Genomic DNA, 446355 nt, shown 5'->3' with positions numbered 1-446355 from the left:
GACGCCGAGGAGGCCGTCGCGCTCGTCGCGGCCTACGCCGAGGCGAACCCCGAGGAGCCCTGGATCCTCGGCGGCGGCTGGTCGATGGACCACTATCCGGGCGGCGCGCCCACCCGCGGTCTCCTCGACGCCGCGGTCGGCGACCGGCCCGTGCTGCTGATGAGCCGCGACCACCACAGCGCCTGGGCGAGCACCGCAGCCATCCGCGCTGCCGGGCTCGACGCCGCGACCCCCGACCCCGTCGACGGGCGCATCGAGCGCGAGGCCGACGGATCGCCGGCCGGCACCTTCCACGAGGGCGCCATGGAGCTCTTCGCCGAGGTGCGGCCCGCGACGAGCGAGGACCTCGCCTATCGAGGCCTGCTCCGCGCCCAGGAGGAGCTGCTCGCCCTCGGCATCACCGGCTGGCAGGACGCCATGGTCGGTCAAGGAGGCGGCGTGCACGACCCGCTCGCCGCCTACCGCCGCGCCCTCGACGCCGGCGAGCTGAAGGTGCACGTCGTCGGCTCGCAGTGGTGGCGGCGCGACGTCGGCCTCGAGCAGATCGGCGGGCTCCTCGCGCTCCGTGACGAGATCGCGGCGCTCGGCCGTGAGGAGCGGCTCTCGCTCGCCACCGTGAAGATGATGGTCGACGGCGTCGCCGAGAACCAGACCGCCGCGATGCTCGCCCCCTACCGCGACCACCACGGGCACGACACCGACAACCGCGGGCTCTCGTTCATCGACCCCGAGCTGCTCCGCGAGGCCGTCGAGCGGCTCGACGCCGAGGGGGTGCAGGTGCACTTCCACGCCCTCGGCGATCGCGCCGTGCGCGAGGCGCTCGACGCCGTCGCCGCGGCCCGGGCGGCGAACGGCCCGAGCGACGGCCGCCACCACCTCGCCCACCTGCAGATCGTCGACGAGGCCGACACCGCGCGCTTCGCCGAGCTCGACGCCGTCGCGAACCTGCAGATGCTCTGGGCCACGCACGAGGACCAGATCGACGAGCTCACCCTGCCGTTCCTGCAGGACGGCGCCGAGGCCAGGCAGTACCCCTTCGGCGACCTCGTCCGCGACGGCGCCCGGCTCGCGGCCGGCAGCGACTGGCCCGTCTCCACCGCCGATCCGCTCGCCGCGATCCACATCGCGGTCACCCGGGTGGCTCCGGGGCTCGACGCCGAACCGCTCGGCGGTGCCCACCAGCGCCTCGCGCTCGAGACCGCGTTCGCCGCGTACACCTCGGGCAGCGCGTACGTGAACCACCGCGATCACGACACCGGCCACGTGCGCGAGGGATACCTCGCGAACCTCGTGGTCGTCGCGCCCGATCCCTTCGGGCTAGCGCCGGAGGAGCTCCAGCGCGCCGCCGTCCGCTCGACCTGGATCGAGGGCGAGCGCGTCTACGCCGCCCCCGACGCGGGCTGACCGGCACCGCACGCACCGGCCCCGCACCCACCAGCACCGCCGCATCCGTCCACCCACAGCACCCAGAGGAGCCCCCCATGCCAGTCCTCCGACCCCGCACCGGCCGGCGCATCGTCGCGCTGACCGCCGGCGCCGCGGCCGCCGCGCTCGCGCTCAGCGCCTGCGCACCGGCATCCGACGCCCCCACCGCAGCCCCCGACTGGGAGCTGACCACCGAGACGCCGGCGCCGTCCGGCGACATCGACTCGTTCACCTGGGCGAACTACGCCGAGCCCTACTCGCTCGACTACGCCTACGCGTTCGACTACGCCGACAACATGGTGCTCTCGAACGTCTGCGAGTCGCTGCTGCGGCTGAACCCCGACTACACGCTGAGCCCCGGGCTCGCCGAGGCGTACGAGCAGACGAGCCCGACCACCTGGGTCTACACGATCCGCGACGGCGTCAGCTTCCACGACGGCACGCCGCTCACCGCGGCCGACGTCGTGGCCTCGATGAGCCGGCACCTCGACCCGGCCGTCGGCTCCTCCTGGTACTCCGTCTACCAGAACGTCGCGAGCATTGAGCAGATCGGCGACCGCCAGGTGACGGTCACCACGACGATCCCCGACTCCCAGTTCAACCTCGGCCTCGGCGGCTCGGCCGGCGTCGTCGAGTCGGCGGCCACGCTCGCCGCCGACGGCACCGACTACGGCAACTCCACCGGACTCGTGAACTGCACCGGGCCGTTCGAGCTCAGCGAGTGGAAGTCGGGGGAGTCGATCACGCTCACCCGCTTCGACGGCTACTGGGACGAGTCGCTCCGCGCGAAGTCGGGCGAGGTGCGCTTCGTCTTCATGAACGACGCGACCGCCCGCATCAACGCGCTGAAGTCGGGCGACGTCGACGGCAGCTGGATGCTCCCCGTCGACGGCATCCCGCAGCTGCAGGCTTCGGGCGCCGGCGACGTCTACTTCGGGCTCAGCACCGCGACGTCGAACCTCATCGTCTCGAACCTCGACGGGCCGCTCGGCGACCTGCGGGTGCGCAAGGCGCTCATGTTCGCGCTCGACCGGCAGGGCATCCTGGATGCCGCGGCGAAGGGCTACGGCGAGGTGTCGAACGCCCTGACGCAGGAGTCGGTCTGGGGCGAGGCGTCCGAAGCCACCCGCGACGAGGCCTTCTCGGGCCTCGAGGGGTACCCGAACGACCTCGAGCAGGCCAAGGCCCTCGTCGAGGAGGCGGGCGCCGCCGGGCAGAAGATCGTCTTCGCCACCGCCCCGATCGGCAACGACTTCAACGTCGTCTCGCAGGCGACGGCCGCCGCGGCGCAGTCGATCGGCCTCGAGGCGGAGATCAAGACGGTCACGCCGAACGCGTACACGGCGCTCTTCTCCGACCCGAGCGCGCGCGAGGGCGTCGACCTCTTCTACACGGTCTGGTACCTGTCGAGCCCCGACCCGCTGGAGATGTACGCCGTGCTCCGCACCGGCGAGTTCAGCAATTACGGCAACTGGTCGAACCCCGAGTTCGACGAGCTCGCGACGCAAGCGGTCGGCACCATGGACCCGGAGGAGCGGGCGAAGCTCACGAGCCGTCTGCAGCACATCGCGAACGAGGAGCTGCCCTGGCTGCCGCTCTTCGCCGGGCCGATGCCGGTTTTCGTCGGCGAGCGGATCACCGGGGTCGCGCCCTCGATCGCGTTCCTCTACTTCCCCTGGGCGGCCACCATTGGCGCTCGATAGCCGCACCGTCTCGGTCGCCGCCCGCGAGGCGGCGGCCGAGGCGCCCCGCCGCGGGCGGTGGTCGGCCGCCGGGGTGCGTCGGGTCGCCGGCAAGCTCGGCGGGCTCGCGCTCACCCTCTTCCTCGCCTCGCTGCTGGTGTTCTTCTCGCGCTTCCTCGTGCCGGGCGACCCGGTGAGCTTCCTCCTCCGCGGCCGCAAGCCGAGCCCCGAGGCGATCGCGCAGGTGACCGCGCAGTACGGCCTCGACCTGCCGCCCTGGCAGCAGTACCTGAACTGGCTGGGCGGCGCGCTCACGGGCGACTTCGGCCGTTCCCTGCAGTACCGTCAGGACGTCTCGACCGTGATCGGCGAGCGCCTGCCCGTCACGCTCATGCTCGTCGTCATGTCCGGCATCCTGATCGCGATCGTCGGGCTCTCCGCCGGCGTCGTCGCGGCGCTGAACCGGGGCCGTCCGCTCGATCGGCTGACCCTCGTCGGGCTGACGGTGCTGAGCGCCATCCCCTCCTTCGTCGGATCGATCGTGCTCATCGCGATCTTCGCCGTGCAGCTCGGCTGGTTCCCGACCTTCGGCTCCGGCCAGGGCTTCGGCGACATGGTGTACCACCTCGTGCTGCCGTCGATCGCGCTCGCGATCGTCTTCGTCGTGCTCGTCGGCAAGGTCACCCGCTCCTCGATGGTCGAGCAGCTCGGCCGCGAGCACGTCGAGGTGGCCACCAGCCGCGGGCTGAAGCGCGCCACGGTGATCCGCCGGCACGTGTTCCGCAACGCGCTCGGCCCGATCCTCACGGTCAGCGGCGTGCTCGTCGCGGGCCTCCTCGTCGCCTCCACGATCGTCGAGGCCGCCTTCGGCCTCGCCGGCATCGGCTCGCTGCTCGTGCAGTCGGTCGACCGCCTCGACTTCCCGGTCGTGCAGGCGATCGTGATGCTCGTCGTCACCGCCTTCGTCGTCGTGAACGCGATCGTCGACCTCACCGAACCCTGGATCGACCCCCGATCCGCCGCAGGAGCCAGTGCCAGATGACGACCCCGACCCCCACCCTCGCCGTGAAGGTGCTGCGCGCGCCCCGCGCCCACCGCACGAGCCTCGTCTTCGCGATCGCCTGCGGCGTCGTCGCGGTGATGACGCTCGCCGCCGTCTTCGCCCCCTTCGTCGCGCCCTACCCGCCCGACGCGGTCGACTTCACCGCCGTGAACGCCGGGCCGAGCGCGGCGCACTGGCTCGGCACGGACGGCCTCGGCCGCGATCTGCTGAGCCGGCTCGTCTTCGGCGCGAGGACCGCCCTGCTCGGGCCGCTCCTCGTCGTCATCGGCTCGACGATCATCGGCATGCTGCTCGGGCTCCTCGCGGGCTGGCGCGGCGGGTGGATCGACGCCGTGCTCGGCCGCGTCTTCGACGTGCTGTTCGCCTTCCCCTCGCTGCTGCTCGCGATCATGGCGGTCGCGCTGTTCGGCAAGGGCCTCGTGGCGCCGGTGATCGCGATGAGCATCGCGTACGCGCCCTTCGTGGCCCGGCTCACCCGAGCCCTGGTGAAGGCCGAGCGCACCCGGCCGTACGTCGCGGCGTACCGGGTGCAGGGCTTCGGCGGCGCGTGGATCGCGTTCCGGCGGGTCCTCCCGAACGTCACGCCGATCGTCGGCGCGCAGTCGACGCTGAACTTCGGCTACGTGCTCGCGGAGCTCGCCGGGCTCTCGTTCCTCGGCCTCGGCGTGCAACCGCCGACGCCCGACTGGGGCGCGATGATCAACGAGGCGCAGTCCGGCGTCGCCGGCGGCTACTTCCTGCCCGCGATCGTGCCGGCCGTCGCCGTGGTGCTCGTCGTCGTGGCCGTGAACATCATCGGGGAAGAGCTCTCCGACCGCATCGGAGGAGGGGTGCCCGCATGAGCCGGCTGCTCGACATCGACGGGCTCACGCTCGAACTGCACGACGGCACGCGCCTGCTCGAAGGCATCTCGCTGTCGGTCGCGCCCGGCGAGACCGTCGGCCTCGTCGGCGAGTCCGGCTCGGGCAAGTCGCTGACCGCGCGCACCGTGCTCGGCCTCGTGCCCGAGCGATCTCGCCTCGGCGGCCGCGTGCGGCTCGACGGGCGCGAGGTGATCGGCGCGCCGGCCCGCGACATCCTGGACCTCCGCCGCCACGCGGCCGCCATGATCTTCCAGGACCCGCGTGCCGGCATCAACCCGATGCGCACCATCGGCGACCACCTGACCGAGACGCTGCGCCGCTGCGAGGGCAAGTCCGCCGCCGAGGCGCGAGCCAGGGCGATCGAGCTCCTCGCCGACGTGCAGCTGCCGCGCCCCGAGGAGCACTTCGGCCAGTACCCGCACGAGTTCTCGGGCGGCATGCTGCAGCGCGTCATGATCGCCGGCGCGCTCACGAGCTCGCCGAAGCTGCTGATCTGCGACGAGCCGACGACGGCGCTCGATGTCACGACGCAGGCGGAGATCGTGCGCGTGCTCGTGGAGCTCCGCGAACGGCGCGGCATGGGCATGCTCTTCATCACTCACGACCTGAACCTCGCGGCCTCGCTCTGCGACCGGGTCGTCGTGATGAGCCGCGGCCGCGTCGAGGAGTCGGGCGACGCCCGCCGCGTCTTCACGGCGCCCGAGGCGGACTACACGCGCCGGCTCATCGAGGCGACGCCGAGCATCGCAGTGCGCAGCCTGGACGGCGAGGCCGAAGCGGATGCCTCGGCCCCCGCCGGGCCGATGCTCGAGGTGCGCGGGCTCGACAAGCAGTACCAGCTGCGCGGGCGGCCCCCGGTGCACGCCGTCGTCGAGGCGGAGCTCGAGATCCCGCGCGGCGGATCGCTCGGCGTGGTCGGCGAGTCCGGCTCGGGCAAGTCGACGCTCGCCCGCATGATCGTCGGGCTCGAGCAGCCCGATCGCGGCGAGGTGCGCATCGCCGGCCGCGAACGCAGCACCGCCCCGCGCAGCCGCGCCGAGCGGATCGCGCACGCGAAGAGCGTGCAGATGGTGTTCCAGGATCCCTACCTCTCGCTCGATCCGCGCATCCCGGCGGGGCGCGCCATCCAGGACGTGCTGCGGCTGCACGGCGGCCTCGACCGCGTCGCCGCCGAGGCGCGGGCCCTCGAGCTGCTCGAGGCGGTGGGGCTCGGCGAGCGCCACCTCGCCGCGCGGCCGAAGACGCTCTCGGGCGGGCAGCGCCAGCGCGTCGCCATCGCCCGGGCGCTCGCGATCGAGCCCGAGCTGCTCGTCATGGACGAGGCGACGAGCGCGCTCGACGTCTCGGTGCAGGCGCAGGTGCTCGACCTCGTCGCCCAGCTCCGCGCGCAGCGGGGCCTCACGGTGCTCTTCATCAGCCACGACCTCGGCGTCGTGCGCCGGGTGTGCGAGCGCGCCGTCGTGATGCGTCGCGGCGAGATCGTCGAGCAGGGGCCGAGCGAGCGGCTGCTCCGAGAACCGGAGCACCCCTACACGCGCCTGCTCGTGGACTCGGTGCCCCGGCCCAGTTGGGAGGCCGCGGCGTAGGGCGGGCCTGCGGCGCTCGGAGGCGATGCGGTCGGTGTGGTGCCCGTGGACTTGGGAACGCGTGCTGCGTGAACGTGAGCGCATCAGTCAGGGCTGCTGGCGTTGATGCCAGACACACTTTGGATGATCGCCAACCTCTGCTCCGTTGTGAGCGTGTCGTCGCGAAAGCCAATCACGAGCGGGTCAATTTGCACGCCATCTCCGCCGAGAGCCGCCGCATATTCGTACGCGTCGTCAACGCTCGCAAACTTGAGTACCGTCACGTAGTCGCTCTGAACCGCCTGCTGACAGGTGACATTGCCCGTGCAGGTTGATGCGGTGACATCAACCGCATCAAGGTAGGGCCAGTCAGGATCTGCCGGCCGATCGACGAACGCTTCGACCAAATCGATCTGTGCCCTGCTCTGAGCATCAGAGAAGCATCCCGCCAGTCCGAGAACGACGGCGACGCTCAACGCGGCGGCAGTGGGGAGCTTCATGTCCAGTTGCATCGGTGCTCCGCCTCTTCTCAGCCGCTCAAGTCCCGAGCTTCGGAGTCCACGTGTGGCACGTCTCACTTGTGATCGATCGTGCTCTCTAGCCTTCTTGGGGATCCGAGGCGGAGCAAGTCATCCGTTCGCCCGACATCTGGACGTTCTGTTCAATAGTGAACGTTCTGGTCGCAGGATTCCGGGACTTCGGCGAGGGCTGTTGGGGTGAGAAGACCGACGTACGTGTGGTGGCAGCGGTGCTGGTGAGACCGCGTCCACGCCGTCACGGGTAGTCCGCTTAGGAGGCCGCCTTCTTCTTGGCGGGAGCCTTCGCGGCGGCCTTCTTCGTGGCGGGCTTCTTCGCCGTCCCCTTCTTCGGCGCGGCATCCCCTTCGGCCTCGCCATCCGCGTCGTCCGAGGCATCCGCCTCGCCGCCGCCCCGCTTGGCGGAGATCGAGCGGCGCAGCGCCTCCATCAGGTCGATGACCTCGGCGCCCTCCTCCTCGGGCTCCTCGCCGAAGGTGGCCGCCGTGTCGAGGGCGTCGCCCTGCTCGAGCTTCGCCTCGATGAGGGTGCGCAGCTCCTGCTGGTACTCGTCGACGTACTGCGTCGGATCGAAGTCGGCGACGAGGCTCTCGACGAGCTGCTTCGAGAGCGCGAGCTCCTTGTCGTTGATCCTCACCTTCTCGTCGAGCGCGGGGAACGCGGCCTCGCGCACCTCGTCCGCCCAGAGCAGGGTCTGCACGACGAGCACGTCGTCGTGCACGCGGAGCGCCGCGAGCCGCGTCTTCTGCCGCAGCGCGAGGCGCACGATCGCGGTGCGGTCGGTGGACTCCAGGGTCTCGCGCAGCAGCACGTACGCCTTGCTCGACGCCGAGTCGGGCTCGAGGTAGTACGAGCGGTCGAACATGATCGGATCGATCTGCTCGCTCGGCACGAACTCGACGACCTCGATCTCGCGGCTGCGCTCGGCGGGCAGCGCCTTGAGGTCGGCGTCGGTGATCACGACGGTGCGCTCGCCGTCGTCGTACGCCTTGTCGATGTCCTGGTAGGCGACGACCTTGCCGCAGACCTCGCACTTGCGCTGGTACCTGATGCGGCCGCCGTCCTCGTCGTGCACCTGGTGCAGGCTCACGTCGTGGTCCTCGGTCGCGCTGTACAGCTTCACGGGCACGTTCACGAGGCCGAACGTGACCGCCCCTTTCCAGACGGCTCGCATACCCCCAGTGAACACCCCGGGATGCCGCACCGGAACCCCCTTGCGCGCAAGCCCTCGCCTCCCCGGTGCGCGAACGGGCAGGATGGGGGCATGGCGGATGCGGAGCGCCAGCTCGTCGAGGTCGACGGTCGACGGCTGCGGCTGACGAACCTCGACAAGGTCATGTACCCCGAGACGGGCACGACGAAGGGCGAGGTGATCTCGTACTACGCCGAGATCGCCGCCGTCATGGTGCCGCACGTCGCCGGGCGGCCGGTCACCCGCAAGCGCTGGGTGCACGGCGTCGGCACCGCCGAGCACCCGGAAACGCCGTTCTTCGAGAAGAACCTCGCCGAGCACGCGCCGGAGTGGCTGCGCCGCGGGGTCATCCAGCACTCCGACGGACCCAAGACGTACCCGATCGCGGGCGACCGGGCGAGCCTCGTCTGGATGGCGCAGCAGGCCGCGCTCGAGCTGCACGTGCCGCAGTGGCGCTTCGCGCCGGACGGCTCCGCCGCGAACCCCGACCGGATGGTCTTCGACTTCGACCCGGGGGAGGGCGTCGGCCTCGCCGAGTGCGCGGAGGTGGCCCGGCTCGTGCGCGACGTCATCGGCGGCATGGGCCTCGAGGCGGTGCCCGTCACGAGCGGCAGCAAGGGTCTGCACCTCTACGCGGGGCTCGACGGCTCGCAGAGCTCCGAGCAGGTGTCGGACGTCGCCCACGAGCTGGCGCGCGCCCTCGAGGCCGACCACCCCGAGCTCATCGTGTCGAGCATGCGCAAGGCGCTGCGCACGGGCAAGGTGCTCATCGACTGGAGCCAGAACAACGGCAAGAAGACGACGATCGCGCCGTACTCCCTGCGCGGGCGGCTGCGCCCCTCCGTCGCGGCACCGCGGGAGTGGGCCGAGCTCGACGAGCCGGGCTTCGCCCAGCTGGAGTTCCACGAGGTGCTCGCCCGGGTCGCCGCGGGCGGCGATCCGATGGCGCGCCTGGGGCGCGCGGCGTCGCCCGGCGTCGACGCGCTCGACGCGTACCGCGCCAAGCGCACGGTCGGCGCGACGCCCGAGCCGATCCCGGCGGCGCACGAGCGCATCGAGACGGCGGGTGCGGATGCCTCGGGCGCGACGGATGCCTCGGGCCGCCGATTCACGATCCAGGAGCACCACGCCCGGCGGCTGCACTTCGACCTGCGGCTCGAGCGCGATGGGGTGCTGCGGAGCTGGGCGGTGCCGAAGGGCGTGCCGGAGACGACCGGCGTGAACCACCTCGCCGTGCAGACCGAGGACCATCCGCTCGAGTACCTCGACTTCGAGGGCACCATCCCCGCCGGCGAGTACGGCGCGGGCACCATGACGGTGTGGGACACCGGCGAGTACGAGGTCGAGAAGTGGCGCGACGACGAGCTCATCTTCACCCTCGAGGGGCGCGTCGGCGGTCCGCTCGGGCGGGTGCGGCTCGCCCTCATCCGAACCGACGGGGACGGCGAGAAGAGCAGCTGGCTGCTGCACCGCATGAAGGAGCAGCGCGCCGGGCAGCGGCACGCGGCGCCGGCCGCCGCGCCGGAGGCATCCGCCATCCCCGCTCCGGCCGAGGCATCCGCGTCCCCGCTCGCCCCGGCGCAGCCGGCCGCCGCGCCCGCACCGCGCACGGCCGCGGCCCGGCCGCCGCGCATCCCGTACGCGCCCATGCTCGCCGTCGCGGGGGCGCCCGGCCTCGCGGGCGAGGACCGTGCGCTCGAGTGGAAGTGGGACGGCATCCGCGTGCTCGCCCGCGTCGAGGACGGCGCGACCCGCCTCGCGAGCCGCACGGGGCGGGACGTCACCGACGTCTACCCCGAGCTCGGCGGGCTCGCCTCAGCGCTGCGGGCCGACGCCGTCGTCGACGGCGAGATCGTCGCGCTCGACGAGGACGGCCGCCCCGACTTCGGTCTGCTGCAGCACCGGATGAACCTCGCCGACCCGCGCGAGATCGCGAAGACGGCACCGCGCATCCCGGTGCGGCTGCTGCTCTTCGACGTGCTCGAGCTCGCCGGTTCGCCGACGGTCGACGAGCCGTATCTGCGCCGGCGCGAACGGCTGGAGCGGCTGCTGCGGCCGGGCACCGGCGTGCCGGTCGAGGTGCCGGCCCCCGCGGAGGGCTCGGTCGAGACCGCGCTCGCCGAGGCCGAACGGCTCGGCCTCGAAGGGATCATGGCGAAGCGGCGGGACTCGCCGTACCGGGCCGGGGAGCGCAGCGACGACTGGCTGAAGCTGAAGCTCGCGCGCACGCAGGAGGTGGTGATCGGCGGCTACCGGCGCGGCGTCGGCACGCGCACCGGGCGGATCCGCTCACTGCTGCTCGGGCTGCCCGGCGAACGGGGGCTCGAGTACGTCGGCCGGGTCGGCAGCGGCTTCCGCGAGCGCGAGCTCGACCGGCTGCTCGCCCGCTTCCGCGAGCTGGAGCGCGAGACCTCGCCCTTCGTCGAAGTGCCGGCCGCGGACGCCGCCGACGCGGTGTGGCTCGCGCCCGAACTCGTCGGCGAGATCGAATTCGGCTCGTGGACCCGCACGGGGGTCGTGCGGCACGCGCGCTGGCGCGGCCTCCGGCCCGACCTCGACCCGGCCGGCGTGCGTCGGGAGGGCGGGTGAGCCGCGGCCTGCGGCGGTGGCTGCGCGCTCGGCCTCAGTGGTTCCGCAGCGCCGAGATGAGCTCGGACTTGCGCTTGCCGCTGTAGCCCGAGAGGCCCAGTTCCTTCGCGCGCTTCTTCAGCTCGGGAACCGTCCAGTCCTCGTAGTCGCCGTGCGATCCGCCCTTGCGGCCGATGGCGCTGCGACCCTGCTTCGCCGCCGCGTTCGAGACGCGCGCGGCCTTCTCCTTGGAGGCGCCGTCGTCGCGGAGCTTCTCGTACAGCTCGGGGTCCTTCAGTGAGGCGTTCCGTCGTCCGGGCATGGCGTGCTCCTTTCCTCGGTCCGTTCGACGCTAGGCCGCGCTGCGGCGGCGCGGCAGGGGGTTGACAGTCCAGGCGTCTCGCGGCTGCGCCCCGGTGGGCGTAGCATCGGCCGCATGGGCACGCTGTACTACGGCGACTCCGGTACCCCGATCGGCATCGAGGATCGCGCACTCACCCACCTGAAGGTGGCGATCACGACGAAGCTGCGTCGCAACGAGAGCTTCACCTTCTCCTGGCGGCACACCGACGAGCAGCCGCGCGGGCGCAGCACCCTGTGGATGCATCCGTCCATCCCGCTGCGCTTCGTCTTCGACGAGCCCGAGCGTCCCGATCTCAGCATGCGCTGGATCGAAGAGCTGATGCGCTCGGCCAACAGCACCGGCGGGATCGAACTCGTACCCGAGTACCTCGACACCGGGCCGATCCCGACCGACCCCGACCAGCCGGTGCGGGTCGGCGTCGACGTGCAGGAGATCGAGCACAGCGACGACGAGGAGGAGGCGCCGAAATGAGCGAGCGCGACGAGGAGCTCCGGCAGGCCGACGAGACCGTGGCGCGGATCGAGATCGAACGCTGGTGGCCGCACCTCTCGATCGAGGCGAAGCACCGGGTGCTCCGCGACCTCGAGGCCGAGCTCGACGAGGAGGCGATCGCCGAGATCGTCGTCATCGCGGCGCGCAGCGGGCGTCCCGATGCGGAACCTCCCGTGCGGCTCGAGGCGCACGAGCGCGACTACGTGCGCACCCAGATCGAAGCCGTCGACTGAGCGGAGTCCCCGCGATTCGGCGGGGGAGCGGCTCGGACGCGGCCGGCCCGGAGGCTATTCGGCGTCGAACGGCTCGGTCTCGTCGGGTTCCAGCACGTGCTGCAGGCCGCCCGCGCTGTTCGCCGAGAGCAGCAGCTGCTCGACCCAGAGCCGGTTGAGCTTCGGCGGACGGTTGCCGCTGAACACGAACTGCACCGGGATGGATTCGTTCAGCCAGACCGTCGTGCGCCCCGATCCGCGGTCGACGCCGTGCTCCCAGGTGAACGCGAACGACTCGGAGCGTCGCAGCTTGTTCAGGATGGCGACCCGCAGGTGGGCGAGCGTCCGGTCGTCGATGTCGAACTCGCGCAGCGAGGCGCCGTAGACCAGTTTGCCCATGCGCCAAGCCTACGCGGGCCGGTGGTTCCCGCCCAGGCGCGGTTCGTCGAGTTCTTGCGCGGTCTTCGCATACCATTGCTCGCATGTCGAGACGACTGGCGGATGTCGCACGCAAGGTCGGCGTGAGCGAGGCCACGGTGAGCCGGGTGCTGAACGGCAAGCCCGGGGTGTCCGCTTCCACCCGGGACGCCGTCCTCACCGCGCTCGACGTGCTGGGCTACGAACGGCCGACGAAGCTCCGCGGCGAACGGGCCCGCCTTGTCGGGCTGGTCATGCCCGAGCTGCAGAACCCGATCTTCCCCGCGCTCGCCGAGTCGATCGGCGGCGGCCTCGCGCAGAACGGCTTCACCCCCGTGCTCTGCATCCAGAGCGCGGGCGGCGTGTCCGAGTCGGACTACGTCGAGCTGCTGCTGCACCAGCAGGTCTCGGGGGTCGTCTTCGCCGGCGGCGCGTACTCGCAGGGCGACGCCTCGCACGAGCACTACGAGCGACTCGTCGAGCTGAAGCTGCCCACGGTGCTGCTGAACGCCCCGGTCGACGGCCTCGGCTTCGCGACCGTGTCGTGCGACGACGCCATGTCGATCGAGCAGGGCTACGGGCACCTCGTGCAGCTCGGGCACCGCCGCATCGGCATCCTGCTCGGGCCGCGCGACCACGTGCCGTCCAGGCGCAAGCTGGCCGCGGCCAGGCGGATGGCGGAGCGGCACGGCCTCGCCCTCGACGACGAACTCGTGGTGCATTCGCTGTACTCGCTCGAGTCGGGGCAGGCGGCCGCTGCGAAGCTGCTGCGGGCGGGGGTCACGGCGATCGTCTGCGCGAGCGACCCGATGGCGCTCGGCGCGGTGCGCGCCGTGCGGCGGGCGGGCTTGCGCGTGCCGGAGGACGTGTCGGTGATCGGCTACGACGACTCCGCCCTGATGAACTGCACCGAGCCGCCGCTCACGACCGTGCGCCAGCCGATCGAGGCGATGGGCAAGATGGTCATCGAGCTGCTGCTGCGGCAGATGACGAGCGAGCGCGCCATCGGCGACGAGGTGCTGTTCGCGCCCGAGCTCGTCGTCCGCGGCTCGACGGGCCCCGCCCCCGCCTGATTCAGGGTTGCCCGACTTTCATGAAAGTCGGGCAACCCTGCGCGACCCCCCTCTCGACTTGCCCGACTTTCATGAAAGTCGGGCAAGTCGGGTGCTGGGTCGGGTGGCAGCCGCTTGCGCGGGTGGCGCAAGCGGCTGACGCAATTTCACGCAAGTCGTCGGAACATTTTGTCGATTTGTTGAATAGTTGCATCATCCTGTTGCTCTCATTACGTTGACCGGCAAGACGCCGTCGTCAGACGCGACGGCGCGCCGAACGACGAGGAGCACCACCGCGTGACCATGCCACTCACCGCCGCCACCACCGGCTCGGCCGCCCCCGCCGCCGACGCCGACTGGTGGCGCAGCGCCGTCATCTACCAGGTGTACGTGCGCAGCTTCGCCGACTCGAACGGCGACGGTGTCGGCGACCTGCAGGGGGTGCGCAGCCGGCTCGACTACCTCGCCGAGCTCGGCGTCGACGCGCTCTGGTTCACCCCCTGGTACCCCTCGCCCCTCGCCGACGGCGGCTACGACGTCGCCGACTACCGCGACATCCACCCCGCCTTCGGCACGCTCGCCGACGCCGAGCAGCTCATCGAGGACGCGGCGGCGCGAGGCATCCGCACCATCATCGACATCGTCCCGAACCACGTCTCGCACGAGCACCCCTGGTTCCAGGAGGCCATCGCCGCCGGGCCGGGCAGCCCCGAGCGCGAGCGGTTCTGGTTCCGTCCCGGCCGCGGGCCGGCCGGTGCGGAGAAGCCCAACGACTGGGTATCGGAGTTCACCGGCGAGCCGTGGACGCGCACCACCAACCCCGACGGCACCCCGGGCGACTGGTACCTGCACCTCTTCACCCCCGAGCAGCCCGACCTCAACTGGAACCACCCCGACGTGCGGCGCGAGCACGAGGAGATCCTGCGGTTCTGGTTCGACCGCGGCGTCGCCGGCGTGCGCATCGATTCCGCCGCGCAGCTCATGAAGCACCCGGAGCTGCCCGACTACCCCGCCGAACCCGGGCCGGGCGAGCACCCCCACATCGACCGCGACGAGCTGCACGAGCTCTACCGCTCCTGGCGGCGGATCGCCGAGAGCTACGACGACCCCCGCGTGCTCGTCGGCGAGATCTGGCTGCCCGACGCGCAGCGCTTCTCGGCGTACCTCCGCCCCGACGAGATGCACACGGCGTTCAACTTCGACTTCATGACCCGCCCGTGGGACGCGGCCGAATTGCGCGCGTCGATCGAGCTGATGCTGCGCGTGCACGCCCCGGTCGGCGCCCCGAGCACCTGGGTGCTGTCGAACCACGACGTGACGAGGCCCGTCACGCGCTACGGCCGTGAGGACTCCAGCTTCGCGTTCCGCAAGAAGCGCTTCGGCACTCCGAGCGACCGCGAGCTCGGCACCCGCCGCGCCCGCGCCGCCGCCCTGCTCACGGCCGCCCTGCCCGGCTCCCTCTACCTGTACCAGGGCGACGAGCTCGGCCTGCCCGAGGCGGACCTGCCCGTCGCCGTGCTGCAGGACCCCATGCACTTCCGCTCCGGCGGTATCGACCCCGGCCGCGACGGCTGCCGGGTGCCGCTGCCCTGGCGCGGGCTCGCCGAGCCGTTCGGCTTCAGCCCGGCGAGCGCCACGGCGGGCCCCTGGCTGCCCCAGCCGGCCGACTGGTCCGGCCTCACCGTCGAAGCGCAGGAGGCGGACCCGGCCTCCATGCTCGCGCTGTACCGGCGGGCCCTCGGCATCCGTCGCGCGGAGCCCGCGCTGCACCGCAGCGCGCTCGAGTGGGCCGACGCAGGTCCCGAAGCGATCGCCTTCCGCCGCGGCGACGGATTCCTCAGCATCACGAACCTCGGCCCGGCTCCCATCGAGCTGCCGCCGCACGAGTCGATCCTCCTCGCGAGCGCCCCGCTCGACGGGGGCCGGCTCGCCGCCGACGCCACCGCCTGGCTGCGCACCGCGCCGCCGGCCGGGGCGACGGCGCCCTGACCCGCACCATCCGCCTGCACCACCACGCACCATCCGCACCACGCACCATCCGCACCCCTCCGCATCACAGCACCGAAAGGACCGACAATGAAGTCATCACGCACCGTCGCAGCCGGCATCGCCGCGCTCGCCATGGTCGGCGCGCTCGCCGCCTGCTCCTCCGGGGGCAGCGACGGCGACGGCAAGCTCGAGCTCCGCGTCGCCACCTTCCCGCCCGGCGCCGACCAGGCGGCCTACGACGCCTTCGCCGAGCAGGAGAAGCAGTTCGAGAAGGAGCACCCCGACATCGACATCGTCGGCGTCGAGTACGAGTGGACCGCTCCGACCTTCGCGGCCCAGCTGGCGGGCGGCAGCCTGCCGGACGTGTTCACCGTGCCCTTCACCGACTCCAAGACGCTGCTCGAGAACGGCCAGCTCATGGACCTCACGAAGGAGATCGACGAGCTCGGTTACACCGACAAGTTCAACCCGATCCTCCTCGAGGAGGTCACCGGCAGCGACGGCAAGATCTACGGCTTCCCGCGCCAGGCCTACGCCAACGGCCTGCAGTACAACCGGGACCTGTTCGAGCAGGCCGGCCTCGACCCCGACCAGCCGCCGACCACCTGGGACGAGGTGCGCGCCGCGGCGAAGACGATCGCCGAGAAGACCGGCAAGGCCGGCTACGCGACGATGACGAGCAACGGCACCGGCGGCTGGCAGCTGTCGGCGCAGGCCGACTCGCGCGGCGCCCAGCTGCAGACCGCGAACGACGACGGCACCTTCACCTCGACGATCAACAACCCGGCCACGAAGGCGACGCTGCAGTACCTGCACGACCTGCGCTGGGAAGACAACTCGATGGGTGCGAACTTCGACCTCGACTGGGGCAGCATCAACCAGGAGTTCGCGGCCGGCAACATCGGCATGTACACGAGCGGCTCCGACGTCTACACGGCCCTCGTGCGCGACTACGGCATGGACTCCGGCAAGTACGGCCTCACCGTCATCCCGGTCGAGGACGGCGGCGGCGTGCTCGGCGGCGGCGACATCGCGGTCGTGGCGCCCACGATCGACGACGACACCAAGAAGGCCGCGGTCACCTGGATCGACTGGTACTACATGCAGAAGCTGATGAACCAGGATGCCGCGGTCGCCGACGCGAAGGCGCTGGCCGCGAGCGACCAGGCCGTCGGCACCCCCGTACTGCCGGTGCTCGACCAGGACACGTACCTCGAGTCGCGCGAGTGGATCAAGGACTACATCAACGTTCCGCTCGACCAGATGACCGGCTTCACCGAGGGCATCTTCGACCAGAGCCCGGTCGGCGAGTTCAAGGGCCAGACCCAGCCGATCTACGCCCTGATGGACAACGTCGTGCAGGCGGTCCTCACGGACCGGAACGCCGACATCGACGCGCTGCTCGTGCAGCTCGACACCGACGCGCAGGCGCTGCTCGACCAGTGAGCACCACCGCGATCGATCAGACGGATGCCCCGGCCGAGGCCGGCGCGGGGCATCCGTCGCCCGAGGCGGCGGCGCGCACCCCATCGCGCCGCCGCCGTCGCACCCCGCTCACCTGGCTGCGCGGGGGAGGCCTGTGGAACCTCGCCTTCCTCGCGCCCATGCTCATCGTGTTCGGGGTCTTCAGCTGGTGGCCGATCGCCCGTTCGGTGATCATGAGCTTCCAGAAGACGAACCTGATCAGCGACCCGGTCTGGGTCGGCCTCGACAACTTCGCCCGCGTGCTCGCCGACCCGAACCTCGGCACCGCGGTCGCGAACACCCTGTACTTCGCGGGCCTCGCCCTGCTCTTCGGCTTCCCGCTGCCGATCATCATGGCCGTGCTGATGAGCGAGGTGCGCCGCGGCAAGGGCCTCTACAGCGCACTCGCCTACCTCCCGGTCGTCGTGCCGCCCGTCGTCGCCGTGCTGCTGTGGAAGGTCTTCTACAACGCGAGCCCCGACGGCGTGTTCAACACGATCCTCGGCTGGGCCGGCATCCCGCCGCAGCCCTGGCTGCAATCGCCGGCGACCGCGATGCCCTCGCTCGTCATCGAGGCGACCTGGGCGGCGGCCGGCGGCTCGATCATCATCTACCTCGCCGCGCTCATCGCGGTGCCGCCGGAGCTCTACGACGCGGCCGAGGTCGACGGCGCCGGCATCTGGCGCAAGATCTGGCACGTCACGCTGCCGCAGCTGCGCGGCATCCTCTTCATCATGCTGATCCTGCAGGTGATCGGCACCGCGCAGGTGTTCCTCGAGCCGTACCTGTTCACGGGCGGCGGACCGAACAACGCGACCCTGACGGTGCTGCTGCTCATCTACCGCTACGCCTTCCAGAACAGTCTCGGCGGCGCCTACGGCGAGGCCACGGCGCTCAGCCTGATGCTCGCCGTGTTCCTCGGACTGCTCAGTTGGCTGTACTTCAAGCTCACCGACCGCTGGAGCACGAATTGACCGCGCCCGCCCCCTCCTCGGCCCAGCCCTCCACGGCCCTGCGGCAGAAGCTCGCCGGACTCGGCACGCGGCGTCGCGACGCATCGGACGCCGGCGGCGACCGCGGCATCCTGAGCGGGCACGACCGGCGCAAGCGGGGCGTGCGCGTCTCGATGGCCGGCGTGCACGTCGTGCTCTTCGTCGGGCTCGTCGTCGCCGGCCTCGGCCCGCTGCTCTGGCTCGCCAAGGCGGCGGTCACGCCGACGCAGGACACCCTGAGCCATCCCTTCGAGCTCTGGCCGAACGGGATCGACTGGGCGAACCTCGAGACCGCGTGGAACGACATCCACATCGACCAGTACTTCCTGAACACGATCTGGGTCGCCGCCGGCTCCTGGTTCTTCCAGCTGCTGATCGCGACGACCGCGGGCTACGCGCTCTCGGTGCTGCGGCCGAAGTACGCGCCGATCCTGAACGGGCTCGTGCTGGCGACCCTGTTCGTGCCCGCCGTGGTGCTGCTCGTGCCGCTGTACCTCACGGTGCTGCATCCGCCGCTCATCGACACCTCGCTGCTGAACACCTACTGGGCGGTCTGGCTGCCGGCCGCGGCGAACGCGTTCAACATCCTGCTCGTCAAGCGCTTCTTCGACGGGCTGCCGCGCGAGGTGTTCGAGGCGGCGCGCACCGACGGAGCGGGGCCGTTCCGGGTGTTCTGGTCGATCGTGCTGCCCATGTCGAAGCCGATCCTCGGCGTCGTCTCGGTGTTCGCCGTGATCGCCGCGTGGAAGGACTTCCTCTGGCCGCTGCTCGTGCTGCCGGACCCCGCCGTGCAGCCGCTGTCGGTGCGCCTGCCCGCGGTGCAGTCGCAGACGGAGCTCGACGTGTTCCTCGCGGCGCTCGCGATCTCGACGCTCATCCCGATCGTGCTGTTCCTCGTGTTCCAGCGGCTCTTCCTGAGCGGCGCTGGGCTCGGCGGCGCGGTCAAGGGCTAGGCCCAGCCCTCGAGTTGCCCGACTTTCATGAAAGTCGGGCAACCCGGGTGGATGGGTTGCTCGGGAGCGGCGGATGGGCAGGGCGCGGCGCTCGATTCGCAATCGCGTCGGCCGTGGGATAGAGTGACGTGGTTGCCTGATCGCAGAGCCTGCGCCAGGCGGCATCTGATGCGCCCGTAGCTCAATGGATAGAGCATCTGACTACGGATCAGAAGGTTGGGGGTTCGAGTCCCTCCGGGCGCACCACGGAAGCGGCCCCGTCGGAAGACGGGGCCGCTTCGTCGTTCTACGCCTCCGGGTCGACCCAGGCCGCCTCGGCCGCCCGACGGTTCCGCGCACGCGTCCACCCGGCCATCGCCAGGCTGACGACGGTCACCAGGACGAATCCGCCGAGCAGCCACGGGGCGGCGGCGTCGAGCCCCTTCCCGACGGGCGAGGCGTACCAGCCGAGCGGCAGGGGCAGGTTCGTGCGGCCCTGCTCGTGCGCGGCGGCGAGGTCGAACTGCACGTCCCAGGCCGGGGCCTCCGCCTCGGCGCCGGATTCGTCGCGGACGGTCCAGTTGTAGGCGGGGAACAGGCGCGAGGCGGCGGAGTCGTCGACCTCGAGCACGACCCCGGAGGTGCCCATGGCCGCACTGCGGTCGCCGAACGCGCCGGGCTCCTCGGGGAGCACCGCGCCCTCGCCGTCGTCGATCAGCACGTACGAGCCGATGGGATCGAAGAAGTCGCGGAGCTCACCGGTCTCGTCGAGGCCCTGACCGCGAAGCTGCCGCGACTCGGGCGGCGCCTCGCCCGCCATGAGCATGCCGGTGTCGGGGTCGACGGGCAGCTCCGCGGGGACGTGGGGGGTCCCGTCGATCACGTCGATCTCGAACATCTGCGGGTCGACGCGCGGCTGGACGTCGTTGATCAGCCGGAGCTCCGCGGAGGCCCCGGACGCGTCGGTGACGTGGAGGACCTCCGGGGCGTCGACCCGGATGTTCGCCGGGAGGCGCGGCATGCCCACGCCCGCGGTCATCAGGCCGGCGACGACGGCCAGCAGCGCGCTGGCGCCGGCGGCCGCCAGCCACCATCGGACGGGGGATGTGCTCGCGTGCTGGGTCATGGCTTCTGCGTCGCGCCTCTCGTTCTTCGTCCTCCCATCCTCGCGCCTTGGAGCCCGATCCGGGGCTCGTCGTCCGCAAATCGGGTACGCCGCCCGACGGTCCGCGCCTCGGAGTCGCCTTCGTCCCGGTACTGCTCCGGTGTCCGAGGCCACGCAAACGACGCCCGAGCGTCCGAGACGTCGTCGCCCCCGAACTAGCGTGGTGCTGCGCGGAACCGGTCGGGCCGGTTCCCCGCCGTCGCGCATCGTCGCGGCGCGAGACGGCCTCGGGTCCGTCGTCCGCCGATCGGGTCCACCGGGCGGGCTGCGCGTCGGCTTCGGCGGCGCGCTCCGCGTCCGCCGCGGACCGATCGGGTCGGTCTGCGGCGGACGCGGCTCTCATCTGCGCCTGGGCAGGGGCACGATCCGGTCGGGCTGAGTACCCGGCCTCGGGGCGGGGCCCACGCGGCGAGCGGTCGGGCGCTACGCCCCGTGGACGCCTTCAGCGGAGCAGATCCGCTCGCTCGAGGTAGTCGCGGAGGTGGCTGCGCCGTTCGGCACCGGTCTTGCGCATGACTCGGTGCAGATGGCTCTCCACCGTGCGCACGGACAGCACGAGCTCGTCCGCGATCTGCTGATTGCTCAGCCCGGACGCCGCCAGCCGGGCGATCTCGCGCTCACGTTCGGTGAGCTCGACGAAGAGGGCGCGGAACCGGGTCGCGTCGTAGCTGCCGGGGACGAGCGACTTGCGGAGCTGTTCGTGGCGCGCCGTCAGCTCTGCGGCGGCCTCCGCCTCGCCGTTCGCGCGGTGCAGCGTCGCCGCCCGGGCCATGGCTGCGAGCGCGAGCCCGAACCGTCCCTCTCGCTCGAACACGGCGCCCGCCTCCGCGAGCTTCACCGGGTCCTGCGCGACGAGCGCCGTGAGATAGCGGAGCTGATCGCCGACGAGCCCGCCCTCGACTGCGCTGATCCGCTCGCGAACCTCGGCCAGTCGCTCGACGCTCGGCTCGAGCTCGACGACGGTGGTCAGCGCCATCGCGGCGGCCAGACGCGCCCCGCGCGCCCAGAGCTGGTTCGCGCTCTCGAGCGTGAGCTCGGCAGCGCGCGCCTGGTCGCCGCTGCTGGCGGCGGTCTGCATCCGCGCCCAGCCGCGCGCCTGGCTGGGGAGGGGGCCGTCGGCCAGCGGGATGCGCTCGAACTCCGCGTTGCGCGCCTCGGCCAGCTTCCGCTGACCGCGCCGCGAGGCGACGACGCTCGACATGATCGTGAGCGAGAGATGGGCGAAGGGCGGCCGGCCGAGCGGCTCGCCGAGGATCGAGACGACCTCCAGCAGGTCCTCCGCATCCCCGTAGCGGCCGTCGATCACCGCGCAGAATACGGCGACCGCGCCGAAGCCGCGCATCCCGAGCGGGTCGAACCGCGCGCGCGACTCGTCGAGGGAGCGGATGGCGTGCCGCGCTGCCGTGGAGGTGTCGCCGCGGGCGATGAGGTTGCTGAGCGCGACCACTGAGGTGCGCAGGTCCAGGACCGGGCCGTTCAGTACCCTGATGGCGGCGAGGTGCCGGTCCGAGTCGTCGAGCCGCCCGTGACAGGTCGCGACGTAGGCGAGTGCGCGATGCACGGCGACCGCGACCTCGCCGGGCAGCTCGGGGTGGAACGGGTCGGGCAGCACCGAGAGGTCGGGGTCGCCGAGCTGGTCGATCTCGAGTTCGACGGCGCGCGCGAGGAGGAACGGCCCGTACTCGGGCAGCTCGCCCGCGGTCGCGCGGAGCCGTTCCAGCGCCCGCTCGGGCTGATGCCGGGTGTACGCCAGATCGTCGGCTTCGGCCGCGCACCAGCGCGCGTGCGCCTCCTCCGACCCGGCGAACGATGGCCGAGCCTGCAGCAGCGCGTCGATCTCGGCGGGCATACTCGGTGCCTCGAGCAGCGTCTCCAGATAGTTGACCGCCGCTTCGGGCGTCTGCGCCTGCGCCCACTCGTTGCGCGCCACGAGCGTGCGGGTGCGCTGCTGCTCGTGCACGAGCCGGATGAACTGCGCGCTGTGGTCGTCGTCGAACGCCGTGATCGGCGCGTCGCCGAAGCGCAGGGTGTTCTCGGGGTCGAGGGTCTCCTCGATCGCGCGGGAGAGGCGCAACCGGCGGGCCGGCCGGGGAGTGTGCCGGAAGTACTCGACGAGGAGCGGCGGTTGCACGTTGATGAGCAGCCGGGAGCCGGAAGAGAGCAGCTCGACGAGCCCGAGCTGCTCGAGCGCCTCGAGGTGCGCGGCCGAGGAGAGGTGCGCGATGCTGGCCGCATCCACGACGCCGAGCATCGACAGCATTTCGAGCAGATCGAGCTGCGCCGGCTCCAACCCTTCCAGCTGCACCTCGACGAGGGTCGAGAGCGACGGCGACCAGAGGTCGTGCGTCGCGACCCAGACGCCGTCGCGGGCTTCGAGCGCGCCCTCGCGGGACGCCGCGTCGACGAGCGCGAACGCGAGTCCGACGTTGCCCCCCGACTTCGCGTAGACGCGGGACAGGGTCGCTGCATCGACGGGCGCGCCTAGGCGCTCGGAGATCGCCAGCTCGAGCTCGTCGTAGCGCAGCTGGGGGAGTTCGAGGGTGAAGCTCGTCTCGATCGTGGAGGAGCGGATGCCGGTGGGTGAGTGCCGGGCGTCCCGTCCCTGCAGCCGGATGATGACCACAGGGAGGCGTCGTCGTCGTTGCACGGCGCAGATGATGCCCCAGCTCACCTCGTCGAGGTCGTCCCAGTCGTCGACGATGAGCAGCGAGTCGTTCGCCTGCAGCCGCTCGGACAGTTCTTGCACGACCGCTGGGATGGCGGACGGGCGGCTGTCCTTCGCCGCCTCGACGCCCGCGAGAGCGAGCGCCATCATCGGGAAGCCGCGAAGGGAGGCGACCGCGCGCACGTCGATGACGCGCCAGGAGCGATTCGCGAAGTGGTTCCGCAGCCGCTCCGCGAACCTCGTCCGACCGCTGCCGCGCGCGCCGACGATGTCGACGCACGCCCCCTGCGTGATCATCTCGACGGCTTGCGCGAACAGCTGATCGCGGGTGCTCACCATCGACTCCCCTCCGTCCGGGAAGCGTCCCCCCGGAGCGCCGTGCCTGCATCGTACGGCGGGGGCAGCTCGGCGGGGAAGAGGCGTCGGCAAGTCATCGGGTGCGGCTTCGGGCGAGCGCGCGGCGGCGATCGCGGGCACGGCACCACTCCGCGTAGTCGTGGTCGCGGCCGATCGGGCAGTCGCAGCGCAGCAGGATCGCCTCACCGGTCTTCGGGTCGACGAAGGTCTCTACGTGGGGGAGCACGAAGGGGGGTCGGGGCATGCCGCACAGTCTCCGTCGTGCGGACGCGGGGAACCCGCCGTTCGGCCGAGGCTCCGGACGGCTCGCGGGGAAATACGGTGGTGGGCCGCGCCGGCTCAGTAGTCAGGTCTCACGGAGGCTCGCGAGCTCCCACACGACGCCGAAGCGGTCCTCGATGATCGCGTAGCTGCTGCCCGGCCCGGTCGGGGTCACCTCGGTGAGCAGGGTGCCTCCCTCGCCGAGCACGGCGGCGGCCTGGTGGAGCTGCGCGTCACCGAGCTCGACCCGGATGATGAGCCGGGTGCCGGTGGCGATCGGCAGGTCGGTGAGGGCGTCCGACATTCGGATCCGGTGCCCGGCGACGGTGAGTTCGGCGAGCATCACCCGCCGGCCGAATCGCGGGCGCGTCCAGTCGGGGGCGTCCCGGAAGCGCACGAGGCGGTCGATCTCCGCGTCGAACGCGGCGACGTACGTCTCGATCGCCTGGGTGCATTCATCGGTGAAGGTGAGCAGCGGAACGACGGCCAAGGTGATCTCCCAGTGCGGGCCGCCCGCCCATGGCGGGCCGGCGGGGACGGCAGGCGGGACCGACGCTAGGCCGCGACGGCCGCGCCCACCGCGGCCGGGGGGTCGTTGCGTACTTCCGGCGTCCGCCTTTCAGTAGCCGGCGCGATGCGAGCGGTGGTCGTCGCGAGTCCGTTGCGGGGCGGAGCAGGGATGCCGCGACCCGCGCGCACCTCGGAGCGCGATCGACGGACTACTGAGAATCGCCGTGCGCGGGCACTGAAGCGTCGGCGATCCCGCTGTGCGCGGGGGCTCCCTCCCGTAGCTTCGCTCCCGGCGCGGTCGGCGGCCCCGATGTCCGACCGTGAGCGGAGGGCCCGGTGTCCTGATCGGGTCCTCCGCACCCCCGACTCCGCCCGGCTCCAGCCACCCGAAGGATCGACATGCCCACCCGTCTCGCGTCCGCTCGTCGCGTCGCCGCCCAGTCGAACTCGCGGCTCCCTCGCCGCCCAACCCGATGGCGATCGGCCGTCGCCCTGGCGTTCGCGCTCGGTGCGGCCGGCGGTGCTGCCGGTGCCGCTCCGGCGAACGCCGCCGTCGGCGACCCGTTCCCCTCGGGGCCGTCGCTCGTCTTCGTCGCGCAGGGCGCGACCGCGACGACGCTCTCCGAGGCCAAGCCGGATGCCTCGGGGACCGTCGCGTTCGCCCCTGAGGGGCCGGCGTCGAGCAAGCGCTACAACGCGATGGGATTCAACGAGAACGACCACTACCTGTACGCCATGGCGCAGCCCGACAGTCGTCGACTGTTTCGCATCGGGCAGGGCGGGGTCCCGGTCGACCTCGGCCCGGTGGCCGGGCTGCCGATCGGGGACTACAACCAGGGCGCGTTCGGTGCTGGGGCGTGGTCGAGCACCCTGTTCGTCCGCGACTCGGCACCCGGCACGCGGCTCTGGCGGGTGGACGTCGCGGCGCGGACGGCGACGAGTCTGACGCTCTCGAGGTCGGTGCCGAACGTGGCGGACTTCACCTGGGCGGACGGGTTCCTCTGGGCGTACCACGGTGAGGGGCAGCGGATGTATCGCATCGACCCGGCCACCGGTGCGACCGCGTCCTGGTCGCTCGCCTCGCTGAAGATCCCGGCCGACCAGCACGGGGCACAGTGGACGTACGGGAACGGGAACCTCGGCCTCTCGGACAACGTCACCGGTCGGATCACGCAGCTGCACATCGAGGACCCGGGCTCGGACGCTCCCGTCTTCACGGTGGTCTCGCGCGTCGCCGGACCGAAGAGCGTGAACAACGACGGCGCGGCGTACCGCGGGGAGGCGGTGGACCTCGGCATCGCGAAGTCGGTGTCCGCGGACCCCTTCCTGCCCGGTGCCGAGCTGAGCTGGACCCTCCTCGTCACGAACCACAGCGCGATCGCCGCCTCCGGCTTCACCGTCGTCGATCGGCTGCCGGCGAGCGAGGTCCAGCCGGGCACCGTGCGCGTCTCGGAGATCGCCGCGGTGGATGCGCACGGCGATCCGCTGGCGCAGCAGCCGACCCCGGATCAATGCGCCGTCGACGCCACGAGCCTGTTGAGCTGCACGGCGGGCGTCCTCCCGCCCGGCGCGCAGTTCCGGATCGACGTCACCGGCATGGTCACCGCCGACGCCACCGTTCCGCGCACGATCACGAACACGGCGGCCGTCATCCCGAACGACGCCGATCTCGATCCGAGCAACAACGAGGCCACCGTCGACAGCTCCTTCACGCCGACCGCCCCGCCGGTGGCGGTGGCGGCCTTCAGCGTGACGAAGTCGGTGGATGCCTCGGCCGCGGTCGAGCCGGGGGCCGTCGTGACGTACACCGTGCGGGTCGTGAACACCGGCGGCGTCGCCTACACGGCTGACGCGCCCGCGTCCTTCACCGACGAGCTGTCCGGCGTGCTCGACGACGCGAGCTACAACGGGGATGCGAGCGCCGGTGCGTCCGTCGACGGCGGGGTCCTGAGCTGGTCCGGACCGCTGCCCATCGGGGGCAGCGTGGATGTCGTCTACTCCGTCACGGTCGCCGGCGCGCCCGAGCTCGGGGACGGCGCGCTGCGGAACACCGTCGCCGCCGGCCCCGGCGGGGCGTGCGAGAGCGATGGCGCGTGCGGTACGACCACTCCGGTGGTCGTACCGGCCACCCCTCCTGCGACGCCTCCGGCCACCCCTCCCGCGACGACGACGACGCCGTCGACGACGCCGCCCGCTGACGCGCCGAGCCCCTCGGCCGAGCCCGATGGACCCCTCTCGGCCCGAGACATCCTGGCGCACACCGGCGTCGAACTGGGCCTCGCCGCCGGGATCTCCGGGGCGCTCATCCTGGCTGGCGTCCTGCTCGTCCGCCGCCGCAGGCGCCGCGCCCAGGGCTGACGGTCACGGCTCGGGGGAGTCGGGGCCGGGGCTCCCCGCCGCCCGGCCCCGTCCCCCGAGTCGTCAGCGGTGCCGGCCGGTCGGCTGACGCCGCGCGAGCAGCAGCGCCGCGGCCCCCGCCGCCGTCAGCAGCAGCGCGATCAGGATCGCCCCGACGGGCGGCTCCCAGCCGGTGCCCGCGAGCGGCGGTCCCGGCTTCGGCGGCACCGGCGTGGGCGTGGGCGTCGGCGTCACGGTGTCGACGGACGCCGAGGAGGGCGGCGACTCGACGGGCGACTCGTCGGGCGCGTTGCCCGTCGCGACGGCGGTGTTCTCGATCGCGGCCCCGGTGAGGTCGGCGGCCACGGCGGTGTAGCTCGCCTCGCAGTCGACGAACGCCCCGGGCAGCAGCTCGGCGGCGGTGCTCGGGCAGGTGACGAGCGGTGCCGTGCCGGCTCCGGAGAAGTCCGTCTCGACGACCTCGACCGTCCGCAGGGTGACGTTGCCGATGTTGGTCACGCGGAATGTGTACGAGATGACCTGGCCCACCGCGGTCACGCGCTCGACGTCGGCCGACTTCACGAGCGAGAGCGCCGGGCTCTGCAGCGCCGGGATCACCGTCGAGGAGGGGTTCGACTCGACGGGTTCTCCGCCGGCCTCACCGGTCGCGCGCGCCGTGTTCGCGAGCTGACCGGCGTCGACATCGGCCTGGGTCAGCGTGTACGTCGTCGTGCACGTCGCCTGCCGGCCGGGCGGCAGCGGCGCGCTCGGGCAGGTGATCGGGTTCTCCGGGCCGCTGCCCGAGAACGCGTCCTCGACGATCGCGAGCCCGGTGACGGTCACGTTGCCGGTGTTCGTCACGACGAAGGAGTAGGTGATGACCTGGCCGACGGTGAAGCTCGCCGCGTCGCTCGGGCTCGCCGACTTCACGAGCGTGATCCGCGCAGCCTCGTCGAGCGGGGTCGTGGTCGTCGCGGGCGGCGACTCGACCTCCTCCTCGTCGGGACCGGTGCCCGTCGCGGTCGCCCGGTTCGTCACCTCGCCGGCGTCGAGGTCCGCCTGCGCGACCGGGTAGCTCGCGCTCGCCACGGCGAACTGGCCGGGGCGCAGCACCCCGTCGGCGCCGGGCCAGGTGTAGCTCAGCGCGCTCACCCCCGGCAGCTCCTCGGCGATGCTCACCCCGGTCAGGGTGGTGTTGCCCGTGTTCGTGACCACGAAGTGGTAGACGATCGGGTCGCCCGGCTCCGCCGGCGAGCCGAGGCCCGAGGCATCCGCCGTCTTCGTCAGGGCGATCGCGTCGCTGCGATCGATCGGCGTCTCCGTCTCGACCTCGTTCGACGGCGTGTTCGCCCCGCTCGTGGTCGTGCCGTTCGCGACGGCCTGGTTGATCACGCCGCCCGCGTCGATGTCGGCCTGCGTGATCGCGTAGCTCGCGGTTCCCGTGGCGACGTCGCCGGGTTCGAGCACGCCGGGGTCGCCCGGCCAGGTGTACGAGATCGCGGTGATCCCGCTCAGCCGGTCGGTGATGGAGACGTTCTCGAGCCGAAGGTTGCCCGTGTTCTCGATCGTGAAGTCGTAGGCGATGAGGTCGCCGACCCTCGGCGGCGAAGCGAAGTCGGGCGTCGCCTCCTTGCCGAGCAGCAGGCTCGGCGCCTGCGTGAGCGGCGTCGTCGTCGTCGCGGGACCGGCCTCGACGGGTGTGCCGCCCTGCGTCTGCCCGGTCGTCGTCGCCGTGTTCGTGACGAACCCCGCCTCGAGATCGGCCTGCGTCACGGCGTGGCTGCCCGTCACGGTCACGAACTCCCCGGGTGCGAGGACCCCGTCGTCGCCGGGCCAGGTGTAGCTCAAGCCGTCGCCGAGGAGCGTGTCGACCACCTCGACGTCGACGAGGGTGACGTTGCCCGTGTTCGTGACGGTGACCGTGTACGCGATCGGATCGCCGACCGCGCTCGGCTGCTGCACGCCCGAGGCATCCGCGGCCTTCACGATGGCGATCGAGGGAGTCTCGTCGCCGGAGACGACGGCGGTCGAGTCGGCGGTGACGGGCGGCCCGCTCGGCGGCGTACCGCTCGCCTGCGCGGTGTTCGTGACGCTGCCCTGGTCGATGTCCTCCTGCGTCAGCACGTAGGTGGCGGTGCAGCTCATCCCGGCTCCGACGGCGAGCGTGGTCTGCGGACAGGAGATCGCCGACGGCGTGCCGCTGCCGTCGAAGGCGGTCTCCGCCACGGCGACGGCGGTCAGCGGCACGTTGCCGGAGTTCGTCACCTGGAAGGTGTACGTGACCGTGCGATCGACGACGAACTCCGAGGGATCGGCGAGGTCGGCCGACTTCACGAGCGAGATCGCGGGAGTCTCGGGGACGGTGAACACGACGGTGGAGTCGCCGGGCTCGAGCAGCCCGTCGAGCGGTCCGATGTTGTCCGGGCCGTTGGTGTAGGTGCCCGGCGTCGCGCTCGTGACCAGCACCGTGAACGTGCAGGACGCCATGCCGGCGGCGAGGTTGCCCGAGCCGGAGATCGCGGTGCCGTCGATCGTGGCGACGCCGGCGGGGCAGTCCGTCGAGGGCGTGCCCGCGAAGGCGAGCCCGGCGGGCAGCGTATCGGTGAACGACCAGCCGTTCTTCGCGGCGAGCTCGTCGGTGTTCGTGATCGTGAAGGTCAGCGTCGTCGTGCCGCCGGCCACGGCCGTCGTGGGCGAGAACACCTTGTCGAGCTGCGGCGTGGCGTCGACGATCTGCGGGTCGTCGAAGCCGGAGTCGTTGCCGCGGAAGCCGCCGGCGGCGTTGTACAGCTGGATGCCGATCGTCGACACCCCGGCGGGCGCGCGGAATCCCTGGGAGTTCAGCCTCGCGACGTGGTAGTTCTGCCCGGCGGTCGTGATGATGCGCGCGGCGGGGTCGGTGCACGGGTTCAGCCCGCTCGCGAGGGTCGTGATGGTGCCGGTCCCGGTGCCGGGCGCGGGACCGGAGCCGGTCTGGTTCTGGATGAGGTTGAAGGTGAGGCTCGGGTCCTGACGCCCGAGGCCCGGCCCCTCGGAGACGCAGTTCACGGCGCCGTAGATGGCGCTGATCTGGTAGAAATGCCCGGCCGTGATGCTCGTGGTGATCGGCTTCGCGGTCTGGAACTGCACGCCCGGGCCGGGGTTCGACCCGCCGTTCGTGTACGCGGAGAGGATCTGGTTCTGCTGGGCGACCGGCAGCGTCTCGCCGCGGAAGAGCCCGATCGCCGTCGCCATGCCCTGGAGCCTGGCCCAGGCGGTGGCGTCGCAACCGGAGTCGACGCCGGTGACCACGGCGTTGCGCGGCGTCGAGGAGCGCAGGATCCAGCCGTTGCACTGGTCCCCGGCGGGCAGCCAGGCGGGGCTCGCGACGTACGTCGAGGTGTTCGCCGCCGGGCCGCCGGTGTACTGCGGGAGGCGGATCCCGTTCGTGGCGACCTGGTTCTGGAAGTCCTCGGCGAAGACCGGGACGGACGCCGCGTGGGGGATCCCGGGACTGCCCGGGGCGCCGATCGCCGAACTCGCGGCGGTGACCGCGCTCCCGCCGGCGAGGAGCGCCGCGATCGCGACGATCGTCGCGAGCCAGCGCGGTCTCCGGGCTCGAGTTCGGATGCCGAGGCTGTTCGTCTGCGGATCGTGCGCACGCGTCATGATGGATCCCCCCGAGACCGCAGACTAAACCCGAAGAAACCTCATTGCAATGGGTCGGTGCGGGATTGGCGCCGCCGCCGGGAGAGCGCGCACACGCGGCCTCCGACCCGGCTCCAGGCGATCGACTGCGTCCACGAGGAATCATCACGATGCGGTAGACTTCGCGGGCAGTTCTTCCGGTGCGTGCGCCGGCCGTCGGGATCGTCGTTTCGAGCCCCGCCCGCCGCTCCGGTCCCCGTCCGTTCGTCGAGGCGAATGGGCGGGATTCTCGCCGCTCGGTGGCCGTTCTGCCCCGGATTCTCGGACTTTGCCCCCCGTTTTGGGTGGATTCTCGACGATTCGGGCGTGGGGTCGCCGATAGGCTCGTTTTGTCTGATTCCCGTGAACGAGAGTCCGGATATGAGGGGTGCGTTTGTCGGGGCCACCCCGGCACCAACACTCCGGGTACACTCCCTGCGGCGTCGCATGGCGGCCCCGGATTGCGCCGGTCGTGAAAACCACGTCCGGCTGAACGGCGAGCGTTCGAACGCCTCGCTCCCCGCGGTGCGCACGGAGTCCGTGCGGGTCGCGGAAGCGGCATCCGATCCGCTGGCCGCCATCGCCCTGCGCTCCTCCCGCACCCTCCGCCGCGTCTTCGTGCTCGGCATCGCCCTCGCCTTCGGGATCGTCTTCGCCCGGCTGCTCAGCGTCGAGGGGCGCGGGCTCGGCTTCGACGCCCAGGCCCACGCCCTCGGCGGCTGGGGCGCCGCCGACGCGGCCGTCATGCCGGTCGCCGCGCTCGGCGCGATCGCCGTCGCGATGCTGCTCCTCGTCGTGTCCGCCTCGGAGGAGCGGCTCGCCGCCGCGATGCGCTTCGGCCTGCCGGGCTTCGACGACCGGGCCAGGGCCATCGCGAACGGCATGGTCTGGGCCGGCATCGCGCTGCTCGCCGTGCACTTCGCGGCACCGGCGTTCGCGTGGATGCCGGGCGGTCACGAGGCGGCCGGCGTGCTGCTCGGCACGGTGCTCGGCGTCGGCACCGCCCGGCTCCACCACCAGGCGATCAGCCACGAGGCGTACCGCACCTTCAACCTCGTCTCCATGCTGCTGGCCGCCGGCAGCCTCGGCGCCATGTCGATCACGCCGACCGGCGAGTGGTGGACGCTGAACTTCAGCACCCTCGGCACGAGCGACGACCTCGCCGCCGCGAGCTTCAACGTCGGCATCGTGATCGCCGGACTCGGCATGGCCGTGCTCGGCCCGGCGCTCACCCGGGCCCTCGGCGAGGCGCGATTCGCCGCCCGCCGTGGCGGGCTCGGCGCCGCGCGGGTCCTCATCGCCGTGATCGGGGCGAGCCTCGCGGGCGTCGGCCTCGTGCCGATCGACACCGACACGCTGCTGCACAACGTCTTCGCCTGCGCCGCGGCGGCCGGGTTCGCCGGACTCGCCGGCTGCGTCCGGGCCTTCGCCAGGCGGATGCCGCGCACCCTCGTCGTGCTCTCCTTCGTCTTCCTCGGCATCGAGGTCGCGGCGATGTTCGCCTACCAGGTGCTGGGCCTGTTCAATCTGACCGTGTTCGAGATCGTCGCGTTCACCCTCGTCTTCGCCTGGCTCATCGCCCTCGTCGCGACGACGCACGCGCACCCTTCGGCCGAGCCGAACGAGCACGAGCTCGGGATCGCCACGGCCGCCGTCGCCGCCCACACCCACGCCCACGCGGTGCCGCGCCGTCGCCTCGCCCCGGCCGGATCGGCCGCGCACGCCCGGCCCGCCGGCCGCGACGACGAGGCCCGCCTCCGCGGCCCGAGGCGAACCGGTGCGGACCGACTCCGCCCCCTCGGCATGCCCGGCACGGATGCCTCAGCCGACGACCCCCCGGACCACGCGGCCCTCGTCTGAGGCATCCTGGAGCCGGATGCTTCGGCAGCCATCGGGCGCGCGACGGGAATCCCTGCCGGCGCCCGGCGTTGCACGAAGTGACGGCGCCGCGCGACTTCGCGCGGCCGAGCGGAAGCGGAGGAACGCATGAGCGAGGACATCGAGCTCGCCGAGGTGGCCGAGCGGTCGCGGTACGAGATCCGATCCGGCCGGGTCGTCGCCGGATTCGCGATGTACCGCCGCCAAGCAGGCCGGACGACCTTCACCCACACGATCGTGAAGCCCGAGTTCGAGGGGCAGGGCATCGGCAGCCGGCTCGCCCGCTTCGCCCTCGACGACACCGTCGCGCGCGGCGAGCGCATCGTGCCCGAGTGCCCGTTCATCCGCGCCTACCTCGAGCGGCACCCGGAGTACGCGGGCTCCGTCGATCCGGTGGAGGCCCCCGAAGCGCGCTGAGCGCCTCGCCGCGACGCGGACATCCGCGCCGTGGCGGGCGTTCCCACCGGCCCGCGCCACTGGCTTGTGCCCCGTTCCGGGGGCGGCACATGGCGCGCGGCAGGGATACGATTCACCCAAACCCGAGTCGGGAACCCGAACCCGACATGCCCGCCAGCCATGGTGGCCGCGGTGCGCCCTCGCGCGCCCCGCTCGGGAGGTTGCTCGTCGAGCTCAGTTCGGGTCGCTCGGCGGGGAGGGCCTCCCCGGAGGCCGCGGTGGGGCGGGAGGTAGGGTTCCCGCCCCACCGTCATTCGCCCGCCGTTCGGCCGGGGTTCCCGGCGTGCCGCGGTTCGGCCGTCATTCGCCCGCGCGCGGATCAGTCCTCGTCCTCGGGCCTGATCACGGGTGCGCCGGCCTCGGCTGCGCCCAGGCGCAGCCGGCTGGTCAGCCGGATCAGGGTGCGCAGCTCCTCCTCGTCGAGCGAGGCGCCCATGTGCTCGGTGATGGCCTGCATGTGCTCCACCGCGACGCGGCGGAACAGGTCGAAGCCCTCCGCGGTGAGGGAGACGATGGTTCCCCGGCCGTCGTCCGGGTCCTCGCTCTTCACGAGCAGCCCGCGGGCGGCGAGCCGATCGACGAGGCGGCTGACGCTCGGCTGCGTGATGAGCACGGAGCGGTTGAGCTCCTTCAAGCGCAGCCGTCGGCCGGGCGCGCGAGAGATGTTGAACAGCACGTCGTACTCGTTCATCGAGACGACCGAGGACGGAAAGTCCCGCTGCAGGGCCCGCATGACGGTCACCTGGGCGCGGAACAGCGACTCCCAGGCCGCGACGGTGAGCTGCCGATCGACCACGTGGTGCTCCCTTCGTCAGCGCGAAAGCGCGCTTCCCAGAATAGGGGGCCCGGACACGGTTGAGGGCCGGTCGTAGAGGCTGACGACCGGCCCTCGCCCTTGCACCAAGAGTGTCCTGCAATCACATTCCACACCGCCCGCCACAGCAAACGAGCGGTGCGAAATCGAATATATAACAGATAGGTAACGGGCGCCAGACCCACTCGGAAATCTCTGCGGGCTCCCAGCCTGACCGTCGAGCGCGGAGGAGATCCGCTCCGCGGGAGGATGCCGCGGCCAGAATCATCCTCCCGGGAGGCGCAGCTCCTCCGGCGCGAGCCGGATGAGAGGCGGCGGGCTCAGAAGACGTCGGGGCTCGGCGTGGAGGCCTGGCGGATCGAGACGTCGGCGTGCCGGTCGAAGCGGTAGCCGAGGCCGCGCACGGTGCGCACGATGTCCTGGTAGTGGGCGAGCTTCGAGCGCAGGCGGCGCACGTGCACGTCGATGGTGCGCTCGCTCGGGGCCTCGTCGTCGGCGTTCCAGAGGCTGTCGATGAGCTCGTGCCGGTCGATCGTGCGGCCCTCGCGCAGCACCAGGTACTGCAGCAGCTCGAACTCCTTGTAGGTGAGCCCGGCGGGCTCGCCGTCGAGCAGCACGCGCTTGCGCGAGATGTCGATGATGACGCCGTTGGGGTGCCGGTCGCTGTCGTCGCGCACGTCGCCCTGGGCCTCGCGCTGCTTGGCGAGCGCGGCCGGGTCCTGGAGGGCGAGGCGCACGACGTCGACGTCGCGGCCGCCGGCGCCCTCGGGGGCGAGGGCCACGGCCGCGTAGGTCTCGGCGGACGGGGCGACCTCGGCGGTCAGACGGCGGAGCGCCTCGACGATGCGGTGCAGCGTCGTGCCGTCCTCGGTGGCCTTGCCCTCGTCGATGCCGACGTAGAGCACGAAGCCGCGGGCCTCGGTGCCCTCGGGCACGGCGCGGACGCGGGGAGCGGGGGAGGCGAGTTCGGCGGCCGGCGCGGCGAGGCGGGCGATGGGGGCGCCGTCGGCGATGGCCCGGACCGGGGCGGCCGAGATGCTGGGGGCGGTGCGAGCGGTGGGAGCGGAAGCGAGTGCGAGCGACATGACGGATTCCTTGCGTTGCGGGTGCAGCGATCGACCCCGTCGGCGGGGTCTGCGAACTGGCCGGAGTGGGCCGGGCGAGCGCCTGGGCGGCGACTCAGAGGAGTCCGGGCGATCTGGATGCGGATCGGCGGCGGGACTCGGCGAAGAGGTCGCGGGTCAGCGGCACATTCGACAACACATGCCTGCACGCGCCGACATCATCATGTCGGCAGTCCTGTTCACCTCGCGGGTGGTCAGGGTGCGTGCGGTGTCGGTCATGGTGGAGAGTCAATCGGAGCCGCGAGCATGTGTCAATTCGTGACCGGTGGATGACGGGGTGTGACGTCGCACGCGGTGCATCGGCATCCGGCCGCCACGAAACCCTCTCGCCCGCCGCGGTCAACGGTCGAAGAATCGGCGATCAAGCGCGCCGAGAAAAAATCTTCTGCAAGCCGGTCGCGAAGCGACGGGCCCCTGCTCGAAGATCCTTCGCGTATAGCACGACGGGCGCCTCGATCGAGGCGCCCGTCGTCGAACAGGGGAAGGGGATGACTCAGACGGTGCCGTAGAGCCGGTCGCCGGCGTCGCCGAGGCCGGGCACGATGAAGCCCTGCTCATTCAGGCGCTCGTCGACGGCGCCGAGCACCACGGTGACCTCGCGGCCGTGCAGCGCCTCCTCGACGGCCTTCAGGCCTTCGGGGGCGGCGAGGATGCAGATGGCGGTCACGTCGGTCGCGCCGCGCGCGAGCAGGAAGTCGATCGCCGCGATGAGCGATCCGCCCGTCGCGAGCATCGGGTCGAGCACGAAGCACTGCCGGTTGCTGAGGTCGTCGGGCAGGCGCTCGGCGTAGGTCGTCGGCTGCAGCGTCTCCTCGTCGCGGGCCATGCCGAGGAAGCCCACCTCGGCGCTCGGCAGCAGCTTGACCATGCCCTCGAGCATGCCGAGCCCGGCGCGCAGGATCGGCACGATGAGCGGCTTCGGCTCGGCGATGCGCACGCCGGTCGTCACGGCGACGGGCGTCTCGATCTCGACCTCGGTGACGCGGACGCCACGGGTGCCCTCGTAGGCGAGGAGCGTCATGAGCTCTTCGACGAGGGAGCGGAACACCGGCGAGGGGGTCTCGCGGTCGCGGAGCACCGTCAGCTTGTGGGTGATGAGCGGGTGATCCGCCACGTGGACTCGCATGGCCCCGATTCTACGGCGCGGTAGCGTGGCAGCCGAGAGCGGATCGAGCGGAGGGCGCGGATGGAGCGGGCGGAGCACCGGGAGTGGATGCGTCGCGCGCTCGCCGTCGCCGAGGAGGCCCTGAGCTCGGGCGACGTGCCGGTGGGGGCCGTCGTGCTCGACGCCGAGGGCCGCGTCATCGCCGAGCGGCGCAACGAGCGTGAGCTGACCGGCGATCCGACGGCGCACGCCGAGGTGCTCGCGCTCCGCGACGCGGCGGCCGCGCGCGGCGAGTGGCGGCTCGAGGGCTGCACCCTCGTCGTCACGCTCGAGCCCTGCGTGATGTGCGCCGGCGCGATCCTCGCCGCGCGCGTGCCGACCGTCGTGTTCGGCGCCTGGGACGAGAAGGCGGGGGCCGCTGGCTCCCTCTACGACGTGCTGCGCGATCGCCGGCTGAACCACCGGGTCGAGGTCTACGGCGGGGTGGAGGCCGACGCCGCGGCGGCGCAACTGCTCGGCTTCTTCGGCGGCGCCGAGCACCGCCCGGCCGGGCCCGACTCGGCCGACGGCCGCCCGGCTCAGCCGCCGAGCGAGATGCCGCTCGACAGCTGAGCGAAGGCCCGCCCGGCGAGCGCGGCGGGCACGCCCCCGGAACCGTCGGGATCCTCGTCGCCCGCGGCCCACTCCTCGAGCCCGAGGCGGATCGCGTCGGTCGCGGCCGCGGCGAGCAGCCGCACCTCGAACGGGTCCGCCCCGGCGCCGGCGAGCTCGGCGATGATCGCGCGCAGGCGCGTCTCGGAGTCGTGGTTCACCCGGTGCCAGACGGTCTGCAGCGCCGGGTCGTCGGCCGCGGTGCGGAGCAGGCCGTGCGTCCAGCGCAGCGCCTCGCGCTCGGCCTCGTCGACCGGGGTCAGCACGTGCGCGATGAGCTCGGGGAAGACCGCGGTCGGGTCGCCGGGGTCGGAGGCCGCGAGCGCCGCCTGCCAGGTGACCGCGCCGACCGCGAGCAGCGGGCCGACGGCGTCCTCCTTCGTGCGGAAGTAGCGGTAGAAGGTGCGCAACGACACCCCGGCCGCCGCCGCGATCGACTCGGCCGTGACCTGATCGGCGCCGTGCTCGGCGAAGCGCACGGCGGCGGCCTTCGCGATCTCGAGCTGGGTCGCCGCCTTGCGGCGCTCGGTCAGGGTCGGCGTGCGTTCCACGTCTGGCAGCGTACGGGAAATACTGCGAGCCATGGCGGTGTTTGACAAGATGACACGTCATGCCAAGTAGGCGTAACGTGTAGCGAAACACCTGGGACTCGAAAGGTCGAACATCATGAACCGCTACGAAGGTCGCCGCGCACTCGTCACCGGCGGCGGATCCGGCATCGGACAGGCCACCGTGCTGCGCATGCTCGCCGAGGGCGGCCGCGTCGTCGCCGCCGACGTCAGCGACGCCGGGCTCGCCGACACGGTCGCCAAGGCCGGCGACGCCGCCGAGCGCCTGCACACCGTCACCATGAACATCGCCGAGGAGGCATCCGTCCGCGCCGGTGTCGCCGCTGCCGTGGAGTGGCTCGGCGGGCTCGACGCGCTCGTCAACGCCGCCGGCATCCTGCGCTCCTCGCACACGCACGAGACGAGCCTCGACTCCTTCGAACAGGTCATCCGCGTCAACCTCGTCGGCACCTTCCTCGTCATCCGCGAGGCGATCCCCGCGCTGCTGCAGGGCGAGGGCGCCGCCGTGGTCAACTTCAGCTCGACCTCCGCCGCGTTCGCGCACCCCTACATGGCGGCGTACGCGGCCAGCAAGGGCGGCGTGCAGTCGATGACCCACGCGCTCGCGGCGGAGTACGCGAAGCAGGGCATCCGCTTCACCGCGGTGCAGCCCGGCTCGATCTCCTCCGGCATGACCGACGGCTCCGGCCAGAGCAAGCAGAGCCAGGGCCCCGGCCTCCCCGAGGACGCCGACATGATGCTGTTCATGAAGCTGCAGCCCGCGCTCGGCCAGGGCTTCGCCGGCCCCGAGACCGTCGCGAGCGTCGTCGCGATGCTCGCGAGCGACGACGGCCGCTTCATCACCGGCACCGAGGTGCGCATCGACGGCGGCACCCACTTCTGAGTCGCGTTCGCCCGCACCCCCTCGAGTTGCCCGACTTCCATGGAAGTCGGGCAACTCGTGGTGGTGCTACTCCAAGCCCTTGATGACGATCGCGTCGGTCGGCGGCGCCGTGTGGTGCGGATCGACGTAGACGTCAGGCTCGATGTAGATCACCCGGGCCGCCGGCACCGCCTGGCGGATGCGCTGCTCGATCACGTTCGTCGCCGCCGCGACCTCGAGCAGCCGCTGATCGGCCGCGAAGCCGAGCTTCGCCGCGACGAGCAGCTCGTCCGGGCCGAGGTACAGGGTCTTCATGTGGATGATCCGCTCGATCTCCGGGCCCGCCGTGATCGCCTGCTCGATCTTCTCGACGTCGGCGTCGTTCGCGCCCTCGCCCACGAGCAGGCTCTTCGTCTCGATGCCGAGCACGATCGCGACGATGATCAGCAGCGTGCCGATCATGAGCGTGCCGATCGCGTCGAACAGCGGATTGCCCGTGAGGATCGTGAGCCCCACGCCGAACAGGGCGAAGACGAGGCCGAGCAGCGCCGCGACATCCTCCAGCAGCACGACCGGCAGCTCCGGCGCCTTCGCCCGGCGCACGAACTGCACCCAGCTCTGCCGGCCGCGCAGCGGGTTCGACTCCTTGATCGCCGTGCGCAGCGAGAACGACTCGAGCACGATCGCGATGACGAGCACCAGGATCGGCAGCCACGGCACCTCGAGCGGGTGCGGGTTCTGGATCTTCTCGATGCCCTCGTAGATCGAGAACAGGCCGCCGACCGAGAACAGGATGATCGCGACGACGAAGGCGTAGACGTAGCGCTCGCGGCCGTATCCGAAGGGATGCTCCTTGTCGGCCGAGCGCCGGGCCTTGCGGCCGCCGAAGATCAGCAGCAGCTGGTTGCCCGAGTCGGCGAAGGAGTGCACCGCCTCCGCGAGCATCGAGCTCGAACCCGAGAACGCCCACGCGATGAGCTTCGTGATCGCGATGCCGAGATTGGCGAGGAAGGCCGCGATGATGGCTTTGGTTCCGCCCGATGCGCTCATGGATCGATTCTAGGAGTCGCGGATGCCGCGAGCGTGATGGGCTCTGCCGATTGCGCCCGATGCGCTCATGGATCGATTCTAGGAGTCGCGGATGCCGCGAGCGTGATGGGCTCTGCCGATTGCGCCCGATGCGCTCATGGATCGATTCTCGGAGTCGCGGATGCCGCGAGCGTGATGGGCTCTGCCGATTGCGCCCGATGCGCTGATGGCCCCGCTCCTAGGATGGGCGCATGACTGCCGACGCGCCTTCCCTTCCCGTCATCGCGTTCCTCGGCGCCGGCTCCATGGCGCGCGCCGTGCTGCACGGCCTGCTGCAGCCGGGCGTCGCCGTCGACGGCATCCGTGCCACCAACCGCAGCGCCGAGAAGGCCGCCGAGCTCGCCGAGCTGCCCGGCGTCACCGCCTTCGCGACGGAGCAGGATGCCGAGGCCAACCGCCGCGCGGTCGCCGGCGCCGGCCTCGTCGTCGTCGCCGTGAAGCCCGCGATGGTGCCGGATCTGCTGCGCGAGATCGCCGACGCGCTCGAGCCGGGCACCGTCGTCGTCTCCGTCGCCGCCGGCGTCACCGTCGCGACGTTCGAGTCGATCCTGCCCGAGCACGTCGCCGTCGTCCGCACCATGCCGAACACGCCCGCCGTCGTCGGCCGGGCCGTGACGGGCGTCTCCGCCGGCACGCGCTCGAGCGAGGCCGAACTCGAGCTCGTCGTGCGGTTGTTCGAGACCGTCGGCGAGGTGCTCGTCGTGCCCGAGGCGCAGCTCGACGCGCTCTCCACGATCTCGGGATCGGGCCCGGCGTACGTCTTCTACCTCATCGAGCAGCTCACCGCGGCGGCCGTCGCGAAGGGCTTCACCGCCGAGCAGGCCGCGACGATGGTGCAGGGCACCTTCCGCGGCGCGAGCGAGCTGCTCGCCGCCTCGGGGGAGGAGCCCGCCGAGCTGCGCCGCCGGGTGACGAGCCCGAAGGGCACCACCGAACGCGCCGTCGCCGTGCTCGAATCGGCCGGGCTCGAGGAGATCTTCGCCCGCGCGACCGACGCCGCGCTCGCCCGGGCGCGCGAGCTCGCCGCCGGCGCATGAGCGCCGTCGTGCCGCCCGCAGCCGGGCTGCGCTTCGCGGGCGAACCGCGCTTCGCCTGGCGCGGGGTCATGCTCGACGTCGCCCGGCGCTTCCGGCCGCTGCCCGAGCTCATGCGCTTCGTCGACCTCCTCGCCGCGCATCGGATCACGGTGCTGCAGCTGCACCTCTCCGACGATCAGGGCTGGCGCTTCGAGGTGCGCGCGTATCCGAGGCTCACGGAACTCGGCGGACGCCGTTCCGAGACGCAGCTCGGCCACGGGCCCGCATCGACCCTCGACGGCGTACCGCACGAGGGCTGGTACCGGCAGTCCGAGCTTCGCGAGCTCGTCGCCTACGCGGCGGAGCGGGGCATCCGCGTCGTGCCCGAGCTCGACGTCCCCGGGCACGCGAGCGCGATCCTCGCCGCGTACCCGGAGTTCGGGGTCGGCGGCGCCGAGGAGGTGGCGCGGCGCGTGCGCGAGCCGTGGACGCGCTTCGGCATCAGCGACGAGGTGCTGAACGTCGAAGCGGAGACCCTCGCCTTCGTCGGCACCGTCTTCGACGAGCTCTGCGAGGTCTTCGACGACGAGATCGTCGGCATCGGCGGCGACGAGGTGCGCAAGGACCGCTGGCGCGCCGACCCGCGCACGCAGCAGCTCATGGCCGAGCGGGGCATCGCCGACGAGGAGGAGCTGCAGGCCTGGTTCCTCGGCCGCGTCGCCGACGGGCTCCGCGCCCGCGGACGTCGTGCCGTCGGCTGGGACGAGATGCTGGAGGGGCGCGACCCGGCTCCCGATGCGATCGTCGCGTCCTGGCGCGGCCCGGTCGGCGCCCGGCTCGGGGCGCGCCTCGGCCACGAGGTCGTGCTCTGCCCCGACCTCTGGACCTACTTCGACTACCGCCAGTCGGACGACCCGGCCGAGCCGATTCCCGTCGGCACCGTGCTCGCCCTGGAGGATGTGGCCGGGTTCGACCCGGTGCCGGCCACCGAACCCGAGTGGTTCGCCGAGCGGGTCGTCGGCGTGCAGGCGAACGTCTGGGCCGAGCACCTCGACGGGCCGGCGCGGCTCGACTACGCGGTGTTCCCGCGGCTCGGCGCGTTCGCCGAGGTCGCCTGGACGGGGCATCCGCTCGATCAGGCCGACTTCGCCGCCCGGCTGCCCGCGTACCTCGCCTGGCTCGACGAGCGCGGCGTCGGGTACCGCCCGCCGGGCGGGCCTCGGCTCGAGCAGCAGCGCCCCGGAGTTCCCGGCGTGCCGCGCGATCGGGCGTCGCGCATCGCCGAGCTCGAACGGCTCACCGCGGGGCTCGCGAGCGCCTGAACGCGCGCCGAACAGGGCGCCGAGACGTGGAACGCGGGGTCGGCCATCGATGGCCGACCCCGCGTCCGGGTCTCCCGGGACGGTCCCGGGTCTCGGGGCTAGCCCGCGTGCTTCGCGTCGCGCGACCGGGCCGCGCGAGCGGCGGTGCGCACGAGCCGGAACGCGATGAGCATCGCGCCGGCGATGGCGACGGCGGCAGCGCCGGAGAGGAGTCCGGCGAGCGCGGCGCCGTCCGTCGCGGGCGCCGTGCCCGAGTCGAGACGGCCGAGATAGCCGAACGTGAAACCGATGATGAACACCCAGGTCGCGATGATGATGGTCGCGGGGATGATTCCGATCCTTCGCATGTCACCTCCTTTGCATGACCCGCCAGTATAGCTGATCGATCTGAGGAAACGCCTGAACAGGGCGAGTTTCGTTCCGGGTGTCGATTTCCGGGGCCCGAGTTCGTCACCATGGTGTGACGATCGTCGTCACGGCCCGCGAGCGGGCTGACAGCTGGGAGACACCATGACCGACACGTACGTCTACCTCATCCACGAACCCGACTGGGACTCCGACGCCTACCTCTCGGGCACGGGGGTGCCGGGCGGCGACCCGGAGGCGAACTTCCCCGCGCACAAGGCGTTCCAGGAGGCCGTCGCCCGGCTCGGCGCGCGGCTCGTCGGCGGCTCCGCCCTGCAGAACGCGAAGTACGGCGGCCGCGTGACGCCCGGGTCCGGCGATCGCCTCGAGGCCGACGCGGTCTACTCCGACGGGCCGTACCCGGACACGAGCGAGGTCGTCTCCGGCTTCTACCTCGTCGAGACCGACGACGAGGCGCTCGCCCGGCGCATCGCCGCGCTCGTGCCGACCGGCGGCCACATCGAGTGGCGCAAGGTCTTCCCCACCTCGTGACCGCATCCGCCGCCGGCCTCGGCGAGGACTTCGCCGACGCCTGGCCGCGCGTCGTCCGCGCGCTCGCCGCGTACACCGGCAGCCTCGACGACGCCCAGGAGTACGCCGCCGAGGCGATGGCGCGGGCCGTCGCCGAGGCCGGCGGCGGACGGTCCATCGGCTCGCTCGCCGCCTGGTGCACCGCGGTCGGCAAGCGGGCCTTCCTCGACGACCGCCGGCGGCTCGCCACTGAGCAGCGGCACGCCGAGCGCGAGGCCGCCGAGCTCTCGGCCCGCCCGCGCACGGCGGAGTGGGCGGAGCCCGAGGCATCCACCGGCGCCCTGCCGGGCGATGCGCTCGACGACCGCCTCGCCCTGCTCTTCGTCGCCTGCGACCCGGCGCTCACCGAGCAGGCGAGGCTCGTGCTCGCCCTCCGCGTCGTCTGCGGGCTCGACGTGCCGCGCATCGCGGCGCACCTCGGTGTGCAGTCCTCTGCCGCCGCGGCACGGCTGACCCGCGCGAAGCGGGCCCTCGCCGAGGCCCGGGGGAGCTTCCGCGTGCCGGAGGGGCCGGAGCGCCGCGCCCGCCTGCCCGTCGTGCTCGCGAGCGTCGCCGGCATGTTCACCGTCGCCCACCGCGACGTGCTCGACCCCGGCTCGCCGCTCGACGACCTCGGCCGGCAGGCGCTGTCGATCGCCGACGCGCTCGTCGCCGAGTTCCCGGACGACGCCGAGGTGCGCGGGCTGCGCGCGGTCGTGCGGCTCGGCCTCGCGCGGCGCCCGGGTCGGGTGGATGCCGAGGGCGCGGCGGTGCCGCTCGACGAGGCCGACCGGCGGCGCTGGGACGCCCGGCTCATCGAGGCCGGCCTCTCGGACGCCGCGGCCGCCGCCGACCGGGGCGATGGCCGCTTCGTGCTCGAGGCCGCCATCGCCGGGCTGCACACCGCGGCGCCCAGCTTCGCCGAGACCGACTGGAGCCGGGTGGTCGCGTTCTACCGCGCGCTCGAACGGGTCTGGGGCGCCCCCTCGGTGACGGTCGCCCGGCTCGTCGCCGAGCAGCAACTGGCGCTGTTCAGCCCTCCCTCGGGGGAGCGCACCGCGGCGCTCCGCGCCGTCGAGCGCGAGCTGCGGGTGCTCGCCGCGGGCGCCGCGCCCTACGCCGCGCTCGACGCCCGGCTCGCGCTCGCCGACCTCGCCCGGCGCACCGGACGCCGCGAGGAGGCCGCCGAACGCTACGCCGCGCTCGCCGCGGAGGTGCCGACCGAGGCGGTGCGGCGGCTCTGCGAGCGACGCGCGGCGGGCTGAGGCGTCAGCGTTCGAACACCGGCACGCCGTCGACGAAGGTCTGGTCGACGCGCGCCGCGCCGATCTCCTCGGCGGGGATCGTGAGCAGGTCCCGGTCGAGCACGGCGAGGTCGGCGGCGAAGCCGACCGCGATGCGGCCCGTGTCGTCGAATCCGTTCACGTAGGCGGAGCCGGCCGTGTACGCCGCGAGGGCGGTCGCGACGTCGAGGGCCTGGCCCGGCAGGAACGGCTCCGCGCCGGAGCCGGGATGCCCCGCCGGCAGCGCGCGGTTCACGGCGACGTGGATGCCGGCGATCGGGTCCGGCGTGGAGACCGGCCAGTCGCTGCCCGCCGCGAGCCGCACCCCGGCCGCGTGCAGCGAGCCGAAGGGGTACTGCCGCCCGGCACGCTCGTCGCCGAGCACGGGCACGGTGTGCTCGACCATCAGCGGGTCGTTGCAGGCCCAGTAGGGCTGGATGTTCGCGGTGACGCCGAGTTCGGCGAAGCGGGGCACGTCGGCCGGGTCGACGAGCTGCACGTGGGCGAGGTGGTGGCGCGGGTCCGGACCGCGGCGGGTCGCCCGTGCGGCGGCGACGGCGTCGAGGCTCTCGCGCACGGCTCGGTCGCCGATGCCGTGGAAGTGCAGCTGGAAGCCCTCGGCCTCGAGGCGGATCGCGATCTCGCGGAGGAGGACGGGGTCGACGAAGGACAGCCCGGACTCGGCGTGCACGGCGCGGTACGGGGCGAGCAGCGCCGCCGTGCCGGACTCGATGATCCCGTCCTGCATGATCTTCACCGCGGGCGTGCCGAAGCGGCGCCCGCGGAAGCGCTCGCGGCGTGCGACCAGCTCGGGGATCTGTTCGGGGCCCCGGGTGCGGTCCCACCAGAGCGCCCCCGCCACTTTCGCGGTGAGCCGCCCGGCGCGATCCGCGCGGAGGTACGCCTCGGCGGGGTCCTCGCCGTCTTCGGCGCGGGAGAGGATGGCGTCCTGCCAGGCCGTGATGCCGACGGCGTGCAGGTGCTGCTGCGCGCGCAGCACGGCGGCGTCGAGCTGTTCGGGGGTGGCGTCGGGGAGGATCGCGAGCACCGGGGCCACGGCGCCTTCGAGCAGGAAGCCGGTCGGTCGGCCCGAGGCATCCCGCTCGATGCGCCCGTCGGCCGGGTCGGGGGTGCTCGCATCGATGCTGGCGGCCGCGAGCGCGGCCGAGTTCACCCAGGCGCGGTGGCCGTCGTTGCCCCAGAGCAGGAGCGGGCGGTCGGGCACGACACGGTCGAGCAGCGCGGCGGTCGGCGGGCCGTCGGGGAAGGCGGACTGCATCCAGCCGGCGCCCTGCAGGGTCGCATCGTGCGGATGGCTCGCCGCGTACGCCGCGACCGCGGCGAGGTACTCCTCGACGGTGGTGAGGCCGCCGAGGTGGCAGCTGGAGAGCTCGAGGGCGCCGAAGACCGGGTGCGCGTGCGCGTCCTGGAAGCCGGGCACGAGGAGACGCCCGGCGAGGTCGACGGTGCGGGTGTGGGGGCCGGCTGTTTCGAGCAGGCCGTCGTCGCCGACCGCGACGATGCGTCCGTCGCGCACGGCCACGGCGGTCGCCGGGGGTGCGCCCGTCGGGGGCGAGTGGAGGCCGGCTCCCGTGAAGACGCGGCCGCCGTGGAAGACGAGTTCGGGGGTCATCTGGACGTCGTGGTTCCTCTCCCGGCCCGCCCGCGAGCGCACTCCGAAGCGCCGAGTCGCATCGGGTCGAGAATCTGAGCATCGCTCTTGACCGCGCTCGGCGAGGGCACTACCGTCGGACCGTGCCGGATCGTTCCGGCACTAGTCATAGTAGGGATCTCTGGAGAGGAACACAATGACGTACCCGCCCCGCCGGCCGGCGGAACTGCCGCGCTTCCGCGGACTCGACGGCAACCCGCAGCTCGCGCCGAGCCCCGTGCCCGGGACCCCGCGGGAACTGGTGGACCACGGTTTCGCCGAGCTCACGGTCGGCACGGCCGAGTACGCCGAAGGACCCACCGGCGTGACGGTGATGCGGCTGCCCGATCACGCCCGGGTCGCGACCGACTTCCGCGGCGGCTCGAAGGGGCTGAGCGGCGGCTACCAGGTCGTCGAGGCGATCTGCTTCGCCGGCGGCTCCGTCTACGGCTTCGGCGCCGCGACGGGCGTCGCCGAGGCCCTGCTCGCCGAGCGCGACAACGACGTGTCCTTCCCACGGCTCTCGCTCGTGAACGGCGCGATCATCTACGACTTCTCGGCGCGCAACAACGCCGTCATCCCCGACGCCGCCCTCGGCAAGGCGGCGTTGGCGAACGCCGTCGCCGGCGCGGTGCCCGTCGGCCGCGTGGGCGCGGGCGTCTCGGCCACCGTGGGCAAGATCGACTGGTCCCGCGCGGAGTTCGCCGGCCAGGGCGCGGCCTATCGCGAGATCTCGGGGATCAAGCTCCTCGTCGTCACGGTCGTGAACGCCGTCGGGGCGATCCTCGACCGCGAGCAGCGCGTCGTCCGCGGCAACTACGACCCGGAGACGGGCGAACGGCGCCACCCCGCCGAGGACTACGCGGCGGCGTTCGCGGGCGCGGCGATGCCGGCGACCGAGCTCGGCAACACGACCATCACCGCGGTGTTCACGAACGTGCGGCTCGACGACCGCCAGCTCGACCAGTTCGCGAAGCAGGTGCACAGCTCGATGCACCGGGCCATCCAGCCGTTCCACACCAGCCAGGACGGCGACGTGCTGTTCGCCGTCACCACCGACGAGCTCGACTTCCCCACCGAGACGAGCGCCGAGCTGGGCGTGCACCAGCTCGCGCCGAGCGCGCTGGGCGCGGTCGCGTCGGAGCTCGCCTGGGATGCCGTGCTGAGCGCCGCCGCATGATCATCCGACGGCACGAATCCGAGACCCGCGACCCCGCGATCCGCGGGGCCGAGATCGGGGAGCGCTTCGCCGCCCCGATCGCCGAATCGCTCGACGGCTACTGGCGGCTGTTCCGGGCGAAGGGGATCGACGAGGGCGCGGCCCGCGACGCCGCCCGCCGCATCCTCGACGACGTCGCCGACTGGTCGCCGAGCCTCGCGAACGAGCTCGCCGGCCTCGCCGCCGGCGCCGGCCTGGAGGCGTGGGAGGCCGCGCTCATGAGCGGCCGCACCGAGATCATCGCCCTCGCCGAGCCGAGCGGGCAGGGGGAGTGCTCGACCGGGGTGCACCTGCCGGCTGACGGGGGAGCCCCGCGCACGCTGCAGATCTGGGACTGGTACACGCACCTCGCGAGCGAGTCGCTCGCCTGGTCGTACGTCACCGACGCGGGTCGCCGGGTGCACGGCTTCACGGAGCTCGGCATCCTCGGCAAGATCGGGATCAACGACGCGGGCGTCGGCAGCCACATGAACATGCTGAACCACCGGGCGGACGGCTCGGTGCCGGGCATTCCGCTGCACCTCGTCGCCCGCCGCATCCACGACGAGGCCGCGTCGCTCGACGAGGCGATCGAGCTCGTCCGCGGCACCCGGCTCGGGGCGTCGACCACGATCACCGTGGTGAGCTACGACGGCGAGCGGCCGCGGGCCGCGTTCCTCGAGGCGACTCCGGTCGGCGTCGCCGTGATCGAGGGGGAGCCGGGCGAGACGATGCGGCACACGAACCACTTCCTCGACGCCGGGCTCGCGCGCGGGGAACGCAACCCCGACATGAGCGACACGCACGCGCGGCTCGCGATGCTCGACGAGCGGGCGACCGCGTTCGAGGCGATCGACCCGGTGGCGAGGGCCGCGCAGCTCGTCGAGGGATTGCCCGACGGCGGCCCGGTGTGCATCTTCTACCGGGACGAGGAGCACCCGGAGTTCAGCTGTGAGACGAAGGCCACGCTGTCGCTCGACTTCGACGAGCGCGTGCTGCGCTACCGCGCCGGCACACCGGCGGCGGTCCGCGACGACGGCTGGGAGGTGATCTGAGCCGGCCTCAGCGCCGCTCGAGCAGCACCATCACCTCGAAGTGACTCGTCTGGGGGAACATGTCGAACACCCGCGCCCGCACGGGCCGGTACGACGGCATCGCCCGCAGGTCCTTCGCGAGCGAGGCCGCGTTGCAGCTCGAGTAGAGCACGTGCGAGACGCCCGTGCGCTGCTCGAGCCAGCCGGCGAGCTCGGCGCCGATGCCCCGGCGCGGCGGGTTCACCACGACGAGGTCGGGTGCGGACGGTGCGGCGAGCGCGAACTCGGTGGCGTCGCCGGCGGCGAAGCGCAGCCGGCTGAGTGCGGCATCCGTCCGGCTGAGCTCCGCCGAGGCGACCGCCTCGACACTCGTCTCGATGCCGGTGATCTCGGGGCCTGCGCCCTCGGCGCCGTCGCCGGCGAGATGCAGCGCGAAGCCGCCGACGCCCGAGTAGAGGTCCCACGCGGAGTCGGGGGCGAGCTCTCGGATCCAGTCCCGCGCCTCCGCGTAGAGCGCTGCCGCGATCGCCGTGTTCGTCTGGAAGAAGCTCTGCGGCCGCAGGTGCATCGTGACGTCGTTGAGCCGCATCGGCAGCGTCTGCTGCTCGGTGAGCACGAGCTCGGACTCGCCCTCGAGCACGGCCTTGTGCTCCGGCAGCAGATTGACGGTCACGACGCGGGCCTGCGGCAGCTCGGCGAGGAGGGCGGGTAGGTGCTTGCGGATGCGGGCGACCGGCTCCGTCGAGCGCAGCACGAAGCGCACCATCAGCTCGCCGTCGGGCGACTCGGTGACGATGAGGTGCTTCAGCTCGCCGCGCCGGGCGGCGAGGTCGTAGGGGGCGATGCGCGCGAGCGTGATGAACCTGGCCAGCACCGGGAACGCCGCCCGGTGACCGGGCGAGCAGATGCCGCACGCCTGCAGGTCGACGCCGTGCCCATCGGCGTCGAGGATGCCGATCGTGGGCGCGTCGACCGTGCCGCCGACGACCATCTTCGCCTTGTTGCGGTAGTCGCGCTCGCCGGAGGCGACGGGCGGATGCCACGCGCCGACGCCGAACGGCGCGAGCAGCTGCTCGGCGTGCGCCTGCTTCGCGGCGAGCTGGTCCGGGTACGGCTGCCCCATGAGGGCGCACGAGGTGCAGCGCCCGGCGTCGAAGTAGCCGCAGTCCACCCGTCAAGCGTAGGCCGCGCGCGGCCCGTCGCCAGCGCTAGGGCTCGAAGCGGTAGCCCATGCCGGGCTCGTTCAGGAAGTGCCGGGGTTCCGCCGGCACCGGTTCGAGCTTCCGGCGCAGCTGGGCGACGTACAGCCGCAGGTAGCCGGCGTCGTTCGCGTGGTACGGCCCCCATACCTCGGACAGCAGCATCTCGCGCGTCAGCAGACGGCCGGGATGCTTCAGGAAGAGCTCCAGCAGGTGCCACTCCGTCGGCGTCAACCGCACCGAGCCGGCCGTACCGGCCGCCGTGCCGCCCGAGGTGCCCGACCCGTCCGCGCGGCGGATCGTCTTCGCCGCGAGGTCCACCTCGAGCTCGCCGATGCGGTGCACCGCGCCGGCGTCGTCCTCGCCCGCCGGGCGGCGGGAACGGGCGCGGATCCGCGCGAGCAGCTCGTCCATCGCGAACGGCTTCGTCACATAGTCGTCGGCGCCCGCGTCGAGCGCCTCGACCTTTTCGCCCGAGTCGGTGCGCCCCGAAAGCACGAGGATCGGCACGCTCGACCAGGCCCGCACTGCACGGATCACGTCGAGGCCGTCGACGCGCGGCATACCGAGGTCGAGCAGGATGAGGTCCGGATGCCCCGAGGCCGCCTGTTCGATCGCCTCCGCACCGTCGCGAGCGTGCAGCACCTCGTAGCCCCGTGCCGCAAGCGTGATGCGGAGCGCGCGCTGCAGCTGCTCGTCGTCGTCCGCGAGGAGGATCCTCATCGCACCGGCCCTCCCTCGTCCGCAGGCCTCGTCTGCGAGGCATCCGCCGTGCCCGCGGCCTCAGCCGCCGGCAGCGTCACCACCATCGTGAGCCCGCCGCCCGGGGTGTCCTCCACCTCGAGCGTGCCGTCCATCCCCTCGACGAAGCCCTTCGACAGGGCGAGGCCGAGGCCGAGGCCCGTCTCATTGTCGGTGTCGCCGAGCCGTTGGAAGGGGGTGAACACGCCGTCGCGGCGCTCGGCGGGGATGCCGGGGCCGCGATCGACGACGCGCAGCTGCACGCGCCCGCGGAACCCGGACGCCGCGATCCGCACCCGCTCCCCGCTCGGTGAGTGGCGCACCGCGTTCGCGAGCAGGTTCACCATCACCCGCTGCAGCAGTCCCGCATCGGCGAGCAGCGGCGGCACGCCGTCGGCGAGGTCCAGCTCGACCTCGCCCGGCCCCAGGCCGAGTTCGTCGAGCGCGGGGAGCACCACGTCGGCCGTCTCGACCGGTGCGAGCCGCACCGCGAGGGCCCCCGCCTGCACCCGGCTCACGTCGAGCAGGTTCGTGACGAGCGCGGCGAGCGAGTCGAGGCTCTCCGCCGCGGTGTCGAGCAGCTCCGCGCGCTCGCCGGCCGGCAACCGCAGATCGGGGGAGCGCAGCGCGCTGATCGCCGCCGACGCCGAGGTCAGCGGGCGGCGCAGGTCGTGGCCCACCGCGGCGAGCAGCGCCGAGCGCACCTTGTCGGTCTCGGCCAGCTCCGAGGCCTCTTCCGCCGCGGACGCGAGGGCGCCGTGCTCGATCGCGGCGTCGAGTTGGGTCGCGATCACCTGCAGCAGGCGGCGCTCCGAGGCATCCAGGTCCGGTCCGTGCAGCTCGAGGGTGCCGCGCGCGCCGATCGGCACGAGCGAGACCCGGTCGTCGCGCGTCGGCTCGCCGTCCGCGACCCGCGGCTCCCCGTCGACGAGCAGGCGGACCCCCGTGAGCCCGAACGCCTCGCGCGTACGGGTCACCATCGCCTGCAGGGCGTCCTCGCCGCGCAGCACGCTGCCGGCCATCGTCGCGAGCAGCTGCGACTCCGCGGCCGCCCGCTTCGCCTCGCGGGTGCGCCGCGCCGCCTGATCGACGACGTAGCTCACGAGCAGGGCGTTCGCGACGTAGAAGACGAGCGCGAGGAACTGCCGCGGATCGGCGATCGTCAACGTGTGCACCGGCGCCACGAAGAGGAAGTTCAGCGTGATGCCCGAGAGCACCGCCGCGAAGAGGCCCGGCCAGATGCCGCCGATGAGCGCGACGACGATCACGAGCAGCTGATAGGCGAGCACGTCGCTCGTGATCGAGGTCTCGGTGTGGAACTGCAGCAGCACCCAGCTGAGCAGCGGGCCCGTCACGAGCGCGACCGCGAAGCCGATGAGCAGCCGGGTGCGGCTGAGCGCCCCGCCGATCCGCGGCAGCGACAGGGCGGCGCCCGCCGCCGCGTGCGTCACGATGTGCACGTCGATGTCGCCGGACTCGCGGATCACGGTCGCCCCGATGCCCGGCCCCGAGAACGCGGCGGCCAGCCTCGAGCGGCGGCTCACGCCGATGACGAGCTGCGTCGCGTCGACCGAGCGGGCGAACTCGACGAGGGCGCGGGGCACGTCCTCGCCGACGACCTGGTGGAACGTGCCGCCGAGCTGCTCGACGAGCGTGCGCTGGGCGTCGAGGGCGCCCGGATGCCGCGCCCGCATGCCGTCCGGCCGGGTCACGTGCACGGCGATCAGCTCTCCGCCCGAGGAGCGCGACGCGATCCGCGCCCCCCGGCGGAGCAGGGTCTCGCCCTCCGGGCCGCCCGTGAGCGCCACGACCACGCGCTCGCGCGCCTCCCACTTGTGACTGATGCCGTGCTCGGCGCGGTACGCCTTCAGCGCCTGGTCCACCTCGTCGGCGAGCCAGAGCAGGGCGAGCTCGCGGAGGGCCGTGAGGTTGCCGAGCCGGAAGTAGTTCGACAGGGCGGCGTCGATCCGCTCGGCCGGGTAGACGAGCCCGCCCGAGAGCCGGTCGCGGAGCGCCTGCGGCGCCAGGTCGACGACCTCGATCTGATCGGCCGCCCGCAGCACTCGGTCCGGGATCGTCTCCCGCTGCGGAACCCCGGTGATCTGCAGCACGACGTCGCCGAGCGACTCGATGTGCTGCGTGTTCACCGTCGAGATGACGTCGATGCCGGCGTCGAGCAGCTCCTCGACGTCCTGCCAGCGCTTCTCGTGCCGCGAGCCCGGCGCGTTCGTGTGCGCGAGCTCGTCGACGAGGGCGACCTCGGGCCGGCGGGCGAGGAGGGCGTCGAGGTCGAGCTCCTCCAACGGCATCCCGCGGTGCAGCTCGACCCGGCGGGGCACGAGTTCGAGCCCCGCCGTCATGGCGGCGGTCGCCGTCCGCCCGTGCGTCTCGACGAAGCCGACGACGACGTCGCGGCCCTCACCGAGGAGCCGTTTGCCCTCCTCGAGCATCGTGTACGTCTTGCCGACGCCGGGCGCGGCGCCCAGCAGCACCCGCAGCCGACCCCGTCGCATACCGGTCAGTCTCCCACCAACTCGGCGAGCGCGAGGTTCAGCTGCAGCACGTTCACCGTCGGGTCGCCGAGATACCCGGCGTCGCGGCCCTGCACGAAGCGCTCGACGAGCGCCGACACCTCGGTCTCGGGCAGCCCCCGCGCCTCGGCGACCCGGGCCACCTGCAGCCTGGCGTACGCGGGGCTGATGTGCGGGTCGAGGCCGGATCCCGACGCCGTCACCGCGTCGACCGGGATCTCGCCCGGCGCCACGCCGTCGGCCTCGCCGATCGCGGCCTGCCGCTCGGTGATCGCCGCGACGAGGTCCGCGTTCTCCGGGCCGAAGTTGCTGCCGCTCGAGGCGCCGCCGTCGTAGCCGTCGCCCGCCGCCGAGGGGCGCGGCTGGAACCACTCGGGCAGCGGCGCGCCCTCGGCATCCGCGAACGACTGCCCGACGAGGGCCGAGCCGACGACCGCGCCGTCGGCGTCGCGCACGAGCGAGCCGTTCGCCTGCGCCGGCAGGGCGAACTGGCCGATGCCCGTGACGACGGCGGTGTAGCCGACGCCGAGCAGGAGGGTCAGCACGAGCATCGCGCGGAGCGCGACCCAGTGGGTGCGGAGGGTGGAGCGGGTGGTGCTCATGGGACGGTCCTTTCGTTCCGGGCGGGTCAGAACCCGGGGATGAGGCTGACGACGAGGTCGATCAGCTTGATGCCGATGAATGGCGCGATGATGCCGCCGAGGCCGTACACGAGCAGGTTGCGGCTGAGCACGGCGCTCGCCCCGCCCGCCCGGTACTTCACACCGCGCAGCGCGAGCGGGATGAGGAAGACGATCACGATCGCGTTGAAGATGATCGCCGAGAGCACCGCCGAGGCCGGCGAGTGCAGCTGCATCACGTTCAGCACCGCGAGCCCGGGGAACACGCCCGCGAACATCGCCGGGATGATCGCGAAGTACTTCGCCAGGTCGTTCGCGATCGAGAAGGTCGTGAGCGCCCCGCGGGTGATGAGCAGCTGCTTGCCGATCCGCACGATGTCGATGAGCTTCGTCGGGTCGGAGTCGAGGTCGACCATGTTGCCGGCCTCCTTCGCCGCGGAGGTGCCCGTGTTCATCGCCACGCCGACGTCGGCCTGTGCGAGCGCGGGCGCGTCGTTCGTGCCGTCGCCGGTCATCGCGACGAGGTTGCCCCCCTCCTGTTCGCGGCGGATGAGGGCGAGCTTGTCCTCCGGCGTCGCCTCGGCGAGGAAGTCGTCGACGCCCGCCTCCTTCGCGATCGCGGCGGCCGTGAGCGGGTTGTCGCCCGTGATCATCACGGTGCGGATGCCCATGGAGCGCAGCTCGGCGAAGCGCTCGGCGAGGCCGTCCTTCACGACGTCCTTCAGGTGCACGACGCCGAGCACACGGGTCGCGCCGTCCGGCGCGCGCTCCGCGACCACGAGCGGGGTGCCGCCGGAGCTCGAGATCGCCTCCACGCGATCCTCGAGCTCGGCGAGCAGGGAGGAGGGCTGGCGCCCGGATGCCTCGGCCCACGCGAGCACCGCGGAGCCCGCACCCTTCCGCACGATCCGCCCGTCGGCGAGGTCGAGCCCCGACATCCGCGTCTGCGCCGTGAACGGCACGACCTCGCCGGCCGGCTGCGACTCGCCTGAGGCGGGGAAGGCGACGCCGCGCTCCGCCGCCAGCTCTACGATCGAGGCGCCCTCGGGCGTCGGGTCGGCGAGGGAGGCGAGGGCCGCCGCGCGGACGAGCTCGGACTCTGCGACGCGGGGCAGCGGCACGAAGGCGCTCGCCCGGCGGTTGCCGTAGGTGATGGTGCCGGTCTTGTCGAGCAGCAGCGTGGTGACGTCGCCGGCGGCCTCGACCGCGCGGCCCGACATGGCGAGCACGTTGCGCTGCACGAGCCGGTCCATGCCGGCGATGCCGATCGCTGAGAGCAGGGCGCCGATCGTCGTCGGGATGAGGCAGACGAGCAGGGCGACGAGCACGGGGATCGAGACGGGGGATGCCGCGTACGAGGCGATCGGGTTGAGCGTCAGCACGACGACGACGAAGACGATCGACAGGCTCGCGAGCAGGATGTTCAGCGCGATCTCGTTCGGCGTCTTCTGCCGGGCGGCCCCCTCGACGAGGGCGATCATCCGGTCGACGAAGGTCTCGCCCGGCTTCGAGGTGATGCGCACGACGATCCGGTCGGAGAGCACTCGGGTGCCGCCCGTCACCGCGCTGCGGTCGCCGCCCGACTCGCGCACGACGGGGGCGGACTCGCCCGTGATCGCCGACTCGTCGACCGAGGCGATGCCGTGCACGATGTCGCCGTCGCCGGGGATGAGCTCGCCCGCCGTGACGACGACGAGGTCGCCGAGCTGCAGGGCGGCCGAGGAGACCTCGACCGTGCGGCTGCGCTCCGCGCCGGGGTCCGCGACCTCGTCGTACCGCTCGACGCGGTGCGCGACGGTGTCGCTGCGGGTGCGGCGGAGGGACTCGGCCTGCGCCTTGCCCCGGCCCTCGGCGACGGACTCGGCGAGGTTCGCGAAGAGCACGGTCAGCCAGAGCCAGGCCGCGATCGCCCAGGTGAACGACCAGGGCACGGCGCTGCCGCCGGAAGCCTGCGGCCCGCCGAGGAAGGGCTCGGCGATCGCGAGCGCCGTGGTGAGCACGGCGCCGACCTCCACGATGAGCATGACGGGGTTGCGCCACATCCGGCGCGGGTCGAGCTTGCGGAGCGCGCCGGGCAGCGCCTGCCCGAGCTGGGCGGTGGTGATGAGGGACATGGGTCAGTTGAGCCCTTCTGCGAGGGGTCCGAGGGTGAGCACGGGGAAGTACGTGAGCGCCGTGACGATCACGGTGACGCCGAGCAGCAGGCCGACGAACTGCGGCCGGTGCGTCGGCAGAGTGCCGGCGGTGGCCGGGACCTTCCGCTGCGCCGCGAGCGAGCCGGCGAGGGCGAGCACGAGCACGATCGGCACGAAGCGGCCGAGCAGCATCGCCACGCCGAGCGCGACGTTGAACCACGGGGTGTTCGCCGTGAGCCCGGCGAAGGCCGAGCCGTTGTTGTTCGACGCGCTCGTGAAGGCGTAGAGCACCTCGCTCATGCCGTGGATGCCGGGGTTCCAGATCGAGGTGGACTCGACGTCCTCCCGGACGCCCGGGAGGGCGAAGCTCAGGGCGGTGCCCGCGAGCACGAGCGTCGGCGTCACGAGGATGTAGAGGCTCGCGAGCTTGATCTCGCGCGGCCCGATCTTCTTGCCGAGGTACTCGGGCGTGCGGCCGACGAGCAGTCCCGCGATGAACACTGCGATCACGGCGAGCACGAGCATGCCGTAGAGGCCGGAGCCGACGCCGCCGGGGGCGACCTCGCCGAGCATCATGTTCAGCATCGGCAGCATGCCGCCGAGGGCGGTGTACGAGTCGTGCATCGAGTTCACGGCGCCCGTGGAGGTGAGCGTCGAGGTCGTGCCGAACAGGGCCGAGCCGAAGATGCCGAAGCGGGTCTCCTTGCCCTCCATCGCGCCGCCCGCGAGCTCGGGCGCCGTGCCCCGGCCGGCGGCCTCGAGGGCGCTCAGCGCGACGAGCGAGAGCACGAACAGCGTCGCCATCACCGCGAGGATCGCGGAGCCCTGCTTGTTGGAGCCGACCATGCGACCGAAGGCGCGCGGCAGCGCGAACGGGATGGCGAGCATCAGCACGACCTCGAAGAGGTTCGTCCACGCGGTGGGGTTCTCGAAGGGATGCGCCGAGTTCGCGTTGAAGAATCCGCCGCCGTTGGTGCCGAGGAGCTTGATGACCTCCTGGCTCGCGACCGGTCCGCCGGGCAGCTGCTGGCTGCCGCCGGAGAGGGTCTGCACCTCGGTGAAACCGGCGAAGTTCTGCACGACCCCGCCCGCGAGGAGCACGATCGCGCCGACGATTGCGAGCGGCAGCAGCACGCGCAGGCAGCCGCGCACGAGGTCGACCCAGAAGTTGCCGATCGTTGGCGAGCCGTGCCGGGCGAAGCCGCGCACGAGCGCGATCGCAACGGCGATGCCGACGGCCGCGGACACGAAGTTCTGCACGGCGAGCCCGGCGAGCTGCACGGTGTAGCCCACCGTCAGCTCGGGGGAGTACGACTGCCAGTTCGTGTTGGCGACGAAGGAGGCCGCGGTGTTGAACGCGAGCCCCTCCGGCACGGCCGGCAGGCCGAGCGAGTACGGGAGCACCGCCTGCGCGCGCTGCAGGGCGTAGACCAGCAGCAGGCCCACGAGCGAGAAGGCGAGCACGCCGCGGAGGTAGGCCGGCCACGACTGCTCGGCGCGCGGGTCGACGCCGATGAGGCGGTAGAAGCCGCGCTCCACGCGCCAGTCGCGGTCGCTCGTGTAGGTGCGGGCCAGGTAGTCGCCGAGGGGGCGGTAGAGGAGGGCGAGGATCAGCGCGAGGGTGGCCGCCTGCAGGGCGGCGAAGAGCACCTCCATCAGAACCGCTCGGGTTTCACGAGGGCGATGACGAGGGTGATGATGGCGGCGATGCCCAGCGCGGCGGCGAGGAGCTCGAAGACGATCACAGCTTCTCGACCCCCTTGGCGATGAGGGCGACGACCGCGAACACGGCGAGGATGCCGAGGATGGCGACGACGTCGAGCACGGGGACTCCAGGTTCGGGCGCCGCCTGCCGCGGTCGCGGCGGGCGGGCAGCGGTTCGGCTGCACCTGCGATGCAACACCCGCGGGGGGCCCGTCGGCCCGGTCCTCACGGTTCCCTAACGCCCCGTCCGCGGCTTCCCTACGCGCCCCTCATGCCCGCGGCGCAGCGCCTCGCGCTCGCGCTCCCACTCCTCGAGCAGCTCCGGCATCCGCGCCGCCATGAAGCGGAAGAAGCCGGCCATGTCCCGGCCGCGCGCGGCAGCGGCGTCGTCGTGCGCGGCGTCGGCGATCTCGTCGATGAGCTCCGCGAGCCGCGAGTAGATCGGCAGTCCGCTCGTGAGCACGGCGTGCCAGGTGTCGTCGAACAGGCGGTAGCGGTCGCGGCGGCTGTCCGGGCTCGAGATGCGCTGCGCCATCCGCGCCGTCTGCAGGTACCGCACCGCGCCCGACACCGCGGCCGCGCTCACGCCGAGCCGCTCGGCGAGCTCGGCGGCCGTGGAGCCCTCGGCGGGCGAGGCCACGAGGGCCATCAGCACGCGCGAGGGCATCCGCGGCATCCCGGCGGCGGTGAGCATCGCCGCCCCCTCTTCGGCGGCGGCGATCGCGCGGTGCCGGCCGCGATCCTCGGATGCCGTCACGCGTCCCTCCTCACGTCGATCCGTCGCTCAATCGCCCGCCGCGAGCTCGCGCCGCCGCATCAGGCCGAGGGCGAGCGCACCGCCCGCGGCGACGATGGCGAGCAGCCACCACAGCCCCTTGACGTCGACCCCGTCGGCGGTGGCGACCGGAGTCACGGCGACCGGCGACAGGTTCGTCACCCAGTCGGGCAGCTGGAACAGCGGCCCGAACATGCCGAGCAGCAGCGCGACGAGCACGAGCACCCAGCCGAGCGCGATGGTCAGCCGAGGGGTGAGCACGAACACGAGCGCCGTCAGTACCAGGAACACCGCCGCCGCCGCGAGCTGCCCCGCTCCGGCCACGAGCGCGTCCCAGGCGAGCGAGGCGTCGGCGCCCTTCGCCTGCACCCCGAGCCAGGCCCCCAGCACCGCTGCGGCGCACACCACGGCCGCCGCGACCAGTCCGACGAGGAGGAACGCGAGGAGCCAGCGCACCCGGCCGACGGGCGCGGCGAGCACCTGCTCGGCGGTGCCGTGCGTTTCCTCCTGGCGTGCGCGCGTGACGGTCTGCACAGCGGCGCACGCGGCGAGCACTCCGACGATCGTGAAGAAGATCACGACCATGCCCTGTTCGAGGCTGCCGTCCTTCGAGAGCGCGGCGAAGAGCTCCTCGACCGCGGGGATCTTCGTGCCGATCTGGTCGATCACGGCGCCGAGGCTCGTGGCGAGCGCGCCGGTGAGGAGGCCGCCGATCGCCCAGCCGACCACCGATCCGCGGGCGAGCCGCCACACCAGCCCGAGCGGCGAGCCGAGGCTCGCGGGCGCCTGCAGCCTGCCGGCCCGCTCGGCGATGAAGCTGCCGTCGAGGTCCCGCAGCCGTTGCAGTGCGAACGCGAGCGCGGTGAGCACCGCGGCGACGACCGCGCAGAGCGCCAGCGGCCCCCAGGCGTCATCCGCGAAGGGCCGGGCGTTCTCGGCCCAGCCGAACGGCGAGAGCCAGGTGAGCCAGGAGCTCTCGATGCGCTGCAGATCGCTCGCTGGCGTGCCGAGGGCATTGCCGAGCCCGCTGGCGAGGAACGTCCCGAGCAGCACCCAGACGCCGAGCGAGTTCGCCCCGCGCGAGGTGCGCATGAGCTGCGCCGCGACGAGGCCGACGCCGAGGAACACGATGCCCACGGCGGCCGCGGCGATCCCGGACACGATCGAGCCGAGCGGCGCGTAGCCCGCCCCGGCGAAGCAGGCAGCGACGAGCACGGCGAGCGCGAGGTTCGCGCCGACGCCGTGCAGCACCGTCGCGACGAGGGGTGCGGTGCGGCCGGCCGGGGTCGCGGCGACGAGCTCCGCCCGGCCCAGTTCCTCGTCCATGCGGGTGTGCCGCACGGCGAGGAAGCTCGACATGAACGCCGCCATCATCGCGAGGAACGGCAGGATCAGGAACAGGGTGAAGGCGTCGAGCTCCGCGCCCGACGGCAGCCCGCGGAAGAGCATGATCACGGGGTTCGCGGCGACGGCGGCGAGCACCTCCTGCCGGTCGGCCTCGGTGCCGTAGGACTGCTGCACGCCGCCGACGGCCGCGATCGCGAGCAGCGCGGTGCCGCCGACCCAGAGCACCAGCTGCCAGCGGTCGCGGCGCAGGCGCTGGCCGAGCAGCGCGCCGAGGGTGCTCATCGCCGGGCCCCCTCCCGGGTGTGCGCTGAAGCGGCGGCGGATGCCTCGCCGGCACCGTCGCCGATCTCGTCGCCGTAGTGCCGCAGGAACAGCTCCTCGAGCGAGGGCGGCTCGATGCGCAGGCCGCGCACGTTCCGGCTCGCGAGGGCGGGCAGGATGCCGGCGACGCGGTCGCTGTCGACGGTGAACCGGGCCCGTCCGTCGGCGACGGCGGCGTCGTGGATGCCGGTGAGGCCGGCGAACGCGGCGTCGGCCGAGGCATCCGCCCCGTCCGAGGCATCCGCTCCGTCCGCCGCACCCGCACCGTTCCCCGCGTCGAACGACACCTCGGTGCGGGTGAGGTGGCGGAGCTCGGCGAGGGTGCCGCTCTCGACGACGCGGCCCGCCCGGATGATCGACACCCGGTCGCACAGCTGCTCGACCTCGGACAGGATGTGGCTCGACAGCAGCACCGTCGCGCCGGCGGCGCGCACGCGCGCGATCTCCCGCCGGAACACGAGCTCCATCAGCGGGTCGAGGCCGCTCGTCGGCTCGTCGAGGATGTACAGCTCGGCGGGCACCGCGAACGCCGCGATGAGCGCGACCTTCTGCCGGTTGCCCTTCGAGTACGCGCGGCCCTTCTTGCGCGGGTCGAACTGGAAGGCCTCGACGAGGCGAGCCTTCTCGGCCCGGTAGCCGGCGTCGCGGTGCGCGGCCCCGCGCAGCCGGGCGAGGAAGTCGATCGCCTCCCCGCCGGAGAGGTTCGGCCAGACGCTCACGTCGCCGGGCACGTAGGCGATCCGCCGGTGCAGGGCGACGGCGTCGCGCCAGGGGTGCGCGTCGAAGACGCTCGCCACCCCGGAGCTCGCGCGGGCGAGGCCGAGCAGGATGCGGATGGTCGTGGACTTCCCCGCGCCGTTCGGGCCGAGGAATCCGTGCACCTGGCCGGCGTCGACCTGGAGGTCGAGCCCGTCGAGGGCGCGGGTGCGGCCGTAGCGCTTCACGAGGTCGCTGGTGCGGATGACGGTGGTCATGCGCGCGACGCTACGCCGATTTCACGAATTCGTGAATCTTCCTAACGGAATCCTTACGGGCCGCCGGGCCCGCCGTGCCGGCAGGCCGCGCCCGCCTACTCGAGCGCCGCGAACTTCTCGATGTCGCTTTCCGTGCCGGTGACGATGATGAGGTCGTGGTTCGACACCACGGTCTTCTCCGTCGCGTAGGTGAACGGCTTGCCCGGGCTCTTCACGCCGACGACTGTGACGTTGTGCTTGGTGCGCACGCCGGACTCGGTCAGGTTCTTGCCGCGGATCGGCTTCGGCGGGTACATCTTCACGAGCGCGAAGTCGTCGTCGAACTCGATGAAGTCGAGCATCCGCCCGCTGACGAGGTGCGCGGTGCGCTCGCCGGCCTCCCGCTCCGGGTAGATGACGTGGTTCGCGCCGATGCGCTGCAGGATCTTGCCGTGCGAGGCGGAGATCGCCTTCGCCCAGATCTGCGGCACGCCGAGGTCGACGAGGTTCGCCGTGATGAGCACGGACGCCTCGATCGAGGAGCCGACCGCGCAGACCGCCGTCGAGAAGTCCTGGGCGCCGATCTGCTTCAGCGCGTCGATGTTCTTCGCGTCGGCGACGACGGCATGCGTGACCCGCTCGGCCCACTTCTGCACGAGCGACTCGTCGGTGTCGACGGCGAGCACCTCGCGGCCGAGCCGGTCGAGCTGCCCCGCGGTCGCGGCGCCGAAGCGGCCGAGCCCGATCACGAGGACGGGGGCGTTGTGCTTGATGCGATCAACCAACGATGGGCCTCTCTTCCGGTCGTTTGAACAGCTGCCGGCGGGTGCTCGCGGCGAGCGCCGCGGCGAGCGTGACGGTGCCGACGCGTCCCATGAACATCGTGCCCGCCATGACGTACACGCCCTCCGGCGGCAGGTCGGCGGTGAGCCCGGTCGACAGCCCGCAGGTGGCGAAGGCCGAGATGACGTCGAAGAGCACGTTCTCGAACGGCGCCTTCGTGATCTGCAGGATCGCGATGGACGCCGCGGCGACGATCGTCGCGCCCCAGAGCACGACCGAGACCGACAGGCGCAGCATGTCGCGCGGGATGCGCCGGCCGAACGCCTCCATCGAAGGGGCGCCGCGCGCCTCGGCGACCGCCGCGAGGAACAGCACCGCGAGCGTCGTCACCTTGATGCCGCCCGCGGTGGACGCGGAGCCGCCGCCGATGAACATCAGCATGCTGCTGACGAGCTGGCTGGAGCCGTACAGGTCGTGCATGTCGACGGTCGCGAAGCCGCCGGATCGCGTCATCGCCGACATGAAGAACGACTGGAAGATCGTCGGGCCGGCGTCGAGGTGGCCGTAGGTCTTCGGGTTGGCGTGCTCGAGCAGGATGAACATCGCCGCGCCCGCGATGAACAGGATCACGGTGGTCGTGAGCGTGAGCTTCACGTGCACGCTCCACTTGCGCGGGGTGCGCCAGGCCTTCGCGAGCGCGAAGATCACCGGGAAGCCGAGGCTGCCGAGGAACACGCCGGCCATGAGCAGCGACTGCATCCAGTAGTCGTGCTCGAAGGGCGAGAGCCCTCCCGGGTTCGGCGAGAAGCCGGTGTTCGTGAACGCCATCGCCGAGTAGTACAGGCTGTACCAGATCGAGTGGCCGACGTCGTATCCCGCGGCGAGCATGCTCGGCATGAGACCGATCGCGAGCGCCGCCTCGATGACGAGGGCGCTGACGGCGACGGTGAAGAGCAGCCCGCCGACCTCGCCGAGGCGGATCGCCTGGCGCTCGGCCACGGGGCCGACGTGCAGGCGCGAGGGGTTGGTGTCGCTCGCGGCCATGAGCTTCGCACGCAGGCCCAGGCGACGCGAGATCACGAAGCCGAGGGTCGTCGCGAGGGTCAGCACGCCGATGCCGCCGATGTTCACGCCGAGGTAGACGAGCCCGTGCCCGAACGGCGACCAGTAGGTCGCCATGTCGACGGTCGAGAGGCCGGTCACGCAGATGACGGAGACGGCGGTGAACAGCGCGTCGTGCAGCGGGGCCGAGGATGCCTCGCCGGCCCGCGCGATCGGCAGCGAGAACAGCAGCGTGAAGACGAGGATCAGGGCCGCGAAGACGAGGATGGCGAAGCGCGACGGCGAGTGCTTGACGAGGCCGTCGACGGCGTCGCGGACGACCCCGAGCCAGCTGCGGCTCCCGCGACCGGGGTTCCCGATCGTCGGCCGTGCGTGCATCGAGCCCCCTCCAGCCTTGCGTGACGCGTGTGTCATGGTACTCCCCGGCGGGAGTGGCTACCCTTGCACCATGGCGGACATCTTCGACGTGGTGGCGGATTCGACCCGGCGAGACATCCTCGCCGTGCTCCTCGAGCGCGAGCAGAGCGACCCGTCGTCCGGTGGCGAGATCAGCGTCTCGGAGATCGTCGCGGCCCTCGGCGTCAGCCAGCCGACCGTGTCGAAGCACCTCAAGGTGCTCCGCGAGGCGGGGCTCGTCGCCGTCCGCGAAGAGGGCCAGCATCGCTACTACCGGCTCGACCGGGAGCCGCTCGAGACGATCGAGGACTGGCTCATTCCGTTCACGGCATCGGATGCCGCCGCCGATGCCGCGACCCTCGCGAGCGCCGCCATCGCCCTGAACGACGACCAGCGCGCCTTCGCCTCGCGCCTCGGTGCCGCCTTCGCCGAGACCGCCCAGCGCGTCACGCAGGCGGTCAAGCGCAAGTAGCCGGTTCCGCGAGCCCGTCGAGGGGCGCTCTGGTTCCCCGAGCTCAGCGAACCAGTCAGCGCAGCGGCTTGATCATCTCCAGCTCGAGGCCGCCGGGCGCGAGCTCGTACTCTCGGCTGCGGCCGGTGAGCGTGAAGCCGAGCTTCTCGTAGAAGCGCCGCGCCCGTGCGTTCGTCTCGTGCACCTCGAGGCGCAGGGTGTCGCCGAGGCCGAGCGCCCAGCGCTCGACGCCGTCGAGGAGCTCGCGGGCCACGCCGTGCCCGTCGCCGCGGCGGTCCGGGGCCACGAAGACGCCGACGAGCATCGGGCCCGTCGCGGCATCCGGCACGTACCCGCCCATCGTGCCGATCCAGCGCTGGCCCTCGATCGCGACAAGCGCGGTCTGCCCGGCCGTCTCGCCGCGCCGCGCACGCAGCCGCCAGCCCGACTCGTCGACGTCGAGCGCGTGCTCGAGGGTCTCGGCGTAGGCGATCGGCTCGTCGCGGAGCATCTCGAGGCGGAGGGCGCGCACCTCGTGCCAATCCTCTTCACGGGTGGAGCGGACGGTGAACGGCGCGGCTGGCATCCTCCGACGCTACCCGAGGCCCCGCGGTCGGGGCTCGCGAATGGATCAGGTAGACTACCCCGAGGCTCTTTGGGCCCTCGGCTGCGGCACGCGCGGCCGACACGATCTTCAGTGAGGTTTCGATGGGTTCCGTCATCAAGAAGCGTCGCAAGCGCATGGCGAAGAAGAAGCACCGCAAGCTTCTTCGCAAGACGCGCCACCAGCGTCGCAACAAGAAGTAGTCGTTCCGGCTACGGCTGAGCGTCAGGTCTGCGGACCTGGCGCTTTTCGCTGTCTCCGTATGATTCGCTGAGCCTGTCGAAGCGGCCCCTCGACGAGCTCCGGGGACCAGGGCGGCGCGTAGGCTGAGGGGATGGCCCGAGACCTCCGCCTCACCCTCGTCGGCAAGCCCGGCTGCCACCTCTGCGACGACGCGCGCGAGGTCGTGCGGGCCGTGCGCGAGGAGCTGGCCACCCTCCCCGAGGGTCCGACGATCGCCTTCGACGAGCAGTCGATCCTCGACGACGAGGCCCTGGCGCAGCGGTTCGCCGAGGAGATCCCGGTGGTGCTGATCGACGGCGAGGTGCACACCTACTGGCGGGTCGATCCGGTGCGGTTGAAGGCCGCGCTGCTCGGCTGACCGCGCGTTCCCCTCTAGCCAAAGGCCGGTTCGGCTGGCTAGGTTGACCGGGAGAGGGCGGCCGACAACGTCCGCCCATGGTGATCTGGGGGGAGCATCGTGGCACGAGAATTCCGTGGACGCATCGAGCTGGACGTTCGGGACTCGCAGGCGGACTGGGACGCCTTCCTGCCGAACCGCGCACCGGAGGGCTCGCCGAACGTCCTCGTCGTCCTCTACGACGACACCGGCATGGCCGCGTGGTCGCCGTACGGCGGGCGGATCCAGATGCCGACGATGGAACGGCTCGCGAAGAACGGCCTGACGTACTCGCAGTGGCATACGACGGCGCTCTGCTCGCCGACGCGCTCGACGTTCCTCACCGGTCGCAACCACCACCTCAATGGCTTCGCGACGATCTCCGAGTCCTCGACCGGGTTCCCCGGCTACAACTCCCACATCCCGCCGTCGAACGCGACGATGGCGAACGTGCTGCGGGATGCCGGCTGGTCGACGTTCTGGGTCGGCAAGAACCACAACGTGCCGATCGACGAATGGACCGCGGGCGCCTCGAAGAAGAACTGGCCGCTCGCCCAGGGCTACGACCGCTTCTACGGCTTCATCGGCGGCGAGACGAACAACTGGTACCCCTCGCTCGCCGAGGACAACCGCTACATCGACCAGCCCTACCTCCCCGAGGACGGCTACCACCTCTCGAAGGACCTCGCAGATCAGGCGCTGAGGATGATCCGCGACGTGAAGCAGACCGAGCCGGACAAGCCCTGGTACCTCTGGTTCTGCCCCGGCGCGAACCACGCTCCGCACCATGCGCCCGAGGAGTACATCGCCAAGTACCAGGGCAAGTTCGACGACGGCTACGAGGCGTACCGCGAGTGGGTCCTGCCGCGCATGATCGAGCGCGGCATCCTGCCGGAGGGCACCGCCCTCACCGAGCTCAACCCCATGCCCGACGGCACCTTCTCGCAGAGCGACGAGGTGCGCCCCTGGGCCTCGCTGAACGACGAGGAGAAGGCCATGTTCTCGCGCATGGCCGAGGTCTACGCCGGCTTCAGCGAGTACACCGACGCGCAGGTCGGCCGCATCATCGACTACCTCGAGGAGTCGGGTCAGCTCGACAACACGATCGTCATCTACTGTGCCGACAACGGCGCGTCGGGCGAGGGCAGCCCGAACGGCTCGGTGAACGAGGGCAAGATCTTCGGCGGCTACCCGGACGACGAGGCCGAGAACCTGCGCATGGTCGACAAGCTCGGCTCGCCCGAGACGTACAACCACTACCCGACCGGGTGGGCGGCGGCGTTCTCGAGCCCGTACAAGATGTTCAAGCGCTACACCTACCAGGGCGGTGTCGCCGACCCGCTGGTGATCTCGTGGCCGAAGGGCATCGCCGCCCGCGGCGAGGTGCGCCACCAGTATCACCACTCGACCGACATCGTGCCGACCATCCTGGAGGCCTGCGGCGTCGCCTTCCCCGACACGTACAACGGGGTCGAGCAGACGCCGCTGTCGGGGGTCTCGATGGTGCCCTCCTTCGACGCGGCGCCCGACGCCCCCTCGAACAAGCAGACGCAGTACTACGAGATGTTCGGCCAGCGCGGCATCTGGCACGAGGGTTGGAAGGCCGTCACCGTGCACGGCCCGGTGAGCGGCAAGGGCCACTTCGACGACGACGTCTGGGAGCTGTACCACACCGAGGTCGACCGCTCGGAGTCGCACGACCTCGCCGCGGAGCACCCCGAGAAGCTCGAGGAGCTGAAGGCGCTCTGGCTCGAGGAGGCGAAGAAGAACCTCGTCCTCCCGCTGAACGACCTGCAGATCATCGGCAACCCCAAGGACTTCGAGACCTTCGTCGCGATGGAGTTCCACCAGCCGGCGCCGCCGTCCGGGCGCTTCGTCTACTACCCGGGCACGAGCGAGGTGCCCGAGCGCAGTGCGGCGAACGTGCACGGCGGCTCCTACAAAATCGCCGCCGAGATCGAGTTCACTCCTGACACCGAGGGCGTCATCTTCGCGCACGGCTCCCGCTTCGGCGGCCACGCCCTCGTCGTGAAGGACGGCCAGGTGCACTACGTGTACAACTTCCTCGGCATCCCGCCCGAGGACCGCGTCTCCGCACCCGTGCCGACCTCCGGCAAGCACATCATCGGCGTCGAGTTCGTGAAGGAGGGCGTCGGCGACTACCGCGAGCCGAAGGGGCCGGTGAAGCTCTACATCGACGAGCAGCAGGTGGGCGAGAAGCAGATCCGCACCGTGCTCGGCCACTTCTCGCTCTGCGGCGAGGGGCTCACGATCGGGCGCGACAGCGCCGATCCGGTCTCGTCGCTGTACGGCTACGGCTTCGACTTCACCGGCGGCGAGATCGCCCGCGTCGTCTTCGACATCGCGGACGACACGTACGTGGATCTGGAGGCGCACCTCGCCGCGGCGTTCGCGCGGGACTGAGCGGATGGCGGAGCGCCTGCCCTCCTGGGCCGACACCCCGACCCGGGAGGCCATCCTGTCGTTCATCGACCGCGTCGCGCACGGCCCCGACGCCGTGCCCGAGGCCGAGCGCGTCGCGGTCTTCGACAACGACGGCACGCTGTGGACCGAGAAGCCCATGCCGACGCAGCTGCACTACATCGTCGAGCAGTGGAAGCGGCAGGCCGCCGCCGACCCGTCGCTCGCCGAGCAGCAGCCCTACCGGGCGGCCGTCACCGGCGACTTCGCCTGGCTCGGCGGCGCCCTCGACCGGCACTACCAGGGCGACGACACCGATCTGAAGCTCCTGATCGGCGCCGTCGTCGGGGTCACCGACGGCATGAGCGTCGAGGACTACGCCGCCTCGGTGTCGCGCTTCTACGAGGAGGCGAAGCACCTCACCCTCGGCACCCCGTACGCCGACGCCGTCTACGCGCCGATGATCGAGCTGCTCCGGGAGCTCGAGGCGAACGGCTTCACCGTGTACCTGGTGTCGGGCGGCGAACGCGACTTCATGCGGCCGATGACGGAGCAGTACTACGGCATCCCGCCGGAGCGCGTCATCGGCTCGGCGCTCGGCCTGCGCTTCGACGAGGACTCGGGGGAGGTGCGCTACACCGCCGGGCTCGACTTCTTCGACGACGGGCCCGAGAAGCCGGTGCGCATCTGGAGCCGGATCGGCCGTCGCCCGCTACTGGCCGGCGGCAACTCGAACGGCGACCTGTCGATGCTCGGCTACGCGCGCGCCGGCGGCGGCCTCGCGCTGCTCGTGCACCACGACGACGACACCGGCCGCGGCGACGCCCCGTACGACGCGGGGGCGGAGCGGGCGCTCGCCGAGGCATCCGACCGCGGGATCACCGTGGTGAGCGTGAAGCGCGACTGGTCGCGCATCTTCCCGGAGGGCTGAGCGGATGGGCCGTGCCGCCGTCGCCCGCCGCGGGCGCCTGCTGCTGCCGACCCTGGCGGGGTACCGGCCCGCCTCGATCCCGCGGGACCTGCTGGCCGGCCTGACCGCCGGCGCGGTCGTCGTGCCGCAGGCGATGGCGTACGCGACCATCGCGAACCTGCCCGTGCAGCTCGGGCTCTACACCTGCATGGTGCCGATGTTCGTGTACGCGATGCTCGGCGGATCTCGGGCGATGAGCGTGTCGACGACGTCGACGATCGCGACGCTCACGGCGACGACGCTCGTGAGCGCGGGCGTCGCCGCGGGCTCCGACGACCCCGTGCCCGATCTCATGGCGCTGACGCTGCTGGTCGGCGTGCTCCTGCTGCTCGCCCGGCTGCTGAAGGCCGGCTCGGCCGTCGAGTACATCTCGAAGGCCACCATCATCGGCGTGCAGGTCGGCGTCGGCGCGACGGTCGCCGTCGGCCAGCTGCCGAAGCTGCTCGGCGAGGACGCCGAGTTCAGCGGGCACGGCTTCCTCCGCTCGATCGTCGCCGCCGTCGAGGCGCTGCCGGGGGCGAACCTGCCGACCGTGCTGCTGTCGGCGGGGTCGATCCTCGTGCTCTTCCTGCTCAAGCGCTTCGCGAAGCGGGTGCCCGGGCCGCTCGTGGTCGTGGTGGCCGGCATCCTGCTCGTCTGGCTGGCCGGCATCGACCGGCTCGGGGTCGAGCTCATCGCGGCGGTGCCGCAGGGCTTTCCGCCGTTCGAACTGCCCTCGTTCGCGCACCTCGGCGGCATGCTGCCCGGTGCGCTCGCGATCGCCGTCATGGCGTTCCTCGAGTCCGCGGCGGTGGCGCGCGGCATCCGCAAGCCCGGCGAGCCGCAGATCGACAGCAACCGGGAGCTGTTCGCGACCGGCGCGGCGAACACCCTCGGCGCCTTCTTCCAGACGCTGCCGGCCGCGGGCGGCTTCTCGCAGAGCGCCGTGAACCAGGGGGCGGGCGCGCGCTCGCAGCTCGCCTCGCTCACCACGGTCGTGCTCGCGGTGCTCGTGGCCCTGTTCCTCGGGCCGGTGCTGAGCCTGCTGCCGCAGGCGACGCTCGCCTCGCTCGTCTTCGTCGCCGTGATCGGGCTCATCGAGATCGGCGCGATCGTCGCGCTCTGGCGCACGAGCCGGAACGACTTCTGGATCGCGACGCTCACCGCGGTCGTCGGGCTCACCACCGGGCTGCTCTACGCCGTGCTCGTCGGCCTCGTGGCGACGTTCGTCGTGATCCTCCGGGAGCTCAGCCGGGTGCGGGTCGAGGCGGGGGATCCTCTGGGCGGGGTGCTGCCGGTGCGGCTCCTCGGCGGCATGTTCACCGCGAACGCGCTGGCCTACGAGCAGGCGGTGCTCGCCCGGGCGGCCGAATCCGTGTCGGGGGAGCATCCGATCCGCGCGGTGGCGCTCGAGCTCACGCGGCTCGAGACCACCTCGATCACCGTGCTCGACATGCTCGCCGACCTCGACCGCGAGCTCGGCGGCATGGGCGTCGAGCTGCGGCTCGCCTCGGTGCCCGAGTCCGGGGCGGCGATGGCCCGGCGAGGCGCGTGGTTCGCCGGCATGGAGCGCGCGGGCCGGGTGTATCCGACGCTCGAGGCCGCGACGGCCGAACCGCCCGCCGCGGGGTAGCCGCCGTGCTGCGCGCGCCGGAGGCTCAGCGCGCGACGGACGCTCAGCGCGCGCAGCGGAAGCCGATGTGCGTCGTCGCGGAGTCATCGGCCTGCGGCGAGCGGGCCGAGGGGCGGTAGCGCAGGCAGTAGTCCGGCGAGCAGAGGTGCGAGCCGCCCTTGAGCACCCGCCGCGGGATGCGCGAGCCGGGTTCGGCGGACGCCGTGGCGAGCAGGTTCGGCCGGGCGCCCGCGTCGACGGCGGCATCGGCCGCGCCGGGCACGACGTGCCGCTCGGTGTAGTAGTCGCTCGTCCACTCCCAGACGTTGCCGGTCACGTCGAAGAGCCCGTAGCCGTTCGCCGGGAACGTCATCACCGGGCTCGTGCCCACCCAGCCCTCGGCGCCCGTGTTGCGGTAGGGGAAGGAGCCCTGCCAGCGGTTCACCATCAGCCGGCCGTCGGGGTGCTCCGCGTCGCGCGGGAACTCCTCGTCGCCCCAGGCGAAACGGGCGCCGTCGAGGCCGCCGCGCGCGGCGAACTCGAACTCGGCCTCGGTGGGCAGGCGCTTGCCGGCCCAGGCCGCGTAGGCCGAGGCATCCTCGAAGGACACCTGCACGACCGGATGCGTCGGCCGCTCGGCGAGGGCGTCGAAGCCCGGTTCGCCCTCGGGGGCCGCGCCGAAGGGATGCCGCCAGCTCGCGCCCGGGCCCCAGCGCCACCACTGCCGCCAGTCGCGGAGGTCGACCGGGCCGGGCGTGGGCGTGAAGACGAGGCCGCCCGGCACGAGCTCGGCCGGGTCGGCGCCCGGGAAGTCGGCCGGGTCGAGCGGGCGCTCGGCGACCGTCACGTAGCCGGTGTCCTCGACGAAGGCGGCGAACTGCTCGGTCGTGACCGGGTGCAGGTCGAGCTCGAAGCCGGCGACGGTGCGCTCGTGCACGGGCGACTCGTCGGCGTAGAACTCGTTCGAGCCCATGCGGAACGTGCCGCCCTCGATCCGGAGCATGGGCGTGGTCGAGACGGTCATGCTCCGAGCCTACGGCCGGCGCGGGCCATCCGCCCCGCCCGTCCCCGACGCCCCGTCACGCATGCGGTCGGTAGTTGCGGGTGCGCGGCGATCGGCACCCGCAAATACTGACCGCATGCGGGGCGTGAGGGGATGAGCGGGGACGACGCCGAGCCGCCCGGCCCGCTCAGGGGAGCAGGCGGGTGGGCCCGCGGAACAGGTACGTGGTCTCGCGGATCGACGACTCGCCCAGCATCAGCATCAGCACGCGCGCGAGGCCCATGCCGAAGCCGCCGTGCGGCGGCACGCCGTAGCGGAAGAAGTCGAGGTAGAACGAGAGCTCCTCGGGCTCGAGCCCCTTCTCACGGGCCTGCGCCTCGAGCACCTCGACGCGGTGCTCGCGCTGCGCGCCGGTCGAGATCTCGACACCGTTGAAGATCAGGTCGTACGAGTTCGTGAGCGACGGGTCGCCCTCGTGACGCATGTGGTAGAACGGCCGGATGCTCGACGCGTAGTCGGTGAGGAACACGAACTCGTGGCCGTAGGTCTCGCGCACGTACTGCGAGATGCGGCGCTCGCCCTCGGGGTCCATGTCGTCGTCGGCGCGCGGGATGACGTAGCCCTGCTCGGCGACGATGCGCTTCGCCTCGGCGAGCGGGATGCGCGGGAACGGGCGCTGCGGCACCGTCACCTCGACGTCGAAGAGCTCGCGGATCTCGTCGCCGTGCTTGTCGGCGACCGCCTGGAAGCCCGCGACGAGGAGCTCCTCGTGGAGCGCCATGACGTCTTCGTGCGAGTCGATCCAGCTGAACTCGGTGTCGATCGAGGTGAACTCGGTCGCGTGCCGGGAGGTGAAGGAGGGGTCGGCGCGGAACGCCGGGCCGACCTCGAAGATGCCGCCGAAGCCGGCCGACTGCGCCATCTGCTTGAAGAACTGGGGGCTCTGCGCGAGGTACGCGACGGTCTCGAAGTACTCGAGCTGGAACAGCTCGGCGCGCGACTCGGAGGCGCTCGCCATGAGCTTCGGGGTCTGGATCTCGATGAAGCCCTTCTCGACCCAGACGTTGCGCAGCGCGTGCAGGAAGGTGGTCTGCACGCGGAAGATGAGGCTCTGCTTCGGCTGGCGCAGGTCGAGGAAGCGCCAGTCGAGGCGCTTGTCGAGCGAGGAGTCGGCGGCGATCGGCGTCTCGAGCGCCTCGCTCACGACCTCGAGCGAGCCGATCTTCACCTCGAGCCCGCCGAGCTTCACGCGCTCGTCGTGCTTCAGCTCGCCCGTGACGCGCACGAAGGTGCCGTGCGAGAGGGCCGAGATCGACTCGGTCAGCGCGAGCGCGGCGGCGGAGCCGGGGCCCGACTCGGGCGCCTCGCCCTCGGCGAGCTCGCGCGTCGCCGGGTTCACGAGCTGGGCGGCGCCGGACTCATCGCGCAGGATGATGAACTGCACCTTCTTCTGATCGCGGACGGTCTCCACCCATCCGGCGACGGTCACGGGGCCGTCGGGAAGCGCGGCCAGGTCCTGGATGAGGGTGCGGTGAGTCACCGCACTATCCTACCGGCGTGCCGCCGAAGGCGGAGTCTCGGCGGATTCAAAGGGAGCGCCAACCTAGACTTGGACCCGTGCCGGCCGAGCAGATCCATCTCGTGCGCCATGGCGAGGTGTCGAACCCCCAGGGCGTGCTCTACGGTCGGCTGCCCGGCTACGGGCTCTCCGAGCTCGGCCACCGCATGGCCGAGGCCGCCGCGGCCGACCTCGTCGCCCGAGGCCGACCGGTCAGCGCGCTCGTCGTCTCGCCGCTCCAGCGCACCCGCGAGTCGGCCGCGCCCATCGCCGCGGCCTTCGAACTCGAGCCGATCATCGACGAGCGGGTCATCGAGCCGACCAACCGCTTCGAGGGCACGCGCATGCGCGGCCGCGGCGGGTCGCTCCGCAACCCCGCGAACTGGCCGTCGCTGATGAATCCGTGGCGCCCCGGCTGGGGTGAGCCCTACCGGGTCGTCGTCGCACGGATGGTGGCGGCGATCGTGGATGCCTCGGCCTCCGTCGACGGCGGCGACGTCGTCGTGGTGAGCCACCAGATGCCGATCTGGATGACCCACCTGCATCTCGCCGGGCAGCCGCTCGCGCACGACCCGAGGCGGCGCCGCTGCGCGCTGTCGAGCATCACGACGCTCGAACCCTCCTCGTCGGCGGCGCGCGGCCTCGTCGAGATCGGGTACCGGGACCCGGCCGCCGCCCTCGCGGCCGGCGCGAGCGACGTAGGAGCAGTCTGATGAAGAAGCTGGTGGCCGCCGCAGCCCTCGCGGCGGCCTCGATCGTGGTGCTGGCCGGCTGCACGAGCGACCCCCTCGCCGAGCAGTACCGCGAGGGCAGCGGCAAGAACTACATCGCCGGCGACGGCACCATCTCCGAGTTCGACGAGGCCTCGCGCGGCGAGCCGGTGTCGTTCTCCGGCCCCACGGTCGAGGGCGGCAGCTTCGACTCCGCCGACACCGAGGGGGACGTGACGGTCGTGAACTTCTGGTACGCGGGCTGCGCCCCCTGCCGGGCCGAGGCGCCCATCCTGCAGGACGTCTTCGAGGAGTACGACTCCGGCGAGGGCGAGGTCAGCTTCGTCGGCGTCAACGTGCGCGACCAGGCGGGCACCGCGAGCTCCTTCGAGCGCGACTACGACGTGCACTACCCCTCCATCCTCGACGTCGACTCCGGCGACGCCCAGCTCGCCTTCGCGGGCGACGTGCCGCCGGCCGCCGTGCCCACGACGCTCGTGCTCGACCGCGAGGGCCGCGTCGCGGCGCGCGTGCTCGGCCAGCTGCAGGACGCCTCGATCCTGCGCGGCCTCGTCGACAAGCTCCTCGAGGAGCAGTGACGCCCGTGAGCGACTCCGGAGGCCGGCGATGACGCCCGGCGAGCTCGTCTTCAGCGGGCAGCTGCTCGTGGCGATCCCGATCGCGATGGCGGCCGGCATCATCTCCTTCCTCTCCCCGTGCGTGCTGCCGCTCGTGCCCGGCTACCTCGGCTACCTCGGCGGCTTCACCGACGCCTCCGCCGACGCCGTCGCAGAACGGCGCAACCGGCGGCGGCTGCTGCTCGGCGTGCTGCTCTTCATCGCCGGATTCACCGTGGTCTTCCTCGTCTACACCTCGCTCGCCGGCGCGGCGGGCGCATGGCTGCGCGCCTGGCAGGACCCGATCACCCGGGTGCTCGGCGTCGTCATGATCGTGATGGGCCTCGTCTTCGTCGGCCAGTTCACCTTCCTGCAGCGGCAGCTCAAGCCGAGCTGGCGGCCCGCGACCGGCCTCGCCGGGGCGCCGCTGCTCGGCGTCGTGTTCGGCATCGGCTGGACCCCGTGCATCGGCCCGGCGCTCGCCGCCGTGCTGAGCCTCAGCCTGACCGCCGAGTCGGCGTGGCGCGGCGCCCTGCTCGGGCTCGCGTACTGCATCGGCCTCGGCATCCCGTTCCTCCTCGTCGCGTTCGGCTTCGGCTGGGCGACCGGGGCGCTGGCGTTCCTCCGCCGGCACATCCGCACCATCAACCTCATCGGCGGCGGCCTGCTCATCGTGATCGGCGTGATCATGGTGTCGGGGCTCTGGACCGCGTGGATGAGCGATCTGCAAGGGGTGATGAGTGGTATCGACCTCGTCCTCTGACCGCGACGGCGGCGTCGACCCGCTGCGGCCGGCCGACCACGTCGACTCGCCGGAGCCGCCCCCGGGTGACGGCCCGGGCGTCGCCCAGCCGAAGCTCGGCTTCGCCGGCTGGCTGCGCTTCGGCTGGCGCCAGCTCACGAGCATGCGCACGGCCATTCTGCTGCTCCTGCTGCTCGCGATCGCGGCGGTGCCCGGCTCGCTCGTGCCGCAGCGCTCGAGCGACCCGAACGGCGTCACGCAGTACTTCACCGACCACCCGGACACCGCGCCCGTGCTGGACTCGTTCCAGATGTTCGACGTCTACACCTCGGCGTGGTTCTCCGCGGTGTACCTGCTGCTGTTCGTCTCGCTGATCGGCTGCATCATCCCGCGCACGAAGCACCACTTCGAGGCGATGCGGGCGCGCCCGCCGCGCACGCCGGTGCGGCTCGGTCGGCTCGCCGGCTACACGACGCGCCCGCTTCCGGACGGGGTGGATGCCGAGACCGCCGTCGCCGAGGCGACGAAGCTCCTGAAGCAGGGACGGTACCGGGTCGAGCGCTACGAACTGCGCGGCGAGCCGAGCGTCTCGGCCGAGCGCGGCTACCTGCGCGAGACCGGCAACCTCGTCTTCCACACGGCGATGCTCGGCATCCTGGTCGCGGTGGGCGTCGGCGGCGGTTTCGGCTTCGCGGGCCAGCGCGTCATCGTCGAGGGCCAGTCCTTCGTGAACACCTTGGCCGCGTTCGACTCCTTCAACCCGGGTCGCTTCTTCGACCCGAGCTCGCTCGCGCCGTACAAGCTCTCGCTCCGCGAGCTCGACGCGGTCTACGAGACGCAGAACCAGGACGCCCTCGGCCAGCCCATCGACTTCACCGCGCACGTGACGATCACCGATCAGTCCGGCCCGGCGGAGGACGGGCAGGTCAAGGTCAACGAGCCGCTGCGCACCCACGGCACCGACGTGTTCCTGCTCGGCAACGGCTACGCGCCGCACATCGTGGTGCGCGACCCCGAGGGCGAGATCGTCTTCGACGACGCGGTGCCGTTCCTGCCGCAGGACGCGAACCTCACCTCCATCGGCGTCGTGAAGGTGCCCGACGGTCTCGACGAGCAGCTCGGCATGGTCGGCTTCTTCTACCCGACGCAGGACGTGCTCGGCTCGGGCGCCTACGCCTCGACCTACCCCGACCTCGTGCTGCCCGTGCTCACGCTGAACGTCTACGAGGGCGATCTCGGCATCGACAGCGGCACCCCGACCTCGGTGTACACGCTCGACCCCTCGGGTATGGACCAGCTCACCGGCGGCGAGACGGGCGTCGACTCGATCGAGCTGAAGCCCGGCGAGCTGACCGAGCTGCCCGGCGGCCGCGGCACCGTCGAGTTCGTCGACGACAGCCCGGACGCGCCCGCCGCGGTGCCCGCCGGGAGCGCCGCCGACCGCGACTACGCGCAGTCGGTGAAGCGCTTCGCCTCCTTCGACATCCACCACGACCCGACGCAGATCTGGGTGCTGGTGTTCGCCATCCTGATCCTCGCGGGCCTGCTCTCCTCGCTCTTCGTGCCGCGCCGCCGCATGTGGGTGAAGGTGGCGACCCGCCGCGACGGCAGCCGGGTGCTCGAGTTCGCGGGCCTCGCCCGCGGCGAGGATCCCGGGCTCGAGCAGGCGGTCTCCGCCCTCGCCGACAAGCTCGCCGGACCGGCGGCCGAGTCCGAACCCACCCACGACACCGCGAAGCCCACGACGTAAGGTAGATCCGTGCCCAGCCTCGATGAAATCTCAGTGCTCAGCGTGTACTCGGCCATGGCCGTGTACGCCATCGCCTTCATCGCCTTCTCGATCGACCTCGCGAAGCGCGGGGCCGCCGCGGCCAAGGCCGCCGACGAGCTCCGGCTGGCGCACGACGGCGACGAGCTGCCGGCCGCCGAGCGCGAGCGCGTCGGGGTACTGCAGGCCGCTGCGACGGCGAAGACCGCGGCGAGCGCCGCGGGCACCGGCGGCACCGGTGCCGGCGAGGCATCCGGTCGCGCCTCGCGCTGGCGCAGCGCGACCGCCGACGGCGCGAGCGTCGCCTACGGTCGCTCGCCCGCGCTGCGGGTGGGCGTCGCGATGACCGTGCTCGCGTGGCTGCTGCACCTCACGGCGACCCTGCTGCGCGGCTTCGCCGCCGGCCGCGTGCCGTGGGCCAACATGTACGAGTTCGCCCTGACCGGCACGCTCATCATCACGACGGTGTTCCTCGTCGTGCTCGTCGTCGCCAAGCACGACCTCCGCTTCCTCGGCACGTTCGTCACCGGGCTCGTGCTCGTGCTGCTCGGCGTCGCGACGGTGAACTTCTACGTCTCGGTCGTGCCGCTGCCGCCGGCGCTGCAGTCGGCCTGGCTCGTCATCCACGTGTTCGTGGCGACCACCTCGGTCGGCTTCTTCGCGCTCAGTTTCGCGCTCTCGGTGGTGCAGCTCATGCAGTCCCGCCGGGAGTCGCTCGTCGCCTCGGCGAAGGCCGTGAAGAAGTCGTTCCTCGCGACGCTGCCCGACTCGACGACTCTCGAGAACCTGGCGTACCGGGTGACCATCGTCGGCTTCATCCTCTGGACGTTCACCCTCATGGCCGGGTCGATCTGGGCCGAGGCCGCCTGGGGCCGCTACTGGGGCTGGGACACCAAGGAGGTGTGGACCTTCATCATCTGGGTGGTCTACGCCGGCTACATCCACGCCCGGGCGACGCGCGGCTGGCGCGGCTCCCGCTCGGCGTGGCTCGCGATCATCGGCTTCTCCACGGTGCTGTTCAACTTCACCGTCGTGAACCTCTTCTTCAAGGGCCTGCACGCCTACTCCGGCCTCTGAGCCGCCCGCGCGCCCGCATCCTCCCGCCCTCCCGCGGCCGCCGGCGCCCGCTCGCCCTCCCGGGGAGCGGTGCTCGCCGGGGCTCAGCGGTGATCAGGCGCGGGGGAGGCGGGCGAAGGCGGCCCGCACGGTCCCGGCGATGAGCGCGGCGAGCGCGACGAGCCCGAGCGCGAGCCAGGGCAGCGAGCCGATGCCGAGCGTGTCGAGCGCGAGCCCGCCGAGCAGGGCGCCGATGGCGATGGAACCGTTCCAGGACGCGACCACCATCGACTGGGCGACGTCGGCGGCCCCGCCGGCGATGCGGGCGGGCGCGGCCTGCAGCAGGGTGGGCGCGCCGCCGTAGGCGAGGCCCCAGAGCGCGATCGCGACGAGCACGATCACGGGCTGCGCCGCCGCGAGCCCGATCGCGACCATCGCGACGCCGAGCACCGCCGAGGAGATCAGCACCATCGCGCGCAGGTGCCGGTCGACGAGGGCGCCCGCGGTGAGCACGCCGGCGACGGCGAAGCCGCCGAAGAGCAGCAGGGCGAGATCGAGGTGCGCGGCGACGCCGGAGGCGACGGTGAGCGGGGCGATGTACGTGTACGCCACATTGTGCGCGAGCACGAAGGCGGCGGTCGTCGCGAGCACGGCGGCGAGGCCGGGCAGGCGCAGCACCTGCCGGAGCCCGGGCCGCTCGGCGGCGCGCTCGCCGCGGAAGGCGGGCAGCGCGAGCACGGCCCAGATCGCGAGCCCGGCGGCGAGGGCCGCCATCAGCGCGAACGCCGCCCGCCAGCCGAGCGCGGTGCCGAGGCTCGTCGCGATCGGCAGTCCGAAGGCGAAGGCGAGCGGGGTGCCGACCATCGCGACGGACAGCGCCCGCCCCGAGTGGGCGGGCGGCACCATGCGCATCGCGTAGCCCGCGGCCATCGCCCAGAGCAGGCCGGCGAGCATGCCGCCGACGACGCGGGCGACGAGGATCGTGAGGTAGTCGCCGGCGATCGCGGTCACCGCGTTCACGAGGACGAAGCCGGCGACGAGGGCGAGCAGCAGCGGCTTGCGGGGGATGCCCCGGGTCAGCGCCGTGAGCGGGATGGCCGTCACCGCGGTCGTCAGCGCGTACACGGCCACGAGAGAGCCGATCTGCGATTCGGAGACGCCGAGCTCGGCGCTCATGAGCGGCAGCAGGCCGGCGGGCATGATCTCGGTCACGACGCCGGTGAAGACGATCGCGGCGAGGGCGAGCAGCGCGTTGTAGGGCAGACGGCGCCCGGGGCGGGCGGATGCCTCGGCCGCCCGCCTCGGCTCGACGGCGGGGGTGGAATCAGTGATCGGAGCGGTCATGTCGCAAGTCTGAAACCTTCACACTAATGTGAAGGTCAAGCCGGATGATCGGAGGGCGTCATGCGCATCGGCGAACTCGCGGACCGCACCGGGGTGTCGACCCGGCTGCTCCGCTACTACGAGGAGCAGGGGCTCGTCTCCTCGAGCCGCGAGTCGAACGGGTACCGCGACTACCCGGAGCCCGCCGTCGAGCGGGTGAACCAGGTGCGCGGGCTGATCGAGGCGGGCATCCCGACCGCCGTCATCCTCGACATGCTGCCCTGCCTCGCGAGCACCTCGGTGGTCGAGGCGCCGGTCATCGCGCAGGCGCTCGCCGAGACGCTCGCCGAGCGACGCGCGCAGCTCGAGCAGCGCATCGGCTGCCTCGCGCGGAACCGCGACGCGATCAGCGCCTACCTCGACCGCGCGACGATCACCCGCTGAGCAGCGCGGCGCAGCGTTCGAGCCGCGCGAGCCACCAGCTCGTGCGCTCCTCGTCGGCCGAGTAGCGGTCGAGCAGCACGGGATCCGGCACGACCCGCCGCACCGGCACCGCGCCGTGCTCGGGCACCAACGGCTGCGCCGTGACGTCCGCCGCCAGGAGCGAGGCGGTGCCGAGCCCGCAGTCGAACGGGAGCTCGGGGACCGCTGCGGCGAGGTGCGCGCCCATCGCGAGCCCGACGCTCGTGTCGAGCGCGCTCGACACGTTCACCGGCAGCCCGGCGCGCTCGACGATCTCGAGCGCCCGACGGATGCCGCCGAGCGGCGCCGCCTTCACGACGAGGAGGTCGGCCGCGCCCGCCTCGGCGACGGCGAGCGGATCGGCCGCCCGGCGCACGCTCTCATCGGCGGCGACCGGGATGTCGAGGTAGGCGGTGCGCTCGCGGATCTCGGCGAGCTCCTCGACGGTCGCGCACGGCTGCTCGAGGTACTCGAGGTCGTACTCGGCGAGGGCGTGCACGGCCCGCTCGGCCTCGTCGACCGTCCAGCCGCCGTTCGCGTCGAGCCGCACCCGCCCCTCGGGGCCCAGCGCCCGGCGCACGGCCGCGACGCGCGCGATGTCCTGCGCGAGGGTCTGATCGGCCGCTGCGACCTTCACCTTCGCCGTGCGGCAGCCCGGGAACCGCCCGAGCACGGCGGGCACGCTGTCCGGGTCGACGGCGGGCACCGTCGCGTTCACCGGGATCCGGTCGCGCAGCGGGGCGGGCGGCGCGCTCCAGCCGAAGTCGATCGCGGCGGCGAGCCAGACCGCGGCCTCCTCGTCGGCGTACTCGGCGAAGGGGCTGAACTCGGTCCAACCCTCCGGGCCCTCGAGGAGCAGCGCCTCGCGCACGTCGATGCCGCGGAAGCGGGTCACGAGCGGCAGGGCGACGACGCGGGCGGTGGCGAGGAGCTCATGCAGCGGCGGCTGGACCATGCGCCCAGTCTCCCGCACCCCGGCGGGCGCCGCAGCGGGAATAGGCTGGGAGGCATGAGCGCCGAGGTGTCCGAGCTGTTCGATCCGAGCGAATGGGTGGATGCCGCACCCGCCCTCGCGGGCCCCGACGGCTTCACCGACCTGACGTACCACCACTCGAAGGACGGCCGCATCGCGCGGGTCGCCTTCGACCGCCCCGAGGTGCGCAACGCCTTCCGGCCGCACACGGTCGACGAGCTCTACCGCGCCCTCGAGGACGCGCGCACGAACCCGCGCATCGGCGTCGTGCTGCTCACCGGCAACGGGCCGAGCGCGAAGGACGGCGGCTGGGCGTTCTGCTCCGGCGGCGACCAGCGCATCCGCGGGCGCGACGGCTACAAGTACTCCGACGCCGAGACCGCGATCGTCGACGGCGCGGGCGGCACCGCCGACCCGCACGGGCACGCGGCCGTCGGGCGCCTGCACATCCTCGAGGTGCAGCGGCTCATCCGCTTCATGCCGAAGGTCGTCATCGCCGTCGTCCCGGGCTGGGCGGCGGGCGGCGGGCACTCCCTGCACGTCGTCTGCGACCTCACGATCGCGAGCCGCGAGCACGGCCGCTTCAAGCAGACGGATGCCGACGTCGGCTCCTTCGACGCGGGCTACGGCTCCGCCTACTTCGCCCGCCAGATCGGGCAGAAGTTCGCCCGCGAGGTGTTCTTCCTCGCCGAGGAGTACTCGGCCGAGCGGGCGTACGAGATGGGCGCCGTCAACCGGGTGGTTCCGCACGCCGAGCTCGAGCGCGAGGCGATCGCCATGGCGCGCACGATCCTCACCAAGTCCCCGACGGCGGTGCGCATGCTGAAGTTCGCGTTCAACGCCGTCGACGACGGCATGGTCGGCCAGCAGGTCTTCGCGGGCGAGGCGACCCGCCTCGCCTACGGCACCGACGAAGCCGTCGAGGGTCGTGACGCCTTCCTCGAGAAGCGCGCGCCCGACTGGGGGCCGTACCCGTGGCACTTCTGAGCCGCCGCGCACACGCGCGCCGTGCCGTCCGCCCGGCGGGGCCGGCGCAGTGAAACCGCTGCATCGGGTTCGGTCGGGCGAGCTCTCGCGGCTGCGTGCGGCGCTCGCCGCGGCGCTCGACGGCGGACCGGCGGTCTGGCCCGTGCCGGATGCCGGCGCCGCAGGTCAGCTCGACGAGGCATCCGCCGTCGCCCCCGCCCTCCGGGAGGTCGCCGACGACCTCGCGCTCGTCGTCGAGACGAGCGGCTCGACCGCCGCGCCGAAGCGGGTGGCCCTCAGCGCCGACGCGCTCGTGGCCAGCGCCGAGGCGACGCACGACGCCCTCGGCGGCCAGGGGCAGTGGCTGCTCGCGCTGCCGGGGCACTACATCGCGGGCGCGCAGGTGCTCGTCCGATCCCAGCTCGCGGGGCTCGACCCGGTGCCGACGCCCGACGGCCCGTTCACAGCGGCCGGGTTCGCGGCCGCCGCCTCGACGATGCTGCCCGAGGTGCCGCACTACGCCTCGCTCGTGCCCGTGCAGCTGGCCCGCCTCGTCGAGGGCGCCGACCGCGACCCCTTCGTCGCCGCCGCGCTGCGCTCCTTCGACGCCGTCCTCGTCGGCGGTCAGGCGCTCGGCGCCGAGCTCGCCGAACGGGCCGAGGCGCTCGGCGTGCGGATCGTGCGCACCTACGGCTCCAGCGAGACGGCCGGCGGATGCGTCTACGACGGCCGGCCGCTCGACGGCGTCCGTCTGCGCGTCGTCGACGGCGAGGTGCAGCTCGGCGGGCCCACGCTCGCGAGCGGCTACCTCGGCGACCCCGAGCGCACCGCGCGGGCGTTCCTCGCCGAGCGGGGCGAGCGCTGGTACCGCACGGGCGACCTCGGAGAGCTGACGGCAGAGGGGCGGCTTCGCATCCGCGGCCGCGCCGACGACGTCATCGTGTCCGGCGGGGTGAAGGTCGCGCTCGGCGAGGTCGAGCGCGCGGTGCGGGGGCTGCCCGGCTTCGCGGAGGCCGTCGTCGTCGCGGTGGCCGACGCCGAGTGGGGCGAGCGACCTGGCGTCGCGGTCGAGACCACCGCCTTCGCGGGGCTCGGCGACGACGCCGTGCAGCGGCAGCTCGCGGCGCTCGCGGCCGCGGTGGACGCCGCTGGCCTGCCGCCGGCCGGCCGACCGGTGCGGCTCGCGGCCCTGCAGGCGATGCCCCGGCTCGACTCCGGCAAGCCCGACCGCCGGGTGGTCGCCGCCCTCCTCGCGGCCCGCGCATAGCTCGCGGAACTAGGCTGAGGGCCGTGGTACGCCAGAAGCCCGCTCGCCCCGAGTCCGCCGCCCGTCGCCCCAAGCGCCCGGGACCGAGCGGCAACCCCGCCCGCGCCGCCCGGGGGCCGGTCGTCTCGCGCGGCCCGGCCACCGTCGGCGACTGGATCTCGGGCGCCCGACTGCGCACCCTGCCCCTCGCGATCGCACCGGTCGCGCTCGGCACGGGCGCGGGTGTCGTCGCCATCGCGGACGGCCCGTGGCATCCGACCCGCGCCGTGCTCGCGCTCATCGTCGCGCTCGCGCTGCAGATCGGCGTGAACTACGCGAACGACTACTCCGACGGCATCCGCGGCACCGACGACCACCGCGTCGGACCGGCGCGACTCACCGGCTCCGGGCTCGCCAAGCCGAAGCACGTGCTCGCCGTCGCGCTCGCCTTCCTCGGCCTCGCCGCGCTCGCCGGCCTCGCCCTCGTCGTCATCACGCAGCAGTGGTGGCTGCTCGCCGTCGGCGCCGCCGCGATCGTGGCCGCCTGGTTCTACACCGGCGGCAAGCGTCCCTACGGCTACGCGGGGCTCGGGGAGCTGTTCGTCTTCGTGTTCTTCGGCCTCGTCGCGACCGCCGGCTCGGCGTTCGTGCAGGCGCTCGACGTGAACCTCGAGGCGTGGTCGGGCGGCGTCGGCGTGGGCCTGCTCGCCTGCGCCGTGCTCATGGCGAACAACCTTCGCGACGTCGAGCAGGACCGCGCCTCCGGCAAGCGCACGCTCGCGGTGCTCGTCGGCGCACCCGTCGGGCGGGCGCTGTTCTGCGTCTTCATGCTCGTGCCGTTCGGCATCGCCGCGTTCTGGGCGCTGCTCTATCCGACGGCGTGGCTCGTGCTGTTCGCCCTGCTCGCGGCGCTGCCCGCCTGCGTCATCGTCGTCTCGGCGCGCACGGCGAAGGAGCTGCTCATCGCGCTGCAGCTCGCGAGCCTCACGGCGCTCGTCTACGGCGTCGGACTGGGGCTCGTCTTCGCGCTCTGAGCGGTCACGCTGAGCTGGAGTCGGGGTCGCCCGCTACTCGGCGCGCTTCGGCGCCGCGTCGGCCGGGTGGGCGGATGCCTCGTGCTCGACGGCCTCGACGGCCGCGTCCTCCTCGGCGTCGTCGTCGCGGACGAGCGGCTGCTCACGATGGCGGGCGGCGTAGAGGTCGCCCGAGAGGGCCTCGCGGGGCTTGCGCAGGAACAGGAGCGAGGCGCTCAGCCCGAACACCGCCGCGACGAGGGTCGACACCCAGACGTTCACGTTCGCGATGAGCAGCACGGCGAGCGGCACCGCGAAGAGCAGGATGCGCAGCGCGGTGTACCAGATCCAGACGGGCACCGATTTCACCCTGCCAGTGTAGGCGCGGCGGCTGAGCGCGGGCTGCGGGCCCACGTGCACCGGGCTCTCCCAGCCTGCCGTGATCTGGCGCGCCTAGACTGGGGGCATGCCGAGGCTCGCTGTCATCGTCGTGGCAGCCGCGATCGTCTTCTGGATCTACACGATCGTCGATTGCGCGCTGTTCGATCGGCTGCGCGTGCGCGGCCTCCGCAAGGGCTGGTGGGTCGCCCTCGTGATCCTCGTGCCGGTCATCGGCGGCGTGCTCTGGTTCATGATCGGCCGGGGCCGCCGCAACCGCAGCGGCCGCTCGCTCGCGCCCGACGACGACGCGGAGTTCCTGCGCCGGCTCGGCTCCGACGCCGTGCAGGAGGAGCGCATCCGCCGCCTCGAGCAGGAGCTCGCCGACCTCGACGACGACCCGGGCACGGGCGACGACGGGCACGACTCCGGGGCGGGGCATCCGAGCCGCGGCGATCGTGGCCCGCACGACCCCGAGGGGCCGGGCGAGCCCGGCCAGCCCGGTCGACCGCATGACTGACCCGGGTGCCGCGGGCGCTGCGCCCGAGGCATCCGAGCACCGCCGGAGCCCCGCGAGCCAGTTCGCCGTGGCCCTCCTCGCCGAGCTCGAACGGCTCGGCGTGCGCGACGTGGTCGTCGCCCCCGGTTCCCGCTCGCAGGCCCTGGCGCTCGCGGCCGCCGAGTTCGAGCGCGCCGGGCGGCTGCGGCTGCACGTGCGCATCGACGAGCGCAGCGCGGGCTTCCTCGCGCTCGGCCTCGGCGTGGAGTCGGGGCACCCGGCCGCGGTCGTCGCGACCTCGGGCACGGCCGTCGCGAACCTGCACCCCTCAGTGCTCGAAGCGCATCACGCCGGGGTGCCGCTGCTCGTGCTCGCCGCCGACCGGCCCGCGGAGCTCCGCGGCATCCGCTCGAACCAGACGACCATGCAACCCGGCATCTTCGCCGGTGCGGTGCGCCTCGAGCGCGACGTCTCCGCGCCCGAGGGCGCGCCCGGCGAGGTCGAGACGGCCGCCGAGCTCGCGCGCCTCGCGGTCGCCGCGGCGGAGGGACGGGATGGCACGGGCGAGCCGGTGCCGCACCCCGGCCCCGGCCCGGTGCTGCTGAACCTGCAGCTGCGCGAGCCGCTCTCCGCGGTGGCCGAGCTGCCTCCGCCGGCCGCTGACGGGCCGGAGCCGTCGCTCTCGCCCGTCGGCGACGCCGGTGCCGGGGGCGTCAGCGGGCAGGCCGGGGCGCTCGCCCGCGGGCCGCGCACCGTCGTCGTCGCGGGAGCCGGCGCCGGCCCCGCCGCCGAGGCGCTCGCCCGCGCGGGCGGTTGGCCGCTCATCGCCGAGATCACGAGCGGGGCGCGGTTCGGGCCGAACCTCGTGCCCGCGTACCGCGAGGTGCTCGCCGAGCGCGGCCTCGGCGACGCCGTCGAGCGGCTCGTCGTGTTCGGGCACCCGACGCTGTCCCGCGAGCTGCCCGCCCTCGTGCAGCGCGAGGGCGTCGAGACCGTCGTCGTCGCCCCGAGCGGCGTCGAATGGTTCAACCCCGGCCACCGGGCCCGCCGCTTCGAGCGCGCCGTGCACGTCGAACCCGGCGCGCCCGCCGAGGGGGAGCGCGCCTGGCTCGGCCGCTGGCTGCAGGCCGGCCGGGCGCTGGCCGCCGCGAGCGCGCCCGCCGAACCCGAGGCCGTCCGCACCGGCGTCGACGAGACCGGCCACGTCACCGACTTCGCCGCGCAGCGCGCCTTCCTCGACGCGCAGCTCGGCCGCATGCGCGAGCCCGTCGGCCGCCGCCTGCTCGCCGAGTCGGTGTGGTCGGCGAGCTGGCCGCACGACCGGCTCGTGCTCGGGGCCTCCCGGCTCATCCGCGACGCCGACCGCGTCGTGCCCGGGCGCCGCATCCACGCGCACGCGAACCGCGGGCTCTCCGGCATCGACGGCACCGTCGCGACGGCGCTCGGCATCGCCATCGCCAGCCAGCAGCCGGCGGCGGCGGAGGCAGGTGAACCGGCGCAGGCTGCGGCCGAGGCATCCGCTGCCGGGCCGGCGCCCGCCGCGCACGAGGGCTTCGATCCCGCGGCCGGCGACGACCTCGCCGCCATGCTCGCCCGCGCCGCCGAGGTCGAGCAGCAGCTCGCCGAGGCGAAGGCCGGCCGCGCCGCCCAGGAGGCCCGTGCCCGGGCCGAGTCGAGTGTGACCCGGGTGCTGCTCGGCGACCTCACCCTGCTGCACGACGTCGGCTCGCTGCTGCTCGGCGCGGGGGAGACCCGCCCGCGGATTCTCGTCGTCGTGGGCAACGACGGCGGCGGCACGATCTTCGACTCGCTCGAGGTCGCCGCCTCCGCGCCCGCCGAGGCGTTCGACCGCGTGCAGTACACCCCGCAGTCGGTCGACCTCGAAGCCCTCGCCCGCGCCTACGGATGGCGGTACCGGCGCGCCGCCGTCCGCTCGGAGCTCGAGGCCGCGCTCGGCGAGGCCGTGACCGAGCCCACCATCCTCGAGGTCCCGCTCAGCCGCTGAGCCGCCGGCCGTTGCCCTGGCCGCCCCCGCCCCCGCCCCCGCCCCCGCCCCCGCCCCCGCTCACGGTCACACTCCCGCGTCCGGCGGAGGAGATTGGCGCGTCGGGAGGACGGAATCGGGCCTCGACACCTCCTGCGGTGCGAATCTCCTCCCCTCAGGGGCGCCGGGCGCGAGGCTGGCCGAACCGGCAATGGTCACTGTTTGCACAGTCAAGATTGAATATGCTAATTTCATCGAGCCATCAACGACGAACGGCCGAAGGGAACGACATGGACGTGTTTTCTCGGAGCGGTTCCCGGCGGGCCCTCCCCGCCGCAATCGCCGCCATCGCCCTCATCACCGTGCTGGGCGGCTGCGCCCAACAGGGCGCGGGCGCTCAGCCCGCATCCGGTGACACCGACGTGCTCATCGACGACGCGGCGTGCCAGCGCAACCGCGACGCGGGCACGATCACCTACATCTCCGGCTACGGCTACTCCGCGAGCGCCGGGCAGCTCGACGTCTTCCTCGCGAAGGAGCGGGGCTACTTCGATGCGCTCTGCCTCGACGTCGACATCAACGCCTCCGGAGCGAACGGCCAGCAGCTCGTGGCATCCGGCCAGGCGCAGTTCACGGCCCTCGGCTCGGCGTCCGACGTCATGCTCGCCGCGGCGAACAGCAAGAACCTCACGGCGATCGCCACCTACGGCGACACCTCGCCGTTCTCGATCTTCGCGAACGAGCAGATCACGAGCCTGAAGGACCTTGAAGGCAAGAAGCTCGGCTACTTCATCAACCTCACGCCCGTGGCCTCGGCGATGCTCGACGCCGCCGGCGTCGACGTCTCGAAGGTCGAGCTCATCAAGATGACCAACTACGACCCGACGGTCGTCACCCGCGGTCAGGTCGATGCGATCGTCGGGTACGCCTCGAACCAGCCCGAGAAGCTCCGCTCCCTCGAGCTGCCGTTCACCGAGTTCCTCCCGGCCGACTCCGGCGTCGGCGGCACCTACAACGTCATGGAGGTGAACTCGGCCTTCCTCGCGGAGCACCGCGAGGTGTCCGCCGACTTCATGCGGGCGAGCCTCAAAGCGCTGCAGGAGTGCCTCGACGACGAGGCCGCCTGCGTCGAGGAGATCAGCGCTCTCGCCGAGGCGAACAATCAGGGATCCGCATTCCCGGTCGACCAGCAGGAGCGCACTTGGCGCGTCGAGTCGAGCTGGGTCCGCGACAGCGCGAGCGGCATGCCCGGCGTGCTCAGCGAAGCGGCCTGGGAGTCCGAGTACGCCCTCGTGCAGGAGTACGGCGGGCTGAAGGACCTGCCGCCGCTCGCCGACATGATGGACACCGAGCTCGTCGCCTCGCTGTACCAGGACGGCGCACTCGTCTGGCCGGGCGAATGAGCGCCGCGGTGATCGACGCCGGGGTCCGGGTCAGCAACGTCTCGAAGTCCTTCGGCGCCGACGGCTCCCGTGTGACGGTGCTCGATGACGTCAGCCTGACCATCGGGATGGGCGAGTTCGTCTCCGTCATCGGGCCGTCGGGGTGCGGCAAGTCGACGCTCCTGAAGGTCGTCGCCGGGCTCATCGACGCCGACGGCGGCACGGTCCAGATCGATGGATCGACCGTGCGCGCCGCCGCCGCCGACAAGCGCATCGGGCTCGTGCCGCAGTCGCCGGCGCTGCTGCCGTGGCGCACGGTGCTCGACAACGTGCGGCTGCCGCTCACCGTGAACCGGCGGGCCGACGCCGGCCGCGCCATCCGTGATCCGAAGGAGCTGCTCGCCTCGTTCGGACTCGGCCACGCGATGCAGAAGTATCCGGGTCAGCTCTCCGGCGGTATGCAGCAGCGCGCCGCCATCGCCAGGGCGTTCGTCTTCGACCCGGCGATCATGCTGATGGACGAGCCGTTCTCCGCGCTCGATGAGATGAACCGCGATCAGCAGCGGCTCGGTCTGCTGGACTTCTGGCAGTCGAACCGCAAGGCCGTGCTCTTCGTGACGCACTCCGTGCCGGAGGCGATCATGCTCTCCGACCGGATCGTCGTGATGGCCGCCCACCCCGGTCGCATCGATCGGATCATCGACGTCGATCTTCCGCGTCCCCGCACCGAGGAGGCGTACGCGAGCGACGAGTTCCGCGAACTGGAGCGGGTGGTGCGCACCGCCCTGCACGAAGTGATGGGTGGAGCCCATGTCTGAGACCAGCACGATCGATGCGACCGCCTCGATGGCGGCCGCCGAGCTCGCCGACCGTCGGAGCCGGCGCGACGCGCCGAGCGCGCGCCGAGCGCCCGCCTGGCTCCGGCCGAGGGTGTGGCTGCCGACGGCGATCACCTTCGCCGTCGCGGCCTTCCTCTGGCAGTTCGTGGCGATCACGAATCCGTACGTCATCCCAACGCTCGACGCGATCGGCGCGAGCCTCGCCGGCGACCCGGCGATGTACTGGGCGAACTTCCTGGTGACGCTGCAGGAGGTCGTGATCGGCGCGGCGAGCGGCATCGTCGCGGGCTTCCTGCTCGCCGTCGTGATGGCCGAGTTCCGCCTGATCGAGCGTGCCGTGATGCCGCTCGTGGTGGTCGTCATGGTCACCCCGATCGTCGCGATCGCTCCCGCTCTCGTCGTGGCCTTCGGCTTCGGGATGATGCCGAAGTACATCGTGACGGCCCTCGTCGTGTTCTTCCCGATGCTGGTGAACTCGCTCGCCGGGCTCCGCGACGTCGACGTGAAGGCGCTCGACGTCTTCCGGACGCTGCATGCGAGCAAGTGGGAGATCTTCCGCGATCTCCGCTTCCCGGGCTGCATGCCGTACGTCTTCGCCGGCCTGCGCATCGCCCTGCCCCTCGCGGTCGTCGGCGCGGCCGTCGCGGAGTTCGTCGCGGCCGGACAGCAGGCCGGGCTCGGCTCGCTCGTGACGACGTCCGCTGCACAAGCGAACCTCCCCGTGACCTGGGCGAGCATCGCGCTGCTGTGCGTGATGGGCGTGCTGCTCGTCTCGCTCCTCGCCGTCGTGCGCAAGCGCGTGCTGTGGTGGAGCGACGGCGAGGTCGTCGCCCGCTGAGACCGATCGGCGCCGTGAGCGCCGGGATCCGCCGGCCGTGGTGGCCGGACCCATCGAGAAGGAGGAACTGATGAGACGACTTCGCTTCGGACTCTTCGAGAACGCCCAGGCGAACGACTCGGGCACGGCGACCTGGCGGCATCCCGACAACCAGCGGGTGCGCTTCGACGAGCTCGCGTACTGGCGCGATCTCGCGCGGCTCTGCGAAGACGCGCGGCTCGACTTCCTCTTCCTGGCGGATGCCTGGGGCTGGGCCGACGTGAACGGCGAGCGCCCCGAGATCTGCTCGGTCGAGGGGCTCGACCTCCCGCGCCTGGACCCGGCGGTGGTCGCGTCCGCGCTCATGGCGCAGACCGAGCAGCTCGGTCTCGTCATGACGGGCTCGGTGCTGACGGAGCAGCCGTACGCCTTCGCCAGGCGGATGGCGAGCCTCGATCAGCTCTCGGGCGGACGGATCGGCTGGAACGTCGTGACGACCGGGACGGCCGAGACCGCGGTGCAGGCGTTCGGCATCCCCATGGTCCCGCACGATGAGCGCTACCGGATGGCCGACGACTTCATGGAGCTCGTTTACAAGCTCTGGGAGGGCGCGTGGGAACCGGACGCGCTCGTGAAGGACAAAGGCGGCGTGTTCGCCGATCCCTCGAAGGTGCACCGCATCGCCCACGAGGGGCCGTACTTCCGCTCGCACGGCTACGGCAACACCGCGTATTCGCCCCAGGGCACCCCGGTGCTGTTCCAGGCCGGCGCCTCGCCCGCGGGACGGGCGTTCGGCGGCAAGCACGGCGAGTGCATGTTCATCGGCGCCGGCTCGGTCGCGCAGCTGGCCGAGCACACCCGGGCCATCCGCGCCGAGGCGGTCGCCTCGGGACGCTCGGCCGATGCGGTGAAGATCATGTCGGCGTTCGCCTGCGTCGTGGGCAAGACGACCGCCGACGCCGAACGCAAGTACCAGCGGGTGCTCGACGCGCAGAGCCCGGAGGTGGCAGTCGCCTCCTACGCGTGGTTCACCGGGCTCGATCTCTCCTCGTACGAGCCGGACACGCCCATGACGGAGCTGCACACGGAGCTCTCGCAGACGCAGGTGGCGCGGTTCGCGGGCCTCACGGTGGGTGACGTGCTGAAGGACTGGCATGCGCACGGCGTCGGCGCGAAGCCGGTCGTCGGGACGCCCGAGGAGATCGCCGATCGCCTGTGCGAGCTCGCCGAGGGCGCCGATCTCGACGGGTTCCTGCTCTCGCCGGTGATCCAGCCCGGCTCCACGCAGGACTTCGTGGAGCACGTGCTGCCGATCCTCCGCGAGCGTGGCGTCGCCGGGAAGGAGTACGAGGGGGCGACGCTCCGCGAGCGGCTCCTCGGCACCGGGTCCGCGATGCTGCCGGCGGAGCATCCCGCCGCAGCGCACCGCGCGGGCGGGCTGCGGCGCGCGGCCTGATCGGGTCGGGCTGCGCGGGCGCGGGCCGGTCGGGTCGGGTGGCGCCGATCGCCCGCCTTCGTCCGAAGGCGGGCGGTCCGCCCGTGCGGCTGGGTGCCGCGCCGCGGTCGATGCCGCGGTCGGCGTCAGCGCCGGGGCCGCTCCTCGCGGGGGTCGTCGGCGAAGGAGTACTCGCCCTGCCGCAGCCGCTCGGCGAGCGAGCGCGCCCACTCCTGCTCGGCCTTGAGCCTGGCGGTGGACAGTTCGAAGATCTCGCGCACGTACTTCGGCGTCGTCTCCGAGCGTGCCGTGTCCTCGATGTGGAAGCCGTTGGTGAGCACGATCGCGTCGATCTTGCTGATGCGGTGCTCGAGGCCGGCGATGACCTCCTGCCGGCTGAGGATGAACATGAACGAGGCGATCACCATGACCGCCTGCGTGTCGAACGGCTCGACGTTCCAGAGCGTGTCGCGCAGCATCCGCATGAGCTCGACCTCGCCGGCCGGCGTGATCGTGTAACTGGTGCGCGCGGGGCGTTTGCCGTCGGACTCCGTGCCGCTCTCGCGCACGTAGCCGTCCTGCTCCAGCGAGCGGAGCGCGTTGTAGATCGAGCCTGGCTGGATGTTGGCCCACTCGTCGACGAGCCAGGTCATCAGCTCGCGGCGGAGGAAGTAGCCGTGCACGGGTTGGAACTGGTGCACCGCGCCGAGCACGACGAGACGTGTTGGTGACGACATGCCTCCCATCGTAGACAGCCGGACTCGATGTTCCGCTTGTTTTGCATGATCAAATCTGCATAAGCTTTCCCATGATAGACAAACTTGACTACTTGGGCGGCTCGACCGGCCCAGGAGAGCGGAGTCGACGATGACCACCCAGCAGTCCCTGAGCGAGTCCCCGCAGCTGGCGCTGCGCCGGGCGTTCTCAGCCTTTCCCACCGGCGTCGTCGCCCTGGCCGCGGTCGTCGACGGCGCGCCGGCCGGAATGGCGGTGAACTCCTTCACCTCGATCTCCCTTGATCCGCCGCTCGTCGCGGTGAGCGTCGCCCGCACCTCCACCACCTGGCCGCTGCTGGCCGACCGGCCGGGGCTCGGGCTCAGCGTGCTCGGCTCCGAGCAGGAGGCGCTCTGCCGGCGGCTCTCCGCGCGCACCGGCGACCGATTCGCCGACGCCGACTGGCGGACCGGCGAGAACGGCTCGGTGCTCGTCGAGGGTGCGGCGCTCTGGCTCGAGTGCGGTATCCACGCCGTGTACGACGGCGGCGACCACGAGATCGTGCTGCTCGAGGTGCTCGGCTCCGAGATGTTCCCGGAGGTCGCGCCGCTCGTGTTTCACCAGAGCCGCTTCCATGCCCTCGGCAACGCCGGCTGAGCCGAGCTTCGCCGGAATCGTCGTCGGCGGGCACGGCCGCGGTCGCGTGCTCGGCTTCCCGACCGCGAACGTCGCCGTCGCCGAGGGGGCCGTGCCGCCCGTCGACGGGGTCTACGCCTGCTGGATCCGCTTCCCGCCCGCCGAGGCCCGTCATGGCGCCACCGTGAGCGTCGGCGACAACCCCACGTTCGACGACGTGTTCGAGCGGCGGGTCGAGGCTTACGTGCACGACCTCGACGAGGACCTCTACGGCCGGGCGATCTCCGTCGAGCCCGTGGCCATGCTCCGCGAGATGCGGCGCTTCGACACCCTCGACGAGCTCATCGCGCGCACCGAGCACGACGTGCGACGCTCGCGCGAGCTTCTCGCCCGGCTCGATCCGTGAGCGCCGCGGGAGGAGATCCGTGTCGAGGGAGGACGGTTTCGGGGATCTGATCCTCCCGCGGTGCGAATCTCCTCCCGCGCGCGCCATGATGGAGCCCACGCGGCATCCGCCGCCGAAGCGCCGAGGGGGAACCGAATGGACCGCGAATCGTTCTGGACGGCGGATCCCGCCGAGCTGCTCCGCGTCGGCCCCGGCTTCCGCCTCGCCGACGTCGACACGAACGCGCACCCGGGCTTCGACGGGGACAAGGCCGCGGGGCAGGCCGCGCTCGCCGAGGGCGCCGCCGTGCTGAACCGCCTGCAGGAGCAGCTCTTCGCGAACAACGTGGTGAACGGCGACGAGCGGCGCGTGCTGCTCGTGCTGCAGGCGATGGACTCCGCCGGCAAGGGCGGCATCGTGAACCACGTCATGGGCGCCGTGGACCCGCAGGGCGTGCACCTCGCCGCGTTCAAGAAGCCGACGGCCGAGGAGCTGCAGCACGACTTCCTCTGGCGCATCCACAAGCAGGTGCCCGCGGCGGGCCAGATCGGCGTGTTCGACCGCTCGCACTACGAGGACGTGCTCATCGGACGGGTGCGCGAGCTCGCCCCGCCCGAGGAGATCGAGCGGCGCTACGGCGCGATCAACGACTTCGAGGAGGAGCTCGCCCGCACCGGCACCGCCATCGTGAAGGTCATGCTGCACCTCTCGAAGGACGAGCAGCGCGAGCGGCTCGCCGACCGACTGGCCAGGCCCGACAAGCACTGGAAGTTCAATCCGGGCGACATCGACGAGCGCGCCAGGTGGGACGACTACCAGGAGGCGTACCAGCTCGTCTTCGAGCGCACGGCGACGGCGGATGCCCCGTGGTTCGTCGTGCCCGCCGACCGCAAGTGGTACGCCCGGCTCGCGGTGCAGCACCTCGTCATCGACGCCCTCGAGCGGATGGACCTCGACTGGCCGAAGGCCGACTACGACGTCGCGGAGCAGCAGCGCCGGCTCGCGGCGTCCTGACCGCCGGTCCGCACCAACCCTCGACTTGCCCGACTTTCATGAAAGTCGGGCGAGTCGAGAAGATGCGCAGGGTCAGCCGCCGAAGGCTTCGACGATCGGGCGGAACTTCATCTCGGTCTCGGCGAGCTCCTCGGCCGGCACCGAGTCGTGCACGATGCCGCAGCCCGCGTAGGCCGTGACCGTGCCGTCGCCGTCGACCTGCGCGCAGCGCAGCGCGATCGCCCACTCGCCGTCGCCCGCACCGTCGACCCAGCCCACGGGTCCGGCGTAGCGCCCGCGGTCGAAGCCCTCCAGCTCGGCGAGGGTGTCGAGCGCGACGCTCCTGGGAGTGCCGGCGACGGCGGCCGTGGGGTGCACCGCCCGCACGAGGTCGAGCGAGTTCGAGCCGTCGCCGAGGGTGCCCTTGAGGTCGGTGGCGAGGTGCCAGAGGTTCGGCAGCTGCAGGGTGAACGGTTCGGGGCTCGTGTCGAGGCGGCGGGTGTGCGGCGCGAGCCGCTGCACGGCGCTCGCGACGGCCAGCGCGTGCTCGGCGAGGTTCTTCTCGCTCGCGGCGAGCTGCGCGGCGTGGTCGCGGTCGGATGCCTCGCCGGCGCCCCGCGGCGCCGTGCCCGCGAGGACGCGGGCCGAGACGGTGCCGTGGTCGACGCGGACGAGCGTCTCGGGGCTCGCCCCGATGAGTCCGTCGACGGCGAACACCCAGGTGTCGGGGTAGTCCTCGGCGAGCCGGTTGATGGTGGCGCGCAGGCCCGCGTCCTCGTCGAGCTCGCCGACGAGCTGGCGGGCGAGCACGACCTTCTCGAGCTCGCCGGCGTCGATGCGGCGCACGGCCTCGGCGACGGCCGCCTCGTAGCCGCCGGGAGTCATGCTGCCGGGGGCGAACGCGACCCGCGGCACCTGGCGCTTCGGCGCGGGCGTCGGCAGCAGTGCGGCGGTCTCCTCGCCGGCGGTCGTCTCGGCGAGCGCTTGCCCTTCGGCGGAGTCGGCGAGGGCGATGCGGGTGATCCAGGAGCGGCCGTCGCGGCGGCCGAGGACGAGCTCGGGGACGATGAGCACGCTCGTCGCGGCGGAGTGCGCGGCGAACGCGAAGGCGCCGAAGGCGACGAGGCCGGTGCCGGGCAGGCCGACCCGGTCGTCGAGGTCGGCGGCGGCGGCGATCGAGGTCCAGGCGGCCGCGGCATCCTCGATCCGGTGCTCGCCGGAGGTCTCGATGCGGAGCACCTCGCCGAGGCCGACGACGCCCTCGCCGCGCCGTAACCAGACGAGCGGGTTGCGCGGGTCGGTGCGGGGGATCAGCGGCTCGGTCTCGTCGACCGCGGTCGTGCGAACGATGAGCCGCGAGCCCTCGGGGGCGGGGGAAGCGGCGGCATGCTGGCTCACCGCCCCAGCCTACGCCCGCCCCGACCGAGGGCGGCCGCCGGGCACCCAGGGTCCGGCCGTACACTCGGAGGATGACCCGCGCAGACCTCGGCAAGCACCCGGAGCAGGTCTCGGCCATGTTCGACCGGGTGGCGGCCAACTACGACCGCACCAACACCCTGCTGTCGATGGGCAACGCCCCGCTCTGGCGCGTCGCCACGACCCGGGCGGTCGACCCGAAGCCGGGAGAGCGCATCCTCGACATCGCCGCGGGCACCGGCACCTCGAGCGCGAGCCTCGCCCGCAGCGGCGCCTCCGTCGTCGCGGCCGACTTCTCGCCCGGCATGATCGAGGTCGGCCGCCGCCGGCAGGCGCACGTGCAGAACCTCGTCTTCGTCGAGGCCGACGCCATGCACCTGCCGTTCGACGACGACGAGTTCGACGCCGTCACCATCTCCTTCGGACTGCGCAACGTCAGCGATCCGAAGCAGGCGATCCGCGAGTTCCTGCGGGTCGCGAAGCCGGGCGGCCGGCTCGTCATCTGCGAGTTCTCGCACCCGCAGGCCTCGCTCGTGCGGGCCGGCTACGGCGCCTACCAGCGCTGGGTGATGCCGCCGCTCGTGAAGCTGTCCAGCTCGAACGACACGGCCTACGAGTACCTGAACGAGTCGATCAACGCGTGGCCCGTGCAGTCCGAGCTCGCAGCGTGGCTGCGCGAGGCGGGCTGGCGCGACGTCGCCTGGCGCAACCTGACGCTCGGCGTGGTGGCCCTGCACCGCGGGCGCAAGCCGCTCGCCCCGGCGACCGACTCGCCCGAGTAGGCAAGCGGCGTGCGTCGACGGCTCGCCCGCCCGGCGATGTCTCCGGCCCGCCTTCGACACGGCCGATAGCCGAGCGGGCTCCGACGCACAGGTAGGCTGGACAGCGTGAAATCGAGCCTCCAGGGCGCGCGTCGCGGGTCCTCCCTCGCCGCCAACCTCGGTCTGAGCGAGCGCGTCTTCGCGTCCGCAGCCGATCGGGCGATGGCTCGGGCCATCGACGACGGACTCGACCGGGTCGAGGCGGGCCTCGTCGAGGAGGTGCGCTTCACCGCACCGGTGGCGGATGCCTCGACGCGCTACCTGCTCGAGGCCGGCGGCAAGCGGGTGCGCCCGATGCTGACGCTGCTCGCGGCGCAGCTCGGCGACGGGGTGACCGACGAGGTCGTCATCGCGGCCGAGGCGATCGAGATCACCCACCTCGCGAGCCTGTACCACGACGACGTGATGGACGAGTCCGACCGCCGTCGCGGGGTGCCCAGCGCGCACGCCGTGTGGGGCAACTCGATCGCGATCCTCACCGGCGACCTGCTCTTCGCCCGGGCGAGCCAGCTCATGGCCCGGCTCGGCGAGCGTGCCATCCGCATGCAGGCCGACACCTTCGAGCGGCTCGTGCTCGGGCAGCTGCACGAGACCGTGGGCCCGCAGCCGGGCGACGACCCGGTGGCGCACTACATCCAGGTGCTCGCCGACAAGACCGGCTCGCTCATCGCCGCGGCCGCGCAGTCCGGGGTCATCTTCTCCAACGCCGATCCGGCGTTCGAGGCGTCGCTCGTCGAGTTCGGCGAGAAGATCGGCGTCGCCTTCCAGCTCATCGACGACGTCATCGACCTGTCGCCGCGTCCCGCCGAGACGGGCAAGGTGCCGGGCACCGATCTGCGCGCCGGGGTCGTGACCCTGCCCCTGCTGCGCCTGCGCGAGCTCGCGAAGCAGGACGCCGACGCGGCATCCCTGCTCGCGCGCATCGAGCGCGACGTGCTTCCCGTTCCGGCCGACGCCGTGGGCGACCCGCTCGACACCAACACGCAGGCCGCGAGGATCGTGCCGTCGAAGGAGACGGTCGATGCCATCGTGGCGGAGCTGCGTGAGCACGAAGCCACCAGGGTGACGCTCGCCGAGGCGCACCGCTGGGCGGACGAGGCGGTCGCCGCGCTCGCACCGCTGCCCGAGGGCAGCGTGAAGAAGGCGCTGACGCGATTCGCCGAGACCATCGTGGAGCGCTCGAGCTGAGCTCGGGCGAGAGGAGAACGAGCACGTGACGAGGAACAAGCTGCGCCTGGCGATCGTCGGAGCCGGCCCCGCCGGCATCTACGCCGCGGACATCATGCTGAAAGCGGAGCGCAACTTCGACGTCTCGATCGACCTCTTCGATCACCTGCCGGCGCCCTACGGGCTGGTCCGCTACGGCGTCGCGCCCGACCACCCCCGTATCAAGGGCATCATCACGGCCCTGCGCGAGGTGCTCGACCGCGGCGACATCCGCATCTTCGGCAACGTCCGCTTCGGCCGGGACCTCACTCTCGACGATCTGAAGCAGCACTACCACGCCGTCATCTTCGCGACGGGCGCGGTGCGCGACGCCCCGCTGCACATCCCCGGCGTCGACCTCGAGGGCTCGTACGGCGCCGCCGACTTCGTGAGCTGGTTCGACGGGCACCCCGACGTGCCGCGCACCTGGCCGCTCGACGCGAAGCAGGTCGCCGTGATCGGCAACGGCAACGTCGCCCTCGACAGCGCCCGCATCCTCGCGAAGCACGTGGAAGACCTCATGGTGACCGAGATCCCGGCGAACGTCGCCGAGGGCCTCGCGGCGTCGCCCGTGACCGACGTGCACGTCTTCGGCCGCCGCGGTCCGACCTCGGTGAAGTTCACGCCGCTCGAGCTGCGCGAGCTTGGCGAGCTGCGCGACGTCGACATGATCGTCTACGACGAGGACTTCGACTACGACGACGCCGCGAAGGCGGCGGTCGCGGGCAACAAGCAGGTCTTCGTCATCGACAAGGTGCTGCAGCAGTGGCGCCAGCGGGAGACCGGGCAGGCGTCGCGACGGCTGCACCTGCACTTCTTCGCGAAGCCGCTGGAGCTCGTCGACGACGGCACCGGCCGGGTCGGCGCGATCCGCTACGAGCGCACGAAGTCCGACGGGGCCGGCGGCGTCGTCGGCACGGGCGAGATCCGGGAGCTGCCGGTGCAGGCCGTGTACCGGGCGGTCGGCTACTTCGGTTCGCCGCTGCCGGGCGTCCCGTTCGACGAGAAGTTCGGCGTGATCCCGAACCACGAGGGCCAGGTCATGATCCGCGACGAGGAGACCGGCGAGCCGCGCCAGCTCTACGGCGTGTACGCCACGGGCTGGATCAAGCGCGGACCGGTCGGCCTCATCGGGCACACGAAGTCCGACGCCATGGAGACGGTGAAGCACGTCATCAACGACCTCGGCAACTGGTGGCAGCCGGAGCACCCCGAGGAAGGCGCCATCGTCGAGCTGCTCGAGTCCCGCGGCATCCGGTGGACCGACCTCGACGGCTGGCACCGCCTCGACGAGCACGAGCTCGCCCTCGGCGAGGCCGAGGGGCGCGTGCGCATCAAGGTCGTGCCCCGCGACGAGATGGTCGACCTCTCCCGCGGCGAGGCCTGAGCCGCCGCAGCCCCTGTGGACGGCGGGCGCCTCGGCGCCGCGTCCGCGGCTAGCCTCGGCCGGTGCCCCTCGCCCCGCAGCTGCTCGCCACGGTCGGCCTCGCCGTGCTCGGCGCACTGCTCGGCTGGTGGCCCCTGGCCGCCTGGGCGACGCAGAACCTCACCGCGCCGCCGCCGCGCGGCATCCGCGCCGTCGTCGCGACGAGCGCATCGCTCACGGCGGTCGCGTTCGGCGCGCTCGGCTGGCGCTTCGGTCGGCAGCTGATGGATGCCCCGAGTCTCGCCGTGCTCGGCGCGCTGCTCGTGTTCGCGGCCGCCGGAACGGTGCTCGCCGTCGTCGACGCGCTCGAGCACCGGCTGCCGAACGCGGTGCTCGGTCCGGCCGGGCTCGCCGTGGCCACCCTCCTCGGTGTCGCGGCCGCGCTCGACGCGACAGGCGCCGGCCCGCGGAACGCGCTGTCGGCCGCCGTCGGCGCCGCCGTGCTCTTCGCCCTGTTCCTCGCCGTCGCGCTCGTCTCGCCGCGGGCGATGGGCATGGGCGACGTGAAGCTCGCGGCGCTCGTCGGCGGCGTGCTCGGCTGGGGCGGGCTCACGAGCTGGGCCACCGGGGTCTTCGCGATGTTCCTGCTCGGCGGCCTCGTGGCCGTCGTCGGCCTGCTCCTGCGGAGGGTGCCGGCCGGCGGGGCGATCCCGTTCGGTCCCGCGATGCTCGCCGGGGCGCTCCTCGCCGTCGTCGCGGTGCCCGCTACCCTGGGGCCATGACCGCCGCGTGGCGCCCCGACGTGCTCGGGCCCGGGTTCGAGCAGCTGACGCTGCCGCTCGGCTCCGACGACGAGGGCGAGCTCGTCGCCACCCTCGTGCGGTACACGCCGCCCCCGGCATCCGGCTGGTGGCCGTTCGCCCGCACCCCGCGCGGAGCCGTCGCCGGTTGCGACGTGCTCTCGGTGCACGGCTGGAGCGACTACTTCTTCAACCCGGAGCTCGCGCGCTTCTGGGCCGCGCAGGGCGCCCGCTTCTTCGCCCTCGACCTGCGCAAGTACGGGCGCAGCCTGCGCCCGGGCCAGACGCCCGGCCTCATCACCGATCTCGCCGACTACGACGCCGACCTCGACGCCGCGCTCTCCGCGATGCAGGCGGGCGGCGCCGCGCGGCCCCTCATCCTGATGGGCCACTCGACCGGCGGACTGACCCTCTCGCTCTGGGCCGACCGCCACCGCGGGCGTGCACGGGCGCTGGTGCTGAACAGCCCGTGGCTCGAGTTCCAGTTGAGCCGCGTGGGCCGCGAGGCCCTCGCGCCCGTCTTCGCGCTCGGCGCGCGCGTGCACCCCCTCGCCCCGCTGCCGAACGTCGACCTCGGCTTCTACACCCGCGCCGTCGCGAAGGAGCAGGGCGGCGAGTGGGAGTACGACCACCGCTGGCGGCCCGACCGGGGCTTCGCGACGAGCCCGATCTGGTTGAACGCGATCCTCGCCGGGCACGCGCGCGTCGCGGCGGGCATCGACGTCGGCTCGCCGGCGCTGACGCTGCTCTCGGCGCGGTCGAGCATCCTCACCCGCTGGGACGAGTCGATGCGCACGAGCGACAGCGTGCTCGTCGTCGACGAGATCGCCGAGCGCGCGCTGAAGCTCGGCCCCGAGGTGACGGTGTCGCGCATCGACGGCGCGCTGCACGACGTGACCCTCTCGCGCGAGCCCGCCCGTGCCGCCGCGTACGCCTCGATCAGCCGCTGGCTGCGCGGCTACGCGCCTGCCTGAGCCCAGGCCGCCGGATGCGGGAGCGGGCCGGGGTCAGCGGAAGTTGACGAACTGCAGGTCGACCTCGAGATCGGCCGCCTTCAGGATGCGGATGACCTCCTGGAGGTCGTCGCGGCTCTTCGAGGAGACGCGGAGTTCGTCGCCCTGGATCTGCGACTTCACCGTCTTCGGGCCCTGCTCGCGGATGATCTTGCCGATCTCCTTCGCGGCCTTCTGGTCGATGCCCTGCTTCAGCGCGATCTCGATGCGGAACTCCTTGCCCGAGGCGTAGGGCTCGCCCGCGTCGAGGCTCTTCAGCGTGATGCCGCGCTTGATGAACTTCGACTGCACCACGTCGAGCACGGCCTTCACGCGCTCCTCGGACGAGGCCTTGAGCAGGATCTTCTCGCCGCTCCACTCGACCGAGGCGCCGACGCCCTTGAAGTCGTAGCGCTGCTCGAGCTCCTTGCGGGCCTGGTTGACCGCGTTGTCGGCCTCCATCTTGTCGACCTTGGAGACGATGTCGAACGTCGAATCTGCCATGCCGCCAGTCTAGCCAGGGCCCGGGCGGCTCGGCTCAGCCGAGCACGTGCAGCGCGTCGCCGACCGCGACGAAGTCGCCCGCCGAGGCATCCAGCACCGGGACGAGCCGCACGCCGAACCAGGTCTTGCCCTCGCGACGCCGGTGCCGCGCGAGCGTGCGGATCGGCTCCTTGCCGCGCACGAGCGTCTCGGGGTCGATGGTCGTCATCACGCAGCGGTCGCAGCAGCCCTCGACGCGGAACTCGACGTCGCCGATGCGCACCCGCGTCCACGCCTCCTCGGCGAACGGCGTCTCGCCGTCGATGACGAGGTTCGGCCGGAAGCGCTCCATGACGAGCGGCACCGGGACCGCGTCGCCGCGCTCGACGGCGTCGCTCGCGGCGAGCTCGTTCAGCAGGCGCAGGGATGCCTCGCTCGCGAGCAGCAGCGGCGAGGCATCCGCGAGCGTCAGCGAATCGCCGGGGCGTCCGCCGTAGTCGGGCTTCACGGTGCGCGCCGTGGGATCGGGCTGCCAGACGAGTCGGAGGGGACGACCGATGCGAGCGCTGATCCAGGCATCCGCCGCGTCGCCCGCCGGCAGGGCCGTGCCCTGGCGCGAGTGCCCGACCGCGACCGGCTCGGCCTCGCGCGGGGCGGCGACGAGCAGGCTGCCCGCGGCGTCGTGCTCCTCGCCGAGCCGCAGCGCATCGTCGGCGAGCGGCGTCGCGACGAGCCCCAGGAGCGCGTTCTCCTCGCGCGCCGTGACCGAGACGCCCTCGGGGTCGACGACGGCCCAACGGCGGTCGTCGGCGAGGCCCCAGGGCAGCACGGTCGCGCTCGGCACGTCGAAGCCGGCGAAGGACTTGACCGGGTGGATGCGGACGCGCGTGAGCTGCATCACAGCACCGTACTCCGCGGGTGCGTCTTGACCCCCATCCGCGTGTCATCTGGCGGCCCCCGTTCGGGTGGGGTAGAAACGACGGCGGACTCCGATCGAAGGGATCGCGAACGTGAAGTGGATCAAGCCCCTGGCCGTCGTGCTGGTCGTCGTGTTCGCGCTCTTCTACATGATCAGTCGGCCGGAGGACGCGGCCAACCTCGTGCAGGGCGCCGTGAACGGCGTCGCGACCGCCGTCGACGGCGTCGGCCGCTTCTTCACCTCGCTCGCGTCCTGAGCGGCAGGCGGATGCTGCCGTGAGCGTGTTCGGCCTCGACCCGAGGGTCGAGCGGCATCTCATCGCCGACGACGGCGAGGTCATCGTCGACGAGGTCGGCAAGCACTGGGCGGCGAAGGTCGGCTGCGTGCTCGAGATGATCGCCGCGGCGCCCGTGCTGCTGCTGCTCGCGGTGCTGCCGAAGCCGCTGTACTTCGTGCCGCTGCTGCTGGCCCTCGGCCTGCTGCTGCACGGGCTCTGGCGGTACGTCGGGCTGCGGATGGACCGCTTCGTCATCACGAACATGCGCGTGTTCCGGGTGCACGGCATCCTATCCCAGCGCATCGCGACCATGCCGCTCTCGCGGATCCTCGACATCTCGGTGCACACGCCCTTCGTCGGGCGCCTCATCGGTTACGGCCACTTCGTCTTCGAGTCCGCGGCGCAGGACCAGGGGCTGCGCGAGATCCGCTTCGTCGGGCGGCCCGACGAGCGCGGGCTCACGATCCAGCGGGTCATCCAGCGTTCGGGGCTCCGCGGGCGGATGCACCAGCCGGACTTCCCGACGCCCGAGTACGACCCCGCGCGGGTCGGCCTGCTCGCCGCCCACGACGCAGCGAGCGGCGGCCAGATGGCGGCGCGCGCCGAGGCGGATGCCGCGGCCGACACCCGCGACCTGAACGCCACGCGGGACTACAGCGACGAGCTGCCCTGGTGGCGCGAAACCCGCTGAGCCGGTTTCGCCGTCGCTCGGTGGATGACGCGCCTCGCGCCGATTTCGCCAGCGGGCCTCGTCCGAGTATCCTTGTGAGGCCCCCGGTTGTGTGCAGAACGTGGTCGGGTGCACATGGCGAGTTACCCAAGCGGCCAAAGGGATCTGACTGTAAATCAGACTGCTCAGCATTCGGGGGTTCGAATCCCTCACTCGCCACCATCAGCTTCACGTCGAAGGCCACCGGATTCCGGTGGCCTTCGTCGTGCTGCATCGAATGCACGCGTGCGCGGCGATGCCTCCACGGGCGGGGTGGTCGCGACGGCCCCGTCGTCGCTCATGGGCCTCGGTCGGCTCGGTAGCGACCGGGCACGCGCCGAGGCGCCGGCTGTGCCGGCCAGGATCAATACCGCAGTATCCAGAGGCGTCAGCGAGGTGGAGAGGGCGGGGTGTTGCGCGTGGCGTTGCCGACGGCGTTCATGAAAGGATGACGGTCGTGGACTTCTCGAACGACGATGCGATCGTCGAGCGGTTGTTCGAGATCCTGCCGAGACTCGACGACACCATCATCGAGGCTGACCGGGCCGCGCTCACCATGAACGTCCGCGCCATGGACGGGCGCGTCGTCACCCTCCAGTTCGATGCCAGGCTCTGCGGAGCGACGGTCCGGCAGATCGATGAAGCCGGTGACTTGAAGTGGCTCGATTCCGGCCCGGCAGATCGCCGGTGGTTCAGCCTGCTCGTCACCCACATCAGCGAATCGATCAACGCCTTCGGACGCGATCACGCGTCGAGGTATGTGCAGGTTCCCGGCGGGTTCGACCCGGTTCCCGCACTGCCGGACCAGGCGCACTGAGCCCGTCGACCACCGGCTCCCTCGTCGTATCCGCCCCCCCGTTCGCGGGCCATCGCGATGTGGTGGTCTGGGGGCCAGCCTGCGCCCTGTTTAGATGGAGAGGATGGTCCGTACCCCGAGCGGACCGACTTCGACCCGGGCTTCATGGTGGCTTCCCACAGAACCGAACGATCAGCGGATCCGCGCGCGGCGCTCCGCCGTGCCGTCGGCGAGCGAGACGTCGACGCGGTCACCTCCCTCGTCGCCGCGCACTGGATGCACCTGCTCGAGGATCGCTCCATCACGCTCGCGCTGGCCATGGGCCTGTGCAAGCCCGACCCGGCCGATCCGCTGCTGACCGCCGTGTTCACCGAGCTGAGCGCCCACTTGAAATCGGCCTTCCGCACCGACGTGGCCTCGCATCGGGCGCGCTGGAACGGTGAGCGCCGCTCGGAGGCCGAGGCGTTGCGCACCGTCCTCGGGGCCACCATCGCCTCGATCGCGGCACGGGCCGAGGGCCGCGCGGCCGAGAGCCGGACGCACGCCGGACGCGCCCGCGCCGCGCTGCCCACGGCGATCGCGCGCATCCCGGCCGGGATGCTCGCCCGGCTGCAGCATCACTGGCTCCGCGCGGAGCTGATGAGCACCGGCTACGTGACGGTCGTCGACGGCGCGGAGGAGGTGCTGCGGGTCGCGGTCGCGACCGGTCAGCTGGATGTCGCGTACAGTACGGCGGGCTACTCCGCCCTCTCGCACGCGTTGGCCGGACGGGGGCCGGCGTCCGACCGTGCCGCAACGGAGGCCGCCGCCCTCGCCGATCTCATCGAGCCGTGGCAGCGGTCGGCCATGGGCGTGCCGCTCCGGCTCGCGACGGCGCTCCGACTGCTCGACCGCGGGCACGGCGACGACGCGGCGGCGCTGCTCACCGACGACCGCCGAGCGGAGCAGGACTCCGAGCTCTGGGCGCTGGCCCTGATGGTGCGGGCGCAATTGCCGGCGGCGAAGAACGACCCGCCGCGGCTGCTCGCGCTGCTCGAGGCCGAAGCGGCGTCCTGGCCGTCGGACCTCGTCGCTCGGCCGATCAACTGCGTCCCCCTCGATGCGGCGCGCGCGCAGCTGCACGGGCTGATGGGGCACGGCGCGCTCGCGGTCGAGCTGCTGGAGCGGAGCGCGGAGCACGACGCGCACGGGATCGTGCGCGTCCGCCTCGCCGCGATCCGTGCGGCGGAGGACGCGACCGCGGCCGCCGCGTTCGTGGAGGCGGTGCTCCGCGAGAGCGGGGATCGACCGCGGGCCGCCGCCGAGATGCACCTGCTCAAGGCCGCCCGCGCGCTCTCGGAGGAGAACGAGGCGGTCGCGTCCGGCGAGTTCCGCCGCGCGGTGGCGCTCGCGCTCGAGAACGGCATCCCCAGGTCCCTCGTCGTGGCGGGCCCCACGGTGCTCGCGAAGCTCTCGGAGCTGACCGAGACGAGCGAGGCGCTCGAAGCCGTCGCCCGGATCGATCAGGAGCTCGTCGCCCTCGACCGCTCGAAGGACCACACCCTGCTCACGCCCCGCGAGCGCGCCGTGCTGCTCGGCCTGATGTCCGGCAGGACCCGCGCGGAGGTCGCGCGCGACTCCTTCGTCAGCGTCGAGACGGTCCGGAGCCAGCTGCGGTCGGCGTATCGGAAGCTCGGCGTCCGCTCGCTCGAGGCGGCGATCTTCGCGGCCACCGAGGCCGGTATTCGCCCCTGATCCGCTGCCCGGACTTCACCCTCAGGGGGATTCTCTGCGCGGTGAGGGTGAAGTCCGGCCTTCCCGGGGTGGATCTCCGATTCGGTCGGACATAGTCGAAGAGACGCCCAGCCGGTCGGACCCGACGCACCCGGCCCGAACCCGACGCATCCCGACTGACTGACGCGCGCGCTCCGACGGAGCGAGCACCCGATCGGCAGCGACCTCGTCGCGCCACCCGTTTCACAGAAGGAGCGTGCCTTGCGTTCGACCGCGCCGCGAAGTCACCGACCGCTGCCCACCCTCGCCCGACGTCTGATGGCACTCGTCGCCTCGGTCGGGCTCGCCCTCGCTGCCGTCGTCGTGCTGCCGTCCGCCGCGCACGCCGCGCCGAACGCCGGGATCGTCGTCGGTGATGTGACCATCGCTCCGGCCGACACGCAGGCGACCATCGGCGACACGCTCACCGTCTCGGGCTCCTGGGACGCGAGCGCCGCCGACCCGAAGGTCGGCGACTCCTTCACCATCGGGCTGCCGGCGGAGCTCAAGTTCCCGCAGAACGTGCCGTTCCAGCTCGTCGGCTCCACCCCGAGCGGCGACCCGGTCGTGTGGGGCAACTGCCTCACCGACACGGCGACGGGCGTCGCCACCTGCGAACTGACCGACGAGGTCGCGGCGTATCCGGAGCTCGTGATGGGCACGTGGCAGTTCCAGGTCGAAGCGGTCCAGGCGACCACCGCGGAAGCGATCGAGTTCGACCTCAACGGCACTCCGGTCATGGTCGACCTTCCCGGCAGCGGCGGGATCGACGACGGCATCGAGCTGCCCGGCGAGGTCACCAAGTCCGGCGTCATGAACCAGAACAACTGGTCGATGACGTGGACCATCGACATCCCTGGCGCCAACCTCGTCGCCGCAGGCGGCGAGACCGCGCGCATCACCGACACGCTCGGGGCCGGCCACGTGCTGTGCGACCCCGCCGGGCTGAAGGTGCAGACCGTGCGCGGCAGCACCGTCGTCGACGTGACGAGCATCGCGACGCTCGACGGCGCCCCGGGCGACGCCGCCTTCGGCCTCGTGCTGGCCGGGCCGTTCGACGCGAACGTCACGTACCGGGTCACCTACCAGACCTGCACCGCGAACGGGCAGATCGACCCCGAGGGCACCGAGTACGAGAACTCCGCCCAGATCGAAGGCTGGGGCGAAGCCGGTCACGGCGTCGGCCAGGTCGGCAACCTGCCGTGGCAGCTGAACCTCGGCAAGTCCGGCAGTGTGCTGGGCGGCGCGGAGCGCAACGGCAAGATCGAGTGGACCGTGGTCGTCCCCGGCGACCAGCTGCTCGGCAAGGACGGCTTCACGCTCAGCGAGACGCTCGGCGCCGGGCACCAGCTGTGCACCGACACGATCAGCGGCATCCAGATCAGCGAACGGTACGGGCCCAGCAACCAGCTGCAGCAGAACCTCACCGGCAAGCTCACGGCGACGACGCTCGCGTCGAGCCCGCAGGCGTTCCAGGTGCGGTTCGACATCGACGACCCGACTCTGGAGTTCAAGGCATCCGACTACCGCTACGTGATCACCTACGTGACGTGCGTGACGTCCACGGAGCTCCCGAACTCGGGTACGGGGTACGCCAACTCGGTCAACGTGGACGGGGTCGTCGCGACGAACGAGGCGACCGTCCCGAACCGGAGCCAGGGCAAGGACGGCCGGATCAACACCTCCGCCGTCACCCTCGACGGCGTGCGGCACATGCCGCAGACCACCATCGGCTGGACCGTCACGATCCCCGGCCAGATGATCGAGGACATCGACGGCGTCCTCACGCTGACGGACGTGCTCTCCGCCTCGCAGACGGTGTGCGCGGCCGGCGACCCGTCCGAGGGCCTGGCGGCCCGCCTGGGGCTCCGCGTCGAGGCGCGCGACCAGATCCAGAACGGCGGCCTGCAGACCGTCGACCTGACCGACTCGACGGCGGTGCAGCTCAACGGCAGCACCCTCACCTTCGACCTCGACGCGGTCGACCTGCCCATCCCGACCGGGACCAGCGACGGGTTCAGCCGTGAGTACCAGTACGTGCTGACGTACACCACCTGCACCGCCAGCGGCGGGATGGACGCCCCGGGCACCGTGTACTCGAACACGCTGACCGGCGACGGGGTCTCCTTCTCGTCCAGCATCACGCAGAACAACAGCGGCAGCGGCACCGGTCAGGGCGTGACCCGCGGCTCCGTCTCCATCGAGAAGACGCTCGTCGACAACGCGGGTGCCGCGTTCGTCCCCGACGACACGGAGTTCACCGTGCACGTCAAGGAGATCGACCCGACGAACACGGTGCAGCGCGAGTACGAGCTGCGCGTCCCGCTCGACGGCGCGCCGGTGAGCGGGCTCAACGCCCGCGGCACCGGCTGGAAGGTCGAGCTCACCGAGCCGACGTTCCCGACGATCCCCGGCGTCGCATTCGGCGACCCGGTGTTCGCCGCCGGACCCGGCGTGACGGTCAGCCCCGACGGGAAGACCGCGGTGGCGTCGATCGACCCGGGCGTGAACGTCGCGGTGTCCCTCACGAACGAGGCGCTGCTCGGATCCGCGACCATCGTCAAGGAGGTCCTCGGCGGAGCTGCTGACCTCGTCGACGCCGACCGGAGCTACCAGGTCACCGCGGCCATCGACACGAGCGCGCTCGGGCAGGGCTTCCCCGCCCAGGCCGACCGCGTCCTGGAGCTCGAGACCGGCGTGCCGGTGACGCTCGCCGATCTGCCGATCGGGGCGACGGTGAACTTCACCGAGCTCCGGCCGGTCGACGACGACACCCTCACCTGGGCCGCCCCGGTGATCACCCCGTCGACCGTCACGGTCTCGACGGCCCATGTGACCACTCCGGCCGCGATCACCGTCACGAACAGCGCGGAGCGCACCGTCGCCACCTTCGCCGTGGCGAAGACCGTCACCGGCGAGCAGGCCGACAACCCGGCCGTCCCCGACACCGTGACCGTCACGGCGAGCTGGACCGAGGAAGGCACTCCCGGCAGTGCGACCCTCACCGTGCCGACCGACGGCACCCCGGTGCCGCTCGGTGCGGACCTCCTCATCGGCACCCGCGTGACGCTGAGCGAGACCCCGCTCGTCGACGGCTCCAGCATCGCGTGGGGCGCGCCGAGCTGGTCCGGTCCCGGCGTGAGCGTCGACGGCCGGGACGCGATCGTGACGATCGGCCGCACCGCCGACGCCACCGTCGCGCTCGAGAACCACGCGGCCACCTCCACCGCCGGCATCAGCCTGCTGAAGGGCCTGGCGGGCGAGGCCGCGGGCGAGATCGACCCGAGCGCGGAGTTCCCGGTGACCGCCACCTGGGTCGACGCGGACGACGTCGCGCACTCCCGCGAGCTGCTGATCAGCACCGCCGAGCCGACGCCGCTCGGGGTGGAGCTGCCGGCCGGCACGGTGGTCACGATCACCGAAGGCGCTCAGCCGGGCTTCGACACCGTCGTCTGGGGATCGATCACGATCTCCGGTGGCGGCGCGGTCGACCACGGCGACGGGTCCGCGACGGTCGTCGTGTCGGACCAGCAGGACGACATCGCCCTCGTGACGGTCGTCAACGAGGCCACCTGGGCGCCCGGCGACTTCTCGATCGCGAAGCGCGTCGAGGGGATCCGCGGCGACCACCCGGGCATCCCCGACGCGGTGACGGTGCTGGCCACGTGGACGGACGGCGACGGCGAGCAGTCGCTCGAGCTCGAGGTGCCGACCGACGGGGCCGTCGTCGACTTCCCGCAGCAGCTTCCGCACGGCACCGAGGTCACCCTGACCGAGGCCCCGCTCGACGCCGCCGCGCAGTTCACCTGGGCGAACCCGGAGTGGGCGGGCGAGCGCGTCGCGGCGAGCGGCGACGGGTCCGCGGTGGTGACCATCGGCGCGGCCGACACCGCCGAGGTGGCGCTCGTGAACACGGCCGTCCCCTCGCTGGGGAGCGTCACGATCAGCAAGGCGCTGGCCGGTGACGGCCGGGATGCCTCCGCGAAGACGGTCTTCCCGGTGACCGTCACCTGGAGCGACCTGCTCGGCGAGTCGCAGAGCCGCGAGGTCGAGCTCACCGCCGGCGTCCCCGCCACGGTCGACGGGCTCCCGCTCGGCACCGAGATCCGGGTCGAGGAGGGCGCAGCCGAACTGCCCGAGGGGATCCGCTGGAACGGCGCGCACTGGTCGACCGACGACGAGCACGTGACCGTGACCACCGAGCAGGGCAGCGCGATCGCTACGATCACCGTGACCGGCGAGCCGGGCGCCGCGGTGAAGCTCTCGCTCGAGAACACGGTCGAGGTCGGCCCGGCGCTCGCGGGCACGGGCGTCGACGGCGTCGCGTTCGGCATCGCCGCGGGCGCCGCGATCCTCGCGATGCTCGGCGGAGCCGCGGTCGTCATCGCACGACGGCGCGCGCGAGGCTGAGCGTCCTGCGAACGGCCGGCGCCACGGGTCAGCACCCGCGGCGCCGGCCGTTCGGCGTCCTGGGACGCCGCTCAGGCGGCCGCCCCTGGCCGAGCTGTGGAGAAGTTCCCGCCGCCAGTGGTATCCCCAATTAGGATGACGCGGTGTGCGACGGTGCCTCCTGGCCCGCGCGGCATCGACTCGAAAGGGATGACCATGGCAGTTCGGCAGAGGTTCGTTCGCAGACGCTGCGCGAGGGTCGCGTCCGGCGCGGGGGTGCTGGCGTTCGCGCTGCTGCTCACGGCCTGCGCCGGTGCCGCACCGTCGTCGGGGGCAGGGTCGGCCGGACAGACGGCCGCCGCCGACGGGGCGGCGAGCGAGGCTGCCGCGGCGGGCGACGGGCGCGACCTCTCGCAGGGCGGCAGCTGCGTCGACGGCGAGAACGTCGTGATCGCCGCCGCAGGATCGACCGCGGTCGTCGACGGCCCCTGCGGCACGGTCACGATCGCGGGCGCGGACTTCGCCGGCAACATCGACTCCGCCGAGACGGTCGAGATCTCCGGGCCGAACGCGAGCGTCCTCGGCGCCGAGTGGGGCGAGGTACGGGTGCTCGCGGAGGGGGCGACGCTCAACGTCGACTCGGTGCAACGTCTCGTCACCGAGGCGGCGGCGACGCATCTCACGAACGTGTCGGCGGGGGAGCTCGTGGTCGAGGGCGACGGCGCCACCATCAACGGCGGCGAGGTCGGGCGACTGATCCTCGATGCGAACGACGCCACCGCGCTGCTCACGCGCATCGGCGAGACCCTCGAGGTGCGCGGCGACCGCAACACGGTCAACTGGAACGAGGGCGTCGAGAAGCCCGCCGTCGACACGGGCGCCGACAACGTCTACACGCGCTAGCGGCGTTCTCGCCGCTCGTCGAGCTGCGCGGCTCGATCAGGGTGGGCCGGGAGCCACGCAGATGGTGCTCCCGGCCGCGCCAGCCCCCTGACGCATCCAGCAGGAGAAGCCCCCTTCTCGCTACCGGGCCGCCGCTTCCCCCGAAGCGACGTCATCAGTGAACCGCATCAGAGCTGCTCGACCCTGGGCCTTGACAGCGGTGCAGCGGTATGCGACGCGCACGGTCCAGCCCGGGAGCCGCCGGGCCGACTCGGCGGCGCGCGAGCCGATGAACCCGCGCGCCCCGAGGATCACGAGGGTCGGGCCGGAAGCTCCTGGCATGTTCAGCTCCGTTCAGGAGGGGGCGGTTGACTAGGGTTGACCGCAGCCGAAACGAAGCGGGGTGGAATGGTCCAGCAGGAACGGGCGCGACTGACGCGGGCGAAGATCATGCTGGGCGCGGCCGAGGTGATCCGCACCGCGGGCTACGCCAACGCCACGCTCAACGAGATCGGCGCCGCGGCCGGCGTCACGAAGGGTGCGCTCTACTTCCACTTCGACTCCAAGGAGGACATCGCCCGGGCGCTCATCGAGGAGCAGCACCGGGTGACCCGCGAGGCCGCGGCCGAGATCCTCCAGCTCGAGCTCACGCCGGTCGAGCACATGCTCCGGCTCTGCATGGACCTCGCCGAACGGCTCACCGTCGACCCGATCGTTCGGGCCGGCATCCGCCTCACGACCGACTCCTCGACCTTCGACACCCCGCTGCTCGACCCGTACCGCGACTGGATGGCGACCTTCGAGGAGCTCGCCCGCCGGGCCGACGCCGCGGGGGAGACGAACGGGCTCATCTCGCCCGAGGTCTTCGCGCGCACGCTCATCCCCGCGTACACGGGCGTTCAGCTCGTCTCTGAGACCTTCACGGGACGGGCCGACCTGATCGACCGCATCCACGACCTCTGGCGGGTGCTGCTCACCGCGATCATCCCCGCGGAGCAGCTCGCGGCGAAGCTCGCCCTCGCCGACGACGTGTTCACCGTGAAGCCGGCAGGCGGGCGGAAGCGAGCGTAGCCTCGCCGCGCATCGCGATGCGCCGCCCCTGCCGGACCTCGAAGTCGGCCCGCTCGCCCCGGATCGTCGCGCGGATGGTCGCCGGGGGGTCGAACTCGACGATCCGCCGGAAGTCGCCCTCGAAGCCGGTGAACTCGAGCTGCGGGTCCGCCGTCTCGACCCTCGCCGCCTGACGACAGGCCTCGATGAGCGCGGCGCCGGGCGTGTGATCGAGGAGATGGTCGGAGAAGACCGGATGCCGCCGGTCGACGTCGAGCACGAGGGCGCCGTCGCTCCGCACGAGCAGCACATCCTGCTCGACGAGGCGGCCGACCGCCGCCGGCGGCACGAGCGGGCCGCGACGGCGCAGCGACGGCGCGGTGCCCGCACGCTCGCCGCGCAGGCGGGCGTACGCCGCCGGGGCGACGACGCGGGCGTCGCCGTGCCCGCTCGCCACGGTGCCGCCCGTGGGCTCGGCGATCGAGATCTCGAATCGCGCACTGCGGAACGCTCCGCCCGGTGTGCGGACGAGGCGGGTCGCCCGCACGGTCGCGTGCAGCTCGGCCGCGGAGCCCGCCCGGGCGGGGAGCGGCCGCCGGAGCAGCGCGAATCCGAGGCCGGTCATCAGGAAACGGTGGTCGAGCGGAACGTCGTAGCCCTCGTGGCAGGCGAGGATCGTGAGCTGCCGCATCGTCTCGGTGACGAGGGCGGAACCCGGCAGCTCGGGCTCGAAGTAGCCGTGCCGCCGCGGCCACTGCAGTGCGGCGATGTACTCGTGCTCGCCCCAGCGCACGAAGTCGGTGGGCAGCACGTCGCTCGTGGATCTCCGATGCACGAGGCGGCGCGGGACCGCTTGGTCGAAGGACAGCACTGGCGCTCCAAGGATCTGGCTCGGGGTTCAAGGGAAACCGGGGAGGCGGTATGCTGATCCTAGTCGGGGGCCGTGCGCGGGTGCAGGAATCGGGGGATGCCTGTACCCGCGCACTCACGCGGTCGGTCGCCCGGCATCAGGCGCCACGGAGCCATCAGTCGCCCAGGAACGCCCTGACCTCGTCGCGGCTCGGCAGATCCGCGCCTGATCGCGACGCCGTGATCGCCGCGCAGGCCGCGGCGAAGCGCGCCGCGTCGAGCAGCTCGCCTGCGTCGGTCGCACGCCGTCGCAGCGCGGGCGCGAGGCCCTCGGCGACGATCGCGAAGAGGAAGCCGGCCATGAACGAGTCGCCCGCGCCGACCGTGTCGACCGGCGTGATCGGGAATGCGGGGAAGCCGAGCACTTCCGAGCCGGCCGCGAGCAGCCCGCCCTCGGCGCCCCGGGTGATCACGACGACCGCGCCGGTCTCCGCCGCGAGCGCCGCGGCGGATTGCTCGGCGCTGCGCTCCGGGGAGAGCCACGTGGCATCCTCATCGCTCATCTTCACGAGCTGCGCGACCCTGGCGAACTCGGCGACCCGCGCGACGGCGGCGTCGCGCGAGCCGATCAGCGTCGGACGGATGTTCGCGTCGAAGGAGACGAGCGCGCCCGGCGCGGCCTCGGCGACCGCGTCGAGCACCGTCGCCGCGCCGGGCTCCAGGTAGGCGGCGATCGAGCCGGTGTGCACCACGTCGAATCCGGTCACGTCGGGCGGCGCCGGTCGCCACTCCAGCGCGAACTCGTAGCTCGCCCCGCCGTCCGCGGCGAGCGTCGCCTGCGCCGTCGAGGTGCGGGCGATCGCGCCCAGCGTGCCGCGGGCGAGCGTCACGCCGGATGCCTCGGCGTGCCGCCGCACCATCGCCCCGTGCTCGTCGTCGCCGAGGCAGCTCGCGAGCTGCACCGTCGCGCCGAGCCGGGCGAGGCCGACCGCGACGTTCAGCGGACTGCCGCCCGGATGCTCGGCGACGCCACCGGCGCGGTCGTGCACGACGTCGACGAGCGCCTCGCCGATCGACAGGGCGCGCGCGCCCGCTGGCCAGTTCGCTTCGGTCATCTCGGCTCCCGGTGCTCGGTCCTCGGGTCGTCAGGCGGAGGCGCGCCGGTTCGGGGTGCCGCGTCGGAAACGGCTGATCCACAGCCCGGGCAGCACCTCCAGGTCGCCCTCGTGCGCGAAGCCCGCGGACTCGTACAGGCCGCGCGCGGGCTCGTTGCCCCGGCCCGTGGCCACCACCGCCTCTGGCGCGAGGGCGAGCGCCGCGACCACGAGCGCCCGGCCCGCACCGCGGCGCGCGTGCTCGGGCGCGACGACGAGGCGGTCGAGGTCGAGCACCTCGTCGTCCACGGTGAACCCGAGCGCGCCGGTGAGCTCGCCGGCGCGCTCGGCGACGAGCCAGCGCAGGCCGGCCGCCCGCAGCCCCGCCTCGGTCTCGTGCAGCGGCGGGATGCGGTCGTCGCCGATGAGTGCCGCCTCGACCGCGTAGGCGGCGTGCTGGATCGCGAGCAGGCGCGGGGCGAGCTCGTCGAGCTCGGCCGCGCCGAGCTCGCGGACGGCGACGGGTGCGCTCACGCCGGGCGGTCGCCGTTCTCGGCGTCGGCGTCGGCCGCGCCGCGCTCGGACGCCTCGGCCCGGCTCAGGTGGTCGAGCAGCTCGTCCATGGTGGCGAAGGAGCGGCTCTCGACGCCCTCGCCGTCTCCTTCGAGCTCGTACTCGTACTCGAACTCCTCGTCGTCCTCGTCGAGCTCGACCTCGGCGACCGCGAGCTGCTCGTCGAGGGCGCAGAACACCGTGACGCCCTGACCGGGCGCGTCGTACATGAGCACGAGCTTCGCGTCGGGCAGCACGATGACGCCTTCGAGCGCGACCTCGACGGTCTCGCCGTCCTCGACGGCGAGCTCCTCGGCCGCGCGCGCGTCGGCCGCGAGCAGGTGGGCCTCGGCGAGGGGAGCGAGGGCGCGCTCGACGAGGGCGCGCATGGCGCCGAGCTCGGCGGTGGTGCCCTCCTCCGGCTCCGAGAGCACGGCGACGACGCGGTCGCCGGGCAGGGTGGCGGTGGCGGTCAGGTCGCCGTCGTCGTCGAGGGTGACGTCGGTGAGTCCGGTCATGGTGGGGCTCCTCAGCTGCGGTGGACAGCATCGATCCTGCCATTCGGGCGCGCTCGCCGCCGCATCCCGCGGGCGGGGCGGCGAGCCGGCGAGGCATCCATCCGGTTGTTTTGATTCACTCAAAACAACTTGCTAGGGTCGAGGTATGGAGCACGGCATGGCGACGGACGAGGCGGAGCGACTGCGCGCCGTCGGCCTCAAGGTCACCGCGCCGCGCAAAGCCGTGCTCGCCGCCCTCGACGGCCACGGCCACCTCGACGCCGACACCGTCTTCGAGCGCGTGCGCGGCGAACTGCCGACGACCTCGCTGCAGGCCGTCTACGGCGTGCTCGCCGCCCTGACCGGCGCGGGCCTGCTGCGCCGCATCGAGCCCGCCGGCTCGCCCGCCCTCTACGAGCGCCGCACGGGCGACAACCATCACCACCTCGTCTGCACGAAGTGCCATACCGTCGCCGACGTCGACTGCGTCGTCGGCCAGCCGCCCTGCCTCGAGCCGGCAGACGCCGGCGGCTTCACCATCCACACCGCCGAGGTCACCTTCTGGGGCCTCTGCGAGTCCTGCAGATCGGAACCGGCGGCGTAGCGCCGCCGGCATCCGACCCACCGCCCCCGCCGGCCCTGCCCGGCGGTGTTCGGCGCGCCCTGCCGCGCCCGCCGCGCACGCGCGGCTCGTCACCCATCCGCCCACGAACCGAAGGACGAACGCATGACGAACCCCACCACCACCCAGACCGGCACGCCCGTCGCGAGCGACGCGCACTCGCTCACGGCCGGCCCGGACGGCACGACGGCCCTGCACGACCGCTACCTCGTCGAGAAGCTCGCCCAGTTCAACCGCGAGCGGATCCCGGAGCGCATCGTGCACGCGAAGGGCGGCGGCGCCTTCGGCCGCTTCGAGGCGACCCACGACGTCTCGGCGTACACCCGGGCGGCGCTCTTCCAGCCCGGCACCGAGACCGAGACGCTCATGCGCTTCTCCTCGGTCGCCGGCGAGCAGGGCTCGCCCGACACCTGGCGCGACGTGCGCGGCTTCTCGGTGAAGTTCTACACCACCGAAGGCAACTACGACATCGTCGGCAACAACACCCCGGTGTTCTTCATCCGCGACGGCATCAAGTTCCCCGACTTCATCCACTCGCAGAAGCGCCTGCCGGGTTCCGGCCTCCGCGACGCCGACATGCAGTGGGACTTCTGGACCCTCTCGCCCGAGTCGGCCCACCAGGTCACCTACCTGATGGGCGACCGCGGCCTGCCGAAGTCGTGGCGCGAGATGCCGGGCTTCGGATCGCACACCTACCAGTGGATCAACGCCGCCGGCGAGCGCTTCTGGGTGAAGTACCACTTCGCGAGCCGCCAGGGCGACCTGCACCTCGACGCCGCCGAGGCCGAGGCCATCGCGGGCGCCGACGCGGACTTCTACCGCCGCGACCTGCACGACGCGATCGCGCGCGGCGAGTTCCCGCAGTGGGACCTCTCGGTGCAGGTGATGCCGTACGAGGACGCGAAGACGTACCGCTTCAACCCCTTCGATCTGACGAAGGTCTGGCCGCACGCGGACTACCCGCTCATCCCGGTCGGCACGCTGACGCTCGACCGCAACCCGCAGAACTTCTTCGCGGAGATCGAGCAGGCGGCGTTCTCGCCCGCGAACACCGTGCCGGGCATCGCGATCAGCCCCGACAAGATGCTCATGGCGCGCGTGTTCAGCTATCCGGACGCGCAGCGTTACCGGGTCGGCACGAACTACGCGCAGCTGCCGGTGAACGCGCCGCACGCGGCGCCCGTGCACAACTACTCGCAGGACGGCGCGCAGCGGCACCGCTTCAACGCGCCGACGACGCCCGTGTACGCGCCGAACTCCTTCGGCGGCCCGGTCGCCGACGCGCAGCTCGCGGGCGAGGGCTCGTGGGAGTCGGACGGCGAGCTCGTGCGCGCCGCGGCGACGCTGCACGCCGAGGACGACGACTTCGGGCAGGCGGGCACGCTCTACCGCGAGGTGTACTCGGCCGACGCGAAGGCGCGGTTCCAGGCGACGCTGCTCGGCCAGGCGCGCGCGATCACGATCGGCGAGATCCGCGAGCGCTTCTTCCAGTACTGGACGAACGTCGACGCCGAGCTCGGCGCGGCGCTGCGCACCGCCTACGCCGGCTGACGTCGGCCCCTCCCCGAGACCAGGGTTGCCCGACTTTCATGAAAGTCGGGCAACCCTGGATCTTTGGGCGGGCGGTCACCAGCCCGTCGTGAGCACGCGGTCGACGGCGGCGACGAACGCGTCGACGCCCTCGCGGCCGAGGCACATCGGCGGCTTGATCTTCAGCACGTTCTGGTGGTCGCCGGTCGGCTGCACGATCACGCCGAGCTCGAGCAGCCGCTCGCAGATCGCCGCCGTCTCCTCGGTCGCAGGCTCGAAACGGTCACGGTCGCGCACGAACTCGAGGCCGAGGTAGAAGCCCGAGCCGTGCACCGCGCCGACGAGCGGGTGCCGCTCGCCGAGCTCCGCGAGCCGTTCGCGGAAGTAGCCGCCGACCTCGCGGGCGTTCTCCTGCAGCCCCTCCTCGCGGATCACGTCGAGCACGGTCGAGCCGACGACGCTCGAGACCGGGCTGCCGCCGGCCGAGGAGAAGAAGTACCCCTGGCTGCGGTACGCCGCCGCGACCTCCTTCGTCGTGATGACCGCGCCGAGCGGATGGCCGTTGCCGATCGCCTTGGCGACGGCGACGACGTCGGGCACCACGCCCTGCTGCTCGAAGCCCCAGAACCACTCGCCGAGCCGGCCGTAGCCGACCTGCACCTCGTCGGCGACGGCGACGCCGCCGTGCCGCCGCACCGCCTCGTACATCGCGGCGAGGTAGCCGTCGGGCAGGGCGATCCCGCCCGCGTTGCCGTAGTACGTCTCGGCGATGAACGCGCCCGGCGGGGTGCCGGCCGCGGCGAGGCGCTCGATCTCGGCGACGGCGTCGCCCGCGTACCGGGATGCCTCGGCGCCGCGGTGCCGACCGCGGAACGGGTTCGGCGCGTCCACCGTGTGGACCCAGTCGGGGCGGCTCGCGAGCGCACCCGGGTTGTCGGCGACGGAGGTCGAGACGGCGTCGGAGAGGTCGGTCCAGCCGTGGTACGCCTCGCGCACGGCGAGGACGTCCCGCCGCCCGGTCGCCGCGCGGGCGAGCCGCAGGGCGAGGTCGACCGCCTCCGAGCCGCTGTTCACGAGGAAGACGGTGTCGAGCGGATCGGGCACGAGCGAGGCGAGCCGCTCGGCGTACTCGACGACGGCGGGGTAGTTGAACCGCGAGTTCGTGTTCAGCAGCTGCCACTGCTCGGTCACCGCCTCGACGAGGCGCGGGTGGGCGTGCCCGATCGAGGTGACGTTGTTCAGGGCGTCGAGGTAGACGCGGCCGTCGGCGTCGACGAGCAGCTCGCGCCAGCCGCGCACGATCGCCGGCGGCTCTTCGAAGTAGTACTCCTGCACCTCGGCGAACACGGCCTCGCGGCGCGCGATGAGCTCGCGGGCGGCCGCGCCGCCGTCGCGCACGGGCGCGCCCGCGCCATCCGTGCGCTCCGAACCCGTCACGAGCGGGCTCGGGTCGGCGACGAGCGCGAGCCAGCCGGCGGCGTCCGCGACCGCTGCGAACCACGGCGGGGTCGCGCCGCCGTCGCGGTGCACGCGCACGGCGAGCTGCGTCTCGGCGCGGCCGATCGCGGCGCCCCGGGCGACGTGGACGCCGGCGCCCGGGTCGGCGCCGCTCACGAGGGGGGATGCCTCGGCGCCGTCGAGCCGCAGCACGAGGCCGTCGCCGCGCAGCTCGAGCCCGTCCTCCCCGGCGGTCACGATCCCGGGCCAGGGGGCGAGCAGCTCGACCGGCCGGGCGAGGGCGAGCTCCATGCCGAGAGCCACGTTCGCCGGGGCGTCCTGGGCGAACGGCGTCGAGCGGGTGAGCCGCGCCTCGCCGAAGCGGGTCGCGGCCACGGCGGCGCCGGCGGCGAGCGCCGCGCGGGCGGCGGCGGCCTCGGCATCCGAGTCCAGCCAGCGCCCGCCGTGCAGCGCGGGGCTCGTCGTGCCGAGCTCGATGCGGGCGAGCTCCTCCGGGCGGACGCCGCCGAGCAGCGGGCCGTGCGCGGGCAGCGCGAGCGTCTCCGGCTCGTGCCCGGTCGCCGCGAGCACGAGCGCCGTCTGCACGGCGAGCGGGACGGCGGTGGCCGCTCCGAGGATCGCGAGCTCGTGGCCGAGGTTCTCGACGGCGTAGGCGTTGCCCGGGTCTGTCGCGACGACGTGGTGCCCGCTCGCCACGAGCACGGCGGCGCGCAGCACGACGAGCGGCCAGAGCGCCTCGGCCTCGGCGCGGGAGAGCGATCGCAGTGCGTGGTACGCGGTGGCCGCGCGGAGGGCGGCGCGGCGGTCGACGCCGTCGTGGTGCAGCAGCGAGGAGAGGGTGATCGCGAGCTCGCCGACGGTCCAGCCGCGGTTGAGGTCGCCGAGGTCGATGACGCCGTCGGGCCGCTTCGTGAGCGGGTCGCTCCAGACCACGTTGTCGTCGGTGAGGTCGCCGTGCACGGCTTGCACCGGCAGCTCGGGGGCGAGCCGCTCCACGGCGGCCCAGGCCTCGCGCGCGGCGGCGGAGATCCGCTCGCGGAGCGCTGCGTCGCCCACATACGGCAGCAGCGCGTCGAGCACGGCGGGCGCCCGGCGGAGGTCCCACTGGTGCGGCCGCTCGACGCCGGGGGCGTCGAAGTCCGCCAAGGCGAGGTCGACGCGGGCGGCCAGCTCGCCGATGCCGCGCACGACGGCGGGGGAGAGGTGCCCGCTGCCCGAGAGCGTGCCGCCGTCGAGGAACTCGAGCACGCGGGCGCCGAGTCGCTGCCCGTCCTCCTCGATCTCGCGCACGGTCGCGGCACCGGGGCCGGCGGCCCCCGCGGGCGCGAGGCTGCGCGGGGTGCGCAGGCCGGGGGCGCGTTCGGCGATCCGGGCGGCGGCGGCCGACTGCGCCTCGAGCTCGGCGCTCGTCGTGCCGGGGTTCGCGATCTTCAGCAGCACGGGCGGCTCCTCGCCGCGGTCGAGGAGGAAGTTGCGGTCCTGGTGGCTGCCGAGGGCGCGGGCGGTCGCGATCAGGCCGAACGCGTCGCGGGCGATGCGCTCGGCGTCGGCGGGGGAGAGCTCGGGCGGGGTGGGCTGCACGAGCTCGAGCTCGGAGGGCAGGGGGAGCGTGGGCATGATCGTCCTTCGGGGTGCGCGGAAGCGGATGGGTCGTGCGGGGCGAGCGGCGGCCGGCTCAGTCCCCGGGGTCGAACACCAGGTCGCTCGTCGGGGCGGAGCAGCAGACGAGCACGTTGCCCGCGGGCGGCGGGGTGAGCGGCTCGCTCAGGTACTCGACGGTGCCGCTCGTGAGCTTCCGCACGCAGGTGCCGCAGACGCCGACGCGGCAGCCGCTCGTCCAGTCGATGCCGATGCCCTCGACGGCGTCGAGGACCGAGCCGGACTCGGGGCGCCAGTCGAGCTCGTCCTCGCCGACGGTGATGCGGTGCGGGCCGCTCGTCGAGGGCTCGCGCGGCTCGGCGAGCTCGGCGGAGCTGGGGGAGAAGAAGACCTCGGCCTGCACCCGCTCCGGGTCGACGCCGAGCGCCGCGAGCTGCGCACGGACGTCGGCGGTGAAGGTGCCGGGGCCGCAGGCGTAGACGTCGAGACGGTCGAGGTCGAGCTCGGCGAGGATCGCGCCGAACGTCGCCGCGTCCGGCCGCCCGCTCGCGGCGCCGAGGCGCTCGGCGCCCTCGGAGTCGCGGGTGAGGTGCAGGGATGCCTCGGCGTCGGGCAGGGCGGCGACGGCGTCCCGCACCTCGTCCCAGAGGGCGACGGAGGCGGCATCCCGCTCGCTGTGCACGACGCGCACGCGGCCGGTGCCGGGCTCGGCGAGCCGGGCCCGCAGCATCGCGGCCGTCGGGGTGATGCCGGCGCCCGCGCTCACGAACAGGAGGTCGCGGGAGGCGTCCTCGTCGAGCACGACGTCGCCGAAGGGGCCGGTGATCACGAGCTCGCCGCCGGCCTCGAGCTGCTCGTGCAGCGCCGTGGAGATGCGGCCGTCGCGCTTCACGCTGATCCGGAACCGGCCGGTCGGGCCCGACTCGACCGCGCCGCCGTCGGTCGCGGAGATCGTGTAGCAGCGCCAGTTCGGCGCCGCCGCGCCGGGCGCGTGGATGCGCACGTGCTGGCCGGGCTTGGCGCGCGGCAGGAGGCCGAGCGGGTCGTCGAACCAGAAGCTCGTGACCGCCGCGGACTCCCGGCGGCGCTCGACCACGCGTCCGGTGCGGGGCCAGCCGTGCTCGCCCTCGGGGAGCGGCGAGCGCTCGTCGAAGGGCTCGATCCGATCGCCGGGGGCGATGCGGCCGGGTTCGAGGACGCGGGCGTAGACGCCGCAGAACATGTGGCCGAAGCGGCTCGCGAGGAGGGCGGGCACGTTCAGGTCGGAGACGGCGTCGAGCGGGTTGATCGTGGTGGCGCGGCAGCGGTCGGTCGGCTGGAACACCTCGAGCACGGCGCCGCCGAGCCGCACCCGGCGGCCGAGGAGGGCGAGCTCGCCCCAGGCGGGGAGCCCGCCGAGGTAGAGGTTGCCGCGGAAGCGGCGCGGGTCGACGACTTCGCCGGCCGCCTCGGCGAGCGCCTCGAGCGTGGCGAGGTTGATGATCGAGAGATGGGCGGCGGGCCAGTCCCAGAGCCCGGCTGCGGCAGTGCGTACGAGCGTCGGCGGGCCGAGCGGGCCGGCCGGCAGCGTCGCTCGGAGCAGGGCGTCCGCCTCGGCCGCGTCGAGCGAGGGTCCGGCGAGGCGCACCCGGGCGACGGCGTCGGCCGCGCTGAGCGTGAGCACCGGGTCGTCGCCGTCGCCGCCGTCGAGCGCGGTGCGGATGCGGGCGATCGACTCGTATTTCGCGAGGTGGAAGTAGGTCTCCCTGGGCTGCCAGGCCGCGCGGTCGGCCGGCACGACGGTGCCGTTCTCGACGGCGTGCCCGCGGTCCCAGCGGAGGCCCCGGCCGGGGCGCAGCTCGGCCCCGTCGGTCTCGGGCACGCCGGGCAGGCCCTTCACGGGGTAGCGCACGATGCGCTCCAGGTGAGCGGGTGCCATGGCGCCTCCTTCAGCGCGATCGCGTTCGTCTGGCGAACGAGGGTGCCGGATCGATCCGGCACTGGCAGCGAGACTAGCGGGCGGTGCGTTCGTCGTCAACGCTGCCGGAACGATCCGGAGGCTGAGATCACGGGGATGTCTCGATTCTGGAAAAGCTGCGGGCGAGGTCTTGACGGGGCATCCGATCGAGGCTAGCTTTCCAACACGCCGGAACGATCCGGCATCCGTGGCCACACCAGGAACCCCTTGCTCCACCCCTCCGATCACGGGCCCCCGCCCACGAACCCAAGGGAGTCGACAACGATGCGACACGCGTTCCCCCTCATCGGCGGCCTCGCCGCCGCCACCCTGCTCCTCACCGGCTGCACCGGCGAGCCCGCCGCCGGCGGCGACGACGCCTCGACCGAGGTCGCCCCCGGCTTCCTCGCGGTCGCCGACGAGTCGATCGCCTCGAGCGGCACCTTCCGCGCCTACCTCGACTACGACACCGTCGAGCCCAACGGTCTCGACCCCCGCACGGCCGACACCGCCCGCTCCTGGACGATCATGGGCCTCGCCTACGAGACGCTCGTGAACATCGACGAGAACTTCGAGTTCACCCCCGGCCTCGCCGAGTCCTGGGATGAGGTCAGCCCCACCGAGTACGTCTTCCACCTCCGTGACGACGCCGTCTTCTCGAACGGCCGGCCGATGACCGCCGAGGACGTGAAGGGCAGCATCGAGCTCCTGCTCGAGACCGGCTCCGCCTGGTCGCTGCAGCTCGGCCCGATCGAGTCCGTCGAGGTCACCGGCGACCTCGAGGTCACGGTGAAGCTCTCCGCCCCGTACACCGCGCTCCTCGGCGCCCTCGCGAACACCCCCGCCGCGATCCTCCCCGTGCAGGAGGTGCGCGACGGCACCGTCGATCTGAAGACCGAGATGGTCGGCACCGGCCCGTTCGTGCCCACCGCCCACGTGCAGGACGAGTCCTGGAGCTTCGAGCAGAACCCGCACTACCACGGCCTCGACGAGCTCGGCATCGACGCCGTCGAGCTCGAGATCGTGCCCGACGAGGCCAACCGCCTCGCCGCCATCCGCGACGGCAGCGCTCAGTACGTGTTCTTCAACAACGCCGACGCCCTCGACCTCCTCGCCGGGACCCCCGAGGCCAAGGTCGTGAACCAGCAGAACACCGACTTCTACTACGTCATCCTGAACTCCACGAACCCGGACTCGCCGCTCGCCGACGAGCGCGTCCGCTTCGCGGTGAACGCCGCGATCGACCGCGCGCAGCTGTCCGACCTCACGCTCGCCGGCCACGGCCTCGCCACCGGCGTCTCGCCCGTGTCGCTGCCCGGCGCCTGCGACCCCGAGGAGCTGCCGAGCCAGCAGCTGAGCGACGAGGAGATCACGAAGCTCCTCGCCGACGCCGGCGCCGAGAACATCACGCTCTCGCTGCAGACGTGGAACTCCGAGAGCGCTCCCGGAAAGATCGCCCAGGTCATCCAGCAGCAGCTCGAGCCCTTCGGCGTCACCGTCGACATCGAGATCGTCGACGACGCCACCTACGGGGCCACCTTCTACGGCTCGGAGGAGACCGCCGGCGCCGACATCGGCGTCAGCTGGTACGCCGGCTACGGCGACGCCGCGATGGTCTCGCGCTGGTGGAACACCGACCAGGCCGGCTTCACCGCGCGCTTCATGCAGGGCTCGCCCGAGCTCAACCAGCTCGTCGTCGACGCCAGCGAGGAGCCCGCCGGCGAGGGTCGCGACGCGACGCTCACGAAGCTCTGCGCCGCGGTCGACGAGGGCGCCGAGCAGGTGCCGCTGATGACCCGCCCCGGCGTCATCGCCTACCGCGACGACCTGATCAGCCCGACGATCAACTCCAACGAGGGCTACGGCGACATCTTCCGCTACGTCACGGACTTCCGTCTGAAGAGCGAGGGCTAACGGCACCATGCGCCTGCTCCACTGGCTCCCGGGGAGGCTCCTCAGCGCGATCGTCGTGCTGCTCGGGGCATCCATCCTGATCTTCGCCGCGGTCAGGAGCCTCCCCGGCGACTTCGCCCAGATCGTGCTCGGCCCGCTCTCGAACGAGGAGCAGCGCGAGCAGCTGCGGCAGAGCTTCGGCTTCGACCGCTCGCTGCCCGAGCAGTACCTGCTCTGGCTCGGCAACGCGGCGCGCGGCGACTTCGGGCTCTCGCTCGCGAGCCAGCAGCCGGTGCTCGACGAGCTCGCCTCCCGGCTGCCGGTCACCGCGCTGCTGGCCGGGATGGCGATGCTCGTCACGATCGCGATCGGCATCCCGCTCGGCGTCTACGCGGGCACGCACGCCTCGACCGGCCGCGGCAGCGCGGCGGCCAGGATCGTCTCCACGATCGGCATCAGCTTCCCGGAGTTCGTGCTCGGCTGCCTCGTCGTGTTCCTCTTCTCCCGCTTCGACCTCGGGCTCTCGGTCGGCGCGTTCACCTCGCCGACGACGGACTTCGGCCGCGGCGTGGTCTCGCTGCTGCTGCCGGCCCTCGTGCTCTCGGTGTTCTGCGTCGCGGCCACCGCGCGCACCACCCGGGACGCCGTGATCGGAGTGCTCGTCGAGCCGCACATCGCCGCTTCGGTGGCGCGCGGCGAGCCGAAGGGCTTCATCATCCGCCACCACGTGCTGCGGAACGCGCTGATCCCCGTGCTCACCCTCACCGCGACGATCACGGCCTACCTCCTCGGTGGGGCCGTCATCGTCGAGCGGGTGTTCAACGTGCCGGGCATCGGCTCCTACCTCGTGCTCGCGCTCGACCGGCGCGACTACACCGTGATCCAGGCGGGCGTGCTGCTCGCGACCGCCGTGTTCGTGATCGCGAGCCTCCTGATCGACGTGCTCACCGGCCTCGTCGACCCGCGGGTGAGCGTCGCGAAGAAGGGACGGGGCGCATGACCGCCGTCATCCGGCTCGAGGGGCGTCGGCGCGGCGTGCTCCGCCGCTCCTGGGACTACCTCGCCTCCTTCGACGGGCTCGCGAAGACCGCGATGTGGACGCTCGCCGTGCTCTTCACGGCGGCGCTCCTCGGCCGCCTCTTCGGCCTCGGCGGCAGCCCGACCGCGATCGTCGGGCCGCGCCTCGCGGCGCCCTCGCTCGCCTACCCGGCGGGCACCGACAGCCTCGGCCGCTCGCTGCTGCCGCGCCTGCTCGAGGGCGTCATGACGACGCTGCTGCTCTCCGCGGTCGCGGTGCTGCTGACCGCCGTCATCGCGACGCTCTGCGGCATCATCGCCGGCTACCGCGGCGGCCGCACCGGCGGAGTGATCATGCGGGTCGGCGACATCCTCTACGCCTTCCCCGCCATCGTGCTCGCCATCCTCGTCGCGGCCGTCGTCGGGCCCGGCTACATCGCCGCGCTCTGCAGCATCGTGCTCGTCACGGTGCCGCTCATGACGCGGATGGTCGGGCAGGCGACCAGGCTCGTGGCGCAGCGCGACTTCATCACCTCCGCGGTGATCAGCGGGGTATCGACGCCCGTCATCATGACCCGGCACGTGCTGCGGAACATCTCCGGCACGATCGCGGTGCAGGGCACGTACGCGCTGTCGGTCGCGATCCTCGTCGAGGGCGGACTGAGCTTCCTCGGCTACGGGGTGCAGCTGCCGGGGTCGAGCCTCGGGCTGCTCGTGCAGGAGGGCACGCTCTACATGGTGAAGGCGCCGTGGCTGATCCTGTTGCCGGGAATCATCCTCGTCATCGCCATCCTCGCCATCAACCTCATCGGCGACAGCCTGCGCGACCGATTCGAACCGAGAGAGGCGAGGTCCCTCGAATGAGCGCCATCCTCGACATCCAGGACGTCACGGTCGAGTACTCGACCGGCGGCACCATCGTGCGCGCCCTCGACGGCGCGAGCCTCGCGGTCCGCGCGGGGGAGACGGTCGGCCTCGTCGGCGAGTCCGGCTCCGGCAAGTCGACCCTCGGCTCGCTCGTCGGGCGGCTGCTGCCCGGCAACGCGAGCTACCCGGAGGGCCGGGTGCTCGTCGACGGGCACGACGTGCTGCAGCTCGGCGTGAAGGAGCTGCGCACCCTCCGCCGCGAGCAGCTCGGCTTCATCCCGCAGGACCCGATCTCGGCGCTCGACCCGACCATGCGCATCGGCCGACAGCTCGAGCTCGCGCTCCGCGGCCTGCCGAACGACCGCGCCGCGCTCGTCGGCCACCTCGAGCGGGTGCGGATGCGTGAGCCCGAGCGGGTGCTGCGGCTCTTCCCGCACGAGATCTCCGGCGGGATGGCCCAGCGCATCGTGATCGCGATGACGATGGCGCGCTCCCCGCGCATCCTCATCGCCGACGAGCCGACCGCGGCGCTCGACTCGAACGTGCGCAGCGAGGTGACGAAGCTCGTCTTCGGCCTCGCCCGTGATGCCGGCACCACGGTGCTGTGGCTGAGCCACGATCTGCGCAGCGTCGGCCGCTGGTGCGAGCGGGTCGCCGTGATGTACGCCGGCCGCGTCGTCGAGGACGGTCCCGCCGAGCAGGTGCTCGGCTCGCCGACGCATCCGTATACCGTCGCCCTCGCCGCGGCCGACCCGGCCGGCGTGCAGCCGGGCGAGCGGATCGAGACGAGCTCCGTCGACGTCGCCACGCTCGCCGAGAGCTTCCGCGACGACGAGCGCGCCGCGAAGCGGCGTGCGAAGACGAGGAAGACGGATGCCGAATCAGCCGACGACCCCGAACCGGCCCCCGAGGAGGAGGTGGTGGCCCGATGAGCGAGACGATCCTCGAGCTCGACCGCGTCACGACGGTGTTCCGCACCGGCTGGGGGCGCGGCCGCAGCGAGCTCGTCGCCATGCGCGAGGTCAGCCTCGACGTGCGGGCCGGCGAGACGCTCGGCCTCGTCGGCGAGTCCGGCTCGGGCAAGAGCACCACGGCGAGCGTCGCCCTCGGGTTGCGCGAGCCCACGAGCGGCACGGTGCGCTTCCTCGGCGAGCCGATCGGCGGGCCGAAGCAGCGCCGGGCCCGCCGCGGCCTCATCCAGACCGTGCCGCAGAACCCGCACTGGTCGCTCGACCCGCGGATGCCCGTCGGGCTCTCGGTCGCGGAGCCGCTCGCCGCGCTCGACGGCTCCCGCCTCACCGCGCACGCCGAGCGGGTCGCCGAGCTGCTCCGCCAGGTGCGGCTCGACCCCGCCCTCGCCGCCCGCTTCCCGCACGAGCTCTCGGGCGGGCAGCGCCAGCGCATCGCGATCGCCCGGGCGCTCGTGACGAACCCGCGCTTCATCGTCTTCGACGAAGCGGTGAGCGCGCTCGACGTGTCCGTGCAGGCGCAGATCCTGAACCTCATCATCGACCTGCAGGCGCAGCACGGCTTCGGCGCCCTCTTCATCTCGCACGACCTCGCGGCCGTGCGCTACCTCGCCCACCGGATCGCGGTGATGCGGCTCGGCGAGATCGTCGAGCTCGCCGACACCGCCCGCTTCTACGAGACCCCCGAACACGAATACTCCCGCCAACTCCTGGAGGCACTGTGACCGACCGCTCAGCAACCGCGATCCCGCCGCGGCTCGCCGGACTGCCCAGCTGGGGCGCCCGCCCCACGAACCGCGACGTCGAGCTCGTGCCGAGCACCGACTGGTCGGGCGACGTCGTCACGTACGACTTCCCCGGCGTCGAGGTCGGCGTCGCCACGTACGAGAACGGCCCGACCGGCTGCACCGTGCTGCACGTGCCGGCCGGCGCCCGGCTCGCGATCGACGCGCGCGGCGGCGCGATCGGCATGAGCAACGGCTTCGAGTACTTCGCCCACGCGATCTGCCTCACCGGCGGCTCGGTGTACGGCCTCTCCGCCGGCTCGGGCGTCGCCGACGAGCTCCGCGCCCGCGGCGGAAACCGGGGCGGCGTCGACGACCTGCAGCTCGTCTCGACCGCGGTCATCTACGACTACTCGGCGCGCGAGACGGCGATCCACCCGGATGCCGCGCTGGGGCGTGCCGCGATCCGCGCCGCCCGGCACGGCCGCGTCCCCGTGGGCCGGGTCGGCGCCGGGGCCACCGCCTCCGCGGGCAAGATCGACTACGCCCGCACCGAGCTCACCGGCCAGGGAGCCGCCTTCGCCCGCGCGGGCGAGGTGCGCGTGCTCGTCGTCACCGTGCCGAACCCGGTCGGCGTCATCGTCGACCGCGACGGCGAGGTCGTGCGCGGCAACTACGACGCCGAGCGCGGCGAGCGGCGCCGCCTCGAGGGCGACTACGTCGCGGCGATCGAGCGGGCGCAGCAGCCGCGGGCCGAGCACGGCAACACGACGATCACCGCGGTGATCACGAACGTGCGGCTGAGCGACCGCGAGCTCATCCACTTCGGCCGGCAGGTGCACTCCTCGATGAACCGGGCCATCCAGCCCTTCCACACCGCGCTCGATGGCGACACCCTGTTCGCGCTCACGACCGACGAGGTCGACCTCAATCCGAGCGTCCCCGCCGAGGACGACGACGCCCCGGTCAACTCGATCGCGATCGGCGCGCTCGCCTCCGAGCTCGCCTGGGACGCCGTGCTCGAGGCGGCCCGATGAGCGCCGCAGCGCCCGCGACCGGCGCTCCCACGACCCCCGCCACCGCCACCGCCACCGCCACCGCCACCGCCACGGAAGGATCCGACGTGCCGTTCATCGACCCCGCCGCGAGCGACGCCGGCCGCGCCGCGCCCCACCGGCTCACGCCCCCGCCCTACTGGGGCGACCGCGTCGGCAACGACGACGTCGAGCTCGTGCCGAGTCACGGCGTCGGCCGCGGCCTCGTCGCCTTCGACTTCCCCGGCGTCGCGGTCGGCACCGCCGAGTACGCGAACGGGCCGACCGGCGCGACGGTCATCACGATCGCGAACGGCGCCCGGACCTCGGTCGACGCCCGCGGCGGCGCGATCGGCATCATCGGCCGCTACGAGGAGTTCAACCACGCGATCTGCTTCGCGGGCGGCTCCTCCTACGGACTCGCCGCTGCGACGGGCGTCGACGAAGAACTGCTCGTGCGCGAGCAGGGCCGGGTCGGCTGGCAGGACCTGCGTTCCGCCTCCGGCGCGGTCATCTACGACCTGGGTGCGCGCGACACCGGCATCGTGCCCGACGCGGCGCTCGGCCGGGCCGCGCTCGAGGCCGCCCGCCCCGACGCCATCCCGGTCGGCCGGGTCGGCGCGGGCATCGCCGCCTCGGCGGGCAAGATCGACCTCTCCCGCTGCGAGTTCACGGGGCAGGGCGCGGCCTTCCGGCAGATCGGCGACATCCGCATCCTCGTCGTCACGATCGTGAACCCGGTCGGCGTCATCGTCGACCGCGACGGGCGGGTCGTCCGCGGCAACTACGACCCGGAGACGGGCGAGCGGCGCCTGCCCGTCGTGGACTACGAGGCGGCCCTCGTCGCGGGCGAGCAGCCCGTGACGGCGGCCGGCAACACCACGATCACCGCGGTCGTCACGAACGTCAAGCTCGACGACAAGGAGCTGCGGCTCTTCGGCCGCCAGGTGCACAGCTCGATGCACCGGGCCATCCAGCCGTTCCACACCAACCACGACGGCGACACGCTCTTCGCGCTCACCACCGACGAGATCGCGCTGCCGCCCGCCGGCAGCACCCGGCTCGGCGAGCAGGCGGTCAACTCGATCGCGCTCGCCGCTGTGGCCTCCGAGCTCGCCTGGGACGCCGTGCTCGAGGCCGGCAGATGACCCGAGCGACGACCAGCACCACCCCGTTCGCGGCCCGCCGCGAGGAAGGACCAGCCAGATGACCGTCCGCCGCTTCGAGACCGACGAGCTCGACCCCTACCAGCGCGGGCTCGCCCTCGGTCGTTTCGGCGCCGAGGAGATCGCGTGGAACGCACGCGGCTACGCCGAACTCTTCGACGTCGTCGGCGTCGCCGCAGGCGACCTTCCCGGCATCGGGCGGCAGGCGATCGAGCGCACCGAGGAGTGGGCGCCCGAGCTCGCCGCCGAGCTCCGCGGCCTCGCCGACGGCGCGGGGCTCGAGCACTGGCAGCTCGGCGTGCTCAACGCGCGCACCGAGATCCTCGCGACGGTCGGCGCGATCGGCGAGGGCGAGTGCTCGACGGTCGTGACGCTGCCGGCGGATGCCGCGCCGCGCACCGTGCAGACCTGGGACTGGCACGACGTCTCGAACGACCACACCCTCGTCGTGCGCGCCCGGGTGCGCCCCGATCACGAGGTGCGCTACTTCACCGAGTTCGGCATCCTCGGCAAGATCGGCCTGAACAGCGCCGGCATCGGCGTGCACTTCAACATCCTGAACCACGAGGGGGACGGCGACGGGATCGGGGTGCCCGTGCACGTCGTCGCCCGTGCGGTGCTCGATCGCGCGCGCACCCTGGACGAGGCGGTGACGATCGCGTCCTCCGCCGCGGTCAGCGCCTCGACGGTGCTCACGATCGTCGCCTACACCGGCGGCGTCGCCGACGCGGTCTGCGTCGAGCTGAGCCCGGGCGGCGCGGCCGTCGTGCGGCCGAACGACGACGGGCTGCTCGTGCACACGAACCACTTCCTCGACGAGGCGCTCGCGGGCGGCGAGCTCTCGCCCGCCACCGCGAGCAGTTACCCCCGCCTCGAGCAGCTGCTCGCGCGCGAGGCGCTGTTCCGCTCGGAGGACCCGGTCGATCGCGCGGTCGGGATGCTCGTGCACGACGCCGACGGGGCGCCGGTGTGCTGCCACCCCGACCCGGAACTCGCCTTCGAGCACCGCTGGCAGACGCTGCTGACCATCTCGCTCGACCTCGAGGGCGGCCGGCTGCAGTTCCACGAGGGCGGCCCCTGCCGCGTCGAGCGGGCGAGCTGGCAGGTGTTCTGAGCGGAAAGGGTCTGACACAATGGCGGGGACTCGGGGAGGGCACGTGACGCCGGCGACGATCGTGGACGTGGCGCGAGCCGCGGGGGTGTCGAAGACGACCGCGTCCGACGCCCTGCGCGGGCACGGACGCGTCTCCGAGGCGACCCGCGAGGCGGTGCTGCGCGCGGCATCCGAGCTCGGCTACGCCATCAACCGCTCCGCGCGCTCGCTGCGCACGGCGACGACCGGGGCGATCGGGTTGTACATCCCGCAGGTGGTCTTCCGCAGCGAGCACTACCTCTCCTTCGTCTACGGCGTCGTCGACGTCGCGGCCGGCTTCGACTACGACGTCACCGTGATCGTGGCCGGCGAGGAGGCGCGGCCGAACTACGCCCCGCACGTCGACGGCCTCGTCATGATCGACCCGGCCGAGGGCGACGCCATGGTCGAGCGGCTGCTCGCCATGGGGCTGCCCGTCGTGTCCTCCGAGCGCTTCCCGAGCGGCCAGCAGCCGACCGGCGTGGTCTGGTCGGATCACGGCGCGTACACGAGGGTGCTGCTCGACCACCTCGCCGAGCGCGGCGCGCACCGCCCCGCTCTGCTCGCCTCGGCCACGGTCTCTGACTGGTCGATCGGCATCCAGGAGTCGTACCTCGCCTGGTGCCGCGACCACGGCGTCGAGCCCGCGGTCGCGGTCGCGACGTTCGGCACCGACGCGTCGCAGGCGCAGGCCGAGGCGGCCGCGATCCTCGAACGCGAACCCGACGTCGACGCCCTCATCGGCGCGAGCGACGGTTTCGCCGCGGCCGTCGCGCCCGTCGTCACGGCGGCCGGGCGGGTCATCGGCGAGGACCTGCTGCTCGCCTCCTGCGTCGACAACAGCGCGCTGCGCGCCATGCACCCCTCGGTCACGGCGATCGACACGAAGGGCGGTGAGGCGGGAGCCGAGTGCGCCAGGCTGCTGTTCCGGCTGCTGAGCGGTGAGACCGAGCGGGGCACCTCGATCGAGCTGCCGCTCGAGCTGCACGTGCGCGAGTCGACCCAGGGCCGCTCGCGGAGCTGACGCCCCGGGCCGACGGCGCACGCTAGCGTGGCTGGATGGCTCGGGCGCGCGGGGGGAACGGACGGCGTCGTGCACGCCGTCACCACGAGGCGCTGCCGACGCCGCGGCTGATCGCGGCGGAATCCGCGAAGGCCGTCGCTCAGGGGCTGCTCCTCGGGTGCGCGGTCGCGCTGCTGCTCGACTGCGCGGCGATGCTCCTCGCGCTCGCGGTGGTGCCCGACGCCGCGCTGGGCTCGACGGAACGCCTCGGCCGGGGGATCGTCGCCGCGGCGGCGACGGGCCTCGTGCTCGTCGGGGTGCTGCTCGGCGTCCTCGCGAGCGCGGCCCGGTTCGCGCTCGCCGCGTTCTACGCGGGCCTGCCGCCGAAGACGGACACGCTGCGGGACACCGTGCTCGTGCGCGGCCAGCTCGCGCGCACGCCCTCCACTCCCGCGTCGGTGAGCCTCATCGGTCTGGGCTCGCTGGCGCTCCTGGCCCTCATCCCGTGCGTCGCGCTCGCCGCCGAGCACGGCGGCCGGCTCGACGACGAGCTCAGCCGGGCGCAGTTCTGGCCGTGGGCCGTCGCCGCGGGCGCGCTGCTGGCTGCGGTGCTCGTGTGCGCGGCCGGAGTCTGGCTGCTCGTCCTCCGCGACCGTCGCTGGTGGCAGCGCCTCGGTTCGCAGCTGCCGAAGGGCGTCGTCGGCGACCGCGGCCCCGCCACCCGGATCACGACGCGGGCGATGCGGCGGGCCGAGCGTCGCGGCTGGGGCGCGCTCGACCGGGTCGCGCAGGCCGGGCGGATCGCGGTCGCGATCGGGGCCGGCGTCGTCTTTCTCGGCGTGTACCTCCGTCAGCCCGGCCTCTACGCCGATCCCGTCGCCTACACCCCCCAGGTCGAGCGGGTCATCGACGCCGGCACCGTCGTCGGCGCGGTCGTGCTCGCGCTCGGCATCCTGGTGCTCGCCGTCACCGGGGCGCTCGCGTTCCGCCGGACCACGGCCGCGCTCCGGCGGGCGGGGGCCGGCGACGAGCCCGCGCTCGAGGACCCCGCGCTGCTGCGCTCGGCGACGACGTCGCTCGTCGGTGCCGCGACGACGCTCCTCGTCTGGTGGACGGTCTGCGGCGTCGCCGCCGCGGGCTGGTGGTTCGCCGCCGCGGTCACCACGCCCGCCGATGGCTCCGCCGCCGCGCTCCGGTTGCCGTCGTTCGGCGAAGCCGCTCCGTTCCTCGCGGCCTGGCTCGCCGTGGGGGTCCTGCTCGTCGCCGCCCGCGCGGTGCTCGAGGCGCGCGGCCCGGCGCTTCGCAACCGCTTCGGCTACGAACCGCCGAGCGAGCCGGACGACCGCGAGTACCCCGATCTCCCGCTGTTCGGCCAGTGAGCCTCGTACTCATCCGCCCGGAGTCGCGCCCGTACCTGTCGTCCGCGGGACGAGCCGGCGCCCCGCCGGCCGATGCCGACCGTGCGGCGGCCGTGTTGCGCGCCGACGTCGAGCGCTGGTCGCGCTGGTGGCTCGGCCTGCTCGGCTTCGGCTGCGCCTCGCTCGGCGCCTTCGTCGCGATCGGGATGGTCGGCACGATCGCGGCCCTCGGCCTCCGCCCGCACCCGACGGACCTGGTGATCACCGTCCTCGCGGCGCTGCTCGGTCTCGCGGGCATCGCACTGCTCGTCGCCCTGTGGTGGAGCGGCCGACGCCTGCTGCGCGCGGCGGCCTGGTGGCTCCGGCTGCCGTACGCCGAAGGCGCGCGCGTGCCACGGGCCGGGGGCTGGGTGCGGGCGCGGCTCGTGAACCTCGAGCCGAGGGTGCTCGTGCGACTCGTCTCGGGCACGCTCGCCCTGCTGCTCGCCGTCAGCGGGATAGCGCTCGTCGTCCGCGACGTGAACGAGGGAACCGGCCCCATGACCGCCGCCGCCGCGGCCGTCGCCGCGATCGCACTCGCCGCCGGTGCCGGGCAGCTCGGCGGCGTGCTGCGGCTCGTCTCCGCGCTCGGCGAGGCCGACCCGCTGTGGGTGCGGATCCGCTCCCGGTTCACGCGCGGGTGAGCGGGCAAGGGCGGTGGCGCGCGAGCACCGTCTGCCGCGCGCCGCGTAGCGTGGGGGCATGACCTCCGCAGCCGTTCCGTCCCCGGCCGAGCTCCTCGGCCTCGCCCGCGACATCGCGGTCCGCGCCGGCGAGCAGGCGCTCGCCGCCCGGCGGGAGGGGGTGAGCGTCGCCGCCACGAAGTCGACCCCGCTCGACATCGTGACCGCGGTCGACCGCGACACCGAGGCGCTCATCCGGGCGCTCATCGCCGAGGAGCGCCCGGACGACGGCGTCTTCGGCGAGGAGGATGCGGCGCGCATCGGCACGAGCGGGCTCGAGTGGATCGTCGACCCCATCGACGGCACGGTGAACTTCCTCTACGGCATCCCGAACTGGGCGATCAGCATCGCCGTGGTCTCGGGCGGCGCCGACCCGGCCGAGTGGACCGCGCTCGCCGGGGTCGTCGTGAACCCCGTCTCCGGCGAGCTCTTCGAAGCGAGCAGGGGCGGCGGCGCGCGCCTCGGCGGCGCCGAGCTGCGTGTGAACGACCCGGTGCCCCTGTCGCGCGCGCTCATCGGCACCGGCTTCGGCTACGCCGCCGAGGTGCGCCGGGCCCAGGGCGCGGTCGCGGCGGCGCTCCTGCCCGACATCCGCGACCTCCGCCGCCTCGGTTCGGCCGCCCTCGACCTCTGCGCGCTCGCGGCCGGCCGACTCGACGGCTTCTACGAGACCGGCCTGAACCCCTGGGACCACGCCGCCGGGGCGCTCATCGCCCGCGAGGCGGGCGCGCTCGTCACCGGGCCCGGCGGTGCGGCCGAGTCGAGCGAGCTGCTCGTCGCGGCGGGCCCGACGCTCGCGCCGGAGCTGCGAGCCGCGCTGGCGGCGGCCGGACTGCCCGCCTGAGCCGACGCCCGCCGGCTCGGCCGCAGCGTCCCGACCCGAGCCGGATCACCCCCGCTGCGGGTCCTCCGGGGCGCGGCGTGCCCGCTCGTCGCGGAGCTGCTCGCGCACGCGCACCACGCCGCCGATCGCGGTGATGAGGAAGAACAGCCCGGAGATCGCGGCGATGACCGTGAACTGCACCGCGTCGCCCAGCTCGCGTGCCGGCGGGCCGCCGTCGGCCCAGGCCGACACTGCGGCGACGGTGAAGACCGTGGCGAGGGCGCCGAGCGGGACGAGGGTCACGACCATCCACACGATCCGTCCCGCCGCGGTTCGGGGCTGCTTCCGGTTCCCTGCGTGGAAGAGCGCGCCGGACACGGCTCAGCCCTCGACCGGTCGGGGACCGACCGGCGGGCTCGGAAGACGAGCGGCGGATGGCGTGCGCATGCTCCCGAGCCTAGGCGTGCTCCCCGCCGTTCGTCCGCGATCGCGCAGGGCGGGGTCGGGGGCGCGCGTACCCGACACGGCGCGTCGCCTGGAACGGTGGGGATGCCGGCTGCACCGCCCGCCGGGTGGGTGGCGCGATCGGCGTGCCCGGGGTAGCCTTTACCAATCTGTTACCCGAGCCCCGCTCGGAATGACGGCCCCTACGTCCGCCCCCAACGCCGAAAGCCCCTACGTGCTCGAGTCCCCCCTCGTGCCCGACGGTTCCACGCCAGGCACTCAGACCCCTTCGCGGTCTGAACGACCCCTGACCCGTCGAGAGCTTCGCGAACGGGAGCGCGCCGCCGAACTGGCGGCGACCCCCACGTCCCCCGCTCCGGCCGTCGTCGAGGAGCCCAGCGGCGTCGAGCTGTTCGACGCCATCATCTCGGGCGAGCCCGTGCCCGCAGAGGTCGTCGCGGCCGCCGCAGAGGCCGCGCCCGCCCAGGTCGAGCAGCACCCTGCCGCCCGCATCGCCGAGCCGCTGCCCGCGCCGGCCGAGGCGCAGCTCGCCGCCGCGGTGCCCGAGATCCCGGCCCCGAGCCCCGAGGCGCAGCTCAGCCGCCGCGCGCGACTCCGCGACGAGGCCCCGCAGGCGCGCTCGCGCCGCCTCGCCAAGCAGCCCGTGCCGACGACGCGGTCCGAGCCGACGGCGCCCGCCGCCGGCCGGCCGGCACGTTCCGCGAACGCCGCGTTCGCCGGCACTGCGCCCGCTCGCACGCGGCGCAGCGGCGCCAAGCTCACGAGCCTCGTCGCGATGGGCTTCGCTGCGATGCTCGCCGTCGCCACCTCCGTGCCCTCGCTGTCGCTGCTGAGCTCCGACGACGTGCAGGCCATGGCGCTCACCGGCACCGACTCCGGCCGCGAGGCGGGCCAGACGCTCGACACCAGCGGCGACGCGATCGCGGCCACCCCCGAGCTCGGCCTCGAGTCGTACAAGTCGCAGTCGATCGCCGAGTACGCGGCCGCCGCCGGCATCCGCCCCGAGGCGACGTTCACGAACAACCCGAACGGCACCATCCAGTGGCCCTTCGCGGTCGGCGTGCACATCGGCGACCGCTTCGGCTACCGCGACTGCGCCGGCTGCTCGAGCGACCACCACGGCCAGGACTTCAACCCGGGCCTCGGCGCCGACATCCAGGCCATCGCCGACGGCGTCGTCTCGCAGTCGACCGACGAGGGCGGCTCGCTCGGCACGGTCATCATGATCGACCACGTCATCGACGGGCAGACCGTGACGAGCGTCTACGCGCACATGATCGAGGGCTCGCGCACCGTCGAGATCGGCGACACCGTGCGCGTCGGCCAGACGATCGGCGAGACCGGCAACACGGGCATGTCGACGGGCCCCCACCTGCACTTCGAGATCCGCATCGGCGGCATCAACGGCACCTGGGTCGACCCGCTCGAGTGGCTGTACGCCAACACGAACTAGCCGGCACCGACTGATCGGGCCAGCACCGACTGAGCGGCCGGCGCCGGGCGGGGGTCGCTGCGCCGGCCCGTGGGTCGGCGCGGCGTGGTTCAGCGGGCGAGCCAGACTGTGGTGTCGGCAGGCAGGATGCCCCGGGCCAGGTCGCCCGAGGCGAGCAACGGCTGCGCGCCGGCCGCGGCGGCGTGCTCGTCGGGCAGCACCTGCGCGAGTGCGAGCGTGGTGTCGCCGGTGTTCGCGACGACGAGCAGCGCGCCGTTCGTGAAGGCCACGACGTCGGGGGTGTCGGGCGTTTCGACCCAGTCGAGGGTGCCTTTCGCGAGGCCGTGCTCGCGGCGCAGCGCCAGCGCCGACCGGTACATCGACAGGGTCGAGCCGGGCGCGTCGTGTTGGCGGTCGCGGGCGTAGTCGGCCCACTCGGCGGGTTGGGGGAGCCAGGAGGCCTGGGTCGGGCCGAATCCGTGGGAGGGGGCGGCGGCTTCCCAGGGGATCGGGACGCGGCAGCCGTCGCGGCCGTAGCGTTCGCCGTTCGTGCGGAACCAGGTCGGGTCCTGCCTGGCGTCGTCGGGGAGGTCGATGACCTCGGGGAGGCCGAGTTCTTCGCCCTGGTAGAGGTAGGCGGAGCCGGGGAGGGCGAGCATGAGCGCGGTCGCGGCGCGGGCGCGGCGCAGGCCGGTGGCGGGGTCGCCGATGCCGGGGGTGCGGGGGCCGACGCCGTGGCCCTGGAGGTTGCCGACGGTGAGGGCGAGACGGGTGGGGTGGCGTACGACGTCGTGGTTCGAGAGGACCCAGGTGGAGGGGGCGCCGACGGCGCCGAACGCGGCGAGGGACTCGTCGACGACGCGGCGGAGGGCGGCGGCCCGCCAGGGGGTCTCGAGGTAGGCGAAGTTGAAGGACTGGTGCATCTCGTCGGGGCGCACCCACTGGGCGACGCGGGCGAGCGGGTCGACCCAGGCTTCGGCGGCGAGGATGCGTTCGCCGGGGTAGCCGTCGAGCAGGGCGCGCCAGTCGCGGTAGATCTCGTGCACCCCCTCTTGCGCCCAGAATGGCGGCGCGTCGCCGGGTTCGGAGGAGATCTCGGGTTCGAGGGGGACGCCGGGCTCGGCGCTCGGCACGGGGCGTTCGGCGTCGGGTGCGTCGTCGGCGAGGCCGCCGGCGCCGCCCATGCTGCCGCCGGCGGCGGGCGGGGTCCAGTCGGGCAGGCCGTCGGCCTTGACGAGGCCGTGGGCGACGTCGACGCGGAAGCCGTCGACGCCGCGGTCGAGCCAGAACCGCAGGATGTCGCGGAACTCCTCGCGGACCTCGTCGTTCGTCCAGTCGAAGTCGGGCTGGGAGGAGTCGAAGATGTGCAGGTACCACTGGCCCGGCTGCCCGTCGGCCTCGGTCACGCGGGTCCAGGCGGGGCCGCCGAAGACCGAGTCCCAGTTGTTGGGCGGCAGCTCACCGGCCTGACCGCGGCCGTCGCGGAACAGGTAGCGGGCGCGCTCGGCGCTGCCCGGCCCCGCGGCGAGAGCGGCCTGGAACCAGGGGTGCTCGTTCGAGGAGTGGTTCGGCACGAGGTCGACGATGACGCGGATGCCTCGCGCGTGCGCCTCGGCGAGCATCGCGTCGAAGTCGGCGAGGGTGCCGAAGAGGGGGTCGACGTCGCGGTAGTCGGCGACGTCGTAGCCGGCGTCGTGCTGCGGCGAGGTGTAGAACGGCGAGAGCCAGATCGCGTCGACGCCGAGCTCGGCGAGCGCCCCGAGCCGGGCCGTGATGCCCGCCAGATCGCCCATGCCGTCACCGTTCGCATCGGCGAAACTGCGCGGGTAGATCTGGTAGATCACGGCCGTCCGCCACCACTCGCTCGTCATAGCGCTCACTGTACGCGACGGGTCCGACGGGCCCGTTCGCGGTGGCCGTCCTCGATTCGGCGGTGGGCCGCCGAGGTGCTATCCTCGAACGGTTGCCGAACGCGGCGACGCGCCCCGATAGCTCAGTGGTAGAGCACTTCCATGGTAAGGAAGGGGTCGTCAGTTCAATCCTGACTCGGGGCTCTGGTTCCCGGCTTCGGCCGGAGGCCTTGCGGCGGGGTAGCTCAGGTGGTTAGAGCACACGGCTCATAATCGTGGTGTCGCGGGTTCGAGTCCCGCCCTCGCTACCGAAAAGCCCGGAACTCATCGAGTTCCGGGCTTCTTTCGTCTGTGGACGCGGTGCGGTCGATTATCCGCCGTGGACGCCAACCACGAAGTCCTCAGTCGTGTTCTGCTTGCAGGCCCGTGCGATCGTGTCTCGGATTGCGAGGTACGCCGCGCTCGTCGGGTCGTAACTGAGTTTCGTGGGGTCGGATGCGTCGATCAAGGCAAGAAGCTCAGCCAATTCTGCTCGAAGCCCGCGCTGGTCCTTCGGCGCGAGCCTGATCGACTCGAACGCGGGCACCGTGGAATTGACTACGCGAACGTAGCCTTCCTCCGAAAGCACTCCGGCCGCCCGCTCGGCTTCAGCGTTCAACGTGATCGAATCGATCGAGCTGAGCGCCGCGCAGGTCGCTGCGATCGAGGCATCAGGTGTGCGGTCCATCGCCGCACTCGGCGCGACCGCAGTGGAGGCTCCCGAGTCTGGCGACGCGCACCCAGACAGGAGGCTGAGGCCGACGGCGATCGCGACGACGACGAGGCACCGGGACGTCTTCATGTTTCGACTCCGTTCACAGGGATCTGACCTAGTCGAACATATTCCGGGCCAGTCGGAAATGTACCAAATTGCCCATGTCCTGGGCCGAATGACCCATGTTCCTTTCCTCGGTCGGTCTCCTACCTTTTGAAGGAGTTGGTGGACGTCAGCAGGCACCATGCAAGGAGGACAAAGGGTGGTTCAAGGTCTGAAAATTGGAGTTGTCTCGGTGCTCACCGTCGCCACTGGCGCGCTCGGCGGAGTTGCATTCGCCTCGGCCGCTTCGGCAGCCGATCAGGGTATCTTGCCTGCGATCAAGGCGTACGGAAGTGAGTTCTACACGCAGGCGCAGATCGACGACGTCTGGCGCGACGTGACGGGAAACTGGTCGGCACCGCTGCCGGGCGGCAAGGAGTTCCCTGCAGGCGCGCCGGCGTTCTTCCATCCCACCGAGCCGAACAATGACCTCTACGAGGTCGGACTGCCGGTGGAAATCGCGGGACGGTACTGGCGATGCATGTGGCTTGACGAGGCCGTGCACGGTTCGAATGCCATCGATAGGTCCAGGGCGGCGAACTGGTTGGCCGACTTCGCAAAGATCCCCGAACTTGAAGGACGCATCGACAACGCGTATGACGCCAAGATGGCGGCCTTGGCGAAGCGCGGTGGGGTGACGCCATTCGAAGCAGAGCTCGATGTGGAATGCGCGGGGATCACAGAATGACCAAGATCACGTCTCGTGCCTTCCGGCGCGCAGCGCTGACGATGGGCGCAGCCTCTACTGCTGCCATGCTGATGCTCGGCGGCATGACCGCAGCGACGGCCGCAACCACTGGAATCAGTGGAACACAGGGCGTGCCTTCGACTGTCCACTGGAGCACGGCACGAACGAACACGTTCGCGAAGAACTCGGTCGCGTTCGATATCACCGACGACCCCGGCAGCGGCGGCAGCTTCATTCTCAGCCTGAGAAACAGTGCTGGAACCACATTCGCTTCAGGGACGTACACCGGGCAATCGGGTTGGATCACGATCAAGAACAAGAACGGAAACGCTTGGCAGCCTGCGGGCACCTTCTATCTCACGAGCTACATATCGGGCGCGTGCGGTGGTTCGGGATGCGGAGCCGTCTCCTGGGCGGCCAACCTCCAGTACAACGAACGGTACTTCTAGCCATCAGCACGACCAGCCAAGGTGCCCTGCCCATTCGGGTGGGGCACCGCGGTGTGCTTCTGCGGTCGGGGACGAAGCCCTCGAGATGCCCCTCGCGCCCCCGCTGTCAACCCCTATTCTGCAGCGCTCATGCGGGGTGGAATGAACCTGTCGCACTAGGGAGCGATCAACGCACGGAATGGGGTGGCCCGGGGAACGGTGCAAGGCCGCGAACCGGGCCTTTTCCGTGTCTGCGTCCGTGTCGCTGCGGGTCGTCGCGGGTCGGCGAGGGGTGCGCTCGTCGGAGGCGCGACGTACGGTCGAAGACATGAAGGTCACGATCATCGCGACGAACCCGGCCTCGGGCGAGGCGGTCGTCGTCGAGGCCGACGGCGCCGACGAGCAGACGGCGACGGCCGCGGCGAAGGCGCAGATCCCCGAGGGGTGGAAGGCCGTCAGCATCCGCCGGGTGTGATCCGCCCTCAGGCGAACGCGGTCGCGCGGGCCGCCACCCACTCGTCGTACTGCGCCCACGGATCGTCGACGCCGAGGGCGAGCGCGGCGACGTGCGCGTCGAGGGCGGCCGTGCGCTCGAACCACTCGGTGCCGGGGATGCGAGAGGCCGCGAACTGCTCGTGCCGGCGGCGCTCGCTCGCCCGGCCGCCGGGTTCGAGCGCGAGCAGCTCGTCGTGCGGGAGCGCGGCGACGCGGGCGCGCAGCCGGCCGCTCGTGCCGATCTTGATGCGGTCGTCGTAGCGCAGGTAGTACACGACCTCGACGATCGGGGCGCCGAACTCCCGGTCGGGCACGTCGCCGGCGCGCCAGCCGCAGCGCTCGCACAGCGTGCCGCCCGGGTACCGCAGCCCGACGCGACCGCCGCAGGCGAGGCAGGGCGAGAGCAGCAGACCGCGCGCGCCGAACTCGCCCTCGGCCCAGTCGAGTGCGATGGCGAGGTGGCTCGTGCAGAGGGCGAGCGGCGCGCCCGACGCAGTCGGGTTCGGGCAGGGGGTGCCCGAGGCATCCGTCAGTGCGCAGCGGTCGTCCACGTCTGCACGGTACGCCTCGCCGGCGACATCGACGCCGAGGGTGCCCCGGCTCAGCGCCGCGCGCGGACGGGCCGGAGCACGGCGCGCAGCACCGGGCCGAGCGGCGAGCGCGACACGGCACGGCGCAGCCGCTGCGCGCGAGAGGGCGGGGTCGCGCGGCGCCGCTCGAGGGCGCGCTCGAACTCCAGCGCCCACTTCGCGACGACCCGATCCTCGTCGAAGTCGCGGGCGGTCTGCATGGCGCGACGACGCATCGCCGACACCCGGGCGGCGGGCATCGCCTCCAGCCGCTGCACGGCGCGGGCGAGCCCGGCGACGTCGCCCTCGGGGACGAGGAAGCCGTTCCGCCCGTCGCGGATCAGGTCGGCGGGGCCGTAGCGGATGTCGTAGGCGATCGGCAGACACCCGGCCGCCATGCTCTCGACGAGGACGAGCGGGAACCCTTCCGAGCGCGAGCTCAGCAGCATGAACGAGGCTCCGTCGAGGTGCTGCCTGGCCGACGGGTCGTAGCCGTGCAGCACCACGCCGGGCGCCTCGGCTGCGAGCGCTTCGACCTCGGCGCGGCACTCCCCGTCGCCGTACACGTCGAGCCGCACGGGCGTCGCCCGCCCCGTGTTGGCGATCGCCATCGCGCGCACCGCGTCCTGCACCCGCTTGCGGCGGGTGAGCGCGGCGAGCACCACGCCGCCCGCGCGCGGGCGCACGATCGTCGGTGCGGCGTCGGCGCGGGCGGGCCGCGCGTTGGGGATGACGACCACGTTGGGGCGGGCGCCGACGAGCTCGGCGACCTCCTGCGCCTGACGCTTCGACAGCAGGGCGACGAGGTCGAACTCGTCGATGCGGTCGAAGACCTCCCGCCGGGAGGCGCGGACCGGATGCGTCTCGCCGCCGCCCGAGCGGTGCGAGGCGTGCACGACGTGCGCCGTGATGACGTGCTTGCGCCGGTAGCCGAGCATGAACGGGGCGATCGTCTTGCTGTCGACGACCATGAAGCTGCGTTCGCCGGCGGTGAGCGCGTCGAGCCAGGCCGTGTAGAGGTGCCAGATGCGGGCCCAGGAGCGCACCGGCTCGCCGTGCGCATCGCAGAGCACGACCGAGCGGCCGCCGAGCACGCCGCCCTGCTTCGTGTCGCGGCGGTCGCTCAGCAGCAGCGTGCCATCGGCGCGGAAGTGGTCGATCTGCAGCAGCCGACCGGACTCGTCGTGCCGGAGCCTGGCCATCACGCGGTCGCCGCGGCGCAGCAGCTCGTCGGCGTCGGCCTCGCCGAGCGGGGTGAAGGCATCGCGGTCGAGGCGGAGCGAGCCGCCCGGCAGCGGATGCTCCCGCAGCCACTCGTAGAGGTTCTGCAGCCGCACGCCGTCGGCGAGCGCGCCGCGGGCGCGGAGGGCCGCCGCGAGGCCCGGCACGTCGGGGTGGGCGTCGAAGGTCAGCACGTCGACCGGGGCGCCCGCGAGCCGCGCGAAGGAGGCGCAGCGGGCGAGCATCGCCTGGGTCATGCCGCCGTAGTCGCTCGGAATCGCCCACGTCACCGCGAACTGCCGCCCCCGCGGCATCCGCACCTGCGGCGCGGTCTGCGCCGCCATCCCCCGATCGCTCATGGGACGACGGTAACGGGGGAGCCTTGGCGCCGGCTGGGCGGCGGCTGTGCGGCGCGACCCCAGCCGCGCTCAGTAGCGCAGCGTCGTGAGCACTGCGAGGTGATCGCTCGCGCCGGCCGGCAGCACGGTGTTCTCGACCGGTGTCAGCCCGCGCTGGAAGAGATGGTCGATGCGGGCGACCGGGAACGCCGCCGGCCAGGTGAAGCCGAAGGACGGCTCCGATTGGCCGGGTTCGCTCAGCGTGCGGCGGATGCCCGTGAGTGCGGGATCGGTCGATGCCGCGTTGAAGTCGCCGAGCGCGACCACGCGCTCGTTCTCGTCGCGGTCGATGACGGCGGCGAGCTCGTCGAGCATGGTGTCGCGGTCGGACTGGGCGCCGGGCCGCAGCGAGGCGGCGTGCACGACGTAGACGCTGACGAGCCCCGCGGGCGCCGAGATGTCGACCGTGAGCGCCCGGTTCCAGCCGAGGCCGAGCTCGAGCGGCCGGGCGTTGGAGATCGGCGAGGTGCTCCAGATGCCGACGGTGCCCACCGCATAGGTATAGGGATGGCTCGCCTCGAGCGCGGCATCCGCCTGCTCCCTGGCGTCGCCCTCGAGCTCGGTGAGGGCGATGACATCGGCGCCGGCGGCGACGAGGGTGGTCGCCGAGTCGGCGGCCGTGCCCGAGAGGGCCTCGACGTTCTGGCTGGCGAAGACGAGCTCGGCCGGCGCGTCCGCGGCGTCCGCCGCGACCGCCGCGCCGTCGCCGTCCGGAGCGGGCAGCCAGGCGAAGGAGGGACCGACCGCGAAGGCCCAGGCGATGGCGGGCACGAGCGCGACCAACCAGGTGCGGCCGCGCACCGCGAGTGCGGCGACGAGCAGCGGCACCAGCAGGAGCCCGAGCCACGGCAGGGCGGTCGACACCGCCGAACCGACGAAGCCGGGCACGAGGCCGAGCAGGACGACGACCGTGAACGCGAGCGCCAGTACCGCGACGGCGCGGCGGCGGCCGACTCCGCGCCTCGCGCCGCGGGCAGGGGCGGCCGACGTGGCTGAGGGCGGGGGGAGCGTGCGCGTCATAGTCGAGAGCGGCCGTGGGGGACCAGGCTTCGACCGTAGCGCTTCGAGCTGCACAGGCGCTGAACATCCTGCGAGGACTACCCTGGAGCGTGACCTCAGACGACTTCCCGACGCCCGACCCGGCCGACGCAGCACCCCCCGCCGGTACTGCCGAGGCCGAGGAGTCCGCCGTCGACGCCCCCACGGACGCCCCGTCCGACGCCCCCGCCGACGCTCCCGCCGCGCCGGCCTCGCCCTCCGGCTTCGCCGCGCTCGGCCTCGACGGGCCCGTGCTCGCCGCGCTCGACGACGTCGGCTACGAGACGCCCTCCGCCATCCAGGCCGCGACGATCCCGCTGCTCCTCGAGGGCCGCGACGTCGTCGGCCTCGCCCAGACCGGCACCGGCAAGACGGCGGCGTTCGCGCTGCCCATCCTCGCCCGCCTCGACCTCGACGTGCGCGAGCCGCAGGCGCTCGTGCTCGCCCCGACCCGCGAGCTCGCGCTGCAGGTCTGCGAGGCCTTCGAGCGCTACGCCGCGCACCTGCCCGGCGTGCACATCCTGCCGGTCTACGGCGGGCAGGGCTACGGCGTGCAGCTCTCCGCCCTCCGCCGCGGCGTGCACGTCGTCGTCGGCACGCCCGGCCGCATCATGGACCACCTCGACCGGGGCACGCTCGACCTCTCCGGCATCCGCTACCTCGTGCTCGACGAGGCCGACGAGATGCTGCGCATGGGCTTCGCCGAGGACGTCGAGTCGATTCTCGCCGACACGCCCGACGACAAGCAGGTCGCCCTGTTCTCGGCCACGATGCCGGCGATGATCCGGCGGATGTCGCAGCAGTACCTGCACGACCCCGAGGAGGTGCGCGTCGCCGGCAAGACGCAGACCTCGGCGAACATCACCCAGCGCCACCTGGTCGTCTCGCACATGCAGAAGCTCGACGCCCTCACCCGCATCCTCGAGGTCGAGAACTTCGAGGGCATGATCGTCTTCGTCCGCACGAAGAACGCCACCGAGGAGCTCGCCGAGAAGCTGCGCGCCCGCGGCTTCTCCGCCGCCGCGATCAACGGCGACCTCGCGCAGGCGCAGCGGGAGCGCACGGTCGAGCAGCTGAAGTCGGGCGCGCTCGACATCCTGGTGGCGACGGATGTCGCGGCCCGCGGCCTCGACGTCGACCGCATCAGCCACGTCGTGAACTACGACATCCCGACCGACTCCGAGCCGTACGTGCACCGCATCGGCCGCACGGGCCGCGCCGGGCGCTCGGGCGACGCGATCAGTTTCGTGACGCCGCGCGAGCGCGGGCTGCTCGCCCGTATCGAGAAGGCGACGCGCCAGCCGATCGCGCAGATGCCGCTGCCGAGCGTCGACGAGGTGAACGAGACCCGGCTCACCCGCTTCGACGACCGCATCACCGCGGCGCTCGACGAGACGAGCCGAATCGAGGCGTTCCGCGACATCATCGCCCACTACGTGCGCCACCACGACGTGCCCGAGGTCGACGTGGCCGCCGCGCTCGCCGTGGTCGGTCAGGGTGAGTCGCCGCTGCTGCTCGAGCCCGACCCCGAGCCCCGCTTCGAGCGTGGGCGGCGCGACGACGAGCGGCGCGGCCGCCAGCGCGACGGCGACGACCGTGGACGCGAGCGCCGCGACTGGGACGACCGCGACGGCGGCCGCGAGCGCCCGGAGCGCCGTCGGCGTACCGACGCCGGCGAGCTGCGCAGCTACCGCATCGCGGTCGGCCGCCGGCATCGCGTCGAGCCGCGGCAGATCGTCGGCGCGCTCGCGAACGAGGGCGGCCTGCGCCGTGAGGACTTCGGGCGCATCCAGATCCGCGGCGACTTCTCGCTCGTGGAGCTGCCCGCCGAGCTGCCGCGCGACGTGCTCGACCGGCTCGAGGGCACCCGCATCTCGGGCCGGCTGATCGAGCTGCGCCCCGATCGCGGCGGCCAGCAGCGCTTCGATCGCGACGGGGATCGCGGCCGCCGGCGCGACGACGACCGCGGGCGGCGGCGCGACGAGGAGCGGAGCGGACCGCCCGCGCGCAAGCCGCGGCACAGCTCCCGCCGCCGCGAGGACTGATCCGCCACCCGCAGCAGAACGCCGAGTTGCCCGACTTTCATGAAAGTCGGGCAACTCGAGGTCTGGGGTCGCGCTGGGCCGCCGGGCGCGGGTGCTGGGAGCCCCCGGGCTCGGGGCCCGGGGGTCGCCGCCGGAGCAGGCTCTCGCGGCGAACGGGCGCACAGGATCGGGGGATCCGCTGCGCACCCGCCTCGACTGAGAGACGACTCGCCCCGCCGAACATGACGCCGCGATTCCTGCGAATCCGCTGAGCGCCCGAGCCGGCTGTGCGACCGCGTGTTGCGCCGTCTTACCCCGTGCGTCGGCGGGGGCTCGCGAGCCCCGCCGGCCGCGCCTACCGTCATCGGGACGGGCCCGATCCGGGCGCGCGACCGGGGGAGGCGCAGCATGGCGAGGCTCATCATCGGCGCCATGGTGCGGGCGCTCGGCGCCTACCCCTCCGGCTGGCGCTACCCGGGCGCGCACCGCGACCCGCGGGGCGACGCCGGGGTGCTCCGACTGACCGCCCGGCTCGCCGAGCGCGCCCGCCTCGACCACCTCTTCTTCGGCGACTGGCTCTCGACCGGCCCCGAGCTCGCCCACCGGGATCCGTACCTGCTCGCCCGCATCGACCCGCTCTCGGCCGTCGCGCACCTCGCAGCCGTCACCGAGCGGATCGGCCTCGTCGCCACGGTCGACTCGAGCTACGCCGACCCGTACTCGGTCGCCAGGGCGACGGCCTCGATCGATCTGCTCTCCGGGGGCCGGGTCGGGCTGAACCTCGTCACGACCGCCGACGCCAGGGCGGCCGGCAATCACGGGCTCGACGCCGAGCGAGTGCATCCGAGCCGCTATGAGCGCGCGGTCGAGTTCGAGACGGTGCTGAAGCGGCTCTGGGACTCCTTCGACGACGGCGCGATCGTCGCGGATGCCTCGACCGGCGACTTCCTCGATCCGGAGGGCGTGCACGAGGCGCGCTTCCGCGGCACGCATCTCCGCGTCGACGGAGCGTTGAACGCCGTACGCCCTGTGCAGGGGCATCCGCCCATCATCCGCTCCGGGGCCTCGCCGGCCTCCCGGCTCATCGCCGCCCGCAGCGCCGACCTCGCCCTCGTCGCGGCGGACGACCTCGCCCACGCGGTCGCGGTGCGCGAGGAGCTGCGGGCGCTCGCCTTCGAGTCCGGCCGCGACGACCGCACGCTGAAGGTCATCGCCCCGGTGCTCCCGATCGTCGCCGAGACGCGGGCGGGGGCGCAGGCCATCGCCGACGAGCTCTCGGAACTCGTCCGGCTCGTCGAGGACTGGCCCGACGGGCCGCCATCGGGCTTCCCCGCCGAGCGTTCGCTCGCGAGCCTGTCACCGCTCGTGGGGGTTGACCTGCAGGGCGTGTCCCCGGATCTCGCGGTCACCCCTGCCATCGCGGCGCAGTTCGGCCAGGCCGGGCAGCAGCTCGTCGAGATCGTCGCGGAGCGCACGGGCCGCACGCCGGCGGGGCTCCGTCCGCCGACGCTGCGCCACCTCGTGGTCGCGGCGGCGGTGACCGCGCCGATCATCGTCGGCACCGCCGACGACGTCGCGACCGAGTTCGAGGCCTGGGGCGAGGCCGGCGCGGTCGACGGATTCAACGTGCTGTCCGCGGTGCAGCCCTCCCAGTTCGAGGCGTTCACCTCGCTCGTCGCGCCCGAGCTGCAGCGTCGCGGGCTGCTGCCGCGCGCCTACGAGGGGACGACGCTGCGCGAGCACCTCGGCCTCGGCCGCCCCGACAGCGTGCACAGCGCGTTGGGTGCGCTGCACGGCTGAGCCGCGGCGGATGGGACCGCATGACGCCGTGTGACGCCGCGTTCCGGTGTGTGACCGGGACGCTGGCGGGCCTCGCCCGGCGGTCGTAGCGTCGCCGCATGACTGGAGCGAGCACGGTGGCGGAGCGGAAGGCGCGGGCGACGGAGACCCCGCTGATGCCGCTCGCCGCACTCGCCGACCGGGGGCTCGTCGTCCCCGTGCTCGGCGGCGACCGGGTGCCGCACACGAACCTCGATCTCGCCGCCTCGGCGCCGCCGCTCGTCGCGGTGGCGCAGCACGTCGCCGAGATCACCCCGTGGTACTCGAGCGTGCACCGCGGCACCGGCTACGCCTCCGAGCTCGCGACGGAGCTCGTCGAAGGCTCCCGGGCGGCCGTCGCCCGGCACGTCGGGGCCCGGGACGAGGACGTCGTCGTGTTCACCCGCAACACGACCGACGCCCTCAACCTGCTGGCGAGCGCGGTCCCGGGCGATGTCGTCGTGCTCGACCTCGAGCACCACGCGAACCTGCTGCCCTGGCGGAGCCGCCGCGTCGTCGTCGCGCAGCCGAGCGTCGAGGGCACGCTGCTCGCCCTCGAGGCGGAGCTCGCCCGATGTCCTGCCGCCCTCCTCGCCGTCACCGGCGCGTCGAACGTGACGGGGGAGCTGCTGCCGATCGCCCGGCTCGCCGAGCTCGCCCACGCGCACGGCGCGCGGATCGCGGTGGACGCCGCGCAGCTCCTGCCGCACCGGCGCGTCTCCCTCGCCGAGTCCGGCGCCGACTACCTCGCCTTCTCCGGGCACAAGGCCTACGCGCCGTACGGCGCCGGTGCGCTCGTCGGCCGGGCCGACTGGCTCGACGCCGCGACCCCCTATCTCGCGGGCGGCGGCGCGGTCGCCGACGTCTCGCTCGACGCCGTCGCCTGGCGGACGGGCCCCGAGCGGCACGAGGCCGGCACGCCGAACGTGCTCGGCGCGGCCGCGATCGCCGCGGCGCTCGCGGAGTTCGAGCGCCTGGGCGAGCCGGCGCGCGCGGCGCACGAGTCGGCCCTCGCCGCGCGGCTGGGGGCGGGCATCGACCGGGTCGCCGGGGTGCGCCGCATCCGGGCCTTCGACGACGCGCCCGAGGCGCTCGGCATCGTCACCCTGGAGCTCGAGCACGGTTCGGTCGGGCTCCTCGCGGCCGCGCTCTCCGCCGAGCACGGCGTCTCGGTGCGGGCCGGTCGCTTCTGCGCGCACCCGCTCTTCGACCGTGTCGCGAGCCGCTCGAACGGCCTGCGGGCGAGCGTCGGCCTCGGCACGGGCGAGGCCGAGATCGACCGCTTCCTCGTCGCCCTGGAGCAGCTCGTCGCCGAGGGCCCGCGGGCGAAGTACCGCCGGACCCCGGAGGGCTGGAAGCCGGTCTCCGACGACCGGCCGCGCCCGGCCCTGCTGCACCGCGCGGGCTGACGCGGCGCCGGGGGGCCGCGCCCGGGCGCCCGGGCCTGCGCCTGCGGCGCCGCTGCGGGCGTAGGGTGGCTGGGTCGGAGGGAGAGGCATGCGCGCGCTCAGCGAGGCGGAGATCCGCGGCTCGTTCGTCAACGCCACGCCGGCCGAGCTCGAGCAGTTCGAGCTGCCGATCGAGGTGCTCGTCGCCGAGTGGGAGCGGCTCGACGCGCTCGCCTGGCGCGACCGCTCGAACCGGCGGCTCGGCTACCTCGTGACGCTCCTCGACGACGAGCCCGTCGGCATCGTGCTGCGCGCGGCCGAGACGACGATGTCCCGCCATCGCGCGGCGATCTGCAACCTCTGCCACACGCAGCAGCCGGCCGACCAGGTGACGCTGTTCTCGGCGCGGCGGGCGGGGCCGGCGGGGGCGAAGGGCGACTCGCTCGGCAGCTACCTCTGCGCCGACCTCTCCTGCCAGGAGAACGTGCGCCTGCACGCGCCGCTCGCGCCCGCGGAAGTCCGCGACGGCTGGCAGGCGCTGCGCCGCATCGAGGGCCTCGCCCGGCGCACCAGGGACTTCGTCGCGAACGTGCGCGGCTGAGGCATCCGCCGGCTGAGCCGGTCCGGCCCCCTAGGGCAGCGAGAACGGCTCGAGCACGGGCCGCTTCGCGGTGCGGCCGTCGCCGGAGCTGCGGCCGGTGAGACGCCGGCCGATCCAGGGCAGCACGAACTCGCGGTAGTAGGCCGCGGTATTGCGGCTGCGCGGGCCGGCCGGCGCAGCCGCGACCTCTTCGACGCCCCACTCGGCGGGCACGGGCACGCCGATCGCGGTGAGCACGTTGCTCGCGACGCGGGCGTGGCCGAGCGAGTTCAGGTGCAGCTTGTCGGGGGACCAGTACCGGATGTCGCGGAGGCCCCGGTCGGAGAAGTTGTCGACGAAGGTGACCCCGTCGAGTGCGCCGACGTCGGCGAGCGCGCGGGTGAGCCGGGCGCCGCGGGAGTCCATCATGCGGCCCATCGGCAGGTGGTCGCTGGGGTTCGCGCCGCTCAGCATGAGCACGTGCACGCCGGCGGAGCGGATGCGCAGCACCGCCTCGCGGAAGCGATCGGCGACGGCCGCCTCGTCCATCCGGGGGCGCATGATGTCGTTGCCGCCGCCGTTGAAGCTGATCAGCTCGGGGCGCAGCCGGATGGCCGCCTCGAGCTGCTCCTCGATGATCGGGCCGAGCTTGCGGCCGCGGATGGCGAGGTTCGCGTAGCGCACGGGTTCGCGCGCGTGGGCGGCGAGCCCGAGGGCGACGAAGTCGGCCCAGCCGCGCACCGAGCCGTCGGGCAGCTCGTCGCCGACCCCCTCGGTGAAGCTGTCGCCGATGGCGGCGTAGCTCGTGTACATGCCTCCACGGTACTCGCCCGACTCTCGACAGCGGACCCACTACTCCGGTTGAATGAGCGAGGGTGCCGCCGACTGGCGAGAACCGGCCGGATGCCCCGGGGTGCTAAGGGGGAGCAATGGCCGTGTCGCGTCGCATCCGCAGGATCCTGTCGGGCGGGATCGCCATCCTCGTCGGGGCGGCGCTCGCCATCCCGCTCGGGGCGATGCCCGCGCAGGGCGCCGAGGTGACGAGCGTCCTCGAGGTGCGGAAGCAGGCCTCGGTCACCGAGGTCCACCCCGGCGACGTCTTCAGCTACACCGTCCAGGTGTCCTGCTCCTCGCTCACCGACACCGGCTGCGAGGGCGCCGTGCTCACCGACGCGGTGCCGGCCCCCTTCGTCCCGATCTCCGCCGCGGTCAGCGGCGCATCGGCGGACCAGCCCACGATCTCCGGCAGCGACGTGTCCGCGACCTTCACCCAGGACCTCGGCAACGGGCGCACCGGGCTCCTCGACAACACCACCGCCACCGTGACGATCACGGTCAAGGCGCCCGACGAGCTGCCCTACGACCTCAACGGCGTGCCGATCACCAACACCGCGACGGCGACCGCGACGAACGCCGAGCAGAAGCAGTCCAGCGTGAACGTCACGACCGTCGTCGACTTCGAGCCCGGCACCGAGGCGACGAAGACGATCGAGCCGCCCTCGGCCGTCGCCGCCCCCGGCACCCCGCTCACCGTCGCGGTCGGCGGCACCAACACGTCGAACGGCTCCGTCGACCGGATCGTCATCAGCGACCCGGCCGACCCCAGCCAGCCCGGCGCCTTCGACCTCCTCGCCCTGCAGTCCGTCGATTCGGTGAGCTACCCGGAGGGGGCCGACACGGCCGTGCTCTCCTACTGGGACCCGGTGACCTCGACCTGGGTGCCCGGGCCGCCGGCGACGGCGCCGGCCGTGCCCGGCCCGCCCGCTGCCCCGGCGCCCGCGGACGCCGGCGGCTTCCGCGTCGAGTTCACGAACTCGACGGGCGAGGCGACCATCCCCGCCGGCGCGCAGGCCGGCGTGAGCGCCACCATGGTGCAGGGCGAGGGGGTGGCCGACCTCACCGAGGCGACCACCGTGCCCAACACCTCGAGCAGCACCGTCGGGCGCGGCGACGACGAGAGCTCCGGCACCGCCGACGACGACTACCGGATCGTGCTCGACCCGGTGGTGGTCGCCGCGGACAAGCGCTTCACCCCCTCGGAGGTGCTGCCCGGCGAGACGAGCCAGGTCGACCTCACCGCCACCAACGCGGGCGAGACCGAACTCGACCGGATGACGGTGACCGATCCGGCGTCCGGCGACTTCACGAGCGACGCCGCCTTCGACGGCTTCACCGGCCCGATCGGCTGGCCGGACGGCGCGGATGCCGCGACCCTCGTCTACCGCTACAGCGACGGCACGACGAGCCCCGTCCTCGATCTCGAGGCGGGCGTCGACCCACCCGCGCCCGACCCGACGAAGACGGTGGCCGGCTTCGCGGTCGAGTTCACCGGGACCATCACGGAGGGGGCGGAAGCGACCATCTCCTTCGACGTCGCCACCGACCCGTCGCTCGTCGGCCCGCTCACCATCCCGAACACGGTCGGCGTCGAGGGCGAGGCGGACGGTTCGACCGCGAGCGACGAGCACACCGCCGAGCTGACGGTGCTCGAGAAGAAGCTCGCCGTCGGGACCACGAAGAAGATCAGTCCGGGCTCCATCCCCTCCGTCGCCGGCGAGCTCGCGACCGTGCAGCTGCCGACGCAGCTGCTGAAGCCCGACTCGACCACCTCCGCGACGCAGATCGTCGTGCAGGACCCCGCGACGATCCCCGATCCCGGCTGGTGGAACAGCTTCGACGTCGTCGCGATCACGAAGACCGACATCCCGCCGGGCGCGACGCTCACCGTCAGCTACTGGAGCATCTCGCAGCAGCAGTGGGTCGTCTTCGACGGCGCCGACCACGTGACGACGCCGAACCCGTTCTCGATGACCGTGCCGCCCGAGCTCCGCGACGACATCGGCGGCCTCCAGTTCCAGTTCGACGACCCGAACGGCTTCCCGCCCGGCACGACCGTGCAGCCGAACTTCACGAGCGCGCTCCGCGACCAGCTCCGCGACGGCTCCGGGCCCGCGGCGGGCAGCGACGAGCCCGTGCCGAACTGCGCCTCGGCCGGGGCGACCGCGCCCGGCGTCGACCCGGGCTCGGCGACGACGCCCGAGCCGTGCCCGACGATCGACCTCATCCCGGGCGAGGGCGGCACCGGCGACCTGATCGACAAGGCGTGGGTCGACCCGGTGCCGGCCGTCGTGATCGCCCGCAGCGGCGAGCAGGCGACCGCCAGGCTGAACTGGTCGACCGGCGGCTACTCCAACCTCGACCGGGTGGTCGTCGCCGACACGGCCGACCCGCCCGCCGACGACGCCGCGATCGCGGCGACCGTGTTCCAGGCCTTCGACCTCGTCGAGATCGCCGAGATCACGAACGACCCCTGGCTCCAGTACGACCGCGTGACCGCCGTGGAGCTCTGGAACGGCTCGGCCTGGGTGCCGACCGAGACGGACCCCTGCGCCGGGAGCGCCTGCGACGGGGCCTTCCCCGGCTACCGGCTGAGCGATGCGGAGCGCGCGTCGACGACCGGCGTGCGGCTCGTCTTCGAGGAGTACCCCGCGCCCCGCGAGGCATCCGACGCGCCCATCGACGCCCCGCTGCCCGGCAGCGGCGTCGCGCGCTCGAGCGGCAACGACCGCCCGCTCGACCTCGTCTTCGAGCTCCGCGACCTGGTCAGGGTTCCGTCGAGCGACCCCGACCCGGTGCTCGGCACGCGGCCCTACAACACCGCCACCCCCGGCGACGTCGACAACACCGCCTCCGCGACCGGCTACGTCGACGACGAGCAGTTCGTGCGGGACACGGCGGCCGACGTCATCTCGATCATCGACCGGCCGCTGAACACCACCGTCACCAAGGGCTGGACGGGTGGCGCTCTCGGCATCCCGCCGGCCGGCACCGCGGAGACCGACTACCCGAGCGGCCGCGTCACCATCATCGGCACGAACGCGACCGTCGCCCAGGTCGACACGCTGAGCGTGAGCGACCCCTCGCCCGGCCAGGCCGCGCCGACCGCGTTCGACGAGTTCAACCTGAAGCGGATCGTGAGCGTCTCCGTGCCGGGCGGCACCGTGACCGCACGGGTGTTCCTGACCCGCGCGAGCGGGGCCGTCGACGAGATGTCGATCGACGCGGCGACCGGGCTCGGCGCCGCCGCGCTCGCCGACGTCGTCGGCATCGAGGTCGTGCACCAGGGCCGCATCGCCGCGGGCGACAGCACTCGCCTCGTGATGGACCTCCAGCTGCGGGCGACGCACCGCACGGGCGGTGCACCCGTCACCGCGGTCGACTCGCCCGTGCAGAACACGGCGCAGAGCGTCGTCGAGGACCTCGGCGGGGTGAACGGCGAGCACCGCGTCACGGACGACGACGACGCGCTCATGCGGCTCGCCCAGCTCGAGATCGGCGTCGTCGCCGGGAAGACGTTCTCGCCGCAGGGGCAGCTCGAGCCGAACCGCAACCCGATCACGATGACCCTGAGCGCACGGCCGACCGGCTCCGCGCGCGCCTCGGAGCTGGTGGTGGTCGACGAGGAGCCGAGGTTCTGGAACGCCTTCGACTTCGTCGACTTCGCGTCGAACTTCACGCTCGCGACGCCGATCACGCGGGTGCAGGTGGATGCCTTCACGGGAGCGAGCTTCACCGCCGAGCCCGATGGCTCGCTCAGCCGCTCGGGCGGCGCCTGGGTGACCGGCAGCCCGGGCACGACGCCGCAGCTGCCCGCCGGGGTGCAGCCGGAGGACGTGCAGGGGCTGCGCTTCACCTTCACGCGGGCGGACGGCGCGCAGTGGGAGAACCCCGCGAACCCGCTGCAGCAGATGCCGCTGCTCGTGCAGCGCCGCCTCGAGTTCCGCAGCGGCGGCGACGTGCGCACCGACCTCGTCATCGACGGCAACACGCCGGCCCCCGGCGAGACGGAGCTCGGCACCTTCACGAACGACGTCCAGGCCACCGCGAACTCCTTTCTGAAGAACGGCTCGGGCGACCCGCTCTACACGAAGTCGGCGTCCGCCGAGGCGCAGGCGAGGTACCTGCACTACGAGACCTCGGTCGCCGTGACGAAGGGGCCGCAGGGCGTGCAGCTCCCCGGCGCGCCGATCCCGTTCACGCTCGAGGTCATGAACACGGGCACCGCCCCGATCACGAACCCCGTGGTCACGGACCGGATCCCGATGCAGGACGGCGAGCCGCTGCTCGTCTTCGATCCGATGCTCGTCGGCTCGCCGTACTCGTACGCGCTCGAGGGCGACCCGCCCGACCCGGCGAACGGCACGCCGATGCCGACCGATCCCGCCGACGTCACGACCGACGTCGCAGCCGACGGCAGCAGCATCGTCTTCAGCTTCCCCCCGGGCACGGTGCTCGAGGCGGGGCAGACGTACACGATCACCGTGCTGCTGATGTTCCGGCCGGGCGTCGAGGCCGGGCAGCAGGTCGAGAACGGCTTCGACGTGACCGCGGACCGGCCGTTCGACTTCTGCGAGGGGCGACCCGGTCCGCGTGACACCTGCGCGGACACCACGATCGTGTACCCGGCCGACGTCGGGGCGATGCGCGCGGTCAAGCTGGTGCGGGCCGACGACGGCCTCGGCGTCACGAACGTCGAGGACCCGAGCGCGTCCGGCGACTGCACGCCCGTCGTCGCCGGCTTCTACGACGCGCCCTGCGTGCCGATCACGAAGCCGGGCTCCACGGAGACCTGGCTCGTCGCCGGCCAGAACACCGGAACGATCGCGGCGGACCGGGCGATCGCCGTCGACCGGCTGCCGACCCCCGGTGACGGGGGCGCGCTCGTCGACCTCCCGCGCGGCTCGCAGTGGGCGCCGGTCTGGGTCGGCAACGCGACGACGCATCCCTTCCCCGGAGGCCGCGTGCCCGACTCCTTCGAGGTGTTCGGCACGAGCGACGCGAACCCGTGCGTCGTCGAGCTCCAGGACCCCGCGGCCGTCTGCCCGCCGGGGGCGTGGACCCCGATCGACGAGCTCGATCCCGCGACGGTCACCTCGGTGAAGTTCGTCATGGCGTTCACCTCGGCGCTGCTGCAACCGGGCGAGGCCGCGGCGCTCACCTTCCAGACCCGGTCGCCGGCCGTCTCGCCCACGGCGGGACCCGACACCATCGCGTGGAACACCGCCGCGACCGGCGGCAGCAGCCCGTCGAGCTACGTGCTGCCGAGCGAGGGCCGCCGCGTCGGCGTCGCCCTCGCGACCGGCCCGATCCAGGTCGTGAAGCGGGTGACCGGCGACGGGGCGGCCTTCGCGCCCGAGGAGTTCCAGGTGCAGCTGAGCTGCACCTCGGCGATCGGCACGCCCGTCGAGACCGTGCTGCCGCCGATCGAGCTGACCCTCGTCGCCGACGAGGTGCAGACCGTCGAGGACCTGCCCTGGGGTGCGGAGTGCGAGCTCAGCGAGGTCCCGGGCGAGAACGGCGAGACGAGCTCCGCGTCGACCACCGCGGTCGTCGGCCGCGACACCGACCCCGTCGGGCTCGTCGAGCTCGAGAACGTCTACGAGCTCGCCGGCCTCGCGCTCGAGAAGCAGGTCACGAGCTCCGCGGTCGATCAGGACGGCGAGCCCGTCTCCTACGGCCCGTTCGCCTTCGAGGTCAGCTGCAGCTACCTGGGCGAGGAGGTCGTCGCCGACGGCTACCCGGCGGGGCAGCCGATGGCGGTCGAGCTGGCCGACGGCGAGCGGGTCGAGCTCACCGGGCTGCCGGCGGGGGCGGTCTGCTCCGTCGAGGAGACCGGGACGAAGGGCGCCACCGGCACGACGCTCACCGTCACCGAGGGCGACGGGCCACCGGAGTCGGGGCCGGGCACCCAGGTCGACGTGACGCTGCCGCCCGTGGACGCGGAGGGGCAGCCGACCGTGCTCGTCGAGGCCGACAACGCCTTCGACGTCGGGACCGTCGTGATCGAGAAGGTCGCCGACGGCCCCGGCGCCGAGGACTTCGGCCAGGGACCGTTCACCCTGCACCTCGAGTGCGTGCTCTCGGACGACTCCGGCATCCGCACGGTCTGGGACGGCGACCTCGTGCTGCCGACCCCGGAGGGCGAGTGGTCGACCGAGGTCGACGGCATCGCCGCGGGGGCGTCCTGCACCGTGACCGAACCCGACCCGGGCCTCGCCGACGAGGTCGCGATCTCGCCGGACGGCCCATTCCTCGTCGGTGCGGAGACGCCCGTCGAAGTGACGGTGACGAACACCTTCCTCGCCGGTTCGCTGCACGTCGTGAAGCAGCGCACGGGCGACGGTGCCGAGCGCTATGGGGCCGGGCCGTTCACGGTCTCGCTCGCCTGCACGCTCCCGCTCGAGGGCGGGCCGGTGCCGGTCGACATCCCGGGCGGCGCCGAGCGGGTGCTGAACGCGGCGAACGGCTACGAGGCGGACTACGAGCCGCTGCCGGCGCGCGCGGAGTGCGAGCTCAGCGAGCCGGGCACCGGCGGGGCGAACGACGTGCGGATCACCGACGAGGACGGCGAGCCGGGTGCGACGTTCGTCGTCGAGCCCGGCGTCGAGCGCAGCTTCACCGTGACGAACGTCTTCGAGCTGGGCGCGATCGAGGTGGTGAAGACGGTGACCGGCTCGGGCGCCGCGGCCGCCGCCGACCGCACGTTCACGGTGCAGCTCACCTGCGTCCGCGACGACGGCGGCGAGGGCGTGCAGATCGCGATCCCGGGCGGGGCGACCCGCACGCTCTCGAAGGCGACCTCGCTCACGACCGTGTACGAGGAGCTGCCGACGGGCGCGGCCTGCGAGCTCGTCGAGACGGATGCCGCGGGCGCCGCGCGCACGACGCTCACCCCGCACGTGGACGACCCGCGCACGGCCTCGGTGATCGTCGGCTCGGGCGACGCGGTGCGGATCGACGTGGTGAACGAGTTCGACGCGGCGCCGCCGATCGCCCGCACCGGCGTCGACCCGCTGCCGATCGCACTCGTCGCGGGAGGCATCCTGCTCGCCGGGGGCGCGGTGCTCGCGATCGTGCTGATCCGCCGTCGTCGTCAGCGCTAGCCGCCGCTCCGCACCGTCCAGATCCAGGGTTGCCCGACTTTCATGAAAGTCGGGCAACCCTGGGTTGGAACGGTGCGCGCGGGGCGTGGGGTGCGTAGGGTGGGGGAGTGGGTCAGATGACCCAGTTCGGGGCGACGAGGCCCCGGTGACCCGGAGGGCGAGGATGCCGATGGCCGAGACGACGAGGATGCCGGCGTTCCCGGCCGGATTCCGCTGGGGTGCCGCGACCGCCGCCTTCCAGATCGAGGGCTCCCCGCACGCCGACGGCCGGGGCACCTCCATCTGGGACGTCTTCGCCGCCGAACCCGGCCGCATCCTCGACGGCCGCGATGCGGCGACGAGCGCCGACAGCTACCGCCGCTTCCGCGACGACGTGGCCCTCCTCGCCGAGCTCGGCGTCGACGAGTACCGCTTCTCGATCTCCTGGCCCCGCATCCAGGCCGAGGGCCGCGGCCCCGCGAACCCGGCCGGCCTCGACCACTATGCGCGCGTCGTCGACGCGCTCGCCGAAGCCGGCATCAGCCCGCTCGTCACGCTGTACCACTGGGACCTGCCGCAGGCGCTCGAGGACGAGGGCGGATGGCTCGCCCGCGACACGGCGGCGCGCTTCGCCGAGTACGCCGCGCTCGTCGTCGAGCGACTCGGCGACCGGGTCAATCGCTGGATCACGCTGAACGAACCGGCCATGACGAGTCTGCAGGGCTACGCCCTCGGCGAGCTCGCCCCCGGCCGAACGCTCATGCTCGGCGCGCTGCCCACCGTGCACCACCAGTTGCTCGGCCACGGCCTCGCGGTGCAGGCCATCCGCGCGGCGCGCCCAGGCGCCGAGCTCGGCATCACGAACAACCACACCCTCGTCGAGCCCGCCTCCGACGCCGAGGGCGATCTCGTCGCGGCCGGCGCCTTCGACGCGATCTCCAACCGCATCTTCGCCGAGCCGGTGCTGCTCGGCCGGTACCCGGACCTCGCGCCGCTCGGGCTCGAGTCGTTCCCCGGGGTCGAGGACGGCGACCTCGAGCTCGTCTCCGCGCCGCTCGACTTCTACGGCGTGAACTTCTACAACCCCACCCGGGTGGCGGCGGCCGCACCCGGCTCGCCCTTTGCCGAGGCCGGGCTGCCGTTCGAACCGGTCGAGATCCCCGGCGTCCCCGTGACCGGCTTCGGCTGGCCGGTCGTTCCCGAGGCCCTCGAACGCCTGCTCGTGGGCCTCCGCGACGCCTACGGCGACGCGCTCCCGCCGGTGGCGATCACCGAGAACGGGGCGTCCTACCCCGACGAGGTCGTCGGCGGCCGGGTCGCGGACGCCGAGCGCATCGCGTACCTCGACGGGCATCTTCGGGCGGTGCACCGGGCGATCGAGGCCGGGGTGGACGTGCGCGGCTACGACGTGTGGTCGCTCATCGACAACTTCGAGTGGGCCGACGGGTATACGCAGCGCTTCGGGCTCGTGCACCTCGACCTCGACACCGGCGAGCGCACCCGAAAGGACTCCTTCGACTGGTACCGCCGTTTGATCGCCGAGCAGCGCGCGGGCTGACGCGCGCACGGCGGCCGCGTGCCGCCGGCCGCGCCGCCGCTATTCGACCGCGAGCAGCGCCGCCCAGAGGTCGGCGCGCGCATGGAAGCCGGAGAGGTCCCGGCCGAGCAGCCGCTCGGCGAGTCCGACCCGGCTGCGCACGGTGTGCCGGTGCACGCCGAGCGCCTGCGCGGTGGCGTCGAACTGGCCGCCGTTCTCGAGCCAGGTCCGCGTCGTCGCGACCAGGGAGCTGCCGTTCTCGCGGTCGTACTCGGTCAGCGGGGCGAGCGTGGCCCTGGCGACCGCCCTGGCATCGGTGCGCGCGAGGAAGGCGAGCACGCCCTGCCGGCTGATGTCGTCGAACCACGCGACGCCAGAGCCCGCCTCGCGGGCGCGCTCGTAGCCGCGCACGGCCTCCTCGTGGGCGTCGGCGAGCTGGGCCAGCGAGCTCGGGTCGCTGACGCCGACGGCGAGCTCGAACTCGGCGGCGAGCTCCTCGGCGAGCTCGGCGGCGTCGGGCTCCTCGGCGAGCACGACGACGTGCTCGGCCTCGCGGCCGAAGAAGAGCCGGCCGCCGCGCTCGTCGACGCGCAGCTCCAGGAGCTCGACGAGCCGGTCGATGCCGTCCTCCGGGGCGCTCGTCACGAGCACCCGCAGGGGCGCCTCGGGCAACGGTCCCCACATCTCGCCCGCGACGTCCGCGGCGAGGCCGACGTCGCCCGCGAGCAGCGAGCGCAGCAGGCCGGAGCGGAGGTGCCCGCGGGCGCGGTCGAGGTCGCGGTTCTGCTCGAGGGCGAGTCCGGCGAGCGCGATCACCGAGGTGACGACCTCGCGGCCGGCCTGGTCGAGCTCCGGCGAGTCGCCGATCGCGAGCACGCCGCGGAGGGCGCCGCCCGAGCCGAGGGTCTGCAGCGTCATCCGCTGCGGCCGGCCCACCGTGCCGCCGGCCTCGACGGCTCGGCTCGCCCGCTGCCCGCGGCGGAGCATGGTGCGCGCCTCGCCGACGACCTCGCCGAGCGCCGGTTGGCCGAGGCCGCCGAGCGGGAACTCGCGGTCGAGGCCGCCCGTCGAGTCGATGAGGCCGACCCAGGCGCCGAGCCGCTTGGAGAGCTCGGCGAGCGTCGCCGAGAGCCCGTCGGGGCGGAGCGCGGCGAGCGAGATGGCGCGCTGCGCCTGCAGGGCCCAGGCCTGCCTGGCGTAGGCGTCCTCGGCGATGAGGTCGGCGACGGTGCGCGCGATCGCGATGAACGGAGTGCGGTAGGGCACCTCGAAGAGCGGCAGCCCCGAGGCCAGGCACGCCTCGACGAGGGCGGCGGGCGTGCCGGCGCGGGTGACCTCCGTGCCGAAGCCGAGCGCGGCGATGCCGGCGTCGCGGAGCCGGGTCACGTAGGCGCCGACGTCGGCCGGGCCGCCGGGCTGCGGTGCGCCCTCCTCGCCGAGCCAGGTGCCGGTGGTGAGCAGCACCTGCCCCGCGTCGAGGAACGGGGTGGGGTCGACGAGATCGGAGCTGTGCGCCCACGTCACCGGGGCGGCCAGCGCGCCGTCGGGCAGCGAGTCCGCGGGCGTGAGCAGGCGGAGCGTCAGCTCGGGGCGGTCGAGCAGGGTCTGCACGGTGGGCTTCACGGCGGCTCCTCGGAGGGCTCCTCCGTCGACGGCGCGAGCGCGGGCGGGGGCACGTGCTGGTGTACGCCGCGTCGAACGGATCAGCCCCGAGTGTACAGCCGGGCCCTGCGCTCCCGGCCTACGTGACGAGGCCGCGGCGGGCGAAGCGCGGCTCGCGCCAGCGCTCGCTCGCGAGCACGTCCTCGAGGGCGTCCACCGCGTCGCAGACGTCGGCGTGCGAGACGTAGAGCGGCGCGAAGCCGAAGCGGACGAGATCGGGCGCGCGGAAGTCGCCGATCACGCCGCCGTCGATGAGCGCCTGCATCACGGCGTAGCCGTCGGCCGCGCCGATCCGCAGCGACACCTGGCTGCCGCGCCGGGCGGACTGCCTGGGCGTGACGACCTCGACGTCCCAGGCGCCGAGCCGGGCGTCGACGAGCGAGATGAACAGCTCGGTGAGCCGCAGGCTCTTCTCCCGCAGCGCCTCGAGGTCGACCTCGGCCCAGAGCTCCAGGCTCGCCTCGAGACCCGCGAGCGCGAGCAGCTGCGGCGTGCCGACGCGGAAGCGGCCGATGCCCTCGGCGGGGGCGTAGCCGAGCTCGAACGCGAACGGCCGGGCGTGGCCGTGCCAGCCGGTCAGCGCGGGCCGCGCCTCGGCCTGGTGCCGCGCGGCCACCCAGATGAAGGAGGGCGAGCCGGGCCCGCCGTTCAGGTACTTGTAGGTGCAGCCGACCGCGAAGTCCGCCCCGGCGGCGTTCAGCTCGACGGGCACCGCGCCGACCGAGTGGCAGAGGTCCCAGACGACGACCGCGCCCGCCTCGTGCACCTGCCGGGTCACCTCGGCGAGGTCGTGCATCCGCCCCGTGCGGTAGTCGACGTGGGTGAGCACGACGACCGCGACGTCCTCGTCGAGCACCTCGGCGAGGGCCGGCCCGTCGTCGGCGATGAGCCGGCGCTCGAGCGGCGCGTCGCCGCCGAGCAGCTCCTGCACCGACTCGAGCACGTACAGGTCGGTCGGGAAGTTGCCCCGCTCGGCGACGATCGCCCGCCGCCCCGGCCGCAGCCGCGCCGCCGCGACCACGGCCTGGAACAGGCTCGCCGACGTCGAGTCGCCGAGCGTCACCTCGCCGGGCGCCCCGCCGATGAGCGGCGCGATCCGGTCGCCCAGCACGAGCGGCTTCTCGAACCATCCCGCGTCGTTCCAGCTGCGGATGAGCCCCTGCCCCCATTCCTCGGTGACCACCCGGGCGACGTGGGACGCCGTCGCCCGGGGGAGCGCACCGAGGGAGTTGCCGTCGAGGTAGACGACCCCGTCCGGCAGGACGAAGCGCTCGCGGAAGTGCGCGAGCGGGTCGGCGGCGTCGAGGGCCGAGCAGGTGCTGCGGTCGATCGGCTGGCGGGCCTGGGTGTCGAGGGTCATGCGCTGCTCCGGAGCTCTCGGTGGGACGTGCGGGATCGGTGGACGGATGGATGGATGGCGAGGCCGCGGCCCGGCGGCCGCCGCTCAGCGGCCGAGGAAGCGCCGGGCGTTGCCGTGGCGGATGGCCGCCTTCTGCGCCTCGTCGAGGAAGTCGGCCCGATCGACGACCGCCCCGACCGGCCGTTCGCCGAGCGGGTACGGGTAGTCGCTGCCGACCATGACCTGCTCGGCGCCGAGCGTGTCGACGAGCAGCCGCAGCGCGATCGGGTCGAACACGACGGAGTCGACGCTGAAGCGGTCGAGGTAGGCCGACGGCGGCCGCTCGCTCACGCCGACGAGGTCGGGTCGCTGCTGCCAGGCGTTCTCGAAGCGGCCGAGCCAGAAGGCGAAGGAGCCGCCGCCGTGGGCGAAGGCGATCCGGAGCGACGGCGGCACCCGGTCGAACACGCCGCCGAGGATCATCGCGATGATCGACAGGTGCGTCTCGGCGGGCATGCCGGCGAGCCAGCGCGCCATCCAGCGCTCCAGTCGCGGCGAGCTCGGCATGTCCCACGGGTGCACGAAGACGGGGATGCCCCGCTCCGCGCAGTGCTGCAGGAACGTGACGGTGCCGGCGTCGTCGAGGTCGCGGTCGCCGACGTGGTTGCCGATCTCGACGCCCGCGTGGCCCGAGGCCATCGCGCGGTCTGCCTCGGCGCACGCGGCGTCCGGGTCCTGCAGCGGCACCTGGGCGAACGGGATCAGCCGGCCGCCGCCGGGCTCGCAGATCTCCAGCGTCAGCTCGTTGAAGATGCGGGCGACCTTCGCGGCCTGGTCGCCGGACTTGTCGTAGGAGAAGAAGACCGGCGTCGGCGACACCACCTGCAATTCGACGCCGTCGGCGTCCATGTCCGCGAGCCGGGTCTCGGCATCCCAGGCCTCGGCGCCCACGCGACGGAACTCGACGTCCCCGAGCAGGATCATCGCCTCGCGCTCCGAGTCGACCCGCAGCGACGGCCAGACCCCCGGCCCGGCCTGCGTCTGCAGGTCGGGCCAGGCGTTCGGCACGGAGTGCGTGTGGACGTCGATGGTTCCCAAGGGGCTCAGCCCTTGCCGGGGTGGACCGTGCCGCACTGCGGGCAGGTGCGCCCCTCCTCGCTCTCGTAGAACTCGCGGAAGACGGGCGGCAGGTCCTCGACGATGTCGCGCACCTGCAGCTCCACCTCGTGCACCTTCGTGTTGCAGTTCGGGCAGAACCAGGCGAACTTCTCGAGCGTGCCCTCCTCGCGGATGCGCTCGATGACGATGCCGATCGAGCCGGGCTCGGGGCGCTGCGGCGAGTGGAAGACGTTGCCGGGCAGCAGCCACATCTCGCCCTCGCGGATGTCGATCCGCTTGGGGCCGTCCTCCGTCTGGATGTTCACGTGCATGTTGCCGCGGTACTGGTAGAACCACTCCTCGTAGGGGTCGAAGTGGAAGTCGGTGCGCTGGTTCGGGCCGCCGACGACCTGGACGATGAAGTCGCCCATCGGTTCCCAGGCCTGCTTGTTGTTCACCGGCGGCTGGAGCAGGTGCTCGTGCTCCTTGATCCATGCGGCGAAATCGATGACGGGTGGGATGGTGCTCATTTCTCCTCCTCGAGAGTGGCGGTCGTGCTTCGGTCGGTGGTCGGGCGCAACGCGATCCCCTGGATCTCGAGGCGCAGGTGCGGGTGCGGCAGGGCGTGCACCGCGACGGTGGTGCGCGCGGGCCCCTGCTCGTCGAAGTACTCGGCCCACACCGCGTTGTACGCGGCGAAGTCGTTCATGTCGACGAGGTAGCTCGTCGCCTGCACGAGGTCGGAGAGCTCGCAGCCGGCTGCCGCGAGCACCGCACGGAGATTCTCGATCACCGCGCGGGTCTGCACCGCGATGTCGAGGCGCGTCGCGCCGAACTCGTCGGCGTCGGCGCCCGCGATGGAGTTGTCGGGGCGGCGGCTCGAGGTGCCCGAGACGAACACGTAGTCGCCGGCGACCCGCGCGTGCGGGAAGCGGCCGCGCGGCACCGCGCGCCCCTCGGCCAGGATGCCCCGGTCGTCGTCGGTCATGCGGACTCCTCCTTCGTGCCGATGCGCACCGAGACCCGGCCGAGTCCGGTGACGGATGCCTCGACGAGGCCGTGCGCCGGCACGGGGAGGGCCGCGGTCGCGGCGCCCGCGAGCAGCACGGTGCCGGCGCGCAGTGCGAAGCCGTGCGCGGCGGCGAGCCGGGCGGCCGCGGTGAGCGCGCGCCTGGGGTCGCCGAGGATCGCGCCCGTCGAGCCGATCGCGGTCTGCCGCCCGTCGAATTCGAGCGTCACGGCCCGGTTGTCGAGACCGTCGCCGAGCGCGGCGGGCGAGGTCCATGGGCCGATGACGAAGCCGGCGGCCGAGGCGTTGTCGGCGACGACGTCGTCGAGGCTGAAGCGGAAGTCGCGGAAGCGCGAGTCGATGAGCTCGAGCGCCGGGGCGACCCCGGCGACGGCGGCCATCGGGTCGCCCGCGGACGCGGCATCCAGCTCCGCGCCGAGCAGGAACGCGAGCTCCGGCTCCACGCGGGCGTGGATCGCCCCGCTCGGGTCGAAGACGCTGCCGTCCTCGATGCGCATCGCGTCCGTCAGCGTGCCGATGATGACGTCGTCGACGCCCATCTGCACCGCCTTCGCGCGGCTCGTGAAGCCGAGCTTCACGCCCACGGCGCGCTCGCCGCGGCCGAGCCGGCGGGCGATGAGCGCGTGCTGGGTGGCGTAGGCGCGATCGAGGCCGATGGGCGCGTCGCCGGCGAGCTGCGAGATCGGCGAGACGGTGCGCTGGGCCTGGTCGAGCGCCGCGGCGAAGGCGGACGCGGCGGTCATGCCGCGCCTCCGCCCACAGCGGCGTCGCGCGCGGCGGCGAGGTCGAGGGCGACGTCGACGATCATGTCCTCCTGGCCGCCCACCATGCGCCGACGGCCGAGCTCGACGAGGATGTCGCGGGGGTCGAGGCCGTGCCGCGCCGCCGCGCGCTCGGCGTGCAGCAGGAAGCTCGAGTACACCCCGGCGTAGCCGAGGGCGAGCGTCTCCCGGTCGACGCGGACGGGCCGGCGCTGCAGCGGGCGCACGAACTCCTCGGCGGCGTCCTGCAGGGCGAACAGCTCGCAGCCGTGCTGCCAGCCGAGGAGGTCCGCGACGGCGACGAACGCCTCGATCGGGGTGTTGCCGGCGCCGGCGCCCATGCCCGCCAGGGAGGCGTCGACGCGGGTGGCGCCGTGCTCGACCGCGGTCACGCTGTTGGCGACGCTCAGCGAGAGGTTCTCGTGCGCGTGGATGCCGATGCCCGTGCCCGGCTCGAGCACCTCGCGGTACGCGTCGATCCGCTCGGCCACGTCGTTCATCGTCAGTCGGCCGCCGGAGTCGGTGACGTAGACGCAGTGCGCCCCGTACGACTCCATGAGCTTCGCCTGCCGGGCGAGCCCGGCCGGGTCGTTCAGGTGGCTCATCATGAGGAAGCCCGACACGTCCATGCCGTGCTCGCGGGCCCAGCCGATGTGCTGGGCGGCGACGTCGGCCTCGGTGCAGTGCGTCGCGACGCGCACGCTCTGCACGCCGAGGTCGCGGGCCCTGGCGAGGTCGTCGATCGTGCCGATGCCCGGCAGGATCAGCGTCGTCAGGCGCGCCCGATCGAGCACCGAGGCGGCCGCCTCGATCCAGTCCCAGTCGGTGTGCGCGCCCTGCCCGTAGGCGACGCTCGAGCCGCCGAGGCCGTCGCCGTGGGCGACCTCGATGGCGTCGACGCCGGCCGCCTCGAGCGCCGCGGCGATCGTGCGCACCTCCTCGACGGAGTAGCGGTGGGCGACGGCGTGCATGCCGTCGCGGAGGGTCACGTCCTGCACGTAGACCCGGGGCGCGTCGGTGCTCATGCCGGCACCTCCGTCCGCTCGGCCCTGCGGCGCTCGGCGACGAGCCGCTCGGCGGTGCGTAGGGCGGCCGAGGTCATGATGTCGAGGTTGCCCGCGTACTCGGGCAGGTAGTGCCCGGCGCCGGCGACCTCGAGGAGGATCGTCACCCGGGTGCCGCGGAAGGGCCGGTCGAGCGCGGGCACGTAGGCCTCGTCGACCGGGTCGAACTGCACCCGCTGCTTCGGCCGGTAGCCCCCCACGTAGCCGGACACCGCGGCGACCATCTCCTCGACGGAGCGGCGCACGGCGTCCTCGTCGAGCGGCCCCTCGGCCCCGTCGACGAGGCAGTAGACGGTGTCCCGCATCATCAGCGGCGGCTCGGCCGGGTTCAGGACGATGATGGCCTTGCCCCGTTCGGCGCCGCCGATCTGCTCGATCGCGCGGGCCGTCGTCTGGGTGAACTCGTCGATGTTGGCCCGGGTGCCCGGCCCCGCCGACTTCGAGGCGATCGAGGCCACGATCTCGGCGTAGGCGACGGGGGCGACCCGCGAGACGGCGGCGACCATCGGCACGGTGGCCTGGCCGCCGCAGGTGACGAGGTTCACGTTCGTCGCGGTGAGCTGCTGCTCGAGATTGACGACCGGCACGACGTAGGGGCCGATCGCGGCGGGGGTGAGGTCGACCATCAGCCGACCGTGCGCGCGGACCACCTCGTCGTTGCGCAGGTGCGCCCCGGCGGAGGTCGCGTCGAAGACGAGCGCGACGTCGGCGAACTCGGGCAGCGCCACGAGGCCGTCGACGCCCTCGTGGGTCGTCGCGACGCCGAGGCGGCGCGCCCTGGCGAGGCCGTCGGAGTCGGGGTCGATGCCCGCCATCGCCGCGACGTGCAGCTCGGAGGACAGGCGCTTCACCTTGATCATGAGATCGGTGCCGATGTTGCCGGAGCCGATGATGGCGATGCCGACCGAGCCGCCGGCCCGGCCGTCCTCGCTCGCGTTGCCGTCCGCGCTCATGCCGCCGCCTCCGTCTCGTCGAGCGGTGCGAGGAAGTCGGCGCGCACCTCGCCGAGCCCGTCGAGGCGGGCGTGGAAGACGCCCGGCGTCGCGGCGACCATGGGGCCGAGCGCGCCGGAGAGCACGATCTCTCCCGCGCGCAGCGGCCGGCCGTGCCGGGCGACCGCCCGCGCGAGCCAGGCCACGGCGATCACCGGGCTGCCGAGGCAGGCGCTGCCCGCGCCGGTCGAGACGGGGTCGCCGTCGGTGTCGAGCCGCATGCCCATCGCCGCGAGGTCGAGCCCGTCGAGCTTGCGCGGCACGGTGCCGAGCACGACGGCCCCGCTCGAGGCGTTGTCGGCGATGGTGTCGGCGATGCGGATGCTCCAGTCGGCGATGCGCGAGTCGACGACCTCGATCGCGGGCAGCACGAACTCGGTGGCCCGCAGCACGTCGGCGACGTGCGTCGTGGGGGAGTCGAGGTCCCGCCCGAGCACGAAGGCGACCTCGGCCTCGACCCGCGGCTGCAGGAAGCGGTCGAGCGGCATGGGCTCGCGGTCGGCGACGACCATGTCGTCGAGCAGCACGCCGTAATCGGGGGAGTGCACGCCGAACTGGGCCTGCACGGCCGGCGAGGTCAGGCCGATCTTGCGGCCGACGAGGCGCCGGCCCTCCGCGATCCGCCGCTCGATGCCGAGCGACTGCACGGCGTACGCCGCATCCTGGTCCTCCGCGCCGATGAGCTCGCGCACGGGCGCGCACGCCGTGCGGGTCGCGGCCGCTTCGCTGAGCCGGGCGTCGGCCGCGCGGATCACCTCGTCGCCCGCGCTCACAGCTGCACGCACACGTTCGTCGGCTCGGTGTAGAACTCGAGCGAGTGGTGGCCGCCCTCGCGGCCGATGCCGGAGAGGCCGACGCCGCCGAAGGGGCTGCGCAGGTCGCGCAGGTACCAGGTGTTCACCCAGGACATGCCGACCCGCATGCGCTGCGCCACCCGGTGGCCGCGGGCGAGGTCGCTCGTCCAGGTGACGGCGGCGAGGCCGTAGTCGGTGTCGTTCGCGAGCGCGATCGCCTCCTCCTCGGTGTCGAAGGGGATGAGCGCCGCCGCCGGCCCGAAGATCTCCTCGCGCACCGTGCGGTGCGAGTTGTCGAGGCCGGTCCAGAGGGTCGGCTCGATCCACGCGCCGCCGTCGAGCTCCCCGCCGAGCGTCGGGATGCCGCCGCCGGCGAGCAACGTCGCGCCCTCTTCGAGCGCGAGCTCGAAGTAGGAGCGCACCTTCTCGCGGTGGCCCTGCGAGATGAGCGGCCCGGTCGTCGTCGCGGGGTCCTCGGGGCGGCCGAGCCGCAGCCGGCGGGACTGCTCGGCGAGGCCCGCGGCCACGTCGTCGAACACGGAGCGCTCGACGTAGATGCGCTCGGTGCAGAGGCAGACCTGGCCGGTGTTCAGGTAGGTGGAGCGGGCGAGGCCCGCGATCGCGTGGTCGAGGTCGGCGTCGGCGAAGACGACGGCCGCGTTCTTGCCGCCGAGCTCGAAGGAGACGGGGCGCACGCGGGGTGCGACCGCCCGCATGATGGCCGAGCCCGTCGAGGACTCCCCGGTGAAGGTCACGCCGTCGATGCCGGGATGCCGCGTCAGCGCCTCGCCCGCAGAGCCGGCGCCGAAGCCGTGCACGACGTTCACGACGCCCACGGGGACGCCGGCCTCGACGAGGATCTCGGCGAGGAGCGTGGCCGAGGACGGCGTCTCCTCCGAGGGCTTCACGACGACGGTGTTGCCGGTCGCGAGGGCGGGCGCGAGCTTCCAGGTGAGCAGCAGCAGCGGCAGGTTCCACGGCACGATCACGGCGACGACGCCGAGGGGCTTGCGCACCGCGTAGTTCAGGGCGCTGCGGCCGTCGGGCAGCTCGGTGAGGTACGAGTCGAGCCCCGCCGCCGAGACGGTGTCGGCGAAGGAGCGGAAGTTCGCGGCGGCCCGCGCGACGTCGAGCTCGCGGGCGAGCGCCTCCGGCTTGCCGGTGTCGCCCACCTCGGCGGCGATGAGCTCCTCGGCGCGGTGGTCGATGACGTCGGCGACGCGGCGGAGGATGCGGGCACGCTCGGCGACCGACATCCGCCCCCAGGGGCCGTCGAGCGCGGCGCGGGCCGCGGCGACCGCGCGGTCGACCTGCTCGGCGCCGGCCTCGTGCACGACCGCGATGCGACTGCCGTCGACGGGGTCGAACTTGTCGAAGGCCGCCACGCCGTCGACCGGGGCGCCGCCGATGAAGTTGCGGATCGTGCGCGGCGCTGGCCCCGCCTCGGGGGCAGCGGCGGTCGGCAGCGACGTCGTCTGAGCTGGCATGGCCTCAGGCTAGGAAGGACCAGGGATGCCGACAAATACTCTCTTGCTGCACTGCCATGCCCGTCCGGCTATAGTTCCCCGCATGGTCACCGATCGACTCCTGGACGGCCGGCTCAAGATCCGGCATCTCGTGCTCGTCACCGCCATCGCCGACGAGGGCACGCTCGTCCGCGCGGCCGAGTCGCTGCACATCACCCAGCCCGTCGTCACCCGGGGACTCCGCGAGATCGAGGAGGTGCTCGCGGCCCCGCTCTTCGAGCGGCTGCCGCGCGGCGTGACCCCGACGCCGTACGGCCAGGCCTTCATCGAACGGGCCCGCTCGGTGCTCGCCGAGCTCCGCGCCGCCGGCGAGGAGGTGCGGCTGCTGCGCTCCGGCCAGCTCGGCACGGTGACGGTCGGCACCCACCTCGCCGGCTCGAACCTGCTGCTGCCGCGCGCGATCGCCGGCCTCAAGGCCGAGCACCCGAAACTCACCGTCGTCGTGCGCGAGGGCACGCCCGACGCGCTGCAGCAGTGGCTGCTCGCGGGCGACCTCGACCTCACCGTGGGCCGGCTCTCGCCGACGGTGCCCGTGCGGCTGGAGCAGGAGCGGCTGCACCAGGAGCCGATCCGGCTCGTGGCGCGGGCGGGCCATCCCGTGCACGGCGGCGGCCGCGGCACCGCGCTCGCCGAACTGCTCGCCTACCCGTGGATCTTCCCCGTCGCGCAGACCGCGCTCCGGGCCGAGCTCGAGGCGGTGTTCTTCCAGGAGGGCCTGCCGCTGCCGGCCGACCGTGTGGAGTGCACCTCGATGCTGACCCTGCGGAACCTCCTCGTCTCGACCGACGTCATCGCCGCGCTGCCGATGTTCATCGCGGTCGACGACCGGGAGCTGCGCATCCTGCCGACGGCGCTGAGCTCGATCCGACGCTCGGTCGGTGTCACCCTGCCGAAGGACCGGGCGCCGTCGCCGGCCGCGGCCGCGCTGCTCGCGCACCTCCGCGAGGAGGGCGCGAAGCTCGCCGAGCTCGAGGAGGAGTTCGCGCGGAGCGAGGTCAGGCCGCACGGCTGATATGCCCGCTTGGTCATGGCTCGAAGCCGAAAGGATATTGGACAGCATCGCTCGGGCTGGCGACGCTGAAAGGGACGGCGCATCGAGGCGCCGACGTTCCCAGCCGATTCTGGAGGCGACATGGCCGGCTCTCCCTACGTTCCCGACGCGAAGAAGTACCGCCCGGAGGATTTCCAGCGCGTCCCGGGCGAACCGGCAGATCCCGACCCCGCCAGCTGGGGCATGCAGCCCGACGGCAGCTTCCTGCCGCCGGCGCACACGCCCTCGGTGCCGCGCGACGTCTTCGTCGACTGGCCCGGCCAGCTCGACTACCGCGACCCGGAGACCTACGCGCTCAACGCGACCGCGGAGGCGTTCTACCCGATCGTCGTGAACACGAGCCACTCCTGGCAGTGCATCTACGACTGGGACGGCGTCCGCTACATGCTGCACTACGGTGGCGGCAACCACTGGAAGCTCTACGACATCACCGACCCGCGCGACCTGAAGATCGTCGACGAGGAGCAGTGGGGCTGGGGCGACCCCCGCCCGCAGTTCGGCGCGACCACCGTGCAGTGGAACGAGCGGCTCGGCACGTTCCTGGCGATCCAGGCGAGCGAGACGCCGCGCTACTTCCTCAAGGGCCGCGTCGCCAACAAGTGGATCGACGACACCGTCGAGGGCCAGCTGAAGGAGTGGGAGGGCCTGCGCGGCTTCCGCACCTTCGAGATGCACGGGCCGAGCCCGCGCGACTGGACCTTGATCAACGAGACCTCGACCGACCCGAACCACGGCCCCGACGAGATCCAGGAGGGCAACGGCGTCCTCGACCTGCCGGTGTACTACGGCGAGAAGTACCTGTTCGTCGCCACCGCCCCCGACAACACCTTCACCAACCAGCCCTACAAGACGACGCTCTGGGCCGCCGGCCACGCCGCCTACGACGTGAGCGACCCGACGAAGCCCGAGCTGCTCTCCACCTGGTGGGTGCCGGGCACGCGCGCCGGCGAGGAGGACGACTCCGAGTACCTCGCGAATAACGAGCGCTGGAACAACAAGACCTCGTGGTTCGGCTCGCGGATGGGCGTCTTCCTGCCCCGCTCGGTCGAGTCGGGTTGGAAGTACGGCTACGCCGCGCAGGGCGGCCAGGGCTTCTTCGTGCTCGACGTCTCCGACCCGGCGAACATCCACCACGTCGGCTGGTGCGAGCTCCCGTCGAGCGTCGCGGGCACCGAGGGCGACAACGTCGACACCACCCAGGTCGAGGAGACCGGCTACGTCTACGTCTCGGGCTACCCGATGAACACCGACTGCTACGAGCCGGCCAAGGAGATCTACCAGATCGACGTCAGCGACCCGACGAACCCCCGGCTCGTGCGCACGCTGCCCCGCCCGGTGCCGCCCGCCGAGGCGAAGTTCACCGACTGGGCGCAGCGACGCGGCTCCTTCGGGCCGAAGCGCTCGGGCTACTTCACGAACACGGGCACCCCGCACGGCGGCGTCATCCCCTACGCCTTCTACGCCGCGGGTCTGCAGATCTTCGACGTGCGCGACCCGGAGGACCCGAAGGTCGGCGCCTACTTCGTGCCGCCGATGGGGTTGAAGGACGACGACGACCTCGCGGCGCCCGTGCACGGCGTCTTCGTCGAGTGGGACCGCAACCTCATCTGGCTGTTCGCGAACCACGGCATCTACGCGGTGTCGACGCCGCTGCTCGGCGAGCCGGTGGTGGGGCTGCCGTCCGCCTGAGCGGCGCGCCGCCGCGGCCCGTCGGGCGGGAGGTGGTTCGCTGTGCAGCATTCCGATGACAGATCGGATCCAGAATACAAAATCCGAAGGAGGGGCGTCATGGACGACGTCGCAGCCCGCAACAAGGAGATCGCCCTCGAGGTCTGGGGCAACGACCTCGACTCGCACAAGACCTCGCCCGACGACCCCTCGTTCCGCGAGCACTTCGAGCGGTACTACACCGAGGACTACTGGAACCACGCCTCGCAGCCCGGCAAGGACCGCGGCTTCGAGAACGCGTACTACGTGCGCAAGGCGTTCATCGAGCTGTTCACCGACCCGAACTTCGTGATCGACAAGGTCGCGGCCGACGGCGACCTGGTCTTCCTCGAGGGCGTGTTCACCGCCAAGCACACGGGCCTCACGCTCTACGGCGTCCCGGCGACGGGCGTCGAGGTGAGCCAGCCGCAGGTGCACATCCTGCGCTTCCGCGACTTCAAGATCAGCGAGCACTTCGTGGTGCGCGACGACTACGAGATGTACCGCCAGGTCGTCCCGCTCGACCAGGACGGCGGCATCCTCCGCTTCGTCGACACCGACAAGTACGACGCCGAGCGCGAGGAGCGCCAGGAGGCTGCGGAGCCGGTGGAGGCCGGGAGATGACGGTCTCCGACTTCCAGATCGAGGACAAGCTCATCGAGCGCGAGCTCGACCCGAGCTACCACGAGTTCGCGGTCGAGCCGACGGGCCGGCAGGTGACCGTCGTGCTCGGCGGCGTGGTCGTCGCGCGCAGCCGGCGGGTCGCGCTGCTGCACGAGTCGAAGCACATGCCGGTCTACTACTTCCCGGTCGAGGACGTGCGGATGGACCTGCTGAGCCCGTCCGGCCGCACGAAGGACACGCCGCTGAAGGGCGTCGCCCGCTACCTCGACATCGACACCGGCACGAAGCGCGTGGCGGACGGCGCGTGGATCCACGAGGCGCCCACCTCCCCGGCGGCGGAGCCGCTGCGCGGCATGGTCGCCTTCTACTGGGCGAAGATGGACCGCTGGTTCGAGGAGGACGACGAGGTCTACAAGCACCCGCGCGACCCGTACCACCGCGTCGACGTGTTGAACTCCTCCCGCCACGTGCAGATCGTCGTGCTCGGCGAGGTCGTCGCCGAGTCGCGCCGCCCCCGGCTGCTCTTCGAGACGCGCCTGCCCACCCGGTACTACCTGCCCTGGGCCGATGTGCGCTCCGAGCTGCTCGTGCCGTCCACGACCCGCTCGACCTGCCCCTACAAGGGCGACGCCGAGTACTGGTCGGTGCAGCTCGGCGACCAGCTCGTGAAGGACCTCGCCTGGTCGTACCGCCACCCCATCGCCGAGTGCCCGAAGATCGAGAACCTCGTCTGCTTCTACGACGAGCAGGTGGACGCCGTCATCGTCGACGGCGTCGAGCAGGAACGTCCGCGCACCGCCTGGTCGAAGGCCAGGGCCGTCCGTACCGTCGCCCCCACGGAGAGCTGAGACCCGCATGACCACGCAGACCACTGACGCGCAGCACGGCGGCGGACTCCTCGTCGTCGAGAACCTGCAGAAGCACTACGAGCTCGACGGCGCCGAGGTGCCCGTCGTCAAGGGGGTCGACTTCACGATCGAGCCCGGCACCTTCTACTCCCTGCTCGGCCCCTCGGGCTGCGGCAAGACGACCACGCTCCGCTGCGTCGCCGGTCTCGAGACGAGCAACGGCGGCAGCATCCGGCTCGACGGCGACGTGCTGTCGACCGGGGACCGGCACGTGCCGCCGAACAAGCGCGACGTCGGGATGGTCTTCCAGAACTACGCGATCTGGCCGCACATGACCGTGTTCCAGAACGCGGTCTTCCCCCTCCAGGTGTCCGGCGGCCGACTGCCCAAGGCGCAGGCCAGGAAGCGCGCGATGGAGGCGCTCGAGCTCGTGCAGCTCGACCACCTCGCCGAGCGGCCGGCGACCGCCCTCTCCGGCGGTCAGCAGCAGCGGCTCGCCCTCGCCCGTGCGCTCGCGCACCGGCCCCGGCTGCTGCTCCTCGACGAGCCGCTGTCGAACCTCGACGCGAAGCTGCGCGACACGATGCGCACCGAGCTGCGGAGCCTGCAGCGCAGCCTCGGCATCAGCGCCCTCTACGTCACGCACGACCAGTCCGAGGCGCTCTCCATGTCCGACCGGGTCGCCGTCATGAACGGCGGCCGGATCGTGCAGGAGGCCTCGCCGCGCGAGCTCTACGACCGCCCGGCGGACCGCTTCGTGGCGGACTTCGTCGGCCGGGTGAACATGATCCCCGCCGTCGTCCGCGACCGCGACGAGCACGGCGACGCCGTGGTCGAGGCCTTCGGCACCCGCATGGTGACGCCCTGCCCCGGGGGCGTCGTCCGCGGCGAGGAGGTCACGATCACGTTCCGGCCCGAGAGCATCCGCTGGCACGAGACCGCACCCGAGCGGCCGAACGTGCTGCCGGCCCGGGTCGTCCGCGTCGAGTTCCTCGGCGAGATCGTCGAGTACGAGGCCGAGGTCCTGCAGGGCGGCACCACGGTCGGCCGGCTCACCGCGCGCGGCGCCCCCATGGCGTCGCCGAGGGAGGGCGCCGAGGTCTTCCTCGAGCTCGCCCCGCACGCCTGCCGCGTGCTCGTCGACGATCCCGTCGGCTGAGCGGCGCGGCATCCGTCCGGCCAGTCCGGACTCCAGATCGCACCACCGCACGACCAAGGCACCACCTGCACGACCGCACGACCAGCACCACTGAACCAGAACCCCCGATCCAGGTCAGAGAGGACATGAGGATCATGCGCACACGGATGGGATACGTCGCAGTCGCGGCAGCAGGCATGCTGCTGCTGAGCTCCTGCGCCACCGGCGGCGGCGAGGCCGCGCCGACGGCAGCAGCCGGCGAGGGCGCGGACATCGCGCCCTGCGAGGCCGTCGAGGTCGGCGCGATCACGCGCTGCGAGAACTTCTACGACGACAACTGGCCGGAGATCGACCGGCAGCTCGACGAGCTCTACGAGCAGGCGAAGGAGACCGACGGCGGCCGCCTCGTCATCTGGGACTGGTACGAGCTCGGCCCCGAGGTCATCGCGGCCTTCAACGAGCGCTTCCCCGACCTCACGATCGAGACCCGCGGTCTCACCTACAACCTGTCGTCCGCGATCATCTCGGCGAAGGCCACCGGCTCGCGGAACACCGACGTCGTCTCGGGCTCGATCACCTCGATGGCCGCGATGTACGACGAGGGCTTCTGGGAGAAGGTCGACTGGTCCTCGTTCGGCGTGCCGAAGGAGTACCTCGAGCTCGGCGCCCCCGAGCTGCTGCCCGACAGCATCAACGGCTCGCTCATGCAGGTGAACACCGACAAGATCGAGGCGCCCGACTCGCTCGACGGCCTCCTCGCGCCCGAGTACGCGGGCAAGGTCTCGGTCGCCGCGTACAACGCCGTCGTCTTCGCCGGCTACGGCAAGGCGCTCGGCGAGGACGCGATGGTCGAGCTGATCGGCGAGCTGAAGTCGAGCGGCACGCTGTCGCTGCTCGAGGACCAGAACACCCCGCTGTCGAGCGGCGACGTGCCGATCGCGCTCAACCAGACGCTGTTCAACCCGAACCCGAGCCTCGCGGCGCAGCCCTTCGAGCACTCGGGCGTCTGGGCGCAGTTCTCGGGTGTGAACACCGACGCGAAGAACAAGCCCGGTGCCATGCTCTGGGTGCTCTGGAACGCGTACGACCCGGACTGGCTGAAGCTGCGGATGACGGACGAGCGCTTCGCCACCACGCAGGTGCCGTACGCCGGCCTGCCCTCCTCGCTCTTCGACGAGGCCACCGGTCTCATGAAGACGAACGCCGACGCGCTGCTCACGGGCCTCGAGTCCGGCGCGGAGACGGAGACGCAGGACACCCGGGATGAGTGGAACTCGCTCATCAACGCCGCCGACGCCGCACTGAACGGCTGATCGATGTCGACGGCAGGACGGGCCCGGCGCCCGGGCGGAGCGAGGCCGGGGCGGCAGCGTCCCACGACCATGACCGCGGCGATGATCGTCGCGGGGGTCGTGATCTTCCTCCTCCTCGCGGTGCCGCTCATCGTCCAGGTGATCACCGCGTTCCGCGGCCCGTTCCTGCCGTTCGGCGTCGCCTCCGCGCAGTGGGGCGTCTCCAACTTCGTCACCCTCTGGGAGCTCCGCGAGGACTTCTGGTCGGTGCTCGGCGCCACGGGCGCCTTCGTCGGCGGCTCGACGCTGCTGTCGCTGCTCATGGCGTTCGGGCTGGCGTGGGTGACGGTGCGCACCGACTTCCCGTTCCGGCGGGTGATCGGCGTGCTCGTGATCGTGCCGTACATCATCCCGCCGATCGTGAAGGCGCAGGCGTACCTGCTCATGGTCTCGCCGGAGACGGGCGTGCTGAACCAGCTGCTGCGGCTCTTGCCGTGGTCGGGCGACGTGCCGATCGACCCCTACGCCTTCGGCACCCTCATCCTGATCCAGGCCCTCACGAACGTGACGTTCCCGTACCTGATGATCGTGCCGATCCTCACGAACATGGACGGCTCGCTCGAGGAGTCCGCGCGCGCCTCGGGCGCGAGCTGGGGCGAGACGCTCCGCCGGGTCACGCTGCCGATGCTCTGGCCGGGCCTGCTCGGCGTCGCCGTGCTCACCTTCATCCTCGGCCTCGGCAGCCTCGAGGTGCCGCTGCTGTTCGGCCAGGAGTCCGGCCGCTCGATCTTCGCGCTGAAACTCTGGACGCTGATCAGCTCCAACGCCGGCGAGCTGCCGCAGTACGGCCTCGCCGCGGCCTGGGGCCTCGTCTTCCTCGTCATCACGACGATCGCCTTCGCCGTGTACCTGCGGGCGACGCGGAACGCCGAGCGGCGGGCCTCGGTCTCGGGCAAGGGCTTCCGGCCGACGACGATGAAGCTCGGCGCGTGGCGCATCCCCGTCGCGATCGGCGTCGCGATCTTCATCCTGCTGACCGCCGTGCTGCCGCTCTTCGCCCTGTTCTGGGCAGCGATCACGCCGTACCCGATCGCGTTCAGCTTCACCGCGCTCGTCGAGCAGACCCAGTTCGGCTCCTTCGCCGCGGTGCTCGCCGACGGCGAGTTCTGGGCCTCGCTCGGGCGGACCCTCGTCATCGCGGGCGGCAGCGCCACGATCGCCTGCGTCGCGGCGACGGTGCTCGCCTACGGCATCGCCCGCAGCACCTCGACGTGGTGGACCCGAGCGGTCGACCTCTTCGCCTCCTCCTCGGTGGCGATCCCGGCGACGATCGCGGGCTTCGCGATGTTCCTGCTGTTCATGGTGATCAACCCGGTCATCCCGATCGCGGGCACCGTGCTCGCGCTCGTCATCGCGTACTCGTACCGGGTGTCGATCGCCTACCGGGCCTCGTACAGCGCGACGCTGCAGATCCGCACCGAGCTGGAGGAGGCGGCGCTCACGAGCGGTGCGAGCCGGCTCGCGACGTTCCGCCGGGTGATCGCGCCGCTGCTGCTGCCGACGGTGCTCGCGGTGTGGATCCAGGTGTTCATCCTCGGCACCAACGAGTTCACGCTCCCCGCGTTCCTCGCGACGCCCGAGTCGCGGCCGCTGTCGATGTACGTCTACGCGATGATCAACCCGCGCTCGGCGCAGCTCTACGCGCCCGACCAGGGTGCGGCGATGGCCCTCGTCTTCACCCTGCTCGTGTTCCTCATCGGCTACGGGCTGCAGTGGGCGGTGTCGCTCCGGGCGATCGGCCGGGCCAAGCGCCGTCCGGGCCTGCCCGGCCTCGGTTCGCGGAGCGGCAAGCCGCCGGTCGCGCCGGCGCCCGACACGATCTCCATCGCCGCGCAGGAGCACCAGGAGCACCGCGCGCGCACCAAGCTCCGCACGCCGGACGCAGCCGGCAGCGAGCGCTCGGTCAGTCGCAGCTGACCGGGCGGCGCCGGGGCGGCGGGCGGTGGGATGCCGGTCGCCCCGGCGCTGTACACCGCGTCCACTGCAATGGCATCCGATGTACATCAGGGCGTCGCGGGACGCGAGGGAGCCGACCTAGCATTGCGGTCATCCTCCCCCGTCGTCACTTGCATCGGAGCAACCAATGACCCTCGTCGACACCCCGGCCACCGCCACCGGAGGCCCCGCGCTCGCACAGGAGCGCCGCCTCGTCACCGCCATCCCCGGCCCCCGCTCGCAGGAGCTCCTGGCCCGTAAGGCGAGCGCCGTCGCCGCGGGCGTCGGCCACACCCTGCCGATCTCGGTCGTCGCGGCCGGCGGCGGCGTCGTCGTCGACGCCGACGGCAACTCGCTCATCGACCTGGGCTCCGGCATCGCGGTGACCGGCGTCGGCAACTCGGCCCCGCGCGTCGTCGAGGCCGTCACGGCCCAGCTGAACGCCTTCACCCACACCTGCTTCACCGTCTCGCCCTACGAGGGCTACGTCGCCGTCGCCGAGAAGCTCAACGAGCTCACCCCCGGCGACCACGTCAAGCGCACCGCCCTGTTCAACTCGGGCGCCGAGGCCGTCGAGAACGCCGTGAAGATCGCGCGCCACTACACGAAGAAGCAGGCCGTCGTCGCCTTCGACCACGCCTACCACGGCCGCACCAACCTCACCATGGGCCTCACGGCGAAGAACCAGCCGTACAAGAACGGTTTCGGCCCGTTCGCGCCCGAGATCTACCGCGCCCCGCTCAGCTACCCCTTCCGCGACGGCGGCCTCGACGGCCGCGAGGCGGCGGCCCGCGCCATCCTCGGCATCGAGAAGCAGATCGGCGCCGAGAACCTCGCCGCGATCATCATCGAGCCCATCCAGGGCGAGGGCGGCTTCATCGTCCCGGCCCCGGGCTTCCTCGCCGCGCTCGTCGAGTGGGCGACCGCGAATGACGTCGTCTTCATCGCCGACGAGGTGCAGACCGGCTTCGCCCGCACCGGCGCCTGGTTCGCGAGCGAGCACGAGGGCATCGTGCCCGACCTGATCGTCACCGCGAAGGGCATCGCCGGCGGCCTCCCGCTCTCGGCGGTCACCGGCCGAGCCGAGATCATGGACGCCGCCCAGGTCGGCGGCCTCGGCGGCACCTACACGGGCAGCCCGATCGCCTGCGCCGCGGCGCTCGCGACGATCGAGACCTACGCCGAGGACGGCCTCGTCGAGCGGGCCAAGGAGATCGGCTCGGTGCTCATCGGCCGCCTGAACGCCCTCCGCACCGCCGACGCCCGCATCGGCGACGTCCGCGGCCGCGGCGCCATGGTCGCGATCGAGCTCGTCGACCCCGAGACCGGGGCGCCCGACGCCGCCCTCACCGGCAAGGTCGCGAAGTACGCCCACGAGCAGGGCGTCATCCTGCTCACCTGCGGCACCTACGGCAACGTCATCCGCTTCCTCCCGCCGCTCACGATCTCCGACGAGCTCCTCATCGAGGGCCTCGGCGTCGTGGCCGAGGGGCTCAAGCAGGCATGAGCACCGTGATCGACGGGGCGGCGACCCTCGCCGCCCCCGTCGCGACGCCCCTCGAGGACGCCCGGGCCCAGCTCGCCGAGGCCATCGCCCTGCTCGGCTACAGCGACGGCACCCGGCAGATGCTCGCGACCCCGCGCCGCGAGCTCACCGTCGCCGTGCCGCTGCGCACCGACGCCGGCGAGACCCGCCTCTTCACCGGCTACCGGGTGCAGCACAACTTCAGCCGCGGCCCCGCCAAGGGCGGCCTCCGCTACGCGCCGAACGTGAACCTCGACGAGGTCCGCGCGCTGGCGATGTGGATGACGTGGAAGTGCGCCCTGCTCGACGTGCCGTACGGCGGCGCGAAGGGCGGCATCGCGATCGACCCGCGCGAGCACTCGCAGGCCGAGCTCGAGCGCGTGACCCGTCGCTACACGAGCGAGATCCTGCCGATCATCGGGCCGGAGCGCGACATCCCCGCGCCCGACATCGGCACCGACGAGCGCACGATGGCGTGGATCATGGACACCTACTCGGTGAACTCCGGGTACACCGTGCCCGGCATCGTGACCGGCAAGCCGATCGCGCTCGGCGGCTCGCAGGGGCGCGCGAGCGCCACCTCGCGCGGCGTCACCCACATCGCGCTCGCCGCCCTCCGTCACGCCGGCATCACCCAGTCGCAGGCCACCGCGGCCGTGCAGGGCTTCGGCAAGGTCGGCGCCGACGCGGCCCGCTTCCTCGCCGAGGCCGGCGTCACCGTGCAGGCCGTCAGCGACCAGTACGGCGCCGTGTTCAACGCCGCGGGCCTCGACATCGAGGCGCTCGGCGACCACGTGCAGCGCACCGGCGCGGTCGTCGGCTTCGGCGGTGGCGAGGCGCTGGACGGCGCCGCCCTGCTCGAGCTCGACGTCGACCTGCTCGTGCCGGCCGCCGTCGAGGGCGTGCTGCACGAGGGCAACGCCGGCCGGGTCGGCGCGAAGGTCATCGTCGAGGGCGCGAACGGCCCGACGACGCCCGACGCCGACCGGATCCTGCGCGAGCGCGGCATCCTCGTCGTCCCCGACATCCTCGCGAACGCCGGTGGCGTGATCGTCTCCTACTTCGAGTGGGTGCAGGCGAACCAGGCCTACTGGTGGCGCGCCGACGAGGTGGAGTCCAGACTGGAGGAGCGGATGCTGAGCGCCTGGGAGCACGTGCTGGGCTATGCCCGGTCGCGCGACCTCTCGCTCCGCACCGCCGCCACGGCGCTCGCGGTCGAACGCGTCGCCGAGGCGCACAAGCTGCGCGGCCTGTACCCCTGATCAGGCCCGCTCCCTCCCGACGTGCCCGACGTTCATGAACGTCGGGCAGGTCGGGAGGTGCATCGCACGAACATCCATCGAAACGGAAGTCACACATGACGAACGCAACGCTTGAATCCTCGGTGCTCGACAAGGTCGAGGGCCGGCTGTTCATCGGGGGAGCCTGGGTCGACGCCGAGGGCGGCAAGACCCTCGAGGTCGCCGACCCCTCGACGGGCGACACCATCAAGGTCATCGCCGACGCCTCGCCGGCCGACGGCATCAAGGCCCTCGACGCGGCCGTGGCCGCGCAGGACGAGTGGGCCAAGGTCGCCCCGCGCCAGCGCGGCGAACTGCTGCGCCGCGCCTTCGACCTGCTCACCGAGCGCAAGGAGGAGTTCGCCCTCCTCATGACCCTCGAGATGGGCAAGCCGATCGCCGAGGCCCGCGGCGAGGTCGTCTACGGCGGCGAGTTCCTCCGCTGGTTCAGCGAGGAGGCCGTGCGCATCTCCGGCCGCTACGGCCTGAATCCCGAGGGCACCGGCCACATGGTCGTCTCGCAGCGCCCCGTCGGCCCCTCGTTCTTCATCACGCCGTGGAACTTCCCGCTCGCGATGGCGACCCGCAAGATCGCCCCCGCGCTCGCGGCCGGCTGCACCGTCGTCATCAAGCCCCCGGCCCTCACGCCGCTCACGACGATCGCGTTCGTGCAGCTGCTCGAGGAGGTCGGCCTGCCCAAGGGCGTCGTGAACGTCATCCCGACCTCGACCTCGTCGAAGGTCTCCGGCCCGATCATCGAGGACCCGCGGCTGCGCAAGCTCAGCTTCACGGGCTCGACCGAGGTCGGCCGCGCCCTCATGAAGCAGGCCGCCACCGGCATCCTGCGCACCTCGATGGAGCTCGGCGGCAACGCGCCCTTCGTCGTGTTCGAGGACGCCGACCTCGACAAGGCGGTCGACGGCGCGATGCTCGCGAAGTTCCGCAACATCGGTCAGGCGTGCACGGCGGCGAACCGCTTCATCGTGCACGAGAAGGTCGCGGCCGAGTTCTCGAAGCGCGTCGCCGAGCGCGTCGCCTCGTTCAAGGTCGGCCGCGGCACCGCGGACGACGTGAACATCGGGCCGCTCATCGACGACAAGGCCGTGGCCTCGACCGACGAGCTCGTGCAGGACGCCGTGTCCAAGGGCGCCAAGGTGCTCACGGGCGGCACCGTCATCGACGGCGCCGGCTCGTTCTACGCGCCGACCGTGCTCGGCGACGTGTCGGCCGACGCGCGCCTGCTCCGCGAGGAGATCTTCGGGCCGGTGCTCGGCATCACCACCTTCGCCGACGAGGACGAGGCCGTGCGCCTCGCCAACGACACCGAGTACGGGCTCGTCTCGTACGTCTTCACCGAGGACCTGGCGCGCGGCCACCGCATGATCGAGCGCCTCGCCACGGGCATGATGGGCCTGAACACCGGGCTCGTCTCGAACGCGGCGGCCCCCTTCGGCGGCATCAAGCAGTCCGGCATCGGCCGCGAGGGCGGCGCAGAGGGCATCCACGAGTACCTCGACACCAAGTACACGCTCATCCCGGTGAGCTGAGCGCGCGGGCGGATGCCGCGGGCTCGCGCCTGCGGCATCCGCCTTCGTGTTTCTCCGAACGAACAGAAGCAGGAACCAGGAACCATGGAACGCATCGAAACCGACGTCGTCGTGATCGGAGCCGGCGCCGCCGGCCTCACCGCCGCGACCGAGCTGAAGGCCGCGGGCAAGCGCGTCGTCGTGCTCGAGGCGCGCGACCGCGTCGGCGGCCGCCTCTGGAACGGCGACTTCGACGGGCACCTGCTCGAGATCGGCGGCCAGTGGGTCTCGCCCGACCAGGACGCCCTGATCGAGACCCTCGCCGAGCTCGGCCTCGAGACCTACTCGCGCTACCGCGAGGGTGAGAACGTCTACATCGCGGAGGACGGCGAGCGCCGCCTCTTCGAGGGCGAGATCTTCCCGGTCCCGGCGAAGACCGAGGGCGAGATCCTCGGCCTCATCGAGAAGCTCGACGCACTCGTCGCCGAGATCGACCCCGAGGCGCCCTGGGCGCACCCGCGCGCCAAGGAGCTCGACGAGATCTCCTTCGCCGAGTGGCTCGGCACGCAGACCGACGACGAGGAGGCGAAGCTCAACATCGGCATGTTCATCGCCGGCGCGATGCTGACGAAGCCGACGCACGCCTTCTCGGCGCTGCAGGCACTGCTGATGGCCGCCTCGGCGGGCTCCTTCTCGCACCTCGTCGACGCGGACTTCATCCTCGACCAGCGCGTCGTCGGCGGCCTGCAGCAGGTGCCGCTCCGCCTCGCCGAGCGCCTCGGCGACGACGTCGTGAAGCTCGAGCAGCCCGTGCGCACCATCCGCTGGTCGCCGGAGGACCCGGCCGCGGGCGTCACCGTCATCACCGACTCGCTCGAGGTCGCCGCCGAGCGCGTCATCCTCGCGCTCGCACCGATCCTGTACACGCGCATCAGCTACGACCCGCCGCTGCCGCGCCGCCAGCACCAGCTGCACCAGCACCTCTCCATGGGCTTCGTGATCAAGGTGCACGCCGTCTACGAGACGCCGTTCTGGCGCGAGCAGGGCCTCTCGGGCACCGCGTTCAGCCCCTACGAGCTCTGCCACGAGGCGTACGACAACACGAACCACGGCGACACCCGCGGCACGCTCGTCGGCTTCGTCTCCGACGAGGAGGCCGACGGCGTCTTCTCGCTCACCGCCGAGGAGCGGCAGGCGAGGATCCTCGAGTCGCTCTCGCACTACTACGGCGAGCAGGCGAAGAACCCGGTGCTCTACTACGAGAGCGACTGGGGCAGCGAGGAGTGGACCCGCGGCGCCTACGCCGCGAGCTTCGACATGGGCGGCCTCGCCCGCTACGGCGCCGACCTGCGCGAGCCGGTGGGCCCGATCTCCTTCGCCTGCTCCGACATGGCCGGCAAGGGGTACCAGCACGTCGACGGCGCGATCCGCATGGGCCGCCTCGCCGCGGCCAACATCCTCGAGGGCTGAGCGCCGCCGATGACTGCGAACACCGAGCCGGGCTACCGGATCGTCGTCGGCTACACGGCGGATGACTCGGGGGCCGACGCGCTCGCGCTGGGCGCCCGGGTCGCCGGCGCCACGGAGGCCTCGCTCGAGGTCGTCATGGTGCTGCCGATCGAGGCGCGCGGCGGCGTCGTGCCCCGCGACCCGGGGCACGAGCGCCGGGTCAAGGAGCAGGCCCAGGCGTGGCTCGCCGAGGCCTCCGCCGGCCTCGGCGGCGACGTCGAGCAGGCGCTGCACATCCGCTACGCCGACTCCTTCGCCGAGGGCCTCGTCGCCGCGGCGCACGAGTTCGGCGCGCGGCTCGTCGTCGTCGGGCCCGCGCGCGGCGGACTGTTCGGCCGCACCCGCATCGGCTCGGTGGCCTCCGAGCTGCTGCACTCGGCCGACGTGCCCGTCGCGCTCGCACCCGTCGGCGCCCGCAAGCTGCCGGTCGCAGCGGGGCTCACCCGGGTCACCGCCGCCGTCGGCGGCACGCCCGGCGTCGTGCTCGAGGCATCCGTCGCGCTCGCCCGCCGGGCGCACGCGCCCCTGCGGCTGCTCTCCCTCGTGCCCATCGACCTGCCCGCAGGCGTCGACACCGGGCTCGTGAACCTCACGAGCACGGTCGCCGCCGAGCAGGCGCTCGAGGGCGCCCGCCGCGAGCTGCCCGACGGCGTGGAGGCGAGCGCCGTCGTCGCCACCGGCCAGACGATCGAGGAGTCCGTCGGCGCGCTCGACTGGGAGCCGGGCGAGCTCGTGCTCGTCGGCTCCAGCCGGCTCGCGGCGCCGTCGCGCCTCTTCCTCGGCGGCACCGCGACGAAGATGCTCCGCGAGCTGCCGGTGCCCCTGATCGTGGTGCCCCGCGCCGCCCAGACCCCCTGACCCCACCCGAAAGACCCTGCAATGACGCACGACCCCGCGAACCAGCACCTGGCCCACGAGGCCCACTCCCAACCGCACGCCCCGAACGTCCCGCTCACCACCGCGAGCGCGACGGTCGACGGCGGCGACCCCGGCCTCTCCAAGAAGGGCCTCTCGGCCGGATCGGTCGGGCTCATCGGCGCGATCGTCATCGGCATCTCCTGCATCGCCCCGGCGTACACGCTCACGGGCGCGCTCGGCCCGACCGTGGCGGAGGTCGGCACGCAGCTGCCGGCGATCTTCCTCATCGGATTCATCCCGATGCTCCTCGTCGCGTTCGGCTACCGCGAGCTGAACAGCGCGATGCCGGACTCGGGCACCTCCTTCACCTGGGCGACGCGGGCCTTCGGCCCGTGGGTCGGCTGGATGGCGGGCTGGGGGCTCATCGCCGCGACCGTCGTGGTGCTGTCGAACCTCGCGGGCATCGCGGTGGAGTTCTTCTACCTGGCGGTGTCGCAGGTCGTCGGCTTCTTCGGCGGCGATGCCGAGGCGGTCGCCGGCCTCGTCCGCAACCCGTTCGTGAACGTCATCACCTGCCTCGCGTTCATCCTGGGTGCGACCCTCATCTCGTACCGGGACATGCAGACGACGCAGAAGCTGCAGTACTGGCTCGTCGGCTTCCAGCTGCTCGTGATGATCGGCTTCGGCGTCGCCGCGTTCTGGCACGTCGCGAACGGCACGGCGTTCGACGCGACGCCGGTCGAGCTGAGCTGGTTCAACCCGCTCGAGGTCGGCTCGTTCTCGGCGATCGTCGCGGGGCTCTCGGTGTCGCTCTTCGTGTTCTGGGGCTGGGACGTCACCCTCACCATGAACGAGGAGACGAAGGGCTCGAACTCGACGCCGGGCCGGGCGGCGACCCTCACCGTCACCATCGTCGTCGCGATCTACCTCTTCGTCGCCATGGGCGCGCTCGCATTCGCCGGGCTGGGCTCGACCGACGTCGGCCTCGGCAACCCCGAGATCCAGGAGAACGCGTTCTACTACCTCGCCGGCCCCATCCTCGGGCCGCTCGCGCTCGTGATGTCGATCGCGGTGCTGTCGAGCTCGGCGTCGTCGCTGCAGTCGACCTTCGTCTCGCCGGCCCGCACCCTGCTCGCGATGGGGCACTACGGCGCGCTGCCGAGGAAGTTCTCGAAGGTGAGCCCGCGCTTCTTCACCCCCGGCTACGCCACCGTCGTCTCGGCGATCGTCGCCGCGGTGTTCTACACCGTGATGCGCTTCATCAGCGAGGACGTGCTCTGGGACACGATCACGACGCTCGGCATGATGATCTGCTTCTACTACGGGCTCACCGCGTTCGCGTGCGTCTGGTACTTCCGCAAGACGTGGTTCCGCGGCGGCCGCAACCTGTTCTTCCGGCTCATCGCCCCGTTCGTCGGCGGCGCCATCCTCGCGGTGCTGTTCTTCACCACGCTCATCGACAGCATGGACCCGGCGTACGGCTCGGGCTCGAACATCGGCGGGGTGGGCCTCGTGTTCATCCTCGGGGTCGTCATCCTGCTCGCGGGCGTCGTCGTGATGATCTGGCAGCGCATCAAGCGGCCGGAGTTCTTCCGCAGCGAGCACCTCGCCCGCGGCGTCGCCGACCGCGACAGCTAGGCCGCACAGACTGGAGCCGCCCCGCCGACGACACTCGGCGGGGCGGCTCCGTTCGTGCTCGCTCACACAACTCAGGAACGCCCGCGCGGCGACGCCCGGGATTCCGCGGATCGGCGGATGCCTCGAGGGCCATAACCCCGGGATGTTCCTGAGTTGTGTGAGGCGAGGGGGAGGGAGGGGCGGGGTCAGGCCTCGAACTCGGTGCGGCCGGCGACGACCGTGCGCACGACGCGCGCCTCGAGCAGCGAGTCCTCGCCGAGGGCGAAGGGGTCGCGGTCGACGACGGCGAAGTCCGCCACGAGTCCCGCGGCGAGGCTGCCGCGGCGGTGCTCCTCGAGGCAGGAGGCCGCGGCGTCGCGGGTGGCGTGCACGATCGCCTCGTCGAGCGGCACCGCGAACTCCGGATGGTTCGGCGGGAACGAGTCGTCGAGGGCCGAGCGCCGGGTCGCCGCGATGAACATGTTCGGCAGCGCCTCGTACGGCGCGGTCGGCGCGTCGGTCGAGAACGCCAGGCGCACGCCGGCCTCGGTGTACTCCGGCCACGCGCAGCCGCGGTCGGCGCGCTCGTCGCCGAGCATCGCCGCCCAGTTGTCCCAGATCGCCGGGTCGGTGTGCACGGGCTGCATCGAGGCGGTCACGCCGAGGCGGGCCATCCGCGCGGGCGTCTCGGGCGCGGCGTACTCCAGGTGCTCGATGCGGTGCCGGCGCGGGCGCTCGCCGTTCACGGCGACGGCGTGCTCGATCGCGTCGAGGGCGAGGTCACTCGCGGCATCCCCGATCGCGTGGAGGGCGACCTGGAGGCCGGCGGCGTCGGCCGCGGCGACGACGGGCTTCGCCCGCTCGAGCGGCCAGATCGGCTCGGCGTTCGAGCCGTCGGCGTAGGGGAGGCGCAGCGCCGCCGTGCACGCGTCGATGACGCCGTCGAGGACGAGCTTGATGCCGCCGACCCGGAGCGTCGGGTCCCCCGCGCGCGCGGCGAGCTCGGCGGCGCGCGCCACCTGGGCGAGGTTGTGCTCGTCGTCGCCGGTGTTCTCGATGAACCAGTGCCCGATCACCGTCAGCGGCAGCGTGCCGCCGCGACGGTCGGCCGCCCGCTGGAATGCGGCGAGACCGAGCTCGTCGAAGGCCATGTCGACGACCGCGGTGACGCCGGCGGCGAGGTAGGCGGCGATGGTGCGCTCGACGGCGGCGTCGCGGTCGGCGTCCGTCGTGGCGTCGGCGAGGAAGGACCACACGTGCTGCTGCGCCGCCGTCTCGTAGAGCATGCCGTTCGGCTCACCGTCGGCGTCGCGGCCGATCCGGCCGCCGATCGGGTCGGGGGTGTCGCGGGTGATGCCGAGCTCGGCGAGCGCGGCGGTGTTCACCCAGCAGGAGTGGTAGTCGTTCGCGTCGAGGTAGACGGGCACCTCGGCGACGGCGGCGTCGATCATCGCAGCGGTCGGCTTGCCACCGGGCACCGAGTCGAACAGCCAGCCGCGGCCGAGCAGGCGCGGCGCGTCGGGCGCCGCGGCACGGGCGGCGCGCAGCCGCTCCTGGATGCTCGCGACGCTCCGGGCGTCGGTGAGGCCGACGCGGCCGAGGGCGTCGCCCATCATCACGAGATGGGTGTGCGCGTCGACGAAGCCCGGCACGACGAGGCCGCCGCCGAGGTCGATGCGCGTGGCGGCGTCGCCCGCCTCCGACTGCGCCGTCTCGGCGTCGCCGACGTAGACGATGGTGTCGCCGTCGACGACGAGCGCCTCGGCCCAGGCGGGGCCGCTCTCCGCGGCGGTGAAGATGCGGCCGTTGGTGTAGAGCGTGCGAGTCACGCGGGGACCTCCTCGGTGGTGGCGCTGGATGCCGCGGCGCGCTCTTCGCGCTGCAGCCGGGTGGAGAGGCGGGCGACGGCGACGGTCGGCACGGCGAGCACGAAGCTCGCGATGCCGAGCGCGATCGCGAAGCCCTGGAAGCTGAGCACCTCGACGAGCGCGGCGCCGATGACCGGCGTGAGGCTCGAACCGACGAGGTAGACGGCCAGCAGCGGGCCCGACCAGCGTCCGTCGGCGTCGAGCGCGGCGGAGGTCGAGACGAAGTACATGAAGGCGAGGGCGTAGATCGTGTTCCAGGCGACGAAGAGCACGATGAACGTCGTCGGGTCGGCGGCGAAGCCCTCGGCGATCTTCAGTGCGCCGCCGGCGACGAGCAGGATGCCGAGCGGTGCGGCGCGGCCGAGCTTGTCGCCGACGATCGTGAGCACGAGTGAGCCGAGGAGGCCACCGGCCGTCGCCCCGCTGAGCGCGATGCCGAGGCCCTCGGGGGTGAGGCCGGCCTGTTCGGTGCCCATGACGCCGGCCATGGCCCAGAGCGAGTCCTCGCTCGCGGCCCAGAGGGCGAAGGTGACGAGGAGCGTGAAGCCGGCGATGGTGACGGTGCGGGTGGTCGCGGCGCTGCGCGCGGGGATCTGACGCACGTGCCCGGTCGGCGGGATCTCGACCGGCATCGCCTCGGCGACGGCGGCGCCGGCCTGGGGGCCGTGCACCGGTGCGGCGGGCAGCCAGGCGCTGAGCACGAGGCCGATGAGCGAGAACAGGGCGAGCGCGCCGAACACCTCGAGCGGTGCGAGCCCGATGACCGGCAGCACGGCCAGGACGACGGTGATGATGCCGCGGTTCGCGAGCCCGTTGAAGCCGGCGACCCGGTCGGGATTGCGGAAGGCGGCGAGCGCGGCGCCGGCCGCGGCGACCGCGCCGCCCGCGCCGGCGCCGCCGATCAGCAGCCCGCCGACGACGACGCCCGGCAGGGGGAGCAGCGCCGCGGCACCGAAGCCGACGATGCCGAGTGCGAGACCGGCCCGCGCGACGAGCCGTCGGCGGGGGCCCGCGCAGAGCGGGGCGATGGCGAGGCCGACGATCGCGGTGGCGAGCAGGGCGCCGGTGACGATCCAGCTCGCGGTGAGCACGTCGGCGCCGAGCGCGGACTGGAGGGCGCCGATCATGTACGGCGAGAGGTTGACGCCGAGGTAGCCGGCGATGGCGATGGCGAAGGTCGCGCTCGCGCTGGGGAAGCGCAGCGGGACTCGCGAGGCGAGGTCGGAGTTCGACATTGGGTCTCCGGGGGAGTCTGGCACGGCGGTGTGCTGGATGGGGGAACGGTGCGGCCGCGAACCATAAATGAATGGCGTTCGTTTATTATGCAGATGGATGCCCCGGATGGGAAGACCACGGCCCGAACCGAGCGTGTAGCCTCGTTCGGATCGCCCGCGACGCCGAGAGGAGGGGCGGATGCCGCGCCCCAGAGTGCCGCTGCTGTCCGAGGACCGCATCGCCGACGCCGCGATCGAGCTCATCGACTCGGGCGACGGCTTCGGGGTGAACGCGCTCGCCCGCCGGCTCGGGGTCACCCCCTCCTCGCTCTACAACCACGTCGACGGCAAGGACGCGATCATCGAGGCGGTCCGAGACCGCCTCACCGTGCGCTACCTCACCGATCCGCCCGACGGCGGCTGGGAGACGGTCGTCGTCGACGTCATGCGCGCGCAACGCAGGATGTACGCCGCGCATCCGCTCATCGTGCCCCTGCTGGTGGGCAAGACGATCACCTCCGACCGGGTGATCGCCTCCTACGACCGGGTGGCGACGGCGCTGCTCGAGGCGGGGTTCCCGGAGGACGAGGTGCTGACCATCGTCGCCGTGCTCGACGGCTTCGCCCTCGGGTTCGGCCTCGACCTCGCCGGGCCCGAGGTGGTCTGGCTGCCGCAACGGCCCACCCGCACCCTCGGCCGGCTGGTCGAGACCGGGCCGACCGGCGCCGCACGCAGCGACCGCGTCTTCGAGGTCGGGCTGGAGCTCCTGATGGACTCGCTGCACGTCCGGCTCGCCCGCGTCGCCGGTCGCTGACGGGGCGCGGCGGCGGAGGTGTCCCCTTCCGTCCGAGGCATCCGTCCAGCTACCGTGAACGCGGGACGCCCCGTCCGCGGGCGCCAGAAGGAGACGCACCAATGGCAGCACTCGACGAGCTCATGAGCAGCCTCCCCATCGGCGACATCGCGAAGAAGCTCGGCGTCGACGAGGCCACCGCGACCCAGGCGGTCGAGCAGGCGCTGCCCGCCCTCCTCGCCGGCATGGGCGCGAACGCGCAGGACCAGGCCGGCGCCGCCTCGCTGCAGAAGGCCGTCTCGAAGCACGACCCGGCGCTCGTCGAGGGCGGCGTGAACCTCGCCGACGTCGACGAGGAGGACGGCAAGAAGATCGTGAAGAACGTCTTCGGCCAGAACACCGACCAGGTCGTCCAGGCCCTCGACCAGAAGCAGGGCGGCGGGGCCGGTGACCTCATCGGCAAGCTGCTGCCGATCCTCGCCCCGATCGTGCTGAGCTTCCTCGCGCAGCAGTTCACCAAGAAGTCCGCGGGCGGCGAGAGCCAGGGCGGCGGCATCGGCGACCTGCTCGGCGGCCTGCTCGGCGGTGGCTCGGGCGGTGGCTCGCAGGCGCAGGGCGGCGGCCTGGGCGATCTGCTCGGCGGCCTGTTCGGCGGTGGCTCGGGCGGTGGCTCGCAGGCGCAGGGCGGCGGCCTGGGCGATCTGCTCGGCGGACTCGGCGGGCTGCTCGGCGGCGGCAAGCGCTGAGCCTCCGGACACCCCGCCGTCTAGACTGGCGGGGTGTCCGTGAATCCCGAACTCGTCGGCCGGGAGTTCCCGCCGACCGCGCCGTACCTCGTCGGCCGCGAGAAGGTGCGCGAGTTCGCCCGCGCCGTGCTCGCCTCCACGCCGATCTCGCTCGACCCCGAGGCCGCCCAGGCGGCCGGCTACGCCGACGTCGTCGCTCCGCCGACCTTCGCGGTCGTCATCCAGGAGCAGACGCTCGCGCAACTGCTCGCCGAGCCCGACGCGGGCATCGACTTCTCGCGCGTCGTGCACGGCAGCCAGCAGTTCACGCAGAGCCGGCCGATCGTCGCCGGCGACCTGCTGACCGCCACGCTCGCCGTCACGAGCGTGAAGTCGCTCGGCGCCCACGCCATGGTGACGGCCGAATCCACGATCACCGACGCTGACGGCGCGCACGTCGTCACCGCGATCTCGACGCTCGTCGTGCGAGGGGAGGACTGATGGCCGCGCTGCAGACCCCGGAGTTCGCCTCGCTCGCGGTGGGCGACGTCGTCGCCGAGCAGAGCTTCGCGCTCACCCGCGACACGCTCGTCCGCTATGCGGGCGCCTCGGGCGACTTCAACCCGATCCACTACCGCGACGACGTCGCCAAGTCGGTCGGCCTGCCGGGCGTGCTCGCGCACGGCATGCTCACCATGGGCTTCGCCGTGCAGCCGGTCGTCGACTGGGCGGTCGACCCCGGCCGCGTCGTCGACTACCAGGTGCGCTTCACCCGGCCCGTGGTCGTCGACCCCGAGCTGGGCGCCGTCGTGCAGGTCGTCGCGAAGGTCGGGCAGCTGGATGCCGAGACCGCTGTCGCCCGCATCGACCTCACCGTGAAGGTCGGGGAAGAGACGGTGCTCGGCAAGGCGCAGGTGCGCGTCGAGCTCGGCGACCGCGGCGGACGATGACGGGCGGACGCTTCGCCGAGCTCACGACGCTCCGCCTCGGCGGGCCGATCTCGCGGCTCGTGACGGCGACGACGCAGCGCGACCTCGTCGACCTGCTGCACGGCGTCTGGGGCTCGGGCGAGCCCTGGCTCGTGCTCGGCGGCGGCTCGAACCTCGTCGCGGGCGACGAGGGCTTCGACGGCACGGTCGTGCGCATCGCGACGAGCGGCATCGAGGTGCTGCCCGGCGCCCCCGAGGGCTCGGTGCGGCTGCGCGTGCAGGCCGGCGAGAACTGGGACGGCTTCATCGCGTGGACCGTCGCCCACGGCTACTCGGGGCTCGAAGCGCTCTCGGGCATCCCCGGCTCGGTCGGCGCCGCGCCGGTGCAGAACATCGGCGCCTACGGCCAGGAGCTGTCGGAGGCGCTGCTCGGGGTCTGGTTCCTCGACGAGGGCGCGGACGCCCCGCGCTGGATGCCGGCCGACGAGCTCGAGCTCGGCTACCGCACCTCGGTGCTGAAGCAGGGGCTCGCCGGCGTCGTCGTCGCCGTCGAGGTGCAGCTGCACGACACGGCCGCCGAGCGCGCCGTGCTCGGCGAGGCGATCGGCCGGCCCATCGCCTACGCCCAGTTGGCCGCCGCCCTCGGCGTGCAGCCGGGCGACCGCGCGCCGGTTGCGAAGGTGCGCGAGACCGTGCTCGCCCTGCGCGGCTCGAAGGGCATGGTGCTCGACCCCGCCGACCCCGACTCGGTGAGCGCGGGCTCCTTCTTCACGAACCCGATCGTCACCGAGAAGGTGGCGCGCACGCTGCCCGCCGACGCCCCGCGCTGGTACCTCGAGCCCGAGCAGCCCGACGAGGTCGTGCCGCTCTCGCGGCTCGCCTCGCACTCTCCGCTCGACGCCTTCCTCGAGCTGCAGGCCGAGCTCGCCGCGGCAGACGATGAGCCGCCCGCCGAGACCGAGCCGGCCGAGCCGCTCGTGAAGCTCTCGGCTGCGTGGCTGATCGAGCAGGCCGGCATCCGTCGCGGCTTCGCCCTGCCCGGCTCGCGCGCCGCGGTCTCGTCGAAGCACACCCTGGCGCTGACGAACCGCGGTGGGGCCACGGCCGCCGAGCTCGCCGAACTCGCGCGCTACGTGCGGCACCGCGTGCAGGCCGAGTTCGGCATCGTGCTGCACCCGGAGCCCGTGCTCGTCGGCGTCGAGATCTAGCGGCCTCGATCGCGGCGCCCGACCACGCCTCGCGGCTCAGCCGGTCTCGCCGCCGAAGGCGCGGCGGGTGAGCGCCTGCACATCGCGGTCGATCGTCGCCAGCTCGGTGCGGAGCTCGGCGGTCGCCCGCCCGATCTCGGCGCGGAACAGCGAACTCAGATGCACGGTCTGCCAGCTCATCATGCCGATGACGACGCTCGCGAACACCCCGATGAGCACCCAGCTCTGCACCTCGGTCATCTCGCCCTCCTCCTGTTTCGGCCCCCGGTGTTTCGACCCTACGCGATCGCCCGAGCGCCGTCGGGCTCGGGCGTGAAGCTGTGGAGCGTTCCGTCACCGGCGGCACTGGGGAGGAGCAGGCGGGCTAGGCTCGGCGGGTGGACCGCAGCGACTTCATCGAACACCGCCGCCCGGACGGCGAGCTCGTCGGCTGGCTGCGCCCCGAGGGCGAGGGCTTCGTGCCCGTCGACCTGCTCGGGCGCGAGCACGGCGGCGCCGTCGATTGGCTCGACGGCGAGACGCTGCTCGAGGAGCTCGGCATCCGCTACCTCGCCGACCCCTACGTGCTGCGCCTCGAGAACGGCACCGAGCTGCGCGTGCGGATCACCGAGGTGAGCACCCGCGGCATCGTCGTGAAGAAGGACGACTTCGGCGCGATCGACGCACCGCTCGTCCGCTACGAGCTGGCGTGGCCGATGCCGCCGGAGCTCACGCCGCTCGGCGAGCGGGAGCTGCCCGCCGCCTGGTGACCGCGCCGGGCGCGCTCGCCGCGGCGGATGAGTCCGACGATGCCGAAGAGCGCGATCACGACGCCGACGGCGATCACGCCGGAGAGCACGAGCACGAGCGGATGCACCGAACCGAGCCAGTCGCCCACGGCGTCACGCCGCTCGGGCGAGACGAGCAGCCACATCGTGGTGCCGGCGATCGCCAGGAAGAGCAGCGCCCAGACGAGCGCGCCCCAGCGGATCGTCGGCCCCTCGACGGGGGCGGACGGCGCATCGGCCTCGACTCGCGATTCGGCAGCGGGCGCGGCGGGCGGCGTCGGCGGCACGGGCGCGAGCACCAGCGTCTCGGCGGTCGCGGCGGGCGTGAGCACCTCGGCCTCGGCGGTCGCGGCGGGCGCGAGCACCTCGGTCTCGGCGCGCTCCTCGGCCTCGGCGTTCGTCTCGGCCTCGCGGTCCGGGGTCGGCTTCGTCATCCCTGCATCTCCGATCGGATCTCGACGTACACGGCGCCCGTCCACTGGCGCAGCACGAGCTTGGCGTCGATGGGGGCGTCGTCGTCGGCCACGCCGTCCGGCCCGCCGACGACGATGGGGCCGCCGCTCGTGTCCGGTCCGAGCGTCACCAGCTCGCCCTGCCCGTTGGTGACCCAGATGCTGAGCCCACCGGCCCCCGCGGTGTCGAGCAGCAGCCGGTCGTTCTCGTCGATCGACACCCACGCCTGCCCGATGCCCTGCGAGAGCTCGACGACGGGCGCGGAGGCCGGCGCCCCGAGCGGGGTGTAGAGGCTCAGGTAGGCGTCGCCGACCGGCTGCACGAGTCGCTGCGAGCTCGCGAGCGAGATGGAGGCGTTGGGCCCGATCAGGCGGCCGGACGGCAGCGTCGCCGCGATCGCGGTCGCGGCGAGCATGACGAGGGTCGTCGCCGAGGCGAAGAAGGCGAGCCAGCCGCTGCGGCGCCGGCGCAGGGCGGCGATCACCATGGCCGCGGCGAAGACGCACACGGCGGTCGCGAGCGAGAGCGGCACGGCGAAGCCGTCGGTGTTGGTGCTCGACATCGCGGCGATCGCGGCGACCGCGCCGCCCACGATCGCGAGGCCGAGCGCGGTGAACACGAACGCGGCGCTCGCCCGCGGACGGCTCGCCCGCCGGGCGGCGCGCGCCGCGTCGGCCCGGGCCATGAGCTCGCGGGCCTGCGCGCGGTTCTCCTCGGCGGCGGCTGCGCGGGCGCGGCGATCGGCCTCGGCCTGGCCAGCCCGCCACTCGGCGTGCTCGGCGCGCCACGCGTCGTGGCTCTGCCGCCAGGCGCCGAGCTCCTCGCCGGAGGCGTCCGGGCTCGGCTCGAGCGGCGGCGCGGGCGGCGGGGCGGGCGCGGGCGGTGCCTCCCCGGCGAACGCGGCGGTCGCGGCGGAAGCGGATGCCTCGGATGCAACCGCGGACCCGGTCCCGGTCTCGGCGGGAGCCGACTGCGCCGGGGCCGCCTGGGCCGGGGCATCCACTCCGCCGGTGGCGCTCGCGCGCCGGACGAGCCACACCACGAGCGCGGCGAGCCCGCCGAGCAGCAGCAGCACCCAGAACAGCCGCAGCGGCACCGAGAGGTCGACGCCGAACAGCGGGTCGGGGAGGGCGGGCAGATCGGGCCACCAGCGCCAGCCGAGCCAGCCGCCCTGCACGAGCGGGATGATCCCGACGACGGTCAGCACGGCGATGCCGGCGAGGGCCGGGTCGACGACCCCGCGGAAGAGCTGTTCGAGGTGGATGCGCCCCTCGAGGTCGGGCAGCAGCAGCCAGGCGGCCGCGTAGATCAGGAGGAACGGCGCACCGAGCACGGCGAGCACGACGACGATGCCGCGCACGATGATCGGGTCGAGGCCGATACGGGCGGCCACGCCGGCGCAGACGCCGCCGATCCAGCCCTCGCGGCGCGGCACCCCGGCCCGGCGCAGATCGGCGAAGAAGCCGCTGCCCGGGCCGCCGTTCGGAGCCGAACCGCCCGCTCCGCCACCGGTGCCCCGGCCGTCGGTCGTGCGTTCCCCCTGCTCGTCCCGCGGCGCCTCGGCGTCCGGGGGAGCGGTGCGATTCGTCTCCATGCCTCGATCGTGGCGCACCCGGCGTCCCGCCCGCGATGGGGTGAACCCCTGATTCGACCCTGAACGGGGCCCAGGGGCGGCCGGGCCGACGCCCCGGTCTGCTTGGATGGCAGGCATGAGCACCGCCCCCGCGGCGGGCGACGACCGCGTCGTGCCCCGCCTCGCCCGCCCGCGCGACTGCGTGGCGACGGGCGTCGCCGCCGGCCTCGCCGAACACCTCGGCTGGCCCGTCGCGCTCGTGCGCCTCGGCTTCGCGCTGACGAGCCTCGTCGGCGGGGCGGGCCTGCTGCTCTATCTCTGGCTCTGGGCGCTCACGCCCTGGCAGCCGGGCGAGCAGGCGCCGAAGCGTCGGGCGCCCGTCGCGTGGATCCTGCTCGCGGCCGCCGCCGTGCCGCTCGGCCTCGCCGCCGTCTCCGGCGGACCGCCCACCGGCGGACCCGCCTGGTTCTGGCCCGCGCTCGCGGGCGTGGGGCTCATCGTCGCGGCATCCGCCTGGGCGGGCTTCCTCGACCGGCCCGACGCCGACCGCGGCCCGCGGCACGAGTTCGCCGTGCGGATCGTCGCGACGGTCGCCCTCGCCCTCGTCGCCGTCGTGATCGTGTTCGGGCCGGCCGCGAGCGAGGCGCCGCGGCCCGCCTTCGCCGTCGCCCTCGCCGCGGTGGCCGGCATCGCCCTCGTCTACGCGCCCACTCTCGTGACCCGGTTCCGGGAGCTCAGCGAGGAGCGCACCCGCCGCATCCGCGAGGAGCAGCGCAGCGAGATCGCCGCGCACCTGCACGACTCCGTGCTGCAGACGCTCGCCCTCATCCAGAACCGGGCCGGCGCGACGAGCGAGGTCGCCCGCATCGCCAGGGCGCAGGAGCGGGAGCTGCGCGAGTGGCTCTTCGCGGGCGACGCCGTGCCCGACCGCGACCTCGGCGCCGAGCTCCGCGAGGTGGCCGCCGTGCTCGAGATCGAGTACCCCGTGAGCGTCGACGTGGTCGTCGTCGGCGAGCAGCGCGAGCGCGCCTCGGGCGAGCTCGCCGCCGCGAGCCGGGAGGCGATGCTGAACGCGGCGCGGCACGCGGGCGGTGAGGTCTCCGTCTACGTGGAGGGCCGCCCGGACGCCGTCGAGGTCTTCGTCCGCGACCGCGGCGAGGGCTTCTCGCTCGAGGACGTGCCCGCCGACCGGCTCGGCGTGCGGCAGTCGATCGTGGGCCGGATGCGCCGCGCGGGCGGCGAGGCCGAGGTCGGCCCGGGCGTCGGCGGCGTCGGCACGCAGGTGCGACTGCGGATGCCGGCGGCGGCGCCCGGCGAAGGGGGAACACGTGGCTGAGGCATCCGTCCGGGTCGTCGTCGTCGACGACCACTCGATCTTCCGCTCCGGGCTGAAAGCCGACCTCGACGCCTCGATCGACGTCGTCGGCGAGGCGCACGACGTCGAGTCGGCGCTCGCCGTCGTCGTCGAGACCGCGCCCGACGTCGTGCTGCTCGACGTGCACCTGCCCGGGCTCGCCGTGCCCGCGGGCAGCACGGGCGGCGCCGAGGTGATCCGGCGGGCCGCGCCCGAGCTGCCCGCGACGCGCTTCCTCGCGCTCAGCGTCTCGGACAAGGCGGAGGACGTCGTCGGCGTCATCCGCGCCGGCGCCCGCGGCTACATCACGAAGGGCTCCTCCGGCGGCGAGGTGAGCCGGGCGGTGCACGCCGTGGCCACCGGCGACGCGGTCTTCTCGCCGAAGCTCGCGGGCTTCGTGCTCGACGCCTTCGGTGCGGCGGTCGGCGAGACGGCCGTCGCGGGCGACGAGCTCGACCGGCTCTCCGCGCGCGAGCAGGAGGTGATGCGGCTCATCGCCCGCGGCTACGCGTACAAGGAGGTCGCGGCCGAGCTGTTCATCTCCGTGAAGACGGTGGAGACGCACGTCTCGGCGGTGCTCCGCAAGCTGCAGCTCTCGAGCCGCCACGAGCTCACCGCCTGGGCGACCGCCCGCCGCCTGCTCTGAGCCGCCCCACTCCGACTTGCCCGACTTTCATGAAAGTCGGGCAAGTCGGAGTGGGGAGCGGGTCGCGGGTCGCGGAATGTGACGTGACGAAATGTGACCGTCACGGGAATCCGGGTACGGTCGCAGGGTGACCAGCTCCGCCTTCCCATCAGAGCCCGCCGCAGCCCACCACGACCCCAGCGCCCGTGAGGCCGTCAGCGACCGCATCGACCACGAACTCCGCGCCGAGGTGCGCCTGCTCGGCAGCCTCCTCGGCACGGTGCTCGCCGAAGCCGGCGGCCCCGCCCTCCTCGACGACGTCGAACGCCTCCGCGCGCTCACGATCGCCGCGTACGAGGGCGAGGGCGCCTCCCTCGAGGACGCCGAGGCCCTCGTCGCCGCCTTCACGCCCGCGCGCGCCGAGGAGGTGGCCCGCGCGTTCACGGTGTACTTCCACCTCGCGAACCTCGCCGAGGAGCACCACCGCGTGCGCGTGCTCCGCACCCGCGACGGCGCCGACCTCGACGCCCCGGCCGAGTCGCTCGGCGCGGCCTACGACCACCTCGTCGCCGAGATCGGCGAGGATGCCGCGGCCGAACGCCTGCGCCGGCTGCGCTTCCACCCCGTGCTCACGGCCCACCCCACCGAGGCCCGGCGCCGCGCCGTCGCCTCCGCGATCCGCCGCGTCGGCGAGCTGCTCGCCGAGCGCGAGGAGCTGCTCCGGCTCGCCCCGGCCGCCGATCCCGCCGAGCTCGACCGCCGCCTCGCCGAGCAGATCGACGTGCTCTGGCGCACCTCGCCGATCCGCACCACCCGGCCCACCCCGCTCGACGAGGTGCGCAGCGCGATGAACGTCTTCGACCAGACGCTCTTCGAAGTCGTGCCGCGCGTGTACCGCCAGCTCGACGACCGCCTGCAGGGCCGTGAGGCCGGGCTCGCGCCCGCCGTCGCCCCCGCGTTCGTGCGCCTCGGCAGCTGGATCGCGGGCGACCGCGACGGCAACCCCTTCGTCACCGCCGAGACGACCGCTGCCGCCGCCGGGATCGCCGCGGAGCACGTGCTGCTCGGGCTCGAGCGCGCCGCCACCCGGGTCGGCCGCAGTCTCACCCTCGCCGAGGACGGCACGCCCGCCTCGCCCGAGGTGCGGGAGCTCTGGGCCGCCCAGCAGCGGCTCGCCCCCGAGGTGACGGCCGGCATCGGCACGCGCGCGCCCGACGAGCCGCACCGCCGGGTGCTGCTCGTCATCGCCGCGCGGCTCCGCGCCACCCGCGAGGGCGACGCGACGCTCGCCTACGGCTCGCCCGAGGAGCTGCTCGCCGAGCTCCGCCTCGTGCAGGCCTCGCTCGCCGCGGCCGGCGCCCACCGCAGCGCGAACGGCGAGCTGCAGGGGCTCGTCTGGCAGGTGGAGACCTTCGGCTTCCACCTCGCCGAGCTCGAGGTGCGCCAGCACTCCGAGGTGCACCGCCGCGTGCTCGCCGAGCTCGCCGAGGCCGAGCCTGGCGCCGAGCGCAGCGAGCTCGCCGCCGAGGTGCTCGCCGTGTTCCGCACGATCGCCGAGCTGCAGCGCCGCGGCGGGCTGCGCGCCGCCCGCCGCTACATCGTCTCCTTCACGCAGAGCGCCGACGACCTCGCGAACGTGTTCCGGCTCGCCGAGGCCGCGCTCGGCGACGAGGCCCCGGTGCTCGACGTCATCCCGCTGTTCGAGACCTTCGCCGACCTCGAGGCGTCGACCGACATCCTCGACGGCATGCTGCAGCTGCCCCAGGTGCAGCGCCGCCTCGCCGAGACGGGCCGGGCGGTCGAGGTCATGCTCGGCTACTCCGACTCCTCGAAGGACGTCGGCCCCGTGGCGGCGACGCTCGCCCTCGACGCCGCGCAGGCGCGCATCGCCGCCTGGGCGGAGCGGAACGACATCGAGCTCACCCTCTTCCACGGTCGCGGCGGCGCGCTCGGCCGCGGCGGCGGGCGCACGAACGAGGCCGTGCTCGCGCAGCCGCCGGGCTCCGTCGACGGCCGGTTCAAGGTGACCGAGCAGGGCGAGGTCATCTTCGCCCGCTACGGCGACCCCGACATCGCCGCCCGCCACCTCGAGCAGATGGCCGCGGCCACGCTGCTCGCCGGCAGCCCCGAGAACGAGCAGCGCAACCGCGAGGCGGGCGCCCGCTTCGCCGGGCTCGCGGCCCGGCTCGACGAGGCCTCCCGCGCCCGCTTCTTCGCGCTCGTCAAGGCGGAGGGCTTCGCCCCCTGGTTCGCCCGCGTCACGCCGATGGAGGAGGTCGGGCTGCTCGCCCTCGGCTCCAGGCCCGCCCGCCGCGGGCTCTCGGTGTCCTCGCTCGAGGACCTGCGGGCCATCCCGTGGGTGTTCGCCTGGACGCAGGCGCGGATCAACCTCACCGGCTGGTTCGGGCTCGGCACCGCGCTCGCCGCGGTCGGCGACGAGGAGCTGCTGCGCCGGGCGTACCGGGAGTGGCCGCTGTTCGCCTCGATGATCGACAACGTCGAGATGTCGCTCGCGAAGGCCGACGACCGGCTCGCCGAGCGCTACCTCGCCCTCGGCGACCGGGAGGAGCTCGCCGCGCTCGTGCTCGACGAGCTCGCCCTCACCCGCGAGTGGGTGCTGCGGGCGAGCGGGCACGACGAGCTGCTCGCCGAGCAGCCGGTGCTGCAGCGGGCCGTGCGGTTGCGCAGCCCCTACGTGGACGCGCTGTCGCTCCTCCAGCTGCGGGCGCTCCGTGCGGTCCGCGAGGAGCAGACCGCCGGCGCGACGCCCGACGAGCACGAGCTGCGGCTGCTGCTGCTCGCCGTGAACGGGATCGCCGCCGGCCTGCAGAACACGGGCTGAGCCGGCGCCCGCGGGAGCTCGGGCTCAGAGCAGCCCGAGCTCCATCGCGCGGGTCACGGCGCGGGTGCGGTCGTTCACGCCGAGCTTCTCGAACACGTGCGTGAGGTGCGTCTTCACCGTCGCCTCGCCGATCACGAGCGTGCGGGCGATCTCGGGGTTCGAGCTGCCGGCCGCGACGAGCCGCAGCACGTCGAGCTCCCGCGGCGAGAGGGCCTGCGGCGGGGTCGTCGCGCCTCCGGCATCCGCCCGCATCCGCCGCACGAGCTGGGCCGCGACCGAGGGCGCGAGCACCGTCTCGCCCGCGACGACGGCGCGGATGCCGGCGAGGATCTCGTCCTGCGGCGCCGCCTTCAGCAGGTACCCGGCGGCGCCCGCCTCGATCGCCTCGACGATGTGCTCGTCGGTGTCGTAGGTCGTGAGCACGAGCACCCGCACGCCGCCGCCCTCGGCGAGGATGCGCGCGGTCGCCCGGGCGCCGTCGAGACCGGGCATGCGCAGATCCATGAGCACGAGCGCGGGAGACAGCTCGGTTGCGAGCGCGACGGCCTCGAGCCCGTCGGCGGCGACGCCGACCACCTCGATGCCCTCGGCGCTCTCGAGCAGCCCGACGATGCCGGCGCGCACGATGGGGTGGTCGTCGGCGACGACGACGCGGATCGGCGCGGTCATGCGGTGCTCCCTTCGCTCAGAACGCGGTCGGATGCCTCGACGGGCAGTTCGACGCGGAGCTCGGCCCCGCCGCCGGGAGCCCCGCCGAACTCGACCCGGCCGCCGGCGAGGGCGACCCGGTCGCGGAGCCCCGCGAGCCCGAAGCCGGGCGGATCGTCCGGGCCCGGGCCGACGCCGTCGTCGCGCACGACAAGCCGGACCATCCCGCCCGCCGCCTCGACGGCGAGCGCCGCGTGCGCCGCCCGCGCGTGCTTGCGCACGTTCGCGAGGCCCTCCTGGGAGGCGCGCAGCAGCACGACCTCGAGCTCCCGGTCGAGGCCGGGCGCGCGCACGTCGAGGGCGACGGCGACGCCCGTCTCCCGTTCGAAGCCGGCGGCGAGCCGACCGAGCGCGTCGGCGAGGCTCGTGTCGAGCGCGATGGGGGAGACCGCGGCGACGAGGCCGCGCGCCTCGGTCAGCGCCTCGCGCGCCATCTCCTCGATGAGCCCGAGGTCGCCGCGCGCGGCCGGCACGTCGGGCGACGCGGCGTCGAGCCGCCGCTCGGCGCGCTGGGCGAGCATGACGAGGCCGGTGAGGCTCTGCGCGATCGTGTCGTGGATCTCCCGGGCGAGCCGCGCCCGCTCCTCGGTGACGCCCGTTTCGCGGTGCATCGCCGCGAGCTGCCCCTGGGCGGCCTGCAGCTCGGCGAGCAGCCTGGCCCGCTCCTCGCCGACCTCGGCGATCCGGGTGATCCACAGGCCGAGGGCGAGGCTGAACGCGAGCGACAGCGCGCCGACGCCGAGGCCGGGGAGCACCCCCGTCGGTCCGAGGCCGACCGCGTAGCCGGCGGCGACCGCGACCCCGAGCAGCACGTTGCCGATGATCGCGCGCGTCGTGGACGGCGCCGTGATCCAGAGGAACGGGTAGGCGAAGGCCTGCAGCGTCGCCGCGCCGGAGTCGAACGCCGTGCCGGCGAACACGACGGCGACGAGGATCGCGGTGATCGCGATGTGATGCCGCGGGTCCTCCGAGCCGATCCGCCACCTGAGGTAGCCGACGTAGACCAGGAGGAACGCCGCGACGACGGCCCAGCTGCCCCAGTCCCGCGGGCCGTACGGCGGGAAGACCAGGCCGAAGGTGACGACGACGGCCGACACCGCGAGGGCGGCGAGGTCCCACCAGCGGCGGTTCAGCATTCCGTCATGCTCTCACGGGGCTCAGGCGTCGCGCCGGATCCAGCGGAACGTGAGCCGGCTCGCGACGAGCCCGATCACGAGCCAGACGAGGAGCCACAGCGCGACCCAGCCGAGATCCCAGGTGCCGTGCTGCTCCATGACGGCGAAGTCCTCGGGCAGGAACGCGGCCCGCATGCCCTGCGCCATCCACTTCAGCGGGAACAGGCTCGCGAGGTTCTGCATCCACTCCGGCAGCGCCGAGAACTGCAGGTACACGCCCGAGATGAACTGCAGCACGAGCACGATCGGCACGACGACGGCGGTCGCCGAGCGGGCGCTGCGCGGCACCGCGGAGAGGGCGATGCCGAGCAGCGCAGAGGCGACCGTGCCGAGCACGAACACCCAGGCGAAGGTCAGCCACGCCTCGCCGCTCGTGGGCAGCTCGACGCCGAAGACGGTGGCCGCGACGAGCAGCAGCAGGCCCGCCTGCAGCACGCCGGTCGTGAAGACCTGCCCGAGCTTGCCGATGAAGTACGACACGGGGGACAGCGGGGTGCCGCCCAGTCGCTTCAGCATGCCGTCGCCCTTCTCGCCGGCGATGTCGACCGCGAGGTTCTGCACGCCGGAGAGCAGCACGCCCGCCGCGAGCATGCCGGGCAGGTAGTAGGCGCCGACGCTGACGCCCGCGGTGCCCGGCCCGGGCGCGATGTCCCCGGACGAGCTGAACGCGGCGGTGAAGATGCCGAGCATGATGAGCGGGAACAGGAAGGTGAAGAACACCGTGTCCGGGCTGCGGAAGTAGCCGCGCACCTCGTAGCCGACGCGGCTGAGGCCCGAGGCGAGCACGCCCGGCAGACGGACGGAACCGGCGCGGCCGGCGGTGGACGGGGTGGTGACGGCGCTCATGCGCGGGCCTCCTCGGGGATCGCGACGATGGGAGAGACGGTGGATGCCTCGGCGGCGCGCACGAGCTCGAGGTAGACGTCCTCGAGGCTCGGGCGGATGACCTCGAGCTCGGCGGGCTCGCCGCCGCGCCCGTCGGCGGTCGTGGGCGCGGCCTCGGCCGCGAGGGCGGCGACGAGTTCGGCGGGCCGCTCGGTGCGCTGCTCGCGGCGGACGCCCGAGGCATCCCGCCAGCGCACGATCGGGACCCTGGCGGCCGGGCCGCCGAGCTCGGCGATGGCGCCCTCGGCGACGATCCGGCCGCCCAGGATCACCGCGGCGCGGTCGCCGAGCTGCGCCGCCTCGTCGAGGTAGTGGGTGGTGAGCAGGATCGTGGTGCCCTCGGCCTTCAGCCGTTCGATGAGCCCCCAGAACTCGCGGCGGGCCTCGGGGTCGAAGCCTGTCGTCGGCTCGTCCAGGAACAGCAGCTGCGGCCGGCCGACGATGCCGAGCGCGACGTCGACGCGACGACGCTGTCCGCCGGAGAGCTTCGAGATGCGGGTGCCGGCCTTCTGCTCGAGGCCGACCGCGGCGATGACCTCGTCGACGTCGCGCGGGTTCGGGTAGTACCCGGCGAACTGGCGCAGCTGCTCGCGGACCGTGTACAGCCCGGTCTCGGCGGCGGACTGCAGCACGATGCCGAGCTCGGAGCGCCACGCGCGGCCGCCCGTCGCCGGATCGGCGCCGAGCACCGACACCTCGCCCGAGCTGCGCCGGCGGTAGCCCTCGAGGATCTCGATCGTGGTCGACTTGCCGGCGCCGTTGGGTCCGAGCAGGGCGAGCGTCTCGCCGCGGGCGATGTCGAGGTCGATGCCGTCGACGGCGGTCACCTGGCCGTACGCCTTGCGGAGGCCGCGCACCCGCACGGCGGGGCTCTGAATCTGGTCCATGCTGCGATGCTCCCGCGTCCGCGACGGTCCCGGGCACCCCCGAACTGGCGATTCCGGCATCCCCCGATCGGTGGATGCCGGCCGCTAGTCTGAGGCGGCGCGCCGCCGGGGCGCGCCCCTTCGGATCGGAGCACCGTGTCGCACGAGGACCCGTTCGCGTCTCGCCCGAGGCATCCCGCCCTGCCCGCCGCGGGCTGGGTCGTGCTCGCCATCGCGGCGCCGCTCGCGCTGCTGCTGAGCATGATCGGGGTGCTGTCGCTCGCGGCGGTCTCGGCGACGGTGAGCGCCAGGGCGGACGAGATCCGCGCCGGTGCGGACCCGGGCGCGGGGTTCAGCGGGACGGAGGGCTGGCCGGAGCCGGAAGCCGAGTCGGAGCCGGAGCCGGACGTCGAGCCCGAGGTCGAGCCGTCGCGGCAGTACCCGCCCGGCACGATCGGGCTCGACGACGCCGTCGAGTTCGGGGCCGCGCCCGTGTGGAGCGAGACCGAGCCGGGATGGTGGGACCCGATCGATGGCGTCGCGCCCGACACCTTGGCGTTCTCGGGCTGGCAGCCGGTGTGCGAGGTGTACTTGCGGTCGGGACCCGAGAGCGTGGTCGGCGACCCCGCGGGCGGTGATCGGGCGGCGAGCGAAGCGATGGCGGCGACCGCGATCGGCGAGCGGCTCGCGGCCGAACAGGGTGAGGAGATCGGAACCCGGGCTCAGTCGAGCCGCGCGCTCGCGCTGGGCTCCTGGACGAGCGAGGCGAAGCTGGAGTTCTGGCGGACGGACACGAGGTATCGGGTCGGCGACACCGAGCACACGTTGGCCGTGTTCGCCCGGGTCGACGCCGACGGTACCGGGGGGTACGCGACGGCGACGTACGACTGCCTCGTGGCGCCGAACGCCGGTCCGCCGATGACCGGCATGCTCACCCTCGACTTCGTGCTCGACTACGACTGACCGCCGGCTCGGCGCGACGTCGCTCAGCGCGGCAGCACGAGGGACACCGCGAGGGCGAGCATCACGACCGCGATGACGCCGTCGAGGATGCGCCAGGCGCGCGGGGTCGAGAGCACCCGGCCGAGCAGGCGCGCTCCGTAGGCGAGGCCGAAGAACCAGAGCACCGAGCCGAGCGCCGCCCCGAGCGCGAACCACCAGCGGCCCTCGCCGTGCCCGTTGGCGACCGAGCCGAGCAGGAACACGGTGTCGAGGTAGACGTGCGGGTTCAGCCAGGTGAGCGCGAGGCAGGTGCCGAGCGTCGCGAGGAGGGTCGTGCCGGCCGCGGTCGGGGTGGCCCGTGCCGGAGCCGGCGCCGTGAGCGTGCCGGCCGCGGGGGTCGTGGTGGTCGGGCCGGTGGCGGAGGGGGCGGCGCCGTCCGGTGTCCCGTCGGACGGCGCCGCGGCCGATGCGCCGGGGCCGAGCGTCGCGCCGCTCGGGCGGATCGCGCGCTTCGCGGCGAGCACGGCGTAGCCGGCGAGGAACGCGGCGCCCGCCCAGCGCACGACGTCGACGAGCCACGGCACCGCGGTGAGCACGGCGCCGATGCCCGACACCCCGGCGAGGATGAGCACGGCGTCCGAGGCCGCGCAGACCGCCGCGACCGCGAACACGTGCTCGCGGCGGATGCCCTGGCGCAGCACGAACACGTTCTGCGCGCCGATGGCGACGATGAGCGAGAGGCCGAGGCCGAGGCCGGCGAGGGTCGAGCTGAGATCCACGCCTCGACGCTAGGTCTCCGGATGCCTGAAGTACAGTTCAGGATTCTTCACGAGCATTAGCATGGCTACAGATGGAGATTCCCGCCGAGCTCGCCCGCACCCTCGCGACCGTCGTCGCCGAGGGCACCTTCGACGCGGCCTCCCGGGCGCTGCAGATCACGCCCTCGGCCGTCTCGCAGCGCATCAAGGCGCTCGAGCAGCACCTCGGCCGCGTGCTCCTCGTGCGGCAGAAGCCGGTGCGCGCGACCGAGGCAGGGCAGGCGGTGGTGCGCTACGCACGGCAGCTCGCGCTGCTCGAGCACGACGCGCTCGCGGGCTTCGCGCTCGGACGGACGGACGGCGAGGCCGACCGCCGCCCCATCACGGTGCCGCTCGCGGTGAACGCCGACACGCTCGGCACCTGGATCCTGCCCACCCTCGCCGGGCTCGCGGCGAGGCATCCGGTCGTCTTCGACCTGCACCGCGACGACCAGGACTTCACCGCCGAGCTGCTCGAGTCGGGCACCGTCATGGCGGCGATCACCTCGCAGGCGACGCCCGTCGCCGGCTGCGTCGCCCGGCCGCTCGGCGTCATGCGCTACCGCGCGGTCGCGACGCCCGAGTACGTGGCGCGCTGGCTGCCCGGGGGTATGACGCCCGCGGCGCTGTCGGGCGCGCCGCTCGTGGACTTCGACCGGCGCGACGACCTGCAGACCGGCTTCCTGCGCTTCGTCGGGGCCGACGCCGCCGCGCCGCCCAGGCACTACGTGCCCGCATCCAACGACTTCGCCGTCGCCGTGAAGCTCGGGCTGGGCTGGGGCATGCTCCCCGGCTTCCAGAGCGACGAGGAGCTCGCCGACGGGCGGCTCGTGCCGCTCGGCGGCCCGCCGATCGACGTGCCGCTGCACTGGCAGCAGTGGAACCTGCGCTCGCCGCTGCTCGACACGATCGCCGACGCCGTGGTGGCCGAGGCCCGCCGCGCGTTCAGTTGACGCGGGGCTGCGGCTCAGCCGAAGAGGCGCTGCAGGCGCTGCACGCCCTCGAGCAGCGGCTCGTCGCCGAGCGCGTAGCTGAAGCGCAGGAAGCCGCTCGGCCCGAACGCCTCGCCCGGCACCGCGGCGACCTCGGCCCGCTCGAGGATGAGGTCGGCGAGCTCCAGCGAGGTGGTCGGCGTGACGCCGCCCCACTCGCGGCCGAGGAGGCCGGTCACGTCGGGATAGACGTAGAACGCGCCCTCGGGCACCGGCACGCGCAGGCCCTCGATCTTCGACAGCTCGCCGACGATCGTGCGGCGGCGGCGGTCGAAGGCGCGGCGCATCTGCTCCACGGGCTCCTGCGGGCCGGTCAGCGCGGCGATCGCGGCGCGCTGCGAGATGTTCGACACGTTCGAGGTGAGGTGCGACTGCAGGTTCGCGGCGCCCTTGATGACGTCGGCGGGGCCGACCATCCAGCCGAGCCGCCAGCCGGTCATCGCGTAGGTCTTCGCGACGCCGTTCACGAGGATCGTCTGCTCGGCGAGCGCGGGCACGGCCTCGACGATCGACAGCGCGCGCGGGGCGGGCGCGCCCACCTCGGTGTCGAGCGCCGCGTACGTGAGGTTCTGGTAGATCTCGTCGGCGATCACCCAGATGCCGTGCTCGAGCGCCCACTCGCCGATCGCCCGCACCTGCTCGGGCGGGTAGACCGCGCCCGTCGGGTTCGACGGCGAGACGAAGAGCAGCACCTTGGTGCGCTCGGTGCGCGCGGCCTCGAGCTGCTCGACCGTGACGAGGTAGCCCTGCTCGCTGCCGGCGAAGACGTCGACCTGACGGCCGCCGGCGAGCTTGATCGCCTCGGGGTAGGTGGTCCAGTAGGGCGTCGGCACGAGCACCTCGTCGCCCTCGTCGAGCAGCACCTGGAATGCCTGGTAGACGGCCTGCTTGCCGCCGTTCGTGACGACGACCTGCGAGGCGGGCACCTCGAGCCCGGAGTCGCGCCGCGTCTTGTCGGCGATCGCCTCGCGGAGCTCGGGCAGCCCGGCGGCCGGGGTGTAGCGGTAGTTCTTGGGGTCGTGCGTGGCGGCGAGCGCCGCCTCGACGATGTGCTCCGGCGTCGCGAAGTCGGGCTCGCCGGCCGCGTAGGAGATGACCGGGCGCCCCTCGGCCTGGAGGGCCTTCGCCTTCGCGTCGACCTTCAGGGTCGCGGACTCGGCGATGGCGGCGATGCGGGCGGACAGGCGCGGCTTCTCGGTCACACCGCGAGTCTACCGAGCGGCGGCGCCGGCCGAACCGTCGATCCGACCGGCATCCGCCGTGGAATCAGAGGTTCTGACCGATGTCCCAGAGCCGGTCCGGCCGGCCGTCGATCGCCTCGGACACCGCGAGCGCCTGGTCGTCCGAGAGCGAGGCGACGTAGTCGACGACGCCGCGGCCCGCGCCGAGCCGGGCGAGCTCGCCGACCTCGGGCACCGGCACGCCCTCCGGCCGCGTGCGCCGGAGCAGGGCGTAGCCGTCGGTCGCGATCTCGATGAGCTCGCGCAGCCGCTGCGGCACCCGGTGCCGGTCGTACTCGTCGCTCGCCCACGCGGTGAGCCCCTTCACGGCGCGGGTCAGCACCCGGCTGAGCCCGCGCTGGTACATCGCGATGTCGGCCCGGTCGAGGATGAAGTGGCGGTGCACGAACTTCAGGATCTCCACCTCGTGCCAGGCGCCCTGGTCGAGCGTGACGAGGCCCGTGCGGGCGACGCCGGGCGGCGCGGGCACGACCGAGGTCTGCAGGTGCCCGATCCAGCCGTTCGTGAAGGAGGACAGCGCCCGCTCGGACGCGATCGAGCCGTCGAAGGGGGAGGCGAGCAGCCCGTCGACGAGATCGTCGGCGACGACGTCGACCGCGGCGGCGAAGGCGTCGTCGTCGGCGATCCAGCCGTCGGAGCGGCGGAGCTTGCGGCGGAGCGCCTCGAGGGCGGAGCCGGGCGGCGCGGTCCGGGCGGCGAGCTCCTCGTCGGCGAGTTCGCGCAGCTCGGTCGCGGCCTGCGTCCAGCCGCGGAACTCCCGCGCCACGGCGCCCTGGCTGAGCAGACCGGCCCGGTAGAAGTCGTCGACGTCGTGGATTGAGTAGGCGATGTCGTCGGCGGTGTCCATGATCGAGCACTCGAGCGACTGCGCCATGGGCGGCAGCCCGGTGCGCGCCGCGGCGAGGTCGGCGGCATCGAGGTCGTACGCCGAGAACTTGCCGGCCTCGACGGCGCCGTCGACGAGCCGGAGCCCGCGCGGCAGGCCGCCGTCGGGGAACGGCACGGGGCGGGCGAACCGCGTCCACGGGTACTTCGCGACGGCGGCCCGCACCGCGGAGGTGAGGTTCAGTCCGTGCGGGGCGACGGCGCTGACGTCGAGGGTCGCGAGGATGCGGTAGCTCTGCGCGTTGCCCTCGAAGCCGTCGGCGAGTCCGAGCGTCTCGCGGGCGAGCCGGTCGAGCACGCGCTCGCCGAGGTGGCCGAAGGGCGGGTGGCCGAGGTCGTGCGCGCTCGCGGCGGCCTGCACGACGACCGCGTCGCAGCCGTGCTCGCGGGCGAGGGAATTGGCCGGCGAGGCGGGGTCGGCGAAGCCGACGGCGATCGCGCGGGCCACGGCGGTCACCTTGATCGAGTGGGTGAGCCGGTTGTGGATGAGGGGACCGGCGCCCGGCTGCGCGATGACCTGGGTCACGGCGGACAGTCGCGAGAAGTAGGGCGAGAAGCGGATCCGCTCGAGGTCGAGGCGGAACTGGGAGTGCTCGCCGGTGACCTCGACGCTCGAGCTCGGTTCGGGCGTGCGGCGGGCGGCGCGGTCCGGGGTCATGGTCCCAATGTAGGCGTCGGTTCGCGCGAGCCGCTCGCGTCGCATAGACTGGGTGAGGTTGCTTGTTCCGGCAATGCTTCACTGCGCCCGAAATCCGTTTCGGACGCGGTCGGTTGCGGCGAGACGGGCAGCCTCCTCGGCCCCAGCAACGGGGGCCTAGGGCGGTGGCTCAATTGGTAGAGCAGCGGTCTCCAAAACCGCAGGTTGCAGGTTCGAGTCCTGTCCGCCCTGCGAGCCGGCAGTGAATGCCGGCCCACGAAAGGTGTACAGGTGGCCCGGAAGATCATCGACGAACCCAGCGAGGATGTCGTCGCCAACGCCAAGCGCGACCGCGCTGCGCGTCGGAATCCGTTCGCCCGGATCGCCCTGTTCATCCGTCAGGTCATCGCAGAACTGAAGAAGGTCGTCACCCCGACCCGCAAGGAGCTCGTCAATTTCACGATCGTCGTGCTCGTCTTCGTCATCATCATGATGGCGCTCGTCTGGGGCCTCGACCAGCTGTTCGGTCTGCTGGTGGTGTACGTCTTCGGGCAACCGGGAGTCTGATCGGGGCTTCGGGCCCACGTCGACCGAGACTCGCCGAGTGCCGGTCGGGACTCACGAAGTAAGGATCAGAAGTGTCAAGGACTGAGCGCGACGACGTCGACTGGGCCACGGCTGCCGAGCAGTCGGCCGAGGACGACGAGGCGCAGACGGGCAACGTCAACCAGCACGAGGAGGACTCCTCCGAGGCGGCCGAGCACGTCGCCGTCCACGTGGTGGACGACGAGGGCAACGAGGTCGACCTCGACGCCGTCCTCGACTCCCTCGCCGAGGCGAGCGACCCCGAGGCCGACGCGGTCGTCGACGACGCCCTCGACATCGATTCCGCCGACGAGGCCGAGGCGGCCGCGGAGGCCGTCGAAGAAGAGGCCGAGACCGAGGCCGAGGACGAGTTCGACCCGTACGAGGAGTTCCGCGCCGAGCTGCGCTTCCTGCCGGGCAAGTGGTACGTCATCCACTCCTACGCGGGCTTCGAGCGCCGCGTGAAGGCGAACATCGAGCAGCGACGCGAGTCGATGGCGATGGCCGACTACATCTACCAGGTCGAAGTGCCGATGGAAGATGTCGTCGAGATCAAGAACGGCCAGCGCAAGATGGTCACCCGCGTGCGCATCCCCGGCTACGTGCTCGTGCGCATGGAGCTCAACGAGGACTCGTGGTCGGTCATCCGCCACACGCCGGGCGTCACCGGCTTCGTGGGCAACGCCCACAACCCGACGCCGCTGCGCTTCGAGGAGGCCTTCGGCATGCTGAAGAGCCTCGTCGCCCCCGCCGACGTTCCCGCCGCGAAGGGCTCGAAGGCCGCCGCCGCGTCCGGCGCCGCCCGCCAGGTGCAGGCCGAGGTCGACTTCGAGGTCGGCGAGACCATCACCATCAAGGACGGCTCCTTCGCCGGCCTGCCCGGCACGATCAGCGAGATCAAGCCCGAGAGCGGCAAGCTCACGGTCCTCGTCTCGCTCTTCGAGCGCGAGACCCCGGTCGAGCTCAGCTTCGACCAGGTCACGAAGCTCTAGCAGCCGCCGCAGCGCACGTCCAGCCGACCCTCCGGTATACTCGGAGGGTTGTGCTGCGTTCGGCCCGCCCGAACCACACGATCCACCGCCACCCGGAACCGCCGGAGTGACGGGAGAGTGCCCCACCGGGGGCGTTCGAACAGAAAGAGAGAAATCATGGCACCGAAGAAGAAGGTCACTGGTCTGATCAAGCTTCAGATCAACGCCGGCGCCGCCAACCCCGCCCCGCCGATCGGTCCGGCGCTGGGTCAGCACGGCGTGAACATCATGGAGTTCTGCAAGGCCTACAACGCGGCCACCGAGTCGCAGCGCGGCAACGTGATCCCCGTCGAGATCACCGTCTACGAGGACCGCAGCTTCACCTTCATCCTGAAGACCCCGCCCGCCGCGGAGCTCATCAAGAAGGCCGCCGGCGTCGCCAAGGGTTCGGGCGTCCCGCACACCACCAAGGTGGGCAAGATCAGCCCCGACCAGGTCCGTGCGATCGCCGAGCAGAAGATGTCCGACCTGAACGCGAACGACCTCGACGCCGCGTCGAAGATCATCGCCGGCACCGCCCGGTCGATGGGCATCACGGTCGAGTAATCGCCTCGCGGGCTCATTCGCTGAGCCCGTCGGATGGATGCCTCGAGGCATCCGCCTTCAGAACTCTCATTCGTGGCAGCGCCCGCCAGGCGCGATGACCACATTCTCGCAAGGAGAAGCAACATGGCACAGAAGTCCAAGGCCTACCGGGCCGCGGTCGAGAAGATCGAGGCCGGCAAGTACTACACCCCGAGCGAGGCCGTCGCCCTCGCCAAGGAGACCGGCTCGGCGAAGTTCGACTCGACCGTCGAGGTCGCGCTGAAGCTCGGCGTCGACCCCCGTAAGGCCGACCAGATGGTGCGCGGCACCGTCATCCTCCCGCACGGCACCGGCAAGACCGCCCGCGTCATCGTGTTCGCGACCGGCCCCGCCGCCGAGGCTGCGATCGCCGCCGGCGCCGATGAGGTCGGCGGCGCCGAGCTCATCGAGAAGGTCGCGGCGGGCTACACCGCCTTCGACTCGGCCGTCTCGACGCCCGAGCTCATGGGCCAGGTCGGCCGTCTCGGCAAGGTGCTCGGTCCGCGCGGCCTCATGCCGAACCCGAAGACCGGCACCGTGACCCCGAACGTCGGCCAGGCCGTCTCCGACATCAAGGGCGGCAAGATCGAGTTCCGCGTCGACAAGCACGCCAACGTGCACTTCGTCGTCGGCAAGGCCTCCTTCTCGGCCGAGCAGCTCGAGGAGAACGCCAAGGCTGCGCTCGAAGAGGTCCTGCGCCTCAAGCCGTCGAGCTCGAAGGGCCGCTACATCCAGAAGGGCGCCGTGTCGACCACGTTCGGCCCCGGCATCCCGCTGGACGTCAACGCCATCTGAGTCCGCTCAGACCACAGAACGGCCCGCCGGTGATCCGGCGGGCCGTTCTGCGTGTTCTGGGGTGCGCCTCAGCGCAGGATCTGGAAGCGCCGGCCGCCCTCGCCCGGCGCTGCCGCCCGCTCGCCCGGCTCGGCGAGTGGCCGCTCGGCGACCTCGAGGCCGGTCACCCGGGACCCGGGCGGACCGGCCTCGAGCCGGCGCAGCATGGTCTCGACCGCCGCGTCCTCGCCCTCGATCTCGGCCTCGACCCGCCCGTCGGGGAGGTTCCGCACCCAGCCCGCGATGCCGAGCCGCTCGGCGTGCTTGCGGGCGAGGTAGCGGTAGCCGACCCCCTGCACGTGGCCGGAGACGAGGACGTGGCGGCGGATCACCCCGCCACGCTACCGCCTGACGGGCGTCGCCCCGGTGCGGGTGCGGATCGCCTCGGCGACCGCGATGGCATCGCCCTCGGGCGCGCTCGACTTGCGGTCGGGGCGTGCGATGAACAGATAGGCGAGCCCGGTCACGAGCACGATGCCGAGGCCGATCAGCACGACCCAGTCGGCGAACACGTCGCCGGACTCCCCGGGTCGCGCGATGAGCACGATCGCGAAGACGCCGTAGGCGAGCGCGAGGATGTTCACCACGACGCCGGCGCCGCGGAGCGAGAACGGTCCGGCCGGGCGCCAGCCCTTCGCCCGCTGCCGGAGCGAGGCGAGCACCACCATCTGGAACGCGAGGTAGATGCCGAGCACCGCGAAGGAGGTGATCGGCACGAGCAGGTTGCCGTTGAAGAAGATCAGCACGCTGATGATCGCGGGCACCGTGCAGGCGACGATGAGGGCGTTCGTCGGCACCTTGTTGCGCGGCGAGACCTTGGCGAGCCAGGTGTGTCCCGGGATCATCCCGTCGCGGGCGAAGGAGAACAGCAGCCGGCTCGCCGCCGCCTGGAGGCTCAGCACGCAGGAGATGAACGCGGTGATCGCGACGACGAGGAAGATCTTCGCACCGACCGGGCCGAGGGTGTCGGCCAGGATGCCGGGGATCGGGTCCGCGTCCTCGCCGGAGACGATCGCTTCGAGGTTCGGGGCGGCGAGCACGTAGCCGCCGAAGGAGAACAGCGCGGAGACGCCGCCGACGAGGATCGTCATCATCATCGCCCGTGGGATGCGCTTGGCGGGGTTCGAGACCTCCTCGGCGACGTCGCCGCAGGCCTCGAAGCCGTAGAAGAGGAAGAGCCCGGCGAGCGCGGCGCCGAGGAAGGCCACCGCGTAGCTGCCGTCGCCCTCGACGCCCATCGTGTTGAAGAAGATGCCGAAGTCGTGCTTGCGCTGGAAGATCAGCAGGTAGAGGCCGAGGCCGATGACGCCGATGAGTTCGGCGGCGAGGCCGATCTGGGCGACCCGGGCGAGCGTCTTCGTGCCCGAGAAGTTGAACACGAAGGCGAGCAGCAGCAGGCCGAGCGTGATCGCGAGGTTCACTCCGGGGGTGAGCTCGAGGTCGAAGAGGCTTGCGACGAAGCCGGAGCCGAACTCGGCGACCGCGGTGATCGTGACGATCATCGCCCAGATGTAGACCCAGGCCGCCATCCACGCGTAGCGCCGGCCCCAGAGCCGACGCGCCCAGGGGTAGATGCCGCCGTGGATCGGGTACTGCGAGACGATCTCGCCGAACACGAGGGAGACGAGCAGCTGCCCGCAGCCGACGATCACGATCCACCAGATCGACGGCGGGCCGCCGATCGTGAGCGCGACGGCGAACAGCGAGTACACGCCCACGAGCGGCGAGAGGTAGGTGAAGCCGAGGGCGAAGTTCGCCCACAGGCTCATCGAGCGGTTGAACGAGTCGTCGTAGCCGAGCACCTGGAGGTGCTCGGCGTCGTCGAGGTGGGTGACCTCGGGTTCTGCAGGCATGGGGGTCCCTTCGATCGTCGTTGATCTCGCGTCACGAGGGCCGGTCGCGTGGGCCGGTCGCGCGGGTCGAGCGCCAGCATAGCCAGAGCTGCGGTCCTAAAGCTATAGAACCGGATGATTCGAGGGGACCCCGGGCGATCAGGACTGCGGCACGGCCGCGACGACGTCGATCTCGACGAGGATGTTCGCGAGGCGCGAGCCGACCGTGGTGCGCACCGGATAGGGCTCCTGGAAGAACTCGGCGTAGGCCTCGTTGTACTCCGCGAAGTCAGCGAGGTCCTCGAGGTGCGCGGTCACCTTGACGACGTCGTCGAAGCCCAGCCCGTACTCGGCGAGCACGGCGCCGATGTTGCGGAGCACCTGGCGGGTCTGCTCCTGCACGCCGCCCTCGACGACGAGGCCCGTCGCCGGGTCCTGCGGGCCGAAGCCGGCGGTGTAGAGGAAACCGTTCGCGACGACGCCGTGGCTGTAGGGCCCGGCGGGCTTCGGCGCGTTCGAGAGGGTGACGGCGGTCTTCGGCATTGCGTGCTCCTGATTCGGTGGGTGGGTGGGTGGATGGATCGGGTCTCAGCCGAGCTCGGCGGCGATCGCCGCCGCCGTGGCGCGGAGGGCGGGGAGGTGCTGCTTCAGCGCGTCGAGGTCGGCGACCATGCGGATGGCGGTGACCGACACGGCGCCGACGACGCCCATGCTCGAGCTCACCGGCACGGCCAGGCAGTTCACGAAGGGCTCGAACTCGCGGTCGTCGGCGGCGTAGCCGGCGGCGGCCACCCGGTCGAGCTCGACGTCGAAGCGGGCCCGGCTCGTGATCGTGCGCTCGGTGAACGGCGCCCAGTCGACGTCCGCGAGCACCGCGTCCCGCTCGGTCTCGGGCAGCTCGGCGAGGATGGCCTTGCCCACCCCCGAGCAGTAGGGGATCACGGCCTTGCCGATCCGGGAGTACATGCGCACGCCCGAGGCATCCTCCACCTTGTCGACGTAGACGATCGAGCCGTCGATGAGCGCCGCGAGGTGCACCGTGTTGCCCGTGCGGCGGTGCAGCCGGCGCACATGCTCGCTGCCGGCCTCGCGCAGGTCGAGGGACTCGAGGGCCTCCCGGGAGAGCGCGGCGAGCCGCGGGCCGAGCGCGTAGCGGCCGGAGCTGCGCCGGCGCACCCAGCCGACCTGCTCGAGCGACTGCAGCTCGCGGAACATGGTCGAACGGTGCAGCCCGAAGGCCTCGGCGAGCTCGGCGACGGTGCGCGGCGACTCGGCGACGGCGTCGATGATGCGGGCGGCCCGCTCCACGCTCTGCGACATCAGCGCCTCCCCTCGTTCGCGGCGGCGGGCGAGCCGGCGCGGCGCAGCCCCCGGCCGGGCGTCGCGCCGGTGAGCCGGCCTCCGGCGAGCACGGGGATGCCCGCCACGAGCACGTCGTCGATCCCCTCGGCGAGCCCGAGCGGTGCGGCGTACGTGGCGGTGTCGCGAACGGAAGCGGGGTCGAGCAGCACGAGATCGGCGATCGCGCCGGCCTCGATGCGGCCGCGCCGGCCGAGGCCGAAGCGCTCCACTGCCCGCGTCGAGGCGAAGGCGGCGAGGCCGGCCCAGTCGAGCACGCCGTGTTCGAGCACGAGCTCGCGCGGGTAGCGGGCGAAGCTGCCGCGCGCCCGCGGATGCGGATGCCGGCCGACGAAGATCCCGTCGGAGCCGCCCATGGCCCGGGGGTGGGCGAGGATGGCGGCGAGCTCCGCCGCGGTCCGCTCCCGCTGCACGGCCATCACGACGTTGACCTCGAGGCGGCTGGCGACGAGGGCGTCGAGGGCGAACTCGGCCGGGCTCCGGCCGACGCGGGCGGCCGCCTCGGCGAGCGTCAACCCGTGCGCCCAGTCGAGCTCGGGCGCCGCGAGGTGGCCGAACACGAGCATCTCCGGCCACGCCGGACCGAGGCTCGGGTAGTCGGCGATGCCGGGGAACCAGTCGCGCACGAGCTCCGCGCGCACCAGCTCGTCGGCGAGCAGCCCCACGAGCTCCTCGGTGGGGCGCACCCCGAGTTCCGGGGGCAGCAGCGGCATGGCGAGCAGGGAGCAGCCCCGCCCGTACGGGTAGGCGTCGAAGCCCGCGTCGAGGCCGGCCTCGACGAGCTCGGCCATGAGCCCGTGCACGATCGCCGGCTCGGCGTGGAAGTGGGAGACGTGCACGGGGGCGCCGGCCCGGCGGCCGATCCGGGCGAGCTCCGCGATGCCGGCCGCGGAGTTCGCCTCGTAGCCGCCGCGGAGGTGCGAGACGTAGACGCCGCCGCGCTCGCCGAGGGCCGCGGCGAGCCCGGCGAGCTCGTCGACGTCGGCGAAGATGCCGGGCACGTAGTCGAGGCCGCTCGACAGGCCGAGGGCGCCCTCGTCGAGCCCGGCGGCGACGAGGGCGCGCATCGCGGCGAGCTCCTCGGTCGTCGCCGGAGACGCGGAGCGGCCCAGCACCTCGTGGCGAACGGTGCCGGCGGGCACGAGCACGCCGACGTTGAGCGGGGTGCTGCCGTCGTAGCCTGCGAGCAGCTCGCCGACCCCGCCGCCGGCTGAGCTCGGGTGCCGGCCGTTGACGGCGGCGAAGTACTCGTCGGCGTACCGCCCGTCGCCCGGCGCGAAGCCGACGCCGTCCTGCCCGCCGATGACGCTCGTGACACCCTGCCGCAGCAGCGCGAGCTGCACCTCGGGGTCGAAGACGCGGGCGTCGGCGTGCGAGTGCGCGTCGACGAAGCCGGGCAGCACGAGCCGCCCCTCGCCCGCGATGGACCGCTCGGCGGATCGCACGGGGGACGGGCCGCGGTCGCTGCTGGGCTGGACCGCGGCGATGCGCTCGCCGTCGAGGACGAGGTCGACTGGCTCGGCGGCGGGGTCGAGTCGGACCTCGCGGACGACGGTTCGGGGATCGCTCATGCTCGTCGTCCGCTCAGAAGAAGGTCCGGACGAGGTCGACCACCCGCGTGCTGCCCGCATGTTCGACGACGGGCAGCCACCGGCGCTTGTCGAACGCCGTGCACGGGTGGGAGAGCCCGAGCGCGACGACCTCGCCGACGCCGAGGGGCAGCGCCTCGCCGCGGAGGAAGGCGTGCTGGTCGTTCACCGCGGTGACCTCGGTGCCGGGGATCGGGCGGGCGACCGCGTCGCCGAGCTCGGCGGAGACCGAGAGCGGCCGGGGCAGCCCCTCGTCGAAGGGGAAGTCGCGCCGCCCGCCGTCGAGCAGGGCGAGCCCCGGCTCCGGGCGGGAGACGACGCGCGCGTAGCCGCGCATCGCGGGCACGAGCTCCGCGTCGAGCGGCGAGATGCCGTGGTAGAAGCCCTCGTCGTGCACGAGCGAGGCGCCCGAGCGGAGGATCCAGCGCCCCGGCCGGCCCGACGCCGTCGTCGCGGCGATCGCGGGGGCGAAGACCTCGGCGACGAGGTCGGGGTAGGCGCTGCCGCCGGCCGTGACGATGAGCGGAGCCGCCTCGTCGACGAGCTCGGCGAGGCCGCCGCGCAGTTCGAGCATCGCCTCGAGGTAGCCGCGCACGGCGGCGAGGCCGGCGGTGCTGCGGTCGTGGGCCAGTGCGCCCTCGTAGCCGGCGACCCCGGCCAGGCGCAGCACGGGCGAGGCGACGACGCGGCGGGCGAGCGCGAGGGCGTCGGCGAGCGAGCGGGCGCCCGTGCGGCCGCCGGCGCCGCCGAGCTCGACGAGCACCTCGATCGGACGGGGGAGCGAGGGCAGCGGGGCCAGGCCGCGTTCCATCGCCTCGACGGTCTCGATCGAGTCGACCCAGCAGTGGAAGCGGAAGCCGGAGTCGGCGAGTTCGCCCGCGAGCCAGGCGAGCGCCGCCGGGGCGACGAGCGCGTTCGCGAGCATGAGCCGGTCGGCGCCGAAGGCGCGCGCGGTGCGCAGCTGGCCGGGGGTCGCGAGGGTGAGCCCGCTCGCGCCGCGGTCGAGCTGCAGCGCCCAGAGCTGCGGGGCCATCGTGGTCTTGCCGTGCGGCATGAGCTCGAGGCCGGCCCCGCTCGCCCAGCGCTGCACGGTCGTCGCGTTGTGGTCGAGGGCCGCCCGGTCGAGCACCGTGAGGGGCGTCCAGAACTCGTCGAGCGTCGGCGCCGTGGCCAGGAAGGCGCGGGCGGTGAGCCCGGCCGCGCGAGCCGGCAGGCCCGTGTCGGCGGGCGTCAGCGGCTCGTCGTGCAGTCGGTCGAGCGCGAGCGTCATGCGTCTCCTCGCCGGCGGCGTGATCGGTCGTTCGGAACGTGTGCAGATACTGCAACCGGCTTGCGCGTCATCTGCACACGAGTCAGCATAGGGCCGTGCCGCCCATCCCTGAAGTCCTGACCGTCGGCGAGACGATGGCGCTCGTCGTGCCCGCCCGCGCCGAGCCGCTCGAGTCCGCCGTCGACTTCCGCGTCGAGCCGGGCGGCGCGGAGTCGAACGTCGCCGCGCATCTCGCCGCGCTCGGACGCCGGGCGGCCTGGGCGGGCGCGGTCGGCGACGACCCGCTCGGCCGCCGGCTGCTCGCCCAGCTCGACGCGCTCGGAGTGGACACGGCCTGGGCGCGGTGCGACGCCGCGGCGCCCACCGGCGTCTACTTCAAGGACCCCGGCGACGGGGTGCACTACTACCGGGCCGGCTCCGCGGCATCCAGGCTCGGCGCGGACGCCGTGGGCGGCCTGCCCGTGGCCGGCGCGCGGCTTCTCCACCTGAGCGGCATCACCCCCGCGCTCTCGGTGCGCTGCGACGAGCTCGTCGACGCGCTGTTCGACGCCGCCGCCGCGGCCGGCGTGCCCGTGAGCTTCGATGTGAACCACCGGCCGGCGCTGTGGCCGTCGCGGGCCGCCGCCGCCGAGCGACTGCTCGAGCTCGCCCGCCGCGCCCGCTTCGTCTTCGTCGGCCGCGACGAGGCCGAGGCGCTCTGGGCCACGGGCACCGCCGAGTCGGTCCGCGAACTGCTGCCGGAGCCCGCGCAGCTGATCGTGAAGGACGGCGCGGTCGGCGCGACGGAGTTCTCCGACGGCGCGCCCGCCGCCCACGTGCCGGCGACGCCGACGACGGCCGTCGAGGTGGTGGGCGCGGGCGACGCGTTCGCCGCGGGGTGGATCGCCGCCTGGCTCGACGACGCGGATGCCGAGGCGCGGCTCTCCGCCGGTCATGCGCGCGCCGTGCTGACCATCGCGGGCACGAGCGACGTGCCCCGTGAGGAGAGGAACGAAGAATGACCCGGATCGACAACGCCGAGATCGCCGAGCTGCTCGGGGGCGCGCCCGTGATGGCGATCTTCCGCGGGCTCGGCCCGCGGCGCAGCCTGGAACTCGCGGAGCGCGCCTGGGAGCTCGGCATCGACGCGGTCGAACTGCCGATCCAGTCCGCCGAGGACGTCGAGGCGCTGCGCCTCGTCGCCGAGGCCGCGCGCGGCACCGCTCGCGTCGTCGGCGCCGGCACGGTGGTGAGCGCCGAGCAGGTGGAGCTCGCCGCCCGCGCGGGCGCCGCGTTCACCGTGAGCCCCGGCTTCGACGAAGCCGTGGTGCGCGCCTCCGCGGCGGCCGGGCTGCCGCCCCTGCCGGGCGTCGCGACGGCCACCGAGGTGCAGCGGGCGGCGGCGCTCGGGCTCAGCTGGCTCAAGGCGTTCCCCGCCGCCTCGCTCGGGCCGGGCTGGTTCCGGGCGATGCGCGGCCCGTTCCCCGAGGTGCGCTTCGTCGCGACGGGCGGGCTCGACGCCGGGAACGCCGGCGACTTCCTCGCCGCCGGGGTGCGCTCGGTGGCCGTCGGCTCGGCACTCGAGGACGAGTCGCAGCTCGCGCGTCTCGCCGAGCTGCTGCGGCGGGGCTGACAGCGCCGGTCCGGGCTGGCAGGATGCCGCCATGGGAACCGTCACCGACTACCTCGACGAGCGCAGCGGGCCCGAGCGGGCCGCGCTCGAGCGGGTCATCCGCATCGCGCACGAGATCGCACCGGACGCGAGCGAGGGCGAGAGCTACGGCATGCCCGCCCTGCTGCACCGGGGCAAGGGCCTCGTCTCGGCGATGCAGGCGAAGCACCACCTCGGCTTCTACCCGTTCAGCGGCACCGTGCTCGAGGGCTTCGCGGACGAGCTCGCGGGCTTCGCCTGGTCGAAGGGCACCGTGCAGTTCAGCGCGGAGCACCAGCTGCCCGACGAGCTGCTGCGTCGCATCCTGAGCGCCCGCATCGCCGAGATCGACGCGCGCCTCGACCGGCGCTGAGCCGGGGCCGGGACGCGGAGACGGCGGATGCCGCAGGCCTGCGCCTGCGGCATCCGCCGTCGTGACCGGCCGGATCAGCCGATGCGGATCATCTTCTTGTTGACGAACTCGTCGGCGCCGAAGCGACCGAGCTCGCGGCCCGAGCCCGAGCGCTTGATGCCGCCGAAGGGCAGCTCGGCGCCGTCGGCGCCGACGACGTTCACGAAGACCATGCCGGCCTCGATCTTGTCGGCGACGCGGAGGGCCTGCTCGCGGTCGGTGGTGAAGACGTAGGAGCCGAGGCCGAACGGGGTGTCGTTCGCGAGCTCGACGGCGGCGTCCTCGTCGGCGACCTTGAACACCTGCGCGACCGGGCCGAAGAACTCCTCGTGGAAGGCGTCCGAGCCGGGCTTCACGTCGGTGAGGATCGTGGCCGAGTAGTAGTTGTCGCTGCGGGTGCCGCCCGAGTGCAGGGTGGCGCCCTGGGCGACGGCGCGGTCGACCTGCTCCTGCAGAGTGTCGGCGGCTTTGGCCGAGGACAGCGGACCGAGCGCGGTGCCGTCCTTGGCGGGGTCGCCCTCCTCGACGGCGTTCATCGCGGCGGTGAACTTCTCGAGGAAGGGCTCGTAGAGCTCGTCGGCGACGATGAAGCGCTTGGCGGCGTTGCAGGCCTGGCCGTTGTTGTCGACGCGGGCCATGACGGCCGCCTCGACGGTCGCGTCGAGGTCGTCGGTCGAGAGCAGGATGAAGGGGTCGGAGCCGCCGAGCTCGAGCACGACCTTCTTCAGGTAGCGGCCGGCGATCTCGGCGACCTTCGCGCCGGCGCGCTCCGAGCCGGTGAGCGAGACGCCCTGCACGCGCGGGTCGGCGATGACCTGCTCGATCTGCTCGTGCGAGGCGTAGATGTTGACGTAGGCGCCCTCGGGGAAGCCGGCGTCGAGGAAGATGCGCTCGATGGCGGCGGCCGATTCGGGGCACTGCTCGGCGTGCTTGAGCAGGATGGTGTTGCCGATGATGAGGTTCGGGCCGGCGAAGCGGGCGACCTGGTAGTACGGGAAGTTCCACGGCATGATGCCGAGCAGCGGCCCGAGCGAGGAGCGGCGGATGAGCGCCGAGCCCTCGCCCGCGAGCAGCTCGATCTCCTCGTCGGCGAGGAGCGACTCGGCGTGGTCGGCGTAGTACTCGTAGATCGCGGCCGAGAACTCGACCTCGCCGACGGCCTGCTCGCGGGGCTTGCCCATCTCGCGGACGATGATGTCGGCGAGCTCGTCGATGCGCTCGGTGTGCAGCTCGGCGACGCGGCGGATGAGGGCGGCGCGCTCGGCGACGGTGGAGTTCTTCGACCAGGTGCGGTGCGCCTCGGTGGCCTTGGCGATCGCGGCCTGCAGCGCCTCGTCGGTGATCGTGTCGTAGCTCTTGACGACCTCGCCGGTGGCGGGGTTGGTCACGGCATAGGGCATGGGGTTCTCCTTCTCGGGTGCACGCACGCCAGAGTCCGTCTGCCGCGGTGCATACGCTCGTCCTTCAAAGATATAGCAGCGGATGATTGATCGGGGCCGGTCTCTGCGGATGCACAGCTGGACGTTGGCGCGATTGGTCGTGCATCAGAGCTGCATGACTCGTGATGCGAGAGCCTGGTGACATGCGTACGAGCATCGATCTCCCTCCGGCTGTGCACCATCGCGTGCGCGAGCTCGCCGCCTCTCGGAATCAGTCATTGTCCCGCGTGATCGCCGAGCTGACCATGGCGGGGCTCGCCGGCCTGCAGCCTGAGTTCGAGTTCACCCGTGACCCGCAGTCGCGTCTGCCGGTGCTGAGCCTCGGCCGAGCCATCAATGACTACGAGCTGGCCGCCGCACTCGCCGACGAGTAACGACGCGTACCAGCTCGACGCGGCCCTTCCGGAGTCCACGCTGCTCGTGCCGCGCTGAGGGGGCGCTCAGGCCGGGGCGACGAGCACGCGGAAGGGCGTCGAGGCGCAGTCGAGCGCCGCGGCGGACGAGCTCGCGAGCTGCCCGACCTGCAGCGAGGGCTCGGTGGAGAGCACGACGCGGCCGTCGGCGTTGACGAGGGCGAGGGGCGCGTCGACGGCGAGGAACCCCGCGAGCAGCTCCCGCTCGAGCCGGCGCACGGCGACGTCGGCGCCGACGACCCCGACCATCCGCTCGCCGTCGGCGGCGTGCGCGGGCATCGTCAGGGTGAGGATGTAGTCGCAGGTGCAGAGGTGGTCGACGAACGGCCCGGTGACGTGCGCGTGCCGCGTCGTCGCGGGGATGCGGTACCACTCGAGGGCGCGGAAGTCCCGCAGGTACTCCGTGTACCCGCGGGTGGAGAGGTCGAGGCGGGTGGGGCCGTCGGTGGAGCCGAGCACGGGGTTGTCGTCGAGCGGGCCGAGCCACCAGGCGAAGTGCACGTCGCGGCCGTGCACGATCTCGCCGTCGGCGATGAAGCCGGCGCCGACGAGGAGGGCGTCCGGCTCGACGAGCCGGGGGATGACGAGCTCGGAGACGAGCTGGTCGAGGGCGAGCGGCTTCACGCCGGGCGCGATCGCGCGCTCGATGGGCGCGCGCCACGCGGCGAGCTGCTCGAACACGCCCGTGAACAGCCGCGACACGGCCGCGGCGGCCGCCTCGGCGCCGGCGGGCAGCCCGTGCTCAGTCATCGATCCCGCCCCCACGTTCGACGCGGGCCTTCGCGGCGAGCAGCCGTTCGGCGAGGCTCGCGACGAGGGCGCCGACCGCGGCGCGCGCCTCGGCCGGGCGGTGCGCGGCGACGGCGGTGACGATGCGCCGGTCGGTCTCGGCGGCGCTCGCGCGCTCGTCCGCCTCGTCGAGGCCGAGCAGCAGCAGCGGTCCGGCGTCGGCCTGCAGCCGGATCTGCTCGCGCACGAGGCGCGCCGACTGGCTGAGCACGGCGAGTTCGAGGAAGAAGCCGCCCTGGTTCGTGCGGGCGGATGCCGCGGTGCCGAAGTCGGCGGCGTCGAGCCACTCGGCGAGCCGGACCGCCTCTGGCTCGGCGGCGCGTTCGGCGGCGCGCTCGGCGATGCCCGCGAGGATCGCGCCGAAGTAGACGGCCATGTCGCTGAGCTCGACCTGCGCGAGCGCGCGGAGCCTGGCGGTGAGCAGCGCGCGGTGCTCGGCGTCGTCGTGCACGACGAAGCTGCCGCCCTCGCGGCCGCGGCGGGTCTCGACGAGACCGGCGTCGCGGAGGATGCCGAGCCCTTCGCGCACGGTGATGAGCGCGACGCCGAAGCGGCGGGCGAGCTCGGGCTCGCTCGGCAGGCGTTCGCCGGGGTGCAGCACCCCGAGCACGATGCCGTCGGTGAGCCGCTGCGCGACCTGTTCGGCGCGGCCGGCGTCCGACAGCTGCGCGAACACGGCCTCGCGCGCTCCCGGGCCCACCCTCGATCCCATAGCGCACAGCTTTTCACAGGAGTTAAAGATTCACTATAGGATGAATGAAGATCGACGGTGATGGAGGCGAGCGATGACGAGTGAGACCGAGCGGCCGGGCGTGCTCGCGGGGCTCCGCGTCGCCGACTTCTCCCGCGTCCTCGCCGGCCCCTACGCCACCATGACGCTCGCCGACTTCGGCGCCGACGTCATCAAGATCGAGTCGCCCTCCGGCGACGACACCCGGCACTGGAAGCCGCCCGTCGACGCCGCCGGCAACGCCACCTACTTCGGCAGCGTGAACCGCAACAAGCGCTCCGTCGCCCTCGACCTCACGAGCGAGGCCGGCCTCGCCGAGGCCAGGCGCCTCGCCGCGAGCGCCGACGTCGTGATCGAGAACTTCCGCCCCGGCGTGATGGCCCGCTTCGGGCTCTCGTACGACGAGGTGCGGGCACTGAATCCGCGCGCGATCTACTGCTCCATCACCGGCTTCGGCACCGGCGAGGGAGCCGCGCTCGCCGGATACGACCTGCTCGTGCAGGCCGTCGGCGGGCTCATGTCGATCACCGGCGAGCCCGAGGGCGAACCGGCGAAGGCGGGCGTCGCCCTCGTCGACGTGCTCTGCGGGCAGAACGCCGTCGCCGGCATCCTGCTGGCCCTCCGCGAGCGCGAACGCACCGGCCGCGGCCAGCTCGTCGAGGTGAACCTGCTGCAGAGCCTGCTCGCCGCGCTCACCAACCAGGCCGCATCGACGCTCGTCACCGGGCGGGCGCCGCGCCGCCTCGGCAACCAGCACCCCTCCATCGCGCCCTACGCCGTGTTCCCCGCCGCCGACCGCGACCTCGTCATCGCCGTCGGCAACGACAAGCAGTTCCGTGCGCTCACGGCCGCGCTCGGCATCCCCGGCCTCGCCGACGACGAGCGCTACGCGACGAACGAGGCGCGCGTCGCCCACCGCGAGCACCTGCGGGCCGAGCTGGAGGCCGCCCTCGCCGCCGCTCCCGCTGCAGCGTGGGTCGCTCGTCTCGCCGAGCGCGGCGTGCCGGCCGGCCTCGTGAACGACGTCGCCGAGGCCATCGCCTTCGCCGAATCCCTCGGGCTCGAGCCCGTGGCCGAGATCGCGCAGAGCCGCACCGTCGCGAACCCCATCGGGCTGTCCGAGTCCGCCCCCGCCTACCGCACCCCGCCGCCCGCACTCGACCAGCACGCGGGCGCCGACTGGAACGACGCCTCGACCGGCCAAGGAAAGGAATCCCGATGACCACCGCACCCCGCATCGACCAGGTCTTCGACTTCGACGAACTGCTGAGCGAGGAGGAGCGCGGCTGGCAGCAGCGGGCCCGCGCGTTCGCGCAGGACCGCATTCTGCCGATCATCGAGGACGACTTCGAGCAGAAGCACTTCCGCAAGGAGCTCATCCCCGAGCTCGGCGCCGCGGGCTTCCTCGGCATGCACCTGAGCGGCTACGGCTGCGCGGGCGCCGGTGCGGTGAGCTACGGCCTCGTCTGCCTCGAGCTCGAGGCCGCCGACTCGGGCTGGCGCACCTTCGTCTCGGTGCAGGGATCGCTCGCGATGAGCGCCATCCACAAGTACGGCTCGGAGGAGCAGAAGCAGCAGTGGCTGCCCGGCATGGCGAAGGGCGAGCTGATCGGCTGCTTCGCGCTCACCGAGCCGCAGGGCGGCAGCGACCCCGCCGCGATGACGACCGTCGCCCGCCGCGACGGCGACGGCTGGGTGCTCGACGGCGCGAAGCGCTGGATCGGGCTCGCCTCGCTCGCCGACGTCGCCGTGGTCTGGGCCCGGGTCGACGACCCCGCCTACGGCGAGGGCGCGAAGGCGGTGCGCGGCTTCCTCGTGCCGACGACGACCCCGGGCTTCACCGCGACCCCGATCGACGGCAAGCTCTCCATGCGGGCGAGCGTGCAGTGCGACATCGAGCTCGACGGCGTGCGGCTCCCCGCCGACGCGATCCTGCCGGGCGCCGAGGGGCTCTCCGGGCCGTTCGGCTGCCTGAACGAGGCGCGCTACGGCATCGTCTGGGGCGCGATGGGCGCCGCGCGCTCCTGCCTCGAGGTCGCCCTCGACCGCTCGATCACCCGCGAGGTCTTCGGCAAGCCGATCGGCGCGAACCAGCTCACCCAGGCGAAGCTCGCCGACATGCTCCTCGAGGTCGAGAAGGGCATGCTGCTCGCCCTGCACCTCGGCCGCCGCAAGGAGGCCGGCCGACTCACCCCGGCCCAGATCTCGGTCGGCAAGCTGAACAGCGTGCGCGAGGCGCTCGCCATCGCCCACGAGGCGCGAACCATCCTCGGCGGCGACGGCATCACCAACGCCTTCCCGGTGATGCGGCACGCGGCGAACCTCGAGTCGGTGCGCACCTACGAGGGCACCGACGAGATCCACCAGCTCATCCTCGGCCGGGCGCTGACCGGCCTGAACGCATTCTGAGCGGAGGCGCAGCGATGACGACTGTCGACGAGGCCGTCCGCGCGGCCGCCGTCAGCGGGCTCGAGCGCAGCGAACGCAGCGATCGGGCCGGCTGGCTCCGCGCGATCGCCGACGCGCTCGAGGCGCACCGCGCCGAGCTCGTCGAGCTCGCGAACCGGGAGACCCACCTCTCCGAGGCCCGGCTCGACGGCGAGGTCACCCGCACCGCGACGCAGCTGCGCTTCTTCGCCGGCGTCATCGAGGAGGGCTCCTACCTCGAGGCGACCCTCGACCGGCCCGACGCCTCGCTGCTGCCGCCGCGCCCCGATCTGCGGCGCATCCTGCGTCCGCTCGGGGTCGTCGCCGTGTTCGCGGCGTCGAACTTCCCCTTCGCCTTCTCAGTGCTCGGCAACGACACCGCCTCGGCGCTCGCCGCCGGCGACCCCGTCGTCGTGAAGGCGCATCCGGGGCATCCCGAGCTGTCCCGCCGCACCGCGGCGATCGCGCGCGAGGCGCTCGCCGCGGCCGGCGGCCCGGCCGACGCGCTCGTCCTCGTCGAGGGGATGGATGCCGGCATCGAACTCGTGCGCCATCCGCTCGTGCGCGCCGTCGGCTTCACCGGCTCGACCCGCGGCGGCCGCGCGCTGTTCGACCTCGCCGCCTCGCGCCCCGAGCCGATCCCGTTCTACGGCGAGCTCGGCTCGATCAACCCGGTCGTCGTGACGCCGGCCGCCGCCACGGAGGACGCGGCCGGGCTCGCCGCCGGCCTCGCCGGCTCCTTCACCCGCGACGGCGGCCAGTACTGCACGAAGCCCGGCCTCGTGTTCGTGCCCCGCGGCACCGGCTTCGAGGCCGCGCTCGCGAGCGCCGCCGCCGAGGCGCCCGGTCAGCGCCTGCTCACCGAGGGCATGACGAGCGCGTTCGCCGAGGGGGCGAGCGGCATCGCCGCGCGCGACGACGTCGAGCTCCTCGTCGACGGCGCCGCCGCGCCGGAGCCCGGCGTCTCCCGGCCGACGATCGTCGCCACCGACATCGCCGCCTTCCTCGCCGACCCGGCCGCGTTCCAGGAGGAGCACTTCGGGCCGCTCACCCTGCTCGTCCGCTACGACGACGCCGCACCCGGCGGCGAGCTGGACCGGGCGCTCGCCCGGCTCGAGGGCAGCCTCACCGGCACCGTGCGGCACGCGGCATCCGACGACGAGGAGCTCCTCGCCCGGGCGAGCGCCGCGCTCGCCCGGATCGCCGGCCGCGTGCTCTACAACGGCTGGCCGACGGGCGTCGCGATCGCCTGGGCGCAGCACCACGGCGGCGGATGGCCCGCCTCGACCGCGTCGGTGCACACCTCGGTCGGCGCGAGCGCCATCCGACGCTTCCTGACGCCCGTCGCGTACCAGGACGCGCCGCAGGGAGTGCTGCCGGTGGAGCTGCGCGACGGCAACCCGGCGGGCGTGCCGCGCCGGGTGGACGGGGTGCTCGAGGCGTAGCGGCGCCGGACGCGGGAATGCAACGGGGCGTCACGCGGTTTCTGGAAGGCGGCGCCCTGTGCTGGACTACCGGGCGTCCCACCAGCGCCGCACACCCGCGGCCTTCCGAAACGGAGCACCACCGATGCCCAGTCCCCGCCGTCTCCGCGCCGCCATCGGCGCCGCCGCGTCCGTCGTCGCCGTGATCGCCCTCGCCGCCTGCTCGAGCGGCGGTGCCGGATCGGCGGCGCAGAGCGGCTCCGCGGACGACGAGTACGGGCTGCTGAAGCCGGGCACGCTGACCGTGGCGACCGAGGGCACCTACCGGCCGTTCACGTATCACGAGGAGGGCTCGGGCGAGCTCGTCGGCTACGACGTCGAGGTCGCCGAGGCGGTCGCCGACGAGCTCGGGCTGAAGGTCGAGTTCCAGGAGACCCAGTGGGACGCGATCTTCGCGGGGCTCGAGGCGGGCCGCTTCGACGTCATCGCGAACCAGGTCTCGATCAACCCGGAGCGCGAGGAGAAGTACCTCCTCTCGACCCCGTACACCGTCTCGCCGAGCGTCGTCGTCGTGAAGGACGGCGACACCTCGATCACGAGCTTCGCCGACCTCGAGGGCAAGACCACCGCCCAGTCGCTGACGAGCAACTTCTACACCCTCGCCCAGGAGGCCGGCGCGAACGTGCAGTCCGTCGAGGGCTGGGCCCAGGCCGTCGCCCTGCTCGAGCAGGGCCGCGTCGACGCGACCGTGAACGACGAGCTGACCTACCTCGACTACGTCAAGGAGCACCCCGACGCGAAGCTCGCCGTCGCGGCCGAGACCGACCCGACCCAGAGCGCCTTCGCCTTCACCAAGCAGAAGACCGCGCTCGTGAAGGCGGTCGACGAGGCGCTCGCGAAGCTGCAGGCCGACGGCACGCTCGCGAAGATCGGCGAGAAGTACTTCGGCCAGGACGTCTCCCAGTAGTACCGTCCTGACTATGGCCGACGGCTGGCAGCTCTTCCTCGACTCCTTCTGGCCGATCGTCTGGGGTGCGGTGAGCGGGACCATCCCGCTCGCCCTCGCCTCCTTCGCGATCGGACTCGTGCTCGCCCTGGGCGTCGCGCTCATGCGCCTCTCCCGGAACCGGGTCGTCTCGGGCATCGCCCGGGTCTACATCTCGATCATCCGCGGCACGCCGTTGCTCGTGCAGCTCTTCGTGATCTTCTACGGGCTGCCGGCGATCGGCGTCGTCATCGACCCGTGGCCGAGCGCGATCGCGGCGTTCTCGCTGAACGTCGGCGGCTATGCCGCCGAGATCATCCGGGCGGCGATCCTCTCGGTGCCGAAGGGGCAGTGGGAGGCCGGCTACACGATCGGCATGTCGCACGCGAGGACCCTGCGGCGGATCATCCTGCCGCAGGCGGCCCGGGTGTCGGTGCCGCCGTTGTCGAACTCGTTCATCTCGCTCGTGAAGGACACCTCGCTCGCCTCGCTCATCCTCGTGACCGAGCTGTTCAAGGTGTCGCAGCAGATCGCGGCCTTCAGCCAGGAGTTCATGCTCTTGTACCTCGAGGCCGCACTCGTCTACTGGCTCATCTGCCTCGCGCTGTCGAGCGGGCAGAGCGCCCTGGAGCGGAGGCTCGATCGCTATGTCGCCCACTGACCCCGTGCCCGGTGACCCGTCGCCCGCCGAGCGCCCGCTGCTGCGGGCCGCCGGCCTCCGGAAGGCCTTCGGTGAGAACGCGGTGCTGCGCGGCATCGACTTCGAGGTGCGCCGCGGCGAGGTCGTCGTGCTGATCGGCCCGAGCGGCTCGGGCAAGACGACCGTGCTGCGCTCGCTGAACGGGCTCGAGACCCCCGACGCGGGCGTGCTCGACCTCGACGGCGGCCCGGTGATCGACTTCGCGGCGCAGGCGCTCGGGCCGGCGAAGGCGGCGAAGCAGCAGCGGCTCGCCCTGCGCGACCGCTCGGCGATGGTGTTCCAGCACCACAACCTCTTCCCGCACCTCACCGTGCTCCAGAACGTCATCGAGGGCCCGGTGCAGGTGCAGCGGGTGCCGAAGGCCCGCGCGATCGCGGAGGCGACGGCACTGCTCGAACGCGTCGGCCTCGCCGAGAAGCGCGACGCGTACCCCTTCGAGCTGTCCGGCGGGCAGCAGCAGCGGGTCGGCATCGTGCGGGCGCTCGCGCTGAAGCCCGACCTGCTGCTCTTCGACGAGCCGACGAGCGCGCTCGACCCCGAGCTCGTCGGCGAGGTGCTGCAGGTGATCGCGGAGCTCGCCCGCGAGGGCTGGACGATGGTGGTCGTGACGCACGAGCTCGCCTTCGCGAGACAGGCCGCCGACCAGGTGCTGTTCCTCGACGGCGGCGTGGTCGTCGAACGCGGCAGGCCGCAGGAGCTCTTCACCGCGCCGCGCGAGGAGCGCACGCGCCGATTCCTCGACCGCATCCTGCGCCCGCTCGACTGAGCGGCCGGGCCCCCGGCGGTAGCGTTGAGGGATGACTCCGCGCACCGACGGCCTCGCGTCGCCGGCCCGGGCGCGGGCGTTCACGAGGGCCAGGCGCCTCGCCACCGGTGGGCAGCGGCGCGCGCTCGGCTGGTTCCGGCTCGGCATCGCCGCGCTCGAGATCGTGGCCCTCATCGGCAACTTCGTCTACGTGCTCGGCTTCCGCGCCTTCGCCACCGCGAACTTCTTCAGCTACTTCACCGTGCAGTCGGCGTTCGCGGCGGTCGCGACGCTCGTGCTCGCGGGCGGCTACGCCCTGCTCGCGCCGCGCGACCCACGCTGGCTCGGCACGCTCCGCACCATCGTGACCGTGTACGTCGTGATCTCGGGCATCGTCTTCGCGCTCATCGTGGCGAACGCCTCGACCCGGGACTACCGCATCGAGGTGCCCTGGTCGGACACGCTGCTGCACTTCGTCGTGCCGGCGCTCGCGCTCGTCGCCTGGACCGTCGACGCCGCCCTCGCGGTGAACCCGCGGGTGCCGTGGTCGACGCTCGCCTGGGTGCTCGGCTACCCGGTGCTGTGGCTCGGCTACACGCTCGTCCGCGGCGCCGACGTCGGCTGGTACCCGTACTTCTTCCTCGACGAGACGCAGGTGGGCGGTCCGTGGGGCGTCGCGCTCTACTGCGCGGTCGTGCTCGTGATCTTCGTGAGCGTGACGGCCGGGCTCGTCGCGGTCAATCGCGGGCTGTGGCGTACGGCGCGAGATCGACGAGCACGGCGTTCTGGAACGTCTGATCGTCGAGCCGGTCGAGCAGCCGTGCCTGCGACGCCGCGATGACGCCGACGAGCACGGGCTCGCCGCCGAGGTCGAGCCAGCCCGCGACGTGGGAGGGGGTCTCGACGGTGAGCAGTTGCGGCATCGTCGCCTGCGCATCGGCGGTCGTCTCGCCCTCGCCGGGGGTCGCATCCCGCCAGAACGCCTCTTCGAAGCGGAGCCAGACCAGGTCGACGGCCCCCGTTCGGAGCGCGTCGATCGCCTCCTGATGCCCGGTGGGCAGCGCCGGCTCGAACGCGAAGGCGTCGGACTGGAGCACCCCGAGGGGGACGGCGATGATCGCGCGGTCGGCGGCGACGGACTCGCCGGAGTCGAGGCGCAGGCCGACCCGCCGATCGGTGATCGTCACGCGGGTGACCGCGCTGCCCGCGGCGACGTCGATGCCGTCGGCGAGCCGGTCGGTGACGTCGGCGAGCCGACCGGTCACGAGGCGGCGGGAGGCCCCGGCGAGCCCGGCGAGGTCGGTGCGCCCCGAGACGAGGGTGGCGCCCGCGCCGGTCAGCGGTTCGACGCCCGTGCGGATGGTGTGCTGCACCCAGGCGAACCCCTCGGGCGGCAGCTCGCCCGCACCGCTCGCGCGGAGCGCGTCGGCGAGGGAGCGGTCGACGTCCTGCGCGAGCGCCCACTCGTGCGCACGGGCGAGGGCGTCGGGGCCGGTGGCGGGCACCTCGAGCACCGTGCCGTCGGCGGCCCGGGTCTGAGTGCTGCTCGAGAAGGGCTCCGTCGCGACGTCGCTCGCCGAGAGCAGGGCGGTGAGCTCCTCGTCGTCGTCCACGAAGAGCGGGCCGAGCTCGACCTGGCGGCCGAACGCGGCGTCCTCCACCGAGTCGATGCGCCCGCCGATGCGCATGCGCGCCTCGACGACGATCACCTCGAAGCCCTCGTCCTGCAGCACTCGGGCCGCGGCGAGGCCCGCGAGGCCGGCGCCGACGACGGCGACGCGCTCGCCGGGCTCCGCGCGTTCCACGAGCGAGCGGGCGGCGAGCCGGCCGGAGGAGAGCGCGCCCTGCAGCGTGCCCGGCGCCGCGGGCGAGCAGGCCTCGCCCGCGAACCAGACGCGATCGGCGACGGGCTCGGCGAGCGCCTCGCGCAGCTCGGGCGTCGTGCCGACGGCCTGGAAGCCGAAGGCGCCGCGGGCGAAGGGGTCGGACGCCCAGGCGGAGCGGCGCATGGCGCTCGGCAGCGGGATGCCGGCCGGGGCGCTCGGCGTGGGGGTGGGGGAGAGGCTCGGGGTCGGCGCGGGCGAGCCGCTCGGGGTCGGGTTCGGGCCCGCCGTGCAGCTCGCGAGCGCGAGCGAGGCGGCCCCCGCCAGCCCGGCGGCCAGGAGCGCTCGGCGGCTCATGCCGCCACCGTCAGCCCGCTCCCGCATGCCTCTCAGGCTAGCCGGAAACGCGAGATCGCCCGCGTCCATGCGGACGCGGGCGATCGTCGGGGTCGCAGGCGGCTCAGACGGTGTAGCCGTCGGCCACCGTGAGGGCCTCGTCGATGACGTCGAGGCCGCGCACGAGCTCGTCCTCGGTGATGACGAGCGGCGGGGCGACGTGCGTGCGGTTGAAGTGCACGAACGGCGAGACGCCGTTCTGCTTGCACGCCGCGGCGAACGCGGCCATCGGGGCGGCGGCGGCGCCCGAGGCGTTGAACGGCACGAGCGGCTCGCGGGTCTCGCGGTCCTTCACGAGCTCGATCGCCCAGAACAGGCCGAGGCCGCGCACGTCGCCGACCGAGGGGTGCTTCGCCTGCAGCTCGGCGAGGCGCGGGGCGACGACGCGCTCGCCCAGGTCGCGGACCCGCTCGAGGATGCCGTCGCGCTCGAACACCTCGAAGGTCGCCACGCCGGCCGCGCAGGCAAGCGGGTGCCCCGAGTAGGTGAGCCCGCCCGGGAAGGCGACCGTGTCGAAGTGCGCGGCGATCCGCTGCGAGATGACGACGCCGCCGAGCGGCACGTAGCCCGAGTTCACGCCCTTCGCGAAGGTGATCAGGTCGGGGGTCACGCCGAAGTGGTTCACCGCGAACCACTCGCCGATGCGGCCGAAGCCGACCATGACCTCGTCGGCGATGTAGACGATGCCGTAGCGGTCGGCGAGCTCGCGCACGCCCTGCAGATAGCCGGGCGGCGGCACGAGCACGCCGTTCGTGCCGACGACGGTCTCGATGATGATCGCGGCGATCGTCGAGGCGCCCTCGAGCACGATGACCTGCTCGAGGTGGGCGAGGGCGCGCGCCGTCTCCTCCTCGGGGCTCGTCGAGCCCCAGGCGGAGCGGTACTCGTAGGGGCCGAAGAAGTGCGCGACGCTGCCGTCGCTCGGCTCGTTCGCCCAGCGCCGCGGGTCGCCCGTGAGCGAGATCGCGGTGGCGGTCGAGCCGTGATAGCTGCGGTACATCGAGAGCACCTTGCGGCGCCCGGTGACCTGGCGGGCCATCCGCACCGCGTACTCGTTCGCGTCCGCGCCGCCGTTGGTGAAGAACACCTTGTCGAGGTCGCCGGGGGCGACCTCGGCGATGCGGCGGGCGAGCTCGCCGCGCACATCGGAGGCCATCGACGGCTGGATCGTCGCGAGCCGGCCCGCCTGCTGCTGGATCGCGGCGACGAGGTCGGGGTGCTGGTGGCCGAGGTTCAGGTTCACCAGCTGGCTCGAGAAGTCGAGGTAGGCGTTGCCCTGGTAGTCCCAGAACGTCGAGCCCTCGCCCGTGGCGACGGGCAGCGGGTCGATGAGGGCCTGCGCGCTCCACGAGTGGAACACGTGCGCGCGGTCGTCCGCGCGCACCTGCGCGTCGCCGGCGGCGTCGGGCAGGGCGTGCGCCGCGCCGTGGCGGTCGGTGTAGCTGGCGGTCTGGGTCAGCGTGTCGGTCATGATGCTCCTTGCCGGTTCAGCGAGGCCGGGTCAGTGGTTCTGCGGGAAGCCGAGGTTGATGCCGCCGTGCTGGGCCGGGTCGAGCCAGCGGCTCGTGATCGCCTTCTCGCGGGTGAAGAAGTCGAAGCCGTGCGCACCGTAGGCCTTCGCGTCGCCGAACAGCGACTGCTTCCAGCCGCCGAAGGAGTGGTAGGCGACCGGCACGGGGATCGGCACGTTGATGCCGATCATGCCGACCTGGACCTCGTTCTGGAAGCGGCGGGCCGCGCCGCCGTCGTTCGTGAAGATCGCGGTGCCGTTGCCGAACTGGCCGGAGTTGATGAGCTCGAGGCCCTCGTCGTAGCTCGCGACGCGGACGACGGAGAGCACCGGCCCGAAGATCTCCTCGGTGTAGGCGCGCGAGGTGGTGGGCACCTTGTCGAGCAGGGTCGGGCCGAAGAAGAAGCCGTCCTCGTGGCCGTCGACGGTGAAGCCGCGGCCGTCGACGACGATCTCGGCGCCGTCGGCCTCGGCGATGTCGACGTAGGAGGAGACCTTGTCGCGGTGCACGGCGGTGATGAGCGGGCCCATGTCGGGCTCGCTGAGCGTGCCGTCACCGGCGTCGGTGCCCGCGCCGTTGCCGATCTTGAGCTTCGCGATGCGCTCGGTGATCTTCGCGATCAGCTCGTCGGCGACGGGCTCGACGGCCAGCACGACCGAGATGGCCATGCAGCGCTCGCCCGCGGCGCCGTAGCCCGCGTTGATGGCCTGGTCGGCGACGAGGTCGAGGTCGGCGTCGGGCAGCACGAGCATGTGGTTCTTCGCGCCGCCGAGGGCCTGCACGCGCTTGCCGTGCTTGGAGGCGGTCTCGTAGATGTACTGCGCGATCGGGGTGGAGCCGACGAAGGAGATCGACTGCACGATCGGCGAGGTGAGCAGGCCGTCGACGGCGAGCTTGTCGCCCTGCAGCACGGTGAAGACGCCGTCGGGCAGGCCGGCCTCCTTCCACAGCTCGGCGAGCCAGAGGGCGGCGCTCGGGTCCTTCTCGCTCGGCTTCAGCACGACGGCGTTGCCCGCGGCGATCGCGATGGGGAAGAACCACATCGGCACCATGGCCGGGAAGTTGAAGGGGCTGATGATGCCGACGACGCCGAGGGGCTGCTTGATCGAGTAGACGTCGATGCCGGTCGAGGCGCTCTCGGAGAAGGCGCCCTTGATGAGCGAGGGGAAGCCGGTCGCGAGCTCGACGACCTCCTGGCCGCGGAGGATCTCGCCCATCGCGTCGGAGAGCACCTTGCCGTGCTCGGCGGTGATGATCGCGGCGAGCTCGCCGCGGCGGGCGTTCAGCAGCTCGCGGAAGGCGAAGAGCACGGTCTGGCGCTTGGCGATCGAGTAGCCGCTCCAGATCTCGAAGCCGGCCTGGGCCGAGGCGATGGCCGCGTCGATCTCGGCCTGGTCGGCGAGGGCGACCTCGGCCTGGACGGCGCCGGTGGCCGGGTTGAAGACGGGGGCGGTGCGGCCCGAGCTCGAGGCGCGGTGGCCGCCGTCGACCCAATGGCCGATGACCGGCACCTGGGCCGTCGAGCTCGTGGCGGATGCGGTCTCGGTCGTGCTCATTGCGTCTCCTTCTGCGGGGTGGAACAGGCCGGTCCGGACAGAATGCCCGGAGCTCGGCTAAGCTTGTGTTTCCCAGTGTTGCAGAGCCGAAGTGAGTGAAGCGGTGGCAGATCGTCGCGAAGATGAGTCGATCCGAACGGAACGTCCGAGCTCGGTCGCCGACGGTGCGGGACTGCCGACCGTGCGCGAGCTCCTCGCCCTCCCGGCGCTCGCCGAGGGCGTGCCCGAGGTGCTCGTCGGCGGCGAGGCGCTCGACGCCCGGGTGCGCTGGGCGCATGTCTCGGACAGCGCCGGCGTCGCCCGCCTCCTCGACGGCGGCGAGCTGCTGCTCACGACCGGCTCCGGCTGGCCGACCGAGCCCGAAGAGCTGGCCGCGCTGATCGGCGGCCTCGTCGACGCCGGGCTCGCGGGCCTCGTGCTCGAGCTCGGCGTGCACTACCGCTACGTGCCCGCCGTCGTCGCCGAGGCGGCGGAGCGCCGGGGCCTCGCGCTCGTCGCGCTGCACCGCGAGGTGAAGTTCGTCGCCCTCACCGAGGCCGTGCACGGCCGCATCATCTCCGCCCAGACCGCCGCGCTCGTCGCCCGCGACGAGGTGCGCGAGCGCTTCACCGGACTCGCGCTGCGGGGTTCCCCGGCGGACTTCATCGTGCGCCAGCTCGCGGCGACGCTCGGCTCCGGGGTCGTGCTCGAGAACCTCGCGCACGAGGTCGTGAGCGCCGAGGTGCCGCCGAGCGAGGAGGAGCCGCTGCTGCGGCAGTGGGAGGCGCGCTCCCGACGTGCGCACCGCGGCGACGCGGACGGCTGGCTCATCGTGCCGGTCGAGGCGCGCGGGCTGCGCTGGGGACACCTCGTGGCCCTCGCCGGCCCCGAGCATCCCGCCGGCCGCCATGCGGTGCTCGAGCAGGGCGCGACGGCGCTCGCCTTCGGGCGGCTGGCCGACGCGGGCGGCGACGAGTGGGCGCGCATCGGGCGGCAGCGACTCGTCGACGCGCTCCTCGAGGGGCGTTTCGCGGCGCTGCCGAACGCCGCGGCCCGGCTCGAGGCGGCCGGGTTGCCGATCGCGCACGGGGTGCAGTTCGGCGTCGTCGCCTCGGGCGCCGAGATCTCGGGTGAGCGGGCGGATGCCGCGGCGCGCGCGCTCGGCGGACGGGCCCTCGCCGGCGCGCTCGCCGAGGGGCAGGCCCCGGCCGCCGTGCTGCTCGTCTCGTTGCCGGAGGCGACGCGCTTCGCGGTCGACGAGACCGGCGTGCTCGCCTTCGCCCGTTCGCTCGTCGAGGAGCCGGCGGCCCGCGAGCGGCTCGTGCTCTCGGTGGGCCAGGCCGCGCACGGCCTCGCGGAGCTGCTCGCCTCGGTGCAGCAGGCGCGCGATCTCGCCCGGGTGCCGGTGCCGCGGGGTACGCGCGGGCCCGTGGTCCGGCGCGCCGACGACCGCCCGCTCGTGCGGCTCGTGACCTCGCTGCGCGACGACCATCGCCTGCAGGAGCACGGCGAGCGGATGCTCGCCCCGCTCATCGAGTACGACCTCGCCCGCGGCGGCGACCTGCTCGACGTGCTCGCCGCGATGCTCGCGCACCCGGGCAACCGCACGGCGGCCGCCTCGGCCTCGCACCTGTCGCGCTCGGTGTTCTACCAGCGGATCGCGCTCATCGCCGAGTTGCTCGACGCCGATCTCGACGACGGCGAGACGCTCACGGCGCTGCACCTCGCGCTGCTCGTGCGGCGGAGCGGGAGTCGCTGAGCCCGGGGCGAGGCATCCGTTTACTTGCTATTGACAAGTTGACTTGCAAAGAGCAAGCTAAAGGCGTCCACGCACCATCTCGACGACGAATCGGAGCACGCCATGACCGCCACCAGCATCTTCGTGAACCTCCCCACGACCGACCTCGAGCGCTCGAAGGCGTTCTACGAGGCGCTCGGCTTCAGCATCAACCCGCTCTTCACCGACGAGAACGCCGCCTGCGTCGTGCTCGACGAGAACGTGTACTTCATGGTGCTCACCCGCGACTACCTCGCGACCTTCACCGACAAGCAGATCATCGACCCGAAGACGCACGCGCAGGCGCTCATCGCGCTCAGCCGGGAGTCCCGCGAGGGCGTCGACGAGGTGCTCGCCAAGGGTCTCGCCGCGGGCGGCACCGAGCCGCGCGAGGCGCAGGACTACGGCTTCATGTACTCGCGCGACCTCGAGGACCCGGACGGCAATGTGCTCGAGTTCCTCTTCATGGAGCAGGCGGCGGCCGAGCAGGGCCCCGACGCGTACCTCGCCGGCCAGGCCTGACGAGGCGGCCGTGGGCACCCGCGCCGCGCGCGGCTTCGGCCAGTACAGCGGCGTCGCGCGCGCCGTCGAGCGGGTCGGCGAACGATGGGCGCTGCTCATCGTCCGCGACCTCCTCGGCGGTGCGCGCCGGTACAGCGACCTCAAGGCGTCCCTGCCCAGGATCCCGACGAACATCCTGAGCGACCGCCTGAAGGAGCTGCAGGAGTCGGGCCTCGTGCGCCGCGTGCCCAGCGTGCGCGGCGGCTACGAGCTGACGCCGCTCGGCCGCGGCCTCGAGCCCGTGGTCCTGGCGCTCGAGCGCTGGGGCTGGTCGGTCCTCGGCGATCCCGGCGAGGGCGAGACGATGAGCGCCGACGCGCTCGGCTTCGCGCTCTCCGCGGCATTCCGGCCGGATGCCGCGGCGGCGCTCCCGCCGACCGAGTACGTGCTGACGCTCTCCGGGGCGGAGCCGCCCGTGGCGGTCTCGGCGATCGTGGTCGCCGGCACGCTCGACGTCGTCCCCGTCGGCTCCGGCGCGCTGCCTCAGCCGCGACGGCGCTCCGCGCTCGAGCCGGTGCCCGAGGCGGTGCTCGAGCTCGAACTGGCGCCGGCGGCGTTGCGTGCGCTGCTCGCGGACGGCGTGGCGGGCCGGCCAGGGACCACGCCCTTCACGGGCGATGCCGAACTGCTCGAGCGGTTCACCCGCACCTTCCGCATCGAGCCCGTCGGGCCGCCGCCCGGCGCTGCGGGGGCTGCGGGCGCCGCGGTCGCGTAGGCGTTATCGGAGCGATACCTCCGCGGCGGCCCGCCGACCTTCGTCGGCGGATACGCTGAGCCGACATCGAAGGTGATCGACCGGGGGAGACGATGACGGGAACGAGCGCGGGCGGGCGCGCCAGGATCGCGGGGGCGATCGCGGCGATCGCCGTGCTGCTGCTGGCGGGCTGCGCGAGCGAGCCGGAGCCGACGCCGAGCCCGACGGCGAGCGAAACGCCGACGCCGTCGGCCACGACCACGCCGGCGCCCACACCGACGACGGCCGCGCCGGACCCGTCCGATCCGTCGAGCTGGCTGATCAGTGCCGACGGGATCGGGCCGATCGAGCGCGGGGCGGCCTATCCCGGGGCGATCGACGCGCTGACGGAGTTCTACTCGGTCGAGCCGTCGGGGCTCTGCCCGGAGCTCGTCTACCTGCGACGCGACGACGCCGCCGACGTCCTCGTCATCCGCTCGGAGGACGGATCCTCGGTGCACCGGGTCTGGGTCTTCGGCTCCGCCCGCGATCCGGAGGGGCTGCGCGACGGCGGTGCGACCGAAGCCGGGATTCGATTGGGAGCGACCGTCGCGGAACTCCAGGCCGCCTACCCGGAGCTCGAGCTCGTCATCGAGCGGCCGAGTTCGACGGTGTACTCCGTCGGCGACGACGGGGCCGGATGGATCATCTTCACCGCGGTCGACGGTGTCGTGGGCGGCATCGCCGCCGCCGACACGAAGTTCACCCCGCAGGAGCTGTGCGCATGAACCGTCCCAGCCGCACGTCCGTCGCGGTCGCCGCAGGCCTCGCGATCGCCGCGCTGCTGCTGGCGGGCTGCGCGAGCGCGCCGGAGCCGACGCCGAGCCCGACGGCGAGCGAAACGCCGACGCCGCCCCCGGCGCCGACGCCCAGCCCCGCGACGACCGTCGCAGCCCCGGACCCCGCCGACGTCACCACCTGGGTCATCAGCGGGGCGGGATTCGGCCCGGTCGAGCGCGGCGCCGTGTTCCCCGGTGTCGCCGAGCCGCTCTCGGCCTTCGAACTCGCGCCCGTCGACGCGAGCTGCCCGAGGCTCTCCACGCTCTCGCCCGTGGAGGACTCGTCGGATGCCGCGGCGCTGCTGCTGATCGTCTCCGAGTCCGGCGACCGCGTCGAGGACGTGTGGGTCTCCGGCTCCCCGGACGCCTCCGGTGCACTGCCCGTCGCGCCGCGCACCGCCGAGGGCATCGGCCTCGGCTCGAGCACCGACGAGCTCACGGCCGCATACCCGGAGTTGCAGCAGATCGCCCAGGTGAGCGCGGAGGCCTTCGGCTACGCGGTCGGCGACGAGGAGGGCGGCTGGATCGACTTCATCGTGGTCGAGGATGTCGTCATGAGCATCGGCTCCTCGGCCGAGCCCCGGGCGCCGAAGGAGTTCTGCGGCTAGGCGAACGCCCGGCGCACCTCTTCGTGGGGCAGCGCGTAGCTCGCGTGCCCGTCGCGGCCGACGAGGTCGCGGGCGGCGACGAGGGCGTTCGCGACGGCCTCCTCGACGGCTTCGACCGTGGCGCGGTAGAGGGGGTCGATCGCGCCCCACGGCACGAAGTCGAGCCGCTCGAGCCCCTGGTTCGCCCCGCGGCCGAGCTGCGAGGTGAGGGCGCCGGGGTTCGCGGTGGAGAAGGCGAGGAAGATGTCGCCCGAGAAGTGGCTGCCCGCCGTGCCCGTGCGGGCGAGGCCGAGCGGCACTCGTCGGGCGAGGGCCTCGCACTGCCCGGGGAGGAGCGGGGCATCCGTCGCCACCACGACGATCACGCTGCCGGCGCCGGCAGCGGCCGTCGTGCGCTCGCCGTCGCGCACGAACCAGTCGTCGTCCTCGATCGGCTTCGGGGCGGCGGACTCGCGGCCGAGCGGCCGGCCGGCGAGGCGGAGCTCGTCGCGGTCGCCGAAGTTCGCCTGCAGGAGCACGCCGACGGTGTACTCGCCGCCCGTGGTGCTGACGACGCGCGACGCCGTGCCGGTGCCGCCCTTGAACGCGTAGCAGTTCATGCCCGTGCCGCCGCCGACGTTGCCCTCGGCGATCGCGCCGCCCGTGGCGGCGTCGAGCGCCGCGCGCGCGTGCTCGGCGCGCACGTGCCCGCCGTTGATCTCGTTCAAGTAGCCGTCCCACGTCTCGCCGACGACGGGCAGCATCCACTGCGCGGACACCTCGGGGTGCGTCTCGTGCACCCACTCGTCGACGCCCTGGTGCACGGCGCCGACGGCGTGCGAGTTCGTGATCGCGATCGGCAGGGCGAGGGCGCCGGCCTCGTCGATCCAGCTGCGCCCGGTGAGCTCGCCGTTGCCGTTCAGCGAGAACGTGCCGGCGGCGCAGGGTACGCCGACACCGTCGCGACCGCGCGGCAGGATGGCCGTGACGCCGGTGCGCGCGGTGCCCGCGTCCTCGGGGCCGCTCACGAGGGTGGTGTAGCCGACCTGCACCCCGGGGACGTCGGTGATCGCGTTCGCGGGACCGGGCGCGCCCTCGAAGGGCACCCCGAGGTCTCTGGCCCGCGCGGACTCGACGGGGGACTGGCTGGTGGTCGTCATCGACACTCCTCGTTCTCGAACGCCCGTTCAACTTTCGGGTGACGATCACGCTAGCACCCTTGACAGCATGCGGCGGCATGGGTTGAATGAGCGTTCAGATTCCGCCGCACCGAACGCGGCTGCCCCCAGGCCGAGGAGACGATGATGTCTGAACACCCGATCAACACCGCCGAGCGTGCCCCGTCCACCCGAAGAGGCTCCCTCGCCGCCGGCCGGCTGGGGGTCGGCGACGTCGTCTTCTTCGTCGTCTCCGCCGCCGCGCCGCTCACCGTCGTCGCGAGCGCCGCGCCGACCTCGATGCGCATGGGCGGCATCGGCGCGGCGGGCGCGATGCTCGTGTGCGCCGTCGTGCTGATCCTCTTCGCCCTGGGCTTCACGGCCATGTCGACGCACGTGCGCAACACCGGCGCCTTCTACGCCTACGTCTCGCGCGGCCTCGGCAAGCCGGCCGGCCTCGGGGTGTCGTTCGTGACGATCTTCGCCTACGCGATCCTGACGGTCTGCTTCTACGGTTTCATCGGGTTCTTCGGTGAACTCACCTTCGGCGGCCTCTTCGGCATCCAGCTGCCCTGGGTGGTCTGGTCCCTGATCGCCGCCGCCGTGGTCGCGCTGCTCGGCTACCGCAAGATCGACGTCGGCGCGAAGGTGCTCGGCGTGCTGCTGACCGCGGAGGTCGCCATCCTCCTCGTGCTGTCCGTCGCTGTGCTGGTGCAGGGCGGTCCCGAGCCGTGGAGCGCCGCCCCCTTCGACCCCAAGGAGATCTTCTTCGCCGCGGGCGCCGGCAGCCTCTTCGTGGTCGGCTTCGGCGCCTACCTCGGCTTCGAGGGCACGGCGATCTACGCCGAGGAGGCCCGCAACCCGCGGCGCACCGTGCCCATCGCCACGTACCTCGCGATCGGCTTCCTCGGCGTCTTCTACGCCTTCACGTTCTGGATGCTCACCGTCGCGTTCGGCGCCGACGGCGTCATCGAGATCGCCCGCGGCGACGCCTTCGAGACGATGGTGTTCGCCGCCGGCGCCGAGTATCTCGGCGACTGGGCCGCGGTCGTCATGCAGGTGCTCATCGTGACGAGCTTCTTCGCGTGCCTGCTCGCCTTCCACAACGCGTCGAGCCGCTACCTCTACTCGCTCGGCCGCGAGCGGCTGCTGCCGGCCGCGCTCGGCCGCACGCACCCGAAGACGAAGGCGCCGTACGTCGCGAGCGCCGTGATGAGCGTGATCGCCGTCGCCGCCATCCTCGTCGCGTTCCTGCTGGGGGCCGATCCCTTCCTGCAGTTCGCGATCTGGACGTACGCCACCGGCGTCGCCGGCCTCGTGTTCGCCCAGGCGGTCGCCGCGGTCGCCGTCGTCGGCTTCTTCGCGCGGAACCGCCGCGGGCACAGCGTCTGGCGGGTGCTCGTCGCCCCGGCCATCGGGGCGGCGGGGCTCATCACCGGGTTCCTGCTCATCGCGTTCAACTTCGAGATCGTGACGACGATGACCGGGCCGATCAACTGGGTGCTGCTCGCGCCCACCCCGCTGCTGTTCATCGTCGGTATCGTGATCGCCATGATCATCCGCCGACGCGATCCCGGCCGCTACGCCGCGCTCGCCGAGAACCTCGACGACGAACGGGCCGACGCGTGACGCGATCCGCGAAGCACGCGCAGCGCCGCGACGACCTCGTCGCGGCGCTGCGCCGCGTCGCGCGGGAGCGGGGGATGGCCCAGGCCAATGTGCGGGCCGTCGCCGCCGAGGCCGAGGTGAGCGCCGGCAGCGTGCTCTACTACTTCGACAGCTTCGAGCAGCTGCAGTTCGCCGCGGTCGAGGGCGTGCTCGAGGAGTTCTACGAGCGCCGCCGCGCGATCGCCGAACGGGAACCGGATGCCGCGGCGAGACTCCGCGCGCTCATCGAAGCCGGCGTGCCCGACGTGATCAGCGACGACCTCCGACTCGTCTACGAGAGCATCGGCCTCTTGCGCGAGAAGCCGCAGTACAAGCCGCTGCACCGCTCGATCGTGGAGCGGCAGGTGATGCTGTACCGCTCGACGATCGAGGTCGGTACGGCGCTCGGCGCGTTCCGGCCGCGGCAGGAGCAGGCGACCATCGCGCGCAACCTCGTCGCACTCGAGGACGCTTACGACCTCTACCCGCTGATCGGGGTCGAGCTCGACCGGGCGGCGTGCCGCCGCGCCGTCGTCGAGTACGCCGAGCTGGCACTGGACTGCGCGCTCGGCTGAGGCGATGTGCGGGAGGTGCGCGAGGTGTGAGACGGGCGCGCGGTTCAGCGCAGGAAGCGCAGGTAGTCCACTGCGGGGTCGACCGCCGCGCCCACGGTGAGCCGGGCCTCGGCGACCTCCTCACCGGCGCCGAGCTCGAGGGCGACCGAGCCGTCCGCCCGTACCGCGCGCGAACCTCCGACGAAGCGGAGCCCCTCCGCCTCGCCCACGGCGTTGACGTAGACGTGCGGCAGGCGGTTGTCGAGGGCACGGGCCCGCGAGGCGAGCTCGTGGTCGGGCAGGTAGGGAGCCATGTTCGCGGCGACCGAGACCAACAGTTCGGCCCCGGCGAGGGCGAGCCGGCGCGCCGGCTCCGGGAACTCGATGTCGAAGCAGATCAGCGCGCCGATCGCGGTGCCCGCTGCCGTGCCGAGCACGTCGTCGGTGCCCGCGACGAAGGCCTCCGCCTCCGCCCCGAACAGCAGACGCTTGCGGTACACCGCGGCGAGCCGGCCCTCGGCGTCGATGATCGCGAGCGCGTTGTGCACGGCGCTGTCGGGGTACGAGGCATCCCGCTCGCCGCGCTCGCCGCGTTCGGCGAAGCCGAAGGCGAGCGCCGTGCCCGACTCGGCGCAGGCCGTCGCGAGCTCGGCGAGCAGCGGGTCGTCGAGCGTCAGGGCGAGCTCGGCCACCCGCTCGCCGGTGTACCCGCAGAGGAACAGCTCCGGGAAGACGGCGAGTTCGGCATCCGGATGGCCCGCCAGCACGTCGCGGATGGTCGTCGCGTTCGCCCGGAGATCGCGCGGGGCCGCCGCGAGCTGCGCGAGGACCACCCGGAGCTCGCGCTCCCGGGCGGTCCCCGCGTGCCGGTTCATCTCGCTACTTCGCGACGAAGGACAGGCGGCGGTTCGCGAACTCGCCGATGCCGATCGGTCCCATCTCGCGACCGAAGCCGGAGCGCTTGACGCCACCGAAGGGCAGCTCCGCGGCCTCCGCGGCGATCGTGTTGACGTGGGTCATGCCGACCTCGAGTCGCGAGGCGATGCGGGCCGCGCGGGCCTCGTCGGTGGAGAACACCGAGCCGCCGAGGCCGAGGTCGCAGTCGTTCGCGAGCTCGAGGGCCTCTTCGTCGCTGTGCACCCGGTAGACGGTCGCGACCGGTCCGAAGATCTCCTCGCGGTACGACGCGGAGTCGCGCGGCACACCCGTGAGCACGGCCGGCGAGTAGTACGCGCCGGGGCCGTCGGAGAGCACGCCGCCCGCCTCGAGCGTCGCACCGGCGGCGACCGCGCGCTGCACCTGCTCGTGCACCGTCTCGGCGGCCACTCGGGTGGACAGCGGGGCGTACTCGCCCTCGCCGAGGGCGAGCTGGTCGCCGGGGACGAGGCCGTCGGCCAGCTTCTTCAGCTCGGCGACGAACTCGTCGTAGATGTCGTCCATGACGATCATCCGCTTGTTCGAGTTGCAGACCTGGCCGCCGTTGTAGACGCGGAAGTCCCAGGCCGCCTTCGCGACGCTCGCGACGTCGTCGGCGTCGAGCACGACCATCGGGTCGATGCCGCCGAGCTCGAGCACGCACTTCTTCAGGTGCCGGCCCGCCTGCTCGCCGATGATCGCCCCGGCCCGCTCGGAGCCGGTGAGCGAGACGCCCTGCACCCGGTCGTCGGCGATCATCGTGGCGATCTGCTCGTGCGAGGCGAACACGTTCTGGTAGCCGCCGACGGGCACGCCCGCCTCCTCCATGATCTCCTGGATCGTGAGGGCCGAGCGGGCGCAGATGTCGGCGTGCTTCAGGATGATCGTGTTGCCGAGCACGAGGTTCGGGGCCGCGAAGCGGGCCACCTGGTAGTAGGGGAAGTTCCACGGCATCACGCCGAGCAGCGTGCCGATGGGCAGCTGCTCGATGACCGCCTTGCCGGGGATGGTCGAGGGGATCTCGTAGTCGGTGATGAGGCTCGGCCCGTGCACCGCGTAGTAGTCGATGATCGCGGTCGCGAACTCGACCTCGTCGATCGACTCGGCGAGGGACTTGCCCATCTCGACCGCGATGAGGCGGGCGAGCTCCTCCTTGCGCTCCTCGAACAGCTCGGCGACGCGCTTCACCGCGGCGGCGCGCTCCTGCACGCTGCGCTCGCGCCACTCGCGGTAGGCGCCGTCGGCCGCCGCGAGCGTCTGCTCGATCTGCGCATCGGTCGCGACCTCGAAGGTCTCGACGATCTCGCCGGTCGCTGGGTTCTGCACCCGGTACTTCGCCATCTTGGCTCTCTCCTTCGTCTTCGTGGTCTGATGCGTGCGCGGCTCGCCGCCGCGCGGGCGCGCTCAGCGCTCGATGAACACCTTGCGCAGCGGTTCGCGCACGGTCCAGATGGTCTGCATGCCGGCCTCGAGGCGCACCACCGAGCCGGGCGCGAGCACGATCGCCTCGCGGGCGGGCTCGACGAACTCGACGGTCGCGTCGCCCGAGAGGACGACGAACACCTCGTCGACCTCGGTGTCGCGCATCGTGCCGCGGCTCATCTCCCAGATGCCGATCTCGCCGCCGGCCGACACGTCGAGCGGCAGGTACGCCGTCGTCGGAGCGCCGGCGACGGACTGCTCGGCGGGCACCGGCTCGTGCTCGAGGGCGACGGCCGGGCCGTCGACGAGCGCGCCGGGTGCGAGGCGCTCGGTGCCCTGCTGCTCGGCGCCCTGCTGTTCGGTGCTCACGAGTCGAACCCGAGGCCGAGGGTGTCGAGCGTCTTCAGCAGCACGTTGCGCTTGCCGCGGTTGTGGTCGGCGCGGTCGAGCGACCAGCGCGTCGCGTTGATGCCGATCGCGGCGGCCGGCTCGGGTGGGAACGGCAGCGGGCGCTTGCGGACCATCTCGAGCTGCGTGCGCTCGTTGTCGCGACGCTCGAGCAGGTCGAGCATGACCTCGGCGGCGAAGCGGGTGGAGCCCACCCCGAGGCCGGTGAAGCCCGCCGCGTACGCGATGCGGTGCTCGCGCGCCGTGCCGAAGAAGGCCGTGAACTGGGTCGAGGTGTCGATCGCGCCGGCCCACTGGTGGCTGAACTGCAGGCCCTCGAGCTGCGGGAAGGTCGTGAAGAAATGGCTCGCGAGCTTCTCCCACGACTCGGGGCGGTTCTCGTACTGCTCGCGCACCTTGCGGCCGTAGTGGTACACGGCGTCGTAGCCGCCGAAGAGGATGCGGTTGTCCTTCGAGAGCCGGTAGTAGTGGAACTGGTTCGCCATGTCGCCGATGCCCTGGCGGTCCTTCCAGCCGATCGAGTCGAGCTGTTCGGCCGAGAGCGGTTCGGTCATGAGCACGTAGTCGTAGACCGGCACGGTCATCAGACGGTTCCGCTTCAGGAGCGAGGGGAACACGTTCGTCGCGAGCACCGCGTGCTTCGCGTCGATGCGTCCGCCGTCGGTCACGACGCTCACGGCGCCCGTCGACCCGGGGGTGTCGAGGCGGCGCACCGGCGACTGCTCGAAGATCTCGACGCCGCGCTCCTCGGCGACGCGGGCGAGCTCGGCCGCGAGACGCGCCGGGTGCACCATCGCGTTGGTGCGCTTCTCCCACACCGCGCCGAGATACGTCGGGGAGTGGACGGATGCCTGCGCCGCGGCCTCGTCGAGGAAGACGACCTCGTCGGCCTCGCCCGCGGCGGCGGCCTCGTCGGCCCACTCGCGCAGCCACTCGAGCTGGTGCTCCTCGATCGCGGGGGCCAGCTGGCCGGTGCGCTCGAACTCGAAGTCCATGCCGTAGCGCTGCTCGCTCGCCTCGATGGCGTCGAGGTTCTCGAGTCCGAGGCGGTCGAGGAGCGGCATCTCCTTCGGCCAGCGGGAGAGGCCGTTCTCCCGGCCGTGCGTGAGGCTCGCCTCGCAGAACCCGCCGTTGCGGCCGGACGCCGCCCAGCCGACGCGCTTCGCCTCGACGAGGACGACGTGCGACTCGGGCGCGCGCTCCTTCGCGAGGAGCGCCGTCCACAGGCCGGTGTAGCCGCCGCCGACGACGACGAGGTCGGCGACGATGGAGCCGGCGAGCTTGGGCCGGGACGGCTTCAGCGCCTCCGGCAGGTCGTCCCGCCAGAAGACCGAGTGGCGGGTGTCGGCGAGCGCGTGCTCGATGACGGATGAAGAGGGTCGACGTCGTTCGAAGACGGTGGTGCCCACGGGGATCACTCCGATGCGTGTTTGGTTCCCACCATCCTGACGCGGCGGCGGCCGGGCCGCCAGCCCGCCGCTGTCGCGGAATCGGGGCGGCTCCGGACAGATTGACGGGATGCGATCCGCGGTCGCCGGGTCAGCTCGTGGGGGCGTGCTGCTCGAGGAACTCGTAGACCTCGGTCTGGTCGACGCCCGGGAACGTGCCGGTCGGCAGCGCGGCGAGCAGGCTCGTCGGCGTGCGCGCGGCCGGCCACGAGGCATCCGCCCACTTGTCGGCGAGCCCCTCGGGCGCCTGGCAGCAGCTCGGGTCGGGGCAGCGGGAGACGGCGCGGTGCGGCGTCTCCCGGCCGCGGAACCACTTCACGTGCTCGAACGGCACGCCGACCGAGACCGAGTACTCGCCCTCCTTCGCCTTCTCGATGCGGGAGGTGCACCAGAAGGTGCCGGACGGAGTGTCCGTGTACTGGTACCAGGGGCTGAATCGGTCCTCGACGTCGAAGACGGTGCGAGCCGTCCAATTGCGGCAGACGGTCGTGCCCTCGACGGCGCCGAGCGCGTCGGAGGGGAAGCGGACGCGGTCGTTCTCGTACGCCTTGATGATCGTGCCGGACTCGTGCACCTTCATGAAGTGCACCGGGATCTCGAGGCGGGCGGTCGCGAGGTTCGTGAAGCGATGGCCGGCGGTCTCGTAGGAGACCGCGAAGTGGTCGCGCAGCTCCTCCATCGAGATGCGGCGCAGGTTCTTCGCCTCGGCGAGGTAGCGGACGGCGGCCTGCTCGGGCAGGAGGATGGCCGCGGTCAGGTAGTTCGTCTCGACGCGCTGGCGCAGGAACTCGCCGTAGTCGCGCGGCTCCTCGTGGTGCAGCAGATGGCTCGCGAGCGCCTGCAGGATCGGCGAGCGGGAATCGCGCGAGGGGGACTGCTGGGTCGGCAGGTAGATGCGCCCGTGCCGCTTGTCCGTGACGGAGCGCGTCGAGTGCGGCAGGTCGCCGACGTAGTGCAGGGAGTAGCCGAGGTGCGAGGCCATGTCGGCGACGAGCTGGTGCGAGACGGGGCCGCCGGTGTGGCCGACCGCTTCGAGGAGCTCGGCGGCGACGCGTTCGAGCTCGGGGTAGAAGTTGTCGCGGGCGCGCATCTCGGCGCGCAGCTCGGCGTTCGCGCGGCGGGCCTCCTCCGGCGTCGCCGCGCGCTCGCGGTGCAGGCGATCGATCTCGTTGTGCAGCGCCAGGATCGTCTGCAGAGTCTGGTCGTTCATCGTCTTCGCGACTCGGAAGGGGTCGAGCCCGAGTGCCGAGAAGACGGGACCGCGCTGGGCGCGTTCGACGGCGATCTCGAGCGCGGCGCGCTCGCTCGGTGCGTCGGCACGGAGCAGCTCGTCGACCGTGGTGCCGAGCGCGAGGGCGATCGTGCGGAGCATCGAGAGGCGCGGCTCGCGTTTGCCGTTCTCGATCGCGGAGACCTGGCTGGGCGCCCGATCGATCGCGCGGGCCAGCTCGCCTAGCGTCATGCCGCGGGCGGTGCGGTGCTCGCGGATGCGGCGGCCGAGCGTGAGCGCGTCGACCTCGCCGGCGGTGGCGGCGGGGGTGCCCGGCTCGGGCGGGGTTGGATCGACGGCGATCATGTCAACGATGGTCACACGCGATCGCGGATGCTGCAAACGGAACTTCTGTGAAAATTCTGACCCGGTGGTGCGCTGAGTCGTCCTCTTGCGGCTGATGCGGGCGGAATTAGGCGCATTCGGGTGAAGAAGCGCCGAAGTGCCAAAGTGCCGGGCGGGCGCGCTGGGTCAGTTCGCGGTCAGGAGCTCCTCGGTGCTCGTGACCGCTGCGTAGCTGTCGCCGAGCGCGGCCATGAACGCGGCGTGCACCTGGGCGGCGGGCACGGTCACGCCGCCGAAGGCGAGGTCGGGCGCTGCGCAGGCGTCGTGCACGACGGTGACCTGGAAGCCCAGGTCGGCCGCGGCCCGGACGGTGGCGTCGACGCACATGCTCGACATCATGCCCATGACGACGAGCTGCGGCGCGCCCTCTGCGGCGGTCGCGGCGTGCTGTTCGCGGAGCACGCGCTCGAGACCGGTGCCCAGGAAGGCGTTCGGAAGTGCCTTCGTGAGCAGCGTCTCGCCATCGCGCGGGGCCACGCTCGGGTGGATCTCGACGCCCGGCGTGCCCGGCTGGAAGAACGCTGCATCCGGAGCATCCCAGACGTGCTGGATATGCACGACCGGCTCGCCGCGCTCGCGCCATGCCGCGAGCACCTCGGCTGCCCGTTCGGCCGCGGCCTCCGGCCCGACCAGCGGGTGCCGGCCGCCGGGGAAGTAGTCCTGCTGGATGTCGATGATGAGCAGCGTGCGGGTCATGCGCTCACGCTAGCTGGAGCGGACGGCTTCGCGGCAGCCCCCCGCGAACCTCGTCGGGAAGCATCGCGGTGAGCATCACGGGGAGCGCCGCGGGGAGCGCCGGGGGAAGCGCCTCGGTGCTTGGCGAATCGTTCGGCGATCTGTCGCTCACTTGCGAGGTTGCCCGGACGGGGAACCTGCTGCGGATCGAGATGCGCCGGCGGGACGAACCAGCTGCGCTCGTCGTGCACGTGGATGCGCCAGCCGTCGCGGTGGACCCGATGGTGGTGGTGGCTGCACAGCATGATGCCGTTGCCGATATCGGTGCGCCCCTCGTCGCGCTGCCACCACGCGATGTGGTGCGCCTCGGCGTAGCCCGGCTGCCTGAGGCATCCCGGCCAGGCGCAGCCGCCGTCGCGGTCGACGAGCACGAGCTTCTGCTCGGCGCTGAAGAGTCGAGCCGCGCGGCCGAGGTCGAGTCGCGCCCGGCTGTCGCCGAGCAGGAGCGGGCTGATGCCCGCACTCAGTGCGAGGGCGCGGGCGGTCGCGATCGAGACCGGCTGCTCGATGCCGTCGATCGTCGCGTGGCCCGCGCCGCTGGTCAGCGCCTCGGCGTCGACTCTGGCGACGACGGTGACGCGACGAAGCGCGGTCGGTGCGTCGCCGCAGCCGAGGGCGTGCCGGGCGAGATCGGCGAGCGCGTCGGCATTGAGCTGCGCGATCGAGCGATCTTCGCGGAACAGCGGGTCGACGGAGGCGCGGCTGACGGGCTCGTGGTCGCTGGGGTCGCCGCGGTCGCACGCACCATCGCCGAGTGCGCCACCGCCGCGGTCAGCGCGGTTCGTGCGGTTGCCGCCTCGCCCGGCGCGCAGTGCGGCGCCGACGAGCGCATCGACCGCCGTCTTGATCGCGGCCCCGCTCTCGGGGTCGAAGGCGCCTCGCACGATCACCATGCCGAAACGGTCTTCGCGGATCGAGAGCGAGCGTCGAGCGCGGAGCTCGTCTTCGCGCGGCTGCACTCCGTCGGGGTCGAGGTGAGCCTCGAGTCGCTTCATGAGCGCCTGCACGCCGTCGACGCCGACGGCGGGCGCGCGTTCGACGAGCAGGTCTTCGGCTGAGGCGATCGCCTCGGGCTCGCAGCGGGCGGCGATGCGATCGAGGAAGCGAACGATGATGCCCGCCGCATCGACGCAGAGTTCGGCTCGCTGCATCGCCGCGGCGACATGCGGGCGTTTCGCCGGGAGCTCGTCGTCGAAGAAGCTGCGCCGGGCGGAGATCGCTCGCCCGACCTCGATGAGGCGGACCGCGTCGATGCTTCGCCCTCCGCCGGCCGCAGTGAGGAGCTTGGCCGCGTTGGGAAAGCCGTGCTCGCGGGCGAGATCGGCATCGACCTCTCCGCACGATCGGTCGGCGAGTTCGGCCGCGCACCGAGCCTGCAGGGCCTCGAGGGCGCGTGCCGCTCTGGCGAGTGCCTCGACCGTGCGCACCAGCCCCGCTCCACTCATCGCATGCACCTCGGCGTCGACGCCGCTCGCCGCCCCGGCCAACGCGCCCGCCCAGGTCGCGACGGCATCGGCGGCGGCTTCGGCGAAGGGGGCGACGGCGGTCGTGGAGTGCATACCTCTATTCTGACCCGGTCGGGCAAGAGTTTCGAAGAAAGATTCGACCTGTGGATAACTCCGAATGCGGTCGATGCGCTCGACTACTCTCGAGATTACCGGCCAGCATGGCGCATCGAGATCGTGCCGCATCGATGAATGCTCAGGAACTCCGACCTGGAGGAGGAAATGGTGAGATTCGAACTCATGTGCGAATTGAGGACGCACGGCGTGGCTGCCGCTCGGCGTCCGCCGCGCGGTCGCGAGCCGCGAGCACTTCAGGGACATGCGCCTCAGCCCACTCGCGCATCGCACGAATCGGGTCGAGCAAGGAGGTGCCGAGCTCCGTGAGCGAGTACTCGACGCGCGGCGGAGAATCGCGGAATGCTCGGCGCACGATCAAGCCGTCGGTTTCGAGCGCTCGCAGTGTCTCGGTGAGCACCTTCGGGGTGACACGGCCGACGCGCTCGCGGAGCTCGCCGAAGCGCAAGGTGCCGCCCCGTTCGAGCGCGAGCAGTACGAACATGGTCCAGCGTTCGCCGATCCGCTCGAACACCACGCGGCTCGGGCAGTCCGGGGCGAGCACGTCGCGCGCTTCCTCGGCGGCGCCGGCGGGTGGTCGCGCGTCGCGCGCTTCCGTGCCCCCGGCGATGGCCGAGACGGCGGCGGTGGCGGCAGTGGCGGCAGCGACGGTGGCGGTGTGTGGGTTCGGTTGAGGCATCGGCGGCGTCCCGTCCGGCGTCATGGTTTCCTCGAGGGAAGTTCCGTTGAAGTAACCGGCGGTGCGTCCATAGCGTTGCCGACATGAGAATCCTACTGACCGGGGCAACCGGGACCATCGGCTCGGCGGTGCTCGACGAGCTCGTCGAGGCCGGACACGAGGTGCGCGCCGTCGTCCGGAGCGAGCAGTCGGCGCGGGCGGTCGCAGCTCGAGGCGCCGTCGCGCGGCTCGGCGAGGTGACGGACGCCAGCTGGTTCGGCACCGAACTCGCCGATGCCGAGGCCGCCATCCACACCGCCGCGCCGACGAGCGGCGCGGCCGAGTTCGATGCTGCCGTCCTCGACGCCGTCGAGAACGAGTTCGCGGCGACCGGGCGGCGATTCGTTCACACGAGCGGGATCTGGGAGTACGGTTCGGGCGCGACCCTGCAGGACGACGGTCCGCTCGACCCGCCGGAGATCGTGGCGTGGCGCGTGCCGCTCGAAGAGCAGCTCCTCGCCGGACCCGTCTCCGCGACGATCGTCGCACCGGGCGTCGTCTACGGTGCCGGAGGGATTCCCGAGCTCCTCACGACACCGGGACCGGATGGCCGGGTCCGGCTCGTGGGTGACGGCCGACAGCACTGGAGCCTCGTGCACCGGGGCGACCTGGCGCGGCTCTACCGCATCGCCGTCGAGCACCCGCAGCAGCAGGGACGGCTCATCGCAGTCGACGGCCGACCGCTGACCGTGCGTGCGATCGGCGAGGCGACCGTCGCCGCGGGACGCGCCAGCTCCGTGGTCGAGGAGTCGCTCGAGGAGACGCGGGCGCGCCTCGGCACCCCCTTCGCCGACGCCCTGCTGCTCGACCAGCGCGCGCTCGGCGAGAAGGCGCGCGCGCTCGGCTGGCGGCCGGCCCACCGCAGCCTGCTCGAGGAGGTGTTCGGCGACGACGCTCGGGACGACGACGCTCGGTGACGACGACGCTCGGAGGGGACGAACGACGACGCTCACCACGACGAGGCTCAGCACGACGAGGCTCAGCACGACGAGGCTCAGCACGACGAGGCTCAGCACGCGCGATCGAGCGCCCCGCATCCCCGCCGGTATCGTCGACGGATGGATCTCCTCGACGTCTGGCCCGTCTTCCGACTTCGGCTGCGAACGCCGCGGCTCGAGCTGCGACCGGTGCGGGATGCCGATCTCCCGGGTCTCGCCCAGGCCGCGCTCGACGGGGTCCATGATGCCGAGCGCACCCCGTTCGGCTTCCCGTGGACGGACGCGCCGCGCGACGAGCTCTTGCCGAACCTCGCGCGATTCGTCTGGCGTGAGCGCGCGGGCGTCGCCCCGGATGCCTGGAACCTCCTCTTCGCGGTGCTCGAGGACGGCCGCCCGATCGGCGTCCAGGATCTGCGGGCGGCGAACTTCGCCGTGCTCCGCACGGTGTCGAGCGGGTCGTGGCTGACCCGTTCCCGCCAAGGACTCGGCCTCGGCACCGAGATGCGGGCGGCCCTCCTCGGCTTCGCATTCGACCACCTCGGTGCGACGGTCGCGGAGTCGGAGGCGTACGAGTGGAACTCGTCCTCGCTGGCTGTCTCCACGAAGCTCGGTTATCGGGACAACGGCATCGCCCGCCGCTCACCGCGGGCCGGCGTGGTGGAGGACGAGGTGCGGCTGCGGCTCGAGGCCTCCGAGTTCCGGCGCCCCGAGTGGGAGCTCGAGGTTGAGGGATTCGAAGCGGCGCGCCCGTTCCTGCTGGCGTGAGCCTCGGGCGCGCGGCCGACGATACCGGTGGGCACCCCTCCCCATTTGGGGGGAGGCCGCTCTGCTGCTTGGATGGTCCGCGGGGGACCGGGACCGACCCGGGAACCGGAGGGAACCAGAACCATCATGACCGCAACCCGTAAGATCGCCGCCGTCTCGTTCGCCGCGATGGCACTGCTGCTCGCCGGCTGTGCTTCCGGCGGCAACGCCGAGGGCACCGCCGCGAAGGCGGAGAAGCAGGCCGAGGCGCCCGCGGCCGACCAGACCAAGCAGGAGGCGTGCACCGACGTGCAGAACGCGCTGCAGGAGCTCTCCGGCCTGAGCTCGGTCGACGCCAGCGACCCCGCTGCGGCGCTCGCTGCGCTCAAGGAAGCGTCGGGCACCGTCTCGGAGACCGCCGCCAAGGTCGGCAACCCCGAGGTCAAGGCCGCTGCCGACCAGGCCGCCGTCGCGCTCGACGAGTACGTCGTCTACCTCGACGGCATGGTCGCCGACCCGGCCAACGCCGACATCTCGGCCATGAGCGAGCACATCACCTCGCTGCAGGAGTCGGTCACCGAGCTCGGCACCGTCTGCGCCGGCTGACCGGGCCGCGCCGCCGCGCCGCAGCGAACCCTGCGCCGGTGTGAGCGCTCGAGCGGAACCACGACGGCCCGCACCCGAGAGGGTGCGGGCCGTTTCGCGTTTCGGATGCCGCGGCCGTGCGCGCGGGCGTGGCCGAGCGCGCAGACGTGGCCGAGCGCGCGGACGCGGCCGAGCGCGCAGACGCGGCCGAGCGCGCAGACGCGGCCGTGCGCGCAGGTGCGACCGGCGAAGGCGGCCGCCTCAGGCGTCCGCGGCCGCGTGCACCCGTTCGCCCTCGACGAAGGTCTGCAGCACCCGCGTCGCGCCGATCTCTTCCGTCGGCCCGGCGAAGGGATCCCGGTCGAGCACGGCGAAGTCGGCGAGCTTGCCGACCGCGATCGTGCCGGTCTCGTCCAGGTGGTTCACGAAGGCCGAGCCAGCCGTGTACGCGGTGAGCGAGGTCGCGAGATCGATCGCCTGCTCGGGCAGGAACGGCGGGTACTCGCCCTCCTCCTCGCCGGGCGCCGACACCCGGTTCACCGCGACGTGGATGGCGGCCAGCGGGTTCGGCGTCGACACGGACCAGTCGCTGCCCGCCGCGAGCACCGCCCCCGAGCGCAGCAGATCGCCGAAGGGATACTGCCACGCGTCGCGCGGCGAGCCCAAGAAGGGCAGCGTGAGCTCCACCATCTGCGGCTCGAGCGCCGCCCACAGCGACTGCATGTTCGCCACCACGCCGAGCTCGCGGAAGCGCGGCACGTCGTCCGGGTGCACCACCTGCAGGTGCGCGATGTGGTGCCGGTGGTCGTTCCGACCGTTGCGGGCGATCGCGTGCTCCACGGCGTCGAGGCACTCGCGCACCGCCCGGTCGCCGATCGCGTGGAAGTGCAGCTGGAAGCCGAGCTCGTCGAGACGGGGCGCAGCCTCGTTCAGGAGTTCCGGCGGCACGAAGGAGATGCCCGAGTTGTCGGTCGGGTGCCCATGGCCGTCGCAGTACGGCTCGAGCATCGAAGCCGTGAAGTTCTCGGCGACGCCGTCCTGCATGATCTTCACGCTCGTCGCGGCGAAGCGGCCGCCGCGGTACTCCTCGCGCTTCGCGAGGAGCCCATCGATCTGCTCGAGCCCCCTCGCACGGTCCCACCAGAGCGCGCCCACGACGCGCCCGGTGAGCCGGCCGGATGCCGCGGCGGAGAGGTACGCGCGGCCGGGATCGTCGCCGACGCCGTAGTCGCCGACGATCGCGTCCTGCCAGGCGGTCACGCCGAAGGAGTGCAGGTACCGCTGCCCCTCGAGCACCGCCGCTTCGAGCTCCTCCGGCGTCGTGGCGGGCAGGTGCCGGCGCACGAGGTCCATGGCGCCCTCGTGCAGCGTGCCGGTCGGCGCGCCGTCGGCGTCGCGCTCGATGCGGCCGTCGGCGGGATCGGGCGTGTGCCGGTCGATCCCGGCCAGTCGCAGCGCGGCGCTGTTCACCCAGGCGCCGTGCCCGTCGCGGTTCGGCAGGAACGCCGGCCGGTCGGGCAGCACCCGGTCGAGCGCCGCGGCGGTGGGGGTACCGCCGGGGAACGCGGACATGCCCCAGCCGCCGCCGAGGATCCACGGCGCGTCCGGGTGCGCCGCCGCGTAGGCGGCGACGGTGTCGAGGTAGGCGCCCTCCGTCTCGGCGTCGCGGAGGTCGCAGCGCAGCATGTCGAGCCCGCCCCAGACGGGGTGCACGTGCGCGTCCTGGAAGCCGGGCACGAGCAGCCGACCGCGGAGGTCGACGTGCTCGGTGCCGGGTCCGATGAGCTCCCGCACGTCGTCGTCCGCGCCGACGGCGACGATGCGGCCGCCCGAGACGGCGACGGCCGAGGCGCGCGAGCGCACCGGGTCGGCGGTGAAGACGGGGCCGCCCGTGAAGACGAGATCGGCGTGAGGCATCCGTGAGTCCTTTCAGAGGGCGCGCGAAGGCGCGCGAGCAGCAGGGGAGCGGGCGAGCGCGGCGGCTCAGCCGCCGCCCATGGTGCGAGCGATGTCGGCGGCCGAGTCGCCCGCGCGCCGCAGCACGTACGCGACGAGGCCGAGGGCCAACAGCGTCAGCACGAGCATGATCGTCGACACCGCGGCGATCTCCGGGCGCAGGCCGCTGCGCAGCGCGCTCAGCACGTACACCGGCCACGGGGTGGTGCCCGACACCTGCACGAACGCCGCGATGACGGTGTTGTCGAGGCTCAGCGTGAACGACAGCAGGAAGCCGGCGAGCACGGCGGGCATCGCGAGCGGCAGGGTCACCCGGCGGAAGGTGGCGGGCGGCTTCGCGTAGAGGTCGGCGGAGGCCTCCTCGAGCTGTCCCTCCTGGCCGACGAGCCTCGCCCGGACGAGATACGAGACCACCGCGACCGAGAACAGCGAATGGCCGATCACGAGGCGGATGATGCCGTCGTTGAACAGCCCGATGCCGAGGTCCTGACCGAGGAACACCATCCACGGCAGCAGCGCCACGGCGTCGACGATCTCGGGCGTCACCGAGACGAGCAGCAGCAGCCCGAGGAACCACCACACCCACTTGCCCGGGTGGCGCGCCATGGCGATGCCGGCGAGGGTGCCGAGCAGCGTCGCGACGATCGCGGCGATGAAGCCGGTCTGCACCGAGATCCACACGGCGTCGCGGATCGCGGGCTTCTCGAAGAGCGCGAGGAACGAGTCGAAGCCGAAGGACTGCCACGACACGAGCAGGCGCCCCACGTTGAACGACGACACGATGATCACGAGGATCGGCGCGAAGAGGAACACGAAGACGAGCACGCCCCAGACGCTCAGGACGACATCCGACCACGACCGCTGCTTCATGCGGCCACCTCCTCGACGGGCTTGGACGCGGCGGATGGCTCGGGCTCGCCGAGCACGAGCCGGTTCCGGCTGCGGAACGGCAGCGTGACGAGCCAGACGAGGCCGGCCCCGACCGCCACGGTCGCCATGATCACGATGATGAGCAGCACCGCCATCGCTGAACCCAGCGCCCAGTTCTGGGCGGTCTGGAACTGGCTCGCGACGAGCTGGCCGACCATGTTGCCCTTCGCGCCGCCGAGCACGGTCGCCGTGATGTAGTCGCCCATCAGCGGGATGAACACGAGCAGCACGCCGGCGACGACGCCCGGGCGGGCGAGCGGCAGGGTGACCCGGAAGAAGGTCGTCCAGCGGCCCGCGCCGAGGTCCTTCGAGGCTTCGCGCAGCGGCCCGCTGACCCGGTCGAACGCGACGAAGAGCGGCAGGATCATCAGCGGCAGATAGTTGTAGACCACGCCGAGCAGCACGGCCCCGCGGGTGTACAGCAGCTCGAGCGGGCCGTCGATGAGGCCGACCGCCTGCAGCGCGCCCGACAGCCACCCCTCCGGCGCCAGGATCACCTGCCAGCCGATGGTCCGCACGAGGAAGTTCGTCCAGAACGGCACCATCACGAGCGCGACGAGCAGCCCCCGGCGCGACGGCGGCGCCTTGACGGCCATCCAGTACGCCACCGGCAGCCCGACGAGCAGGCAGATCACGGTGCCCGCGATGCCGACCCAGAGCGTGTTCTGGAACGTCGCGAAGAACGTCGGCGACATCGCCTCCGCGTAGCGGTCGAAGCTCAGGACGTCGTTCGCGTGGGTGCCGAAGATGCCCGGTTTGTAGCCGAAGCTGAACCAGATCACCATCCCCACCGGGGCGACGAAGAAGACCAGCAGCCACACCCACGCCGGGAAGGCGAGGGCGACGCCGGCGCTCTTACGCACCGGCGGCCGCCTTCATCGTGTTCCAGATCTCCACGATGCGCTCCTGCGCTTCGTTCACCTCGCCCTCGTGCATCGTCTCGACCTGCTCGGGCGTGAAGAACACGAGGTCGAGCATCGGCAGCTCGGCGTCGGCCGCCGCCTGCTCGATGCCGGTCGCGCCCGTGTGGTAGCCGATGTAGTCGAGCTCGGCGAGCGAGTTCTCGGGAGTCAGCACGTAGTTGATGAAGGCGTGCGCGGCCTCGGGGTTCGGCGCGCCGGCGGGGATGGCCCAGTTGTCCATCCACAGCTCGGTCGCGGGGGAGCCGAGCACCCACTGCCAGCGGCTGGGGTCCGGGCTCTCCAGGATGCCGAGGCGGGCGTCGCCGTTCCACGACTGCATGAGCACCTGGGTGCCCTGCGGGATCGCCGAGCCGCCGGGGTAGGAGTCGAACGCGGCGACGTGCGGGGCGAGCGTGTTCACGAGGAAGTCCTCGGCCGCGTCGAGCTCGGCCGGGTCGGTGGTGGTCCAGTCGATGCCGTTCGCCCAGAAGTAGATGCCGGTGAGCTCGGCGGGATCGTCGAGCACGCTCGTCTTGCCGCTCGCCTCGTTCTGCGCGGCGTCGATGAAGTCGTTCCAGTCCTTCAGCTCGCGCGTGATGATGTTCTTGTCGTAGACGAAGCCGGTCGTGCCCCAGGCCTTGCAGATCGAGTACTCGTTGTCGGGGTCCCAGGCCCGGCCGAGGAACGCCGGGTCCATGTGCTCGATGTTCGGGATGAGCTCCATGTTGAACTTCTGCAGCAGCCCGTTCTCGATCATCTGCGGGATGAACGTGCCGGTCGGCACGACGATGTCGAAGCCGCTCGTGCCCTTCGCCGCGACGAGCTTCGAGATGAGCTCCTCGTTGGAGTTGAAGGAGCTCAGCGTGATCTTCGGCCCGAGCTCCTTCGTGAACGCCTCGAGCACGTCGGGCGCGTCGTAGTCGCCCCAGGTGTAGATCGACAGCTTCGACTCGAGCGGCCCGCCGGTCGCGACGGGGGCGTTCTGGGCCCCGCCGCCCGGGCTGCACGCGGCGAGCACGCCGGTCGCACCGGCGGCGACCGCAGCGCTGAGGAAGCCGCGGCGGCTGAGTTCGCGGCGGATGACCTTCGCGGCGTCGGTGCTCGCGAGGATCCGCACGGTGGGGGTCGATTCGGTCATGGGGTCCTCCTGGGTCGTTCTGCGGGACAGCGGGGAGCGGTGGATGCCGGGGCGGTCACTCGGTCGGCGGGGGGACGTAGCCCCCGGCCTGCGCGGCCTCGTCGGCCGGGAAGAGCAGCACGCTCTCGGCCGACCAGGAGCAGCGCACGGCCTGGCCGAGCTCGAGCGCCGGCGCCTCGGGGGTGGGCCGGCGGGCGATGAGGCTCTGCTCCTCGCCGAGCCGCACGAGGTACTGCATGGTCTCGCCGAGGTGGGAGACGCCGAGCAGGGTGCCGCGCACCGAGTTCGGCGCGGCGGGCGTCGCCGCGTCGTCGGCCTCGATGCGCACGAACTCGGGCCGCACCGCGGCCTGGCCGTTGGCGACGCCGGCGAGCGTCGCGCCCGTGCCCTGCACGACGGCGTGCGGTGACTCGACGGCCGCGCCGCCCGCGACGACCGGGCCGCGGAAGAAGTTCTGCTGCCCGACGAAGGCGGCGACGTACGCCGAGACGGGGCGGGCGTAGATCGTGTCGGCGTCGGCCAGCTGCTCGATGCGGCCGTCGCGCATGATCGCGATGCGGTCGCTCATCGACAGCGCCTCGCCCTGGTCGTGCGTGACGAAGACGAAGGTGATGCCGAGCCGGGACTGCAGGAGCTTCAACTCGAGCTGCATCTCCTCGCGGAGCTGCCGGTCGAGGGCGCCGAGCGGCTCGTCGAGGAGGAGCACGGCCGGACGGTTCACGAGGGCCCGGGCGAGGGCGATGCGCTGCTGCTGGCCGCCCGAGAGCTGGGTCGGCTTGCGGTCGGCGAAGCGGCGCATCTGCACGAGCTCGAGCGCCTCGGCCACGCGCTCGCGGAGCTCGGACTTCGGCGTGCGCCGCTGCTGCAGACCGTACGCGACGTTCTCGGCGACCGACATGTGCGGGAACAGCGCGTACGCCTGGAACACCGTGTTGACGTCGCGCCGGTACGGCGGCAGTCCGAGCACCGAACGGCCGGAGACGCGGATGTCGCCCTCGTTCGGCTGCTCGAAGCCCGCGATCATGCGCAGCGTCGTCGTCTTGCCACAGCCGGAGGGACCGAGGAGCGACAGGAACTCGCCCGGCTCGATCGTGAGCGAGACGCCGTCGACGGCGGTCTGCTCGCCGTACCGCTTCGTGACCCGGTCGATCTCGACGGAGCCCGCCCGAACACTGGATTGGGAGGCCGTTCTCGCCTCGGTCGCCGTCGTCACCTCGTGGTACCTCCCGGGTCCGCGGCACGCCACCTTGCATGCCGCCGTTCACTCGCGTGCCGCCATTCAACCGCCGGGGGCGGGCGGGGGCAATGGCCGGGTGCAGAACCGGACGATTCATCGGCCCCCGCGAGCGAAGGGCGACAGTTCGTCCGAGCGCTCGTCACCGCGCCGAAACCCGAGCGCGGTTCGGAGGGGCTATGGGCGCCGGCGGCTCGCGCGACGAGACGGGGCGGCGGTTTTCCGTCGAGCAGAACTTCGGGGAAAGTTCACCCCCCGGATCGTCGTCCGCGACCCGCTGGGCGCACGCAGCATGGATGGCACCACAGCGAACCGCACCCCGCGGCGAACTCGAACGGAGCACGACGATGAGCACCCCCTTCCGCCCCGGCGACCAGACCCAGACCGCTGCCGAGCTGCAGCTCGAGTGGGACGCGAACCCGCGTTGGGAGGGAGTCCGGCGCGACTACACGGCCGAGGACGTCATCGCCCTGCGCGGCCCGGTGCGCGAGGAGCGCACCCTCGCCAAGCGCGGTGCCGAGCGGCTCTGGGACGACCTCCAGCGCAACACCGGAACCGCGTTCGCGCCCATGGCCGAGCCCGAGTGGTCGGCCGCGCTCGGTGCCCTCACCGGCAACCAGGCCGTGCAGCAGGTGCGCGCCGGGCTGAAGGCCATCTACCTCTCCGGCTGGCAGGTGGCCGCCGACGCGAACCTCTCCGGCCAGACCTACCCCGACCAGTCGCTGTACCCGGCGAACTCGGTCCCCGCCGTGGTCCGCCGGATCAACAACGCGCTGCTGCGCGCCGGCCAGATCGAGGCGGGCGAGGGGGCGAGCGAGCAGGAGCAGAAGGACTGGATGGCTCCGATCGTCGCCGACGCCGAGGCCGGCTTCGGCGGCCCCCTGAACGCCTACGAGCTCATGCACCAGATGATCGAGGCGGGCGCCGCCGGCGTGCACTGGGAGGACCAGCTCGCGAGCGAGAAGAAGTGCGGCCACATGGGCGGCAAGGTGCTCATCCCGACGAGCCAGCACATCCGCACCATCAACGCCGCCCGGCTCGCGGCCGACGTCGCCGGGGTGCCGTCGATCATCATCGCCCGTACCGACGCGCTCGCCGCGACCCTGCTCACGAGCGACCACGACGAGCGCGACCGTCCCTTCGTCACCGGCGAGCGCACCGCCGAGGGCTTCTACGAGGTGCAGAACGGCATCGAGCCGGTCATCGCCCGCGGCCTCGCTTACGCGGAGTACGCCGACCTGCTCTGGGTGGAGTCGGCCGAGCCCGACCTCGAGCTCGCCCGTCGCTTCGCCGAGGCGGTGCACGCGAAGTTCCCCGGCAAGCGCCTGAGCTACAACTGCTCGCCCTCGTTCAACTGGAAGCGCCACCTCGACGACGAGCAGATCGCGAAGTTCCAGCGCGAGCTCGCGGCGATGGGCTACGCGTTCCAGTTCATCACCCTCGCCGGCTTCCACTCCCTGAACCACGGCATGTTCACGCTCGCCAAGGACTACAACGAGCGGCACATGTCGGCCTACGTCGAGCTCCAGGAGGCGGAATTCGCCTCGGAGGCCGCCGGCTACACCGCCACGCGCCACCAGCGCGAGGTCGGCACCGGCTACTTCGACCGCATCGCCACCGCGCTGAACCCGCAGAGCGCCACGCTCGCCCTCGTCGGATCGACCGAGGAAGACCAGTTCTGACGCCCTGAGCGCGCCGAGGCATCCTCTCGGCGCGCCGGGCCTCACCTCCACGGAACCAAGGAGACGACCTCATGACCATCGCACCCGCCCTCGACCGCACCGAGCCCCGCCAGAGCACCGGCGGCTTCGCCACCGTCTCGCCCTGGATCGAGGTGACCGCCCCGCTCGGCGAGCGCTACGAGGAGATCCTCACGCCCGCCGCCCTCGACTTCCTCGCCGCCCTGCACGACCGCTTCGCGCACACCAGGCACGACCTGCTGGCCGCCCGGCTGCAGACCCGCGTGGACGCCGCGAACGGCCGCGACCCGCGCTTCCTCCCCGAGACCGCCGAGATCCGCGCCGACCGCAGCTGGCGGGTCGCGGGCGCCGGCCCCGGGCTCGAGGACCGCCGCGTCGAGATCACCGGCCCGACCGACCGCAAGATGACGATCAACGCGCTGAACTCGGACGCGAAGGTCTGGCTCGCCGACCACGAGGACGCCACCAGCCCCACCTGGCGCAACATCGTCGAGGGCCAGCTGAACCTCGCCGACGCCCTGCGCGGCCGGCTCGGCTTCACGAGCCCGGAGGGCAAGGAGTACCGCGTCGAGCGCGAGCTCGCCGAGACGCCGACGATCGTGTTCCGCCCGCGCGGCTGGCACCTCACCGAGAAGCACCTGCGCTTCCACGACCGCACGGGGCGCGCCATGCACGCCTCCGGTTCGCTCGTCGACTTCGGCCTCTACGTGTTCCACAACGCGCGCCGGCTGATCGAGCTCGGCCGCGGGCCGTACTTCTACCTGCCGAAGCTCGAGTCGCACCTCGAGGCCCGGCTCTGGAACGACGTCTTCCTCTTCGCGCAGAACGCGCTCGGCATCCCGCAGGGCACGATCCGGGCGACGGTGCTGATCGAGACGATCCAGGCCGCGTTCCAGATGGAGGAGATCCTCTACGAGCTGCGCGAGCACTGCGCCGGGCTGAACGCCGGCCGCTGGGACTACATCTTCTCGATCGTGAAGACGTTCCGCAGCCGCGGCCGCCGCTGGGTGCTGCCCGACCGGGCGCAGATCACGATGACGGTGCCGTTCATGCGCGCGTACACCGAGCTGTTGGTGCGCACGGCCCACGGCCGCGGGGCGCATGCCATCGGCGGCATGAGCGCGTTCATCCCCGATCGCCGCGACCCGGAGATCACGGAGCGCGCGCTCGCCGCGGTCGCCGCCGACAAGCGCCGCGAGGCGGGAGACGGCTTCGACGGCACCTGGGTCGCGCACCCGGACCTCATCCCGACGGCGCGCGCCGAGTTCGACCGGGTGCTCGGCGAGCGGCCGAACCAGCTCGAGCGGCTCCGCGAGGACGTCGAGGTCACGGCGGCGCAGCTGCTCGACATCCCCTCCGTCGGCGGCGCGGTCACCGAGGCGGGCGTGATCGACAACATCCAGATCGCCATCCGCTACGTGGAGTCCTGGCTCCGCGGCGTCGGCGCGGCCGCCATCGAGCACCTGATGGAGGATGCCGCGACGGCTGAGATCTCGCGCTCGCAGATCTGGCAGTGGCTGCACGACAACACGGTCACGGCCGAGGGCACCCGCATCGACCAGACCTACATCGTGCAGGCGATGGGCGAGGCGGTGCGCGGGCTGCCGCGTTTCGAGGGCGACCGCTTCGACGACGCCATCCAGGTGTTCCGCACGGTGGCGCTCGAGCCGGAGTTCCCGACGTTCCTCACCCTCGGCGCGTACGCCCGCTTCCTCTGAGCGACGCCCACCCCCGACTTGCCCGACTTTCATGAAAGTCGGGCAAGTCGCGGTCGGGCAGAATCGGAGGGTGACCGTGCTGACGATCCGCGCCGCCGCGCCCGCCGACCTCGACGAGCTGGCCGAGCTCGCCGCCGAGACCTTCCCGCTCGCCTGCCCGCCCGGGGCGACCGCCGGGGACATCGCGGCGTACCTCGCCGCCGAGCTCACGCCGGAGCGCTTCGCGGCGCACCTGGACGATCCGGCCAGGGCCGTGCTCCTCGCCGCGGACGAGGGCGGCCGGCTGATCGGATGGTCGATGCTCGTGGGCGGCGAGCCGGGTGACGCGGATGCCGCGGCCGTCGTCGCCACCCGGCCCACGATCGAGCTCAGCAAGTTCTACACCCGCGCCGGCGTGCACGGCCGCGGGGTGGCGGCCGAGCTCATGACCGCCAGCCTCGAGGTCGCCGCGGCGGGCGGGGCCGCGAGCGTCTGGCTCGGCGTGAACGCCGAGAACGCCCGGGCGATCCGCTTCTACGAGAAGCAGGGCTTCGCCCGCGTGGGCACGAAACGGTTCCGTCTCGGCGGCCGCCTCGAGCACGACCTCGTGCTCGAGCGCGCCTTCGACGCGCCCGCCGGGATCTAGACGGAGGCCGCGGGCGCCGGCAGCTCGGCCGAGGCCGCGTCGGCCCGGTTCGCGGCGCGCCGGGCGATCCAGCGGATGCCGAGGCCGGCGGCGAGGAACACCCCGGCGAGCACGGCCCAGCCGGCGAGCCCGTGCGAGATCGCCGTCGCGTTCACGACGAGGGGCGCCGCGAGCGCGCCCACCGAGTAGCCCATGCCGAACACGCCCTGGAAGGCGCCCGCGCGCACCGGGTCGGCGAGCTCGAAGCTGAGCCCCCAGCCGCCGGCCTGCGAGAGCACCTCGGCGAAGGCGTGCGCGACGGCCGCGATGACGAGCACGGCGATCGCGAAGCCCACGGGCAGCCCGGCCGCCGCCGCGTAGACGAGGCACGCCGCGGCCATCAGCCACGCGGCGATGCCCGAGGCCCGCCCGGCGACGCGCAGGTCGTGCGTGCCGCGCGAGGCGGGCACCTGGAAGACGATCACGATCGCGGTGTTCAGGATGAGCAGCACCGAGATGAGCACCTCGGGCGCGGCCGTCTCGCGGGTGATCCAGAGCGGCACGCCGAGCTCGGCGACGCCGAACTGCATGCCGAAGATCGCGCTGAGCGCGGTCAGCAGGAGATACCTGGGGTTCCGCCAGGGGGAGTGGCTGCGCCAATCCCGGCGCGCGGTGCGGGCGGCCGCGGCCGTGGCCGAGGCATCCACCGAGCCGGTCGCCGTGACGACCTCGGCGATCGGCGCGCGCGCCGGGGCGTCGACCCGGGCGGGCAGCTTCACGAGCTGCACGAGGCCGAGCAGATAGAGCAGGCCCGCGCCGACGATGAGCGCGCGGTAGGCCTCGGCGGTGCCGATCGCGAGGGCGAGCGCGCCGAGGCCCGAGCCGACCGCGATGGAGGCGTTCGTGACCGTGCGCAGCACCGCTCGTGCGCCGACCCGCGCCTCGCCCTCGAAGGCCCGGGCGATGATCGCCGAGCGGGTGGAGTTCGCACCCTGCTCGAAGAGCCCGCAGACGATCGCGATGACGAGGGCCGTGAGGAAGTCCCCGGCGAAGACGTAGGCGATGAGGGCGACGCCCTCGATCCCGGTCGCCCAGAGCAGCAGTCGCCGAGCGCTCACCCGGTCGGCGAGCCACCCGCCCGCGAAGGAGGCGAGCACGCCCGCCGCGCTCGCCGAGGCGAGCACGATCGCGACCTCGCCCGGGGTGAGCCCGACGATGAGGGTGAAGTAGAGCACCGTGACGGTGAGGAAGATGCCGCGACCGACGCGAGAGATGAGCGTCGATCCGACGAGGATGCGCAGCACGGGGTCGCTCACCGCGGCGGCGAGGCGCTCGCGGAGCGGGGGGCGGACGGGGGCGTCGGCGGGCGGGGTGCTGGTCACGGATTCAGTTCTGCCAGAGGCGGATGCCTCGCGAAATCGATGTAGCGTTGTGCTTCATGCTCAGGTACGTGCTGAACGAGTCCGACGTCGGCGCCGTGCGGTTCGGCATCTCGCCGCTGTGCGAGCTCGGCCTCTCGCTCCGTGCCGTCATGGTGCCCGCCGGGTTCCCGTTGCAGCTGCCGTGGCTGCGGCGCACCGAGGACGCCCGTGCGGATCTCGACCTCGAGGTGCTGCAGGCGCTCATCGACGAGCGGCTCTGGACGCCCGACTTCCTGAACCCGCGCCCGGCCTCCCCGCTCACCCGCATCGACGACGAGTTCGCCGCCCTCGAGGCCCTGCCGATCGAGGTGTTCCTCGCGGACCTCCTCGCCGTGCACGGCCGGATCCCCGAGCCGCTGAGTGGGCCGCCGCGCGCGGCGTTCCGGCGGGTCATCCGTGCGCTCCGCGAGCTCTGGACCGCGACCTTCGAGCCCTACTGGCCGCGCATGCGCACCGTGCTCGAGGCCGACGTCGTGTACCGCGGCCGGCAGATCGCCCAGAACGGACTGTCGACGATGCTGAACGGCATCTCGCACACCGTCGACTACGCCGACGGCGTGGTCGCGGTGCGGCTGCGCGACCCGGAGGACCGACTGCAGCCCATCGACGGCAACGGGCTCACCCTCATGCCGACGATGTTCACCCGGCGCGCGTCCGCCCCCGTCGGCGACGGGCCGCCGATGCTGATGTACCCGGCGCGGGGGCAGGGCGCGCTCTGGGAGACCGAGCCGGTCGCGAACCCCGCGGCGCTCGCCGGCATCCTCGGCGAGACCCGGGCGAAGCTGCTCGCGGCGCTCGGCGACCCCGCCTCCTCGACCGAGCTCGGCGTGCGCTTCGGTGTGACCACGAGCGCCGTGAACCAGCACCTGCGCGCGCTCCGCGACGCGGGCCTCCTCGTCGGCACCCGCTCCGGCCGGAGCGTGCTGTACCTGCGCAGCGAGCTCGGCTCGGCGCTCCTCGCGGGCCGCAGCGCGTAGCGCCCGCTCCTCGGCTCCCGCCCACCACTAGGCTCTGGCCATGCGCATCGCCTTCGCGGTCCTGCGGCTCGTCGTCGCCGCGGCCATCGTCGCCGCCGTGGTCGGCCAGTTCGTGAAGAGCCTCTCGCTCGTGCCCGAGCCCGGCGTGTTCCTGGTGAACTTCTTCAGCTTCTTCACGATCCAGTCGAACCTGATCGGCGCCGTCGTGCTCGTCGTGGGGGCCGTGCTCGCCTTCCGCAGGCGCGACGACTCCCCGGCGTTCGCGCTCGTGCGCGCCTGCGCGACGACCTACCTCACGACGACGCTCGTCGTGTTCAACCTGCTGCTGCGCGATCTGGCGCTCGACCAGGCGGCGACGGTGCCGTGGTCGAACGAGATCCTGCACGTCTGGGCGCCGCTGTACGTGCTGCTCGACTGGGTGCTCGCGCCCGGGCGGCGCCCGATCGCGTGGCGCCGGCTCTGGCTCGTCGCCGTCTACCCGCTCGTCTGGGCCGCGTACACGATGCTGCGCGGGGCGCTCGTCGACTGGTACCCGTACCCGTTCCTCAACCCGAACGTGGCGCCCGGCGTCGGCAACGACGGCGTGCTCGTCTACGTCGTCGCGATCGCCGCGTTCATCCTGCTGATGGGGGCCGGCGTGCTCGCCGTCAGCCGCACGAGCTGGCCGTACCGGAGCGAGGCCGCACTCAGCGGCGCGGCGGGTTCGCCTCGAGCCAGCGCGCCACGCCCTCGCGAATCCGCGCGCTGAGCGCGGGGATGCCGTCCTCCCGCGGCGGCGCGACGACGAGCTCGGCGCGCAGGCCGGCGGCCCAGCGCTCGCCGAGCTCGACCGGGTGCACGGGGTCGCGCTCGGCGGCGACGACGAGGGAGCGGATGCCCGCCTCGGGCAGGCCCGCGAGTTCCGCGTCGCCGGAGAACGCGCGGTTGCGCGGCACCTCGACGAGGCGCACCGCCCGCTCGGCCGCCCGCGGCGAGCCGAACTGGCTGAGCAGCGCCCGCGCGCCCGCCGGTGAGCGGTGCTCCACCGTGCGGTAGTGCCAGCTCTCGCGGAAGTCCTCGACCGCGGCCGGGCCCCGGTCGTGCAGCAGCTGCCCGATCACGGGGAACGGCCGGAGGTGCTCGGGGTAGGGGGTGTCGTCGAAGGAGGGGCGCACGAAGACCGCCCGGTCGACGGGCAGCAGGCCGCGCAGCGCGATGCGCAGGGCGAGGGCCGCGCCCATCGAGATGCCGAGGAGCGTCACCGGACCCTCCGCGAGGCCCGGCTCGAGGGCGAGCGCATCGGCGACGGCCTCCTCGGCGAGCCGGTCGAGTGCGAAGTCGTGGGCCTCGCCGATGCGGGGCGAGTCGCCGTGCGCCCGGGCGTCGGTGGCGATGAGTCGCACCTCGGGGCCATCGACGCCGATGAGCGGCGGGGCGAGCAGCTCCAACGGTTGGCGACGGTCGGCGCCGAGTCCGTGCAGGAGCAGCGCGGTCACGCCAGCGCGCCCGGCCGGTAGAAGGAGCGGTCGTGCTCGCGGGGCTGCTGCGCGGGCGGCCGCGGACCGATCGCCTCGAGCAGTTCGCCGGCGAGGGTGACGAGGCGCTGGATCTCGTCGTCGTCGCGGTCGACCCAGCGGCAGCGCGGCTCGGCCTCGACGGGCACGAAGTCGTCGTGCTGCTCCCAGACCACGAGGGTGCGCTCGGCGCCGAGCACGTACTGCTGCCACCAGACCTGGCGGAGGTACGAGCGGGGGATGGAGCGCCAGGGCTTCGAGGTGGTCTTGATCTCGCAGAGCGTCAGCCGGCCGGCCGCGTCGGCGACGAGCCCGTCGGGCGTGGCGAGGTGACGGTGCTCGGTTTCGGCGTGGAACAGCAGGCTCGACGGCAGGATGCCGTGCGTCTGCCGGACCCAGGCCGCGATCACGGGCTCGCGCTCGCGGCCGTGGTCGGTGAAGCGGCTGCCGCCGAAGCTGCGCCGCGAGCCGTGCAGCTTCTCGTGGGCGGCGGCGCGGACCGACTCGCGGGTGGCGAGCTTCGCGGCATCCGTCGCGGTGATGCCCTGGCTGCGCGCTCGCAGCCAGGCGACGCGGTCGCCGGAATCGGCGACGATGCGCCGCTCGTGCGGATGCGGCTCGTGCCGGAGCGCCTCGGACACCCTCGGGGCGACCTCGTCGAGGTCGAAGAGGGCGAAGGGCTCGGTCACCCTCCGAGGGTACCGCCGTCGGGCGACGACGGCCGGATGCCGGGACGGGATGCCGGAGCAGGACGCCGGAGCAGGATGCCGCCCGGGGTCGGGGGATTGACGGCCGCGGAATCGCGTCGTACGCTGTGGAATCGATTCCGGAATCGATTCCATCCCCCAAACCCCGAGTCCGCACGTTCAATGAGGAGTGACATGGACACGACCGCCCCCTCGCCCACGAAGGCCCCAGCGGCCTCCTGGCGCGCCGTCACCGCCAGCACCATCGGATCGGTGCTCGAGTACTACGACTTCTTCGTCTTCGGCACGCTCTCCGCCCTCGTCTTCGGGCAGGTCTTCTTCCCGACCGGCGACGCCGGGGTCGCCACCCTGCTCTCCCTCGCCACCTTCACCGTCGGCTTCATCGCCCGGCCGCTCGGCGGCATCATCCTCGGCCACTTCGGCGACCGCATCGGCCGCAAGCGCGTGCTGCTGTTCACCTTCATGCTCACGGGCACCGTCACCGTGCTCATCGGCGTGCTGCCGACGTACGCGCAGATCGGCGTCGCCGCGCCCATCCTGCTCGTCGTGCTGCGCGTGCTGCAGGGCATCGGCATCGGCGGCGAGTGGGGCGGCGCCGCCCTGCTCGCGGTCGAGCACGCCCCGACCGCGCGGCGCGGCTTCTTCGGCAGCCTCGTGCAGGCCGGCGCCCCGATCGGCGTCATCCTCTCGAGCGGCGTCGTCGCCCTGCTCACCGCCACCATCGGCCTCGAGGCGCTCGTCGCCTGGGGCTGGCGCATCCCCTTCCTCGCGAGCGCGCTGCTGCTCGTCGTCGGCGTCTTCCTGCGCCTGAAGGTCGACGAGAGCCCCGAGTTCGTCGCCGTGCAGGAGAAGAAGCAGGAGGCGAAGCTGCCCGTCTGGGAGGCCATCCGGCGCTACCCGAAGGAGATCGCCGCGGCGGTCTTCATCCACACGAGCGACACCACCCTCGGCCTCATCCAGGGCGTCTTCGTGCTCGGCTACGCCTCCGGCGCCCTCGGCATGGACCCCACCGTCGTGCTGCTCGCGAACGTGTTCTCCTCGCTCACGAACCTCGTCACCACGCCGATCGCCGGGCACCTCGGCGACCGCTACGGCCAGCGCCGGCTGCTCATGGTCGGGCTCGGGCTGCTGGTGCTCTGGGCGTTCCCGATGTTCTGGCTCATCGGCACCGAGACCGTCGTCGGCCTCTTCGCGGCGACGGGCGTCAGCGGCATCCTCGTCGGCCTGCTGTTCAGCCAGCAGGCGACGCTCTTCGCCGACCTCTTCGAACCGCGCGTGCGCTACTCGGGCATGTCGCTCGGCTTCCAGCTCGGCACCGTGCTCGGCGGCGGCTTCGGCCCGCTCATCGCGCAGGCGCTCACGAACGCCGCGGGCGGGCAGACCTGGTCGGTCTCGAGCTACCTCGTGCTCGTCGCCGTCGTCGCGCTCGTCTTCACCGCGATCGTGAAGCCGCGCTTCGGCTCGCACGCCGCGCTGCCGCTGCCGGAGCCGGCGGCGCGCAGCCACGCCGGCTGAGCCCCGGCCCCACTCCCGCGACCAGGCATCGGCCGGGGCATCCGCCCGGCCCGGAAAGGCACCACCATGTCGACCACGCATCCCGACTTCCCCGGCCGGATCGGCACCACCGTCGCCGAGTCCACCCCGTGGTGGCCCGAGCGGGGCGAGGGGCCGAAGCGCCCGAACGTCGTCGTCGTCATCCTCGACGACACGGGCTGGGGCGACCTCGGCTGCTACGGCTCCGAGGTGCGGACGCCGACGATCGACGCCCTGGCCGATGCCGGCCTCCGCTACACGGGGTTCCACGTCACCCCGCTCTGCTCGCCGACCCGCGCCGCCCTGCTGAGCGGGCGCAACCACCACGGCATCGGCATGCGCTTCCTCGCCGACACCGACACCGGCTTCCCGAACTCGCGCGGTTCCATCCGCCGCGACGTGCCGCTGCTGCCCGAGGTGCTCCGCGGCGAGGGCTACGGCACCTACCTCGTCGGCAAGTGGCACCTCGCGCCGCTGCACGAGATCACGCCCGCCGGCCCCTACGGCAACTGGCCGCTCGCCCGCGGCTTCGACCGCTACTACGGCTTCCTCGACGGCTGCACCGACCAGTACGAGCCCGAGCTCTTCGAGGACAACCACCCCGCCCCGGTGCCCGAGCGCGAGGGCTACCACCTCAGCGAGGACCTCGCCGACCGCGCCATCGGCTACGTGCGCGACCACCTCGCGTTCCGGCCCGGGGACCCGTTCTACCTGCACCTCGCCTTCGGCGCGACCCACGCGCCGTTCCAGGCCCCGCGGGAGTTCATCGAGCAGTACCTCGACACCTTCACCGTCGGCTGGGACGAGACCCGGCGGGCCCGGCTCGCCCGGCAGATCGAGGCCGGGCTCGTGCCCGAGGGCACCCCGCTCGCCGAGCGCAACGACGGCGTGCGCCCCTGGGCCGAGCTCGACGAGGACGAGCGCCGCGTGTACGCGGCGCTGCAGGCGGCGTTCGCCGGGTTCCTCGAGCACGCCGACGCGCAGCTCGGCCGCGTCGTCGCCGCGCTGCGCGAGTTCGGCGAGCTCGACGACACGATCGTGCTCGTCACGAGCGACAACGGCGCCAGCCGCGAGGGCGGGCCCGGCGGCGACGTCGACACCAACGCGCCGTACAGCGGCATCCGCCGCCCGGCCGCCGAGCTCGTCGGCGAGCTCGACCGGGTGGGCACCCTGACCGGCGGCTCGCACTACCCCGAGGGCTGGGCGATGGCGGGGAACACGCCCTTCCGCCGCTACAAGCAGTTCGTCGACCTCGGCGGGGTGCGCTCGCCGCTCGTCGTCTCCTGGCCGAACGGGCCGGGCACGCCAGGCGGGGTGCGCCGGCAGTTCGTGCACGCGATCGACGTCGCGCCGACGCTCTACGAGCTGCTCGGCATCCAGGCGCCCGGCGAGCTCGACGGCCGCAGCGTCGCCGCGACCCTCGCCGACGCCGCCAGCCCGGCCGGACGCCGCACCCAGTACTGGGAGACGCTCGGCCACCGGGCGATCTGGCACGAGGGATGGCGCGCCGTCACCGCGCACGTCCCCGGCACCGACTACGCCGACGACGAGTGGCGGCTCTACGACACGGCCGCCGACTTCGCGGAGGCCACCGACGTCGCGGCGCGCGAGCCCGAACGGCTCGCCGAGCTGCAGGAGCTGTGGTGGCGGGAGGCGCGCCGGCACGACGTCTTCCCGCTCGACGACCGGCCGCTGCACGAGGTCATCGAGGCGCGCGGACCGATCGGCCTCTACGCCGAGCGCCGGATCGTGCTGCGGCCCGGCCAGAGCCACGTGCCGTTCCCGAGCGCCGTGACCGGCTCGAACCGCTCGATCGACGCGCGGGCGCGGTTCCGCGCCGACGCCTCGGCGGCGAGCGGCGTGCTGCTGTCGAGCGGCAACGCCCAGGGCGGCTACGTGCTCGCGCTGGAGGACGGCGTGCTCGCCTTCGCCCACTCGGCGCTCGGCGAGACCGTCGAGCTGCGCGCGTCGCGAGCCCTCGCGCCGGGGGAGCGGGAGGCCGGGTTCCGGCTGCGCTCGCTGCCCGACCTCAGCGGCGAGCTCGTGCTCGAGGCCGGCGGCGAGGAGCTCGGCTCGGCGCGGATCCCGCGCACCGGGGCGCACCTGTCGTTCTGGGGCCTCGACGTCGGCCGCGCCCCCGTCAGCGCGTTCAGCCCGCTGCAGGCCGTGCCGGTCGACCCCGAGCTGCTCGAGCTCGTCGCGATCGACGTGCACCCCGCGGCCGACGATGCCGCCGAGTACGCCGAGCTGATCCTGGCGAGCGAATGAGCGCCCGGCCGATCCCCGTCGTGCTCGACGTGGACACCGGTGTCGACGACGCCCTCGCCCTGCTGCTCGCGGTGCGCCATCCCGCCCTCGAGCTCCTCGCGATCAGCTGCGCGGGAGGCAACGTGCCGATCGCCCAGGTCGTGGAGAACACCCGTCGCGTGCTCGACCTCGCGGGCGCACCGCCGGTGCCGATCGCCGCGGGCATGCACCGGCCGCTCGTCGAGACGCCGCAGGACGCGAGCTACGTGCACGGCGCCACGGGGCTCGGCGCTCTGGAGCTGCCGCCGAGCGGGCGCGAGGTCGAGCCGGTGCACGCGGTCGAGCTGCTGCGGCGCACGCTGCTCGCCGCGTCGGAGCCGGTCACCGTGATCGCCCTCGCGCCGCTCACCAACGTCGCGGTGCTGCTCCGGATGCATCCCGAGGTGCTGCCCCGCATCGCGCGGATCGTCATGATGGGCGGCGCGGTCGGCGCCGGCAACGCGACCGCCGCGGCGGAGTTCAACGTCTGGCACGACCCCGAGGCCGCCGAGATCGTGCTCACGAGCGGCGTGCCCGTCGTGATGTACGGGCTCGAGCCCTTCTACCGCGCGACGGTGCCCGCGGAGCGGATCGCGCAGCTCGGGCGTTCGGCCGATCCGGTCGCCCGCGCCGCGGGCTCCCTGCTTGCGCACCTCGCCGGGGTCACCGAGGACGAGGGCCGGGTCGACGGGGCCGGGGCCGCGGCGATCGGCGACGCGGGCACGGTCGCGGCGGTGATCGACCCGACGCTGCTGCAGCTCCGGCGCGCGCCGGTGCGCGTCGCGCTCGCCGAGGGGCCGACGCGCGGCTGCACCGTCGTCGACCTCCGCAGCGGGCTCGGCGCGGGCGGGGAGGCGACGAAGGATGCCGAGAGCCACGTCGAGGTCGTGCTCGACCTCGACGGCGCGCGCTGCGCGGAGCTCTTCCTCGCCGCCGTCGACGCCGGTGCGGCGGTCCCGGCTCGATAGGATCGCGGATGTGACGGCACCGGAACGCGGCCAGGCGACCATCCTGGATGTCGCCCGGCTCGCCGGCGTCTCCCGTACGACCGTCTCCCGGGTGCTGAACGAGCCGGAGCGCGTCACGCCGGACACGCTCGCGAAGGTGCGCGCCGCCGCGGACCGGCTGAACTTCGTGCCGAGCGCCGCCGCCCGGAGCCTCCGGAACGGGCGGACCGGCACCATCGCCCTCCTCGTGGGCGATGTGTCGCAGCCCTTCCACGGCGGCCTCGCCAAGACGATCTCGCACGAAGCCGACGACCTCGGCTACAGCGTCATGCTCTACGACCTCGCGCACAGCGAGACCCGCCTGCGACGGGTGCTCGAGAAGCTGCCGAAGCAGGGGGTCGACGCGGTCGTGCTCGCGACCGCCGACGCGCTCGTCGAGCCCGAGACGCTGCAGGCCCTCGACGTGCTGCACGAGCACGGCATCCCAGTGCTCACCACCGTCGACCGCGACGACGCGCGGCACGCGCTGAGCCTCGGCTTCGACTACCGGGAGCCCGCGAGGGCGGCGACGAGCGCGATGGCCGGGTCGGGGCACGGACCCGTCGCCCTGCTCGTCGGCGAGGGCATCGGCCCGCTCGGCCGGCAGCTCGTGGCCGGCTATCTCGACGCGCTGTCGCCCGGCGCGCCCGAGCTCGTCGTCGAGACGCCGTACGACTTCGACGGCGCGCAGGCGGCCGCCGCGGCGCTCCTGCACCGCTCGAGCGTGGGCGGCATCCTGGCCGCGACGGTGCCGATGGCGATCGGCGCGATCCGCGCGGCCGAGGCGCGCGGGCTCCGGGTGCCGGGCGACCTCGTCGTGCTGAGCGGCGAGGAGGTGCCGCTCGCCGCCCAGGTGCGGCCGGCGATCACGACCCTGTCCGCGGCCGCCGAGCGCAACGGGCACGCGATCATGCGGCTGCTCGCCGACGCCCTCGCCGGGCGGGACGCCCCGCGCCCGCCGCTCGAGGCCGAGCTCGTCGTGCGCGAGTCCTTCGTGCCGACGCGGTAGCCGCGCGGCTCAGCGGGCGGCGAGCTGGTCGATGCCCTCCGGCGAGAGCACGTGCTGGATGGCGAGCATGCTCGCGCCGAGCACGGCCGCGTTCTCGGCGGCCGCCGACTGCACGATCTGCAGGTGCTCCGTGGCGAGCGGCATCGAGCGCGTGTAGACCGCTTCGCGCACGCCCGCGATGAGGTGCTCGCCGGCGCGGGCCATCGAGCCGCCGATCGCGATGACGGAGGGGTTGATGAGGCTCACCGAGGCGGTGAGCACCTCGCCGATGTCGCGGCCCGCCTGACGCACCGCCTGGATGGCGTCGAGGTCGCCGCGCTGCACGAGCGCGACCACGTCGCGGCCCCCCGCCGCGTCGAGCCCGCGCTCGCGGAGGGCGCGGGCGATGGCGGGGCCGGAGGCGAGCGCCTCGAGGCAGTCCTGGTTGCCGCAGCTGCAGGGCACGCCGGCGCCGCGCGAGACCCGCACGTGGCCGATGTCGCCGGCGATGCCCTGCGCGCCGCGCTGCAGGAGCCCGCCCGAGATGATGCCCGCGCCGATGCCCGTCGCGACCTTCACGAACATGAGGTGGTCGGTGTTCGGCCAGGCGGCCTGGCGCTCGCCGAGGGCCATGATGTTCACGTCGTTGTCGACGAGCACGGGCACCTCGAGGTGCTGCTGCACCCAGCCGGGCACGTCGAAGCGGTTCCAGCCGGGCATGATCGGCGGGTTCACCGGGCGGCCGGTCGAGTGCTCGACGGGACCGGGGATGCCGATGCCGATCGCGACGAGCTCGGTGCGGTCGCGGCCGAGCTCGCGGAGCATGGCGACGCCCGTCTCGACGAGCCAGCCGAGCACGGCCTCCGGCCCCGCGGCGATGTCGATCGGCTCGCTGCGCTCGAGGAGCACCGCCCCGGTGAGGTCGGTGATGGCGAGCGTCGCGTGCGAGGCGCCGAGGTCGGCGGCGAGCACGACGCGGGCACTGGGGTTCAGGGCGAACTGCGAGGGCGGGCGGCCGCCGGTGGAGGCGGCGTCGGCGACGGGGGCGACGAGGCCGAGGCGCATGAGTTCGTCGACGCGCGCGGCGACGGTCGAACGGGCGAGCCCCGTGGCCTGGGCGAGGGCGGCGCGGGTGCGCGGCGCACCGTCGCGCAGCAGCTGGAAGAGCTCGCTCGCCCCGGAGGTGCCGGGCGCGGACACCCGACTCGTGTCGACCATGTATCGAGTAAAGCACACCGCCTTGTCGCTCTGGTTCATCACAAATTCGGAACGAACAATTCAACTTTTGATTTCTGACTAGCAAAAGTCGGCGAACCGTGTCACGATGTGCAGCATGACAACGGACGTCAGCGCTCCAGCCCGTGCGGTCCACGCCGGCATCATCGGCGGCGGCTTCATGGCGGCGGTGCACTCGCGGGCGGCGCGCGCCGCGAGCGGGGCGCTCGCCGGCTCCGCCTCCTCCTCGGCAGGACGGGCGGCCGAGGCCGCCGAGCGGCTCGGCATCGCCGCCGCCTACGACTCGGCCGAGGAGCTGCTCGCCGACCCGGGGATCGACGTCATCCACGTCTGCACGCCGAACACGACGCACGCCGACTACGCCAGGGCCGCGCTCCTCGCGGGCAAGCACGTCATCTGCGAGAAGCCGCTCGCCACGAACGCCGCCGACGCCGCCGAGCTCGCCGGGCTCGCGGCCGAGCGCGGACTCGTCGCCGCGGTCCCCTTCATCTACCGTTTCCACCCCATGGCCCGCGAGGCCAGGGCGCGGATCGCGACGGGCGACGCCGGCCCGCTCCTCAGCGTGCACGGCGCCTACCTGCAGGACTGGCTCGCCGACCCGCAGGCCGACGACTGGCGGGTCGACCCCGCGCTCGGCGGGCCGTCGCGGGCGTTCGCCGACATCGGCTCGCACCTCGTCGACCTGCTCGAGTTCGTCGCCGGCGAGCGCATCCTGCGCCTGAACGCCCGCACCCGCACCGTGTACCCGAACCGCGCCGGCCGCAACGCGATCGCCACCGAGGACCTCGTCGCCGTCGTCGTCGAGCTCGCCGGCGGGGCGATCGGCACCCTGCTCATCTCGCAGGTCGCCCCGGGGCGCAAGAACGCGCTCGTCATCGAGCTCTCCGGCGCCCGCGAGACGGTGCGCTTCGAGCAGGAGCGCCCCGAACGGCTCTGGCTCGGCCGGGTCGACGGCTCCCGGCTCGTCGACCGCGACCCCGCCCGGCTCTCGAGCGAGGCGGCCCGCTTGTCGCTCGTGCCGGCGGGCCATCCGATGGGCTATCAGGACGCGTTCAACGCCTTCGTCGCCGACGCGTACGCGGCCATCGGCGGCGCCCGGCCCGACGGACTGCCCGACTTCGCCGACGGGCTGCGCTCCGCGCGGGTGACCGAGGCCGTGCTCGCCTCGGCCCGCAGCGGCGACTGGGCGGAGGTGGCGGCATGAGCGAGCCGATCCTGGTGGCCGAGGGCCTCGAGAAGTCCTTCTTCGGCGTGCAGGTGCTCCGCGGCGTCGGGCTCACCCTGCACCCGGGCGAGGTGCACGGGCTCATCGGCGAGAACGGCGCCGGCAAGTCGACGTTCATGAAGATCCTCGCCGGCGTCTACCAGCGCGACGGCGGCACCGTGCGCATCGCCGGCGCGGAGGTCGACTTCCAGCACCCGGTGCAGGCGGCCGAGGCCGGCCTCGCCACCGTGTTCCAGGAGTTCAACCTGCTGCCCGAGCGCACCGTCGCCGAGAACGTCTTCGTCGGTCGCGAACCGCGCCGCTTCGGCCTCGTCGACCGACGGCGGATGGTCCGGCAGACCGAGCAGCTGCTCGCCGAGCTCGGCATCGACTTCATCGACGCGGATGCCCCGGTGCGGCGCCTGAGCGTCGCCGAGCAGCAGATCGTCGAGATCGTGAAGGCGCTCTCCGTCGACGCCCGCGTGATCCAGATGGACGAGCCGACCGCCGCGCTCGCCGACCACGAGGTGGAGCTGCTCTACGCGATCGTCGCCCGGCTGAAGGCCAGGGGCGTCGCCATCCTCTACGTCTCGCACCGGCTGAAGGAGATCTTCGACCTCTGCGACACGATCACGGTGCTGAAGGACGGGGCGCTCGTCTCCACCGGCCCGGCCGCCGAGCTCGACACCGACGAGCTCGTGCGCCGCATGGTCGGCCGCCCCATCGAGACCTACTTCCCCGAGGCGGAACCCGGCACCGAGCTCGGCGAACCCCGGCTCGTGCTGCGCGGCGCGGGCAACGGCTACGTCGACGGCATCGAGCTCGAGCTGCGCGCCGGCGAGATCGTCGGCGTCGCCGGACTGCAGGGTTCCGGCCGCACCGAGCTCGCCGAGGCCGTCTTCGGCATCGCCCCGTTCACCCGCGGCACCATGGAGCTCGACGGCCGGGCCATCCGCGTCACCGGCGCCCGCCAGGCCGTCCGCGAGGGCCTCGCCCTCGTCACCGAGGACCGCAAGGCCCAGGGCCTCGCCCTGAACCAGTCCGTGCTCGACAACGCGCTGCTCGTCATCCGCTCCGTGTTCTCGCGGCGCACCGCCGCGGTGCGGCGGGAGCTGCCCGGCGTGCTCTCCAGCCTCGAGGTCGCCTCCCGCGGCGTCGAGCAGGAGGTGCAGTACCTCTCCGGCGGCAACCAGCAGAAGGTCGTGCTCGCCAAATGGCTCGCCACCGAGCCCCGCGTCGTGCTCATGGACGAGCCGACCCGCGGCATCGACGTCGGCGCCAAGGTCGCCGTCTACCGGCTCATGCGCCGGCTCACCCGAGAAGGAGTCGCCATCCTCATGATCTCCTCCGAGCTGCCAGAGGTGATCGGCATGTCCGACCGCATCATCGTGATGCACGACGGGCGCGCCTCCGCCGAACTGCCGGCGCGCAGCGACGAGGCCACCATCCTCGCCGCCGCCACCGGCACTCTCGCCGCCATCGAGCTCGGGGGAGGGGCGGCATGAGCACCGCGACCCCCACCGCCCGCCGCCGGCGCGGCCGCCTCGACTCCTCGCTCGTCGTCGGCATCGCGCTCGTCGTGGTGATCGCGATCGGCGCGGTGCTCGTCGCCACCGTCGGCCGGAACTTCTTCAGCCCCGGCAACATCCGCGACATCCTCACCGGCATGAGCGTGCTCGGCTTCGTCGCGATCGGGCAGACGCTCGTCGTGCTCTGCGCCTCGCTCGACCTCTCCGTGCTCTACGTGATCAGCCTGTCGAGCCTGATCGCCGCCGATCTGATGGCCGGCAACCCGGCGAACATCCCGCTCGCACTCGCCGCCTCGCTCGGTGTCGCCGGGCTCATCGGCCTCGCGAACGGGCTCATCGTGACGAAGCTGAAGGTGAACGGCTTCATCGCCACCCTCGGCACCGGGCTCATCATCAAGGGCTTCCTCGACTCGAACTACAAGGGCACGAGCGGCGACGTGCCGATGGAGTTCCGGCTCATCGGCGCGACCGGGCTCGGCCCCGTGCCGGTGTCGACCATCCTGATGCTCGCCGTCGCCGTGCTCGTGTGGCTGTTCCTCAGCCGCACCCGCACCGGCCACCACATCTACGCCGTCGGCGGCAACGAGCAGGTCGCCCGGCTCTCCGGCATCCGCACCGCCCGACCGGTGATCGTCGCCCACGTGCTGTGCTCGATGAGCGCGGCCCTCGCCGGCCTGCTGCTCGCCAGCCGCTCGGGCGTCGGCAACCCGACGTTCGGCGCGCAGGGCGGGTACGACCTGCTCTCGATCGCGGCGGTCGTGCTCGGCGGCACCCTGCTGCTCGGCGGCCGCGGCTCCGTGTGGGGCACCATCGGCGGCGTCGCGATCTTCGCCGTCGTCGACAACGTGATGAGCGTCATGCAGGTGAACCCCTTCCTGAAGGACGTCGTGCGCGGCATCGTCATCGTCGCCGCCGTCGCGGTCTACGCCAGCCGCTCGGTCGAGCGCCGCCGGCCGCGATTCGACGGAGGCGGTGCACCGCCGCCGGCCCCGAGCCCGGCGACCGCCGAGCCCGCCGCGTCCGCCGAGCCCGCCTCCGCGGAAGGAGGAGTCCGATGACCGCCGCCACCGAGCTCCGCCCGAGCGCCGGGCAGCGCCTCGCGGGCCTCGCCCGCACCCTGATCAGCCCCCGCGGCGCCGTCTTCCTGCTGCTCGTGCTGCTCCTCGTCGCGATCGCGGTGCTGAACCCCTCCTTCGCCGAGCCGAGCCAGTTCATCCGCTTCATCCAGCGGGTCGCCCCCGTCGCGATCGTCGCGATCGGCCAGTACTTCGTCATCGTCGGCGGCGAGTTCGACCTCTCGATGGGCTCGGTCGTCACCGCCCAGGTGGTGATCGCCGGCAACCTCATCGGCCAGGACGAGTCGAAGGCGCTGCCGGTGCTCGCCCTCATGCTCGGCTTCGGCGCGGTCATCGGCCTCGTGAACGGGCTCATCGTCTCGTTCCTGAAGGTGCCGAGCTTCATCGTCACCCTCGGCATGATGCTCGCCCTGCTCGGCGCAGTCCTCTACTGGACCGGCGGCGCGGCGACCGGCAACCCCGCCGACGGCTTCCGCGAGATCGGCCGTGGCGGCATCCGCGGCATCCCCGTCATCGACATCCTGCCGTGGTCGGTCGTCATCCTGGTCGTGGTGCTCGCGCTCGCCGTCTGGTTCGCCCGGCGCCCCTTCGGCCGCACCATCATCGCGCTCGGCGACAACCCGACGACCGCGCGCTTCTCCGGCACCCGCAGCTGGTGGGTGAAGACCTCGACGTTCATGATCTCCTCGCTCTCGGCGACGGTCGCGGGCGTGCTCCTCGTCGGCTACGCCGGCGTGCACCCCTCCGTCGGTCGCGGCTACGAGTTCACGGCGATCACCGCGGTGGTGCTCGGCGGCGTCGTGCTCGGCGGCGGGCGCGGCTGGGTCGTCGCCGCCGCGGCGGGCGCCTTCGCCCTCGAAGCGCTCTTCACGCTGCTGAACTTCGCCGGCGTGCCCTCGACGTACCGCGACGCGGTGCAGGGCGCGATCATCATCCTCGCCGTCGCCTACTCGGCGACGACCTTCCGCGCCAGGCGCCGCGGCCGAGCCCTCGAGGCCCCGGTCGTGCCGCCGCCGGGCGCCCCGCCGCCCGCGGCGGCCCCAGAGACTTCGCCCGCATCCGGAGCGAAGACGGACGACTCCCCGGAGACGCCCGCCACCCCTGCACCCATTCCCTCGACGCAGAGGGCAGACAACGAAACCAAGGGAGGTTCGTGATGCGACGCAGGTTCACCGTGGCATCCGCCATGGTCGGCGCCGTGGCGCTGATGACGCTCGCCGGTTGCACGACCGATCCGAGCGTGACCGACTCGAGCGAGGCGCCCGAGTCCAGCGAGGAGGCATCGGTCGAGTGGTTCGACCAGGCCCTCTTCGACAAGCAGAACGCCGAGCGCACCGTCGTGCCCGAGGGCCCCGACGGGCAGCCCTGGCTGCAGACCATCAACGCGGAGCTCGTCGACACCGCGCAGTTCGCGAGCACCGGGCCGAAGAAGGCCTGCTTCGCGAACGCCTCGATCTCGAACCCGTGGCGCCAGACCGGCTGGATCACCATGAACCAGCAGCTCAAGGTGCTGCAGGACGCGGGCGTCATCAGCGAGATGGAGACCCGCGACGCGCAGGACTCCGACGACACCCAGATCGCCGACATCGACTACTTCATCGACGAGGGCAACTGCGACATCTTCCTGATCTCGCCGAACTCGACGGCGGCGATGACGCCCGCGGTCGAGCGCGCCTGCGACACCGGCAAGCCCGTCGTGGTCTTCGACCGCGGCGTGCAGACCGACTGCCCGGTGACGTTCATCCACCCGATCGGCGGCTTCGCCTGGGGCATCGACACGGCCGAGTTCCTGATCGACAACCTCGAGAAGGGCGACAAGGTCGTCGCGCTCCGCATCCTGCCGGGCGTCGACGTGCTCGAGCAGCGCTGGGCCGCGGCCGAGAAGCTGTTCGACGAGGCCGGCATCGAGGCGGTCGACTACTTCACCGGGGCCGACCCGGCCGAGATCAAGAAGATCATCTCGGACGAGCTCGCCAAGGGTGACGTCAAGGGCATCTGGATGGATGCCGGCGACGGCGCCGTCGCCGCGATCGAGGCCTTCGAGGACGCCGGCGCGGACTACCCCGTGATGACCGGCGAGGACGAGATGAGCTTCCTCCGCAAGTGGAAGGAGACGGGCCTCACCGGGCTCGCCCCCGTGTACTCCAACTTCCAGTGGCGCACGCCGCTGCTGGCCGCGCAGAAGATCTTCGCGGGCGAGCAGGTACCGGTCGAGTGGGTGCTGCCGCAGTCCCCGATCACGGCCGAGGAGGTCGACCAGTACCTCGCGCTGAACGAGGGCATGCCCGACGGGCACTACGCCAAGTTCGGCGGCGAGGACCTGCCCGGCTACCCGCAGGTCTGGGAGGACCGCGTCATCCCGTAAGCCGGCGCTGGGGGAACACGCCGATCGCGTATCGGGGCCGCGGCACGCGCCGCGGTCCCGATACGCTCACCATCGACACGGGCGCCAGCGAGGGCGAGGCGCTGCGAGGAGGCCGCATGCGCCGCATCATCGGCGTGAACACCTGGGTGTGGGCGTCGCCCCTCACCGACGAGAACCTGCCGGAGCTCGCCGCGAAGGCGGCCGGCCTCGGCTTCGGCGCGATCGAACTGCCCGTCGAGCAGCCGGGGGACTGGGCGCCCGAGCGGGCCGCCGAGGTGCTGGCCGGGCACGGGCTCGCCCCGATCGTGGTCGGCGCCATGGGGCCCGGCCGCAACCTCCTCGCGGCGCCCGGCTCCGAGATCGTCGCGACGCAGAACTACCTCGTGCACTGCCTCGGCGTCGCCGAACGGCTGGGGGCGCAGGTCGTCGCCGGCCCGTTCACCTCGGCGACCGGACGGGCATGGCGGATGGATGCCGCGGAGCGCCGCGAGCGGATCGAGGAACTCCGCCGCAACCTCGCTCCCATCGTGCGCCAGGCCGAGTCCCGCGGCATCCGCCTCGCCGTGGAGCCGCTGAACCGCTACGAGACGAGCCTCGTGAACACCGTCGAGCAGGCGCTCGACGCCCTCGGCCCGCTGCTCGGGCCGGGCCTCGGCCTCGCGCTCGACAGCTACCACCTGAACATCGAGGAGCGCTCGATCGGCGACGCCATCCGCGCCGCGGGCGAGCACCTCGCCCACGTACAGGTCTGCGGCAACGACCGCGGCCCCGTCGGCGACGACCACCTCGACTGGCCGGCCTTCCTCGACGCGCTCGACGACGCCGGCTACGCCGGCCCGCTCGGGCTCGAGAGCTTCACCGGCGAGAACGCGACGATCGCGGTCGCCGCCTCCGTCTGGCGCCCGCTCGCGGCCACGCAGGACGAGCTCGCCGCGCGCAGCATCCGCTATCTCCAGGCACTGCAGGACGAAAGGGCAGGGGCATGACCGACACGACCGCATCCTCGACTGGCGCGAACGGGGGCCACCCCGTCACCCTCTTCACCGGCCAGTGGGCCGACCTCCCGCTCGAGGAGGTCGCCGGGCTCGCCGCCGGCTGGGGCTACGACGGGCTCGAGCTCGCCTGCTCCGGCGACCACCTCGACCTGAAGCTCGCCGAAGAGGAGCCCGGGTACCTCGCCGAGCGAGTGGAGCTCCTGAAGCGGCACGGGCTCGAGGTGCACGCCATCTCGAACCACCTCACCGGCCAGGCCGTCTGCGACGACCCGATCGACTTCCGGCACGAGGCGATCGTGCGCCGGTACACGTGGGGCGACGGCGACGCCGAGGGCGTCAGGCAGCGCGCCGCCGAGGACATGAAGCGGGCCGCCCGGGTCGCCCGGCGCCTCGGCGTCGACACGGTCGTGGGCTTCACGGGCTCCTCGATCTGGCCGTACGTGGCGATGTTCCCGCCGGTGCCGGAGTCGGTGATCGACGCGGGCTACGAGGACTTCGCGACCCGTTGGAACCCGATCCTCGACGTGTTCGATGCCGAGGGTGTGCGCTTCGCGCACGAGGTGCACCCCTCCGAGATCGCCTACGACTACTGGTCGAGCGTGCGCACGCTCGAGGCGATCGGACGCCGGGAGGCCTTCGGCTTCAACTGGGACCCCTCGCACATGATGTGGCAGGGGATCGACCCGATCGGTTTCATCGTCGACTTCGCCGACCGCATCTACCACGTCGACTGCAAGGACACGCGCCTGCGCCCGCCCACCGGCCGCGCCGGCATCCTCGGCTCGCACCTCGCGTGGGGCGACCCGCGGCGCGGCTGGGACTTCGTCTCGACGGGGCGCGGCGACGTGCCCTGGGAGGACGCGTTCCGCGCCCTCGACCGGATCGGCTACACCGGGCCGATCTCGATCGAGTGGGAGGACGCCGGGATGGACCGCCTGCACGGCGCTCCGGAAGCGCTCGAGTTCGTCCGCAAGCAGCTCTTCCCGCGGCCGACCGCCGCCTTCGACGCGGTGTTCTCGAACCAGTAGCCCCTGGCCCCCTGAGCGTGCCCGGCTCCCTGAGCGTGCCGAGGGGAGCTCCCGACCGCCCCCCTTCGACAACTCAGGAACCCCCGCTGGCCGATCCCCGCGAACTCGGGGATCGGCCATCGGCTCGCCACGCATAACTGCCAGATGTTCCTGAGTTGTGTGAGGCGGGGGAGGGGGCGGGCGGGTTCAGCGCTCGGTGACCACCCCGTCCATGAGGTGCAGCCGTCGCTCGGCGCGCCGTGCCACGGCCGAGTCGTGCGTCACGACGACGAGGGTGAGCCCGCGATCCCGGCGGATCCCCTCGAGCAGCTCCAGGATCTCGTCCCGCGTGCCCTCGTCGAGCGCGCCCGTCGGCTCGTCCGCGAGCAGCACCTCCGGCTCCTTCACGAGCGCGCGGGCGATCGCGACGCGCTGCTGCTGCCCGCCGGACAGCTCGCCCGGCACGTGCCCGGCACGGTCCGCGAGGCCGACGGCGGCCAGTGCCTCGCCGGCTCGCCGGGTGCGCTCGGCCGCGGCGACGCCGAGCGGCGCGAGGGCCGCCTCGACGTTCTCCTGCGCGCTGAGGGTCGGGATCAGGTTGAAGCCCTGGAACACGAAGCCGAGCTGCGCCGCGCGCACCCCGGCGAGCTTCGCGTCCGGCAGGTGCGACAGCTCGGCCTCGCCGAGCACGACCCGCCCGCTCGTCGGCCGGTCGAGGGCGCCGAGCATCTGCAGCAGCGTCGACTTGCCGCCGCCCGTGGGGCCCTGGATCGCGACGTGCTGCCCGGCGGGGATCTCGAGCGTCACGTCCTTCAGCGCGGTGACGGTGCGCTTGCCCCGGTACTCCTTGGTGACGTGCTCGAGTCGGTACATGGCGGTGCTCCTCTGCGGGGGATCGGCGTTGGGCTCGTTCGACGGGACGGCGGTGGTCAGGGGACGGGCGGATGCGGCGGCGCTCATCCGACGCTCCGCAGGGCTTCCGCCGGCCGCAGCCGGGCGGCGCGCCACCCGCCGACGGCGCCGGCGAGCAGTCCGCCGAGCACGGCGAGACCGATCGCGACCGCGATGACGCCCACGGTGACCGGGGCGCTCAGCACGACGTCCGTCGCGGTCTGGCTCGCGGCGCTGAACGGCCCGGTCGCCCCGCCGGCAGGGGCGCCGGCCGAGGCATCCGCTCCCGGCATCGCGCCCGGTCCGCCGGCCGTGAACCCGCCGCCGGCACTCCCGCCGAGCGTCAGCCCGAGCAGGTTCACCACCCAGATGCCGGCGAGGCCCACGACGAGGCCGGCCGCGCCGCCGATGAGCCCCTGCACGAGGGATTCACCGGCGACCTGGCCGACGATCCGGCGGTTCCGCCAGCCGATCGCCTTGAGCGTGCCGAACTCGCGGGTGCGGCGGGTGACGCCCTGGATCGTGAACAGGACGGCCGTGAGGAACGCCGCCGCGAGCACCGCGATCGAGACCCAGAGCCCCAGGTTCGAGATGAGCGCGGAGGCGCTGCCGAGCGAGCCGGACACCTGCGCGGCGAGGTCAGACTGCGTCGACACGGTCGTGTCGGGCAGCGCCTCCTCGATGGCGGACTGCACGGCGTCGATCCGGTCGGCCGAGGCGGCCTGCACGTACACGTCGCTCACCTTGCCCTCCTGGCCGGAGAGCGACTGCGCGAGGTCGAGCGGCACGTAGGCGTTCGACGCGGTCGTCGCGTCCGCGGAGGTCGACACGACCGTGCCGACGATCTCGAAGTCGGTCCCGCCGAGCTCGATCGCGTCGCCGACGGCGAGGCCGGCGCTCGCCGCGTAGCTCGCGTCGAGCACGGCGACCGCCCGGCCGGCGTCGGATGCCTCGAGCCCGCGCCCCTCGTCCACGGCCGCCGCGGACAGCGGTCCCACGGCGGCGCCCGCCGGGTCGATGCCGAGCACCGTCACCCGGTCGACGTCGAAGGCGCTGCCGCCGGCGCCGTCGAAGCCGCCCTGCGGCGGGGCGCCGTCTCCGCCGGGCGCCGTCTGCACGTCGGTGCCGCCCTGGTCCTGGCTCATCGCGGGCAGCTCGCCGGAGAAGGTCACGTTCTCGAGGGAGAGCGTCGCGGCGGCGGCTTCGACCCCGTCGAGGCCCTGCACCGTGTCGAGCGCGGCGGCGTCGAAGGTCTGCGAGCCGGGCCCGGCGGCGAGTCGGGACTGACTGAGCGCGGTCGAGCCGTCGGCGGTCTGCCCGTCGCCGGCGTCGAACTCGAAGCGCTGCGGGCCGCCGTCGGCGCCGCCGTCGCCGGGTGCGGCGGGGGTCGCGGTGACGGTGAGGTCGGTGCCGACGCCGTAGACGGACTGCAGCACCTCGGCCTGGGCGTCGCGCATCCCGGTGGAGACGGCGTTCACGATCATCACGAGCGCGATGGCGAGCGCCATCCCGATCGCGACGATCGCGGTCTGCCTCCGTCTGCCGGCGAGCTCGCGCCGGAGGAAGGTGAAGAACATGGGGGTCCTCTCGTCGGTGGGGTCGACGCGACGCTAGAGAGGAGCGCTGTGGCGGCGCTTTGGCGCGGCTATGGGTTCGCCCTGGTTCCCTGGTTCCCTGGTTCCCTGGTTCCCCGGTTCCCCGAGCCCGTCGAAGGGAACGCCGCACGCTTCGACGGGCTCAGCGCACCAGCGGCGCTCAGGCCTCGCCGGCGCGGTTCGCGGCGAGCTCGAGCCCGATGGCGTGCACGAAGCCGCCGACGAGGTCGCTGCCCTCGCAGCCGATCCAGATCGCGTACTCCGCCCGGGGATCCTCGTCGGCCCGCATCCACTCGTCGAGCCAGGCGTCGGCGGCGCGGACGCACGCCGCGCCCGCGGCGCCCCTCCGGCGGAACCAGCGGACGGCGACCCCCTCTGGGGCCGTCATCGGCTGGGCCGGGATCGGCCCGTCGGCTTCGAGGGCCACGAATCCGCGCACGTCGATCGGCGCGACGGCGAGCACCCGGCTCACCTCGAGCACGTCGGCGGCGCCCGCGGCGATCAGCAGGTGGCGGCGGGGCGGCGCCCCGTCGTCGACGAGGTCCGGCCGGCGGTTCGGGAGGAAGCAGAGCATGAAGGTAGCTTAGGTTTGCCTACCTAAGCCGCAAGGGCGCGCTGGTGGATGGTTCGCTGAGCCTGTCGAAGCGGGCATTCCCTTCGACGGGCTCAGGGGACCAGGGAAGCGCACAGCCGGGTCATAGCCAACGCATAGCCCGGCGCGGATACTTGGAAGCATGAGCACCCCCGCACCCGCCCGCGCCCCGCAGATCGCGAAGCCCGACGGTTCGATGGTGCGCGTCCTCGTCGTCGACGACGAGCACTCGCTCACCGAGCTGCTGAAGATGGCGCTGAAGTACGAGGGCTGGGACGTGCGCACCGCGGGCGACGGGCTCACCGCCGTGAAGGTCGCCCGGGAGTTCCGCCCCGATGCGATCGTGCTCGACATCATGCTGCCCGACATCGACGGCCTCGAGGTGCTGCAGCGGGTGCGCGCCGACGGCGCCGAGACCCCCGTGCTCTTCCTCACCGCGAAGGACGCGCTCGACGACCGCATCGCCGGGCTCACCGCCGGCGGCGACGACTACGTCACGAAGCCGTTCAGTCTCGAAGAGGTCGTCGCGCGCCTCCGCGGCCTCATCCGCCGCTCGACGCTCACCCTCGCCCAGGCGAAGGACCCGGTGCTCCGCGTCGGCGACCTCACCCTCGACGAGGACTCCTACGAGGTGCACCGCGACGGCGAGCTGATCGAGCTCACCGCGACCGAGTTCGAGCTGCTCCGCTACCTCATGCGGAACCCCCGCCGGGTGCTCTCGAAGGCGCAGATCCTCGACCGCGTCTGGTCGTACGACTTCGGCGGCAAGGAGTCCGTCGTCGAGCTCTACATCTCCTACCTGCGCAAGAAAATCGACGCCGGCCGCACGCCCATGATCCACACGGTCCGCGGCGCGGGCTACCTGCTGAAGGCCGCGGAGTGACGCGGCCGGGGGACCCGGGTTACGCGGCGGAGGCGCGGGCGCGGGCCGAGCGCGGCGACGGCGCGGATGCCGAGGCGCACGCCGGCGCCGAGGCATCCGCCCGCCGTCGCTGGACCCTGGAGCGCCGCCTCGTCGTCGCGATGGCGGCCCTCCTCGCCGCGGTCAGCGTCGTGGTCGGCGTCGTCAGCGTCACCGTCTTCCACGGTTCCTCGGTGCAGAGCGTCGACGACGACCTGCGCACCTCGCTGCAACGCGCCGCGACGGGCATCGCCGCCGTCCCCACCCCGGGCGGCGACGTCGGCCTCGCGCTCGACGTGCCAGGCCAGTCGGCGGGCACGATCGCGGCGTTCGTGAACGACGACGGCTCCGTCGACGGCGCCCGCTACATCGCCGACGGGGGGCAGGTGCTGACCTTCCAGAGCGGGGCGGTCGCCGAGCTCGGCGACGTGGCCGCCGACGGCCGGGCGCACACCGTCTCCTTCGGCGGCCGGCTCGGCGAGTACCGCGCGATGGCCACGCCCGTGCTCCCGCAGTTGAACGTCGTGGTGGCGCTGCCGCTCGCCGGCGTGAACCGCGCCACCGGGCAGCTCGCCCTCACGATCGCCCTCGTGGCCCTCGCCGGCCTCTTCTTCGCGATCGCCTTCGGCACGCTCATCGTGCGCCGGGCCCTCGTGCCCCTCGCGCGCATGACCGACACCGCGCTCGCCGTGTCCGAGCGCCCGCTCGACCGCGGCGACGTCGACCTCGACGAGCGCGTGCCCGTCGACGATCCGCGCACCGAGGTCGGGCGGCTCGGCACCGCGTTCAACCGGATGCTCGGGCACGTCTCGAGCTCGCTCTCGGCGCGCGAGCAGTCCGAGCGCAAGGTGCGACGCTTCGTGGCGGATGCCTCGCACGAGCTGCGCACCCCGCTCGCCTCCATCCGCGGCTACGCGGAGCTCACCCGGCTGCACGGCGGCACGCTGCCCGAGGACGTCACGCACGCGATCTCCCGCATCGAGTCCGAGTCGTTGCGGATGACCGAGCTCGTCGAGGACCTGCTGCTGCTCGCCCGCCTCGACGAGGGCCGCGAGCTCGTGCACAGCCGGCTCGATCTGCGCACCATCGTCGTGGACGCCGTCGGCGACGCCCAGGTCGCGGGCCCGGACCACGAGTGGTCGGTCGAGCTGCCCGAGGGGCCCGTCGAGGTGTCCGGCGACGACGCCCGGCTCCGTCAGGTGCTCGCGAACCTGCTCGCCAACGCGCGGCTGCACACCCCGGCCGGCACCGCGGTGCACGTGACGGTCGACCCCGAGCCCGGTGACGGCGAGGATCCGGGCGTCGTCCGCGTCGAGGTCGCCGACGACGGCCCCGGCATCGACGAGGAGGTGCGCGACACGATGTTCGAGCGCTTCGCGCGGGGGGACGCCTCGCGCTCCCGTCGCGCCGGCTCGACCGGCCTCGGCCTCGCGATCGTGCGGGCCGTCGTCGAGGCGCAGCACGGCACGGTGTCGGTCGAGTCCGAGCCCGGCCGCACCGTCTTCACCGTCGAACTCCCCCTCGCCCTCGCCCCCGCCCCCGCCCCCTGACCCCTCACTCCTCACACAACTCAGGAACATCTGGCAGTTATGCGCGGCGAGGCATCCGGCGAACCCACGGATGACGCGGATGCCGATCCGATTCTTCCTGAGTTGTGTCGCGCGGCAACGCCGAACGGCTCGCCCAGACGAAACGCCGAACGGCCCGCCCCCGAAGGGGGACGGGCCGTTCGAAGCGAGATCCGACCGGGCCTACGCCTCGGCGATGACGCCGAGCATCTCGGCGAAGAGCAGCAGCTCCTCGGGCGTGCGCTCGCGCAGCGCGGCGTGCAGCCGCGACTGGTTGCGCGCCCGCACCGAGGTCACCCGCTCGAGCGCCACAGGCGTCGGCACGAGCACGCGCACCCGCCCGTCCCGCTCGTCGGGGCGGCTCTCGACGAGGCCGACCTCCTCGAGCATGCGCAGCTGGCGACTGACGACGCTCTTGTCCATGTCGAACAGCTCCGCGAGCACGTGCGCGTTCGTGGAACCGAGTCGCACGACGGTGGACAGCAGCTTGTAGCCGGCCGGGTTCAGCTCGGGGTGGATCTGCTGCGCCGCTTCCTTCCACACGGTGCGGGCGCGACCGAACACGACGGAGAGCTGGTCTTCCACGCGCGCGATCGCCTCGTCGACGGAGGACTCGGTCATGGCACTCATGCTACTTGCGGGCCGGGGCCGGCTCGCCCTCCGAGGCTGCCGTGGATGCCTCGGCATCCGCCGCCGTGCGAGGCTCGCGCGAGGCATCCGCCCGCCCGATCGCGACCGAGGCGGTGACCGGGGATCCGGTCTCGGCCTCGGCGAGGTCGATGGCGACCTCCTCGGCCTCCTCGGCGAGCGACTGCGCGGCGTTCTTCGTCGACAGCGGCTTGTTCGGCAGGACGGCGATCGCGATGAGGCTCAGCACGGCCAGCGGGACGGCGATGATGAACACGTCGGCGATGCCGTGGCCGTAGGCGCCCTCGACGATCACGCGGATCGCGTCGGGGAGCTCGCCGACCTTCGGCACGTTGCCGGACGCGAGGCCCTTGAGCGCCGCGACCTCGTCGGCCGAGGACGGCGTGAACTTCGCGAGCCCGGAGGTGATGTGGCTCGTCACCTGGCTGGCGAGCACCGAGCCCATGATCGTCACGCCGATGGTGCCGGCGATCGAGCGGAAGAAGTTCACGTTCGAGCTCGCGGCGCCGAGCTGCGAGGCCGGGGTGTCGTTCTGCACGATGAGCGTGAGGTTCTGCATGACCATGCCGAGGCCGGCGCCGAGGATCACCATGTACACCGAGACCCAGAGGAAGTCGGTGTCGTAGCGGAGCGTCGACATGAGGCTCACGCCCGCGATGATGAGCGCGGAGCCGAGCAGCATCCAGCCCTTCCACTTGCCGAAGCGCGAGACGAGCTGGCCGATGCCGATCGAGGCGCCCATCTGGCCGACGATCATCGGGATCGTCATGAGGCCCGACTCGGTCGGGGTCGCGCCGCGGGCGAGCTGGAAGTACTGCGCGAGGAAGACGCTCGTCGCGAACATCGCCACGCCCACCGAGATCGAGGCGATCACGGAGAGGGTGAAGGTGCGGTTGCGGAACAGCGACATCGGCACGATCGGCTCGGGCACGAAGAACTCGGTCACGATGAAGGCGAGGAGCGCGAGCACCGCACCGCCGATCATGAGGTAGCTCTGCATCGAGTCCCACTCGAACTGGCTGCCGCCCATGGACACCCAGATCAGGAGCACGGAGACGCCGACGGTGAGCAGCACGGCGCCGAGGTAGTCGATGCGCACGCGCTCGCGGTTCGGCTTCGGCAGGTGCAGGGTGCGCTGGATCATGATGATCGCGGCGACCGCGAAGGGGATGCCGATGAAGAAGTTCGCACGCCAGCCGAAGGCGTCGGTGATGACGCCGCCGAGGAGCGGGCCGCCGATCGTGGCGAGCGCCATGATGCCGCCGACGACGCCCATGTACTTGCCGCGCTCGCGCGGGGAGATGATAAGCGCGACCGCGATCATGACGAGCGACATGAGTCCGCCGGCGCCGAGGCCCTGCACGACGCGGACGGCGATGAGCATCGCGGTGTCCTGCGCGAAGCCGGCGATCGCCGTGCCCACGACGAAAAGGCCGAGCGCGAGCTGCAGCAGCACCTTGCGGTCGACGAGGTCGGCGAGCTTGCCCCAGATCGGGGTCGAGACGGCGGTCGCGAGCAGGCTCGCGGTGATGACCCACGTGTAGGCGGACTGGTCGCCGCCGAGGTCGGCGATGATGACGGGCATCGAGGTCGAGACGACCGTGCCGGAGAGCACGGCCACGAACATGCCCATGATGAGCCCGGAGAGTGCGGTGAACACCTCACGGGCGGAGCGGGGTGCCTCGGTGGTGGAGGCGGTGAGCTGAGACGTCAAAGAAGTAGTCCTCGTAGAAAGTTGATGTGGGTCAACGATATACCTGTCGTTGATGTACGTCAACTATCGACCTTGGTCAACTATTCCCGCGCCATCCGCCCGCCCCCTCCCGCCCGCCCCCTCGCCCCCGCCCCCGCCCCCTCGCCCCCGCCCCCTCGCCCTCACCCCTCACGCAACTCAGGAAGCATTCGATCGGCATCCGCGTGATTCGGGGGTTGGACGGATGGCTCGGAGGGCATAACTGCCAGATGTTCCTGAGTTGTGTGAGGGGAGGGGGATTTGGTGGATGCGCCGGGGTCGGGTAGGCTGGTCCGAGCCAAAGACCGCTGGTCGTCGTGCCCGAAGGGTTCGACCGAAGTTCTTGCGAAAGCAAGGGGCCCGCGCAGGTGTGACGAAGTCTCTCCGGAATTCTCCGGCCCGAAGCTCCGCGCGTCTGCGCCGGAGCTTTTTTCATGCCAGCGCTCCCAGGCCGTGCATCGTCACCGCGATGCGCGATGAAGACACAAGGAGTGGCCATGGCGAACAAGGAAGCCGCGGTTGCCGAGCTCCAGGAGATGTTCCAGAGCTCGACCGCCGTTCTGCTGACCGAATACCGCGGCCTCACTGTTGCTCAGCTCAAGGAGCTGCGCAAGTCCATCAGTGGGGACGCGAGCTACGCCGTGGTGAAGAACACGCTGACCAAGATCGCCGCGAACAACGCCGGCATCTCGGCGTTCGACGACGCCCTCGCGGGCCCGTCGGCGATCGCGTTCGTGCACGGCGACCCCGTCGCCGTCGCGAAGTCGCTGCGTGACTTCGCCAAGGCGAACCCCCTCCTCGTGGTCAAGGGCGGCTATTTCGATGGCAAGCCCCTGACCGCCGAAGAGGTAGGCAAGCTCGCCGACCTCGAGTCCCGCGAAGTGCTGCTGGCGAAGCTCGCCGGCGCCTTCAAGGCCTCGCTGTTCGGAGCCGCATATCTGTTCAACGCGCCGCTGTCGAAGGCCGTCCGCACGGTCGACGCGCTGCGCGAGAAGCAGGAGTCCGCTGCGTAAGGCGCGAGCCACGCTGCGGTGAGTACACAACAAGGAGAGAAAAATGGCAAAGCTTTCGACTGAAGAGCTGCTCGAGGCGTTCAAGGAGCTCACCCTCATCGAGCTCTCGGAGTTCGTCAAGGCGTTCGAGGAGACCTTCGAGGTCACCGCCGCCGCCCCGGTCGCCGTCGCGGCCGCTGGTGCGCCCGCCGCCGGTGGTGGCGACGCCGCCGCCGAGGAGGAGAAGGACTCGTTCGACGTCGTCCTCGAGGCCGCCGGCGACAAGAAGATCCAGGTCATCAAGGTCGTCCGCGAGCTCACCTCGCTCGGCCTCGGTGAGGCGAAGGCCGTCGTCGACGGTGCTCCGAAGGCCGTCCTCGAGGGCGCCAACAAGGAGACCGCCGAGAAGGCCAAGGCCGCCCTCGAGGAGGCCGGCGCCACCGTCACCCTCAAGTAATCCGGCGCACTCCCTGCGAGTGCACCCGGCTTGAGGCGACGAACGTCGCTGCAGTACACGGATGCCCCGTGCCGATTCGTTCGGCACGGGGCATCCGTCGTTCCCGAGCCGGCCCGCGAGCCGGCCCGCGCATCGACCATTGCCTTCGTCGACCGAGAGGTATAACATCATACTGCGCGGGGAGCGAGTGCCCCGCGTCCTCCGCCCCCAGACAAGGACGTCATGATGCGAAGCTTCCCCCGACCCCTGCTCGCCGCCGGCCTGACCGTCGGCGCCGTCGCACTGCTCCTCACCGGCTGCGGCGCTGCGCCGACGTCGAGCGACGATGCGGCCGCCGCGAGCGACTTCACCCCCTGCGCCGTCTCCGACATCACCGGCTTCGACGACAAGGACTTCAACCAGCTCACCTACGAGGGCGTGAAGGCCGCCGCCGACGAGCTCGGCACGAAGGTGCTCACCGCCGACTCGAACACCGAGGACCAGTACGCGGGCAACATCCAGGGCCTCGTCGAGCAGGACTGCGACTTCATCGTCACGGTCGGCTTCGCCCTCGCGAACGCCACCAGGGACGCCGCGCAGCAGGCCCCGGAGGTCGACTTCGCGCTCATCGACAGCACCGTGACCGACGCCGAGGGCGCCCCGCTCACGCTCGACAACGTCAAGCCCGTGCTGTTCGACACCGCCCAGGCCGCGGCCCTCGCCGGGTACCTCGCCGCGGGCGTCACGAAGACGGGCGCGGTCGGCACCTACGGCGGCATGCCGTTCCCCTCGGTCACCGTGTTCATGGACGGCTTCGCCGACGGCGTCGCGCACTACAACGAGACCCACGGCACCGATGTCAAGGTGCTCGGCTGGGACAAGGCCGCCCAGAACGGCCTCTTCGTCGGCGGCTTCGACGACCAGATCAAGGCGCGCACCCTCACCGAGGGTCTGCTCGACCAGGGCGCCGACGTCGTCATGCCCGTCGCGGGACGCCTCTTCGAGGCGAGCGCCGCCGTCGCCGAGGAGCGCGGCACCGACCTGGCGATCATCGGCGTGAACGGCGACGTCTACGACGCCGTGCCGAAGTTCCGCCAGTACTACCTGACCTCGGTGCTGAAGAACCTCACCACCGCGGCCGAGGAGGTCACCCTCGCGGCGGCCGACGGCGACTTCTCGAGCACCCCCTACATCGGCACGCTCGAGAACGAGGGTGTCGGCATCGCGCCGACGCACGACTGGGAGTCGCGCATCGACCCGGCCCTGCTCGACGAGGTCGAGGAGCTGCGCCAGCAGATCGTCTCCGGCGAGTTCGTCGTCGAGTCGCCCTCCTCCCCGAAGGCCTGAGCGGGCCATCCGCCCCGCTCCGTCGCCGATCGCGCTCCCCGCGCGTCCTCTGCCCGCGCACTCCGCGCACCCCGCGCACCCGAATGAAAGGCCCGCGCCACGATGACCACGACCACCTCCACCGCCGAGTCCACCACCGCCGTCGACAAGGCCAGCGCCGGGATCGGCGAACGCCAGTACCACATCGGGGTCGCCCCCGGCGAGGTTTCGACGGTGGCGCTGCTGCCCGGCGATCCCTTCCGGGTGCCGATGATCGCCGAGTTCCTCACCGACGTGCGCACGGTCGCGCACCAGCGCGAGCACCTCACGATGACGGGCGACTACAAGGGCCGGCGGATCACGGCGACCTCGACGGGCATGGGCTGCCCCTCCGCGGCGATCGCGGTCGAGGAGCTCGTCCGGGTGGGGGTGACCTCCTTCATCCGCGTCGGCTCCTCGGCCGGGCTGCAGGCAGGCATCGCGCCGGGCGACCTGCTCGTGAGCGAGGGCTCGCTCCGCAACGACGGCACGACCGCGGCGTACGCGATGACCGGGTACCCGGCCGTGCCCGACCTCGGCATCACCGCCGAGCTCGCCCGCACCGCGCGGGAGCTCACCGAGGGCACGTCGGCGAAGGTGCACAGCGGCATCAGCGTGAGCGACGACGCCTTCTACGCGGAGACCCCGGAGTGGATCTCGACGCTCCACGAGCTCGGCGTCACCAACGTCGAGATGGAGGCCTCGGCGATCTTCGTCGTCGCGCGGCTGCGTGGCGTCCGGGCCGGCATGATCTGCTCCACCTCGAGCAACCTCTACGACGGGACGAGCCTCTACTCGGGCGTCAAGGAGGCCCTGAAGGAGGGTTGGATGCGCAGCATCGAGGCCGCGCTCGAGACTGCCGTGCGACTCGAGCTCTGAGCCGCGGACCGATGCTCATCAACCTGCACAGCCACCTCGAGGGGTGGCTGCGGCCGGAGACGGCCGCGTCGCTCGCCCGGGAGGCCGGCGTGCCGGAGCCGCCCGCCGGCTGGGCGCGGGCGCTCCGGCTCGACGGGCCGGCGGATCTCACCGCGTATCTGGAGAAGGTCGCCGCGAGCTACCCCTTCTTCCGTCGGCTCGACGCGATCGAGCGGATCGCCAGAGAGGCGGTCGAGGATGCCGCGGCGGGCGGTCAGGACTACCTGGAGCTGCGCTTCGGGCCGGCCACCCACGCCGACGACGACCGGGGCCTCGCCGAGGTCGTCGCCGCGGTCGCCCGGGGGATGGCCGCGGGCAGCGCCGCGAGCGGGATGCCGTCGGGCGCGGTGGTCGCCGTCCTGCGCCACCACGACGAGGCGACGAACCTCGCCGTCGCGCGTGCGGCCGCCGCGGCCGCCGGCGAGGTCGTCTGCGGCTTCGACCTCGCGGGCGACGAGTCGCGCTTCCCTCGGCACGACGTGCACGCACCGGCGTTCGGCGTCGCCGCCGCCGCGGGCCTCGGGCTCACCTGCCACGCCGCGGAGGCGGGCGAGGCGGCGGCGGTGGCCGACGCGGTCCGGTGGCTCGGAGTCAGCCGCATCGGGCACGGCGCGCACCTCGTCGACGACGCGGTCGAGCTCGCCCGCGCGGCCGATGCCGGCCTCGTCGTCGAGATCTGCCCGACCTCGAACCACTTCACCGGCGCGATCGGCCGGGTCGCCGATCACCCCGGCACGGCGATGCGGCGAGCAGGGGTCCGGCTCGTGCTCGGCGACGACAACCCGATGCAGACGGGCTCCGACCTCGCGGCCGAGCGCCGGGTGCTCGTCGAGGAGCTCGCCTGGGATGCCGCGGCGCTCGACGCGCTCGATCGGGCGAGCGTCGACGCCGCCTTCCTGGAGCCGGCCGTGCGGCGCGCGCTCGAGGCGCGGCTCGAGGCCTGACCCGCGGCGCCGCCGCCGCCGCGGCCCGCGCCGTGCTCGGCGCCCTCAGCCGCCCGAGGACTGCCGCACCGCGAGGTGCCCGACCGAGGGCGCGACGATGACCTTCGCGAGGTAGGCGGGTCGGCCGTCGAGGTCGGCCGTCTGCGTGAGCAGCATGACCGGGTCGGCAGCCTTCAGCTCGAGCTGCTTCGCGCGTGTCGCACCGGCGACGCTCACGCCGATGCGGCAGACGCCGGTGACGAAGGCGAGCCCGGTGCGGTCGATGATGCGCATCAGCACGGTCGAGTGGGCCTCGTCGATGTCGGGGAGGGCCGCCTCGACCGCGGCGCCGAAGCCGGCACGGTCGTCGCCCACGGGCAGGTACTCCTGCACGACGGCGATCGGCTCCCCGTCGCGGGAGGCGATCGACTCGCGGAACCAGAACCGCGCGTCGTCGGCGAGCTGCAGGTACGTCGAGACGAAGTCCGTCGCGGTCTGCTGGGTGAGCTCGACGTGCCGCAGCTCGACGGTGGCGCCTGGCTCGGCGAGCACGAGGTCGAGCGGCCGGAACTCCTCGAGCCCCGCGTGCGGCACGGCGTCGGCGACGAAGCGGCCGACGCCCCGTCTGGTGCTGATCAGGCCGTCCTCCTCGAGCAGCATGAGCGCCTCGCGGACGACGGTGCGGCTGACGCCGAGCGAGGTGCCGAGCTCGGTCTCGCGGGGGAGTGCCGTGCCGAGCGGGAACACCCCGGTGCGGATTCCGTGCGCGATCCGCGAGTAGACGGCCACGCGCAGCGGCTGGCCGGGTGAGGTGAGCAGCGGCTGTTCGAGGTAGCTGGTGCCCATCTGCGCCCTTTCGTCTGCGTCGCGGCGCTCGCGCGCAGCCCTCCTATTCTCGCGGGTCGGTGGGGATTTCGTGGGCAGCCTCGCAGATATATAGCCAAGCTATGTATACTGGTGCGCATGCCACGCGACCACGACCTGCCCGCCCTCATCGGCGCGCTCGTGTCGGCGAACAGCCGGCTCGTCCGCGTCGCGGCGACCGCGACCGGCAGCGAGGAGTCGCCCGCCGTCTGGCGCACCCTCGGCGTGCTCCGAGACCTCGGCCCGCTGCGCCTCGGCGAGCTCGCCAGGGTCAGCAGGGTCACCCAGCCGACCATGACGAAGCTCGTCAACGCGCTCGAGGAGCGCGGCTGGGTGCGCCGCACGCCCGACCCCGACGACGGCCGCGCCCTGCGCGTCGCCGCCGAGCCGGCCGGGCTCACGGCGCTCGACGCGTGGCGCGACGAGCTCACGGCGACCATCACGCCGATGTTCCCCGAGCTCTCCGACGAAGACCTCGCCGCCCTGGAGCGCACCGTCGCGGTGCTGCAGGCCGGCCTCGATCGGGCCGACGCCACCCTCGGCCGCAGCAAGGAGCACGAATGAGCCACGGCTCGCACGAGACATCCGGGTCCATCCTCAAGCAGCCGAAGGCGGTGTGGGCGGTCGCGTTCGCCTGCGTCATCGCCTTCATGGGCATCGGCCTCGTCGACCCCATCCTGCCGGCCATCGCCGAGAGCCTGCAGGCGACGCCCACCGAGACCGAGATGCTCTTCACGAGCTACCTGCTCATCACCGGCCTCGCCATGCTCGGCACGAGCTGGCTCTCGAGCCGCATCGGCGCGAAGAAGACGCTGCTCATCGGACTCGGCCTCATCGTGATCTTCGCGGCGGCCGCCGGGCTGTCGCAGAACGTCGAGTCGGTCATCGGCTTCCGCGCCGGCTGGGGCCTCGGCAACGCGCTCTTCATCTCGACCGCGCTCGCGACGATCGTCGGCGCCGCGTCCGGCGGCACGGGCTCGGCGATCATCCTCTACGAGGCCGCGCTCGGCCTCGGCATCGCGATCGGCCCGCTCCTCGGGGGGCTGCTCGGCCACCTGAGCTGGCGCGGCCCCTTCTTCGGCACCGCCGCGCTCATGGCGGTCGGCTTCATCGCGATCGTCGCGTTCCTGCGGCCGGAGCGGGATGCCGAGAAGCCCGTGCCGACGAAGCTCTCCGCGCCCATCCGGGCGCTGCGGCAGCCCGCGCTCGCGGTGCTCGCCGCCGCCGCGCTGTTCTACAACATCGGCTTCTTCGTGCTGCTCGCGTACTCGCCCTTCCCGCTGGGCTTCGACGCGCTCGGACTCGGCTTCACCTTCTTCGGCTGGGGGCTCGCGCTCGCGGTGACCTCGGTGTTCGTGGCGCCCCTGCTGACGGCGCGGATGCCGCGCACCCGCGTGCTGTGGATCGCACTGCCGCTGCTCGCCGTCGACCTCGTCGCCGCGGGCCTCGTGATCGCGAACCCGACGGCGCTCGTCGTCTGCATCGTGATCGGCGGCCTCGTGCTCGGCGTGCTGAACACGGTGCTCACCGAGTGCGTGATGGAGGCGACCGACCTCCAGCGCTCGGTCGCCTCGAGCGCGTACTCGGCGGTGCGCTTCCTCGGCGGTGCGGTCGCCCCGCCCGCCGCGGCGGAGCTCGCCCACCTGATCGCCCCGGACGCGCCCTACTACGCGGCGGCCGGCTCGGTCGCGGTCGCCCTCGTCATCGTCGTGCTCGGGCACCGGGCGCTCCGCCGCGTCGACCGCGTCGAGGCGGAGCCCGCGCTCACCGAGGCCGAGGCGATCACCGCCGGCGACGCCGCCTGACCCCGCCCGGTCCACCCCACCTCCTCCACCCCGTAAGACGTCACTATTTGCGGGTGCGGGCGCCGCCGCACCCGCAGAAAGCGACGTCATGCGCCCGCGGGCTAGAGGGGGGCCCGCATCGTCGAGGTGCGCACCACCAGGCGGGTCGGCAGCGGTGCGCCGGAGTCGGGCAGCGGGTCCGGTTCCGCGCCCTCGCCGAGCAGCCGCAGCACGAGGTCGACGGCGGCCCGGCCCTGCCCGCTCGGCGACTGCTCGACCGTGGTGAGGCCGAACATCTCGGCGTACTCGTGCCCGTCGACGCCGACGATCGAGAGATCGTGCGGCACCGAGATGCCGAGCCGCTCGGCCGCGCGGATGGCCCCGAACGCCACCTCGTCGGAGGCGGCGAACACGGCCGTGGGGCGCCGGCCCGGCTGGCCGAGCAGTTGCAGGGCGGCCTCGTAGCCCCCTGGCATCGTCATCTCGGTCTCGACGACCTCGGCCCGGCCGCGCGGTGCGAGTCCCGCCGCGGACATCGCGTCGAGGTAGCCGTGCCGGCGCAGACCCTGCACGCTGAGCGGACGGGCGGCGGCCCCGTCGCCCGCCAGGTGCACGAGCCTGGTGTGCCCGAGCTGCAGCAGGTGCTCGGTGGCGAGCTGCCCGACCGCCCGGTCGTCGATGCCCAGCCGGGCGGGGCCGAGCGCGCCGGCCTCGCCGCCGCCGAGCACGACGACGGGTTTGTCGCGCCGCTCGAGCGCCGCGAGCTCGCGCTCGGCGAGGTCGACGCCGACGGCGATGACCGCGTCGACGCGCTTGCGCGCGAGGAAGAACTCGAAGACGCGATCGCGGTCGGGCCCTGCGCCGTCGACGTTGTAGAGGGTGAGGTCGTAGCCGGCGCTCAGCAGCGTGCGTTCGAGGCCCTCGAGCACCTCGCCGAAGAACCAGCGGTTCACGAAGGGGATGACGACGCCGATGTTCTTCGTGCGGCCGGTGACGAGGCTCGCGGCGTCGGGCGAGACGATGTAGCCGATCTCGGCGGCGGCCGCCTCGACCCGGCGGCGGGTCTCCTCGGCGACGTGCCCGCGCCCGGAGAGCGCCCTGGACGCCGTGGCTTTGGAGACGCCGGCGAGGCGGGCGACGTCGGCGATCGCGGTCATCGCGGCTCCTCACTCGGCGTATTCGATGCAGAGCATACTCGCCAGGGGCGCATGGATGGAACCGGTTCCAGTCGAGATCTCATTTTGCCGATCGAACGGGCCATTTTCGTGGAAGCGCTCTCACCCAACGCTGGCCAGGGAGTGACTTGTCGCCGTTTCGTGATAGGCGGTCACTTGTGGCGAAGTGTGACCGTGCTCTACGGTGGTCGCTGGAACCGGTTCCGGTCCGCCTGCACCACACTCAACGAGGAGAGAGATATGCGTTTCACGCGTCATCGCCGATTGGTGGTCCCCGTCGTGGCGGCCGCCGCCCTCGGCCTGACCCTCACGGCATGCACCGGCGACATCGCCAACGAGGACGCCGGCGACGTCGACTGCGCACCCTACGAGCAGTACGGCACGTTCGAGGGCAAGAAGGTGTCCATCAGCGGCACCATCCTCGACCTCGAGGCCGACCGCCTGGTCGAGTCCTGGAAGGACTTCCAGACCTGCACCGGCATCGAGATCACCTACCAGGGCTCGAGCGAGTTCGAGGCCCAGATCGCGGTGCTCGCCGAGGGCGGCAACGCCCCCGACATCGGCATCGTGCCGCAGCCGGGCCTGCTCGGCCGCCTCGCCGACGGCGGCTGGCTCATCCCCGCGTCCCAGGAGGTCGAGGCGAACGTCGACGAGTTCTGGAGCGAGGACTGGAAGCAGTACGGCACGTACGACGGCACCTTCTACGCCGCGCCGCTCATGGCGAGCATCAAGGGCTACATCTGGTACTCGCCGGCCGAGTTCGAGGAGAAGGGCTACGAGATCCCGAAGACCCTCGACGAGCTGAACGCGCTGTCCGAGAAGATCGCGTCCGAGGGCGACCACAAGCCCTGGTGCGTCGGCTTCGAGTCGGGCGACGCCACCGGCTGGCCGGGCACCGACTGGATCGAGGACTACATGCTGCGCCTGCACGGCGCCGACGTGTACGACCAGTGGGTCACCCACGGCATCCCGTTCAACGACCCGAAGGTCGCCGAGGCCTTCGACGCCGCGGGCGAGATCCTGAAGAACCCGGACATGGTCAACGGCGGCATCGGCGACGTCTCGACGATCGTCACCGAGGCCTTCCAGACCGCCGGGCTCCCGATCCTCGACGGCCAGTGCTCGCTGCACCACCAGGCCTCGTTCTACGAGACCTTCTGGAACCCGGACGGCGGCGACGCCAACACGGTCGCGAGCGACGGCACCGTCTTCGCCTTCCTGATGCCGCCGGCCAACGCCGACGACCCGCTGTCGGTCACCGGCGGCGGCGAGTTCCCGGTCGCCTTCCGCGACGCCGAAGAGGTCGAGGCCGTGCGCGCCTACCTCTCCAGCGACACCTGGGCGAACAACCGTGTGAAGCTGGGCGGCGTCATCAGCGCGAACAAGGGCCTCGACCCGAAGAACGCGTCGAGCGAGCTGCTCGAGCAGTCGATCGAGATCCTGCAGGACCCCGAGACGACGTTCCGCTTCGACGGTTCGGACCTCATGCCCGGTGCGGTCGGCGCCGACTCCTTCTGGAAGGGCATGGTCGCCTGGACCACGGGGCAGAGCACCGCGGACACCCTGAACACCATCGAGTCCAGCTGGCCCGCCAGCTGAGCGAACGCCGCGCGCCGGTCGCAGACCCAGCGCCCAGCGCGGCATGATCGAGGGGCGGAGCCGCACGGCTCCGCCCCTCGCACCCCCCTCCAGCTCCGGCTGGCTTCGAAGACGAAAACCCGGGAGGCACGATGACGACCGCCGATCTGCTCGGCAAGCTCCTGCAGGTGGTGATGGGGCTCGCCGTCTTGGCCGCCGTCGTCGGCCTGCTCATCTTCTTCATCGACAAGGCGCCGAAGAAGGGCCGCGACTACTGGCAGCTCGTGGGCTTCCTCGCCCCGGCGCTCATCTTCCTCGCGATCGGCCTGGTGTACCCGGCCATCCGCACCTCGCTGCTCGCCTTCCAGACCTCCGGCGGCGAGTGGACCCTCGACAACTTCGTGTGGACCTTCACCCAGCCGACGGCGATCCGCACGCTCATCAACACCGTCATCTGGGTGCTGCTCGTGCCGACGGTCTCCACGGCGATCGGCCTCGCCTACGCCGTGTTCATCGACCGCTCCCGCGGCGAGAAGTACTACAAGGTCATCCTGTTCATGCCCATCGCGATCTCCTTCGTGGGCGCGGGCATCATCTGGCGCTTCGTCTACGAGTACCGCTCGGGCGACCGCGAGCAGATCGGCCTGCTGAACGCGATCGTGACGGCCTTCGGCGGCGAGCCCGTGCAGTTCATGCAGACCGACCCCCTGAACACCTTCCTCCTCATCATCGTGATGATCTGGATCCAGACGGGCTTCGCGATGGTGCTGCTCAGCGCGGCCATCAAGGGCGTGCCGACCGAGCAGATCGAGGCCGCCCAGCTCGACGGCACGAACGGCTGGCAGCGATTCATCAACGTCACGGTGCCCGGCATCCGCGGCGCGCTCGTCGTGGTGCTCACGACGATCTCCATCGCGACGCTGAAGGTCTTCGACATCGTCCGCACGATGACCGCGGGCAACTTCAACACCTCGGTCATCGCGAACGAGATGTACACCCAGGCGTTCCGGGCGAGCGAGGTCGGGCGCGGCTCGGCGCTCGCGCTGATCCTCTTCCTCCTGGTGCTGCCGATCGTCGTCTACAACATCAACGTGCTCCGCAAGCAGAGGGAGATCCGATGAGCATCGCGCCCGCCGACCTGCCCACCGGCAAGGACCGCGGCTCGATCGAGGGGGCCGCCGAGACGACCGCCCTGACCGAGGTCGTCGGCACCAAGTCCGCCCGCGTCAAGAAGCGGCTCACCTCGCGCACCGCGACGGTCGCGGCGCTCATCATCGCCGTGCTCTGGACGATCCCCACGTTCGGCCTGCTGATCTCCTCGTTCCGCCCGGCCGAGCTCGTGCGCACCACGGGCTGGTGGACGATCTTCGAGAACTGGGGCTTCACGCTCGACAACTACAAGGACGTACTGCTCTCGACCTCGCAGTCGTCGCCGCAGCTCGGCGCGTACATCGTGAACTCCATCGCGATCTCGCTCGTCGGCACGCTCATCCCGCTCGTGCTCGCGACGATGGCCGCGTACGCCTTCGCCTGGATCAAGTTCAAGGGCGCCGGGGTGCTGTTCATCCTCGTGTTCGCGCTGCAGATCGTGCCGCTGCAGATGGCGCTCGTGCCGCTGCTGCAGATCTTCTCGACCTGGCTGCGGCCGATGCAGGCGTGGCTGCACGACGTCGTGCCGATCATCCCGGAGCAGAACTACGCGCCGGTCTGGCTCGCGCACGCGATGTTCGCGCTGCCGCTCGCGATCTTCCTGCTGCACAACTTCATCGCGGAGATCCCGAGCGAGGTCATCGAGGCCGCGAGGGTCGACGGCGCGACGCACGGGCAGATCTTCTTCCGCATCGTGCTGCCCCTCGCGACACCGGCCATCGCGTCCTTCGCGATCTTCCAGTTCATCTGGGTGTGGAACGATCTGCTCGTCGCCCTCATCTTCTCGGGCGGCACGCAGGACGTCGCGCCGCTCACCCAGCGATTGGCGGAGATGGTGGGCTCGCGCGGCCAGGAGTGGGAGCGCCTGACGGCGGGCGCCTTCATCTCGATCATCATCCCGCTCGCGGTCTTCTTCGGCCTGCAGCGGTACTTCGTGCGCGGCCTCCTGGCGGGGTCGACCAAGGGCTGAGTCCGGGCGGGGGGAGCGGATGCCGCGGGCGGATCGTCCGCGGCATCCGCTCGTCTCCGGGCGCTGTCCACGGATCGCGCCCGGCCGGCCGGGGCGTCCCCGGTGCGGCGTAGGGTGAAGCCGTGAGCATGAACCGAACGGCGCCGGGCGGGCAGAGCGGGCGCATGGGCAAGCCGCGCACGCGCATCGCCTCGGCCGACGAGGCCGCCCAGCGCGCCGAGAACGCCGAGGCGCCGAAGATCCCGAACCTGCTCGGCCGCATCGCCGAGCTGTTCGCGCCGCACCGGGCCGCGCTCGTCACGACGGTCGTGCTCGTGCTCATCGGGGCGGCGCTCAGCGTCATCCCGCCGCTGCTGACCCAGCGCGCCTTCGACGACGGCCTGTTCCCGAAGAACGCCGCGGGCGATGCGCTGCCGCCCGACGTGCCGCAGCTCACCTGGCTCGTCGTGGGCATGATCGCGGTGTTCATCGTCTCGGCGCTGCTCGGCGTGTGGCAGACCTGGCTCACCTCCACCATCGGCAACAAGGTCATGGGCGCGCTGCGGGTGCGCCTGTTCTCGCACCTGCAGTCGATGGAGCTGAGCTTCTTCACCCGCACGAAGACGGGCGTCATCCAGTCCAGGCTGCAGAACGACGTCGGCGGCGTCGCGGGCGTGCTGACGAACACGGTCTCGAGCGTGCTCGGCAACACCGTCACCGTCATCTCGGCGTTCGTCGCGATGCTCATCCTGAACTGGCAGCTCACGCTCGTGGCGCTGCTGCTCATGCCGTTCATGGTGATCGCCCAGCGCCGGGTCGGTCAGGTTCGGGCGCGCATCGCCGGCAAGACGCAGGAGTCGCTGTCCGAGATGACCGCGATCACGCAGGAGACCCTCTCCGTCTCCGGCATCCTGCTGTCGAAGAGCTTCACCCGCCAGCAGAGCGAGATCGACCGCTACGCCGACGAGAACCGCACCCAGATCGGCCTGCAGGTGCGCCAGCAGATGACCGGCCAGTGGTTCTTCGCGATGGTGAACATCTTCATGTCGTCGATCCCGGCGATCGTGTACCTCGTGTCGGGCTGGCTGATCTCCGGCGGCGCGGTCGACGTGACGGCCGGCACGATCGTCGCGTTCACCACCGTGCAGGCCCGGCTGCTCTTCCCGCTCATGGGGCTCATGCGCGTCGCCCTCGATCTGCAGACCTCGAGCGCGCTGTTCGCCCGCATCTTCGAGTACCTCGACCTGAAGCCGGCGATCACCGACGCCCCCGCTGCGCGCGCGGTGCCCGACGGGCCGGAGCTCGGCCGGGTCGAGTTCGACCGGGTGTCGTTCCGCTACCCCGACGCCGACTCCGACAGCCGGCCCACGCTCGACGAGGTGTCGTTCACGATCGAGCCGGGGCAGTTCGCCGCCTTCGTCGGCCCCTCGGGCGCCGGCAAGACGACGGTGTCCTATCTCGTGCCGCGGCTGTACGAGGCGACGAGCGGCACGGTGCGCTTCGCCGGGGTCGACGTGCGGGAGCTGCGGCAGGACTCGCTCGTCGGTCGCATCGGCATCGTCAGCCAGGAGACCTACCTCTTCCACGCGTCGATCGCCGAGAACCTCCGCTACGCGAAGCCCGAGGCGAGCGATGCCGAGCTCGAGGCCGCCGCGCGCGCGGCCAACATCCACGAGACGGTCGCGAGCTTCCCCGACGGGTTCGACACCGTCGTCGGGGAGCGCGGCTACCGGCTCTCCGGCGGCGAGAAGCAGCGCATCGCGATCGCCCGGGTGCTCCTGAAAGACCCGCCCGTGCTCGTGCTCGACGAGGCCACGAGCGCACTCGACACGATCTCCGAGCGGGTCGTGCAGGCGGCGCTCGACGACGCCGCGAAGGGCCGCACCACGATCGCCATCGCGCACCGGCTGACGACGGTCGTCTCGGCCGATGTCATCTTCGTCGTCGTCGCCGGCCGCATCGTCGAGCGCGGCACGCACTCGGAGCTGCTCGCGCTCGGCGGGGTGTACGCCTCGCTCTACCGCGAGCAGGCCGACGCCGCGCTGCCCGCGCAGGGCTGACCCTCGGGCTCAGCTGCGGGCGTCGAGCATGCCCTGCATGAGCTCGATCTCCGACTGCTGCGAGGCGATCACGGCCCGCGCGAAGGCCAGGGCGACCGGATGGCTCGAGCGCTCCTCGAGCGCCTCGGCCATCTCGACCGCGCCGAGGTGATGCGCGATCATCAGCTCGAGGAACTCCCGTTCCGCGTCGACGCCGCTCGCGGCCCGCAGTGCGGCGATCTGCTCGGGCGTCGCGAGGCCGGGCATGGGCTCGCCCGCCGTGTGCGCGTGCGCGCCGCCGTCGGTCATCCACGTCATCTGCGGCTCGGCGCTGTACTGCGGCAGATCCCAGACGTTCAGCCAGCCGGCCAGCTGACCGGACTGCTGCGCCTGCGTCGCGGCGATGTCATCGGCGAGCAGCCGCACCTCGGCATCGTCGGTGACCTGGCGCACGATGAGCGCGAGCTCGACGCCCTGCTTGTGGTGCACCTGCATGTCGCGGGCGAAGCCCGCCTCAGCGCTGCCCTCCGCCGGCGTCGCCTCGGGCACCGTCGAGAGCCGGCCGAACGCGAATGCGGCGACCGCGACGAGCACGACGGCGACGAGGCCGGCGACGGAGGCTGCGACGATGCGCGTGCGGCTCACGGGGTCAGGAGACCTTGCCGGGCGCGTCGAAGGCGCCGGTGCAGAGCGCGCCGGGCTCCGGCACGTTCTGGCTCTGCCAGTACTCCTCGAAGAACTCGGGGATGCGCGGGTCCGCGGCGTCGTCGAGCTTCAGCTGTACGTTCCATCCGCTCAGCGCGATGGGCGTGTCGAGACTCTCGAAGGGGGAGAGGACCACGTACGTGGAGGGCAGCTTGGACTTCAGGGTGGCGAGTGCGTCGCCCGAGACCCGCTCGGGGTCGTAGGTGACCCAGATCGCACCGTGCTCCATCGAGTGCACCGCGTTCTCGTTCGGCACGGGCTGCTCGTAGACGCCGCAGTTCAGCCAGTACTGGTTGTGCTCGCCGCCGGCGGGAGGCGTCTGCGGGTAGTCCACGGTGCCCGCGACGTGGCCCGCGCCGTTGTCGAAGGTCTCGACCCCGTCGATCTCGGCGCCGGTGCCGCCCTTGCTGTAGCTCGCCGGCTTCGGCGTCAGCACGATCGCGGTCACGAGCAGGCCGATGACGGCGACCACGGCCACGATGCCCGAGGCGATGCCGATCGTGCGCACCCGCTTGCGGCGGGCTTCCTTGGCGCGGAACTCCGCGAGCTTCGCCTCCCGGGCGGCGGCGCGCTGCTGCTTGATCGACGGCTGGGTGGGGCTGGGGCTCACTGGGGACCTCTCTCGCGGCGTCGCTCTGATGATACGGATGCATGGATCCGCGCCCGGTACGCGGCGGGGGTACTCCCAGGGCTTTCGCAGTCTGATCGGGATACCACCCGCTCCGTCAACCCCTCGTGCTGCGGTGCGCCGAAGGCATAGTCTGTGCCCGACGCCGGGGTGGGCCGGCGAGCGAGGGGAGCGAGATGACCAGCGCAGCAGCCGAGCCGCAGGCCGGCACCGGGGGAGACGGGCTCAACGCGAAGGTGATCGGCCTCGCGGCCGCCGGCGCGGTCGGCGGCTTCCTCTTCGGATTCGACTCCTCCGTCGTGAACGGGGCCGTCGACGCCATCCAGCACCAGTTCGACCTGAGCTCCGGCGTGACCGGCTTCGCGGTCGCGAGCGCCCTGCTCGGCTGCGCCGTCGGCTCCGAACTCGCCGGCCGGCTGGCCGACCGCTTCGGCCGGATCCCGGTGATGGTGCTCGGGGCCATCCTCTTCCTCGTCTCCTCGCTCGGCTCCGGCTTCGCCTTCGGGGTCGTCGACCTCATCGTCTGGCGCCTCATCGGCGGCGTCGGCATCGGCATCGCCTCGGTGGTCGCCCCCGCGTACATCGCCGAGATCTCGCCGCGCAAGGCGCGCGGGCGGCTGGCCTCGCTGCAGCAGCTCGCGATCGTCTTCGGCATCTTCGCCGCCCTGCTCTCCGACGCGCTCTTCGCGACGGCCGCCGGCGGCGCCTCCGAGTCGTTCTGGTTCGGGCTCGAGGCGTGGCGCTGGATGTTCCTCGCCTGCATCGTGCCGTCGCTCGTCTACGGGCTGCTCGCGCTCACCCTGCCGGAGTCGCCGCGATTCCTCGTCAAGGCCGGCAAGGAGGAGAAGGCGAAAGAGGTGCTCGCCCGCATCCAACCGCACGAGGTGGACCGGGCCATCCGCGACATCCACGACTCGATGCGGCAGGACGCCTATGCGAAGCGGAAGGGCGCGCTGCGCGGGCCCGTGCTGGGGCTGCAGGGCATCGTCTGGATCGGCATCCTGCTGAGCGTCTTCCAGCAGTTCGTCGGCATCAACGTGATCTTCTACTACTCGACGACCCTCTGGAAGGCGGTCGGCTTCGACGAGTCGAACTCGCTGCTCATCTCGGTGATCACCTCCGTGACGAACATCGTCGTCACCTTCGTCGCGATCGCGCTCGTCGACCGGGTCGGCCGCCGGCCGCTGCTGCTCGTCGGCTCGGCGGGCATGACGGTGTCGCTCGCGGCGATGGCGCTCTCCTTCGCGAACTCCGTGACGGTCGACGGCGAGGTCTCGCTGCCCGGCGCCTGGGGGCCGGTGGCGCTCGTCGCGGCGAACCTGTTCGTGGTGTTCTTCGGCTTCTCGTGGGGGCCGCTCGTCTGGGTGCTGCTCGGCGAGATCTTCCCGAACCGCATCCGCGCGCGCGCCCTCGGCCTCGCCGCAGCCGCGCAGTGGATCGCGAACTTCCTCATCACGGTCAGCTTCCCCGCGCTCAGCGACTTCTCCCTCCTCTTCACCTACGGGATGTACGCGCTGTTCGCCGCGCTGTCCTTCGTCTTCGTGTTCCTCAAGGTGCCCGAGACGAACGGCATGTCGCTCGAGGAGTCCGAGACGCTGTTCCCCGCGAAGGGATCGGCCAAGCGCCGGGCGGAGGCGACCGGCTAGGCTGTCGTCCGTGAACTCTTCGCTGTGTTGTTGTCGCTGATCTCCGCGACCCCTATTCATCGCGTCGCGCGCGGCATCCGTTCGATGCGACGCACCCCACACGAGGAATGAACACGGCAATGAAGTACGCAGAATCGATCGTCGACCTCGTCGGCGACACCCCGCTCGTCAAGCTCTCGCGCGTCACCGAGGGCGTGACGCGGGCGACGGTGCTCGTGAAGCTCGAGTACCTGAACCCCGGCGGCTCCTCGAAGGACCGCATCGCCGGCCGCATCATCGACGCCGCCGAGCGCGAGGGCCGGCTGAAGCCCGGCGGCACCATCGTCGAGCCGACGAGCGGCAACACCGGCGTCGGGCTCGCCCTCGTCGCGCAGCAGCGCGGCTACCGCTGCATCTTCGTCTGCCCCGACAAGGTCGGCGAGGACAAGCGCAACGTGCTGACCGCCTACGGCGCCGAGGTGGTCGTCACGCCGACGGCGGTCGCCCCCGACAGCCCGGAGTCGTACTACGGCGTCTCGGACCGGCTCGTCCGCGAGATCCCCGGCGCGTTCAAGCCCGACCAGTACTCCAACCCGAACGGGCCGCGTTCGCACTACGAGACCACCGGGCCCGAGATCTGGCGCGACACCGAAGGCAGGGTCACCCACTTCGTGGCGGGCGTCGGCACCGGCGGCACGATCACCGGCACGGGCCGTTACCTTCGCGAGGTCTCGGGCGACCGGGTGCGCATCATCGGCGCCGACCCGGAGGGCTCGGTCTACTCCGGCGGCACCGGTCGCCCGTACTTCGTCGAGGGCGTCGGCGAGGACTTCTGGCCCACCGCCTACGACCCGGCGGTGCCGCACGAGATCATCGAGGTCTCGGATGCCGCGTCGTTCGCCATGACCCGCCGCCTCGCCCGCGAGGAGGGCATCCTCGTCGGCGGCTCGAGCGGCATGGCCGTCGTCGCCGCGCTCGAGGCCGCGGCCGACGCCGGGCCCGACGACGTCTTCGTCGTGCTGCTGCCGGACGGCGGTCGCGGGTACCTCGGCAAGATCTTCAACGACAAGTGGCTGCGCGCCTACGGCTTCGGCAACGCCCCGAGCGGGCACACCGTCGCCGACCTCCTCGCCGCGAAGGCCGACCGCACCGAGCCCCTCGTGCACGTCTTCCCGCAGGACACCGTGCGCGACGCGATCGACCGCATGACCGAGACCGGCGTCTCGCAGCTCGTCGTCGTCGGGCACGAGCCGCCCGTCGTCCTCGGCGAGGTCCTCGGCGCCCTGCACGAGGAGGAGCTGCTCGAACGGGTCTTCTCCGGCGAGGCGAAGCTCACCGACGAGGTCGCGCAGGTGCTCGGCGCACCGCTGCCGCTCATCGGCGTGAACGAGCCCGTCGCCGCGGCGCGGCAGGCCTTCACCGACGCCCCCGCGATGCTCGTCACCGACGGCGGCAAGGCCCTCGGGGTCGTCACCCGCAGCGACCTGCTCGGCTACCTCTCCCACTGAGCCCGGTCTCGCACCGGCCGCCCATCACTCCTCTCCGTACGACTCGAAAGCGACTCCACATGAACTCCGACGACGCCCGCTTCGACACCCGCGCGATCCACGCCGGCCAGGCCTTCGACCCGTCGACCGGCGCGGTCATCCCGCCGATCTACGCCACCTCCACCTACGTCCAGGACGGCATCGGCGGCCTCCGCGGCGGCTACGAGTACTCCCGCGGCGGCAACCCGACGCGCACCGCGCTCGAGACCCAGCTCGCGGCGCTCGAGGGCGGCGCGCACGCGCTGTCCTTCGCGTCCGGCCTCGCCGCCGAGGACGCGCTGCTGCGCACCGTGCTCGCCCCCGGCGACCACGTCGTCATCGGCAACGACGTCTACGGCGGCACGCACCGGCTGATCCGCCGGGTGCACGGCGCCTGGGGCGTCCGCCACTCGACCGTCGACACCAGCGACCTCGACCTCGTGCGCGCCGCGATCGAGCCGGGCGCGACGAAGGTGCTCTGGATCGAGACGCCCTCGAACCCGCTGATGAAGATCTCCGACGTCGCCGCGCTCGCCCAGCTCGGGCACGAGGCCGGCCTCCTCGTCGTCGTCGACAACACCTTCGCGAGCCCCGCGCTGCAGCAGCCGGTCGCGCTCGGCGCCGATGTCGTCGTGCACTCGACCACGAAGTACCTCGGCGGCCACTCCGACGTGATCGGCGGCGCCGTCGTCTTCGCGCCGGGTCGCGACGAGCTGCACGAGCGGGTGCAGTTCACCCAGTTCGCGGCGGGTGCCGTGTCGGGCCCGTTCGACGCGTTCCTCACCTCGCGGGGCATCAAGACGCTCGGCATCCGGATGCAGCGGCACAGCCAGAACGCGCTCGCGATCGCCCGGCGGCTCGAGGAGCACTCGGGCATCGCCCGCGTCTACTACCCGGGCCTCGAGTCGCACCCCGGCCACGAGCTGGCCGGTCGGCAGATGTCGGGCTTCGGCGGCATGCTCTCGATCGAGCTGGCCGGCGGCGGCGAGGCGGCTCGCCGCTTCGCGGAGTCGACCGAGCTGTTCCAGCTGGCCGAGTCGCTCGGCGGCGTCGAGTCGCTCGTCAACTACCCCTCGGAGATGACGCACGCCTCGGTGCGCGGCACGGAGGCGGAGGTGCCGGCCTCGATCGTGCGGCTGTCGGTCGGCATCGAGGACGTCGACGACCTGCTCGCCGACATCGATCAGACGCTGGCGCGGCTCTAGGCATCCGCCTGGTCTTGCCAAGCTGCAGAGCTTGGCAGGATATGCACTGAGGGTGTCACTCCTGCCAGCGCGGTCGGATGCCTCGTGCGCCAGACTGTGGCAGTGACCTCGACGCAGCACCCCGCGACCGCACCGGAGACCCCGGCCACCGGCCACGGCACCCTCGGCCTCGGGCAGGGCACGGCGCTCTACATCGCGAGCGTGCTCGGCACCGGCATCCTCGCCCTCCCCGGCCTCGCGGCGGCCGCCGCCGGTCCCGCCTCGGTGCTCGCCGTCGCCGCGGTGCTCGTGCTGTCGATCCCGCTCGCCGGCACCTTCGCGGCGCTCGCCGCCCGCTTCCCCGACCCGGGCGGCGTGGCGAGCTACGCCCGCCGCTCGCTCGGCGACACCGTCGCACGGATGACCGGGTACTGGTTCTACTTCGGGGTCTGCGTCGGTGCGCCCGTCGTCACGCTGCTCTGCGGCGAGTACGTCGTCGCGGCGCTCGGGGTCGACCGCTCCGCCGTTCCCCTCATCGCCGCGGCGATCTTCGTGCCGCCCTACGTGATCAGCTGGTTCGGCGTGCGTGTCGCGGGCTGGGTGCAGCTCGTGCTCACGGCGCTGCTGCTCGCCGTCGTCGTCGCGGTCGTCGCGCTCACCTTCCCGCACGTCGAGGCCGCGTCGTTCACCCCGTTCCTGCCGAACGGCTGGGCCGGGGTCGGCACGGCGATCAGCCTGTTCGTGTGGGCGTTCGCCGGCTGGGAGGTCGGCACCCACATCGCGGGCGAGTTCCGGAACCCGCGCCGCGTCATCCCCATCGCGACCGGGATCGCGATCGTCGTGGTCGGCGTCGGCTACCTCGCGCTGCAGTTCGTCACCGTCGGCGTGCTCGGTGAGCGCGCCGGGCAGGGCGTCGTGCCGCTCATCGACCTCGTCGACGTCGTGCTGCCCGGGATCGGTCCGGCCATCGTCGCGGCGATCGCCGTGATCGTCACCGTGGGCGTCATGAACGCCTACCTGCCGGCCTTCGGCAATCTCGGCGCCGCGCTCGGTCGCGACGGCGACCTGCCCCGGTACTTCGCGAAGGGCGCCGCGGGCGGCGAGGTGCCCCGGCGGGCGCTCGCCCTCACCGGCGTCGTCTCGCTCGGGTACTTCGTGCTCGTCGTCGTGAACGGCGGCGCGCTCGGCGCGTTCATCCTGATCCACACCAGCAACATGGTCGCGATCTACTTCGTCGGCATGCTCGCGGCGACGCTGCTGCTGCGCCGCTGGAGCGTGGGCTGGTGGCTCGCCGTCGTGGCGACGGTGCTCACCGCGGGCCTGCTCGTGCTCGCCGGGGCGAATCTCGTCGTGCCGGCCCTGCTTGCCGTCGCCGCGCTCGCGGTGACCGTCGTGCGGCGCCTGCGCGGAGGCCGCCGCGCGCACCGGGACGAGACCGGCCCCGGCGTCGGCACCGGCACCGGCCCCGGGGCCGGAGCGGCCGTCCCTGGATCCGTGCACAGAGTAGAGGAGCGCATATGACCGAGTACCGGGCCGTCTTCGACGCCGAGATCGCCTTCGTCAACGGCGGCGGGCTGAGCGCCCGCGGGTTCCGGCTCGACGTGCCGGGTCCCGACGTCGGCGAGGCCGCGGTCGCCGAACTCCTCGTGCGGCACCTCGGGCTCGCGCTCGTCGGCTCGGTCGCCTTCTCGAGCTTCGAGATCGTCGCCGAGGCGCACAAGGGCTCCCGGGGCGTGACCGCGGATGCCTCGGCGAGCACGCCGCCCGATGCGGCCGGCGCCGGCGCGGCATCCCGCCTCGTCGATCTCAGCCACCCGATCCGCGCCGGGCTCGTGACGTACCCCGGCATCCCCGCCCCGAGCATCGCGCCGCACCTCACCCGCGCGGCCTCGCGGGAGGTGTACGCGCCCGGCACGGAGTTCGCGATCGACGTGCTCACGATGGCGGGCAACACTGGAACCTACCTCGACAGCCCGTACCACCGCTACGCGGACGGCGGCGATCTCGCCTCGCTCGAGCTCGCCACCCTGGTCGGGCTGCCGGCCCAGGTGCTGCACCTCGCGGACGCGGCGGAGCGCGGCATCCCCGCCGAGGTCTTCTTCGAGCGCACGGCCGTCGAGCTCGCGGGCGCCGCGGTGCTGCTGCACACCGGCTGGAGCCGGCACTTCGGCACCCCGGCGTACGCCGCGGGGGCGCCGTTCCTCAGCGAGGCCGGTGCGCGCTTCCTCGTCTCGGCCGGCGTCGCGCTCGTCGGCATCGACTCGCTGAACATCGACGACACGGAGGGCGGCGGGGATCGTCCCGCCCACTCGCTGCTGCTCGCAGCGGGCGTGCACGTCGTCGAGCACCTGACCGGACTCGACCGGGTGCCGGCGCGTGGCGCGCGGTTCACCGCGGTCCCGCCGCGGATCGAGGGCTTCGGCACCTTCCCGGTCCGGGCCTTCGCGGAGCTGCCGACGGGGGATCCCGGCGCGGCCGGTTGACCTCAAGGGCGCTTGAAGTCCTAGGGTCGATGAAGTGAGCGAATCCCCGAGCCCCGACACCGAACCTCGCGCCGAGGCGCCCGCCGAGCCGACGGCGAACGACGCGTCGGCTCCCGCGGCGGCCGTCGGCGGCCCGCTCGCCCGGCCGTACCGGTGGCTCTCGGTCGGCATGTTCGCGCTCATCTTCCTCGCCGCGTTCGAGTCGATGGCCGTCACCACGATCATGCCGCTCGTCGCCCGCGACCTCGACGGCGAGGCGCTCTACGCGCTCGCCTTCGCCGTGCCGCTCGCGGCGGGCATCATCGGCATGGTCATCGCCGGCAACTGGACCGACCGGAACGGGCCGCTGCCCTCGCTGCTGACCTCGGGCATCCTCTTCGTCGTCGGGCTGGTGATCGCCGGCACCGCGACCGACATGATCGTCTTCATCGTCGGCCGCTTCGTGCACGGCATCGCGGGCGCCGCGGTCATCGTGCCGCTCTACGTGATCGTCGGCCGGGTGTACCCGGAGGCCATCCGCGCCAGGGTCTTCGCCGGCTTCGCGGCGGCGTGGGTCATCCCCTCGATCGTGGGACCCGCCGTCGCCGGCTTCGTCGCCGAGCAGTCGAGCTGGCACTGGGTCTTCCTCGGCGTGATCGCGATCGTGGTCCCCGCGACCGCGATGCTGCTGCCGCCGCTGCTGCGGGCCCGGGCCGAGGTGCAGGGCGATCCCGCCGTGCCGTGGAGTCCCTCGCGGGTGGGCTGGGCGGTGCTCACCGCCGCGGCCGCGCTCGGCGTCTCCCTCGCGAAGGAGTTCGACTCGCCGATGCGCTGGATCGTCGCCGCGCTCTCGGTCGCGATCGTCGTCGTGGCCGTGCGCCCGCTGCTGCCCATCGGCACCCTGCGCGCCGCGCGCGGCCTGCCGGCCACGGTGCTCATGCGCCTCGTCGTGGCGGGCGCCTTCTTCGGCAGCGAGATCTACCTGCCGTACCTCTTCATCGAGGACTACGGCTTCGAGCCGAGCCTCGCCGGGGCCGTGCTCACCGGGGCCGGCGTGAGCTGGGCGGCCGCCTCGTGGCTGCAGGGCCGGCTCGGCGACCGCATCTCGAACGTGCGGGCCGTGGTCACCGGCTCGACGCTGCTCGTGGTCGCGCTCGCCGTGGTGCTCGCGGTCGCCGCCCTGCACCTGCACCCCGCGATCGCCTTCGTCGCGTGGACGCTCGCGGGCGGCGCGATGGGCTTCATGTACCCGCGCTTCTCGGTCGCGGTGCTGAGTCTCTCGCCGGTCTCGGCCCAGGGGTTCAACAGTGCGGCGCTCTCGATCGCGGAGTCGCTCGGCGCCTCGATCGCGCTCGCCATCACGGCGCTCGTGTCGAGCGCGGTGGTGTGGGGCGGCTTCGCCCCCGACTTCGCTGTGGCGCTCGCGATCGCCGTCGTCGCGGTGCTGCTCGCCGCGCGGGTGCGCCCGCTCGCCGTCGGCTGAGCCGGGGGAGCGGGCGCGGGGCCAGCGAAGCGGACCCCTCAGGAGGTCTCGAGCACGACCTCGGGCGTGCCGTTCTGCGTGATCACCGCGAGCCCGGCGGCCACGCACGCGATCGCGACGAGGAGCCACACGGCGATCGCCACGCTCAGCAGGATGGTCGCGGTGCGCGGGGGTCGCTGCCGGAGCCGGAGGATCGCGAAGAGCAGCGCGACCCCGCCGACGAGCAGCCCGAGCGCGGTCACCAGCGCAGCGGCGGCGGAGCCGAGCAGTGCGGCGGCGATCGCCCAGTCCCGAGGCCGGGGGAGGGTGCGCAGCGGCGGCGTATCAGTGGTCATGTGCTGCATCAGAGATTCTTGCTGTCGTTGCGCAGAAGCGTCGGCTTGCCGTTGTAGCTGAGTCCCTGCTCCTTGACGGCCGTCAGCGTGCTCCCCTCGGCGCTCGCGTCGACTCCGACGGCGCTCGTGAACTCCTGAAGCCGGGGGTCGAGGGGGTCATCCGCATGAGCGGGTGCCGAGGGCACGACGGGGGCGATCGCGAGCGCTGCGGCCAGCGCGGTCATTCGGGGTCTGTTCACCGGGGTGTTCCTGTCTCTGTGGTGGCGCCGAGAGGTTCGGCCGACCGGAGAGGTGTTTTCACCTCAGTTATACGCGTTCCAACCTGAGGTGGAAACACTGCTGCGCTCGCGATCGCCTTCGTCGCGGTGCTGCTCGCCGCGCGGGTGCGCCCGCTCGCCGCCGGCTGACCCGGGGGAGCCGGGCGGCCCTGCTGCCCGTGTCGCCGTCTCGGCGTGTCGGCGCGGCACGAGCCGAATCTTTCGAGCACGCACGCACTGCGCCGCAACGCCACAAATCTGCACACCCGGAAGCGCCGCGTGTCGCGCAGCGGCGGAGTGGCAGCTCGCTCAGAAGAGAACCAGTGTCCGCTCCGAGTCGCCGATCGGCGCGGCGACAGCCTGGTGGGAGTGCGCAGGCTGGGTTCGGCCCGCGCGACCGCAGAGAAATCTCGGTGAGCGCGCTCTCACGCCTCCGGGGGCAGTCGATTCGATTCGATCGCCCGTTGTGACTGTCACATCGTCGAGCTGTGCGCCGCGGGCCGGGCGTGCATAATGGATGCGACAGCGATGTGAACGTGCACATCCGGATCGGCGAACAGTGTCTCCTCCCCAGGACCGCGGGCGTGCGCCCAGCATCCGCGATGTCGCGCGCCTGGCCGAGGTCTCGCACCAGACCGTCTCCCGGGTGCTGAACGATCACCCGAGCATCCGTCCCGAGACTCGCGAGCGTGTGCTGCAGGCGATGGAGACGCTGCAGTATCGGCCGAACCGGGCCGCCCGCACCCTGGTCACGAGCCGCTCGAACACGATCGGCGTGCTCGCCGCGCTGAGCACGACGTACGGCCCGGCCACGAGCATCGCGGCCATCGAGGACGCCGCCCGCGAGCAGGGCTACCACGTGAACACCGCGAACCTCGCGGACACCTCGCCGGCCGGCATCGCCGACGCGATCGAGCATCTGATGCTGCAGGCGATCGAGGGGCTCGTCGTGATCGCCCCGCAGGTGCGGGTGTTCGAGGTGCTCGCCGCGTCATCGATCGGGGTGCCCTTCGTGAGCCTCCAGTCGACGGGCCGCCGCGACCACCTCGCGCTGTCCGTCGACCAGGTGACGGGCGCGCGCCGCGCCACGCAGCACCTGATCGGGCTCGGCCACCGGGAGATCGTGCACCTCGCCGGGCCGCAGGACTGGATCGAGGCGGAGGCGCGGATGCGCGGCTTCCTCGAGGCGATCGACGACGCCGAGCTCGGCCTGCACCCGCCGATCCTCGGCGACTGGACGGCCGATTTCGGCTACTACGCGGGCAGCGAGCTCGTGCGCCGCCGGGACTTCACCGCCGTGTTCGCCGCGAACGACGAGATGGCGATCGGGCTCATGCACGCGTTTCGCGACGCCGGGCTCGACGTGCCGGGAGACGTCAGCGTGGTCGGCTTCGACGACATCCCGGTCGCGAAGCACGTCGCGCCGACCCTGACGACCGTCTACCAGGACTTCCACGAGATCGGCCGCCGGGCCGTCGCGCTGCTGCTGAACCAGGTGCACGGCACCGAGCGGATCGAGGTCGAGGACATCGTGCCGCGGCTCGTGGTGCGCGGTTCGACCGCGCCGGTCGCGGTGCGCCCGGCGTCCGTCGCACGCTGAGCGCCGCGAGGGCCCGTTCCGCGCATCGGCTTGACACGCCCGCCCCGCGGATGCAGCATGGTGTCGATGTGAACGGTCACACGATCACGTCACACGCAGCAGCAACCCTGACACCGAGGTCCAGATCAGTGATTCCGTCGATGACGACCAGCGCCCGAGCGGGCAGCCGATGAGCGCGCCCCCGCCCATCCTGGAGATGCGCTCCATCACCAAGGAGTTTCCGGGCGTGAAGGCGCTGAGCGACGTCTCGCTCACCGTGATGCCCGCCGAGATCCACGCGATCTGCGGCGAGAACGGCGCCGGCAAGTCCACCCTGATGAAGGTGCTCTCCGGCGTGTACCCGCACGGCACCTACACCGGAGAGATCTTCTTCCGCGGCGAGGAGGTGCAGTTCCGGGACATCCGCCAGAGCGAGCAGGCCGGCATCGCGATCATCCACCAGGAGCTCGCGCTCATCCCCGAGCTGTCGATCACCGAGAACATCTTCCTCGGCAACGAGATCGCCCGCGGCGGCCGGATCGACTGGTCGGCCGCGAAGCGGAAGGCGCTCGACCTGCTCGCCCGCGTCGGCCTCGCCGAAGACCCCGACACGCAGATCAAGCACCTCGGCGTCGGCAAGCAGCAGCTCGTCGAGATCGCCAAGGCGCTCGCGAAGGACGTGAAGCTGCTCATCCTCGACGAGCCGACGGCGGCGCTGAACGAGGACGACTCGCAGCACCTGCTCGACCTCATCCTCGGCCTCAAGGGCCGCGGCATCGCGTCGATCATGATCAGCCACAAGCTCAACGAGATCGAGCAGATCGCCGACGCGATCACGATCATCCGCGACGGCCACGCGATCGAGACGCTCGACGTGCACGGCGGCGACGTCGACGAGGACCGGATCATCCGCGGCATGGTCGGCCGCTCGCTCGAGAGCCGCTACCCCGACCGCACGCCGCACATCGGCGAGGTGTTCTTCGAGGTCCGCGACTGGACGATCCAGCACCCGCAGGTGCCCGAGCGGCTCGTCGCGAAGGGCTCGAACCTCGAGGTGCGCCGCGGCGAAATCGTCGGGCTCGCCGGCCTCATGGGCGCCGGCCGCACCGAGCTCGCGATGAGCATCTTCGGCCGCTCCTACGGCACCTACCTCGCGGGCACGATCGTGAAGGACGGCAAGGAGATCGTGCTGAAGGACGTCGAGTCCGCGATCGACCACGGCCTCGCCTACGTGAGCGAGGACCGCAAGGTGCTCGGGCTCAACCTGCTCGACACGATCAAGCGCTCCATCGTCTCCGCGAAGCTCCGCAAGATCGCCCGCCTCGACGTGGTCGACGAGTTCAAGGAGGCGCAGGTCGCCGAGAGCTACCGCAAGCAGCTGCGCATCAAGTCGCCGAGCGTCGACATGGGCGTGGCGAAGCTCTCCGGCGGCAACCAGCAGAAGGTCGTGCTGGCGAAGTGGATGTTCACCGACCCCGACCTGCTGATCCTCGACGAGCCCACCCGAGGCATCGACGTGGGCGCCAAGTACGAGATCTACACGATCATCCAGCAGCTCGCGGCGCAGGGGAAGGGCGTCATCCTCATCTCCAGCGAGCTGCCCGAGCTGCTCGGCATCGCCGACCGCATCTACACGGTCTTCGAAGGCCGCATCACCGACAACCTGCCCGTGTCCGAGGCGACCCCGGAGGCGCTCATGCGCAGCATGACCTCCGCGAAGAAGAAGGCGAACGCATGACCACTCCGACCGGCGCGACCCCCACGGGCGCCACGACGACCGGCGCAACGCCCGAGAAGCGGGGCGGCTTCGCCGACCTGCGCAAGATGTTCGGCAACGGCCAGTCGACGCTGCGCCAGTTCGGCATCCTCGGCAGCCTCGTCGTCATCATCGCGCTCTTCCAGCTGCTGACCTGGCTCATCAAGGGGACGGGCCTCACCCTCTCCTCGACGAACCTCATCAACGTCGTGAACCAGTACAGCTACATCCTGATCCTCGCGATCGGCATGGTGATGGTCATCATCATGGGGCACATCGACCTCTCGGTCGGCTCGGTCGCCGCGTTCACCGGCATCATCGTCGCCAAGGCCATGTCCGAGTGGAACCTGCCCTGGCCGCTCGCGATCGTGCTGGGCCTGCTCGTCGGCGCGGCCGTCGGCGCCTGGCAGGGCTTCTGGGTCGCGTACGTCGGGGTGCCGGCGTTCATCGTGACGCTCGCGGGCATGCTCATCTTCCGCGGCGGCAACCAGTGGATCGGCCAGTCGACCACCACGCCGGTGCCGGTCGAGTTCACCTACATCGGCGCGGGCTACCTGCCCGACGTTCCCGGCTCCCTCTTCAACTACGCGACGATGGCGCTCGGCGTGCTCGGCGCCGCCTGGATCGTCTACAACGAGCTGCACCTGCGCAGCGTGCAGAAGAAGATGGGCTCGCCCCAGGCGCCGCTGTGGGTCAGCATCGTCAAGGTCGTGCTGCTCGCGGGCGTCATCCTCTGGGCGGCGTGGCTGTTCGCGACCGGCCGCCCCGGCACGAGCTTCCCGATCTCGGGCATCATCCTGGTGCTCCTCGTCATCCTGTACTCCTTCATCACCCGCAGCACCGTCTTCGGCCGCCACATCTACGCGGTCGGCGGCAACCGCCTCGCGGCGACGCTCTCGGGCGTGAAGGACCGCCGGGTCGACTTCTTCGTGATGATGAACATGTCGGTCCTCGCCTCCCTCGCCGGCATGATCTTCGTCGCCCGCTCCACCGCCTCGGGCCCGCAGGACGGCAACGGCTGGGAGCTCGACGCCATCGCGGCCGTCTTCATCGGCGGCGCCGCGGTGTCGGGCGGCATCGGCACCGTCATCGGCTCCATCATCGGTGGTCTGGTGATGGCGTTCCTGAACAACGGCCTGCAGCTGCTCGGCGTCGGCGCCGACTGGGTGCAGATCATCAAGGGCATGGTGCTGCTCCTCGCCGTCGGCGTCGACGTCTGGAGCAAGAGCCAGGGCCGGCCGTCCATCCTCGGGCTGTGGTCGCGCCGCCGGCGCACCCGCCTCGAGGAGCAGGGGCCGACCGAACCGCCCGCCGTCGTGCCGAGCTCCGGCACCAACGAATCGTCCGAGCCCCGCGACGTCGCCCGGCTCTGACCCGGCATCCCGTCGCACTGTCCGCGGCGGATGCCGGAACGCACCTCCCCCTCTCGTGGCAGCCGCCCCGGGACACCAAGAGAAAGTGACTGATCAATGAAGAAGATCGCTCTCGCAGCCACCGCGGTCGCCGCGGCGGCAGCGCTCGCGCTCGCCGGCTGCTCTTCGGACCGCGGCGGCGGATCGAGCAGTGACGGTGCGACCGGTGCGGCCGGCTTCGCGGCGGACGCCACGATCGGCATCGCCCTCCCCGACAAGACGAGCGAGAACTGGGTGCTCGCCGGCGGGCTCTTCGAGGACGGCCTGAAGGCGGCCGGCTTCAGCCCCGACGTGCAGTACGCACCGGCCTCGAACACCGTCGCCGAGCAGCAGAACCAGATCTCGTCGATGGTGACGAACGGCGCGAAGGTCATCGTCATCGGCGCGAAGGACGGCAAGCAGCTCGGCACGCAGCTGCAGCAGGCGGCCGACGCGGGCGTGAAGATCATCGCCTACGACCGGCTCATCGAGAACACGCCGAACGTCGACTACTACGTCGCGTTCGACAACTTCAAGGTCGGTGAGCTGCAGGGCCAGGCGCTCCTCGACGGGCTCGCAGCCCGCTCGGGCCACGAGGCGCCGTGGAACATCGAGCTCTTCTCCGGCTCGCCGGACGACGCGAACTCGGCCGTGTTCTTCAACGGCGCGATGAAGGTGCTGCAGCCGAAGATCGACGACGGCACGCTCGTCGTCGCCTCGGGGCAGACCGACATCCAGCAGACCGCGACGCAGGGCTGGAAGGCCGAGAACGCGCAGAGCCGCATGGACTCGATCCTCGCCGCGAATTACACCTCGGCGAACATCGACGGTGTGCTCTCGCCGAACGACACCCTCGCCCGCGCCATCATCACCTCGGCGAAGCAGGCCGGCAAGGACATCTCGAAGATCACGGTGACCGGTCAGGACTCCGAGGTCGAGTCGGTGAAGTCGATCATGGCCGGTGAGCAGTACTCGACCATCAACAAGGACACCTCGCTCCTCGTCGAGCAGACGATCAAGATGATCCAGCAGCTCCAGAAGGGCGAAGAGGTCGAGGTCAACGACACCGAGCAGTACGACAACGGCGTGAAGGTCGTGCCGGCGTACCTCCTCGCTCCGGTCATCGTGACCAAGGAGAACGCGGCGGAGGCGTACGCGAACAACCCGAACCTGCTCGACATCGTCAAGCAGGCCGGCTGATCGGATCGGCAACGGCGTCCTGAGGGATGCCGGGGCAGACCCGAAGCCCGCACGACGGCTCCCGCTCCGGAAGGGGCGGGAGCCGTCGGCGTCCGGGGGCGGGCGGTGTCCCGGTCCGCCCCCGGACGCCGACGTCGCGGCTCAGTCGCCGACGCGCGCGGCTCAGTCGCGCGGCGGCAGCTGCTGCAGCGTCCAGCGATTGCCGTCGGGGTCGGCGAACGTGACGAAGCGACCCCACGCCTGTTCATCGACGCCCTGCGCATCGACGCCGGCCGCCCGCAACTGGGCGAGCGCGGCATCCGCATCGGCGATGACCGCCTGGATGACGTCGAGCGAGCCGGGGGCGAGGGACCCGCCGAGCCCCTCGCCGAAGGCGATCGAGCAGGCGGATCCCGGCGGGGTCACCTGCACGAAGCGCATCGACTCGCTGACGCGCACGTCGTGGTCGGCGACGAAGCCGCACTGCTCGACGTAGAACGCCTTCGCGCGGTCGACGTCGCTCACGGGCACGTGGATGAGTTCGATCTTGACGTCCATCTCGAGCGGCATGATGCCTCCTCTGCTTCGCGGGATGCGGTGGGGTCATCCGAGCACGATCCACCGACATCCGCCATCCCCATCGTGGCGGGCGGTGCGAGGATGGGGGCATGGCACTGCACATCACGGGGGAGCAGTCGGCCGACGAGCTGCTCTCGAACGACCCGTTCGCCCTGCTCACGGGCATGCTGCTCGACCAGCAGGTCGCGATGGAGACCGCCTTCGCCGGTCCCGAGAAGATCCGCGACCGGCTCGGCTCGATCGACCCGGCGACGATCGCGGCGACCGACCCCGAGCGCCTCGTCGAGCTCTTCACGCAGACGCCGGCGGTGCACCGCTACCCCGGCTCGATGGCCGGTCGCGTGCAGCAGCTCGCCGCGGCGGTCGAGTCCGAGTGGGGCGGCGACGCGAGCGCGATCTGGACGCGCGGCGAGCCGAGCGGCGCGGAGGTGCTGAAGCGGCTGAAGGCGCTGCCCGGCTTCGGCGAGCAGAAGGCGCGCATCTTCCTCGCACTGCTCGGCAAGCAGTGCGGGCTCGAGGCGCCGGGCTGGCGCGAGGCGGCCGGCGGCTATGGCGAGGCGGGCAGCTTCGCCTCGGTCGCCGACATCGTGAGCCCCGAGTCGCTGCAGAAGGTGCGCGCGCACAAGCAGGAGATGAAGGCGCAGGCGAAGGCCGCGAAGGCCGCCAAGGGCTGACCGCGGCCGCGCCCCGTACCGCGGTAGGGGGCGCGAACACCACCGGTGGGGGATGCCCCGCGCCGCCGCCGATGCGAGCATGGTGCCATGACCGACCCAGCCGCTCCCGCCGCTCCGCAGGCGCCCGCGCCGCCCGAGGGCTTCGTCGCGGCCGCCGCGGAGGCGCCGCCGAGCCCGGCGGTGACGGTCCGCCGGCGTCCGCGGCTCACCGAGACGGATGCCTGGCCGGGCCTCGTGCTCAGCTGGTTCGCCGTGATCTTCGTCGCCGTCGCGCTGTTCTCGGTGCTGGTGCCGGTGTCGGCCTCGCTCTACGGGGTGCCCGTGGCGGCCGCCTTCGGCGTCGCGCTGCTCGCGGCGGGCGGCCTGCCGCTCGCGATGCGCTGGGCGTGGCCCGGCGCGCTCGTCGGCCTCGGCGGGCAGGCGGCGTTCTTCGCGCTCGCCGTGCCGCCGCCCGGCGCGCCCTGGCCGATCAGCGTGCCGATGCTGCTCGCGCTCTGCGCCGGGCTCGTCATCCTCGCTCTGCGCGGCCGCTTCCTGCCGGCCGTCGTGCTGTGGGGCGGCACCGTGCTCGGCTCGATCGCCGCGGTGCTGCCGCCCGCCCGCGCCGAGGAGCCGTCGACGATCGCGGCGAGCTTCGTCACCGGCGCCGCGGTGAGCGCCGGGGTGCTCGGCCTCGCCTGGCTGCTGCGGGTGCTGCGCGCCCGCGTCGCCGACACGCTCGAGGCGGAGCGCCGAACGAGCGCCACCGAGCACGAGCGCCGGCTCGTCGCCGAGGAGCGCACCCGCATCGCCCGCGAGCTGCACGACGTCGTCGCGCACCGCATGTCGATCGTGCAGGTGCAGGCGACGAGCGCCCCGTACCGGCTGAGCGGCCTCGACGAGGCGGCGACCGCGGAGTTCGGCGAGATCGCCGCGAACGCGCGGGCCGCGATGGCCGAGATGCGGGAGCTCCTCGCGGTGCTCAGGGATCCGGACGCCGAGGCCGAGACGGCCCCGCAGCCTGGCTTCGCCGAGATCGGGCCGCTCGTGTCGAGCGTGCGCCGCGCGGGACTCGTCGTCGACGCCCGGATCGTGACGACCGCCCCCGTCTCGACCGCGGTCGGACAGGCCGCCTATCGCATCGTGCAGGAGGCGCTCAGCAACGTGCTCCGCCACGCGCCCGGCGCGGAGGCCGCCGTCGAGGTGCACGGCGACGCGACGCGCCTGCTCGTCGAGGTGGTGAACACGCCGGCCGCCGACGCCGCCGGCAGAGATCGGGCCGCCGCGGGGCGCCCCGACGGCGATGCGGGGCACGGCCTGCTCGGCATGCGCGAGCGCGCGCGTCTCGTCGGTGGCACGATCGAGACGGGGCCGACCGAGTCTGGCGGCTTCCGGGTGGCCGCCGTGCTGCCCGTGTTCGCCGAGGCCAGCCCTGGAGGAACCGCCGGATGACCATCACCGTGCTCGTCGCCGACGACCAGGCCATGGTGCGCGCCGGCTTCGCCGCCGTGCTCGACGCGCAGCCCGGCATCGAGGTCGTCGGCCAGGCCTCCGACGGCGCCGAGGCGGTGCGGCTCGCGCACGAGCTGCGGCCCGACGTGATCGTCATGGACGTGCGGATGCCCGGCATGAACGGCATCGAGGCCACCCGCGCCCTGCAGACCCCGCCGCGCTCGAGCGACTACGTGCCGCGGGTGCTCATGCTCACGACCTTCGACATCGACGAGTACGTGTACCAGGCGCTGCGCGCCGGGGCGAGCGGCTTCCTGTTGAAGGACGCGCTGCCCGACGAGGTCGCCCGCGCCGTGCGGGTCATCGCCGCCGGGGAGGCGCTGCTCGCGCCGAGCGTGACCCGCCGCCTCATCGAGGACGTGGCGAAGCAGACGCCGGCGCGTCCCGTCGACGAGCACCTGCTCTCGGCGCTCACGGAGCGCGAGCGCGAGGTGCTCGTGCGCATCGCCCGCGGCCGTTCGAACCAGGAGATCGCGGCCGAGCTCTTCATCGCGGAGCAGACCGTGAAGACGCATGTGAGCAAGATCCTGCAGAAGCTCGGGCTCCGCGACCGGGTGCACGCGGTCGTCTTCGCGTACGACACCGGGCTCGTCTCGCCCGCTCGCTGAGCGGCCCGGCGCGCCGAACGCGCGCCCCGCGGCATCCGACTGGCGGGCCATCCGCCGCCCCGTGCCCCCTACCGAGGTAGGGGGCACGAACCGTTCCACCGGGTGATGCCCCGGCCGGTGCCGCGTCCATAGCCTGCGGGAGCCGGGGGACGGACCGCCGGCGGAGGGGATCCCGATGCACGCGACGATCGAGGCGGGCGCCGCTGGACGCACCGCGACGGGCGCCACGCCGACGCGCGACACGGCGATCGACGCGGCGCGGGCGGGATGCCTCGCCGTCGTCTTCCTGCTGCACGCGATGATGGTCGGCGTGAGCGTCGGCCCCGGCGGGCCGGTGCTCGAGAACGCGCTCGAGGGCTGGGAACTGCTCGCCCCCGCGACCTGGGTCGTGCAGATCATGCCGCTCTTCTTCCTCATCGGCGGCTTCTCCGGCTGGACCGCCTGGCAGCGCCGCCGCGCCCGCGGCGTCGGCGCGGCGGGCTTCGTCCGCGACCGGATCACGCGGCTCGTGCGCCCAGCCGTGCCGCTCGTCGCCGTGGTCGGGCTCGCGCTCGCCGCGCTCGCCGCGGCCGGGGTGCCGGCCGAGATCGTGCAGACGGCGTCCTTCCGCATCGGCCAGCCGCTCTGGTTCCTCGCCGTCTACCTCGGCGCCTCCGCGCTCGTCCCGCTCATGGTGCGCCTGCACGAGTGGCGGCCGGGCGTGACGATCGGCGCGCTCGTCGGCGCCGTCGTCGCAGTGGACGCGCTGCGCTTCGCCACCGGCGTCGAGGCGCTCGGGTTCCTGAACCTGGCGTTCGTGTGGCTCGCGATGCAGCAGCTCGGCTTCCTGCTCGCCGACGGCACGATCGACCGGATGCCGGTCGCCGCGCGCCTGCGGCTCGCGGTCTGCGCGCTGGGCGGGCTGCTCGCGATCACCCTCTCCGGCCCGTACACGCCGGACCTGCTGCAGAACCTCAACCCGCCCACGATCTGCCTCGTGCTGCTCGGCACGGCGCAGCTCGCCCTCTTCTCGCTCGTGCGCCGGCCGCTCGGCCGCTGGGCGGAGCGTCGCGGCCCGGCCAGGCTCGTCGCGAGCTTCGGCGAGTGGGGGATGACGATGTACCTCTGGCACCTGCCCGCCTTCGTGCTGCTCGCGGCGGGGCTCCTCGCGGCGAACGCGAGCTTCGGCCTCGCGCTGCCCGAGCCGCTGAGCGCCGAGTGGTGGGCGAGCCGCCCGATCTGGCTCCTCGGCGCCGCAGCGGTCACCGCGCTCGCGGTGCGTGCCTTCTCCCGCTGGGAGCGCGGCTCGCGCGCCGCGGGTCGCGACGGCGACGGCGGGGCCGGGCGGATGCCGCGGGCGCGCGCGCTCGCCGAGGAGCTGCCGCGCGTGCCGGCCTGGCTGGCCGTCCCCGCCGGGGTGCTCGGCGTCGGCACTGCCCTCGTCGTGGGCTTCGCCCCGGCTCCGGCGATCGTCTCGCTCGCACTGCTCGGCGTCGCCCTGCTGGGCGCCCGGCCGCCGCGGGTGCACGGACGTGCAGGTCTCGCGGCGCGTGTCGGGGCGCGTGTCGACGCCGGAATGTCGGTGGTCGGTGGGAAGCTGGTGCCACAACACCAGATGTAGGGGTCGGCCCGGCGAGGGCCCCAAGTTCTTGGGGCTCGACGACACGCCGCGACACGCCGGGGCGACTGTCCACAAGGACTTTTTCCGGGGCGGTGGGCGTTGTGGATAACAGGGCCCGGAAGGGCGGATTTCCGCCGATCCGAGTCAGCCGGGCTGGGGAAATCCCGTGGATAACCCCGTGGATAACTACACGAATGTAACTACAGCATGTTGTGGCCGCCCCGCTGGGTGAACACAAGATGTAGTATCGAAGACACCAGCTAGAAACCGGGGGCGAGCTCCCCGAGGGGCTCGAGAGAACGAGGGGAAACCATGACGGTCACGGTCTACACCAAGCCTTCCTGCGTGCAGTGCAACGCGACGTATCGCGCCCTCGACAGCAAGGGCATCGAGTACGAAGTGCTCGACCTCTCTGTCGACGAGCAGGCGCTCGCGCAGGTGAAAGAGCTCGGCTACCTGCAGGCCCCGGTCGTCATCACCGACGACGGCCACTGGTCGGGCTTCCGTCCCGACAAGATCGACGAGCTGGCCGCCCGCCTCGCGTAGTCATGGCGGTCGGTGAGCTCCACGAGATCCGGCCGCGCACGACGTGAGGGAGGGGACATGACGAACCTGGTCTACTTCTCGAGCGTCTCGGGCAACACGCAGCGCTTCATGGAGAAGCTCGGCCGTCCGGCCGACCGCATCCCGCTGTACGCCCGCGATGAGCCGCTCCACGCCGACGAGCCGTTCGTGCTCGTCGTGCCGACCTACGGCGGAGGCGACGGCAATGGCGCCGTCCCGAAGCAGGTCATCCGCTTCCTGAACGACCCGGCGAACCGGGCGCTCATCCGCGGCGTCATCGGCGCAGGCAACACCAATTTCGGCACGGGCTACTGCCTGGCCGGCGACATCATCGCCGCCAAGTGCGCCGTGCCGCATCTCTACCGCTTTGAAGTATTCGGAACACCAGACGACGTTCGCGCCGTCGACGAGGGATTGGACGCATTTTGGCAAGCACAGCGGCAACGACTGACGGCGTAGCTCTGATCGAGGCGCCCCGGGGGTCGAGCGGAATGGACTACCACTCCCTCAACGCCATGCTGAACCTCTACGGCCCGAACGGCGAGATCCAGTTCGAGAAGGACCGCGAGGCGGCGCGCGAGTACTTCCTCCAGCACGTCAACCAGAACACCGTCTTCTTCCACTCGCTGAAGGAGCGGCTCGACTACCTGGTCGAGAAGGAGTACTACGAGCAGGCCGTCCTCGACGAGTACTCGTTCGAGTTCATCCAGAAGCTCAACGACTTCGCCTACTCGAAGAAGTTCCGCTTCGAGACCTTCCTCGGCGCGTTCAAGTACTACACGAGCTACACGCTCAAGACCTTCGACGGCAAGCGCTACCTCGAGCGCTTCGAGGACCGCGTCGTGATGACCGCGCTCGGGCTCGCCCGCGGCGACGAGCAGCTCGCGCTTGACCTCGTCGAGGAGATCATCGCCGGCCGCTTCCAGCCGGCCACGCCGACCTTCCTCAACACGGGCAAGGCCCAGCGCGGCGAGCTCGTCTCCTGCTTCCTCCTCCGCATCGAGGACAACATGGAGTCGATCGCCCGCGGCATCAACTCGGCGCTGCAGCTCTCCAAGCGCGGCGGCGGCGTGGCGCTGCTGCTCTCGAACATCCGCGAGTCGGGCGCGCCGATCAAGCAGATCGAGAACCAGTCCTCCGGCATCATCCCCGTGATGAAGCTGCTGGAGGACAGCTTCAGCTACGCCAACCAGCTCGGCGCGCGTCAGGGCGCCGGCGCGGTGTACCTCTCGGCGCACCACCCCGACATCATGCGCTTCCTCGACACCAAGCGCGAGAACGCCGACGAGAAGATCCGCATCAAGACGCTCTCCCTCGGCGTCGTCGTGCCCGACATCACCTTCGAGCTCGCGAAGAACAACGAGGACATGTACCTGTTCTCGCCGTACGACGTCGAGAAGGTCTACGGCAAGCCCTTCGGCGACGTGCCGCTCACCGAGAACTACCGCGACATGGTGAACGACGCGCGCATCAAGAAGACCAAGATCAACGCGCGCGAGTTCTTCCAGACCCTCGCCGAGATCCAGTTCGAGTCGGGCTACCCGTACATCGTCTTCGAGGACACGGTGAACGCGGCGAACCCGATCAAGGGCCGCATCAACATGTCGAACCTGTGCAGCGAGATCCTGCAGGTGAACACGCCGACGACGTACCACGAGGACCTCTCCTACAACGTCATCGGCAAGGACATCAGCTGCAACCTCGGCTCGCTGAACATCGCCCTGACGATGGACTCGCCCGACTTCGGCAAGACGGTCGAGACCGCGATCCGCGGCCTCACCTCGGTGTCGAACCAGAGCCACATCACCTCGGTGCGCTCCATCGAGGACGGCAACGACAAGTCGCACGCCATCGGCCTCGGCCAGATGAACCTGCACGGCTACCTCGCCCGCGAGCGCGTCTTCTACGGTTCCGAAGAGGGCGTCGACTTCACGAACATCTACTTCTACACGGTGCTGTTCCACGCGCTGCGCGCCTCGAACACGATCGCGATCGAGCGCGGCGAGGTGTTCGAGGGCTTCGCCGACTCGAAGTACGCCTCGGGCGAGTTCTTCGACAAGTACACCGAGCAGGCGTGGGTGCCGGCGACCGAGAAGGTGGCGGGCATGTTCGCCGACTCCGGCGTGCACATCCCCACGCAGGACGACTGGCGCGAGCTCAAGGCTTCCATCCAGGAGCACGGCATCTACAACCAGAACCTGCAGGCGGTGCCGCCGACCGGCTCGATCTCGTACATCAACAACTCGACGGCGTCGATCCACCCGATCGCCTCGAAGATCGAGATCCGCAAGGAGGGCAAGCTCGGGCGCGTGTACTACCCGGCCGCCTTCATGACGAACGACAACCTGGAGTACTACCAGGACGCGTACGAGATCGGCTACGAGAAGGTCATCGACACCTACGCCGCGGCGACGCAGCACGTCGACCAGGGCCTCTCGCTCACCCTCTTCTTCAAGGACACCGCGACGACCCGCGACATCAACAAGGCGCAGATCTACGCGTGGAAGAAGGGCATCAAGACCATCTACTACATCCGCCTGCGGCAGATGGCCCTCGAGGGCACCGAGCTCGACATGTGCGTGAGCTGCACGCTCTAACGGCTGGAACGAAGGACCCCCACCGATGACTCTCACCGATCCGGTCAACTCCGCGAAGAACGACCCGGCGCACGCCGGCAAGATCAAGCTCGTCGACCACGTCAACGCGATCAACTGGAACAAGATCCAGGACGACAAGGACCTCGAGGTCTGGAACCGCCTGGTGAACAACTTCTGGCTGCCCGAGAAGGTGCCGCTGTCGAACGACATCCAGTCGTGGAACACGCTGACGCCCGAGGAGCAGCAGCTCACGATGCGGGTCTTCACCGGCCTCACCCTGCTCGACACGATCCAGGGCACCGTCGGCGCGGTCTCGCTCATCCCCGACTCGCTGACCCCGCACGAGGAGGCCGTGTACACCAACATCGCCTTCATGGAGTCGGTGCACGCGAAGAGCTACTCCTCGATCTTCTCGACGCTCTGCTCGACGAAGGAGATCGACGACGCGTTCCGCTGGTCGGTCGAGAACGAGAACCTGCAGAAGAAGGCCTCCATCGTGATGGAGTACTACCGCGGCGACTCGCCCCTCAAGCGCAAGGTCGCCTCGACCCTGCTCGAGAGCTTCCTGTTCTACTCCGGCTTCTACCTGCCGATGTACTGGTCGAGCCGGGCGAAGCTCACCAACACGGCCGACCTCATCCGCCTCATCATCCGCGACGAGGCCGTGCACGGCTACTACATCGGCTACAAGTTCCAGCGCGGGCTGGAGCTCGTGAGCGAGGCCGAGCGCGAGGACATCAAGGACTACACCTTCTCGCTGCTCTACGAGCTCTACGACAACGAGGTGCAGTACACGCAGGACCTCTACGACGGCGTCGGTCTCACCGAGGACGTCAAGAAGTTCCTGCACTACAACGCCAACAAGGCGCTCATGAACCTCGGCTACGAGCCGATGTTCCCCAAGTCGGTCACCGACGTGAACCCGGCGATCCTCTCGGCGCTGTCGCCGAACGCCGACGAGAACCACGACTTCTTCAGCGGGTCGGGCTCGTCGTACGTCATCGGCAAGGCGGTCAACACCGAGGACGAGGACTGGGACTTCTAACTCCCTGCTTCTCGCGAACGAGGGGGCGGATGCTTCGGCATCCGCCCCCTCGTCGTGTCGGCGCCGGTCGTCGCCGGTGGGGCGCGGAGCTGGTTAGACTCCGAGTGCTATGCCGACGATCAAGGATGTTGCGCGTGAGGCGGGGGTGACGCACGCGGTCGTGTCCCGCATCCTCAACGAGGACCCGACGCTGACCGTGCGTCCGGAGACCCGCGAGCGGGTCCTCAGCGCCGCCGCTCGCTTGCAGTACATCCCGAACCACGCGGCGAGGGCCCTTCGCCACGCCAAGGCGGGCGCCGTCGGCCTCGCGGTGCACGACATCAGCAACCCGGTGTACAGCGAGATCATCGCCGGTGCCCAGACGGCGGTCGCCTCGCACGAGTCGGTGCTGATGCTCGCCGACGTCGACGAGTTGCACCGGGACGCGTCGGCGTTCAGCCGGATGATCACGAGCAAGGCGATCGACGGGCTCGTGTTCCTCCCGGCGGGCACCAGGGCGGACGAGGCGGTGCTCCGAGCCGCGTCATCCGCGCTTCCGACCGTCGTCGTGAACGACCGCGCGCCGGGGGTGCACAGCGTCAGCCTCGACGACGCCGCGGCTGCCAGGATGGCGACCGAGCACCTGATCTCGCTCGGGCACCGCGACATCGGCGTGCTGACGCTCGACGGCGACACGCATCGGCGCATCGACCGTCTGGCGGGGCACGAGGCGGCGCTTCGGGATGCCGGGCTCCGCAGTGAGGCGAACTGGATCGAGAACGGCGGGCACACCCTCGAGAGCGGGCGCTCGGGGCTGCATCGGATGGCGTCGCGCGGTCCGCTGCCGACCGCGGTCGCGGTCCACAACGCGACGGCCGCGCTGGGGGCGATGCGGGCCGCCGCCGAGCTGGGGCTCGCGGTCCCGCGGGAGCTCTCGATCATCGGGTTCCACGACATGAGCTTCACGGGATTCGTGACGCCGGCGCTGACGGTCGTGCGGCTCGCGCTGACCGAGCTGGGCGTGCGGGCGGTCGACGTCGTGTTCCAGCTCATCGGCGGCGAGCAGGTCGAGGAGACGTCGACCGTCGTCGATCCCGCTCCCGAGCTGGTGATCCGCGAGTCGACGGCGCCCGTCTCCGAGCGGTAGCGGCCCTCGGTTGACAGCGCTGAGAGCTCTGCCATACAGTCAGGTAAATCGTGTTACTAACGGAGCTCGACCACCCGGGAGCCTCCGTGCGCGCTTCGCAGTCAAAGGAGACCAACTGTGTCAGCAAAACCCTCCGGCAGGGGCAAGATCGTCGCGGCGGCGGCCGCTGGGAACTTCGTCGAATGGTACGACTTCGCGATCTACGGCTACTTCTCGCCGATCCTCGCCCGGGTCTTCTTCCCCGAGGCCGAGGGGCTCGTCGGCCTGCTCGCGACGCTCGGCGTGTTCGGCGCCGCCTTCGTGATCCGTCCCATCGGCGCGTTCGTCTTCGGCCATTTCGGCGACCGGCTCGGCCGCCGCTGGGTGCTGTCGTTCGTGATCCTGACCATGGCCGGCGCCACCTTCGTCATGGGGCTCCTGCCGTCGTTCGAGCAGATCGGCGTGTGGGCGCCGATCCTCCTGACGCTGCTCCGGCTCATCCAGGGCTTCTCCGCCGGCGGCGAGTTCGGCGGCGCGGCGTCGCTGCTCTTCGAGCACGCCGGCACCCGCAGCCGCGGCCTGATGGGGTCGGCGCAGCCGGCCAGCATCGTCGCCGCCCTCGCGGTCTCGGCCGGTCTCGGCGCGGCGCTGACCTCCTGGATGAGCGAGGAGTTCCTGAACGACTTCGGCTGGCGCATCCCGTTCCTCATCGCGCTCCCGCTCGGCGTCATCGGCTGGTACATCCGCCGGCACATCGACGAGACGCCCGCGTTCGTCGAACTCCAGGAGAGCGGCGAGGTTGCGAAGAGCCCGATCGCGGACGTGTTCCGCAGCAACTGGCGGATGATCATCGCCGGCACCGCGGCCATCGTCTCCTGGACGGCCGGCGGCTACGTGACGCTGCAGTTCCTGCCGACCTTCTTCAACGGCGTCCTGGAGCGGCCGATCTCGGCCGGGCTGACGGCGTCGCTCTGCGGACTCACCGTCTACGCGGGCTTCATCGTGCTGGGCGGCTGGCTGTCGGACCGCTTTGACCGCTGGAAGGTGATGCTCGCCGGCGCGATCGCGCTCGCGGTCCTCGCCGTGCCCTGCTATCTGCTGCTGATCGAGGGCTCCGTGCCGGCCGTCGGCGCGGCGATCCTGCTGTTCGCCGCCGCGCTCGGCCTCGTCGCCGGACCGACCCCCGCGATGCTGGCGGAGCTGACGCCCGACAACGTGCGGGCGACCTACCTCGGCATCGTGTACGCCGTCGCGAACGCCGCCTTCGGCGGCTTCGCGCCGTACATCGTGATCGCGCTGATCGATTCGACGGGGCTGCTGATCGCACCCGCCCTCTACCTGGTGGTCCTCGAGCTCATCGCGGTCGCCGGGCTGATCGGGATCGCGGTCCACATGCGGAAGAAGGGCCGTCGGGCCGCCGCTGCGCCCGTCGCGGCGACGGTGCGCTGAGCGAGGCCCCAGTCAGAATGAGGACGCCCCCGGAACTGGAGTTCCGGGGGCGTCCTCGCGCGCGCTACCTGGCGTCGAACCGCGGCGGCCGCTTCTCGACGAACGCGCGGATCCCCTCGGCGCCGTCGGCGGAGTCGAACAGGCGCGCGAGTGCGAGCTGGTCGGCCGACAGCGCGGTCTCCAGATCCTGCGAGCGCCCGGAATCGATGACCTGCTTCGCCTCGCGCAGGGCGTTCCGCGGTTGCGCGGCCAGTGCGCGAGCGAACGCCATCGTCTCGTCCGCCAGCGCCTCGCGCTCGAACACGCTGGTGACGATGCCGCGTTCGTGGGCCTCCTGGGCGGTGACGCTGCGGCCGGTCAGCACGAGCTCCTTCGTCCAGCGGGCGCCGATCTCGCGCACCAGGCGCTGCGGGCCGCCGCCGCCCGGGATGAGCCCGAGCTTGATCTCGGGCAGGCCGAACTTCGCGGTGGCGGCCGCGACGATGAAGTCGCAGCAGAGGGCGATCTCGAAGCCGCCGCCGAACGCGTAGCCGTTCACCGCGGCGATCGTCGCCTGCGGCAGGCGGGCGAGGTCGTCGAAGACCGCGCGGGAGCGGCGCTGGTACTCGGCGAACTCCTCGACCCCCGCGTTCGCGTACTCCTCGATGTCCGCGCCCGCGACGAAGCCCCGGCCGGTCCCCGTGAGCACGACGACCCGCACAGAGGGGGACTGTCGGATGCGGGCGAGCTCCGAGCCGATCGCCTGGACCAGCGTGCTCGAGAACGCGCCGAGCTTGTCCTCGCGATCGATGCGCAGCACGCGGACATGTCCGTCGTCCCGGACGAGGAGGTTCGGGTGCACGGCCGTCTCGCCGGTCGCGGCGCTCACGAGGACGCTCCGCCGAGCAGCTCGTCGATCTCCTGAGGGGTGAGGACTTCGCTCAGGATGTCGGCGGAGTGCTCGCCGACCCGCGGGGGAGCGAGTCGTTGACGCCACGGCGTCGCACTGAGGCGGATCGCCGAGCCGATCAGCTCGATCGGGCTGCCGCCCGGGCCGTCCACGGTGACGATCAGCTCCGAACCGTGCTCGCGCAACTCGTCGACGGCCTCGCGCGTGCTGCGCACCCGCGCCGCCCAGAGCCCGCTCGCCCCCAGCGTGTCGAGCCAGTGCTGCACCGGCTGCGTCCGGGTCACCGCCTCCAGGCGGTGCTTGACCTCGTCTCGATCCGACCACGGGTCGAGCGAGCCGAACTGCACCTCCGGCACCGCCGCCGAGACCGCCGGCAGCGACGCCATCGCGATCGCGAGCCAGCCGTCCCGGGCCTCGTAGATCCCGAACGGCGCCGAGAGCCAGGCCTGCCCGACGCCCGCTTCCGAGCGTTCGTAGTCCGCCCCCTGGTTCACGAAGGTCGAGATCTCCTGGCACTGCATGGCGATGGCCGTCGAGTACAGGTCGACCTCGACGCGCTGCCCGATCCCGTGCGTGTTCCTGGCGATGAGGGCGGCGAGGATGCCGTTCGCGAGCGTGAGCGCGGTGGCGTGGTCGACGATCGCCGTCCCGGCCGGCGTCGGCGGGTCGGAGCGACGGCCGCCGGCGGCCGCGAGGCCCGACATCGCCTGGATGAGCAGGTCCTGGCCGGGGCGGCTCTCGCGGGCGAAGACGGTGTCCTGGCCCCAGCCCGAGCCGGAGGCGTAGATGATGTCGGGCTTGACGGCCGCGAAGTCCTCGTAGCCGAGCCCGAGCCGCGCGAGCACTCCGGGCCGGAAGTTCTCGACGACCACGTCGCAGCTCTTGCCGAGCTCGAGGAGCGCCGTGCGGGCCAGCGGGTGCTTGAGGTCCAGGGCGAGCGAGCGCTTGTTCCGGTTCATCGCGAGGTAGGCGGCGGATTCGCCGTCGACGAGCGCCCCCATCATCTCGAGCGAGCGCTCCCACTCGCCCTCCGGGCGTTCCACCTTGATGACGTCGGCGCCGAGGTCGCCGAGGATCTGGGTGCCGAAGGGCCCGAGCATCATCTGGGTGAAGTCGAGGACGCGGATTCCATCGAGTGCCTGCATGCGGCTATCTCCGTTCTGGGGGTGGTACGGGGGTGCGGTCCTCGGCGGAGCCGAACCGCGCGCGGATCGCGGCGCGGTCGACCTTGCCGAAGCTGTTCCTGGGGATGGCGGGGAGCACGTGGATGCCGACGGGCTTCTTGTACGACGCGATGCGCGCGAGGCACGCCTCGCGCACCGCTCGGGCGAGGTCGTCGGGATGCCTCGGGGGATCGCCGGCGGAGCCGGGCTCGAGGACCACGACGGCGTGGACCGCTTCGCCCCACCGCTCGTCCGGGAGCCCGAGCACCGCGACCTCGGCGATGCCCGGCAGCTGCTCGATGACCTGTTCGACCTCGCGCGGGTGGATGTTGAAGCCGCCCGAGATGATGAGCTCGGAGCGGCGACCGCGGAGGTGGAGATAGCCCTCGGCATCCGTCTCGCCGAGATCCCCGGTGCGGAACCAGCCGTCTTCCAGTGCCGAGGCGGTGAGCGCGTCGCGCCGCCAGTACCCGCGCATGACCGTATCGCCGCGCACCTGGAGCTCGTCGTCGACGATCCGGTGCTCGATCCCCGGCGTCCAGCGTCCGGCCGACTGCAGGCGGGCTCGGGCCGCCGCGTCGTCGGGGGAGCCGGCGAGCCGGCGGGCCGCGCGGCGGTGGTCGTCGGGGGAGAGCACCGTCAGCGGCGCCAGCGCCTCGGCGAGCCCGTAGAACTGCACGAGCGAACGGGGGAAGTACCGGGCCGCGCGGACGAGCACATCGGTGGGGACCGGCGAGCCGCCGTAGGGGACCGCTCGGACCGAGGCGACGGCCTCGTCGCGACCGGGCAGCGCATCGACCAGTCGGCCGAGCAGCGTGGGCACGAGCGGCACCACGGTGCCCCGATGCGCTTCGATCGCGTCGAGCACCCGGTGCGGCTCGAAGGGGTCGACGACGACGGTGCGCGCGCCCCGCAGCATGCAGTCGAGTCCGATCGACCCGCCGAAGTGGGCCATCGGCGCGGCCAGGACCACGACGTCGTCACGAGTGATCGGGGGCAGCTGCGCGACCGCGCGACCGAGCTGCGCGAGCCAGGTGGCGTCGGTCACGACCACCCCCTTGGGTGCGCCCGTCGTGCCGGAGCTGTACATCAGCATCAGCGGATCGTCGGAGGCGCGGGGGAGGAGCGGGGCCGGAGTCGCCGCCTCGAGGAGGCGGCTCGGGATCGCGTCGCCGTCGTCGAAGGTCACGATGCGCGCTCGGCACGGCGCGGAGGCGAAGGCGGCGCGAAGCTCGTCGGCGCGGGCGGCCTCGCAGATCACGATCGCCGCCTCCGCGTCCGCGGCGATCGCCGCGACCTCGTGCGGATGGAGCCGGGAGCTCAGGGCGACGCGCACGAATCCGTGGCCGAGCAGGGCGTGATCCACCGCGCGGGCCAGCGGGCCGGTATCGAGGTGCACGACCACGCGATCGCCCGGCGCCGCGCCGGCATCTCGGAGGCGGGCGGCGATGCCGGCGGCGATGGCCGCGACCTCGGCGAAGCTGAACCAGCGCTCGCCCCAGCGCAGCGCGGGATCGTCCGAGTGCGCCTCGTAGCAGTCGCCGAGCAGCTGCGCGACGCCGGTCGCGCTAGTGCGCGACATCGGCCCACAGTCGATTGAGCGCCGTCAGGATGTCGGGTGCGCCGGTGCGCGCTCGCATCAGCTCGTGGATCGTGTGCGCCGCCGCCCGCTGGTACGCGGGGTAGCCGCGTCGGCGCGGACGCACGAACGAGCGCTGCATCGTCTTCGACGTCGCTCGGTAGAGCCCGCCTGCCGCGGCGTTCACCCGCTCGTCGTGCCAGGCGGACACGGTCGCCGGCTGCCCGCCCGCGCCGGCGTATACGCCGCGCTGCACCGCGTCGCTCGTCGCGAAGGCGACGAAGCGCGCGGCATCCTTCGGGGCGCGCGAGGATCGGGAGACGCCGAGCCCCACGCCCCCGGTGAGGGTGCCCACGGGCTCGCCGTCGAGGCTCGGGGCGTCGTGGAACGCGACGCGCGCCCGTCCGGGGCGATCGTGGGCGTAGGTGGAGTAGATGAACACCGATGGACAGTACACCGCGGCGCCGTCGCCGGACAGCTCGTCGAGCACCTGCACCGGGTCGAGGTGGAAGGAGCGGGGCGAGGTCAGCGCGGTGAGCTCCCTGAGCAGCTCGAGGGCGGGGACGCCGACCTCGGCCGCGATGCCCGCCGCCGTCCACCAGGCCGGACCCGATTCGAAGTCCGGCTGGAGGCCTGGTCGGTGCGCCTCGCAGAGGGACAGGAAGGTGCCCCAGAGGTGGGTGGGGTTCGCCGTCAGGAGGGCGCGTTCGGGGCCGAGCTCCTGGAGGAGCCCGACGACCTGCGCCCATCGGCGAGGGTGATCGCCTTCCGCGAGCGCGCCCGCCCTGGCTGCTCCGACCATGCAGGCGGCGTCCACCGGGAGGGCGTAGTACTCGCCCCGCCACTCGTAGCTCGCGAGGCTGTGGCCGACGAAGCGCTCGCCGCTGGAGCCCAGTTCGGCGTGCGGCACGAGCGACGAGAGCGGGGCCAACGCGCCGCTCGCCACGGCATCGCCGACGAACGGATGGTCGATCGCGAGCAGGTCGTAGTCGGCCGCGAGGAGCTGCAGCGGCACCTCTTCGAACTCGTGGAGCGGTCGCGCGTCCCAGTGCAGGCGGAGCTCGGGCCGCTCCGCCTGGAACGCCGCGCTCGTGCGCTCGATCGAGTCCACGGCCCGCGGATGGTCCCAGGTGATCCCGCGCAGCACCGTCGTCGAGCTGGCTGGGTTCTCCGTGACACTGGTCTGCACTCCTGCGACTCCCTCGTCCTCGTCGGCCTTCTACGTAAAGTAACACGTTTTATCAATCGGAATGCGTCGATGGATGCGCCGATGGATGCGCCGGCGCCGGCGGGCCCAGGCGGCGGGTCAGCCGGCGCTCGGAGCCTCGCCGGCCCGCCGCGCCCGCGCGACCGCGAGCATGGCCGCGATCGCCACGAGCCCCGCCGCCGCGGCCAGGAGGGCGAACCCGCCGAGCGCGCGGTGCACGGCCGCACCGATGACGGCGCCGCCGGCCAGGGACCCCCAGAGCAGCAGCGGGCGCCGCCACGCCGTGCGGGACCGCCCGGTGACGAGCGCCGCGAGCGCGAGGCCCAGGCTCACGAGCGTGCCGGTCGCGTAGGTGATCGCGACGCGTGCACGGCCCTCGGCGAGGAACAGGGTGTTGAGTGCGCCCATCGCAGCGGCGAGGAGGCCGAACCTCCAGGCGGCATCGGGATCGGCGAGGCCGAACGCGGCGGCCGCGGCGACGGCTGCAGCGGCTGCGGCGACGATCCAGGCGCGCCTCGTGCCGTGTGCGCCGAATACGCCGCCGAGGGCGACGCCGACGACGAAGGCCGCGACGAGCGCCAGCGGCAGCAGGGCGTCGGCGAGTCCGACGTCCCAGAGCTCGACTCCGGCCTGCGTCGAGTTGCCGCTCATGAAGGAGACGAACAGCCCGCCCGTCTCGATGAAGCCCACGGCGTCGACGTAGCCGGCGACGAGTCCGAGCGCGACGGAGAGCGCGATGCCGCTCCGCGAGACCTCCCGCACTCGTCCTCCGTTCCGCGTCATCCGTCAGGCTACCGCTGGCCAGGCTCGCCAGTGGGCGAGCGTAGGCTCGAAGCATGCGCCTCACCGGAACCATCCGCCCCACCGCCACGACGGAACTCGTCGCCGAGGGGCACGACCGCGGCTCCGCGTACGACGCGCTCGTCGCGCTCGTTCCGGCCGGGCACGTGCTCGTGCAGGCGCATTTCTCCATGAAGGAGGGGGTGACCACCGCGAAGGGCGTCATCCGGCCGGACCGGGTCGAGGCGATCGAGGCGGAGGGTCCCGACTACGCGACGGCGAACGCCGCCCTCGAAGCGGCGGTGCCAGACGGGTACGTGCTGCTCAATCGCGTGCCGGCGTAGCAGCGGCGAGCTCCGCCGCCTGCCGCGCGAGCGCGTGCGAGAGCGCGGTGACCTCGTCGCCGAGGCCGGTCCAATCGTCGGGCGCGACGCCGAGGTAGCCGTCCCTCGCGCGGTCCATGAGCGCCCGGTCGGCGGGACGGAGCGTCGCCGCCACGGCGGCGGCCGCGACATCCTTCGGCACGATCTCGCCCCCGGTGCGCAGGGTCGTGACGATGCGCGCGAAGGCGAGCAGCGTGTTGCGCTCGTCGCCGACGATCTCCTCGAGGATGTCGGGGATGATCCCGAGCATCGCGTCGGTGAGCGCGGACATCGGCACGGGCTGGACGATCTCGGCGAGCGGCGCGCCGCGCAGCACGCGGTGCGCGGTCTGCGCGGTCGCGAGCAGGATCGGCACGTCGGGGTCGACGGTGGGCTCCAGCACCGAGCCGGCCGCGAGCTCGGCGCGCAGCCACTCGCCGAACTGGTAGTCGTGCACCGCCGGCTCGGGCCAGCGGCCATCCGCCCCGATCACCACGCAGGTGAGTTCGAGCGAGCGCCCCTCGGCCGCCTCGGGGAACGTGTCGGCGTGCCCCGACCAGCCGGAGGAGTCGAGCAGCACGCGGGTCAGCTCCTCGCGTTCGCTCGTCGTCAGCGAGCGCCTCGTCAGCACCAGGAGGTCGATGTCGCTGTCGGGCCTGAGGCCGCCCGACACGGACGAGCCGTACAGGTAGACACCGGCGAACTCACCCGGCACAGCACGATCGAGGTGGGCGAGCACGGGTTCGAGGAGTCCGTCCATCCTCCGACGCTAACAAACCGACCGACCGGCCTGGATGATTTCCGCTGACGGCAGATCCTTACTTCCGCTTCCCGACCCCGATCGCGTGGCCAGGCCCGCCTGATCGGCAGCGCTGGTCCGGCGGTCACGTGCGGGCGGTCCGGCAGTGGCACTACGACGGAGGTAGTGGTCACTCTTCGTCAGCTCAGCTCAGCTCAGCTCAGCTCAGCTCAGCTCAGTGCTGCGAGTCGGGCCGTCCGTCTCCTGGTCGAACATCTCGATAGCTCGGTCCGCCTTTCCCGGTGCCTCGACCTCAGATCGAATGTGGAGGGCGAGCTGCGGTGGACGACGTCGGTTCCATCGGAGCGGGTTGTTCTCGCGATTCATCCGCTGCCACGCACTGCAGAAGATCTGGAGATCGCCGAACTCGCAGGCACCGTTCACCCTGGCTCGGAGATTGCCTCTGCGCCTAGAGGCTGAAGAGGGCGAGCACGGTGCAGGACAGCATCAGGGCAGCTCCTGCCCAGAATGGGACGGGATGCTCCCGAGCGATGCGACGGAGTTCAGCCATCAGGTCCACGTTGCCTCCGCCTCCGGCTCATATCTCTCGCTCGCGCGCCCGGACTGGCTGGGAGCCTGCATTCACCCGCCCCTCTGGGGCCGTAGTCGCCGGTCTGCTGAGCTTGGATGTCGCCGCTCCAGGTTCTTGCTCTGCTTCGACTTTCCGCTCGTCCACGACCCCTTTTCGGGTCGGGTGTGAGAGAAAGTTTAGAGGCAATTGCGCCTGAGGTGGAAACACTAAACGACCGACCCTACTTCCGCTTCTTCCCGACCCCGATCGCGTCGCCGTCGCGGCCCACGACGACCTCGCCGCGGAATCCGGTGCGCGCCTTGCGCTTCCAGACGGCGTCGCGCACCTCGCGGATGCCGGCGGGCACGAGGTGGCTCAGCACGAGCGTGCCGACGCCGGCTCGCGTCGCGAGCTCGCCGAGCTGCTCGGACCGCGTGTGCGTGCGCGAGAACGTCTCGGCGAGGCGCGGGTTGATCGCCGCGAAGTAGTCGTGGTCGTACGCCTCGTGCACGAGCACGTCCGCGCCCTGGGCGAGTCGGACGAGGTTGTCCGAGGGGGCCGTGTCGCCGCTCACCACGACCGAGCCGTCGGCGGTGTCGAAGCGGAAGGCGAAGGAGGGGAAGACCGGCGGGTGGTCGACCAGGATGGCGCTGACGCGCACGTAGCCGTCGTCGAGGATCTCGAACGGCTCCATCGCCGGTACCCGGTTCGTCGTGCTCGCGCCGACGTCGGGCAGCTCGAGGTCGTGCGGGGCGATCACGTTCCAGATGTCCGGTTTGCGGCTCTCCGCCATCCGCGTGTTCAGGTCGTAGGCGGTCGCGGCGACCGCGGTGCGCAGGAAGTCGGTGAGCCCGGGTGTCGGCGCGTCCGGCTGCTGCACGGGGGCGCCCGGCGCCTGGGGGGCGGCGCCGGCGGGGCCGGGGCCGTAGACGTCGACGCGCTGCGAGATGTTGCCGCGCGCGCCCGGGGCGCCGTAGTTCAGCCAGAACAGGTTGTAGACCTCGGCGAGGTGATCCGAGTGCAGGTGGGTCACGAACACCGCGCGGATCTGCTCCATCGCGAGGCCGGCCTGGGCGTAGGCGGTGACGGCCCCCGGTCCGAGGTCGACGAGGTAGACCCGGTCCTCCACCACGATCGCGGTGCAGATGCCGAGCCGGCCGTCCTGCGGCGGCGGCCCGCCGGCGGTGCCCGCGAGCACCACCCGGGTGCGGTGGTGCGGCGCCCGGAGCGGAGACGCCGCGGCGGGCTCCGCGCCGAGGGCGAGGGAGCCGGCGCCGAGCGCGGCGGCCCCGGTGAGCATGCCGCGTCTGGTGAGCTGCGAGCGCGATCCGGCGTCAGGCGTCATGGGCTGATCCTCCATTGGATTCAGTATCCAAAGCACCATAGCGAGGATGCCTCGGCCTGGGCAAGCGCGGATTCCGCGTCGCGGCCGGATGGCTCAGGAACGCGCTCGGGGCCCCTGCCGCAGTCGCTCGGTCTCGTCGCGGTTGAAGTCGGCGGCGCGCGCGAGGAACTCGGTGGCGAAGCGGATCTGCTCCTCGCTCAGGGTGTCCAGGTAGTCGTTCCAGCGCGCCGCGACGGCGCCGTAGACCGGCCCGACCTCCGCGAAGACGGCCTCAGGCACCGCGGACACGAGCACGCGCCGACGGTCCGCCGCGTCCCGACTGCGGGTGACGAAGCCGCCCCGCTCGAGTCGGTCGAGCATGGTGGTGATCGCCCCGCCGGCGGTCAGGCCGGTGCGCTGCGCGAGCTCGCCCGGGGTGGCCGGGCCGTCGCTCAGGAGCAGGCCGAGCGCCTGGAGGTCGGTGCCGTTGAGTCCGGCGGAGCGCGCCACGGCGTCCTGGAACAGCACGGCGTGCGCCATGAAGTCGCGCATCGCCTCGGCGTGCTCCGCGATGGCGCCCGCGCGGCTTGAGGAGGAGTCGGCCACCTGATAACCTCTCTAAAATAGAGAGACTCGAACTTCGAGACTCTGTCCGGGTTCCAATCTAGCGAAAGGCGAGCCATGCCAGAGGCACTCATCATCGGCGGCGGAGTGGCCGGGCCCGCGACGGCGCTCTTCCTGCGGCGGGCCGGCTGGAACGTGCGGCTCTACGAATCCCGCGGCGAACCCGAGGCCTACGGCGGGCTCTTCCTGAACGTCGCCAGCAACGGGCTCGCGGTGCTCGAGACGCTCGGGCTGCGCGACCGGCTCGTCGCCGACGGCCACCTCAGCCCCTACCTCGAGATGTGGAGCGGCCGAGGACGCAAGCTCGGCACCGTGCCGAACGGCCCCGCCGGCGAGCCCGAGCTCGGCTCCGTCGTCGTCCGCCGAGCCTGGCTGCACCAGGTGCTGCGGGAGGCCGTCGACGCCGCGGGCATCCCGATCGCCTGGGGCGCACGGCTCGACGGCATCGAGGAGGCGGCGGGCCGCGTCACGGCCCGCTTCGCGGATGGCACCAGTGCGAGCGGCGACGTGCTGATCGGCGGCGACGGCATCGGCTCGTTCACGCGGAGCTGGATCGACCCGTCGGCCCCGGCTCCCTCGTACACCGGCATCCTCAGCGTCGGCGGATTTGCCCGGGTGCCCGGCCTCGAGCCGACCCCGCTCCGCCAGCACATGGTCTTCGGCGAGCACGGGTTCTTCGGCTACCTCGTCCGCGACGACGGCACGGTCTACTGGTTCGCCAACCCGAGCCGGGCCGAGGGGGACCGGGCCGCGCTCAGGGGCGTGCCGGCATCCGCCTGGCTCGACGAGCTGCGCGCCGCCCACGCGGGGGACCCCGACCCGGTGCCGCGGATCCTCGACGGCGTCGAGGGCCAGATCGGCGCCTACGGCATCTTCGACCTCGCCCACGTGCCGCGATGGCACCGGGGCCGCGTCGTCGCCGTCGGCGACGCGGTGCACGCCACCTCGCCGAACGCCGGCCAGGGCGCCTCGCTCGCGCTCGAGGACGCGGCGACGCTCGCGGGCTGCCTCCGCCGCGAGGCCGACCCCGCGACGGCCTTCGCCGAGTACGAGCGGCTGCGGCGGCCGCGCGTCGAAGCGGTCGTCGCCTACTCGCGCAAGCTCGGCCGCCAGAAGCAGGGCGGGGGCTCGCGGTTCGCAACGGCCGTCCGCGACCTCATGCTCCCGATCTTCCTCAAGAACGCGGTGAACGACACCAGGAACAACCACCTCTACACGCATCGCGTGCCCGAGTAGCGGGCGACGGCGCTCGCGCTACCGCAGTGCGTCGACGACCTCGGCTCGGCGCTGCGGCACCGTCTGCGAGCGCTCGTCCCAGACGCGAGTCGTGCGCTCGCCCGCGAACGCCGGCCAGCCGGGGTCCCCCGTCGCGATGAAGGCGACCCAGGCGGCGTGCATCTCGCGGGCGAGCGCGGCCGGGGCATCCGCACCGCTGAGCCGCAGGGCGTCCTCGTCGTTCAACCCGTCGAAGGCGAAGGCGATCTCGACGGCGTGCGCCGCGCGCAGCTCGCGGACCGGGCTCGGCCAGGCGAACTCGTAGACGAAGGTCGGTGCGATCCGCGACTGCGCGAGTCGGGTGGCGGGCGCGCGGAGCATCCGGTCGGTGACGAGCTGGCCGAGCACCTCGCCGGGCGTCGCGTCGGGATATGCGCGGCGCACCGCGCGCGCGGCGCGCTCGGAGATGCGCATGACCCGGCGGGCGAGCCAGGCCTTCACCGAGCCGATCTCGCCGAGCGCCTCCGGGCTGAGCCACAGCCGGTACTCGTCGGTGTTCGTGCCGATGAGGATCGGCACCTCGGCGTCGGCGAGCGCGTCGACGGGCGAGGCGGGCAGCGTCGCCGGGTCGATCGCGAGCGCGAAGCCCGGCGCGCCGTTCAGCGGGGACGACCCGGCCGCGATCTCCGAGCGGGCCCGCAGCAGTTCGGCGGGCGGCATCGCCGCGAAGGCGTCGCGCGTGGCGGGGATGCCGAGCCGCTTCGCGATCGCGTCCGAGGCGCGTCCCGCTCGCTCGGGCGCGACGGCCTCGAGCGGGCCGGACTGGATGATCGCCCCGGCGACGAGAGGGCGGGATGCCGGCCGCGCGAGCAGGGCGGCGACGAGCCCGCCGCCCGCCGACTCGCCCATGATCGTGATCCGGGCCGGGTCTCCGCCGAAGGCCGCGACCTCGCGGTGCACCCACTCGAGGGCGAGGGCGGCGTCGAGTAGCCCGAGGTTCGCGGGCGCGCCGTCGAGCACGCTGAAGCCCTCGACCCCGAGCCGGTAGTTCGCCGACACGAAGACGACCCCGTCGCGGGCGAAGGTCGTGCCGTCGTAGCCCGACTGCGCCGCAGCGCCGCGTTCGAGGGCGCCGCCGTGCAGCCAGAGCACCACCGGGGCCGGTGTCGGCCGGGGGTGCGCGGGCGCCCACACGTTCACGGTGAGGATGTCGTCGCCCTCGATCACCGGACAGTGGATCAGCTCGCCGAGCGCGCCGCGGTACGGAGACTGCGGTGCGGTCGGGCCGAACCGCTCGGCGTCGCGCACGCCCGCCCAGGGCGCGACCGGCTCGGGCGCGGCGAACCGGCGGGACCCGAAGGGCGGTTCCGCGTAGGGGATGCCGAGGAAGCGGCGCACCCCGCCCTCGTCGAGGCCGCGGATCGCCCCCGTCGAGAGCGATGCGGCGACGGCGCTGGCGGACCGGGGCTTCTCCGACTCGATCATTCCCTCAGCGTAGGGGGCCGGGCGCACCCCCAGTACGCGGGGGGATGCCGCGCCGGGGCCCCGGCGCGACGCACCGCCGTGCGAGGATCGGCGCGAACAGGGGCGTCGGCCGTTCACCCGGGGGGAGTGGGCATGCGCAGCGGAGCGGAATCTGACGGAGCATCCCGCCGCGCCGTCCTCGGCTTCGGCGCCGCCGCCCTCGTGAGCGCCGCGCTCGCCGCCTGCGCGTCGGAGCGCCCTGCCGCCTCCGCCGCCGCGCCGAGCACCCCGAGCGGTCCGCCGCCGCGGCCTGCGCCGAGTACGGCCCCGGGCGCGGTGCACGTCGAGACCCGCCAGGCCGCGCCGGTGCTCGACCGCGTCGACGCCCCATCGGAGCCGATCACCGGCCTGCCCGGCGAAGGCACGCTCCTCGCCTGGACCGCCGACGACGGCACCGACTCCGCGGTGGTCGCGGCGTACGCGGCGTTCGCCGCCTCGACCGGCGTGCGGCTCACGCTCTTCGTCACGGGCTGCTACGACTCCTGGGCGGAGAACGCCGACGCGCTGCGGCCGCTCGTCGACGCCGGGCAGGTGCAGCTCGCGAACCACACCTGGAGCCACCCCGATCTCACCTCCCTCGACGACCAGGGCATCGTCGACGAGCTGACGCGCACCCACGACTTCCTCGGCGAGAAGTTCGGGGTCGATGCGCGCCCGTTCTTCCGGCCGCCGTTCGGCTACTACGACGACCGGGTCATCGCCGCGGCGGCCTCGATCGGATACACGACGCCGACGCTCTGGTACGGCTCGCTCGCCGACTCGGGGCTCGTATCGGAGCAGCAGATCGTCGACCTCGCGGGGGAGTGGTTCCTGCCGCAGCACATCGTGATCGGGCACCTGAACTTCGCCCCCGTGACGAAGGTCTTCCCGCAGCTGCACGGCATCGTCGTCGACCGCGGCCTCACCACCGTCACGCTGAACGACGTCTTCCGCAGCGAGTACCACCCCTGACCCACTCCCGAGTTGCCCGACGTTCATGAAAGTCGGGCAACTCGGGAGTTGGTCTGCGGTCAGATCGATCCAGCGGATGACACGGGGGCCGACTCGAGGCGGATGACGCCGCCCGCCCGGCTCCGTACGGTCGGAGTCCATGTCCCTCCGCCATCCGCTCGTCCTGCCCGCCTCCGTGCTGCTCGCGCTCGCCGCGGCGATCCTGCTCCTGCCCGTGCCCGGCAGTCTCTCGGTGCGGCTGCACGAGGCGGTCGCTGCGGCAGCGGCGCTGCCGGGAATCGGCGCCCTGACGCTCGTCGCCCTCGGCCTGCTGGGCGCACTGTGGCTCGTCGTCGCGATCCGACTGCTGCGCGGGCGGGACCGCCGTCGGGTGTTGCGGTTCGGTGTCGCGAGCGCCGCCGTGCCGCTCGCCTACGGCGCGAGCGAGGGGATCAAACTGCTCGTCGCGCAGGGCCGGCCGTGCTGGACGAGCGGGATCGCGGCGGATTGCCCGCCGCCGGGGGACTGGTCGTTCCCCTCGAACCACGCGACCGTCGCCTTCGCCCTCGCCGCCGTGATCGCCCTGGCCGCCGAGCGCCGAGTCACGATCTGGCTCGCACTCGTCCTCGCGGTCGTCGCAGCGGCGGCCCGGGTGCTCGAGGGGGTGCACTACCCGCACGATGTCGCCGCGGGTGCGCTGCTCGGCGTGCTCGTCGTGTCGGTGGTCTGGTGGCTGCTGCGGCCGCGCGAGCGCGCCAGTTCAACGGTGGCGCGCCAGTAGTGGTGGCGCGACGCGGCCGAACGGGTGTGCATGCATCACCGCGGGCGGCCGGTCGGATGGTGCGGCGTGACCCCGCGCCGCTGAGCCGGAGTGCACGCAGGGTTGCCCGACGTTCATGGAAGTCGGGCAACCCTGCGTTGGACCGATCGGGCCGCACGGGGTACGCTGTGAACAATAGATCAGTTACGCGTACTAATGTTCGGATGGGCCCATGCAGAGACGCACCCCGATTGTCCTCGGAATCGACGCCGGCACGACCTCGGTGAAGACCGTCGCCTTCCGGCTCGACGGCACCATCGCCGGCGTCGCCAGATCGAGCGTGCGCATCGAGCGGGACTCCCGTGGCGGCGCCGAGGCCGAGCTGGACCGGATCTGGGACGCCGCGGCCGCGACGATCACCGCGGTGCTCGAGGAGGTGCGCGCCGACGACGACCCCGAGATCCTCGCCATCGGCCTCACCGGCCAGGGCGACGGCGCCTGGTTCGTCGACCGCGAGGGGCGGCCCGTGCGGCCCGCCGCGCTCTGGCTGGACGGCCGCGCGACCGAACGGCTGGCGACGTGGCGGGCCGACGGCCGCGCCGAAGCCGTCCACCGCGCCACCGGGTCGCCGCTGTTCGCCGGCGCGCTGCCGTTGCTCGCGGAGGAGCTCTTCGAGGCCGAGCCTGGGACCCGCGAGCGCTTCGCCCACCAGTTGAACTGCAAGGACTGGCTGCGCTACCGGCTCACCGGCGAGATCGCGACCGATCCGAGCGAGGCATCCCGCACCTACCTCGACACCGCGACCGGCGACTACTCCGCCGAACTCGTTGAAGCGCTCGGGCACGAGCACATCCGGGCCGGCCTGCCGGAGGTGCGCGATCCGCAGTCGCTCGCCGGTCGCGTGACCGCCGCCGCGGCCGCGCAGCTCGGGCTGCCGGAGGGCACGCCCGTCGCCGTCGGCCTCGTCGACACCGCGGCCGCCGGCGTCGGGCTCGGCGCCATCGGCGACGGCCAGGGCTACGCGATCCTCGGCACCACCGGCTTCGTCGGGGTCAATCAGCCGAGCCGCGCGCACGTGCGCAGCGACGCCGGCATCGTGCTCTCGACGGGGCGCGGCACGCAGGTGCTCGAGTCGATGGCGCCCATGACCGGCACGCCGAACCTCGACTGGGTGCGCGGCACGCTCGGGCTCACGCTCGACCACTGGTCCGAGGTCGAGCGGCAGGCCGCCGCCGTGCCGGCCGGCTCGGGCGGGGTGCTCTACCTGCCCTACGGCTCGCCGAGCGGCGAGCGCGCCCCGTTCCTCGACTCGGCGGCCTCCGCCTCCTGGCACGGCATGAGCGTCACCACCACCCCGGCCGAGCTGCTGCGCTCGGGGTACGAGGGCATCGCCTTCTCGCTGCGCGAGAGCCTCGACGTGCTCGGCGTGGCGGGCGCGCTGCTCGTGTGCGGAGGCGGCTCCGAGTCGGATCTGCTCTGCGCGATCCTCGCCGACGTCACCGGCCGCGAGATCGTCCGGCAGGATGCGCCCGAGGTCGGCGCCCGCGGGGTCGCGAGCCTCGCGCTCGTCGCCTCCGGGCACGCGGTCGATCTCGCCTCGGCCGTCGAGGTACTCGCGCCCGACACGAGCGTGTTCGCGCCGGATGCCGAGCGCTCCGCCGTCTACGCCGAGGCGTACGGAGACTTCCTCGCCATCAGGGACGCGATGCGCCCGCACTGGCCCGCGCTGCGGCGGCTCCGGGCCGCCTCGACGCGGCTCGCCGGCTGAGGCATCCCGCCGCCGTGCATCCCGCGCTCCCGGCCCGCGCCCGTCCCGATCCACTGACCCACCGACGCACCGACCCACTCCGAGGAGGAGCCCCGTGACCCACCGACCCAAGATCCTCGTGACCGCCGCCTTCGACGAGGGCGTCGCGGCCGCGCTCGCCGACGCCTTCGACGTCGAGCTCGTCGAGGCGACGATGGACGGCGCCTCGCTCGCCGAGCGCGGGCTCGAGGCGCAGCTCGCGAGCGCGGAGGTGATCGTCGCCGAGCTCGACGTCGTCGACGAGGCGACGCTCGCGCTCGCGCCGGCGCTCAAGGCGGTCGTCTCCTGCCGCGCGAAGCCCGTCAACGTCGACCTCGACGCCTGCACCGCCCGCGGCATCCCCGTCATCACCACGCCCGGCCGCAACGCCGAGGTGACCGCCGACCTGAGCTTCGCGCTGCTGATGGCGACCGTGCGTCACGTGAGCGCCTCCGAGCGCTGGCTGCGCGAGGGCAACTGGACCGCCGACGACGTGTTCGAACCGTACGAGCGCTTCCGCAGCATCGGCCTCGGCGGGCGCACGCTCGGCGTGCTCGGCGGGGGAGCGGTGGGTCGGCGGATGGTCCGCCGGGCCCGTGGTTTCGGCATGGACGTGCTCGTCTACGACCCGTTCCTGCCCGCCGACGCCTTCGGCGAGGAGGCGCGCATCGCCCCGCTCGACGAGGTCATGTCGAGCGCCGACATCGTGACCGTCCACGTGCCGCTCATGCCCGAGACCGAGGGCCTGATCGGCGCACGCGAGCTCGCGCTCTTGAAGCCGAGCGCGTTCCTCGTCAACGCGGGTCGCGCCGCGATCATCGAGGAGGCCGCGCTCATGGAGGTGCTGCGCGAGCGGCGCATCGCGGGCGCCGGTTTCGACGTCTTCTACGAGGAGCCGCTGCCGCGCGACTCCGAGCTGTTCTCGTTCGAGCACGTCACGATGACCCCGCACATCGCGGGCGCCTCCGACGACGTGATCGCCGAGCACTCCCGGATCGCGGCGGCCGCGCTGCGGAGCTGGCTCGCCGGCGAGCAGGTGCCCGGGGTCGCGAACGCGCGCGCCCTCGCCGAGCGGGCCGCCTAGCGGCGGGCCGCTGCGCGACCGCCGGGTCGGTCGGCTGGGCGCTGCGGCGCTCAGCCGGCGAGCAGCGCCCTGGCCGTGTCGGAGTCGGTGACGAGCAGGTTCACGAGTCCGCTCGAGAGCGCCGTGCGCAGCGCGGCGAGCTTCGTCTCGCCGCGCGCGATGCCGAGCCGGTTCGGGATGGCCCGCAGCTCGTCGAGTCCGAGCCCGACGACCCGGGCGTCGAGCGCGCCGTGCACGGCGTCGCCGTCCGCGTCGAAGAAGCGTCCGGCGAGGTCGCCCACCGCGCCGTCGGCGAGCAGGCGCTCGCGCTCGGCGTCGCCCAGCGAGGAGAGGAGCAGGCCCTGGCCGCGCGCGGTGCCGCCGATGCCGGCGACGAGGGTGTCTGCGCGGGCCGCGAGCTCGAGGACCTCGCGCACGCCCGGGTCGGCGAGCGAGGCCGCGGCGGCCTCGGGGGAAGCGGCCAGCAGCGGAGCGGGCAAGTGGAACGCCCGGCCGTTCGTGCGCCGCGCGAAGGCGAGGGCGAGCTCGTGCGGGTTGGCGCCGTTGACGAGCCCGCTGACGCTGCCGGCCACCGGCACGAAGCTCGCGGCGAGGGGGTGGTCGGGGAACTCCTCGGCGACGAGCGCGACGGCCGTCGAGAGGCCGAGGGCGACGACCGCGTCGGGTTCGAGCTTCGCGGCGAGCGCTTCGGCGCCCACGCTCGCGAAGGCGCGCGCGGCCTTCTGCTCGTCGGCGACGCTGGGGGAGATCCAGACCTGGCGCAGCCCGAAGGCGGCGGCGAGGTCGCGCTCGTCGTCGGCGAAGAGCGACTCCTCGACGTGCACGATGATCTCGACGACACCGGTCTCGCGGGCCTCCGCGAGGAGGCGCGTGACGCGGATGCGGGAGACGCCGAGCGTGTCGGCGATCTCCTGGTGCGTCAATCCGTGCTCGTAGTACATGCGTGCGACGCGACCCAAGAGCATGCCGTCATCCTCCCATGCCGGATCCCGGCGCGACGGTCGCGCCGGGCTCAGTCCCGGGCGGGCTTGACAGCGGCACGGCTTCGCCGGATGATGACTGAGCAGAAGTTCATTCCTGTGAACAAATGTACACGATCCCCCGAAGTACCGCAGCCCGACTGCGCACTCAATGAGGAGTCCATCCATGACCGCCACCCCCACGGCCGGCACCGAGACCCGGTTCGGCCGACTGCTCCGCACGCAGGGCATCGCCCGCCCGCTCGCCTGGGGCTTCGTCGCCCTGACGATCTTCATGATCGGCGACGGCATCGAGGCCGGCTTCCTGTCGCCGTATCTCGACGAGCTCGGCTTCGAGGCCGGGCAGGTCGCGACGCTCTGGGCCGTCTACGGCATCGTCGTCGCGGTCGCCGCCTGGCTGAGCGGCGCGCTCGCCGAGGCCTGGGGCCCGAAGCGGGTGATGATGCTCGGCTTCGCCATCTGGGTGGTCTTCGAGCTCGTCTTCCTCGTCTTCGGCGTGATGGGCGGCAACTACGGCGTCATGCTGCTCGCCTTCGGCATCCGCGGCCTCGGCTACCCGATGTTCGCCTTCGGCTTCCTCGTCTGGATCACCATCGGCACCGACGAGCAGGTCATGGGCCGCGCGGTCGGCTGGTACTGGTTCTTCTCGACGCTGGGCCTCGGCGTGCTGAGCTCCTACTTCGCCGGAGCGGTCATCCCGTTCATCGGCGAGCTCGCGACCCTCTGGATGGCCCTCGCCTTCGTCGTCGTCGGCGGGCTCATGGTGCTCTTCCTGCTGCGGAACCCGGTGACGCAGAAGGTGACGCTCGCGAACAGCGTCAAGGGCGTCGTCTCGAGCATCACGATCGTCGCCTCGAACCCGAAGGTCGGCGTCGGCGGCGTCGTGCGCATCATCAACACGCTGTCGTTCTACGCCTTCGTGGTCTTCCTCACCACGTACATGGTGCGCGACGTCGGCTTCGGCCTCGCCGAGTGGCAGGCCATCTGGGGCACCATGCTGGCGGCGAACGTCGCCGCGAACCTCATCTCCGGCTACCTCGCCGACTGGATCGGCCGTGTCAACGTCGTGGCCTGGGCCGGTGGCATCGGCTGCTTCGTCACGGTGCTCGCCCTCTACTACGTGCCGACGGCGATCGGCCCGAACTTCGGCATCACCATCGCCATCGCGATCGTCTACGGCCTCGCGCTCGGCATGTTCGTGCCGCTCTCGGCGATCGTGCCGCTGCTCGCCCCGCAGCACAAGGCGGCCGCCGTCGCCATCCTGAACCTCGGCGCCGGGCTCAGCCAGTTCGTCGGCCCCGTGATCGCCGGCCTGGTCACGCCGATCGGCATCCAGGGCACCGTCTGGATCATCGCCTCGCTGTACCTCGTCGGCTTCGGCCTGACCTTCCTGCTGCGCTCGCCGAAGGACGGGCTCGGCGCCTTCCCGACCCCCGAGAGGATCCCCGCATGACCGAAGCCGCCACCGCGCAGTCCGCACAGGCCGCCGCGTTCGACGCCCGCACCAGGGACCTCGTCGCCGAACTCGTGGGCGTGGGCTCCGACATCGTCGCCCGCGGGCTCGCCCTCGCCTCCGGCGGCAACCTCTCGGCCCGCATCGACGAGGAGCGCTTCGTCGTGACCGGCGCGGGCACCTGGCTCGACCGGCTGACGCCCGAGGACTTCGCCGTCATGACGCTCGCCGGCGAGGTGCTCGCGGGCGCGAAGCCGTCGAGCGAGTGGAAGCTGCACCAGCGCAGCTACGGCGTACGCCCCGACGTGCACGCCGTCGTCCACGTGCACCCGCAGCACGCGGTGCTGCTCGACGCGCTCGGCCGGGACATCCGGCTCATCACCCTCGATCACGCGTACTACGTGCGCTCGATCGGTCGCACGCCGTTCTACCCGAACGGCTCCGACGAGCTCGCCGACAGCGCCGCCGAGCAGGCGCGCGAGCACGATTGCATCGTGATGGGGCATCACGGCTGCTCGGCGCTCGGGGACTCGGTGGCGATGGCGTTCCGCCGGGCGCTGAACCTCGAGGAGGCGGCGACGACGACGTACCGTGCGCTGCTGCTGGGGGACACCTCGACGACCTTCCCGCCGGAGGACTTCGCCGCCCTGCACCACGCCTGAGCCGCTCCAGAACCAGGGTTGCCCGACTTTCATGAAAGTTGGGCAACCCTGGTTCGCGTGCGGGCAGGGTCGAGAAGAAATCTGAAATCGTATATCATCATGGTGCCGGTCGTCGACGACCCCCTCGTCGCGACCGCCCTCGGTGATCGTGCGGCGCTCGCTCACCGAGCCCCTGATCAGACGAAGGAGTCAGCCATGAGCGCAGCAGAGCACCCTCCGGGGTTCACCCCGACCGGCACGATCGCCCAGGCCGCCGATCGTCGGCGCGTCGTCTTCGCCACGGTGGTCGGCACCACCGTCGAGTGGTACGACTTCTTCATCTACGCCTCCGCCGCGGGCCTCGTGTTCGGCGAGCTGTTCTTCGCTCCGGCCGGCCCCGGCGTCGGCACGCTGCTGTCGTTCCTCACGGTCGGCATCAGCTTCCTGTTCCGCCCGTTCGGCGCGTTCCTCGCCGGCCACCTCGGCGACAAGTACGGCCGCCGCCTGGTGCTGATGCTCACGCTCATCCTGATGGGCGTCGCCACGGCGCTCATCGGCCTCCTGCCGACCTACGCCGCGATCGGTGTCGCGGCGCCGATCCTGCTGATCCTGCTCCGCGTCGTGCAGGGCGTCTCGGCGGGAGGCGAGTGGGGCGGCGCGGTGCTGATGGCCGTGGAGCACGCCCCCAAGTCCAAGCGCGGCCTCTTCGGCGCCTCGCCGCAGATCGGCGTGCCGCTCGGCCTCCTGCTCGCCTCGGGCACGATGGCGCTGATGGCGGTCATCGCCCCGGGCGACGCCTTCCTCGAGTGGGGCTGGCGCATCCCGTTCCTGCTGAGCGTGGTGCTCATCCTGATCGGCTACTACGTGCGCCGCAGCGTCGAGGAGAGCCCGGTCTTCGTCGAGATCGCGGACCGCAAGGAGCAGACGCGGATGCCGATCATCCAGCTGTTCCGCCGTCACCTGCTGCTCGTGATCATCGCGGCCCTCGTCTTCGCCGGCAACAACGCGGTCGGCTACATGACGACCGGCGGCTACATCCAGAACTACGCGACGAACCCCGACGGGCCGATCGCCATCGAGCGCGGCCCGGTGCTCTGGGCGGTCGCGGGCTCCGCCGTCACCTGGCTGCTCTCGACGTGGTTCGCCGGGTGGCTGAGCGACCGCATCGGGCGCCGTACCACCTACCTCATCGGCTGGGTGCTGCAGCTCGGCGGGGTGTTCGCGCTGTTCCCGCTCGTCAACACGGGCGAGGTGGGCCTGCTCTTCCTCGGCCTCGCGGTGCTGACGATCGGCCTCGGCTTCACCTACGGCCCGCAGGCGGCGCTCTACTCGGAGCTGTTCCCCGCCTCCATCCGCTTCTCCGGCGTCTCGATCTCGTACGCGATCGGCGCGATCCTCGGCGGCGCCTTCGCGCCGTCGATCGCGACGGCGCTCGTCGACGCGACGGGCACGACGATGTCGGTGACCTGGTACCTCGCGGGCATGACCCTGCTCGGGCTCGTGGCGAGCCTGCTGCTGCGCGACCGCAGCGGCATCCCGCTCGGCCCGGACCACGAGGCGGAGCAGGCGAAGAGCCCGATCTACGGTCTCAGCAAGGCCTGAGGTCTGGCCCCACCCCCGAGTTGCCCGACTTTCATGAAAGTCGGGCAACTCGATTCGAGGGCGGCCCGGCTGCGGCGCGGCCAGCCATGAGCGCGCGCGAGGGGCGCGGCATCCGATCGGATGCCGCGCCCTTCTGCGTGCGGGCGCATCCGGGAGCCGGAGACATCCATACCTCTTTTGATGAGCCGAGCGAATCGGTCTTGACGCCGTCTTCGGAAGCGCTTACGCTCGGCCTGCACAAGACGTCTATACCTCTCGGCTCGAATCGAAGGAGATTCCCGTGACCCGCCAGCTCGCCTCCCCCGGCTCGCGCACCCCGATGGCCCGGCTCACCGCCGCGACGGTCGTCGGCAACGCGATCGAGTTCTACGACTTCAACGTCTACGGCACGCTCACCGCCGTCGTCTTCGGCCGCCTGTTCTTCTCCGCCGAGGACCCCGTGCTCGGCACCTTCCTCGCCTTCACGACCTTCGCCGTCGGCTTCCTCGCCCGCCCGATCGGCGGCATCGTCTTCGGCCACTTCGGCGACCGCATCGGCCGCAAGCCCATGCTCGTCGCGAGCCTGCTCACCATGGGCATCGCGACGATGCTGATGGGGCTCCTGCCGACCTACGCCCAGGTCGGCGCGCTCGCGCCCGTGCTGCTCGTGCTGCTGCGCTTCGTGCAGGGGCTCGGCATCGGCGGCGAGTGGGGCGGCGCGATCACCCTCATGATGGAGTCCGCCCCCGAACGCCGGCGCGGCATCTTCGGCTCGGCGGTGCAGACCGGCAGCGGCCTCGGCATCATGCTCTCCACCGGCGTCGTCACCCTGCTCTTCGTGCTGCTCACGCCCGAGCAGATCGACGCGTGGGGCTGGCGCATCCCGCTGCTGTTCAGCGTCGTGCTCGTCGCCGTCGGTCTCATCATCCGCTCGAAGATCGAGGAGTCGCCCGCGTTCCGCGAGCGCGAGGCGGTGGCCGCGCCGCCCAAGGTGCCCGTGCTCGAGACGCTGCGCAAGCACTGGCGCATGGTGCTCGTCGCCATCGGCATGTACATCTCGGTCGCCGCCTTCGGCTTCACCCAGGGCGTCTTCTTCGTCTCGTACCTCGTGAACCAGATGCAGATCGCCCCGGCGACGGCGACGCTCGCGAACCTCGTCGCGGCCGCCGGCTACCTGCTCGCGACGCTCCTCGGCGGCTGGCTCTCCGACCGGATCGGCCGCACCCGCGCCTACCTCGTCGGCGCCGTGCTCATCCTCATCGCCCCGTTCCTGATGTTCGGCATCGGCGCGACCGGCCAGGTGCCGCTCATCCTCGCCGTCATGCCGGTCGTCGGCGCCCTCGGCGGCGTGGCGTACGGCGCGCAGGCTGCACTCTTCTTCGAGCTGTTCCCGGCCCGCGTGCGCTACACCGGCATCTCGCTCGGCTTCCAGATCGCCGCCGTGCTCGGCGGCGGGCTCACCCCGCTCATCGCCGCGAGCCTCACCGAGGCAACGGGCACGACGACCTCGGTGTCGATCTACCTCGGCGTGCTCACGGCCCTCATGATCGTGTGCACCCTCCTCGCGCCGCGGATCGTCCGCCGCGAGGCCGCCGCCGAGCCGTCCGCCGTCCGCGAACCCGTCGAAGGACCCGCCGCATGACCCGCCCCGCCGCCCCCCGCACGATCGTGCTGCTCATGGTCGACCAGCTCGCCGCCAAGTGGCTCGAGCGCGCCCGCGAGGGCATCGTCGAGCTGCCGAACTTCGACGCGCTGCAGGCCGAGGGGGCGACGTTCCGCAACGCCTTCAGCACGAACCCCGTGTGCAGCCCGTCCCGGGCGAGCATCGCCACCGGGCTCGCGAACGTGAGTCACGGCGTCACCGAATGCGGCTACGACCTCGACCCCGGCGTGCCCACCTTCATGCGCGGGCTGCAGGAGGCCGGCTGGCGCACGGGCGCCTTCGGCAAGCTGCACCACGTCACCCAGCTCGAGGAGCTCGCCCCCGACTACACGGTCTACGGCTACGACGTGGTCGCGAACACCGAGGACCTCCGGGCCGGCGAGTGGATCGACTGGGTCGAGCGCGAGCACCCCGAGCACTACGAGGCGGCGCTCTCGACCGTGTGGATGACGATGTCCGAGGACCTCCTCGACTACGGCCCCGAGCACGTCGACCTGCGCGCGCGGATCCTCGCCGCCCAGGAGCGCTTCCCCGAGTCGACCGAGGAGGCGTACGAGCTGCCGTTCCCCGCCGAGGTCTCGCAGACCGCGTGGATCACGGACCGGGCCTGCGCGTTCCTCGCCGAGGGCGGCGAGCGCGACCTCTTCGCGCACATCTCCTACGTGCAGCCGCACAACCCCTTCGCGCCGCCCGCCGAGTTCGTCGACCGGGTCGACGTCGACGCGATCCCCGAGCCCGTGCCCGCCGAGTGGGCCGAGCGGCCGATCCCGTACTTCGCCCAGGAGCGCTACCGCGAGCCGAGCTACGCGGACGTCGACTGGCGTCGGCAGCGGCAGCTCTACTTCGCCGACCTCGCGCACCTCGACCACGAGCTCGGTCGGGTCCGCCAGGCGCTCGCCGAGGCGGGGCGGCTCGAGGGCGCCCTGTTCCTGTTCACCTCGGATCACGGCGAGCTGCTGCACGACCAGGGGCTGCTCGGCAAGTGGGAGCGGCACTACGACCCCTGCATCCGGGTGCCGCTCGTCGTCGCCGCGCCGGGCGCCGTGCCGGGCCCGCGCGCCGAGCTCGCCGAGCACACCGACATCGCCGCGACCGTGTACGACTGGGCCGGGGTCGAGCCGCCGACGCTGCCGCAGCACACCCGGGCGGGGGAGCGGCGGCTGCCGATGCTGCACGGCCGCTCGCTGCTGCCGAGCGTGCTCGGCGCGACGGACGACGGAGCGGCCGAGGCATCCGCCCGCGACGCCGTCTACATCCAGTCGAACAACAGCCACGTCGAGGCCCGGCCCTCGTCGTGGGCGCGCACGGTGCGCACCGAGCGCTTCCGCTTCACCTACTACCCGGATGGCGGCGGCGAGCAGCTGTTCGACCTCGTCGCCGACCCGGACGAGCAGCGCAATCTCGCGGCCGATCCGGCCTGGCGGTCGACGCGCGACGAGCTGTTCGCCCGCTTGACGGAGCTCATCATCGCGGAGGGCTTCCCGAACACGCCGCGCGAGCTGTACCGCATCGGCGCGTGGTGAGCGGCGGACCGCCGCGATAATGGGAGCCATGCCCGCCTCGAGCAAGGTCACCGCCGCCGAAGCCGCGATCCGCGCGCTGCTCGACGGGGGCGTCGCGGGCGACCGGCTGCCGAGCGAGGCGGAGCTCGCCGAGCTCGCGGGCGTCAGCCGGGTCACGGTGCGCGAGGTGCTCGACCGGCTCTGGTACGAGGGTGCGATCGTGCGTCGCTGGGGCGCGGGCACCTTCATCGCGGCGCGGTCGCGGGATGCCTCGTCGGGCCCGTTCCGGCGGATCTACGTCGCCCTCGACGACATCGGCTCGCTGCCGGGTCAGATCGACGCGAGCGGGCGGGAGGCGAGCCTCGCGGCCTTCGCGGTGGACCACCTCGTGCCGCCCGTGTGGGTTGCCGGGGCGCTCGCGCCGGAACGGCTCGGCGCCGACGGCAAGCTCTGGCGGGTCACCCGCACGCTCGCGATCAACGGGGCGCCGGCGATGGTGATGCGGGACTTCCTGCCGCTCGAGTTGCCGGGCGGTCGGCTGAACCCCACCGAGCTCGCCGACCTGGGCATGGACCTGCCGCGCTTCCTGCGCCTGAACGGCGCGCGCATCGTGAAGTACGAGTCGACGCTCGAGGCGGTGGCGTGCGACGAGGAGACCGCCCGGCTCCTGGGTCGCGAGCCGGGCGCGCCGCAGCTGCGCACGAGGCAGCTCGCCATCTCCGACACGGGCGAGACGGTGAGCTGCGCCGAGCTCGCGTTCCGCGAGGACGAGATCAGCACGACGCTCGTGCGCGCGATCGGCGGCTGAGCCGGCCCCGGTCCACCCCACCCCCGAGTTGCCCGACTTTCATGAAAGTCGGGCAACTCGGTTCGAGGGGCGGCTCCGCGGGTCAGGCGGGGTCGTTCCAGGACCAGATGTCGTCGCCGCGGAGCGTCGCGTCGGCGCCGCCGTCGCAGTAGATCGTCTGGCCGGCCATGTGCGTGTTCTGCTCGCTCGTGAGCCAGACGAGCAGGTTCGCGATCGACTCGGGCGGCTGGTGCGAGTTGAGCGGCATCGGCACCGCGGCATCCACCATCGCGCGGCCCTCGGGCGTCTCGAGGAGCCCGGCCGTCATCGGCGTGATCACGGTGCCGGGGGCGACGGCGTTCAGCGGGATGCCGGCGCCGGCCCACTCGGGGCTGATCGAGGCGCGCCGCACCCAGCGCGAGAGCGCGCGCTTCGACGACGGGTAGACGAGGTAGCCGACCTCGGGGCCCTGCGCCGCGAGCTCGCCGGCGACGGCGAGTGCCCGGGCCTCGTCGCCCGCGAGGGCGGCTTCGACGAGCTCGGCGGAGTTCGGCTGCAGCGAGGCCATCGAGGAGACGACCGCCGCGCGCGGCGCGTCGGACTTCGCGAGCCCGGGCAGGAGGTGCGTGAGCACCTCGACGACGCCGAAGTAGTTCACCGCGATGGTCGCGGGGACGGGCGCCGAGATGCCGGCGCACGCGATAGCGCCGTCGACGACGCCGCCGGCGAGTTCGATCGCGCGGGCGGCGGCCTCGGCGCGGCCCTCGGGGGTGGAGAGGTCGGCTTCGACGTCGGCGCCGCGCAGGTCGATGCCGATGACGCGGTGGCCTGCGGCCTCGAGCGCGCCCTTCGTGGCGGCGCCGATGCCGGAGGCCGAGCCCGTCACGACGTAGGTGCGAGTCATGGGGTGTCCTTCCGATTTCACGGGACGGCTGGGGTGATGCCGTATATTTGACACGATACGCCAATAATCGGCCGGATGGGGAGGATCGGATGACTCGAGGCAGGGGTCGCCCCAGCGTCGTCGACGTCGGGGCCGTCAGCGAGGCCGCGTTCCTGCTCTGGTCCGATCGCGGCTACGGCGAGACGGGCTGGAAGGAGCTCGCCGAGGCGACCGGCGTGAGCGCGCGCACCCTGATGCGCCACTTCGGCACCCGCGACCGCATCGCGTGGGCCGGCGTCGAGGCCGCGAACGAGCGGCTCGAGCAGGCGATCGCCGAGTTCCGCGACGAGCCCGACGCGGCCGTCGCCATCCGCCGGGCGATCGTCGCCTCCGTCTCGCACGACGTGCACGTGCGTCGCAGCGCCGCGGCCTGGTTCCGCCTCATCGCCGCGGAGCCCGAGCTCGTCGCCACCGCGGCCGCGGCGAACCGGGTGTGGACGGCGCGGCTCGCCGCCCACCTCGCCGAGCGCCTGCCCGCGGCGGGCCGGGCCGTCTGCGCCGCGCTCGCCGCCGCGTACGAAGCGGCGACCTTCGCCGCCTTGAGCGCCTGGGCCGAGGGCGATGCGCCGGGCGACCCCGCCGACGCCGTCGACGCCGCGCTCGCCTGGATCCGCCTGGCGCGCTGAGCCGCCGACTCCCGGAACCGGCGGGGCCGACCACAGCCCGGCCGGGCCGCCTACCATGGGAGGGGAGGTGGCGGCATGATCATGATGCGCGTGCTCGGGGTCGCGCTCGACCAGGCGGGGCAGCATCTCGTGCTGCTGAAGCCGCTCGTCGACGGCCCCGGCGAGCCGCGGGTGCTGCCGATCTGGATCGGCGCGCAGGAGGCGAACTCGATCCTCGTGGCCATCAACGACGAGCGCACGCCGCGCCCGCTCACCCACGACCTCACGACCACGCTCATCGATCTGCTCGGCGCCCGCATCGCCCGCGCCGAGATCACGAAGCTCGACGCCGGCACCTTCTACGCCGAGCTCACCCTCGTCACCGGCAACGGCCCCCGACTCGTCGACGCCCGACCGAGCGACGCCATCGCGCTCGCGGTGCGCGCGGGGGCCGAGATCGTCGTCGACGAGTCGGTCTTCGAGGACGCGGCGATCCCCGCGGCGCTCACCGCCGGCGCGGACGACGACGAGGACGAGGCGGATGCCGCATCCGCCGCCGACCCCGACGCGCCGCCGTCCGCCGCCGACGAGGCCAAGCTCGAGGAGTTCAAGCGCTTCCTCGACGACGTCGACCCGGAGGACTTCCAAGGCTGATGGACGCGAAGATCCCGGAGCGCACCGAGCTGCCCGCCCCGCAGTTCGTGCTCGCCCCCGACGGCACCCGCATCGCCACGTACTCCTGGGGCGAGGAGGACGCGCCGACCGTGCTCTGCGTGCACGGCTTCGCCTCGAGCTGCCGCGACAACTGGGTGGAGACGGGGTGGGTGCGCCAGCTCCTCGGCGCCGGGTTCCGCGTGCTCGGCGTCGACCAGCGCGGACACGGTGCGAGCGGCCATCCGCACGATCCGGAGGCGTACCGGATGTCGGCCTTCGTCGCCGACCTCGTGACGGTGCTCGACACGTATCTGCTCGACGGCGTGCGCTACGCCGGCTACTCGCTCGGCGCCCGCGTCGGCTGGCAGCTCGCCGTGCAGGCCCCGGAGCACGTCTCCCGGGCGGTGCTCGGCGGCATCCCCGACGGCCGCCCGCTCGCCCGGCTGAAGACCGAGCAGGCCCGCGCCTACGCCGAGCACGGCACGCCCGTCGAGGACCGGGTGACCCGCAGCTACGTCTCGCTCGCCGAGCGGGTGCCCGGCAACGACCTGCTCGCGCTCATCGCGCTCGCCGAGGGGATGGCGGGCGACGACGCCGATCCGGACCCGGCCCGGCCGCCCCGGCAGCCGGTGCTGTTCGCGACCGGCTCGGAGGACGCCATCCTGCCGCAGTCGAAGCGCCTCGCCGAGGCGACCCCGGCCGCGAGCTTCCTCGAGGTGCCGGGGCGGCACCACTTCAACGCCCCGGGGTCCCGGGTCTTCCGCGAGGGCGCGGCAGCATTCCTCGCCGACTCGGTCTGACTCGTGCGGACGGACGGCGGATGCCCCCTCCGGGTGTCGGCGGGAGGTCGTACCCTGGAGGGAGGGTCGAAACTGACGAGGAGCGCGCGATGAGCGAGACGAACACGGGGTCCATGGCCGAGGCCGAGGCGATCCACGCCGCCCTCGAGTGCCCCGACTGCTTCGTCGAGCTGCAGCGCGACGGGCACTGGTGGATGGCCCGCCCGGCCGGCTCGCGCCTCGTCGGGCTCGTCGTCTCGCGCGACGACATGCCCTCGATCGTCGAGCAGCGCGACGACCTGACGCACTTCGGCGTCGCCATCTCCGACTTCCGCCACCCGGCCCCCGAGAACCTGTCCGAGTCGTGGGAGCAGCGGCTCGCCCGCTTCTTCGGCACCCTCAAGAGCGGCGACGTGCTCGTCGTCGCCACCGTGCACGCGCTCGGCCGCGACGTCGACGAAGAGCTCCGCACACTCGCCGAGCTCCGCCGCCGCGGCGTCGTCGTCAAGGTGCTGAGCCACGGCGCCCGTCACCTCGCCGACACCGGGCTCGAGGGCACCGGGCTCGACGCGTAGCGCCGCGCGGGGACCTTCGCCGCCGCGTCGGCGGCCAGAGGCGTCTACGTGCGCGCTGCGCCCACCCGAAGCAGCAGGGGTGAGTTGCACTTCGCTGGGATGTAGCCGTTTGGCATCCCGGGCCTCCGGGACTCCCCACGCCCACGGCTGAGCGTGTCAATCCTTGGGCGTCTACATTCCCGATCGACACGTGGAGCGGGGCCGCGTGCAGTAGCTGCCCCGCTTGCCCGCTTCTCCCGAGGGGGTCACTTTCCGACGTCGGCTGTGCTCTCAGGCGGAGCGGATGTCGGAAAGTAACCCCCTTGTGAGGGTGAGCGCCGGCGGGAGTACAGCCGTCGGTCCACATTTATGCGGACTGGTATCCTGTTCGTGGAATCGACAGACTGCACCCGGGGATGCAACGAAGCGTCCCCGAGAAGGGCGGCCATGAATCTCAAGGCTCGTAGGAGGCGGATCGTCGGGTCGGCGATACTGGCATCGCTGCTGTCGATCGGCGGTGTTGTGGTGACCGCGGTTCCCGCGGAGGCTGCATGCTCAGGGGTTAGTAATCCCCGAGTTCGGTACTGGTGCAACACGGTCGCCCCGAACACCGTCTATTACTCGACGGATGGCAGCTACAAGAAGTACAACGAGATGTACGAAGGCGGCTCCCTCCTGGTCGGCATTCGTTGGCAGATCCCTGGCGGTGCAACCTGGGGTGCCTACAACGGGACCGGGTACGTGTACAAGACCTATGCGGTGTCAACGACTGATCTGGCCACGTGCTGGAACCGGTCGACGTCGACGTATTCCTCGGCACGCTGCGACTTCGTGAAGGGGTAGGAGGCGCGCATGATGAACAGGCAAGCGATTTGGGCAAGCGGCGTGGCGGTCGGCGGTGTGGGCGCGATCGCAGTGGTCGCCGCACTCGGGATGGCAGCACCTTCTCCAGGTGTGGTCACCGGCGCCGACGTTCTGGGTGGGAAGGCACCCGCCATCGCTGCCCTGGCTTCCAGCAAGGACAAGGCCGCGGACATCATCCCTCCGGCACTCCTGGCGCTTCCGCTCGCAGACCGCTTCGCGCCGGACGCCCGCGCGACGAAGGTCGGGACATTCGGAGCCGACGACTACTACTTGATTCAGGGGGTCGACAGGACCGTCTGCCTCATCTCGGTCACTCCTGCGCCAGCTGGTGAGTTGCCCATGAGCGGTGGAACGTGCGCTCCAATCGCAACCGTCGCGACCTCGGGTATCTACTCACTCGCGGACGATGGTTCGGGTGAATTCACCGTCGCAGTTGTTGCTCCAGACGGCATCTCAACCGTCGGCGCTGGACACGTTGAAGCCGAGGTGAGCAATAACGTTGCGATCTTCACTACCGATGATCCCTCGGAGATCCGGCTGACGAACTCGACGTTGCGGATGTCGACAGTGATCGATACAGGATCACTCAAACCTGACAGGTTCGTGCCAGCCGACGAGTAACCGACAAAGTCGTATCGAGGTCGAGCGCGGCGAGGAAGCGTACCGCGAGAGTCCTGAGGTCGTTCTCCTGGGCCGGCGGCGTGAGATGACGCTAGGACCACGTTTGTATCAAATATGGATGCAATTTCTGCATGAGTTTTGCTGATGTGGCATGCCGCCTGGGTGAGATCGCCGAGCTCCAATGGGGCATGGTCACCACCGCCCAGGAGCCCACGTGGGCGTCACCAGCCTGCGGCTTTCCCGTATGGCGCAAGTTGCGCGCTCGAGCGCGTCGCCCAAAGTATCCGCATCCGCATCCGTGCCCTCTCGCTCGTCGCAGACGCCACCCGCGATGCCCTCGACCGAGGCATCCTGAATCGCGACCGGCTCGCAACCCATCTCGAACCACTGGCCGCCCGTGATGGCTTCCCCAAACGGCGCAGTCCTCCGCGACCATCTCCTCGAGCTCGCCGGCCGGCGTGCGGATGCCGGGTGCAGCTTGTGCAGGGCTGCGCGGACGCCGACGGCGACGTGACGGGGAAACCGGACCAGACCCACGCGAGGTGGTCTCGGCCAAGGCGGTCGACGAGACGACCGCCATGCTCGAGCGGGTGTACCTCGAGGACTGGCTGGCCGATCAGTGGAACATCCCGGGCTACCGGGTCGCGGCGAAGACGGGCACCGCGCAGGTCGCGGACGGCCAGGGCGGGTACCGCAGCGAGTACCTCGTCTCGGTCTCCGGCTACGCGCCGGCATCCGCTCCCGTCTTCCGAGACGTGATGAGCCAGGTGCTGAAGAAGTATCGGACGGTTCCATCCGGCGCCCCGGCGCCCGAACTGCCAGCAAGCTGGTGACATCAGGCAGTGCTGGGGTCCCTACATGGTGTTGATCACGCATCTGAGGCGGAGTGCGGCCAGGAATTCCATCCGTTGGGAAGGCGGCGAAGGATGGGCTCGGCGACTTCGAAGCGCCGGGCAGGAAGATCTTGAGAGTTCGACCTTCCTGAGCTCGCGCCGTCGGGATAGGTGAAGGCGTATTCGACCCCGGAACGAACCCCGCGTCCGACCGTCTCTCGGTAGTTGCCGCTGACGGTCGCGAACACTTGCCGCTCGAGTTCACCGGCTTCGGACTGCCAGTCGGAGTCGCATGCATCGCAACCGCAGACCGGGAAGTGGAAGTCGTGCAAGAGGCCCGCGTGCATGAAGATGCCCGGATAGGCGGTGAAGACCAACGTCAAGGATGCGCACTTCGGGTCATTGGGCCGGATCCGCACGGCCCGCACCACATCATGAAATGCGGGACGCAGCAGATCGCTCGCTGCTTCGATACCCTCGTCGATCTCGACATCGTACGTCTCTCGAAGGTGCGCGATCAGGGCGTCGGCGACAAGGTGGAGCGGTGCGAACCTCTCGGGATGCGTATCGACCGAGTAGGTATCCTCCGGGGGCGAACCGTGCCACCGATTCCCGTAGTCGATCACGGCACCGTCAACATCGCGGAACACGGACGCTTCGATCTGAGGGCGGATGTAGGAACCCATCCCGTCATCCTGACTCATCCGGTCGGACGCTTGGCCGAATGGCATCCGCCGTTCCGCTCTCCCGCGTCCTTCGCGGCGAGCTCCTGGGGCCGGCGGCTCAGACATGACCGCCGAAGCTGCCCGCCTCGAAGGCATGGCGTCGGTCATCATCGAACCCGAACCACAGCCCACCCGTTCATTGGCCTACGCCTCAGCAGGCACCTGGAGGAAGCAGCGTGATCCGCACCTCGACACTTGGCCGCGACGCTCTGGCGTACGACGTGTCGCGCCCAACCGCTGTGACGGCTCGGTTCGGCTCAGCCGAGTGCGATCCACCAGCTGACGCCCGCCACGATGGCGAGCAGCAGCGCCCCGAGCGCGATGCCGGCGCGCACGATGCGGCGACGGCTCAGCGTGCCCGGGTCGAGCGAGGAACGCGAGAAGCGGTCGAGGTTCGGGCTGACGGCCTGGAACGGCGGCTCGCTCGACGGCGGGATGCCGCCGCCCTCGTTCCGGTCCGATTCCATGCTCGAATGCTACCTCCGACGAAGTGAAAAGAGTACCCTTTCGTGGCATCCCGATGTACCGTCGATGTCAACGCCGCGCTCTGCGGTGGATCATGCGATGACGCTGAAGGGGGTGGGGAGCCATGTGGGGAAAAGCTGTTGGTGCAGCGCTGGCGATCGGGCTGGGCCTCGGGGTGGGAGGTGGCCTGGAGCGGGGGGCGAGCGCATCTGAAGGGGCAATCGAACGAGATGCAGAGAAGCGGGTTGCGGCATTTCGGGCAGCGAACCCCGAGCCCAGCGCTCCGAGAGCAGAGGCTTCTCAGGCTGAATGGAACGCGTACTGGCGGGAGATGCACGACTGGTGGAGCAGTGTGCCATGGGACGCGGTGGCGGCGCAGTGGGGGTGCGAGGCTGGGGAAACCAGCGTGGAGCTCTTGGTTTCCGCCAACGGCGCGGTGAGTGCACAGTATGGAGGCGTGGCGAACTGCAGTGGTGAGCTGGAGTCATTTGAACTCGGCTCAGTTGGCATCCCGGAACCCCGGACTGCGCGACTGGCTAAGTACGCGATGGACGCTGCTCATGGGGCAAGCACCTTCGCTGTTCAGCAATGCGACTTTCCGGGCGGCGACAACTACTGTCTGACTCGTCCGGCAAGCGGGAGTCCGACCCTGACGGCGAGCTTCCAGAACGGGTTCAACAAGACACTTACGGGTCGAGCTCGGCTGGGCAGTGTGCCTGGCACAGGGTCTTGCGTCAACGGCAGCCAGATCGCGCTCGGGACTCTCGGGACCGGTGGCCTCTACGCCACCTGGTACGCGACTGGGAGCGCCGCCTACAGCGGCCGCTTTTCTTCCGCGTTCATGGTGGGAAGCGCCACCTATGGTCGGCACTGCGCGTTGATGTGAGGAGCGTCGAATCATGAACCGATGGATTGCCTCGTGTGGTGTCGGGATCCTCGCATTGGCTGCCGCGGGCGGACTGGTTGCGATGTCCGCGAAGCCGACGGAGGAGCGGCTTGCGGCGCCGATATCGTCTGCTGATCAGGCGCGCTACGAAGACGAACTCGTGGCATTTCTCGCCGCAGACCCGGAACCGAGGAGCGTCGATTTCGGCCAGTCGATCGCCGAACGGAACGCGTACTGGAAGGAGCGCGCCGCCTGGTGGGACCGAGTGCCTTGGGACGCGGTGGCCGGGCAGTGGGGTTGTGTGGCGGGGAGCAATGGAGCGTCGTTCAATCCGCCGGATCGGACGGGGCTCGTTACGGCGGGGTACGGAGGAACGCTCGACTGCGGCGGCAGATATGATGCAACCACCGTGCCGATGCTCACTGAGCCGATCCCCCGGAGCAGCGTCGAGCGCCCGGGCCCGGACACCTGACGAATGGGCCAGCGCTCCACGTGGAGTGGCGCGGGGCGCGCGGTCTCCTGCCGCGCGGGCCGGGGTTACTGCCCCTTCACCTCGGCGAGGCTCTCGCGCACGATCTCGAGGCCGCGGCGCAGCTCCTCGTCGCTGATGGTCAGCGCCGGCAGGAACTTCAGCACCTCGTCGTGCGCGCCCGAAGTCTCGATCACGAGGCCGCGCGCGAACGCCGCCTTCGAGATGCGTCCGGCGAGCCCGCGGTCGAGCTCGCAGACGAGGCCGTACATGAGGCCGCGGCCGCGCACTCGGAGCTCGAGCTCGGGGTGCTCGGCCGCGATCGCGTCGAGCTCGCCGCGCAGCAGCGCCGACTTGCGGGCCACCTCGCTCGTGAAGGCGTCGTCGGCCCAGTAGCGCTCGAGCGCGACGCGGGCGGTGACGAAGGCGAGGTTGTTGCCGCGGAAGGTGCCGGTGTGCGCACCCGGCTGCCAGACGTCGACCTCGGGGCGCAGCAGCACGAGCGACATCGGCAGGCCGGAGCCCGAGATCGACTTCGAGACGGTCACGAGGTCGGGCACGATGTTCGCGGCCTCGAAGGCGAAGAAGGTGCCGGTGCGGCCGACGCCGGCCTGGATCTCGTCGAGGATCAGCAGGATGCCCCGCTCCGCCGTGATCGCGCGCAGCCGCTGCAGCCACGGCACGCTCGCGACGTTGATGCCGCCCTCGCCCTGCACCGCCTCGACGATGACGGCGGCGGGAAGGTCGAGCCCCGAGCCCGGGTCGTCGAGCATCTTCTCGAGCAGGTCGAGGGTGTCGACGCCGTCGCCGAGGTAGCCGTCGTAAGGCAGACGCACGACGTCGTCGAGACCGACGCCGGCGGCGCCGCGGTAGTGGCTGTTGCCCGTCGCGGCGAGCGCGCCGAGGCTCAGCCCGTGGAAGGCGTTCGTGAACGCCACGACGGTCTGCCGGCCCGTGGCCTGCCGGGCGACCTTGAGGGCGGCCTCGACGGCGTTCGCGCCGGTCGGGCCCGTGAACTGGAGCTTGTGGTCGAAGCCGCGGGGCTCGAGCACGAGGCGCTCGAAGGCCTCGATGAAGGCGCGCTTGGACGAGGTGGCCATGTCGAGGCCGTGCATGATGCCGCCGCGCTCGAGCTCGGCGATGAGCGCCTCGGTGAACGCCGGGTTGTTGTGCCCGTAGTTCAGCACGCCCGCGCCCGCGAAGAAGTCGAGGTACTCGCGCCCGTCGGCGTCGACGATGGTCGAGCCGCTCGCACGGTCGAACACGGTCGGGAAGGCGCGCACGTAGCCGCGCACCTCGGACTCGCGGCGGGTGAAGACGTCAAGGTTCGCGGCATCGCTCATGGCGGACGGACTCCTCTGCGGGATCGACGGAAGGCGGTGCTCCGAGCCTAGAGCCTCCGCCTGAGAGCGGGCGCGCAGCCGGGAAGCCCGGGTCATCCCTCCCGGGGGCGCACCGCGACGGGTGCGGGCTCGATGCCGAGCGTCACCCGCTCGTCGAACTCCACCCGCTCGCCGACCGCGTGCTGCATGCGCAGCAGCTGCCCGCCCGCGGTGCGGAGCACGGTGCGCCGCACGCTGCCGAGGAAGGTGCTCTCGAGCACCACCGCGTCGATCGGTCCGCCGAGGCGCACGTTCTCCGGCCGCACGAACGCCTCGGCCGGGCCATCCGCCGCCTCGCCGACGACGGGGAGACGGATGCCGAGCACCTCCGCGACCCCGCCGCCGACGGTGCACGGCAGCACGCTCGACAGGCCGACGAACTCGGCGACGTGCGCGGTCGCCGGCCGCAGGTAGAGTTCCTCCGGCGTGCCGATCTGGTCGATCCGCCCGGCGTTCATCACCGCGATCCGGTCGGAGACGGCGAGGGCCTCCTCCTGGTCGTGGGTCACGAACACGGTGGTGATGCCGAGGCGCAGCTGGATGCGGCGGATCTCGTCGCGCAGGGTGACGCGCACCTTCGCGTCGAGCGCCGACAGGGGCTCGTCGAGCAGCAGCACCCGGGGCTCGGTCACGAGCGCGCGGGCGAGGGCGACGCGCTGCTGCTGCCCACCGGAGAGCTGGTGCGGATAGCGCTCGCCGAAGCCGGCGAGCCCGACGAGGGCGAGGGCGTCGCGCACCCGGGCGGCGGCCTCGCGCTTCGCGACCTTCCGCATCCGCAGTCCGAAGGCGGTGTTCGCGGTGACGTCGAGGTGCGGGAAGAGCGAGTACGCCTGGAACACCATGCCGAGGTCGCGCCGGTTCGTCGGCACCGCCGAGACGTCGGAGCCGCCGATGCGCACGGTGCCGCCGTTCGCGCGTTCGAGCCCGGCGAGCACCCGCAGCGCCGTCGTCTTGCCGCAGCCTGAGGGGCCGAGCAGGGAGACGAACTCGCCGGGCTGGATCGCCAGGTCGAGGCCGTGCAGCACGCGGGTCTGCCCGTAGTCCTTGACGACGCCCTCGAAGGCGACGGCCGAGCCGGCGCGGGCCCCGGCGAGGATCGCGTTGTCGGCGGTCGCGATGGCGGTCTCGGTCATGGCTGGTCCTTCGGGGGTCGGGCGGAGCGTCGGGCGCGCGGCGTGCCGCCGCCGATGCGCCCGATGACGACGAGCAGCACGAAGGCGAAGGCGAGCGCGAGGAGGGAGAGGATGACCGAGGCGTACGGGTCCTGCTTGCCGACGACGACGAGCGCCGTCTGCAGGTTCTGCCGGTTCAGCAGGGAGGCGATCGTGAACTCGCCGAGCACGACCGCGACGGAGATGAGCGAGGCGGCGAGGAGCCCCGGCCGGAGGTTCGGGGCGAGCACCCGGACGAGCACCGCGGGCCAGCTCGCGCCGAGCGAACGGGCCGCCTCGGCGAGGACGCGCAGCTCGGTCGCGTCGATCGCGGCCTGGATGGCGCGGTACGCGAACGGCAGCACGGTGACGCCGTAGGCGAAGGCGAGCGGCCAGATGCCGGTGCCGATGGTGCGGCCGATGGCGAGGTAGATCGGCGCGAGGCCGACGACGAGCACGATCGCGGGGATCGAGATCGGCAGCAGCGCGAGGAACTCGAACGGGCGCTTCAGCTTGGGGAAGCGCAGCTCGACGAGCACCATCGTCGGCGCGAGCAGCAGCAGCACGATCGCGACGGTCACGACGGCGAGCACGGCCGAGTTGCCGAGCCCGGTCCAGATCGGCCGGTACGTGCCCGCCCTCGCCGGGTCGAAGAGCTCGATCCAGTGCACGAGGGAGTGGCCGCCGGCCGTCGCGTCACGGAGCGTGTACTCCGCCATCGACACGATCGGGATCGCGAACAGCACGATGATCGCGAGCCCGATCAGCCAGCGCACGGCGGGGTGCGGGGCGAAGCCGCGGGCGTTCATCGCTGCCACCTGGCGGCGCGGCGCTGCACGAGGGCGTAGAGCGACATCGTCGCCGCCATCACGACGATCATGCCGAGCGCGAGCGCGCCGGCGAGGTTCTCCCGGCCGAGGAGCGTCTCGCTCGTGAGCGCGGTGCGGATCTGCAGCGGCACGATCTGCGAGCCCTGGCTCGCGAGGGCCGCGGCGGTCGCGTACGAGGAGAACGCGTTCGCGAACAGCAGCAGCAGGCTCGCGAGGAACGACGGCGCGAGGACCGGGATGCCGATGTGCCACCAGAAGCCGGCGCGGGTGCCGCCGAGCGTGAGATTCGCCTCGGCCCACTGCGGACGGAGCGCGCTCATCGCGGGCATGAAGGTGATCACCATGAGCGGCACCTGGAAGAAGAGGTAGGGCAGGATGAGGCCGGGCAGGCCGTAGATCCAGGCGCCCTCGGCGAACAGGTCGATGCCGAAACGGTCCTTCAGCGTGAGCGTGACGAGCCCCTGCAGGCCGATCGTCGCGATGAAGGCGAAGGCGAGCATGACGCCGCCGAACTGCGCGAGCACCCCGCTCGCGGCGTCGACGATCCGGCGGGTGCGGCCGGTCTCGGGCAGCCCCGCCATCGCGTAGCAGGCGAGCGCGCCGAGGAGCGCGCCGCCCGCGGCGGTGAGCGCGGACAGCCAGGCGGAGTTCGCGAAGGTCTGCACGATCACCGGGTCGGCGAGGGCGGCGACGTTCGAGAGCGTGAAGCTCCCGTCGGCGTCGACGAAGCCGCTCGCGACGGTCAGGATCGTGGGTAGCGCGAGGAAGATCAGCAGGTAGGCGGCGAAGGGCACGAGCCCGAGCAGCGCGGCGGCGCCGGAGCCGACGCGCCGCCGGGGCGGAGGGAGCTCCTCCGTCCCGGCGGCGGCGTCGACGAGCGGTGCCGCGGGAGCGGCGACGGTCATGCTCAGCCGACCGCCGCAGCCCACTTCTCGCCGAGCAGGGTGCCGGCGTTCGTCGACTGCTCCTCGGTGGGCACGACCGTGTCCTCCGGCGCCTCGGGGAGCGCGTCGAAGAGCTTCTGGTCGATGGTGCCGGCGTCGGCCATGGCCTCGGCGCGGACGGGGCGGGCGCCGCCCTTCAGCCAGAGGTTCTGCACCTCGTCGCTGTAGAGGAACTCCTGCCAGAGCCGGGCCGCCGCCGGGTTCGGGGCGTCCACGTTGATGGCCTGGTTGTAGTAGCCGGCGTAGCCGGTGCCCGGCAGGATGACGGTCTTCCAGTTCGGGTTGTCGGCGGTGTGCGCGGCGTTCAGGTAGTCCCAGTCGAAGACGACGGGGGTCTCGCCCGAGGTGACCGTCGCGGTGGTGACGTCGACCTTCAGCATGTTGCCGGCCTGGTTGAGCTGCTGGAAGAAGTCGATGCCGGGCTGGAAGTCGTCGAGCGTGCCGTCCGACTGCACGGTCGCGAGGCCCACGGCGGCGAACGCGGCGCCCGCCTGGGTCGGGTCGCCGTTGATCGCGACGGCGCCCTTGTAGTCGGCGCCGAGCAGCGCGTCGAGGCTCGCCGGCTCGGCGTACTTCGCCGAGTCGTAGCCGATCGACATGTAGCCGCCGTAGTCGCCGACGAAGAGGCCCGAGGGCTCCTTCAGCTCGGCGGGGATGTCGTCCCAGGTGGCGACCTGGTACGGGGCGAACTGCTTCGTGTTCTGCAGGGCGACGGTGAGGCCGACGTCGAACACGTCGGGCGCGGTGTCGAGACCCGCGTTCGTCTCGGCGGCCTGGATCTCCTCGGCGCTGGACGCGTCGGGCGAGGCCTCGTTGATCGTGATCTCCGGGTACTTCTCGGCGAAGAGGTCGAGGATCTCGCCGTAGTTCGCCCAGTCGCGCGGGAGCGCGATGACGTTCAGCTGCCCCTCGGCCTTCGCGGCCTCCTCGAGCGCGGCGAGATCGCCGAAGTCGGCGAGGCTCGTGGCCGTCGCGGCATCCGTCCCGCCGTCGCCGCCCGCGGCGTCGGCCGAGCCGCCGGCGCAGCCGCCGAGGCCGAGCACGACCGCGGTCGACAGGGCGAGCGCACCGAGTGCGTAGTGCTTCTTCAACGCGTGTCCTCCGTCTGGCGCCGGGCCGCCCGAGCTGTGCAGCGGGCGTCGGGACCGCAGCGCCAGAGCGAAGGTAGGAGCCGAAGGAGGACGGTCGGGAGTGCGGCGGTGAATGCCCGGTGAACTCAGCGGTTCGGGTTCGTGTCCTTGCCGTCGAGCCAGAGCGTGTCGGTGGCGTCGCGGTGCACGCCGTCGGTGCCGACGTGCTTCTGGCTGATCTTCGGCCCCTTCGTGATGACGTGCACGAGCGCCATGGCGTGCCCCTGGCCGAGGCCGTAGTCCGCCTTCAGCCAGGCGACGATCGGCGTCGCCTTGGTGGTCTCGTCGAAGCCCTGCTCGCGGGCCAGCTCGAGGAACTGGCGGGGCGTCAGCCCGGTCTTCGTCTCGATGTTGTCGAGGTAGCTCTGGAACGACATGCGGTGCTCCCTGGTGGTCGGTGGTCGGTGGGTGGTCAGGAGGTCTGGACGATGGTGTCGGACGCGTGGATGCCGATGAGGCGCAGCGTGCCGGGCCCGGCGTTCACGAAGCCGTGCCAGGTGTTCGGCGGCACGGTGGCGGTGTCGCCGTCGTGCAGTTCGAGCTCCTCGTCTCCGATCGTGGCACGGGCGGTGCCCTCGATGACGAGCCACGTCTCGTGGTACGGGTGCCAGTGCCGCTCGGCGCCCTCACCGGGCTGGTTCTCGACGAAGAAGTACGAGATGGCGGCCTCGTGCTCGCGGCCCTCGAAGCGGCGCGTGCCGCGAGTGCCGATGCGGAGTTCCTCGGCGGTGACGATGTGTGATGACATGCGATGAGCTTCCGCCCGGGGCATCCGCGCTCGGTAGTCTTTCGACGTGGATCGAAACTTCGTGGACTTCCGGCTCGCCCCCGGCGATGTCTCCGCGATCCGCTTCGGCGTCTCGCCCGGCCACGAGCTCGCGCACGCGGTGCGCGTGCTGCAGCGCCCGGCCGAGCATCCGTTGCAGTGGGGCTGGCTGCGCGCGGTGCGCGAACGCCTGCCGCGCGAGCCCTTCGAACTCCTCGCCGTGCTCATCGGCGTCGACGGCTACCTGCCCGACTTCCTGACCTCCGACCCCGCCTGGGACCTCGAGCCGGCCGACGAGGCCGAGGCCATCCGCCGCGCGCCCATCGCCCCCATGCTCGTGGATCTCGAGAAGATGGTGCTCCGCTCCGAGGGGGCCAGGCAGGCGGCCCTGCGGCGCATGATCGCCGCGCCCGAGCGGGCGCGCGCGATGGTCGCCGACGCCTGGGACGCGGTCTGGGATGCCGCGCTCGCCCCCGTCTGGCCGCAGCTCGAACGGATCCTGCGCGCCGACATCGCCGTGCGCTCGCGCCGCGTCGCGACGGCGGGGCTCGCGAGCATGATCGACGAGCTGCACCCCTCGGTGCGCTGGAGCGAGGGCTCGGTGCGGGTGCAGCTGCGCCTGCACCGCGAGGCGCTCGACTGCCGGGGGAGCGGACTCGTGCTCGTGCCCTCGGTGATGAGCTCCCTCGGCTGCATGGTGCTCACCGAACCGCCCGCCCAGCCGACCGTCTTCTACCCGGCGCAGGGCGTCACCGAACGCTGGGCGCGCGACCCCGCATCCATCGAGGCCGCGCTCGGCGCGCTGCTCGGCCCCGCCCGCGCCGGCATCCTGCTCTCGGCGCACAGCGCCCGCAGCACCTCGCAGGTCGCGGCCGACGCCGGGCTCGCCGTCTCGACCGCCTCCCACCACCTGGCCGTGCTGCGCGAGGCCGGGCTCGTCGCGAGCCGCCGCGACGGCACGAGCGTGCTGCACCTGCGCACGCCGCTCGGCGAGGCGATGATCGGCGCGGTGCTCTAGGCGGGCTCGCGCTCGCCCGCCGCGCCCGCGCCGAGCGCCGCCGACAGGGCGTCGCGCAGCTCCGGCTCCATCGTCGCCGCCGTGACGAGCGAGACCTCGCGCGAGAGCCGGAGTCCTGCGGGCGGTGCGAGCACGAGGTCGTCGCGCCACACCGGCAGCGCGAGCTCGGGCACGAGGGCGACCCCGAGCCCGGCCGCGACGTACTCGACGACCACTCGGTAGTCGTCGCTGCGCGGACCGATCACGGGGTCGAAGCCCGCCCGCCGCGCCGCGGCGCGGAACGCCGCGTCGACCGGGTCGTCGTCCTTCGTGCCGATGATCCACGGGGTGCCGGCGAGCTCGCGCAACGGCACCGGCCCGCCCTCGCTCAGCGGATGCCCCGCCGGCAGCACGAGCGAGAAGCGCTCCGTGAAGAGCCGGGTGCGGATGAGGCCCGGCATCGCGCGCGGCGCCTCGCCCGGGGTGTCGTAGACGACGGCCGCGTCGAGCGCCATCCGCCCGAGGGCCACCTCGATGCCGTCGAGCTCGGCCTCGAAGGCCTCGACGCGCCATCCCTGCCCGTCCAGCGCCTGCACGAGCTGGGGGAGCAGTCGGGCCGCGGCCGTCGGGAACACCCCGAAGCGCACCGTGCGCCGTCCCGTCTCGAGCGCACCCCGCACCTCGGCGAGGGCCCGCTCCGCGCGCTCGGTGATCGCGACGGCATGCGGCAGCCAGGCGCGGCCGGCGTCGGTCAGCCGGGTGCCGGCCGAATCGCTCGCGATCACCGGAGCTCCGGTGACCCGGCCGAGTGCCGCGAGATGGTGCGAGACGGTGGGCTGGCTCCAGTCGAGCGCCCGCGCCGCCTGGGCGAGCGAGCCGTGCTCCTCGACCGCGCGCAGGGCGCGCAGCTGACGCAGGTCGAGCATCGTCGCTCACCTCCATACCCCGTATCGAGATCTGCAGCCTACCCGCTATTCCGTATCGAGGCACTCAGGAGGAGGATCGAGGCATGACCGCCCCCTACGCCGACGCCCTCGCCCAGTACGCCGCCCGCGACGACCGGGTGCGACTGTACGTGCCCGGGCACGGCGCCGACGCCGAGGCGGCGCCCGCGCTCGCCGAGTACTTCGGGGCCGAGCTGCTGCGCCACGACGTGACGCCGCTGCTCTCCGGGCTCGACAAAGGGCCGGGCAACGCACTCGACGAGGCGCAGCGGCTCGCGGCCCGGGCCTGGGGCGCGAAGCGCACCTGGTTCCTCACGAACGGCGCCTCGCAGGCGAACCGCATGGCGGCCATCGCGCTCGGCTCCTTCCGGGCGGCGGAGGCCCCGGTGCTCGCGCAGCGCAGCGCGCACTCCTCGTTCATCGACGGCATCATCCTCGCCGGCCTCGTGCCCGCCTTCGTCTCGCCCACGATCGACCCCGTGCTCGGCATCAACCACGGCGTCTCGCCCGCCGCCCTCCGCGACGCGAGCGAGCGAGGCGAGGCCCGGCCGAAGGCCGTCTACCTCATCTCACCGAGCTACTTCGGCGCCGTCGCCGACGTCGCGGCGCTCGCCGAGGCCGCCCACGCGGTCGGCGCGCCGCTCATCGTCGACGCCGCCTGGGGCGCGCACTTCGGCTTCCACCCGGCACTGCCGGAGAACCCGCTCGCGCTCGGGGCCGACCTCGTCGTCTCGAGCACGCACAAGCTCGCCGGCAGCCTCACCCAGTCGGCCATGCTGCACCTCGGCGACGGCCCGTTCGCCGCGGAGCTCGAACCGCTGCTCGAGCGCGCGTTCGCGCTCACCCAGTCGACGAGCACGAGTGCGCTGCTGCTCGCCTCGCTCGACCTCGCCCGCGACGGCATCGAGCACGGCGAGGCGCGCATCGCCCGCTCGATCGAGGCGGCGGACCGACTGCGCGAGGCGGTTCGGGCGCGCGGCCGCTTCGGCATCGTGAGCGACGGCTTCGACCGCTTCGAGGACATCGTCGCAGTCGACCCGCTGCGCGTCTCGATCGACGTCGGCGCCGCCGGGCTGAACGGGCACGAGGTGCGCGAGCGGCTCGAGCACGAGGGGGTCTCCTTCGAGATCTCGACCGACTCGGCCGTCGTCGCGGTGCTCGGCGCGGGCGCCGTGCCCGACGTCGATCGCGTCGTCGAGGCATTGCACGTGCTCCCCGCCGTCGAGCCCGCCGCCGACGAGGCGCTCGTCGCCCGCACCGGCGCGCTCGCACTGCCCGCACCCGGGCCGCTCGTGATGCGCCCCCGTGACGCGTTCCTCGCACCGGGCGAGGCCGTGCCGATCGAGCAAGCCATCGGCCGGGTGTCGACCGATTCGCTCGCGGCGTACCCGCCCGGCATCCCGAACGTGCTGCCCGGCGAGCGCATCACCGCCGAGGTGGTCGCGTTCCTGCGCCGCATCGCGGCCATGCCCGGCGGATACGTGCGCGGCGCGGCCGACCCGGCGCTGTCGGTGCTGCGCGTCGTGCGCGCCGATCACGGGCAGCCGGACGCCGCCGATGCGGCGCTCGCCGCCGCCCGGGAGCTCGCGCTCAGCTGAGGTCGAGCCGCATGATGACGCGCGGATGCCCCGACAGCACCGACTGCGTGTCGGACGCCTTCTCGAAGCCGGCCGCCTCGAACACCGCGCGGGTGCCGACGTAGGCCATGGTCAGGTCGACCTTCTCGCCGCGGTTGTCGACCGGGTAGCCCTCGATCGCGGGCGCGCCGCGCTCGCGCGCGAACTCGACGGCGCCGGTGAGCAGGTGGTGCACGAGGCCCTGCTTGCGGTGGCCGGGGCGCACCCGGAAGCACCACACCGACCACACGTCGAGTTCGTCGACGTGCGGAATGCGCCGGTTCTTGGCGAAGCTCGTGTCGGCGCGCGGGTGCACGGCCGCCCAGCCGACCGGCTCGTCGCCGTCGTAGGCGAGCACGCCCGGCGGCGGGTCTTGCGCGCAGAGCTCGCGCACCCGGGCGGATCGGGCCGGCTCCTTCAGCGACACGTTCTCTTTCGAGGACAGCAGACGGTAGCTCAGGCAGAAGCACACGTTCGACGTCGGCTTCTTCGGCCCGATGACGGCGGCGACGTCGTCGAAGACGTCGGCCGGGCGGACTTCGATCCCCATGCGCAGAGTCTGGCACCCGCCGCCGACAACGGGACGGCGAACCGGCGCTACGGCAGCTCGCGGGTGTCGCCGGGGCCGAGCACCATGCGCCAGAGCCACTCGGCGGCGACGTCGACGTCGGGCAGCGGGTCGAGCTCGAGCCAGGCGGTGATGACGCCGACGATCGAGCCGGCGAGGCCGCCGGCGGCGACCTCGATGGGCATCTCGTCGAACGCGTGCGAGTGGGTGCGGGCGACGCCCTCGCGCACCAGGGCGGCGACCCGGCCGCGGAGCCGGGCGACGACGAGCGCGGAGCCGCGTGGGCCGAGCGCGCGCCGGTAGAGCTCGGCGTGGTCGGCGAAGTGGGCGAGGAAATGCGCCATGCCCTCCGGCGGCCGACCGGTCGGCACGAGCTCGAGCTCGGGGGCGCTCGCGCCGGCGGCGTCGGCGGCGGCGTCGAGCGCGTCGGCGAGCAGCTCGTCGCGGTCGCCGTAGTGCTGGTAGAAGCTGCTGCGGTTGACGCCGGCGCGTTCAGCGATGAGGCTGACGCTCAGTTCGTCGAACGGCCGCTCGCGGGCGAGTTCGAGCAGCGCGCCCTGCAGCGCCCGCCTGGTCCGTTCGACTCGTGCATCCACCGTGCGATTCTGCCAGCTCGACGGCGCGAGAGCTGGGAGATTTCCAACATTCGTCGGTTTTCCCACAAATGTCGGATATTCTGAACGAGACGCGAGATCACGCGCCTGGGACCGAAGAAGGAGACCCCGATGTCGCACCACCCCCTGACCGCGAACAGCTCGATCGAGCAGTGGCTCGAGCACCCGGAGGGCGGCCCGCTCGTGCGCGGCCTGCTCGCCGCGAGCGGCGCCTCGGAGGAGACGCTCGCCCCGATCAAGGGGCTCCCGCTGCAGCAGCTCGTCGCCCTCAGCCAGGGCCAGCTGCCGCAGTCCGTGATCGACGACCTCGTGCTGAAGGCCAACGGCGGCGTCATGCCCGAAGACGACGCCGAGGCATCCGGCTGGCAGGAGCGCGTGACGCCCGGCCGCTTCGACGGCCGCACCATCGTCGTCACCGGCGCGGCGTCGGGCATCGGCCGGGCCACCGCCTCGCGCATCGTGCGCGAGGGCGGCCGCGTCGTCGCCGTCGACATCTCCGCCGAACGGCTCGAGGAGTTCGCCGCCTCCGCTCCCGAGGGGCAGGTCGTCGCGGTCGCCGCCGACGTCACGAAGCAGGACGACATCGACCGCGTCGTCGCCGCGGCGGGCGGCCGCATCGACGGCCTCGCCAACGTCGCGGGCGTGAACGACGACTTCTCGCCGCTCGCCGAGACGAGCGACGCGATCTGGGACCGCGTCATCGGCATCAACCTCACGGGCGTCTTCAAGCTCACCCGCGCGGTGCTGCCCGGCATGGTCGAGGCCGGCCGCGGCTCGGTCGTGAACGTCGCGAGCGAGGCCGGCATCCGCGGCAACGCCTCGGGCAACGCCTACACCGTGTCGAAGCACGGCGTCGTCGGCCTCACCCGCAGCGCCGCCTTCATGTACGGGCCGCAGGGCATCCGCGTGAACGCCGTCGCCCCGGGCGGCGTCGCGACCGGCATCCCCTTCCCGCCGCACGTCTCGGAGGCCGGGCAGGCCCGACTCACGCCGTTCCAGCAGCAGATCCCCACGATCGCGACGGCCGAGCAGCTCGCCGCCTCGATCACCTTCCTGCTGAGCGACGACGGCGTGAACATCAACGGCGCCGTGCTGCCGAGCGACGGCGGCTGGTCCGTGCAGTAAGCCGGGCCCCCCGTTCGCTCCCGCGACGCGTCGGAGCCGCTTCCCCCGCGGCTCCGGCGCGTCGCTGCCGTGCGGGCGGCGCGGCTGCCAGCATGTGAGGCGTGACCCGTCGACCGCGCACCGACTCAGACGCCGCCGTCCTCGACCGGCGCCCGCCGCTCTCGCGCCGTGCGCGGCGCTGGACCCTCGCCGCGCTCTTCGCCGCCTTCGCGATCGTCGCGGTCACCGGCATCACCTCGGCGAGCCCATGGCCCGCGGCGATGCTCATCCGCTCGGTGTTCGAGCAGGGCGGCGCGGCGACCGTGCAGGAGATGCTCGAGTACGGCCCCGAGCCCGCCGGCCCGGTGGATGCGCGGCTCGACCAGGCGACCGACGTCGCGGGCGGGCCCGGCACCGGCTTCGACGTATTCACCCCGGCCGGCGCGAGCGGCGCGCATCCGACGGTCGTCTGGATTCACGGCGGCGCCTGGATCTCGGGCTCGAAGGAGAACGTCGCCCCGTACCTCAGTCTCATCGCGAGCCACGGCTACACCGCGATCGGCGTCGACTACACCGTCGCACCCGAAGCCACCTACCCAACCGCGGTGAACCAGCTGAACGACACCCTCGGCTACCTCCTCGAGCACGCCGAGGAGTACGGCGTCGACCCCGACCACCTCGTGCTCGCGGGCGACTCGGCCGGCGCGCAGCTCGCGAGCCAGCTCGCGGTGCTCACCACGAACGAGAAGTACGCGCACCTCCTCGGCATCGAACCCGCGCTGCAGCCGCAGCAGCTCTCGGCGCTCGTGCTGAACTGCGGCGTCTACGACCTGCCCGCGATGGCGGAGCTGAACGGCATCGGGCAGTGGGGCCTCAAGGTCGCGCTGTGGGCCTACACGGGCACGAAGAACTGGTCGAGCGACTACGCGGGCAGCACGATGTCGACCATCGAGTTCGTCACGGAGGAGCTGCCGCCCACCTTCATCAGCGGCGGGAACGGTGACGCGCTCACCTGGATCGAGTCGATCCCGATGTCGAACGCCCTGCAGGACGCCGGCGTCGAGACGACCGAGCTGTTCTGGCCGGCCGACCACGAGCCAAAGCTGCCGCACGAGTACCAGTTCCACTTCAAGCTCGACGAGGCGCAGGAGGCCTTCGTGCAGACGATCGACTTCCTCGACCGCTACGCCGACCGCTGAGCCCCGGCCGGGCTGCGCGGTCGCACACCGGGAGTACACTCGACTCCGTGCTTCGTTCCGTCTGCATCCAGGAGGTCTCCGGCGCCCCACGCGCCGCGATCAGGTGACCCCGCCCCCGGTTCCTCCGCGCGCGAGCAGGAGGGGCCGCGGTCCGGCGCGCCCGCGCGCCGACGTCATCGTTCCCTCCGGTCGCCCGTCTCCGGGCGCCGCGCAGACAAAGGTCACTTCACCATGCACTCCCTGAACGACGCGCAGATCCGCGCCTCCTTCGTCAACGCCAGCGTGCGCGAACGCGCCGCCCTCACCCTGCCGCCCGGCTTCGCCGAGCTCGATTGGGATCGCCTCGACTTCCTCGGCTGGCGCGATCCCAAGCTCCCGCTCGTCGCGTACGCGGTCGTCGCGGGCGAGCAGGGCCCCGTCGGCATCATGCTCCGCCGGGCCGAGGGGCGTCTGCGCTCCCGGCCGCAGTGCGCGTGGTGCGAGGACGTGCACCTGCCGAACGACGTGCTGTTCTACGTCGCGAAGCGCGGCGGCCAGGCGGGCCGCCGCGGCGACACCGTCGGCACGCTCGTCTGCGCCGACTTCCAGTGCTCGAAGAACGTCAGGAAGCGTCCGCCGGTCGCCTACCTCGGTTTCGACGTGGAGGCCGCGCGCGAGCGCCGCATCCAGGCGCTGCGCGAGAACGTCGCGGGCTTCGTCCGCGCGGTGACGGTGGACTGAGCGCTCGCGGGGCCGGTGGATGCCTCGATGCGTGGCATCGTGGGAGGGTGACGCTCACCACCATCGAGGCATCCGGTTCCCGCTACGCGCTGCGCCGCGCCGGGCGCGACGACGTCGAGGCGATCCTCGCGCTGCTCGCCGGCGACGTGCTGCGCCGGGAGGAGTCGCGCAGCGACGACGCCGCCGCGCTGCGCGCCTTCGACGTCATCGACGCGGATGCCTCGCAGCTGCTCGTCGTCGTCGAGGGGCCGGGCGGCGCGATCGCGGGCACGATGCAGCTCACCTTCATCCCGGGCCTGTCGCGCGGCGGGGCGACCCGGATGCAGATCGAGGCGGTGCGCGTCGACGAGGCGCTGCGCGGCGGCGGCATCGGCGCCGCGATGATCGAGTGGGCGATCGGGCAGGCCCGTGAGCGCGGCGCGCGGCTCGTGCAGCTGACGAGCGATGCGCGCCGCGACGCCGCGCACCGCTTCTACGAGCGGCTGGGCTTCGAGGCGTCCCACGTGGGGTTCAAGCTCGCCCTCTGAGCGACGACGCACGGCGAAACCGCTCTTGCATGCCGGGGGATCGCGGACTAGCCTCTGCCTAACTAATGATCGTTAGGCAGGCCATGACCAGAGCGCAGATCCTCTCCGAAGCCCGTGCGGTGTTCGGGCGACGAGGCTACGCCGAGGCGAGCCTGCGAGAGATCGCCGGGGCCGTCGGAATCAAGACGCCCTCCCTGTACGCGCACTTCCCCAGCAAGGAGGCGCTGTACGAGGCGGTCTACGCCGAGGTCGTCGTCGAGCACACCGCGTTCTTCGACGAGCTCGTGCAGCGAAGCGGCGCACTGCCGCCCCTGGAGCGGCTGCGCCACTTCCTCGGCGGCATCGAGTCGTACTACCGTGACCGCCCCGACCTCGCCGAGTTCAGCCTGCGCGCCGCACTCGCCGAGTACGGCCCCGACGGGCAGGCGCTGCGGCAGATCTTCCTCGACACCGAGTCCGAGCTCGCCGCCGCCGTGCGGCGCGCCTACGACGACGGCGTCGCGGCGGGCAGCTTCGCCGCGGGCGACCCCGAGGGATTCACCGCCCTCGTCTTCGTCATCATGGACGGCCTGTTCCTGCAGCTCACGCACTACGCGCCCGAGGTGTACCGCGAGCGATTCGAGCACGCCTGGCGGCAGCTCGCCGCCGCGCTCTCCACCTGACCGCTCTCCCCCTCCCCCTCCCCCTTCCCGAGTTGCCCGACTTCCATGAAAGTCGGGCAAGTCGGCCACTCGCTTCCGAAAGAACCCCCATGGACTCGACCGACTACGAGCACGGAACCGTGCCCGCCGACCAGCGCAAGAGCTGGATCTCCATCGCCGCGGTCTGGATCGCCATCGGCATCGACCTCTCCGGCGCCTTCCTCGGCATCGCCCTCGCCTCGGGCATGGCCTTCTGGCCCGCCATCCTCGCGACCGTCACCGGCTCGCTGCTGCTCGGCCTGCTCGCGATGGCGTGCGCCTACGTCGGCGCCGCGACCGGGCTGTCCACCGCGATGATCTCGCGCGCCGTGTTCGGCAAGATCGGCGGCGCGGTGCTCGCCCTGGCCCTCGCGATCAGCCTGCTCGGCTGGTTCGCGGTGCAGGCGGGCTTCTTCGGCTCGAACGCGCAGATCGCCTTCACCGAGCTCACCGGGCTCGAGCTGCCCGTGCAGCTGTTCACCGCGATCGGCGGCGTGCTCATGGTGCTCACCGCCCTCTGGGGCTACCGCTCGATCTCGCGACTCAGCACGCTCGCCGTGCCGCTGCTGCTCATCCTGCTCGTCGTCGGCGTCATCGTCGCCTTCGCGATGCACGGTGCGAGCGGCCTCGACGCCCCGGTCGTCGCGACCATCACCTTCGGCGGCGCGGTCTCGCTCGTCATGGGCATCTTCATCCTCGGCGTCGTGTCGGCCCCCGACATGGCGCGCTGGGCGAAGACGCCGAAGCAGGCGATGGCGGCCGGCTTCGTCGGCTTCTTCTTCGGCAACTCGATCATCATCGTCGTCGCGATCCTGCTCGCCCGCGTGATGAACCAGTCCGAGCTCATGACCATCTACTTCGCCCTCGGGCTCGGCGTCATCGCGGTCGTCGTGCTGATCCTCGCGCAGTGGACGACGAACACGACGAACATCTACTCCGCGGCCCTGAGCTTCGCCTCGATCAACGGGCGCCTCAACCGGCGCACGCTGACGATCATCGGCGGGGCGCTCGGCATCGTCATCGCCGTCGCGGGCGCCGCGGACTTCTTCGTGCCGTTCATCCTCGCGATCGGCGTCGTCATCGCACCGTACGGCGGCGTCTACCTCGCCGCGTACCTCACCGGCCGCCGCAGCCCCCGCTGGAGCGCGGGCGCGACGGTGCCCACGGTCGACGGCTGGGCGATCGCGGCGTGGGCGGTCGGCATCCTCGTCGCCCTCGCGACGACGAACCCGGCCGACGGCCTCGGCTTCGGCTGGTTCAGCCTCACCACCATCTCGGCGCTCGACGGCCTCGTCGTCGGCTTCGTGGTCTACCTCGCGCTGCTGCCGATGCGCCGGCGCGAACTGCCGGAGCACGTCGAGTCCGCTGCGGACCCCGCCACTAGTGCGGCCGCCGGCCCGGCCGCCGACCCCGAGGAGGCCCGCGCATGAGCGAACGGCTCATCACCGAATCAGACATCGACGAGATCGCCCTCGGCGCGGCCGTGCTCGGCACGGGCGGCGGCGGCGACCCGCACGTCGGCTCGCTCATCGCGAAGCGACTCATCCGCCTGCACGGCCCGGTGCGCCTCATCGACGTCGACGCCCTCGAGGACCGCGACTTCGTGGTGCCGATCGGCGGCATCGGCGCCCCGTCCGTGAGCGTCGAGCGCATCCAGGCCGAGTCCGAGCTGCTCGCCGCGCTCGAGGCGATCGAGGGCGCGGTGCGCCGCGTACCGACCGCGATCATGCCGATCGAGGTCGGCGGCGGCAACTCGATGCTGCCGATCGCGGCGGCCGCGCTCGCGGGCCTGCCCGTCGTCGACGGCGACGCGATGGGCCGGGCCTTCCCCGAGGCGCAGATGGTGACGTTCCACCTCGCCGGCTACGGCCCGGGCGCGACGGTGCTCGTCGACCACCACGGCAACGAGGTCGTCAGCCGGCCCGTCGACGGCGCCTGGTCCGAGCGGCTCGCCCGCGCGGCGACCGTCGAGATGGGCGGCGCGGCCACGATGATCGACTACGCCTACGGCGGCGAGGTGGTGCGCGAGTGCGCCATCCCGGCGACGCTCACCCAGGCGCAGCGGATCGGCCGCATCCTGCTGGGACGGGATGCCTCGGGCGCCGAGCTGCGCGACGACGAGAAGATCGACGCGCTCTGCGCCGAGCTCGACGCCGTGCGACTGTTCGACGGCAAGGTCGCCGACCTGCAGCGCGAGGTCGTCGGCGGCTTCACCCGCGGTGCGGCGGAGCTCGACGGCGTCGGCGAGGACCGGGGCAGCGGCTTGCGCCTCGACTTCCAGAACGAGATGCTGCTCGCCCGCCGCGACGGCGAGCTCGCCGCGGTCACGCCCGACCTGATCGCCGTGCTCGACCTCGCGACCGGTCTGCCGATCACGACCGAAGCGCTGCGCTACGGCGCGCGCGTCACGGTGATCGCCATGCCCTGCCACGAGAAGTGGCGTACCGACGCCGGCCTCGCGACCGCGGGGCCCGCACACTTCGGCTACGACGTCGACTGGGTTCCGGTCGAAGAGCTCGCCCGGCAGCGGCGCGAGCGGAAGGAGGCGGCGTGATGACCGCAGCGCAGGGCTACCGCATCGGCATCGACGTCGGCGGCACGAACACCGACGCGGTCGTGCTCGACGGCCGGCTCGACGTCGTCGCCTCGGTGAAGCGGCCGACCACCGCGGACACCGGTGACGGGGTCGCCGCCGCGATCGACGCGGTGATCGAGGCGGCCGGCATCGACCCGGCCCGCGTCACGCACGCGATGCTCGGCACGACGCACTGCACGAACGCCATCGTCGAGCGCCGCGGCCTCGGCCGGGTCGGCATCCTCCGACTGGGCGCACCGGCCACGACCGCCGTGCCGCCGCTCGAGGGCTGGCCCGAGGATCTGCGCCGGGCGATCGGTGAGCACGCCCACCTCGTCACGGGCGGCTACGAGGTCGACGGGCGCCTGCTCGCCCCGCTCGACGAGGACGCCGTCCGCGCGGCCTGCCGCAGCATGCGCGGGGAGGTCGACGCGGTCGCGGTCGTCGGTGTCTTCTCGCCGGTCGACGAGCGGCAGGAGGAGCGGGTCGCCGCGATCGTCGCCGAGGAGCTCGGCGTGCCGGTCTCGCGCTCGGCCCGCATCGGCTCGCTCGGGCTGCTCGAGCGCGAGAACGCGACCGTGCTGAACGCGGCGCTGATGCGCACGCTCACGCAGATGGCGGAGGGCTTCGTCGGGGCGCTGCGGGCCCGTGGCGTCGAGGCGACGCCGTACTTCGGGCAGAACGACGGCACGCTCATGCAGCTCGAGTACGCGCTCGAGTTCCCGGTGCTCACGATCGGCTGCGGCCCGACGAACTCGATCCGCGGCGCGGCGCACCTCTCCGGGGCGAGCGACGCGCTCGTCGTCGACATCGGCGGCACCACGACCGACATCGGCGTGCTCGTCGGCGGGTTCCCCCGGCAATCGGCGCACGCGGTCGAGATCGGCGGCATCCGCACGAACTTCCGCATGCCCGATGTGCTGTCCGTCGGCCTCGGCGGCGGCACGATCGTGCGGCCGCACGGTGGCGGGGTCACGGTCGGACCCGACAGCGTCGGCTACCGTCTGCCGCAGGAGGGCCTCGCGTTCGGCGGCGGCACGCTCACCGCGACCGACGTGGCGCTCGCGGTCGGCGGCGCGGCGATCGACGGCCTCACCGCGCCCGAGCTGGACGCCACGACCGGTGCGGCCGCCTGGGCCGGCATCCGCGAACTGCTCGAGGACTCGATCGATCGCATGAAGCCGAACGCCGCCCCGGTGCCGGTGATCCTCGTGGGCGGGGGCAGCATCATCGCGCCCGACGAACTCGACGGAGTCGCGGAGCTGATCCGCCCCGAGCATTTCGGTGCGGCCAACGCGGTCGGCGCCGCGCTCGGCGAGATCGCCGGGCAGGTCGAGAAGATCTACCGGCTCGAGGGCACCGACCGTCGGGCGTCGCGGGAGGATGCCTCGCGCGAGGCCGCCGAGCGCGCCCGCCTCGCGGGGGCCGACCCGGCGACGATCGAGCTCGTCGCGGTGGAGGAGCTGCCGGTGGCGTACCTCGACGGGCAGGCCGTGCTCATCCGGGCGCGGGCGGTCGGGCGGCTCGCCGCCTGAGCGGCTCGCCGCCTCAGGCCGCGGGCAGCTCGCCTCAGGCCGTGGGAACTGCGGCGATCGCGTCGATCTCGACGAGGGCGCCCGGCCGGGCCGGGGCGACGCCGAGCACGGTGACCGCGGTGCGGTGGTCGCCCCAGACCTCGCGCGTCGCGGCGTAGGCGTCGGACGGGTCGATGCCGGGCGCGAGGTGGATCGTGAGCTTCACCACGTGCTCGGCGTCGGTGCCGGCTTCGGCGAGCACGGCGAGCACATTGCGCAGCGCCTGCTCGGTCTGCGCGCGGAGGCCCTTCAGCAGGGCGCCCTCGGCGTCGGTGCCGTTCTGGCCGCCGACGTAGAGCACGGGGCCGGCCGGGGCCAGCATGCCCTGCGCGAACGCCGGGCTGCGGAAGAGCTGGGGCGGATCGATCTGCGTGGGCTTCGTCATGCCCCGATTCTGTCGCGCACCGCCGACATCGCGCGTCCTGGCTCTGGCCTTGCCGATCCGACCGGCCTAGCCTCGGAGCATGAGCGAACAGGTCGACGAGCGGAACCCGACCAGGCATCTGAGCGAGGAGGAGTGCTGGCAGCGGCTGCGCGAGGCGCCGTACGGCCGGGTCGCGCTCGCGGTCGCGGGGGAGGTCGACATCTTCCCCGTGAACCACAAGATCGACGGCACCTCGATCGTGTTCCGCACCGCGCCGGGCACGAAGCTGCTCGAGCTCACGATCCGCGACCACGTCGCGTTCCAGGTCGACGGCTTCAGCGAGCGCGAGGCGTTCAGCGTGGTCGCGAAGGGCTCCGCGCGGGAGTTCGACCGGCAGGGCGAGGTGGCCGCGGCCGAGCGGCTCGGCATCGAGCCCTGGGCGCCCGAGCAGAAGGACCGCTGGGTGCGCATCGACGTCACCGAGCTGCACGGCCGCTGGTTCGAGCGCCGCGCGCAGTAGTCGTTCGCTCGCCACCCGCCGACCCCCTCGCGAAGGTGAGCGCGGGCGAGCGCGCGGGCGGGTCAGACCGGCCCGAGCTCCGGGCCGTGCGTGTCCATCAGGTGGCCGCGCAGCGCCTCGGCGAATCCGGCGGGATCGTCGGCGCGCAGCCGCTCGACCAGGGCGCGATGCTCGGCGATCGTCTCCTCGACCCGCTCGAACAGGGTCTCGCGATGCGCGCTGAGCAGCAGGCGTTGCCGATCCGTCAAGCGGTCGGCGATCTCGGCGAGCACCGCGTTGCCCGCCGCCTCCACGAACGAGCGGTGGAACGCGATCGTGAGCGTCACGAAGCCGTCGAGGTCGCGCGCGAGGAGCGCCTCGCGCTGGGCGTTGAGCTGCGGCTCGAGCCGGTCCGCGAGCGCCCGGCGCACCTCGGTCGAGGCCCGCTGCACGCCCATCGCCTCGAGGATCAGCCGGGCGTCGGCGAGCTCGGCGATCTCGCGGTCGCTGAGCCGGCGGACGAGCGCGCCGCGCTTCGGGTAGATCGTGATCCAGCCCTCGTCCTGCAGCCGGGTGAGCGCGGAGCGCACGGGCGTGCGGCTCATGCCGAGCCGCTGCGCGAGCTCGTTCTCGCTGAGCATCTCGCCGGGGCGGTGGCTGCCGTCGAGGATCGCCGCACGGATGGCGGTGTGCGCGCGGAGCGCGGCACTGTCGGGCGTGGGCACCCGCCCATCATCGCGCGCGGCGGTGCTCGCCGCATCCGGCCGCGCCGCGAGCGTCACGCGCCGCTCCGCTCGTCGCCGGCTGCAGCTGCGCCTGAGCCGGACGCGTCGCGCTCCGAGGCGCCCTGGCGCCTCCGCGCGCGCCGGTGCAGCAGCCAGGCGCCGAGCAGCACCGCGAGCGCGACGCCCGCGACCGCGAGGTCGGGCACGGCCGAGGTGAGCCGGAGCGCGGATGCCTCGAGCTCGAACTGCGCGGTCGCGCCGAGCACCCCGCCGAGGGCCGCGGTGCCGTCGGTGACGAGCAGCAGCACGCCGATGCCGATGCCGAGGAGGCCCGCGACGATCTGCGTCCAGGTGTTCGTCCACCGGCCGATGCGCACGGTGCGCGGGCGCACGAGCCGGCGCACCCACGCGGAGCGCGACCAGGCGAAGGCGAGCACGAACAGCGGCACCGTCATGCCGAACGCGAACACCGCGAGCGCGACGCCGCCCTGCAGCGGGCTGCCGCCGAGCGCCGCGAGCGCGAGCACCGAACCGAGCACCGGCCCCGCGCACACCCCGGCGAGCCCGTAGACGGTGCCGAGCAGGTACACCGAGGCGATCGAGCCGACGTCGCCGGGCTGCTCGCGGGTGAACGCGGGCAGCGGGATGCCGAGCAGCTGCACGACTCCGAGCACGATCACGACGACCGCGGCGATCGTCACGAGCAGCACCCGGTTGGCGCTCACGAACGCGCCGACGGTGCCGGCGAGCACTCCGATCGGCACGAGCGTCGTGATCAGCCCGAGGTAGAAGACGCCCGTGCGGGCCATCAGCCGTCCCGGCGTGGTGAAGGCGTAGGCGAAGAACGCGGGCAGCAGCATCACCGAGCAGGGGCTCAGCAGCGTCAGGATGCCGCCGACGAGCGCGCCCGCGAGGCCGAGTTCCACGGTCAGCGCGCCTGGTCGGCCCCGGGGGCGTCGACGCCGGCCTCGGCGAGCCGGGCGTCGAGGAACTCGCGGAACGCGTCGACCGGCTGCGCGCCCGCCATGGCCTGCGTGCCGACGACGAAGAAGGGCACGCTCGAGACGCCGAGCGCCTGCGCGTCGGCCGTGCTCTTCGTCACCGCCTCGCGGAGCTCGGGGCGGTCGAGGTCGGCCTCGAACCGGGCGAGGTCGGGGACGCCCGCGGCCTCGGCGAAGCCGAGCAGCTTCTCGCGCGGCATGTCGGGGTGGCCGGACTCGGGCGCCGCGGCGTAGAGGGCGGCGAGGTACTCGGGGAAGCGCCCCTGCTCGCCGGCGGCGCGGGCCGCCACGGCCGCGTCGACGGACTCGTCGCCGAAGAAGGCGACGTCGCGGAACTCGTAGCGCACGAGCCCGGCGTCGACGTACTCGTCGAGGATGACGGGCATCGTGTCGTTCGTGAACACGGCGCAGAACGGGCAGCGGAAGTCGGCCCACTCGACGAGCACGATGGGCGCGTCGACGCTGCCGATGGCGAAGGGGTCGTCGGGGTCGCGCTTCGCGATGGCCGGGTTCTCGGGGTTCTCGTTCGCGGCGGGGGCGCCGGTGGCAGGCGCCTCGCTGCCGGCCGGGCCGCCGTTCGCGGTGGCGCCGCCCGTCGCGCCGGGCAGGGCCTGCGCGAGGACGACGACCGCGAGAAACGCGGCGAGGGCGCCGAGCACGACGTTCAGGATGCGGGAGCGGCGCAGCCGCCGTTCGAGCCCCGCGGCGTGCGCGGTGGTGTGAGCGGGGCCGGCGGCGGGTGCGGTCGGCTTGGCAGTGGGCTGGGCGGGCTGGGCGGACTTCTCGGGCGGCGTCTTGGACATCGCGCCCAGGATACAACTTGTATCCAAGCGTGCGATGAATGGGCGCCGGGTGCACGAGCGCTCGATGAACGGGCGCTGGCCGCCTCAGGCCTCGAGCTCGATCGGCTCGACGGTGCCCCAGCCGTCGATGCCCGCGATGTACCCGGGGATCGGGCTGCGCCCGCGGGCCGCTCGCGCCCAGAGTTCCTCGAGCCATCCGCTCGCCGCGTCGACGATGACGTCGCGCACCTCGAAGCCTGCTCGACCGGGGGCGAACATCGGCACCGGCGGCGTCGGGCCCTGCGCGCCCTGCCGCACCTCGAAGAGCGTGCGGTCGGCCTCGATCGCGCGGTTCAGCACATAGGTGTCCGGTCCCTCGAGCGTGGCGACGATCGAGAAGCCGCCCTCGCCGTCCTGATCGGGGAAGACGAGCAGCTGCAGCTCCTCGGCGGTCTCCGGCGCGGCGGCGACGATGCGCTCGAGCTTCGCGGCGGCGGCGTCGGCGACCCGGTCGAGCTGGGCGCGGAGGGCGGCGGCGTACGCGGAGGCATCCATCCGCCCAGGCTATCCGCCCCGCCCGCCCCTCCGCCCGCCCGCCCGCGAGCGCGGCGCTCAGGCCTGCTCGAGCTCCGCGATGACGATCTTCTTCTGCGCCATCATCACCTGCACCTGGGCCGGCCGCTGCATCAGCTCGGACATGTTCGCGGGGATGATCTGCCAGCTCACGCCGAAGCGGTCCTTGCACCAGCCGCACTGCTCCGACTCGGGCACGTGCGAGAGCGCTGCCCAGTAGCGGTCGATCTCGGCCTGGTCGGCGCAGGAGACGACGAAGGAGATCGACTCGTTGAAGGTGAACAGCGGGCCGCCGTCGAGGCAGACGAAGTCGACGCCGTTCAGCGTGAAGCTGCCGTTGATGACCTTGCCCGCCATGCCGGCGAAGTGCTCGTCGAGCGACTCGTCGGGGTAGGCCTCGATCGAGTTGATGCGCGAGTCCGGGAACACCCCGACGTAGTACTCCATCGCCTCGCGCGCCTGGTCGTTGAACCAGAGGCAGGGCTGGATCGCTGCGAGTGCGGCCATGACGTCTCCCTTGATCGAATGGGGCGTGTTCGCGTCGGGGCACAGGCTACGCCGTCCCGGGCCTCCCGGCATCCCCTAGGCTCCGGGCATGCGCATCGTCGTCTCCGGCACCCACGCGAGCGGCAAGTCCACGCTCATCGGCGACCTCCTGGCCGAACGGCCCGGCTTCGCGCACCTCGGCGACCCCTTCGAGCTCGTCGACGGCGCGCTCGACGAGCCCGACGCCGGCACGTACGCCGAGCAGCTGCTCGCGACGGCGGTGAGGCTCCGAGCGCATCCGGCGGGGGACGACCTCGTCGCCGAGCGCGGCCCGATCGACTTCCTCGCCTACCTCAGCGCCCTCGATGTGCTCCGCCGCGGCGGCCGTTCGCGGGCCCTGTTCGAGCGCGGCTACGCGCTGACCGGCGCCGCGATGCAGGAGGTCGACCTGCTCGTGGTGCTGCCGCTCGAGCACCGCGATCCCATCGAGGTCGGCGAGGACGAGGATCCCGAGCTCCGCGAGGCGATGGACGACGCGCTGCTCGAACTCGTCGACGACCCCGATCTCGTCGCCCCGCCCACGCGCGTCGTCGAGCTCAGCGGTGACCGCGAGGCGCGGCTGCGCGCTCTGCTCGCCGTCCTCGACGGCTGATTCAGCCGCCCGACTGCATCGGCGAGACGTCGATGTCGACGTTGCCGAAGGTGAAGGGGATCCAGAACTGCTCGCCGCCGTCCCAGGCGTCGAGCGGGATCGACATGAACGACACGAGCGTCAGCGCCAGCCAGGCGGCGGTGACGGCGACGATGAGGATGACGGCGCGGTCGAGGGTGCGGAGGGCGGATGCCTCGTCGGACGCCCGCCGGAGCACGAGCGTGATGGCGATGAGTGCGATCGCCGCAATGGCGACGTAGACGACGGGACTCGGCCGCAGCACCAGGTCGACGCAGAGCGGCACAGCGGTCGTCGCACGGCCGTCGCCGTCGAGGTAGCCGCCGTCGCCGGTGACCCCGCCGCGGCAGAGGCCCTTCGAGGCGGCGCTCAGGCCGGTGTAGACGAGCGCGGTGCCGAGCCCCCAGAGCAGCAGGCGGCGGATGCGCCGGATGATCGTCGCGCCGGGCAGAGTGGAGAGTCGTGCGTCGGGGGAGTGGTGCAGCGTGTCTCGCATGGCGGCCTCCCGGCTCGTCGGTGAGGACATGCTGGCACGGCCCGGGGCTCCGGGGCTAGGGGCGGCTCACCCCTCCGCGCAGCCGCAGGAGGCGCGCACGATGAGCTCGTGGCCTGCGAGCTCGCGCACGCGGGTGAAGTCCGCGCCGTCGGCGGGCTCGGCGGCGGCCTCGGCGACGAGCTCGATCGCGCGGGCGGCGATCGCCCGGATCGGCTGGCGCACGGTGGTGAGCGGCGGCACCGCGTACTCGGAGTGCTCGGTGCCGTCGAAGCCGATGACGGCGAGGTCCTGCGGCACGCGCAGGCCGAGCAGGTAGGCGGCGTGCAGCACGCCGTAGGCCTGCTCGTCGGTGGCGCAGGTGATGGCGCGCGGGCGCTCGGGCTCGGCGAGCCAGCGCAGCGAGACGGCCGAGGCATCCGCTCGGGAGGTGCCGCTGTTGCGCTCGTCGTGGCGCAGCTCGCGCCCGGCCTCGGCCATGGCGGCGAGGAAGCCGCGGCGGTGCTGGCCGGCGCCGACGGAGTGGGCGGGGCCGTTCAGGAGCCCGATCGAGTCGAAGTCGTGGGCGACGAGGTGGGCGGCGGCGGCGCGGGCGGCGAGTTCGTAGTCGATGGTGAGCGAGGCCGCCGGGGCGTCGTCGGCGATGGGGTGCAGTGCGATCACGGGGATGGACGCCTGTTCGAACGCCGCGAAGTCCGGCTCGTCGAGGAGCGAGACCATGACGACCGAGTCCACGCGGCGCTCGACGAAGGCGGCGATGTGCCGGCGCTCCCGCTCGGGGTCGAGGCTCGAGTCGCCGATGAGCAGCAGCTCGCCGCGTTCCATCGCCGCGTCCTCGAGGGCGCGGGCGAGCTCGCCGAAGTAGGGGTTCGCGATGTCGGGGACGATGAGCCCGATCGTCGAGGTGCGGCCGAAGCTGAGCGCCCGGGCGAGCGCGTTGGGCCGGTAGTTGAGCTCGGCGGCCGCGGCGAGCACGCGCTCGCGGGTCGCGGGGGAGACGTTGCGCGGCCCGTTGTTGAAGACGTAGCTCACGACGGCCGTCGAGGTGCCGGCGAGTTGGGCGACATCGCGTCCGGTGGCCATCGCGGCTCCCTCCTGCTAAGCGGTTAGACCTGCATGGATGCTAGCAGTGCCCCGCGCTGGCGGCGCGCACTCGGATGCCTCGGCGACGGCGTCTTGCGTCGCTGGAAGCGGTAGCCTAGAGTGCCATCTAACCGCTTCGTCTATCCGCTTAGATCCTGCGCACAGCAGGCGGGATCCCGGCCCACTTGCCGGCGCGGCGGACGAGCGCGACGATTCCCCCGACGGAAGGTGCACCCAATGAAGCGTTCACGAGCGTTGCTGCTCGCCGGAGTCGCGGCGAGCGCCGTGCTCCTCGCCGGCTGCTCGGCCCCCGCCGACTCCGGCTCGGCCGGCGACGGATCCGGCACGGTCCGGTTCCTCGGCCCGGAGGACCCGGCGACCTTCGCCCCGGTCATCGCGGCGTTCGAGGCCGAGCACCCCGACATCACGATCGACTACACCCAGGTGCCGTTCGACCAGTACTCGAGCACGCTGCAGCAGCGGCTCGGTGCGAAGGACGACACGATCGACGTCTACGCCGTCGACCAGCCGAACCTCTCGCAGCTCGCCGCGCAGGGCTTCCTCGAAGACCTCAGCGACCTCTCCGACGAGGCGAAGGCCGCCACGAGCTCCGCGCAGTTCGAGATCAACCAGTACGACGGCAAGATGTGGGCCCTCTCGGTCTGGAACTCGACGCAGATGCTGTTCTTCAACCGTGACGCCCTCGCCGCGGCCGGTGTCGAGGCGCCCACCGCCGACCCTGCCGCCCGCTGGACGTGGGAGCAGACCGCCGACGCCGGCCGCGCCGCCCAGGCGGCCGGCACCCAGTACGGCCTGCTGCTCGAGCAGGTCGAGGCGTACTACCAGCTGCAGCCCCTCGCCGAGTCGCTCGGCGGCGGCTCGGGCATCACCGGTGACGACATGCTCACCGTCGACGTCACGAACGACGGATGGCAGCAGGCCATGGCCTGGTACGGCGACACCTTCGAGAGCGGCCTCTCGCCGCGCGGTGTCGGCGGTTTCCAGACCGCGCCCGTCTTCATCGACGGCAATGTCGCCTTCTTCGTCGGCGGCCCGTGGGACGTCGGCCGCTTCGCCTCCGACGCGACCTTCGACTGGGGCGTCGCCCCGATGCCGTACTTCGAGGGCGGCGAGGTCGCGACCCCGACCGGCTCCTGGTCGTGGGGCGTGAACACCGCGTCCAAGAACAAGGACGCCGCGCGCGCGTTCATCGAGTTCGCCGCGCTCGACCCGGCCGGCGCGCTCGCCACGACCGAGGCGACGACGATCATCCCGTCGAACACCGAGGCCGCCGCGAAGTACCTGCCCGGGCTCGAGGAGCTCGGCGGCGAGCACGCCGCGGGCGTCGCCGACCTCATCACCTACGAGATCGAGGAGACCGCCGTTCCGCGGCCGGTCTCCGTCGGCTACGTGCAGTTCGAGTCGGCGATGAACACCGCCTTCGCGGACATCCGCAACGGCTCCGACCCGGCCGCCCGCCTCGAGCAGGCGACCACCCAGATCCAGGACGCCTGGAAGAAGTTGCGATGACCACTCCCACCACCCGGGCGGGCGCGGACTCCCGCGCCCGCCGGGCGGTGCGGCCGGCGCCGCCGGCCCGCCCGACACGGCGCGGGCGGCGGCACCCCGCCCTCATCGCCCTCGCGTTCCTCGCCCCGGCGCTCATCGCCCTGCTCGTGCTCCGGCTCGCCCCGGCCGCGGTGGCCCTCTGGGACAGCCTGTTCCGCACGAGCCTCCTGGGTGGCACGCAGTTCGTCGCCCTCGGCAACTACCTGGAGCTGTTCGGCAACCCCGACTTCCAGAACGCGCTGCTCGTCACGCTCGTCTTCACCATCCTGATCAACCCGCTGCAGGTCGCGACCGCCTTCCTGCTCGCGGTGCTCTACACCCGCAAGGCGGCCGGCTCGAAGATCTGGCGCTCGCTCGTCATCCTGCCGATCGCCGTGCCGCCCGCCGTCTCGGCGGTCATCTGGAGCGTGATCTACCGGCCCGACGGCCTCGCGAACGCGTTCCTCGACCTCCTCGGCCTGCCCGCGCAACCGTTCCTCACCTCGCCGCAGCAGGCGCTCGCCTCGATCATGGTGCTGCTGTCGTGGATCGGCGTCGGGTACTGGATGATGTTCCTCATCGCGGGCATCAACGACATCCCGCGCTCCTACTACGAGGCCGCCTCGCTCGACGGCGCCTCCGCGTGGCGGCAGCTGTGGACCATCACCTTCCCGCTCGTGCGCCGGCCGCTCGCTTTCGTGCTCGTCGCCGACACCGTGTCGAACCTGCTCGTCTTCGCGCCGGTGCAGATCCTCACGAAGGGCGGGCCGGAGGGCTCCACGAACCTCCTCATGTACGACATCTTCACCAGGGCGTACACGCTCGGCGACCTGAACACCGCGCAGGCCGAGGTCGTCATCCTCGTGCTCATCACGCTCGTGATCGTCGCCCTGCAGTTCCGCCTGCTCCGGTCGGAGGACTGACATGACCGCATCCCTCGCCCCGTCCCAGGCGCCGGCCGGCCGCCGCCGCTCGCCGCGCCGCCGTCTCGGCCCCGTCGGCACCTCCGTGCTCGGCGCCGTCATCGGGCTCGCGTTCCTCATCCCGCTGTGGTGGACGGTCGTGAACTCGCTCCGCCCCGGCGACGAGACCTTCCGCTACCTGAACCCGCTCGAGTGGCGCACCTTCTTCACGCTCACCCCGACGCTCGACAATTACTTCGCGCTGCTCGACACCGATCTCGGCCGGGCCATCCTGAACTCGCTGTTCATCAGCCTCGTGACGGTCGTCGTCGGCCTCGTGATCTGCGCGACCGCGGCCTACGGGCTGTCGGCGTTCACGTTCCGGGGCCAGGGGATCGTGTTCTCGGTGATCATCCTGTCGTTCCTGATCCCGTTCGACGCGATCGCGATCCCGCTCGCCGACATGTTCCGCGACTGGAACCTGCAGAACACCTTCTTCGGGCTGATCCTGCCGGGCCTCGGCAACGGCATGGCGATCTTCCTGCTGCGCACCTTCTTCCTCGCGATCCCCGAGGAGCTCGTCGAGGCCGCCCGCCTCGACGGCCTCGGCCCGTGGGGCGTGTTCCGGCGCATCTACCTGCCGCTGTCGGTGCCGGCGCTCATCGGCGCCGGGCTCATGCTGTTCCTGTTCCAGTGGCAGGCGTACGTGTGGCCGCTGCTCATGGGCACCGACCGCGACCACGTCGTCGGACCCGTCGCGCTGTCGAACCTGCAGGGGCAGTTCGCCGTCGACTACGGGGTGCTGTTCGCGGCCTCCGTGATCCTCATCCTCATCCCGCTGGCGATCATCATCGGCTTCCAGCGCTACTTCATCCAGTCCGTCTCCACGACCGGGCTGAAGTAGCCGACCACCCTCCCGCACCGCCCGCACCCCTCGCACCACCCCGAAAGGAGCACCGCCGATGCGCGCTGCCCACCGAGTCATCCTCGACACCGACCTCGGCTCCGACGTCGACGACGCCATGGCGCTCAGCCAGCTGCTCGGCCTTCCCGCCGTGGAGCTCGTCGGCGTCACCACCGTCTACGGCGACACGCTGCTGCGTGCCCGGATGAGCCGCCGCATCGTCGAGCTCGCCGGCCGCGACGTGCCCGTCTACGCGGGCCGCGCCGAGACCCGCTCGGGACGGGAGATCTGGTGGGCCGGGCACGAGGGCGCGCTGCTCGACGGCCTCGAGCGCGAGCGCGTCGAGAGCGGTGACGCCGTCGACTTCCTCGTCGAGCAGGTCGTCGGCAACCCGGGCGAGATCGACGTCGTCGCGATCGGGCCGCTCACGAACATCGCCGCCGCCATCGAGGCGGACGAGCGCTTCGCCGGCGCCGTGCGCCACCTCTGGATCATGGGCGGATCGTTCACCGACGACGAGCCCGAGCACAACCTGCGCAGCGACTCGGCGGCCGCCGAGCTCGTCTTCGCCGCCGGCATCCCGACGACCGTGACCGGGCTCGAGGTGACCCGGCGGGTCGAGATCCGCCGGGACCAGCTCGACCGCATCGGGGCGGCGGGCCCGCTCGGCGCGCTCGTCCTCGCCGAGGTCGAGCAGTGGTGGCGCTACTGGAACGTCGAGTGGAACGTGCCGCACGACCCGGTGACCGTGCTCACCCTGACCGAGCCGCAGCTGTTCGAGGTCTCCGAGCCGGGGACGGTCACGATCGAGCGCGACGGCGAGGGGGAGGGACGCAGCGTCTTCACCCCGGGCGGCGGGGCGACCCGCGTGGTGCGCGAGCTGGATGCCGAGGCCGTCGCCGAGCACATCGTCACCGCGATCGTGGCCGCCGGGAGCGCCGCGGCCTGATTCGGATCGGTGCCCCGGCCGCTCGAGCCGGGGCACCGCCCCCGGCTCAGTTGATCCAGTAGTAGGAGAACGCCCACTTCTGGTCGTACGAGCGCTTGTGGCAGGCCGTCACGATGCGGGCGCCGAGTCCCCGGTACTGGGTCGAGATGCGCTGGCAGTCCGCCTGGCTGTATCCCGTGATGTAGTACCAGGTCTGCGGTGCGGCGTTCGCGACGGCGGAGCCGCCGAACACCATCGCCAGGCTGACTCCGACGGCCGCCAGGGTCTTCACTCCACGTGCACGCATCTGCGTTTCCTTCCCCCGAGAGGTCCACCGGGGCGGTCGCCCGCGGTGGCGTGGCCCCAGGCTAGTGAGGGCCCCGCGCCGAGGGAATGGGCAGGGCTGCCCATGCCCACGGCTCAGCCGTCGGGCAGTTCGTCGCGGGTGCGCCGACGCGCCGACCAGGCCCCTCCCGCGCTCAGCGCGAGGGTGAGCACGGTGGCGACGGCGGCGAGCCCGTTGAGCCAGTCGGGCACGGCGCCCGCCGGCATCGCGATCCGCTCGCCGCGCTCAGCGACGATGAGGAACCCGGATGCGAGCGCCACCACGACCCCGAAGGCGGCGATCATGATCGCCGCCCTCACGAACGGGTCGGCGCGGCGCCCGATCGCGCCGCTGGTGCTGGGACGGCTCGGCCGGCGAAGGCGCAGCCGGGACGCGGTTCGGCCCGTGAGGGTGAGTCTCGAGGCCGCCTCCACGTACCAGGCGACGAGGGCGTTCCCGCCCGTGCGTCGCGCCCGCTGCTCGGCAACGGCCCGGCCGAGCCGGCGCGAGCCGAGGCGCCAGCGCTCGGCGACGAGGGCATCGGAGGTGGTGCCACGTGGCAGTTCACGCCGCTCGACGAGCTGTTCGAGCGCCTGCGTCGGGGCGGCGTCGCCCCAGGCGGAGGCCGGGCCCGTGCCCGCCGCTCGCGCCAGCGTCTGCGCCGCGAGAATGCCGAAGCGCCACTCGAACGGCGCGCGAGCGCGCCACGCACGTTCGCGGAGGGTGAGCGTCACGAGCATCGGCACCAGGCTGAGCGCGAGGACGCCGAACGCGAGCACCACCCATCCCGTCGAGCGCGACCCCAGGAACGTCAGTACGGTCCAGACCGCCTGCGCGGCGCCGAGTCCGAAGACGAGCCAGGCGAGCAGGGTCGGTGCGCTCCAGATGCTGAGCCAGGCGTCGTGCGCGGTGCGGGCGAGCCGGCCGTGCGCGGCCTCGAGGCGGGCATGACTCGGCCCCACCGCCGCCGGTCGCGGAGCCGGCGGAGCTGTGCATACCCGCCACCACCGTGGCAGGCGCGCTGCCCGCTGCTCCCACCATCCGAGCCGGAACCCTCGGCCCCACGGCGCCAAGCCGACCATGACCGTCCACCCCCACACCAGCACGATCACGAACAGGAGCACGAGCGAGGCGAGCCAGTACTGGCTCCAGAACAGGCCGGGAAGCATCCTTCCACCCTCGACCACACGCCCGACATCCGCCGTGATCCATCCACAGTGGTGGGGCGCTCAGCCGAGCTCGGCGGCGATGCGCAACCAGGGGAGCGAGGCATCCGGCCGTGCCGCGGCGCCGCGCGCCTGGCCGTCGCAGCGCACCACGACCGCCCAGTCGGCGAGCGTGGTGCCCGCGGCCTCGAGCCGGGATCGCAGCCGGCGCACCGCGCGCCGCGACGGATCGCCCTGCACCGAGACATGCGCCATGTGCGTCTCGACGAGGGCGGCGAGCGGGTCGACGAGCGAGTCCGGCCAGCCGAGGCGGGCGCCCAGTTCTCGCACCAGCGCGCCGCCGTGCTCGGCGTGACCGAGTGAGGTGATCCGCCCCTCCCGCTCGCGCGTCGTCGCGGGCTTGCCGACGTCGTGCAGCAGCGCTCCGAGCACGAGCAGGCGACGCCGCTCGGCACGGGCGTCCAGCTCGTCGGCGAGGCGGGCCGCCAGATCGGCCGCGCCGAGGGAGTGCACGAGCACGTCGCCCTCCGGGTGCCACTGCGGATCCTGCGGGGTGGCGGCGAGCGCCGCGAGCTCGGGGACGGCGTCGACGAGTCCGGCGTCGCGCAGCGCGACGGACGGGACGGATGCCTCGGCCGCGACCCGGAGCAGTGCGGCACCGAGTGCGGCGTCCGGCGCTGGGCTCACGAACCGGTCACCGGCGGGTGCTGCTCGGTCTGCCTCGTGCCGCTCATCCCGTGATCGCCTCCTCGTCGCGCACCGTGGCGCACGGAACTCATGCTGGCAGCCGCGGCGAGAGCGGGCAAGGCGCCGCGGGGCACCCTCGGCCGACGAGCCGAGGTGCGTCGCCAACCCGGCGCGGCGCGAGCCCGGTGCGGCGCTAGCCCAGCGCGTCGTGCAGCTCCGGCTCGCCGAGCAGCGCGAGCAGCGCGTCGAGTCGGGCGGTGCGGCGCTGTCCGTGCGGCATCGCGAGGATCACGTCGTTCGGGGCGACGGCGTCGCGCACGCGCACATACGCGACGTGGCGTCCGTCGAAGCTCTGCGTGCCACGAGGGCGCCCGCTGAACACGGAGTAGCCGAGGCCGCGGGCGACCATCGCCCGCACGGTCTCCGGGTTCGTGAACGCCCAGCCGGGGTTGGGCACGATGCCGGCCTCTTCGATGAGCGACTCGATGACGCTCCGAGAGCCGGCGGGCTGCACCAGGATGAGCCGCTCCTCGGCGAGTTCGGCGAGCGAGACGTCGGGGGCCGAAGCGAGTCGATGCGATTCGGGGAGCACCGCGTAGGGAGCGAGCGAGCGCACCTCGCGCACGTCGAAGTCGGCCGCGAGCTGGCGCCGGTAGAGCACGGCGGCGTCGACCGCGCCCGTGCGCAGGAGGTCCTGCACCTCGCTCGCGAGCCCGTCGACGAGGTCGAGCTCGACCCGGGGATGCCGCTCGGTGAACGTCGCGGCGAGCGGGGGCAGGAGCCTCGGCGAGAGGGCGACGGTGCAGGCGATGCGCAGCGGCCCGGCGACCTCGTCGTGCTCGGCGCCGGCGAGCCGCTCCAGCTCGCTCGTGTCGTCGAGGATGCGCCGGGCCACGGGCAGCATGCGTTCTCCGCTGCGGGTGAGGGCGACGCCCTTCGCGGGCCGGCGCACGAGCAGTTGCAGACCGAGCGCCCGTTCGAGCTCGCCGAGTCCGGTGGAGACGGCCGCCTGCGAGGCGAGGCAGCGCTCGGCGGCGGCGCTGACGGTGCCCGCCTCGGCAGCGGCCACGAAGTACTGCAACTGGCGTAGGGTCACGGCATTCATCGCTTCTCCTTATGAAGTTCTTCTGAAACATCCGCTGTTCAGAACAATAGTTCGCGCCCCACGATGGATGGCAACGCACGCCGAAGGAGTCAGCGCATGAGCGAACACCGCATCGTCACCCTGGGCACCGCCGGAGGGCCCCGATGGTGGACGCCCATCGACACCCACTCACGGTTCGGCATCTCGACGGCGGTCGCCGTCGGCGACCGGGTCTACCTGGTGGATGCCGGACTCGGGGCCGGGCGCCAGTTCACCCGCGCCGGCTTTCGTATGGACCAGCTCGGCGGCGTGTTCCTCACTCACCTGCACTCCGATCACACCACCGATCTGCTGAACCTCGCCCTGTTCGGCATGTTCGGGCTGAGCGGCGAGGGCCCGCGCATCCCCATCGTCGGCCCCGGCGACCGCGGCGCACTGCCGCCCGTGTCGTCACGGGCGACGACGCCGCCCCGCCCGGTCGCGCCCGGGCTGCCCACGCCCGGCACCGCAGACATGTTCCGGCTGCTGATGGAGTCGCAGGCGACCGACCTCAACGACCGGGTGCTCGACGCGCTGCGGCCCTCGCCGCTCGAGCTCTTCGACGCCCGCGACATCGCGCTGCCCGCCGGTATCGGCTACCACCCGAACACGGCGCCCACGCCCGAGATGGCGCCGTTCACCGTGTTCGAGGACGACCGGGTGCGCGTCGACGCGATCCTCGTGCAGCACCCGCCGATCGCCCCCGCGTTCGGCTTCCGCTTCACGAGCGATGAGGGCAGCGTCGCCATCTCGGGCGATACCGCGAAGTGCGACAACATGGTGCGGCTCGCCGCGGGGGCCGAGCTCCTGCTGCACGAGGCGATCAGCTTCGACTGGGTGACGGACACCTACGGCGGGCGCGACGACGAGACGTCCCGCGCCTCCATCGATCACCACCGCAAGTCGCACACGAGCGTCGAGGAGGCGATCGCCGTCGCCCGCGAGGCCGGGGTCCGCCGCCTCGCCCTGCACCACCTCGTGCCCGGGCACCTGCCCGCCGAGGACTGGATCCGCGCCGCCGCCGGCGCGGACGTCGAGGTCGTCATCCCGGACGACCTCGACCGCATCTCCTTCGCACGGCAGCGCGTGCTCGCCGTCTGAGAAACTGAGAACGAGAGAGGTCGACGATGACCCGCATCACCCCCACCGCACCGGCAACACCCTCCGACATGACCGCCCCCACCACGGCCGCAGACGGCACGCAGCTCTCGATGACGACGAAGGACATGCGTCGCGTCATCGCCTCGAGCTTCATGGGCAGCATGATCGAGTTCTACGACTTCATCCTCTACGCGACCGCCGCGAGCCTCGTGTTCGGGCAGGTGTTCTTCGCGGGGCTCGGCCCGGGCTTCGCGACCTTCGCCTCGTTCGCGACCTTCGCCGTGGGCTACCTCGCCCGGCCGCTCGGCGGCATCATCTTCGGCCACTTCGGTGACACCCGGGGACGCAAACGAGTCCTCGTGCTCTCCATGCTGATGATGGGCGTCGCCTCGACGATCATGGGCCTGCTGCCGCCGACCGCCGCAGTCGGCGTCATCGCGCCCATCCTCCTCGTCCTGCTGCGCGTGGTGCAGGGCGTCGCCGTCGGCGGCGAGTGGGGCGGGGCCATCCTCGTCGCGCTCGAGCATGCGCCCCGCAACCGCCGCGGCCTCGCCGCCAGCTTCGCCAACGCGGGCGGCCCCGTGGGCGCCGTGCTCGCCACGCTCATGCTGAGCCTCTTCTCGCTGCTGCCCGAGGAGCAGTTCCTCAGCTGGGGGTGGCGTGTGCCGTTCCTCTTCAGCGTCGCCCTGCTCGCAGTCGGGCTCGTGATCCGGCTCCGCGTGGCCGAGACGCCGATGTTCCAGCAGCTCGAAGAGATCGGGGCGAAGCGCCGCGTGCCGATCGTCGAGGTGCTGCGGCACCACTGGCGTGCCGTGCTGATCGCGTTCGTGGCGGTGCTCTCGTTCACCACCTCCCAGGGGCTGATGACGGTGTGGGGCGTCTCCGAGGCGGTCACCGCCGGCGCGGACCCCACGGGCGTGCTGAACTGGAAGGCCGTCGCCGCGATCACGACCGTGGTCGTGTCGATCCTCGCGGCCCGGGCGAGCGACCGCCTCGGTCGTCGCACCGTCATCGTCGCCGGTTGCGTCGTCGGGATCGTGCTCGCCCTGCCGATCATCGGCCTGCTGCAGACCGGCACCGTGTGGGGCTTCGCGCTCGCGATCGTGCTCGGCAACGGGCTCGTGCAGGGGCTCGTCTACGGCCCGATCGCGGCGTTCGTGGCCGAGCAGTTCCCGACCTCGCTGCGGTTCTCCGGAGCGTCGGCGGCGTACCAGACGGCGTCCACGATCGGTGCGGGCTTCTCACCGCTCATCGCCACGAGCCTCGTGCTGGGGCTCGGCGCGACCTGGCCGGTCGCGGTGTTCTGGATGGTCGTGCTCGCCGCGAGCGCCGCCGCGGTGCTGCTCGCCCGGGAGAGCAAGGACGTCGACATCCACGCATCCTGACGACGGATGGCTCGATCGGCCCGCTCGACCGCGATCAGGCCGACCGCGCGTCTTCCAGCACCGTCCGTGCGTGCCGCCGCACCACCTCGAATGGGGAGTCGAGCGCCGCGCGGGCGGTGGCTGCCTCGCCGGGCTCGATGGTGCAGTAGCCGCTGCCGGGGCGGAGTTCGTCGAGCATCGCCTCGGCGAGCTCCGGGTGTTCGGCGAGGGCGGCCTCGAGCGGCGCGTAGTTGAGCGGCAGGTGCCGCACCGCACGGTCGCGGAACGAGGTGTACGGCGCGGCGAGCCCGCGCAGCAGCACGGTTCGAGGCAGCCGCTCGGCCTCGGCGAGCACGAGGTCGAGGCGGCCCAGTCGTGCGAGCGCGGCCGCCGCCCAGGCCCGGTCGGGCTCCGGCAGCTTCTTCGCGCGCAGGACCTTCGTGAGGGCGTCGATCGCGTCGTCACGGGGGATGCCGAGGTCCGCGAGCAGCTTCGCCCACTGCCAGCGGCGGTGCGAGCGGGGCATCCGCTCGAGCGCGACGTCGACGGATGCCTCGCCGAGCCCGCGCAGCAGGCGCTCCGCGTCCTCGGTGGAGACGACGCCAGGGGTGTACGCGTCGAGCAGCTCGCCGATGGCGGCGGCCCGCTCGGGCGCGGGGAGGGCCTCGAGACGTGCCAGCTCCTGCGCCTCTTCGCCGAGCTCGGGGAAGTGGCGTTCGAGCTCGGCCTTCGTGAGACTCAGCGGGAGGAGCTCCCACGCCTCGTCCATCGCCACGGCGAGGAACCCGGGGGCGACGGCGCCCTCGGCGCGCAGCCGCTTCTTCGCCTGCGTGGCCGCGTTCGCGAAGGCGCGGAGGAACCGCTCGTAGACCGACTCCCAGTGTGCGTCGTCGCCGGCGCGGGCGGCCGCCTCGGCGCGGGCCGCCCAGGCGTCGTCGGCCTCGCTCGGATCGAGCTGGAACGCCCAGTCGGCCGGGCTCCAGCGCAGCTCCGCGGGGCTGAAGCTCGAGCCTTCGGCCGCGGCGGCGAGTGATTCCTGGCTGCCGACCGCAAGCCCGGGCCACGCGATCACCCCGCCGGTCTCGCCGTAGAAGACATGGGACGCGACACCGTAGACGCGCTCGCCGGGGTGGTCCGCGAGGTAGGCGTGGACCGCCTCGGCATAGCGCTCCGCGATGTGCGCCTCGAGGGCGCGCCAGTCGGCGGCGGTCATGGCGTCGGGGCTCATATGCCGATCCTCGCATGCGCCTCCGACGAGTGGAAGGCGATCGCGGTTGGGGCCGCCCGGTCCCGGTTCGGCGACGATCGCGCATCGCTTCGACAACGGATGCCTCGCGCGCCCGGGCTGCGCCGCCTGGAGCTGGCAGGCTCGGGACATGCCCAGCAGACGATTCGGAATGGCGGGCGTCGCAACGCTCGCCGGCTGCCTCGTACTCGGCCTGAGCGGCTGCGCCGGGCCCGGCCTCGTCGCCTGCTCGGCCGTCGGGTACCTCTACGACGGCCCGGCGGTCATCGCCTTCGACCCGGCGCTGCCCGACGACGCGCTCGTCTCGGCCTGCTTCGGCGCCGGCTGCGCACCCTCGTCCGTCGAGCGCGGCGCCGAGCCGACCGTCGGCGAGACCATGCCCGGCGGTGTCTGGCGGGTGCCGCAGGCGGCGCCGTACCTCGGCGACGGCGTGTACGGAGATGGGACCGAGCGGTCGCTCCGCGTCGTCGTCGAGGCGGTCGACGGGACGGGCCTGGTCGACGGCGAGTTCGAGATCCCGGTGATTGTCGAGCGCACCGGCGTGCTCGGCGAATGCCCGGGGCCGTTCCGCTTCGAGACGCTCGTCGTCGGTGCGTCCGCGCCGCGGGTCGAGTAGGCGACGGTGTCGACGGCGTATTGCTACGCCGAAGTTGTTGTATCCGAAATGGCGCGGCCGCTGATCCTGAGACGTTGGCAACGCTCGTTTCAGATGCGTCCACGTTCCTCACGGCCGAGCGGGACTACTGGGAGTATCTGATGAAGTAGTGCGGAGCTCGGACATGAGTTGATGTGGAAACGAAGGAACAGCATGGGCAGAGCGTGGCCGGGGGCCTCGGAGGCGCGTACGAGCAAGCTGATTCCCCATTCGGTTGCGTTGGCGTGGATGTGCTCGATCGTTGGCGGGGTCGTTTCCGGCTTTCTTGCAGGCATCCAACTGCTCTTGCTGTTGCCGGAAGCTCGCTCAACGGAGGACGCAACGAAGTACGCGCTGCTTGGGACGCTCCTACTGATCTGGTTCTGTTGTGCGACGCTCGTAGCGGGGCGTTTCGCGCGACAAGGGAGTGGGTGGCCGCGGTGGATCATGTGCGCGCTTGCGATCAGCGCGGTCCCGCTGATGGTTGGGATGCCACTGGCGTGGCTCGTTTTCGCCGCAGTGTCGATCTCGGCTGCTGCTCTTTGGTCGCCGGCGGCGCGGGCATACGCTCGGGATCGGAGTAGGGGTTGATTATGGACTCAGCTCGGATAGACCTTTCGCAAGATGAAGCGCTGCTCTTGTCCGAATGGTTGGCGGATGAGTGAGGTTGCCCTCGTCGAGATGCCGTCGGCACGGCGGGCCGGTGTCCGTCGTGCGGTGTTCGCCGCGGCCGCGGGTCTGCTCATTGTGGGGGTGGGTTTCCCTGCGATCGTGGATGCCGTCGCGACCTCGCGGCTCGACCAATTGATCACGCTCGGCGCTTTGGCTGTTGGGATCGCTGCTGGCGGGTTCCTTCTGGCGAGCGTCATCGGCTACGCCGCGAGCCGGGGTGCGCGCAGGGCGGCTTCTCAGCTGCGGCAGCGTGGCCACGTCCGCGTTCACTGGGTGAGGATTGCGCCGGAGAACGTGATCGTTGCGCTGATCGTCCTGCCCGGAAGGCTCGAGTTCTGGTCCGATGTCGGCGACGGCCCGGTACCGGTCGCGGCGGTTGAGAACCTTGAAGGCGTGGAGCTCGGTTCACGCAGGATCGGCGGTTTCGCATACTACGCGCTCGCCGTGCGGGGAGCGGAGGGGGCGGTGACGTTCACTCTCGGCACGCCCAGCACGTGGGGAGTCGCCGAGGCGTCCCGCCAACGGCACCGCAGTCTCGGAGAGCTCATCTTGCACCCAGTCGAGGCAGTGCAGGGATGACTGATCGAAGGCCAAGGCCAAGGCCAAGGCCAAGGCGAGGGCGAGGACGCGATGACTGACGATCAGCACGTGCGCTGGCATCAACGCCTGTTGAGTGACCTCGTGCTGTGGGTGCCTGCGATGGCGACGTGGACGGTGGTGCTCTGGGACGGATTGATCCTGAGGCCCCTCGGCATCATCGACTCCGATCTCATCGTCGCCTACGAAAAGATCGCCCCCGCGTGGGGACATGGCGCGGTGTTGGCTGTCTGCGTCGTGCTCGGGCTCGTAGCGGGCAGCTACACCGGGTGGCGGGTTGGCACAGCGGCGACGTGGCGTCTCGATCGGCCATTCTCGCTCTGGCGAACGGCGACGTGGACGCTCCTGCTGTTCGGCATCAGCGGACTTCTGGCGGGAGTGACACCATCGACACTGTCGATCCGATTCGGCAAGATGATCCCGGGCTTCTACGACTCCGTCGAGTTCGATCAATCGCATGTCGCCCCCCGAACAGTGCTCTTCTTTCTCGCGCTCGGCACGGGGGCGTTGATGCTCCTGACGAATCGACTGGTCGTGCTCGGCCAGTACCGTCGCACTGAGTTGAAACACGTTCGATGACCGAGGAGGGCGACGATGCCGGTTGAAGCTCAGCTCTTCCTGTGTTTCTTCACCGCGATGATCGGCTTCGGCATCCTGGTCGTTCGCCTGTTCGTGATCGAACGGCTGCGGCTTGTCGCCAGCGGCCGCGAATCATCCGGCCTTCGCTGGGCGCGGCGGGCGCTCGACGTGATCGTCGCACAGGCGGTCGGTGAACTCGGCGCGTCGACATGACCAGACGTCGTGGGAAGATGTCCGAGGATCGGCGCTGTTGCCCACTGCCCGAGGTCATCCGTACCCACCGGAACGAAAGGCGCGGCGATGAGTGAGCTGCCAATCGGCCCGCCGCCCGGATGGTATGTCGATCCGCACGCCGACGACATGCTGCGATGGTGGGACGGTGAGGAATGGTCCGAGAGCGACTTCAAACTCAGGCCGCCGGCGTCGTCGCAGATTCGCCACGAACTTCGTCTCGGCCCGTTCGGGCGTCTCGGCTCGCTGGTGAACGCCGTCTTCTCGGGCATCTTGATGCTCGGGATGCTCTTCGCCGCACTCACGGTTGACTCGCATATTTGGATCGGAGTCGCGATCACCGCCTTCCTGTTCGTAGTGTTCGTCGCGGTCGCAGTGGTGGTTCGGGTCCTCGGTCACGTGCTGACCAATCCCGACGGCGTGGGCGACACGGCGGGTTGGCCGCAGTGAACACGGTGAACGCGGCGGGCCTTCGGTCGCCCGCACCTGCGCGACCATCCACCGTCCTCTGGGCGACGCTTCTGCTGTACGTGTGCGCGGGCCTGAGTCTCATCAACGCCGTCCCGCTGTTCCTGCCGGCCGCCTACGCAGGGCTTCCCGCCGAGGCCGTCGCGCCCGCTGCCGTGCTGCTCGCCCTCGTCTCTACTGGGGTCGTCGCAGTGCCGCTCCTCGCCGCGCTGGCAGTGCGGCGCCGGCGGCGGTGGCCACGGATCGTCGTCTCCGTGTACGCGGTCCTGGTGACCGTGTCGGCGCTCAGCGGGCCGGTCACGAACCTGCTGCTCGTCGGCGTTGCGGTCGCGGCGCTCGCCGCGGCGATCCTGCTGTGGATGCCGGCGTCGCGTGGCTTCACGGTGGCCGCTGCGACCGAACGCGCCGAGCGCGGGAAGGAGCGACGCGGGGTCTGGCGGCCGGTGCCTGCTGCGGCTGTCCCTGCATCGGCGGCGTGGGCGAGCGGGCTGGTGACGCTCGCTGGGGGCCTCTGGACCATCCCGGTGGGGCTCGTCGCGCTCGCCGCGGGGAGCGAGAACGGATTGTCGGCGGGCGAATGGCAGACCGTGCTGCTCACGGGAGCGTTCGCCGCCGCGCACGTCGCCGTCGCCTTCGCCTGCTGGCGCGGGCAGCCGTGGGCGTGGGGCGGCATCCCCGTGCTGCTCGTCGTCGCGGCCGTGGTCTCGATCCGTGTGACCCCGGTCGCACTCTTCGACGTCGCACTGCTCCTCCTGGCAGGCATCCTGCTGCTCACACGAGACGCACGCGCGTTCCTCGGGGCCGCCACGACCCGTCGAGCGTCTACGAGGTCGTGATCAGGAACAGCACGACCACGAACGGCACCAGCAGCACCCCCGCGATCGGGAGCGCGAGCGCCGCCAGCAGTTGAATGGCGGTGGGCTGAACTCGGCGGCGCAGGTTGACGATGCCGAAGATGGTCGCGGCGAGCAGGAACGCGACAGAGAACGCGTGCAGCGCGATGGCCGCGAAGGTGAGCGCGACGGCCGGCGGGGACCCCTGCTCGAGGAACGCGACCCCGAACCACGCGCCGAGGGCGACGAGCTCCGCCACGAGTCCGACGATGAGATACCGGAACGCGAGGCGCGGGTTCGGCGTCGCCGCTCGTCGGTCGTTGGTCGGTGAAACGCTCATCGTGGCCCCCAGCTCCTGCGTCGTCGTCCATGGTTCGCGACGCACGTGTCCCGGCACCCTATCAACCGGCGCACGCCGGCTCGTCGAGGCATCCACTAGCCTGGGCGGGTGAGTTCTCCCGAAGCATCCAGAGTCGAGCTGCCGGCCCGCCGGTAGCTCCAACCTCGATCGCGCCCGCTGAGCGGCGCGCGCTTCGCCGCATCGACCCCTCGATGCACGACGCCCTGGTTCGGGGCTCCGGTGTGCCGGTCCGTCATCGACCGACCGTCACCCTCATCGGAGATCACTCATGCCAATCCTCATCGTGCTGCTCGCCGTCGCGGTCTTCGCGCAGGGCACCTCGGAGTTCATGCTCGCCGGTCTCCTCCCGGCGATCGCCGCGGATCTCGACGTCACCGTGCCCGAAGCGGCGCTGCTCACCACCGCGTTCGCCGTCGGCATGGTCGTCGGCGCCCCGCTCATGGCGGTGCTCGCCCGCCGCTGGTCGCCGCGGATCGCACTCTCGGCGCTGCTCCTCGGCTTCCTCGCGATGCACGTCATCGGCGCCCTGACCGGCAGCTTCGGCGTGCTGCTCGCGACGCGCGTCGTCGCGGCGCTCTGCAACGCCGGCTTCCTCGCGGTGACGCTGTCGACCGTCTCGGCGCTCGTGCCGCCGCAGCGGCTCGCGCGTGCGCTCGCCGTGATCCTCGGCGGCACGACGCTCGCCCTCATCGTCGGGGTGCCCGCCGGCGCCGCGGTCGGCGCGCTGCTCGACTGGCGGGCGGCGCTCTGGGGAGTCGCGATCCTGTCACTCCCGGCGCTTGTCGGCGTAGCGCTCGCCGTGCCGACGCGGACGGATGCCTCGCCGGGATCCCGCGAGCAGGCACTCGCTGCGCCGCCGCTCCGGAGCGAGCTCGCCGAACTCCGCCGCCCGGCGCTGCTGCGCCCGCTCGTGCTCGGGGCGCTCGTGAACGGCGCGACGTTCTGCGCGTTCACCTTCCTGGCGCCGCTCGTGACCGAGCGCGCCGGACTCGACGGCGCGACGGTACCGATCGTGCTGGCCGTGTTCGGGCTCGGCGCGTTCCTCGGCGTGTGGGCGGCCGGGCGCTTCGGCGACCGGCACCCGCGAGGCATCCTGCGGTTCGCGGGCGTCGCACTGCTCGCCGGCTGGTGCGCCTTCGCGCTGCTCTCCGCGAACCCGGCCGCGCTGCTCGTGCTCACTTTCGTGCAGGGCGCGCTGTCGTTCGCGGTGGGCAGCACGCTCATCGCCGCGTCGATGCGCGTCGCGACCGGGGCGCCGACCATGGCGGGCTCCTACGCGACGGCGTCGCTCAATGTCGGAGCGGCCGTCGGGCCGGTGCTCGGCGGCGCGGGCTACGCGGGCGCGTTCGGCGCGGTCGGGCCGCTGCTCGTCAGCGCCGGGTTGGTCGCGCTCGCCGGCGTCGTCGCGGCGGTGCGGCGGGGATGAGTCATTCGGAGGGGGTCACCCCAGTTTTGGGGTGACCCCCTCCCGTGATGCGTGGGCGGACCTTTGGGACGCTGGCATGGTGTCGATCGTCGGCGCAATGACGCACCACACGAGGGAACCCATGAGTGACGCCCAGCCCGCCCCCAAGAAGACCGCCGGCCCGAAGTGGGAGACGGACGCCCGCGACGAGATTCGCGGTGCGCTGCGGAAATTCCAGCGTCCGCTGCAGGACCTGGTCGACCGGGATGCGAACGAGGGCGACACCCGTCTGCTCGTGACGGACTTCCTCTGCATGGCCCTCGGGTACGACAAATACGAGGACCTCACGACCGAGTATGCGGTTCGTGGGGAGTTCGCCGACTACGGCGTGCGTATCGACAAACAGCTCATCGCGTTCATCGAGGTGAAGCGTGCAGCCCAGCAGCTGAACGCTCGACACCTTCGACAGGTCGAGACGTACGCCGTCAAGGAAGGTCTCGAGTGGATCATCCTGACCAACGGGCAGCGCTGGCAGGCATACCACGTCACAGTGGCGACAGGTCAGCAGGTGGCGACCAACCTGGCGCTCGACGTCGACCTCCTGGCCGATGAGCCGGCGCCGAAGAAGATCGAGCGACTGTTTCATCTGCATCGATCCGCGCTCAAGCGTGGCACGATCGACGAACTCTGGAAGCGTCAGGCGGCAACGTCGCCCCAAGCGCTGGCCGAGGTGCTGCAGTCGTCATCCGTGCTCGACGCGGTTCGCAAGGAGATTCGGCGGCAGAGCGGCTTCAACGCCGAGGTCAGCGACCTCGAAGAGATTCTGCGGGCGGGTGTCATCAAACCCGATCTGCTGATCCAAGCCGGGAAGTAGATGCGGCTGCGCGCTCGTCAGCGAGCCGGAGCCGGAGACCGCGTCGCTGACGAGCGAGCCGCGAACTGCTCGGCTCAGATGAACCAGACCTGGAACATCCACTTCCGCTTCGCGTCCTGGTAGTGGCACGGCGTGTACGCCGTGCGCGTGTGGCCGGTGGCCGCGATGCGCTGGAACGCGTAGGTGCGCTCCGACAGGCAGCGCTGCTTCGTCGGGTAGTTGCTGTACGTCTGCATCTGCTCATACACCGCGTTCGCGGGTGCGGCGGTGGCGAGGGCCGCCGTCTTCGTGCGGATGGAGGTGCGCATCGTGTTCCCTTCGATCGTGCGTGCGGCCAAGCTATCCCCGTGCTCGCCGTGGGGGAATGGGCAGCCCTGCCCATCCGGGAGCGTCGCCGGCATCCGTCAGACTGGTGCGCATGCCAGTTTTCGATCACCTCGGGGTCTCCGTCGCCGACCTCCGCCGCGGCATCGACCAGTTCGACGCCGTGCTCACCGCCCTCGGCTTCGAGAAGGGCGGCGAGCACCACGACTCGGCCGCCTGGTGGAAGGAGGGCGAGACGGAGTTCATCGTCTTCGCCGCGCGCGAGCCCGACTCCGGCCCGCACGAGCACGGTCGCGTCGGCTGGCAGCACCTCGCCTTCGCGGTCGACTCCCGCGACGAGGTCGACCGGCTGCACGCGGTCGCGACGGATGCCGGGTGGAGCGTCGTGCGCGAGCCGAAGCTGTACCCCCGCTTCAACGAGCGCTACTACGCTTCGTTCCTCGAGGACGACAACGGCATCCGCATCGAGTTCATGCACAACCCGCCCCGCGACGCGGGGTAGCCGGCCATCAGCGCTCTGCGCTGACGAGGCACTTGCCGCCGACGAGTGGCGCCTCGGCGCTCAGATAGCGAGACTTCTCAGGATCGGTCTCCAACGGGCGGAACTGCCCGATGAGACAGCCAGTATCGAACCTCAGCGCCCAGAAATAGGCATCAACGGGCTTGCCCTCTGTGGTGAGGTCCGTGCCGAACTCAAGGCGCTCGTCGGTTGCGCCTGCTGTTCGCAGCGCGTCGACAAAATCTGAGGTCGTTGGGGCAGCCCCGCGGACGATGACTTCTTCGGCAATGGCATTGAAAGCGTCGAGGTTCTCGGCAGGTTGCGCGCTGAGCTCGAGGACCACCGAAGGCGGCAGCATCGACGGCGCGGTGGCCGCTGGCGATGTCGTCGAAGGTGTCGGCGCAACTGTGGCGACGCAGCCCGAGAGCGTGACTGCCGCGAGAAGAGTCACGAGCACCGTACCTGGCTTGAGGCGAAGGGGCTTGGCCGGACGGTTCGGGAGCGGGCAGCGAGGGCGCAGTGTCACGGCACCCAGATTCGAGTGTCCAGCAGCCAGCCGCCCTGGCTGGCGTAATACTTCGTGCAGCCCTGCAAGATCGTGTAGCCGGCTTGCTGATGAGCGCGCATTTCCGTGATGCATGCCGAGCGGGGCGCAGAGTAGCCGCCCGAGTAGGACCAGTACGCGAACGCGGGGGTTGCCGCTGAACCAATGGCGAGCGCAATCCCGGCAGCAGCACCAGCGAGCGCAACGCGAGAACCTTTCGTATTCACCTCTGCTCCGATCGACGGCATTCCGGGGCCAGCCCTGGGCAGTTCTGGCCCTCATTTGGGTGATGCTTCCAACTATGAATCTGCCTGAAAAGGTAGAAGGACTACAGTCTCCTTTTAATGCGGTAATTACGCTAGGGTCTTGTACTACCGAGGTTTTTATAGCCGACTTAATTGGCGTCGCCGCCCGTGCACAGGCGGGCTCGGTAGAGTCGACTGGCGGCTCGAGGCATCCGTCTCGCCGCTCCCGACCCCGACGCGAGGACACCCGTGAGCCTGATCCGCCTGAACGACGTCAGCATGGACTACGACGGGCGACCGGTGCTCAAAGAGGCGTTCCTGAAGCTGCGCAAGGGCGACCGCGTCGGCCTCATCGGCAAGAACGGCACGGGCAAGTCGACGTTCCTCGAGATCGTGCTCGGCCGGCGCGAGCCCACGGGCGGCACGGTCGACGTCACGCAGGGCACGACGATCGGCTACTTCTCGCAGTTCTCGGAGCTCGACGGCGAGCGCAGCGTGCAGCAGACGCTGAGCGACCACTTCACCGAGGTGCACGAGACGCAGGCGCGGCTCGACGAGATCGGCGCGCAGCTCGCGGAGCCGATGGACGCCTCGGCCATGGACAAGCTCCTCACCGAGCAGGGTGCGCTGTTCGAGCGGATGGACGCCGTCGGCGGCTGGACCTACGAGACCACGATCGACACGGTGCTCACCCGGCTCGGCTTCGACGAGGAGCGCCGGCACCTGCCCGTCGATCGGCTTTCGGGCGGATGGCGCAACCGCGCCGCGCTCGCGCTGATCCTCGTGCAGGCACCCGATGTGCTGCTGCTCGACGAGCCGACGAACTTCCTCGACCTCGACGGGGTGAAGTGGGTCGAGAACTGGTTGCAGGGCTTCGCCGGGGCGGTGCTCGTGGTGTCGCACGACCGGCAGTTCCTCGACGGCGTCGTCGACCGCATCATCGAGATCGAGAACTACCGCCTGCAGGAGTACGAGGGCGACTACTCGGCGTACGTGCACGCGAAGCAGTCCCGGCTGAAGATGCTCGAGAAGCAGTTCGCGCACGAGGAGGAGCTGCTCGCCTACGAGCAGGCCGCGGCATCCGCTCGTCGCGAAGCGGCGCGCAACCCCTCGAACGCCGTCGCGCGTCGACTGGCCGACATCAAGAAGCGGCAGGCGCCGCGCCCCATCGACCAGATCATCACCTCGATCTACGACGGGTTGAAGGTGTCGAACGACCTGCTCACCGTCACCGGGCTGTCGAAGTCGTTCGGCGGCGCGCCCGTGTTCGACGGGCTCAGCTTCGACCTGCAGCGCGGCGACCGGGTCGCGGTGATCGGGCCGAACGGATCCGGCAAGTCGACCCTGCTCGACGTGCTCACCGGGGTGACGTCGCCCGACGCGGGCACCGTGCGCTGGGCGAAGGGCGCCCGCTTCGTGTCGTACAACCAGGTGTACGCCGAGCTCGACCTGACCGACACCGTCGGGCACGCGGTGAACGCGTACCCCGACTCGCTCGCGTTCACGGCGACGAAGAAGAGCGTGGCGCGGTTCCTCGCGATGCTGCAGTTCTCCGACGCGGACCTGCAGCAGAAGATCGGCACCCTTTCGGGCGGCCAGCGGGCGCGCGTCGCAATCGCCCAGTGCCTGCTCTCAGGCGCCGCGGTGATCGTGCTCGACGAGCCCACCAACCACCTCGACATCACTTCGACGCAGGTGATGGAGCGGGCGCTGACGCACTTCCCCGGCGCCGTCGTCGTGGTCTCGCACGACCGCTTCTTCGTCGACAAGCTCGCCGACCGGCTGCTGTCCTTCGAGGGCGACGGCCGCGTCGTCGAGAAGCCGGCGACCGGGGCGCTCTGAGCGCTGCCGCCTTCCGACGCGGACCGGCTCGGCCCGTGCCGAACCGCGCGGCGCGGGAGACGAACGATTTCGTGTCGGTGATTTGTGGCGTTGCGGCGTTGTGACAGCGTGCGCTAAAAGGTCGTCGGACGGGTCTCGTCGCGCCGTGAACTGAGCATCCTGAGACCGGGCACGAGGAGCGTGACGCCGATCCCTGCCAGCAGCAGCGCGCCCATGAGGACGTACGGGCCCCCATGCTCGGCAAGCGGAATCCGTTCGAGCGCCCAGATGGCGAGCACAATGGCGGCGGAGCCGAGCATGACGACCAGTCCGCCCAGCCATGGTCTCCAACGCCCTCGGCTCACAGCACGAATGTAGCGTCAGCTCCGCAGACTCGCGACGGGTGGAGCGGATGCCTCGACCGAGGCATCCCGCCGCCGTGCCGGCGCGTTCGCGATGAAGACGCCGGCGACGAGCGCCGCGCCGCCGACCGTCTCCCAGACGTTCGGCACCTGCCCGAGCAGCAGCGCGGCCGACGCCATCGCGACGACCGGCGCGAGCAGCACCCACGGCACGACCGAGGCGGCGCGGTTGCGCGCGAGCAGGGCGTTGAAGATCGCGTAGCCGATGAGCGTGCAGAGCCCGGCGGTGTAGAGCGTCGAGAGGATCGGTCGCCAGCCGAACGCGGCGAGGCCCGTGATGATCGCGTCGGGCCCCTCGATGAGCGCCGACAGCCCGAGCGCCGGCAGCGGCACCACGAGCGACGACCACACCGTGAGCGACAGGGCTCCGAGGGGCTTCGCGGGGGCGACCGGTCCCGCCTGGCGCGAGATGACGTTGCCGATCGCCCACGAGAGGGCGGCGAGCAGGGCGAGCACGACGGCGAGAGCCGGGGCATCCCCGCCGCGTCCGAGCGCGACGACCCCCAACCCGACGGTGCCCACGAGCACGCCGATCGTCTGCATCCGCGTCGGCCGCTCGCGGAGCGCGAGCGCCGCGACCACGATCGTGAGCACGACGTGCGCCTGCAGCAGCAGCGCGGCGATGCCCGGCTGCAGGCCGAGCGCCATCGAGGTGTAGAGCAGGGCGAACTGGCCGAGGCTCATGAAGAGGCCGACGCCGACGATCGTCTTCCAGCTCGCGAGCGGGCGCGGCACGACGACGACCGCGAGGGCGACGACGGCGAAGCGGATCGCGACGAACAGCAGCGGCGGGATGCCGGTCATGCCCCAGTCGATGACGACGAAGTTGAAGCCCCACATCGTCGCCACGAGGGCGGCCAGCAGCATGTCTCGTCGCGTCATGCTTCCACTTCAGCGCGAGGCATCCGGAAACACCAGCGATGGTTTCTGCGGATGATTCGGTAGCGTTCGTGCATGGTCAGCAGGGGCGCGCCGCATTTTCGCGTTCTCCGTTCTCTAGATGGAGGAGATTCGTTCCAGGTCACGGTCATGGAACGAATCTCTTCCATTCGGCGATCGGAAGCCGTGGTGACGAGTCGGATGAACGATTCGGTAGCATCCGTGCATGATCGATCTCGAAGCCGTGGTCGCGCTGCGCGCCGTGGCCACCAACGGCAGCGTCGCGGCGGCCGCCGACGCGCTCGGCTTCACGCCATCCGCGGTGTCGCAGCAGATCAAGCGGCTCGAGCGCGGCACACGCGTCGCCCTGCTCGAGCGGGCGGGGCGCGGCGTGGTGCTGACGGATGCCGGTCGCCAGCTCGTGACCTCGTCGGCGACGGTGCTCGCCGAGCTGGAGCGGATCGAGGCCGACCTTCACCTCGCGGGCGGTCCCGCCGCCGATCGCGGACCCGTCGTCGGCGAGGTGCGCATCGGCGTGTTCTCGACGGCGGTGCGCGGGCTGCTCGTCGACGTGCTGCCGAAGCTGCGGGCGGAGCATCCCGAGCTTCGCGTTCCCCTGCGCGAGAGCGAGCCGTGGGAGACGATCGCGCTCGTCGCGTCGGGGCAGCGCGACCTCGGCATCGTGCACCGCTGGGGCGGTGTCGCGCTCGCGATGCCCGATCACCTGGTCGAGACGCCGCTGTTCACGGATGTCGCGGACGTGATCCTGCGCCGCGACCACCCGCTGGCCGGCGCTCCTGCGCTGACCCCTGCCGACCTGGCCGACGAGGACTGGATCGCGACCTTCGACTCGACCATCTGCCGCCAGTGGCTGCGGCGGCTGTTCGACGGCGTCTCGAACGCGCCCCGCATCGTGCACGAGTCGATGGAGTTCGAGAACCACCTGGAGCTCGTGCGCGCCGGACTCGGGGTCGCGCTGGTGCCGCGGATGGGGCGGCCGCCGCTGCATCCGGACCTCGTTGCGATCCCGACTGCGCAGCCCGCGTCGACCAGGGGAGTGTCGGCCGTGCACCGGCGGAGCCAGGCGGACTCGCCGGCGCTGCAGGTGGTGCTGGATGCGGTGCGCGAGGCGGGCGAGGGACGCGTGTCGAGCAAGTAGTCTGACGCGTCGCCCTGGGTGGCTAACGACAAGCGCTAGTTCGCGTGCGATTTGCCGATGCGCATATGGCTCCGAACTATCAGGTTTCCGCCTGGCCACTCGGCGCCATCTCGCGTCATTCCACCGCCGCCCCCAAGATGTCAGTCGCTCCCGGTACCGTGGACGTGAGTTCTCGCACCGATTGCACGTACCCGAAGGGATCACGAATGGCCAGGTCCGTCTTCTACAGCTTCCACTACAGCCGCGACGCGTGGCGGGTACAGCAGGTGATCAACATCGGAATGCTCGACGGGCAGCCGATCCTCAACGCACAGAAATGGGAAGAAGTTCAGCGCAAGGGCGAAGCCGCAATCCAGGCCTGGATCGACCAGCAGATGTCCTACAAGAAGGCCGTCATCGTGTTGGTCGGCGCACAGACCGCTTCACGTCAGTGGGTGCAGTACGAGATCACCAAGGCATGGAACGCCAAGAAGCCGATCCTCGGAGTTCGCATCCATGGACTCGCTGACAGCACCGGCCGAACGGACAGCGCTGGAGCCAACCCCTTCGAGAACGTCGCGCTGCAGGGTGGCGGGACCGTGGCAGACTATGTGCCGCTGTTCACCCCGTCGGGTCTGACCAGCCAACAGGTGCACGCGAGCATCAAGGCCAACCTTGCGTCATGGGTGGATAGGGCCTACCAGCGCTCATGAGCGACACGCGCAACGATTGCCCATTCTGCGAGATTGTCGTGAACGAGGATTCCGACGCTCGAGAGATCTACCGCGACGCGGAAACAATCGCCTTCTTTCCAACCGAGCCGGCAATCCTTGGACACACGATGGTCATCCCGAGGCGCCACGTCCCCGATATCTGGGAGCTCGACGAGAACACTGCAGCCCGTCTCGCCAGCACAACCCTGGCGATCGCTTCGGCGATCAGAGACACTATCAAGCCCGACGGGCTAAACGTGATTCAATCCAACGGAGCTGCAGCAAGCCAGACAGTGATGCACGTCCACGTCCACGTGGTCCCCCGGTGGGAAAACGACCGGATCGGTCGCATCTGGCCGCCCGAGAGTGACTACAGCGAAGCGCAAAAAGACGTCGCATGGGAAGCTCTGCGCGGAGCAGTGCGCAAGCTCAAAACCAAATAATCCAACTTAGGAGAATCAGCCCCGCAATGAAGATCACCCCGTAGTAGTTGCGTACCGACCAGGACCACATCACATCGGCCATGGTGAGGGTCTTGCGTGCACTCTTTTCGAGAGTCTTGCAGTACCCGTCTGCATTCATGTCGAACACCTCGACCGCGTCGGCAGCTGCTGCCCGGAAAAGCCTCCTGTACTTGCGTTCCTCCAGCAAATACCGGGAGTCGAGCGCTGCGAACACCAGGACGGCTCCGATGCCGAGGATCGATACCGGAATCGACTGCTTCGTGCCTGCGTACCCGTACGTCGCTACAGCGATTGTCAATGCCCACCCCTTGGTGACCGCCGACGATGAGGCCATCCTCGCGATCACAGACTGGATGAAGTCCAAGTGCTTCCGCCGGTCCTCAGCAGACGGAACCGCGGGAGTGTCAGCTCGTTTCGGCCACATCAGAACGTGCTCCTCCAAGCGGCGCCACCACGTGCCTGCACCAGATCGTGGAGCGACTTCCTCAGGATCCGTCCGTTCTCGCGCTGCGTAACCTCAGGGGCGCCCGTGGACGTTCGCTCGATCTTTGGATAGATGCCGAGATACTCTTGACCGACGCTCTGACCAGCGAAGTCGACTAGCTGCATGATCGCTACCGCCTCGGGGCCTTTGTGACCATCGAAGAACCCGAGTTCCCATGGCATCCACTTGGAGGCGGTCGAGGCGGGTGTGGCTGCATACACCAATGAACTGCACTGGATCATCCGCCCGCGCAGCTGTGCTGCCGTCGCCCTCGTTACGTGCGAACGATCCAGCTGAGGGTCGTCGATCCAGTCGACGTACACACGCTTACCGGTCCGCTGAAGGATCTCACGGACGCCCAAGATCAGCTCCGCGTCGCGGAGGCTGTGGCTGAGGAATATGTCGTACCTTCCCTCTGCATTCGCCACTGATTTTCGAAGAACCTCCCGTGCTCCGCCGAACTGATACTGGGCTCTAGCTACACCGGCATTGCGAGCCTCTGAAACCGTGAACTGCGGCATCAACCCTCCAGATAGTCCAGCGCCGGATGATGCACGCCGGCAACGACGTCGCCGAGTCTATGTGCAGCCACCGTCATCGCTGCGAGCTCGTCGCCGCTTGCGCTGCGAAGCGACCCTCGATGTCGAAGAGCGGCTACAAACCCCTGCAGCCAACTGCTCGCACTGCAGGGCGCAACCGAGTCGACTACGGCTGAGCTGGCGGAGAACGAGTGCGTCGTGACGGTTGGCTCGATGATCTGCTGACACAGGTTGCTGCCGCTGTTCGACGGGGTCCTGTGCGCCTCGCTACGTGCTCGATTCTCGTGACGTTGTCAGATCACGTGACTTCAGGTTGACCTGAACCTCCCCGACCCGGCCAGCGCTGCCGATGGTTTCTAGCCGGGCCAGGCCATTGGGGCCAGTTTCGCGAGTGCTGCCATCCGCCGATCGACATCAGCTTTCGTCCAAGATTCCTCCGTCGCCAATTCGTTGGTGACATGGAACGTGGAGCGGCTGTATACGGCGGTCTTCTCATGAAACGGTCGGTCCTCGAGGTCCTTGTTGAGTGTCTTCTCCAAGAGCGCCATGTTCCCAAGGGTCTCGACGTATCCAAGCTTGACTTCATTTGACTTGGCCTCGGTACGAGGCATGAGGTGCTCTAGCGTCACAGTTCGGCTAGCCCAGTCCGGGAGTCCATCGAGCGGCTCTGAAGACCGAGTTCTGTGAGCTCGCTCGAGCATCGCAAGGAGGTACTTGGCGCGCGGGATCGATACATTGCCGTATCTGCGGAAGTCTGCAACGAACTCCGGATCTTCAACGACAATCGCTCCTAGGAGCCCTTTCACGTCGTCTTGGTTCTTCGCCCGGCCTTCACTGACCTGTTTTGCAGCGTTGCTGAATGCCTGCTCGGCTACGGACCCGCCCAGGCGTCCGCCGAAGAGCGCTCGTATGGACCAGTTCGTCACCTTGATGAATAGACGGGCGGCTCGAATTCGATCGTCCTTCCAAGTTGCGAACGCTGCGAGGATCAAGGGGTAGCTGCTCTCGAGACCAAATCGGCGCAGGGCGAGTACGGAGTCGCGCATGTCGAAGTCGAGCGACTCCCAAAGAGCGTTGTCGACGTCCTTGAGCGCGAGGTATACGCCGCGAGCCTCATCGAGACGTTGGATATAGATCTTCGCTTTGGAGGGGCCTGTGCCGATGTCGTCTTGCATGGCCTTGTAGAGGTTTCGTGCGGTCACATGTCCATTCCTGGACATGTAGTCGTATCGAATGAACTTGACAAACTCTTCGGGCCTGTCGAACTCAGCGCTTACCTTCGTCCATACGGCCTGGACATAGTTGAAGTTCTGCTTCGCTTGACTGAAGAGATAGTTCTTGAGCAGATCTGCGGTTGTTAGATCGGCGCCGCGATCATTGAGAGTCTCGAAGATCACGTAAGCCTCAGGAAGATCTGAGGCGACTGCAACCAAGACCTGAACTGAATCATCAAGCTGGGTCGTGATGTTGATGAGCTTCCGGTAGTCCTTCTCGGTCGGGGCGAGTTCTTTAAGGTACGAAACGGCTTGGCGATACGCATCGGCTAGGCGAGACTCTCCCGCTTCTGGTAGCGGGCTGCGTGCTAGCAGCAAGTCATAGACAGGCTGGTCATCTGGGTTGAGAACAATGCGTTCGACGAGTTCTTCGGCTTCCAGGTCGTAACCCCGAAGGTAGGTCTCATCGACGTGCGCAGCGGCCTTGTCCTTTTTGAAGTCGCGGAGGCAATCCCTTATCGCGATGAGCAGGATAGCCGTAGTCGTCAATCGCTGCTGGCCGTCCACAATTTGCTGGCGCGAGTTCCCCTCATCGTTCGCAAAAACGACGGTTCCGAGAAAGTAAGGGGCACCCTTGTGTCGAGCGGTTTCAAGATCAGTGAGGAAATCTGCCACATTGCCCTCGTCCCAAGAATAGCTTCGCTGAAATGGCGGGACTTCGAGGAGCCGGTCCGCAAGTAGATGGCTTATTCGGTCGTGGTCGAACTGCGTTGTATCCGCCATTAGGTCGTTAGCTCCTTCGCCAGAACCATGCAACCGTATCGGACTCGTCGGTGGGACTCGAACAGCGCAAGGGGCCCCATTTTGGGGTGCCTGCCTGTCTGATTGCGATAGAGCCGAGAGTGTCGTGGGAATACCTCCCGCCTCACTGCGTTGAACTTGAGCGAACCACACTCAACTTCAACCAGGAGGCCAGGTGCCCAACGACTTCAACGAGGCCGGCGCGAGCTCGTTCGACGAGTTCCTCGCCCGATACCTCGCGGGTGAGCAGGCCCGTCAGGCGCGGTCGATCGACCTCAGCCGGTTCCTGACGGCCCGCACCCAGAGCATTCTTCAGCAGGCGGGACGCTTCGCCCTCGAGCGCGGCCAGACCGAGCTCGACGCGCTGCACATCCTGCGCGTGATCGTCGAGGACGAGAGCGTGCAGGCGGCGATCCGCCGCGTCGGCGCGAGCCCCGAGCGCATCATCACCGCGACCGAGGCGCGACTGCCGGCATCCGGCGACGTGCCCTTCGACGAGCTCGGTGAGCGGCGCGACGCCGCGACCATCACGCCCTCGGCATCCCGCGCGCTGTTCCACAGCTACCAGGTGGCGCGCTCCTCGGGCGCGACGTACATCGACCCCGAGCACCTCTTCTTCGCGCTCGTGCTGGGTCAGGATGCCCCGGCCGGGCAGGTGCTCGCTCGCGCGGGCGTCACCGCCGAGGCGCTGACGCAGACGATGCGGGACGGGGTGGATGAGGCCCTTCGACAGGCTCAGGAGACCGGCGAGGGGGATTCCCTTCGACAGGCTCAGGGAACCAACGAGCAGGCTCAGGAGACCACCACGCCGACGCTCGACAAGTTCGGCATGGACCTCACCGAGCGCGCCCGCAACGGCGAGCTCGACCCCGTGATCGGCCGCGCCGACGAGGTCGAGCAGACGATCGAGATCCTCTCCCGCCGCACGAAGAACAACCCCGTGCTCGTGGGCGAGGCGGGCGTCGGCAAGACCGCGATCGTCGAGGGCCTCGCACAGGCCATCGTCGACGAGCAGGTGCCCGAAGCCCTCCTCGGCAAGCGCGTCATCGCGCTCGACCTTCCCGGCATGCTCGCCGGCACCCGCTACCGCGGCGACTTCGAGGAACGCCTCACCAAGACGATGGAGGAGATCGCCGCCCACCGCGGTGAGCTCATCGTCTTCATCGACGAGGTGCACACCGTCGTCGGCGCCGGAGGCGCGGGCGAGGGCGGCATGGACGCGGGCAACATCCTGAAGCCGCGCCTCGCGCGCGGCGAGCTGCACCTCATCGGGGCGACCACGCTCAAGGAATACCGCCAGATCGAGAAGGACCCCGCCCTCGAGCGCCGCTTCCAGCCGGTGCGCGTCGGCGAGCCCTCGGTCGAGGATGCCGTGCTGATCCTGCGCGGCCTGAAGCCCGCCTACGAGGAGCACCACGGCGTCGAGTACACCGACGACGCGCTCCGCGCCGCCGTCGAGCTCGGGCACCGCTACCTGCCCGACCGCGTGCTGCCCGACAAAGCGATCGACCTCATCGACCAGGCCGGCGCGCGACTGCGCCTCCGCCTCGGCGTGAAGACCGACGTGCCCGCGCTCATGGCGCGGCTCGCCGAGCTCGAGTCCGAGAAGAACGCCGCGGTCGCCGCCGAGCACTACGAGGAAGCATCCCGCATCCGCGACGAGATCGCGAAGGTGCAGGGGAAGCTGGACGAGGCATCCGCCGCGGCGAAGGCCCGCGGAGCGAACACCGGCGACGCCACGGTCGACGACGCGCAGATCGCCGCGGTGATCTCGCGCGCCACCGGCATCCCGGTGAACCGCCTCACCGAGGGGGAGCGCGAGCGCCTCGCGACCCTCGAGGACGAGCTGCACGCCCGCGTGATCGGGCAGGACGACGCGGTCACCGCCGTCGCCAAGGCCGTGCGCCGCAACCGCACCGGCATGGGCGACGCGAAGCGGCCGGTCGGCTCGTTCCTGTTCCTCGGGCCGACGGGCGTCGGCAAGACCGAGCTCGCCCGCGCGCTCGCCGACCGCCTGTTCGACGACGAGACCGCCGTGATCCGCTTCGACATGTCGGAGTTCGGCGAGCGGCACACCGTGTCGCGGCTCGTCGGCGCCCCTCCCGGGTACGTCGGCTACGACGAGGCGGGCCAGCTCACCGAGCGCGTGCGCCGCAACCCGTACTCGATCGTGCTGTTCGACGAGATCGAGAAGGCGCACCCCGACGTGTTCAACCTGCTGCTGCAGGTGCTCGACGACGGGCGCCTCACCGACGGGCAGGGGCGCACGGTCGACTTCCGCAACACGGTCGTCGTGATGACCTCGAACCTCGGTTCGGAGTTCCTCGCCTCGCGCTCGGGGGCGCTCGGCTTCGTCGCGTCGGCGGATGCCTCGGCCAACGGCTTCTCCTCGGAGAAGGACCTGCGCGACCGCGTCATGGGCAAGCTGCGCGAGGCGATGCGTCCCGAGTTCCTGAACCGCATCGACGAGATTGTGCTGTTCAAGAAGCTCACGCAGGACGAGATCGCCCGCATCGTGTCGCTCATGCTCGACGCAACCCGCGCTCGCCTCGGCGCGCGCGAGATCGGCCTCGAGGTGACCGGCGCGGCCGTCGCGTGGATGGCCGAACACGGTTACGAGCCCGAGTTCGGGGCTCGGCCGCTGCGCCGGCTCATCCAGCGCGAGGTCGACGACCGCATCTCCGACCTGCTCGTCTCCGGCGAGCTCGGCGACGGCGGACTCGTGCGGGTGGATGCCTCGGGCGACGAGCTCGTCGTGGCATCCGCGGTTCCTGCCACCGGGATGCCGCACGCCGCGTAACCCCATCGACCGGAACGCCCGGCCCTCCGCGGAGGGCCGGGCGTTCCGCGTGTGCGGGAAGGGAAACGCGCCCGCCCGCGCAGCCGCGATTCGCCTAGCCTGAGGGCATGAACGTCGTCGGGCTCGTGGTGCTCGGCCTCGTCTTCGCGTTCGCGGCGACGATGGGCTGGCTCGAGCTGCGCGGATCGCGGACGGAGGTGAGGCGATCCGCACCGCGACCGCGGGTCGACCGGGTCGAGGCGGGCCTGCGCGCGGCGGGCTTCGCCGACGATGAGGTCGCCTACGCGCTCTCCGACCTCGACCCGGAGCTCGTGCGGGTGCGGACCTCGCGCTCGGGTCCGCTCGTCATCCTCGACGCGCCCGAGCATGGCGTCCGGGTGCTGGGGTTGAACGGCGCTGCGGCCGAGCGGAGGGCTCGTGAGCGGATCGCCCGTCGAGCGGGCGCCGACCCGCGCGCCATCCTGTTCGACGAGCTGGACTGATCCGTCCGGCTAGACCTCGGGCTCCTCGTCGGTGATCACGCGGTGGGCTGGCGTCGATCTTTCGGGTGCGCCCGCCGTGGCTGCCGCAGGCATCCCAGCTGACGCAATTGGCACGAAGGTTGATGAGTTGGCCCCAGATCTGCTTACCTATCTTGGTATCCGGTATTGACGCATATGGGTCTGGCTGAGGTAATGGGATGACAACACTGACGTTGGCATGGGGGCGGAACATGAAACGAGTCGATCGATCGCCTGTCCGGGGGCACGCAGGGCGGCGTGCGGCGGCGATGCTTACTGCCGTACTCGCGGGCTTCCTCGCGGGGGTGGGGGCCCAGCCGGCGGTAGCCGGGTACGCGGAGAGTGCCCGAGGCTACTTCACTGCCGGCGGCACGCAGTTCTCCAATTACGCCTACATCTCGACGAGCGCGAAGTCTGCGACTGCCGTGACCAGCACGCAGCGCACCGGTGGAGGCACGCCATCCGGCTGGGCGGGATCCCGTGGGCGGCTCTTCACGAGCGGAGGGGCCATGAGTTGTGAAGGGGTCAACTCGTACAACAGCGGATCCGGCACCGTGGCCTTCGGGTACTCGTGTACGCGCCGTTCCGGGGGAACGTGGTACAGCTACGGCGTCTCCATCGGGTGGAACGGGAGCGGGTATTCGTCCTTCTACACCTATCGTTCCCCGTCGCAGAACTCGTAGATCGGACGTGATGACCGTGAGTGGATCGCTCCCAAGGAAGTTGGCCGGACTTCTCTTCGGCCTCGCCCTGGCAACGGCAATGGGTTTGGGGCTCGGGGTAGCCGTCGCGGCAGGTCCAGTGCTGCACTCGCCAACCGGGCTCGCCCCTGAAGGAGGCGCCTCCTCCGTGTCGATGCCAGCCGCCGAGTATCCGAAGAACGACCAAGGCGAGACCTTCGGTTCAGCGGCCGATGCGGCATCGCCCGACCAGGAACCCGACCTCATTCTGGTCGTCGCGACGAATGGCCGCGAAGGCTACGTCCGCAAGATCGATCTGGATGACGCGAACGGTCAAGCCGCCGCCGAATCGTTCACCAGGCCCGAAGAGGCGCTCGCTTGGCAGGAGGCCGAGGGGCGCGGCGATCGATCGGTCCCCGTGTACGAACACGATGGGGTGACGCAGATGGGCACCTTCCTCGTTCTCGGCGGAGACGGTCAACGGCGGGTCGCCGAAGACGAGGCGAAGTAGCGGATCCGGTGCGCCTCGCTAGTCCTCGGGCTCCTCGTCGGTGATGACGCCCGTCGGCTCAGACTCGATGACGGTGTGCGTGGTGCCGAGCAGGGCGGCGAGCTCCCGGCCCGCGGTGATCGCCTCCTCGCGGCTCGCGAAGCTCTGCGAGCGCTCGGGCTCGCCCTCGACCTCGTTCTCCCACTGCCCGCGGTTCGAACGGGTCACGACATCTCTCTGTGCCATCCCGGCACGCTCCCTCCCGGCTGACGACGCCGACGCGGATGCGCCCGCGCTCGTGACGATACGCTCCACCCGCTCGCGTGTCACGGGGTCGAGGTCGTCGATCGGCTCCCGGCGGGTGGGTCGGAGTCGCACTGACGACCGTGTTCACCCTGGCCGCGCACGCGGTGTGCATGCGGCTTCGGCGGGGGATGATCGCGGTTATCGTTGGGCATTTTCTCGCCGATCTCACCCTGCTCCTACTCATGGCATACGGAGGCTAGCCTGATGCGCTTCAACCCCGACAAGCTGCGCGAACTCTTGACGGCCTTCCTCGGCGAGACCGCGGACACAATCTTCAGCAATGACCACACCCGGGCGTGGATCTTTCCCCGAGTGGCGGGCACGCCGATCCACCTCCAAATCGACGGCGACCGGTGCGACGTGTTCGCCGGATTCACGTTTCGCACCGTGCTCCTCGCCGGCGGCGATGCATCTGAGTGGATGATCATCGACTGCATCGAGGCGATCATCGAAGGTCGCGCGGTCGAGCACTTCGGCTTTGAGGACTCACCGGTCGCGATCGACGACCGAAGCGTCGGGATCAGCGGGAGTGGTTTCGAGGGGCGAACGGTCTCGATCAACTCCGGCGAGGAGCTCGCGAAACTCACCTACGCCGTCCCGGCTTGGAGTCACCGGCCGGCCCGTCCGGCGGAGCTCTGAACCGGAGAGCGAAACCGACCGCGGTCCGCGTCAGTCCCCGCGCCGGCCGTCGGCAGTGCCGCCGCCCCGCACGAGCGTGGCGTCGAGGCCGGCGATGATCGCGTCGATGCCGCGGTCGAACATGGCGAGGTCGCGGAGCGCGGCGACGCCGTCGGCCTGGGCTGCGGCCGTCTCGCGGCTGCGCGCCCAGACGACGAGGAAGCCCGAGGCGTAGCCGTCGACGATGCCGAGGATCTCCCTCGCCGCCTCGGAGTCGAGACCCGACGACTCCAGCCGGGCGATGGTCGCCCGCAGGTGCGGGGCGACGGGCGCGGTGCCGTACGGCGCGAGGGCGAGCAGCTCGAAGGATCGGGGGAGGGCGACCGCGAGATCGCGGTACGCGCCGAGCGTGCGGCGAACGAGCTCGCGCCAGTCGGCGGTCGGGCTCGTCGCCTCGTCGTCGCCGAGCGCGAGTCGCTCGATGAGCTGCTCGACGATGGCGTCGACCAGGTCGTCGCGGCTGCGCACGTGCGTGTAGAGGCTCATCGGGGCGAAGCCGAGCTCGGCGGCGAGCCGGCGCATCGTCAGCGCCTCGAGACCGTCGCGTTCGATCAGCTCGATGGACGCGGCCGCCAGCTCGCGGCGGCTGAGCGCCGGGCGAACGGCGGGCGCCTCTTGACGTGACGGCATGGATGCAAGAGTATCGTCCGTACACTGTACGGAGCCGTACGTTGTACGGCCGCGCGAAAGGCACGCATCGATGGACCTGCACCACCTCACCGCCACCGAGGCATCCGAGCGGTTCCGCCGCCGCGAGCTCTCCCCGGTCGAGCTGCTCGACGCGGTACTCGAGCGCACCGCCGCCGTCGAGCCGACGATCAACGCGGTCACCGAGCAGTGGATCGACGAGGCCCGCGCCGCAGCCCTCGCGTCCGAGGCGCGCTTCGCGGCTGCCGCGGCGGGCACCAACGGCGGAGCGCCGCTCGGTGCGCTCGAGGGCATCCCGCTGATGCTGAAGGACGAGCAGCCCATCGCCGGACGCCTGCTCGAGGACGGCTGCCTGCTCGAGCGCGGCAACACCGCCGAGGAGACGCATCCCATCGTCGAGCGCATCCAGGCCGCCGGGGCGGTCGTGCACGCCCGCACGACGACCCCCGAGTACTGCTGCGCTCCCGTCACGCACTCCAAGCTCTGGGGCGTCACCCGCAACCCGTGGAACCCGGACTACACGCCGGGCGGCTCGTCCGGCGGCTCCGGCGCCGTGCTCGCAGCCGGGGCGACGCTGCTCGCCACCGGCTCCGACATCGGCGGATCCATCCGCATCCCCGCTTCCTTCTGCGGCGTCGTCGGCTACAAGCCGCCGTTCGGCCGCGTGCCCGGCATGGCGCCGTTCAACTCCGACACCTACTGCGCCGACGGACCGATGGGCCGCAGCGTCGCCGACGTCGCCCTGCTGCAGAACGTGCTCTCAGGTCCGTGGGTCGGCGACGCCGCCTCGCTGCGCGAGATCGCCGAGGTCTCCGGCCGCGTCGGCTCGCTCGACGGCGTGCGCGTCGCGCTCTGCCTCGAGCTCGGCGGCTACGACGTCGACCCGGCCGTCGAGGCGAACACGCGGGCGGCGGCCGCCGCGCTCGCCGCAGCCGGGGCGAGCGTCGTCGAGGTGGAGCTGCCCTGGGGCCCGCAGCGGGTGCTCGACACCGCCTGGCCGCACTTCGGCGCGGTGATGGGCCCGTTCATCGAGCAGATCGTCGAGGGCGACGCCGAGCGCGCCGCGCAGCTCATGCCGTACACGCGCGCCTTCGCCGAGCAGGCGGCGGGCGGCGGCGGGTACGTCGAGGGACTCGTCGCCGAGTCCGCGTTCTACCGCCCCTTCGCGGAGCTCATGGCGGGCTACGACGTGCTGCTCTGCCCGACCGTCGCCTCCACCGGCCTCGCGGCCGAGGAGCCGTGCACCGACAGCACGGCGATCTTCTCGCAGCTCATGACGCTGCCGTTCAACGTGATCGGCCGGGTGCCGGTGCTCGCGCTGCCGTCGGGCATCGCGCCGAACGGCGTGCCGACGGGCGTGCAGCTCGTCGGGCGCACCTACGACGACGCAGCGGTGTTCCGGGTCGGCGCGGCGCTCGAGCAGGAGCTCGCGCTCTGGACGGATGCCTCGTGGTGGCCCGTGCTCTGAGCGGGGCCGGGTGCAGAATCGGAGCATGACCGCCGAGCCCGTGCTCCTGCTCCCCGTGCGCCTCATCGTCGACGTCGCGAACGTCATGGGCTCGCGCCCCGACGGCTGGTGGCGCGATCGGCGCGGCGCGGCGACCCGGCTGATCGCGGGGCTGCCTGCGCTCGCCAGGGCCGAGGTCGAGGGGCCGGCGCCGGGACCGCTGCTGCGCCTCGACGCGATCACCGCCGTCATCGAGGGCGCGGCGCGCGGTGCGGCGGAGCCCGGAGGCGTCCTCGTCGTGGCCGCGCCGGCCGACGGCGACACGACCATCGTCGAGCTCGCCGCGGCCGAGGCATCCCTCCGACCGCTCGTCGTCACCGCCGACCGGGGCCTGCGGGCGCGGCTCGACCCGGCCGCGCTCGTCGCGGGGCCGGGCTGGCTGAACCGCCTGCTCGGGCGTTGAGCGCCACTCGGCGCGGCGCAGCTCAGCGATCGAAGCGGGCGCCGGCGGGGTCGCTCGGCATCAGGAAGAACACCAGCAGGATGATCCCGCCGACGATCGGGATGAGGCCGATGAACCACCACGGACCCGGACGGTTCGAGTCGTGCAGCCGCCGCCAGCTGAGGGCGATCCACGGGATGAACGTCGCGAGGCCCCAGAGCCCCAGCACCGAGGCGAAGAACACGTAGCCGCCGCTCGGCGGGGCCATCGTGTTGGTCGTCGCGTCGTACATCCAGCCGCCGGACAGCGACATGGCGAGCGACAGCGCGCCGCTCACGATCGCGCTCGCGAGGTACCACCACCAGAACTCGCTGCGGCTCGCGCGGCCCGAGAAGGTGGCGTACTTCTTGAAGAATCGGGAGATCGCCTGCCCGAACGTCGCCCCGTGCAGCGGGCGGTCGAGGGCGGCGTCGGTCGTCGCAGTGGTCGTCATCATCGTGCTCCTCGTAGGGGTGGAACCGGATGCGCCGCGGCAGTGCTGCCCGCGAACGGCGTCAGCGTAGCGCTGCACCACGCGGGCGGCACGCCCCCGTGCGAGGGCCGCCCACAGCCGGTGCGCGGGTCGTGCCCGTAGGCTCTCGAGGATGAGCCGCCGTGACGACCGCCCCGCGACCGATCAGCTGACGAACGTGCTGCTCACCGTGTTCGTGCTCATCCTCATGTTCGTCGTCGCCGGGGCGGCGCTCATCGCGGGCGCCCTCATCGGCGTCGACGCGATGGGGTGCACGGGCGAGGTCTGCGCCGTCGTCAAGCGCTCCGGCAGCTGGTTCGCGATGCTCACCACCGCCGTCGCCCTCATCGTCGGCATGATCGTCGCGATCGTGCGGCTCGCGCGCCGCGGCCGGAGCCGACGGCCGCTCGTGACGGCGATGGGCGTCATGGTCGGGGCCGTGCTGCTCGGCGCGCTCGGGGGTGCCGTGGGCAGCGCGCTCGACGGTGCGTTCGGCGCCTGAGCCGCGCTAGTTCGCGTCGTCCATCCCGGTGACGTGGACCGCGTAGCCGTGACAGCCCGCCTCCTCCCAACGGTACTCATCGCCGCCGCCGGTGTCGCCCCACAGGGCGAGCGTGTACTCGTCGCTGGACGGGTTGCCGAGGGCGTCCTGGATGAGGGCCGGATCACCGGAAACGAGCCAGTACGCCGTGTAGCGGTGTTCGTAGCCCTGCTCCCGCATGCACTGCGCGATGATGCGCTGCTGCGTCAGCCAGATCTCGGTGTTGGCCGGGTCCGGGTCTTCGGCGGCGCGCGGGATCGTCGCGATGTCGGTGTCGGCGTCGTAGACGGGGAACCCGGCGTCCGCGCTCGCATCCGATACGCCCGAGCCGGCGTCGTCGTCGGCGCCATCCGTCGGCGGGGCTGCGGTCGGTGCGGCCGGCGTCACCGCGGGAAGCTCCACGAGCTGACCCGCCTGCGCCTCATTCTCGGCGACGACGGCTGCCGAGGTCATCGCGAAGGCGGCCCCGCCGCCGACGGCGACGATGGTCAGCGCGGCCGCGATCGCGAGCGCGATCTTGGCGCGCCGAGCGCGGCGCGGCTCGTACTCGGACTCAGGCATGCGGCACTCCTTCATTCGGTGTGGATGCGTCGGCGCGAACGCTGCGCGCGGCGGTGCGAGCCGGGCGGAGCCAGTGCACCGCGGCGGTGACGCACACGGCGGCGAGCGCGAGGCCGACTGCGAGCGCGGCCGGCTGCCACCAGCTCACACGGTTGACGAGCAGTACGGCCGTCGCGCTCAGGGAGGAGAGCGCCTGTGCCGTCTGCGTGAAGATCAGGGCGGTCGGCACGGCGAGCAGCAGTGCGGCCCACCCGCGTTGGCGGGGGCCGGCGAGCGCGAAGGTCGCGATGAGCGCGATCGCTCCGAGGCCGACCGCCCCGATGGCGGCACTGGGCACCTCGGCGACGTCGCCGATGAGGAGGGCCCGCACCAGTCGCACGGCGACGAACGCGCCGAGGGCGGCGTCCACGACCCCGATCGTGACGACGATTGCGAGCAGGGAGAACTCGATCCGCCGCATCGAACGGAGGCGCGGGTCGAGGCGCTGCAGCGCGCCCGCGCGCCAGGCGAGGTCGGCGGGGGCACCGCGAAGCGCTCGGCCCCGGATGGAGCGGGCGAGCTCGTCGGCGTCGACGCCGGACTCCTCGGCCCACCGTGCGTGCTCGTGCAGGTCGGAGGCGATCTCGTCCTGCCGGGCGCCGGCGACGGCCGGGTCGAGGCCCCGGGTGTACCAGGCGGTCCAGCGGAGCACCCGGCGCGCGGCCAGACGGTACTCGGCCGAGCGCAGCACCCCGCTCATGCGGTCACCGGGCGGCTCGGACGGCTCGCGGCTGCGGCGGCATCGGCGGCGCGGACGGATGCCTCGCGCCGAGCCGTCTCGAGCGCCGTCGCCCCCGCAGCGGTGACTCGGTAGAGGCGCCGACGCGGGCGGCCCTCGGCCTCCGCCGGCTCGGGCGCCTCCCACTCGGAGTCGAGGAGGCCGGCCGTCGCCATCCGCGTCAACGCCTTGTAGAGCGTGCCGTGCGCGAGCAGGCTCGATCCGTCGCGGTCGGCGATCGCCCGGGCGAGACCGAAGCCGAAGAAGGAGCCGTCGGCCGCCTGCAGGGTCGTACCGGCGTCGAGGATGTCGAGCTCCAGCGGGAGCAGTGCGCCTGGTCGTCGTCGTGGCATGCCGCCACTATAGGAAGATAGGTGCCGATAGTGCAAGGGTTGATCGTCGCGGGCCCGTTCGCGGACCTCGACTCAGCTGACGACGTCGATGTCGGCCGGCACCTCGGCGGCCGTGCCCGTGTAGTGCGCGTCGACGAGGATCGGCAGGTGGTCGGATTCGCCGCGCGGCAACGTCTCGATGCTGCGCAGCACGAGCCCGGCCGAGGTCGCGAAGTCGAAGTGCCCGCGGAAGTAGCGGTAGCGCGTGTACGTGTGCCGGTCGCTGAGCGTCAGCTCGTACCCCGCCTCGCGGACCTTCTCGGCCAGGTTGTCCTTGAACACCGGGTAGTTGTAGTCGCCGACCATGAGCGCGGGGAGGTTGGGGCCGAGCAGCTGCAGCTCGCCGAGGGCGGCGTTGATCTGCGCTCGCCGCAGCGAGTTCAGTGCGGTGAGCGGGGCCGCGTGGAACGAGGCGATCGTGAGCTCGCGGTCGTGCTCGAGGTCGTCGAAGCGCACGGCGAGCAGCCGTTCGTGGGCGGGGCGCAGCACGCGGTCGTGCAGGGACTTCTTCAGCGCGAAGGCGCGCACGTCGCGGGGGAGCAGTCGATCGGGCCGATAGTACATCGCGAGCCCGAGCCGGTTGCCGGTGGTCGAGTGGGCGAGCTGCATCCGCCCGATGTCCTCGGCGAGGCCCGCCGTGTCCACCTCTTGCAGGCAGATGGCGTCGGGCGAGTAGCGCTCATCGAGCGCCGCGAGCTCGGAGATCGCGCGGTGCTTCCGCAGGTTGTAGCTGATGATCAGCATTCTCCACAGCGTACGCGCGGTTCCGTGGATGGCGGCTGAGGGTTGCGCGGCAGTCGGGTGAACGGTATCCATCGCTTCGCTACGCTGGGGCCGTGGATGCCCGTGCCGACCTGCTCGCGCTCTGCGAGCGCGGGCTCGACTGGTTCCCGGGCCCGGATGCGCCGACCACCCGCGTCCCCGGGCTCGCGATGCCCGACCCCTCCGAGCTGCGGCCCGCTGCCGTGCTCGTGCTGTTCGGCGTGCTCGACCGGGTGCCGGCGAGGCCGGCGGATGCCGCGGCCACCGTCGTGCCGCGGGACCTCGACGTGCTGCTGCTGCGCCGGGCGGCGACGCTCGGCACGCACGCCGGGCAGATCGCGTTCCCGGGCGGGCGACTCGAGGCATCCGACGGCGGCGCGGTGGATGCCGCGCTCCGCGAGGCGCGCGAGGAGACCGGCGTCGAGACGGGCGGCGTCGAGCCGCTCGGCGAGCTGCCGCCGATGCCCGTGCCGCTCAGCCGCCACCTCGTGACGCCCGTGCCCGCCTGGTGGACGCACGAGTCGCGCGTCGCCGCGGTCGACCACGACGAGTCGGTCGACGTGTTCCGGGTGCCGGTCGCCGAGCTGCTCGCGCCCGCCAACCGGGCGATGACGGTGCTGCGCCGCGACGGCTTCGTGCATCGTTCGCCGGCCTTCACGGTGGGCGAGCGGCTGGTGTGGGGCGTGACGGCGCTGATCCTCTCGCGCATGTTCGACGAGCTCGGCTGGGCAGAGCCCTGGGACGCCGGCCGCGAGGTCGTGCCGCCCGCCCGCGAGCTGTCGCGCTGAAGTTTCTCCTGATCCTCTCGTGGCGCCGGAGCATCGGTGATGTGGAGAGATCCGGGCGGGGCGAGCGCTTCATTCTGGCGACCCGGTGCACAAGTGTCTTTGTGTACTTGCGGCGCTTTCCCGGATGCAAATTTGTGTCGTCGCGGCGAAGTGCGCGGAGCGTCGAAAAGTTTGGGCCGCCAGCCGGGACGACATGCGGCAGAGGGGTCGGGGCGAGAACGCGTGCCGATACGCTGGCGCGATGGAGCTCGCCGAACTCATCGCGTACGTCCGGGCGCAGCGTGCGGGCGTCGTCTCGACGCTCGGACCGGATGCCTCGCCGCAGGCCGCCTACCTCGCGATCACCGCGAGCGGGCGCGGCGAGCTGCTGTTCGACGCGAAGCCGGACTCGCGGAAGATCGCGAACCTCCGCCGTGACGGGCGCGTCGCCGTCGTGGTCGGCGGCGCCGACGGCACCACGCTGCAGGCCGAGGGGCGCGCCGACTTTCCTGGCGCAGCCGAGCTCGAGCGCTGCACGGCGGAGTACCTCGACGCCTTCCCCGAGTTCGCGGGCTCCTTCGAGGCGGGCGCCGTCGTGCTCGTGCGCATCGTGCTCGACTGGGCCACGCACGGCGACTTCCGCGGAGCGACGCCCGTGATGCGCGAGGTCGCGCTCGGCGCTACGCCTCGTCGGGCCCGTCGAGCTCCTGGAACAGCGTGAGCTGCAGCCCGGCCGGGCCGTTCAGCCGCGAGTTCATCGAGCGCCACGGCGTCTCGCGAGCCTCCGCGACGAGCTCGGCGCCCCCGGCGACGGCGTCATCGGTCGCGGCGACGGAGTCGTCGACCTCGAGGGCGACCCGGAGGGCGGCGCTCGGCTTGCCCTCGGCCTCGACCCGGTCGATGAAGCGCACCTGGGCGGCGTTCGACAGCTCGAGCGTGGCCCGACCGGCATCCAGGATCACGACCCGGGCGTCGCCCTCGGCCTCGTACGACTCCTGCACCGGCATCCCGAGCACGTCGCGGTAGAACGCGAGCGTCGCCTCGAAGTCCTCGCCCTCCGGCACGGATGCCACGAGCCGAAGCTGCCTGACCCGACCCTCGCCCTGTGCTGACATGTGCGCTCCCCTCATCGGTGCGGGCGCCGCCGTGGCGCCCCGTGCCAGGGGGCAACGCGGAAGCGGCGCGAACCATTCCGCCGGGAATGGAATCGGGTCGGGGAGGGCGGAGACGACGCCGGGCGTGTGTGGGCACCCGGCGCCGCCTCCGCCGGTTCAGGCGGCGACGACGCGCGCGGCGAGCGCGCGGGCCTCGGCCGCGGTCCCGACGGCGCCGGCCCAGCGGCCGAGCTCGGCGGGAACGATCGGGGGCACCCGGTGGAACGTCGCCTGCTCGGCGACGTACCCTGCCGCGAGCTCGACGAGCCGGTGCGGCGCGCTCGCGAGCCCCCCGCCGACCACGACGACGCCGGGGTCGACGAGGGCGAGCAGCGTGAGCACGGCGTCCGCGAGGTGCTGCGCGGCGGTCCGCACGATCGGCACGGCCCGGGGGTCGTCCTCGTCGTAGGCGGCGAGCAACTCGCGGGCCGAGCCCTCGCCGCCGGCGGCGTTCCACGCGCGGCGGAGCGCCGGGGCGCCCAGCAGCGTCTCGAGGCATCCGCGCTGCCCGCACGAGCAGAGCCGCCCGCCGGGCTCCACGACGACGTGCCCCAGCTCGCCGGCCGAACCGTGCGCGCCGTCGGCGATCACGCCGTCGACGAGGTGCGAGCCCGCGATGCCGGTGCCGAGGGCGAGGGTGAAGACGTCCCGCTCGCCGGCGCCGGCGCCCCAGCGGGCCTCGGCGACGGCGGCCGCGCGGCCGTCGTTCAGGATCGACACGGGCACGCCGAGGAGCGCCGAGAGCTCGGGGCCGAGGGCGCGGCCGTCGAGGGCGGGCACGTTCGAGGAGCGGATGACGGTGCCCGACGCCTCGTCGACGAGCCCGGGGATCGCGACCGCGACGGCCGCGAGCCGGTGCCCGGCGGAGACGGTGCGGGCGAGCTCGGCGAGCGTCGCCGGCAGTTCCTCTGCGAGGGCGGGGGCGACGCCCTCGGCGATGGCGTCGGGCATCCCGTCCGCCTGGCCGGCCGAGGCAAGCCGGTACTTCACGCTCGAGCCGCCGACATCCAGCCCGAGCACGGTGGAGCCGATCATCGAGCGGCACCGCCAGGGATCGAAGCGGAGGAAGCCGCAGCCGTGCGAGCGGCCTCGGCGATCTCGCGGGCGACCTGGGCATCCGCGACCTCGTAGTCGCCGACGCCGCTGCCCGCGGAGCCCATGCTGACTCCGCCGGCGTCGCCGGCGACCGTGCGCTTCGCCGAGAAGTGCAGATCGCGCACGCCGGACGCGAGGATGCCGGGCGCATCCGCCGCGGTCACCCCGCCGCCCGCCATCACGACGATGCGGCCCTCGGCGCGCTCGACGAAGGCGCGCAGCGTGTCGCGCCCGGCGAGCGCGGTCGGCGCCGCGCCGGAGGTGAGCACGCGGTCGAGGCCGAGCTCGATGAGCGCATCGAGCGCCTGGAACGGCTCGGCCGAGACGTCGATCGCGCGGTGCGCCGCGACCCCGGCCGGGCCCGCGGCATCCCGCAGCCGGCGCATGCCGTCGAGATCGAAGCGGCCCGCCTCGTCGAGGCAGCCGATGACGACGCCCGCCGCACCCGCCGCGACCGCGGCGCGCACATCGGACTCCATCACGGCGAACTCGTCGGCCGTGTAGTGGAAGCCGCCGCCCCGCGGGCGGATGAGCACGTGCACGCCGAGGGCGTCGCCGGCCGTCTGCACGGCCGCCTCGATCGTGCCGAGCGACGGGGTGAGCCCGCCGAGCGCGAGCGCTTGGCAGAGCTCCACCCGCGCGGCGCCGATCGACGCCGCGACGCGGACCGCCGCGGCATCCTGCGCGATGAGCTCGAGCGTGACGGCGCCCGCCGCGGCCGGCGCGTTCACGCGGCGCTCCGCGCGGCGAGCCGGGCGACCCGGCGCTCCCGCTGCGCCACCGGGTCCGGCACCGGGACGGAGGCGAGCAGCCGCTGCGAGTACGGGTGCTGCGGGCGCAGCAGCACGTCGTCGGTCGCGCCGAGCTCGACGATGCGGCCCTCGTGCATGACCGCGACGCGGTGCGAGAACTCGTGCACGACGGCGAGGTCGTGGCTGATGAAGAGGCAGGCGAAGTCCATGCGCTCCTGCAGCTCGCGGAGCACGCGCAGCACGGCCGCCTGCACCGAGACGTCGAGCGCCGAGGTCGGCTCGTCGGCGATGATCAGCTCCGGTTCGAGCGCGATCGCCCGGGCCAGGCCGATGCGCTGGCGCTGCCCGCCGGACAGCTCGTGCGGGAAGCGGCTCGCGTAGGAGGCGGGCAGCTCGACGGCCTCGAGCAGCTCGCGCACGCGCGCCGCCCGGTCGCGCCCCGACATGGGCCGCACGGCGCGGTGCACGACGAGCGGCTCGGCGATGGCCTCGCCGACCGTGGTGCGCGGGTCGAGGCTCGAACCCGGGTCCTGGAAGATGGCGCCGACGCGGCCGCGGAGTCGTCGCTCGGCTCGGCCCCGCAGGCCGCCGCGGCCGAGCTTCTCGCCGAACAGGCGCAGCTCGCCGCCCGAGGTCGGCGCGAGGCCGAGGGCGACCTTGCCGAGCGTCGACTTGCCCGAACCGGACTCGCCGACGAGGCCGAGGATCTCGCCCGCCGCGATGTCGATCGACACCTGGTCGAGGGCGGTGAAACTCTTGCCCGCCTTGCGGTACGTGACGCTCGACTCGCGGAGCGAGAGCACCGGCACCGGCAGCGCGACGCCGCCGGGGCCCGTGCCGTCGGGCTCGGGCTCGCCCGCGGGCGGCACCGTCTCGCCGCCCTCCGGCAGCCGCGGCACGGCGTCGAGCAGGCGCTTCGTGTAGTCGGCGGTCGGCTCGCGCAGCACCTGCATCGCCGTGCCGTGCTCGACCATCTCGCCGCGGTACATCACCGCGACCCGGTCGGCGATGTCGGCGACGACGCCCATGTTGTGGGTCACGAGCAGGAACGAGGTGCCGCTCGAGTGCGCGAGCTCGCGGATCAGGTCGAGGATCTCGGCCTGCACCGTCACGTCGAGCGCCGTCGTCGGCTCGTCGGCGATGATGAGCTTCGGCTCGCAGGCGAGCGCGATCGCGATGACGACGCGCTGGCGCTGACCGCCGGACATCTCGTGCGCGTAGCCGGCGGCGCGGCGCTCGGGCTCCGGGATGCCGACGCGGGCGAGCAGCTCGACCGCGCGGCGGGCCGCCTCCTGCTTGGTGCCGACGCCGTGGTTCAGCAGCGCCTCGGCGATCTGGTCGCCGATGCGCATCGAGGGGTTCAGCGCCGTCATCGGCTCCTGGAAGACCATCGAGATCTCCTTGCCGCGCACGCCGTTCAGCTCGTGCTCGCCGAGCGTGGTGAGCTCGCGGCCGTCGAGCTCGATCGAGCCCGTGCGCGTCGCCGTCGCCGGCAGCAGGGAGAGCACCGCCATCGCGGTCACCGACTTGCCCGAGCCGGACTCGCCGACGAGGGCGAGCACCTCGCCGCGGCGCACGTCGAGATCGATGCCGCGGACGGCCTCGACCGGGCCGTCGTCGGTGCGGAAGGTGACGGCCAGGTCGCGGATGCGGAGCATGGGCGCCTCGGCGTCATCCGTGCCCTGGACCGGGGTGGCCGTACGGTCGGTGGCGCTCAACGGTCGCGTCCCTTCACGTCGAAGAAGTCGCGCAGACCGTCGCCGATGCTGTTGAAGGCGCAGACGGTCAGCACGATGCAGAGGCCGGCGGGGAAGATCAGCCACCACGCCCCGGCGTAGGTGTACGTCATCCCGCCCGTGAGCATCGCGCCCCAGTCGGTCGCGGGCTTCTGCAGCCCCATGCCGAGGAACGAGACGTACGCGACGAGGAGGATCGCGTCGGCGACCTGGAAGGTCGCGTTCACGACGATCGTGCCGACCGTGTTCGGCACGATGTGCTTCACGACGGCGCGGCCGTGGGTGCCGCCCATCGCGCGGATCGCGAGCACGTACTCGCGCGACTTCAGCGAGATCGACTCGGCGCGCACGAGCCGGGCGGGCACGAGCCAGGACACCAGGCCGATCACGACGATCATGAGCGGCACGCTCGGCCGCATGATCGCGGAGAGGATGAGCAGCAGGAACGTCGCCGGGATCGCGATCCCCGCGTCGACGATGCGCATCATCACGGCGTCGACGGTGCCGCCGACGTAGCCCGCGATGGCGCCCCAGAGGGTGCCGATCACGGTCGCGAGGATGCCGGCGGCGAGGCCGATCAGGATCGACACCTGCCCGCCGATCATGAGCCGGCCGAGCACGTCGTAGCCGACGTCGTCGGTGCCGAGCGGGTGGCCGGGCGTGCCGGGCGGCAGCATCGTGCTCTTGAGGTCGGTGTGCACCTGATCGGTCGGGTGCAGGATCGGCCCGAGGAAGCAGAACAGCAGGAACAGCACGATCGTGACGACGCCGAAGAGGGCGAGCTTGTTCTGCAGGAAGCGGCGGAGCCCGCGGCGGAACGGCGAGCGGGCGGCCGGCTGCGTCGCCGGCTGGGCTGCGGTGGCGGTCGTCATGCGAGCTCTCCTCGGGTGCGCGGGTTGAGCAGGGCCTGCACGAGGTCGGCGAGGATCGAGCCGACGACGGTGGCGACCGCGATCACGAGCACGCAGCCGAGCAGCACCGGGTAGTCGCCGGTCTGCGCGCTGGTCCAGAAGAGCAGGCCCATGCCGGGGTAGTTGAAGAGCGACTCGACGACGATCATGCCGCCGAACATCACGGGGAGGTAGTAGCCGAGCATCGCGATCACGGGCGTCAGCGAGTTGCGCACGACGTGCCGGCGGATGACGACGGGCATCGGGGTGCCCTTCGCGCGGGCGGTGCGCACGTAGTCCTCGGAGAGGTTGTCGATCGTCGCCGAGCGCATGTAGCGGGAGATGGTCGCGATGATGCCGAGCGCGGCGGTCGCGACGGGGAGCACGAGCCCGGCGGGCTTCGCGAGCACCTGGGCGACCGTGTCGCCCTGCGGGGCGAGGGCCGGCACGAGGTGCAGCCACTGGGCGAAGACGATGACGAGCACGAGGCCGAGGAAGAACGATGGCGTCGAGTAGATGATGAAGTTCATCGTGGTGAAGACGTAGTCGCCGGTCTTGCCGCGACGGACCGCCTGGTAGATGCCCATCGGGATCGCCACGATGAGGGCGACGGCCATCGAGATGAGCGCGAGCACCAGCGTCTTCGGCAGACGCTGGCCGATCGCGTCGGCGACCGGGCGGTTCAGCTTGAACGAATCGCCCAGGTCGCCGACGGCGATCTGCGAGAGGAACGTGAAGTACTGCTGCCAGAGCGGGCGGTCGAAGCCGTTCGCGCGGTTGAACGCGTCGATCTGCTCCTGCGTCGCCTGCATGCCGAGGATGCCCTGGGCGGGCCCCTGCGGCATGGCCAGGTGGAGCAGCGCGAACACGATCAGGGTGACGATCAGGATCACGATCACCCCCTGAACGAGTCGCCGGCCGAGGAACCGGAGGATCCCGGCCCCGCCCGACGCGGTTCGGACCGCGGTCCGCGCTGCTTCCACCATCACTGCTGCCTTACTTCACTTCGCCGTTCGTGCCGGGACGGGCCCGGTCACTCGCTCCAGGACCAGCGCTGCGGGAAGAACGACGCGCCCGGGTCCTGGTGCCCGATGTCGAGGCCGTCCTTGATCACCGAGACCTGGTAGACCGGGTTCGGCATCCACATGACCGGGAGGTCCTGCGCCAGCAGGGCCGAGTACTTCTGCGAGATCTCGCTGTCGGTCGAGGCGGTCATCTGGGTGATGAGCTCCTCGGCCTCCGGGTTGTCGTACTGGCCCGCGTTCCACTTGGTGTCCTTCGCGAAGACGCGCTCACCGGTCGGGTAGGCCGGGAAGTACCACGAGCCGGCCGTGCCGAAGAAGACGAGCTGCCACGAGCACGTGGTCGAGCCCTCGGTCTTGCAGGACTGCGCCTCGGTGAGCACCGAGTCGAGCGGCTTCGAGTCGATCGTCATGGCGACGCCGATCTTGCCGAGCGAGGACTGGATCTCGCTCATCATGTTGTCGGTCTCCTGCGAGCCGTTCTGCGTGGTGACGACGATCTCGAGCTTCTTGCCCGCCTCGATGCCCGCGCCGCACTGCTCGGCGCCGGTGCCCGGGTCGGTGCACTCGAGGGTGCCGCCGGAGCCGGCGGTCCAGCCGTGGTCGGCGAGGAGCTTCGCCGCCGCGTCGAGGTCGAAGGGGTAGGGGTTGTCCTTCTGCTCCTTCGACAGGTAGGCGCTGTCCTGCGTCTGCGGGACGGGGCCGTAGTCGGGCGTCGCCGCGCCGTGCCAGATGACGTCGGAGATGGTCTCCTGGTCGACCGCGTGCTGCAGCGCCTGGCGGATGTAGAGCTGGTCGAAGATCGGACCCATCTCGGGGTTCGCGAAGTTGTACGGCATGTACGTGATCGACCAGCCGGCCCACGGCTCGACGCGGTAGCCGAGGTCGGTGAACTGCGACTCGCTCGTGAGCTGGGCGCTCGTGATGTAGCCGTAGTCGACCTCGCCCGAGCGGACGACGTTCATCTCGGCGTCCGCCGAGGTGAAGGGCAGGAAGGTGACGTTCGGGATGGAGGGCTTGTCCTCACCCGTGTACTTCGTGTTCGCGGTCAGCTCGACCTGGCCGGAGTCCGACCAGCTCTTCACGACGTACGGGCCCGAGACGGTCTGCCAGAGCTCGTTCGTGGCGTAGGTCTTCATGTCCTTCGCCTCGGAGAAGAGGTAGTCGAAGACCTGGACGGCGGATGCCTCGTCGCGGTCGAAGTCGCCGATCTCGCCGTCGGCGCTCGTCTTGTCCCAGGCGTGCTGCGGCATGGGGTAGACGAGGCTCAGCTGGTTGGCGAGGAGGAACTCCTCGTTGTAGACCTGGCTGAAGGTCAGCGTGAAGGTCTTCTCGTCGACGATCTCGAAGTTCGTGATGTTGTCGGGGATCAGGCCGGCCGAGTAGCCGCCGGTCTTCTCGGCGTTGAAGCGCACGAGGTTGTACCAGAACTCGACGTCGCGCGAGGAGACGGGCTCGCCGTCCGACCAGTCGAGGTCGGCGAGGGTGATCGTCACCGAGAGGTGGTCGTCGGAGAACTCGTACTCCTTGGCCGCGGAGGCCTTCTGGTCCCACTCCATGGTGCCGCTGGTGCCGTTGTACTCGAACAGGCGCGGCCACATCGTCGCCTTGATCGCGCTGTTGTGGGTGGCCATCGTGTCGGGGCTCGAGATCGGCAGGATCCAGTTCGGGCCCGTGCCGGCCGGCAGCGCGTAGCTGACGGAGTCCTTGCCGCTCGACGCCTCGTCGCCCTGCGCGGTGCAGCCGGTGACCACGAGGACCGCGGCCGCGGCGAGCCCGAGGGGGGCGAGCAGGCGCCGCATCACAGTCGTACGCATCAAACCTCCTTGTTTATTCGTCGAGGGATGGAATTCGTGCAGAATCTCGACGCAAATTCATACTGCACGAAGGAACATCGCCAACAATCACGAACTTGTTACGTTTACGTAACTAAGTTTTCATGAAATTGGAGTAAGTGGAATTCGGTGTGTGCCGGTGCCGGTGCCCGGCGGTGGTTCTGGTGCGGGCTGGTGGGCGGCCAGCGCCACTTCTGCTTCCGCGCGCCACTTGTGCTGGCGCAACGGCGCCGAAGTGGCGCTGGCGCGCGAGGCCGGGGCGAGGAGGGGCGGGCCGGAGTGGGGAGCCCCCAAGGCGGCGCCGGGCGCCGGGCGCCCCCGCGACCCGCCGGCCGCGCTAGCCGAAGAGGCGTGCGGTGAGCGCGGGGTCGGTCTCGAAGGCGTCGAAGGGGAACATCGGCCGCTGGATGCGGTGGTGCCCGAGCCGGCCGAGATCCTGGTCGACGCCGCCCGGCGTGAGCGCGAGGGTCCAGCCGCGCTGCGCGTTGTAGAGCGTCGGCTCGAGGTAGCCGATCTTCGTCACGACGATCTGCGCCGCGAAGGGGTCGAGCCCGATCGAGGTGAAGTCGGCGATGTCGTGGTACGCCTTGCGGTACTCGGTGATGATCGCGTGCAGCCCGCCGACGCGGATCACGGCGACGCCGCCCGCGTCGGGGTCGCCCTCGTGCAGCGAGTGCAGCACGCCGGTGATCGTGACGGGGCCGTGCGGACCGTGGTCGACGCGCGCGCCGGCGGTGACCGTGACGGTCTCGCCGACGGTCCTGCCGCGGAGCTCCGCGAGCGCCTCGTGGTCGAAGATCGAGCCGACGAGCACGGTGGGCGCGCCCTCGGCGGTGAGCCGTTCGTCCTGCAGCAGCTGCGCGAGCGTCCAGGTCACGTCGCCCGTGCCGCCGGCGCCCGGGTTGTCACCGGAGTCGCTGATGAAGTACGGGGTGTCGCTCGCGGCGAGGCCGGCGTCGACGCCCTCGGCGAGGGTCCCGGGCGGGCCGACGAACTCGAACTCGTCGCGCACGTCCCAGAAGGCGCGGCCGAGCTCCTCGGCCGCGGCGGTGATCGCGGCGTCGTCGTCGCCCGTGACCACGACGACGCCGTGGCAGCGGGGCTCGTCGGCCCAGGCGTACCCGATCCAGATCGCGGCGTCGATGATGCCGGGGCGCTGCTCGACCTCGTCGATGCGGGCGTAGAGGCTCTTCGCAGGTTCGACGCGGGTCGAGGTCTTCTCGCCGGGCAACAGGATCGGCACGGTCACGTGCGCGCGCCGCGGGGTGCGGCCATCGCGCAGGGTCTCGACGAGGTTCCGGATGGCCCGGTCGCGGGTCTCCCAGGTGTCCTCGTGCGGGGCGAGCCGGTAGCAGGTGATCAGGTCCACCTGCGAGACGAGCGCGTCGGAGACGTTGCCGTGCAGGTCCATCGAGGCGGAGACCATGACGTCGCCGCCGATCACCTCGCGGATCGCGGTGATGAGGTCGCCCTCGGCGTCGTCGAGGCCGTCGACGCTCATCGCGCCGTGGATGTCGAAGAAGAGCCCGTCGAGGCCGCCGTCGGCCATGAGCGCGCGGAGCCCGTCGAGGATGCGCCCCTTGATGTCGTCGTAGACCTCGCGGAGGACCGCGCCGCCCGGGATCGAGCGGGCGTAGTAGACGGGCAGCCACTCCGCGGCATCCGTCAGCGTGCCGTCGCGGAGGGAGGTGTAGCGCTGGATCAGCTCGTCGCCTTCGGCGCGCTGGAAGTCGCGCGCGCCGGCGCGATGGGGGGAGAAGGTGCTGGACTCGATCGCCATGCCGGCGATCGCGATGCGGGGGCGCTGGGTCATGCGGCCAGCTTAGAACACCCGTCGAGCGAACCCGGATTCACCTTCGCGAAAGTCGGGAGACTTTCTTCGATTCATGGAGTTACTGGGATGCCTCGGCGATCGCTGCGTCGATCCGCGCCGGCTCGAGCAGGCGGGCGAGCAGCGAGCTGCCGACGCCGCGAGCGCCGGCGAGCGGGCCGGCCGCGCTGACGCCGATCTCGAGCAGGTCCGTCGACATCGGCAGGCAGAGCGTGTAGATCGCCTGCCGGACGCCGGCGACGAAGGCGTCGGCCGTCGAGAGCTGCCCGCCGAGCGCGAGCAGCTGCGGGTTGTAGAAGTTGATGATCGTCGCGAGGACTTCGCCCGTGCGCTGCCCCGCCTCGCGGAGGAGCGCCGTCGCCCGCGGGTGCGCGTCCTGCGCGAGCCGGAGCACCGCGTCGAGGTCCTCGACCTCCGCGCCCGTGCCGCGCAGGGCGTCGACGATGGCCGTGCCGCTCGCGACCACGTCGAGGCAGCCGACCCGGCCGCACGAGCAGACGACGGGCGGCGCGCCCGCGAGCGCGACGTGGCTGATGTCGCCCGCGACGCCGCGGTAGCCGCGGTACAGCTCGCCGCCCGCGATGATGCCGCAGCCGATGCCGCTGCCCGCCTTCACGAAGACGAGCTCGCCGACCGTCTGGCCGCGCTCGACGAACTCGCCGACGGCCATGGCGTTCGCGTCGTTGTCGACGTGGGTCGGCAGCCCGGTGATGCGGCCGAGCATCTCGCCGACGACGAGGCCGTTCCAGCCGGGCATCCGCATCGGCGCGAGCAGGCGCCCGTCCCGCGAGTCGACCGGCCCGGGCAGGCTCATCGCGACGCCCTCGATGTCGGGCACGGGGGCGAGGCCTTCGGCGAGCGCCCGCGCGGCGGCCCACACCGCCTCGATGACGGCGGCCGGCTCGTCGCGGAGCGTGATCGGCTCGATCGCGTCGGCGACGATCTCGCCGCGGCGGTTCATCAGCACGAGGGTGACGTGCCGCTCGCCGAGATCCGCGGCGGCGATGACGGAGCCGCCCTCGCGGATCGCGAGCAGCCGCGGGCGCCGGCCCCCGGTCGACTCGCCGCGGCCGGCCTCCTCGAGGTAGCCGTGCTCGATCAGTTCGTCGACGCGCATGGCCACGGTCGAGGCGCTGAGCCCGGTCAGGCGGGCGAGCTCGGCGCGCGAGTCCGCGCGGCCCGTGTGGATGAGACGGAAGAGTTCCCCCGCCGTCGCGCTGCTCGTCGTGGCCACGCTGCACCTCTCTCCGAGACGATTGGTCCGAGAATCGATGCTGTTCCCCCGAAGTCGAACAGAAGTCTCGCCTCGGCGCTTACTCTAACCATCCGCCGGACGGGCGCGGGCGATGCGACGGCGGATGACCCGTGCCGGGCGTGGCGCCGATCGGATCGGCGATGGCCGCTCAGTCGCGGTGCGGCCCGCAGGAGGCGCGGGCGACGAGCTCGTGCGACACGAGGACGTGCCGGGGCGACGCGCCGTCGAGCAGCAGGCCGAGCGCGGCCTCGGCGATCGCGTCGAGCGGCTGGCGGATGACCGAGAGCGGCGGGGAGGTGAACTCCGCCTCGCTCGTGCCGTCGAAGGAGAGCACCGCGAGTTCGTCCGGCACGCGCACGCCGCGCTCGGCGAACGCCCGGAGCGCGCCGATCGCCTGCACGTCGGCGCTCACGAACACCGCGGTGGGCGCGCCGCCGCCGTCGAGCAGCTGCAGGGCGGCCCGGTAGCCGCCCTCGCGACGGTAGTCGGCGGTCGCGACGAGCGCGTTCAGCCCGGTCGTGCCGACCGCCGGTGCGACGAGCTCGGTCCACGCGCGCCGCCGGGCGCGCGCAGCGGGGGAGTCCTCGGGGCCGGCGATGAGGGCGATGCGCTCGTGGCCGTGCTGCTGCAGATGCCGGATGCCGGCGCGCGCGGCGGCCTCGTCGTCGATGCCGACGCTCGGCGGTTCACCGGCCGGGCCGAGGGCGCCGGACGCACCGCTGCGGTCGAGCGTCACCACGGGCACGCCGGCCGCCTGGAGCGGGGCGAGCGTGCCGGGGGTGCCGCCGATCACGAGCACGCCGTCGGGCTGACGCTCGGCGAGGGCGGCGAGCTGCGCGCGCTCGCGCTCCGGCTCGTACTCGGTGTCGCCGTAGGTGACGGCGTAGCCGCGGGCGAAGGCCGCGGTCTGCACGGCCTTCGCGAGCTCGGCGAAGAACGGGTTGCCGATGTCCGGCACGAGCAGCGCGAGGGTGCGGGTGCTGCGCAGGCGCAGCGCTCGCGCGGTCGCGTTCGGCCGGTAGTCGAGCTCGGCGATCGCGGCGAGCACACGGGCGCGGGTCGCGTCGGCGACGGGGCGGGGGCCGTCGTTCAGCACGTAGCTGACGACGGCGCTGCTGACGCCGGCGCGTCGCGCGACGTCGTCGCGCGTCGCGGCGCGCGGGGCGTCGCCGCGTGCGTGCATCGCGCCTCCTCGGGCCGGCTCCGGTGCCGCGGGCCGGTGCCCGACGGCTTGCGTCCCGGCCATGCTATCCCTACGATCGAGGCGGATCTACTCGTGTAGATCCGCGTGCTTTCCGCCCGCTTTCCACCCCGGCCAGCCGGGGCCGCAGAGAAGGAGTGCCCCATGGACACGGACGTCCTCGTGGTCGGATCCGTCAACGAAGACCGCATGATCGCCGTGCGCCGGCACGTGCGGCCGGGCGAGACGATCCTCGCCGAGGGCGTGCAGGTCTCCGGCGGCGGCAAGGGCGCGAACCAGGCCGCCGCGGTCGCCCGCGCCGGAGCCCGGGTCGCATTCGTCGGCGCGGTCGGCGACGACGAGTCCGGCCGCACACTGCGCGCCGAGCTCACCGCGCTCGGCATCGACGTCGCCGAGCTGCGCACCGTGCCCGGCGTCACCACCGGCACGGCCTTCATCCAGGTCTCCGAGGACGGCGAGAACGCGATCATCGTCGACGCCGGGGCGAACTCCCACGTGCGCGTCGAGCTCGCCCCCGCCGGCACCCGCGCGGCCGTCGTGCTCGCGCAGGCCGAGATCCCGCCCGCCGTCGTCGCCGACGCGGCCGGGCTCGCCGCCGCGATCGGCGCCCGCTTCGCCTTCAACGCCGCGCCCGCGCCCGCCTCGCTCGACGAGGTGCCGCGCGGCGCCGACCCGCTCATCGTGAACGAGCACGAGGCCGCCGAGCTCCTCGGTGCCGCCGCGGCCACTGGGACCCCGGCCGAGGTGGCGCTCGCCCTCCGCGAGGCCGCCGGCGCGCACTCGGTGGTCGTCACGCTCGGCGCGGAGGGATGCCTCGTCGCCGACGAGTCCGGTGTGGACGCCGTGCCCGCGGTCCGCGCGGAGCGCGTGGTCGACACGACCGGCGCGGGCGACGCCTTCGCCGGGGCCCTCGCCGCGGCGCTCGCGCTCGGGGCACCGCTCCGCGACGCCGCGGCAGCCGCGGCCGCCGCCGGGTCGGCCGCCGTCGGCTGGGAGGGCGCCCGCCCGCCGGTGTGACCAGCGCCGGTGCTCAGCCGAGCGAGGTCGGGGACTCGAGCCCCGAGGCATCCGCCGGGCTGAAGCGGTCGAGCCGGAAGGGCGCCAGATCGAGCTCGGGTGCCCGGCCCTCGGCGAGGTCCGCGAGCACGAGGCCCATGAGCGCCGAGAACTTGAAGCCCTCGCCCGAGTCGCCGCAGGCGAGCACGACCCCGGGTCGCGGCGAGCCGATCACGAACCGCCCGTCGGGCGAGTCCGTCCAGCTGCACACCTTCGCGTCGACGATCCGTGCGCCGCGCATGCCGAGCGCCTCGC

421 protein-coding genes and 5 tRNA genes (2 of these 426 running past the window's edge) are annotated in these 446355 nt (G+C 72.3%); 248 read left to right on the top strand and 178 right to left on the bottom strand.

The features are described 5' to 3' along the window. The 5 genes from MTP13_RS02645 to MTP13_RS02625 form a co-directional block, all read left to right on the top strand. Nucleotides 1–1404: the 3' portion of an amidohydrolase gene (locus tag MTP13_RS02645; protein ID WP_243569506.1), read on the top strand. It extends 258 nt beyond the left edge of the window; the window shows 1404 of its 1662 coding nt (coding positions 259–1662); its start codon lies beyond the left edge, outside the window; it ends in the stop codon at nt 1402–1404. Nucleotides 1405–1481: 77 nt separating this feature from the next. Next, nucleotides 1482–3128: an ABC transporter substrate-binding protein gene (locus MTP13_RS02640; protein WP_243569505.1), complete on the top strand. Its 1647-nt coding sequence runs from the start codon at nt 1482–1484 to the stop codon at nt 3126–3128. Continuing rightward, a complete protein-coding gene (locus tag MTP13_RS02635) occupies nt 3115–4149 on the top strand; it encodes an ABC transporter permease (RefSeq protein ID WP_424221839.1) in 1035 nt (344 codons plus the stop codon). Before MTP13_RS02640 ends, MTP13_RS02635 begins: the two co-directional genes overlap by 14 nt. Continuing rightward, nucleotides 4146–5012, top strand: a complete 867-nt coding sequence (locus MTP13_RS02630) for an ABC transporter permease (protein WP_243569504.1) — start codon at nt 4146–4148, stop codon at nt 5010–5012. Before MTP13_RS02635 ends, MTP13_RS02630 begins: the two co-directional genes overlap by 4 nt. Then, nucleotides 5009–6619: a dipeptide ABC transporter ATP-binding protein gene (locus MTP13_RS02625; RefSeq protein ID WP_243569503.1), complete on the top strand. Its 1611-nt coding sequence runs from the start codon at nt 5009–5011 to the stop codon at nt 6617–6619. Before MTP13_RS02630 ends, MTP13_RS02625 begins: the two co-directional genes overlap by 4 nt. Nucleotides 6620–6702: 83 nt before the next feature. Here MTP13_RS02625 and MTP13_RS02620 read toward each other — a convergent pair whose 3' ends face one another. Together MTP13_RS02620 and ku are read right to left on the bottom strand one after the other, a co-directional pair. Further along, nucleotides 6703–7110 carry a hypothetical protein gene (locus MTP13_RS02620; RefSeq protein ID WP_243569502.1) on the bottom strand — a complete coding sequence of 136 codons (408 nt, stop codon included), beginning with the start codon at nt 7108–7110 and terminating at the stop codon, nt 6703–6705. Between the two features lie 277 nt (nt 7111–7387). Beyond that, nucleotides 7388–8308, bottom strand: coding sequence for a non-homologous end joining protein Ku (gene ku, locus MTP13_RS02615; protein ID WP_243569501.1), 921 nt, complete (start codon nt 8306–8308; stop codon nt 7388–7390). 90 nt (nt 8309–8398) lie between these two features. Between ku and MTP13_RS02610 the strand changes: the two genes are divergently transcribed. Next, nucleotides 8399–10915: an ATP-dependent DNA ligase gene (locus MTP13_RS02610; RefSeq protein ID WP_243569500.1), complete on the top strand. Its 2517-nt coding sequence runs from the start codon at nt 8399–8401 to the stop codon at nt 10913–10915. 34 nt (nt 10916–10949) lie between these two features. Here the strand turns inward: MTP13_RS02610 and MTP13_RS02605 are convergent, their stop codons facing one another. Further along, nucleotides 10950–11216, bottom strand: a complete 267-nt coding sequence (locus MTP13_RS02605; protein ID WP_243569499.1) for a DUF7218 family protein — start codon at nt 11214–11216, stop codon at nt 10950–10952. A 114-nt stretch (nt 11217–11330) separates the two neighbouring features. Here MTP13_RS02605 and MTP13_RS02600 point away from each other — a divergent pair, with 114 nt between their 5' ends. Together MTP13_RS02600 and MTP13_RS02595 are read left to right on the top strand one after the other, a co-directional pair. After that, entirely contained in the window at nt 11331–11729 is a 399-nt protein-coding gene (locus MTP13_RS02600) for a DUF7882 family protein (protein WP_243569498.1), read from the top strand. Continuing rightward, the gene (locus MTP13_RS02595) at nt 11726–11983 is read left to right on the top strand and encodes a hypothetical protein (protein WP_243569497.1); all 258 of its coding nucleotides are present in this window, start codon (nt 11726–11728) and stop codon (nt 11981–11983) included. The genes MTP13_RS02600 and MTP13_RS02595 overlap by 4 nt, the downstream gene beginning before the upstream one ends. Nucleotides 11984–12037: 54 nt before the next feature. Here the strand turns inward: MTP13_RS02595 and MTP13_RS02590 are convergent, their stop codons facing one another. After that, nucleotides 12038–12361, bottom strand: a complete 324-nt coding sequence (locus MTP13_RS02590) for a DUF7882 family protein (protein WP_189085430.1) — start codon at nt 12359–12361, stop codon at nt 12038–12040. Nucleotides 12362–12444: 83 nt separating this feature from the next. Between MTP13_RS02590 and MTP13_RS02585 the strand changes: the two genes are divergently transcribed. The 6 genes from MTP13_RS02585 (at nt 12445) to MTP13_RS02560 (ending at nt 19075) form a co-directional block, all read left to right on the top strand. Then, nucleotides 12445–13452 (top strand): LacI family DNA-binding transcriptional regulator, encoded by a 1008-nt coding sequence (locus tag MTP13_RS02585; protein WP_243569496.1) that lies wholly within the window; start codon nt 12445–12447, stop codon nt 13450–13452. 282 nt (nt 13453–13734) lie between these two features. Beyond that, nucleotides 13735–15420 (top strand): glycoside hydrolase family 13 protein, encoded by a 1686-nt coding sequence (locus tag MTP13_RS02580; RefSeq protein WP_243570910.1) that lies wholly within the window; start codon nt 13735–13737, stop codon nt 15418–15420. An 87-nt stretch (nt 15421–15507) separates the two neighbouring features. Beyond that, nucleotides 15508–16866, top strand: a complete 1359-nt coding sequence (locus MTP13_RS02575; protein ID WP_243569495.1) for an ABC transporter substrate-binding protein — start codon at nt 15508–15510, stop codon at nt 16864–16866. Continuing rightward, nucleotides 16863–17858, top strand: a complete 996-nt coding sequence (locus MTP13_RS02570) for a carbohydrate ABC transporter permease (protein ID WP_243569494.1) — start codon at nt 16863–16865, stop codon at nt 17856–17858. Before MTP13_RS02575 ends, MTP13_RS02570 begins: the two co-directional genes overlap by 4 nt. A 38-nt stretch (nt 17859–17896) precedes the next feature. Further along, complete coding sequence (locus MTP13_RS02565) at nt 17897–18829, top strand: carbohydrate ABC transporter permease (RefSeq protein ID WP_243570909.1); 933 nt, start codon at nt 17897–17899, stop codon at nt 18827–18829. 170 nt (nt 18830–18999) lie between these two features. Beyond that, nucleotides 19000–19075, top strand: a tRNA-Arg gene (locus MTP13_RS02560). 40 nt (nt 19076–19115) lie between these two features. Here the strand turns inward: MTP13_RS02560 and MTP13_RS02555 are convergent. From MTP13_RS02555 to MTP13_RS02540, 4 genes are all read right to left on the bottom strand, one after another. Further along, nucleotides 19116–19934: a hypothetical protein gene (locus MTP13_RS02555; RefSeq protein ID WP_243569493.1), complete on the bottom strand. Its 819-nt coding sequence runs from the start codon at nt 19932–19934 to the stop codon at nt 19116–19118. A gap of 481 nt (nt 19935–20415) precedes the next feature. Beyond that, the gene (locus MTP13_RS02550) at nt 20416–22977 is read right to left on the bottom strand and encodes a helix-turn-helix transcriptional regulator (protein WP_243569492.1); all 2562 of its coding nucleotides are present in this window, start codon (nt 22975–22977) and stop codon (nt 20416–20418) included. Nucleotides 22978–23068: 91 nt separating this feature from the next. Beyond that, entirely contained in the window at nt 23069–23239 is a 171-nt protein-coding gene (locus MTP13_RS02545) for a hypothetical protein (RefSeq protein WP_243569491.1), read from the bottom strand. Nucleotides 23240–23341: 102 nt separating this feature from the next. Further along, a complete protein-coding gene (locus MTP13_RS02540) occupies nt 23342–23746 on the bottom strand; it encodes a VOC family protein (protein ID WP_243569490.1) in 405 nt (134 codons plus the stop codon). Between the two features lie 419 nt (nt 23747–24165). On the opposite strand from MTP13_RS02540, the gene MTP13_RS02535 reads away from it, so the two are divergent. Continuing rightward, nucleotides 24166–26124: a DUF11 domain-containing protein gene (locus tag MTP13_RS02535; RefSeq protein WP_243569489.1), complete on the top strand. Its 1959-nt coding sequence runs from the start codon at nt 24166–24168 to the stop codon at nt 26122–26124. Between the two features lie 63 nt (nt 26125–26187). Here the strand turns inward: MTP13_RS02535 and MTP13_RS02530 are convergent, their stop codons facing one another. Beyond that, a complete protein-coding gene (locus MTP13_RS02530) occupies nt 26188–29751 on the bottom strand; it encodes a DUF7507 domain-containing protein (RefSeq protein WP_243569488.1) in 3564 nt (1187 codons plus the stop codon). A gap of 465 nt (nt 29752–30216) precedes the next feature. Here MTP13_RS02530 and MTP13_RS02525 point away from each other — a divergent pair, with 465 nt between their 5' ends. Continuing rightward, a complete protein-coding gene (locus tag MTP13_RS02525; protein WP_243569487.1) occupies nt 30217–31629 on the top strand; it encodes a hypothetical protein in 1413 nt (470 codons plus the stop codon). Nucleotides 31630–31755: 126 nt separating this feature from the next. After that, a complete protein-coding gene (locus MTP13_RS02520; protein ID WP_243569486.1) occupies nt 31756–32064 on the top strand; it encodes a GNAT family N-acetyltransferase in 309 nt (102 codons plus the stop codon). 358 nt (nt 32065–32422) lie between these two features. Here MTP13_RS02520 and MTP13_RS02515 read toward each other — a convergent pair whose 3' ends face one another. The 3 genes from MTP13_RS02515 to upp all read right to left on the bottom strand — a co-directional run bounded on the left by MTP13_RS02515 (nt 32423) and on the right by upp (nt 35167). After that, entirely contained in the window at nt 32423–32899 is a 477-nt protein-coding gene (locus MTP13_RS02515; protein WP_243569485.1) for a MarR family winged helix-turn-helix transcriptional regulator, read from the bottom strand. Between the two features lie 338 nt (nt 32900–33237). Beyond that, complete coding sequence (locus MTP13_RS02510; protein ID WP_243569484.1) at nt 33238–34002, bottom strand: winged helix-turn-helix domain-containing protein; 765 nt, start codon at nt 34000–34002, stop codon at nt 33238–33240. Between the two features lie 532 nt (nt 34003–34534). Further along, nucleotides 34535–35167: a uracil phosphoribosyltransferase gene (gene upp, locus MTP13_RS02505; RefSeq protein ID WP_243569483.1), complete on the bottom strand. Its 633-nt coding sequence runs from the start codon at nt 35165–35167 to the stop codon at nt 34535–34537. A gap of 60 nt (nt 35168–35227) precedes the next feature. On the opposite strand from upp, the gene tadA reads away from it, so the two are divergent. Continuing rightward, on the top strand, nt 35228–35758 hold the full coding sequence (gene tadA, locus MTP13_RS02500; protein WP_279399757.1) for a tRNA adenosine(34) deaminase TadA: 531 nt from the start codon (nt 35228–35230) through the stop codon (nt 35756–35758). On the opposite strand, the gene MTP13_RS02495 is transcribed toward tadA, so the two are convergent. After that, nucleotides 35725–36348, bottom strand: a complete 624-nt coding sequence (locus tag MTP13_RS02495) for a TetR family transcriptional regulator (RefSeq protein ID WP_243569482.1) — start codon at nt 36346–36348, stop codon at nt 35725–35727. The genes tadA and MTP13_RS02495 overlap by 34 nt on opposite strands. Nucleotides 36349–36463: 115 nt before the next feature. On the opposite strand from MTP13_RS02495, the gene MTP13_RS02490 reads away from it, so the two are divergent. Then, on the top strand, nt 36464–37249 hold the full coding sequence (locus MTP13_RS02490) for an SDR family NAD(P)-dependent oxidoreductase (protein ID WP_243569481.1): 786 nt from the start codon (nt 36464–36466) through the stop codon (nt 37247–37249). A gap of 66 nt (nt 37250–37315) precedes the next feature. On the opposite strand, the gene MTP13_RS02485 is transcribed toward MTP13_RS02490, so the two are convergent. Further along, on the bottom strand, nt 37316–38278 hold the full coding sequence (locus MTP13_RS02485) for a cation diffusion facilitator family transporter (RefSeq protein ID WP_243569480.1): 963 nt from the start codon (nt 38276–38278) through the stop codon (nt 37316–37318). Nucleotides 38279–38508: 230 nt separating this feature from the next. Here MTP13_RS02485 and proC point away from each other — a divergent pair, with 230 nt between their 5' ends. Together proC and MTP13_RS02475 are read left to right on the top strand one after the other, a co-directional pair. After that, nucleotides 38509–39354 (top strand): pyrroline-5-carboxylate reductase, encoded by an 846-nt coding sequence (proC, locus tag MTP13_RS02480; RefSeq protein ID WP_243569479.1) that lies wholly within the window; start codon nt 38509–38511, stop codon nt 39352–39354. Continuing rightward, nucleotides 39351–40655, top strand: a complete 1305-nt coding sequence (locus tag MTP13_RS02475; protein WP_243569478.1) for a beta-N-acetylhexosaminidase — start codon at nt 39351–39353, stop codon at nt 40653–40655. Before proC ends, MTP13_RS02475 begins: the two co-directional genes overlap by 4 nt. A 98-nt stretch (nt 40656–40753) precedes the next feature. Here MTP13_RS02475 and MTP13_RS02470 read toward each other — a convergent pair whose 3' ends face one another. Then, the gene (locus tag MTP13_RS02470; RefSeq protein WP_243569477.1) at nt 40754–41002 is read right to left on the bottom strand and encodes a hypothetical protein; all 249 of its coding nucleotides are present in this window, start codon (nt 41000–41002) and stop codon (nt 40754–40756) included. Between the two features lie 163 nt (nt 41003–41165). Between MTP13_RS02470 and MTP13_RS02465 the strand changes: the two genes are divergently transcribed. Together MTP13_RS02465 and MTP13_RS02460 are read left to right on the top strand one after the other, a co-directional pair. Then, on the top strand, nt 41166–41552 hold the full coding sequence (locus tag MTP13_RS02465) for a YciI family protein (RefSeq protein WP_230767836.1): 387 nt from the start codon (nt 41166–41168) through the stop codon (nt 41550–41552). Continuing rightward, nucleotides 41549–42835, top strand: a complete 1287-nt coding sequence (locus tag MTP13_RS02460) for a DUF6596 domain-containing protein (RefSeq protein WP_243569476.1) — start codon at nt 41549–41551, stop codon at nt 42833–42835. The genes MTP13_RS02465 and MTP13_RS02460 overlap by 4 nt, the downstream gene beginning before the upstream one ends. 4 nt (nt 42836–42839) lie before the next feature. Here MTP13_RS02460 and MTP13_RS02455 read toward each other — a convergent pair whose 3' ends face one another. Then, nucleotides 42840–44486 (bottom strand): amidohydrolase, encoded by a 1647-nt coding sequence (locus MTP13_RS02455; RefSeq protein ID WP_243569475.1) that lies wholly within the window; start codon nt 44484–44486, stop codon nt 42840–42842. Nucleotides 44487–44661: 175 nt separating this feature from the next. Here MTP13_RS02455 and MTP13_RS02450 point away from each other — a divergent pair, with 175 nt between their 5' ends. Together MTP13_RS02450 and MTP13_RS02445 are read left to right on the top strand one after the other, a co-directional pair. Then, on the top strand, nt 44662–45684 hold the full coding sequence (locus MTP13_RS02450; RefSeq protein ID WP_243569474.1) for a P1 family peptidase: 1023 nt from the start codon (nt 44662–44664) through the stop codon (nt 45682–45684). Continuing rightward, nucleotides 45681–46757: a C45 family autoproteolytic acyltransferase/hydrolase gene (locus tag MTP13_RS02445; protein WP_243569473.1), complete on the top strand. Its 1077-nt coding sequence runs from the start codon at nt 45681–45683 to the stop codon at nt 46755–46757. Before MTP13_RS02450 ends, MTP13_RS02445 begins: the two co-directional genes overlap by 4 nt. A 7-nt stretch (nt 46758–46764) precedes the next feature. Here the strand turns inward: MTP13_RS02445 and rlmC are convergent, their stop codons facing one another. From rlmC to MTP13_RS02380, 13 genes are all read right to left on the bottom strand, one after another. After that, nucleotides 46765–47907, bottom strand: a complete 1143-nt coding sequence (gene rlmC / locus MTP13_RS02440; RefSeq protein ID WP_243569472.1) for a 23S rRNA (uracil(747)-C(5))-methyltransferase RlmC — start codon at nt 47905–47907, stop codon at nt 46765–46767. A gap of 37 nt (nt 47908–47944) precedes the next feature. Beyond that, complete coding sequence (locus MTP13_RS02435; RefSeq protein WP_243569471.1) at nt 47945–48658, bottom strand: response regulator transcription factor; 714 nt, start codon at nt 48656–48658, stop codon at nt 47945–47947. After that, nucleotides 48655–51189 carry an ATP-binding protein gene (locus tag MTP13_RS02430; RefSeq protein ID WP_243569470.1) on the bottom strand — a complete coding sequence of 845 codons (2535 nt, stop codon included), beginning with the start codon at nt 51187–51189 and terminating at the stop codon, nt 48655–48657. Before MTP13_RS02430 ends, MTP13_RS02435 begins: the two co-directional genes overlap by 4 nt. A gap of 5 nt (nt 51190–51194) precedes the next feature. Then, nucleotides 51195–51809: a potassium-transporting ATPase subunit KdpC gene (gene kdpC / locus MTP13_RS02425; RefSeq protein WP_243569469.1), complete on the bottom strand. Its 615-nt coding sequence runs from the start codon at nt 51807–51809 to the stop codon at nt 51195–51197. Nucleotides 51810–51835: 26 nt separating this feature from the next. Beyond that, entirely contained in the window at nt 51836–53941 is a 2106-nt protein-coding gene (gene kdpB, locus MTP13_RS02420) for a potassium-transporting ATPase subunit KdpB (RefSeq protein WP_243569468.1), read from the bottom strand. Between the two features lie 3 nt (nt 53942–53944). Then, entirely contained in the window at nt 53945–55618 is a 1674-nt protein-coding gene (gene kdpA / locus MTP13_RS02415) for a potassium-transporting ATPase subunit KdpA (RefSeq protein ID WP_243569467.1), read from the bottom strand. Continuing rightward, the gene (locus MTP13_RS02410; protein WP_243569466.1) at nt 55618–55707 is read right to left on the bottom strand and encodes a potassium-transporting ATPase subunit F; all 90 of its coding nucleotides are present in this window, start codon (nt 55705–55707) and stop codon (nt 55618–55620) included. Before MTP13_RS02410 ends, kdpA begins: the two co-directional genes overlap by 1 nt. Then, nucleotides 55704–55865: a hypothetical protein gene (locus MTP13_RS02405; RefSeq protein WP_243569465.1), complete on the bottom strand. Its 162-nt coding sequence runs from the start codon at nt 55863–55865 to the stop codon at nt 55704–55706. The genes MTP13_RS02410 and MTP13_RS02405 overlap by 4 nt, the downstream gene beginning before the upstream one ends. A 36-nt stretch (nt 55866–55901) precedes the next feature. Then, nucleotides 55902–56423 carry a GbsR/MarR family transcriptional regulator gene (locus MTP13_RS02400; protein WP_243569464.1) on the bottom strand — a complete coding sequence of 174 codons (522 nt, stop codon included), beginning with the start codon at nt 56421–56423 and terminating at the stop codon, nt 55902–55904. A 27-nt stretch (nt 56424–56450) separates the two neighbouring features. Further along, nucleotides 56451–58070, bottom strand: a complete 1620-nt coding sequence (locus MTP13_RS02395; protein WP_243569463.1) for an ABC transporter permease — start codon at nt 58068–58070, stop codon at nt 56451–56453. Beyond that, nucleotides 58067–59083 (bottom strand): ABC transporter ATP-binding protein, encoded by a 1017-nt coding sequence (locus MTP13_RS02390; protein ID WP_243569462.1) that lies wholly within the window; start codon nt 59081–59083, stop codon nt 58067–58069. Before MTP13_RS02390 ends, MTP13_RS02395 begins: the two co-directional genes overlap by 4 nt. Nucleotides 59084–59178: 95 nt before the next feature. Beyond that, a complete protein-coding gene (locus MTP13_RS02385; RefSeq protein WP_230767802.1) occupies nt 59179–59847 on the bottom strand; it encodes a potassium channel family protein in 669 nt (222 codons plus the stop codon). Further along, nucleotides 59840–61285, bottom strand: a complete 1446-nt coding sequence (locus MTP13_RS02380; RefSeq protein ID WP_243569461.1) for a TrkH family potassium uptake protein — start codon at nt 61283–61285, stop codon at nt 59840–59842. The genes MTP13_RS02385 and MTP13_RS02380 overlap by 8 nt, the downstream gene beginning before the upstream one ends. 70 nt (nt 61286–61355) lie before the next feature. Here MTP13_RS02380 and MTP13_RS02375 point away from each other — a divergent pair, with 70 nt between their 5' ends. Beyond that, nucleotides 61356–61775 (top strand): ArsR/SmtB family transcription factor, encoded by a 420-nt coding sequence (locus MTP13_RS02375; protein WP_243569460.1) that lies wholly within the window; start codon nt 61356–61358, stop codon nt 61773–61775. Nucleotides 61776–61830: 55 nt separating this feature from the next. Here the strand turns inward: MTP13_RS02375 and MTP13_RS02370 are convergent, their stop codons facing one another. Further along, nucleotides 61831–62340, bottom strand: coding sequence for a GNAT family N-acetyltransferase (locus MTP13_RS02370; RefSeq protein WP_243569459.1), 510 nt, complete (start codon nt 62338–62340; stop codon nt 61831–61833). Between the two features lie 122 nt (nt 62341–62462). Here MTP13_RS02370 and MTP13_RS02365 point away from each other — a divergent pair, with 122 nt between their 5' ends. From MTP13_RS02365 to MTP13_RS02345, 5 genes are all read left to right on the top strand, one after another. After that, the gene (locus MTP13_RS02365; protein WP_003792170.1) at nt 62463–62561 is read left to right on the top strand and encodes a 30S ribosomal protein bS22; all 99 of its coding nucleotides are present in this window, start codon (nt 62463–62465) and stop codon (nt 62559–62561) included. A gap of 131 nt (nt 62562–62692) precedes the next feature. Continuing rightward, nucleotides 62693–62959 carry a glutaredoxin family protein gene (locus tag MTP13_RS02360; protein WP_243569458.1) on the top strand — a complete coding sequence of 89 codons (267 nt, stop codon included), beginning with the start codon at nt 62693–62695 and terminating at the stop codon, nt 62957–62959. A gap of 99 nt (nt 62960–63058) precedes the next feature. Further along, complete coding sequence (locus MTP13_RS02355; RefSeq protein WP_243569457.1) at nt 63059–65401, top strand: arylsulfatase; 2343 nt, start codon at nt 63059–63061, stop codon at nt 65399–65401. 4 nt (nt 65402–65405) lie between these two features. Continuing rightward, nucleotides 65406–66329: an HAD family hydrolase gene (locus tag MTP13_RS02350; protein WP_243569456.1), complete on the top strand. Its 924-nt coding sequence runs from the start codon at nt 65406–65408 to the stop codon at nt 66327–66329. Between the two features lie 4 nt (nt 66330–66333). Beyond that, complete coding sequence (locus MTP13_RS02345; protein WP_243569455.1) at nt 66334–67980, top strand: SulP family inorganic anion transporter; 1647 nt, start codon at nt 66334–66336, stop codon at nt 67978–67980. 43 nt (nt 67981–68023) lie between these two features. On the opposite strand, the gene MTP13_RS02340 is transcribed toward MTP13_RS02345, so the two are convergent. Next, the gene (locus MTP13_RS02340; protein WP_243569454.1) at nt 68024–68983 is read right to left on the bottom strand and encodes a formylglycine-generating enzyme family protein; all 960 of its coding nucleotides are present in this window, start codon (nt 68981–68983) and stop codon (nt 68024–68026) included. Between the two features lie 166 nt (nt 68984–69149). Continuing rightward, a complete protein-coding gene (aspS, locus tag MTP13_RS02335; protein ID WP_243569453.1) occupies nt 69150–70502 on the bottom strand; it encodes an aspartate--tRNA(Asn) ligase in 1353 nt (450 codons plus the stop codon). Between the two features lie 77 nt (nt 70503–70579). Between aspS and MTP13_RS02330 the strand changes: the two genes are divergently transcribed. Genes MTP13_RS02330 through ccsB form a run of 5 tightly spaced genes read left to right on the top strand, consistent with a single transcriptional unit; the run spans nt 70580 to nt 75434 of the window. Next, on the top strand, nt 70580–71233 hold the full coding sequence (locus tag MTP13_RS02330; RefSeq protein WP_243569452.1) for a histidine phosphatase family protein: 654 nt from the start codon (nt 70580–70582) through the stop codon (nt 71231–71233). Further along, nucleotides 71233–71829: a TlpA family protein disulfide reductase gene (locus MTP13_RS02325; RefSeq protein ID WP_243569451.1), complete on the top strand. Its 597-nt coding sequence runs from the start codon at nt 71233–71235 to the stop codon at nt 71827–71829. The genes MTP13_RS02330 and MTP13_RS02325 overlap by 1 nt, the downstream gene beginning before the upstream one ends. 28 nt (nt 71830–71857) lie before the next feature. Continuing rightward, the gene (locus MTP13_RS02320; protein ID WP_243569450.1) at nt 71858–72610 is read left to right on the top strand and encodes a cytochrome c biogenesis CcdA family protein; all 753 of its coding nucleotides are present in this window, start codon (nt 71858–71860) and stop codon (nt 72608–72610) included. Further along, complete coding sequence (gene resB, locus MTP13_RS02315) at nt 72588–74339, top strand: cytochrome c biogenesis protein ResB (protein WP_243569449.1); 1752 nt, start codon at nt 72588–72590, stop codon at nt 74337–74339. Before MTP13_RS02320 ends, resB begins: the two co-directional genes overlap by 23 nt. 54 nt (nt 74340–74393) lie before the next feature. Further along, nucleotides 74394–75434, top strand: coding sequence for a c-type cytochrome biogenesis protein CcsB (ccsB, locus tag MTP13_RS02310; RefSeq protein ID WP_243570907.1), 1041 nt, complete (start codon nt 74394–74396; stop codon nt 75432–75434). Nucleotides 75435–75527: 93 nt separating this feature from the next. Here the strand turns inward: ccsB and MTP13_RS02305 are convergent, their stop codons facing one another. After that, complete coding sequence (locus MTP13_RS02305) at nt 75528–76757, bottom strand: MFS transporter (protein WP_243569448.1); 1230 nt, start codon at nt 76755–76757, stop codon at nt 75528–75530. Nucleotides 76758–76817: 60 nt separating this feature from the next. On the opposite strand from MTP13_RS02305, the gene MTP13_RS02300 reads away from it, so the two are divergent. Next, complete coding sequence (locus MTP13_RS02300; RefSeq protein ID WP_243569447.1) at nt 76818–77180, top strand: MerR family transcriptional regulator; 363 nt, start codon at nt 76818–76820, stop codon at nt 77178–77180. Here MTP13_RS02300 and MTP13_RS02295 read toward each other — a convergent pair. Beyond that, a complete protein-coding gene (locus tag MTP13_RS02295; RefSeq protein ID WP_243569446.1) occupies nt 77170–78153 on the bottom strand; it encodes an o-succinylbenzoate synthase in 984 nt (327 codons plus the stop codon). The two genes, MTP13_RS02300 and MTP13_RS02295, sit on opposite strands and share 11 nt — an antisense overlap. 54 nt (nt 78154–78207) lie before the next feature. Between MTP13_RS02295 and MTP13_RS02290 the strand changes: the two genes are divergently transcribed. From MTP13_RS02290 to MTP13_RS02280, 3 genes are read left to right on the top strand one after another with little or no spacing between them, the layout of a single operon-like run. Beyond that, nucleotides 78208–79158 carry a 1,4-dihydroxy-2-naphthoyl-CoA synthase gene (locus tag MTP13_RS02290; protein ID WP_243569445.1) on the top strand — a complete coding sequence of 317 codons (951 nt, stop codon included), beginning with the start codon at nt 78208–78210 and terminating at the stop codon, nt 79156–79158. A 49-nt stretch (nt 79159–79207) separates the two neighbouring features. Next, nucleotides 79208–80404 (top strand): AMP-binding protein, encoded by a 1197-nt coding sequence (locus MTP13_RS02285; protein WP_243569444.1) that lies wholly within the window; start codon nt 79208–79210, stop codon nt 80402–80404. 23 nt (nt 80405–80427) lie between these two features. Continuing rightward, nucleotides 80428–81417, top strand: a complete 990-nt coding sequence (locus tag MTP13_RS02280) for a 1,4-dihydroxy-2-naphthoate polyprenyltransferase (protein ID WP_279399756.1) — start codon at nt 80428–80430, stop codon at nt 81415–81417. A 33-nt stretch (nt 81418–81450) separates the two neighbouring features. Here MTP13_RS02280 and MTP13_RS02275 read toward each other — a convergent pair whose 3' ends face one another. Next, nucleotides 81451–81765 carry a DUF4229 domain-containing protein gene (locus MTP13_RS02275; RefSeq protein ID WP_243569443.1) on the bottom strand — a complete coding sequence of 105 codons (315 nt, stop codon included), beginning with the start codon at nt 81763–81765 and terminating at the stop codon, nt 81451–81453. A 97-nt stretch (nt 81766–81862) separates the two neighbouring features. On the opposite strand from MTP13_RS02275, the gene MTP13_RS02270 reads away from it, so the two are divergent. The 6 genes from MTP13_RS02270 to MTP13_RS02245 all read left to right on the top strand — a co-directional run bounded on the left by MTP13_RS02270 (nt 81863) and on the right by MTP13_RS02245 (nt 88751). Further along, nucleotides 81863–82294, top strand: coding sequence for a PLD nuclease N-terminal domain-containing protein (locus tag MTP13_RS02270; RefSeq protein WP_243569442.1), 432 nt, complete (start codon nt 81863–81865; stop codon nt 82292–82294). Next, nucleotides 82287–84278, top strand: coding sequence for a 2-succinyl-5-enolpyruvyl-6-hydroxy-3-cyclohexene-1-carboxylic-acid synthase (gene menD / locus MTP13_RS02265; RefSeq protein ID WP_243569441.1), 1992 nt, complete (start codon nt 82287–82289; stop codon nt 84276–84278). The genes MTP13_RS02270 and menD overlap by 8 nt, the downstream gene beginning before the upstream one ends. Nucleotides 84279–84547: 269 nt before the next feature. Continuing rightward, nucleotides 84548–85660 carry an ABC transporter substrate-binding protein gene (locus MTP13_RS02260; RefSeq protein ID WP_243569440.1) on the top strand — a complete coding sequence of 371 codons (1113 nt, stop codon included), beginning with the start codon at nt 84548–84550 and terminating at the stop codon, nt 85658–85660. Beyond that, a complete protein-coding gene (locus MTP13_RS02255; protein ID WP_243569439.1) occupies nt 85657–86457 on the top strand; it encodes an ABC transporter ATP-binding protein in 801 nt (266 codons plus the stop codon). The genes MTP13_RS02260 and MTP13_RS02255 overlap by 4 nt, the downstream gene beginning before the upstream one ends. After that, nucleotides 86450–87316, top strand: a complete 867-nt coding sequence (locus MTP13_RS02250) for an ABC transporter permease (protein ID WP_243569438.1) — start codon at nt 86450–86452, stop codon at nt 87314–87316. The genes MTP13_RS02255 and MTP13_RS02250 overlap by 8 nt, the downstream gene beginning before the upstream one ends. 70 nt (nt 87317–87386) lie before the next feature. Further along, nucleotides 87387–88751: an NtaA/DmoA family FMN-dependent monooxygenase gene (locus MTP13_RS02245; protein WP_243569437.1), complete on the top strand. Its 1365-nt coding sequence runs from the start codon at nt 87387–87389 to the stop codon at nt 88749–88751. A gap of 125 nt (nt 88752–88876) precedes the next feature. On the opposite strand, the gene MTP13_RS02240 is transcribed toward MTP13_RS02245, so the two are convergent. Continuing rightward, complete coding sequence (locus MTP13_RS02240) at nt 88877–89467, bottom strand: PadR family transcriptional regulator (protein ID WP_243569436.1); 591 nt, start codon at nt 89465–89467, stop codon at nt 88877–88879. A gap of 130 nt (nt 89468–89597) precedes the next feature. Between MTP13_RS02240 and MTP13_RS02235 the strand changes: the two genes are divergently transcribed. The 3 genes from MTP13_RS02235 (at nt 89598) to MTP13_RS02225 (ending at nt 91479) form a co-directional block, all read left to right on the top strand. Next, nucleotides 89598–90101 (top strand): flavin reductase family protein, encoded by a 504-nt coding sequence (locus MTP13_RS02235; protein WP_243569435.1) that lies wholly within the window; start codon nt 89598–89600, stop codon nt 90099–90101. Further along, entirely contained in the window at nt 90079–90486 is a 408-nt protein-coding gene (locus MTP13_RS02230; protein ID WP_243569434.1) for a riboflavin kinase, read from the top strand. The genes MTP13_RS02235 and MTP13_RS02230 overlap by 23 nt, the downstream gene beginning before the upstream one ends. Before the next feature lie 135 nt (nt 90487–90621). After that, nucleotides 90622–91479 (top strand): polyphosphate kinase 2 family protein, encoded by an 858-nt coding sequence (locus MTP13_RS02225; protein WP_243569433.1) that lies wholly within the window; start codon nt 90622–90624, stop codon nt 91477–91479. Between the two features lie 72 nt (nt 91480–91551). Here the strand turns inward: MTP13_RS02225 and MTP13_RS02220 are convergent, their stop codons facing one another. After that, nucleotides 91552–92856: an isochorismate synthase gene (locus MTP13_RS02220; RefSeq protein WP_243569432.1), complete on the bottom strand. Its 1305-nt coding sequence runs from the start codon at nt 92854–92856 to the stop codon at nt 91552–91554. Nucleotides 92857–92927: 71 nt separating this feature from the next. Here MTP13_RS02220 and MTP13_RS02215 point away from each other — a divergent pair, with 71 nt between their 5' ends. The 5 genes from MTP13_RS02215 (at nt 92928) to MTP13_RS02195 (ending at nt 98041) form a co-directional block, all read left to right on the top strand. After that, nucleotides 92928–93656, top strand: coding sequence for a class I SAM-dependent methyltransferase (locus MTP13_RS02215; protein WP_243569431.1), 729 nt, complete (start codon nt 92928–92930; stop codon nt 93654–93656). Between the two features lie 105 nt (nt 93657–93761). After that, nucleotides 93762–94883: a polyprenyl synthetase family protein gene (locus MTP13_RS02210; RefSeq protein WP_243569430.1), complete on the top strand. Its 1122-nt coding sequence runs from the start codon at nt 93762–93764 to the stop codon at nt 94881–94883. Between the two features lie 94 nt (nt 94884–94977). Beyond that, entirely contained in the window at nt 94978–96288 is a 1311-nt protein-coding gene (locus tag MTP13_RS02205; protein WP_243570905.1) for a ferredoxin--NADP reductase domain-containing protein, read from the top strand. Between the two features lie 62 nt (nt 96289–96350). Next, nucleotides 96351–97049: a prepilin peptidase gene (locus MTP13_RS02200; protein WP_243569429.1), complete on the top strand. Its 699-nt coding sequence runs from the start codon at nt 96351–96353 to the stop codon at nt 97047–97049. Further along, nucleotides 97046–98041, top strand: coding sequence for an alpha/beta hydrolase (locus tag MTP13_RS02195; protein WP_243569428.1), 996 nt, complete (start codon nt 97046–97048; stop codon nt 98039–98041). Before MTP13_RS02200 ends, MTP13_RS02195 begins: the two co-directional genes overlap by 4 nt. A 33-nt stretch (nt 98042–98074) precedes the next feature. On the opposite strand, the gene MTP13_RS02190 is transcribed toward MTP13_RS02195, so the two are convergent. Together MTP13_RS02190 and MTP13_RS02185 are read right to left on the bottom strand one after the other, a co-directional pair. After that, the gene (locus MTP13_RS02190) at nt 98075–98563 is read right to left on the bottom strand and encodes a YajQ family cyclic di-GMP-binding protein (RefSeq protein WP_243569427.1); all 489 of its coding nucleotides are present in this window, start codon (nt 98561–98563) and stop codon (nt 98075–98077) included. Nucleotides 98564–98597: 34 nt separating this feature from the next. Further along, nucleotides 98598–99440, bottom strand: a complete 843-nt coding sequence (locus tag MTP13_RS02185) for an MOSC domain-containing protein (RefSeq protein ID WP_243569426.1) — start codon at nt 99438–99440, stop codon at nt 98598–98600. A 112-nt stretch (nt 99441–99552) separates the two neighbouring features. Here MTP13_RS02185 and MTP13_RS02180 point away from each other — a divergent pair, with 112 nt between their 5' ends. From MTP13_RS02180 to MTP13_RS18175, 8 genes are all read left to right on the top strand, one after another. Further along, complete coding sequence (locus tag MTP13_RS02180) at nt 99553–99717, top strand: hypothetical protein (protein ID WP_189085524.1); 165 nt, start codon at nt 99553–99555, stop codon at nt 99715–99717. A gap of 19 nt (nt 99718–99736) precedes the next feature. Beyond that, nucleotides 99737–100429, top strand: a complete 693-nt coding sequence (locus tag MTP13_RS02175) for a PH domain-containing protein (RefSeq protein WP_243569425.1) — start codon at nt 99737–99739, stop codon at nt 100427–100429. Nucleotides 100430–100545: 116 nt separating this feature from the next. Continuing rightward, a tRNA-Tyr gene (locus tag MTP13_RS02170) sits at nt 100546–100630 on the top strand. A 274-nt stretch (nt 100631–100904) separates the two neighbouring features. Continuing rightward, a complete protein-coding gene (locus tag MTP13_RS02165) occupies nt 100905–101264 on the top strand; it encodes a hypothetical protein (protein ID WP_243569424.1) in 360 nt (119 codons plus the stop codon). A 144-nt stretch (nt 101265–101408) separates the two neighbouring features. Further along, nucleotides 101409–102977 (top strand): helix-turn-helix transcriptional regulator, encoded by a 1569-nt coding sequence (locus MTP13_RS02160; RefSeq protein WP_243569423.1) that lies wholly within the window; start codon nt 101409–101411, stop codon nt 102975–102977. 297 nt (nt 102978–103274) lie between these two features. Continuing rightward, nucleotides 103275–107405, top strand: a complete 4131-nt coding sequence (locus MTP13_RS02155; RefSeq protein WP_243569422.1) for a DUF5979 domain-containing protein — start codon at nt 103275–103277, stop codon at nt 107403–107405. A gap of 195 nt (nt 107406–107600) precedes the next feature. Then, nucleotides 107601–108287 (top strand): hypothetical protein, encoded by a 687-nt coding sequence (locus MTP13_RS02150; protein ID WP_243569421.1) that lies wholly within the window; start codon nt 107601–107603, stop codon nt 108285–108287. Nucleotides 108288–108674: 387 nt separating this feature from the next. Continuing rightward, nucleotides 108675–109337 carry a ScbR family autoregulator-binding transcription factor gene (locus MTP13_RS18175; protein WP_279399754.1) on the top strand — a complete coding sequence of 221 codons (663 nt, stop codon included), beginning with the start codon at nt 108675–108677 and terminating at the stop codon, nt 109335–109337. Here the strand turns inward: MTP13_RS18175 and MTP13_RS02140 are convergent. The 4 genes from MTP13_RS02140 to MTP13_RS02125 form a co-directional block, all read right to left on the bottom strand. Further along, nucleotides 109300–110187 (bottom strand): ScbA/BarX family gamma-butyrolactone biosynthesis protein, encoded by an 888-nt coding sequence (locus tag MTP13_RS02140; protein ID WP_243569420.1) that lies wholly within the window; start codon nt 110185–110187, stop codon nt 109300–109302. The two genes, MTP13_RS18175 and MTP13_RS02140, sit on opposite strands and share 38 nt — an antisense overlap. Before the next feature lie 154 nt (nt 110188–110341). After that, nucleotides 110342–111280, bottom strand: a complete 939-nt coding sequence (locus MTP13_RS02135) for a carbohydrate kinase family protein (RefSeq protein WP_243569419.1) — start codon at nt 111278–111280, stop codon at nt 110342–110344. A 30-nt stretch (nt 111281–111310) separates the two neighbouring features. Further along, nucleotides 111311–111793, bottom strand: a complete 483-nt coding sequence (locus tag MTP13_RS02130; protein WP_243569418.1) for a GNAT family N-acetyltransferase — start codon at nt 111791–111793, stop codon at nt 111311–111313. Continuing rightward, nucleotides 111790–112329 (bottom strand): hypothetical protein, encoded by a 540-nt coding sequence (locus tag MTP13_RS02125; protein ID WP_243569417.1) that lies wholly within the window; start codon nt 112327–112329, stop codon nt 111790–111792. The genes MTP13_RS02130 and MTP13_RS02125 overlap by 4 nt, the downstream gene beginning before the upstream one ends. A gap of 145 nt (nt 112330–112474) precedes the next feature. Between MTP13_RS02125 and MTP13_RS02120 the strand changes: the two genes are divergently transcribed. Then, nucleotides 112475–112912 carry a Fur family transcriptional regulator gene (locus tag MTP13_RS02120; protein ID WP_243569416.1) on the top strand — a complete coding sequence of 146 codons (438 nt, stop codon included), beginning with the start codon at nt 112475–112477 and terminating at the stop codon, nt 112910–112912. Nucleotides 112913–113035: 123 nt separating this feature from the next. Next, nucleotides 113036–114481, top strand: coding sequence for a catalase (locus MTP13_RS02115; protein WP_243569415.1), 1446 nt, complete (start codon nt 113036–113038; stop codon nt 114479–114481). A gap of 75 nt (nt 114482–114556) precedes the next feature. Here MTP13_RS02115 and MTP13_RS02110 read toward each other — a convergent pair whose 3' ends face one another. Next, nucleotides 114557–117535 carry an aminotransferase gene (locus tag MTP13_RS02110; RefSeq protein WP_243569414.1) on the bottom strand — a complete coding sequence of 993 codons (2979 nt, stop codon included), beginning with the start codon at nt 117533–117535 and terminating at the stop codon, nt 114557–114559. Between the two features lie 58 nt (nt 117536–117593). Next, complete coding sequence (locus tag MTP13_RS02105) at nt 117594–119435, bottom strand: MOSC domain-containing protein (protein WP_243569413.1); 1842 nt, start codon at nt 119433–119435, stop codon at nt 117594–117596. A gap of 303 nt (nt 119436–119738) precedes the next feature. On the opposite strand from MTP13_RS02105, the gene MTP13_RS02100 reads away from it, so the two are divergent. From MTP13_RS02100 to MTP13_RS02045, 12 genes are read left to right on the top strand one after another with little or no spacing between them, the layout of a single operon-like run. After that, nucleotides 119739–121367, top strand: coding sequence for an ABC transporter substrate-binding protein (locus MTP13_RS02100; RefSeq protein WP_243569412.1), 1629 nt, complete (start codon nt 119739–119741; stop codon nt 121365–121367). 7 nt (nt 121368–121374) lie between these two features. Next, nucleotides 121375–122346 (top strand): ABC transporter permease, encoded by a 972-nt coding sequence (locus MTP13_RS02095; RefSeq protein WP_243569411.1) that lies wholly within the window; start codon nt 121375–121377, stop codon nt 122344–122346. Beyond that, complete coding sequence (locus MTP13_RS02090) at nt 122343–123227, top strand: ABC transporter permease (protein WP_243569410.1); 885 nt, start codon at nt 122343–122345, stop codon at nt 123225–123227. The genes MTP13_RS02095 and MTP13_RS02090 overlap by 4 nt, the downstream gene beginning before the upstream one ends. Continuing rightward, nucleotides 123224–124162, top strand: a complete 939-nt coding sequence (locus tag MTP13_RS02085) for an ABC transporter ATP-binding protein (RefSeq protein WP_243569409.1) — start codon at nt 123224–123226, stop codon at nt 124160–124162. The genes MTP13_RS02090 and MTP13_RS02085 overlap by 4 nt, the downstream gene beginning before the upstream one ends. Further along, on the top strand, nt 124159–124923 hold the full coding sequence (locus MTP13_RS02080) for an ATP-binding cassette domain-containing protein (protein WP_243569408.1): 765 nt from the start codon (nt 124159–124161) through the stop codon (nt 124921–124923). Before MTP13_RS02085 ends, MTP13_RS02080 begins: the two co-directional genes overlap by 4 nt. Further along, nucleotides 124920–125960, top strand: coding sequence for a P1 family peptidase (locus tag MTP13_RS02075; protein ID WP_243569407.1), 1041 nt, complete (start codon nt 124920–124922; stop codon nt 125958–125960). Before MTP13_RS02080 ends, MTP13_RS02075 begins: the two co-directional genes overlap by 4 nt. Next, entirely contained in the window at nt 125957–127105 is a 1149-nt protein-coding gene (locus MTP13_RS02070; protein WP_243569406.1) for a P1 family peptidase, read from the top strand. Before MTP13_RS02075 ends, MTP13_RS02070 begins: the two co-directional genes overlap by 4 nt. Nucleotides 127106–127163: 58 nt before the next feature. Beyond that, complete coding sequence (locus MTP13_RS02065) at nt 127164–128237, top strand: C45 family autoproteolytic acyltransferase/hydrolase (protein WP_243569405.1); 1074 nt, start codon at nt 127164–127166, stop codon at nt 128235–128237. 43 nt (nt 128238–128280) lie between these two features. Next, a complete protein-coding gene (locus MTP13_RS02060) occupies nt 128281–129279 on the top strand; it encodes a LacI family DNA-binding transcriptional regulator (RefSeq protein WP_243569404.1) in 999 nt (332 codons plus the stop codon). A 35-nt stretch (nt 129280–129314) separates the two neighbouring features. After that, nucleotides 129315–130637, top strand: a complete 1323-nt coding sequence (locus MTP13_RS02055; protein ID WP_243569403.1) for a hypothetical protein — start codon at nt 129315–129317, stop codon at nt 130635–130637. Next, a complete protein-coding gene (locus MTP13_RS02050) occupies nt 130634–131299 on the top strand; it encodes a hypothetical protein (RefSeq protein ID WP_243569402.1) in 666 nt (221 codons plus the stop codon). The genes MTP13_RS02055 and MTP13_RS02050 overlap by 4 nt, the downstream gene beginning before the upstream one ends. Nucleotides 131300–131357: 58 nt before the next feature. Continuing rightward, the gene (locus MTP13_RS02045; protein WP_243569401.1) at nt 131358–132182 is read left to right on the top strand and encodes an inositol monophosphatase family protein; all 825 of its coding nucleotides are present in this window, start codon (nt 131358–131360) and stop codon (nt 132180–132182) included. A gap of 45 nt (nt 132183–132227) precedes the next feature. Here the strand turns inward: MTP13_RS02045 and MTP13_RS02040 are convergent, their stop codons facing one another. Further along, nucleotides 132228–132470 (bottom strand): hypothetical protein, encoded by a 243-nt coding sequence (locus MTP13_RS02040; protein ID WP_243569400.1) that lies wholly within the window; start codon nt 132468–132470, stop codon nt 132228–132230. A gap of 370 nt (nt 132471–132840) precedes the next feature. Here MTP13_RS02040 and MTP13_RS18170 point away from each other — a divergent pair, with 370 nt between their 5' ends. Beyond that, the gene (locus MTP13_RS18170; RefSeq protein WP_279399753.1) at nt 132841–134079 is read left to right on the top strand and encodes a M23 family metallopeptidase; all 1239 of its coding nucleotides are present in this window, start codon (nt 132841–132843) and stop codon (nt 134077–134079) included. Between the two features lie 89 nt (nt 134080–134168). Here the strand turns inward: MTP13_RS18170 and MTP13_RS02030 are convergent, their stop codons facing one another. Beyond that, nucleotides 134169–135929, bottom strand: a complete 1761-nt coding sequence (locus MTP13_RS02030; RefSeq protein ID WP_243569399.1) for a glycoside hydrolase family 13 protein — start codon at nt 135927–135929, stop codon at nt 134169–134171. A gap of 111 nt (nt 135930–136040) precedes the next feature. On the opposite strand from MTP13_RS02030, the gene MTP13_RS02025 reads away from it, so the two are divergent. Further along, nucleotides 136041–136112: transfer RNA gene (locus MTP13_RS02025), tRNA-Thr, on the top strand. A gap of 30 nt (nt 136113–136142) precedes the next feature. Beyond that, a tRNA-Met gene (locus MTP13_RS02020) sits at nt 136143–136216 on the top strand. Nucleotides 136217–136278: 62 nt separating this feature from the next. Here the strand turns inward: MTP13_RS02020 and MTP13_RS02015 are convergent. Further along, nucleotides 136279–136749 (bottom strand): hypothetical protein, encoded by a 471-nt coding sequence (locus MTP13_RS02015; protein ID WP_243569398.1) that lies wholly within the window; start codon nt 136747–136749, stop codon nt 136279–136281. 208 nt (nt 136750–136957) lie between these two features. On the opposite strand from MTP13_RS02015, the gene MTP13_RS02010 reads away from it, so the two are divergent. From MTP13_RS02010 to MTP13_RS02000, 3 genes are all read left to right on the top strand, one after another. Continuing rightward, nucleotides 136958–137452 carry a hypothetical protein gene (locus MTP13_RS02010; protein WP_243569397.1) on the top strand — a complete coding sequence of 165 codons (495 nt, stop codon included), beginning with the start codon at nt 136958–136960 and terminating at the stop codon, nt 137450–137452. Continuing rightward, nucleotides 137449–137901: a hypothetical protein gene (locus MTP13_RS02005; RefSeq protein ID WP_243569396.1), complete on the top strand. Its 453-nt coding sequence runs from the start codon at nt 137449–137451 to the stop codon at nt 137899–137901. Before MTP13_RS02010 ends, MTP13_RS02005 begins: the two co-directional genes overlap by 4 nt. A gap of 307 nt (nt 137902–138208) precedes the next feature. Further along, a complete protein-coding gene (locus MTP13_RS02000) occupies nt 138209–138355 on the top strand; it encodes a hypothetical protein (protein ID WP_243569395.1) in 147 nt (48 codons plus the stop codon). A gap of 7 nt (nt 138356–138362) precedes the next feature. Here the strand turns inward: MTP13_RS02000 and MTP13_RS01995 are convergent, their stop codons facing one another. The 3 genes from MTP13_RS01995 to MTP13_RS01985 all read right to left on the bottom strand — a co-directional run bounded on the left by MTP13_RS01995 (nt 138363) and on the right by MTP13_RS01985 (nt 141583). Continuing rightward, nucleotides 138363–138926 (bottom strand): GIY-YIG nuclease family protein, encoded by a 564-nt coding sequence (locus tag MTP13_RS01995; RefSeq protein WP_243569394.1) that lies wholly within the window; start codon nt 138924–138926, stop codon nt 138363–138365. Between the two features lie 50 nt (nt 138927–138976). Beyond that, a complete protein-coding gene (locus MTP13_RS01990; protein ID WP_243569393.1) occupies nt 138977–140524 on the bottom strand; it encodes a glycosyltransferase in 1548 nt (515 codons plus the stop codon). A 69-nt stretch (nt 140525–140593) separates the two neighbouring features. Further along, nucleotides 140594–141583 carry an endonuclease/exonuclease/phosphatase family protein gene (locus tag MTP13_RS01985; RefSeq protein WP_243569392.1) on the bottom strand — a complete coding sequence of 330 codons (990 nt, stop codon included), beginning with the start codon at nt 141581–141583 and terminating at the stop codon, nt 140594–140596. An 89-nt stretch (nt 141584–141672) separates the two neighbouring features. Between MTP13_RS01985 and MTP13_RS01980 the strand changes: the two genes are divergently transcribed. From MTP13_RS01980 to MTP13_RS01965, 4 genes are all read left to right on the top strand, one after another. Next, a complete protein-coding gene (locus MTP13_RS01980) occupies nt 141673–143646 on the top strand; it encodes a DEAD/DEAH box helicase (RefSeq protein ID WP_243569391.1) in 1974 nt (657 codons plus the stop codon). Between the two features lie 387 nt (nt 143647–144033). Beyond that, nucleotides 144034–145425: an NtaA/DmoA family FMN-dependent monooxygenase gene (locus MTP13_RS01975; protein WP_243569390.1), complete on the top strand. Its 1392-nt coding sequence runs from the start codon at nt 144034–144036 to the stop codon at nt 145423–145425. 98 nt (nt 145426–145523) lie between these two features. Next, nucleotides 145524–146852, top strand: a complete 1329-nt coding sequence (locus MTP13_RS01970; RefSeq protein ID WP_243569389.1) for an aminotransferase class V-fold PLP-dependent enzyme — start codon at nt 145524–145526, stop codon at nt 146850–146852. Between the two features lie 88 nt (nt 146853–146940). After that, entirely contained in the window at nt 146941–147432 is a 492-nt protein-coding gene (locus tag MTP13_RS01965) for an FBP domain-containing protein (RefSeq protein ID WP_243569388.1), read from the top strand. Nucleotides 147433–147462: 30 nt separating this feature from the next. On the opposite strand, the gene MTP13_RS01960 is transcribed toward MTP13_RS01965, so the two are convergent. Next, entirely contained in the window at nt 147463–148224 is a 762-nt protein-coding gene (locus MTP13_RS01960; RefSeq protein WP_243569387.1) for an SGNH/GDSL hydrolase family protein, read from the bottom strand. 116 nt (nt 148225–148340) lie between these two features. Between MTP13_RS01960 and MTP13_RS01955 the strand changes: the two genes are divergently transcribed. Together MTP13_RS01955 and MTP13_RS01950 are read left to right on the top strand one after the other, a co-directional pair. Beyond that, on the top strand, nt 148341–155354 hold the full coding sequence (locus MTP13_RS01955) for a DUF5979 domain-containing protein (protein WP_243569386.1): 7014 nt from the start codon (nt 148341–148343) through the stop codon (nt 155352–155354). A gap of 169 nt (nt 155355–155523) precedes the next feature. Beyond that, nucleotides 155524–156891 (top strand): GH1 family beta-glucosidase, encoded by a 1368-nt coding sequence (locus MTP13_RS01950; protein WP_243569385.1) that lies wholly within the window; start codon nt 155524–155526, stop codon nt 156889–156891. A 39-nt stretch (nt 156892–156930) separates the two neighbouring features. Here the strand turns inward: MTP13_RS01950 and MTP13_RS01945 are convergent, their stop codons facing one another. The 10 genes from MTP13_RS01945 to MTP13_RS01900 all read right to left on the bottom strand — a co-directional run bounded on the left by MTP13_RS01945 (nt 156931) and on the right by MTP13_RS01900 (nt 167097). Beyond that, nucleotides 156931–158493 (bottom strand): PucR family transcriptional regulator, encoded by a 1563-nt coding sequence (locus tag MTP13_RS01945; RefSeq protein WP_243569384.1) that lies wholly within the window; start codon nt 158491–158493, stop codon nt 156931–156933. Nucleotides 158494–158611: 118 nt separating this feature from the next. Further along, a complete protein-coding gene (gene kynU / locus MTP13_RS01940; RefSeq protein ID WP_243569383.1) occupies nt 158612–159892 on the bottom strand; it encodes a kynureninase in 1281 nt (426 codons plus the stop codon). Between the two features lie 84 nt (nt 159893–159976). After that, complete coding sequence (locus tag MTP13_RS01935) at nt 159977–160969, bottom strand: amidohydrolase family protein (protein WP_243569382.1); 993 nt, start codon at nt 160967–160969, stop codon at nt 159977–159979. Between the two features lie 5 nt (nt 160970–160974). Further along, nucleotides 160975–161499: a 3-hydroxyanthranilate 3,4-dioxygenase gene (locus MTP13_RS01930; RefSeq protein ID WP_189085585.1), complete on the bottom strand. Its 525-nt coding sequence runs from the start codon at nt 161497–161499 to the stop codon at nt 160975–160977. After that, nucleotides 161496–161957 (bottom strand): RidA family protein, encoded by a 462-nt coding sequence (locus MTP13_RS01925; protein ID WP_243569381.1) that lies wholly within the window; start codon nt 161955–161957, stop codon nt 161496–161498. The genes MTP13_RS01930 and MTP13_RS01925 overlap by 4 nt, the downstream gene beginning before the upstream one ends. Continuing rightward, nucleotides 161954–162742 carry a 2-keto-4-pentenoate hydratase gene (locus MTP13_RS01920; RefSeq protein WP_243569380.1) on the bottom strand — a complete coding sequence of 263 codons (789 nt, stop codon included), beginning with the start codon at nt 162740–162742 and terminating at the stop codon, nt 161954–161956. Before MTP13_RS01920 ends, MTP13_RS01925 begins: the two co-directional genes overlap by 4 nt. Next, complete coding sequence (gene dmpG / locus MTP13_RS01915) at nt 162739–163785, bottom strand: 4-hydroxy-2-oxovalerate aldolase (RefSeq protein ID WP_243569379.1); 1047 nt, start codon at nt 163783–163785, stop codon at nt 162739–162741. Before dmpG ends, MTP13_RS01920 begins: the two co-directional genes overlap by 4 nt. Beyond that, nucleotides 163782–164777, bottom strand: a complete 996-nt coding sequence (locus MTP13_RS01910) for an acetaldehyde dehydrogenase (acetylating) (RefSeq protein WP_243569378.1) — start codon at nt 164775–164777, stop codon at nt 163782–163784. The genes dmpG and MTP13_RS01910 overlap by 4 nt, the downstream gene beginning before the upstream one ends. Beyond that, nucleotides 164774–165589 (bottom strand): 2-keto-4-pentenoate hydratase, encoded by an 816-nt coding sequence (locus MTP13_RS01905; protein WP_279399752.1) that lies wholly within the window; start codon nt 165587–165589, stop codon nt 164774–164776. The genes MTP13_RS01910 and MTP13_RS01905 overlap by 4 nt, the downstream gene beginning before the upstream one ends. Continuing rightward, complete coding sequence (locus MTP13_RS01900; protein WP_243569377.1) at nt 165586–167097, bottom strand: 2-hydroxymuconic semialdehyde dehydrogenase; 1512 nt, start codon at nt 167095–167097, stop codon at nt 165586–165588. Before MTP13_RS01900 ends, MTP13_RS01905 begins: the two co-directional genes overlap by 4 nt. Nucleotides 167098–167179: 82 nt before the next feature. Between MTP13_RS01900 and MTP13_RS01895 the strand changes: the two genes are divergently transcribed. The 13 genes from MTP13_RS01895 (at nt 167180) to MTP13_RS01835 (ending at nt 184127) form a co-directional block, all read left to right on the top strand. Beyond that, a complete protein-coding gene (locus tag MTP13_RS01895; protein WP_243569376.1) occupies nt 167180–168148 on the top strand; it encodes a LysR substrate-binding domain-containing protein in 969 nt (322 codons plus the stop codon). A gap of 120 nt (nt 168149–168268) precedes the next feature. After that, nucleotides 168269–169876, top strand: a complete 1608-nt coding sequence (locus MTP13_RS01890; RefSeq protein ID WP_243569375.1) for an LVIVD repeat-containing protein — start codon at nt 168269–168271, stop codon at nt 169874–169876. Nucleotides 169877–169975: 99 nt separating this feature from the next. Continuing rightward, nucleotides 169976–170518: an ester cyclase gene (locus MTP13_RS01885; protein WP_243569374.1), complete on the top strand. Its 543-nt coding sequence runs from the start codon at nt 169976–169978 to the stop codon at nt 170516–170518. Then, nucleotides 170515–171366 carry a DUF427 domain-containing protein gene (locus tag MTP13_RS01880; RefSeq protein WP_243569373.1) on the top strand — a complete coding sequence of 284 codons (852 nt, stop codon included), beginning with the start codon at nt 170515–170517 and terminating at the stop codon, nt 171364–171366. The genes MTP13_RS01885 and MTP13_RS01880 overlap by 4 nt, the downstream gene beginning before the upstream one ends. Before the next feature lie 7 nt (nt 171367–171373). Next, nucleotides 171374–172525, top strand: a complete 1152-nt coding sequence (locus tag MTP13_RS01875) for an ABC transporter ATP-binding protein (RefSeq protein ID WP_243569372.1) — start codon at nt 171374–171376, stop codon at nt 172523–172525. Between the two features lie 146 nt (nt 172526–172671). Further along, entirely contained in the window at nt 172672–173817 is a 1146-nt protein-coding gene (locus tag MTP13_RS01870) for a hypothetical protein (protein ID WP_243569371.1), read from the top strand. Between the two features lie 69 nt (nt 173818–173886). Then, complete coding sequence (locus tag MTP13_RS01865) at nt 173887–175773, top strand: ABC transporter permease (protein WP_243569370.1); 1887 nt, start codon at nt 173887–173889, stop codon at nt 175771–175773. Between the two features lie 166 nt (nt 175774–175939). After that, the gene (gene gabT, locus MTP13_RS01860; protein WP_243569369.1) at nt 175940–177298 is read left to right on the top strand and encodes a 4-aminobutyrate--2-oxoglutarate transaminase; all 1359 of its coding nucleotides are present in this window, start codon (nt 175940–175942) and stop codon (nt 177296–177298) included. Then, entirely contained in the window at nt 177295–178578 is a 1284-nt protein-coding gene (locus MTP13_RS01855) for a Glu/Leu/Phe/Val family dehydrogenase (RefSeq protein ID WP_243569368.1), read from the top strand. The genes gabT and MTP13_RS01855 overlap by 4 nt, the downstream gene beginning before the upstream one ends. A 95-nt stretch (nt 178579–178673) precedes the next feature. Beyond that, complete coding sequence (locus MTP13_RS01850) at nt 178674–180143, top strand: NAD-dependent succinate-semialdehyde dehydrogenase (RefSeq protein WP_189085601.1); 1470 nt, start codon at nt 178674–178676, stop codon at nt 180141–180143. A gap of 84 nt (nt 180144–180227) precedes the next feature. Beyond that, nucleotides 180228–181592 (top strand): flavin monoamine oxidase family protein, encoded by a 1365-nt coding sequence (locus MTP13_RS01845; protein ID WP_243569367.1) that lies wholly within the window; start codon nt 180228–180230, stop codon nt 181590–181592. 9 nt (nt 181593–181601) lie between these two features. Then, on the top strand, nt 181602–182489 hold the full coding sequence (locus MTP13_RS01840) for a universal stress protein (protein WP_243569366.1): 888 nt from the start codon (nt 181602–181604) through the stop codon (nt 182487–182489). A 21-nt stretch (nt 182490–182510) separates the two neighbouring features. After that, nucleotides 182511–184127 (top strand): APC family permease, encoded by a 1617-nt coding sequence (locus tag MTP13_RS01835; RefSeq protein WP_243569365.1) that lies wholly within the window; start codon nt 182511–182513, stop codon nt 184125–184127. Between the two features lie 185 nt (nt 184128–184312). Here the strand turns inward: MTP13_RS01835 and MTP13_RS01830 are convergent, their stop codons facing one another. Beyond that, complete coding sequence (locus MTP13_RS01830) at nt 184313–185935, bottom strand: amidohydrolase (protein WP_243569364.1); 1623 nt, start codon at nt 185933–185935, stop codon at nt 184313–184315. Further along, complete coding sequence (locus tag MTP13_RS01825; RefSeq protein WP_243569363.1) at nt 185932–187209, bottom strand: MFS transporter; 1278 nt, start codon at nt 187207–187209, stop codon at nt 185932–185934. Before MTP13_RS01825 ends, MTP13_RS01830 begins: the two co-directional genes overlap by 4 nt. A 178-nt stretch (nt 187210–187387) precedes the next feature. Between MTP13_RS01825 and MTP13_RS01820 the strand changes: the two genes are divergently transcribed. The 5 genes from MTP13_RS01820 (at nt 187388) to MTP13_RS01800 (ending at nt 190843) form a co-directional block, all read left to right on the top strand. Continuing rightward, complete coding sequence (locus MTP13_RS01820) at nt 187388–188002, top strand: TetR/AcrR family transcriptional regulator (RefSeq protein WP_243569362.1); 615 nt, start codon at nt 187388–187390, stop codon at nt 188000–188002. 101 nt (nt 188003–188103) lie between these two features. Further along, nucleotides 188104–188727, top strand: coding sequence for a DUF937 domain-containing protein (locus MTP13_RS01815; protein ID WP_243569361.1), 624 nt, complete (start codon nt 188104–188106; stop codon nt 188725–188727). Nucleotides 188728–188760: 33 nt separating this feature from the next. Next, entirely contained in the window at nt 188761–189207 is a 447-nt protein-coding gene (locus MTP13_RS01810) for an FAS1-like dehydratase domain-containing protein (RefSeq protein ID WP_243569360.1), read from the top strand. Continuing rightward, entirely contained in the window at nt 189207–189656 is a 450-nt protein-coding gene (locus MTP13_RS01805) for a MaoC family dehydratase (RefSeq protein ID WP_243569359.1), read from the top strand. Before MTP13_RS01810 ends, MTP13_RS01805 begins: the two co-directional genes overlap by 1 nt. Continuing rightward, on the top strand, nt 189653–190843 hold the full coding sequence (locus tag MTP13_RS01800) for a UDP-N-acetylmuramate dehydrogenase (RefSeq protein ID WP_243569358.1): 1191 nt from the start codon (nt 189653–189655) through the stop codon (nt 190841–190843). Before MTP13_RS01805 ends, MTP13_RS01800 begins: the two co-directional genes overlap by 4 nt. A gap of 36 nt (nt 190844–190879) precedes the next feature. Here the strand turns inward: MTP13_RS01800 and MTP13_RS01795 are convergent, their stop codons facing one another. Continuing rightward, on the bottom strand, nt 190880–191083 hold the full coding sequence (locus tag MTP13_RS01795) for a hypothetical protein (protein WP_230768129.1): 204 nt from the start codon (nt 191081–191083) through the stop codon (nt 190880–190882). Nucleotides 191084–191220: 137 nt separating this feature from the next. Here MTP13_RS01795 and MTP13_RS01790 point away from each other — a divergent pair, with 137 nt between their 5' ends. Next, nucleotides 191221–191592, top strand: coding sequence for a hypothetical protein (locus tag MTP13_RS01790; RefSeq protein WP_243569357.1), 372 nt, complete (start codon nt 191221–191223; stop codon nt 191590–191592). Here MTP13_RS01790 and MTP13_RS01785 read toward each other — a convergent pair. Then, nucleotides 191520–192044 carry a hypothetical protein gene (locus tag MTP13_RS01785; protein WP_243569356.1) on the bottom strand — a complete coding sequence of 175 codons (525 nt, stop codon included), beginning with the start codon at nt 192042–192044 and terminating at the stop codon, nt 191520–191522. The genes MTP13_RS01790 and MTP13_RS01785 overlap by 73 nt on opposite strands. After that, entirely contained in the window at nt 192041–193657 is a 1617-nt protein-coding gene (locus tag MTP13_RS01780; RefSeq protein WP_243569355.1) for a PspC domain-containing protein, read from the bottom strand. The genes MTP13_RS01785 and MTP13_RS01780 overlap by 4 nt, the downstream gene beginning before the upstream one ends. A gap of 115 nt (nt 193658–193772) precedes the next feature. On the opposite strand from MTP13_RS01780, the gene MTP13_RS01775 reads away from it, so the two are divergent. The 3 genes from MTP13_RS01775 to MTP13_RS01765 all read left to right on the top strand — a co-directional run bounded on the left by MTP13_RS01775 (nt 193773) and on the right by MTP13_RS01765 (nt 198457). After that, complete coding sequence (locus tag MTP13_RS01775; protein ID WP_243569354.1) at nt 193773–194972, top strand: ATP-binding protein; 1200 nt, start codon at nt 193773–193775, stop codon at nt 194970–194972. Beyond that, nucleotides 194965–195636 (top strand): LuxR C-terminal-related transcriptional regulator, encoded by a 672-nt coding sequence (locus MTP13_RS01770; protein WP_189085617.1) that lies wholly within the window; start codon nt 194965–194967, stop codon nt 195634–195636. Before MTP13_RS01775 ends, MTP13_RS01770 begins: the two co-directional genes overlap by 8 nt. Before the next feature lie 127 nt (nt 195637–195763). Further along, the gene (locus tag MTP13_RS01765) at nt 195764–198457 is read left to right on the top strand and encodes a phosphoenolpyruvate carboxylase (RefSeq protein WP_424221803.1); all 2694 of its coding nucleotides are present in this window, start codon (nt 195764–195766) and stop codon (nt 198455–198457) included. Between the two features lie 24 nt (nt 198458–198481). On the opposite strand, the gene MTP13_RS01760 is transcribed toward MTP13_RS01765, so the two are convergent. The 4 genes from MTP13_RS01760 to MTP13_RS01745 are packed head-to-tail and all read right to left on the bottom strand — an operon-like array spanning nt 198482 to nt 202112. Beyond that, a complete protein-coding gene (locus MTP13_RS01760; RefSeq protein ID WP_243569353.1) occupies nt 198482–199126 on the bottom strand; it encodes a response regulator in 645 nt (214 codons plus the stop codon). Next, nucleotides 199123–200301 (bottom strand): sensor histidine kinase, encoded by a 1179-nt coding sequence (locus MTP13_RS01755; protein ID WP_243569352.1) that lies wholly within the window; start codon nt 200299–200301, stop codon nt 199123–199125. The genes MTP13_RS01760 and MTP13_RS01755 overlap by 4 nt, the downstream gene beginning before the upstream one ends. 21 nt (nt 200302–200322) lie before the next feature. Then, nucleotides 200323–201186, bottom strand: a complete 864-nt coding sequence (locus MTP13_RS01750; RefSeq protein ID WP_243569351.1) for an ABC transporter permease — start codon at nt 201184–201186, stop codon at nt 200323–200325. Beyond that, entirely contained in the window at nt 201183–202112 is a 930-nt protein-coding gene (locus MTP13_RS01745; protein ID WP_243569350.1) for an ABC transporter ATP-binding protein, read from the bottom strand. Before MTP13_RS01745 ends, MTP13_RS01750 begins: the two co-directional genes overlap by 4 nt. A gap of 135 nt (nt 202113–202247) precedes the next feature. On the opposite strand from MTP13_RS01745, the gene MTP13_RS01740 reads away from it, so the two are divergent. Then, nucleotides 202248–203054 (top strand): hypothetical protein, encoded by an 807-nt coding sequence (locus tag MTP13_RS01740; RefSeq protein WP_243569349.1) that lies wholly within the window; start codon nt 202248–202250, stop codon nt 203052–203054. A 23-nt stretch (nt 203055–203077) separates the two neighbouring features. Here the strand turns inward: MTP13_RS01740 and MTP13_RS01735 are convergent, their stop codons facing one another. Further along, nucleotides 203078–203812 carry a LysE/ArgO family amino acid transporter gene (locus MTP13_RS01735; protein WP_243569348.1) on the bottom strand — a complete coding sequence of 245 codons (735 nt, stop codon included), beginning with the start codon at nt 203810–203812 and terminating at the stop codon, nt 203078–203080. Nucleotides 203813–203883: 71 nt separating this feature from the next. On the opposite strand from MTP13_RS01735, the gene MTP13_RS01730 reads away from it, so the two are divergent. Beyond that, complete coding sequence (locus tag MTP13_RS01730; RefSeq protein WP_243569347.1) at nt 203884–204783, top strand: LysR family transcriptional regulator ArgP; 900 nt, start codon at nt 203884–203886, stop codon at nt 204781–204783. A 14-nt stretch (nt 204784–204797) separates the two neighbouring features. On the opposite strand, the gene MTP13_RS01725 is transcribed toward MTP13_RS01730, so the two are convergent. Both MTP13_RS01725 and dgt read right to left on the bottom strand, forming a co-directional pair. Continuing rightward, complete coding sequence (locus tag MTP13_RS01725) at nt 204798–206024, bottom strand: pyridoxal phosphate-dependent aminotransferase (RefSeq protein ID WP_243569346.1); 1227 nt, start codon at nt 206022–206024, stop codon at nt 204798–204800. A gap of 64 nt (nt 206025–206088) precedes the next feature. Further along, nucleotides 206089–207606 (bottom strand): dGTP triphosphohydrolase, encoded by a 1518-nt coding sequence (gene dgt / locus MTP13_RS01720; protein WP_243569345.1) that lies wholly within the window; start codon nt 207604–207606, stop codon nt 206089–206091. A gap of 158 nt (nt 207607–207764) precedes the next feature. Here dgt and MTP13_RS01715 point away from each other — a divergent pair. From MTP13_RS01715 to rplA, 5 genes are all read left to right on the top strand, one after another. Next, a tRNA-Trp gene (locus MTP13_RS01715) sits at nt 207765–207837 on the top strand. A 39-nt stretch (nt 207838–207876) separates the two neighbouring features. Then, nucleotides 207877–208152: a preprotein translocase subunit SecE gene (gene secE / locus MTP13_RS01710; protein ID WP_230768106.1), complete on the top strand. Its 276-nt coding sequence runs from the start codon at nt 207877–207879 to the stop codon at nt 208150–208152. Nucleotides 208153–208223: 71 nt separating this feature from the next. Continuing rightward, a complete protein-coding gene (nusG, locus tag MTP13_RS01705) occupies nt 208224–209162 on the top strand; it encodes a transcription termination/antitermination protein NusG (RefSeq protein ID WP_189085628.1) in 939 nt (312 codons plus the stop codon). 156 nt (nt 209163–209318) lie between these two features. Further along, a complete protein-coding gene (gene rplK / locus MTP13_RS01700) occupies nt 209319–209747 on the top strand; it encodes a 50S ribosomal protein L11 (RefSeq protein ID WP_189085629.1) in 429 nt (142 codons plus the stop codon). A gap of 123 nt (nt 209748–209870) precedes the next feature. Beyond that, a complete protein-coding gene (rplA, locus tag MTP13_RS01695; RefSeq protein WP_243569344.1) occupies nt 209871–210560 on the top strand; it encodes a 50S ribosomal protein L1 in 690 nt (229 codons plus the stop codon). A 68-nt stretch (nt 210561–210628) separates the two neighbouring features. Here rplA and MTP13_RS01690 read toward each other — a convergent pair whose 3' ends face one another. From MTP13_RS01690 to MTP13_RS01665, 6 genes are all read right to left on the bottom strand, one after another. Then, nucleotides 210629–210931 (bottom strand): acylphosphatase, encoded by a 303-nt coding sequence (locus MTP13_RS01690; protein WP_243569343.1) that lies wholly within the window; start codon nt 210929–210931, stop codon nt 210629–210631. A 9-nt stretch (nt 210932–210940) separates the two neighbouring features. Beyond that, complete coding sequence (locus tag MTP13_RS01685; protein WP_243569342.1) at nt 210941–212452, bottom strand: APC family permease; 1512 nt, start codon at nt 212450–212452, stop codon at nt 210941–210943. Between the two features lie 138 nt (nt 212453–212590). Beyond that, on the bottom strand, nt 212591–212974 hold the full coding sequence (locus MTP13_RS01680; protein WP_243569341.1) for a RidA family protein: 384 nt from the start codon (nt 212972–212974) through the stop codon (nt 212591–212593). Between the two features lie 45 nt (nt 212975–213019). Further along, nucleotides 213020–213751: an IclR family transcriptional regulator gene (locus MTP13_RS01675; RefSeq protein ID WP_243569340.1), complete on the bottom strand. Its 732-nt coding sequence runs from the start codon at nt 213749–213751 to the stop codon at nt 213020–213022. Next, entirely contained in the window at nt 213751–215361 is a 1611-nt protein-coding gene (locus MTP13_RS01670; protein WP_243569339.1) for an N-acyl-D-amino-acid deacylase family protein, read from the bottom strand. The genes MTP13_RS01675 and MTP13_RS01670 overlap by 1 nt, the downstream gene beginning before the upstream one ends. Before the next feature lie 13 nt (nt 215362–215374). Further along, nucleotides 215375–216649: an alanine racemase gene (locus MTP13_RS01665; protein ID WP_243569338.1), complete on the bottom strand. Its 1275-nt coding sequence runs from the start codon at nt 216647–216649 to the stop codon at nt 215375–215377. A gap of 95 nt (nt 216650–216744) precedes the next feature. Between MTP13_RS01665 and MTP13_RS01660 the strand changes: the two genes are divergently transcribed. Genes MTP13_RS01660 through MTP13_RS01650 form a run of 3 tightly spaced genes read left to right on the top strand, consistent with a single transcriptional unit; the run spans nt 216745 to nt 218652 of the window. Further along, the gene (locus MTP13_RS01660) at nt 216745–217650 is read left to right on the top strand and encodes a sugar kinase (protein ID WP_243569337.1); all 906 of its coding nucleotides are present in this window, start codon (nt 216745–216747) and stop codon (nt 217648–217650) included. Beyond that, the gene (locus MTP13_RS01655) at nt 217647–218261 is read left to right on the top strand and encodes a bifunctional 4-hydroxy-2-oxoglutarate aldolase/2-dehydro-3-deoxy-phosphogluconate aldolase (RefSeq protein ID WP_243569336.1); all 615 of its coding nucleotides are present in this window, start codon (nt 217647–217649) and stop codon (nt 218259–218261) included. The genes MTP13_RS01660 and MTP13_RS01655 overlap by 4 nt, the downstream gene beginning before the upstream one ends. 31 nt (nt 218262–218292) lie before the next feature. Beyond that, nucleotides 218293–218652 (top strand): iron chaperone, encoded by a 360-nt coding sequence (locus tag MTP13_RS01650; RefSeq protein WP_243569335.1) that lies wholly within the window; start codon nt 218293–218295, stop codon nt 218650–218652. Between the two features lie 74 nt (nt 218653–218726). On the opposite strand, the gene MTP13_RS01645 is transcribed toward MTP13_RS01650, so the two are convergent. Continuing rightward, nucleotides 218727–220091: an NAD-dependent succinate-semialdehyde dehydrogenase gene (locus MTP13_RS01645; protein ID WP_243569334.1), complete on the bottom strand. Its 1365-nt coding sequence runs from the start codon at nt 220089–220091 to the stop codon at nt 218727–218729. A gap of 257 nt (nt 220092–220348) precedes the next feature. On the opposite strand from MTP13_RS01645, the gene MTP13_RS01640 reads away from it, so the two are divergent. Then, a complete protein-coding gene (locus MTP13_RS01640) occupies nt 220349–220504 on the top strand; it encodes a hypothetical protein (RefSeq protein ID WP_243569333.1) in 156 nt (51 codons plus the stop codon). 66 nt (nt 220505–220570) lie between these two features. Here MTP13_RS01640 and MTP13_RS01635 read toward each other — a convergent pair whose 3' ends face one another. Further along, entirely contained in the window at nt 220571–221293 is a 723-nt protein-coding gene (locus MTP13_RS01635) for a PDC sensor domain-containing protein (protein ID WP_243569332.1), read from the bottom strand. Continuing rightward, the gene (locus MTP13_RS01630; protein ID WP_243569331.1) at nt 221286–222044 is read right to left on the bottom strand and encodes a FadR/GntR family transcriptional regulator; all 759 of its coding nucleotides are present in this window, start codon (nt 222042–222044) and stop codon (nt 221286–221288) included. The genes MTP13_RS01635 and MTP13_RS01630 overlap by 8 nt, the downstream gene beginning before the upstream one ends. A gap of 73 nt (nt 222045–222117) precedes the next feature. Between MTP13_RS01630 and MTP13_RS01625 the strand changes: the two genes are divergently transcribed. From MTP13_RS01625 to MTP13_RS01595, 7 genes are all read left to right on the top strand, one after another. Further along, nucleotides 222118–223284 carry a CaiB/BaiF CoA transferase family protein gene (locus MTP13_RS01625; protein WP_243569330.1) on the top strand — a complete coding sequence of 389 codons (1167 nt, stop codon included), beginning with the start codon at nt 222118–222120 and terminating at the stop codon, nt 223282–223284. Next, the gene (locus tag MTP13_RS01620) at nt 223281–224471 is read left to right on the top strand and encodes an acyl-CoA dehydrogenase family protein (RefSeq protein ID WP_243569329.1); all 1191 of its coding nucleotides are present in this window, start codon (nt 223281–223283) and stop codon (nt 224469–224471) included. Before MTP13_RS01625 ends, MTP13_RS01620 begins: the two co-directional genes overlap by 4 nt. A 14-nt stretch (nt 224472–224485) precedes the next feature. Then, nucleotides 224486–225934 (top strand): aldehyde dehydrogenase (NADP(+)), encoded by a 1449-nt coding sequence (locus tag MTP13_RS01615; protein ID WP_243569328.1) that lies wholly within the window; start codon nt 224486–224488, stop codon nt 225932–225934. Nucleotides 225935–226058: 124 nt separating this feature from the next. Continuing rightward, nucleotides 226059–226880: an amino acid ABC transporter substrate-binding protein gene (locus MTP13_RS01610; RefSeq protein ID WP_243569327.1), complete on the top strand. Its 822-nt coding sequence runs from the start codon at nt 226059–226061 to the stop codon at nt 226878–226880. Nucleotides 226881–226893: 13 nt separating this feature from the next. After that, on the top strand, nt 226894–227559 hold the full coding sequence (locus MTP13_RS01605; RefSeq protein WP_243569326.1) for an amino acid ABC transporter permease: 666 nt from the start codon (nt 226894–226896) through the stop codon (nt 227557–227559). Then, nucleotides 227546–228364 (top strand): amino acid ABC transporter ATP-binding protein, encoded by an 819-nt coding sequence (locus MTP13_RS01600; protein ID WP_279399751.1) that lies wholly within the window; start codon nt 227546–227548, stop codon nt 228362–228364. The genes MTP13_RS01605 and MTP13_RS01600 overlap by 14 nt, the downstream gene beginning before the upstream one ends. A gap of 31 nt (nt 228365–228395) precedes the next feature. Further along, nucleotides 228396–229184, top strand: a complete 789-nt coding sequence (locus MTP13_RS01595) for a Pr6Pr family membrane protein (RefSeq protein WP_243569325.1) — start codon at nt 228396–228398, stop codon at nt 229182–229184. On the opposite strand, the gene MTP13_RS01590 is transcribed toward MTP13_RS01595, so the two are convergent. From MTP13_RS01590 to MTP13_RS01580, 3 genes are all read right to left on the bottom strand, one after another. Beyond that, nucleotides 229081–230523 (bottom strand): flavin monoamine oxidase family protein, encoded by a 1443-nt coding sequence (locus MTP13_RS01590; protein ID WP_243569324.1) that lies wholly within the window; start codon nt 230521–230523, stop codon nt 229081–229083. The genes MTP13_RS01595 and MTP13_RS01590 overlap by 104 nt on opposite strands. 103 nt (nt 230524–230626) lie before the next feature. After that, nucleotides 230627–232033: an aspartate aminotransferase family protein gene (locus MTP13_RS01585; RefSeq protein WP_243569323.1), complete on the bottom strand. Its 1407-nt coding sequence runs from the start codon at nt 232031–232033 to the stop codon at nt 230627–230629. A 30-nt stretch (nt 232034–232063) separates the two neighbouring features. Further along, nucleotides 232064–233629: a CoA-acylating methylmalonate-semialdehyde dehydrogenase gene (locus tag MTP13_RS01580; protein WP_243569322.1), complete on the bottom strand. Its 1566-nt coding sequence runs from the start codon at nt 233627–233629 to the stop codon at nt 232064–232066. A 181-nt stretch (nt 233630–233810) separates the two neighbouring features. Here MTP13_RS01580 and MTP13_RS01575 point away from each other — a divergent pair, with 181 nt between their 5' ends. The 5 genes from MTP13_RS01575 (at nt 233811) to MTP13_RS01555 (ending at nt 238066) form a co-directional block, all read left to right on the top strand. Further along, nucleotides 233811–235367, top strand: a complete 1557-nt coding sequence (locus MTP13_RS01575; protein WP_243569321.1) for a PucR family transcriptional regulator — start codon at nt 233811–233813, stop codon at nt 235365–235367. Nucleotides 235368–235469: 102 nt separating this feature from the next. Next, nucleotides 235470–235907, top strand: a complete 438-nt coding sequence (locus MTP13_RS01570; RefSeq protein ID WP_243569320.1) for a VOC family protein — start codon at nt 235470–235472, stop codon at nt 235905–235907. Between the two features lie 10 nt (nt 235908–235917). Beyond that, the gene (locus tag MTP13_RS01565; protein ID WP_243569319.1) at nt 235918–236661 is read left to right on the top strand and encodes a winged helix-turn-helix transcriptional regulator; all 744 of its coding nucleotides are present in this window, start codon (nt 235918–235920) and stop codon (nt 236659–236661) included. Between the two features lie 92 nt (nt 236662–236753). Continuing rightward, complete coding sequence (locus tag MTP13_RS01560; RefSeq protein WP_243569318.1) at nt 236754–237407, top strand: hypothetical protein; 654 nt, start codon at nt 236754–236756, stop codon at nt 237405–237407. Further along, nucleotides 237404–238066: a hypothetical protein gene (locus tag MTP13_RS01555; protein WP_243569317.1), complete on the top strand. Its 663-nt coding sequence runs from the start codon at nt 237404–237406 to the stop codon at nt 238064–238066. The genes MTP13_RS01560 and MTP13_RS01555 overlap by 4 nt, the downstream gene beginning before the upstream one ends. Here MTP13_RS01555 and MTP13_RS01550 read toward each other — a convergent pair. After that, entirely contained in the window at nt 238063–239205 is a 1143-nt protein-coding gene (locus MTP13_RS01550) for a DmpA family aminopeptidase (protein WP_243569316.1), read from the bottom strand. The genes MTP13_RS01555 and MTP13_RS01550 overlap by 4 nt on opposite strands. A 144-nt stretch (nt 239206–239349) precedes the next feature. On the opposite strand from MTP13_RS01550, the gene MTP13_RS01545 reads away from it, so the two are divergent. Together MTP13_RS01545 and MTP13_RS01540 are read left to right on the top strand one after the other, a co-directional pair. Further along, nucleotides 239350–240831: an APC family permease gene (locus MTP13_RS01545; protein ID WP_243569315.1), complete on the top strand. Its 1482-nt coding sequence runs from the start codon at nt 239350–239352 to the stop codon at nt 240829–240831. Then, nucleotides 240828–241424: a TetR family transcriptional regulator gene (locus MTP13_RS01540; RefSeq protein ID WP_243569314.1), complete on the top strand. Its 597-nt coding sequence runs from the start codon at nt 240828–240830 to the stop codon at nt 241422–241424. The genes MTP13_RS01545 and MTP13_RS01540 overlap by 4 nt, the downstream gene beginning before the upstream one ends. 44 nt (nt 241425–241468) lie before the next feature. Here MTP13_RS01540 and MTP13_RS01535 read toward each other — a convergent pair whose 3' ends face one another. From MTP13_RS01535 to MTP13_RS01500, 8 genes are all read right to left on the bottom strand, one after another. Beyond that, nucleotides 241469–242278 (bottom strand): nitrilase-related carbon-nitrogen hydrolase, encoded by an 810-nt coding sequence (locus tag MTP13_RS01535; protein WP_243569313.1) that lies wholly within the window; start codon nt 242276–242278, stop codon nt 241469–241471. A gap of 4 nt (nt 242279–242282) precedes the next feature. Next, nucleotides 242283–243659, bottom strand: coding sequence for an NAD-dependent succinate-semialdehyde dehydrogenase (locus tag MTP13_RS01530; protein ID WP_243569312.1), 1377 nt, complete (start codon nt 243657–243659; stop codon nt 242283–242285). A gap of 63 nt (nt 243660–243722) precedes the next feature. Beyond that, nucleotides 243723–244109, bottom strand: coding sequence for a cupin domain-containing protein (locus MTP13_RS01525; RefSeq protein ID WP_243569311.1), 387 nt, complete (start codon nt 244107–244109; stop codon nt 243723–243725). Beyond that, nucleotides 244106–245557 (bottom strand): NAD(P)/FAD-dependent oxidoreductase, encoded by a 1452-nt coding sequence (locus MTP13_RS01520; protein ID WP_243569310.1) that lies wholly within the window; start codon nt 245555–245557, stop codon nt 244106–244108. The genes MTP13_RS01525 and MTP13_RS01520 overlap by 4 nt, the downstream gene beginning before the upstream one ends. A gap of 130 nt (nt 245558–245687) precedes the next feature. Beyond that, complete coding sequence (locus MTP13_RS01515; RefSeq protein WP_243569309.1) at nt 245688–247172, bottom strand: helix-turn-helix transcriptional regulator; 1485 nt, start codon at nt 247170–247172, stop codon at nt 245688–245690. A 165-nt stretch (nt 247173–247337) separates the two neighbouring features. After that, nucleotides 247338–247907 carry a cysteine hydrolase family protein gene (locus MTP13_RS01510; protein WP_243569308.1) on the bottom strand — a complete coding sequence of 190 codons (570 nt, stop codon included), beginning with the start codon at nt 247905–247907 and terminating at the stop codon, nt 247338–247340. Next, nucleotides 247904–249505 carry an HNH endonuclease signature motif containing protein gene (locus tag MTP13_RS01505; RefSeq protein ID WP_243569307.1) on the bottom strand — a complete coding sequence of 534 codons (1602 nt, stop codon included), beginning with the start codon at nt 249503–249505 and terminating at the stop codon, nt 247904–247906. The genes MTP13_RS01510 and MTP13_RS01505 overlap by 4 nt, the downstream gene beginning before the upstream one ends. A 184-nt stretch (nt 249506–249689) precedes the next feature. Beyond that, nucleotides 249690–250229 (bottom strand): winged helix-turn-helix transcriptional regulator, encoded by a 540-nt coding sequence (locus MTP13_RS01500; RefSeq protein ID WP_341680885.1) that lies wholly within the window; start codon nt 250227–250229, stop codon nt 249690–249692. Between the two features lie 59 nt (nt 250230–250288). Here MTP13_RS01500 and MTP13_RS01495 point away from each other — a divergent pair, with 59 nt between their 5' ends. From MTP13_RS01495 to MTP13_RS01485, 3 genes are all read left to right on the top strand, one after another. Beyond that, the gene (locus MTP13_RS01495; RefSeq protein WP_243569306.1) at nt 250289–251161 is read left to right on the top strand and encodes an NAD-dependent epimerase/dehydratase family protein; all 873 of its coding nucleotides are present in this window, start codon (nt 250289–250291) and stop codon (nt 251159–251161) included. 141 nt (nt 251162–251302) lie between these two features. Further along, complete coding sequence (locus MTP13_RS01490) at nt 251303–251947, top strand: GNAT family N-acetyltransferase (RefSeq protein WP_243569305.1); 645 nt, start codon at nt 251303–251305, stop codon at nt 251945–251947. A gap of 126 nt (nt 251948–252073) precedes the next feature. Further along, nucleotides 252074–252532: a hypothetical protein gene (locus MTP13_RS01485; protein ID WP_243569304.1), complete on the top strand. Its 459-nt coding sequence runs from the start codon at nt 252074–252076 to the stop codon at nt 252530–252532. 240 nt (nt 252533–252772) lie between these two features. Here MTP13_RS01485 and MTP13_RS01480 read toward each other — a convergent pair whose 3' ends face one another. From MTP13_RS01480 to MTP13_RS01460, 5 genes are all read right to left on the bottom strand, one after another. After that, nucleotides 252773–254428: an amidohydrolase gene (locus MTP13_RS01480; RefSeq protein WP_243569303.1), complete on the bottom strand. Its 1656-nt coding sequence runs from the start codon at nt 254426–254428 to the stop codon at nt 252773–252775. A 66-nt stretch (nt 254429–254494) separates the two neighbouring features. After that, the gene (locus MTP13_RS01475) at nt 254495–255337 is read right to left on the bottom strand and encodes an ABC transporter permease (protein WP_243569302.1); all 843 of its coding nucleotides are present in this window, start codon (nt 255335–255337) and stop codon (nt 254495–254497) included. After that, nucleotides 255334–256260, bottom strand: a complete 927-nt coding sequence (locus tag MTP13_RS01470) for an ABC transporter permease (RefSeq protein WP_243569301.1) — start codon at nt 256258–256260, stop codon at nt 255334–255336. Before MTP13_RS01470 ends, MTP13_RS01475 begins: the two co-directional genes overlap by 4 nt. After that, nucleotides 256253–257437, bottom strand: a complete 1185-nt coding sequence (locus MTP13_RS01465) for a polyamine ABC transporter substrate-binding protein (protein WP_243569300.1) — start codon at nt 257435–257437, stop codon at nt 256253–256255. The genes MTP13_RS01470 and MTP13_RS01465 overlap by 8 nt, the downstream gene beginning before the upstream one ends. 55 nt (nt 257438–257492) lie before the next feature. Continuing rightward, the gene (locus tag MTP13_RS01460; protein ID WP_243569299.1) at nt 257493–258650 is read right to left on the bottom strand and encodes an ABC transporter ATP-binding protein; all 1158 of its coding nucleotides are present in this window, start codon (nt 258648–258650) and stop codon (nt 257493–257495) included. A 368-nt stretch (nt 258651–259018) separates the two neighbouring features. On the opposite strand from MTP13_RS01460, the gene aceA reads away from it, so the two are divergent. From aceA to MTP13_RS01445, 3 genes are all read left to right on the top strand, one after another. Continuing rightward, nucleotides 259019–260353, top strand: a complete 1335-nt coding sequence (gene aceA / locus MTP13_RS01455) for an isocitrate lyase (RefSeq protein WP_243569298.1) — start codon at nt 259019–259021, stop codon at nt 260351–260353. 71 nt (nt 260354–260424) lie between these two features. Further along, nucleotides 260425–262089 carry a malate synthase A gene (gene aceB, locus MTP13_RS01450; protein WP_243569297.1) on the top strand — a complete coding sequence of 555 codons (1665 nt, stop codon included), beginning with the start codon at nt 260425–260427 and terminating at the stop codon, nt 262087–262089. Nucleotides 262090–262159: 70 nt separating this feature from the next. Next, nucleotides 262160–262714, top strand: coding sequence for a GNAT family N-acetyltransferase (locus MTP13_RS01445; protein WP_243569296.1), 555 nt, complete (start codon nt 262160–262162; stop codon nt 262712–262714). Here MTP13_RS01445 and MTP13_RS01440 read toward each other — a convergent pair. Continuing rightward, a complete protein-coding gene (locus MTP13_RS01440; RefSeq protein WP_243569295.1) occupies nt 262711–264075 on the bottom strand; it encodes an MFS transporter in 1365 nt (454 codons plus the stop codon). The two genes, MTP13_RS01445 and MTP13_RS01440, sit on opposite strands and share 4 nt — an antisense overlap. Before the next feature lie 56 nt (nt 264076–264131). Here MTP13_RS01440 and MTP13_RS01435 point away from each other — a divergent pair, with 56 nt between their 5' ends. Both MTP13_RS01435 and MTP13_RS01430 read left to right on the top strand, forming a co-directional pair. Further along, entirely contained in the window at nt 264132–265091 is a 960-nt protein-coding gene (locus MTP13_RS01435) for an ArsR/SmtB family transcription factor (RefSeq protein ID WP_243569294.1), read from the top strand. Nucleotides 265092–265131: 40 nt separating this feature from the next. Further along, on the top strand, nt 265132–265839 hold the full coding sequence (locus MTP13_RS01430) for a Pr6Pr family membrane protein (RefSeq protein WP_243569293.1): 708 nt from the start codon (nt 265132–265134) through the stop codon (nt 265837–265839). Here MTP13_RS01430 and MTP13_RS01425 read toward each other — a convergent pair. Continuing rightward, nucleotides 265778–266566 (bottom strand): alpha/beta fold hydrolase, encoded by a 789-nt coding sequence (locus tag MTP13_RS01425; RefSeq protein ID WP_243569292.1) that lies wholly within the window; start codon nt 266564–266566, stop codon nt 265778–265780. The two genes, MTP13_RS01430 and MTP13_RS01425, sit on opposite strands and share 62 nt — an antisense overlap. Then, entirely contained in the window at nt 266563–267225 is a 663-nt protein-coding gene (locus tag MTP13_RS01420) for a YqaJ viral recombinase family protein (RefSeq protein ID WP_243570901.1), read from the bottom strand. Before MTP13_RS01420 ends, MTP13_RS01425 begins: the two co-directional genes overlap by 4 nt. A 240-nt stretch (nt 267226–267465) precedes the next feature. Between MTP13_RS01420 and MTP13_RS01415 the strand changes: the two genes are divergently transcribed. The 4 genes from MTP13_RS01415 (at nt 267466) to MTP13_RS01400 (ending at nt 273105) form a co-directional block, all read left to right on the top strand. Next, nucleotides 267466–268806: an MFS transporter gene (locus MTP13_RS01415; RefSeq protein WP_243569291.1), complete on the top strand. Its 1341-nt coding sequence runs from the start codon at nt 267466–267468 to the stop codon at nt 268804–268806. A 66-nt stretch (nt 268807–268872) separates the two neighbouring features. Then, complete coding sequence (locus tag MTP13_RS01410) at nt 268873–271092, top strand: arylsulfatase (RefSeq protein ID WP_243569290.1); 2220 nt, start codon at nt 268873–268875, stop codon at nt 271090–271092. Then, nucleotides 271089–272078 (top strand): nucleoside hydrolase, encoded by a 990-nt coding sequence (locus MTP13_RS01405; RefSeq protein ID WP_243569289.1) that lies wholly within the window; start codon nt 271089–271091, stop codon nt 272076–272078. Before MTP13_RS01410 ends, MTP13_RS01405 begins: the two co-directional genes overlap by 4 nt. Nucleotides 272079–272088: 10 nt before the next feature. Further along, entirely contained in the window at nt 272089–273105 is a 1017-nt protein-coding gene (locus tag MTP13_RS01400) for a LacI family DNA-binding transcriptional regulator (RefSeq protein ID WP_243569288.1), read from the top strand. 9 nt (nt 273106–273114) lie between these two features. On the opposite strand, the gene MTP13_RS01395 is transcribed toward MTP13_RS01400, so the two are convergent. After that, nucleotides 273115–274302 (bottom strand): ROK family transcriptional regulator, encoded by a 1188-nt coding sequence (locus MTP13_RS01395; RefSeq protein WP_243569287.1) that lies wholly within the window; start codon nt 274300–274302, stop codon nt 273115–273117. Nucleotides 274303–274417: 115 nt separating this feature from the next. Between MTP13_RS01395 and MTP13_RS01390 the strand changes: the two genes are divergently transcribed. From MTP13_RS01390 to MTP13_RS01360, 7 genes are all read left to right on the top strand, one after another. After that, complete coding sequence (locus MTP13_RS01390) at nt 274418–275524, top strand: Gfo/Idh/MocA family protein (RefSeq protein ID WP_243569286.1); 1107 nt, start codon at nt 274418–274420, stop codon at nt 275522–275524. Beyond that, the gene (locus tag MTP13_RS01385; protein ID WP_243569285.1) at nt 275521–277029 is read left to right on the top strand and encodes a sugar ABC transporter ATP-binding protein; all 1509 of its coding nucleotides are present in this window, start codon (nt 275521–275523) and stop codon (nt 277027–277029) included. The genes MTP13_RS01390 and MTP13_RS01385 overlap by 4 nt, the downstream gene beginning before the upstream one ends. Then, nucleotides 277026–278111 carry an ABC transporter permease gene (locus MTP13_RS01380; RefSeq protein WP_243569284.1) on the top strand — a complete coding sequence of 362 codons (1086 nt, stop codon included), beginning with the start codon at nt 277026–277028 and terminating at the stop codon, nt 278109–278111. The genes MTP13_RS01385 and MTP13_RS01380 overlap by 4 nt, the downstream gene beginning before the upstream one ends. Continuing rightward, nucleotides 278108–279286: an ABC transporter permease gene (locus tag MTP13_RS01375; protein ID WP_243569283.1), complete on the top strand. Its 1179-nt coding sequence runs from the start codon at nt 278108–278110 to the stop codon at nt 279284–279286. Before MTP13_RS01380 ends, MTP13_RS01375 begins: the two co-directional genes overlap by 4 nt. Continuing rightward, nucleotides 279286–280494, top strand: a complete 1209-nt coding sequence (locus MTP13_RS01370) for a substrate-binding domain-containing protein (protein ID WP_243569282.1) — start codon at nt 279286–279288, stop codon at nt 280492–280494. The genes MTP13_RS01375 and MTP13_RS01370 overlap by 1 nt, the downstream gene beginning before the upstream one ends. Nucleotides 280495–280610: 116 nt before the next feature. Next, nucleotides 280611–281480 (top strand): sugar phosphate isomerase/epimerase family protein, encoded by an 870-nt coding sequence (locus tag MTP13_RS01365; protein WP_243569281.1) that lies wholly within the window; start codon nt 280611–280613, stop codon nt 281478–281480. Further along, nucleotides 281477–282517, top strand: coding sequence for a sugar phosphate isomerase/epimerase family protein (locus MTP13_RS01360; RefSeq protein WP_243569280.1), 1041 nt, complete (start codon nt 281477–281479; stop codon nt 282515–282517). The genes MTP13_RS01365 and MTP13_RS01360 overlap by 4 nt, the downstream gene beginning before the upstream one ends. Before the next feature lie 186 nt (nt 282518–282703). On the opposite strand, the gene MTP13_RS01355 is transcribed toward MTP13_RS01360, so the two are convergent. The 3 genes from MTP13_RS01355 to MTP13_RS01345 form a co-directional block, all read right to left on the bottom strand. Further along, nucleotides 282704–283369: an ABC transporter ATP-binding protein gene (locus MTP13_RS01355; protein ID WP_243569279.1), complete on the bottom strand. Its 666-nt coding sequence runs from the start codon at nt 283367–283369 to the stop codon at nt 282704–282706. An 83-nt stretch (nt 283370–283452) separates the two neighbouring features. Continuing rightward, complete coding sequence (locus MTP13_RS01350) at nt 283453–284964, bottom strand: ABC transporter permease (protein ID WP_243569278.1); 1512 nt, start codon at nt 284962–284964, stop codon at nt 283453–283455. Between the two features lie 178 nt (nt 284965–285142). Continuing rightward, a complete protein-coding gene (locus MTP13_RS01345) occupies nt 285143–285556 on the bottom strand; it encodes an SIP domain-containing protein (protein WP_243569277.1) in 414 nt (137 codons plus the stop codon). Between the two features lie 160 nt (nt 285557–285716). Between MTP13_RS01345 and MTP13_RS01340 the strand changes: the two genes are divergently transcribed. Together MTP13_RS01340 and MTP13_RS01335 are read left to right on the top strand one after the other, a co-directional pair. Beyond that, nucleotides 285717–286457: a response regulator transcription factor gene (locus MTP13_RS01340; protein WP_189085696.1), complete on the top strand. Its 741-nt coding sequence runs from the start codon at nt 285717–285719 to the stop codon at nt 286455–286457. Next, nucleotides 286454–288025: a sensor histidine kinase gene (locus MTP13_RS01335; RefSeq protein WP_243569276.1), complete on the top strand. Its 1572-nt coding sequence runs from the start codon at nt 286454–286456 to the stop codon at nt 288023–288025. The genes MTP13_RS01340 and MTP13_RS01335 overlap by 4 nt, the downstream gene beginning before the upstream one ends. A 201-nt stretch (nt 288026–288226) precedes the next feature. Here MTP13_RS01335 and MTP13_RS01330 read toward each other — a convergent pair whose 3' ends face one another. Both MTP13_RS01330 and MTP13_RS01325 read right to left on the bottom strand, forming a co-directional pair. Then, nucleotides 288227–288664 carry a MarR family winged helix-turn-helix transcriptional regulator gene (locus tag MTP13_RS01330; RefSeq protein WP_243569275.1) on the bottom strand — a complete coding sequence of 146 codons (438 nt, stop codon included), beginning with the start codon at nt 288662–288664 and terminating at the stop codon, nt 288227–288229. A gap of 10 nt (nt 288665–288674) precedes the next feature. Then, nucleotides 288675–290324: an MDR family MFS transporter gene (locus tag MTP13_RS01325; protein ID WP_243570900.1), complete on the bottom strand. Its 1650-nt coding sequence runs from the start codon at nt 290322–290324 to the stop codon at nt 288675–288677. Between the two features lie 596 nt (nt 290325–290920). Here MTP13_RS01325 and rplJ point away from each other — a divergent pair. From rplJ to add, 5 genes are all read left to right on the top strand, one after another. Continuing rightward, a complete protein-coding gene (gene rplJ / locus MTP13_RS01320; protein ID WP_189085698.1) occupies nt 290921–291436 on the top strand; it encodes a 50S ribosomal protein L10 in 516 nt (171 codons plus the stop codon). 43 nt (nt 291437–291479) lie between these two features. Beyond that, nucleotides 291480–291872 (top strand): 50S ribosomal protein L7/L12, encoded by a 393-nt coding sequence (gene rplL, locus MTP13_RS01315; RefSeq protein WP_189085699.1) that lies wholly within the window; start codon nt 291480–291482, stop codon nt 291870–291872. A gap of 222 nt (nt 291873–292094) precedes the next feature. Next, nucleotides 292095–293198 carry a BMP family lipoprotein gene (locus MTP13_RS01310; RefSeq protein WP_341680881.1) on the top strand — a complete coding sequence of 368 codons (1104 nt, stop codon included), beginning with the start codon at nt 292095–292097 and terminating at the stop codon, nt 293196–293198. Between the two features lie 102 nt (nt 293199–293300). Next, nucleotides 293301–294095, top strand: coding sequence for a nucleoside phosphorylase (locus MTP13_RS01305; RefSeq protein WP_243569274.1), 795 nt, complete (start codon nt 293301–293303; stop codon nt 294093–294095). 11 nt (nt 294096–294106) lie between these two features. Then, complete coding sequence (gene add / locus MTP13_RS01300; RefSeq protein ID WP_243569273.1) at nt 294107–295078, top strand: adenosine deaminase; 972 nt, start codon at nt 294107–294109, stop codon at nt 295076–295078. A gap of 45 nt (nt 295079–295123) precedes the next feature. Here add and MTP13_RS01295 read toward each other — a convergent pair whose 3' ends face one another. Next, on the bottom strand, nt 295124–295903 hold the full coding sequence (locus MTP13_RS01295; RefSeq protein WP_243569272.1) for a GntR family transcriptional regulator: 780 nt from the start codon (nt 295901–295903) through the stop codon (nt 295124–295126). Between the two features lie 117 nt (nt 295904–296020). On the opposite strand from MTP13_RS01295, the gene MTP13_RS01290 reads away from it, so the two are divergent. Continuing rightward, nucleotides 296021–296485 carry a MarR family winged helix-turn-helix transcriptional regulator gene (locus MTP13_RS01290; RefSeq protein ID WP_243569271.1) on the top strand — a complete coding sequence of 155 codons (465 nt, stop codon included), beginning with the start codon at nt 296021–296023 and terminating at the stop codon, nt 296483–296485. Beyond that, complete coding sequence (locus MTP13_RS01285; protein WP_243569270.1) at nt 296482–297726, top strand: MFS transporter; 1245 nt, start codon at nt 296482–296484, stop codon at nt 297724–297726. The genes MTP13_RS01290 and MTP13_RS01285 overlap by 4 nt, the downstream gene beginning before the upstream one ends. Nucleotides 297727–297827: 101 nt before the next feature. Here the strand turns inward: MTP13_RS01285 and MTP13_RS01280 are convergent, their stop codons facing one another. Next, nucleotides 297828–298862, bottom strand: coding sequence for a LacI family DNA-binding transcriptional regulator (locus MTP13_RS01280; protein ID WP_243569269.1), 1035 nt, complete (start codon nt 298860–298862; stop codon nt 297828–297830). Between the two features lie 258 nt (nt 298863–299120). On the opposite strand from MTP13_RS01280, the gene MTP13_RS01275 reads away from it, so the two are divergent. The 4 genes from MTP13_RS01275 (at nt 299121) to MTP13_RS01260 (ending at nt 304616) form a co-directional block, all read left to right on the top strand. Next, the gene (locus MTP13_RS01275; protein WP_243569268.1) at nt 299121–300479 is read left to right on the top strand and encodes an ABC transporter substrate-binding protein; all 1359 of its coding nucleotides are present in this window, start codon (nt 299121–299123) and stop codon (nt 300477–300479) included. A 131-nt stretch (nt 300480–300610) separates the two neighbouring features. Beyond that, nucleotides 300611–301579, top strand: a complete 969-nt coding sequence (locus tag MTP13_RS01270) for a carbohydrate ABC transporter permease (RefSeq protein WP_230764598.1) — start codon at nt 300611–300613, stop codon at nt 301577–301579. After that, a complete protein-coding gene (locus tag MTP13_RS01265; protein WP_189085709.1) occupies nt 301576–302577 on the top strand; it encodes a carbohydrate ABC transporter permease in 1002 nt (333 codons plus the stop codon). Before MTP13_RS01270 ends, MTP13_RS01265 begins: the two co-directional genes overlap by 4 nt. 128 nt (nt 302578–302705) lie before the next feature. Continuing rightward, entirely contained in the window at nt 302706–304616 is a 1911-nt protein-coding gene (locus MTP13_RS01260; RefSeq protein WP_424221964.1) for an ABC transporter ATP-binding protein, read from the top strand. 9 nt (nt 304617–304625) lie between these two features. Here MTP13_RS01260 and MTP13_RS01255 read toward each other — a convergent pair whose 3' ends face one another. After that, entirely contained in the window at nt 304626–305240 is a 615-nt protein-coding gene (locus MTP13_RS01255) for a DUF305 domain-containing protein (RefSeq protein ID WP_243569267.1), read from the bottom strand. A gap of 4 nt (nt 305241–305244) precedes the next feature. Continuing rightward, nucleotides 305245–305910, bottom strand: coding sequence for a DUF3105 domain-containing protein (locus MTP13_RS01250; RefSeq protein ID WP_243569266.1), 666 nt, complete (start codon nt 305908–305910; stop codon nt 305245–305247). A gap of 194 nt (nt 305911–306104) precedes the next feature. Between MTP13_RS01250 and MTP13_RS01245 the strand changes: the two genes are divergently transcribed. The 6 genes from MTP13_RS01245 (at nt 306105) to MTP13_RS01220 (ending at nt 314208) form a co-directional block, all read left to right on the top strand. Then, nucleotides 306105–307574 carry a sugar porter family MFS transporter gene (locus tag MTP13_RS01245; RefSeq protein WP_243569265.1) on the top strand — a complete coding sequence of 490 codons (1470 nt, stop codon included), beginning with the start codon at nt 306105–306107 and terminating at the stop codon, nt 307572–307574. 119 nt (nt 307575–307693) lie between these two features. Next, on the top strand, nt 307694–309061 hold the full coding sequence (locus tag MTP13_RS01240; RefSeq protein WP_243569264.1) for a cystathionine beta-synthase: 1368 nt from the start codon (nt 307694–307696) through the stop codon (nt 309059–309061). A gap of 59 nt (nt 309062–309120) precedes the next feature. Next, nucleotides 309121–310284 carry a cystathionine gamma-synthase gene (locus MTP13_RS01235; protein WP_243569263.1) on the top strand — a complete coding sequence of 388 codons (1164 nt, stop codon included), beginning with the start codon at nt 309121–309123 and terminating at the stop codon, nt 310282–310284. A gap of 102 nt (nt 310285–310386) precedes the next feature. Further along, the gene (locus MTP13_RS01230) at nt 310387–311784 is read left to right on the top strand and encodes an APC family permease (protein ID WP_243569262.1); all 1398 of its coding nucleotides are present in this window, start codon (nt 310387–310389) and stop codon (nt 311782–311784) included. After that, nucleotides 311781–312746 (top strand): cyclase family protein, encoded by a 966-nt coding sequence (locus MTP13_RS01225; RefSeq protein WP_243569261.1) that lies wholly within the window; start codon nt 311781–311783, stop codon nt 312744–312746. The genes MTP13_RS01230 and MTP13_RS01225 overlap by 4 nt, the downstream gene beginning before the upstream one ends. 34 nt (nt 312747–312780) lie before the next feature. Further along, nucleotides 312781–314208, top strand: a complete 1428-nt coding sequence (locus MTP13_RS01220; RefSeq protein WP_243569260.1) for an MFS transporter — start codon at nt 312781–312783, stop codon at nt 314206–314208. 38 nt (nt 314209–314246) lie between these two features. Here the strand turns inward: MTP13_RS01220 and MTP13_RS01215 are convergent, their stop codons facing one another. Both MTP13_RS01215 and MTP13_RS01210 read right to left on the bottom strand, forming a co-directional pair. Continuing rightward, complete coding sequence (locus tag MTP13_RS01215; protein WP_243569259.1) at nt 314247–314543, bottom strand: hypothetical protein; 297 nt, start codon at nt 314541–314543, stop codon at nt 314247–314249. An 8-nt stretch (nt 314544–314551) separates the two neighbouring features. Beyond that, nucleotides 314552–314782, bottom strand: a complete 231-nt coding sequence (locus MTP13_RS01210) for a hypothetical protein (protein WP_243569258.1) — start codon at nt 314780–314782, stop codon at nt 314552–314554. Nucleotides 314783–315359: 577 nt separating this feature from the next. Between MTP13_RS01210 and MTP13_RS01205 the strand changes: the two genes are divergently transcribed. From MTP13_RS01205 to MTP13_RS01190, 4 genes are all read left to right on the top strand, one after another. Beyond that, the gene (locus MTP13_RS01205; protein WP_424221793.1) at nt 315360–316400 is read left to right on the top strand and encodes a LacI family DNA-binding transcriptional regulator; all 1041 of its coding nucleotides are present in this window, start codon (nt 315360–315362) and stop codon (nt 316398–316400) included. Nucleotides 316401–316569: 169 nt separating this feature from the next. Further along, nucleotides 316570–318117, top strand: a complete 1548-nt coding sequence (mmsA, locus tag MTP13_RS01200; protein WP_243569256.1) for a multiple monosaccharide ABC transporter ATP-binding protein — start codon at nt 316570–316572, stop codon at nt 318115–318117. Next, the gene (gene mmsB / locus MTP13_RS01195) at nt 318114–319508 is read left to right on the top strand and encodes a multiple monosaccharide ABC transporter permease (protein WP_243569255.1); all 1395 of its coding nucleotides are present in this window, start codon (nt 318114–318116) and stop codon (nt 319506–319508) included. Before mmsA ends, mmsB begins: the two co-directional genes overlap by 4 nt. A gap of 96 nt (nt 319509–319604) precedes the next feature. Further along, entirely contained in the window at nt 319605–320726 is a 1122-nt protein-coding gene (locus MTP13_RS01190; protein WP_243569254.1) for a substrate-binding domain-containing protein, read from the top strand. Between the two features lie 162 nt (nt 320727–320888). Here MTP13_RS01190 and MTP13_RS01185 read toward each other — a convergent pair whose 3' ends face one another. Then, nucleotides 320889–321263 (bottom strand): VOC family protein, encoded by a 375-nt coding sequence (locus MTP13_RS01185; protein WP_243570897.1) that lies wholly within the window; start codon nt 321261–321263, stop codon nt 320889–320891. A 110-nt stretch (nt 321264–321373) separates the two neighbouring features. Between MTP13_RS01185 and MTP13_RS01180 the strand changes: the two genes are divergently transcribed. The 10 genes from MTP13_RS01180 (at nt 321374) to MTP13_RS01135 (ending at nt 332417) form a co-directional block, all read left to right on the top strand. Further along, the gene (locus MTP13_RS01180) at nt 321374–321958 is read left to right on the top strand and encodes an HhH-GPD-type base excision DNA repair protein (RefSeq protein ID WP_243569253.1); all 585 of its coding nucleotides are present in this window, start codon (nt 321374–321376) and stop codon (nt 321956–321958) included. An 87-nt stretch (nt 321959–322045) separates the two neighbouring features. Further along, nucleotides 322046–323389 (top strand): sensor histidine kinase, encoded by a 1344-nt coding sequence (locus MTP13_RS01175; protein ID WP_243569252.1) that lies wholly within the window; start codon nt 322046–322048, stop codon nt 323387–323389. Beyond that, nucleotides 323386–324057 (top strand): response regulator, encoded by a 672-nt coding sequence (locus MTP13_RS01170; protein ID WP_243569251.1) that lies wholly within the window; start codon nt 323386–323388, stop codon nt 324055–324057. Before MTP13_RS01175 ends, MTP13_RS01170 begins: the two co-directional genes overlap by 4 nt. Before the next feature lie 175 nt (nt 324058–324232). Further along, the gene (locus MTP13_RS01165) at nt 324233–325657 is read left to right on the top strand and encodes an acyltransferase family protein (protein ID WP_243569250.1); all 1425 of its coding nucleotides are present in this window, start codon (nt 324233–324235) and stop codon (nt 325655–325657) included. Between the two features lie 312 nt (nt 325658–325969). Beyond that, complete coding sequence (gene nrdH / locus MTP13_RS01160; RefSeq protein ID WP_189085724.1) at nt 325970–326203, top strand: glutaredoxin-like protein NrdH; 234 nt, start codon at nt 325970–325972, stop codon at nt 326201–326203. Between the two features lie 57 nt (nt 326204–326260). After that, complete coding sequence (gene nrdI / locus MTP13_RS01155) at nt 326261–326680, top strand: class Ib ribonucleoside-diphosphate reductase assembly flavoprotein NrdI (RefSeq protein ID WP_243569249.1); 420 nt, start codon at nt 326261–326263, stop codon at nt 326678–326680. A 32-nt stretch (nt 326681–326712) separates the two neighbouring features. Next, on the top strand, nt 326713–328818 hold the full coding sequence (gene nrdE, locus MTP13_RS01150) for a class 1b ribonucleoside-diphosphate reductase subunit alpha (protein WP_243569248.1): 2106 nt from the start codon (nt 326713–326715) through the stop codon (nt 328816–328818). Nucleotides 328819–328843: 25 nt separating this feature from the next. Further along, a complete protein-coding gene (nrdF, locus tag MTP13_RS01145) occupies nt 328844–329863 on the top strand; it encodes a class 1b ribonucleoside-diphosphate reductase subunit beta (protein WP_189085727.1) in 1020 nt (339 codons plus the stop codon). Between the two features lie 109 nt (nt 329864–329972). Beyond that, complete coding sequence (locus MTP13_RS01140; protein ID WP_243569247.1) at nt 329973–330989, top strand: LacI family DNA-binding transcriptional regulator; 1017 nt, start codon at nt 329973–329975, stop codon at nt 330987–330989. Nucleotides 330990–331106: 117 nt separating this feature from the next. Continuing rightward, nucleotides 331107–332417 (top strand): MFS transporter, encoded by a 1311-nt coding sequence (locus MTP13_RS01135; RefSeq protein WP_243569246.1) that lies wholly within the window; start codon nt 331107–331109, stop codon nt 332415–332417. A 64-nt stretch (nt 332418–332481) separates the two neighbouring features. On the opposite strand, the gene MTP13_RS01130 is transcribed toward MTP13_RS01135, so the two are convergent. The 5 genes from MTP13_RS01130 to MTP13_RS01110 all read right to left on the bottom strand — a co-directional run bounded on the left by MTP13_RS01130 (nt 332482) and on the right by MTP13_RS01110 (nt 338038). Continuing rightward, nucleotides 332482–333285, bottom strand: a complete 804-nt coding sequence (locus MTP13_RS01130; RefSeq protein ID WP_243569245.1) for an enoyl-CoA hydratase/isomerase family protein — start codon at nt 333283–333285, stop codon at nt 332482–332484. Next, nucleotides 333282–334451, bottom strand: a complete 1170-nt coding sequence (locus tag MTP13_RS01125) for a CaiB/BaiF CoA transferase family protein (protein WP_243569244.1) — start codon at nt 334449–334451, stop codon at nt 333282–333284. Before MTP13_RS01125 ends, MTP13_RS01130 begins: the two co-directional genes overlap by 4 nt. Before the next feature lie 4 nt (nt 334452–334455). Then, nucleotides 334456–336051 (bottom strand): class I adenylate-forming enzyme family protein, encoded by a 1596-nt coding sequence (locus tag MTP13_RS01120; RefSeq protein WP_243569243.1) that lies wholly within the window; start codon nt 336049–336051, stop codon nt 334456–334458. Then, nucleotides 336038–337237: an extracellular solute-binding protein gene (locus MTP13_RS01115; RefSeq protein WP_243569242.1), complete on the bottom strand. Its 1200-nt coding sequence runs from the start codon at nt 337235–337237 to the stop codon at nt 336038–336040. Before MTP13_RS01115 ends, MTP13_RS01120 begins: the two co-directional genes overlap by 14 nt. 117 nt (nt 337238–337354) lie before the next feature. Further along, on the bottom strand, nt 337355–338038 hold the full coding sequence (locus tag MTP13_RS01110; RefSeq protein WP_243569241.1) for a YoaK family protein: 684 nt from the start codon (nt 338036–338038) through the stop codon (nt 337355–337357). A 53-nt stretch (nt 338039–338091) separates the two neighbouring features. On the opposite strand from MTP13_RS01110, the gene MTP13_RS01105 reads away from it, so the two are divergent. After that, nucleotides 338092–338379 (top strand): hypothetical protein, encoded by a 288-nt coding sequence (locus MTP13_RS01105; protein WP_243569240.1) that lies wholly within the window; start codon nt 338092–338094, stop codon nt 338377–338379. Here MTP13_RS01105 and MTP13_RS01100 read toward each other — a convergent pair. The 3 genes from MTP13_RS01100 to MTP13_RS01090 form a co-directional block, all read right to left on the bottom strand. Further along, the gene (locus MTP13_RS01100) at nt 338360–339157 is read right to left on the bottom strand and encodes an aminoglycoside adenylyltransferase domain-containing protein (protein WP_243569239.1); all 798 of its coding nucleotides are present in this window, start codon (nt 339155–339157) and stop codon (nt 338360–338362) included. The genes MTP13_RS01105 and MTP13_RS01100 overlap by 20 nt on opposite strands. Before the next feature lie 791 nt (nt 339158–339948). Then, nucleotides 339949–341052 (bottom strand): MBL fold metallo-hydrolase, encoded by a 1104-nt coding sequence (locus MTP13_RS01095; RefSeq protein ID WP_243569238.1) that lies wholly within the window; start codon nt 341050–341052, stop codon nt 339949–339951. 93 nt (nt 341053–341145) lie between these two features. Continuing rightward, complete coding sequence (locus MTP13_RS01090) at nt 341146–341637, bottom strand: MarR family winged helix-turn-helix transcriptional regulator (protein ID WP_243569237.1); 492 nt, start codon at nt 341635–341637, stop codon at nt 341146–341148. A gap of 75 nt (nt 341638–341712) precedes the next feature. Here MTP13_RS01090 and MTP13_RS01085 point away from each other — a divergent pair, with 75 nt between their 5' ends. Beyond that, on the top strand, nt 341713–342891 hold the full coding sequence (locus MTP13_RS01085; protein ID WP_243569236.1) for an FAD-dependent monooxygenase: 1179 nt from the start codon (nt 341713–341715) through the stop codon (nt 342889–342891). Between the two features lie 18 nt (nt 342892–342909). Here MTP13_RS01085 and MTP13_RS01080 read toward each other — a convergent pair whose 3' ends face one another. Beyond that, a complete protein-coding gene (locus tag MTP13_RS01080; RefSeq protein ID WP_243569235.1) occupies nt 342910–344355 on the bottom strand; it encodes a carboxylesterase/lipase family protein in 1446 nt (481 codons plus the stop codon). A 132-nt stretch (nt 344356–344487) separates the two neighbouring features. Here MTP13_RS01080 and MTP13_RS01075 point away from each other — a divergent pair, with 132 nt between their 5' ends. From MTP13_RS01075 to MTP13_RS01060, 4 genes are all read left to right on the top strand, one after another. After that, a complete protein-coding gene (locus MTP13_RS01075) occupies nt 344488–345345 on the top strand; it encodes a polysaccharide deacetylase family protein (protein WP_243569234.1) in 858 nt (285 codons plus the stop codon). A 139-nt stretch (nt 345346–345484) separates the two neighbouring features. Continuing rightward, on the top strand, nt 345485–346105 hold the full coding sequence (locus tag MTP13_RS01070) for a phosphatase PAP2 family protein (RefSeq protein WP_243569233.1): 621 nt from the start codon (nt 345485–345487) through the stop codon (nt 346103–346105). Nucleotides 346106–346316: 211 nt separating this feature from the next. Continuing rightward, complete coding sequence (locus tag MTP13_RS01065; protein ID WP_243569232.1) at nt 346317–347852, top strand: FGGY family carbohydrate kinase; 1536 nt, start codon at nt 346317–346319, stop codon at nt 347850–347852. 94 nt (nt 347853–347946) lie between these two features. Next, entirely contained in the window at nt 347947–348954 is a 1008-nt protein-coding gene (locus MTP13_RS01060; protein WP_243569231.1) for an NAD(P)-dependent oxidoreductase, read from the top strand. Nucleotides 348955–349004: 50 nt separating this feature from the next. Here the strand turns inward: MTP13_RS01060 and MTP13_RS01055 are convergent, their stop codons facing one another. Beyond that, nucleotides 349005–349919 carry a sugar-binding transcriptional regulator gene (locus MTP13_RS01055; protein WP_243569230.1) on the bottom strand — a complete coding sequence of 305 codons (915 nt, stop codon included), beginning with the start codon at nt 349917–349919 and terminating at the stop codon, nt 349005–349007. Between the two features lie 181 nt (nt 349920–350100). Between MTP13_RS01055 and MTP13_RS01050 the strand changes: the two genes are divergently transcribed. The 6 genes from MTP13_RS01050 to MTP13_RS01025 all read left to right on the top strand — a co-directional run bounded on the left by MTP13_RS01050 (nt 350101) and on the right by MTP13_RS01025 (nt 357582). Then, nucleotides 350101–351387, top strand: a complete 1287-nt coding sequence (locus MTP13_RS01050) for an MFS transporter (RefSeq protein ID WP_243569229.1) — start codon at nt 350101–350103, stop codon at nt 351385–351387. Beyond that, nucleotides 351384–352049, top strand: a complete 666-nt coding sequence (locus MTP13_RS01045; RefSeq protein WP_243569228.1) for a class II aldolase/adducin family protein — start codon at nt 351384–351386, stop codon at nt 352047–352049. The genes MTP13_RS01050 and MTP13_RS01045 overlap by 4 nt, the downstream gene beginning before the upstream one ends. A gap of 195 nt (nt 352050–352244) precedes the next feature. Next, nucleotides 352245–353630: an MFS transporter gene (locus MTP13_RS01040; protein ID WP_243569227.1), complete on the top strand. Its 1386-nt coding sequence runs from the start codon at nt 352245–352247 to the stop codon at nt 353628–353630. Between the two features lie 280 nt (nt 353631–353910). Further along, nucleotides 353911–355251, top strand: a complete 1341-nt coding sequence (locus MTP13_RS01035; protein ID WP_243569226.1) for an MFS transporter — start codon at nt 353911–353913, stop codon at nt 355249–355251. Further along, nucleotides 355248–356795, top strand: a complete 1548-nt coding sequence (locus MTP13_RS01030; RefSeq protein ID WP_243569225.1) for a sulfatase family protein — start codon at nt 355248–355250, stop codon at nt 356793–356795. The genes MTP13_RS01035 and MTP13_RS01030 overlap by 4 nt, the downstream gene beginning before the upstream one ends. A 28-nt stretch (nt 356796–356823) precedes the next feature. Next, nucleotides 356824–357582, top strand: coding sequence for a GntR family transcriptional regulator (locus MTP13_RS01025; protein ID WP_243569224.1), 759 nt, complete (start codon nt 356824–356826; stop codon nt 357580–357582). Nucleotides 357583–357664: 82 nt separating this feature from the next. On the opposite strand, the gene MTP13_RS01020 is transcribed toward MTP13_RS01025, so the two are convergent. Next, nucleotides 357665–358465 carry an SDR family oxidoreductase gene (locus MTP13_RS01020; RefSeq protein WP_243569223.1) on the bottom strand — a complete coding sequence of 267 codons (801 nt, stop codon included), beginning with the start codon at nt 358463–358465 and terminating at the stop codon, nt 357665–357667. A gap of 89 nt (nt 358466–358554) precedes the next feature. Here MTP13_RS01020 and MTP13_RS01015 point away from each other — a divergent pair, with 89 nt between their 5' ends. From MTP13_RS01015 to MTP13_RS00985, 7 genes are all read left to right on the top strand, one after another. Further along, complete coding sequence (locus MTP13_RS01015; RefSeq protein WP_243569222.1) at nt 358555–359130, top strand: TetR/AcrR family transcriptional regulator; 576 nt, start codon at nt 358555–358557, stop codon at nt 359128–359130. Between the two features lie 75 nt (nt 359131–359205). Continuing rightward, on the top strand, nt 359206–359763 hold the full coding sequence (locus tag MTP13_RS01010) for a bifunctional nuclease family protein (RefSeq protein ID WP_189085753.1): 558 nt from the start codon (nt 359206–359208) through the stop codon (nt 359761–359763). Continuing rightward, complete coding sequence (locus MTP13_RS01005) at nt 359763–360563, top strand: alpha/beta fold hydrolase (protein ID WP_243569221.1); 801 nt, start codon at nt 359763–359765, stop codon at nt 360561–360563. The genes MTP13_RS01010 and MTP13_RS01005 overlap by 1 nt, the downstream gene beginning before the upstream one ends. An 89-nt stretch (nt 360564–360652) precedes the next feature. Then, nucleotides 360653–361117, top strand: a complete 465-nt coding sequence (locus MTP13_RS01000) for a recombinase family protein (protein WP_243569220.1) — start codon at nt 360653–360655, stop codon at nt 361115–361117. 426 nt (nt 361118–361543) lie between these two features. Next, nucleotides 361544–361939 (top strand): hypothetical protein, encoded by a 396-nt coding sequence (locus MTP13_RS00995; RefSeq protein ID WP_243569219.1) that lies wholly within the window; start codon nt 361544–361546, stop codon nt 361937–361939. Nucleotides 361940–361948: 9 nt separating this feature from the next. After that, nucleotides 361949–362581 carry a hypothetical protein gene (locus MTP13_RS00990; protein WP_243569218.1) on the top strand — a complete coding sequence of 211 codons (633 nt, stop codon included), beginning with the start codon at nt 361949–361951 and terminating at the stop codon, nt 362579–362581. Between the two features lie 542 nt (nt 362582–363123). Then, nucleotides 363124–363414 (top strand): penicillin-binding transpeptidase domain-containing protein, encoded by a 291-nt coding sequence (locus tag MTP13_RS00985; protein ID WP_243569217.1) that lies wholly within the window; start codon nt 363124–363126, stop codon nt 363412–363414. 35 nt (nt 363415–363449) lie between these two features. Here MTP13_RS00985 and MTP13_RS00980 read toward each other — a convergent pair whose 3' ends face one another. Together MTP13_RS00980 and MTP13_RS00975 are read right to left on the bottom strand one after the other, a co-directional pair. Next, a complete protein-coding gene (locus tag MTP13_RS00980; RefSeq protein WP_243569216.1) occupies nt 363450–364100 on the bottom strand; it encodes a DUF6226 family protein in 651 nt (216 codons plus the stop codon). A gap of 296 nt (nt 364101–364396) precedes the next feature. Further along, nucleotides 364397–364606, bottom strand: a complete 210-nt coding sequence (locus MTP13_RS00975) for a hypothetical protein (RefSeq protein ID WP_243569215.1) — start codon at nt 364604–364606, stop codon at nt 364397–364399. An 897-nt stretch (nt 364607–365503) separates the two neighbouring features. On the opposite strand from MTP13_RS00975, the gene MTP13_RS00970 reads away from it, so the two are divergent. Beyond that, entirely contained in the window at nt 365504–365962 is a 459-nt protein-coding gene (locus MTP13_RS00970; RefSeq protein WP_243569214.1) for a hypothetical protein, read from the top strand. Nucleotides 365963–366027: 65 nt separating this feature from the next. On the opposite strand, the gene ectB is transcribed toward MTP13_RS00970, so the two are convergent. The 7 genes from ectB to MTP13_RS00935 form a co-directional block, all read right to left on the bottom strand. Continuing rightward, on the bottom strand, nt 366028–367302 hold the full coding sequence (gene ectB / locus MTP13_RS00965) for a diaminobutyrate--2-oxoglutarate transaminase (RefSeq protein ID WP_243569213.1): 1275 nt from the start codon (nt 367300–367302) through the stop codon (nt 366028–366030). A gap of 92 nt (nt 367303–367394) precedes the next feature. Beyond that, nucleotides 367395–368474, bottom strand: coding sequence for an ABC transporter ATP-binding protein (locus tag MTP13_RS00960; protein WP_243569212.1), 1080 nt, complete (start codon nt 368472–368474; stop codon nt 367395–367397). After that, complete coding sequence (locus MTP13_RS00955; protein ID WP_243569211.1) at nt 368471–369301, bottom strand: ABC transporter permease; 831 nt, start codon at nt 369299–369301, stop codon at nt 368471–368473. Before MTP13_RS00955 ends, MTP13_RS00960 begins: the two co-directional genes overlap by 4 nt. After that, the gene (locus MTP13_RS00950) at nt 369298–370227 is read right to left on the bottom strand and encodes an ABC transporter permease (RefSeq protein WP_243569210.1); all 930 of its coding nucleotides are present in this window, start codon (nt 370225–370227) and stop codon (nt 369298–369300) included. Before MTP13_RS00950 ends, MTP13_RS00955 begins: the two co-directional genes overlap by 4 nt. A gap of 2 nt (nt 370228–370229) precedes the next feature. Continuing rightward, nucleotides 370230–371357 carry an ABC transporter substrate-binding protein gene (locus tag MTP13_RS00945; RefSeq protein WP_243569209.1) on the bottom strand — a complete coding sequence of 376 codons (1128 nt, stop codon included), beginning with the start codon at nt 371355–371357 and terminating at the stop codon, nt 370230–370232. A gap of 125 nt (nt 371358–371482) precedes the next feature. Beyond that, nucleotides 371483–371773, bottom strand: a complete 291-nt coding sequence (locus MTP13_RS00940) for a DUF4287 domain-containing protein (RefSeq protein ID WP_243569208.1) — start codon at nt 371771–371773, stop codon at nt 371483–371485. A gap of 35 nt (nt 371774–371808) precedes the next feature. After that, complete coding sequence (locus MTP13_RS00935; RefSeq protein ID WP_243569207.1) at nt 371809–372144, bottom strand: cupin domain-containing protein; 336 nt, start codon at nt 372142–372144, stop codon at nt 371809–371811. 46 nt (nt 372145–372190) lie between these two features. Here MTP13_RS00935 and MTP13_RS00930 point away from each other — a divergent pair, with 46 nt between their 5' ends. After that, nucleotides 372191–373180 carry an ArsR/SmtB family transcription factor gene (locus MTP13_RS00930; protein ID WP_243569206.1) on the top strand — a complete coding sequence of 330 codons (990 nt, stop codon included), beginning with the start codon at nt 372191–372193 and terminating at the stop codon, nt 373178–373180. Here the strand turns inward: MTP13_RS00930 and MTP13_RS00925 are convergent. After that, nucleotides 373177–374085, bottom strand: coding sequence for a LysR family transcriptional regulator (locus tag MTP13_RS00925; RefSeq protein WP_243569205.1), 909 nt, complete (start codon nt 374083–374085; stop codon nt 373177–373179). The two genes, MTP13_RS00930 and MTP13_RS00925, sit on opposite strands and share 4 nt — an antisense overlap. Before the next feature lie 83 nt (nt 374086–374168). On the opposite strand from MTP13_RS00925, the gene MTP13_RS00920 reads away from it, so the two are divergent. Next, nucleotides 374169–375701 carry an aminotransferase class I/II-fold pyridoxal phosphate-dependent enzyme gene (locus tag MTP13_RS00920; protein WP_243569204.1) on the top strand — a complete coding sequence of 511 codons (1533 nt, stop codon included), beginning with the start codon at nt 374169–374171 and terminating at the stop codon, nt 375699–375701. On the opposite strand, the gene MTP13_RS00915 is transcribed toward MTP13_RS00920, so the two are convergent. Together MTP13_RS00915 and MTP13_RS00910 are read right to left on the bottom strand one after the other, a co-directional pair. Then, entirely contained in the window at nt 375694–376269 is a 576-nt protein-coding gene (locus tag MTP13_RS00915) for a GNAT family N-acetyltransferase (protein WP_243569203.1), read from the bottom strand. The genes MTP13_RS00920 and MTP13_RS00915 overlap by 8 nt on opposite strands. A gap of 47 nt (nt 376270–376316) precedes the next feature. Further along, complete coding sequence (locus tag MTP13_RS00910) at nt 376317–376883, bottom strand: TetR/AcrR family transcriptional regulator (protein ID WP_243569202.1); 567 nt, start codon at nt 376881–376883, stop codon at nt 376317–376319. Nucleotides 376884–377012: 129 nt separating this feature from the next. Here MTP13_RS00910 and MTP13_RS00905 point away from each other — a divergent pair, with 129 nt between their 5' ends. From MTP13_RS00905 to MTP13_RS00870, 8 genes are all read left to right on the top strand, one after another. Beyond that, the gene (locus MTP13_RS00905) at nt 377013–378026 is read left to right on the top strand and encodes an SDR family NAD(P)-dependent oxidoreductase (RefSeq protein ID WP_243569201.1); all 1014 of its coding nucleotides are present in this window, start codon (nt 377013–377015) and stop codon (nt 378024–378026) included. Nucleotides 378027–378127: 101 nt separating this feature from the next. Continuing rightward, nucleotides 378128–379204: an alpha/beta hydrolase gene (locus MTP13_RS00900; RefSeq protein ID WP_243569200.1), complete on the top strand. Its 1077-nt coding sequence runs from the start codon at nt 378128–378130 to the stop codon at nt 379202–379204. 231 nt (nt 379205–379435) lie between these two features. Beyond that, a complete protein-coding gene (locus MTP13_RS00895) occupies nt 379436–379924 on the top strand; it encodes an FBP domain-containing protein (RefSeq protein ID WP_243569199.1) in 489 nt (162 codons plus the stop codon). A 47-nt stretch (nt 379925–379971) separates the two neighbouring features. After that, nucleotides 379972–380451: a GNAT family N-acetyltransferase gene (locus MTP13_RS00890; protein WP_243569198.1), complete on the top strand. Its 480-nt coding sequence runs from the start codon at nt 379972–379974 to the stop codon at nt 380449–380451. A gap of 83 nt (nt 380452–380534) precedes the next feature. After that, nucleotides 380535–381113, top strand: coding sequence for a TetR/AcrR family transcriptional regulator (locus tag MTP13_RS00885; RefSeq protein WP_243569197.1), 579 nt, complete (start codon nt 380535–380537; stop codon nt 381111–381113). 89 nt (nt 381114–381202) lie between these two features. Further along, on the top strand, nt 381203–382561 hold the full coding sequence (locus tag MTP13_RS00880) for a cytosine permease (RefSeq protein WP_243569196.1): 1359 nt from the start codon (nt 381203–381205) through the stop codon (nt 382559–382561). After that, a complete protein-coding gene (locus MTP13_RS00875; RefSeq protein ID WP_243569195.1) occupies nt 382558–383685 on the top strand; it encodes a DUF917 domain-containing protein in 1128 nt (375 codons plus the stop codon). Before MTP13_RS00880 ends, MTP13_RS00875 begins: the two co-directional genes overlap by 4 nt. Continuing rightward, nucleotides 383685–385241, top strand: coding sequence for a hydantoinase/oxoprolinase family protein (locus MTP13_RS00870; RefSeq protein WP_243569194.1), 1557 nt, complete (start codon nt 383685–383687; stop codon nt 385239–385241). Before MTP13_RS00875 ends, MTP13_RS00870 begins: the two co-directional genes overlap by 1 nt. Before the next feature lie 34 nt (nt 385242–385275). Here the strand turns inward: MTP13_RS00870 and MTP13_RS00865 are convergent, their stop codons facing one another. Then, nucleotides 385276–385665, bottom strand: coding sequence for a RidA family protein (locus MTP13_RS00865; RefSeq protein ID WP_243569193.1), 390 nt, complete (start codon nt 385663–385665; stop codon nt 385276–385278). 79 nt (nt 385666–385744) lie between these two features. Here MTP13_RS00865 and MTP13_RS00860 point away from each other — a divergent pair, with 79 nt between their 5' ends. Continuing rightward, entirely contained in the window at nt 385745–386164 is a 420-nt protein-coding gene (locus MTP13_RS00860; RefSeq protein WP_243569192.1) for a pyridoxamine 5'-phosphate oxidase family protein, read from the top strand. 62 nt (nt 386165–386226) lie between these two features. On the opposite strand, the gene MTP13_RS00855 is transcribed toward MTP13_RS00860, so the two are convergent. From MTP13_RS00855 to MTP13_RS00835, 5 genes are all read right to left on the bottom strand, one after another. Then, on the bottom strand, nt 386227–386868 hold the full coding sequence (locus tag MTP13_RS00855) for a GntR family transcriptional regulator (RefSeq protein ID WP_243569191.1): 642 nt from the start codon (nt 386866–386868) through the stop codon (nt 386227–386229). Nucleotides 386869–386921: 53 nt separating this feature from the next. Further along, nucleotides 386922–387794, bottom strand: a complete 873-nt coding sequence (locus tag MTP13_RS00850) for a cytochrome c biogenesis CcdA family protein (protein ID WP_243569190.1) — start codon at nt 387792–387794, stop codon at nt 386922–386924. Between the two features lie 2 nt (nt 387795–387796). After that, complete coding sequence (locus MTP13_RS00845; protein WP_243569189.1) at nt 387797–388672, bottom strand: DsbA family protein; 876 nt, start codon at nt 388670–388672, stop codon at nt 387797–387799. Nucleotides 388673–388756: 84 nt separating this feature from the next. Beyond that, nucleotides 388757–389206, bottom strand: coding sequence for a DUF6389 family protein (locus MTP13_RS00840; RefSeq protein ID WP_243569188.1), 450 nt, complete (start codon nt 389204–389206; stop codon nt 388757–388759). 57 nt (nt 389207–389263) lie between these two features. Then, nucleotides 389264–389731: a VOC family protein gene (locus tag MTP13_RS00835; protein WP_243569187.1), complete on the bottom strand. Its 468-nt coding sequence runs from the start codon at nt 389729–389731 to the stop codon at nt 389264–389266. Nucleotides 389732–389819: 88 nt separating this feature from the next. On the opposite strand from MTP13_RS00835, the gene MTP13_RS00830 reads away from it, so the two are divergent. Continuing rightward, a complete protein-coding gene (locus MTP13_RS00830) occupies nt 389820–390362 on the top strand; it encodes an AAA family ATPase (protein WP_243569186.1) in 543 nt (180 codons plus the stop codon). Nucleotide 390363: 1 nt separating this feature from the next. Here MTP13_RS00830 and MTP13_RS00825 read toward each other — a convergent pair whose 3' ends face one another. Together MTP13_RS00825 and MTP13_RS00820 are read right to left on the bottom strand one after the other, a co-directional pair. Next, on the bottom strand, nt 390364–390876 hold the full coding sequence (locus MTP13_RS00825; RefSeq protein WP_243569185.1) for a hypothetical protein: 513 nt from the start codon (nt 390874–390876) through the stop codon (nt 390364–390366). Nucleotides 390877–390942: 66 nt separating this feature from the next. Further along, nucleotides 390943–391956: a LacI family DNA-binding transcriptional regulator gene (locus tag MTP13_RS00820; protein WP_243569184.1), complete on the bottom strand. Its 1014-nt coding sequence runs from the start codon at nt 391954–391956 to the stop codon at nt 390943–390945. 237 nt (nt 391957–392193) lie between these two features. Here MTP13_RS00820 and MTP13_RS00815 point away from each other — a divergent pair, with 237 nt between their 5' ends. The 4 genes from MTP13_RS00815 to MTP13_RS00800 are packed head-to-tail and all read left to right on the top strand — an operon-like array spanning nt 392194 to nt 396259. Beyond that, a complete protein-coding gene (locus MTP13_RS00815; protein WP_243569183.1) occupies nt 392194–393486 on the top strand; it encodes a sugar ABC transporter substrate-binding protein in 1293 nt (430 codons plus the stop codon). Beyond that, entirely contained in the window at nt 393483–394427 is a 945-nt protein-coding gene (locus MTP13_RS00810) for a carbohydrate ABC transporter permease (RefSeq protein WP_243569182.1), read from the top strand. The genes MTP13_RS00815 and MTP13_RS00810 overlap by 4 nt, the downstream gene beginning before the upstream one ends. Nucleotide 394428: 1 nt before the next feature. Continuing rightward, nucleotides 394429–395310 (top strand): carbohydrate ABC transporter permease, encoded by an 882-nt coding sequence (locus MTP13_RS00805; RefSeq protein WP_243569181.1) that lies wholly within the window; start codon nt 394429–394431, stop codon nt 395308–395310. Nucleotides 395311–395368: 58 nt separating this feature from the next. Continuing rightward, on the top strand, nt 395369–396259 hold the full coding sequence (locus MTP13_RS00800) for a nucleoside hydrolase (protein ID WP_243569180.1): 891 nt from the start codon (nt 395369–395371) through the stop codon (nt 396257–396259). A gap of 46 nt (nt 396260–396305) precedes the next feature. On the opposite strand, the gene MTP13_RS00795 is transcribed toward MTP13_RS00800, so the two are convergent. From MTP13_RS00795 to MTP13_RS00780, 4 genes are all read right to left on the bottom strand, one after another. Beyond that, nucleotides 396306–396545: a hypothetical protein gene (locus MTP13_RS00795; protein ID WP_243569179.1), complete on the bottom strand. Its 240-nt coding sequence runs from the start codon at nt 396543–396545 to the stop codon at nt 396306–396308. Between the two features lie 113 nt (nt 396546–396658). Continuing rightward, nucleotides 396659–397732, bottom strand: coding sequence for a hypothetical protein (locus MTP13_RS00790; protein WP_243569178.1), 1074 nt, complete (start codon nt 397730–397732; stop codon nt 396659–396661). A 60-nt stretch (nt 397733–397792) separates the two neighbouring features. Continuing rightward, nucleotides 397793–398416: an HD domain-containing protein gene (locus MTP13_RS00785; protein WP_243569177.1), complete on the bottom strand. Its 624-nt coding sequence runs from the start codon at nt 398414–398416 to the stop codon at nt 397793–397795. A 193-nt stretch (nt 398417–398609) separates the two neighbouring features. Beyond that, a complete protein-coding gene (locus MTP13_RS00780) occupies nt 398610–399521 on the bottom strand; it encodes a LysR substrate-binding domain-containing protein (RefSeq protein ID WP_243569176.1) in 912 nt (303 codons plus the stop codon). A gap of 96 nt (nt 399522–399617) precedes the next feature. Between MTP13_RS00780 and MTP13_RS00775 the strand changes: the two genes are divergently transcribed. Together MTP13_RS00775 and MTP13_RS00770 are read left to right on the top strand one after the other, a co-directional pair. After that, entirely contained in the window at nt 399618–400640 is a 1023-nt protein-coding gene (locus tag MTP13_RS00775) for an MBL fold metallo-hydrolase (protein WP_243569175.1), read from the top strand. 68 nt (nt 400641–400708) lie between these two features. Next, entirely contained in the window at nt 400709–402025 is a 1317-nt protein-coding gene (locus MTP13_RS00770; RefSeq protein ID WP_243569174.1) for an MFS transporter, read from the top strand. A 34-nt stretch (nt 402026–402059) separates the two neighbouring features. On the opposite strand, the gene MTP13_RS00765 is transcribed toward MTP13_RS00770, so the two are convergent. Beyond that, the gene (locus MTP13_RS00765) at nt 402060–403232 is read right to left on the bottom strand and encodes a DUF4303 domain-containing protein (RefSeq protein WP_243569173.1); all 1173 of its coding nucleotides are present in this window, start codon (nt 403230–403232) and stop codon (nt 402060–402062) included. 148 nt (nt 403233–403380) lie between these two features. Here MTP13_RS00765 and MTP13_RS00760 point away from each other — a divergent pair, with 148 nt between their 5' ends. The 6 genes from MTP13_RS00760 (at nt 403381) to MTP13_RS00735 (ending at nt 407267) form a co-directional block, all read left to right on the top strand. After that, nucleotides 403381–403866: a hypothetical protein gene (locus MTP13_RS00760; RefSeq protein ID WP_243569172.1), complete on the top strand. Its 486-nt coding sequence runs from the start codon at nt 403381–403383 to the stop codon at nt 403864–403866. Between the two features lie 675 nt (nt 403867–404541). Continuing rightward, nucleotides 404542–405135 (top strand): hypothetical protein, encoded by a 594-nt coding sequence (locus tag MTP13_RS00755; RefSeq protein WP_243569171.1) that lies wholly within the window; start codon nt 404542–404544, stop codon nt 405133–405135. A 51-nt stretch (nt 405136–405186) separates the two neighbouring features. Then, complete coding sequence (locus tag MTP13_RS00750) at nt 405187–405732, top strand: hypothetical protein (protein WP_243569170.1); 546 nt, start codon at nt 405187–405189, stop codon at nt 405730–405732. Between the two features lie 15 nt (nt 405733–405747). Beyond that, a complete protein-coding gene (locus tag MTP13_RS00745; RefSeq protein WP_243569169.1) occupies nt 405748–405945 on the top strand; it encodes a hypothetical protein in 198 nt (65 codons plus the stop codon). A gap of 87 nt (nt 405946–406032) precedes the next feature. Then, nucleotides 406033–406413, top strand: a complete 381-nt coding sequence (locus tag MTP13_RS00740; RefSeq protein ID WP_243569168.1) for a DUF2510 domain-containing protein — start codon at nt 406033–406035, stop codon at nt 406411–406413. Further along, nucleotides 406410–407267 (top strand): hypothetical protein, encoded by an 858-nt coding sequence (locus tag MTP13_RS00735; RefSeq protein ID WP_243569167.1) that lies wholly within the window; start codon nt 406410–406412, stop codon nt 407265–407267. The genes MTP13_RS00740 and MTP13_RS00735 overlap by 4 nt, the downstream gene beginning before the upstream one ends. On the opposite strand, the gene MTP13_RS00730 is transcribed toward MTP13_RS00735, so the two are convergent. Continuing rightward, nucleotides 407254–407604 carry a hypothetical protein gene (locus MTP13_RS00730; RefSeq protein WP_243569166.1) on the bottom strand — a complete coding sequence of 117 codons (351 nt, stop codon included), beginning with the start codon at nt 407602–407604 and terminating at the stop codon, nt 407254–407256. The two genes, MTP13_RS00735 and MTP13_RS00730, sit on opposite strands and share 14 nt — an antisense overlap. Nucleotides 407605–407893: 289 nt before the next feature. Here MTP13_RS00730 and MTP13_RS00725 point away from each other — a divergent pair, with 289 nt between their 5' ends. Together MTP13_RS00725 and MTP13_RS00720 are read left to right on the top strand one after the other, a co-directional pair. Further along, nucleotides 407894–409051, top strand: coding sequence for a Cmx/CmrA family chloramphenicol efflux MFS transporter (locus MTP13_RS00725; RefSeq protein WP_243569165.1), 1158 nt, complete (start codon nt 407894–407896; stop codon nt 409049–409051). A gap of 76 nt (nt 409052–409127) precedes the next feature. Continuing rightward, entirely contained in the window at nt 409128–409904 is a 777-nt protein-coding gene (locus MTP13_RS00720; RefSeq protein ID WP_243569164.1) for a type I restriction enzyme HsdR N-terminal domain-containing protein, read from the top strand. Nucleotides 409905–409978: 74 nt separating this feature from the next. Here MTP13_RS00720 and MTP13_RS00715 read toward each other — a convergent pair whose 3' ends face one another. Then, nucleotides 409979–410212 (bottom strand): hypothetical protein, encoded by a 234-nt coding sequence (locus MTP13_RS00715; RefSeq protein ID WP_243569163.1) that lies wholly within the window; start codon nt 410210–410212, stop codon nt 409979–409981. A 110-nt stretch (nt 410213–410322) separates the two neighbouring features. Between MTP13_RS00715 and MTP13_RS00710 the strand changes: the two genes are divergently transcribed. Beyond that, nucleotides 410323–410730 carry a VOC family protein gene (locus MTP13_RS00710; protein ID WP_243569162.1) on the top strand — a complete coding sequence of 136 codons (408 nt, stop codon included), beginning with the start codon at nt 410323–410325 and terminating at the stop codon, nt 410728–410730. A gap of 7 nt (nt 410731–410737) precedes the next feature. Here the strand turns inward: MTP13_RS00710 and MTP13_RS00705 are convergent, their stop codons facing one another. Next, complete coding sequence (locus MTP13_RS00705; protein WP_243569161.1) at nt 410738–411184, bottom strand: DUF6993 domain-containing protein; 447 nt, start codon at nt 411182–411184, stop codon at nt 410738–410740. A gap of 581 nt (nt 411185–411765) precedes the next feature. Between MTP13_RS00705 and MTP13_RS00700 the strand changes: the two genes are divergently transcribed. Then, a complete protein-coding gene (locus MTP13_RS00700) occupies nt 411766–413358 on the top strand; it encodes an ABC-F family ATP-binding cassette domain-containing protein (protein WP_243569160.1) in 1593 nt (530 codons plus the stop codon). Between the two features lie 113 nt (nt 413359–413471). Here the strand turns inward: MTP13_RS00700 and MTP13_RS00695 are convergent, their stop codons facing one another. Beyond that, on the bottom strand, nt 413472–413657 hold the full coding sequence (locus MTP13_RS00695; protein WP_243569159.1) for a hypothetical protein: 186 nt from the start codon (nt 413655–413657) through the stop codon (nt 413472–413474). 60 nt (nt 413658–413717) lie between these two features. Next, nucleotides 413718–414641 carry an EamA family transporter gene (locus MTP13_RS00690; RefSeq protein ID WP_243569158.1) on the bottom strand — a complete coding sequence of 308 codons (924 nt, stop codon included), beginning with the start codon at nt 414639–414641 and terminating at the stop codon, nt 413718–413720. A gap of 223 nt (nt 414642–414864) precedes the next feature. Between MTP13_RS00690 and MTP13_RS00685 the strand changes: the two genes are divergently transcribed. From MTP13_RS00685 to MTP13_RS00675, 3 genes are all read left to right on the top strand, one after another. Beyond that, complete coding sequence (locus MTP13_RS00685; RefSeq protein ID WP_243569157.1) at nt 414865–415797, top strand: LysR family transcriptional regulator; 933 nt, start codon at nt 414865–414867, stop codon at nt 415795–415797. Nucleotides 415798–416003: 206 nt separating this feature from the next. Next, a complete protein-coding gene (locus MTP13_RS00680) occupies nt 416004–416489 on the top strand; it encodes a TIR domain-containing protein (RefSeq protein ID WP_243569156.1) in 486 nt (161 codons plus the stop codon). Continuing rightward, nucleotides 416486–416932, top strand: coding sequence for an HIT family protein (locus tag MTP13_RS00675; RefSeq protein ID WP_243569155.1), 447 nt, complete (start codon nt 416486–416488; stop codon nt 416930–416932). Before MTP13_RS00680 ends, MTP13_RS00675 begins: the two co-directional genes overlap by 4 nt. On the opposite strand, the gene MTP13_RS00670 is transcribed toward MTP13_RS00675, so the two are convergent. From MTP13_RS00670 to MTP13_RS00660, 3 genes are all read right to left on the bottom strand, one after another. Then, nucleotides 416919–417317, bottom strand: coding sequence for a hypothetical protein (locus MTP13_RS00670; protein WP_243569154.1), 399 nt, complete (start codon nt 417315–417317; stop codon nt 416919–416921). The genes MTP13_RS00675 and MTP13_RS00670 overlap by 14 nt on opposite strands. Before the next feature lie 59 nt (nt 417318–417376). Next, nucleotides 417377–417958: a hypothetical protein gene (locus tag MTP13_RS00665; RefSeq protein ID WP_243569153.1), complete on the bottom strand. Its 582-nt coding sequence runs from the start codon at nt 417956–417958 to the stop codon at nt 417377–417379. A 374-nt stretch (nt 417959–418332) separates the two neighbouring features. Next, the gene (locus tag MTP13_RS00660) at nt 418333–419973 is read right to left on the bottom strand and encodes a DUF262 domain-containing protein (protein WP_243569152.1); all 1641 of its coding nucleotides are present in this window, start codon (nt 419971–419973) and stop codon (nt 418333–418335) included. Nucleotides 419974–420166: 193 nt separating this feature from the next. Between MTP13_RS00660 and MTP13_RS00655 the strand changes: the two genes are divergently transcribed. The 3 genes from MTP13_RS00655 (at nt 420167) to MTP13_RS00645 (ending at nt 424482) form a co-directional block, all read left to right on the top strand. Then, nucleotides 420167–422791: an ATP-dependent Clp protease ATP-binding subunit gene (locus MTP13_RS00655; RefSeq protein WP_243569151.1), complete on the top strand. Its 2625-nt coding sequence runs from the start codon at nt 420167–420169 to the stop codon at nt 422789–422791. 107 nt (nt 422792–422898) lie between these two features. Continuing rightward, complete coding sequence (locus MTP13_RS00650) at nt 422899–423273, top strand: hypothetical protein (protein ID WP_243569150.1); 375 nt, start codon at nt 422899–422901, stop codon at nt 423271–423273. A gap of 867 nt (nt 423274–424140) precedes the next feature. Next, a complete protein-coding gene (locus MTP13_RS00645; RefSeq protein ID WP_243569149.1) occupies nt 424141–424482 on the top strand; it encodes a hypothetical protein in 342 nt (113 codons plus the stop codon). An 18-nt stretch (nt 424483–424500) separates the two neighbouring features. On the opposite strand, the gene MTP13_RS00640 is transcribed toward MTP13_RS00645, so the two are convergent. After that, on the bottom strand, nt 424501–424707 hold the full coding sequence (locus MTP13_RS00640; RefSeq protein ID WP_243569148.1) for a DUF2188 domain-containing protein: 207 nt from the start codon (nt 424705–424707) through the stop codon (nt 424501–424503). A 264-nt stretch (nt 424708–424971) separates the two neighbouring features. On the opposite strand from MTP13_RS00640, the gene MTP13_RS00635 reads away from it, so the two are divergent. Then, on the top strand, nt 424972–425406 hold the full coding sequence (locus MTP13_RS00635) for a hypothetical protein (RefSeq protein ID WP_243569147.1): 435 nt from the start codon (nt 424972–424974) through the stop codon (nt 425404–425406). Between the two features lie 30 nt (nt 425407–425436). Here the strand turns inward: MTP13_RS00635 and MTP13_RS00630 are convergent, their stop codons facing one another. Beyond that, the gene (locus MTP13_RS00630; protein WP_243569146.1) at nt 425437–426075 is read right to left on the bottom strand and encodes a TetR/AcrR family transcriptional regulator; all 639 of its coding nucleotides are present in this window, start codon (nt 426073–426075) and stop codon (nt 425437–425439) included. A gap of 70 nt (nt 426076–426145) precedes the next feature. Between MTP13_RS00630 and MTP13_RS00625 the strand changes: the two genes are divergently transcribed. Together MTP13_RS00625 and MTP13_RS00620 are read left to right on the top strand one after the other, a co-directional pair. Beyond that, nucleotides 426146–427561 (top strand): amidase, encoded by a 1416-nt coding sequence (locus MTP13_RS00625; protein WP_243569145.1) that lies wholly within the window; start codon nt 426146–426148, stop codon nt 427559–427561. 25 nt (nt 427562–427586) lie between these two features. Beyond that, nucleotides 427587–428003, top strand: coding sequence for a hypothetical protein (locus MTP13_RS00620; RefSeq protein ID WP_243569144.1), 417 nt, complete (start codon nt 427587–427589; stop codon nt 428001–428003). 22 nt (nt 428004–428025) lie between these two features. On the opposite strand, the gene MTP13_RS00615 is transcribed toward MTP13_RS00620, so the two are convergent. Next, nucleotides 428026–428478 carry a DUF805 domain-containing protein gene (locus tag MTP13_RS00615; RefSeq protein WP_243569143.1) on the bottom strand — a complete coding sequence of 151 codons (453 nt, stop codon included), beginning with the start codon at nt 428476–428478 and terminating at the stop codon, nt 428026–428028. Between the two features lie 148 nt (nt 428479–428626). On the opposite strand from MTP13_RS00615, the gene MTP13_RS00610 reads away from it, so the two are divergent. Beyond that, the gene (locus tag MTP13_RS00610; protein WP_243569142.1) at nt 428627–428995 is read left to right on the top strand and encodes a hypothetical protein; all 369 of its coding nucleotides are present in this window, start codon (nt 428627–428629) and stop codon (nt 428993–428995) included. Nucleotides 428996–429001: 6 nt separating this feature from the next. Here MTP13_RS00610 and MTP13_RS00605 read toward each other — a convergent pair whose 3' ends face one another. The 4 genes from MTP13_RS00605 to MTP13_RS00590 form a co-directional block, all read right to left on the bottom strand. After that, complete coding sequence (locus tag MTP13_RS00605) at nt 429002–429595, bottom strand: hypothetical protein (RefSeq protein WP_243569141.1); 594 nt, start codon at nt 429593–429595, stop codon at nt 429002–429004. Continuing rightward, complete coding sequence (locus tag MTP13_RS00600; protein ID WP_243569140.1) at nt 429588–430334, bottom strand: hypothetical protein; 747 nt, start codon at nt 430332–430334, stop codon at nt 429588–429590. The genes MTP13_RS00605 and MTP13_RS00600 overlap by 8 nt, the downstream gene beginning before the upstream one ends. Further along, nucleotides 430331–430705, bottom strand: a complete 375-nt coding sequence (locus MTP13_RS00595) for a PadR family transcriptional regulator (protein ID WP_243569139.1) — start codon at nt 430703–430705, stop codon at nt 430331–430333. Before MTP13_RS00595 ends, MTP13_RS00600 begins: the two co-directional genes overlap by 4 nt. A gap of 72 nt (nt 430706–430777) precedes the next feature. Further along, nucleotides 430778–431488, bottom strand: a complete 711-nt coding sequence (locus MTP13_RS00590) for an endonuclease/exonuclease/phosphatase family protein (protein ID WP_243569138.1) — start codon at nt 431486–431488, stop codon at nt 430778–430780. 92 nt (nt 431489–431580) lie between these two features. Between MTP13_RS00590 and MTP13_RS00585 the strand changes: the two genes are divergently transcribed. Both MTP13_RS00585 and MTP13_RS00580 read left to right on the top strand, forming a co-directional pair. After that, on the top strand, nt 431581–432294 hold the full coding sequence (locus MTP13_RS00585) for an NUDIX hydrolase (RefSeq protein ID WP_341680827.1): 714 nt from the start codon (nt 431581–431583) through the stop codon (nt 432292–432294). A 241-nt stretch (nt 432295–432535) separates the two neighbouring features. Further along, the gene (locus MTP13_RS00580; protein ID WP_243569137.1) at nt 432536–432994 is read left to right on the top strand and encodes a pyridoxamine 5'-phosphate oxidase family protein; all 459 of its coding nucleotides are present in this window, start codon (nt 432536–432538) and stop codon (nt 432992–432994) included. On the opposite strand, the gene MTP13_RS00575 is transcribed toward MTP13_RS00580, so the two are convergent. The 10 genes from MTP13_RS00575 to MTP13_RS00530 form a co-directional block, all read right to left on the bottom strand. Next, on the bottom strand, nt 432954–433388 hold the full coding sequence (locus MTP13_RS00575) for a VOC family protein (RefSeq protein WP_243569136.1): 435 nt from the start codon (nt 433386–433388) through the stop codon (nt 432954–432956). The genes MTP13_RS00580 and MTP13_RS00575 overlap by 41 nt on opposite strands. A 156-nt stretch (nt 433389–433544) precedes the next feature. Further along, complete coding sequence (locus MTP13_RS00570) at nt 433545–434462, bottom strand: ROK family protein (protein ID WP_189085823.1); 918 nt, start codon at nt 434460–434462, stop codon at nt 433545–433547. Continuing rightward, the gene (locus MTP13_RS00565; protein WP_243569135.1) at nt 434459–435253 is read right to left on the bottom strand and encodes a copper homeostasis protein CutC; all 795 of its coding nucleotides are present in this window, start codon (nt 435251–435253) and stop codon (nt 434459–434461) included. Before MTP13_RS00565 ends, MTP13_RS00570 begins: the two co-directional genes overlap by 4 nt. Then, nucleotides 435250–436932, bottom strand: coding sequence for an ABC transporter ATP-binding protein (locus MTP13_RS00560; RefSeq protein WP_243570895.1), 1683 nt, complete (start codon nt 436930–436932; stop codon nt 435250–435252). The genes MTP13_RS00565 and MTP13_RS00560 overlap by 4 nt, the downstream gene beginning before the upstream one ends. A 56-nt stretch (nt 436933–436988) precedes the next feature. Then, the gene (locus MTP13_RS00555; RefSeq protein WP_189085825.1) at nt 436989–437882 is read right to left on the bottom strand and encodes an ABC transporter permease; all 894 of its coding nucleotides are present in this window, start codon (nt 437880–437882) and stop codon (nt 436989–436991) included. Continuing rightward, nucleotides 437879–438793 carry an ABC transporter permease gene (locus MTP13_RS00550; protein WP_243569134.1) on the bottom strand — a complete coding sequence of 305 codons (915 nt, stop codon included), beginning with the start codon at nt 438791–438793 and terminating at the stop codon, nt 437879–437881. The genes MTP13_RS00555 and MTP13_RS00550 overlap by 4 nt, the downstream gene beginning before the upstream one ends. Before the next feature lie 140 nt (nt 438794–438933). Next, nucleotides 438934–440739 carry a peptide ABC transporter substrate-binding protein gene (locus MTP13_RS00545; RefSeq protein WP_243569133.1) on the bottom strand — a complete coding sequence of 602 codons (1806 nt, stop codon included), beginning with the start codon at nt 440737–440739 and terminating at the stop codon, nt 438934–438936. A gap of 355 nt (nt 440740–441094) precedes the next feature. Continuing rightward, nucleotides 441095–442570 carry a M81 family metallopeptidase gene (locus tag MTP13_RS00540; protein WP_243569132.1) on the bottom strand — a complete coding sequence of 492 codons (1476 nt, stop codon included), beginning with the start codon at nt 442568–442570 and terminating at the stop codon, nt 441095–441097. Between the two features lie 79 nt (nt 442571–442649). After that, on the bottom strand, nt 442650–443822 hold the full coding sequence (locus tag MTP13_RS00535; protein ID WP_243569131.1) for an ROK family transcriptional regulator: 1173 nt from the start codon (nt 443820–443822) through the stop codon (nt 442650–442652). A gap of 169 nt (nt 443823–443991) precedes the next feature. Beyond that, the gene (locus MTP13_RS00530; RefSeq protein WP_243569130.1) at nt 443992–445026 is read right to left on the bottom strand and encodes a LacI family DNA-binding transcriptional regulator; all 1035 of its coding nucleotides are present in this window, start codon (nt 445024–445026) and stop codon (nt 443992–443994) included. Between the two features lie 162 nt (nt 445027–445188). Between MTP13_RS00530 and MTP13_RS00525 the strand changes: the two genes are divergently transcribed. After that, a complete protein-coding gene (locus tag MTP13_RS00525; protein ID WP_243569129.1) occupies nt 445189–446061 on the top strand; it encodes a PfkB family carbohydrate kinase in 873 nt (290 codons plus the stop codon). 13 nt (nt 446062–446074) lie between these two features. Here MTP13_RS00525 and MTP13_RS00520 read toward each other — a convergent pair whose 3' ends face one another. Beyond that, on the bottom strand, nt 446075–446355 hold the final stretch of the coding sequence (locus MTP13_RS00520; RefSeq protein ID WP_243569128.1) for an FAD-dependent oxidoreductase. It continues 865 nt past the right edge of the window; the window shows 281 of its 1146 coding nt (coding positions 866–1146); its start codon lies beyond the right edge, outside the window — the gene reads right to left on this strand; it ends in the stop codon at nt 446075–446077.

Source organism: Agromyces soli (assembly GCF_022811605.1).
Classification (GTDB): Bacteria; Actinomycetota; Actinomycetes; order Actinomycetales; family Microbacteriaceae; genus Agromyces; species Agromyces soli.
The sequence above is the reverse complement of the archived record's forward strand: the minus strand, read 5'-3'. Positions and strand labels throughout refer to the sequence as shown.

Coding starts and splice junctions, on each gene's coding strand:
- MTP13_RS02640 (WP_243569505.1), top strand. CDS start 1,482: ATGCCAGTCCTCCGACCCCGCACCGGCCGGCGCATCGTCGCGCTGACC.
- MTP13_RS02630 (WP_243569504.1), top strand. CDS start 4,146: ATGACGACCCCGACCCCCACCCTCGCCGTGAAGGTGCTGCGCGCGCCC.
- MTP13_RS02625 (WP_243569503.1), top strand. CDS start 5,009: ATGAGCCGGCTGCTCGACATCGACGGGCTCACGCTCGAACTGCACGAC.
- MTP13_RS02620 (WP_243569502.1), bottom strand. CDS start 7,110: ATGCAACTGGACATGAAGCTCCCCACTGCCGCCGCGTTGAGCGTCGCC.
- ku (WP_243569501.1), bottom strand. CDS start 8,308: ATGCGAGCCGTCTGGAAAGGGGCGGTCACGTTCGGCCTCGTGAACGTG.
- MTP13_RS02610 (WP_243569500.1), top strand. CDS start 8,399: ATGGCGGATGCGGAGCGCCAGCTCGTCGAGGTCGACGGTCGACGGCTG.
- MTP13_RS02605 (WP_243569499.1), bottom strand. CDS start 11,216: ATGCCCGGACGACGGAACGCCTCACTGAAGGACCCCGAGCTGTACGAG.
- MTP13_RS02600 (WP_243569498.1), top strand. CDS start 11,331: ATGGGCACGCTGTACTACGGCGACTCCGGTACCCCGATCGGCATCGAG.
- MTP13_RS02595 (WP_243569497.1), top strand. CDS start 11,726: ATGAGCGAGCGCGACGAGGAGCTCCGGCAGGCCGACGAGACCGTGGCG.
- MTP13_RS02590 (WP_189085430.1), bottom strand. CDS start 12,361: ATGGGCAAACTGGTCTACGGCGCCTCGCTGCGCGAGTTCGACATCGAC.
- MTP13_RS02585 (WP_243569496.1), top strand. CDS start 12,445: ATGTCGAGACGACTGGCGGATGTCGCACGCAAGGTCGGCGTGAGCGAG.
- MTP13_RS02580 (WP_243570910.1), top strand. CDS start 13,735: ATGCCACTCACCGCCGCCACCACCGGCTCGGCCGCCCCCGCCGCCGAC.
- MTP13_RS02575 (WP_243569495.1), top strand. CDS start 15,508: ATGAAGTCATCACGCACCGTCGCAGCCGGCATCGCCGCGCTCGCCATG.
- MTP13_RS02555 (WP_243569493.1), bottom strand. CDS start 19,934: ATGACCCAGCACGCGAGCACATCCCCCGTCCGATGGTGGCTGGCGGCC.
- MTP13_RS02550 (WP_243569492.1), bottom strand. CDS start 22,977: ATGGTGAGCACCCGCGATCAGCTGTTCGCGCAAGCCGTCGAGATGATC.
- MTP13_RS02545 (WP_243569491.1), bottom strand. CDS start 23,239: ATGCCCCGACCCCCCTTCGTGCTCCCCCACGTAGAGACCTTCGTCGAC.
- MTP13_RS02535 (WP_243569489.1), top strand. CDS start 24,166: ATGCCCACCCGTCTCGCGTCCGCTCGTCGCGTCGCCGCCCAGTCGAAC.
- MTP13_RS02530 (WP_243569488.1), bottom strand. CDS start 29,751: ATGACGCGTGCGCACGATCCGCAGACGAACAGCCTCGGCATCCGAACT.
- MTP13_RS02525 (WP_243569487.1), top strand. CDS start 30,217: ATGGCGGCCCCGGATTGCGCCGGTCGTGAAAACCACGTCCGGCTGAAC.
- MTP13_RS02520 (WP_243569486.1), top strand. CDS start 31,756: ATGAGCGAGGACATCGAGCTCGCCGAGGTGGCCGAGCGGTCGCGGTAC.
- MTP13_RS02510 (WP_243569484.1), bottom strand. CDS start 34,002: ATGTCGCTCGCACTCGCTTCCGCTCCCACCGCTCGCACCGCCCCCAGC.
- upp (WP_243569483.1), bottom strand. CDS start 35,167: ATGCGAGTCCACGTGGCGGATCACCCGCTCATCACCCACAAGCTGACG.
- tadA (WP_279399757.1), top strand. CDS start 35,228: ATGGAGCGGGCGGAGCACCGGGAGTGGATGCGTCGCGCGCTCGCCGTC.
- MTP13_RS02490 (WP_243569481.1), top strand. CDS start 36,464: ATGAACCGCTACGAAGGTCGCCGCGCACTCGTCACCGGCGGCGGATCC.
- MTP13_RS02485 (WP_243569480.1), bottom strand. CDS start 38,278: ATGAGCGCATCGGGCGGAACCAAAGCCATCATCGCGGCCTTCCTCGCC.
- proC (WP_243569479.1), top strand. CDS start 38,509: ATGACTGCCGACGCGCCTTCCCTTCCCGTCATCGCGTTCCTCGGCGCC.
- MTP13_RS02475 (WP_243569478.1), top strand. CDS start 39,351: ATGAGCGCCGTCGTGCCGCCCGCAGCCGGGCTGCGCTTCGCGGGCGAA.
- MTP13_RS02470 (WP_243569477.1), bottom strand. CDS start 41,002: ATGCGAAGGATCGGAATCATCCCCGCGACCATCATCATCGCGACCTGG.
- MTP13_RS02465 (WP_230767836.1), top strand. CDS start 41,166: ATGACCGACACGTACGTCTACCTCATCCACGAACCCGACTGGGACTCC.
- MTP13_RS02455 (WP_243569475.1), bottom strand. CDS start 44,486: ATGACCCCCGAACTCGTCTTCCACGGCGGCCGCGTCTTCACGGGAGCC.
- MTP13_RS02450 (WP_243569474.1), top strand. CDS start 44,662: ATGACGTACCCGCCCCGCCGGCCGGCGGAACTGCCGCGCTTCCGCGGA.
- MTP13_RS02445 (WP_243569473.1), top strand. CDS start 45,681: ATGATCATCCGACGGCACGAATCCGAGACCCGCGACCCCGCGATCCGC.
- MTP13_RS02435 (WP_243569471.1), bottom strand. CDS start 48,658: ATGAGGATCCTCCTCGCGGACGACGACGAGCAGCTGCAGCGCGCGCTC.
- MTP13_RS02430 (WP_243569470.1), bottom strand. CDS start 51,189: ATGCGACGGGGTCGGCTGCGGGTGCTGCTGGGCGCCGCGCCCGGCGTC.
- kdpC (WP_243569469.1), bottom strand. CDS start 51,809: ATGAGCACCACCCGCTCCACCCTCCGCACCCACTGGGTCGCGCTCCGC.
- kdpB (WP_243569468.1), bottom strand. CDS start 53,941: ATGTCCCTCATCACCACCGCCCAGCTCGGGCAGGCGCTGCCCGGCGCG.
- kdpA (WP_243569467.1), bottom strand. CDS start 55,618: ATGGAGGTGCTCTTCGCCGCCCTGCAGGCGGCCACCCTCGCGCTGATC.
- MTP13_RS02395 (WP_243569463.1), bottom strand. CDS start 58,070: ATGAGCACCCTCGGCGCGCTGCTCGGCCAGCGCCTGCGCCGCGACCGC.
- MTP13_RS02390 (WP_243569462.1), bottom strand. CDS start 59,083: ATGACCACCGTCATCCGCACCAGCGACCTCGTGAAGCGCTACGGCCGC.
- MTP13_RS02380 (WP_243569461.1), bottom strand. CDS start 61,285: ATGCACGCACGGCCGACGATCGGGAACCCCGGTCGCGGGAGCCGCAGC.
- MTP13_RS02375 (WP_243569460.1), top strand. CDS start 61,356: ATGGCGGACATCTTCGACGTGGTGGCGGATTCGACCCGGCGAGACATC.
- MTP13_RS02370 (WP_243569459.1), bottom strand. CDS start 62,340: ATGCCAGCCGCGCCGTTCACCGTCCGCTCCACCCGTGAAGAGGATTGG.
- MTP13_RS02365 (WP_003792170.1), top strand. CDS start 62,463: ATGGGTTCCGTCATCAAGAAGCGTCGCAAGCGCATGGCGAAGAAGAAG.
- MTP13_RS02360 (WP_243569458.1), top strand. CDS start 62,693: ATGGCCCGAGACCTCCGCCTCACCCTCGTCGGCAAGCCCGGCTGCCAC.
- MTP13_RS02350 (WP_243569456.1), top strand. CDS start 65,406: ATGGCGGAGCGCCTGCCCTCCTGGGCCGACACCCCGACCCGGGAGGCC.
- MTP13_RS02345 (WP_243569455.1), top strand. CDS start 66,334: ATGGGCCGTGCCGCCGTCGCCCGCCGCGGGCGCCTGCTGCTGCCGACC.
- MTP13_RS02340 (WP_243569454.1), bottom strand. CDS start 68,983: ATGACCGTCTCGACCACGCCCATGCTCCGGATCGAGGGCGGCACGTTC.
- MTP13_RS02325 (WP_243569451.1), top strand. CDS start 71,233: ATGAAGAAGCTGGTGGCCGCCGCAGCCCTCGCGGCGGCCTCGATCGTG.
- MTP13_RS02320 (WP_243569450.1), top strand. CDS start 71,858: ATGACGCCCGGCGAGCTCGTCTTCAGCGGGCAGCTGCTCGTGGCGATC.
- ccsB (WP_243570907.1), top strand. CDS start 74,394: ATGGCCGTGTACGCCATCGCCTTCATCGCCTTCTCGATCGACCTCGCG.
- MTP13_RS02305 (WP_243569448.1), bottom strand. CDS start 76,757: ATGACCGCTCCGATCACTGATTCCACCCCCGCCGTCGAGCCGAGGCGG.
- MTP13_RS02300 (WP_243569447.1), top strand. CDS start 76,818: ATGCGCATCGGCGAACTCGCGGACCGCACCGGGGTGTCGACCCGGCTG.
- MTP13_RS02295 (WP_243569446.1), bottom strand. CDS start 78,153: ATGGTCCAGCCGCCGCTGCATGAGCTCCTCGCCACCGCCCGCGTCGTC.
- MTP13_RS02290 (WP_243569445.1), top strand. CDS start 78,208: ATGAGCGCCGAGGTGTCCGAGCTGTTCGATCCGAGCGAATGGGTGGAT.
- MTP13_RS02270 (WP_243569442.1), top strand. CDS start 81,863: ATGCCGAGGCTCGCTGTCATCGTCGTGGCAGCCGCGATCGTCTTCTGG.
- menD (WP_243569441.1), top strand. CDS start 82,287: ATGACTGACCCGGGTGCCGCGGGCGCTGCGCCCGAGGCATCCGAGCAC.
- MTP13_RS02260 (WP_243569440.1), top strand. CDS start 84,548: ATGGACGTGTTTTCTCGGAGCGGTTCCCGGCGGGCCCTCCCCGCCGCA.
- MTP13_RS02255 (WP_243569439.1), top strand. CDS start 85,657: ATGAGCGCCGCGGTGATCGACGCCGGGGTCCGGGTCAGCAACGTCTCG.
- MTP13_RS02250 (WP_243569438.1), top strand. CDS start 86,450: ATGTCTGAGACCAGCACGATCGATGCGACCGCCTCGATGGCGGCCGCC.
- MTP13_RS02245 (WP_243569437.1), top strand. CDS start 87,387: ATGAGACGACTTCGCTTCGGACTCTTCGAGAACGCCCAGGCGAACGAC.
- MTP13_RS02240 (WP_243569436.1), bottom strand. CDS start 89,467: ATGTCGTCACCAACACGTCTCGTCGTGCTCGGCGCGGTGCACCAGTTC.
- MTP13_RS02235 (WP_243569435.1), top strand. CDS start 89,598: ATGACCACCCAGCAGTCCCTGAGCGAGTCCCCGCAGCTGGCGCTGCGC.
- MTP13_RS02230 (WP_243569434.1), top strand. CDS start 90,079: ATGCCCTCGGCAACGCCGGCTGAGCCGAGCTTCGCCGGAATCGTCGTC.
- MTP13_RS02225 (WP_243569433.1), top strand. CDS start 90,622: ATGGACCGCGAATCGTTCTGGACGGCGGATCCCGCCGAGCTGCTCCGC.
- MTP13_RS02215 (WP_243569431.1), top strand. CDS start 92,928: ATGACCCGCGCAGACCTCGGCAAGCACCCGGAGCAGGTCTCGGCCATG.
- MTP13_RS02205 (WP_243570905.1), top strand. CDS start 94,978: ATGCTGAAAGCGGAGCGCAACTTCGACGTCTCGATCGACCTCTTCGAT.
- MTP13_RS02195 (WP_243569428.1), top strand. CDS start 97,046: ATGACCGCCGCGTGGCGCCCCGACGTGCTCGGGCCCGGGTTCGAGCAG.
- MTP13_RS02190 (WP_243569427.1), bottom strand. CDS start 98,563: ATGGCAGATTCGACGTTCGACATCGTCTCCAAGGTCGACAAGATGGAG.
- MTP13_RS02185 (WP_243569426.1), bottom strand. CDS start 99,440: ATGCAGCTCACGCGCGTCCGCATCCACCCGGTCAAGTCCTTCGCCGGC.
- MTP13_RS02160 (WP_243569423.1), top strand. CDS start 101,409: ATGGTGGCTTCCCACAGAACCGAACGATCAGCGGATCCGCGCGCGGCG.
- MTP13_RS02155 (WP_243569422.1), top strand. CDS start 103,275: ATGGCACTCGTCGCCTCGGTCGGGCTCGCCCTCGCTGCCGTCGTCGTG.
- MTP13_RS02150 (WP_243569421.1), top strand. CDS start 107,601: ATGGCAGTTCGGCAGAGGTTCGTTCGCAGACGCTGCGCGAGGGTCGCG.
- MTP13_RS18175 (WP_279399754.1), top strand. CDS start 108,675: ATGGTCCAGCAGGAACGGGCGCGACTGACGCGGGCGAAGATCATGCTG.
- MTP13_RS02135 (WP_243569419.1), bottom strand. CDS start 111,280: ATGACCGAAGCGAACTGGCCAGCGGGCGCGCGCGCCCTGTCGATCGGC.
- MTP13_RS02125 (WP_243569417.1), bottom strand. CDS start 112,329: ATGACCGGACTCACCGACGTCACCCTCGACGACGACGGCGACCTGACC.
- MTP13_RS02120 (WP_243569416.1), top strand. CDS start 112,475: ATGGAGCACGGCATGGCGACGGACGAGGCGGAGCGACTGCGCGCCGTC.
- MTP13_RS02115 (WP_243569415.1), top strand. CDS start 113,036: ATGACGAACCCCACCACCACCCAGACCGGCACGCCCGTCGCGAGCGAC.
- MTP13_RS02110 (WP_243569414.1), bottom strand. CDS start 117,535: ATGCCCACGCTCCCCCTGCCCTCCGAGCTCGAGCTCGTGCAGCCCACC.
- MTP13_RS02105 (WP_243569413.1), bottom strand. CDS start 119,435: ATGGCACCCGCTCACCTGGAGCGCATCGTGCGCTACCCCGTGAAGGGC.
- MTP13_RS02100 (WP_243569412.1), top strand. CDS start 119,739: ATGCGACACGCGTTCCCCCTCATCGGCGGCCTCGCCGCCGCCACCCTG.
- MTP13_RS02095 (WP_243569411.1), top strand. CDS start 121,375: ATGCGCCTGCTCCACTGGCTCCCGGGGAGGCTCCTCAGCGCGATCGTC.
- MTP13_RS02090 (WP_243569410.1), top strand. CDS start 122,343: ATGACCGCCGTCATCCGGCTCGAGGGGCGTCGGCGCGGCGTGCTCCGC.
- MTP13_RS02085 (WP_243569409.1), top strand. CDS start 123,224: ATGAGCGCCATCCTCGACATCCAGGACGTCACGGTCGAGTACTCGACC.
- MTP13_RS02080 (WP_243569408.1), top strand. CDS start 124,159: ATGAGCGAGACGATCCTCGAGCTCGACCGCGTCACGACGGTGTTCCGC.
- MTP13_RS02070 (WP_243569406.1), top strand. CDS start 125,957: ATGAGCGCCGCAGCGCCCGCGACCGGCGCTCCCACGACCCCCGCCACC.
- MTP13_RS02065 (WP_243569405.1), top strand. CDS start 127,164: ATGACCGTCCGCCGCTTCGAGACCGACGAGCTCGACCCCTACCAGCGC.
- MTP13_RS02055 (WP_243569403.1), top strand. CDS start 129,315: ATGGCTCGGGCGCGCGGGGGGAACGGACGGCGTCGTGCACGCCGTCAC.
- MTP13_RS02045 (WP_243569401.1), top strand. CDS start 131,358: ATGACCTCCGCAGCCGTTCCGTCCCCGGCCGAGCTCCTCGGCCTCGCC.
- MTP13_RS02040 (WP_243569400.1), bottom strand. CDS start 132,470: ATGGTCGTGACCCTCGTCCCGCTCGGCGCCCTCGCCACGGTCTTCACC.
- MTP13_RS02030 (WP_243569399.1), bottom strand. CDS start 135,929: ATGACGAGCGAGTGGTGGCGGACGGCCGTGATCTACCAGATCTACCCG.
- MTP13_RS02015 (WP_243569398.1), bottom strand. CDS start 136,749: ATGAAGACGTCCCGGTGCCTCGTCGTCGTCGCGATCGCCGTCGGCCTC.
- MTP13_RS02005 (WP_243569396.1), top strand. CDS start 137,449: ATGACCAAGATCACGTCTCGTGCCTTCCGGCGCGCAGCGCTGACGATG.
- MTP13_RS02000 (WP_243569395.1), top strand. CDS start 138,209: ATGAAGGTCACGATCATCGCGACGAACCCGGCCTCGGGCGAGGCGGTC.
- MTP13_RS01990 (WP_243569393.1), bottom strand. CDS start 140,524: ATGAGCGATCGGGGGATGGCGGCGCAGACCGCGCCGCAGGTGCGGATG.
- MTP13_RS01985 (WP_243569392.1), bottom strand. CDS start 141,583: ATGACGCGCACGCTCCCCCCGCCCTCAGCCACGTCGGCCGCCCCTGCC.
- MTP13_RS01975 (WP_243569390.1), top strand. CDS start 144,034: ATGGCGAGGCTCATCATCGGCGCCATGGTGCGGGCGCTCGGCGCCTAC.
- MTP13_RS01970 (WP_243569389.1), top strand. CDS start 145,524: ATGACTGGAGCGAGCACGGTGGCGGAGCGGAAGGCGCGGGCGACGGAG.
- MTP13_RS01965 (WP_243569388.1), top strand. CDS start 146,941: ATGCGCGCGCTCAGCGAGGCGGAGATCCGCGGCTCGTTCGTCAACGCC.
- MTP13_RS01960 (WP_243569387.1), bottom strand. CDS start 148,224: ATGTACACGAGCTACGCCGCCATCGGCGACAGCTTCACCGAGGGGGTC.
- MTP13_RS01955 (WP_243569386.1), top strand. CDS start 148,341: ATGGCCGTGTCGCGTCGCATCCGCAGGATCCTGTCGGGCGGGATCGCC.
- MTP13_RS01950 (WP_243569385.1), top strand. CDS start 155,524: ATGGCCGAGACGACGAGGATGCCGGCGTTCCCGGCCGGATTCCGCTGG.
- kynU (WP_243569383.1), bottom strand. CDS start 159,892: ATGACCCTCGACACCCAGGCCCGCCAGCCGATCGACCGCAGCACCTGC.
- MTP13_RS01930 (WP_189085585.1), bottom strand. CDS start 161,499: ATGAGCACCATCCCACCCGTCATCGATTTCGCCGCATGGATCAAGGAG.
- MTP13_RS01925 (WP_243569381.1), bottom strand. CDS start 161,957: ATGACCGACGACGACCGGGGCATCCTGGCCGAGGGGCGCGCGGTGCCG.
- MTP13_RS01920 (WP_243569380.1), bottom strand. CDS start 162,742: ATGACCGCCGCGTCCGCCTTCGCCGCGGCGCTCGACCAGGCCCAGCGC.
- dmpG (WP_243569379.1), bottom strand. CDS start 163,785: ATGAGCACCGACGCGCCCCGGGTCTACGTGCAGGACGTGACCCTCCGC.
- MTP13_RS01910 (WP_243569378.1), bottom strand. CDS start 164,777: ATGAGCGCGGACGGCAACGCGAGCGAGGACGGCCGGGCCGGCGGCTCG.
- MTP13_RS01900 (WP_243569377.1), bottom strand. CDS start 167,097: ATGCCAGCTCAGACGACGTCGCTGCCGACCGCCGCTGCCCCCGAGGCG.
- MTP13_RS01895 (WP_243569376.1), top strand. CDS start 167,180: ATGGTCACCGATCGACTCCTGGACGGCCGGCTCAAGATCCGGCATCTC.
- MTP13_RS01890 (WP_243569375.1), top strand. CDS start 168,269: ATGGCCGGCTCTCCCTACGTTCCCGACGCGAAGAAGTACCGCCCGGAG.
- MTP13_RS01885 (WP_243569374.1), top strand. CDS start 169,976: ATGGACGACGTCGCAGCCCGCAACAAGGAGATCGCCCTCGAGGTCTGG.
- MTP13_RS01880 (WP_243569373.1), top strand. CDS start 170,515: ATGACGGTCTCCGACTTCCAGATCGAGGACAAGCTCATCGAGCGCGAG.
- MTP13_RS01875 (WP_243569372.1), top strand. CDS start 171,374: ATGACCACGCAGACCACTGACGCGCAGCACGGCGGCGGACTCCTCGTC.
- MTP13_RS01870 (WP_243569371.1), top strand. CDS start 172,672: ATGGGATACGTCGCAGTCGCGGCAGCAGGCATGCTGCTGCTGAGCTCC.
- MTP13_RS01865 (WP_243569370.1), top strand. CDS start 173,887: ATGACCGCGGCGATGATCGTCGCGGGGGTCGTGATCTTCCTCCTCCTC.
- gabT (WP_243569369.1), top strand. CDS start 175,940: ATGACCCTCGTCGACACCCCGGCCACCGCCACCGGAGGCCCCGCGCTC.
- MTP13_RS01855 (WP_243569368.1), top strand. CDS start 177,295: ATGAGCACCGTGATCGACGGGGCGGCGACCCTCGCCGCCCCCGTCGCG.
- MTP13_RS01850 (WP_189085601.1), top strand. CDS start 178,674: ATGACGAACGCAACGCTTGAATCCTCGGTGCTCGACAAGGTCGAGGGC.
- MTP13_RS01845 (WP_243569367.1), top strand. CDS start 180,228: ATGGAACGCATCGAAACCGACGTCGTCGTGATCGGAGCCGGCGCCGCC.
- MTP13_RS01840 (WP_243569366.1), top strand. CDS start 181,602: ATGACTGCGAACACCGAGCCGGGCTACCGGATCGTCGTCGGCTACACG.
- MTP13_RS01835 (WP_243569365.1), top strand. CDS start 182,511: ATGACGCACGACCCCGCGAACCAGCACCTGGCCCACGAGGCCCACTCC.
- MTP13_RS01825 (WP_243569363.1), bottom strand. CDS start 187,209: ATGTCGAACTCCGACCTCGCCTCGCGAGTCCCGCTGCGCTTCCCCAGC.
- MTP13_RS01820 (WP_243569362.1), top strand. CDS start 187,388: ATGCCGCGCCCCAGAGTGCCGCTGCTGTCCGAGGACCGCATCGCCGAC.
- MTP13_RS01815 (WP_243569361.1), top strand. CDS start 188,104: ATGGCAGCACTCGACGAGCTCATGAGCAGCCTCCCCATCGGCGACATC.
- MTP13_RS01805 (WP_243569359.1), top strand. CDS start 189,207: ATGGCCGCGCTGCAGACCCCGGAGTTCGCCTCGCTCGCGGTGGGCGAC.
- MTP13_RS01800 (WP_243569358.1), top strand. CDS start 189,653: ATGACGGGCGGACGCTTCGCCGAGCTCACGACGCTCCGCCTCGGCGGG.
- MTP13_RS01795 (WP_230768129.1), bottom strand. CDS start 191,083: ATGACCGAGGTGCAGAGCTGGGTGCTCATCGGGGTGTTCGCGAGCGTC.
- MTP13_RS01785 (WP_243569356.1), bottom strand. CDS start 192,044: ATGACGAAGCCGACCCCGGACCGCGAGGCCGAGACGAACGCCGAGGCC.
- MTP13_RS01780 (WP_243569355.1), bottom strand. CDS start 193,657: ATGGAGACGAATCGCACCGCTCCCCCGGACGCCGAGGCGCCGCGGGAC.
- MTP13_RS01775 (WP_243569354.1), top strand. CDS start 193,773: ATGAGCACCGCCCCCGCGGCGGGCGACGACCGCGTCGTGCCCCGCCTC.
- MTP13_RS01760 (WP_243569353.1), bottom strand. CDS start 199,126: ATGACCGCGCCGATCCGCGTCGTCGTCGCCGACGACCACCCCATCGTG.
- MTP13_RS01755 (WP_243569352.1), bottom strand. CDS start 200,301: ATGCTGAACCGCCGCTGGTGGGACCTCGCCGCCCTCGCGGTGTCGGCC.
- MTP13_RS01750 (WP_243569351.1), bottom strand. CDS start 201,186: ATGAGCGCCGTCACCACCCCGTCCACCGCCGGCCGCGCCGGTTCCGTC.
- MTP13_RS01745 (WP_243569350.1), bottom strand. CDS start 202,112: ATGGACCAGATTCAGAGCCCCGCCGTGCGGGTGCGCGGCCTCCGCAAG.
- MTP13_RS01730 (WP_243569347.1), top strand. CDS start 203,884: ATGGAGATTCCCGCCGAGCTCGCCCGCACCCTCGCGACCGTCGTCGCC.
- dgt (WP_243569345.1), bottom strand. CDS start 207,606: ATGACCCCGGACCGCGCCGCCCGCCGCACGCCCGAACCGAGCTCGAGC.
- rplK (WP_189085629.1), top strand. CDS start 209,319: ATGGCACCGAAGAAGAAGGTCACTGGTCTGATCAAGCTTCAGATCAAC.
- rplA (WP_243569344.1), top strand. CDS start 209,871: ATGGCACAGAAGTCCAAGGCCTACCGGGCCGCGGTCGAGAAGATCGAG.
- MTP13_RS01685 (WP_243569342.1), bottom strand. CDS start 212,452: ATGCCTGCAGAACCCGAGGTCACCCACCTCGACGACGCCGAGCACCTC.
- MTP13_RS01680 (WP_243569341.1), bottom strand. CDS start 212,974: ATGCCGAAGACCGCCGTCACCCTCTCGAACGCGCCGAAGCCCGCCGGG.
- MTP13_RS01675 (WP_243569340.1), bottom strand. CDS start 213,751: ATGTCGCAGAGCGTGGAGCGGGCCGCCCGCATCATCGACGCCGTCGCC.
- MTP13_RS01670 (WP_243569339.1), bottom strand. CDS start 215,361: ATGAGCGATCCCCGAACCGTCGTCCGCGAGGTCCGACTCGACCCCGCC.
- MTP13_RS01665 (WP_243569338.1), bottom strand. CDS start 216,649: ATGACGCTCGCGCTCGACCGACTGCACGACGAGCCGCTGACGCCCGCC.
- MTP13_RS01655 (WP_243569336.1), top strand. CDS start 217,647: ATGACCCGGATCGACAACGCCGAGATCGCCGAGCTGCTCGGGGGCGCG.
- MTP13_RS01650 (WP_243569335.1), top strand. CDS start 218,293: ATGGGAACCGTCACCGACTACCTCGACGAGCGCAGCGGGCCCGAGCGG.
- MTP13_RS01645 (WP_243569334.1), bottom strand. CDS start 220,091: ATGCCCTATGCCGTGACCAACCCCGCCACCGGCGAGGTCGTCAAGAGC.
- MTP13_RS01635 (WP_243569332.1), bottom strand. CDS start 221,293: ATGACTGAGCACGGGCTGCCCGCCGGCGCCGAGGCGGCCGCCGCGGCC.
- MTP13_RS01630 (WP_243569331.1), bottom strand. CDS start 222,044: ATGGGATCGAGGGTGGGCCCGGGAGCGCGCGAGGCCGTGTTCGCGCAG.
- MTP13_RS01625 (WP_243569330.1), top strand. CDS start 222,118: ATGACGAGTGAGACCGAGCGGCCGGGCGTGCTCGCGGGGCTCCGCGTC.
- MTP13_RS01620 (WP_243569329.1), top strand. CDS start 223,281: ATGACCACCGCACCCCGCATCGACCAGGTCTTCGACTTCGACGAACTG.
- MTP13_RS01615 (WP_243569328.1), top strand. CDS start 224,486: ATGACGACTGTCGACGAGGCCGTCCGCGCGGCCGCCGTCAGCGGGCTC.
- MTP13_RS01610 (WP_243569327.1), top strand. CDS start 226,059: ATGCCCAGTCCCCGCCGTCTCCGCGCCGCCATCGGCGCCGCCGCGTCC.
- MTP13_RS01605 (WP_243569326.1), top strand. CDS start 226,894: ATGGCCGACGGCTGGCAGCTCTTCCTCGACTCCTTCTGGCCGATCGTC.
- MTP13_RS01600 (WP_279399751.1), top strand. CDS start 227,546: ATGTCGCCCACTGACCCCGTGCCCGGTGACCCGTCGCCCGCCGAGCGC.
- MTP13_RS01595 (WP_243569325.1), top strand. CDS start 228,396: ATGACTCCGCGCACCGACGGCCTCGCGTCGCCGGCCCGGGCGCGGGCG.
- MTP13_RS01590 (WP_243569324.1), bottom strand. CDS start 230,523: ATGAGCCGCCGAGCGCTCCTGGCCGCCGGGCTGGCGGGGGCCGCCTCG.
- MTP13_RS01585 (WP_243569323.1), bottom strand. CDS start 232,033: ATGACCGACACGCTGACCCAGACCGCCAGCTACACCGACCGCCACGGC.
- MTP13_RS01580 (WP_243569322.1), bottom strand. CDS start 233,629: ATGAGCACGACCGAGACCGCATCCGCCACGAGCTCGACGGCCCAGGTG.
- MTP13_RS01570 (WP_243569320.1), top strand. CDS start 235,470: ATGACCGCCACCAGCATCTTCGTGAACCTCCCCACGACCGACCTCGAG.
- MTP13_RS01560 (WP_243569318.1), top strand. CDS start 236,754: ATGACGGGAACGAGCGCGGGCGGGCGCGCCAGGATCGCGGGGGCGATC.
- MTP13_RS01555 (WP_243569317.1), top strand. CDS start 237,404: ATGAACCGTCCCAGCCGCACGTCCGTCGCGGTCGCCGCAGGCCTCGCG.
- MTP13_RS01550 (WP_243569316.1), bottom strand. CDS start 239,205: ATGACGACCACCAGCCAGTCCCCCGTCGAGTCCGCGCGGGCCAGAGAC.
- MTP13_RS01545 (WP_243569315.1), top strand. CDS start 239,350: ATGTCTGAACACCCGATCAACACCGCCGAGCGTGCCCCGTCCACCCGA.
- MTP13_RS01535 (WP_243569313.1), bottom strand. CDS start 242,278: ATGAACCGGCACGCGGGGACCGCCCGGGAGCGCGAGCTCCGGGTGGTC.
- MTP13_RS01530 (WP_243569312.1), bottom strand. CDS start 243,659: ATGGCGAAGTACCGGGTGCAGAACCCAGCGACCGGCGAGATCGTCGAG.
- MTP13_RS01515 (WP_243569309.1), bottom strand. CDS start 247,172: ATGATCGCCGTCGATCCAACCCCGCCCGAGCCGGGCACCCCCGCCGCC.
- MTP13_RS01510 (WP_243569308.1), bottom strand. CDS start 247,907: ATGACCCGCACGCTGCTCATCATCGACATCCAGCAGGACTACTTCCCC.
- MTP13_RS01505 (WP_243569307.1), bottom strand. CDS start 249,505: ATGCACTCCACGACCGCCGTCGCCCCCTTCGCCGAAGCCGCCGCCGAT.
- MTP13_RS01500 (WP_341680885.1), bottom strand. CDS start 250,229: ATGACGCCGGACGGGACGCCGCCGATGCCTCAACCGAACCCACACACC.
- MTP13_RS01495 (WP_243569306.1), top strand. CDS start 250,289: ATGAGAATCCTACTGACCGGGGCAACCGGGACCATCGGCTCGGCGGTG.
- MTP13_RS01490 (WP_243569305.1), top strand. CDS start 251,303: ATGGATCTCCTCGACGTCTGGCCCGTCTTCCGACTTCGGCTGCGAACG.
- MTP13_RS01485 (WP_243569304.1), top strand. CDS start 252,074: ATGACCGCAACCCGTAAGATCGCCGCCGTCTCGTTCGCCGCGATGGCA.
- MTP13_RS01480 (WP_243569303.1), bottom strand. CDS start 254,428: ATGCCTCACGCCGATCTCGTCTTCACGGGCGGCCCCGTCTTCACCGCC.
- MTP13_RS01475 (WP_243569302.1), bottom strand. CDS start 255,337: ATGAAGCAGCGGTCGTGGTCGGATGTCGTCCTGAGCGTCTGGGGCGTG.
- MTP13_RS01465 (WP_243569300.1), bottom strand. CDS start 257,437: ATGACCGAATCGACCCCCACCGTGCGGATCCTCGCGAGCACCGACGCC.
- aceA (WP_243569298.1), top strand. CDS start 259,019: ATGAGCACCCCCTTCCGCCCCGGCGACCAGACCCAGACCGCTGCCGAG.
- aceB (WP_243569297.1), top strand. CDS start 260,425: ATGACCATCGCACCCGCCCTCGACCGCACCGAGCCCCGCCAGAGCACC.
- MTP13_RS01435 (WP_243569294.1), top strand. CDS start 264,132: ATGCTCAGGTACGTGCTGAACGAGTCCGACGTCGGCGCCGTGCGGTTC.
- MTP13_RS01430 (WP_243569293.1), top strand. CDS start 265,132: ATGCGCATCGCCTTCGCGGTCCTGCGGCTCGTCGTCGCCGCGGCCATC.
- MTP13_RS01415 (WP_243569291.1), top strand. CDS start 267,466: ATGGACACGACCGCCCCCTCGCCCACGAAGGCCCCAGCGGCCTCCTGG.
- MTP13_RS01410 (WP_243569290.1), top strand. CDS start 268,873: ATGTCGACCACGCATCCCGACTTCCCCGGCCGGATCGGCACCACCGTC.
- MTP13_RS01405 (WP_243569289.1), top strand. CDS start 271,089: ATGAGCGCCCGGCCGATCCCCGTCGTGCTCGACGTGGACACCGGTGTC.
- MTP13_RS01395 (WP_243569287.1), bottom strand. CDS start 274,302: ATGGTCGACACGAGTCGGGTGTCCGCGCCCGGCACCTCCGGGGCGAGC.
- MTP13_RS01390 (WP_243569286.1), top strand. CDS start 274,418: ATGACAACGGACGTCAGCGCTCCAGCCCGTGCGGTCCACGCCGGCATC.
- MTP13_RS01385 (WP_243569285.1), top strand. CDS start 275,521: ATGAGCGAGCCGATCCTGGTGGCCGAGGGCCTCGAGAAGTCCTTCTTC.
- MTP13_RS01380 (WP_243569284.1), top strand. CDS start 277,026: ATGAGCACCGCGACCCCCACCGCCCGCCGCCGGCGCGGCCGCCTCGAC.
- MTP13_RS01375 (WP_243569283.1), top strand. CDS start 278,108: ATGACCGCCGCCACCGAGCTCCGCCCGAGCGCCGGGCAGCGCCTCGCG.
- MTP13_RS01370 (WP_243569282.1), top strand. CDS start 279,286: ATGCGACGCAGGTTCACCGTGGCATCCGCCATGGTCGGCGCCGTGGCG.
- MTP13_RS01365 (WP_243569281.1), top strand. CDS start 280,611: ATGCGCCGCATCATCGGCGTGAACACCTGGGTGTGGGCGTCGCCCCTC.
- MTP13_RS01360 (WP_243569280.1), top strand. CDS start 281,477: ATGACCGACACGACCGCATCCTCGACTGGCGCGAACGGGGGCCACCCC.
- MTP13_RS01355 (WP_243569279.1), bottom strand. CDS start 283,369: ATGTACCGACTCGAGCACGTCACCAAGGAGTACCGGGGCAAGCGCACC.
- MTP13_RS01350 (WP_243569278.1), bottom strand. CDS start 284,964: ATGTTCTTCACCTTCCTCCGGCGCGAGCTCGCCGGCAGACGGAGGCAG.
- MTP13_RS01345 (WP_243569277.1), bottom strand. CDS start 285,556: ATGCTCTGCTTCCTCCCGAACCGCCGGCCGGACCTCGTCGACGACGGG.
- MTP13_RS01340 (WP_189085696.1), top strand. CDS start 285,717: ATGAGCACCCCCGCACCCGCCCGCGCCCCGCAGATCGCGAAGCCCGAC.
- MTP13_RS01330 (WP_243569275.1), bottom strand. CDS start 288,664: ATGACCGAGTCCTCCGTCGACGAGGCGATCGCGCGCGTGGAAGACCAG.
- MTP13_RS01325 (WP_243570900.1), bottom strand. CDS start 290,324: ATGGGCATGTTCGTGGCCGTGCTCTCCGGCACGGTCGTCTCGACCTCG.
- rplJ (WP_189085698.1), top strand. CDS start 290,921: ATGGCGAACAAGGAAGCCGCGGTTGCCGAGCTCCAGGAGATGTTCCAG.
- rplL (WP_189085699.1), top strand. CDS start 291,480: ATGGCAAAGCTTTCGACTGAAGAGCTGCTCGAGGCGTTCAAGGAGCTC.
- MTP13_RS01310 (WP_341680881.1), top strand. CDS start 292,095: ATGATGCGAAGCTTCCCCCGACCCCTGCTCGCCGCCGGCCTGACCGTC.
- MTP13_RS01305 (WP_243569274.1), top strand. CDS start 293,301: ATGACCACGACCACCTCCACCGCCGAGTCCACCACCGCCGTCGACAAG.
- add (WP_243569273.1), top strand. CDS start 294,107: ATGCTCATCAACCTGCACAGCCACCTCGAGGGGTGGCTGCGGCCGGAG.
- MTP13_RS01295 (WP_243569272.1), bottom strand. CDS start 295,903: ATGGGCACCAGCTACCTCGAACAGCCGCTGCTCACCTCACCCGGCCAG.
- MTP13_RS01290 (WP_243569271.1), top strand. CDS start 296,021: ATGCCACGCGACCACGACCTGCCCGCCCTCATCGGCGCGCTCGTGTCG.
- MTP13_RS01285 (WP_243569270.1), top strand. CDS start 296,482: ATGAGCCACGGCTCGCACGAGACATCCGGGTCCATCCTCAAGCAGCCG.
- MTP13_RS01280 (WP_243569269.1), bottom strand. CDS start 298,862: ATGACCGCGATCGCCGACGTCGCCCGCCTCGCCGGCGTCTCCAAAGCC.
- MTP13_RS01275 (WP_243569268.1), top strand. CDS start 299,121: ATGCGTTTCACGCGTCATCGCCGATTGGTGGTCCCCGTCGTGGCGGCC.
- MTP13_RS01270 (WP_230764598.1), top strand. CDS start 300,611: ATGACGACCGCCGATCTGCTCGGCAAGCTCCTGCAGGTGGTGATGGGG.
- MTP13_RS01265 (WP_189085709.1), top strand. CDS start 301,576: ATGAGCATCGCGCCCGCCGACCTGCCCACCGGCAAGGACCGCGGCTCG.
- MTP13_RS01260 (WP_424221964.1), top strand. CDS start 302,706: ATGAACCGAACGGCGCCGGGCGGGCAGAGCGGGCGCATGGGCAAGCCG.
- MTP13_RS01245 (WP_243569265.1), top strand. CDS start 306,105: ATGACCAGCGCAGCAGCCGAGCCGCAGGCCGGCACCGGGGGAGACGGG.
- MTP13_RS01240 (WP_243569264.1), top strand. CDS start 307,694: ATGAAGTACGCAGAATCGATCGTCGACCTCGTCGGCGACACCCCGCTC.
- MTP13_RS01235 (WP_243569263.1), top strand. CDS start 309,121: ATGAACTCCGACGACGCCCGCTTCGACACCCGCGCGATCCACGCCGGC.
- MTP13_RS01225 (WP_243569261.1), top strand. CDS start 311,781: ATGACCGAGTACCGGGCCGTCTTCGACGCCGAGATCGCCTTCGTCAAC.
- MTP13_RS01215 (WP_243569259.1), bottom strand. CDS start 314,543: ATGACCACTGATACGCCGCCGCTGCGCACCCTCCCCCGGCCTCGGGAC.
- mmsA (WP_243569256.1), top strand. CDS start 316,570: ATGAGCGCGCCCCCGCCCATCCTGGAGATGCGCTCCATCACCAAGGAG.
- mmsB (WP_243569255.1), top strand. CDS start 318,114: ATGACCACTCCGACCGGCGCGACCCCCACGGGCGCCACGACGACCGGC.
- MTP13_RS01190 (WP_243569254.1), top strand. CDS start 319,605: ATGAAGAAGATCGCTCTCGCAGCCACCGCGGTCGCCGCGGCGGCAGCG.
- MTP13_RS01185 (WP_243570897.1), bottom strand. CDS start 321,263: ATGGACGTCAAGATCGAACTCATCCACGTGCCCGTGAGCGACGTCGAC.
- MTP13_RS01180 (WP_243569253.1), top strand. CDS start 321,374: ATGGCACTGCACATCACGGGGGAGCAGTCGGCCGACGAGCTGCTCTCG.
- MTP13_RS01175 (WP_243569252.1), top strand. CDS start 322,046: ATGACCGACCCAGCCGCTCCCGCCGCTCCGCAGGCGCCCGCGCCGCCC.
- MTP13_RS01170 (WP_243569251.1), top strand. CDS start 323,386: ATGACCATCACCGTGCTCGTCGCCGACGACCAGGCCATGGTGCGCGCC.
- MTP13_RS01165 (WP_243569250.1), top strand. CDS start 324,233: ATGCACGCGACGATCGAGGCGGGCGCCGCTGGACGCACCGCGACGGGC.
- nrdH (WP_189085724.1), top strand. CDS start 325,970: ATGACGGTCACGGTCTACACCAAGCCTTCCTGCGTGCAGTGCAACGCG.
- nrdI (WP_243569249.1), top strand. CDS start 326,261: ATGACGAACCTGGTCTACTTCTCGAGCGTCTCGGGCAACACGCAGCGC.
- nrdE (WP_243569248.1), top strand. CDS start 326,713: ATGGACTACCACTCCCTCAACGCCATGCTGAACCTCTACGGCCCGAAC.
- nrdF (WP_189085727.1), top strand. CDS start 328,844: ATGACTCTCACCGATCCGGTCAACTCCGCGAAGAACGACCCGGCGCAC.
- MTP13_RS01140 (WP_243569247.1), top strand. CDS start 329,973: ATGCCGACGATCAAGGATGTTGCGCGTGAGGCGGGGGTGACGCACGCG.
- MTP13_RS01125 (WP_243569244.1), bottom strand. CDS start 334,451: ATGCAGGCACTCGATGGAATCCGCGTCCTCGACTTCACCCAGATGATG.
- MTP13_RS01120 (WP_243569243.1), bottom strand. CDS start 336,051: ATGTCGCGCACTAGCGCGACCGGCGTCGCGCAGCTGCTCGGCGACTGC.
- MTP13_RS01110 (WP_243569241.1), bottom strand. CDS start 338,038: ATGACGCGGAACGGAGGACGAGTGCGGGAGGTCTCGCGGAGCGGCATC.
- MTP13_RS01105 (WP_243569240.1), top strand. CDS start 338,092: ATGCGCCTCACCGGAACCATCCGCCCCACCGCCACGACGGAACTCGTC.
- MTP13_RS01100 (WP_243569239.1), bottom strand. CDS start 339,157: ATGGACGGACTCCTCGAACCCGTGCTCGCCCACCTCGATCGTGCTGTG.
- MTP13_RS01095 (WP_243569238.1), bottom strand. CDS start 341,052: ATGACGCCTGACGCCGGATCGCGCTCGCAGCTCACCAGACGCGGCATG.
- MTP13_RS01085 (WP_243569236.1), top strand. CDS start 341,713: ATGCCAGAGGCACTCATCATCGGCGGCGGAGTGGCCGGGCCCGCGACG.
- MTP13_RS01080 (WP_243569235.1), bottom strand. CDS start 344,355: ATGATCGAGTCGGAGAAGCCCCGGTCCGCCAGCGCCGTCGCCGCATCG.
- MTP13_RS01075 (WP_243569234.1), top strand. CDS start 344,488: ATGCGCAGCGGAGCGGAATCTGACGGAGCATCCCGCCGCGCCGTCCTC.
- MTP13_RS01070 (WP_243569233.1), top strand. CDS start 345,485: ATGTCCCTCCGCCATCCGCTCGTCCTGCCCGCCTCCGTGCTGCTCGCG.
- MTP13_RS01065 (WP_243569232.1), top strand. CDS start 346,317: ATGCAGAGACGCACCCCGATTGTCCTCGGAATCGACGCCGGCACGACC.
- MTP13_RS01055 (WP_243569230.1), bottom strand. CDS start 349,919: ATGCTCTTGGGTCGCGTCGCACGCATGTACTACGAGCACGGATTGACG.
- MTP13_RS01050 (WP_243569229.1), top strand. CDS start 350,101: ATGACCGCCACCCCCACGGCCGGCACCGAGACCCGGTTCGGCCGACTG.
- MTP13_RS01045 (WP_243569228.1), top strand. CDS start 351,384: ATGACCGAAGCCGCCACCGCGCAGTCCGCACAGGCCGCCGCGTTCGAC.
- MTP13_RS01040 (WP_243569227.1), top strand. CDS start 352,245: ATGAGCGCAGCAGAGCACCCTCCGGGGTTCACCCCGACCGGCACGATC.
- MTP13_RS01030 (WP_243569225.1), top strand. CDS start 355,248: ATGACCCGCCCCGCCGCCCCCCGCACGATCGTGCTGCTCATGGTCGAC.
- MTP13_RS01025 (WP_243569224.1), top strand. CDS start 356,824: ATGCCCGCCTCGAGCAAGGTCACCGCCGCCGAAGCCGCGATCCGCGCG.
- MTP13_RS01020 (WP_243569223.1), bottom strand. CDS start 358,465: ATGACTCGCACCTACGTCGTGACGGGCTCGGCCTCCGGCATCGGCGCC.
- MTP13_RS01015 (WP_243569222.1), top strand. CDS start 358,555: ATGACTCGAGGCAGGGGTCGCCCCAGCGTCGTCGACGTCGGGGCCGTC.
- MTP13_RS01010 (WP_189085753.1), top strand. CDS start 359,206: ATGATCATGATGCGCGTGCTCGGGGTCGCGCTCGACCAGGCGGGGCAG.
- MTP13_RS01005 (WP_243569221.1), top strand. CDS start 359,763: ATGGACGCGAAGATCCCGGAGCGCACCGAGCTGCCCGCCCCGCAGTTC.
- MTP13_RS01000 (WP_243569220.1), top strand. CDS start 360,653: ATGAGCGAGACGAACACGGGGTCCATGGCCGAGGCCGAGGCGATCCAC.
- MTP13_RS00995 (WP_243569219.1), top strand. CDS start 361,544: ATGAATCTCAAGGCTCGTAGGAGGCGGATCGTCGGGTCGGCGATACTG.
- MTP13_RS00990 (WP_243569218.1), top strand. CDS start 361,949: ATGATGAACAGGCAAGCGATTTGGGCAAGCGGCGTGGCGGTCGGCGGT.
- MTP13_RS00980 (WP_243569216.1), bottom strand. CDS start 364,100: ATGGGTTCCTACATCCGCCCTCAGATCGAAGCGTCCGTGTTCCGCGAT.
- MTP13_RS00975 (WP_243569215.1), bottom strand. CDS start 364,606: ATGGAATCGGACCGGAACGAGGGCGGCGGCATCCCGCCGTCGAGCGAG.
- MTP13_RS00970 (WP_243569214.1), top strand. CDS start 365,504: ATGAACCGATGGATTGCCTCGTGTGGTGTCGGGATCCTCGCATTGGCT.
- ectB (WP_243569213.1), bottom strand. CDS start 367,302: ATGAGCGATGCCGCGAACCTTGACGTCTTCACCCGCCGCGAGTCCGAG.
- MTP13_RS00960 (WP_243569212.1), bottom strand. CDS start 368,474: ATGACCGAGACCGCCATCGCGACCGCCGACAACGCGATCCTCGCCGGG.
- MTP13_RS00955 (WP_243569211.1), bottom strand. CDS start 369,301: ATGAACGCCCGCGGCTTCGCCCCGCACCCCGCCGTGCGCTGGCTGATC.
- MTP13_RS00950 (WP_243569210.1), bottom strand. CDS start 370,227: ATGACCGTCGCCGCTCCCGCGGCACCGCTCGTCGACGCCGCCGCCGGG.
- MTP13_RS00940 (WP_243569208.1), bottom strand. CDS start 371,773: ATGTCGTTCCAGAGCTACCTCGACAACATCGAGACGAAGACCGGGCTG.
- MTP13_RS00935 (WP_243569207.1), bottom strand. CDS start 372,144: ATGTCATCACACATCGTCACCGCCGAGGAACTCCGCATCGGCACTCGC.
- MTP13_RS00925 (WP_243569205.1), bottom strand. CDS start 374,085: ATGCTCGACCTGCGTCAGCTGCGCGCCCTGCGCGCGGTCGAGGAGCAC.
- MTP13_RS00920 (WP_243569204.1), top strand. CDS start 374,169: ATGACCGCCCCCTACGCCGACGCCCTCGCCCAGTACGCCGCCCGCGAC.
- MTP13_RS00915 (WP_243569203.1), bottom strand. CDS start 376,269: ATGGGGATCGAAGTCCGCCCGGCCGACGTCTTCGACGACGTCGCCGCC.
- MTP13_RS00905 (WP_243569201.1), top strand. CDS start 377,013: ATGTCGCACCACCCCCTGACCGCGAACAGCTCGATCGAGCAGTGGCTC.
- MTP13_RS00895 (WP_243569199.1), top strand. CDS start 379,436: ATGCACTCCCTGAACGACGCGCAGATCCGCGCCTCCTTCGTCAACGCC.
- MTP13_RS00885 (WP_243569197.1), top strand. CDS start 380,535: ATGACCAGAGCGCAGATCCTCTCCGAAGCCCGTGCGGTGTTCGGGCGA.
- MTP13_RS00880 (WP_243569196.1), top strand. CDS start 381,203: ATGGACTCGACCGACTACGAGCACGGAACCGTGCCCGCCGACCAGCGC.
- MTP13_RS00875 (WP_243569195.1), top strand. CDS start 382,558: ATGAGCGAACGGCTCATCACCGAATCAGACATCGACGAGATCGCCCTC.
- MTP13_RS00870 (WP_243569194.1), top strand. CDS start 383,685: ATGACCGCAGCGCAGGGCTACCGCATCGGCATCGACGTCGGCGGCACG.
- MTP13_RS00865 (WP_243569193.1), bottom strand. CDS start 385,665: ATGACGAAGCCCACGCAGATCGATCCGCCCCAGCTCTTCCGCAGCCCG.
- MTP13_RS00860 (WP_243569192.1), top strand. CDS start 385,745: ATGAGCGAACAGGTCGACGAGCGGAACCCGACCAGGCATCTGAGCGAG.
- MTP13_RS00845 (WP_243569189.1), bottom strand. CDS start 388,672: ATGTCCAAGACGCCGCCCGAGAAGTCCGCCCAGCCCGCCCAGCCCACT.
- MTP13_RS00840 (WP_243569188.1), bottom strand. CDS start 389,206: ATGGATGCCTCCGCGTACGCCGCCGCCCTCCGCGCCCAGCTCGACCGG.
- MTP13_RS00835 (WP_243569187.1), bottom strand. CDS start 389,731: ATGGCCGCACTCGCAGCGATCCAGCCCTGCCTCTGGTTCAACGACCAG.
- MTP13_RS00830 (WP_243569186.1), top strand. CDS start 389,820: ATGCGCATCGTCGTCTCCGGCACCCACGCGAGCGGCAAGTCCACGCTC.
- MTP13_RS00825 (WP_243569185.1), bottom strand. CDS start 390,876: ATGCGAGACACGCTGCACCACTCCCCCGACGCACGACTCTCCACTCTG.
- MTP13_RS00820 (WP_243569184.1), bottom strand. CDS start 391,956: ATGGCCACCGGACGCGATGTCGCCCAACTCGCCGGCACCTCGACGGCC.
- MTP13_RS00815 (WP_243569183.1), top strand. CDS start 392,194: ATGAAGCGTTCACGAGCGTTGCTGCTCGCCGGAGTCGCGGCGAGCGCC.
- MTP13_RS00810 (WP_243569182.1), top strand. CDS start 393,483: ATGACCACTCCCACCACCCGGGCGGGCGCGGACTCCCGCGCCCGCCGG.
- MTP13_RS00805 (WP_243569181.1), top strand. CDS start 394,429: ATGACCGCATCCCTCGCCCCGTCCCAGGCGCCGGCCGGCCGCCGCCGC.
- MTP13_RS00800 (WP_243569180.1), top strand. CDS start 395,369: ATGCGCGCTGCCCACCGAGTCATCCTCGACACCGACCTCGGCTCCGAC.
- MTP13_RS00795 (WP_243569179.1), bottom strand. CDS start 396,545: ATGCGTGCACGTGGAGTGAAGACCCTGGCGGCCGTCGGAGTCAGCCTG.
- MTP13_RS00790 (WP_243569178.1), bottom strand. CDS start 397,732: ATGCTTCCCGGCCTGTTCTGGAGCCAGTACTGGCTCGCCTCGCTCGTG.
- MTP13_RS00780 (WP_243569176.1), bottom strand. CDS start 399,521: ATGAATGCCGTGACCCTACGCCAGTTGCAGTACTTCGTGGCCGCTGCC.
- MTP13_RS00775 (WP_243569175.1), top strand. CDS start 399,618: ATGAGCGAACACCGCATCGTCACCCTGGGCACCGCCGGAGGGCCCCGA.
- MTP13_RS00770 (WP_243569174.1), top strand. CDS start 400,709: ATGACCGCCCCCACCACGGCCGCAGACGGCACGCAGCTCTCGATGACG.
- MTP13_RS00765 (WP_243569173.1), bottom strand. CDS start 403,232: ATGAGCCCCGACGCCATGACCGCCGCCGACTGGCGCGCCCTCGAGGCG.
- MTP13_RS00760 (WP_243569172.1), top strand. CDS start 403,381: ATGCCCAGCAGACGATTCGGAATGGCGGGCGTCGCAACGCTCGCCGGC.
- MTP13_RS00755 (WP_243569171.1), top strand. CDS start 404,542: ATGAGTGAGGTTGCCCTCGTCGAGATGCCGTCGGCACGGCGGGCCGGT.
- MTP13_RS00750 (WP_243569170.1), top strand. CDS start 405,187: ATGACTGACGATCAGCACGTGCGCTGGCATCAACGCCTGTTGAGTGAC.
- MTP13_RS00745 (WP_243569169.1), top strand. CDS start 405,748: ATGCCGGTTGAAGCTCAGCTCTTCCTGTGTTTCTTCACCGCGATGATC.
- MTP13_RS00740 (WP_243569168.1), top strand. CDS start 406,033: ATGAGTGAGCTGCCAATCGGCCCGCCGCCCGGATGGTATGTCGATCCG.
- MTP13_RS00730 (WP_243569166.1), bottom strand. CDS start 407,604: ATGAGCGTTTCACCGACCAACGACCGACGAGCGGCGACGCCGAACCCG.
- MTP13_RS00725 (WP_243569165.1), top strand. CDS start 407,894: ATGCCAATCCTCATCGTGCTGCTCGCCGTCGCGGTCTTCGCGCAGGGC.
- MTP13_RS00720 (WP_243569164.1), top strand. CDS start 409,128: ATGGTGTCGATCGTCGGCGCAATGACGCACCACACGAGGGAACCCATG.
- MTP13_RS00715 (WP_243569163.1), bottom strand. CDS start 410,212: ATGCGCACCTCCATCCGCACGAAGACGGCGGCCCTCGCCACCGCCGCA.
- MTP13_RS00710 (WP_243569162.1), top strand. CDS start 410,323: ATGCCAGTTTTCGATCACCTCGGGGTCTCCGTCGCCGACCTCCGCCGC.
- MTP13_RS00695 (WP_243569159.1), bottom strand. CDS start 413,657: ATGCTCGGCTCCGCCGCCATTGTGCTCGCCATCTGGGCGCTCGAACGG.
- MTP13_RS00690 (WP_243569158.1), bottom strand. CDS start 414,641: ATGACGCGACGAGACATGCTGCTGGCCGCCCTCGTGGCGACGATGTGG.
- MTP13_RS00685 (WP_243569157.1), top strand. CDS start 414,865: ATGATCGATCTCGAAGCCGTGGTCGCGCTGCGCGCCGTGGCCACCAAC.
- MTP13_RS00680 (WP_243569156.1), top strand. CDS start 416,004: ATGGCCAGGTCCGTCTTCTACAGCTTCCACTACAGCCGCGACGCGTGG.
- MTP13_RS00675 (WP_243569155.1), top strand. CDS start 416,486: ATGAGCGACACGCGCAACGATTGCCCATTCTGCGAGATTGTCGTGAAC.
- MTP13_RS00665 (WP_243569153.1), bottom strand. CDS start 417,958: ATGCCGCAGTTCACGGTTTCAGAGGCTCGCAATGCCGGTGTAGCTAGA.
- MTP13_RS00660 (WP_243569152.1), bottom strand. CDS start 419,973: ATGGCGGATACAACGCAGTTCGACCACGACCGAATAAGCCATCTACTT.
- MTP13_RS00650 (WP_243569150.1), top strand. CDS start 422,899: ATGAACGTCGTCGGGCTCGTGGTGCTCGGCCTCGTCTTCGCGTTCGCG.
- MTP13_RS00640 (WP_243569148.1), bottom strand. CDS start 424,707: ATGGCACAGAGAGATGTCGTGACCCGTTCGAACCGCGGGCAGTGGGAG.
- MTP13_RS00635 (WP_243569147.1), top strand. CDS start 424,972: ATGCGCTTCAACCCCGACAAGCTGCGCGAACTCTTGACGGCCTTCCTC.
- MTP13_RS00630 (WP_243569146.1), bottom strand. CDS start 426,075: ATGCCGTCACGTCAAGAGGCGCCCGCCGTTCGCCCGGCGCTCAGCCGC.
- MTP13_RS00625 (WP_243569145.1), top strand. CDS start 426,146: ATGGACCTGCACCACCTCACCGCCACCGAGGCATCCGAGCGGTTCCGC.
- MTP13_RS00620 (WP_243569144.1), top strand. CDS start 427,587: ATGACCGCCGAGCCCGTGCTCCTGCTCCCCGTGCGCCTCATCGTCGAC.
- MTP13_RS00615 (WP_243569143.1), bottom strand. CDS start 428,478: ATGATGACGACCACTGCGACGACCGACGCCGCCCTCGACCGCCCGCTG.
- MTP13_RS00610 (WP_243569142.1), top strand. CDS start 428,627: ATGAGCCGCCGTGACGACCGCCCCGCGACCGATCAGCTGACGAACGTG.
- MTP13_RS00605 (WP_243569141.1), bottom strand. CDS start 429,595: ATGCCTGAGTCCGAGTACGAGCCGCGCCGCGCTCGGCGCGCCAAGATC.
- MTP13_RS00600 (WP_243569140.1), bottom strand. CDS start 430,334: ATGAGCGGGGTGCTGCGCTCGGCCGAGTACCGTCTGGCCGCGCGCCGG.
- MTP13_RS00595 (WP_243569139.1), bottom strand. CDS start 430,705: ATGCCACGACGACGACCAGGCGCACTGCTCCCGCTGGAGCTCGACATC.
- MTP13_RS00590 (WP_243569138.1), bottom strand. CDS start 431,488: ATGCTGATCATCAGCTACAACCTGCGGAAGCACCGCGCGATCTCCGAG.
- MTP13_RS00580 (WP_243569137.1), top strand. CDS start 432,536: ATGGAGCTCGCCGAACTCATCGCGTACGTCCGGGCGCAGCGTGCGGGC.
- MTP13_RS00575 (WP_243569136.1), bottom strand. CDS start 433,388: ATGTCAGCACAGGGCGAGGGTCGGGTCAGGCAGCTTCGGCTCGTGGCA.
- MTP13_RS00570 (WP_189085823.1), bottom strand. CDS start 434,462: ATGATCGGCTCCACCGTGCTCGGGCTGGATGTCGGCGGCTCGAGCGTG.
- MTP13_RS00560 (WP_243570895.1), bottom strand. CDS start 436,932: ATGCTCCGCATCCGCGACCTGGCCGTCACCTTCCGCACCGACGACGGC.
- MTP13_RS00555 (WP_189085825.1), bottom strand. CDS start 437,882: ATGACGACCGCCACCGCAGCCCAGCCGGCGACGCAGCCGGCCGCCCGC.
- MTP13_RS00545 (WP_243569133.1), bottom strand. CDS start 440,739: ATGCGTACGACTGTGATGCGGCGCCTGCTCGCCCCCCTCGGGCTCGCC.
- MTP13_RS00540 (WP_243569132.1), bottom strand. CDS start 442,570: ATGACCCAGCGCCCCCGCATCGCGATCGCCGGCATGGCGATCGAGTCC.
- MTP13_RS00530 (WP_243569130.1), bottom strand. CDS start 445,026: ATGCACGCACGCGGCGACGCCCCGCGCGCCGCGACGCGCGACGACGTC.
- MTP13_RS00525 (WP_243569129.1), top strand. CDS start 445,189: ATGGACACGGACGTCCTCGTGGTCGGATCCGTCAACGAAGACCGCATG.